This window comes from Streptomyces sp. NPDC001536 (assembly GCF_042894505.1).
GTDB lineage: Bacteria > Actinomycetota > Actinomycetes > Streptomycetales > Streptomycetaceae > Streptomyces.
The window spans coordinates 1-332,448 of record NZ_JBIAVQ010000012.1; the positions used below are offsets into that span (position 1 = coordinate 1).

A 332,448-nucleotide genomic window follows, 5' to 3' on the forward strand; every position below is an offset into this window, starting at 1 on the left:
CCCCCACGGACGCCGCCCTGGCCGCTGACCTGGCGCTGCCGATCGAGGAGCTGGAGCTCACCGTTCGGTCGTACAACTGCCTCAAGCGTGAGGGCGTCCACTCCGTGGGCGAGCTCCTGGCGCGCTCCGAGGCGGACCTGCTGGACATCCGCAACTTCGGTGCGAAGTCCATCGACGAGGTCAAGGCGAAGCTGGCCGGTCTCGGCCTGGGCCTGAAGGACAGCCCGCCCGGATTCGACCCGACCGCCGCCGCCTTCGGCGCGGACGACGACGCGGACGCGGGCTTCGTGGAGACCGAGCAGTACTGAACCCCGCGCCGCGCGCTGCGACGGAGCCGAGCCCGGCCCTGGCTACCAAGTCAGGGCCGGGTTTCGTCGTCTCCACGGGGCGAGCGGTCCGAGGCGGGGTGCCCTTCGAGGGAAGCTTCGTCACTCCGCGGGCCGTGGCCGCCTCAGGCGAAGTCTGCTGCGGTGATGCCGTCGGGATGTCCGGTCGGCCACTCCACCAACTCGATCCGGTAACCATCCGGGTCCGTGAGCCACGACGTTTTCGGGCCGTGAGGGCCGCCCGGGTATTGGAGGGGTTCGGGCCTCAGACCGGCTTCGGTCAGCTTCTCCAGGGCCACGGAAAGCCTCTCCACCTGGATCGCGAGATGATCGAAACCGTTGCCCACGTCGACCGGTCCGTCGCCGGGGCGATGGACCAGTTCGAGCGAGGCCGCCGGTTCGTCGGGGAACTTGAGGATCACGAGGCGAGCTCCGTCGCCGCCCTCGACCCTGCCCAGTTCGGCGTAGCCCAAGGCGGTGTAGAAACCGAGCGAGTGGTCCAGGTCGGTGACGCGGTAGGAGACGAAGAGCGTCTTCACGAGGCCTCCTTGGGTCGACGCACCCGGTAGCGCAGATGCGTGACGTCTCGATCTTCGAGCCGTCGGACGAGGTCGAGTTCGATGTGATCGCCGCCCAGGTGGTCGAACAGCCGTCGACCGTCCCCGAGGAGGACCGGAACCAGGTGGATCTCCATCTCGTCCATCTGCCCGGCTCGCAGCAGTGCTTGAGCCGCCCCAGCCCCATGGACCATGACCGGCCGGCCCCCTGCGGCTGCGCGAGCCTGACGGGCGCAGTCCTCGACATCGGTGACGAAACGTGCGTGGCCGGGCGGCACGTCCCCGTGATCCACATGGTGGGTGAGTACGAAGATCGGCACGCCGTCGTGGTGATCGCCCTGCCAGCGCCCGGCAAGTTCGAAGGTCCGACGGCCGGAGATCACCGCGCCGGTCGCCAGCGCCTCGCGGTAGACCTGGCCGCTCGGACCGTCGGACTCCCGGTCATCGAGCCAGTTGAAGAGCCGTCCACCGTCGCGTCCGAGCTCCTGCCCTGGTCGATCGTCCGGGCCCGCGATATAGCCGTCGAGCGACATCGACATGTACAGCCGAATCGGATTGTTCATCCTGGCCTCCATCTCTCCTCCATGACACTGAAGGAAGACTTCAGGCAGCCTGCAAACTCATCTGCCCGACGCGCCGGCCTGCCGCCAGGTGCCGGGATGCGGTGAGCCGCGTAACCGCACGCGAAAAACCCGGCGACGTCGGCGATCATCCCCGGGATAGTGCTCACCCATGGATGAGGTCAAAGTCGTCGTCGCCCATTCCGAGCGCGCGACTCTGCGCGTGGGCGACGTGTTCCTGAAGGTGGACGCCGATCAGGCGCGCATCGATGTCGACGTCGAAGCGATGTCCCTCGCGCCCGTCCCGACCCCGCAGGTCCTGTGGCGCAAGCCGCCCGTGCTCGCGATCGCCGCACTCCCGGGGGCGACGCTGGGGCGCCTCGGCGGGCCGTCGACCGGGTCGCCGGCGGCGTGGGCCGCGGCGGGCGCCGCCATCCGGAAGCTGCACGACGCGCCGCTGCCGCCCTGGCCTGGCCGGGCCGGCCGGAGCATCGACGCGCTGGTGGCGGAACTCGACGACGAGTGTCAGTCGCTCGTGACGAACGGCCTCCTGCCCGCTGACCTGGTCACCCGCAACCGCCAGGTCGCCGAAGCGGCGCTGCGACCGTGGACTGCGGCGTTCACGCACGGCGACCTGCAGATCGCGCACGTCTTCGTCGACGGCGACGAGGTCACCGGCATCATCGACTGGTCCGAGGCGGGCCAGGGTGATCCCCTGTACGACCTCGCCACCTTCACGCTCGGACACGAGGAGCACCTCGAAGATGTCATCGTCGGCTATGGCACCGACATCGACCTCGACGTGATCCACGCGTGGTGGTCGCTGCGAAGCCTGCTGGCAGTTCGCTGGCTGACCGAGCACGGCTTCGACCCCTTCGCGCCGGGCTGTGAGGTCGACGTGCTCAGATCCCGGATGTGAGGCTGACGGATCCTCCACGGCCGCGGACGGCCTGAGGATTCCATCCGGCGCGACGTAAGGTTTCGCGCCCTGGCTGCACCTGGGCGGCAGCTGTCCGCCGGGTGGGAAATGGCGTCGCCCCGTCGGATGCCGGTGCGGCAGTCTGCGCTGCATGACCACGGCGTCCTTCATTCCCGGGCTGGAACTCTCGCGTCGCTTCTACCTCGAGGCGGTGGGGCCGCTGCTGGACCAGGCCGCTCCCGGGGTGACGTATTCCGCCGCTCGTATGGGCAGCGGCTCGGAAGTCCTCGGGTTCGACACCGCCCGCTCCGCCGACCACGAGTGGGGACCCCGCCTCCAGATCTTCCTCACCCCGCAGGAGGCCACCCGCCACGGCGAGCGGATCACCGCCCTGCTGAGCGAACGCCTGCCGAAGACCTTTCACGGCTATCCGACACACTTCGCCTCCACCGGCGAGGCCGGCATCGGCGTCATGCGGGCAACGGAGAGGCCCGTCCACCATCGAGTCCAAGTGACGGACCCCGGCGCCTGGTTCGGCGACCACCTGGGCTTCGACCCGCGCCCGGGCGTCACCACCGCCGACTGGCTGGCCACTCCCACTCAGCGGCTCGCCGAGGTCACAGCCGGTGCCGTCTTCCACGACGGGCTCGGTCAACTCGCCGCGGCCCGCGCCGGCCTCGACTGGTACCCGCACGAACTGTGGCTGTACCTCCTGGCCTGCCAGTGGCAGCGGATCTCCCAGGAGGAAGCCTTCGTCGGCCGCTGCGGGGAGGTGGGGGACGAGCTCGGTTCCGCTGTCGTCGCGGCCCGTCTCGTGCGTGATCTGATGCGGCTGTGCCTGCTGATGGACCGCCGCTACCCGCCGTACGGCAAATGGCTCGGCAGCGCTTTCGCCCGTACCCCACAGGCCTCCGTCCTCATCCCGGACCTGACCGCGGCGCTCGCCGCCGGCGACTGGCGCACCCGCGAGCACCACCTGGCCCGCGCCTACGAGACGGTCGCGGCCGCGCACAACGACCTCGGACTCACCGCTCCTGTCGACCCCGCCACGCGGCCCTACCACACCAGACCGTTTCAGGTCCTGCACGCCGAGCGCTTCACCGCGGCGCTGCGCGCCCGCATCACCGACCCGGAGATCCGCTCCCTGCCCGTGACCGGCGCCGTCGACCAGTTCGTCGACAGCACCGACGTCCTCAGCCATCCGGAGCTGTCACGCGCCGCCACCCACGCGACCCTCGGCTCTGCTCCTGGGGAGCGTGCCCCAGAGCGGTGAAGAGCCGTTCGTTCTGGTGCGGCTGTGTTCATGGAGCCGGCGTGACGTGCTGATCGTGATCCCCTCTCGGTCCCAGGTCACGCCCTGGAGCGGCCCTGGGCGCAGTGGGACCCGGGGTGCCCGTGGTCGGCCTGGCCTGTGAGCGGCGCGCTTCCGGCCGCTGTGAGCCGGGACACCGACCGGCAGGCCGGTACTGATCACGGGCGTCAGGGTTCCGTCAAAGCCGTGGGCACAGCCGTAAGGGAGCCGTCAACGGACGAGCCGATGCGGCCGAAGAGGGGCTTTCCTCTAGCTGTCCCCTTTCAACGAACCTCACTCCAGGAGTTCGCGATGGCCGATCTGGCCTTCGTCATCGCCACGATCGCGGGTTTCGCGCTGGTGGCTCTCGTCGCCAAGGGGGTGACGAAGCTGTGACCGCCGAGAACATCGTCGGCCTCGTCGTGGCCGTCGCCCTGCTGGGCTATCTCGTCCTCGCCCTGATCTTCCCGGAGAGGTTCTGAGAGACGTGATGGGTCCCGTACTCGCCGGCGTCCTCCAGCTGCTCGCCCTCATAGGCGCGCTGGCGCTCGTCCACCTCCCCCTCGGCACCTACATGGCCAGGGTCTACAGCTCCGACAAGCACTGGCGCGTCGAGAAGTGGATCTACAAGGGCATCGGTGCCGACCCGGACACGCAGATGCGCTGGCCCGCCTACCTGCGCGGCGTGCTCGCCTTCTCGGCCGTGAGCGTCCTGTTCCTCTACCTGCTCCAGCGGCTCCAGGGCATCCTGCCCGGTTCGCTCGGCTTCTCGTCGATCGACCCGGACCAGGCGTTCAACACGGCGGTGTCGTTCGTCACGAACACCAACTGGCAGTCGTACTACGGCGAGCAGGCCATGGGCCATGTCGTGCAGACCGCCGGGCTGGCCGTGCAGAACTTCGTCTCCGCGGCCGTCGGTATCGCCGTCGCGGTGGCGCTCGTACGAGGATTCGCCCGCTCGCGCACCGGTGAGCTCGGCAACTTCTGGTCCGACCTGGTCCGCGGGGTCGTGCGCATCCTGGTGCCGTTCTCGATCCTCGCCGCGATCGTGCTGGTCGCCTGTGGGGCCATCCAGAACTTCTCCGGCATCCACGAGGTCGGTCAGTTCATGGGTGGCTCGCAGCAGTGGAACGGTGGCGCGGTCGCCTCGCAGGAGGCCATCAAGGAGATCGGCACCAACGGCGGCGGCTACTTCAACGCCAACAGCGCCCACCCCTTCGAGAACCCCACCCCGTTCACGAACCTCTTCGAGATCTTCCTGATCCTCGCCATCCCGTTCGCGCTGACCCGCACCTTCGGCCTCATGGTCGGCTCGGTCAAGCAGGGCTACGCGATCCTCGCCACCATGGCCGCCATCTGGATCGGCTTCACGGCCCTGATGATGTGGACCGAGTTCGCCCACCACGGCCCGGCGTTCGACATCGCCGGCGGGGCGTACGAGGGCAAGGAGGTCCGCTTCGGCGTCGGCGGCTCGTCGATCTTCGCCACGGCGACCACGCTCACCTCGACCGGCGCGGTCGACTCCTTCCACTCGTCCTTCACCGGACTCGGCGGCGGCATCACGATGCTCGGCATGATGCTGGGCGAGATCGCGCCCGGCGGTACCGGCTCCGGTCTCTACGGCATGCTGATCATGGCGATCATCGCGGTGTTCATCGCCGGGCTGATGGTCGGCCGTACGCCCGAGTACCTGGGCAAGAAGATCGGCACCCGCGAGATCAAGCTGGCGGCCTGCTACATCCTCATCACCCCGGCGCTGGTGCTGGTCTTCACCGCCGCCGCGATGGCCCTGCCCACCCCGGGCAACTCGATGACCAACAGCGGGGCGCACGGGTTCTCCGAGATCCTGTACGCCTACACGTCCGCCTCGAACAACAACGGCTCGGCCTTCGCCGGGCTGAACGCGGACACGCAGTGGTTCAACAGCACGCTCGGTCTGTGCATGCTGTTCGGCCGCTTCCTGCCGATGGTGTTCGTCCTCGCACTGGCCGGCTCGCTCGCCGAGCAGAAGCCGGTGCCGGCCACCGCGGGCACCCTGCGCACGGAAAAGCCGCTGTTCACCGGGTTGTTGGTGGGCGCGATCCTGATCATCACCGGTCTGACCTACTTCCCGGCCCTGGCGCTGGGGCCGCTGGCCGAGGGGCTGGCGTCATGACCACCGACGTAACGAATCAAGAGGACTCGATGTCCACAGCCACCCCGACCCGGGCGCCGCACAGCGACGTCCCCACCGGGCACAAGGCCGCCGAAGGACGTGTCGGCGCTGGTCTCTTCGACCCCAAGCAGCTGCTGAAGTCGCTGCCGGACGCCTTCCGCAAGCTCGACCCGCGGGTGATGGTGAAGTCCCCGGTGATGTTCGTGGTCCTCGTCGGCTCGGTGCTGACGACGCTCTTCTCCTTCAAGGACCCGGGCGACTGGTTCGGCTGGGCGATCAGCGCCTGGCTGTGGCTCACGGTCATCTTCGCGAACCTCGCGGAGGCGGTCGCCGAGGGCCGGGGCAAGGCGCAGGCCGACACCCTGCGCAAGGCCAAGACCGACACCGTCGCACGTCGGCTCGACGGCTCCGCGGAGGAGCGGGTCCCCGGCACCGAGCTGCGCGTGGGCGACCTGGTCGTCTGCGAGGCCGGAGACATCATCCCCGGCGACGGTGACGTCGTCGAGGGCGTCGCCTCGGTCGACGAATCGGCCATCACCGGTGAGTCGGCCCCGGTCATCCGCGAGTCCGGCGGCGACCGGAGCGCCGTGACCGGCGGGACGAAGGTGCTGTCCGACCGTATCGTCATCAAGATCACGACGAAGCCCGGCGAGACCTTCATCGACCGCATGATCAACCTCGTCGAGGGCGCCGCGCGCCAGAAGACCCCGAACGAGATCGCGCTCAACATCCTGCTCGCGTCCCTGACGATCGTCTTCCTGCTCGCGGTCGCCACCCTGCCGCCGTTCGCCGACTACGCGGGCACCCACCTGACCATGGTCGTCCTGGTGGCCCTCCTGGTCTGTCTCATCCCGACCACCATCGGCGCCCTGCTCTCCGCGATCGGCATCGCCGGCATGGACCGGCTGGTGCAGCGCAACGTCCTCGCCATGTCCGGGCGGGCAGTCGAGGCCGCCGGAGACGTCTCCACCCTGCTGCTCGACAAGACCGGCACCATCACGCTCGGCAACCGCCAGGCGTCCGAGTTCGTACCGGTCACCGGCACCACCGAGACCGAGGTCGCCGACGCGGCCCAGCTCTCCTCGCTGGCCGACGAGACCCCCGAGGGCCGCTCCGTCGTCGTCCTGGCAAAGGAGAAGTACGGGCTTCGGGAGCGCCACCAGGGCGAGTTGGCCGGTGCCGAGTGGATCGCCTTCACCGCCCAGACCCGTATGTCGGGTGTGGACGTCGACGGAAGGAAGATCCGCAAGGGTGCGGCCGGGTCGGTCATCACCTGGGTCAAGGAACGGGGCGGCACGGTCTCCGACGACGCCGACACCCTCTCCCACCGCATCTCCGAGGCCGGCGGCACTCCGCTGCTCGTGGCCGTCGAAGACACCGAAGGTGCCCGGGTGCTGGGCGTCATCCACCTCAAGGACGTCGTCAAGGAGGGCATGCGGGAGCGGTTCGACGAGCTGCGCCGCATGGGCATCAAGACCGTCATGATCACGGGCGACAACCCGCTGACCGCCAAGGCGATCGCCGAGGAGGCGGGCGTCGACGACTTCCTCGCGGAGGCCACGCCCGAGGACAAGATGGCGCTCATCAAGCGGGAGCAGGCCGGCGGCAAGCTCGTCGCGATGACCGGTGACGGGACCAACGACGCGCCCGCGCTGGCCCAGGCGGACGTCGGCGTCGCGATGAACACCGGCACGTCGGCCGCCAAGGAGGCCGGCAACATGGTCGACCTCGACTCCAACCCGACCAAGCTCATCGAGATCGTCGAGATCGGCAAGCAACTCCTCATCACCCGGGGCGCGTTGACGACGTTCTCCATCGCTAACGACGTGGCGAAGTACTTCGCGATCATCCCGGCGCTGTTCGCGGCGGTCTACCCGGGCCTGGACAAGCTCAACATCATGGGCCTGTCCTCGCCGGACTCCGCGATCCTGTCCGCCGTCGTCTTCAACGCGATCATCATCATCGCGCTGGTGCCGCTCGCCCTGCGGGGGGTGCAGTACCGCCCGGTGAGCGCGGACAAGATGCTCCGCCGCAACCTCACGGTCTACGGCCTCGGCGGACTGGTCGCCCCCTTCATCGGCATCAAGCTCATCGACATGCTCATCTCCCTCATCCCCGGGATCGGCTGACCGCCATGAACAACTCCGTTACGAACACCGCCCGGTTGCTCGGGGCGGGTCTGCGGGCCCTGCTCGTCCTGACCCTGGTCACGGGCGTCATCTACCCGCTGCTGGTCACGGGAGTGGCCCAGGCGCTCTTCACCGACAAGGCGAACGGCTCCGAGATCAAGGCGGACGGCAGGGTCGTCGGCTCGTCGCTGATCGGTCAACAGGGCTACAGCCTCGACTACTTCCAGCCGCGTCCGGCCAACGGGCTGGGCGAGAACTCGGTCAACACGCAGTACAAGCTGATCCTGTCCGGCGCCACCAACCGGTCCGGTGACAACCCCGAGCTCATCAAGTGGGTGAAGGAGGCGAAGGCCAAGGTCGTCAAGGAGAACTCCACCGCCGACTACAAGGTCGAGCCCTCCCAGGTCCCCGCCGACGCGGTCACCTCCTCCGGCTCCGGCCTCGACCCGGACATCTCACCGGCGTACGCCGGCCTCCAGGTCCACCGGATCGCCGAGAGGAACGGGCTGTCCGTCGCCCAGGTGCGGAAGCTGGTCGACGATCACACCGCAGGCCGCACGCTCGGCTTCATCGGTGAGCCCCGGGTGAACGTCCTCGAACTCAACATCGCGCTCAAGGACCTCGTATCGGCCAAGTGACGGCCTCACGCGACCGAGACGGGAGCCGTCGGGTCCGGGGACAGCGGCCCGGACCCGCCGGCTCCCACCGCCGTGAAGACAGGAGAGGCACACACCCATGACCCGGGTGCTCGTGGTGGAGGACGACCCGCAGTTGGTACGGGCCCTCGTCATCAACTTGCAGGCACGCACGTACGCGGTGGACGCCGCCCCCGACGGCGCCACCGCCCTGCGGCTCGCCGCCGCCCGTCAGCCCGACGTGGTCCTGCTCGACCTCGGGCTGCCCGACATGGACGGCGTCGACATCATCAAGGGCCTGCGCGGCTGGAGCCGTATGCCCATCCTGGTGCTGTCCGCCCGGCAGGGCTCCGACGAGAAGGTGGCCGCGCTCGACGCCGGCGCCGACGACTACATCACCAAGCCGTTCAGCATGAGCGAACTGCTGGCCCGGCTGCGGGCCGCCGTCCGCCGTACCGAGGACGCGCCGCTCGTGCCCGAGACGACTCTCGTCGAGACCGCGGACTTCAGCATCGACCTGCTCGCCAAGAAGGTCGTCCGCGGCGGGCGCGACGTGCGGCTGACCCCGACCGAATGGCACCTGCTGGAGATCCTGGTGACCAACCCGGGACGGCTGATCACACAGAAGCACCTCCTCCAGGAGGTGTGGGGCGTCTCGCAGCGCAGCAAGACCAACTACCTGCGGGTCTACATGGCCCAGCTCCGTCGCAAACTCGAGACGGAACCCTCCCACCCCCGCTATCTGATCACCGAGCCCGGCATGGGCTACCGCTTCGAAGGATGACATGGCACGCGGCAAGCTTCGGATCTACCTCGGCGCGGCACCGGGCGTCGGCAAGACCTACGCCATGCTCTCCGAGGCACACCGCCGGATCGAGCGGGGCACCGACTGCGTGGTCGCCTTCGTGGAACACCACCGCCGGCCGCGCACCGAGGTGATGCTGCACGGCCTGGAACAGATATCACGCAAGGAACTCCCGTACCGGGACAGCGTGTTCACCGAGATGGACGTGGACGCCGTCCTGGCCCGCCGGCCCCAGGTAGCCCTGGTCGACGAACTGGCCCACACGAACATCCCCGGCTCCCGCAACACCAAGCGCTGGCAGGACGTGGAGGAGCTGCTGGCCGCCGGGATCGACGTGATCTCGACCGTCAACATCCAGCACCTGGAGTCGCTGGGGGACGTCGTCGAGTCGATCACCGGGGTGCGGCAGCGCGAGACCGTGCCGGACGAGGTGGTGCGGCGGGCGGACCAGATCGAGCTGGTCGACATGTCGCCGCAGGCCCTGCGCCGCCGTATGGCGCACGGGAACATCTACAAGTCGGACAAGGTCGACGCGGCCCTGTCCAACTACTTCCGGCCGGGCAACCTCACCGCACTGCGGGAGTTGGCGCTGCTGTGGGTGGCCGACCGGGTCGACGCGTATCTCACCGAGTACCGCAACGAGCACCGGGTCTCGGCGATCTGGGGTTCGCGGGAGCGGATCGTGGTCGGCCTGACCGGCGGCCCTGAGGGGCGCACGCTGATACGGCGGGCCGCGCGGCTCGCGGAGAAGGGCGCCGGCGGTGAGGTCATGGCCGTCTACATCTCCCGCAGCGACGGCCTCACCACCGCCTCACCGAAGGAACTGGCCGACCAGCGCACGCTGGCCGAGGACCTCGGCGGCACCTTCCACCAGGTCGTCGGGGAGGACATACCGGCGGCCCTGCTGGACTTCGCCCGCGGGGTCAACGCCACCCAGATCGTCCTCGGCGTCTCCCGGCGCAGGAGTTGGCAGTACGCCTTCGGGCCGGGCGTCGGCGCGACCGTGGCCCGGGACTCCGGTCCGGACCTCGACGTCCACCTCATCACCCACGGCGAGGCGGGCAAGGGCCGAGGACTGCCGGTGGCACGCGGAGCACGCCTGGGACGCTCCCGGGTCGTCTGGGGCTGGCTCGTCGGCGTCCTGGGCCCCGCCCTCCTCACCTGGCTCCTCACCGGCGCCGCCCCGGACGTCGGCCTCGCCAACGACATGCTGCTGTTCCTGACCCTGACGGTGGCCGCCGCCCTGCTGGGCGGCCTCGTCCCGGCACTCGCCTCCGCGGTGGTGGGCTCCCTCCTGCTCAACTGGTTCTTCACGCCGCCCGTCCACACCCTGACGATCGCCGACCCGAAGAACATCGTCGCCATCGCGATCTTCGTCGGCGTCGCCGTGTCGGTGGCCTCCGTGGTGGACCTCGCGGCCCGCCGCACCCACCAGGCGGCGCGGCTGCGGGCAGAGTCGGAGATCCTGTCCTTCCTCGCCGGCAGCGTCCTGCGCGGGGAGACCTCGCTGGAGGAGCTGCTGGAACGGGTCCGGGAGACCTTCGGCATGGAGTCGGTGGCCCTGCTGGAGCGGACCGGCGAAACGGATCCCTGGACCTGCGCGGGCAGCGTGGGACCCCGGCCCGCCGAGAACCCGGACGAGGCGGACGTCGACGTACCCGTCGGCGACCACATGGCCCTGTCCCTGCGCGGGCGGGTGCTGCCGGCCGCCGACCGCCGGGTGCTGGCCGCGTTCGCCGCGCAGGCCGCCGTCGTCCTGGACCGCCAACGCCTGCGGCAAGAGGCCGACCGAGCCAAGGAACTGGCCGAGGGGAACCGCATCCGCACCGCGCTGCTCGCCGCCGTCAGCCACGACCTGCGCACCCCGCTCGCCGGCATCAAGGCGTCCGTGTCCTCGCTGCGCTCCGAGGACGTCGCCTGGTCCGAGGACGACCAGGCCCAGTTGCTGGAGGCCATCGAGGAGGGCGCCGACCGGCTCGACCTCCTGGTCGGCAACCTGCTCGACATGTCCCGCCTCCAGACCGGCACCGTCACCCCGATCATCCGCGAGACCGACCTCGACGAGGTCGTCCCCATGGCGCTCGGCGGGGTGCCCGAGGACAGCGTGGACCTCGACATCCCCGAGACCCTGCCCATGGTCCACGTCGACCGCGGACTGCTGGAGAGGGCCGTCGCCAACGTCGTGGAGAACGCCGTCAAGTACAGCCCGCCCGGCGAGAAGGTCCTGGTGTCGGCGAGCGCCATCGCCGACCGGGTCGAGGTACGGGTCGTCGACCGCGGCCCCGGTGTCCCGGACGAGGCCAAGGACCGCATCTTCGAGCCCTTCCAGCGCTACGGCGACTCACCCCGCGGCGCCGGAGTCGGCCTCGGCCTCGCGGTCGCCCGCGGCTTCACCGAGGCCGTCGGCGGCACACTCCACGCCGAGGACACCCCCGGGGGCGGCCTCACGATGGTGCTGGCACTACGGACGGCACCGGAACGGCGGCCGGAACAGCGGGACTTGGCGGCGGGGGCCACGTCGTGAGGGGGGCGGGTGCAGGGCGGCAGGGGGCCAGGCAATAGCGGCCTATCGTCGGCCACGGCGCAGGGCGCGACCGCAGTACGCGAGGGCAGCACCCGCCTTCAAACAGGCTGCTCGGTGGCGCGGGCACCATCCGCGCTCCACTGGAGACGGACGCCGACGAGATCGAGCACGACGCCTTCTCCCCGGAAGCCGGCCACGCCGTCGGCCGCATCTACCAGCTCAAACGCGAACTCGTAGAACTCCGCCGCGTCGTCGCGCCGGCTCTGACGTCGCCCTTACCGTCGTTTGGCACACTGTCCGGATCCAACGGTCCGGTGAAGGAGAAACCCCGCATGTCGATGGTCGGCAATCTGCGCAAAGTCGCGAACCTGGCGCGGCGCACCCGCCGTCGCCGTGTGGACCTCAGCCACCCGGCCCGGTCCCCGCTCGGCTCGACGGTGGTCAACTGTGTCGTCTATCACGACGGCGTCCGCCGCCCGGCGAGGGACTCCGTGGAGGAATCCGTCCGGTACGCCCGCAAGCACCGCGGCGGCTTCGTCTGGCTGGGTCTGCACGAACCCGGGGAGGAGGAGTTCGCCGGTGTCGCGGAACTCTTCGGGCTGCACCCCCTCGCCGTCGAGGACGCCGTCCACGCCCATCAGCGCCCCAAGATCGAGCAGTACGGCGAGGTCCTGTTCTCCGTCTTCAAGACCGTCACCTACGTCGAACACGCCGAACTGACCGCGACCAGCGAGGTCGTCGACACCGGCGAGATCATGGTCTTCACCGGCCCCGACTTCGTCGTCACCGTCCGCCACGGCCGCCACGGCTCCCTCGGCCCTCTGCGGGAAGACCTCGAAGCCCACCCGGAGCTGCTGGCCAAGGGCCCCTCCGCCGTCCTGCACGCGATAGCCGACCACGTCGTCGACGACTACGTCACGGTCACCGACTCCGTCCAGAACGACATCGACCAGGTCGAGACCGACGTCTTCTCCCCGCGCAGCCCCCGCAACGCCGACGCCGGCCGCATCTACCAGCTCAAGCGCGAACTCCTGGAACTGAAGCGGGCCGTGGTCCCGCTCGCGCGCCCCCTGGACCGGCTGGCCACCGAGCCCCGCGCCTGCGTCGACAAGGAGATACAGGCCTACTTCCGGGACGTCACCGACCACCTCACCCGCGTCACCGAGCAGATCAACGCCTACGACGTCCTGCTCGACTCCATCCTCCAGGCCCACCTCGCGCAGGTCACCGTCGCCCAGAACGAGGACATGCGCAAGATCACCGCCTGGGCCGCGATCATCGCCGTACCGACCATGGTCTGCGGCGTCTACGGCATGAACTTCGACCACATGCCGGAACTGCGCTGGACCTTCGGCTACCCCCTCGTCCTCACCGTCATCGCCACCGCCTGCCTCGTCCTGCACCGCAACTTCAAGCGCAACGGCTGGCTGTAGCGTCCGGGGATGAGCAGCTTCAACACCCACCGCGGTCGGGCCTACGACGAGAGCCTGCCCGCGCGTGTCCGCCACACGAATCTGCGGTCCTGTCTCGTCCACTTCGCGCCCTACGGCTTCCGGGCCACCTACCACCACCTGTGCCTCAGCGCGGGGATCCCCAGGGATCTGGAGAAGGACCCGAACTCGGTCATACGAGCGTTGGAGGAGCTGCACGACGCACGGCAGCTGTGGCTCGCTGACGAACGCGCCTATGCCGCCCGTCGAAGAGCGGAGAAGGCACGTGGCTCTCGCCAGGTGCCGGCGGACGGGGCTTGGCGAGGCTGGCAGCGGGGGTGGGGGAACATCGCTTTCTGCCCCGAGCCGACGATGCACCCCGACGAGCCGTTGCCCGTGGTCGTCGAGCGGGTACTGCGTTCCTCGGTCCCGCCCGATCAGGCCGCCGCGCTGACGTGCCGTGTCTGCGGAACCCAGGGTGACACCAGCGCCTGGCACGACGGTCACCACCGGATCCACGAGCTGTGCCGGCAGTGCGGTGTCAGCCTCGCGGTGCGGCGGGCCGACGCGCCCGACCCACGACTGGCGGCGGCTCACAGCCGGCAGTGGAAGGACATCTGGAGGCTGCGCAACGCGTCTCCTCTCCGTGCGTTCTCGCGGGTTGATGCCCACACCTCGCCCGGTGAGCAGGGTACGGCCGGAGGGTAAGGTCTCGGGCCGGACGAACACACGACCGACGGGGGATCATGACGGCGTATCTGGGGCCACTGGAACTGGTCGGGGACCGCTGGATCATCGGGGACCCGAAGCGGGAGGGCGGCTCATGCCTGGTCCTCACCGCCGAGGGCATGGAGCACCATGAGTCCGGAGCGCCGGAACCCCTGGCCGTCGTCCCGTGGTCCAAGTTCGTGGAGCTGAGTATCCGAGCCACCTATCAGGCGTGGCACGCCACTCGCACCATGGGCGTGCTGGGCGCGCTCGGTGGCGGCCACTTGGAGACCGGCCGCAGCGGCTGTTCCGTGGGCGGACTCCTTCGTCATCCGTACGAGCCCTGGTCGGTGAACTACACCCATCACGAGCGCGCCTACACGGGCATCCACGTCCACGTGGTGCAGTCCCTGTTCCGGAGGACGTCCGAAGCGAGGGTGCTGCACCGCCTGGGCGACCCGGAGTGGCTGGGGGAGGCTGTCACCCGGCTGGCGCCGCTGTCTTCGTGGTGGGCCCCGTCGCTGAACCGTCGGGTGAGGGAGATCATGGAGGACCTCGGCACCTGAGGAGAGGCCGGACCTCCGATCCCGGCGCAGCGTGGTGCAGTTCATCGTGAAGCGTCCGCCGAGGGAGGCGAGGGCGTTTCCGACCGCGTTCAGGGCTGCCAGCACTGCCGATGCCGCAGCCGACGCCGAGTACGTCGGGGCCGGGGCTTTCGGCGATGATCCGCGCCAAGCTCGTGACAGCGGTCATCGCCGATGCCGTGCGGCGCCGACCGGCTTGGGGCTACTGGACGAGCTCCCAGTCCTGCGAGCCGTCCGTGAGCGCGGTCTGCAAGGTCAGTTGTGCTCCGGCGGTCGCACCGGTCAGGTACAGGTTCGTGTTCTTCACGGACTGGAGCCGGTAGAACCCGTCGCTGGTCTTCACGAGGTTCCAGCTGCCCGTGTTGCTGTTGTCGACCCATTGGCCGATCTTCTGGCCGGCCGTCGCGTTCCCCGTCCAGATGGCCGCCGCCCGGCCGCCCGACTTGTTCAGCAGCGTCACTCCGCCGCCCGGCTCGGTCACCACGTGCCAGTACTGGGTGTCCGTGTTCGCCGCCGAACCGGGGGCCTCAAGACGTACGTCGGGCACGTCACCGTTGCCGATGTTCGCGTCGTTGGTCTTGTTCCCGGTCCCGATCACCTGGTCCGTCTTACGGTTCACCAGCTGGTAGTAGGCGCCGTCCGAGTGGCCGAGGTCGACCTCGGCGAACTTGAGCGTCGAGGTGCCCTGGTTGTTGAGGATCACGACACGGCCAGTGCCGTCGACGTACTGCAGGTTGCGGCTGTATCCGGCCTGGGACGTCGTCTGGTACTCCGTCCACGTGCCGTCGCTGCGGCCGCTCTCGTTGACCCAGACGTTGCCGCTGCCCGCGGCGTTGTAGACCAGGCGCCCGCCGGGGAGCCTGATGAGGACCGGGCTGCCGTTCATGGCGAGGGGGCGCGAACCGGTGGCGACCGGCAGTGAGTTGACACCCGTCCCGGTGGCCGATCCGGTGAAGAACTTCAGCGGGTCGTCGGCGATCCGGTAGCGGGTGTTGGCACCTCCGCCCCAGTACTCGTAGGTGATCATCCACTTGCCGTCCGTGGTGCGGACGACGTTGGTCATGCCGGGTCGGCCGCCTCCGATCTCCGTCTTGCCGCCGCCCATGTCCTGGGTCAGACCGGCGATGTCGACGACGGGAGCGCTCCAGTTCGCGCTGCGGCCGTCCCAGGTCTTGTGGACGAGGATCTGGCCGAGGGAGTCCTTGGCGGTGTCGTTCGCGGGGTCGAGGGTCGGGACGCCGGTGGTCGCGTCGAAGCCGGTGTAGTCGTTCTCGTCGGAGTAGTAGCAGACGAGCCGGCCCTTGTGGACCATCAGGTAGGGCTCCCAGAGGGGGTCCGCCTGCCGGTTCGTGTTGGCGGCGGCGATGTTCTGGCCGAGTGCGCCGGCGCTGCCGCCCTGCCAGCCTCCGGTGGCGACCACGTTGTTGATCTTCCAGGTCGCGCCGTCGTCGGTGCTGGAGTACAGCGCGATCGACAGGTCCCTGCGGTCGCCGTCGTTGGACGGAGTCCAGTTCGGGTCCGCCGCCTTGTGCTCCTTGTAGTAGGAGTCATCGCCCGAGACGACAGTCGCGAGGAGCAGAGTGCCCTGCTTCAGGTCCCCCACGTCCTGGGGAAGGACGTAGAGGTACGGGTTGGTCCAATTGCTCGTGTACTTCGCGTACTTGGGATCCGTGGAGAGGTACGCCGGAGCCTTCACCTCGGACAGCGGCTGCCACGAGGTGCCGTCGTCGTCGCTCTTGTAGACCGGGAGAGTCTGTCCGTCGGCGCTGCCCGTAGCTGTCACGACGGTGGACTTCTCGAACGCGGCCACCAGCCGGCCGCTCGGCAGCTGGGCCGACTTGGGGTACACCGCGCAGTTGCCGCGCCCCTTGAGACACGGCTCGCTGCCGAGCTGGTACAAGGTGCCGCCCGTCGGGTTGTACGCCTGCGCGCCGGAAGCGGGTACGGCGAGCAACGCGGACGCCGCGGCGAAGGTGCCCAGCGCCCTGCCCAGGGTTCTTCTCTGCATGATTCCTCCGTCTGGGAATGGCCACGGTGAGGCCGGCGGCGCTTCGGCCACCGGCGTGGTCACTTGAGGGGTTCAGCCGTTGTGGGTGGCGACCAGGACGCGTACGTCCCAGGGGCCCAGCTCCAGAGCGCTGCCGGCCGGTACGGGGGTGTCGCTCAGGACGTCGGACAGGTCCACCGGGGCGTGGGCGCGTGCGGCCTCCCAGCTCCAGTTGTGCACGATGTGGACGCGGCGTCCGTCGGGGGAGACACCGGTCGTCGCCGTCACGGACGCCGGGAGCCCCTGCCACCCGCTGTGCGTGGCCGGAGCGAGCCAGTCGGCCAGCGCCCGGGCGAGGTCGCGGCCGGGCACGGTCCCCACGCAGGTGATACGACCGGCGCCGTGCCGACGGGTCGTGACGGCCGGCCAGCGTCCGAAGTGCGGGTGGTCGTAGGAGGCCAGCACATCGGCGTCAGCGGTGGTGAGGCACTCGATCCAGCGTGTCGCCGTCGCGTTCGCGGGCGCCTTGAGCGAGCCCCCTGGCACGACCCGGACCGGCACGTCGTGGGTGAGGTTGCTGAACTCGTCGTAGCGGATGCCCGCGGCCTCGGTGAGACGGCCGGGGGCGGGCTCGGTACGGGCACGGGCCTCGTGGTCGGCGTACGCGGTGCGCGGGCCGAGCACGAGGTGGCCGCCCGCGTGGGCGTAGGCCGCGAGCCAGTCGAGCGTGGCGTCGTCGACGATGTACAGGGCCGGGGCGACGAGAACCGGATGCCGTCGCACGGCCTCCTCGGGAGTCATCCCCTCCCGCTGCCCGCTGGGGTCGTGCAACTGGCGGGCGTGGACGATGCGGACCTGGCGGCCGGCGTCGAAGGCGCCGCGGTAGAAGGGGTCGAAGACGCGGTGGTAGGAGGCGGGGTCGGGTTCACCGTTCGGTTTGGCCAGCGGCGGATACTTCTGCATCAGCCACTTGCTCGGCATCGAGTAGACCATCGTGATGTCGGCGTCCGGCTCAAGTCCGGCGACGAGGGGGCCGGCCTTGTCGAACTCGGCGCCCAGGCGGGCCAGTTCGGCGTACGTGCGGCCGGGCTGTCCGCTGTGCGGCAGCACCCCGCCCCAGTAGGTCTCCGCGCCGAAGCGCAGGGTCTGCCACTGCCAGTACTCGATCATCCGCGCACCGCGTGCGACGTGCGCCCAGGCGGCCTGGCGCCACTGGCCGTCGTAGCCCGGACGGTTGTCCCAGGGGAAGCCGATGGAGTTGGCGTTGGTCTCGGTGACGAGGAACGGCTGCTGGCGGGAGGAGAACATCCAGTCGGCGGTCTGGTACATCGACCACACGCCGGTGGTCTTCCAGACCTGCTCGTGCTCGTCCGGCGTCGGGTCGGGCAGCAGCAGGCCGTCCTGCATGTCGTAGTACGGGTTGCCGGAGGCGATGTCGAGACGGTCCGTCATCTCGTCGTCCTCCACCCCCTGGCGGGTGTACGAGATGCAGGTGGTGACGAAGTGCTCGGGGCGGGCGTACTCGCGGACGATGTCGGCCTGCCAGCCGATGAACTCGGTGACCTGACGGGCCTGGAACTCCCGCCAGGCGACGTCGTACTGGGGCTGCTCGTTGCCGTCCGGGGTCCACAGGTCGGCCCAGGTGGACAGGCGATGCGACCAATAGACCAGGCCCCACTCGCGGTTGAGGGTCTCGACGTCGCCGTACTTCTCCCGCAGGTGGTCCACGAAGCGCTGGAAGACGCCGTGGTTGTGGAAGAGGTGCAGGCCCGGTTCGTTGTCGACCTGCCAGCCGATGACCGCCGGGTGGTCGGCGTACCGGGCGACGATCTTGCGGATCACCCGTTCCGCGTGGAAACGGAACGCGGGGTGGGTGAAGTCGACCTCCTGGCGGGCGCCCCAGCCGATGCGCTCGCCGGTGTGCCGCTCGCCGGTGATCTCCGGGTACTGGCGGGCCAGCCACGGCGGCACGGCGTACGTCGGGGTGCCGAGGACGACGGAGATACCGCGCTCGTGGGCGCCGTCGAGGACGGGTTGCAGCCAGTCGAGGTCGAAGCGGCCACTCGTGGGCTCCCAGGTCGACCAGACCGACTCGCCCACCCGGATCACGGTGAAATTCGCCTCAGCCATCAGGTCCAGGTCGGTCTTCAGCCGTTCGTCGGGGCGCAGTCCGGGGTCGTAGGCGGGCGTGTACTCGTGGTAGTACGCGGCGCCGAACAGGACACGGGCAGGCAGAGCCGCCATGAAGAGAAACCTCCGAGGAGACGGGGAAAGACAAGTGAGGGACGAGCGCTACTGCTTGACGCCGCCGGAGGCCAGTCCGCTCTGCCAGTAGCGCTGGAGCATCAGGAAGGCCACGACGAGGGGCAGGATCGAGATCAGGGAGCCGGTCACGACGAGCGCGAGCATGTCGCTGCTGGCGCCCGCACCGCCGTTCTGGGCCTGTGCCGCCCAGGACGAGAGACCGACCGTGATGGGATACAGGTCCGGGTCGTTGAGCATGATCAGCGGCAGGAAGTAGTTGTTCCAGGTCGCCACGAGCGTGAACAGCAGGACCGTCACCAGTCCGGGACCCAGCAGCCGCAGAACGATCCGGAAGAAGATCCGGGCCTCGCCGGCACCGTCGATGCGGGCGGCCTCCAGGATGCTGTCCGGCACGGCGTCCTCGGCGTAGACGCGCATCAGGTACAGGCCGAACGGGTTGACGAGCGAGGGCAGGATGATCGCCCAAGGGGTGTTGACCAGGCCCGCCTTCGCGAAGAGCAGGTACGTGGGGATCGCCAGGGCCGTGGTCGGCACCATGACGGCACCGAGGACGAGGTTGAAGGCGGCCCGGTTGCCGCGGAAGCGGAACTTGGCGAACCCGTAGCCGCTGGCCGCGGCGAGCAGGGCGGCGCCGACCGCGCTGACGCCGGCGTACATGACCGTGTTGAGCAGCCAGCGCAGGAAGACGCCGTCGTCCTGGGTGAGGGTCTCCTTGACGTTCGTCAGGAGCTGCGGGGCGTGGGAGAACCACAGGCCGAAGCTGTTGAACAGGTCCTGGGTGCTCTTGGTCGAGGCGATCAGCAGCCAGAACAGGGGGAGGAGGAAGTAGCCGAGGGCAGCGAGCATGGCGATCGTCAGCGGGGTGCTGCGGCGGCGTGACGACGGCCTGTGGCGCTTTGCGCGGTCCTTGACGGCGGTGCGCGGGCTCGCTTCGACGGCGGCCGGGGGAGTGAGGGTCGTCACGAGGTCCTCCTGCGGTTGGCGGTGAGCAGGACGCCGTAGGAGGCGATCACGATGACCAGGCCGAGGAGGAAGGACACCGTGGCCGCGTAGTTGACCTGCTGGCCGGTGAAGGAGAGGGAGTAGGCGTAGAGGTTGGCGGTGTAGGAGCTGCTGATGACGTCCGGGGCGACGTTCATCAGGAGCTTGGGCTCGTTGAAGAGCTGGAAGCTGCCGATCACGGAGAAGAGCAGGGTGAGCAGCAACGCCGGGCGCAGCGCCGGGAGTTTGATGGACCACGCGATCCGCCAGGCGCCCGCTCCGTCCACCGCGGCCGCCTCGTACAGTTCGGTGGGAACGGTGCGCAGGGCGGCGTACAGGATGATCATGTTGTAGCCGACGAACTCCCAGGTCACGATGTTCGCCAGACTGCCGAGCATCCAGCCCTGGCTCAGGAAGTCCGGGACCGGCAGATCCAGCTTCCGGCTCAGCTGGGCGAACGGGCCGAAGTCCGGGCCGTAGAGGTAACCCCACATGAGGGTGGCGACCACACTGGGCACGGCGTAGGGCACGAAGATGCCGAGCCGGATCACCCGGGCCAGCCGCAGCAGACCGCTGTCCAGGGCGAGCGCGAACAGCAGTGCCAGCAGCAGCATCACGGGCACCTGGATCAGGAAGAACAGCGCCACCCGTCCGACGCCGTGCAGGAACTGCGCATCACCAAGGGCCTGGGCGTAGTTGTCGAGTCCCACGAACGCCGTGCCGCCGATGAGGCGCTCCTGGAAGAGGCTCAGGTAGGCGGCGTAGCCGAGCGGCGCGAGGAACAGCAGGACGAACAGCACCATGAACGGCGCGACGAACAACGGCCCTGCCGAGGTGCGGCGGCCCTTGCCACCGCGCGGGGGGCGTGCCGGCCCGTCTCGGCGCCGGCCCTTGGCAGCGGCCGCGGTTGTGGCGGTCATCATCGGCCCTTTCTGACGGAGGGGTTGGGCTGAGGTGGGACGGGCGGGTCCCGCGCCGCCGCGCGGGACCCCGCGGACCGTCAGGAGCGGACGGTGAAGCCCTGCTTCTTGGCGTAGGTGGTGAGCCGCTGCTGCCAGGTGCCGAGCGCCGCGACCGTGTCGGACTTGTCGGCGAGCGAGGTGCCGACCGTTTCGGTCCAGTCGGTTGCGGCCTGGTCGAGGAACGGCGGCCACTGGAAGGAGGGCGAGACGGTGTCGCCGATGTCGGCGAAGACCTGGTTGACCTTCTGCCCGCCGTAGAAGGTGGGTGCGTTCGAGACGAACGACTCGTCGGTGAGCAGCGCCTTGGTGGCCGGGAAGAAGAACTGCTCGGTGGCGAACATCTTGGCGCTCGCCGGGTCGCTGTTGAGGAACTGCGCGAACATCGCCGCCGCGACGGGGTTCTTGGTCGAGCGGATGACCGCGGTGGTGGAGCCGCCCCAGTTGCCCGAGCTGGGCTTGGCGGCGTCCCACTGCGGCAGCGGGGCCGCCCGCCACTTGCCGGCGGTGGACTTTGCGGAGCCGGAGAGGAAGACCGGGCCCCAGGCCGCGGTGAGCCAGGTGGCGTACTTGCCCTTGTTGAGGGCCGCGTACCAGGAGTCGGTGAAGTCCGGCTCGACCCCGATGACCCCCTCCTTCGCGAGACCGCCCCAGTACTCGCCGAGCTTCTTGGAGGCCGCGTCGTCGACGCTGATGGTGATGTCGCCCTTGCCGGAGGTGACATACGGCTTGGCGCCCGCCTGCCACAGCAGACCGTGCCAGGCGGCGGGCTGGTTGGCCGCGAGGTTGGTGAGGTAGACGTCGGGGGCGGCCTTGTGGAGCTTGCGGGCCGCCGCGGCGAACTCGTCCCAGGTCTCGGGGACTTCGATGCCGTGCTCGTCGAAGATGTCCTTGCGGTACAGCATGCCCATCGGGCCGGTGTCCTGCGGGATCGCCCAGACCTCGCCGTCGCTGCCGCTGACCTGACCCCAAGTCCAGTCCACGAAACGGCTCTTGAGGGCGGTCGCGCCGTAGGGCCGTAGATCCAGCAGGCTGTCGGTGATGGTGAAGGTCGGGATGGCCTGGTACTCGATCTGCACCATGTCCGGTGCGCCGCTGCCGGCCTTCAGCGCGGTGCGCAGCTTGGTGTATTGCGGGGTGCCCTGACCGGCGTTGACGACCTTGACCTTGATGGCCGGGTACTTCTTCTCGAAGAGGGCGACCTCCTTGGCGATGTTGGGGACCCAGGTCCAGAACGTCAGCTCGGTCGGCGTCTTCATCGCCTTGTCGATGTCGGCCTGGCTGACCGGCGCGGCGGAGCCGGACGAACTGCCGCTGTCGCCACCGCCGCAAGCGGACAGCGCGGCGCCCAACGAGACCGCTCCCGCGGCCGTGAGGAAGAGCCGACGGCTCATCTGGGAAGGGCTGGGGGTGGAGCTGAAACTGCGCACGGTGAACTCCCGCCGATGACTGGGTGAAAGGCACGCCGAAGGCAGGCGTGCGGAAGAGGGGTGACGAGGGAGGAAGAGGGCTCGGACGGGCCGGCCAGGACCCTGGGGTCGACAGGGCGTGGGCGTACGTCCTCGGGACCTTCGCCCGCGGGCGTGCCGCTGCTGGTGCGCGGGGAGCCGGTGGCCGGGCAAGGCACTTGGTGGAACAGAGAGTTGGTGCGGCGGACCTACTCGGCGGCGGCCGCGTGAGGGGAGTTGGCGCGTCGCCCGGGTGACGGGGTCTCCGTGCGGTGCGAGGACGCGGTCGGTGACGAGGTGCGGGACGCGGGGAGCGGTGGGGCGGCTCGCCCGGTGCCCAAGGGGCCGGCTCGGGCTGATCTGCTCCGGTCAGTCATGGGCGGACGGCCCTCCGCCCAGGGATGGACCGTGCCGGGCCGCATTCGGGCGGGCGGCGGTGCGCCGGCGGCGACCACCGGGCGCTTGCGGTGGTGGCGGAGCGGTGGAGGCGCGGATCACGAGGTCCACCGGTGGTTCACTCGCCGGCAAGGGGTCCGCCTGCGGGTTCTCGATGGTGTGCACGAGGCGTTTGATGCCCTCCTGAGCCACGACGTCGAAAGGCTGACGCACCGTGGTCAGCGGAGGAGACACGTAGGCCGCTACGGGAATGTCGTCGAAGCCGACCACGCTCACGTCCTGCGGCACGCGTCGGCCGGCTTCCGTCAGCGCCCGGATGAAACCGATCGCCATGTCGTCGTTGGCGGCGAACACCGCGGTCATGTCGCCGACACCGGCCAGTTCGCGGCCCGCCGCGTAACCGGAGGCCGCCGACCAGTCGCCCTCGACGACAGCCGGCACCGTCCTGCCGTTCTCGACGAGCGCGGACCGCCAGCCCTCCGTACGGTCACGGGCGGAGTACCACCGTCGAGGACCGGCGAGATGGTGGACCGTCGGGTGTCCCAGGTCCAGCAGATGCTCGGTCGCCGTCCGCGCCATCAGATCGGCGCCGACGCCGGCGGCCAGCGCCCTGGGCACGGGCAGCGGTGGCGCGCCCAGGACGAGGACGGGTACGTCGAGGCGGACAGCGAGGTCTCCGTCCTGTCCGTCGTCGATCGGCTCCGAGATCACGATGCCGTCCACGCCCTGGTCGAGGAGCGAGTCGATGGCCCCGCCGATCCCGTCCGGGTCGCCCTCCATGGTGTTGACGACACGCAGGGCGTAACCGGTGTCCCGTACGGCACGCTCCACGCCCATGATCAGGGAGGCGGGTCCGTACAGGGCGGTTCCCAGCGTCACCACACCGATGGAACGGGTACGTCCGGAGGCCAGCGCCCGCGCGGCGTTGTTGAGCCGGTAGCCGAGTTCTTCCGCGGCCTCCAGGACGCGGCGCCGAGCCTCGGCGGAGACATACGGCTCGTCGTTGAAGACCCGGGACACCGTTTTCTGCGACACACCCGCCAGCAGGGCCACGTCCACGCTGCGTGGTGCGCCGGAGCTCCCGCCCCGTCGTGCCTCTCGCATCATGGTGTCTCCCGAACCGTCGTGATCCGCGGCAGCGCCGACGCCATCTGTCTGACTGCGCTGTCTGACTACGCTGCCATGTCTACGCAGTCAGGCGGAGGTCGTCAAGTGTCCGGCACGTATTCGTAACCTCGCGCGACCCCCGCGGCGGACTGCCGAAGCGCGATGCGGCGAAATGTGCCGCAAGCCTTGACGGATGGGTTCTGACTGCGTAGACATCTCGGCGGGATTCGCCTGTCGCGCTCGCGGCTACCGGCCTCTGGATGCGGACTCGATCCGGGGACACAGGTCCGCCAACAAGGCTCACCAAGCCACGAAAGGTACATTTCGCCCCTGTGGAGGGGTGCTGTCTGTCGCGCCCCTGAGCAGTGAGCGAGGGGTCGGATGCCGCAAGACATGAAGCACGAGCCTGATCCCGTGGTGCGTGAGCCGTCGCTGACGGACGCGCTCGTTCCGATGGGCGTCCTCGTGGTGCTGGTCGCCGGCGCGCTGCTGCTGTTCGGCCTGGACGCCCTCGACGGACCGCTTCAGGTCGCGCTGGTGCTGTGCGCGATGTCCGTCGCGCTGGTCGCGATGCGCCTGGGATACCGGTGGCACGAGGTGCAGAAGGTCGGCCAGGGAGCACTGGCGTCCATCACCAGTGCGGTGTTCATCCTTCTGGCGGTGGGGGCGCTCATCGGCGTATGGAACCTCTCCGGGACCATTCCGACCCTCGTGTACTACGGCATCCAGGTGCTGTCACCGAGTTGGTACTACGCGGCGGCGGCCCTCATCTGCGGTGTCATCGCGATGAGCATCGGCAGTTCGTGGACGACGGCCGGCACCATCGGGGTCGGTCTCGTCGGAGTCGCGGACATGCTCGGTGTCTCGACGGCGATCACCGCGGGCGCGGTCATCTCCGGCGCCTATCTCGGGGACAAGCTCTCGCCGCTGTCGGAGACGACGGTACTGACCGCGCAGATGGTGAAGGTCGACGTCTACGAGCACATCAAACGCCAGGCGTGGACATCGATCCCCGCGTTCGTCATCGCCTTCGTGGCCTTCCTCGTCATCGGCCTGGTCAACGGTCCCGACGTGACCAACCCGGTCGGTGAGGAGATCGAGCTCAACAGCCTCAACGGCATCTACAACATCACCCCGCTCAATCTCCTCCCCCTGCTGCTGCTCGGCTTCCTGTCGATCCGCAAGGTGCCCGCCTCACTCGCACTCATCTACTCCGCGCTCTTCGCCGGACTCCTCGGCGCGTTCACACAACCTGACGTGATGCGCGACTTCGTGGCCGGTTCCGGCAACGTCGTCATCGAATCGATCAAGGGCGTCTGGAGCGCCATGGCCAACGGCTTCTCCATCGACTCGGGCATCAGCGAGATCGATCAGCTGCTGTCACGCGGCGGCATGGACAGCATGCTGCTGACCCTGTGGCTGATCATCGGCGCCGTGACCTTCGGCGCGCTTCTGGAGGAGTTCGGCTTCATCGGACGCCTGATCGATCCGATGATCCGCTCGGCGAAGAGCGTCGGCCGCCTCTACGTCACGGTCTTCGCCAGCGCCTTCGGCCTGAACATCGTCGCCGGTGACCAGTACATCGCCCTCGTCCTGCCGTCGAAAGTCTTCCGACTGGAGTTCGCCAGACGAGGACTCGCCCCCACCAACCTGTCCCGCCTCGCGGCCGACAGCGGAACCGTCACCTCGCCACTCGTCCCATGGAACTCCTGCGGCGCGTTCATGGGGGCCGTGCTGGGCGTGGCGACCCTGTCGTATCTGCCGTACGCGATCTTCAACTACGCCAGTCCTGCTCTCAGCATCGTCTACGGCATCACCGGCTTCAGGATCGAAAAGGTGGAGCCGGGTACCGGTGTGGACCGGCCCGAGCCCTCCTCCTGACCGCCGCCGACCGCGGTCCGTGCCGCCCGGGGCCCACATCCCTAGGCGCGCGACAGTTCAGCAGCCGTCATGGAGCTGATGAGCGCGAGCCAGGGTTCGCGACCTCATGCCACAGGCTCCCAAGCGAATCCGTCCGGGTCGGTGAAGGGTCCGGCGTCGCTGCCGATGGCGATCCGATGCGATCCGGTGCCCTCCGGAGGGACGCCGGCGACCTTGGCGAGGCCGCGATGGCCGTACAGGGAGAGCTTGACCGGGCTCGACGAGGAGTCGAACTCGACGTACTTGCTGCCGAAGCTCTTCGCCACGGTGAGACCACGGTCGACGTAGAACCGCTTGCTCGCGGCCATGTCCGAGACACCCAGGAGCAGGACGATCTCGTCGATCTGCCGGCTGTCCGGGCCGGAGTCCTTCTTCGAGGAGGTGGCGATCTGCCAGATGGTTCCGTCCGGGGCCTGCACGACGCCCCCGTAGCCCCACAGTGACTTCTTGGCGGGCTTGAGGGTGGTGGCGCCGGCGTCGAGGGCGGCGCCGACCAGTCCGTTGACGATCGAGGGCTGGGACACGACGAGCGAGAGCGTGAACCCGCGGAAACCGGAGGTCGGTGCCTCCGATGCCCGCAGCCGCAGCTCTTTGCCCAGGCCGAAGGCGTTCGCGTAGAAGCGCTCGGCGGCCACCAGGTCGGCCACCTCAAGGGTGATGCAGTCGATGGAAGTCATGTCCTTCACGCTAGGGAACCTCAGCGACCATCGCTTCTCGAATCCTGACCGGTGTCCTCGGCCGGCTGGCCGGGCTCGTCGGCATCACGCGTCGCGCGGCGTTTGCGCCGCGGGGCCAAAGGCCTGATCCTCTGGGTATTTCGGTCGGGTGTCAGTGGTGTCTGGGACGGTGTGCGTCGTGGATGAACTGGTGGAACGTGTCGATGCTCAGGACCGAGCGCTGGGAGTGGTCAGCCGGAGGCAGGCCGTCCAGGAGGGCTGGCTGCACCGGGTCGGCGTGGTGGTGTGCCGCGACGTGCAAGGTCGCTTTCTCGTCCATCGGCGTGCCGAGGAGTTGTCGCGTTTCCCCGGGCACTACGAACTCGGTGTCGGGGGCGCTGCGGGAGTCGGCGAGTCTTATGAGCGGGCGGCTGCTCGTGAGCTCGGTGAGGAACTGGGAACGCGGGCGGCGGTGTGCCTTCGGTTCAAGTTCCTCAACCGGGGTGGGCACAGCCCTCATTGGCTCGGGGTGTGCGATGCCGTGCTTCCGGAGGTTGTCTCCCCCGACCCGGGAGAGGTGGCCTGGCACGGGTGGTTGACCGAGTCCGAACTGCGGCGGAGTCTGCGGCAGTGGGCCTTCACCCCTGATAGCCAGGAGATATTCGATCGGTATCTTGCATCGTCCGCTGGCCCGGTGTCTTCGCGGGGAGGGTGTTCGTGAGCTGGGTCTGAGGAACGAAGCCGCTGGCTCTTTGGAGCTTGGGCCGGCCCGTGGAACCGGTGCCTGGTGACCTCGCGAGTGCGACGAGCAGGGCGGCGACGCAGACGAATCCTGCCGTGAGCGTTGCGGTGTGGAGTCCGCCCCATGAAGCCGGTGCCGACGTCCTGCACCAGGAGTCCCAGGACCATGGTCTGGCGTGTGCCCAGTGAGCCGATCAGCTTCGATGCGACGGTGCCGGTGATGAGGGCGGTGGCGCCTTCGGCGAGGAAGCCGAAGCCGGTCGCCAGCGGCGAGTAGCCCAGGACGTCCTGCATGTAGAGGCTGACCAGCACGGTGGTGCCGCCGCACATGCCGAAGGTGACGAATCCGACGACGAAGCCCCACTTGACCGTGGGCCGCTTGAGCGGTTGCAGGGGTACGAGGGGGTCGGGGTGGCGCGCTTCGACGAACAGCCTGGCGACCCCGCTCTCAAGTACGGTCGGCTGCCTCACCTTGTGAGACAAAGGCTCCCTCGGACGTCACTCGATCCGGACGTCGATGGCCATCGACTCGTCGCCCGGGGTCCCCTCGACCTCGATGGTGACCCCGGACCAGTGTCCGTCGGGCAGGTTGAGCGGGGGGTTCGTCGTCTCGCCGAGGGTTGTGTTGCCCCGGGAGGGATACAGGTCGTTCGCGTCTCCCTGGTTGCCGCGGCTGAAGATCGCCCCAAGGTCCCGTTTGCCATCGGCCTGAAGCAGCTCGATGGCGAGGGCGTCTTCCTCGTTGACGTCCTCGATGGCTTCGTCGACGACGTAGACGGCGATGCCCGAGTCGGGGAGGAACGCGTCCTGGCCGCGGCGGCGCCGGTACTCGACGAGGATGTACTGGGTCTCCGCCATCGTGTCGGCGTTCTGGATGAAGACGAGGTCGCCGCCCTCCGCGGACGGCCGTAGCACCAGGTCCTTGGTGGTCGCCGTGACACGTTGGGCGGCCGCCCAGCCGTGGAACATGCGCAGCATGCCGTTGGGGAACGTCGGCGTGAGCCCGGTGTTGCCCCACGAACCCGAGGCCATCAGGCAGTACTTGCCGAGTCCGTTCGATGTGGTCGCCTCCAGTTGACCGGTGTCGTAGTAGTCCGCCCAGCGGGCCGCGAGATGACCCCACTCGTGGGCGCACACGCCCATGGCGCAGTCCTCGGGCACGGTGAGGAACGTCTCCACCGTCAAGCCGGGCGCGACCGTCATGGCTTCCGGTACGCCCCACTTCAGGCTCCACAGGTCGTCGCGGTCGAGGGTCTCCTCGGCGCCGCGGCCCGCGTGCACGAGGAAGAGGGCGGTGACCGTGTGCTCGCCCAGCGCGTCGAAGGGCGCGAAGTCGACGCCCTCCGCGAGGGCGATCTGAACCGCGTCCCGGGCCAGCCCCTGGGCGTTGCGCGGGAAGCCGTCCTCGGCGAGGCCGGAGTTGCCGTCGGCGTAGAACGACAGCGGCTGTGGCATCCGGAACCACCCCCGGACCTCGCCCCGAACGTCGATGCCGGTGTCGTCGAGCGGGTTGTAGCCGCTCACCGTGCGGTAGTAGTCGCGCATGCTGCCGGTCGGCAGGGACGCCGTACTGAACAGCAACTCGCGGAAATGGCCGGGGCGGCGGTTCGGGTCGTGCGGTCGGTCGGGGAAGTCGACAAGGAGCACGAGTGTGTGGATCGGGCCGTTCAGACGCGTGGCGGGCCGGGTGATGAGCTGGCGGTCGGCGTTGGGGCCCACGTGGAGGGCGCCGTCGTCGAGTCCGATGCGCTTGGTGCCGCGCCGGGCGGAGCGCCAGTTGTAGTAGAAGTCCTCGAAGGTGGTGGTGCCCGGCAGGCGGCCCGAGGTCGTCAGGTCGCGGTAGCGGGCGTAGAGCTGGGCCAGGGCTTGAGGCGCCAGTGGGACCGGGCAGGGTCCCGCGCCGGGGCGGGCTGCGGCAGGATTCCACGGCAGAGTACGGGGGGATCGCATCGCGACCACTCCCTTGGACTAGGACGATCGCGGAGGTGGTGGCAAGGCCGTGCCGGACGCACTGGTTCCTTGCGCGGGGCGCATGCGTGCGCTCGTCGTTCGTGCTCTACCTCTCCAGCCTCCCTCCGGCCCCTGGCCTCGTCAAACGCAGGTGGGAGCCTGGACCTTGAGCTGTTGACGCTTCAAACTCACTTGGGGAGCGACGGACCCGTACCCCGCCGGACTCAGGCCTGAAGCGTGCCGGCGAGCAGTCGGCGTTGGTGCACCCTCGCCGGTTCCTCGTAGTACTTGTGCGACCAGTGGCCGGCGACGAGCGGCACCGGCGCTTCGACCCCGGTCTCGGGGCCGGGCGTGGGCTCTCGCGCGGCCAGGCGGAGCAGGTCGCGGAAGCGGTGGTGGTTGAACAGGCGGAAGAACTCGGTGAAATAGAGCTGGGCGAGACGATGGTCCCCGCGGATCACCAGCATGTTCTCGTCGTTCCTGTTCGCGGAGGGGTTGCTGAAGTTGGCCGAGCCGGTGACCACGATCGGGTCGTCGCCGAGCGGGTCGATCAGCAGGTACTTCGTGTGCAGGTACTCGATGTTGTTGGAGAACGGGTTGTCCTGTTCGGCCGCCCAGCCCGCGAGCGCGCCCGCTTCGACCAGACCGCAGGCCACGAGTTCGGTCTCGGGATCGGTGACCAGGGTGCGATGCGCGTCGGCGATGGTCGTGTTCTCGAAGAGCAGCCAGCGCAGTGCGGGGTGGTCACCCGGGAGTTGGCGGGCGAAGCGGGGATCGAAGTTGAACGGCAACGTGATGCAGGCCAGATCCCGGGCCGACCCGAGGAGGTCGGCGTAGCGGTCCTGCGCCGTCGTGTGGGTGTGCGGGCTGAACACGACGGTGATGCCCGCGGGCCAGGGATCGGGCATCGGATTGTTGGCGTCCACCCAGTTGTTGAGGGTGCCGGGGGTGGGGTCCGCGACGAGCCGCTCCCAGTACCTGAGGTACTGCTGGGCGATGGCCGGCTCGGTGACGGTGTGTCCGACGTTCGACTGACCGAAGATCCCGTTCTCGGTGATGTTGGTCGACCCGGTCCAGACGGACCGGGGCTCATCGTCGACGCTCGCGATCACGAACTTGTTGTGCGGGATCTGCGCGCGAGCCCGCCAGGTGACGACCAGGTCGTCGATACCGGCAGCGGCCACCGCTTCGCGGTTGTGCGGGTGGTCGAACACTATGAGCCGGACGTCCACTCCGGCGTCCGCGGCTATGCGGAAGGCCTCCAGCACCGGCAGGTACTCGAACTCGTACAGTGCGGCGTGGAGCTTCCAGCGGCCGCCGTCAGCGGTGCCGATGAAGGAGAGCAGCGCCTCCTCGAGGCCACGCGACAGCCACCGCCAGGCCTCACGGTTGGCCACGTCCTTCGGGTGGCGGTTCTTGAAGCGTTCGGCGTAGGCCTGAGAGGCGTACACACCACGGTTGAACCAGACACCGTGTACGCCCGGCTCCTCGGTCTGCACCCGCAGCTCTACGGTCGATGCCGGGGTGAGTTCTTCCCCGGGAGTGCCGGACATGGTGTGTACGCGATAGGTGTAGACGTGGCCCGGCTTGGCGCGGTAGTCGCCCCACACGAAGGTCTGGAACGGGTTCCAGTTGGACCCCCAGCGGTGCCTCGCCTGGGGAAACCGGATGCGATTGTCGAGCCACCGGTGCTGGCCCTCGGTGTGATCGAACCGTTCGACCCCGAAACCGAGCACGTCATCGATGGCGGCTCGGTCGTGGTCGAAGCCCAGAACCACCACATGACTCCCGGCGATGGCCTGCGCATGAAGCGGCCCTGAACTGCGCTGCACCTTCATACCCCCGCCTCCTCTCGCCCCCGACCATGATGTCCCCGTGCGAATCCTCGGGAACCTGCGCGGACGGACGCACGGTGATCCGCGGAGCCGTACTCCCAGACTGCGTCATGGGACCAGCCGGTGCAGCCCGAGCACGGACTCCTAGATCGAGGTCACCGCCTCACCGGACCCTGGGCGTACGGCACCAGGCGGACAGGGCCGGAGAGGCCGTATGCCTGGCGGGTGGCCGTACCGAAGACGGAGGGCCGGCTGACGCGGAGGCGGTTGATGAGCGGTGTGGCCACCTCCACCTCGATCACGTTGGTGCCGGGGCACAGGTGTCCGCCGAGGTCGACGACGGGGTGGAGTCGGTCGGCGGGGGCCAGCCGCGTGCCGTTGACCGTGACCCGGAAGGTGTCGCTGACGGTGCCCAGTTCGAGATAGGCGCCGTGGGACGAGGTCCAGTCGGAGGGCAGGGACACGGTGGTGCGGTAGCGGCCGATGCCGGCGGAGTCGGCCAGTTCGGGGATCTGCGACCAGGGGAGCAGGGCGTCAAGGGTGAGGCTGCGCCGGATGACGGCGGTGTCGGTCGCCTCGGTGCCGGGATGCCAGTCCTGAACGTTCAGCCGCCAGCGGTCGAGTGTCATCGGGCCCGGTACCGCGGGCAGTGTGGTGGTGACCGTACGGCCGTGGGAGAGCCGAGTCGTGTACGTGCCGCCGCTGGTGGCGCGGAGGGCCAGGCCGCGGTCGGTGGACAGCACGCGGTCGGCGGTGCTGTCCACGGCGTGCTGCCGGTGGCCGTTGCGGTCCCCGAACAGTCCGGGCCGTCCGAGGGCGATGACGGTCGCCTGGCCGGGTTCGAGGGCGACGCGCACGGTGATGGTGTCGCCGTCCTCGGTGTAGCGGCCGATCCGGGTCGTCTCTCCCGTCCAGGGGTCGAGCAGGTAGGGGACGGTCGTGCCGCGCCGGGTGCGGCGCAGGGTGACGTCGTGGTCGACGGCCGCGACGGGCGGCTTGACCGTCTCGGCGTGCTTGCCGTTGCAGAGGTAGTACAGGTCGGTGTCACCGACCACGCGGTGGGCGTTGAGGAGGGTGGAGGAGGCGGCGTAGCGGACGTCGGGGGCGATGCCGAGGGCGGCGAGGGCGTCGCCGACGGCGCTCTTGTCGGAGACGGACTTGACGTGGGGGAGAGCGAGGAGGCTCGTGAGGACCTCGCGGAGTTGCCCCGTCTCGCCCTGACCGGGAACGCCGGGGGTCAGCGCTTGGTCGAAGGCGCCGAGCAGGACCATGGGCAGTCCGGCCCGGGCCAGGCTCAGCAGCTTTCGGGCGTCGGCGAGAGCGAGGGTCGGGGCGGACCCGTAGAAGAAGTCGCCCTCGACGAACAGGGCCTTGTAGGCGGGGCCTTGAGGAGCCAGGCGGCCGTCCGCCACGCGGGCGGTGGGCAGGTCGAGCAGCGGGCTGCTGAGGAACTGGTGGGTCCAGCCGAGCGGGACACCGGTCGCGGTGAACCAGGAGGCGCCGATACCGGTGGCGGTGTAGCCGGTCTGGCGGAAGACGGCGACGTCGGCTCGCGCCGTGCCCGTCTGGAGAACCTGGTGCACGCGGGCGAGGTATCCGGCGATGTCCTCGGCGTGCCGCCAGGTGGGCTGTCTGGGCCCCCACGACTCGCCGTAGCCGGGCGCGCCGTTGTAGGGGCTGAAGGCGGCGAAGCCGGGCCAGCTCGCGCCGGGGGCGGTCGCGTACGAGAAGCCGTGCACCACCGTCTGGTTGACCCCGGCGGCGTAGGCACCGCCCATGGTGCGCAGGAACCGGTCCCAGGTCGTGCTGTACGCCGAGCCGTTGTAGGCGCCCGACTCGCAGGACAGCACGGTGTGCCCCGCCATGTCCCGTCCGCCCGCCAGGCAGCGGTAGTCGTCGAGGTTCTTGAAGCCGAGCGATTCTCCCTCCGCGATGTCGAGGAGCGCGGCGGAGGCGATGGCGTCGGTCTGGAGCCCGTAGGGCTGGGCGCGCAGTTCCATGCCGAGGGAGTGGGCCCAGTCCCGCAGGGCGGTGACGTGGTGTGTGGTGAAGAGGTGGGAGACGGTCTCCCAGAAGTCGTGGCGGATCTGCCGGGTGATCTGCGCCTCGAAGGCGAAGACCTGGTTGCTCTTGTCCAGGACGAGTGCCGGCAGGTACGGCAGCAGCGAGCGGCCGTAGCGCCTTTCGAAGGCGTCGGGCAGTGCCGAGGTCCACACGAGGGAGTCGGTCTCCAGCTCGATGGAGTCCTCGAAGAAGGCGCCGCCCGCCGCCTTGAGGAGTCGGCGCACCGTGCCGGTCAGAATCGAGCGGTCCCAGAAGCCGGTGACGGCGGCGGTCCCGGCCGGGCTGAAGTGGTCGACGACGTAGGCGGCCGGGGCGGAGTGCGGGCCCGACTCGGGTTGTTGGGCGGTGCCGCGCTGCCAGTAGGAGATCAGCATCCAGTCGCCCTCGGCGGGAGCGGTCCAGGTCAGTGCGCCGTCCTCGACGGTGGCGGTGAGGTCCTGGACGCTGGCGAGGTCGAGACCGGTCTCCTTGCGGGTGGCGTTGGCGGGTTCGACGCGGGCCGCCTGGACGGCGAGCAGGCTGCGCCGGGTGACCTCGCCGGCGGCCGCGCGCACGGGTTCGGGCACCGGGCCCCGGTAGGTGGTGCCGCCGGTTACGGAGAGGCGCCCGTACGCGAGTTCCTGGGCGGCCGCCTCGTCGTCGGGGGTGACGCCGGGGACGGCTGCGGGCCAGCTGGGACCGAGGGTGAGGTCGACGGTCAGACCGCGGCGGGCGGCCTGGCGCAGGGCGGCCTCGACGCCCTCACGCCAGGGAGCGCTGCCCCAGCCATGGTGTGCGGTGTCGAGGACGGACTTGTCCTTGATGCTGTGGTGGACGGCGGAGATCTCGGCGCCGCCGAAGCCGGCGTCGGCGATCTGGTCGATCTCGCGGGCGATCTCCGCCGGGTCGATGAGACCGTCCGGCCACCACCAGCGGAACTTGGGGCGCACCGAGGGTGGGGGAGTGGCGAACCAGGCGCCCGACAGGGGGTCATGACCGGTCAGAGGAACGGCGACCGCGTTCCCCGCGCCTGTCGCCGTGAGCGCTGTGGCGGCGCTTGTGGCGAGGGAGGCGGCGAGGATGGCGCGCCGGGATATCCCGCCACGCTGCGGGATGGGCTTCTGCATGGTTCGCCCCCAGGGGTGAAACGTTTCAATCCGCTGTAAACGCGGGAACGTTAAGCCTGGGTTCCTCGGCGGGTCAAGATCGGCGCACCACATCTCTTCGCGCACGGCGAGTTCACCTCACGCGACGGCGGTTCCCTCGAGCTCGACCAGCTGGCCGGGGATCGCCAGCCGTGCCACGCCGAGCATCGTGGTGGTCGGCGCCACCCCGGCGGCGCCCAACCGTGCCGCGAGCAGGCCGTAGTGCGGGAACAGCAGATCGACGTCCGTCGTGTAGACGTTGAGCCGGACGAGGTTCGCGAGAGACATGCCGGCCTCGCCGAGCACGGCCTCCAGGTTGTCGATGCTCAGGGCCAACTGTGCGGCCATGTCACCGTCATGCTGAGGCTTGCCGTCGTCGCTCATCGCGGTCTGGCCCGAGATGTACAAGGTCCGGGTGTGCCCGGAGACGACCTCACCCTGGTTGAAGCCCATCTCCACCGACCATGTCACCGGGTTGACCGCCGTTCGTTCCACTGCCATGTCAGCTCCAATCGATTCGTCGGGAGTGCGTACGTCCGACGGCTCGGCAGCCGACAGCTGTGACGTCGCGTCAACGAGCCTCCCAACAAATCACGACACCCTCAGTCACGTTTTCGGCTAGCGTTCTCGCATGCGCGCCGACCGGTTGGTCTCGCTGGTGCTTCTCCTGCGCCAGCGCGGTCAGTTGACAGCGGAGACGCTCGCCCGCGAGCTGGAGGTGTCCACTCGTACGGTGCTGCGCGACATCGAGGCGCTGTCCGCGGCCGGGGTCCCGGTCTACGCCGAACGCGGCAGGCACGGCGGGTTCGCGCTGATGCCCGGCTTCCGGACCGAGCTCACCGGACTGAACCACGACGAGGCTCTTGCCCTGCTGACCGCCGGATCGGGGCGTGGCGAGCAGGCATTCGGCCTCGGCTCGGCGCTCGCTTCGGCGATGCGGAAGGTGGTCGACGCGCTGCCCGAAAGTCACCGGACCACCGCGAGCGACGCGGTCCAGCGATTTCTCGTCGAACCGGAGAGCGACCTGCTCTCCCGTCGGCTGGTCACTGACGAGGTACCCGACACCACGATGATCGAGGTCCGGCGCGCGGTGCTGGGCGGGCACAAGTTGCGTATCCACTACGCGGCTTCAGGACAGGCGGCGCAGTGGCGCACGGTGGACCCGATCGGTCTGGTCACCGTACGGGAGCGGGGCTACTTGCTGGCCACGCGATCTGGCGCGGACCGCACCTATCGGCTGTCGCGGGTGCTGGCCGCCGAGGAACTCCCCGAAGCGGCACAGCGACCGGATCAGGTCGATCTGGACCGGATCTGGCGGGAACGCTCCGCGCGGTTTCTCGCCGGCGGCGACCACATCACCGTGCGGGTACGGGTGGACCCGGCGCGACGGGAGGGCCTGCTGGACACCGCGCTGGCCGTCCGCGCGGAAGAGCCCGACGCGGACGGCCGGCTGCGGCTGGAGGTGACCTTCCAGGACGCGGAACACGCCGAGTGGGCGCTGTGGCAGCTCGGCACGGACGCGGAAGCCCTGGCCCCGCAGTCGTTGCGCACCTCCTTGCGCGACCGCGCCGCCGCGATGGCGACTCGCTACGGAGATCCGTCGTGAGTGGACGGCATGTGGCCGGTCGTCGGAGCGACATCGAGCCTGATACCGGGTTCACGAGACGCTGCGGGCCACACGCGGGGTTGGGAACAGCTCGGACTCTGAGTCGACGCCGTCCATTCCCCTGCGTCGGCCGTTGGACCTGGCCGCCGCTAGCCCGGCTCAGTAGCGCTGGGCCTTGGCGATCTCGGCCGTCAGTTTCGGCTCGGCGGGCTTGCGGCTGACGGCCAGCGGCTGCGCCCTGTCACCCGGCTCCAGGTCCTGCACACCGACGAAGCGGGTCTCGACGACCTTGCCGTCCGGGTCCCGGAAGTCGACCTGGACCGCGTAGGACGCGGTCTCGTCCGTCCGGTTGACGATGTTCACGACGAGGGCGAGCAGACCGCCCGTCTCCGCGCGCGGCAGGCCGGTCATCGAGACGTCGGCCGTCGCGTTGCCCCGGCCCTCGACGTCCGCTAGCTCCTCTTGTGCCGCCTTATTGGCGCGTACGGCGTCGGCGGACACCGAAGCCTCGAACGCGGAGGCCCGTGCGGAGGCGGAGGAGGCCGCGGCCGATGCCGCCTCCTTGGCGGACTCCTTCACCGACGCCCCGATCGAGGCCAGGGCGGACGGCGAGCTGCCGGAGAACGACTCCGTGTCGGCCGCCGTAGGGGTCGGGCTGAACGAAGAGGCGTCGTCACCGTCGCTGTCGGTACTGCACGAGACGAGCGCAGCCATACTCACGGCTGCCAGCACAAGCCCGACGGCCGACGCCACGGCCCGGCCCCGCCGCTGTGAAGGGTTCTTTGCCTGTGACACGTCGGCACTCATGCGGTGAAGCCCCTTCCAGCGGCACATGTGACAGTTCGCGGCTTTTGCCGGTTCCATCCTGTGCCCCATGAGGCCACCGGGCCACTTCACAGGGCCCAACGGGACATTCCTAGAGGCCGAGTGCTGGACGTCGTGTACACCCGTGCGCGTGAACCGAGGGAGGCTTCCCCGGCCGGTCGGCGGACTCGGTGTCTCAGCTGGGCGCCCTGACCTGTCCTGCCTCGTCGTCGCTCACGGCCGTATAGACGGTCACGATCGATGCGACGACGTCGAGCTCGGCCGGGCCCCTGATACGCAGCCATGCGAGCTCGTTCAACCCGTTGAACCGGCCGACGAGGGCGGCCGCGTCCTCGGGCCAGGGGTGTGGCATGACCGGCAGGTGAGTCAGGGAGATCGCGTCGATGAAGCACCCGGAGATCTCAGGGGGCTTCGACAGCGAGACGTACCGCAGGTCGGAGAGGGAGATCACGACGTCAGGCTTCGTCGGCCCGTCTCTCATGGTGATCTCCATGGAGTCGTCCTCGCTGAAGGCTTCGAACGAGATCCGGCTGATGAAGTAGCCGGTGAGCGACGCGAGGATCCGCTGGGCGTTCGCGCACCGATTCTTGAAGGCTCCCTCTGTCCCACTTCTCCCAGTCACAGGCGGAGGCTACGAGCTGAGCCACTGTGCGGCGACCTGTTTTATGGCCGGGTGAACGGTGTGAAGGTCATCGGGGTCGATGAGTACGTTCAACGGCGCACCCGATAGCGCAGGTGAAGCACCCGGTTGCCCTGAATCACCACGTCAGGATCCTCCAACAGGTGCTGCGCGTGGACCGACCCGAAGTAGCGCTTGCCCGACCCGAACACGACGGGGGTGACGTCCATGCGCACCTCGTCGACCAGGTCCGCGGCAAGCACCTGGCCACCGACGTCGCCGGCGGCGACCTCGACGATGCGGTCGCCCGCGAGCTTCTGCGCTTCGGCCACGGCCGCCTCGACGCCGTCGACGAAGTGAAACGGCGCCTTGGGGTCCCAGCCGTCGGGCTGCGGCCGGTGCGTCACGACGACCACGTGGTCGATCCCGCTCGGAGGTTTCCCGTCCCAGCCGTCCGTCAGGTCGAACACGTGGCGGCCGGCGATTGTCACCCCGATCCGGTCCCAGTACGGCCGGGTGTAGTCGTAGGACACCTGCGCCACCTTCAACACGCCGCTCTCGTCCAATGGGACGTCACCGCTGGTCAACCAGTCGAACAACGGTCCGGGCTGGTCGTTGTCGTCCGCGATGAAGCCGTCCACCGACACCGAGGCGTACATGACCACCTTGCCCACGGGGGTGCTCCTTTGCTTTGGGGTGCCCCCAAATTAGCGTCTCGTTGAGCTGTCGCTCTTGTAAGAAATCAATCGGCCGGCAGCGGCCAGCCGTCCAGTGTGTGGCCGGGATGTTCGCGCAGGAACCGCCGCCGGACTTCGACGTACCGGGTCGGTGTGAGCCCGGTGAACTCCCGGAACTCGTGGCCGAAGTGGGCCTGGTCGAAGTAGCCCGAGCTACTGGCGAGGTCGGTCCAGTCGATCGGTTCGGCGGGGTTGATCGAGAGCACGGTGGTGGCGAAGCGGTAGTTGCGGGCCAGCCGCTTCGGCGTGACGCCGACGAGCTCCTTGAACCGCTGTGCCAGATGAGTGCTGCTGACGCCGGCTGCCACGCTCAGGTCGCCGATCGCCACCGCCCCGCGGGTGGCCGCGATGACACTGCTCGTATGGCGGACCAGCCCCAGACCGTCGGTCTCGCACAGCCGTCGCATCAGCTCCTCCTCGAGCAGCGTCAGCATCTCGTGCGGTCCGTCCGCCGTGGCCAGCCGGTCTCTCAGCTCGGCGATGGCGGGCCGGCCCCAAACCTGCTCGATCGTCACCGGCCGGTCGCACAGCTCGGCCGCGGGCATCGACAGGAACGGCGCCAGGCCCCACGGCTTGGCGTGGACGCCGACGGACCGGGTCCCGGGCGGATAGCCGAACTCGAAGGCGCGGGTGGGCGTGGTGACCACGCAGCCGTCGGCGTACTCGGCCGTCTCGATGTCCGTGCCGGCGCGGATGAGGAACGGCGAACCGAGGTTGACGATGAGCAGCGCCGCCGGGCTCGGCGGCAGTGTCAGCCGGGCGTACGGCGGCGCACCCTCCAGGTAGTAGAGGTCGTCGATCAGCCCGTCCAGCGGCGGCCGCGGCACTCTGGACACGTACTCCATGCCCACAGCATCGCCGATGCCCGGCCGGCATCGCGCGCCGCGGGCTGTTCTCCGGGTGTGGAATTTGCCTATTCGAAGCAGGGCGAGAACTCGCCATTCAAAAGCAGTTCAGCATTCGTTGGGTACGTTGCCCGTCTGGCTTCCCTTCAGCAGGCCGCCCCAGATCCAGCTCGTACCCGAGCCGAGCAGGACCCACTTGTCGTGAGAGTAGCCATGCTGGCTCACCCACTCGCCGTGTGCCCAGCATATGGCGCTGAGCTGGTAGTTGGCGGGGACCGAGTAGTTGATGCCGCACTGGGTGGACGCACAGCTGCGGATGTTCGCGCCGGTCCACGTTTCGACCCACGTGTTGGCGATGGCTCGGTCGGTCGTCGCCGCGGCAGTGGGTGCGGACATTCCCGCGGCGGCCAGCAGTCCTGCCGCGATCGTCGTTATGACCTTGGCTCTCATACGCATGAGAAGAATCCCCCTGCTGCAATTGATCTGCCGGGATATCCAGTGGGAAAGACGCTAACCGGTATTAGTCGGCCCAGTTAGTCATGTACAGGCCAATGCCTGATTGGGGGGGCAGGGGCATGCTGGAGGTGGCCCGGCTGCCGGGGCGTGGCGGGAACTACAGGGAGGTGCACGTGGCGGTGGTATTTGCGTATGAGGATATCGGCGCGACGGACCTGTACCGATCGTGGTGACTTCGAGTTCGACCTCGCCAGTCGGGCTCACGGGCTCCGCGCGGTAGGTGGCCTTGCCGTGTTGACGATGCGTCGGCTCACCGCGCTCTTCGGCAGCTCCAAGTCCGCAGCCGGCCGCGATCCGTGTCTCCTCGCCCGACCGAGCGGCCCGGCTCAACCGCGCGTGCTGGTGTAACGCACCCGAGAGTCCCACTGCTCCTTCGCCGCGGCCATGCACCACCGGCACAGGGGCTCGCCGCCGCTGCCGTACCGGTGGGTTTTGCGCTGGCAGCCGGCGCACAGGCCGACACGGTCGCCGGGGCAGATCAGTGCGGAGGGGTCAGGCTCGGTGAGCGGGGGCGGGGGAGTGGTGGTCATTGGGCAGAGTCCTGTTCCGGGTGATGGGATAAATCACCGCGAAAGCAGCATATCGAGCATGCGATACAGATGTTCGATCAGCGCGCCGCGGTGAAGGGTGAGGCCGGGCGGGCGGATCAGTCGAGGATGTGCAGCCGGGCAGTCCCGCCGTGAGGAGGGGGGCGGCGCGGGGGGATCCTCGGTCACCCCAGGGGCCGAGATGCCTCTACCCGGCAAGACGTGCGGAACCGCCGTTCGAGGCGCACCATTTGAAGTAGGGGGACGACGACCTGTGCGGGTGGTCCTGACTCGCCGTACGGGAGGGGTTTCGGCCGCGGCAATCTGCGCCCATTCGCCGTCGAACCCGCGGAGGAGTCGCCATGCCGATGCTGCTCATCAAGGGCTTCTACGACGTCAAGGGCTCGCAGCCGGACGGGGACACGGTCGGTTTTACGGCCGACGACCCCTCACAGTGGAGCCTGGTCGGCGGCGGGCTGGGCCGCGCCGTCGAGCACAGCCTGGCGGGCCGTGCGAAGTTGCGGCTGGACGCGATCGACGCGCTCGAGACGCACTACGGCGCCAACCGTGTCCACCAGCCGCTGCCGTTCGCCCACGCCGCACGCGACGAGCTGTTGAACTGGCTGGGTTTCACAGACGTCCAGCGCCGGCCGGACGAGACCGTCACCGCCACCACACCGGAGACGGTTCCCGGTTTCGTGCTCACCCGCGGTTCCGATGTCCACGGTCGCTGCATCGCCCTGGCGGGGCGCGGCACACCGCCTGGGATGAGTGGCCTGGAGATCGACGTCGACGTCAATGTGTTGCGGACGACGGTCAACCACCATCTGCTCACCAGCGGGTTGGTGTACCCGACGTTCTATCGCAGCCTGTTCACCAGTCTGCGGGTGGAGATGGCCGCCGTGGCGACGCAGGCCCGCGAGGCGGGGCGGGGCCTGTGGCCGAGCGATGTCACCACGACCGGCGCGAAGATCACCGGTCTGGCGACCCTGACCGACGAGGCCGTGCTGCTGCCGAAGCTGTTCCGCCGCTTGGTCGACTACCTCGCGCTCAACATGCCCGTGACCTGCGTGCCGGCCTACCTGGCCGGTGTCAGGGACCGCTACTCCATCCTCTCCACCGGCGAGCGCTGCGTGGGCCTGCACAAGGTCGTGGAGGTCACGAACGGTCAGACCGTACGGATGACGCATCCGTCCGACGACCTGCTGTTCGAGGATGCCTGACCCCATGCCCTACGGTCTGCGCGAAACCGTCGGGCTGGCTCCTTCGCGCTCGGACGGGCCGCATCGTGAGGTCACGGGGCGCGGTGGAAGCCTTGGGAGGTGTCGGCCGGCGCTCCCGGCGGGATCGGCGGCAGGCCCGCCGCGAGGCCCGGCAGCAGCACCGGCTCCAGCCGTACCCGCTCCTGAGCGAGGTAATGCTCCAGCTCCTGCGGCCGATAGCCCGTGTCCCGGTCGTAGCGCTCCTTGGCGGGAACCGCGAGGAACTCGTTCCCGTCGGGCTCGCCCTTGTCGTCGACCGCCGCGCCCAGGGGCCGATGCAGCGGCTTGGACAGTCGGTACATGCCCGTCCGGGAGTTGTGCAGCAGGCCCGCACCGTCGGGCCGTACTCGGAAGTCGATGCTCTCCTGCGGTTTCATCACTTTCGGACCGGCCTCGCCGAGCAGATCGTTGTCGAACTCAAGGCCGTACCTGCGGGCCTGGTCGACCATCCACAACAGGGCGATGTCGGAGAGGCCCGCGTCCTTGTAGCTGCCGCCGACATCGCAGTGCACCCCGGCGAACCAGACCTGCTTGAGCTCCTGGCCCTCCCGGTCGGCACCGGGCTGCTGATGCCACAGGGTCGGCCGGAACGCCGAGCGCTGCTCGTCGATGGCCAGGGCGTGGAAGGCGGACCTGACCCAGCTGCTCAACTCGGTGTTGTGGAACGCCCAGCGCCGGTTGAACCGGTCCGCCGCCGGACGCAGCCAGGCCGTGTCCGGGACCGGGATGCCGAGTGCGCCGACCGTGTCCCACACACCGATGAAGCGGATCTCCGTCTCGCGCGCGTACGAGCGGCGGAACAACGTGGCCGCCGCGCCGTTCGGTTGCTCGATCCGGTCCCGGTACAGCGCCCACGCCTCCGGGATCCGGTCGATGTGATCCCGCCGCAGCACACCGCAGTTGCGCAACAGCCCGACCAGGCTGCGCGCGGTGAACGCGCCCCGGCTGAAGCCGAACAGGAACAGCTGGTCGTCGGGTTCGTACGTCTCGACGAGGAACCGGTAGGCGGCGACGACGTTGCGGGACAGGCCCACGCCGAGCGCCCCGCCCCGCAGCCGCTCCCGCCGCTGGGTGCCAACGCCGCTGTGGTAGTAGACGCGTTGTTCTTTCCCACCGGCGGATCCCGGGCGCAGGGCCAGGGCGACCTTGGCGACATTGGTTTTGCTCGGCTGGTCGGCAAAGTTCCAGGTGCCGTCGCAGCACACGACCAGGCGCTTGGCCATGATCAGTCCTCCTCGCGAGAGCGCGGAGCGGTGCACAGCACACCACCACCATGCTGTCACCGCACCCGGGAGGCCGCCACGCGAGGCACTCCTCGCCACACCGCTCTTCCCCTACGCCGGTGACCGCGCGTCGCGTCTTGATCACCTGAGGTCAACAAGTCGAGTCGAGGGGAGGCGATCGGCGATCGAGGAGCCGCTGGTCGATGCGGCGAGTGTCGACAATCCGGCTAGGCTGGTGAGTTGCAGCAAGCGCAGACGGCCTGCTGTGCGCTGTGGCGCCGAATTGGACATGCGCTCCCGGCCGGTGACGTGGCCCTCGCGATGGAGCAGCCCGTCGGCCTCCAGGACGGTGACGTCGCCGTCGAACTCGTCGCCGAACACTCCCGGTCATCCAGCTCACAGGCGCCAACATGTACGCGCTGTACCGCTTCGACCATCCCGACGGTCTCGTCCCGTCGACCGTGACGGTCCGGGGCGGCAGCGATACGTTGCTGCGGGTGCGCACGGTCGGTATCGGCGCCGCGTTGGACGTGCCCGTCGACGGATCCGTCACCCGCGTCGCCTTCAGCCCCGACGACAGCAAGCTCGTGGTGGCCGACTTCGAGACGGTCCTGTTGCGGGACAGCTCGGCCGGCTCGGCCGTCTGGGAAGGGCCGCTGGACCCGGGGAACTCGGTGAACACCGTGAAGTTCGGTCGAACGGGCAGCTCATAGCGGCCACCGACACCCTGGTCGCCGTACTCGATCAGGCAACCGGCACGGCCACCCGGCGGATCACCGTCGAACGGCCGCTGATCGCCGGGGGCGACCTCAGCCGGGACGGCACCCGGGTCGCGCTGGCCGTGGACGAACGGCTCGGCGGCGACCACCATCAGGCCGGGTCCGCGCGGGTGATGGAGCTGGCCACCGGCACCCAGATCAGCCGACTGACCCCCGGCAACGCCGTGTTCGCCGTCGCGTTCGGCCCGGACGGCACGCTGGTGCTGTGCTGCGCCGCCGACGACACCACCCGGATGTTCCAGGCGCAGGACGGAGCACAGGTGTGGCCCACCCCGGAGGACATCGACGACCAGATCACGGCCCCCAACTGCCCTGGCGTACGACCCGAAGGGCAAGTGGACCGTGTCGACCGGTGCCGTACGCCCACGCCGGCTGGGTCGAGGCCCCGAACAGCCCGGCGACGAACAGCCCCACGGCGCACAGCGCGCCATTGCGTGCCAGGCGCCGCGACAGCGGAGGCCGCCCGCGCTGCTGCGTACAGACCCAGACGCCGTATGTCACCGTCGTCGGTCCGATCGCCAGCGACAGAGGCGTGGCACCGATGACGACACTGGTGTCGGGGTCCTGGACGAACATGCCGATGATCGCCCTGGCGATGAGAAGGATGCCGACGAGGACGATGAGGTACGCCAGCAGGGCATGGGTGGTGGAGGCGTCGCTCCCCGTGTCGCGAGCGAGCATCCACTTGACCTGGTCGGCTCGGGATTCTCAGGTCAGGACCAGCCAGCGGCGGCCGTCCATCAGCTCTCGGGCCGCGTCGAGGTGGCCGGCGTGGCACGCGGTCTCGGTGATGACGTGCAGCAGGACGTCGCGCAGGGTGTGCAGGTGCGGTTCGCCGAACAGGTCGTGGGGCCACCAGGCCAACGCGGCGTCGGCGGGGGCGGCGGTGATGACGGCATCGGCGGCTTCTGCCTCCTGCCGGTATCGGTCGAGCACGTCGGCGGCCGGGATCTCCGGGGCTACGGTCCACGCCTCATCGCCGCTCGTCAGGCCACGGATGACCTCCTCGTCCCCGGCGACGACCGCGCGGAACCAGAACCGCTCGACGTCCAGCGCGAGGTGCTGGACCAGCCCCAGGCAGTGCCATCCGGAAGGCAGCACGGTCCGCCGTAGATCCTGCGCATCGAGCCCGTCGAGGATGCCCAGAACGTGGCGCCGTTGCCCGTCCAAGGCGCGAAGAAGCGCCCTGACCTCGCTGCCCGGAGAGTTGTCGCTCAGATTCTTGGTCACGGCTACCCAGGATCCCCGAATCACCGCGGGCGGGCAGGGGATTGGCCTACCTGCCCATCTGGCTGCGCAGTTGGGGTGGGGCACCCGAGACCGTGGAGCCGTTTCTCAAGGCGGTGGAGGTGGGTCTGAGAGTGGGAGGCACCTGCGGAGCGTCCGTCACCCTGCGCGCGCATGCCCGCGACCTCGAAGTGGAAGAACCTGCCGCCGACCACACGGTGTTCGTCCACGTCAAGCACAGCTCGGCTTCGCTCTATGTCTGCTCAGTCGACCGCTGGGCGACCCCGCCCGCGCCGACGCTGACCAACCCGGTCTCGTAGGCGACGATGACGGCCTGGACACGGTCACGGAGTCCGAGCTTGGCGAGGATGCGGGCGACGTGCGTCTTGACGGTCGCCTCGGCCAGGTGGAGGCGGGTGGCGAGTTCGGCGTTGCTCAGGCCTCGGGCCAGCAGGCCGAGGACTTCCAGTTCGCGTGGGGTGAGCGAGGCGAGGTCGCGGTGGAGGGCGGCGGTGTCGCTGCCCTGGTGTGCGAACCGCTGCACGAGACGGCGGGTGATGGCGGGTGCGAGGAGGGCGTCGCCGGTGCGGACCGTGCGGACGGCCGCGGTCAGTTGCTCGGGGGTGACGTCCTTGAGGAGGAAGCCGCTGGCACCGGCGGACAGGGCGGCGTAGACGTACCGGTCGAGGTCGAACGTGGTCAGGATGATGACGCGGGGCGCGTCGGCGGCCCCGGTGAGGATGCGGCGGGTGGCCTCCAGGCCGTCCATCTCGGGCATCCGGATGTCCATCAGGACCACGTCGGGCCGGGTACGGCGGACCGCCTCGACGGCTTCGCTCCCGTTGGTCGCCTCGGCGACGACGTCGATGCCCTCGGCGCGGAGGATCAACCGGAATCCGGTGCGGACCAGGGTCTGGTCGTCGGCGAGGAGCACGCGCAGCGGCTCGGTCACGGTCCCTCCAGGGGGATCAGGGCTTCCACACGGTACCCGCCGGTCAGGCGTCGGCCGGTGTTCAGGGTTCCGTCGTGGACGGCGAGGCGCTCGCGCAGCCCGATCAGTCCCCGGCCGCTTCCGACGGCCCCGCTCGATCGCCCACCGGTGTCGGTGACTTCCACCCGGAGCCGGTCCGGGCCGTATTCGACAGTCACGGCGGCCCTGGCGCCGGACGCGTGCTTCACCGTGTTGGTCAGGGCTTCCTGGACCACGCGGTAGGCGGCGAGTTCGAGGCCGGGCGGAAGGGGGCGGGGCGGCCCTGTCACGGTCAGGTCGACGGGCAGGCCGGCATCCCGCACCCGTCCCACCAGCGATTCCAGCTGGCCCAGGCCGGGTTGCGGGGTCAGCTCTTCCGGTGTGTCGGTCAGGTCCGCACCGCTGGACGAACCCTCGTCCTCGTCGGCCATCGTGAGCAGTCCCATGACGTGGCGCAGTTCGGTCATGGCCGCCCGCCCACCCGCCTCGACGGCGAGCAGTGCCTCGCCGGCCTCCTCGGGGGAGATCCGCATGATCTTGCGGGCGGCGCCCGCCTGGATGATCATCACGCTGACGTTGTGCGTGACGACGTCGTGCAGTTCGCGGGCGATCCTGGCCCGCTCGTGCTCGACGGCCCGGCGCAACTCCTCGGCCCGTTCGCGTTCCAGGGTGGAGATCCGGGTACGGCCCTCGCTGGTACGGAGTTTCCAGGTACGCAGGCCGATCGCGGCCACGGCCATCGGGACCAGGATCAGCAGGGCGATGTAGTCGTTGGGGACGATCGGTGTCACCGAGTCCCCCGAGGTGCCGACCAGGACGACCGACACCGGCAGCGCCGCCAGGGTCGCCACCCGGTACGGGCTGTACACGGCGGCGCTGTAGACGGCGATGATGAACGCGTAGAAGGTCAGGCGCAGCACGCTCTGCGGTGTCGCCAGGGTCGCCGCCGTCACGACGCACAGTACGGCGAGCGGACAACGGCGGCGCAGCGCCAGGGCACCCGAGGCGACGACCGCGAGGGACACCATGAAGGCCAGCCCGCCGGGCCCGGACGGGCGCACCACGGTGTAGGCCACGCCGGGTGCGATCTCCCGCACCACGACGACATCGACGTTGTCGATGGCGTAGTAGACGGTGGAGATTCCGATCACGAACGCCACCAGCACGTCGAACTGCCAGGCGCGCCAGGTGGGCCGTAGCGGCGGACCAGTGGGAACCCTGGCGTCGCGGACCGTCCGGCGGGCGGCTTCCCGTATCCGCTCCAGCGTCGTACGTACGTCCGTCACCGGATCATTCTCGCCGCCGCGCGGACCCGCGGAGTCCGCCCCTGCGGTCATTTCCGCCGTACCGGATACCTCACCCGCCTACATCGCAGGGATGACGTTTTCGGGGCTCATCCCAGCTCGGTACCGCAAGGGGTTCGAGCGGGCGACGTGTGCCGGCCGGGCCCGCTCCTAGCGTTCACGCAGCCAACTGCCCTTACCCGAGGAGCCATTCATGTCCCTGCCGGTGATCGAACTGCGCGAGGTGAGCCGCCGATACGACGACGGCCCGCCCGCTCTGCACGAGGCATCACTGACCGTGCGACCGGGCGAGGCCGTCGCGATCCTGGGCCCGTCCGGCAGCGGCAAGTCCACGCTGCTCAATCTGATCGCGGGCCTGGACCGGCCCGACGAGGGGACCGTCACCGTGGACGGGGTGCGGGTGGACCGGCTCGGTGAAGCCGGTGCGGCGCTCTACCGGCGGTCGAAGATCGGCATGGTCTTCCAGTTCTTCAACCTGCTCGACGATCTGACCGTCACCGACAACGTCGTACTGCCCGCGCGCCTCACCGGCATGGCACGGGGCGAGGCAGGCCGCCGGGCGGCAGAACTCCTGGAACTGCTGGGCATCGACCGGCACGCCCGCGCCTACCCGGCACGGCTGTCCGGTGGCGAACGGCAACGCGTCGCGGTCGCCCGGGCGTTGATGAACCGGCCCGCGCTGCTCCTGGCCGACGAGCCGACCGGGGCCCTGGACACGGCCGCCGGACAGGACGTCAGCGAACTGCTCACCAGCCTCAACGCCGAGGGCCAGACCATCGTCGTGGTCACCCACGACCTGGCACTGGCCCGGTCCTGCACGAACCGCACGGTCCGCATCGCCGACGGCCGGATCACGCAGGACACGGGATCGCAGGCCGTCACGCCGCAGGCCGTCCGATGAGCGCGCTCGCCAAGGTGGTGAGTTCGGGGGTCGCACGACGCCGAGTGCAGACGCTGGTGATCGGGCTCGCCACGATGATGGCGGTGGCCGCCTCCGTCCTCGGCGGCACCTTGCTTGTGGTCTCCGGCGCGCCCTTCGACGACGCGTTCGCGGACCGGCGCGGCGCGCATCTGTCCATGCAGTTCGACGCGGACACCGTCAGCGCAGGACAGCTGTCGACATCCAAGGGCACTGAAGGGGTGAGCGATGCGGCCGGGCCGTTCCCCACGGCGACGCTCACCCCGCAGTCGGACGGGATCGGAGGCCCCGGCTGGCCGATGACCGTGGTCGGCCGCGACGGTCCCGGTCACGACGTGGACGAGCTGACCCTGCTCCACGGACGGTGGCCCACCCACTCCGGCGAGATCGTGCTGTCCGCCGGCTCCGCGCTCTTCGCGACCCCGGGCAAGAAGGTCACCTTCCCCGACCTGCCCGGCGACCCGACGCTGACGGTGGTCGGTGAGGCCCGCTCGGTCACACAGACCGCCGACGCCTGGGTACTGCCGTCCCAGATGCCGGCGCTCACCGCATCCGGCAGCGGCGGCCACCAGATGCTCTACCGCTTCACCGACGCCGACACCGCCGCGCAGATCACCGCCGGCGGCAAGGCCGTAACCCGATCCCTGCCGCCGGGAGCCGCCGTCGGCGAACAGTCCTGGCTCACCGTCAAGAAGACCGTCGAACGCGACACCGCCCTCTACGTCCCCTTCCTCATGGCCTTCGGCGCCCTGGGCCTGGTCATGTCGGTACTCATCGTCGGCAACGTCGTCGCGTCGGCCGTCGGCACGGGAACACGCCGTATCGGAGTCCTCAAAGCCGTCGGCTTCACCCCGGCGCAGGTCGTAGCGGCCCACGTCGGCCAGGCGCTGATCCCGGCCGCCGTCGGCGCGGCCCTCGGCCTCCTCGCCGGGCACCTGCTCGCCGTCCCCGTTCTGGCCGAGGCCCAGGACGTTTACAGCACCTCGTCCCTGACCGTCGCCCCCTGGGTCGACCTGGCGGTGATCGCGGGCGTGCTCGGCCTGGTGGCGGCGACCGCGTGGGCAAGTGCCTTACGGGCCGGGCGCCTGCGCACCGTCGACGCGCTCGCCGTCGGGCGTACCGCCTCGGCGGGGCGCGGCCGGTGGGCGGCCCGCCTCGCGGGACGGCTGCCGTTGCCGCAACCCGTCGCCCTGGGCCTGGCCCGGCCCTTCGCACGGCCCGCCCGCGCACTGGCCATGGGCACCGCCGTCCTGTTCGGCGCCATCGCCGTCACGTTCACCGTGGGGATGGGCGCCTCGCTGGGCCAAGTGATGAAAGCAAGGGCCCACAACGCAGCGGACGTTGTCGTCCCCGCGCCCGTGCCGGACTTCGGACCCCAGAGCCAAGGCTCCGAGAAGCGGCCCAAGGCCGATCCCACCGCGGTCGCCGCGGCCATCAAGGCCGCCCCCGGGACTGGGAAGTACTACAGGGCTACGACAGTACGGGCGACCGTGTCCGGTCTGACCGGCACCATCGAAGTGAACACCTTCACAGGCGACGCCTCCTGGGGCGGCTACCGGATGGTCTCGGGCCGCTGGATCGAGCGCACCGGCGAGGCCGTGGTCCCCACCCCCATGCTGACCGCCACCAACACCCGCATCGGCGACACCATCACCCTCAACGGCCTGGCCGAGCCGGTCACGGTCCGCATCGTCGGCGAGGTCTTCGACACCCGCAACGACGGCATGCAGGTCTTCACCGACGCCTCGACCCTGACGCACGCACATCCCGACCTGACGCAGACGAGCCATCACATCGCGGTCACTTCAGGCACCGACGTCACGGCCTACGTCGACACGCTGAACAAGGATCTGGCACCCCTCGGAGCCACAGCCCGGGCCGGCGGACTCAACTCCGGCAGCGACATGGTCGTCACACTCAACGCACTGTCCGCGATCCTCACCCTGATGCTCGTCGCCGTCGCCGCGCTCGGCGTACTGAACGGCGTGCTCCTCGACACCCGCGAGCGCGTCCGGGAGATCGGCGTCCACAAGGCGCTCGGCATGACACCCCGGCAGACCGTCGCGATGGTCCTCACCTCGGTCGTCGTGACCGGACTGGTCGCGGGCGCGCTGGGCGTACCCCTCGGCGTGGCCCTGCACGGCTGGGTCATCCCCGCGATGGGCGACAGCGTGGGGCTCCGCCTCCCCGGATCCGTCACCGCCGTCTACCACGCGGCCGAACTGCTCCCACTCGCCTTCGGCGGCCTGCTCATCGCCACCCTGGGCGCCCTCCTGCCCGCAGGCTGGGCGGCCCGGGCCCGAACCGCCACGGCGCTGCGCACAGAATAGGAGGGCGTTTTGGAACCTGTGCCTCCGGACCCCACGGCAAGTCGCGGTGGGGTCCGGTTGGCTGTTTCCCCGTTCGGATTCGCTTCACCATCACCATGAGCGCTGGTGCACGGCGAATGAATCCCCGTAGCCGACGAACGAGACTTGTACAGAGTCGGCGAGCGCGTGGTCAGAACCAGTGCAGGCAGTGCGGGGAGCGGTCGGCGCGGAAGAGGGCGTCGGCGAAGGTGGCCGCGCCCGGGCGGTGGGCTTGGATGTGTCCGGCACGTACGAGTGTGCTCGGGGTGGTGCCGCCGAGGTAGATCGAGCCCAGGTCGCGCACGTCCAGGGACAGGTCGGGCTCCCGGTCCGTCGGGACGCAGTCGGCCTTGGCGTCGCGGACGGTCAGCAGGTAGCGGCTGTGTTCGTCGAGGAACGGGTCGGTGACGTCGAGGACGAGTTCGCCGTCCGTGAACCAGCCGCGCGCGGTCAGAGCACCGGGGATGTCCAGGATCCGCACCCAGAGCCAGTCCATGACGCCGTTCACCTGGCCGGCGCGGAAGTCCGCGAGCTGCCAGCGCAGCGGGTGCTCGGGCGGGACGTGCTTGAACACCACCTGAGAGACCAGGTCATGTTCGAGGACGAACCGGGCCAGGGCAGTGAAGACGGCGTCGTCGGTGGTGATGGTCTCGTCGACTGTCAGAGTGCCCGAGTCGATCGAGTAGCTGGCGTACCCGTCCGGGACACCGTCGGCGTCCCGGTGAACGGCGACGTAGCGCGGCGCCGGCGAGATCGGGGGCTGCCCCGCGCGCAACGCCCACCAGCGGTGCGGCCGGGACAGCGCGCCGGGCTGGGCGCGGCGATACCGGTCGTAGACCTCTTCCAGGACTTCGCCGCACTCGGCACGCCGCAGCACCTCGACCGAGCCGGCCGCCCGCGCCTCTGCCGTTCCACGCGCCCGGGGGAGGGTGAGGCCGGCCCGGTGGTGCTCCACCTTCAGCTGCGCCGTATAGGTCGCCGGTCCGTAGCCGAACCTGCCGTAGATCGTGGCCTCGGAGCACAGCAGCACGGAGAGGAACGCCCCGTCGGCCCGCGACTCGGCGAGCTGATGCCGCATCATCGCGCTGAGCACGCCCTGGCGCCGATGCGAGGGCAGGACACCGACGGCGGTCACCCCAGGCACCGGAACCAGGGTCTCACCGGGCAGCGTGAGCTCGAAGGAGTACGTGGCGGCGGTGCCGACAGGCCGCCCGTCCGCCATCAGCGCGAGAAGACAGCGGTCCGTCTCAAGCGCCGACCACCAGAGCCCACCGCCCTCGACCGGCGTTTCCGGGAAGCTCCCGAACGCTGCATGAACCGTGTCGACGAAAACGTCAAAGTCGTCATCGGTCGTGGAACGAATCTCCATCGGCGCCGCTGCCTCCTCGTGATACCGGCACCACAACTCGTGGTGCCTGGCCACAGTGCAGCGTTGACCCGTGGCCGGAGCAAGCGAATTGGGACCGGGACCGCGGCCGCATCGACGTGCCTGCAGACCGGTCCCCACGGTCTTCGATGATCTGTCGCGACCACAATCGGTTCCCGCGGGCAGCCCGGGCGATGTCGGGACGGCTGCTACGAATGCCGGCATGACTGACGACGAGATCATCCACCGGATCCGCGAGCAGGATGCGCCTGGCGAGCTGCCACCGCCTGCGCCGCCCGAGGTCGTGGCCGAGCTCGAGGCTGCGGTGGGGCACGCGATGCCGCCGCTCCTCAAGCGGGATCCATCTCGAAGTCGCGGACGGGGGGTTCGGTCGCTGGGGTGAAGCTCTGTCTCTTACCGATACGACCTACAGCTTCAGCGACAGCCGTCGCCTGATGGAGGAGTACTCGGGCTGGCGCGCAACGCCCAACCATCCGCCGTCTGTTGTACCGCTCCTGACGTGGGGCTGTGGGATCTGGTCCCTCGTTGACTACAGCACCCCAGAAGGCCGCATGTGGGGCTGGGATCCCAACGCCCGCTGCCCTGAGCACGGACACGCTCTGTTCCCCGAAGACCTCACGCTGGCCGAACGGCTCTGCGGGTGGCTGGAGGGACGCTCGGACTTTCCGAAGGCGCCGGGTGGTCCGGACTGCCCAGATTGCTGAGCCTGCGGCACTGCCGTTCAGCCGCTGCGTCCCGGTGGCGACTCTGTCCGGCATCTGTAAGCGACCTACCGGTCAGTCGAAGGGCCAGCGCAACGAGCAAGATCTGGATCTAAAGCTGGAGTGCTAGCAGATACGGGTCGGCTGGGCATCCATGCTTTTCGTCGCCTTCCTGCTACTGCGGAGCGGTTGGTGGGCAGCCCCCGAGCGGTCGGATTGTGCGCGCGAGGTGGGTTCTGATGCCTTGCGTCATGGCGCGGTATGCCTGGTGATGTATGTGAGGTCTGAGAGACGGAGAATCTGGCATTGAGAGTTTGCATAAAGACGGCTTGCTTTGTGTGTTGTTCAGGCCGGCTGATTCGCACTTAGTGATGCGACAATCAGCCGTATCGCAGATTGGGGGACGAATGTCAACGCCGAACAAGGGAAGCCCGGCGGTTCAGCGGTTACGGCTGCGCACCAAACTGCGGGAGTATCGAACGCTGGCCCGGATGACTCAGCGTCAGGTGGCCGAGCGCATGGAGTGGTCTCCTAGTAAATTGCTGCGCATTGAGGCTGGCGAGGTGGGTATTTCGATCAATGACTTACGCCCTTTGCTGGCCCTGTACGGGGTCGACGAAGCGAGGTTCGAGGAGCTTTTGAACCTGGCTCGGGGGAGTCGGAAGATGCCCTTCACCGAGTACAGAGACATCTACGACAAGGACTTTCTCAGCTTCCTTGCCATGGAGTCGTCGGCGTTGGTCACCCGCAGCTTTCAGCCGTTGGCCATGCCCGGTCTGCTCCAGACCGAGGAGTACGCCACCGCCATCATCCGGGCCTACACGCCGGCCCACTTCTCTGAGCAGCAACATCAGCGCATGCTGGAAGCGCGAATGCTGCGCCAGGAAGCACTCGATCGAGATCATGCGGAAGCGTTCTTCATCCTGGACGAGTCGGTGATCCGCAGGCAGGTCGGTGGTTCTGGGGTCATGCGGGCGCAGTTGCGTCGGCTTGCCGAGCTGGCAGCCCACCCCCGGCGCAACATCATGATCTTTCCGTTCAGCCGTGGTGCTCACGCCGCTTCGCAGGGCCCCTTCACACTGTTCGAGTTCGAGGAGAACATGCCGCCGTTTGTGTACCTCGAGAACCTGCGTGGTACGGCAACTGTGAGCACGGCAACGGCGCACTTTGTCTCCTACTTGGAGCTCTTCTGGGCGTTGGAGGAACAGGCGATCAAGGGCGACCAGGTCCCTCGGGTCCTGCTGCGTATCGCCGACCACCTGGAGACTGAACCGCACGACTTGCGCATCGATCCGCCCGCTGACGATTGAGACGACAACCCGTTCGGCTGGACGTCAAAGAGGGTCTTGAGGACGCTCCATGTACGGCAGGCGGTGTGGCCCTCGTCGCCACCGCGCAGAGCCATGTTTCCCACAGCACGTGGGGGCGCACGGAGGCGCCGAGGGGCGCAGTGATGCAGTTCTGCTGACATGGCTGTGGCTCCGCACAGGCGAAGCCACAGTGGAGGCGACCCCGCTGCAACGGGATGCGCCCCGTGCTGATCGCCCGGGCCACCGGACACCAGCGTATGGGCAACGGTTGCGCATCCAGGACGAGTTCGCAATCGCCGCTGGTAAAACGGCGCAGAACTGCCCGGAAGGCATCGCCCTTCTCAAGGTGTGCTCGCCTCGACGGCCGGATAAACCATCAATCTGCTAGGTAGCGTGTGGCCGGATCGCAAATCGGTCGGCGTCGAAGTGAAGCGTCGAGAACAGCATCCACTCATGTTCAGGGGTGCTGTACGTGGTCAGGCCTGCCGCTTTCCTGATGAGTGATCAGGTAGGGCGGAGGGAAATTGCTTTGCAGGCGCCCCTTCGTCTGCAAGCGAGCGGGAGCCGGCACCTTCTTAAGTCCCGGGCCAACTGGAGTACACCATGTCGGACATCGAACCCCCTCCGGCGCAGCCGCATCGGAGTTTCCCGGACGTTCCGGTCCTGCCCCGCGCTAATGCGGTAGCGGCCGTCATCGTGGCAATCGCCTCACTTGGGGCGGCCATCGTGATACTGATACTGGTCCCCGACGATGCCGGCAAGGCTGCCGCGGGTGCCATTGCGACTGCCGGGCTGGCTCTTGCTGGCCGCTTGGGCACGCCCGGCCGCTGAACTGCGTGCCTCTGTCCTGAACCGACATCGGATCAAGACAGAGGCATCGGCGATGAGTGGGGTCCTTCTCAGCCGCCCGCGGGTGAGATTGCTGTGATTCCAGTTGAGGCGACGAAGTGGCCCCATGCGTCAGCGCCGAAGGCGAGACGACCCGTGGTGATGGTCTTGGAGTCGCGAACCAGGACGCCTAGGGCTGTCTGCGCAACCTCGACGCACTGATTTCCGGCCATGTCGCTGAACGATGACCTGTGCCACGACCGCGAGTCGTTCATCTGCGAGCCTATCCTCTTAACTCAATGCGAGTAAACGGTGAAAAGTTGCTAAAAGTGAGCACTTGTCTAGTTTGGGGTGGTGGACAGCTTACATGCGCGCAGGACCGCCCCTGCACACGCCAGGCAGACCGTGCGGCACAGCCGTTTTCACCGCTCGCATGTCTCACAGGTGCGTCAGAGTAGTGCTCGTCGGGGCCTCTCCGTCGCTGTCTTGCGTGAGAAGTTCCGTTCTTCGACTTCCTTGACTGGCAGTGGCGTTCGCCGTGTGGGCATCCGATCGCTGTGCACTGCCGAATGACGCTCTTGGGGGATGGTGACGAGTTGCGGCATTGACGACGCCACCGATTCCGAAGCTGCGGCCGCAGGACTGCTGGTGCTGTCAGGCGTTGTGGTCGGCGGCCTCTTCGAGCAGGTCCATGGCGTGGTTGTGGAAACGGCGCTCGGCGTCGCGGCATGGGGCGTTGAAGAAAGCTCGTTGGGCTTCGGCAAGATCGCAGTTCAGCAGGCCCATGGTCACGACCACGGCTTCCACTCCGTGACACCCGTTGTCCTTGAGGAACTGTTGGAGTGCGTCCGGATCGCCGGTTGCCTCCCAGACGGGCCGGGCGGCCTCCTGCGTGGCAGCGATACGTGACGATCGTTCTGCGTCGAAGCCCACTGGACCGGCCTTTCTGGTTTGGCCCGCAGGTTATCGCCGGGTGTGAACAGCGATCAATGCGCAGGTCTCAGGGGGAGTTCCCGAACTGCTTCGGCGGCTTCGTCCGTGCGAACAACCGGAGGCGATCGCCACTCCGCGCCGATGTCCGGAACCGCGGCACCGTGGCTGTGCGAGAAGGCGGCAGGGCTGTGCGTCAGGGTTGGGGTCGTCGGAGCTCAGCGGTGTCCCGTGATCGGGGGTGTCCGGCCGACTCCGGTCTGCAGGGCAGGGTTTACGTAAGATCGTCATGGAAATGTCCCCGAAGGGCCGCGCGGCCATGGGGAGGTTAGGTGGCGATGTGACTCCGCTGGTGGGCCGGGCGACAGAGCTGGAGCGTCTGGACACGGTGCTCGACCGGGCACTCGAGGGGGACGGCGGGTGTTCCGTCGTGGACCTCGCCGGGACCGCAGGCATCGGCAAGAGCCGGTTGATGGCCGAGTTCTGCCGACGGGCGCAGGCGCGGGGGATGACGGTACTGCGTGGCCGGGCCACCGAGTACGAACAGCACATCCCCTACCAGCCGTTCAGCGACGCACTCGCCGACCACGACATGGAGTTGACGGATCGGGGTGCCACGGACCGGCGCGGCGACCGCTTCGGGTTGCAGCGCTCCATCGCGAAGCTGCTCGTACGGATCGCCCGCAGCAGCCCCGGCCCCGGGCTCGTCGTGGCGTTTGACGATCTGCATTGGGCGGACCCGGCGTCCCTGGAACTCCTCGACCACCTCGTCCGCCATCCCCCGAACGCCCCCGTCGTGATGGTCGTGGCCCGTCGCAACCGTCAGACCATGGCCTCCCTGGATGCCGCGCTCACTCGCGGCATCGACATGGGCACTGTGCTACGCCTGAACCTCGGACCCCTCGCCTTACGGGCGTGCGTCGAAGCCCCTGGGCTGGCACCCGGCTTGCAGCCTGGCCGGGCCGCCGAGCTGTACGCCGCCAGCGACGGCAATCCGCTGTACTTCCTCGCCCTCCTCCAGGCCCGACAAGCGGGTCGGAACGCCGGACAGGACGCACTACTGCACGCAACGGGCCTCGGCTCCGTCCTGCTGGACGAACTGACCCCGCTGACCGCGGCGCAGCGCCGTACCGCCGAGGCGGTGGCCGTCCTGGGCGACCGTGGCAGCGCTGCTCTGCTGGCCGCGGTGAGCGGCCGGGACGAGGCCGAAGTCGACGCGGACCTGGGAGCACTGGTCGAGCGTGATCTCCTGCGTCCCGGGCCGGGCGGACGGTGGGCACTGCGCCATCCGGTGCTACGGGCTGTCGTACACGAGAGCACCCACCCCATGGAACGCACGCGGATGCACCGCCTTGCCGCGACCGCACTGGCCGACGCCGGAGCCCCCGCCACCGAACGCGCCCACCACGTCGAGCAGTCACTGACCGGCTGGGACCCGCAGGCCGTCGCCGTACTGTCCGAAGCGGCCGAGCGCTCCGCCTCCACCGCACCGGCGAGCAGCGCTCATTGGCTGGGCGTCGCCCTCACGCATCTGCCCGACCAGGCGCAACACGCCACGCTGCGCCGCGATCTGATGCTGCGACAGGCCCGTGCCCTGGGCGTGTGCGGAGGACTGCGGGAGAGCCGGGACCTGCTGCACGAGGTGATCGCCATGTCACCGCCGGACGAGGCGGGGGCGGAGCGAAGCGTGTGGGCCTCCGCCGTGACTCTGTGCGCGGTGATGGAGCGTCACCTCGGTCGGTACGCCGAGGCAGTTGCCCTGCTGCGCCGCGAACTCTCCCGCACACCGGGCCCATCCGACGCCGACAAGGTACAACTCGGCCTGGAACTGGGCTCGTCCGTGCCGCACGCCACCGCCTACCCCCAGCTGCGTGCCGACGTGGCCGCCACCCTCGACCTGGCCCGGTCGCTGGGCGACGAGGTCACCCAGGCGGGCGCCCTCTCGATCGCGGCCCTCGGGGAGACGTACGAAGGCAACATGGGTGCCGCACGGGAGGCCACCGACCGGGCCGCCGCGCTCGTCGACGCCCTTACCGATCACGACCTCGCGGATCTGTGCGAGCCGCTGGCCCGGCTCGGCTGGGCCGAGGCGTTCCTTGAGCGGTACGCCGATGCCGAACGGCACGCCGATCGCGGCCTGGCCATCGCCCGGCGCGGCGGCCAGCTCTACGTCCTGCCACACCTGTTGCTGTGCAAGTCGTATGTCCATCTCCAGACCCTGCGACTGGACTCGGCCGTGGAACTCGCGGACGAGGCCGAGACGATCGCCCGCGGCATCGGCAGCGACGAACTGCTGGCCTTCGTCCTGACCAACAAGGCATACGCCCAGCTGTTCGCTCTCCCGCCCGGCGACCAGTCCGCACTGGTGGTGGCCGAGGAGGCCGTCGCCGCGGCAGGCACGCGTACCAACTGGTGGGCGTCCATCGCCTGGTGTGTGCTCGCTCAGGCGGCGATGCTCGCCGGTGATCCGCAGCGCGCCCGGGCCGCGGTCCTTCGTGGCGGAGGCGACGACCTGAACGGACTGCACCCGTCCATGCGTCCGCTCATCCTGGAGATCCTCGTCAACTCCGCCATCCTGTCCGGCAACACGGATGCCGCGGCGACCTGGGCGGAGCGGGCCCGTAATGAGGCGGAGCAGCTGGGCTTGCCCTCGCAGCAGGCGTCAGCGCTGCGCAGCACCGCCCACTGTCTGTCCGCCGGCGGCGACACAGCAGCGGCCGCCGAACTGTTCGAGGAGGCCGTGGACAAGACGGCCCGCGGGGGAGCCGTGCTGTGGGAAGCGTTCAGCCTGCTGCTCGGCGCACCCCTGGCCGTCGCCGGTAATCCGGACCGCGGCAGCGCCATGTGGACACGCGCCCGACAGCTCGCCGTGACCGGCGGCGCGCATCAACTGACAGGCCTGGCCGACGCGATCCACCCCCTCGTACACACCGTGCCCCAGCCTCCAGCCCCGGTCCCGGGCCTCTCCGCCCGCGAACGCGAGATCGCCTCCCTGGTCGCCGCAGGCCTGACCACCCCAGCCATCGCCGCCCGTCTCTTCCTCAGCCCCCGCACGGTCGAATCCCATCTCAGCCGCATCTACCGCAAGACCGGCGTCACTTCGCGGGCCGCCCTCGCCGTCCTCCAGACCAGGCTTGAGCTGAACGACGCGACGAGCGGGACTACCGGGCCCGTCTGAGCTCGCCGGTGATCGTGCAGGCGGACGACTCGGGGTCCGCGCAATCTGTCAGCAGGACACCAGACTGATCGGTGGGACGTAGAGCGCCGACAGCACCCCGTCTCCGACCACATCGACCGGGACGGGGGCTGTCGTGTCGGTCAGCTCCAAGTCGGACGACAGGTATCGCAGCGGAATGTCCTCGCCGAGGTAGACCACCGAGAGCGAGCCCTGGCAGTCGGAGCCCGCCGGTGGCGCGGTGTCGGGGACTCGGCCGTCCTTCGGGCCGGCCTTGACGGAGGTGACGCTGATCGGCGAGTACTCGTACTCGTAGGAGGCTGGGCTGACGGCAGTTTCCTCCCTCGTCTTCTCGAACTCGACCCAGTAGCGGGCGAGCTTCACCGTGGCTGCCTTGCAGGGCCTCTGGAACGCCTCCGGGGTGAAGTTCAGGCCTGAGGAGTCCAGGGTCAAACCCTTGGACTGGTATGCGCCGCTGCTGTTGGGCAGTTCCTTCAGATAGGCGGTCAGCTTCTCGACGCTCATGCCGGTGGTCTTCACGCACTCCGTCGGCGCGGCCGTCGTCGCGGTCTCCGTCGGTGCGGTCGGGTCGGGGGCGGCCGTGTAGTGAGCGAGCTCCGAGGGGGAAGCCTTCTTGGACGGGGAGGCCTGGGCGGTCGGCTTGTCGTCCGAACACCCTGAGACGGTGAGCAGCGCTGCCACGGCGGCGGCCGGTATAAAGAACGCGCGTGCACTTCCCATGACTTCCCCCGCCTGCTTCGACACCGCTCACCAGCCATTGACCTTGCTGCCGGCCCCAGAGTCACACACGCCGCCGACACCCGCACGCGTCGCAGACCCCTTGCGATGAAAGCCCGTAACAGATTGCGTAGTTCTACCGAAGGCGCCTACTGGGGCGTCAGTTGTCCAAAGACCCGATTCCATCAGCACCGGGATGTACTACGAGGTTCGCTGCGGTGGGCGAGCCGTTGTGCACCTGTCGTCGAGCCGGGGCGGACGATCATCAGGACCACCACGATCAGCCGGCCCGGTGGCCTGGTAGAACAGTCACCGGTGGGTACCGAGGAGCGCGACCGCAAGGTGTACCGGCCGCTGCGGCGGGCCGGTCTTGAGGTGATTCCGGACGCTGTTCCGGACGGCATGATGCCGTTCGTCGTCGGATACCGTACTGAGGACATTGCCGGCGGTTTCTCGTACCGGTACGACACGCCACGGCTTGTCGAGCGGCTCAATGAGGACTGGTACGAGCTCGCCGTGTCCTCCGGTCTTCTCGATGACCGGCGTGAGTTCCTCGTCCAGCTTCCCCAGGGCACCCGCACGCACCGGGCCGCCCTGCGGAAGCTGCACAGCGACAGCGCCACGCCGTCGCTCTGGACCCGGGTCCGGCTTCTGGACTCCTGGGACATCATGGGCCGGGGCGCGGCATCGGCGTTCCTCGGCATACACGCGGGTCACCCGGGCTTCGCGATGATGGCTCTCGACGGCAGCGTGTACGTCATCGCCACGACGGGCGAGATCGGCGTCGACGTGTTCGCGGTGCGTAACCCGGACCGCTCGGAGAACATTTTGCAGTACCTGGAACAGTTCACTCTTTGCGACAGTCCCGACGTCAACCGCGAGTTCAAGGAGCGGATCGCGGTCTGGCTCGCGGGCCGCGTACCTGGCGCTGCCAGGCGTTCAGACCGTTGACCACGCGGCCCCGGTGGCCCGGTCGCCGAGGGCAGTGAGACGGTGTGGGACCAGGGGATTCGAGTCGTTCTTTCGCCAGGCGACGGCGACCCGTGTGCGAGTGGTGTTGGGCTCCAGCCTGCGAAAGGCGACGCCTTTGAGGCGGATACGGCGGATGCTCTCCGGAGCCACTGACACCCCCAGCCCGGTCTCCACCAGGGCGCAGACGGTCTGCCATTCCACCGCGTGCTGTGCCACCCGGGGCGTGAAGCCCGCTGTGACGCACATGCTGGTGATCTGGTCGTAGAGCGACGGGCCGACCGCGCGTGGCAGAAGCACGAAGGGGCAGTGCGCCAACTGGTCGATGTGGACGGCGCGTTGTGCTGCCAAGGGGTGCGCGGACGGCAGGACGGCCACAAAGGGTTCTGTCAGCACGGTCGCGAATGCGAGTTCCACGTCGTCGGCCGGCGGTTCGCGCAGCAGGCCGATGTCGATCGTCTTTTCGCGCAGAGCGGCCAGTTGGGGCGTGGTGGTCATTTCCTGGATGCCCAGCTCCGCGGCGGGAAACCGTTCCCGGAAGGTTCGCAGCAGACCGGGCAGGACGGTGAGGGCGAGGGAGGCGGCGAAGCCGATCCGCAGCCGGCCGATCCTGCCGCCGCCGACGTCTCGGGCCGCGGCCAGGCCGTCCGCGAGGCCGTTGAGGGCGTGCCGGGCGGCGGGGAGGAGTTCGCGGCCCGCCGGAGTGAGGGCGACAGGTCCTGGTCCGCGGCTGAACAGCGGGTGGCCGACCTTGTCTTCCAGACGCCGGATCTGCTGGCTCAGTGGCGGCTGGGCGATGCCCAGGCGGGTTGCGGCACGGCCGAAGTGGAGTTCCTCGGCGACCACGACGAAGGCGTGCAGTTGCTGAAGAGGAAGTTCAGGGCGTTCCATACGCTCAGAGATATCACTTCATACCAGAAGTTGTATTAGACGTATCTGCGCTGCTCACCTAGCGTTCGGCGCATGACGGAGCGACGTTCCATCCTCAGCGGCTCGACGTTCGAAGAGCGGATCGGCTATGCCCGCGCCGTCGTCGACGGCGACTGGGTTCACGTGTCCGGGACGACCGGGTTCAACTACGCCACCATGACGGTCTCCGACGAAGTGGTGGAGCAGGCCGAGCAGTGCCTGCGCAATATCGAGGCCGCGCTGGCCGAGGCGGAGTTCACCTTCGCCGACGTGGTGCGGGTGCGCTATCTGCTGCCCGACCGGGCCGACTTCGCGCCCCTGCTGGCCCGTACTGCGGCGCACGTTCGGGCAGGTCCGCCCGGCCGCCACGATGCTCATGTGCGGCCTCTCCGATGCCCGTATGAAGATCGAGATCGAGGTGTACCCGCGGCGGCCGACCGCTTGACCGTGCGAGCCCGGACAGCCTTGACCAACGCCGTATCCCCGATGCGTCCCTGTCACGAAAGGACACCGCATCATTGTGCCCACCCCTCCTCACAGTGACGCCGTGAGCGGTCGAGCCGAAGCACCCGCCACGCCCGTAGCAGCCCATGAACCCCCTTACTGCATGGCTGTCTTCACCACGGTGCGAACCCAGGTCCAGAGCGGCTTCAGTGAGACCGACGCACACCTGGAAGAGCTGGTGAAGAACCTCCCCGGATACCTGGGGATGGACCACGCGCAGACCCCCGGCGGGCTGGGGATCACCGTCAGCTACTTTCGTGACGCCGATGCCCTCAGACAGTGGCGGACCACCGCCGAGCACCGCGCGGCGCAGAAGCGCGGGCGAGCCGACTGGTACGAGAGCTACACGCTCCATGTCGCGAAGGTGGAGCGGAGCCGCGGGTTCACGCGACCGTAGGCACTTGCCTCAGGAAGTCGCCAGCACCGCGATGAACCCGGCCAGTGCCGCCAGCAGCCCGAGACATGCCAGCGTGCGTGCCGCCTTCGGCGCCTTCTTCGTGAAGCGCTCCATCACCTGGTACCCCGCGGAGATGAGCAGGAGCGCCGCCGTGACGTGCAACAGCACCGCCAGGCTCACCCCCACGACCGCGCCGGCCCTCCAGAAGCGTCCCCAGGTCACCGACCAGACCACCGAGAACACGATCGCCGCCGTCAGCCCGCCGACGAGTTCCACCCACCATGGCCGGTTGCCCATCCACCACAGGCCGCCGAGCCAGGAGATCTCGACGTCGAAGAGGTCGAGGGTCGCCCAGGTGCCGAGCACCAGGATGCCCAGACCGGTCACTCCCACGATCAGGCGGTAACGCCACTTGAGCCATGTCGGCCAGTTCGTTCCCTCGCCGCGCAGCATGGTCGCCATCGCCACCGCCGACCAGATCAGCCACCGCCGGATCAGCGCGGTGCCGGCGTCCGCCAGCGCGTCGCGCAGGACGCGGTCGGCTTCCGCACGCCACACGACCTTGCCGTCGGTCGAGGTGTATTCGGGGACGTCCTTCGGGTGGCTCAGTCCGTCGTGCAGCAACGTCGCCGGGAGATGGTCGCCGGTCTTCGGCACGAGCCACGTGAGAAAGGCGGGCACCGAGGTCAGGTCGGTGTGGAAGGTACCCGTCTCCCGGGGCACCAGGAACTCGCCCAGATGCCGATCGCGGTACGCGATACGGCGCTGCATCATGAAGTACTCACGGCCGCCCTCGACGACCCGCTTCAGCTCGATGCGGGCATCGGAACGCGGGTCGGGCCGGACCTCCTCCTGTTCCGCTGACTCGTCGATGCCACCGTCGTAGAACCGACGCGGTTCCTCGGCGATCGGGCCACTGCCGTCAGGTGCGCCCATGTACGCCTCCCTCGTGCCAGACGGGTTCCTCCTCCATATTCCCGGCGCTCACCTGCCACTACTCGCCTTCCTCGCGGTCAGTCACCCGGATGTCCTTATCAGCGCCCCGCGGCGGTGCCGTTCGGCTCTGTCTGGTCGGCGCCAGGATGTGACTCCCATGGGCGCGGAGGCTTCGCGGACGGCCGACCTGGTCACCCCTCACTTACGCGGTCGAGCACGTAGATGCACCCGGCACCACACTGGTCAGCACCAACCAGCCGCCTCCGAGGAGCTGGTGCGGCACCCACGCCAGCTTTGCCTCCTCCCACTGACTCGCCCCGTCTCCAAGGACTTACCGAGCGTGTGATCGGTGGGTGAGGAGATGGTCGATGGCGTCGGTGACGTCGTCCACGGCATGGTGAGGGACCGTGAGGTCGTCGGGCCAGGATTGTCCGCGCACCCAGATGGTGCGCAGGCCCGCGGCCGCGCCGCCGGCGATGTCGGTCTCGGGGTTGTCGCCGGTCATCCAGTCGCCGGAGGTGAGTTGGGTGCCGCACCGTGCGGCGGCGAGCTCGAAGAGGCGTGGGTCGGGCTTGCGTACGTCGATGTCGCCGGAGGCGGCGATGCCGTCGATGAAGTCGGCGAGGCCGGTGGCCTGGACTTTGGCACGCTGAATGTCACTCGCGCCGTTGGTGGCGACACCGACGCTCCAGCCGGCGTCTTTGAGGCGGGCCAAGCTGTCGAGGACGGCGGGGCGGCAGTGGACGGCGGCCGCCATGCGGTCGACGTAGACCCGCCACAGATGCTCGGCCGACTCCTCGATCCGGAAGGCGGCGCGCAGACGGTCGAAGTCGTTGCGATCCGCATGGTCGGCCAGTTCGGTGAGCAGCCAGCCCTCGATCTCGGGGCCGTAGGCGTGGTCGTGGGCCAGGTCGGCTATGGCATCCGCGAACGCGGCGCGGCGGTCGACCAGGGTGCCGTCCAGGTCGAAGAGGGCGAGGCGCATGCCGCCGACCCTAACTTGCTGAATCCTGATGGGGCGTGCGGCCAGGAAGCGGCTCGATACCGGCTGCGGTGAGCGGTCGTCAGCGGCTGCCGGGAAGAGCTGAATCACCACTCGGCGGTCGCGGACCGCATGCGAAGACCCTCAACGAGCAGATCCCCGACGACCGCGGAACCGCTGCCCGCTACCAAAGAACCGATGACTCACTGAGCTCGCCTCGCCGTGCCGGTACAGCTCGCGCGCAGTGGCCCGGATCCCGGCATGCCTGTGGGCTCCGGATACGTCCGGAGCCCACAGGCATGCTGCTGAGTGGGGGGTTACCAGCGATACCAGCGGCCCCTGCGGCCGCCTGTGTCCGCGGAGCGCATGACGAAGCCCAGCAGCCAGACGACCAGCACGATGACGGCGATCCACCACAGTGCCTTCAGCGCGAAACCCGCGCCGAAGAGGATCAGAGCCAGCAGAAGAACGAGAAGCAGGGGAACCATAGTTATCAACCTCCGTCGCTTCTGGTGCCCGGCAAATACGGGAACACACGGTCGATTTCCTTGGTTTCTCCACCGTCCATGCGGGCACTCATCCCGGTTTCTCCACGGCGTTCACCTCACCCCACTGCCGGTAGCCGGCCATCGGGCACGTGGCGCGATCGACGCGAGAGACTTTGTCCTGAGTGTGGAAAAAGAAGACCCCTACTCATGCGTAAGTACTTCCCAGCCTGGAAAATCGTTGTTACGTTCCTCCTCAACAACCTGACGGTGCAGTCGGTGGACAGGCGCCTGGATCCCCGGCCATGGGCGAGGGGAGAGGAGGGATCGTGCGACGGATGACCGCTCGACCTGAGAACGCACATCAGGCGCGGCTGCTTCGCCTACTGCGTGACAACGGGTCCAACTCCCGCGCCCAGCTGGGCGATCTGGTGGACCTGTCCCGCTCGAAGCTGGCAGTCGAAGTGGACCGGCTGCTGGAGACGGGGCTGGTCGTCGCGGACGGGCTGGCCCCTTCCCGGGGCGGCCGGCGGTCGCACAACATCCGGCTCGCGCCGACGCTGCGGTTCCTCGGTGTCGACATCGGGGCCACCTCGATCGATGTCGCTGTGACGAACGCGGAGTTGGAGGTCCTGGGGCATCTGAATCAACCGATGGACGTACGCGAGGGCCCGGTCGCGGTCTTCGAGCAAGTCCTGTCCATGGCGGCGAAGTTGAGGGCGACGGGGCTCGCGGAGGGCTTCGACGGCGCCGGCATCGGTGTGCCGGGGCCGGTCCGCTTCCCCGAAGGTGTTCCGGTGGCTCCGCCGATCATGCCGGGCTGGGACGGGTTCCCGGTCCGGGAGGCGCTCAGTCAGGAACTGGGCTGCCCGGTCATGGTCGACAACGACGTGAACCTGATGGCGATGGGGGAGCAGCACGCGGGCGTCGCGCGTTCCGTGGGTGACTTCCTCTGCGTCAAGATCGGTACCGGTATCGGTTGCGGCATCGTCGTCGGCGGTGAGGTCTACCGCGGTACGACGGGCAGCGCGGGCGACATCGGGCACATCCAGGCCGTGCCCGGCGGCCGTCCCTGCGCCTGCGGCAACCGGGGCTGCCTGGAAGCCCACTTCAGCGGTGCCGCGTTGGCCGCTGACGCGGAGCAGGCCGCGCGTGAGGGCCAGTCGGCGCAGCTTGCCGCGCGGCTGGACACGGCCGGGCGGCTGACGGCCGAAGACGTGTCGGCCGCCGCGGCAGCGGGGGACGCGGTGGCCCTGGAGCTGATTCGGGAGGGCGGGAAGCGTCTGGGCCAGGTCATCGCCGGGCTCGTCAGTTTCTTCAATCCGGGGCTGGTGGTGATCGGCGGCGGTGTGACCGGGCTCGGGCACACGCTGCTGGCCAGCGTCAGGACCCAGGTGTACCGGCAGTCGTTGCCGCTCGCCACGGGCAATCTGCCGATCGTGCTGGGGGAGTTGGGACCGGCGGCCGGAGCGATCGGCGCGGCCCGGCTCATCAGCGACCACGTCTTCTCACCCGCCTGACCCGCTGCCCGCCCGGTCGGCAACGGACGCCTGCGCGCGCCACCGCACCCCGGTGGCCTCGCTGCCACGGCACCGCAACTCCATGGCGCCATCGCGATACCCGTAGAACATCCGTAGAGCAGCACCCATAGAACTACCGCACCACCACCGCCCCGCCGTATCCACCGCATGAGGTGCCGACGGCAGGCTCCCACCACCGCACGGTCCCCAGGCCACCAGGCCTGCTCCGCCCTGCCCAGCACCCACGCCCCGGCGGCACGCCGCCCCGGGCTTCCCAGAGCTGCCCACATACCCGATCCGCCCTGCCCAGCTCCGCCCGCTCACGGCCCGCACCTGCCGAGGGGATTTCTCATGGCACCACCATCACCGCTGCTCACCATGTCCGGAATCACCAAGTCGTTCCCGGGCGTTCGCGCCCTGGACGGTGTGGACCTCGAGGTCCAGGCCGGCGAAGTCCACTGCCTCCTCGGTCAGAACGGAGCCGGAAAGTCCACGTTGATCAAAGTGCTCGCCGGCGCTCACCAGCCCGACAGCGGTGAGATCACCTGGCAGGGCGAGGAAGTGACCCTGGGGTCGCCGATCGCCGCCATGCGCCTCGGGATCGCCACCATCTACCAGGAACTCGACCTGATCGAGGGGCTGTCCGTCGCGGAGAACGTCTTCCTCGGGCACGAACCGACGTCCGCCGGGTTCGTCGTACGAGGCTCCGCCGCCCGTACGGCGACCGCGGAGTTGCTGGAACGTCTGGGGCACTCGGAGATCGACCCGACGCGACTCGTCGGTGACCTGTCCGCGGCGCAGCAGCAGATCGTCTCCATGGCCCGCGCACTGTCCCACGAGGTCCGGTTGATCGTGATGGACGAGCCGTCCGCGGCGCTCGACCCCGAGGAGGTGGACAACCTCTTTCGGATCGTCGGCGGCCTGACGGCTGAGGGGGTCGCCGTCATCTACATCTCCCACCGCCTTGAGGAGATCCGGCGCATCGGTGACCGGGTCACGGTCCTCAAGGAGGGCCGCTCGGTCGCGGGAGGGCTTCCCGCCGAGTCGACGCCGACCCATGAGGTCGTCGCTCTGATGACCGGTCGGAACGTGGAGTACGTCTTCCCCGAGCGCCCCGAGGCAGGGTTCGCGACGGGGAAGGAACCGGTGCTGAGGGTCGAGGGGCTCACCCGGCGAGGGGAGTTCGCGCCCGTCGATCTGGAGCTGCGGCCCGGGGAGATCGTCGGTCTGGCCGGGCTCGTCGGGTCCGGGCGCAGCGAGATCCTGGAGACGATCTACGGGGCTCGCCGGCCCGACGGCGGCCGGGTCCTCGTCGAGGGCATCCCTTTGCGCCCGGGAAGTGTCCGCGCCGCCGTCCGTGCCGGCATCGGCCTCGCACCCGAGGAACGCAAGGCGCAGGGCCTGCTGATGCTGGAGTCCGTCAGCAGCAACGTCTCGGTCTCCACCCTGTCCCGGTTCGCCCGCGCGGGCTGGATCGACCGGCGTTCCGAGCGGGCCGCGACGCATCAGGCGGTGCGGGAACTGTCCCTGCGCCCGGACAATCCCGACGCCGCGATCAGGACCCTGTCCGGCGGCAACCAGCAGAAGGCCGTCCTCGCACGGTGGCTGTTGCGGGGCTGCAAGGTGCTGCTGCTGGACGAGCCGACCAGGGGCGTCGACATCGGCGCCCGGGCGGAGCTCTACGCCGTGATTCGCCGGCTGGCCGACGAGGGCCTGGCCGTACTTCTCGTGTCCAGTGAGGTGCCCGAGGTCCTGGGACTCGCCGACCGGGTGCTGGTGCTGCGGGAAGGCAGCGTCGTGCACACCGCGGACGCCCGGGAGCTCGACGAGCACCGTGTACTCGATCTTGTGATGGAAGGGAGCCCGACGCCATGACGCAGCCGGCCACCGCGCCCCAGAAGGAAGCGCCGACGTCCGCCGCCAAGTCCGCGGGGGGCCAAGGCAGTTCACGCCGACCCGTGCTGCGGTGGGACGTGCGCACACTGTCCCTGCTCGGCGTCCTCGCCGCACTGATCCTGGTCGGCGGGATCACCGCGCCGGACGAGTTCCTGGCGACGAGCAATCTCCAACTCGTCCTCACCCAGGCGTCCGTGATCGGTGTCGTCACCGTCGGCATGACCTTCGTCATCACCAGCGGCGGGATCGACCTGTCGGTCGGCGCGATGGTGGCGCTCGCCTCGGTGTGGGCGACGACCGTGGCGACCCAGGAGTTCGGCTTCGCCGGCATCCTCTTCACCGCCGTGATCGTCGGTGTGGGCTGCGGACTCGTGAACGGTCTGCTGATCGCCTACGGCCGGATGGTGCCGTTCATCGCGACGCTGGCCATGCTCGCCTCCGCCCGCGGCCTGGCGTTGCAGATCACGGATGGCAGCACCCAGGTCGTGAGTGTCGAATCGGTGCTCGATCTCGGTACCAGGGACTCCTACGTCCTCGGCATCCCGCCCCTTGTCCTGATCTTCGCCGCGGTCACCGTCATCGGCTGGCTGCTGCTCAACCGCACCACCTTCGGCCGCCGCACCGTCGCGGTCGGCGGCAACGCGGAGGCCGCCCGGCTCGCCGGCATCGACGTCCGCCGCCAGCGCCTCTACCTCTACCTGCTGTCCGGGCTGTGCTGCGGCATCGCCGCGTTCATGCTGATCGTGCTCGCGGGCTCGGGCCAGAACACCAACGGCAACCTCTACGAGCTGGACGCGATCGCGGCCGCGATCATCGGAGGCACCCTGCTCAGCGGCGGCCGCGGCACCATCATCGGCTCCGTCCTCGGGGTCCTGATCTTCACCACGATCACCAACATCTTCGCCCTGAACAACCTCGAGACGGCCGTCCAGCAGATCGCGAAGGGCGCCATCATCGTCGCCGCCGTCCTGGTCCAGCGCCGCTCGCTGCACGGCGACACCTGACGCCGTACCGCACACCGCCGGACGGCGGCCCCTGACACCGCCGTCCGGCACCCCACAGCCCCCATCTGACGCACACCCGCCCAGTCGAAGGGTCGATCCACCATGGCAAGAACCCCCGCCACGAGCCGCAGAGCCCTGCTGTTCGGCACCGCGGCCGTCTCCGCCGGCGCGCTGCTGACGGCCTGCACCAGCAATGAGCCCAAGAACCAGGAAGGGGCGAAGGACAACGCCGCCCCGGTCGCCGACGACAAGCCGGGCAAGGCCGTCACCATCGGCTTCGCCGGACCGCAGGCCGACCACGGCTGGCTCAACGCCATCAACGACAACGCCAAGTCCCGTGCGAAGAAGTACTCGGACGTCACCCTGGAGATCACCGAGGGTTCCAACGACACCGCCCAGCAGATCGGCCAGATCCAGACCCTGATCAACAAGAAGGTCGACGTCCTGGTGATCCTGCCCGCCGACGGCAAGGCCCTCACCCAGGTCGGCCTCCAGGCCATGCGGGCGGGCATCCCCGTCGTCAACCTGGACCGCGTCTTCGCCTCCCCGCAGGCCTACCGCTGCTGGATCGGCGGCGACAACTACGGCATGGGCCTCAACGCCGGCCACTACATCGGCGAACAGCTCAAGGACACGAAGAACGCCAAGGTCGTTGAACTCGCCGGCCTCGACAACCTCGAACTGACCCAGCAGCGCACCAAGGGCTTCGACGACGCGCTGAAGAACTACCCCAACATCAAGAAAGTGGCCCGCCAGGCGGCCGACTTCACCGTGGAGTCCGGGCAGGCCAAGATGGCCCAACTCCTCCAGGCCCAGCCGAAGTTCGACGCGCTGTGGAACCACGACGACGACCAGGGCGTCGGCGCGCTGCGCGCCATCGAGCAGGCCGGGCGCGACGACTTCCTGATGGTCGGCGGCGCGGGCGCCAAGTCCGCGATGGACGCCATCAAGGCCGGCGACAGCGTGCTCAAGGCGACCGTCCTGTACCCGCCGACGATGGCCGCCTCCGCCATCGATCTCGCCCGGGTGCTCGGCCAGGGCAAGGGCGTCGGCGGCCTCGCCGAGTTCGAGATCCCGTCCTCGCTGACCCTCTACTCGGCCGTGGTCACCAAGGACAACGTCGACCAGTACCTGCCGACCGGCTTCATCTGACCGGCCCGGGCCGCGCGCCCCGCGAACACAGCGAAAAGTCAGTGACACTCCGACGAGGAGGAATCCGTATGGAACAGAGGGACAGTCGGTCCGCACCGCCGGCACTCGGCGTGGGCATGGTCGGCTACGCGTTCATGGGCGCCGCGCACTCACAAGGGTGGCGCACCGTTGGGCACGTGTTCGACCTGCCGCTGCGGCCGGTCCTGGCCGCGATCGCCGGCCGCGACGCGCACGCCGTGCGGGCCGCGGCCGACAAGCACGGCTGGGCCGCGACGGAGACCGACTGGCGCGCCCTCATCGTCCGCGACGACGTCCAGCTCGTCGACATCTGCACACCGGGCGACAGCCACGCCGAGATCGCGATCGCCGCGCTGGAGGCGGGCAAGCACGTGCTGTGCGAGAAGCCGCTGGCCAATTCGGTCGCCGAGGCGGAGGCCATGACCGCGGCAGCCGAAGCGGCCCGCTCACGCGGGCAGTTGGCCATGGTGGGCTTCAACTACCGGCGGGTGCCCGCCCTCGCCTTCGCCCGTCGGCTCATCGCCGACGGCCGGCTCGGCACGCTGCGCCACGTGCGGATCAGCTACCTCCAGGACTGGCTGGTCGACCCCGGCTTCCCGCTGACCTGGCGGCTTGAGCGGGAGCACGCGGGGTCGGGGGCGCTCGGCGACCTCGGCGCGCATATCGTCGACCTCGCGCAGTACCTGGCGGGGGAGGTGCTGGTCGGTGTCTCCGCCCAGATGGAGACCTTCGTCAAGCACCGCCCCCGCCTCGACGGTGCCTCCTCGGGCCTGACCGCTTCCGGCGGCACCCAGCACGGCCCGGTGACGGTCGACGACGCGGCCGTCTTCACCGGCCGGCTCGCCTCGGGCGCGCTCGCCGTGTTCGAGGCGACCCGGATGGCCTCGGGGCGAAAGAACGCCCTGCGACTGGAGATCAACGGCGAGTCCGGTTCGCTCGCCTTCGACCTGGAGCGGCTCAACGAACTCTCCTTCCACGACCACCGGGAGCCCGCCGCCACGGCGGGCTTCCGCAGGATCGTCGTCACCGAGGCCGAACACCCCTACCTGGAGGCCTGGTGGCCGCCGGGCCATGCGCTCGGCTACGAGCACACCTTCGCCCACCAGGCCCGCGACCTGGTCGAGGCCATCGCGTCCGGCACCGACCCGATGCCGTCGTTCGCCGACGGTCTCCAGGTGCAGCGGGTGCTCGCCGCGGTGGAGGAGAGCGCACAGAAGAACTCCGTCTACACCCCTGTCCAGGCCGTCGAGGCCGAAGTCCGCTAGAGAGCCGCCAGGAACCCCGCTCGGAGGCACCATGCCACGCCCGTTCACCCTGTTCACCGGTCAGTGGGCCGATCTGCCGTTGGAGGAGGTCTGCCGGCTGGCCGCCGAGTTCGGCTACGACGGCCTCGAACTCGCCTGCTGGGGCGACCACTTCGAGGTCGACAAGGCGCTCGCCGATCCGTCCTACCTGGCCGGCCGGCACGCCCTGCTGGAGAAGTACGGCCTGAAGTGCTGGGCCATCTCCAACCATCTCGTCGGCCAGGCCGTGTGCGACCACCCCATCGACGAGCGGCACCAGGGCATCCTGCCCGCCCGTATCTGGGGCGACGGTGAGCCGGAGGGGGTGCGCCGGCGGGCCGCGGCCGACATCAAGGACACGGCGCGGGCCGCGGCGGCCTTCGGCGTCGACACGGTCGTCGGCTTCACCGGATCGTCGATCTGGCACCTGATGGCGATGTTCCCGCCGGTACCGGAACGGATGATCGACCGCGGCTACGAGGACTTCGCCGACCGCTGGAACCCGATCCTGGACGTGTTCGACAGCGAGGGTGTCCGTTTCGCCCACGAGGTCCATCCGAGCGAGATCGCCTACGACTACTGGACCACACAGCGTGCGTTGGAGGCGGTGGACCACCGGCCGGCCTTCGGGCTCAACTTCGACCCCAGCCACTTCGTCTGGCAGGACCTGGACCCGGTCGGCTTCCTGTACGACTTCAAGGACCGGATCTATCACGTCGACTGCAAGGAGGCCCGCAAGCGGCTCGACGGCCGCAACGGGCGGCTCGGTTCCCATCTGCCCTGGGGCGACCCGCGGCGCGGCTGGGACTTCGTGTCCGCCGGGCACGGTGACGTCCCCTGGGAGGACGTGTTCCGGATGCTGCGTTCGATCGGCTACGGCGGGCCCGTCTCCGTGGAGTGGGAGGACGCCGGCATGGACCGCCTCGTCGGTGCGCCGCGTGCGCTCGCCCATCTGAAGCGGTTCGACTTCGACCCGCCTTCGGCGTCCTTCGACGCAGCCTTCGCGGGCGGCGACAACTAGCGCTCCGCACCGAGGATGTGACACGCCGTCGGTCTTCGACGGTGCCGTCGCGGTAGTTGGGGCGCCGACGAACTCCAGCTGCCTTCCTGACCTGTTGAGAGCTGGTCAGATCGGTACCCGGTGGTGGGAGAGCCACCGGGCCGGTCCGGGCTGCCCTGACACCACTTTGTCCTGATCAAGGAAAAAGTTCGTCGTCTTCGGTGCGCGAAGGGTTCCGGTCAAGGACGAACGGGGCTACGGTCCCTTCGTGCACAGGAACCACACAGTGGTCCGAGACTGACGGCGCATTCAGGTCGCGCGGCGCACGGCTCGTGCGACCGGCAACGGAGGACGGCCCTGCACGGCGCAGGGCCAAGAGCCCCCAGACATCCCGCATTTCCCCACGACGGCACCTCGCCGCCCACGCGCACGCCGTAACCGCGCCGAACCGGGAGAAGCCCTCCTGGGCCGCGGCCAAAGCCGCCCCAATGCCGGCGGTGGACGGGAGGCCCCCGAGCCTCCTCCCACCGTCCTCCACACCACATCGGAACCTCGACATGGCAGGGAGGCAGCCCGTGAACAACGACCGCACAGCATCGGAGCCCCAGACCGACGCACGCACCGCACGCACCGGTGTCTGGTTCGTCGGAGCCCGCGGATCGGTGGCCACCACCGCCGTCGCCGGATGCGCGGCGGTCACCGCCCAACTCCATCCGCCGACCGGCATGGTCACCGAGACACCACCGTTCGACGGCACCGGCCTGCCGCCCCTGGCCGCACTCGTCTTCGGCGGCCACGACACCGCCCACTGCCCGCTGCCCAAGCGCGCCGAACACCTCACCGACGCCGGCGTCCTGCCGCACGGCCTCGCCCCCGCCGTACGCGCCGAACTCCAGGCCGCGGACGAGGAGATACGGCCGGGCGGCCCGCTCCCGGACGACCCGCGCGGCGACGAGGAACTCATCACCGACTTCGCCGCCGACCTCACCTCCTTCCGCGTGCGCAACGCACTGGCACGGGTCGTCGTCATCAACGTCTCCTCCACGGAACCCCTGCCCGCACCCGACGCCGTACGCCTGCCGCCCAGCTCCCTCTACGCGGCCGCGGCCCTGCGAGCCGGCTGCCCATACGTCAACTTCACACCGTCCACCGGGCTGCGCACCCCGGCCCTCGCGGACGCCGCCGCGGCCGGCGGGCTGCCCCACGCGGGCCGCGACGGCAAGACCGGCCAGACGCTGCTACGGGCCGCGCTCGCCCCGATGTTCGTCCAGCGCGCCCTGCGGGTGAGGGCCTGGTCCGGCACCAATCTGCTGGGTGGAGGCGACGGGGCGGCACTGGCCGACCCCGGCGCGGCCGCGGCGAAGAACGCCGGCAAGGAACGCGTCCTGACCGAAACCCTCGGACACGCACCGCAGGGTGAGGTGCACATCGACGACGTGCCGGTGCTCGGCGACTGGAAGACCGCCTGGGACCACATCGCCTTCGACGGCTTCCTCGGCTCGCGCATGATCCTCCAGACCATCTGGCAGGGCTGCGACTCGGCCCTGGCCGCACCGCTCGTGCTGGACCTGGCCCGCCTGGTCGCCCGCGCCCACGAGGCGGGCCTGTCCGGACCGCTCCCGGAACTGGGCTTCTACTTCAAGGACCCCGACGCGGGCCCCGCCGGCCTCTCGGAGCAGTTCACCGCCCTGCTGTCGTTCGCCGACCGCCTGCGGGCGGCACAGTGACCCGCTCCCTCCCGCTCCGCTGAACCCTCGACGGCCACCCCCCGCGTGCAGTGCCCGGCCGCGTCGCGGCCACCGAAGTGAAGTCCCTTCTCCCGCGGCTCTCCCGCCTCGTTCGAGACGGCAGCCGCCAGGCATCCGCAGCACCGTGACAACGAAAGAGAGAACCCTGTGACCGCGTTCAACGACGAAGCCGTCACCAGCGACGCCCTGCGCCGCACCCTCGGCGTCAGCCGCCGCCGTTTCCTCACCACCTGCACGGCCGTCACCGGCGCGGCGATCGCCGCCCCGGTCTTCGGCGCCACACCCGCCCTGGCGCAGGACAGATCCGCAGCCGCCGGCCATGACCGGGGCCGTTCCGCGCTGGTCCCGCCGCACAAGCGCGGCATCATCCTCTACACCGTCCGGGACGCGGTCGGCCGCGACCCGCTGGCCTCCGACCTGCCCTCCGGTTTCCGCGAGGTGTTCAAGCAGCTGTCGCGCTTCGGCTACCGCCAGGTGGAGTTCGCCGGCTACGGCCAGCACGCCAACGCGCCCGGCGGCGCCGACCTGGGCACCGTCCAGGGCGCGAAGCTTCTGCGCTCCTGGCTCGACGAGTACGGGCTGCGGGCGCAGGGCAGCCACGGCTTCATCCCGCCGTCCTGGCCCCTGACGCCGTCCGACCTGGACACCTTCAAGCGTTGGCTGGAGATATCCAACATCCTCGGCATGGAGCACATGGGCACCGGCGCCGACCCCACCAACACCCCCTACCGGGCCGACTGGGACGTCGCCGCGAAGAAGTGGAATACCCTGGGCGCCATCGCCCGCCGCGAGGGCATCAAGCTCTACACCCACAACCACGACAGCGCCTACGACTTCCTGCTCGACGGCGGCCCGCTCGACGCCCAGGGCCGGCCGACCCGCAGCTCCGGCATCCGCAAGCTGGAGTACTTCCTGAAGACGACGGACCGCAAGAGCGTCTATCTGGAGCTGGACGTCTTCTGGGCGCACGTGGCCCAGTACAAGTTCCACACGTACACCGCCCACGACGGCTCACAGCGCAAGGACGTCTTCGACCCGGCCGCACTCGTGGTCCGCAACACCAACCGCTTCCCGCTCTTCCACGCCAAGGACGGCGTCGTCAACCTCCAGAGCGGCCTGGGCTACGACATGGTGCCGTTCGGCACGGGCGACATCGACTACCGGAAGTTCTTCACCCGGGTGGGGGCGAAGAACTACCACAACCCGATGGTCGAGCAGGACAACGCACCGAGCGCGAGCGTGCCCGGTCAGTCCCTGGACTTCGCCCGCATCGGCTACGACAACCTCGCGGCCCTGCGCGCCCGCCACTGACGGAGCATCACCCGCCGTGCCCGCCTGGCGCCTTGGCGCCGGGCGGGTCCCCGGACATGCCCGAAAAGACCGAAAAGCTCAGGACGGACTTTCCTCGAAAAGGTTGAAACTTTGTCCTTGACGAGTTGAAAGTGTGCGTCCTAGCGTCCAACTCACGCATTTCGCCTGGCACTTCACCCGCTGGCCAGACCAAAGGAGTTCTGAGTGCGTAACAGACGGATCGTCACCCTCGTGGGGGCGGCTGCGCTGGCCGGAGCCATCGGGCTCACGCCGCTCTCCCCGGCCCAAGCCGCCAAACCGGACCCCGCACCGCCGGCCGCGTCGGACTTCCAGAAGGTCACCCTCAACGACCGCCCCGGCGAGCCCATGGCCCTGGCCGTCCTGCCCGACCGACGGGTGCTGCACACCGCGCGCACCGGAGAGGTCCGCATCCACGACCCCAAGAGCGGCGTGAACTTCCTCGCCGCCGACCTGAAGAAGAGCCCCGCAGGCCTCTACCAGCACGACGAGGAAGGCGTACAGGGCATCGCCATCGACCCCGCCTTCGCCAAGAACCACTGGGTCTACCTCTACTACTCGCCCCGCCTGAACACCCCCGTGGACGACCCGGCCACCGCGGGCGTCAACGAGGGCGACGCCCCGCAGTTCGGCACCGCCGCCGACTTCGCCAAGTACAAGGGCGTGACCCGGCTGTCGCGGTTCAAGCTCGTGGGAAACAAGCTCGACTACGCCACCGAGCAGAAGATCCTCGACGTGCCGGCCGACCGCGGCATCTGCTGCCACGTCGGCGGCAAGATCGACTTCGATGGCAAGGGCAACCTGTTCCTGTCCACCGGAGACGACTCCAACCCGTTCTCCTCCGACGGCTACGCCCCGATCGACGACCGCGCCGACCGCAACCCCGCCTACGACGCGCGGCGCACCGCGGGCAACACCAACGACCTGCGCGGCAAGGTCCTGCGCATCAAGACCAAGCCCAACGGCGGCTATTCCATACCGAAGGGCAACCTCTTCGCGCCGGGCACCGCGAAGACCCGCCCCGAGATCTACGCCATGGGCCTGCGCAACCCGTTCCGCTTCGCCGTGGACGACAAGACCGGCGAGGTCTACGTCGGCGACTACTCGCCCGACGCCAACACCGCCAACCCGGGCCGCGGCCCCGCAGGCCAGGGGCGCTGGATGGTCATCGACCGCCCCGCCAACTACGGCTGGCCGTTCTGCGTGACCCCGGACATGCCGTACCAGGACTACGACTTCGCCACCCAGACCTCCAGCGGCGCCTTCAACTGCGCCAAGCCGGTCAACGACTCGCGCCACAACACCGGCCGCAGCGAGCTGCCCCCGGTCGAGGACTCCGAGATCGTCTACGGCTACGGAGCCTCCGCGGAGTTCCCCGAACTCGGCACGGGCGGCATCGGCCCCATGGGCGGCCCGGTGTACAGCTACGACAAGCGCAACAAGGCCCAGAACCGCTGGCCCCAGTACTTCGACGGCAAGCCGCTCTTCTACGAGTGGACCCGCGACCAGATGAAGGCCATCACCCTCGGCAAGAAGAACGAGGTCCTGAAGATCGAGGACGCGATCCCCTCGATCACCACGGACGGCCCGATCGACGCGGAGTTCGGCCCCGACGGCGCGCTGTACGTCCTGGAGTACGGCACCGGCTACTTCGCCGAACTGCCCGAGGCCCAGCTCTCCCGCATCGACTTCACGCGCGGCAACCGCACCCCGGAGCCCAAGGTCGCCGCGGACGTGGTCAACGGCACCAGCCCGCTGACGGTCCAGTTCTCCAGCGCCGGCACCAAGGACGCCGACGGTGACGCCCTGCGCTACGCCTGGGACTTCGACGCCAACGGCACCGTGGACTCCCGGGAGGCGAACCCGAAGCACACCTTCACCGACAACGCCGTCTACGACGCCACGCTGAAGGTCACCGACAGCACCGGGCGTTCGGCCTCCGCCTCCGTCTCCGTCGTGGTCGGCAACAAGGCGCCCACCGTCTCACTGACCACCGACCCGGCCCCGCACGGCGGCACACCGTTCCACTGGGGCGACACGGTCACCTGGCAGGTCACCGTCACCGACGACCAGCCGGTGGACTGCTCCAAGGTCAGCGTCTCGTTCATCCTCGGCCACGACTCGCACGGCCACCCGCTCTCCACGAGCAACGGCTGCTCCGGATCGTTCGTGACCTTCGTGGACGGCGGTCACTCCGGTTCGGACAACCTCAAGGCGGTCTTCAACGCCACCTACACGGACACGCCCCCGGCCGGCCTGCCGTCCCTCTCGGGCAGTGCCGAGGTCGCACTGACACCGGCCGACTGACCGGACGCGACACACCACAGCGGGGCGCCACCTGGTGGCGCCCCGCTGCCGCGGCACAACCGGTCATGCGGTCCACAGACGGGCCACGCCGTCGGCGAGCTCGACGAACTGCCGGGCACCGGGGTGGTAGTTGGTGGGGGAGAAGCCGGGAACGGCGCCCAGGAGCTTCCCCGCGGTCGGATCCCATATCGACAGACCGCTGTCACCACCAGTGAACAGGTGCGTGCCATCGCTGAAGAAGGGCCCGGTCGGTCCTTCGAACGCCAGCAGTTCCACGGCCGTCGGTGTCCGCCACTGTCCACTTACAGCAGTTCGGCTCGTGTCGAATATCCGTGCCCCAGGCCTCATGGCACCGCCGTCGTCGCCAAGGCCCTCGACGGCGACCCGGACCGAGTCGATCCAGGTCATGGCGTGATCCCAGTAGTCGCCGCGGTCGCAGACATCGACCCGGCTCGGACCGTCCTCGGACTCCCAGACGTTGCCTTCGAACCATGGGTCGAGATCCCACACCGCGGGGATCCCGATGGGGTGCCACATCCAGCCGTCGTCCAGGATCCGTTTCCCGTCAGGGCTCACATACAGTGCGCCGTGGAAGTAGTCGAGGTCGTGCTCCGGCACGGCGTCCGCGGTTTCCTGCGCGGGGAGCTCGCGGTCGGTCAGCAACTCGCCCGTCTGCGGGTCCGACACATCCAGGCGGTTCCAGTCCGTGCGGTGGACCACCACGCAACGCCCACGACGCCGGGCGAACGCCAGGGAGAACGGCACCGTCTCTTCGTTGTCACCCTGGTTGTCCAGGTCCAGAGTGACCTCGCCGGTCCGGAGGTCGATCACCTCGCCGAAGCGGCCGTAGTCGTTGACCACCGCGGCGAACATGCCGTCGTGGGAGGCATGCAGGTGCCTGCGGAGCGTGCGGTCGTTCCACGTCTCGCGGCCGTCTTCCGCCGCAACGGCGGTGGCCCCGACAGCCTCATGACGACCGGCAGCGATATCCCACCGACTGATCGTGCCGTCCTCGCTCAACGCCAGCCAGATGCACCGATCGCCCTCACGTACTGGCGTCAGATCGGTGACAACACCCAAACGCGGTGGCACCGGGACCTGACAGACGGCGTCGCTGCTACCGATCATGGCTGCCCCCCGCTCCCCAAAACCGAAGCGACAGCATATCCGGGTGTGGGCCCCTGACATCTGTCAGACCGTGGCGTGCTGCGGTGGCACGGGTGGCTTCCCGTAAGGGCTGGTGCCACGAGGTCGCTTTCGCACGGTGCACGAGGGTGCGTGGCTAGCGCGCGGCCTGTGCGTAGGCGGTGGGGGTGACGCCCACCGTGGCGGTGAAGTCCCGTACGAGATGGGCCTGGTCGGCGTAGCCGAGGTCGGCGGCCAGGGCGGCCCAGTCGATGTCGCTGCGGGTGCCTGCCTGTTCCAGGGCTTCGTGGATGCGGTAACGGAGGAGGACCCACTTGGGGCTGACACCGACGTACGCGGAGAAGAGCCGTTGCAGCGCCCGCACGGAGAGGCCCTCCGCGCGGGCGAAGTCGCTGACGCGGCGGACCGTGCGGTCGGCCCGGATGCGCTGGACGAGGTCCGTGGCGAGGTCGGCCTGCGGATCGGGGACGGGGTCGAGGGAGAGCAGGAAGGCGTCGAGGACGGCGACGCGGGCGCGGTCGTCGGGGGGAGTGATGACCGAGCGGGCGGTGTCCTGGGTGATCCGCGGGAACACGTCCTGCGCGGCCAGCACGCGGCCGGTCCAGTGCGACACCGGTTCCTGTGGTGCGTAGGGGCGGAAGGCACCGGGCCGGAATTTCACTCCGCACACCCGGCCCCGACCGGTCAGCTTGCGGGTGTACAGGCCGAGCGCGACGCCGGTGAGCTCCCCGCAGGGCGGGCCCTCGTCCTCCTCCCACTGGAAGGTGAGGTGGACCGAGGGGTGCGGGACGACATGGGAGGCGTACGGCGCGGGCAGGTCCCAGTCGATGAGCCAGTACCACTCGACGTAGCGGCGCAGCGGCTCGGCGGGCTCGTGGCGGCGGAACCGCACGCGGGTCAGCAGCCCGGACGGGTCGACGATCCCGCGGGTGTCGCGGCGGGGTGCGGCCATGAGGGGATCGTATGTCGCGTTTCTTCAAGAGGGGCAGGGGTGGCCGCGCCTACGGTCGGTGCATGGACACGAATTCTGTGCGGACGTACGGCATCGGTGAGCTGCTGGGCATGGCGCGGGAGAGGGCGGTTCCGGTGCTCCGGGGCATCCCGGACGCGGCTCTGTCCGCTCCCACACCGTGTGCCGAGTACGACGTGAAGGCCCTGGTCAATCACCTCTTCCAGGTGATCGTGCAGTTCCAGCGGCTGGCCGCGAAGGAGGCGTCGGACTTCGGTGAGACGCCCGACCGGGTCACCGGGAGTCCTGAGTGGCGTGAGCGGCTCGTGGACGAGGCGGACCGGCTGGTGGCGGCCTGGACCGTGCCCGGCGCGGAGGAGGGGACGACCGGCGCGATGAACATGCCCGCGCGGCTGGTCGGCTCGATGGCCCTGCTCGATCTGACCGTGCACGTCTGGGATCTGGCGCGGGCGACAGGCCAGGACTACCCGGGTGCGGATGAAGCGGTCGTGGCGGAACTGTCCGGCGCGGTGGACGAGCTCGCGCCGACGGCCAGGAAAATGGGGGTGTTCGGGGAGCCCGTACCGGAGGCCGAGGGCGCGTCGGCGTTCGAGCGGCTCCTGGCTCGGACCGGCAGGGACCCGTACGGCAAATAGTCTCTGGACGACTATGGTCACGCGCCGCCAGATCCGCTGTGTCCTGCACCTTGCCTGACAGCGGACGCCGTTCCCGCGACTGTCCATATCGCCATGCCCCACAGGGAGAGCGCGGACGTCAGGCCCACTACCAGGCGAACGGTCTCGTCCGGGGCGTTCGCCACCCACACGGTCATGCCCGCCGTACCGGAAGCGACCAACAAGGCCGCCGGTACGCGCAGTCGGGGCTGTTCGAACACCGCCGCCAGCGGCAGGAAGTGGAGCCCTACGACGACCGCGACCAGGGGAGGAATGAGCACCGGCTCGCCGACCTGACGGCAGACCGCGGCGATCACGATGATCAACAGCCACTGGAGTCCGTTGATCTGGTTGAACCGCCGACGTCGGTCAACGGGGAAGGCTCCCCCTGCCGACCTGGGCAGGAAGCGGCGCGCGGCCAACATCAGCGCCACCGCGACGGCACAGCCGACTGCGATCAGAACCTGCCGCGTCAACCCGTCGAACGCGCTTGAGCCCAGCAGCCACCAGCCGAGCCCGAACAACGCGAGAAACCCCACCCCTGATCTGAACATGACCAAGATCCTAGGCCCGGCAGCGCGCCGAATTCACCCAACTCGTCAGCCGGTGCACCTCTCGTCGGATCCCCTCGCACGGTAGGCACCTACTAGGTACCATCGGGTGTATGCCATCCCTGAACGTGTCGTTCACCGACGAAGAGCTAGAGGGCGTGCGCGCGGCCGCGGCCGCCGACGGCAAGAGCCTCAAGCAGTATCTGCACGATCTCGGTGTCCGTGAGATGCAGCGCAGGCAGTTCATCACGGGTGCGAGTCAGTGGGCCGACCGGCTGCGCGGGGAGTTCGACGACGCCTTCCCCGACGAAGTACCCCCCGCCGAGCGCCCGGGCGGAGCCACGGCCGCCTGATGCATCTGCACATCGACGTCTCCTGGCTCCTCGACGTCCAGGAGGCGGCCCTCGGCAATGGTGAGGACATGTCCGTCGCGGACTACTCCGCCCTGGTCGCCGCGGTCGCCCGGCACAAGACCAAGCTGCCCACCCTTCAGGCCGCCGACCCGGACGCCGCATGGCGGGCCGCGGCGCTCATGCACACCATCGTCCGCCTCGAGCCCCTCCCGTACCGCAACGGCCTGTATGCCGCCTTCGTCACCGCCCAGTACATGAGCCAGTCCGGCGAGGGCATCGACCCGCCGTACGGCGCCCTGTCCGACCTCGTGCGCAAGATCCGCGACACCCGCCTGCGCGTTCCCGAGGTCGCGGACCGACTGCGCTCCTGGAAGATCTGACCAGGGCGCGGATGCACGACAGCAGGTTCGAGGTCGATCGCGTTCCAGAGCTTTTGGAGCGGGTGGAACGCCAGGACGACACAGAAGCGTGGCAAGAGCTGGGACGGCGGCTCGTGCTGGAGCATGACCTGGTGTTCCCCGCCGGTTTCGCCGCCCTGCCGCGCCTGGTGCGCCTCGCACCACGCAGCGCGGAGGCACGCGGCCTGGCCGGGAAGATCCTGGAGCGCGCAGCCGGACGGCACGGCTGTGATGATCTGCTGGCGGACTGCGCCGGCGCGATCGCGGAATTCGGTGTGGTGCTGGACCGGCACCTGCGGTCACGACCGGCCGACTACCTCGGGTCCTTCCGCGCCCTGCTGGCTGTCGAGGAGGAGTACCACTGGGCCAACGCTCTGGAGGGCTTCGAGGACGACATCAATCACGTGGACTGTCCCCACTGTGGCGTGGCGGTGACGATCGTCATCGGCGGCTTCGGGTGCTACTCGGAGACGTGGGACGGGGGCGAGGGGTTGCGACGGGACCTGCGGCCGGCGGCCGCCGAGGACCTCACCGGAACCAGCCGATGGATGCATCAGATCGCTGTCCGCGACGGTCAGGAGGTCCTCGCCGACGGGATCGCCCACCTCTTCGGCAAAGCGGAATGTCCGCGCTGTGCCAGCGTCTTCAGCGTCGCGGACGAGTACACGTCCGCCAACCGGCCGGTCCTGCGATAAGCGTCGCTCCGTTGCCCGGGCGCGATGACGAAGGCGAGCGAGCGCCAGGGGGTTCTCACCCTGCGTTCACGCACATAGGCTGACGGTGTCCGGTCGCCCGTGGAAGACCGCAGGAACGCACATCGTTCGGCAGCCCGAAAGCTGCCCGTGCCCCGTGATCCCGGGCAAGGACCGATTCGCAGCCCCCGCAGAGCAACCGGCCGTGTCCTCCGGTCGGGCCCTGCGTTCATCTCGTGCCCTTGCCGCTGCTTCCCTTCGTCGCGAGACCTGCGCGGTGCTCCCGCGCGCCGTCGCACGGTCCGACGCGGGGTACCTGGCTCCCGAACGCGCGCCAAGAGGGGGAATCGGACGCGCGAAGGAGCCTTCGACGGTCGCCGTCCGGTTCGGACGAACCCGGACGGCGACCGTAGGAACCGGTACCGGACGTATCCAGATGTCGCCTACGCGTGCCGCCGTCGGCGGAGCGGCGGTCAGCCGGGGTGGCCCCCGGGCCGGTCCGGTACCGGGGCCGGGATGGTCGAGGTGTCGAAGCCGCCGGAGATGATCTGGGCGGCGAGGTCCGACAGACGCAGGTGGCGGGCGCGGGCGTAGATCCGGAACGCGGCGAAGGCGTCGTCGACGGAGGTGTTCCAGCGTTCCGCGAGCACGCCCTTGACCTGCTCGACCAGGATCCGGCAGGTCAGCGCGTTCTCCAGCTGGCTGTTCTCGACGTGCGACTGCTCCAGGGTGCGCTGCTGGAGGATGGCGATGGTGGCCACGTCGGCCAGTGCCTGGGCGAGGGCGATGTCGTCGTCGCCGAGGTGGTGCGGGGTGGTCTGGAAGAGATTGAGGGCGCCGACGACGCGGTTGCGCAGCCGCAGCGGGATGGCGTGGGTGGCCACGTACCCCGTCTCGCGGGCCCGTGCCGTGAAGTTCGGCCAGCTCGTGGTGGACTCCGGGAGGGTCAGATCGATGTTGGTGCGGGGGGCGCCGGTGCGGTAGCACTCGACGCAGGGGCCCTGGTCGTGCTGGAGCGCGAAGAGCTCCAGCAGGCGGGTGTGTTCGTCGGAGGCGGCGATGATCTGGAGCTCACCGTGCGCGTCCGCGAGCAGGATTCCGGCCGCCGACACGTCGAGGAGCTCGACGCAGCGGGTGGACAGGCGGTGCAGAAGGTCGATGACGTCGAAATCCTCGACGAGGGAGTCAGCGACTTCCACGAAGATCTCGGCCAGACGTCGTTCGCGGGCCATGCCGATCATCCCTTTCCACCGTCGGGCGAATTCGGCCCGCTCATATCGTCGTTGAATCGGAGCCGCCGGGCCACCACGTCCTGCGCCACTTCGCCGAGGGGACGGCCGCCGGCGTAGGCGTGAGCCCGCAGCCGCAGTAGAGCGACTTCCATGGAGACGCCCAGCTGGACACTGACCATGCCCGTGGCCTGGTGCACGGCGGCGCGGTGCAGAGAGGACGTCTGCGGCACGGTCACGCCGGGGTCGGGGGTGTCGCTGTTCCGCCGGTCCGGTCGCTTCTCGTCCAGGCAGGCCACGGTCAGGGCGGCGGCCAGGGCGGCGGCGTCGGCGTACTGCTGATCGTTCGGAAGCCGGTCCGGGGCGCACAGCACGGTCAGGACGCCGACGCGGATGGCCCCGATACCCAGCGGGAAACAGCACACACCGCGTACGTCCATGTCCCGCGCGGCGGGCAGCAGCGCGGGCCACCGCTCGGGACGGACCCGGGCCAGGTCCGGTTCCAGCACGGGCGAGCCGGTGCGGATCGCGTCGTGTCCCGGGCCCTCGCCCAGGGTGAACTGGAGCTCCTCGAACCGCGCGCTCAGCGCCGGATGGCACCACAGCGGCTCCACCATCCGGCTCGCGCCCACCAACAGCGACAGGGCGACCCCTTCGGCGCCCAGAGCCCGCACGGACGCCTGCGCGACACCGTTCACCCCGCTCAGACGCAGTGAGCGCAGGACCTCGGCCATGCCCTCGCTGATCACCATGCTCCGTTCCGCAGCGGGCGGGGCTCCGAGGGGCGGGGTGCCGCCCGGACACCGCAGTACATCACGTGTCCCGGGCCCTCGCCGGATCATCGGCGGGTACGCCCTGCCGGGCATCGCCGACACTGGCGTACCGGGGGAAACGCGTCAGCAGGCCGGCGGCCCGGAACACGATCCCCGGCCCCGGGAGGGTGTGGACGACCCGTATCCACCCACCCCTGCCTCGGCAGTCGTCCCAGGCCGCGCACAGCGGGGACAGGACGCTTCCGTCCACGAAGGACACGCCCCTCAGATCGACGATCAGGAACAGCCGTCCGCTGCCGTGGCGGGCGCTCGCCAGGTCACGCGCGAAGGCCGACGCGGTCATCAGGTCCAGCTCACCCCTCGGCCGGACCACTCGGCACTCGTCGAACAGACCCGGATGCGGGCACATGCGACCCCATCTCTTCCGTCATGAATCGGATTCGCCTGGCGCAGGGCCTCTGTTGCGCGGGACGGAGCTACACGGAGAGGGCCGGGGTCAAGGGCGGCCGTGCGGCCAGCGTACTGCCGCACCACGCACGACGGGCGGCCTGGAGCCAGGTCAGGCGTTGAGCGCGTCGATGAGCGCCTTGGTGACCTCATCCGTGGAGGACGTGCCGCCGACGTCGCGGGTGAGGATGCCGGCCGCCGTGGTCGTCTCGATCGCCTTGTTGAGTCGGGCCGCCTGGTCGGGGAGGCCGAAGTGGTCCAGCATCAGGGCCGCACTGCCCACCGCGCCGATCGGGTTGGCCAGGCCCTGCCCGGCGATGTCCGGCGCGGAGCCGTGGACCGGCTCGAACATGCTGGGAAAGCGGCGTTCGGGGTTGAGGTTGGCGCTGGCGGCCAGGCCCAGGCTGCCGGCCAGGGCGCTGCCGAGGTCGGAGAGGATGTCGGCGTTGAGGTTGGAGGCGACGACGACCGAGAGGTCCTCCGGCTTCAGCACGAACCTCGCGGACATCGCGTCGACCAGGACGCTCTCCGTCTCCACGTCCGGGTAGTCCAGCGCGACGCGCTTGAACACGTCGTCCCACAGGACCATGCCGTACTGCTGCGCGTTGCTCTTCGTCACCGACGAGACCTTGCGACGGCTGCGCGTACGGGCCAGGTCGAAGGCGAACCGCATGATCCGCTCACAGCCCACCTCGGTGAACAGGGCCGACTGGACGGCGACTTCACCGCCCGGCCCGCGGCCGCCGAGGTTGCGACCGCCCAGTCCGGCGTACTCGCCCTCGCTGTTCTCGCGGACGACGACCCAGTCCAGCTCGGTGTCGTCGGCCTTGCGCAGGGGGCTGCGCACCCCGGGCAGGAAGTGCACGGGGCGGACGTTGGCCCACTGGTCGAAGTTCTGGCAGATCTTCAGGCGCAGGCCCCACAGGCTGATGTGGTCGGGGACGTTGGGCCAGCCGACGGCGCCGAAGTAGATGGCGTCGAAGGGCTTGAGCTGCTCCAGGCCGTCGTCGTCCATCATCTTGCCGGTGCGCTCGTAGTACTCGCAGCCCCAGGGGAATTCCTGCCACTCGAAGGCGAACGCCCCTTGGGAGTCCGCGGCCAGCGCGTCCAGTACGGCGCGGCCGGCGGCCACGACCTCGGCGCCGACCCCGTCGGCGGGGATGGCGGCGATACGGAAAGTGCGGGGTGGGGTCACGAGGAGCCTCCGGTGACGTCTGCTGCTTCGACGGCTTCGAGTCAACCCAGTTGTGCCGTGTCCCGTCCAAGACCTGCTTCCGATACGACCCATAGGCGGGGCCGATCGGTTCGCTGTCAGGCGTCGCGAGCCCGCCGCTGTGCCAGTGACCTGGTCAGGGAGAGGAAGGCACGGGCCGCCGGCGTCAGGTGCGCGGGCAGGCTGACCATCGCCACGTGCAGGTGGGCCGTCGGCTCGATGCGGGCCACCACGGCACCGCAGCGCCGGGCCAGCCGCGTCCAGGAGGAGGGCAGGACGGCGACGCCGACGCCGGTCAGGACCAGCGGCAGGATGGACGTGCGATGGTCCACCACGGTCACGATCTGTGTGCCGGAACCGCCCGCGGTGACGTCGTCGACGATGCTGCGCATCAGACTGCCGGTGCGGGAGGCGATGAGCTTCTGCCCGGAGAGTTCCTCGGGCCGGATCGTCACGTCGTCCTCGATCGCCCCGCCGGGTGCGGCGACGGCCACGAACGGCTGGTCCTCGACGTGCAGGACGTCCAGGCCGGACGGGCTCATCGGGGTGGCGCTGCCCAGCAGGCCCAGTTCGCAGGCGCCGCTGCGGACCAGGGACACGACCTCGTCCGGAGTGAAGGCGGCCTGCGTGCTCACCGTGACGGACGGGTGCGCCTCGGCGAACCGGTGGATGAGCGTGGTGAGCGGTTCGATGCCGGGGGAGGGCATGGTGGCCACCTCGACGGTGCCGCCGTGCAGCCCGGCGAGAGCGGCGGCGGTGTCCCGTACGGCTGTCATGTCCCGCAGCACACGCCGGCTCGGCTCCAGCAGCTCGGCACCGGCCTCGCTCAACATGACGCCCCGGCCCACCCGGTGGAAGAGGGCCACCCCGAGATCGGCCTCCAGGTTCGCCATGGCCTGCGACAGCGACGGCTGGGCCACGTGCAGGGCCGCGGCCGCCTTGCTGAATCCGCCGTGCTCGACGATGGCGAGGAAATACTCCAACTGCCGAGCGTCCACGCTGCCTCCCCGGGCGTTCAGGCTGATACAGGCTCAACCTATCCGGCATCCGAACGACGACCTCACCTGCTGGTTTCCACCCCTGCGCGCCCCAGCGGTCGGCGAGAGTCCGACCGCACCGGGCGAGCAGCCGCGGACAGGGCGCCGTCGCTCGCGCAGTCCCGATCAGTCAGGTCCGTCAGAATTCAAGGGCCCCCTCAGCGCCGGGGACGTCGGCCTCGCTCGCGCGGACTCCTGGACGGTGCCCCGCCCGAATCCGCAGGCTCGCCTTGGCGGAGGGTGGCGGGGGCAGCGGGGCGGCGGCCTGCTTGGGCCGATTCAGCCCCGGACAGCATCAGAGGGTCACCTCGACAGGCTGAGGCTGAGGACCGGACGGCACGGCTGCCGGGGGACTCTCCTTCTGCTCGGCCTCGGCTGTCACCGGTGGCTCCCCGGCCTTGCCCGCCAGCACCGCCCGTGCCCGTTCCAGGTCCAGGCCGTTCTCCCACCGGGCGACGAACAGGGTGGCGACGGCGTTGCCGAAGAAGTTCACCAGGGCCCGGCACTCCGACATGAACTTGTCGATGCCGAAGATGAGCATGATGCCCGCGGCCGGGACGGATCCGACTGTCGACAGGGTCGCGGTGAGGGCGATGAACCCCCCGCCCGCCACGCCCGCGGCGCCCTTGGACGTCAGCAACATAACGGCCAGCAGGCCGAGTTGCTGACCCAGGGAGAGGGAGGTGTCGGTGGCCTGGGCGATGTAGAGCGTGGCCAGCGAGAGGTAGATCGCCGCTCCGTCGAGGTTGAAGCTGTAGCCGGTCGGCACGACCAGGCCGACGGTGGACCGCTCCGCGCCCATGAACTGGAGCTTGCGCATCAGTCCGGGCAGCGCGGGCTCGGCGGTCGAGGTGCCCAGGATCAGCCAGAACTCCTCCTTGAAGTAGCGGAAGAGCTGGAAGATGTTCAGCCGCACGTACAGGGCGAGGACTCCGCCGAGTACGACCACCACGAACAGGGCGGAGGTGACGTAGAACAGGAGGATCAGCGAGCCGAGGCTGGTCAGCGTGGACAGGCCGAACTTCCCGATGGCGTACGACATCGCGCCGAAGGCGCCCAGCGGCGCGGCCTTCATGACGAAGGACAGGACCTTGAAGACGACCTCGGCCAGCCGGCCCACGGCCGCGATGATCGGCTCGCCCGTCCTGCCGACCATCTTGATCGCGATGCCGAAGACGACGGCCAGGAAGATCACTTGAAGGATGTCGCCCTCGACGAACGGGCCGAAGACACTGTCCGGCACGATGTTGGTGAGGAACTCCCACCAGTGCTGGTGCTCGCCCTTCTCGATGTACTGGCCCGCGTCGCCCGAGGTCCGCAGCGTGGCCGGGTCTGCGTGCACGCCGTCGCCGAGCCGGAAGATGTTGATGGCCACGAGCCCGGTGAGCAGGGCGACGATCGTGCCGATCTGGAAGTAGGTCAGGGCCTTGATACCGGTGCGGCCGACCTTCTTGAGGTCCGCGACGCCGGCTATGCCGCCGATGATCGTCAGGAACACGATCGGGCCGATCAGCATCTTCATCGCGGTGATGAACGTCGTGCCGATCGGCTCCATGTCCGTGGCCAGATCGGGCCACCGCCAGCCCAGCACGATGCCGATCACGATCGCCACCAGCACCTGGACGTACAACTGCCGGTACCACGGCTTCGCCGCGATCCCCGTGGCCTGCTCGGCTCGTGCCTTGTCCGGGGTTTGCGTCATTGCAGCCTCCCTGATCGCGCGATACCGAGCCCGATCGGCACGCGCCAGCCTGGGCCACAGTGAACCGGGCCGCTGTCAGGGGGTCCACGACCAAAAATCGATGCCCCGTATAGGTGGAGCCTATGTATTCCCGCCCGGGGCCGAACGGGCGAGCCCCGCGCTCAGCCTGTGGCCGGTGCGGCGATGACCTTGCCGTCCTTGTCGAGCGTGTGCGTACGCCAGTACACGTCCCACTTGTCGTCGACCTGCTGCGGGACCTTGCCCTGCGGGTATCGCGTGTACCCCGTCGGAGGCTTCTCGCCGTCAGAGACACATGCGGATCCGGTGCCGCCCACGCTCAGGACGGGGTATTCGCCGTTTGAGCAGATGTCCTCCTCGTACGCGAGGGAGCATCCGGTGAGTGCCACGACGGCGGCCAGGCTCGCCAGAGCGGCGGCGGTGCGGGCACCCCCGTGTCGGAGGGCGGCGGTGGGCTGGCCAGTCCTGCGGATGAAAGGCACGAGTCTCTCCTGTCGTCAGTCGATCGCTCTGCCCTCACTCTCGCCGCTACGCGCCGCCGCGCCCTGAGTACGCCTACTCACGAATGTCCGTGCGGGTACTCGTCATTGCGGTCGGGGAACCGGCGGCCATCCCTAGGTATGCATCGGCACGGGGTCTACCGGTTCTCCCAGAACAGCCTTTCGTTCCTGTCCGGGTCGTTGACGATCCGGCAGCTGGCGTCGAGCCACATCGTGGCGCGGTCGGTCAGGGCGCTAGGCGGGCCACCTCGGCACGCCTGTTGCCGTGGGGCGGCCCGTGTGGGCGAAGCCGGCCCACAGTTCGCTCATCTGCCGTGCGGTCGTCAGCCGTTCCGGCGACTGATCCTGGTTGTGGATGTAGTCGCGGTTCTAAGAACACCGCCTGACCGTCTGTCAGCAGGCTGACGAAGACCGAGTCCTTCGGCAGGTCCCGGCAGGTCCGGGGCGTGCGTTCGATGACGTGCTCGTTGCCGGTGATCTCGGCCAGTCGCAGGCCGGCGAGGCGGAAATTCGGCCGGGTCCACGGACCGCGTCGACACCTGGGAAACGGGGGAGATGGTCACCTGGGCCTCCTTTCCGGCCCCGGACATCCGCCGGGTCACCGGAAGAGCGCGTTGACGTAGTGTGCGCGGCACAGCTCGATGTAGTCGTGGACATCGAAGTAGCCCGGCGCCGTCGCCCTTCTCGTCCAGCCAGATCAGTGGCCCCTTGACGATGAAGAACGCCTTCATCGGCTCGTCGCTCTCGTAGGCCACCAGTGTGTGCCCCTCACCCGGCGCCTCGTAGACGAAGTCACCGGCGCGTGCGGTCCAAGGCCGTTCCGGATAGCCCCACTTCCCGGAGATCGTGTACGCGAACACCTCGTGCGGGTGGTAGTGCCGGTTGACGAGTCCCGCTTCCTTGGCTCGCAGGATGTCGTCGGTTCGAGGCCCTTCCAGAACTCGGTGCCGGTTGCTTCGGACACGGTCGGCTCCTCTTGCGTAGAGACGGGTGGCCGACAGTCAGGACCGGCAGGGGAGAGAGCGTCTGTGCCCGGGCGTTGGTCGGCGCACGGCCTGCTTGCCTACGCCCTGTCGGCCTTGCTCTGTTTCGAGACCGCTGGGGACGTGGGTCGGGTCTGCTCGGTGGCGGCCCAGGCGGCCAGCAGGCGTAGGGCGTCGTGGTCGGCGGTGCCGGGGGCGGCGCTGTAGGCGGTGAGGGTGAGGCCGGGCTGGGCGGGCAGTTCCATGGCGTCGAAGTCGAGGGTGAGGGAGCCGACGGCGGGGTGGCGGAAGGACTTGCGGCCGGTGTGGTGCAGGCGGACGTTGTGCTTGGCCCAGGCGGTGCGGAACTCCTCGCTGCGGGTGACGAGTTCGCCGATGAGTCCGGTCAAGTCGGTGTCGTGGGGCGTGCGTCCGGCTTCGGTGCGCAGCAGGGACACGGTGGTGTTCAAGGACTCCTCCCAGTCGGGGAAGAAGTCACGGCCGCGTGGGTCCAGGAACTGGAAGCGGGCGATGTTGACCTGCTGGGTGGCGGGGTCGGGGAACAGGGGCGCGTACAGGGCGCGGCCGAGGGTGTTGGTGGCGAGGATGTCGAGGCGGCCGTTGCGGATGAAGGCCGGGGAGTCGGTCATGGAGTGCAGGACGCGCAGGACACTGTCCGGGAGGGGGCCGCGGGCCCGCCGGGTGCGGCGCGCGGGGCGGTTGGCGGCGGCGCGGGCCAGGTCGTAGAGGTGGGCGCGTTCGGCGTCGTCGAGCTGGAGGGCGTTCGCGACGGCGTCCAGGACCTCCTCGGAGGCGCCGGCGAGGCGTCCGCGCTCCAGGCGGACGTAGTAGTCGATGCTGACCCCGGCGAGGAGGGCGACTTCCTCGCGGCGCAGGCCCGGCACCCGGCGGTTGCTGCCGTAGGCGGGCAGACCGGCCTGCTGAGGGGTGATCTTGGCGCGGCGGGATGCCAGGAACTCGCGGATATCGCTCTCGGTGCTCACGCATTCCAGGCTAGGACGGACGGTGGCCACGTGGGGGGTCCTGTCAGTACCTGTAACGGCAGACCCTTCCCCACCTTCTTGAGCTGCGGTTTCGTCGATACCGGCAGAAGCTGGAGCCAGTTCTGATCAAGGAGTAGCCACTATGCCGAAGCAGTCCGCGCCCCAGGAGCTGGCCGGGATCGCGCCCAAGCTCGTCGAGGTCACCGACGACGTCCTGTTCGGCGACGTCTGGGAACGCCCCGGCCTCTCACCGCGCGACCGCAGCCTGGTCACGGTGAGCGTGCTGGCCGCCCTGTACCGCGGTGAGCAGCTCGGCTACCACCTCGGTGTGGCCCTGGACAACGGGCTCAGCGTCGAGGAACTGTCCGAGGCGATCACCCACCTGGCTTTCTACACGGGCTGGCCCAACGCCATGTCCGCGATCACCCGGCTCAAGACGATCGCCGACGAGCGCGCCGCCGCCTGACCTGCCCTTCCCGCATCACCCCTGAGGAGCACTCATGGAATTCGTCAAGCCCCGGCCCACCGGCAAGGGACCCGAGGACTGGTTCAACGGCGACGTCTGGTTCGACGTCATCCAGGCAGGCACGGAACCGTCCCGCCTCCGCGCCAACATGGTGCGCTTCGCCCCGGGCGCCCGCACCGCATGGCACCACCACGCCGTCGGGCAGACCCTCCACGTCGTGGCCGGGATCGCCCTGATCGGCACCCGTGACGGCACCGTGTTCGAGGCCCACCCCGGCGAGACCGTGACCTGCCCGCCCGGCGAAGAGCACTGGCACGGTGCCACGGAGGACCGTTTCATGCAGCACATCGCCCTGTGGGAAGGCACCGCGCCCGGCGACGACCGGCCGGAGACCACCTGGCTGGAGCACATCACCGAGGCGCAGTACCACGCGCCGCGCACCCGCAGCCGCTGACGGCGGGCGGCGGCGATGCGGGTGGACGGGGCATGGTGGTCATGTGCTCGCCCGCACCTCCAGGCCAGGGTTCAGATGCTGAACAGCCTTTCGTGACGACCGCCGCACCGCGACGCGTATCAACTCGTGCGGCTCGTCGGCGCCTTCACAGTGTGACGCGATGTCGCTTAGCCTCCTGCCGGTGGCGTGCGGCATCACACGCCACCGCGTGGACTACTGAGGGGGGCCGAGAGCTCTGATGGTGACGGAGACCGGACGACACCGTGAGGGCTCAGGACTCGCAAGTGGCACGAGCCAGGACGGTCCGGCGGGTGCTGTCATGGCCGCGGCGGGAACGCCCGCCCTCGTCGGCCGGGACGACGCCCTCGCCGGCATGACGCGGGCGCTGCGGTCCGGATGCTCGCTGGTTCTCATCGAGGGCGAACCCGGTATCGGCAAGTCCCGGCTGCTGCGCGAGGCACTCAGCGCTGTCGCGGATCACGCGGTCCTGCTCGCGCCGTGCCCGCCCGTGCGCGAGCCGTTCCCGCTGGGTCCGGTCGTGGACGGGGTGCGGCGTCTGAGACCGACCCCGTCGGGCCTCGCGCTGAGTCCGCTCGGCGGCGCGTTGCGGCCGTTGTTCGCCGAGTGGGCCGAGGAGTTGCCGCCGGCGCTGGACGCGCTGGACGACCCGAAGGAGACTCGGCACCGGCTGCTGCGCGCGATGACGGAACTGCTGGAGCGGCTCGGCGTCGCGACGCTTGTGGTCGAGGACGCGCACTGGGCGGATTCGGCGACGCTGGAATGGCTGCTCACTCTGTGCGCCTCTGGTGACCTGCGCATATCGATCGTGCTGACGTACCGCCCGGACGACGTCCCTTCCGGGTCGCTTCTGCGGCGGTTGACGTCACGCCGACCCGCCGGCATGACCCTGACCAGGGTCGAGCTTTCCCCGCTGGATGTGCGGCGGACCGGAGAGCTGGTCCGGTCGATCCTCGGCGCGGACGAGGTCTCTGAGCGGTTCGCCGAGTTGCTGCACCAGCGCACCGACGGCGTCCCGCTGGCGATAGAGGAAATGGTCCGGTCGATGCGGGAGCGCGGCGACATCGTCCATCGGGACGGTGCGTGGGCCCGCCGGGCGCTCGACGAGCTGCATGTGCCACCGACGCTGCGGGATTCGGTGTTGGAGCGTGTGGACCGGCTTCCCGCGGAGGCCCGGTGGGTGCTGGAGGCCGCCGCCGTGCTGGGCGAAGCGGCCGACGTGGAGCTGCTGACCGCGGTCGCCGGCGTGGACGGCGAGGCAGGCCGGAGCGGGATCGCGCGCAGCCTCGCCGCGGGGCTGCTGCGTGATGCGGGTGACGGCCGGTTGGTGTTCCGGCACGTGCTCGACGCGGAAGCCGTGGCGGACGCGATCCCGGCGTCGGAGCGGTGGCGGCTGCACCAGTGCGCCGCGCAGCACTTGCAGCACCTCGATCCGCAGCCGGTGACCCGGCTGATGCGGCACCTTCGCGAGGCCAACGACATGAGCGGATGGTCCGTCCGCAGCGAACAGGCCGCGGACCTGGCCTGGGAATCCGGTGACGACCACACAGCGGTGGCGCTGTTGCTGGACGTGTTGAGCGAGGTCGAGCACCCGGTGGAGGCCCAAGTCCGCCTAGCGCGGAAGATGGGGCGGTTCACGGCGGCCGGGGGCGCCTCGCTGGGCAGCACGGCCACAGACGTGACGAGCGCGCTGCGCTCCGTCCTGGCCCATACCGGCCTCGCGGCGGGTGACCGCGGCGAGATCAGGCTGCTGTTGGGTCGCCTCCTGCTCCAACTGGCGCAGTTCGACGTCGTCTACGAGGAGATCGAGGCGGCTGTGCCCGACCTGGCTGCCCGGCCCGCCCTCGCGGCGAAGGCGATGCTGTCCCTGGCGGTACCGCGGGGACCGTGGCCGGTGAGTTCGCACCTGGCCTGGCTGGAGCGCGCGAACGAACCGATGGCGCAGGTGCGGGACCGGACGGAGCGCCTGGAGCTGGCCGTCGACCGGGCGTTGATCCTGCTGATGCTCGGTGAGGAGGCCGGATGGCAGGAGGCACGCGAGATTCTGCGCGACGACGCCGAGACCGTGGACGAGCGGCGGCAGATCGCACGCGCGCTGATCAACTTCGGTCACATGGCGGTCTCCTGGGGGTTGTACGAGCAGGCTGAGCTCCTCCTGACACGGGCCGTCGAGGAGATCCACACCACCGGCTACCAGCGGTCGCTCGGTATGGCGCACAGCACCCGGGCCCAGCTGGACTGGTACACCGGCGCGTGGGCAGGCCTGGCGGACAGAGCCGCGGAGGTGGCGGAGTCCGCCGCGAGCCTGCGCGAGGCGAGGATCGAGGCGAGCGGGGTCCTCGCACTGCTGGACCTCGTCGAAGGCCGCCGGGGCGCCGGCGAACGACGGCTGCGTGACCTGCTCGACGAAACCGGTCGGCGCGGCATGGTGGACGCCATGGTCGTCCCGGCGGCGGCCCTGGGCCGCTCGGGCCTGCTCGACGTCGCGGTCGACGAGCCGTTGGACGTCACGGCGGACCTGGTCGCGACGATCGCCCGGAAGGGACTGTGGCTGTGGGCGACCGACGTGCTTCCCGTCCGGGTCGAGGCGCTGGTCGCGACCGGTGCCCGAGCCGAAGTCGACGCGCTGCTCGGGCAGTTCGACCGCTGGCTCGGTGATCGCACCGCGCCGGCCCCGGCCGCGGCGCTGGCCACCTGCCGGGCCGTCGTGGCCGAGGCGAGGAGCCGTGGCGACGCCGCCGAACTGTTCGCCGACGCCGCGGCGGCGTGGGCGGCACTGCCGCGGCCGTACGACGAACTGCTCGCTCTGGAGCGGCGTGGCCGGTGTCTGATCGCGACGGACCGTCAGGACGAGGCGCTGCCGCTGCTGTCGGACACCGAGCGCCGGCTGCGTGAGCTGGGCGCGAAGCGCGACGCCGACCGGGTCGCCCAGGTGCTGCGGGAGAACGGCACCGAGGTGGTGCGCACCTGGCGGCGCGGGCCGCAGGGCTACGGCGACCAGTTGTCACCCCGGGAACTGGAGGTGGCCGGCCTTGCCGCGCGGGGCCTGACGAACCGGCAGATCGCCGGAGCGCTCTACATCAGCCACCGCACGGTCGGCCAGCATCTGTCCGGGGCGATGCGCAAGCTCGGGGTCTCCTCCCGTACCGCGCTGGCGGTGGCGGCGTCCAGGGCGGGGCTGCTGCCGCCGGAGCCGGAGTGACACCGGTTGGCGGGGGGGGGGGGGGCCCCCCCCCCCCGGGGGCCCCCCGCCCCCCGGGGGGGGGGGGGGCGCCCCCCCCCCCGACCCCCACGCCCCCCCCCCCCGCGGGGTGGGGGAGGCGGCTGGGTCGGCGGCATCTGCGGAATCGCTGTCGGGGGGGGGGGCCCCCCCCCCCGGGGGGGGGGGGGGGCCCGCCCCCCCCCCCCCCCCCCCCCCCCCCCCCCCCCCCCCCCGGTTCAGGTGGCCGTCAGCCGCTCACCTGACCCCGAAGGCCCGCTCCACGGTCTGGTCGATCGTGTGCCCGTTCGCGTCCGTCGCCTCGGTGCGCAGGCTCACGTACGGTGACCCGCCGCCGGGGACCGTGAACTTCGCCTTCCATGTGCCGTCTGCGGTGGCCGGGGCGAGCTTGAGGCTGGTCCAGGTCTGACCGTCGTCGTAGGAGATCCACGTCCGTACCTTGGTGACCTTCGCGTCGCCGGTCTGCGAGGGGCGGGCCGTGACCGTGAGGGTCTGCGGCCGGTCGGCGCGGACCTGGTTGGTCAGGTCGACTCCGGTGCCGTAGAGGACCTGCGGGACGGAGACGGGGATCTCGGCCGAGCCCGGCTGCGGGGTGGCCCGGAAGGACGCCGTGGTGGTGATGTGGGTCGAGTACTTCCACCCGGGAGCGTCCCGTCGTGCCTCGACCACCAGCTTGTAGTCGTGCTCACCCGAGGGCACGGAGATGGCGCCGAAGTCCGACAGCTGGTTCGTGTAGACCTGGGTGCCGTCGCGGTACAGGGTCATCCGCTTGGCGTCGCCCTGCCAGTCCCGCATCAGGTGCAGGCCGGTGGGGTCGAAGAGGCGGTCTGTGATGACCCAGAGGGTGTTGCCCCTGGTCATGAGCAACCCGAACTTCGAGGTGTTGACGGTCTTGAAGTAGTCGACCGTGCGGTGACCCGGCTGCTGGAACCGGTGCCTGCCGTTCTCGATGTCCGAGAACCACACGGAGCCGCCCGAGGAGTCGTAGGTGATCCCGGCGTTGTAGGAGGTCTCGGAACTGGCGCTGAACCATTCGTCGAGCACGGCACCGCGCCGTACCGTGGTCTGGGTGCCGACCGGGATGTAGCGGGCGCCGTTGGATCCCTGCCACCGCAGGATGTAGTTCGTGTAGTTCGCCGGGCTGGACGCCCCGCCCCGCTCATGGATCCGGGCGCTGACGTGCGCGTGGCTGGACTCGTCGACCCCGACCGTCAGCGGGCCGCGTGGGACCGTGTTGGTGAAGGGCGTGACGAGGTCGTACACGTACGGCGTGAGCAGGGTGCCCACGAGGTCGACCTCGACGTGCCTTTCACGGTGCAGGAGACGGCGCAGGGCGCTCACGTCCTCCCCGGGCAGCGCGAACGCCGGGGCCGCCTGCGAGTCCACCGCCCCGACGAGACGGCCGGGGCCCGTGTTGCCGATCGCGACCGCCGCGGCGCCCTGGGCGGCCGCCCGCTCGACGACCGAGGACATGGCCTCCGGGCCCGGGGTGGCGAGCACGAGCCCGCCCTTGACGTCCTTGCCCGCGAAGCCGTCCGCGGAGCCGTCCCCGACGTCGACGAGCTTCAGCTCGGCCTTGCCGTCGAACCGCTTGGCCGAGTCGAGCTGGGTGGGATGCAGACGCGTCAGGCCGGCCCTGGCGTCGAGGATCGGAGCGGTCCGTGTCGAGTACACGGTGATCTCCTGCGTCCCGTTCTCGGGGGCAGAGGTGGGGAACAGCCTGATGTGCTTGAAGTCCGGCGGCAGGGCGATCAGCGGGTTGAAGCCCGGGCGGGTACTGCGCCAGTAGCCCAGTGAGCCGATCTGCTGTTCCGTGGTGCGGCCGGTGCGGTAGGTGATCTCGGCGGACTTGCGCGCGTCCAGCGCCAGTTCGATGCCGGTGTCCCCGATCTGGACCTCGGGCTTGACGTACATCGCGACGTCCTTGACCTGCTCGCCGCCCGCGTCGGGGGTCAGCAGGAGGGATTCGACGGCGTAGGTGCCGGGCTTGACGCGCACGGTCCCCACGCCGTTCCGGAAGACACCCTGGTACGTCTTCGTGCTGGTCTCGTCATGGACGAGCAGGAGGCTGTCGTCCAGGACCGGCTTGCCGTCGGTGCCGGTGCCGCGCACCGTGATGGTCCGCAGCGGTGGCTCGACGTAGAGCGACAGGGGCACCCGCACCGACGCGGTCGAGTCGGTCGCGGCGGCCGTCACGAGCCCGGAGTACGGCGTCTCGGCGGTCAGCAGGTTCGGGTCCGCGGTGACCGTCACGGAGGCCGATCCGCCGGCGGGCACCGTCACCTCGCCCGTGGACAGGCGCACCGCGCCGTCCGGGAGCGGGGCACCCGCGGACGACGTGACCGACGCCGTGAGCGTGAAGGTGCGTGCGGTCTCGGCGTCGTTGTGGAGCGCGACCTCGCGGGTCAGCGTCTTGTACGGCGCGCCGTCGACGAACGGCGCGGCACCGAGGTTGACGGCGGCGGGGACGGCGTAGGCGAGCTGGGTCTGCGCGCGTGCGACGTCGACCCGGCCGGAACCGGTCTCCTCGACCCGGTGGTCGCTCGGCTGGGCCGAGCCGACCAGCGCGGACTTGAGCTGCTGCCAGGTCCACTCGGGATGCGCCTGCTTGAGCAGCGCCGCGGCGCCGGCCACGTGCGGCGACGCCATGGAGGTGCCGTCCATCGAGGTGTGGAGCTCGTCGACCGGGTTGCCCAGCGAGGTGCCCTTGGCACGGGCGGCGACGATGCCGACCCCGGGGGCGGAGATCTCCGGCTTGACGCCGAAGTCGCCGATGCGCGGGCCCGTGCTGGAGAAGCTCGCGCGGGATCCGTCCCGGTTCAGCGCCCCCACGGTGAGCGCGTCCCGGGCCGAGGCCGGGCTGCCGATGGTGTTCCAGCTGGAGTTGCCCGCCGAGACGACGAAGAGGGTGCCGTGTTCGGCCGTGGCCTGGTCTACGGCGAGGCTGAGCGGCCCGGTTCCGTCGTCGGGGTCGGACGTGCCCAGGCTCATGTTGACGATGTCCGCGTGCTGGGCGGCGGCCCACTCGATGCCCTCGATGATGTCCGAGAGGTAGCCGTTGCCCCGGTTGTTGAGCACCTTGCCCGAGATGAGGTCGGCGTCGGGCGCCACGCCCTTCGCGCCGTTTCCGGCTCCCGAGCCGCCGATCGTGGCCGCCACGTGGGTGCCGTGGCCGAGATGGTCGACGGCGTCGGCGGTGTTGGTGAAGTTCTCCTGCAGCGAGACCCGTCCGGCCAGATCGGGGTGGGTCGCGTCGACACCGGTGTCGAGCACCGCGACCTTGACGCCCTTGCCGTCGAACCCGGCCTGCCACAGGGCGGGGGAACCGATCTGGGGTACCGACCGGGCGAGGTCGACCTTGACCCTGGCGTCCAGCCAGATCTTGCCGACGTGCAGTGCTTTGCGCTCGCCGGTGCTGTCGCTGCGTCGCCAGAAGGCCTCGGCCTCGGCCTTGGGCACGCCGACGCCGCGGGAGTTGATGCTCCGCAGGTCGCTGGTGATGCGAGCCTGCGGGGCGGCCTTCGGTACGCCGGTGCCTTCGCTGTTGTCGAGCACCAGCGGAAGCACCTTGGTGGATCCGTCGTCGTAGCCCTCCGCCACGAGCCGCTCGACGTCGAACAACTCGGGATCGACCGCGTCGTCGATCACTGCCTGCCGGGCGGCCTGCGGGACGACATACGTTCCCGTCTCCGAGTGCTGGATGACGGCCAGACCGCGTGACGGTCCGTCAGATCGTACCTGGACGGCCGGCGGAGTGTCGCCTTCGAACGTGGTGACCGTCACGACGTCACCAGTGACAAGCGTGACCTCGTGGGTCGACTTGACCGCGGCCCGACCCTGGGCGGCAGCGGGATCTGGGGCGGCTGACGGCGAACTCGCGGCGGGAACTGCCGATATGCCCAGCATGGGCACCGACAGCAAAGGTGCCGCCAGCAATGCCAGGAAGCGGCTTCGGCATCGTGTGCCTGACCGGGGTATGGGGTGTCTGTGCATGCCTGTCCCTAACTGGGGGTGAGGTTAGAGGGGTTCGAAGTGGTCGCCCGGAACGGGCGTTTCACCGCACTTCTTGGTGTCTTCCAGGTGCTCGGGCGGCGGTGTGACGCACACCGGCGGGTCGGCTTCCGCGCTGAGGTCGGATGCCCCGGCTTTCGCCTGTTCGGAAGGTGGATGGTGGCTGTCCATGATGCGAACAGACGATCGCAGCACCGCGGGGGAGGTAGCGAGCGTCCAGATGACCTATTGGTGACGGCGGGAGCGGCCGTACCGGCAGTGTTGTCGGCTCGGCCGAGCCTTGGACTCGCCGAGTCAGTTGCTCGCCCGCGTGCGCCTTCGCCACTCGTGAGCGTCTTCCGTCGGAGTCATCTCATAGGCGGCGCGGTAGTCGCGTGAGAAGTGCGCGGCGCTCGCGTAACCGACCATGGCCGCCGCGTGCGAGACGGAATCGTCGAGGACGAGGAGGCGACGGCGGGCTTCGCCCAGGCGCAGGCGCTTGAGGTATTGCATGGGGGTCATGCCGGTGACCTGCCGGAACCGCCTCGTCAGCGTCGCCGGGCTGGTTCCCGCGGTCTCGGCGAGCCGGTTGAGGGTCCACGGGCCGCTGAGATCGCTGCTCAGAGCTTTGGCCGCGCTCGCGACGACGTCGGCGCGCGCGGAGTCGGCGGCGCCGAGCACGCGCGCCGCTTGGTCGGTTTGCAGCAACCGCAAGGTGATCTCACGTTCGAGGAGTGGGAGCAGCACCGGTTGCTCCTCGGGCGCGTCGAGCAATCGGAAGAGCCGCTCTACGGCCTCCGCTAGCTGCGGCGTCATGGTCCCGAGACGTTCGGGCGGCGCATCGGATGCCCACCGAGGAAGTCGCGAAGCTACTTCGGTGATCACCATCGGATCGAGTCGCCATGTGGCGGAGAGGAAGTCCCCCTCCTCGCCGAGCGCAAGCACGCGTCCGAACACGGGCAGGTCGACGGGTGTGATCAGAAAGCGCTCGTGACCCCACGGCGCGTCATCGTTGCCGACGATGACGCGCTTGCGCCCGCTGAGCACGACAGACAGGCTCGGCGCGTACTTCGTGTACACCAACGGGGTGGTGACCGTGGAGCGGTTCAGCAGGAGACCCAGCGGTTTCGAGCGATGCGGCTGCTCGACGTGACGGCGCAGACACGCAGCGGCACGGCCGAGACTGGCGGCGATCGATTCCTGCGCCGCTGGGCTACCCGAGGTCATACCGCTATTCAACAAGACCGCTCACAGCTCCGGAGCGGTCCGTGAGCGGATCCGGCAAGCAATCGACGATATTCGGCAAGCCGCCTCGGCGCTGCTTCGGAACGATGGTCGGCATGACTTTGATCGACCAACCGCTTCACTCGTTGCCCAGAGACAAGCGTCTCGCCGGACGCACCGCCGTCGTGACCGGGTCTTCCAGCGGCATCGGCGAAGCGATAGCGCATGTGCTGGCCGCGAGTGGGGCGCACGTCCTCGTGCACGGACGCGACGAGTCCCGAGCGGGCAGTGTCGCAGCCGCTGTCGAAGCCGCCGGCGGCCGTGCCTCGGTGGAGCTCGGCGATCTGGCGAAGAGCGCCGACGCGACGCGGGACTTCGCGCGCCGTGCGACCGCGGCGCTCGGAGGCCGCGTGGACATTCTCGTCAACAACGCGGGCATCTTCCCCGTCGGTCCCACCGACAGCCTCGGCGACGAGGCTGTGGAGGCGCTCCTGGCGACCAACATCCGCGTGCCGCACGGCCTCGTCGCCGCGCTCGCGCCCGGAATGGCAGAACGCGGGTCGGGCGCGATCGTGAACATCACCTCGTGGATGGGCCGGGTCGGTACCCCGTACGTCGGTCTCTACCCGGCCACGAAAGCGGCACTCGAACAGCTCACGCGGGCGTGGTCCGCCGAGTACGGGCCGCGCGGCGTGCGCGTCAACGCCGTCGCGCCCGGTGCGACGACGACCCCGGGCAACTCCGACCCGGATGTGCTGGCCCACCTCACCGCCTCGACCCCGGCCGGCGTGCCCGGCCGGCCCGTCGACATCGCCTGGGCGGTGCGCTACCTCGTGAGCGACGAGGCGGCATACGTGCACGGCGCGTCGATCGATGTCGACGGTGGCATCCTCGCGACCAGAATCGCCTGAGGGGAGTTCGTCGACGCCCGCTTCTCGGGTCAGCCCTTGATGGCCCCGGTGAGTACGCCCGTCTTGAAGTGCTTCTGCATGAAGGGGTACACGAGCAGGATCGGGACCAGCGTCAGCACCACCACGGCCATCTGGAGTGACTGCGGCGCCGTCTGCATGTGGGTGCCGCCGTAGCCGTTGTTGACCGAACCGGGCATGGTCAGGCCGTAGTTGACGTACTGGAGGAGCACGTACTGCAGTGGCCACTTCGCGCTGTCGGTGGGCATGTACAGCATCACGTTGAAGAAGGCGTTCCAGTAGCCGACGGCGTAGAACAGGGCCACGACCGCGGTGACCGCGCGGGAGGTGGGCAGCACCACCGACCAGAGGATGCGCCATTCGCTGCACCCGTCCATCCGGGCCGCGTCGATCAGGTCCGCCGCGGTGCCGGAGTAGAAGGAGCGCAGGACCAGGATGTTGAACACGGAGACGGCGCTCGGCAGGATCAGCGCCCAGTACTGGCCGTAGCCGCCGAGCCCGGTGACGACGAGGTAGGTGGGGATCAGCCCGCCGCTGACGAACATGGTGACGATCAGCACCATCAGGATGCTGCGGTGGCCGAGAGAGCGACTGTGGGAGAGTCCGTAGGCGCACATCACCGAGACCACCATCGACAGCGCCGTGCCGATGACCGTGATGCCGAGGCTGACCAGGAGAGCGCGGGTGACCGGGCCGTCGGTGAGCATCTGTCGGTAGGCGCCGAGGGTGAGACCGTCGGGCCAGAGCACCAGTCCGCCGGCGCGGTTGATGGCCCCGGGGGTGGAGAGGCTGGTGAGCACGACGATGTAGAGCGGCACCAGTACGGCGCCGAGGACCAGGAGGAGGACGCCGCCCTTGAGTGTCTCGCCGGCGAGGGTCGGCTTCTCCTCCCAGGCGGGACGGCCGCGGTGGCGGTCGGGCCGGAGGGCGGAGGCGGTCTGTGTCGGTGTCAGCGTCTGGCTCATTTGCGGTACAACCCGTCCTCACCCAGAGCGTGCGCGACCCTGTTGGCGCCCCAGATCAGGAGCAGCGAGATCACGCTTTTGAACAGTCCGGCCGCAGCGCCGTAGCTGTAGTTGTTGGTGGCGATGCCGTAGTAGAACGAGAAGGTGTCCAGCACATCGGCGGTGTCGTGGCCGACCGCGTTGCGCTGGATCAGGAACTGCTCGAAGCCGACGGTCAGGGCGTTCCCGAGGCGCAGTACGAGCATCAGCACGATGACGCCGCGCATACCGGGCAGGGTGATGTGCCACATCCGGCGCCAGCGGGCCGCGCCGTCGACGGCGGCGGCCTCGTAGAGGTTCTGATCGATGGCGGCGAGGGCGGCGAGGAAGACGATGATGCCCCAGCCGGCCTCCTTCCACACGGCCTGGGAGGTGACCAGCAGCGCGAAGGTGTCCGGGTTGGTCATGATGTTCCAGGGGCCCAGGTCGTGTTGGGCAAGGAAGTGGTTGAGCACTCCGGCGCCGCCGAGCATCTCCTGGAAGACGGTGATGGCCAGCACCCAGGAGAAGAAGTGGGGCAGGTAGACCACGGACTGGATGAAGTTGCGCAGCCGTTCGCTGAGCACCGTGTTGAGCAGCAGCGCCAGCCCGATCGGTACGGGGAAGAAGAGAATCAGCTGGACGAAGCTGAGCCAGAGGGTGTTGCGCAGTGCCGCCCAGAACAGCGGGTCGTCGAAGAGCTGCCGGAACTGGTCGAGGCCGGCCCAGTCGCTGTGCACCACCCCGACCAGCGGGTCGTAGTACTCGAAGGCGGTGATGAGGCCGAAGAGCGGTGCGTAGTTGAAGACCAGCAGCAGCGCGACCGCCGGCAGGGTCATGATGATCAGCGACTTGTCCCGGCGTAACTGCAGCCGCAGGCTCATGCGGTTCGCCGGGGGAGCGGATTCCCCACCCCCCTCGACCGCCGCCGACGCGGATTCCTTCTTGTCCTTGGTGGTGATCATTGCGGCCACCGCTCCTCCTCGCTGTACGGCGGCCGCTGCCACGCGACCGGTCCGCACTCCGTCGTCTGCTACTGGCCGCTGCCGTTCTTCTCCAGTACGGCGGTCTGGTACCAGTCGGTCAGCCGGTCGCCGCCGCTGGACTTCCAGGACGCGATGGTGGCCTGGACGTCCGAGACTTTCCTGATGCCGTGGTAGCAGTCCTTGATCGCGTCCTCGACGGCCTGTGCGGTGTCGGCGGTGGCGAAGCGCTTGGGCACGGTGATGTTCATGTTCCAGAACACCGGTTTGTAGACGTACTTCACGGTCCGGGCCTGCCAGGCGGTGTAGTCCTCGGTCACCGAGTTGGCGCCCGGGTTGCTGACGACCTGCGGGGCGGATGCCAGGAAGTTGAACGTCTGCTGCTGTGCGGTCTTCTTGCCCTCGTCGGTGTAGGTGGGAATGCCGTTCACCCTCGTGTAGTGGACACCCTCGACGCCGTAGACGATCTGTGTGTACTCGGCTGAACCGAAGGGCGCGGCAAGGTAGTTGGCGACCGCCAGCAGCTCCTCGATCTGCTCGCCCTTCAGCTTGGCGTTGAGGTAGCTCATGATGCTGGTGGAGGGGCCGAGGAAGGTCTGGGGCTTTGACCTGCCGTCGGCGGAGATGATGTCGAAGGCCGCACGGCGGTAGTTCTTGTTCGCGGCGACGCCGGACTGGTGGTCCGCCAGGTTCCACGCGCCGGTGCCGCCGCCTTCGATCAGGGACTTTCCGGCGTAGAACCGGGACAGGGCGTTGTTGGTGTCGCCCGCTCGCGCGTCCGGGTGGACGTAGCCGGCCTTGGCGAGCCGGTAGTGCCAGTTCAGGGCCTCCAGGAACTCGGGCATCTCGTACTTGTGGACGAGTTTTCCCTTCCTGATGGTGAACTTGTAGGGGACTCCCCACGCCTGGTACAGGTAGGTCCACACGTCGTCGAAGGCCCACACGCCGCGCTTGGCGTCGGTCAGCTCCTTGCCCAGGTTCCACAGGTCGTCGGCGGACCGGACCTGGTCCGAGGTGATGCCCCGGGCCCCCAGGACGTCCGCGCGGAAGTAGACGGCCCCCGCCACGGCCATACCGCCGGCGAAGGAGGGGATCCCGTAGATCTTGTCCTCCCAGGCGGCGCCCTGCCAGGCGCCGGTGGGGATCGCGGCCAGGTTCGGGTACTTCTTGATCTTGTCGCCGGACAAGTACGGGGTGAGGTCCGCCAGTTGGGTGCCCGCCAGCGCGCTGACGTTGAAGGTGGCGTTCCACCAGGACGGCAGCTGGACCCAGTCCGGGAGCTTCTTGGACGCGGTCATCGTCGGGACGATGGTCGCGTAGTCGTTGCCGTTGGCCGGCTTCATCGTCAGGTCGATGCCGAGGGCCTTGTTCATGGCCCGGTAGTAGGAGTTGTCCGGCGGGGGCAGGGTCCCCCAGATCGGTGTCACCGCGGTGTAGCTGCCGCCCTTGCCGGGGATTCCCTGAACCGTGGTGACGGGGTGGGCCGGGTAGGACAGGAACCCCGGGCTGGTGAACGCTCCGTCGGGTCCGGTGACCGACGGGATGTCCGGCTTCACCGAGGTGCTGGGCTGGTAGCGGGGAAGCGCGGCGGCAAGTCCCGACTTGGAGTTGGTTCCCCCCTTCGAGCCGGCGGAGCCGCTTCCGCACGCGGACAGCAAGGGGGACAGGGCGGCGGCCCCGGCGACGGCTGCGGCGCCGTTCACGAAGGCTCGGCGATTGATTGCGATGCTCATGGTGGGCGGTCCTTCGGCTCTGAGGTTCTGTGACGAACGTCGTGCGAGAGGGCTGCGCAGTGGCCGCCTGACCTCGGGTGCGGTAGGCGTGAGCGGCTTCGAGGACATCGAAAAGCGGCGCGGAGAGTTACCCGCCTGTCGAAGCGCTTCGACATCGCCGAGAGGTTAGACGCGCCCTGGAGCGTCAGGCAAGGGCCCTACAGGAAACCGGATCGCTCTTTTAGAAACTGAAGTTTCTTGGAAACTTTCTCTTGACGTCTTGAGTACCCCATGCCAGCGTCGAAGCGCTTCAACGCGGCATCGAGGCCCTGCGACCCGGCCGTACGGTGCCGTCCACCCCCGTCGTCGCACTCCGCAAGGGACCTCACCTGTGAGTACCGCTGCCGTCTCCGCCACGCTGCCCTTCCGTGACCCGGGGCGCCCGCTGGCTGAACGCGTCGAAGACCTGCTCCACCGGCTCACGCCGGAGGAACGCGTCGCGATGCTGCACCAGTACGCGCCCGCCGTCCCCCGCCTGGGCATCGCCGAGTTCCGCACCGGCACCGAGACCCTGCACGGCGTCGCCTGGCTCGGCGAGGCCACCACCTTCCCGCAGGCCGTCGGCCTGGGAGCGACCTGGGACGAGGACCTGGTCCGTGAGGTCGCCGAGGCGGTCTCCGTCGAGCAGCGCGCCTTCCACCACCACCGTCCCCCGGCCGTCGGCACCGGCCGCAACAGCCTCCAGGGCTGGGCCCCCGTGGTGAACCTGCTGCGCGACCCGCGCTGGGGCCGCAACGAGGAGGGCTACTCCGAGGACGCCCTCATCTCCGCCCGGCTCGGCGCCGCCTTCTGCCGCGGCATGTCCGGCGACGACCCGGACCACCTGCGCACCGCGCCGGTCCTCAAGCACTTCCTCGCCTACAACAACGAGGACGACCGCTGCACCACCTCCTCCGGCCTGCGGCCCCGGGTCCTGCACGAGTACGACCTCGCCGCCTTCCGGCTCGCCATCGCCACCGGCGCGGCCACCGGCGTGATGGCGGCCTACAACCTCGTCAACGGCCGTCCCTGCCACGTCAGTCCGCTCCTGGAGCAGCAGCTGCGGCAGTGGGCGAAGCCCACCGGCCACGAACTCTTCGTGGTCAGCGACGCCGACGCCCCGTCGAACCTGGTGGACCCCGAGCACTACTTCGACGACCACGCCGAGTCGCACGCCGCCGCGCTGAAGGCCGGCATCGACAGCTTCACCGACCACTTCGAGGACAGCGCCACCACCTTCGGCCGGATCAGCGCCGCCTTGGAGCGCGGCCTGCTGTCGATGGCCGACGTGGACCGGGCCGTGAGCCGTCAGCTGTCGATACGTTTCCGGCTGGGCGAGTTCGACCCCGAGCAGGACCCGTACGCGGGCATCGGCTGGAACGTCGTCAACTCCCCGGCCCACCAGGCGCTCGCACTGCGCGCGGCCACCGAGTCGGTCGTCCTGCTCAAGAACACCGGCGTGCTGCCGCTCGCCGCCGACCGACGAGTGGCCGTGGTCGGACCGCTCGCCCGCACCCTGTTCGAGGACTGGTACAGCGGCAGCCACCCGTACCGGATCACCGTCGCCGACGGCCTCGGCGTCGAGGGCGTCGAGGGCGTCGACCGGATCGTGCTGCGCACCGCCGACGGCCGCGCCCTCACCGCCGTAGCCCCGGAAGGCCGGCTGGCCCTGACGGACGCCCAGGACACCGACCCCGCCGCCCAGTGGGACCTCTTCGACTGGGACCTGGGGGTGCTCACCCTTCGCTCCGCCGCCACCGGCCGCTACGCCTCGCTGCGCGACGCGGACCAGCAGGTCACCGCCGACCGGGACCAGCCCGGTGAGTGGGAGGTCCACGAAACCTTCCGCCTCGAACCGGCCGAGAACGGAGGGGAGTTGCTCTTCAACATCTGCAACAGCCGTTATGCCCAGGCCGATCCGGACACCGGCGTTCTCACCATGACCGCCGACACCCCGGAGCAGGCCGTCCGGTTCACCCGGACCGTGGTGCGCGACGGCGTCGCCGATGCCGTCGCGGCCGCGCGGAGCGCCGACACCGTCGTCGTGGTGGTCGGCAACGACCCGCACATCAACGGCAAGGAGACCACGGACCGGGCCGGTCTGCGGCTGCCGCCCCAGCAGGACCGGCTGCTGCGCGAGATCGCCGCGGTCCACGGCGAGACCGTCCTGGTCGTCATGTCCAGCTACCCCTACGCGCTGGACTGGGCCGACGAGCACCTGCCCGCGATGCTGTGGATCTCGCACGCCGGCCAGGAGACCGGCCGGGCCCTCGCCCAAGTGCTGCGCGGCGAGGCCGACCCGGCCGGCCGCCTCCCGCAGACCTGGTACCGGGGCGACGACGAGCTGCCCGGCCGCCTCGACTACGACATCATCAAGGCCGGCTGGACGTACCAGTACCACCAGACCGCCCCGCTCTACGCCTTCGGCCACGGCCTCTCCTACACCCGCTTCGAGTACACGCGACTCGCCGTGGACCAGGAAGGGTTGGGCCAGGAGGGCGAGATCCGGGTCCGGGTCTCGCTGCGCAACGCCGGACCGCGCGCGGGCACGGAGACCGTGCAGCTCTACGCCCGCGCCCTGGACGCCCGCTACCAGGCTCCGCGGCTGAAACTCGTCGCCTTCCGCAAGGCGCGCCTGGCGGCGGGCCAGACAGCGGAGTTGGAGTTCCGGCTACCGGTCGGCGAGGCGCTGTCCCACTGGGACGTGGTCACCGGCGCCTTCACCGTGGACCCCGGCCGCTACGAACTGGTGCTCGCCCGCTCGGCGGCGGCTCCCGCCCTGACCGCGCAGCTGACCGTCACCGGCCCCGCCCCGCGGCCGCGCACTGCGCTCGAAGGCCCGCTGCGCGCGGTCGACTTCGACGACTACGAGGACCTCGCCCTGGTCGACGCCACCCGCGAGGACGGTGACGCGGTGACCCCGGCCGACAAGACCGCGACGCTGCTCTTCCACCAGGTGGACCTGAGCGGCGCGGGCCGGCTCGCGGTCGAGGTGTCCCGGACGGGGGAGGGGGCCGCCGCCGTACTCGAACTCCACGCGGGGGAGCGGAGGTTGGCGGCCCTGGAGGTGCCCGTCACCGGCGACCGCTACGCCTGGACCACCGTCACCGCCCCGCTGGCCGGACAACTGGACGGCGTACACGACCTGCGGATCGTCCTCACCGGCGAACAGCGGCTGCGCACGCTGACGTTCGCACCGTGAACCGCCCTGACCGGCCGTACGGATCCACCGAACCACAGACCAAGAACCGAAGGGACCTGTCGAGGTGTACGACGAGAACGTGACGGCATCTGCCACCAACCCGGTGATCCCGGGTTTCCACCCCGACCCCAGCGTCTGCCGTGTCGGCGAGGACTACTACCTCACCTGTTCGAGTTTCGAGTACTTCCCCGGCATCCCGCTCTTCCACAGTCGGGACCTGGTGCACTGGACCCAGATAGGCAACGTCCTGGACCGGCCGAGCCAGCTCCGACTGCCGAGGGAGACCCCCTCCTCCGGCGGTCTCTACGCACCCACCCTGCGCCATCACGACGGACGGTTCTGGCTGATCGTCACCAATGTCGCCCCGGGCGAGGGCAACCTCGTGGTCAGCGCCACCGACCCCGCCGGCCCCTGGACCGACCCGGTCCGCCTGCCGGGCGTCCCTGGCATCGACCCCGACCTGGCCTGGGACGAGGAAGGGAACTGCTGGTGCACCATCTCGGGGGTCGCCCAGGTCCGTATCGACCCGAGCACGGGCGAGACCTTCGGTGAGCCGCGGCCGGTGTGGTCCGGCACCCCGGGTGCCGCCGCCCCGGAAGCCCCGCACCTGTACCGGATCGGCGACCACTGGTACCTGATGATCGCCGAGGGCGGCACCGAGCGCGGCCACGGTGTCTCCATCGCCCGCGGTACGTCCCCCAACGGCCCGTTCGAGCCCTGCCCGGCCAACCCGATCCTGACCCACCGCAGCACCACCCGGCCCATCCAGAACACCGGCCACGCCGATCTCGTCCAGGCCGTGGACGGCTCCTGGTGGATGGTGCTGCTGGGCGTCCGCCCGCAGGGCGGCACCCCCGGCTGGCACATCCTGGGCCGGGAGACCTTCCTGGCCCCCGTGGACTGGGTCGACGGCTGGCCCGTCGTCGGCGAGGTCAACCCCGAACTCCCACAGATGCCCTGGCCGTTGGTGCCGACCGCAGTGCCGGACGAGCGCGACGACTTCGACGCGAACGAGCTGCTGCCCTCCTGGATCTCACTGCACGACCGCCCGGCCGAGCACTACTCCACCAAGGAGCGCCCCGGTCATCTCACCCTGCGTGCTCGCGGGACCTCCCTGGACGAGCCCGACGCCATCTTCCTCGGACGGCGCCAGCAGCACCTCGACTTCGAGGCGCGGACCCTCGTCGATTGCTCCGAGGGCACCGGGGGCCTGGCCGTCCGCCTGGACGAGCGGCACCACTACGCCATCGAGGCCACGTCCGAGGGCACGGTCCGGGTGATCGCCCGCGTCGGGTCGCTGCGGTCCGTGGTGGCGCAACTTCCGCTGCCATCAGGCCCCGTGGTGCTCACCGTGCGCACCGGCGGGGCACCCGAGCCGCATGACTCGCGCACCGGCCCCGACTCCCTGGTCTTCGGCGTCGAGACACCCGACGGGGCGACGAAGGACGTGGCCTCGCTGGACGGCCGCTACCTCTCGACCGAGGTCGCCGGAGGCTTCACCGGCCGGGTCGTCGGGCTGTACGCCGCCGACGGCGCCGTGCACTTCGACTGGTTCGACTACGCCCCCGGCTCCCGCTGACGAGGAGTCCTCAGCACTGCGACACCCACCCGCACAGAAGGGATCTCACCATGCACCGGACACCACGCCTCACGAGGCATGGGCATGAGAACGGCCACCGAAGGCCCAGACCTCTCCGCCGTGTCGTCGGCCTGTTTCTCGCGCTCGTGGCGGTGACCCAACTCGCCTGGGGCGGCGCGGCCTTCGCCGCCCCGCAAGCGCCCAAGGCGCCCGCCGTGCCCTCCGACCGCATGGCCGTCGTCAAGGCCATGCAGCCCAGCTGGAACCTCGGCAACACCCTGGACGCCATCCCGGACGAGACGTCGTGGGGCAACCCGCCGATCACCAAGGCCCTGCTCGACACCGTCAAGGCCCAGGGCTTCCGCAGTGTCCGGCTCCCCGTCACCTGGGGCAGCCACCAGTCGACGACGGCGCCGTACACCATCGATCCCGCCTTCATGAACCGTGTCAAGCAGGTCGTCGACTGGGCCATCGCCGACGGCCTCTACGTGGACCTCAACCTCCACCACGACTCGTGGACGTGGATCGCCGACATGCCCTCCGACCACGACGGAGTGCTGGCCCGGTTCAACGCCACCTGGACTCAGATCGCCGAGGCCTTCAAGGACGAGCCGCGCCTCCTGCTGTTCGAGAGCGTCAACGAGCCGCAGTTCAACAACGCCACCGACGCCCAGGAGCAGGAGCTGCTGAACGAACTCAACACCTCCTTCCACCGCATCGTCCGCGCCTCCGGCGGCGGCAACACCGACAGACTGCTGCTCCTGCCCACCGTGTACTGCACGCCCAGCCAGTCGCTGATGGAGGCCCTCTCCGACGAGATGGCCTCCCTCAACGACGACAACATCGCCGCGACCGTGCACTACTACGGTTTCTGGCCCTTCAGCGTCAACATCGCCGGCTACACCCGCTACGACGCCACCTCACAGCAGGACATGACGCGGGCCTTCACGGGGATGCACGACATCTTCGTCGCCAAGGGCATCCCGGTGTACCTGGGGGAGTTCGGTCTCCTCAACTACCCGGACTTCAACCACCCGGCCATGATCGAGCGCGGTGAGGGGTTCAAGTACTTCGAACAACTCGGTCACGAGGCCCGGGTCAACGGGGTCACCACCGCGCTGTGGGACGCCTTCAACTACCTCAACAGGGAGACCCTCCAGTGGCGTGACCCCGAGCTGATCAACCGGATCAGGTCCGCCTGGACCACGCGTTCCGGGACCGCCTCCAGCGACACCGTGTACCTGCCCAAGTCGGGGACCATCGGCGCGCAGACGCTCACCCTGAACCTGAACGGAACGTCCTTCCGCGGGGTGTGGCAGGGCAACCGGAAGCTCACCCAGGGCCGCGACTACACCGTCTCCGGCGACCGGGTCACGCTCACCGCCGCCGCTCTCACCCGCCTCGCAGGTGACCGCGCCTACGGACTGAACTCGACCATTCAGTTCCGCTTCGGCAGCGGTCTGGCCTGGCCCGTCCACATCCGCACGAACGACGCCCCCGTGCTCTCGAACGCGTCCGGGACGAGCAGCGGCCTGGTCATCTCGACGAACTTCCGAGGTGACCAACTGGCCACCATGGAGGCGAAGTACGCGGACGGATCCAACGCCGGCACCGCCACCTGGACCTCCTACCAGCAGTTCAACACGACGTTCTCCCCGGACTACCCCGGCGGGGCGATCGACCTCACCGCCGCCTTCCTGGGCAGCCTCACCGACGGCGCCCCGGTCACCCTCACCTTCCACTTCTGGAGCGGCACCACCGTGACGTACCACGTCACCCGCTCCGGCAGCACAGTGACCGGATCCAGCACCTGACCCGCCGTCCGCGGCCGGGTCGACCGCGAAACACAAAGAGCTGCGGAAGAAGTGCGAGAAACACGTGAGGCCGTCGCTCGCCTGCCTGAAGTGCCACAATGAGCCGGGGAACCACGACAACATAAAGTGCTGTGGCAGCGAGGGTGGGCGAGCGTGGCGGACAACGGGGCGGACGTGTCGGCGGAACACACGCAAGGTCTCCCGGACGAACCGCGGGGGCCGGTCACCATCGCGTACATCGCCGAGACGGCCGGAGTCTCCATCCCCACCGTCTCGAAGGTGCTCAACGGCAGGTCGGGCGTCTCCAGCAACACCCGCGCCCGCGTCGAGGAACTGATCAACCGTCACGGCTACAAGAAGCCGCCGGGCAGCCGCAACACCACCATGGAGCTGGTGTTCCGCGAACTGAAGAGCCTCTGGGCGGTCGAGATCATCCGTGGCGTCGAGCGAGTGGCCAGCAAGAACCGAGTGGGCGTGATGGTCTCGGAGTTCGGGCTGCACGACGCGCCCACCCGGACCGTGGAGGACATGGTGGGCCGCCGACCGCACTGCGTGCTGTCCGTGGCCCAGCTGTCCGACGAGGAACGCGAACAACTCAGCGCCAAGGGCATCCCGTTCGTCGTCTTCGACCCGACGGAGGAGCCCCCCGACGACGTGCCCTTCGTCGGCGCCACCAACTGGCGCGGTGGCCAGTCGGCCACTCGGCACCTGATCGAGCTCGGGCACGGCCGCATCGCGATGATCGGCGGGCCCCGGGACGTCTCCTGCTTCCGTGCGCGGCAGGCCGGCTACACATCCGCCCTGGAGGCAGCGGGCCTGCCCGCCGATCCCGGCCTGGTGGTCAGCGCACAGCTGACCAGGGAGGGCGGCGCCGAAGCCGCGCGTGAGCTGTTGAGGCGGAGCGACCGGCCCACCGCCGTCTTCGCCGCGAACGACCTCCAGGCACTGGGCGTCTACCAGGCGGCCCGCGAACTGGGGCTCACCATTCCCGACGACTTGAGCGTCGTGGGCTTCGACGACCTGCCCGTCGTGGCCTGGGTGGACCCGCCGCTGACGACGGTTCACCAACCGCTGACGGAGATGGCGGCGGCCGCCACGGAACTCGCGCTCTCCCTCGGCCGCGGCGAGAAGCCGGCACAGATCGGCGTGGAGATCGCCACCACGCTCACCGTGCGCGGCAGCACGGCCAGGCCCGCGAAGCAGCGGAAGAAGGTCTGACCTGCGCTGAGGCCGCTGATGCGGCCTGCGGGCCACACGCCTTCAGAACGACATGAGCTTCACGGCAAACCGGGACGTCAGAAGGTGAGCACCACCCGTCCCCGGAGGCCGCCCGCCTCCAGCAACCGGTGGGCTTCGACGGCCTGTTCGGCCGGCAGCGTCCGCGCGACCCGAGCGGTGAGGCCGCCCTTCTCCGCCAGTTCGCGCAGGCGGTCGAGCTTGGCGTGCTCGCGTGCGTACTGCGGCACGAACGTGAACCGGGTCTCGATGCCGCGCTCGGCGGGCACCTGGGTGCCGCCGACCGACGAGGCCACCCGGCCGCCGTCGCGCACGGCGCGGACGGCCTGAGCGGCGATGCCCGCGGTGTCGACGAGTCCGTCGACGCCCTCGGGCACCTCCGTGCGTACCAGGTCCGCGAATGCGGTGCCGCGCGGCAGTACGACGTCCGCGCCGAGTTCCTTCACCAGCTGCTCGTCCTTGGCCGCCGCGTCGGCGATCACCCGGTACCCGTCGGCCTTGGCCAGCTGGACGGCAAGGCCGCCAACGGCGCCGGCCGCTCCGGTGACCGCCACAGTGCCGCCTACGGGAAGTTCCAGCAGGTCCAGTGCCATCCGGGCGGTGAGCCCGTTCATCGGCAGGGTGGCGGCCTCGACGTCGGTCGCGCCCGCGGGTGCGCGGACCACCGACTCGGCGGGGACGACGAGCTGCTCGGCGTACGCTCCGTGCGTTCCGGAGACGACCACGACGGCCATGACCGGGTCGCCGACGGCGAGATCGGTGTCCACTCCCGCGCCGATCTGCTCGACCACGCCCGCCGCGTCCATCCCGGGAACATAGGGCGGTTCGGCGTCGGAGACGAAGGCGATTCCGCGGCGTACCAGCGTGTCGACCGGGTTGACCGTCGCCGCGTTCACCCGTATGCGTATCTCGCCCGGCCCGGCCTCGGGGACCGGAAGGTCCAGGACCCGCAGAACCTCGGGCCCGCCGAACTCGGTCAGTCCTATGGCCTTCATGGAAAGTCCTTCCTCAGGGATGGGTCATTCGACCGCCGCGCCTCCGGACAGGCGCATCTCCTCGCTGTCGAGGGCGGCCTGCAGACGGCGCAGTACGGTGTCGTCGATCCGGCGCTCGTCGCGGAGTCTGACGACGGTGGCGCGTTTGTTGGCGATGAGGGCCAGACGCAGTGCGAGGTAGTCCTGGTGCTGGAGCACGGCGGGGTCGTCGTGCGCGCCCGCGCTCCTGGCGCGGACGGATGCCAGGTGGGCCTCGTACTCCTGGCGCAGCCACTCGGCGATCTTCGGATTGCTCCGCAGGTCGGCGGAGAGCTGGGGCATCGCCTTGATGGCCTCTTGGATGGCGGTGGTCTCGGCGAGGTCGTGTTCCTCGTCGACCGAGGTGTCCGGCGGCAGCTTCGCCCACCGCACCGCCACCGGCAGCAGCAGTCCCTGCACCACCAGCGTCACGAGGATGACGCCGGAGGTGACGAAGACGATGAAGCTGCGGTCGGGGAACGGCTCGCCCGAGTCGAGGGTCTGCGGCACCGAGAGCACCATCGCGAGCGATACGGCGCCCCGGAACCCGGCCAGTCCGCTGACCACCCTGGTCCGGTGACCGACGCGCAGCGACCGTTGCTGGGGGCGGCGGTCGAGTGCGCGGACCAGGTAGGTGGAGGCGTACAGGAACGCGAAGCGCACGGCGACGAGCACCACGCAGATCACACCGACCGCGATCAGCGCGTCCTGGAGATCGGCACGGTTGAGGTCGCGGACGGCGTACTGGAGTTCCACCCCGACCAGGACGAACAGCGCCCCGTTGATGATGAAGGTGGCCAGCGGCCAGAACGCCAGTGCCTGCGTGCGGTGTTCGGCCTGGATGATGCGCGGGGCGACCTGGGACATGATCAGGCCGCTGACGACCACCGCCAGGACGCCGGACGCCTCGACCAGTTCGGCCAGCAGATACGCGGTGAAGGGCGCCAGGATCATGACGAGGTTGCCCAGCAGGGGGTCCTTGAGCCGCCGCCGCAGGTTCATGTTGACCCACGCGACCACCACCCCGACCAGGGCTCCACCGCCGTACGCGAGCAGGAACAACCCGCCGACGTGCGGCATGCTCAGGTGTTCCTCGCCGACCGTGATGCCGACGGCGAGGCCGTAGACGACCAGGGCCGTGCCGTCGTTGATCAGGCTCTCCGCACGCAGGATGGTGACCTGGCGGCGTGGCAGGGCGCGGGCGAGGACGCCGACCGCGGTCGCGTCGGTGGGCGCCATGGCCGCGCCGAGCACCCAGGCCGGCCCCCAGGGCAGTCCGAGGGCGTGTCCCGTTGCGGCGACGGCCCAGGCGGTGAGGATGACGAGCACGGTGCTCAGTTGCAGGATGCCGCGCAGGTTGGTGCGGATCTCCCGCAGGGAGGTGGTCAGGCTCTCCCAGTACAGCAGCACCGGCAGGAAGAGCAACAGCACGACCTCCGGGGGCAGTTGTGCCTCCCGTACCGCCGGGATGAACCCCAGGAGCACACCCGTCACGAGCAGCACGACGGGCGGGGCTATGCCCAGGCGCTGGCCCACGACGTTGCCCACCAGCACGGCCACGCCCAGGACCACGACGAGTTCGAGACCGAGCAAGGTACTTCTCCTGGAGGGGTGAAAGAGCCGCTGTTCAGCGGGGTGCGAGCTTCAGGGTCGTGTCCCGCGAGGCCACCATCGGATCGACGTAACTCGCGCCGTAGCGGCCGTACTTGGTGCGGTACGCGGCGTCGATGCGGTCGTTGACGCCGGGGTCGGTGACCTCGACGAGGGTGACGTCCTTGTCGACGCCGCCGGAGCGGATACGCCCCTCGTGGCTGGCCCGGGCCGCCCGGTACCAGGCGCCGGCGCTGCCGCGGAAGGAGCGGACGTAGAGATCGTCGCCGTCGCGGACGACCCAGATCGGCACGGGTGTGCGCGGCGTTCCGTCACTGCGCGCGGGGGCCATCTGAAGTTCCTCGGCGTGCTCGATCCGGGTCAGTTCGTCGTTCGTCCAGGTCGTCATGGGCGTGTCTCCTTGCGACCGTGCGGTGGGCCCTCGTGGGCGTCAGCGCGGCCTGCGCAGCTCACGCCCACGAGGCGATCGGGTCAGGGCGTGAGGAGGGCCTTGATGGCGCGGCGCTCGTCCATCGCCTTGTAGCCCTCGGCGACCTGCTCCAGCGGCAGGGTGAGGTCGAAGACCTTGCCGGGGTTGATGTGGCCGGACAGCACGCGGTCGATCAGGTCGGGCAGGTAGCGGCGCACGGGCGCCGGGCCGCCGCGCAGACCGACCTGGGAGAAGAACAGCTCCTGGCCGTCGACGGCCACCTCGTGCGGGACGCCGACGAAGCCGACGTTGCCGCCCGGGCGCGCGGAGTGCAGGGCCTGGCTCATGGACTGGGAGGTGCCCACGCACTCCAGGACGGAGTCGGCACCGATGCCGCCGGTGAGGTCCTTGATGCGGGCGATGCCTTCGTCGCCGCGCTCGCTGACGATGTCGGTGGCGCCGAACTCCAGGGCGAGCTTCTGCCGGGACTCGTGCCGGGACATGGCGATGATCCGCTCCGCCCCGAGCTCCTTGGCGGCGATGACACCGCACAGGCCGACGGCTCCGTCACCGACCACAACGGCCGTCGAACCCGGCTTGACCTCGGCGGCGAGTGCCGCGTACCAGCCGGTGCCCATCACGTCGGACACGGCCAGCAGGCTCGGTACCAAGTCACCGGAAGGGTGCTCGTCGGTGGCGACCAGGGTGCCGTGGGCGTTGGGAATGCGTACGTACTCGGCCTGGCAGGTGCCCATGAACTCGCGGTTCAGACAGGAGGACTGCCAGCCCTTCTGGCAGTTCGCGCAGGTGTTGTCGGAGGTGGCGAAGGAACCGACCACGAACTGGCCCGGCTTGACGTTGCCGACCTCGCTGCCGACTTCCTCGACGATGCCGACGTACTCGTGGCCCATCGGGTGCGGGTCGCCGACCGGTTCCAGGCCGCGGTACGGCCACAGGTCCGAGCCGCAGACGCAGGTGGCGACCGTGCGGATGATCGCGTCCGTCGGATTGAGGATCTTGGGCTCGGGGGCGTCCTCCACCCGGATGTCACCGGGGGCGTGGATCACGGTTGCGCGCATGTCTCTTCTCCTGATGCGTTTCTCGGGCAGCGGTGTCATCCGGACGTGCCGGATTCGTCGACGACGGTCAAAAGGGTGCACAGAATCGCCGACGGCCTGTGAAAAACAATTGTCGCCGACTCTGTCACCGCCCGCAGGACCCGTACGGAGGAGAATTCCACCCCAGGAGAGAGGTATCCAGGGATAAAACCGTCCTACCCAGCCGAGTGGCGGACGGCGCACACTGGCCAGTATGAACAGCAGCGCGCACCGTAAGGAGCTGGGTCAATTCCTGAAGGCCCGTCGGGCCGAGCTCAGCCCCCGTACGGTCGGGCTGCCCGAAACCGACCGGCGGCGGCGCGTGGCCGGGCTGCGCCGGGACGAGGTTGCCGTGCTGGCCGCCATCAGCACCGACTATTACACCCGCCTGGAGCAGGGCCGTACAGCCCCCTCCGCATCCGTGCTGGCCGAGCTCGTCCGGGTCCTGCACCTCAGTGACGACCAGCGGGACCACCTGTTCGAGCTGGCCGGAAAGGAAGCCGGACCCGCGCGGCGGCGAGCCCCCCAGAAGGCGCACCCCCGGCTGCGCACCGTGCTGAACGAGCTCAGCGTGGCCCCCGGCGTGATCCTCGGCCGGCATCTGGACATCCTGGCCTGGAACCCGATGGCCGCCGCCCTGTTCGGCACCGATTTCGCGAAGGTCCCCCAGCAGCAGCGCAACTACGTCCGGCAGCTCTTCGCCGCCCCGGCCATGAGGACGCTGTACGCCGACTGGGAGGACTCCGCCCGCAATGCCGTGGCCGTACTGCGGCACCAGGCCGCCGTCTGCCCCGGCGACCGGAGACTGGCCGAGCTCGTCGGTGAACTGTCGGTGCAGGACGACCAGTTCCGCCAGTGGTGGGGAGGCCACCCGGTGGTGCCCCGGACCGGCGGCACCAAGGTGTTCGACCACCCGGTCGCCGGGCGGCTCTCGCTCGCCTGGGACGCCCTCACCTGCGTGGCCGACCCCGACCAGCAGCTGATCGTCTGGAGCGCCGAACCCGGCTCGCGCGCATATGAGGGCCTGCGCTTCCTTTCCTCCTGGGCGGCGGCCCCCGCCATGAATTCGTAAAAACAGCAGGTGATTCCCGGCGTAAAGCCAGGGACGAATCCTTCCTACCATCGCTGTTGAATTCCGTGCCATGCTTCCAGAGCACGATTCACGCAATCCTTTTCAAGGAGCAATACCCCCATGTCCTCCACCTCCCGCCCCACTGTCGCCGTCGCTTTCCATTCCGGTTACGGCCACACCGCCGTCATAGCCGAGGCCGTGGCGCGCGGCGCCGCGGAAGCCGGTGCCGAGGTGATCTCCATCCCCGTGGACACGATCACCGACGAACAGTGGGCGCAGCTGGACGCCGCCGACGCCATCATCTTCGGTGCCCCCACCTACATGGGCACCGCCTCCGCCGCCTTCCACACCTTCGCCGAGGCGAGCAGCAAGCGCTGGTTCACCCAGACCTGGGTCGACAAGATCGCCGCCGGTTTCACCAACTCCGGTGCCAAGAACGGCGACAAGTCCTCGACCCTGGGCTACTTCTTCACCATGGCCGCCCAGCACGGCATGCACTGGGTCAGCCTCGGCGTCCAGCCGGGCTGGGCCTCCACCGAGGGCAGCGAGAACGACATCAACCGTCTGGGCTACTTCGTCGGGGCGGGTGCCCAGACTCCGACCGATGCTGGTCCGGAGGCCGTCCACAAGTCGGACATCGCCACCGCCGAGGGCCTCGGCGCCCGTGTCGCGCAGCAGACCGCGTTCTTCCGCGCCGGCCGCGCCGCCCTCGCCGCCTGAACCCCGACAACTCTCCCGCAGCCTGACCTGTAAAAGGAGCAGCACCGTGTCCGACTCCCCGAACCTCGCTCTCGTCCGCCGTCTCTACGACTCCGGCATGGCCCCGGACGTGGTCGCCGAGGTCATCGACCCCGACATCGTCTGGGACATCACCCCCGGCTTCCCCTACGGCGGCGTCTACAAGACCTGGGCGAGCGCCGGCGGCGACTTCTTCGGCCGGCTCGCGCCGCGCTTCACCTCCTTCGGCGCGGTGGCCGAGGAGTTCTACGACGCCGGTGAGCACGTCTTCGTGCGCGGTCACTACCACGCGGTGTCCAAGTCCGGCGAGGAGTCGGACGCCCGCTTCATCCACCTGTGGACGGTCGGCGACGGCAAGCTCACGCACCTGATCCAGGCCGCCGACAGCCACGTCGTCCAGCAGGCCGCGAACAACTGACCGCTCGCACTCACTCCAGGGAGCACCCCATGGCGAAGATCCTCTTCCTCATCACCGCCGCCGACCACTGGACCCTGGCCGACGGGTTCGAGCAGCCGGCCGGCTTCTGGGCCGAGGAGGCCATCGGCCCGTACGGCGTCTTCAAGGCGGCCGGCTACGAGATCGCCGCGGCCACCCCGGGCGGCGTCCCGCCGACCCCCGACGCACTCAGCCTCACCCCGGACTTCAACGGCGGCGAGGAGGGCGCCCAGCAGATGCGGACCGCCCTCAAGGAGGCCACCGAACTGGCGAACCCCGTCCGCATCGAGGACGTGAACATCGACGACTACGACGCCGTGTTCGTCCCCGGCGGCTGGGGTCCGATGGAGGACCTGTCCGACGACCCCGCGGCCGGCAAGCTGCTCGGCGACTGGCTCGCCTCCGGCAAGCTCGTGACGCTGGTCTGCCACGGACCCGCCGCACTGCTGTCCACCGTGGACGCCGACGGCAAGTCCCCGTTCTCCGGCTACCGCCTGACCGGTCTGTCCAACTCCGAGGAGATCCAGAACGGCCTCGCCGACCGGGCGAAGTGGCTGCTCGAGGACCGTCTCGTCGCGGACGTCGGCGCCGACTACCACAAGGGCGAGGAGAACTTCGCCCCGCACCTCGAGGTGGACCGCAACCTCATCACCGGCCAGAACCCGGCCTCGGCCGTCCCGCTGGCCCAGGAAGTCGTCAAGACCCTCGGCTGACGACACCCCCCGTACGACAGAAAGAGGTAGTACCGATGGACAGCAACGCCACTCTCCCCAGCGTCGGCCAGACTTGGCTCGCGGACCTCGGCCCCGACACCCCGCTCGGCCACTTCACGGTGGAGATCACCTTCGACTCGGCGACCCAGGTCAGCTTCGAGGTGACGGGCGGCGCCATCAAGGGCCGCAAGCAGACGATGGAGTACACCACCACCCAGCTCCGCGACGGCCTGTTCGTCGTCCGCTGGACCGAGCCCGACGCCGGTGACCACGTCACCCACATCGAGGACTACACCGAGGGCACCTGCATGGCCAGCTCCGTCATCGGTGGCGAGTTCGTCCAGCTCCACGGCAAGTGGAGCCGCGTCCGCTGAATCGGCACGGCGGCCGAGGACTTCCAGGGACAAATCTCTCCCCCTGACAACACCGCGTTCCGATGTCAGGGTGAGGGCATGAACCGCGATCCTCACCGCCACGATCTGGGGGAATTCCTCAAGGCGCGCCGCGCCGAGCTCGACCCGGCCGCCGTCGGTCTGCCCGACGGCGGCTCGCGTCGTGTCGCGGGCCTGCGCCGTGAGGAGGTCGCCGTCCTGGCGGCCATCAGCACCGACTACTACGCCCGCCTCGAACAGGGCCGTATCCAGCCGTCGCCGTCCGTGCTGGAGTCCCTGGCCAGGGTGCTGCGCCTGGACGAGGACCAGCGCGCCTACCTGTACGAGCTGGCGGCCAAGGACGACTTCCGCCCGCCGCGCCGGCAGCCGCGTCTCAAGGCGCAGCCGCAGCTGCAGCGCATGCTCGACGACATGGCGCACACCCCCGCCTTCGTGATCGGTCCGCGCACCGAGATCGTGGCCTGGAACGCCATGGGCGCCGCCCTGATCACCGATTTCAGCAAGATCCCCGAGAAGCAGCGCTACTACATAAGGCTGCTCATCACCGACCCCACGATGCGCGAGCTGTACGCGGACTGGGAGGGCGTCACCCGGCTGGCCATCGCCCAGATGCGGATGCACAACGCCAACAACCCCGGGGACACCCAGCTGGCCGCCCTGGTGGGCGAGCTCTCGGTCCGTGACGAGCAGTTCCGCCAGTGGTGGGGCTCCCATCACGTGGCCGTACGGGACACCGGCACCAAGCACCTGCGCCACCCTGTCGTCGGCGACCTGCACCTCGACTGGAACGCCGTCACCTGGGCCGCCGACCCCGACCTGGCGATCATCGTCTGGACCGCCGAATCCGGCACCCCGACGCATGACAGCCTGCGCATGCTGGCCTCCTGGGCGGCGGACCCCAGCCACTCGACCAGCGACAGCTCCGCCTGACCGCCCTTCGTCGGCCGGCTATTCCCTTCAAAAGGGGGAGCCTTTCCTCCTACGCGCCCTGCGCCTAGGAAGAGGCTCTCCCTTTTTCGTGTACGGCTTTTCCTGGCACGCTCGTCACGAGGCCCCACCGCGCCGCGCGTCCCCGCCCCCGGTCCGGCCCTCCTCCCACCGACAGAACCGGTTCCCTCAGCGCCGAGGCGTCCGACCTGCCTGCGCATCCGCCAGGAAAGAGACCCCTTTCCCCATGTCCTTGACCCAGTCCCGCCCCGGGACGCTGCCCTCGGCCGCCCCCGAACCGCGCTGGACCGCCCGCCTCTGGGCCGTCCTGGCCGTCCTGTGCCTCGTGCTGTTCCTCGACGGCCTCGACGTCTCTATGGTCGGCGTCGCCCTGCCCTCCATCGGCCACGACCTCGGCATGGCCACCGGCTCCCTGCAATGGATCATCAACGGCTACGTCCTCGGCTACGGCGGCCTGATGCTGCTCGGCGGACGCACCGCCGACCTGCTCGGACGCCGCCGCGTCTTCCTCGTGGCGCTGGCCGTCTTCGCCGCCGCCTCACTGCTCGGCGGGCTCGTCGACAGCGGCTCGCTGCTGATAGCCACCCGCTTCGTCAAGGGCGTGGCCGCCGCCTTCACCGCGCCCGCCGGTCTGTCGATCCTCACCACGACGTTCCCGGAGGGCCCGCAGCGCAACCGGGCGCTGTCGGTCTTCAGCCTCTTCGGCGCCCTGGGCTACTCCTCGGGCCTGATCCTGGGCGGTCTGCTCACCGGGATCGGCTGGCGCTGGACCTTCCTCATGCCGGTCCCGCTCGCCTTGCTCGCACTGGTCGTCGGCATGATCCTGATCCCGCGCGACCGCCGCACCGAGACCGGAGGCCAGGACCCGGCCGGAGCGGTCACCCTCACCGCGGGCATGCTGCTCGCCGTCTACGCCGTGGTCACCGCCCCGCAGACGGGCTGGACCTCCGCCGCGACCCTCGCCGCCTTCGGCGTCGCCGCCCTGCTGCTGGTCGCCTTCGTCCTGATCGAGCAGCGGGTCCGGCACCCGCTGGTCCGCTTCGGCATCCTGCGCAAGGCCACCACGGTCCGCGCCAACCTCAGCATCGTCGCGCTGATGGGCTCCTACCTCAGCTTCCAGTTCATGATGACGCTGTTCCTCCAGGACGGGCTCGGCTGGTCGCCCCTGCGCATGGCCTTCGCGCTGCTGCCGGTCGGTCTGATCGTCGCGGTCGGTTCACCCCTCACCGGCCGGCTCGTCAACCGCTTCGGCACCGCGCCGCTGATCATCACCTCGATGACCTCGCTGACCCTCGGCTACGTCTGGTTCCTGGCGACGGCCGGCTCCTCACCCGACTACGTCACCGCCATGCTCCCGTCCCTGCTGCTCCTCGGTGGCGGCTTCGCGTTCGGCTACAGCGCCATCATGGCCCAGGCCACCGAAGGCATCGACGACTCCGAACAGGGCCTCGCCTCCGGCCTGGTGCAGACCTCCGGCCAGGTCGGCGCCGCCCTCGTCCTCGCCGTCCTCACCGCCGTGATCGCCCAAGCCGGCGACAGCGGCGCCGACTTCACCGCCTACCGCCCCGGCCTCAACCTGGTCACCGGCGTCGCGGCGATCGGGCTGCTGCTGAACCTGGTCCCGGTGCTGCGACTGCGGCGACGCGCCGCAGCGCGATGAGCGAAGCCACCCACCCCGACACCGGGATATCCCCATGGCCACGTCCACACTGACCCGCCCCACCACCCCCACGCTCGCCCCACCGCGGCAGACGGCCGCTCCGGACCGACCGCCCCCCGTCACACGGCCGGGACACCCCCGCACCCTCAAGGTGCTGTGGCGGGCCGCCTGTCTGATCTGCGGCGGCCTGCTCGGTCTGGTCCTCGCCGCCCTGGGAACGCTGCGCGGTCGCGTGCCGTCCCGGCGGCGGGTGGCGGTCGTCGTCGCCGGGACGGTGGTGCAACTGGTGTGCGCGCTGTCCTTCACGGCGGCCGGCTCCGCCGGCGAGTTCCGCACCGGTCCGGCACCGTCCGCCGGGGGTGCCGGTCTGTGGGAAGCCGCTCGAACGGTGGTCAACGCGCCCGTGTCCGGGGCTGCCCTCCTCTATGGCATGAGCCAGGGCGGTGAGGTGTACCAGGGCGACAACGGAACGACCGCCGTGGTCCTGGACGACGGCGTCGTCCGTGCCGGCACCATGTTCGGCACGGTCTTCCTCACCGACCAGCGCATGGAGACGCAAACGCCCCGCGCGCACCGCCTGGCGGAGCACGAGGCCCGCCATGCCGACCAGTGGGCGGCCTTCTCACTCGCCGCCGGCCCTGCCGCGTTCCCCGCGCTCTACGCCCTCGACGAGGCGTTCTTCCCCGGGGCGTTCAACCACTTCGAGCGTCAGGCGGGTCTGGAGGACGGCGGCTACGACATTCCGGCGGACTGCCCGTCCCTCGCCGGCCAGCTGACTCTTGCCTCCCTCGGACTGCTGGCCGGTTCCGTCCTGGTCGTCCGCCACCGGCGCCGCCGGCCGGCTTCCGAACACTCCGGCAAGGCCCTGCCGCAGGGATGAGCCGGGGCGGGCCCCTCGGGCTTCCGGCCGGGCCCGTTCACCAGGACACGTCGACGACGGCACTGGTGTCGCGATACTGGCCCGCCGCACGGGCCCGCTGGGTGGCCAGCTCGATCACCAGGTCCAGGTTGGGCGTCGGAACCTGCATCAGCTCGGCCAGTTCGAGGGGGACGCGGAACATCGCGTCGATCTCCATGGGCCGGCCGGCCTGGAGGTCCTGCGCGATGCTCTGGAGGTGGCTGGACTTCGACAGCTTGCCCAGGCCCTCGTAGGGGTCGCCCGGGTCGCAGCCCAGGGCACGGGCGATGGCGGCGCCCTCGGCTGCCATCGCCTTCGCGGTGCCGGCGATGGCGGGTTTGTCGAGGACGTCCTTCATGGGCGAGGTGCTCAGGACGGCCAGCGAGCCCCCGATCAGGTTCATCAGCAGTTTGGCCCAGATCGCGTCACGGATCCTCGGCGTGACGCTCGTCTCCAGACCACTGGGGTTCAGGAGCGACGCCAGGGTGTCGAGCCTCGCGTCGGGCCGGCCGTCGGGGCGTCCGACGACCAGGCGGTTGCGCGGGTTCTCGGCACGGATCACCCCCGGCGCGATCACGCTGCACGCGGTGTAGGCGACCGCGCCCACGGCGCGCTCCGGACCGACGTGGTCCCACAACACCCGCCCGGGATCCAGCCGTTGAAGCTGAGTGCCGTCCAAGGAGCCGCCGTGGGCGTGGAAGTACCACCAGGGAATGCCGTTCATGACGAACAGCGCCGAGCCGTCCTCATGGAGCAGGGCACCGATCTGCTCGGCGATGGCCGGCAGGGCCGGGGCCTTGACCGCGACGATGACGAGGTCCTGCGGCTCCAGATCACCGGGCCGGTCGGTGGCGGCCGGGTGGGAGAGCAGCTCTCCGTCCCGGGTCTCCACCCGCAGCCCCTGCCGCCGGATCGCGGCCAGCTGCTCACCCCGCGCGACGACCGAGACCTCGGCCTGTGCCGCGGCGAGGCGTCCGGCGATGTGCCCGCCCACGGCTCCGGCGCCGTATACGCAGATCTTCATGTGCGCTTCCTGTTCCAAGACATATAGGTCGGTCGGCCGAAGTCGTCAGTCGAACTGCCGGCGCTTCTGTGCCGCGGCGGCGCTGAGGAAGGAGATGTCGTTGCCGGTGGAGACATAGCCGGCGCCGAGTTCCAGATACTGCCGGACCAGGTCCGGCCGCCCGCCGAGTCCACCGATGCCCACGGCCTTCCCGTGGGTTCGGCAGGCGTCGATGACATGCAGAAACGCCTTGTGCACCTCGGGATGGTCCACCTGCCCCGGCACCCCCAGTTCGACGCTGAGGTCGCTCGCGCCCACGAAGAGGATGTCCACGCCGTCCACCGCGGCGATGGCGTCCGCCGCGTCTAGCCCGGCCTGCGACTCGATCTGGGTCACGACCATGGACGCCTGGTCGAGTTCACGGACGGTCTGGTCGGCGGACAGGGACCGGTAGAGCAGTTGTGGCGCGTTGCCTGCCAGGGAACGTTCGCCCAAGGGCGCGTGCTTGACGGCACGGACCGCGGCGCGCGCCTCGTCGGCGGACTGCACACCGGGTACGACGATCCCCATGGCGCCGGCGTCCATGACCCTGGCGATGAAGAACGGGTCCGGGCCGGGCACGCGGACCAGGGGAGTGACGCCCAGGGAGGTGCAGGCCATGCAGATCTGGCCCGCGGCCTCCAGGGGGAAGCTGCTGTGCTCCATGTCGATGTAGACGGAGTCGAATCCCGCGGTGTGGGCGATGGCGGCGATGTCGACGGTCCGCACCAGACGGATGGTCATGGAGAACACCGGCTCGCCCCGGGAGAGCTTCTCCTTGGCGGGGTTGCGCAGCAGGCGCGTGGCTTCGTTGCTCATGTTCTGACGGCTCCTGACCGACTCGGGATGGCTCAGCCGAACAGGGTCGGCAACTCCTGCGCCTCGTCCTCGAACCCGTACACGGATTTGACTTCGAGATACTCCTCAAGACCGAACCGGCCCATCGAGCGGCCGATGCCGGACTGCTTGTAGCCGCCCATGGGGGTGTACGAGTCCGTGGCCGCGCCGTTGTAGCTGACCCGTCCGGCCCGCAAACCGTTCACCACACGCCGGGCCTTCTCGCGGTCGCCGCCGAAGACATAGCCGCCGAGCCCGTAGGGCGAGTCGTTGGCGATGCGCAGGGCGTCGTCCTCGTCGCGGTAGGCCAGGACGGCCAGGACGGGGCCGAAGATCTCCTCCCGGGCGATGGTCATGTCGGGTGTGACGCCGGTGAACACCGTGGGCTGCACGAAGTAGCCCCGGTCGAGACCGTCGGGGCGCTCGACGCCACCGGTGACGAGACGGGCGCCCTCGTCGAGACCGCTCTGGATGTGGTCCCTGATCGACTTGAACTGGGCGGCGCTGACGACCGGTCCCATGGTCGTCGTACTCTCCAGCGGGTCGCCCAGGCGAAAGCGGCGGGCCTCGTCGACGAGGAAGGGCACCACCTGCTCGACCTGGCTCTCGTGCACCAGCATGCGGCTCGGGGCATGGCAGGACTGACCGGCGTTGAAGAAGGCGCGCCGGATGTTCCAGCGGGCGGCCTGTTCGAGGTCGGCGTCGGGCAGCACGATGTTGGCCGACTTTCCGCCCAGTTCGAGGCAGACCCGTTTCACGGTGCCCGCGGCGGCGGCTCCCACCAGCTTGCCGGCGGCGGTGGAGCCGGTGAAGGAGATCATGTCCACGTCCGGGTGGTGGGACAGCCTGTCGCCCACCTCGCGGCCGGTGCCGTTGACCAGGTTGAACACGCCCGGCGGCACCTCGGCCTCGTGCAGCACCTGGGCCAGCAGCGCGCCGCTCGCGGCGGAGTTGAGGCTGGGCTTGGCGACCATCGTGCAGCCGGCGGCCAGGGCGTAGACGGCCTTGATGACGCCGGTCTGGATCGGCCAGTTCCACGGTGAGACCAGCGCGCAGACGCCGATCGGTTCGCGGCGGACGACGGCGCCGCCCACCCGCGCCTCGAAGGGGTACGCGCGCAGGGTGTCGCGGGCCACCCTCATGTGCTCGGCCGGGCCGGTGACCTGGGCGCGGTTGCCGACGGGAATGCCGACCTCGCGCGCGATCAGTTCGGAGAACTCGTCGAGGTGCGACTCGTACACGTCGATGACGCGGTCGATCAACGCGATCCGGTCGCCGGGGGAGGTGGTGGAGAAGCTGTCGAACGCGTCTCGGGCCGCGGCGACCGCGCGGTCCGCGTCGGCGGCGTTCCCCAGAGTCACCCGGGCGAAGGGCTCCTCGCGGGTGGGGTCGACGAGCTCCACTGCGCGGGGCTCGGTCGGTTCCGTCCATCGACCGTCGATGTAGAGGTGCGGGTACTGCCTCATGGGCGGCTCGGTCTCCTCGGACTGCGGGGGCTTGTCGGGTGGGTCAACTGCTGTGGGTGTAGCCGCCGTCGCAGGCGATCGTCTGGCCGGTGACGAAGGCGGACGCCGGTGCGGCCAGGAAGAACATGACGCCGACCAGGTCGGTGGGGACCATGCCGCGCGGGATGCACTGCTGTGCCGCCGCACGCTCACGGACCTCGACGGTGGGGTTGACGGTGCGCTCGACCTCGGTGGCGACCATGCCGGGGCGTACGCAGTTGACGGTGATCCCGTGGCCGCCCAGCTCGCGCGCCAGGGAGTTGGTCATGCCGATCAGCGCCGACTTCGAGGTGACGTAGTGCAGGTAGTTGACGGTGCCCCGGGACACGGAGTCGGACGAGATGTTGATGACGCGGCCGAAGCCCGCCGTACGCATATGAGGGGCCACGGCCCGCACGCACAGGTAGGTCCCGGTGACGTTGACCTTCAGCACCTGTTCCCAGTCCGCCACGGGGATCTCGTCGAAGGGACCCTTCTTGATGGTCGCGAAGATCGACGCGTTGTTGATCAGCACATCGACCCGGCCCCACCTCTCGACGACGGTGTCGACCATCGCCGCGACGGACGCCTCGTCGGCCACGTCCACCGCGACGGCCAGGCCGGTCCCGCCGGCGTCGTGGATCTCCTTCACGACCGCTTCCGCCTTGTCGACGTTGAGGTCCGCCACCACGGCGAAGGCTCCGGCCGCGGCGAACTGGCGGGCCAGTTCACGGCCGATGCCCTGGGCGGCACCGGTGACGAGGACGACCCGCCCCTCGACGCCGAAGTCCCGTGCCGACGCCGGTACTCCGGAGTCGTACGGGGTGTGAGTCAGGGGTGTCGTCGTCATCGTCGATCCTCACGGCGTCGTACTCAATCCAGCGGGTGCTTGAACGTTATCCCGCATTATGGGATATCGTCAACGGAAGTGACTCCCGTCAAGGCTCCCGCCGCGGGACGACATCGATTGTGTGAAGGAGCGGAGATGCGCGTCAGCAAGGCATCCGACACCGGCAGCGAGCGGGTCGGAACCATGCGTGAGGGAACGCTCGACCAGAAGCACCTGCTGTTCGGTCAGGACGGCTCGCCCAACAACTACGACCTGAACATGGGTCTCACGGGCGGCGGCGGCTGGCGGACCCCCCGCCACCGGCACAACTTCGACCAGATCCGCTACGTCATCCAGGGCCGGCTGCCCTACACCGAGACCGACGTCCTGGAGGAGGGCTGGGTCGGCTACTTCCCCGAGAGCGTCCACTACGGCCCCCAGGAGCGCCCCGAGGGACTGCGCACCATGGTCCTCCAGTGCGGCGGGGCGAGCGGCGCCGGCTATCTGAGCGTCGCGCAGCGCGAGGCGGTCAACGCCGAACTGGCCAGGACCGGCGAGTTCAAGAAGGGCCTGTACCACTACACCGACGCCGACGGGGTGTCCCGTACCAAGGACGGCTCGGAGGCGATCTTCGAGCACGCCACCGGCGGCAAGCTGGAGTTCGCGCCCCCGCGGTACACCGACGTCATCGCGATGAACCCGGAGGCCTATGACTGGCAGAAGGGGGACGCGGGCGTCTGGGAGAAGTGGCTGGGCAGTTTCACCGAACGCGACCTGCGCATCGGCTTCCTGCGCCTGGACGCCGGCGCGGTGTACCAGGCGGGCCAGTTCCCCTCCATCGAGATCCTCTTCCAGATCAGCGGCAGGGTGACGGCGGGCGGCGAGAAGTACGGCCCCGAGACCGGGTACGAGTTCCTGGCCGACGAGGGTCCGGTGCCCGTCGAGGCCGTGGAGCCGACCGAGTTCTTCCGCGCGGTGCTGCACCGGTTCTGAGCCGACACCGGCCCCTGCCTGACCTCGCGAGAAAGAGCCCACGCCCATGACCGATTCCGCCGGCCGCCCGGCGCTGCTCCGGGAACTCGCGGAGGCAGGAGTGCCGGCGGACGCGTCGCCACGCAGACGCGCCGAGTACGCCTACGACGCTTCCAACTACCGTGTCGAACCGCTCGCGGTGGCGTTCCCGCGCACCGTCGACGACGTCGTCGCCGCCGTCGCGGTGTGCCGGGCGAGCGGCACCCCGGTCATCGCCCGCGGGGGCGGAACGTCCATGGCGGGCAACGCCATCGGCCCCGGGCTCGTCCTGGACTTCTCGCGGCACATGGACCGTGTCCGTGCCGTCGACGAGGAGGCCGGGACGGTCGACGTCGAGCCCGGCGTCGTCCTCGCGACGCTCTCCCGTGAGGTGGAACGCGCGACCGGCGGCCGCCGTACGTTCGCACCCGACCCCTCCTCCAAGAACCGCGCCACGGTCGGCGGAGCGATCGGCAACGACGCGTGCGGCAACCACTCGGTCCGCTACGGCCGCACCTCCGACCACGTGGCGGAGATCGACCTGGTCACGTCCGACGGGGCCCGCCTGACGGCGACCGAGACGGGTGTGCGGGCCACCGACCCGGCCGACGCGTTCTCCGCAGGCCGGGCGAAGTCCCTCGCGGCGGCGCTGGAACGGCTCGCGCAGGACAACCTGAGCACCTTCCGCCTCGAACTCGGCCGCATTCCCCGGCAGGTGTCGGGCTATCACCTCGACAACCTCCTGCCGGAGAAGAAGTTCAACATCGCGCGCGCCGTCGTCGGCTCCGAGGGAACGTGGGCCGTCGTCGTGGGCGCGTATGAAGCTCGTGCCGAAGCCGGCGAGCGCGCTGCTCGTCTGCCTCGGCTACGAGGACGTCGTCGACGCCGCCCGTGACATCCCGGCGATCCTGGAGTTCTCGCCGGCCGCCGTCGAGGGCACCGACGAGGCCATCGTCGCCACGATGCGCCACCGCAGGGGCCCCGATTCCGTCCTGGGCCTGCCCGAGGGGCGGGCCTGGCTCTTCGTGGACCTCGACGGCGACGACCCGGCGTCGGTGCGCGCCCAGGCGGACAAGCTGCTCGCGCGGCTGGCGGAGAACGGGCGGCTGGTACAAGGCCGTGCGGCCACGGACCCGGCGGAACGCGCCTCGCTCTGGCGGGTCCGCGAGGACGGAGCGGGACTCTCCTCCCGTCTGGCGTCCGGGGGCGAGTCGTGGCCCGGCTGGGAGGACGCCGCGGTCGCCCCCGAGCGGCTCGCCGACTACCTCGCGGACCTCCGCGAACTCCTGGCGGAGCACCAGCTCACCGGCGTCATGTACGGGCACTTCGGCGCCGGTTGCATGCACATCCGCATCACCTACGACCTGCGCAGCGAGGAGGGTCGCACGGTCTTCCGCCGCTTCACCCACCGGGCCGCCGAACTCGTGGTCCGGCACGGCGGATCGCTGTCCGGCGAGCACGGCGACGGCCGCGCCCGGTCCGAGCTGCTGCCCCTCATGTACTCGCCCGAGATGATGGCCGCGTTCGCCGAGTGCCGCCGTCTGTGGGACCCCGAGGGCATCCTGAACCCGGGTTCCATGACGGATCCCGATCCCATGGACGCCCACCTCGCCCTCGCGGGAGTGCCGCAGCGCGAGTGGCGGACGAGCTTCGACCTGCACCCGGCGACATCCGCCGCGACGGATCCGTGGGTGCACGCCGTCCAGGGCTGCATCGGCGTGGGCCGGTGCCGCGCGGACAGCGGCGGGGTGATGTGCCCGAGCTACCGGGCCACCCGGGACGAGAAGGACTCGACGCGGGGCCGTGCCCGCGTCCTCCAGGACATGGTCCGGGGCGCGCGCACGGTCGAGGAGGGCTGGCGGTCGAAGGAGGTCCGGTAGGCGCTGGACCTGTGCCTGTCGTGCAAGGCCTGCTCGACCGACTGCCCGGCCGGGGTGGACATGGCCACGTACAAGTCGGAGTTCTTCGACCACTACTACCGGGGCCGCCTACGGCCGCTCGCGCACTTCTCGCTCGGCTGGCTCCCGCGCTGGCTCAAGCTGACCGGTCGCCTCTCCCGCCTCGTCAACGCGGTCCTCGCGACCCCGTTGGGCAAGGTCGTGGCGGCAGCGGGCGGGCTCACGACAAAGCGCGCGCTGCCGCGGTTCGCCGGCGCGGGGGAGTGGCGGCGCGAGATCGCCGACGCCGTTACCGGTGAAGCCTCGGTGGTCCTGTTCGTGGACACGTTCACGCGCGGCTTCCGGCCCGAGGTGGCCGGTGCGGCGGCTCGTGTCCTCGCGGACGCCGGCGACTCCGTAGTCTGTTCGGCCGACGCCTGCTGCGGCCTCACCTGGATCTCGACCGGCCAGCTCGGCACCGCGAAACGGCTGCTGTCCAAGGCCGCTGAAGCGCTCGACGACGGCACCGACCGGCCGATCGTCGTCATCGAACCGAGCTGCGCGGCCGCGCTCCGCAAGGATCTGCCCGAACTGGTCCCCACGGAGCAGGCCAGGCGCGTCGCGTCGCGTGTGCGCAGCTTCGCCGCGTACGTCGCCGATCGGGTGGCTGCGGGCTGGGAGCCGTCCTCGGCGCGTCCGGTGCCGGAGCGGGCCGTACTCCAGACGCACTGCCACGAGTACTCGGTGTTCGGGGCCGCGGCCCAGCGCACGGCACTCAAGGCGGCCGGTGTGCGCATCGTCGTCGACGCGGACGGCTGCTGCGGTGTCGCCGGGAACTTCGGCTTCGAGGCCCAGCACTACGACGTGAGCATGCGGGTCGCGGAGAACGCGCTCGCTCCCGCGCTCAGGGCCACCGGCCACGACGTCGCCGTGCTGACCGACGGCTTCTCGTGCGCCCGGCAGGTGGACCAGCTCGATCCTTCGAGGCCCGGCCTGCACTTGGCCCAGGTCCTCGACCCGCGTGCGACCACCACTTCCACAGACCGCCCCTCCAAGGGAAGAGAACTCTCATGACCACCGATGTCAGCGCCCTCCGCCTCTCGCGACAAGCGCGCGAGGCCATCGCCCACGTCAGCACCGGCGTCTTCATCGACGGGCAGTGGGGCGAGGCCGCGTCCGGTGCCCGCTTCGACGTCGTCAATCCGGCGACCGAGGAGGTCATCGCGACCGTGGCCGACGGCGGCGCCGAGGACGCGCGGCGCGCCATCGAGACCGCGGGCCGTGTGCAGAAGGAGTGGGCCAGGACGAGTCCCCGTGAGCGCAGTGAGATCCTGCGCCGCGCCTACGACCTCATCATGGCGCGCCAGGACCAGCTCGCCCTCATCATGACCACGGAGATGGGCAAGCCGCTCGCCGAGGCCAAGGGCGAAGTCGCGTACGCCGCCGAGTTCTTCCGCTGGTTCTCCGAGGAGGCCGTCCGCATCGGCGGCGACCTCACGACGACGGGGGACGGGAAGAACCGCATCCTCGTCTCGCGCGAGCCCGTCGGCCCCTGTGTGCTCGTCACCCCGTGGAACTTCCCGCTCGCCATGGGCACCCGCAAGATCGGACCGGCCATCGCGGCCGGCTGCACGATCGTGTTCAAGCCCGCCGACCTCACCCCGCTCTCCTCCCTGGCACTCGTGGACATCCTGGTCGAGGCCGGACTCCCCGCCGGCGTCCTCAACGTGGTGTGCACGACCGACCCGTCCTCGGTGGTCTCGCCGTGGATGTCGAGCGGTATCGCCCGCAAGATCAGCTTCACGGGCTCGACCGCGGTGGGCATCCGCCTGCTGGAGCAGGCGTCCCAGCACGTCATGCGCTCGTCGATGGAGCTCGGCGGCAACGCCCCCTTCCTCGTCTTCGAGGACGCCGACCTGGACCGTGCCGTGGAAGGCGCGGTCGCGGCCAAGATGCGCAACATGGGCGAGGCCTGCACGGCGGCGAACCGGATCTTCGTCCAGCGGCCCGTCGCCGAGGAGTTCGCCCGTCGGCTCGCCGCACGGCTGGGCGCGCTGACGGTGGGCGACGGCGCCGAGCCGGGCACCGAGGTCGGCCCGCTCGTGGAGGAGAAGGCGCTGCGGAAGGTGCAGGAGCTCGTCGACGACGCCGTCGGCAAGGGCGCGAAGGTCGTTTGCGGCGGCAACCGTCCGGACCGTCCGGGCTACTTCTACGCGCCCACCGTCCTCTCGGACGTCTCGGCGGAGTCGGACCTCATGTCCCAGGAGATCTTCGGTCCGGTGGCGCCCGTCGTCTCCTTCGACACGGAGGAGGAGGCGGTCCGCATGGCCAACGACACCCCGTGGGGCCTGGCGGGCTACCTGTTCACCCAGGACGTGGACCGCGGCTTCCGGGTCGGGGAGGCCCTGGAGGTCGGCATGGTCGGCCTGAACACCGGCATCGTGTCCAACCCCGCCGCGCCGTTCGGCGGCGTCAAGGCCTCGGGACTGGGCCGCGAGGGCGGCCGTGTGGGCATCGACGAGTTCCTGGAGTTCAAGTACATGGCGGTCCCGCGGGCGTGACCGGGTGCCGCGGCCGAGCGGGGCCCAGCCCCCTCACACGGCAGGGCACTATCATGAGCGGTGCACCGACCTGAATTGTTGACGATATCTCATAATGTGGGATATCGTCACAAAGGTGACGGCGACAGCGACTCCGGACGGCGCGGGCAGCCTGGCCAAGATGCTGAACATCTTGCAGCTGTTCAGCGAAACGGAACCCGTGTGGTCGACGGCCGCCATCATCGAGGCCCTGGAGACCTCCAGGTCGACGGGGTATCGCTACATCAAGACGCTGCACGAGGCGGGTCTGCTCAGCTCGGCGCGCAACGGCTACTACACCCTCGGCCCGCGGATCATCGAGATGGACCTGCAGATCCGCCTGACCGACCCGCTGCTCCTGGCCAGCCATGGCGTGCTCGAAGAGCTGGTCGAGAAGATCGGGCACTCGGCTCTTCTGTGCACCGCGTTTCGCGATTCGGTCCTGTGTGTCGGCGAACACCGCGCCCCGTCGAGCCCCGCGAACCGGTTCAGTCGCGGGCAGCGGCGCCCGTTGTTCCAGGGAGCGGTGTCGAAGGTCATCCTGGCCCACCTTCCCCATCACCGGCTGAAGGCCATCTACGCCCGTCAGGGCAAGGAGATCGAGAACGCCGGCCTGGGTGCCACGTGGAGCGAATTCCGCGCGACCCTGGGCGAGATGAAGAAGGCCGGCTACGTCCTGACCGTGGGCGAGTTCAACCCCGGTGTCTACAGCGTCGCCGCGCCCATTCTCACCGACCAGAAGACGGCCCTGGGCAGCGTCGGTGTCGCCTGGGACGAGAACCAGCGCCGCGATGTCGAGGTCGAGCACGCGGTGCTCGCCGTCAAGCAGGCGGCGGCGACGATGTCGGAACGCCTGCTGGAGCAGCAGCGCGACTGACGCGCCCGAAGACGCGGGCGGCCGAACCCCGCGCGGCGCCCTGCTCTTCACCTTTGCGTCGAGGCGTTCCCCGACGCCGTAGCGGCGTCTCCTCGTGGGCCGCGCCGCTTTCCGTGATGCGGTTCGCTCTTGCAATGGTCAGGTCCTGCCGAACGAAGCACCGCGATGGCCGACGCCTCGGTCCCGGCCATTGACGAAGTCTCATAATGCAGGATATTTTCAAGCACCGCTGCGAGGAGCTGTGCACCGTCGCTGATGAACCGCCGGCATGTCCCACCGACGTGTCCAGGCGGAGCCGCCAGTTCAATTTGTTCCCGACGGTTCACCCATGAGCAGGGCCGCTTCACCAACACATCGTCGTGTTCCCGCCGCCGCGCGCCGGACACCGAGCCGAAGGTAGTAAGCCGCATGACCGGACAATGTCGACCGAATCCGTGCGCAACTCGTACTCCCCGCCTGGCCGACCAGGCGCGTATCACCGGAGCCGTCCCGGAAGGGGTCGGCCGATGAACACCCACGTCAACGCGGGCCAGCGGCTCGACAGTCTCTCCGTCGGCCCCTTCCACCGGCGCCTGGCGCTGCTGGTCGGCCTCGGCATGTTCTTCGACTCGTTCGACAACACGCTGTCGGCCGGCGTGCTGGCGTCGGTGCTGGACACCGGCTTCTCGACGCTGGAGCTGAACTCGCTCTTCCTGTCGGTCACCTTCGCCGGTCTCGCGATCGGCGCGATCTTCGCAGGCTGGCTCAGCGACCGGGTCGGACGCGCCTTCGCCTTCCAGTTCAGCCTGGCGCTCTTCGGGCTCCTCGCCCTGTGCGCGGCGCTGGCACCGTCGATGGAGGTGCTCATCGCCCTGCGAGGCGTGATGAGCATCGGGATGGGCGCGGAGTACGTCATCTGCTACGGCATGATCACCGAGTTCATTCCGCGTGGCCGCCGCGGCCGCTACCTGGGACTGCTCGGCATCTTCGCCGGTCTCGGTGTCTCGTTGTCCTCGCTGGTCGGCTGGGTGGTCATTCCCGGGTGGTCCTGGCGCGGGATGTTCATCATCGGGGGCGTCGGCGCCATGATCGCCTGGTGGCTGCGCCGGGGTATGCCCGAGTCGCCGCGGTGGCTGGAGTCGCGTGGGCGGTACGAGGAGGCCGAGGCCGTCATCCGCAAGATCGAGCGGGAGTCCGGCGTCTCGAACCCGGAGGCCGGCCAGTCTCCGGTGACGCACCGGGTGGCCGACGCGGCGGACGAGAAGGCCGAGTGGGTGCCGATCACGGTGCTGTTCTCGCGCCCCGTCATCCGGCGGACGCTGATGGCGCTGATCCTGACCGTCACCTGTCTGTTCGGTTCCTACGCCGTCACCGGCTGGATGCCCACGTTCTTCGTGGAGCAGGGGATGACCGTGTCGAAGTCCCTCGGGTTCAACGCGGCCATCATGTCCGGCTATGTCGCGGGACCGCTGCTGTGCGCGTTCATCGTCGACCGCCTCGGACGGCGTCAGAGCATCATGATGTTCGGGTCGCTGGCCGCGGTCTTCGCCGGCATCTATCCGTTCATGACGTCGCCTGCCCTGGTCATCGCCGTCGGCTTCGTCCTGGTCGCCACGGTCGCGTCGTTCCTGACCCTGAGCCTGGGAACGACCCCGGAGTTCTTCCCGACCGCCTTCCGCTTCCGTGGCGGCGGCTTCGCCCAGACCGTCGGTCGCGTCGGCCTGATCTTCTCGCCCTTCATCGTCCTGTGGCTGTTCAACAGCGCCGGCGTCGTCGGGGTGATCCTGGCCGTCTCGGGCATGTACGTCGCGGTGACCCTGCTCAACGCCGTCGCCGGTGTGGACACGTCTCCCGAGGCGTTGGCGCAGATCGCCCCGGACGGAGACACCGACGGCGGACCGGAGGGCGCCGCCGCCACACATGACGTACGGCGAGAGGCGGGGACGTCTGTCGGCCCCTCGCTCTCCGGCCCGTCTCCCGCGGTTCGGCGTCCCGGCCTGCCCGGCTGATCCTCCCGACCATCGAGGAGCACTGACATGAAAGCTGTTGTCTTCCTGGGCGAGGGCAAGCTCGATCTCCGCGAGTTCCCCGACCCCGTACCCGGGCCGGACGAAGTCGTCCTCCGTATGAAGGCCTCCGGCATGTGCGGGAGCGACCTCAACCACCTGCACGGCCCGGCGCGTACCGGAGCTCAGCTGGTGATCGAAGGGCATGAGCCGTGCGGGGTCGTCGAACTCGTCGGTGACGCCGTGCGACCCAGCGAGGCCAAGGTCGGCGACCGGGTCATGGTCCACCACTACGACGGGTGCCGCACCTGTCAGTACTGCCGTTCCGGTTGGACGCAGTACTGTCCGAACGGGCGCACGGTATACGGCGGGCTGGACGGCGACGGTGGACACGCGGACCTCATGAAGGTCCCCGCGCACACGCTCATCCGCCTGCCCGACTCGCTCTCGTACAAGACCGGTGCGGCCATCTCGTGCGGCACCGGAACGGCCTTCGGAGCGATCAAGCGGGTCGGCCTGTCCGCCGACGAGACCGTGGCGATCTTCGGGCAGGGCCCCGTGGGCCTGAGCTGCACCATGCTGGCCAAGGCCTTCGGGGCCCGGGTCATCGCCCTCGACGTCGAGCCCTCCCGCCTGGAGATGGCCGAACGGTTCGGCGCCGACCACGTCGTCGACGCCCGGGAGGAGGACCCCGTGGCCGCGGTCCGTGCGCTGACCCGTAACGGTGAAGGCGCGGACAAGTCCATCGAGTGCAGCGCCAACGCCACCGTGCGCCGTCAGTCGGTCCAGGCGCTCCGGCGCTGGGGAACCGCGTGCATGGTCGGGGTCTTCGGCAAGGTCGAGCTGGACAGTGAGGACCTCATCCAGTTGCAGAAGACCGTCATGGGCTCGCTCACCTTCAGCAAGAACCTCCAGGAGGAGTGCGCCCTGTTCGTGGCCGAGCGCGGCCTGGACGTGGAGTCGCTGTTCACGGACGAGTTCCGGCTGGAGGACGCGGAGCGGGCCTACGACCTGTTCGACCGGCGTCAGATCGGCAAGGGCGTCTTCGTCTTCGACTGACGGAGTTTCGACCATGGCGTATCGAAGGTCCGTTGAGAGGCAAGCAGTGACCACATTCCAGCAGAACCCCGCCCTGTGCAAGCAGGCCCAGGTCTTCATCTCCCGCGAGGTGCACCACCACTTCATCGACGGCCGGAGCGTCCCGGCCGCCTCCGGGCAGACGCTGACCACCGTCGACCCCTCGACCGGCGAGGTCCTGGCACGGCTCGCCGCCGGTGACGAGGCCGACGTCGATCGCGCGGTCCTTGCCGCACGCAAGGCGTTCAAGGGCCGGTGGAGCACCTGGACCCCGTACGAACGCCAGGCGCTGCTGACGCGCATCGCCCAGATCCTCGACGAAAGGTTCGAGGAACTGATCCAGATCGAGGCCCTGGACATGGGCGCCCCGGTCACGAGGCTGCGCACCACCAAGCCCGCCCTGCTGAAGATGGTGTCGTTCTTCGCCTCACAGGCGGCCAACATCAGCGGTCAGACGCTGATGAACGGCATCCCCGGCAACGTCGCCACGATGACGCTGAAGGCACCGGTCGGAGTCATCGGCGGCATCATTCCGTGGAACGGCCCCCTCAACAGCCAGTTCTGGATCATCGGCGCGGTTCTGGCCAGCGGGTGCACCGCGGTACTGAAGCCTTCGGAGGACGCTTCTCTGTCGGTGCTCCGGGTGGCTGAGATCCTGCACGAGGCCGGAATGCCGCCGGGCGTCGTCAATGTCGTCACCGGCCTGGGCAAGGAGGCCGGACACGCGCTGGCGGCCCACCCCGACGTCGACCGCGTCGCGTTCACCGGATCGACCCAGACCGGACGCAGCATCATCGAGGCGTCCACCGCGAACATCAAGAAGCTCCAGCTGGAGCTCGGTGGCAAGTCGGCGGACATCGTGTGCGCGGACGCGGACCTGGACAAGGCGGTACCGGGAGCCGCGATGGGGGTCTTCGCCAACTCCGGGCAGATCTGCTTCGCCGGCACCCGGGTGCTGGTCCAGCGGCCCGTCGTCGAGGAGTTCACCGAGCGGCTGCTGGCTTTCACGGACACCCTGCGCGTCGGCCACAGCCTGGACGCCGACGCCACGCTGGGGCCGGTCATCTCCCGGCCCCAGTTGGACAAGGTGCTCTCCTACATCGACGTCGGCCGCGAAGAAGGGGCCGAACTGCTCCGCGGCGGCGGGCGGTTCGAGGGCGACCTCGCGAACGGATACTTCGTGCAGCCGAGCGTCTTCGCCGGCGTGACCAACGAGATGCGCATCGCTCGCGAGGAGATCTTCGGCCCGGTGCTGTCGATCCTGCCCTTCGACGACGTCGACGAGGCCATCGCCATCGCCAACGACAGTGAATACGGCCTCGGCGGAGCGGTGTGGTCACAGAACCTGTCCACCGCGCTCCGGGTCGTCCAGGGCGTGCACACCGGCACGATGTGGGTGAACTGCTACGGCTGCATCGATCCGCTGGTCGGATTCGGCGGCACGAAGCTGAGCGGTTACGGCTCCAAGGGGAGCGCCGCACACATGGACACCTACCTCTACACCAAGAGCGTCTACCTGCAGCTGTAGCCCCCTCTCAGCCTGGGCGAGCCCTGTCGGCAAAGGAGCCAACCTGCCGGAAGGGGGGAAGGATCTCTCCCTTTTCCGTGTCGGGCGGCGGTGTAAGCCTCGAATAGGCAGGCCGGTGGCCTGTCCGGACCTTCGCACTCTCTCAAAGGACCAGTTATGAGTACGCAGCCCACCGAGCGCCCCGCCGTAGCCTCGGGCACCTTCGACCTCGGGGGCGACCTGACGGTCAACCGTCTTGGTTACGGCGCCATGCAGCTGACGGGCCCCGGTGTGTGGGGCGAGCCGCGCGATCTGGACGAGGCCGTCCGGGTCCTGCGCCGGGCCGTGGAACTGGGCGTCACCTTCATCGACACGGCCGACGCCTACGGGCCGTTCGTCAACGAGCAGCTGATCCGCAAGGCGCTGCACCCCTACACCGACGACCTGGTCATCGCCACCAAGGGCGGCCTCCTCCGCCCGGGCCCGGGGGACTGGCGTCCCAACGGCCGCCCCGAGCACCTGCGCGAGCGGGTGGAGCTGAGCCTGCGCCATCTCGGGCTGGAGCGCATCGACCTGTACCAGCTGCACCGCATCGACCCCAAGGTTCCGCTCGCCGACCAGATCGGTGAGCTGGCCGCGCTGCAGCAGGAGGGCAAGCTGCGCCACATCGGAGTGTCGGAGGTGACGGTCCAGGAGCTGAAGGAGGCCCGCACCCACGCCGAGATCGTCTCCGTGCAGAACCTCTACAACCTCGCGAACCGTTCGGCCGAGGACGTTCTTGACTACGCCGAGTCCGAGAACATCGCGTTCATCCCCTGGTTCCCGATCGCCACCGGCGAACTCGCCCGCCCGGGTGGCCCGCTGGACGCCGTGGCCAAGCAGCACGGCGCGAGTCCGTCGCAGCTGGCCCTCGCCTGGCTTCTGCGCCGGTCCCCGGTGATGCTGCCGATTCCCGGCACCTCCCGGGTCGCACACCTGGAGGAGAACACCGCCGCCGCGCTGCTCGACCTCACGGACGACGAGTTCCGGTCCCTCACCGAAGCCGTATAAGAGGTACGGGGGCATCCGGCCGTCCGGATGCCCCCGTCACGTACTCGGCGTGGCGCTCACGCGAGGTTCTTGGTGAAGAACTCCTCCAGCTTGTCGAACGGGATCAGGTCCGTCCTGTCGTACAGGTCCACGTGGCCGGCGCCCGGGACGACGTACAACTCCTTCGGCTCCGCGGCGAGTTCGCAGGCGTCCTCGCTGTAGTAGCGGGAGTGGGCGTGCTCGCCCACGACGAACAGCAGGGCCCGCGGCGAGATCGACGCGATGTGGTCCAGCAGCGAGAAGTTCATGTACGCCATCGTGCTGGTCAGGGTGAACTGGGTGATGGCGTTGGGGTGGTAGCCCCGCGGGGTCGAGTAGAACTCGCCGAACTCACGGCCGATCGGGTCGGTGTTCTCGTCGAATCCGATGGGCGCCCCGCGCGGGGCCAGTGCGGGATGCCCGGCCTCGAAGTCCGCGTACCGCTGCTCGGCGAGCTCGTCGAGAATGCGGATGCGGTCCTCGTCGGTGATCGAGTCGCGGTGGCCCTTGGAGTAGGCGCGGGCGATGTCGTACATGCTGGTCGTGGCCACCGCCTTGATGCGCCGGTCGACCTGGGCGGCGCTGACGGCGAACCCGCCGCTGCCGCACATGCCGATCACACCGATGCGCGCGCGGTCCACGAAGTCACGCGTGCCCAGGTAGTCGACGGCCGCGCTGAAGTCCTCGGTGAAGATCTCCGGCGAGGTGATGTGCCGGGGCTCGCCACCGCTGTAGCCGTTGAACGACGGGTCGAAGGCGAGCGCCACGAAGCCGCGCTTGGCCAGGGTCTGGGCGTAGATGCCCGAGCCCTGCTCCTTGACCGCGCTGTGCGGTGCGCCGACGATGATCGCCGGATGGCGCTGGGACGTGTCGAAGTCCCGCGGCCGGTAGAGGTCCGCGGCGATGGTGATGCCGAACCGGTTCTTGTACGACACCGGGGTGCGGGTGACGTTCTCGTCGAGGTCGAAGATGTAGTTGTCCGTGGGGGACATGTCCTTGGCCTTTCCCTCACCGCCGGTCAGCGGACGTGGCTGTCGAACCAGGCGACGGCGACTTCGGGGTGCTCGCTGAAGTAGTTGTAACCGTCGAAGCGGCGGGAGGTGCCGTAGATCCAGTGCATCTCCTTGTCCTCGACGGGGATGGCGTCGTGGACCGCCTGCACGGCCTCCGGGGTGGTCATGACGTCGTCGTGGACCTGTCCGACCAGGGTGGGCACGGTGATCGCGGAGGCGTACTTCGCGGGTGACTGCTCGGCCAGGTGGAAGCCGGTGCGCTCCAGGACGGCCTGGTCGAGGCGGTCGTAGCCGCCCTCGAAGCCGATGCCCTTGGAGAACTGCTCGCCGATGGACTTGCCCTCCAACGGCTGGTGCAGAACCATCGCCTGGATCTCGTCGAACTCCTCCGGGTGCTTGGCCCACGCCACCGCGGTGGAGTTGCCGCCCAGGCACACCGACAGCAGGGCCTTCTTCATGCCCGCCGTGTCGGGGCGCGTCTTCACGTACCGCAGGGAGCCGATGACGTCGCGGTACTCGGTGAGTCCGATCGTGCAGATGCCGCCGTTGCCGTAGCCGCTCATGCCGTGGTTGCGCAGGTCGTAGGCGAGCACGTTGTAGCCGGCGTCGTGCAGGCCCTTGTAGGCGGGCAGGAAGTTGACCTCGAAGCCGCCGAAGCGGTCCCAGCCCGGCAGGTGTCCGGGGTAGCCGTAGCGGTTGCCGGGGGAGAAGTGGTTGTGGATGATCAGCCGGTCGGAGTCGGCCGGGATGAACCAGCCTTCGAGCGGTACACCGTCCATCGACGGGAACGTCACGTCCTCGTAGGCCAGGCCCGGTTCGGAGGGCCGGCGGAGCAGAGGAGCGCGCCGGCCATCGGTCGTGCCTTCCGTCCATTGTCCGACGAATCCGTTGAATGCCAGCTCGGCCATGTCGAGTTCGGTCACGGTACGCTCCTGATTTCCCGGCAACGGTGCTTGATTCGACACCGTCGTCGCCTGAACTGTTCGAGTTGCAGACCTGCAAGGTGTGTGGTGCTCCGGGCGTCTGGATTCCCATCAAGATTGGCCCTTGGACACATTTTCCGCATCTTGGGCTCGGCCTGGATAGGGAAGGAGAGGGGGAGGGAATTGTCCCAGGGAGCAATTCCTCCCTGCACCCGTGTACGTCATGGCTGTGCCCTTGTCGGGCCGCAGTGCGGCGGCCCGACAAGGGCACAGGACTGGGGTGGGGAATCCCGGATCAGATCGTCGCGGTGTCGATCACGAACCGATAGCGCACATCGCTGTTCAGTACCCGCTCGTACGCCTCGTTGATCTCGGACGCGGCGATGACCTCGATCTCCGCGCCGAAGCCGTGCTCGGCGCAGAAGTCCAGCATCTCCTGGGTCTCGGCGATGCCGCCGATGGCGGAGCCTGCGATCGACCTGCGGCCCATGATCAGCGGGAAGACGTTGACGGAGATCGGCTCCTCGGGGGCGCCGACGTTCACGAGGGCTCCGTCGATCTTCAGCAGGTTCACATAGCCGCTGAAGTCGAGCGGGGCCGAGACCGTGGAGACGATCAGATCGAAGGTGCCGGCCAGCTCCTCGAAGGTCTTCGGGTCGCTGGTGGCGTAGTAGTGGTCGGCGCCCAGCTTGAGGCCGTCCTCCTGCTTGCGCAGCGACTGGGAGAGGACGGTGACCTCGGCGCCGAGCGCGTGGGCGATCTTGACGCCCATGTGGCCGAGGCCGCCCAGACCGACGATCGCGACCTTCTTGCCGGGACCGGCGCCCCAGTGCTTGAGCGGGGAGTACAGGGTGATACCGGCGCACAGCAGCGGTGCGGCCACGTCGAGGGCGAGGCCGTCGGGGATCCGGACGGTGTAGTTCTCGTCGACGACGATCTTCTCGGAGTAGCCGCCGTAGGTGGGCTGACCGTCCTTGTCGAGGTAGTTGTACGTCTGGATCATGCCGCCGCCGGTGCAGTACTGCTCCCGGCCGGCCTTGCAGTTGTCGCACTCCCGGCAGGAGTCGACGAAGCAGCCGACGCCCACCCGGTCACCGACCTGGTACTTCGTGACACCGGGGCCGACCTCGGAGACGACACCGGCGATCTCGTGACCGGGGACCATCGGGAAGATGGCGGTACCCCAGCCCTCCTGGACCTGGTGGATGTCGGAGTGACAGATGCCGGCGAACTTGATGTCGATCAGCACGTCGAATTCGCCGACCGGGCGCCGCTCGATGGTGGTGCGCTCCAGCGGAGCCTTCGCGGCGGGAGCGGCGTAAGCAGCAACGGTCGTCATGTGGGGGATCTCCTAGCAGTGCTCTCGTGCCCGGCTGCCTTCCGGCCGGGCACGGTGACGAGCATGCCGCACCGCCGGGAAATCACCCAGGGCGGGAATGTGCCTATGTCCGCTGTTCCTACTACTGCCAGAGTCAGGCTCTTGCCCTGCGGTGCGCGAAATGTGTCATGCGCTCAAGAATTGGGCCCATTCACCCCTCTCACGCCATGGGGAGATCACGGGAAGGCAAAGGGGGGATAAAAGTCTCCCTGCCGCGAGTGTTGCCGGTGGTGCGAGACTTCCGGCGTGACCAGCCGCCCTGCCAAGGCGCAGGGTCGCCCCTTTCCTGCGGTGGCGTCGATCTCGCGCCTGCAGTACCGCTGTTGTTCACGACTGATCCGTCCGTGAAGCGAAGGCGTATGTATGTCTGCTGACCTCTCTGAATCCGCTGTTCCACCCTCGACCGAATCGGGTGAGTCCTCCTCGGGGCCCAGCCGGCGTACCGTCATCGCCACCGGTGTCGTGGTGGGCGGTGCCGTGGTGGCCGGAGGGACCCTTTTCACCGGCTCGGAGGAGGCCACCGCCGCGGAGGCGGCGCCCTCCAGCCAGGTCTCCCTGACCGTCAACGGCACCCGCCGGACCGTCACGGTGGACAACCGCACCTCGCTCCTCGACCTGCTGCGCGAGCACCTCGACCTGACCGGCTCCAAGAAGGGCTGCAACGCCGGGGCCTGCGGAGCGTGCACGGTGCTGGTCGACGGACAGCGGGTCAACTCCTGCCTGACGCTCGCCGTACGGCTGGAGGGTGCCGAGGTCACCACCATCGAGGGCCTGGCCCAGGGCGACAAGCTGCACCCGCTGCAGCAGGCGTTCATCGACGAGGACGCCTTCCAGTGCGGGTACTGCACCCCGGGCCAGATCATGTCCGGCGTCGGGTGCATCCAGGAGGGCCACACCAGCTCGCCGGAGGAGATCCGGGAGTACATGAGCGGCAACGTCTGCCGCTGTGGCTGCTACGTCAAGATCGTGCGCGCGGTCGAGACCGCCGCCCGGAAGTAAGGAGCGGCCCGTGTATCCCTTCGCCTACACCCGCGCGAACAACGTCCGGGAAGCCCTGGACGCCGGCAGGCGCGGCGGCCGCTACATCGCCGGGGGCACCACCCTGGTCGACCTGATGCGCGAGACCGTCGAGGCCCCCGACACGGTGGTCGACATCAGCGCCCTGCCGCTGCGGGAGATCACCGCCACCAAGGGCGGGGGCATCCGCATCGGCTCGCTGGCCCTGATGTCCGTGGTGACCGCCGACCCCAAGCTGAACTCCCTCTACCCGGTGGCCGCCCAGGCGCTGCGGGGCGCCTCGGCCCAGCTGCGGAACATGGCCACCATCGGCGGCAACATCATGCAGCGCACCCGCTGCACCTACTTCCGCGATGTGACAGCCGACTGCAACAAGCGCGAGCCCGGCTCCGGCTGCGCCGCCCTGCACGGCTACAACCGCGGTCACGCGATCCTCGGCGGCTCCGATCACTGCGTGGCCGTGCATGCCTCCGACTTCGCCGTCGCCCTGACCGCCCTGGAGGCGACCGTCCACCTTCAGGCCCCGGACGGCAAGGAACGCAGCGTCCCCTTCGGCGACTTCCTGCTCCGCCCCGGCAGCACCCCGCAGCGCGAACAGAACATCCGGCGGGGCGAGTTGATCACGGCGGTCGAGATCCCGGCGTATCCGCGTCCGCTCAAGTCGGCCTACCTGAAGATCCGCGACCGGCAGTCCTACTCGTTCGGGCTCGCCTCGGCGGCCGTCGCGCTGCATGTGCGCGGCGGAGTGATCCGCGAGGCGAAGGTCGCCGCCGGCGGTGTGGCCACCGTGCCGTGGAAGCTGTCCGCCGTCGAGCAGGCCCTGACAGGCGAGCGCCCCTCGGACCGCCTGTGGGCCGCGGCCGCCGAACACGCGGCCGACGGCGCCCGCCCCCTTGAGCACAACCGGTTCAAGGTCGAGCTCCTGAAGCGAACCGTCGAACGCCAGCTGCGCACCGTAGGAGAAATGGAATGAGCCCCCAGCCGCAGGCAGCCGTAGGCGCACCGCTGTCCCGCGTGGACGGCCGGCTCAAGGTCACCGGCAAGGCAGAGTACGCCGCCGAGCACGACCTCAAGGGTGCCGTGCACGCCGTCATCGTCGACGCCAGCGTCGGACGCGGCCGCATCAGGTCCATCGACACCCGCGCCGCCGAGAAACACGCGGGCGTGCTGCGGGTGATCCACCACGGCAACGCCCCGAAACTGCCGTATCGCGACAACGCCGGCTCCAACAACCCGCAAGGGCGCAGACTGCGGGTCTTCCAGGACGACAAGGTCCTCTTCCACGGCCAGCCCGTCGCCGTGGTGGTGGCCACCACCCTGGAGGCCGCCCAGCACGGCGCGAGCCTGGTCAAGGTCCGCTACGACGCCGAAAAACCCTCGACCGACATCACCAAGGCCAAGCCGGGCGAGCCGACGCCCTACGCGCGCGGGGACGCGGAGGCCGGTCTGGCCTCCTCGGCGGTGCGGCTGGACCTGACGTACGAACTGGCGCGCAACCACCACAACCCGATGGAGCCGCACGCCACCGTCGCCCGCTGGGACGGCAACCGGCTCACGGTGTGGGACAAGACGCAGTGGGTGATGGGCACGCACGACGAGATCGCCGCGGTCTTCGACCTCCCGGCGGACGCGGTGCGGGTCATCAACCCGTTCGTCGGCGGCGGCTTCGGCAGCGGACTGCGCTGCTGGCCGCACACCATCGTCGCCGCGCTGGCCGCGCGCGTGACGCGGCGCCCGGTGAAGCTGGTGCTGTCGCGCAAGCAGATGTACTTCGGCACCGGCTTCCGGCCGGCCTACGAGTACCGGCTGCGCCTGGGCAGCGACCGGCGCGGCAAGCTGAACGCCGCGATCCACGACATCGACCACGAGACGTCGTCGTACGAGACGTTCTTCGAGGCCGTCCTGGGCACGGGCCAGATGATGTACAGCATGCCCAACGTCCGCCAGGCGTACCGGCAGGTGCCGTTGGACGTGAACACCCCGATCTGGATGCGCGGGCCCGGCTTCGCCCCCGCGTCGTTCGCGATCGAGTCGGCCATGGACGAACTCGCGCACGAGATCGGCATCGACCCGATCGAACTGCGCCGGCGCAACGAACCGGCCGAGGACGAGTCGACGAACGAACCCTTCTCCTCCCGACGGCTGAGCGAGTGCTACACGGTCGGCGCCCGCGAGTTCGGCTGGGACCGCCGCAACGCCAAGCCGCGCTCCACGCGGGAGGGGAACCTGCTGATCGGCCTGGGCATGGCCGCCGGGGCCTACGACTGCGGGCGGTATCCGGGGCAGGCCAGGGCGCGGCTGGATGCCGACGGCACGGCGGTCGTGGAGGCGGCCACCACCGACATGGGGCCGGGCACGTACACGTCCCAGACCCAGGTCGCGGCCGACGCCCTGGGGCTGACCATGCGCACGACGACCTTCCGGCTGGGGGACTCGGAGTATCCGTTCACCTCGCCGCACGGCGGTTCGTCGACCATGGCCAGTGTCGGCTCGGCCGTCGTCGACGCCTGCAACAAGGTGCGGCAGCAGGCGATCAAGCTGGCCGTGGAGGACCGCGAGTCACCGCTGTACGGGGTGAACGCGGACGACGTCGTGGTGCGCAACGGGCGACTGCACGACCGGAACAACACGGCGCGCGGGGAGACGTACAAGAGCCTGCTGGCCCGCAACGACCGCTCCCACCTGGAAGCGAACGGCGTCTACGAAGGGCCCGGCTCCGACCGGTCCGCCTACTTCGCCTACAGCGCGACCTTCGCCGAGGTGTCGGTCGACGCGGACCTGGGGCTCGTGCGCGTGCGCAAGATGCTCGGCGTGTACGACGCGGGGCGGATCATCAGCCCCAAGCTCGCCGACAGCCAGGCGGTCGGCGGCATCGTGGGCGGCATCGGCCAGGCCCTGCTGGAGCACACGGTCACCGACCACCGCGACGGACGGATCGTGAACTCCAGCCTCGCCGACTACCTCGTGCCCGTGAACGCCGACGTCCCCGAGATCAAGGCGATCTACCTGGAGGGCGAGGACAACGCCGGCAACCTGCTGGGCGTCAAGGGACTCGGCGAGGTCGTCCAGGTCGGTGTGGCGGCCGCGATCGGCAACGCGGTCTTCAACGCCACCGGCCGACGGATCCGCCAACTGCCCATCACCGCCGAGGCGTTGCTCTGACGGCTCCGCCTCCATAGACGGGTCCGGCAGCCGAACCCCCCGTACGGCTGCCGGACCTCCCAGGGTCGCCGCCGCGTATGCGCCCCCGTTGACGCGGCGGCGGCCCGAACCACCTTCTGCGACAGCGACCTTCTGTTCCGGAGATCCTGGAGACTCCCATGCTGAACATCGCGGACACACTGCACCGCTGGTGCCGCGAGGAACGCCCCTTCGCCCTGGCCACGGTCGTCGATGTCACCGGCAGCGCACCCCTGCCCATCGGTACGTCGGTGGCGGTGGACGAGGACGGCAACGCCATCGGCAGCATCTCCGGCGGCTGCGTCGAGGGCGCGGTGTACGAGCTGTGCCGGCAGGTGCTTCAGGACCGAGGGCCGGCCCAGCGGGCCTGGTTCGGCTACTCCGACGACGACGCCTTCGCCGTCGGGCTGACCTGTGGCGGCGAACTCGACGTCCTCGTCCAGCGCATCGACCCGGCCGCCCAGCCGCATCTCGGTGCCGCGTTCGCCGCGGCGGTCGAGGGGCGGCCCGCCGCCGTCGCCCAGGTCGTCGACGGCTCCTTCGCCGGCGCCACGCTGAGCGTGCTCGGCGACAGCTGGATCGCCGACCGCACGCTCGGCGACGGGCCGACCGGCCGGGCCGTCGGAGACCGGGCCACCGCCCAACTCCGCAGCGGACGCACCGGACTTGTCTCGCTCGGCGGCGACGCCGACACTTGCCCCGAGCAGCTCACGGTCCTCGTCCATGTGGCCGCCACCCGCCCCCGCATGCTGATCTTCGGCGCCATCGACTTCGCCGCCGCCCTCGCCCAGGCCGGCCGCTTCCTCGGCTACCACGTCACCGTGTGCGACGCCCGCCCCGTCTTCGCCACCGAAGCCCGCTTCCCGCACGCCGACGAGGTGGTCGTCGACTGGCCGCACCGCTATCTGGCACGGGCGGCGGTGGACAGTCGTACGGCCGTGTGTGTGCTGACCCATGACGCCAAGTTCGACATCCCCTTGCTGCGACGGGCACTTGATCTGCCCGTGGGCTACGTCGGTGCGATGGGCTCGCGACGCACGCACGACGAACGCCTCCGCCGCCTGCGTGAAGTCGGGGTCACCGAGGGGCAGTTGGCCCGGTTGCGCTCCCCGATCGGCCTCGACCTCGGCGCCCGCACCCCCGAGGAGACGGCCATCTCCATCACCGCCGAGATCATCGCCCACGCCAACGAGGGCACCGGCCTGCCGCTGGCCCGGATCACCGGTCCGATCCATGCTCATTGACACCTACGGCCGGGTGGCCACCGACCTGAGAGTCTCGCTGACCGACCGTTGCAATCTGCGCTGTACCTACTGCATGCCCGAGGAGGGCTTGCAGTGGCTGGCCAAGCCGGACCTGCTGACGGACGACGAGATCGTCCGCCTGATCGACATCGCGGTCACCTCGCTGGGCATCGAGGAGGTCCGTTTCACGGGCGGCGAGCCGCTGCTGCGGCCGGGCCTGGTGGGCATCGTGGAGCGGGTGGCGGCGCTGTCCCCTCGCCCGCAGATGTCGCTGACGACGAACGGCATCGGCCTCAAGCGCACGGCGACGGCGTTGAAGGCGGCGGGCCTGGACCGGGTGAACGTCTCCTTGGACACCTTGCGTCCGGAAGTCTTCAAGACCCTGACCCGCCGGGACCGGCATAAGGACGTCATCGAGGGCCTGTACGCGGGCCGTGAGGCGGGCCTGACCCCGGTGAAGGTGAATTCGGTGCTGATGCCGGGCCTGAACGATGACGAGGCTCCGGATCTGCTGGATTGGGCGGTCGAGCACGACTACGAATTGCGGTTCATCGAGCAGATGCCGCTGGACGCCCAGCACGGCTGGAAGCGCGACGGCATGATTACCGCCGGGGACATTCTGACCTCCCTGCGCACCCGTTTCGAGCTGACGGAGGAGGGCTCGGAAAAGCGCGGCTCGGCCCCGGCGGAACGCTGGCTGGTGAACGGCGGCCCGCACGTCGTGGGGGTGATCGCCTCGGTCACCCGCCCCTTCTGCGCGGCCTGCGACCGCACCCGCCTCACCGCCGACGGCCAGGTCCGCACCTGCCTGTTCGCACAGGAGGAGACCGACCTGCGCGCGGCCCTGCGCTCGGGAGCCCCGGACGAGGAGATCGCCCGCATCTGGAAGGTGGCGATGTGGGGCAAGAAGGCGGGCGCGGGGTTGGACGACCCGACGTTCGTCCAGCCGGACCGGCCCATGTCCGCAATCGGCGGCTAGGTAATTCTCTCCTAGGATAAAGGCTTTCCCGGGAGAGAAAGTATCGCCGCTCGACGCCGTATTCCTGGAATTCCGCCGGAGCGATATGACTCACATCCGGGAACGGCGATAATGCCGCCGGACGTCTTTCCTGTCCCGAGCCAATTAATCGGTTCTGGGGACAGGAAAGGGATTCTTCCGTGACACTGCTCGACCTGTTCATCCTGCTGGCCGTGGTGCTGTTCGCCGTGTCGGGCTACCGGCGCGGGCTCGCGGCTTCCGTGGTCGTGTTCGCGTTGACCGTGGCGGGCGCACTGCTCGGTCTGGCTCTTCTGCCGTGGGTCCTCGACGGAGTCGGCGACTCCGCGGGGGCCGTGAACACCGCTGCCCTCCTCACGGTGCTCGTCCCGGCCGCGCTCGGTTCCGCGCTGGCCCGGCGGCCCGCCTCCTGGCTGCGCGGCCGGCTCCTGGCGCGAGGCCCGCTGCGCTGGGCCGACGGTGCGGGCGGCGCCCTGGCCGGTGCCGCCGCCCTCCTCGGCGTCGTCTGGATCGCCGGCAACGCGGCCCTGGGATCCCCGCACACCTCGACCGCACTGCAACAGCAGATACGCGAGTCGACGACCATGCGCACCCTCGCCGACCGGCTGCCGGAGCAGACGGTCACGTGGGCCGACCAGGCCTCCGGCGCGCTCAACCGGGCCGGATTCCCCCAGGTGCTCAACCCGTTCCAGGGCGAGCCGGCCACCGGGGTCGCCGAGCCCTCCGGCGATGCCGTGACCGCCACGGCCACGCGCGCCGCGCAGCAGAGCACGGTGAAGGTCACCGGGCAGCTCGGTGACACCGGCCGGGGTTCCGAGGGCAGCGGTTTCGTCTACGACGACGACCTGGTGATGACCAACGCCCATGTCGTGGCCGGTGTGGACCGCCCCTCGGTGCAGGTCGGCGGGGTGGCGGAGCGGCTGCCCGCGACCGTCGTCCTGTTCGACCCGGACACCGACGTCGCAGTCCTGCGCGTGGCCGGTCTGGACGCGCCGGCCGTCTCCTTCGCCGAGGACGACGCGACGCGGGGCAGCTCCGCCGTGGTCGCCGGATACCCGCAGAACGGTGGCCTGGATCTGCGGGCGGCCACGGTGTCGACCCGTATGAACGCCGTCGGCATGGACATCTACGACGAGTCCTCGGCCACCCGGGACGTCTACCAGCTCCGTGCCACCGTCCGCCCCGGAAACTCCGGCGGACCGCTGCTGACCACCGACGGACAGGTCTACGGCATGGTCTTCGCCCGTTCCACCGCCCACCCGGACACGGGGTACGCGCTCGCCGCCGACGAGCTGCGCACCCTCGCCGACCAGGGCGCCCGGGCCGACGGGCCCGTCGAGACACGGGCCGTGACCGCCTAGCGGTCGGGTCCGTCCCCGCAGGCGACCCCTGTGCGGACGGACCCGGTCCTACACCGTCTGGAGCGAGGACGACTCGTAGGCGGCGAGCAGGCGTTCGGTGTCGGCCAGCTGCCTCAGCCAGCCGTCGCGGACCACGTCGATGCCCGTCTCCGGTTCCTGGAGGGACGCCAGGTACCGGGCGATCGGGGCGCCCGACGGACCGGCCTTCTCATGGAGTTCGATCATCTTGGCCACGAGCTTGGTCTGCATGCCGTAGACCGGGATCTGGGGGCCGCGCGGGGCGATGAGGCCGATGAAGTACAGCTTCTCGACCGTCTCCGTGACGATGCCGCCCGCGTAGCGGACCGGTGCCCCAGCGGTCCACGGAAAGAGGGAGTCGTCCAGGAAGGGGAGGCGGACATTGAAGCCGGTGGCCCACAGGATGGTGTCGTAGTCGCGGGACGTGCCGTCCGTGAAGTGGACGGTGGTGCCGTCGAAGCGCTCGATGCCGGGGCGGACGGTGATGCGGCCGTGGTGGATCCAGTACAGGAGAAGGTCGTTGACGACCGCGCGGCCCTCGGCGAGGGTGGCGCCCTCCGGCTGCGGCAGGCCCGGGTAGGCGTGCCAGTCGCCGATCGACAGACGGGCCATGAGCCGGTTGATCAGATCCTGCTCGGCGGGGGAGAACTCGGTCAGGAACGGCACCTGTTGGCGCGGCACCCCGAAGTAGGTCTTCGGCTGGAACCACGAACCGTGCCGGACGACGATGTCGGCGTCAATGCGGTGCTGGGCGGCGTCCACGGCGAGATCGCAGCCGGAGTTGCCCGCGCCGACGACGAGGACGCGGTCGCCCGCCAGGTCGGAGACATTGCGGTACGACCCCGAGTGGATCGTCTTTCCGGTGAACTCACCCGGAATCTCAGGGATCTTGGGGTCCCAGAGGTGGCCGTTGGCGACCAGGACGCCGTCGTAGACCTCGTCGTGGCCGGACGAGGTCCGCACGCGCCAGCCGTGCGAACCGGGGCGCGCGTCGGCGGGGCCCTCGGCCGGCTCGACGCTCGTCACCGCCGTACCGAAGCGGATCACGTCGTAGAGGCCGTGCTCACGGGCGTACGACTCGATGTAGGCGCGGACCTGGTCGCGGCGCGGGAAGTGCGGGTAGTGGTCCGGCATCGGGAAGTCCTCGAACGTCGTCATGTCGCGCGAGGTGATGAGGTGGAGGGCGTCGTAGTCGGTGTGCCAGTGGCCGCCGACCCGGTCGGTCTTCTCGAAGCAGTCGACGTCGTGCCCGAGGGCGCGGAGCCGCTGGAGGGCGGAGACGCCTGCGGCGCCGGCGCCGATGACGCAGTAGCGGGGCATGGGGATTCCCTTCGTGGGCGGGATCCGTGCGGGGCGCGAGGGAAAGGGCGGGGGATGACCGAAGTATCGGCAGCGGGCCCGCTCCAGGTGAAGCCATGATTTCCGGCAACACCCATAGCCGTTCCCTATGGCTGGGCGGGACTCCCCAGGCGGGCCAGGTGCTTCGCGGCCAGTTCCATCAGCACCCGGGTGGCGGGGGACAGATGGGCCTCCCGGCGGGTGATGAACGCGAAGGTCTCCCGCAGCGGCGGGTCCAGGGAGACCGCGTGCAGACGGTTCATGTAGCCGAGACGGCGGGCCAGAGGCAGGGAGCTGACGGTGTCGCCGACCCCGCGGGCGGCGAGCTCGATGGCCAGGGCGGGGGACTCGACCTCGACCACCGGGGTCAGGGAGAAGCCCTCCTTCTGTACGCGCTCCAGGAGTCGGCGCCGGGTGGGGTCGGCGTTGCCCCACCGGGCCTCGGGGAGGATGAGCGGGGCGTCGGCCAGTCGCTCGGCGGTGGGCGGCTCGGCGGTGCGTGACGGGTCGGCGCTGAGGTAGACGGCCTCGCACGTCCATACGGCACCGCTCACGTCCAGGCCGCGGTCGTCCACGGGGAGCGAGACGAGCCCCGCCTCCAGCGTGCCCTCCCGGACGGCGTCGGCGACCTCCGTGGAGTTGAGCCCGACGACACGGACCCGCACCTGCGGGTGGCGGGCGCGGAAGTCGGCGATCAGATCGCCCAGCATCAGGTGCTGTGCGCTGCTGAACGTGCCCAGGGAGACGGTGCCGCCGGTCAGCGTCCGCACCCCGCGCACCGACTCCTCCGCCTCCTTCGCGGCGGCCAGCGCGTACTGGGCGCGGGGGAGCAGCAGCTGGCCGGCCTCGGTGAGCACCAGCTTGCGGTTGGTGCGGATGAACAGCGGGACGCCGAGCGAGTGCTCCAGGCGCCGGATCTGCTCGGACAGGCTCGGCTGGGCGATGTAGAGGGCCTCGGCGGCCGCGGAGAAGGAGCCGTGCTCGACGGCGGCGAGGAAGTAGGTCAGCTGCTGAAGGGTCACGGTGTCCGCCGGGTCGTCGCGCCGTGCCAAGGGCACCGGCCAAAGGTTTTGCCTTGAGGAACCCCGGAACTTCGAGGGTTCACCAATCGCTCAGGGGCTCCCCATACTCACCGCAAGCGCTGAGGCGGTCAACGGTCGTACGCACACCGCCGTCGTCGGACCCGGACCTCCCCGCACCCTCACGCTCAGGCTCCTCCCACCATCCCCAGGTCTCCCGGAGGTCTCCCGTGCTGCAATCCCCTGAGCAGCCCCCATCAGCGGTTCCTGACGAGGGCGCGGACGGCAAGCTGCGCCGCACCATGTCGCTCCAGCAGGTCCTCTTCCTCGGCGTCGGCGGCCAGATCGGCTCCGGCTGGCTGTTCGCCATGCTCTACGCGGCCGGTGCCGCCGGCCCCGCCGCGATCATCTCCTGGCTCATCGGCGGCGCCCTGATCATGCTGATCGCGCTGGCGTGGATGGAGGTCGGCGCCGCACTGCCCCGCAGCGGTGCCATCGTCCGCTACCCGTACCTCACCCACGGCGGTCTGACCGGCTGGCTGATGGGCTTCTCGTACTGGATCGCCAACATCTCACTGCCCGCGATCGAGGCCCTCGCCGTCATCACCTACCTCGGTGACGCCTTTCCCGGCCTGGACATGCTGGAGGTCAAGGACGGCGTCTCGGTGCTGACCTGGCCGGCCGGCATCCTCACGGCCATCGGGCTGATGGTCCTCTTCTACTTCATCAACGCCTTCGGCGTACGGCTGCTCAGCGAGGCCAACCGCTGGGTGACCTGGTGGAAGATCATCGTCCCGACGGGGACCTTCGTCCTCCTCCTCTTCGTCTTCAACTCCTCCAACTACACCGCCCACGGCTTCTTCCCGGGAGGCGGCGGCTCGGTCTTCGAGACGGTCGCGGTCTCCGGCATCGCCTTCGCGCTGATGGGTTTCCGCGGGGTCATCGACTTCAGCGGCGAGGTGGTCAACCCGCGCCGGACGATCCCGCTGGGCACGGTGGGCTGCGTGCTGATCCCGCTCGCGGTCTACCTGGCCCTGCAGATCGCCTTCATCGGCGCCGTCAACTGGGGCGACGCCGGTGTCTCGGTGGGCGACTGGTCGGCGCTGGGCGGCAGTTCATGGGCGGACGGCCCGCTGCTGCACGCCCTGCGCGCCTCGTCCATGGCGGCCCTCGGCGCCTTCGCGACCGTCCTGCTCATCGACGCCATCGTCTCCCCGGGCGCGGCCGGATACATCTACCTCGGCACCGCGGCCCGCGTCGGCTTCGGCCTGAGCGTCCACGGCTACCTGCCCAAGGCGTTCCAGAAGACCAACAAGCACGGCATCCCCTGGTTCTCCACCGTGGTGACCTTCGTCGTCGGCTGCGTCTTCTTCCTGCCCGCGCCGAGCTGGTACCGGCTCGTCGGCTTCATCAGCGCGGCGATGGTCCTCAGCGCCCTGATGGCCGCGGTCTGTCTGCCGGTGATGCGCCGTCACGCGCCGTCGCTGCCCCGCCCGTTCGTGCTGCGGCAGCCGAAGATCTGGGCTCCGGCGGGCTTCCTTGCCGCCGCCGGGATCATGTACTGGGCTGGCTATGTCACCCTCGTCAACCTCACGGTCGTGGTCTTCGCCGGGCTCGCGGTGTACGGCGCGCACTACGCCCCGCACCGCGGCTGGATCCCGCGCCGCACGGGCCTCGCGGTGAGCGCGGTCTACCTCGCCCTGTGGATCTACGTCACCGAGCGGGGCGGCTGGTTCCTGGCCCCCGGCACCGAACCGGCCGACGGCAGCTGGTCGTTCGCCGTGTACTGCGCCGCGAGCACGGCCGTCGTCGTCGCATACGTCGCCACCGTCTGGTGGCTGGCCGACGCCGAGGGCAGACAGCACACCCGCGGCGGTTTCTGGCTGGTCTTCCTGCTGCTGGCCACGCTTCCGGTGTCGTACGTCGGTGAGTTCGGGCCCGTGAAGGATCTCGCGTTCCCGGTCGGCACGCTGATCGAACTCGGGGTGGCCCTCGTCGCCTACTACTGGGGTGTCGCCTCGGGGTTCGCCACCGACGAGCTGCACGAGCAGGTCGCGCTGGAGATCCGGCGAGAGGCCGCGGAAGCGGTTCCGGCGCCTGTGGTGGCCGCAGCCGAGTGAGCCGTGGGGCCGGGCCGTGAGAGACGGCCCGGCCCACCGCGGAGATCTCACTAACACCCCTACAAGGAGGACCAGTTGAGCACGCCCCCCGCACCGGTGGCCGGTCCGCGCCTGGCCGGCAGGACCACCCTGATCACCGGCGCCGCCCGCGGCCAGGGCGCCTCGCACGCCGAACGGCTCGCCTCCGAAGGGGCCCGGGTACTGGCCTGCGACGTCCTGGACGACGAGGGCAAGGCCACGGCGGCCCGGCTCCGGGAGGACGGGCTGGATGTCGAATACCTGCATCTCGACGTGACGTCACCGGCCGACTGGTCGGACGCGGTCGAGTACGCCCGGTCGGCCACCGGACGTCTGGACGTCCTGGTCAACAACGCCGGCATCATCCATGTGAACCCCCTCCTCGACGAACGCCCCGAGGACTGGAACGCCACCCTCGCGGTCAACACCACGGGCCCGCTGCTCGGCCTCCAGGCCGCCGTGCCCCTGATGCGCGCGGGTGGCGGCGGCTCGGTGATCAACGTCGCCTCGATCTTCGGCGTGGTCGGCGCACCCGGTTACGCCGCCTACTGCGCCAGCAAGGGCGCCCTGATCGCACTCACCAGGACCGCCGCCCTGGAACTGGCCGCCGACGGCATCCGCGTCAACGCCCTGTGCCCCGGCGGGGTCAGCACCCCCATGAACGAACACGAGAAGGAAGGCGGCGTGATCCCGCAGACCCCGCTGGGCCGCCGCGCCCACGTCCGGGAGATCTCCGGTGCCGTGGCCTTCCTCGCGTCCGACGACTCCAGCTTCACCACCGGAACGGAGATGATCATCGATGGCGGTTTCCTCGCACACTGAGCCCGTCGGCAGCACGGCCCTGGTGACGGGCGCGGCGAGCGGCATGGGAAGGGCCGTCGCCGAACGCTTCCTCACCGAGGGGTGGACGGTCCTGGCCCTCGACCGGGACGCGGAGGCCCTCGACAAGGCGGCGGCCGAACTGGGCGCGGCCTACCGCCCGTTGCCGGTGGACATCACGGACCGCTCGGCGGTGGCCGAGGCACTGGGTGAGCCCGTCGGCCTGCGTGCCGTCGTCAACGCGGCCGGCATCTACCCGCCCAGCCTCCTCGCCGACTACGACGAGCGGGCCTACCGGCGGATCTTCGACGTGAACGTCCTCGGCACCCTCAACGTCACCGCGGAGTCCGTTCCCGCCTTGCGCGCCGCCGGGGGCGGTACGGTCGTCAACTTCGCCTCCATCGACGCCTTCGCCGTCTCCCCGGGCCAGTTGCTCTACAGCGCGTCGAAAGCGGCCGTGGTGTGTCTCACCCGTTCCCTGGCCCACGAACTCGGCACCGACGGCATCGCGGTCAACGCGATCGCCCCCGGCTGGGTGGACACCCCGGGCACCCGCGCGGGCGGCCGTATGGAAGAGGCGGTGGCCGCCGTCCCGTTGGGCCGCGCCGCCCAGCCCGAGGAGATCGCCGACTGGGTGTGGAAGCTGTGCCACGGCAGCTATCTGACCGGCGAGACCCTGGTGGTCAGCGGCGGCCTCACGGTCCGCTGACGCGTAGTCGTCGTGGCCGCAGGGCCGGGTCCTCGCTCGCGTGGACCGGGGCGGCGTCCGTGACTCCGGGACCATGCGTCCGCGGCGCCATGCGTCGGCGGGGCGGGTGAGCCCCTGCCCTGGCCCGCCTGCGGGGCCGTGACGCCGTACGGGATCGTCGGCAGGGCGTCCGCGGGCGGTACCTGTGAGCCCCTGGTTCGAGCCGTGTTTCATGCCGCGCCCGGATCGTCCGCCGTCCGGGCGAGGTGTTCCCTCAGGAGGCGGCGGCAGCCGGGGGCGTATCGCCGGCGGCGGGGAACAGTCGCTGGACGGCGGCGACGATGGCCGCGCGACGACTCGCCAGGAAGGCGTCGCGTTCCTCGTCGGCGGGAGCGAGACTGGTCTGGCTGACCCATGACAGGGCCAGCTGGCTGACAAACACCAGGATGTCCTCGGGATCCCACGCGGGATCGAGATGGCCCGCGTCCTGTGCCTTGCGCAGCTGTTCGATCTTGTGGCGCAGCGATTCCTGGAACGGGTCGTCGGCGGCGGGTTCCCCGGCCGGCAGTTCCAGTTGGCCCCACATCATCAGCCGGTGGCGCTCGGGATGGCGGGCCGCGTGGTCGTGCAGGCGGCCGGCGTAGCCCGGCAGGTCGGTGGCGTCCATCGGGACGGCTTCGGCCATGGCCGCGAGTTCCCGGCCGGCGACGAACCGGTAGAGCGCCTCCTTGCCGCGGAAGTGCGCGTACACGCGCTCCTTGCTGGTGCGCGCCGCCTTCGCGATCCGCTCGACCCGTGCTCCCGCGATGCCGTGGCCGGCGAACTCGGTGGTGGCCGCGGCGATGATGCGGTCGATCGTGGTGTCGGTGGTACTGGTGCGGGGGGCCATGCGCCCCAGAGTACCAAACCGTTCGGTTTGACGAGGGTGGCGTGTATGCCTAGGCTCGAACCGAACCGTTCGGTTTGAACCTTTTGGGAGTGACTCATGCAGCAGCGCAGGCTGGGCCGTCAGGGCCTGACCGTCTCCGAGATCGGCTACGGCGCGATGGGCACCGCCGTCGGCTACGGCCCCTCGGACGACACCGCGTCGATCACCGCCATCCGCCGCGCCCACGAGCTGGGCGTGACCCATTTCGACACCGCGGCCGGGTACGGCTGGGGCGAGGGCGAGAAGCTCCTCGGCCACGCCCTCGCGCCCGTCCGCGACGAGGTGACGATCGCGACCAAATTCGGCATCGACCCGGGCTTCGTCCCGGACTCGCGGCCGCAGCGCATCCGGGAGTCGGTCGAGGAGAGTCTGCGCAATCTCGGCGTCGACGTCATCGACGTGCTCTACCAGCACGGCCCCGATCCGGACGTCCCGGTCGAGGACGTGGTGGGCGCGATGAAGGAACTCGTCGAGGCGGGCAAGGTCAGGTACCTCGGCCTGTCCAACATCGACGCCGACGCCATCCGCCGCGCCCACGCCGTGCACCCGATCTCGGTGCTCCAGGACGAGTACTCGGTCTTCGCCCACCACTCCGAGCAGTTCTTCCCGGTCCTGGAGGAGCTCGGCATCGGACTCGTCGCCTACTCCCCGCTGGCACACGGCTTCCTCAGCGGCGCCGTCACCCCTCGTGAGCAGTACGCCGCCGACGACTTCCGCCAGACCGCCCCCTGGTGGGCCCCGGAGAACTTCGACCAGAACGTCTCCCTGGTCAACGAGCTCACCAAGCTCGCGGAGAGCAAGGGCGTCAGCCTCTCCCAGCTGGCCCTGGCCTGGCTGCTGGCGAAGAAGGACTACGTCGTCCCGATCCCCGGCTCCCGCAACGCCGATCGCGTCGCGCAGAACATCGCGGCGGCCGAGCTGAAACTGACCGCCGACGACGTCGCCCGCATCGACGAGATCGCCCCCGACGGCGCCATAGGCCGACGGGGCATCTGACACCCGCGCCGTCGCCGTCCAGGAAAAGATGCGACCGGCGGGAGGGGCGGTGATGCTGCTGGGGGATGCGCCTCGTCCCGTTCGCCGAGCCGGCTCGGTCGATGGCGACGGAGGGTGCACGCACCACCGAGCCGAACCGCTCGGTGAGAACCGGAGGAGAGTCCCGTGACCGACAGCACGAAGATCGCCATCGTCACCGGAGCCAGCCGCGGCATCGGCCGTTCCATCGCGCTGGCCCTGGCCCGGGAGGGCCTGGACGTGGTGATCACCTACCGCTCCAACGAGCAGGAGGCCGCCGGGGTCGTCAAGGAGGTCCAGGACCTCGGTCGCACGGCCGTCGCCCTCCGGCAGGACGTCGCCGACTTCGGCGCCCTCGACGCCTCCGTCGCGGAGATCCGTACGACCCTGAGCGACACCTGGGGACGTGAGACGTTCGACTGCCTGGTCAACAACGCCGGCATCGGTATCACCAAGCCGCTCACCGCCCTCACCGAGGACGACTTCGACGCCATGATGAACGTCCACGTCAAGGGTGCGGTGTTCCTCACCCAGAAGCTCCTGCCCCTGATGAGCGACGGCGGCGCCATCGTCAACATCTCCTCCGGCCTCACCCGCGTCACCGCGCCCGCCGCCGGCGGCTACGCCATGATGAAGGGCGCCATGGAGGTCTTCACCCGCCACCTGGCCGCCGAGCTCGGACCCCGTGGCATCACCGTCAACGTGGTGGCCCCCGGACCCACCGCCACGGACTTCGGCGGCGGCCTCATGAAGGACGAGAACGTCAGCGCCGGCATCGGCCAGCTGAGCGCCTTCGGAGAGATCGGCAACCCCGACAACATCGGCTCCACGGTCGCCGCCGTCCTGTCGGGCCGTATGCACCGGGTCACGGCACAGCGCATCGAGGTCGGCGGCTTCCACGTCTGACGACTCCGGGCCCGCGGGTGCCTTCGGGCCGTTCGCGTCTCACGGGCAGAGAGCGAGAGGCTTCCGGCACGGCACGGCACGGCACGGCACGGCACCGGCGGGCGAGGGGCGGCCGGTTCGCCGATGCCGGCCGCGGCCGGATCGTGTGCGCCGCAGGGGCCGGCACCGCACCCTGCTGACGGCCCCTCCGTGGAGGACGGTCCCCGCGTCGCGCCTCAGCCAGGGATCGGCAATCCCTGGCTGCCGTCACCGCCCGCTCGGATGATGGGGGTATGGAGCATTTCGATCAGGCGGCCATGGCGGACTTCCTGCGGCGGCGCCGTGAGGCACTTCAGCCCCAGGACGTGGGCCTTCCCAAGGGAGCGCGGCGCCGGGCGACCGGGCTGCGCCGTGAGGAGGTCGCGGTGCTCGCCGGGATGTCGACGGACTATCTCGCCCGTCTCGAACAGCAGCGCGGACCGCGCCCGTCCGAGCAACTCCTCGCCGCGCTGGCCCGCGCCCTGCGGCTCAGCCTCGACGAGCGCGACCACCTCTTCCGCCTCGCCGGGCACGGTGTGCCGACCCGGGTGCGCCGCGAGGAGCACGTCAGCCCGGGGCTGATGCGGGTACTGGACCGCCTGGAGGACACCCCGGCACAGGTCATCTCCGACCTCGCGGAAACCCTCGTACAGAACCGTCTCGCCACCGCGCTGCTGGGCGACGAGACCCGGTACACGGGCATGGCCCGCAGCGGCTTCTACCGGTGGTTCACCGACCCACGCGCACGCGGCCGTTACGCGCGGGCCGATCACGCGCACCAGAGCCGTACCCATGTCGCGGGGTTGCGCGCGGCGATGTCGCGCGGCGGTGACGACCCGCGACTCGTGGCCATGGTCGACGACCTGCGCCGGCGCAGCGAGGAGTTCAGGGAGCTGTGGGAGCTGCACGAGGTCGCCGTGCAGATCGCGCGGCGCAAGACGCTGCTGCACCCCGAGGTCGGCGCGCTCCACCTGGACTGCCAGGTGCTGTTCACCGAGAACCAGGCCCAGGCCCTGCTCGTCTTCACGGCGACCCCGGGCTCGGAGGACCACGAGAAGCTCCAGCTCCTCAACGTGCTCGCGCACGGGCGTATCAGCGCCTGAGCGTGCCCGGCAAGACCTCAGACAGGGATCGTCGATGGGCGGACAAACGGTCCCTCCCTCCGCTGCCGCGTCCTTGCCATGCTGAGCGTCCACCGGGTCGTACGGGTCGGAATGCGGCGGCCCATGTCTGACGCCCGGTGCCCATGGACCCTTCCCCAACGAGGCACCCAGGAGCGCTCATGCAGGAATCCACCGGACAACACAGGCAGACCGGCTCCCGGTTCTCCCGTCGCGGCTTCCTCGGCGGCACCGCCGCCGTGGGGGCCGTCGGCGTCGGAGCCGTGGGGGTGGCCCAGGGCTCGACGCCCGCCGATTCCGCGCCGGACGGGATGCTGACCGTGCGCCTGAAGGTGAACGGCAGCGCGCAGACCCTGCACCTGGACCCCCGCGCCACACTCCTGGACACCCTGCGCGAGCGCCTGGAACTGACCGGCACCAAGAAGGGCTGCGACCGAGGCCAGTGCGGTGCCTGCACGGTCCATGTGGACGGCCGCAGGGTGCTGTCCTGTCTCACGCTGGCGGCGGCCGCCGACGGGAGCGAGGTCACCACCATCGAGGGCCTGGAGCCCGCCGCCGACCGGTTGCATCCGATGCAGCAGGCGTTCGTCGACTGCGACGGATTCCAGTGCGGCTTCTGCACCTCGGGACAGATCATGTCGGCCGTGGCGCTGGTCGAGGAGGGCCGCGCGCACACCGACGACGAGATCCGGGAGCACATGTCCGGCAACATCTGCCGGTGCAGCGCCTACCCGAACATCGTGCGGGCCGTGCAGGACGGCAAGAAGGCGATGAGCTGATGCGCACCTTCGGATTCACCGCACCCACCAGCGTGCGCTCCGCACTGGACCGGTCGAGCGGCACCAGCGCCTATCTCGCCGGCGGCACGACCCTGGTCGACCTGATGAAGCTCGGCGTGCTGGCCCCGCGCCGGGTCGTCGACATCAACCGCCTTCCGCTGCACGGCATTTCCCGTGACGAGCGCGGACTGCGCATCGGCGCGCTGGAGCGCATGGGTGACGTGGCCGCGCACCCCCTGGTCCGCACCCACTACCCCGTCATCAGCCAGGCGCTCGACCTCAGCGCCTCCCCCCAGCTGCGCAACATGGCGAGCATCGGCGGCAATCTGCTGCAACGCACCCGCTGCGGCTACTTCCGCGATGTGACCACACCCTGCAACAAACGCGAACCGGGCAGCGGCTGTTCGGCCCTCGACGGCGAGAACCGCATCCACGCGATCCTCGGCACCAGCGACTCCTGCGTCGCCACGCACCCCAGCGACCTGGCCGTCGCCCTGATGGCCCTGGACGCGGTCCTGAGCCTGCGCGGCCCGGACGGCGAACGCACCATCCCCCTACGGGAGTTCTACCGGCTGCCGGGCAGCACCCCGCACATCGAGAACGCCCTCAAGCCCGCTGAGCTGATCACCGGGGTGACCGTGCCCCCGCTGGCCTGGGCGCGGCGCTCGTCGTACCTGAAGATCCGTGACCGGCAGTCGTACGAGTTCGCCCTCGCCTCGGCCGCCGTGGCCCTGCGCCTGGACGGGGACACCGTCGTCGAGGCCCGTGTCGCGGTCGGCGGTGTCGGCACCCGCCCCTGGCGGCTGCCGGCGGTGGAACGCGCCCTGGCCGGCCGCCCCCGCACGGCCGCCACGTTCGAGGAAGCGGCGGCGCTCGCCGACGACGGAGCCCGCCCACTGACCCACAACGCCTACAAGACCACCCTGGTGCGCCGGACCGTGCAGCGCGCCCTGACCGAGCTCGGAGGTGCCCGATGACGCTGTCTCCCGTGGGCCGCGACCTCGACCGCGTCGACGCCCGGCCCAAGGTCACCGGACGGGCCAGGTACGCCGCCGACTACCAGGCGCGGGGCAAGGCGTACGGCTATCTCGTACAGGCCACGATCGGCAAGGGCGCCGTGCGCGCCATGGACACCACCGCGGCGGCCAAGGCCCCCGGTGTCGTCGCCGTGTACACGCCGTTCAACCCCCTCAAGCTCTACGCGCCGGCCGGCGGCCCCATCGTCGAGAACTACGCCCCGCTCCAGGACACCAGAGTCCGCTACCGCGGCCAGATCATCGGCCTGGTGGTCGCCGAGACCTTCGAGCAGGCCCGTTACGCCGCCGGTCTCGTCACCGCCACCTACGACGCACAGGAGCCGCGGACCTCCCTGTCGGCCGAGTCACCGGGCACCACGGCGCCGCCCTCGGACCGCGGGGGCCCGGCCAGGTCGACCGTGCTGGCCTCCGGGGTCGACTCGATCGAGGACGCCCTGCGCTCCTCCGACGTCACCGTGACCACGACCGTGACCCAGCCCGCGCAGAGCCATGCCGCGATGGAGCCGCACGCCGCCCTCGCCATCTGGCACGAAGGGCACCTGACCATCCACACCGGCACCCAGGCCCCGCTGATCCACGCCCAGAGCATCGCCGCCCGCATCGGCGTCGAGCCGGACCGGGTACGGGTCGTCAACCCCTACGTCGGCGGCGGATTCGGCAGCAAGGCGCCCACCTGGAGTGAGCCGGTGCTCGCGGCCGCCGCGGCCCGGGACCTCAAGCGGCCGGTGAAGCTGGTCCTCACCCGCGAGCAGGTCTTCGTCCTCACCGGTCACCGCTCGGCCCTCACCCAGCGGGTGCGGCTCGGCGCCTCGGCCGACGGCACGTTGAAGGTGGTCGCGCACGAGTCGGACGCGGAGGATCCCGCCGTCAGCGCATGGCCCATGCTCCCCGCCCAGGGCACCTCGACCCTGCTGTACAAGACGGAGAACCTCGCGATCGACCAGCGTCTCGTCGAACTCGACGTCCCGCCGGTCTGCGCGATGCGCGGCCCCGGCGAGTCACCCGGCGCCTTCGCCGTGGAGACGGCGATGGACGAACTTGCCGACAAGCTCGGTATGGACCCGCTGGAGCTGCGGCGCAAGAACTACGCCGTCACCGTCCCCGGCACCGGGCTGCGCTGGTCCGGCAAGCACTTGGACGAGTGCTATCGGGTTGGGGCCGAGCGGTTCGGCTGGTCGCGCCGCAGCCCCCGGCCGCGCTCGCGCCGTGAGGGCGACTGGCTGATCGGCATGGGCATGGCCACCGCCATCTACGGGGGCGGCCGTATCCCCGCCCAGGCCCGGGTCGGCTTCGAGGCCGACGGCACCGCCACCGTGGGTACCGCCACCGCCGATCTCGGCACCGGGGCGCGCACCGTCATCGCCGTCACCGCCGCCGATGCCCTGGGCATCCCGCTGCAACGGGTCACGGCGGACCTGGGCGACTCCGCGCTGCCCGCGGGAGCGATGGCCGCCGGCTCCCTGGCGACCGCCAGCTCCGTGCCCGCCGTACAGGCGGCGGCCCGCGCGGCCGTCACCGCCCTCATCGACCAGGCGGTGGGGAACGAGCGCTCGCCCTTCCACGGCCTGGACAAGGACGACGTGACCTACAGCGACGGACGGATCAGCGGCGGCGGACGCTCCGTCACCTTCCGGCGCCTGCTCCAGGCCATGGGCCTGCCCCGGGTCCAGGCCACGGCAGCCTCGTCGGCGCCCCCGCCGCCCGACCAGTACGCCCTGAACAGCTTCGGCGCGCACTTCTGCGAGGTGAAGGTGCACCGTCTCACCGGCGAACCGCGCGTCACCCGGTTCACGACGGTCATCGACGCCGGCCGCATCATGAGCGCGCGGACCACCCGCAGCCAGATCTCCGGCGCGGTCATCTTCGGCATCGGACACGCCCTGCTGGAGGCCAACCCCATGGAGGAGTCCGGGCGCTTCGCCGCCGGGAACCTCGCCGACTACCTGGTGCCCGTCAACGCCGACATCCCCGACCTGGACGTCCACTACCTCGACCGGCCCGACCCGGTCGTCAGCGAGCTCGGCGCCCGCGGCCTGGGCGAACTTCCTTCGGTCGGCGCGGCTGCGGCCATCGGCAACGCCGTCCACAACGCCACCGGCATCCGCGTCCGCGACCTGCCCATCACCCTCGACAAACTCCTGGGCTGACCTCTCAACACGCCTGTCAGGAACGACACTCATGCTCGAACTGGGCAAGGAACTACTGAAGCGCCTCGACGAGGCCGAGGGCGAGGGCGAGGGCGTGCCCCTCGCCGTGGCCACCGTCACGGCCGTACGCGGCAGCGCACCGCGCCCACCCGGCGCGACGCTCGCCGTCGACCGGGACGGTACCGCCCTCGGCAGCATCTCGGGCGGCTGCGTCGAAGGCAGCGTCCACGCACTGTGCACCGAACTGCTGGCCGATGACGCCGGGTTCGGCGCGGCGGTGCACAGCTTCGGCTACAGCGACGACGACGCGTTCGCGGTCGGGCTCACCTGCGGAGGCGAACTCGACGTCCTCGTCCAGCGCATCGACGCCGCGCAACGCCCGCAACTGCGCGCCGCGTTGGCGGACGCCGCCGAGGGCCGGGCCATCGCCCTGGTCACGGTCGTCGAGGGCCCCGGGCAACTGCTCGGGCAGGTCCTGACCGTACGCGACGACGGCAGCCACCTCGGAAGCCTCGGTGACTCCGGACTCGACCGGGAGGCGCTGGCCCAGGCACGCGCCGCCCTGGAGGCGGGAGGCACCAGGACGGTGAAGGTCGGCCCGCACACCAGCGGCGCCGGCCCGCTGACGCTGCTGGTGGAGTGCGCCCTGCCCGCTCCCCGCATGCTCGTCTTCGGCGCGATCGACCACGCCGCGGCGCTCGCGCAGGCCGGGGCGTTCCTCGGCTACCGGGTCACGGTCTGCGACGCACGGCCCACCTTCGCCACCGCGCGACGCTTCCCGTACGCCGACGAGGTCGTCGTCGACTGGCCGCACCGCTACCTCGACACCCAGCGGCTCGACCGGCGCGCCGTCGTCTGCGTCCTGACCCATGACCCGAAGTTCGACGTCCCCTTGCTGACCCGGGCCCTGCGGCTGCCGGTTGCGTACGTCGGCGCCATGGGCTCCTGGCGCACCCACCTCCAGCGCACGGACCTGCTCCGTGAGGCGGGGCTGACCGAGGCGGAGCTGGGGCGGCTCAAGTCACCGATCGGCCTGGACCTCGGGGGCAGGACACCCCAGGAGACCGCGCTGTCGATCACGGCGGAGATCGTGGCCCTCACCCACGGAGGGTCCGGTACGTCGCTCTCGACCGGGATACCCATCCACCACGACGACGCCCGCGCCGGAGCCGCACGCCCAGACCGCCGCACCGAACCGTTCGGTTTGGCAGAGGCGGTGGACGTGTGTATGCTCGAACCGAACCGTTTGGTTTGAACCTATTGGGAGCAACTCCATGCAGCAGCGCAATCTGGGCCGCCAGGGCCTGACCGTCTCCGAGATCAGCTACGGCGCGATGGGCACCGCCTTCGCCTACGGCCCCTCGGACGACACCGGATCGATCACCGCCATCCGCCGCGCCCACGAGCTGGGCGTGAACCACTTCGACACCGCCGAGATGTACGGCTGGGGAGAGGGCGAGAAGCTGCTCGGCCACGCCCTCGCGCCCATCCGCGACGAGGTGACCATCGCGACCAAGTTCGGCCTCACCCCGACCTTCGCGCCCAACTCGAAGCCGGACCACATCCGTGAGGTCGTCGACAACAGCCTCCGCAACCTGAACACCGACGTGATCGACGTGCTCTACCAGCACGGCCCCGACCCCGAGGTCCCGATCGAGGAAGTGGTCGGCGTGATGAAGGAGTTCGTCGACGCCGGAAAGGTCAAGTACCTCGGCCTGTCCAACACGGATGCCGACGCGATCCGCCGCGCCCACGCGGTGCACCCGATCTCGGTCCTCCAGCACGAGTACTCGGTCTTCGCCCACGACTCCGAGCAGTTCTTCCCGGTCCTGGAGGAGCTCGGTATCGGACTCGTCGCCTACTCCCCGCTGGCCCGCGGTTTCCTCAGCGGCGCCGTCCAGTCCCGCGAGCACTACGACCCGAGCGACATCCGCAACATGATCCCCTGGTGGGCTCCGGAGAACTTCGACCAGAACGTCTCCCTGGTCAACGAGCTCACCAAGGTCGCGGAGAGCAAGGGCGTCAGCCTCTCCCAGCTTGCCCTGGCCTGGCTGCTGGCGAAGAAGGACTACATCGTCCCGATCCCCGGCTCCCGCAACCCCGAGCGGGTCGCGCAGAACATCGCGGCCGCCGATCTGAAGCTGACCGCTGACGACGTGGCCCGCATCGACGAGATCGCCCCCGACGGCGCCATCGGCGCACGAGGCATGTGACCGCCACCCGCAGAGTCCGGCCGGCCCGCCGACCGAGCCTCTCATCAGGGCGGACGCCGCCCGGAGCGCTCCGTCGACTCAGAGGGTGAGGACGATCTTCCCCCGGGCATGGCCGGTCTCGCTCAGCCGGTGTGCCTCGGCGGCGTCCTCCAGGGGAAAGGTGGCCGCGAGGGGCACGGTGAAGAGGCCCTGCTCGGCGAGAGCGGCGGCCTCGGCCAGCCCTTCGACCGCCTGCGGATCCCCTCCGGGACCCGCCGAGGCCGACAGGTGGACTCCGTACTTCGCGGCGTCGAGGTCGGCGATGGTCACCACCCGGTCCGGGCTTCCGGCGAGGTCCACCAGGTCGGGCAGCGAACCGGATCCGGCGCAGTCCAGGACGGCGTCGACACCGTCCGGTGCGAGGGCGGAAACCCGATCGCCGAGCCCGGGGCCGTAGGTGGTCGGTATCGCTCCCAGCCCCGCGACGAACTCGTGGTTGTGCGCGCCGGCCGTACCGATGACGGTCGCGCCGCGGGCCACCGCGAGCTGGACGGCCACCGTGCCGACCCCGCCGGCGGCGCCCTCGATCAGCAGGGTGGTGCCAGCGGTGACCTTCAACAGGTCGAGGGTGCGCGCGGCCGTCTCCACGTTCGCGGCCGCGCCACCGGCCTGCTCCCAGCTCAGCGCGTCCGGCTTCGGCGCCCAAGTCGCCAGGACGGCGTACTCGGCGTTTCCACCGCCCAGCACCGCGAGGTCGACGATGCCGAAGACGGCATCGCCCGGCCGGACACCGGTGACCCCGGCGCCGACCTCGTCGACCACCCCCGCGGCATCCACGCCGAGCACATGGGGCAGCGGCACCGGCATGATGCCGCGCAGGCGGCCCGAACGGTGGGAACAGTCCGCGGGGGCAACGCCCGAAGCCCGGACGGCCACCCGGATCTGGCCCGGCCCCGCGTGTGGCGCCGGTACGTCGGCGATCTCGAGGACGCTTGTCGGGCCGTACTCGGAGAAGGTCAGTGCTCTCATGACCTCGGACGCTAACGGAACACCCCGTCCGTTTCCCTAAAGTGAGAGCGGTGACGAACCCTTTGCCTCACTCCCGGCGCTCCGATGCCCGGGACAACCGGGAGCGCATCCTCGCCGTGGCCCGCACGACGTTCGCCGAGCAGGGGCTGGAGGTGGCGATGCGTGAGATCGCTCGGCGTGCCGAGGTCGGCCCCGCGACCCTCTACCGGCACTTCCCGACCAAGGAGGCGCTGGTCGCCGAGGCCTTCGGTGAGCAGATGACCGTCTGCACCGCCCTCGTCGACGAGGGACTGGCCGATCCGGACCCTTGGCGTGGCTTCTGCCTGGTCATCGAGAAGGCGTGTGAACTGCAGGCACGGGACCGGGGCTTCACCGCGGCGCTCGCCTCGGCTTTCCCGCGTGCGGTGGACCTCGCCGCGGACCGGGAGCTGGCACTGCGCAAGCTCGTGGAGCTCGTCCGCCGGGCCAAGGCCGCGGGCGCTCTGCGACCGGACTTCGTCCTGGACGACCTGATCATGATGCTCATGGCCAACGGCGGCATCCGGGCCACCTCCACCGTCACCACGGTGGCCGCCTCACGTCGCTTCGCCGCGGTGCTGCTTCAGGGCCTGCGGGCCGAGCCGGCCGCCCCGCCCCTGCCCCCGGCGGTCCGACTGCCCCTGACGGCGGTGACCTAGCGGCCACGGTGCCGCTTACCACGCGTACTTGACCGCCGGAAGGGCGAGATCGTTCCTACGCGCAGCAGGATCACCCTCACCTCGGATGCCTCCTGCACGGGGATTGACGCCCCGGTGCGCCAGGCCCAAGGATCACCGCTGCAACAACGCGATTGAAACGATTCATAAACCCCTCGCTACCCTCCCCGCTCCCCCCGCTCACCGCACCTCCCCAGGAGCCCACGATGCCCCTCCTCACCCGCCGCTCCGCCCTGCGCTCGGCCATAGCCGTGGCCCTCGTTCCCACTCTGGGCTCCCTGACGCTGCCGGGCCTCGCGCCCGAGGCGTCCGCCGCTGTCTCATGGACGGCGAAGTGGATCTGGGCTCCGTCGAGTTCGACGAACCAGTGGGTGGCCTTCCGCAGATCGTTCACCCTCGGCTCCGCGCCCTCGAAGGCCGTGACCCAGATCGCGGCCGACTCGAAGTACTGGCTGTGGGTGAACGGCACCATGGTCGTCTTCGACGGCGGCCTCAAGCGCGGCCCGAACCGCACGGACACCTACTACGACGAGGTCGACCTCGCCCCGTACCTCACCAGTGGCTCCAACACCGTCGCCCTGCTGGTGTGGTACTTCGGCAAGCAGGGCTTCTCGCACAACAGCAGCGGCAGTGGCGGGCTGCTGTTCCAGTCCGACATCACCACCGGCTCGACCACCACCCGGCTGGTCAGCGACACCAGTTGGAAGCACACCGTCCACCCGGGCTACTCGAACAACACCAGCGGTACACAGGTCAACTTCCGGCTCCCCGAGTCGAACATCTTCTACGACGCCCGAGCCGCCGCCGTCGTCTCGGGCTGGCGCTCGCCCGGCTTCAACGACGGTGCCTGGACGGCGCCGACCGACTTCGGTGCCGCCGGCGCCGCGCCCTGGAACGCCCTCGTCCAGCGGCCCATCCCGCAGTTCCGCTACTCCGGTCTGAAGTCCTACGCCAACGCCTCCTCGCTGCCCTCCACCGGCCAGGGCGCCACCGCGATCTCGGCCACCCTGCCGTCCAACATCCAGGTGACCCCGTTCCTGAAGGTGGACGCCCCGGCCGGGGCGGTGATCGGCATCCAGACCGACCACTACGACGACGGCGCGGGCCTGACCGGGATCGAGCCGGGCACGCAGTACAACGTGCGCGCCACCTACGTCTGCACCGGCGGCGTCCAGGAGTTCGAGCCGCTTGCCTGGATGAGCGGCACGGCGGTCAAGTACACGATCCCGGCGGGCGTGAGCATCCTGGACCTGAAGTACCGCGAGTCCGGCTACGACACCGACTTCACCGGCTCCTTCAGCAGCAACGACGCCTTCCTCGACACCCTGTGGACCAAGGCCGCCCGCACCATGTACGTCAACATGCGGGACAACTACATGGATTGCCCGACCCGCGAACGCGCCCAGTGGTGGGGCGATGTGGTCAACCAGCTCAAGGAGGGCTTGTACACCTTCGACACCCGCTCCCACGCTCTCGGCAAGAAGGCCATCGCCCAGCTCGCCGCCTGGCAGAAGGACAGCGGGGCCCTGTACTCGCCGGTCCCGACGACGATCTGGACCGCCGAACTGCCCGTGCAGATGCTCGCCTCGGTGTGGTCGTTCTGGACGTACTACCTCTACACAGGCGACGCGAGCGCCGTCACCGTCGCCTACCCGGCGGTGAAGCGGTACCTCAATCTCTGGACCCTGGACGCCGACGGCCTGGTCAACCACCGCAGAGGCGACTGGGACTGGGAGGACTGGGGCTCCAACATCGATGCCCGCCTCCTGGACAACTCCTGGTACTACCTGGCCCTGGACACCGCCGCCAAGCTCGCCGACCTCAGCGGCAACGGCGGTGACGTGGCCGGCTGGCAGTCCCGGCGCGACAGCATCAAGTCCAACTTCGACCGCGTGCTGTGGAACGCGTCCAGGAACGAGTACCGCTCACCCGGCTACAACGGCGACACCGACGACCGCGGCAACGCCCTCGCGGTGGTCGCCGGACTGGCCCCCGCCGCCCGCTTCCGGCCGGTCACCGAGGTGCTGCGCACCCACCTCAACGCCAGCCCCTACATGGAGTTCTACGTCCTGGAAGCGCTGTACCTCATGGGCGCGGCCACCGTCGCCGAGGAGCGGATGCGCAACCGCTTCGCCGCCCAGGTCGCCGACCCCGACTGCCACACCCTGTGGGAGGTGTGGGACAAGGCCGCGGGCACCGACAACCACGCCTGGAACGGCGGCCCGCTGTACGCGCTGTCCGCGTACGCCGCCGGGGTCCGTCCCACCAGGCCCGGCTGGACGACGTACGAGATCGTCCCGCAGACCGGCACCCTCGCGAAGATCGACACCGTTGTGCCCACCGTCCAGGGCGACATCCGCTTCGGCATCACACGCGACGGCACCAAGGCCACCCTCACGCTCACCTCGCCGAGCGGGACCACGGCCCGGGTCGGCGTGCCCATCTACGGCGGCTCGCAGCCGGTCATCGCCGTGGGCGGCACCACCGTCTACGCCAACGGCGCCGCCACCGGCAGCGTCAGCGGTGTGGCCTACGACGGAAAGGACGCCTCCTACGTCTACTTCACCGTGCAGCCGGGCACCCGGACCTTCACGGCCACCGGCACGGGCCGCCTCGACGACCTCGCCCTGGGCAGGCCGGTCACCGGCAACAACAGCCTGGAGAACGGCGACTGGGGGAGGAGCCGGCTCACCGACGGCCGGCTCACCAGCGTGAGCGGGGCGAAGGGGTACACCAGCAACGAGTTCACGTCCGCCGACGTGTCCGCGAACCCGGTCTGGGTCGAGGTCGACCTCGGGGCCGACACCGACCTGGACGCCGTACGCCTCTTCCCGCGCACCGACACTGCGGCGGCGGGCGGCGGCACCGCGGGCTTCCCGGTCGACTTCACGCTCCAGACCCGCCCGGACGGCGGCACGTCCTACACCACGGTCCGCACCGTCACGGGCCAGCCGAACCCGGGCGGCCTCGTCCAGACGTACGGCTTCAGGACGACCACCGCCCGCTACGTCCGCCTTCAGGCCACACGGCTCGGCAGCCCCGCCTCCGACGAGACCACCAAGTACCGCCTTCAGCTCGCCGAACTCACCGTCCCCACCGCCGCGACCACCGTCACCGCCGCCTACACCCTGGAGAACGGCGACTGGGGCAAGACACGGGTCCTGGACGGCACCACCACCAGCGTGACCGGCGCCAAGGGCTTCACCAGCATCGACTTCCCGTCCGCCGACGTCAGCCGCACGCCGGTCTGGATCGAGATCGACCTCGGCACCGACCGCGCGATCGGCTCCGTCACCCTCTACCCGCGCACGGACACGAGTGGGGCCGGTGGCGGCTCGGCGGGCTTCCCGGCCGACTTCACCTTCCAGACCCGGGCCGACGGCGGCACGTCGTACACCACCGCCCGCACGGTCACCGGGCAGGCGAATCCGGCAGGAGCGGCCCAGACCTACACGCTCACCTCAGCCACCGGCCGCTACCTGCGCCTGCGGACCACCAGGTTGGGCACACCCGCCTCGGACGAGTCGGGCAAGTACCGCCTCCAGCTCGCCGAGATCCTCGTCCGGTAGCCCGCCGGCCGACGCCCGTCTCGTCCTGGGTAGCGGAATGGGTAGTTCCACGCATGCCGACCCTCGCATGATCACGAAATTCTTTGTGTTCCCACCCATCACGTGTCTCGTGGAGAAAGCGCTCTCTGCCTAGAGGGCGCTTCCTCTCGGAACACCGAAGGAAAGCAAAGAGTCCCATGGCTGCCCATGACACGCAGGGGGTCCGATGACCACCACGCTCCCGGACCCCGCCCGCAGCAGACCCAGATGGGTCTTGGCCCTCGTCGCCGCGGTGACGTCCGCAGCCCTCCTGGCCGGAGCGCTGGGCGGTGCCCTGATCACCGCCCAGCCCGCCATGGCGGCGCCCGGCACCCCGATCCTGCGGCTCGACACGGAGAACGGCGCCACCACCGCCAACTACCTGTCGTTCCTCGCCCAGCTCCGCGAGAACGTCGACTTCGAGGCCCAGGACGTCGACAACACGGTCGAGGGCACCACCGACCTGATCGACCACACCAACCCCAACTCCGTCGGCGCCACCGAGGCCGTCATCTACACCGAGGACGGACACGAGCTCCGTCTGCGGTTCCGCACGAGCGACCTGTACCTGGTCGGCTGGTACGACAGCACCGGCCGCTACCGCTACATCGGTCCGTCGTCGGAGGCCCGGATACCGGGCGCCCAGGCAAGCGACGCGCTGCAGCTGCTCGCGGGGTCGGACTACGGCTCCCTCGAACGCGAGGGCCAGGTCGACCGTACGACCATGGTGTTCAGCAGGATCGCCACCGAGGCCCACGCCATGAGCCTGTGGAAGTCCAGCAACGACGTGGCGATGGCCGCGGCGCTGGTGTACTTCGCCCAGTTCGTCTCCGAGGCCGCCAGGTTCCGCGGCATCCAGGACACGATCGCCCAGCAGGGGTTCAGCTCCACCGGCACCGACTCGTACGCCGTGGAGACGCGGCTCGACCCGCATCTCGTCGATCAGGAGACCGACTGGGGCCAGCTCAGCGAGCGGCTGCGGCAGGTCCAGCTCGCGGGCAGCGACCAGACGCCCATCCCGCTGACGGGCTGGTTCCGCAACGGCTTCGGTGACATCGTCGAGCTCTCGCTCAACCTCGCCCGCGACTACGCCCGCATCATGATGGTCGCCAACGGCTACCCCGGATACTCCAGCAGGCGGCACCTCGCGAACAGCGACACCCTGGTGGTCGCCTCCGACGGCTCCGGCGACTACGACACCGTGCAGGGCGCGATCGACGCACTGCCCACCGACGGGGGCGCGTACACGATCTCCATCGAGCCGGGCACCTACAACGAGACGATCACCGTGCCGTCCAGCAAGCCCTACCTGATGATCCGGGGCGCCAGCGGCAACGCCGCCGACGTCGTCATCACCGGCGACCGGGCGCACGGGATGCTCAAGCCCGACGGCACGCCCTACGGCACCGAGGGCAGCGCCGTGGCCACCATCAAGGCCCACGACGTCACCGTCGCCAACCTCACCATCCAGAACACCTTCGATCCCAAGGCCCACCCGGAGATCAGCCCGTACGAGACGCAGGCCGTAGCGCTGGCTGCCGAGGGCGACCGGCAGATCTACACCCAGGACCGCATCATCAGCAGCCAGGACACCGTCCTGGCGAAGTCACCCGTCCCCACCGACCAGAACCGGCAGTATTTCGTCGGCAGTTACATCGAGGGGAACATCGACTTCATCTTCGGCAACGCGACCGCGGTGTTCGACGGCTGCAACATCGCCATGCGCAACTGGGTCGGCGGCACGGTGCTGGCTCCGAACACCGACGAGAGCAAGAAGTACGGCATCCTCATCACCCACAGCACCATCTACACCAACGGGGTGCCGGCCAACACGATGTACCTGGGCCGGCCCTGGCACAACACCGCGACCGCCTCCCCGCAGGCGGTGATCCGCAACACCACGATCAACTCCGGTGTCACCGCCGCGCACCCGTGGACCGACATGACCACCGACTACTCCTGGACGCAGGCCCGTTTCAAGGAGTACCAGAACACCGGCCCCGGCGCGGGCGTGGGCGCGAACGCCCCGCAGATGTCCGACTCCGAGGCCACCGACTACACCGCCGCGAAGTACCTGGCCGGCACCGACGGCTGGGGCCCGGTCTTCCACTCGGAGTGACCGCACCACACAAGCCGTGACACCTGGAGCGGGAGGGGCCCGGACGTTCCGGGCCCCTCCCGTACGGCTCCTACGACGCCTGCTTCTCCGCCCACCAGGCCGCGACCGACGCCCGTGAGCGGAAGCCGAGTTTGCCGAGGATGTTCTCGACATGGCGGTCGGCCGTACGCGGTGACAGCACCAGCTCGGCGGCGATCTGCCGGTTGCTCAACCCTTTGGCCACCAGCGACGCGACCTGCCGCTCCCGGCGGGACAGCGGGCAGTCGGCGTCGTTCGAGCCGACCGCGGGGGCGCCGCCGCCGACTGCGGCGACCGTGTCCGCGCCGGAACCCTCCCCGGCGGCCAGGGCGAAGCCGACGGCCCGGTCGGGGGTGCCGTGCAGGCCGCCCGCCGTGAACGCCGCGGCGTAGGCCGCACGGCCCAAAGCCGCGACGGCCGCCTCCTCGCAGCTCAGGTGATGTCCGGCCATCTGCGGACCGAACGCGGCGATCGACGTGCCGGCATCGCGCCACAGGGCGTCCGCCGAGCCCAGCAGTCCGGCCGCCCGGGCAGGTGCGCCGCCAGCGGCGGTGGCCCAGGCGAGCAGTTCCAGCATCCGCGCGACCATCGCGTAGTCGTTGAAGCCCCGCATGCACTCCAGCGCGGACCTGGTCAGCGCCTCGGCCGCCTCCCGGTCGCCCCGGTCCCAGGCGCCGTGACCCAGAGCCATGAGCACCTGCCCACGGCCCCATCGCTCGCCGCTCGCCTCGCTGGAGGCGATCAGCCGGGCGCTGGTCAGGGGTGCGCGGGGATCACCGGCGTAGGCCTGCCCGCAGGCCAGAGCGAGCAGCCAGGAGGTGGCCTCGCGCTCGTCGCCGAGTGCCGTCATCACGGCCAGCGCCTCCTCGTAGCGGCCGAGGCTCTCCTCCGGTCGTCCCCGGTAATGCGCCGAGACCCCGCGAAGCCCCGACGCCGTGGTCCGGACCGCCGTGTCGTCCAGCACCTCGCCCAGGTGCTCCGCCTCGTCCATCCAGCGGTCGGCCGTCGTGAGGTCGCCCTGGTTCTGCGCCACCCAGGTCGCGCCGAGCAGTGCCCAGGCGCGCTCGGACGTGGGCTCGGGGCCGGCCGCCAGTGCCTGTTCGAAGCGGCGGCGCCCCTCACTGAGGAAACCTCCCACGCACCAGTGGAAGTTGAGCGCCGATACCAGCCGGAGCCGGATCCGAGGATCGGCGTCCCACTCCAGTGCGGCCAGCAGGTTGGTGTGGTCGGCACGGAGCATGGCCAGGCTCTCCACCTGGCCGGGACCGTACCAGTCCCGGTTGGCGCGCTCGGCCACGCCGAGGAAGAAGTCCTGATGCCGCACGCCCAGTTGGTGCTGTTCCCCGGAGTCCGTGAGCCGTTCCCTGCCGTAGTGCCGGACGAGTTCCAGCATCCGATAGCGCGGCAGGCCCTCCACCTCACAGGTCAGGACGACGGACTGGGCGACCAGCCGATCGAGCAGATCCGGTACCTCGCGCCGGGCGATGCCCTCGCCGGCGCAGACCGCCTCGGCCGCCTCCAGGGTGAAACCACCTGTGAAGACGGACAGCCGGCTCCACAGCAGCCGCTCTGTCGGGCAGCACAGCTCGTAGCTCCACTCGATCATTCCGCGCAGGGTGCGCTGGTGGCGCGGTGCGGTCCGGCTGCCCCCGGTCAGCAACGCGAACCTGTCCTCGAGCCGGTCCGCCAACTGTTCGACGGTGAAGCTCCGCAGCCGGGAGGCGGCCAGTTCGATCGCCAGCGGCAGTCCGTCCAGGTCGGCGCAGAGCCGCAGGACTTCAGCGCTGTTCGCCGGGCCGACGGCGAATCCCGGGCGCACGGCCGTGGCCCGGTCCCGCAGCAGTTCGGCCGCCTCGTCCGGCGGCAGTGGCTGAACGGCCAGGACATGTTCGCCGGTCACGCCGAGTGTGTGACGACTCGTCGCCAGGATGCGCAGCTCCGGTGCGGCGGACAGAAGCGTCTGGGCAAGTTCGGCACAAGCGGCGATCAGGTGCTCGCAGTTGTCCAGGATCAGTAGTGTCCGCTGCCGTGCCAGGTAGGCGGTGAGCTGGTCGATGACGGGACGGGAGCCGAGATCCGGCATCCGCAGCGCACCCGCCACGGTGGCCGCCACGGCCGAGGGGCCGTGCGTCGGGGCCAGGTCCACCAGCCACACCCCGTCCGGGAAGGCCTTCACCAAGTCGGCGGCCGCCGCCAGCGCGAGCCGCGTCTTGCCCACGCCGCCCACACCGGTGAGCGTCAACAGCCGCTCCGCGCCCAGCAGACGGCGGATCTCCGCGACCTCATGCCGCCGCCCGACGAAACTCGTGAACGCTGCGGGCAGATTCGCCGAACCGGCGGTCATATATGTCATCCCGACAAAACACCCTTCAAGGAAGCCTCTTGGGATGATTACGCAACATTCACGCTTGTTCCACAAAGAAAGGTCAAAGCCGAATGAAAGGGTTAAATCTTCCTATATCCACCGGCAGGTCGGGCTGTCTGCCCGGCGACAGACACGGTCTCCGTGGTCAGGCGACCGAGGGAGAGGCCGGCAGATTCTGGTCGGCGGCCCAGGAGGCGAGAATGCGCAACCGCTCGTGGGTGGGGGAACCGGGTGCGGCCGTCCAGACGGTGAGGTGCTGGTCCGGGTCGGTGTTGGCGGTCAAGGTGTCCCAGTCCAGGACGAGTTCGCCGACCACCGGGTGGTTGAGCGTCTTCGTGCCCACCGTGCGGGCAGCGACCCGGTGGTCGCCCCACCACTGGGCGAACTGCTTGTCACGCAGGGACAGTTCACCGACCAGCTCGATGAGGCGGGGGTCCTCCGGATACTGCGCGGCTTCCATCCGCAACTGCGCCACGGCGAGCCGCGCGGAGGTCTCCCAGTCCGCGTACAGCGTGCGCATGGCCGGATCCGTGAAGCTGATCCGCGGGTAGTTGCGGTGCCTCTCGGGGATCCGGGAGAAATCGGTGACCAGGGCGGCGGCCAATGCGTTCCAGGCCAGGATGTCCCCGCGCCGGCCCTGCACGATGGCCGGGGTGGCGGTGAGATCGTCCAGGACCCGCTGCAACTGCGGCTGGACCTTCTGCCGCCCCCGGCTGCGGGCGCGCGTGGTGGTCTTGCCGGCGAGCTGGAAGAGATAGCCGCGTTCGTCGTCGTCGAGATGGAGCACTCGGGCGAGCGTGTCCAGCACGGGCGCGGACGCCTGCATACGGCCCTGCTCGAGACGCGTGTAGTAGTCGGTGCTGATGCTGGCGAGCTGGGCGACCTCTTCGCGGCGCAGCCCGGCGACCCGGCGGGGGCCGCCGTTGTCGGGCAGGCCGACAGTGCGCGGGCTCAGCTCGGCGCGGCGCTTCTTGAGGAACTCTCCCAGCTCGTTGAGGGGAACATTGCCGGTCATGCCGTTCAGCATGGCATCGATCGCAACTGAGGAAGGAGGGAGAGTTTTGACCCAGGATGGCTCCCTCCCCGGATGTCCTTCTCCACTTTTGGCTCTTGCCCCGGCGTGTGAGGCTCGACATCGAGCGGCCTGCGCGGCGATCCCGAGCGCCGGACCGGCCATGTCCCCGCAAGCCCGAGCGAAGCCCTTCCACCCACAAGGACTCCCCATGACGACCTTCGCACTCATCGGTGCCGGCCCCGGCCTCGGGCTCGCCACCGCCCGCCGCTTCGGCACCGCCGGACACACCGTCGCCCTCATCTCCCGCAACGCCGAGAAGCTGGACGCACTGACCGCCGAGCTGGCCCGCGACGGCATCCGGGCGCAGGGCTTCACCGCCGACGTCCTCGACATCGAGTCACTGGACGCGGCCCTGTACGCGGCGGCGGCCGCCCTGGGGCCCATCGAGATCCTGCAGTACAGCCCCGTCCCTCGCGCCGATTTCATGAAGCCGGTCCTGGAGACGACCGCCGACGATCTCTCAGCGCCGCTCGCCTTCTCCGTCAAGGGCCCGGTCACCGCGGTGAACGCCGTCCTGCCCGGCATGCGCGAACTCGGCCACGGCACGCTGCTGTTCGTCAACGGCGGCAGCGCCGTACGCCCCAACCCCAAGGTCGCCGGCACCTCGGTCGCCTTCGCCGCCGAGAGCGCCTACGCCCGCATGCTCCACGACGCGCTCGCCCCGGAGAACATCCACGCCGCCCAGCTGATCATCCCGGGAGCCATCCGCCCCGACGCCGAGCACAGCAGCCCTGAGGTGCTGGCCGCCCGCCTGTACGACATCCACCTCAAGCGCGACGGCTTCCGCCACTACGCCGAGCCCCTGCCCGACTGACGCCCCCGGAGGGTGCCGTGAGCATGACCACGCGTTCCACTCTTGCACGCACCGTACCGGCCGCCTTACTGCTGGCGGTCACCGCCTGTACCGATGAGACGTCCCCGTCCCCGTCCCCGTCTTCCGCGCCGTCCGCGTCCGCGTCCGCGTCCGCGTCCGCGTCCGCGTCCGCGTCCGCGTCCGCTTCCGCTTCCGCTTCACAGCGAACGCCGACGGCGACGGCGACGGCGACGGCGACGGCACCAGCCTCACCCTCCGAGGACAAGGGCACCGCCATGAACCTCCGGCTCACCATCGACGGCCACCGGGTCGACGCCACCCTGAACGACAGCGCCACGGCCCGCGACTTCGCCGCCCTGCTCCCGCTCACGCTGGACCTGAGCGACTTCCACGAGACCGAGAAGATCGCTGACCTGCCGCGTCGGCTGTCCACCTCCGGCGCCCCGGACGCCGCCGAAGCCAAGCCCGGTGACCTGGCGTACTACGCGCCCTGGGGCAACCTGGCGCTCTACTACCGAGGCAGCGGCTCCCGCGACGCCGGCCTGATCATCCTCGGCCACATGAACGGCGACACCGAACGCCTCGCCACCGCCACCAAGGTCACCATCGAAACCGCCTCCTGACGTGGCTCACTCTCGACGGGAGAAACGCACGTGAACCCCACCTACGACTTCACCGGCCAGGTCGCCCTCGTCACCGGCGCCGGCTCGGGCATGGGCCTGGCGACCGCCCGGGCCTTCGCCGAGTCGGGGGCCGCCGTCGCCCTCACCGACATCGACGAAGCCGCTCTGGACGCGGCCGTCAAGGAACTCACCGACGCCGGTCACCGAGCACTCGCCCTCACCTGCGACGTCAGCGACGAGGACCAGGTGGCGGCCGCGGTCGACCGCACGGTGGAGACCTTCGGACGTCTGGACTTCGCCTACAACAACGCCGGCATCCAGATCCCGGCCAGCGACGCCGCCGAGGAACCCGCCGAGCGGTTCGACCGGGTCAACGCCATCAATCTGCGTGGTGTGTGGGCCTGTATGAAGCACGAGCTGCGGCACATGCGTGCCCAGGGCGGCGGGGCCATCGTCAACTGCTCCTCCCTCGGCGGCCTGGTGGGCCTTCCCGGCCGAGCCTCCTACCACGCCTCCAAGCACGGCGTGATCGGCCTGACCACGAGCGCGGCCCTGGAGTACGCCCCGCGCGGCATCCGTATCAACGCCATCTGCCCCGGCACCATCGACACCCCGATGGTCAGCGACATGATCGCCAAGGGTGATCTCGACCGCGCCGAGGCCGAGGCCAACCAGCCCATCAACCGCCTCGGTACGGCCGAGGAGATCGCCCAGGCGGTCCTGTGGCTGTGCAGTCCGGGAGCCGGTTTCGTCGTAGGCGTCGCCCTCCCCGTCGACGGCGGCTACGTCGCTCGATGACGGTGTGGGAGCCGTGGCCACGCGACGGACGGCGGCTCCCACACCTCATGCCGCGCCCGAACGGGGCTGAAAACAATTGACGGGGGCACTCGGCCTTCTGCGGCACCGATGGATGCCGCTCCCTGGAGGAAAGAGAAAGCCGTGTACATAGGTCTGGGTACTGTCGTCGTCATCATTGTCATCGTCGCTGTCGTCCTGATTCTGCGCCGCCGCTGACGGAAACGTGAATCGACGCGACTGTGTTGATTCTTGTACTTCCTGGCGCCTGATGCCGAGATATTCGAAATGGAAAATGGTGTGGGGCGGGAAACGGCGGGCACTCGCCCTGCCGAGGGGCCGCCCACCGAAATACCGGACGGGGGTTTCCTCGGTATTCACGCGCTATAAGGGGAGGTTTGTATGATGGACAACATGTGGGGTTACCCGCCCGAGTCGGGTCACCAGACGGGGACGGACCTGACCGGATTCAAGGTCGAGGCGAGCGACGGCTCGATCGGCAAGGTCGACAAGCACTCGGAGGACGTCGGGGCCGCGTTCATCGTGGTCGACACCGGAGTGTGGATCTTCGGCAAGACGGTTCTTCTCCCCGCCGGAGTCATCTCGTCCATCGACATCGCGGAGCGGACGGTCCACGTCGGCCGCACCAAGGAGGAGATCAAGAACTCCCCCGAATTCGACAAGGACAAGCACATCGGTGATCCCGGCTACCACGAGCAGGTCGGTGGATATTACGGAGAGCACCGAGCCTGACCGAAACTCCGCGGCACACAGGGGCGGGCACCGGCGTTCTGCCGGTGCCCGCCCTTCGCTGTGCCTGTTGACGTGTCGGGCCAGTCGAGCAGGGCACTTGGTAGGCAGGCTGGGTTCAGCGACGTTCCCCTTGGGGGCTGGTCCGGTCCAGGCTCCTCTGGTTCAAGACAGAGCTGGGGGAGCCGCCGGGGAGGGATCAGGGCGGGCTGCCCTGTTCGCAGACGAGGCGGGCGACCTCGCGGAGCTTGATGTTGTTCTCCTGGGAGTAGCGGCGCAGCACGTCGAACGCCTCGTCCTCGGTGAGATGGCGGCTGCCCATGAGGATGCCCATGGCCTCGCCGATCATGTGGCGGGTGGCGACGGCGTGTTCCATCTGGGCATGGGTGCGGGCGCTGGAGAAGGCGATCGCCGCATGTGACGCCAGCAGCCAGCCGGCCACCTCGCTGGCCTCGGTGAACGCGCCGGGTTTACGGGAATAGAGATTCAGCGCGCCGAAGTCTTCGTCGTCGGTGAACAGCAGGAAGCCCATCATGCTGCCCACCCCGAGAGCGTGGGCCTGCGGGGCGAAGGTGGGCCAGCGCTGGTTCTCGCCGCTGAGGTCGGCGATGCGGAAGACCCGCTCGCCCCGCGTGCTGCGAGCGGTGTCGAAGCACGGGCCTTCCCCCAGCTGCTGCTGAAGCAGGTCGTTGTCGGTGACCAGCCGGTGGGTCGGGGCGAGGGTCTCCACCTTGGTGTCGTGCAGGACCAGGATGCCGGCTGCGTCACAGCCGTCGACCAGCTCGGTGGCCGATGCGGTGATCCGCTCGAGCGTCGCGTTGACCGATTCCTGCGCCAGCAGGCCCCGCGCCATCGACGCCATCTGCTGCGCGAACCGGCTCCAGTCCATGTGGCCCTCCGCTTCGCATCGCTTGGACAAGCGTTCTCCCCAGTTTTTCACGCGACCTTCCCGGTGCGCAGGCACGGACAGTCGCCCCGGGCAAGTTCGTGAGGGTGGTTCGGTCAGATGTCGCGCTTCTCCAACGGCCGAACCGCGGGCCCCTGGAGGATCTGTCCGTCCGGGGCGAAGCGGGAGCCGTGGCACGGGCATTCCCATGCCTGTTCCGCGCGGTTGAAGGCCACGATGCAGCCGAGATGGGTGCAGCGGGCCGAGACCGCGTGCAGCTGACCGTCCTCGTCTCGGTGCACGGCGCATTGCCGGCCGCCGCTCCGAACCACGGCCCCTTCGCCGCGGGGGATGTCCTCCGGTGCCGGGCCCGTCGGCGTCGGCAACCGGTCGCCGACGAAGTGCCGGGCCACGTGAGCCTGATGCTTCAGGAACGACCCGCCTTCGCGGACCACGGAGGCCAGGCGGCGCGGATCGTAGAGACCGCTCCACTCGCACTCGCGTCCGCGCACGAGGTCACTGAGCAGGCCGCCCGCCATGATGCCGCCGCTCAGCCCCCAGCCGCCGAACCCGGTGGCCACGTAGGTGTGCCGGCTGCGGGCGTGGAGCGGTCCGATCAGCGGCACGGAGTCGGTGGAGTCGTTGTCCTGGGTGGCCCAGCGATGGGTGAGCGTGAGGCCCGGGAAGCGGTCCTCGGCCCAGGCGGACAGCCGGGCGAAGCGCTCCTCCACGTCGGCGGCACCGGGGGTGAAGTGCTCCCCGGTGACGATCAGCAGGCGCTTGCCGTCGCCGTACGGCGCGCTGCGGACCGACCGGGTGTTCTGCTCAGGAGTGATGTACATGCCGCGCGGGGCCAGGGCCTCGTCGACGGTCCCGGCCACCACCAGCTCCCGCCTCGGAGACAGTCTCGCGAAGAGCAGGGCCCGGTCGAACACGGGATAGTGCGTGGCGACCACGACCTCGCCGGCCCGCACCGACACCCCGGCATCGGTCGTCAGCACGCAGGGTTCGCCCTCGCTGAGGCCCACGACCCGGGTGCCCTCGTACACGGCACCGCCGCGCCGGCGCAGGTCGTCCACGAGCGCCAGCAGGTACTTCCGCGGGTGGAACTGGGCCTGGCCCGTCACCCGGACCGCGCCGGCCACCGGGAAGGGCAGGTCGGTCTCCGTGACGAAGTCGGCCGGCAGACCCGCCTCGCGCGCCGCGACCGCCTCGGCCCGCAGCTGCGCCACACCCTGCGGGTCCTCGGCATACGTGAAGGCCGCCGCCTCCTCCCACTCGCAGTCGATGCCCAGCTCCTCCACCAGCTCGGCGGCGTGCCGGATCGCGGCGGACTGGGAGCGCGCGTACAACCGTGCGCCCTCGGGGCCGCGGGTGCGACGGAGATGGTCGTAGACCAGCGTGTGCAGGGCGGTCAGCTTGGCAGTCGTGCCGGCGGTGACCCCGGCGGCGAGCCGCCCGGCCTCCAGCACGGCCACCTCGCGACCCTGCCGGGTCAGTTCCCAGGCCGTACTGAGCCCCGCGATGCCGCCACCGACCACCGCGACGTCGACGGAGAGATCACGCGACGGCGGGGGAGCGGACGGCTCGCTGGGAGGTGCGGTCTCCAGCCAGTACGATCCCGTGATTCCTGCCTTGGTACTCATGGCCGCCGGGTTCCCCCACGGCGACGGGATACGCGAAACCACCCTGTTGCTGCCGAGTCCCTGCCGCCCCTTCCCACCGGAGCGGCGGGACGCGTCCCGTACCCGTCGCGCGCTGCCCGAGCCACGAGCCACTCGGCATTCTGCGGCCTGGATGATCGCGGGAGTGTCCGTTGTGTCGTGTGAGGTCTGTTCCGCAGGGCACTCGAAGCAGCGACGCATTGGTCGGGTGTGCCCACAAGGGTTCGCCTGTGAGGCGCCCCTGCGCATGGAGCCACCCGACGGGTGCGTCCGTTGACACGCTCGGGGCGCGGGCTGCGAGGTGGAGATGTGCTCGGTATGACAGCGCGGAACGACAGCGAGGCCGGCTCGGTGCTGGCCCCGTGGCGGGTGTACACGCCACAGCAGGACACCGAGTTGCTGACCCAGGCCCTGGACCGGGAGCACGTGCCGGCGGGAGCCGCTGTCCTCGACGTGGGAAGCGGGGCCGGGGCGCTCGCCCTGGCAGCGGCCCGGCGTGGCGCGCAGGTCACCGCCGTCGACACCACCTACCGGGCGGTCCTGGCCACCCGGCTCAACGCCCGGCTGGCCGGCCTGCCCGTCGAAGTTCTCCAGGGTGATCTGTTCGGCCCGGTCGTCGGACGTCGGTTCGACCTCGTCGTGAGCAATCCGCCCTACGTCCCGACCCCTGGAGCCGTCCCGAGTCGCCGCCAGGCCGCGGTGGCGTGGGACGCCGGTGCCGACGGACGTCTCCTGCTGGACCGGATATGCCGTGGCGCGCACATGTCGCTGCGCCCCGGCGGTGTGCTGCTGCTCGTGCACTCGGCCCTGTGCGGCATCGCGCCGAGCCTGGCCGCCCTGGAGCGGTCCGGACTCACCGCCCGGGTGTCCGACCGGCGACTGGTGCCCTTCGGCCCCGTGCTCCGCTCGCGCGAGGCCTGGCTACGCGAGCAGGGGCTGGTCGACGCCGACGAGGAGAAGGAAGAGCTGGTGATCATCCGTGCCGAACGGACCCATTGAGCCATCACGCCGCGTCACGCTGACGAGCGACGGGCCGATGCTCGTCGAAGGACCGGTCGAGGTCGTACTGGACGACGGGAGCACCGTGCGATCGGACCGGTTCACCGTCGCGCTCTGCGTCTGCCGACGCAGCCGGACCTACCCCTGGTGCGACACCAGCCACCGTTCCCGGGACAAGAGGCGGACCGCATGACCACCACCGCACCCGCCGCCCCTGACCACACCACCGGCCCCGTCCTGCCGCGCGGCAGAGGCGAACTCTCCCGCACGGTCCTCCAGGCCCTGACCCGTCCCGCCGGGACGCCACTGCCGCAGCGGGTGACAGCGGCGCACGCCGACCCGTACGGGGACGATCTGCAACTGGCCCTCTACCTCTGCTACGAACTGCACTACCAAGGCTTCGCCGGCGTGGACCCCGCATGGGAGTGGGAGCCCGCTCTGCTGCGGCTGCGAGCACAGATGGAAGAGCGCTTCCTGTCCGCGCTCCGCACCGACGCCGGCCCGCCGCGAACGGCGGAAGACGCGCTGGCGGAACTCCTCGTGGAACCCGTCGAGCCCGACGGGCCCTCCCAATTCCTCAAGGAAAGCGGAGAGTTGTGGCAGTTCCGCGAGTACGCGGCCCAACGCTCCCTCTACCACCTCAAGGAAGCCGACCCGCACGCCTGGGTCATACCGCGCCTGACAGGCCGCGCGAAGGCCGCGATGGTCGCAGTGGAGTACGACGAGTTCGGCGCCGGACGGCCCGAGCGCATCCACGCCCGGCTGTTCGCCGACCTCATGGCGGACCTCGACCTGGACACCGCCTACGGACACTACGTCGACACGGCCGTCGCGGAAATGCTGACGATCGTCAACCTCATGTCCCTGTTCGGACTCCACCGAGCGTTGCGCGGAGCGCTGGTGGGCCACTTCGCAGCCGTGGAGACCACCTCGTCGCCCGGCTCACGACGTCTCGCCCAGGGCCTGCAACGCGTCGGCGCGGGCCCTGCCGCCGTCCACTTCTACGCCGAGCACGTCGAGGCCGACGCGGTCCACGAGCAGATCGTCCGCCGGGAGGTCGTCGGCGGTCTCCTCGCGTCCGAACCCACCCTCGACGAGGACATCGCCTTCGGCGTCGACGCCACCGAATGGGTCGAGAACAGGCTCGGCACCCACCTCCTCACCGCCTGGCGAGACGGCCGCACCTCACTGCGCACACCGTTGTGACCGTCCGGCGGCACCCGGGCGGCTCCGTGGGGTGGGCTGCGAGGCGGCGGGATTGCGCCGTGATCTCGGCACGAGAAATGGGTTGCCGTTGAAGATCGTGACGCGAATGCTTCCACCATGAAGATGCACGCCAACCAGCTGACGGTGTCACCTGAGACGGTGCGTACGTTGGTGGAGCAGCAGTTTCCTGAGTGGCGGAGTCTGCCGGTCAGGAGCATTGACTCGCAGGGCACGGTCAACGCCATCTTCCGTATCGGTGATCGGTTCACGGCCCGATTCCCTCTTGAGTCCGCGGACGTCGAGTCGACGCGGCGCTCGCTGGAGTCCGAAGCGGAGGCGGCAAGCGAACTGGCGGGTCGCACGCGTTTCCCCACACCCGAGCCGGTCGCACTGGGTGAACCCGGGGCAGGCTACCCGCTTCCGTGGTCCGTGCAGACGTGGCTGCCCGGCGTCGTGGCCGCCGACGAGGACCCGGGTGAATCCTCGGCGTTCGCCCGTGACTTGGCGGATCTCATCGGTGACCTGCGGGCGATCGACACCCAGGGCCGCACGTTCGCCGGCACCGGCCGTGGTGGCGATCTGCGGTCCCATGACGCGTGGATGGAGACCTGTTTCCGTCACAGTGAGCAGCTCCTGGATGTTCCTCAACTGCGCCGCATCTGGACGACTTTGCGTGATCTTCCGCGAGGCGCGGCTGAGGACGTCATGGCTCATTGCGATCTGATTCCCGGCAACGTGCTCGTGTCCGCTGATCGGATCGCCGGAGTTCTCGACGTCGGCGGCTTCGCGCCGGCTGACCCTTCGCTGGATCTGGTGAGTGCGTGGCATTTGCTCGAGGCCGGACCGCGGCAGGTGCTCCGTGATCACCTGGGTAGCGGCGACCTTGAATGGGAGCGAGGCAAGGCGTGGGCGTTCGCTCAAGCGATGGGGTTGGTCTGGTACTACGTCAAAAGCAACCCGGCCATGAGCCGGATGGGCCGACGATCCTTGGAGCGGATCATGGCGGACGAGTCGCTCGTGTGACGTGAAGTATCGCTACGGCGAACAGGCGCGCCTCAGGCACCCGTTCCCGCCCCCAGCCGTGTCGTCGTCTCCATGAGCGACCTGGTGAACGGGTGACCGGGCGCGGTGAGAACCCGTTGGGCGGGCCCCTGTTCGACGAGTTCACCGGCGTCCAGGACGGCGATGCGGTGGGCCAGGGCGGCGGTGTCCAGGTCGTGGGTGATCAGGACGAGGGAGAGGTCGTCGCGGTCGTGGAGCAAGGTGGTGAGGATGGCGAGGATGCCCCGGCGGGTGACCGGGTCGAGGCCGGAGGTGATCTCGTCGCAGATGAGGACGCGGGGACGGGCCAGCAGGGCGCGGGCCAGAGCCGCGCGCTGGAGTTCGCCGCCGGAGAGCTGTCCGGGGCGTCGGCGGACCAGGTCCTCGGGGAGGCCGAGGCCGGTCAGTGTGGTCAGGGCCTCCTGCGTCGCGGCGGCCGTCGTGGTGCCGCGCAGGCGGATCGCGGTGCGGGCGATCTGGTGCAGAACAGGTCGGTGTTCGTCGAAGGCGGCGCGTGCGTCCTGGAAGACGTACTGCACGGCGGCCAGTTGGGCGCGGGTGCGGTCGCGCAGGCTGCGTGGCAGCGGGGTGTCGTCGAGGAGGATCTCGCCGTCGTGGTCTCGGTGGAGTCCGGCCAGGCAACGGGCGAGGGTGGTCTTGCCGCTTCCGGAGCGGCCGACGACGGCCAGGCTTTCGCCCGCGCGCAGGTCGAGTTCGGGGACGCACAGCACTGGGGCCGTGACGCCGTGGTGGGCGGTGAGGTCGCGTAGCCGCAGGATGGGGCGGCCGGGCCCGGTCGCGCCCTCCGTTTCCGTGAACGCCGGTTGCCCGGACAGCAGTTCGCGGGTCCATTCGTGTCGAGGCGCGAGCAGCAGATGCCGCGCCGGGCCCGATTCCACGATCCGGCCCTCCCGCATGACGATCACCTCGTCGGCGAGCGCTCGTACGACGTCCAGGTCGTGGCTGAGCAGCACGACGGCGATGCCGCGTGCGGCGACGGCCGCCAACTGGTCGACGACACGGCTCTTGGTCAGGGCGTCCTGCCCGGTGGTGGGTTCGTCGGCGACGATCACCCGGGCGCCGAGCAGCAGGGCCTGGGCGAGGACGACGCGTTGCTGCTGGCCGCCGGAGAGCTGGTGCGGGTAGCGGCGCAACAGGGTGTCGGCGTCCGGGAGTTGGGCGTCGGCGAGGGCTCGCAGGACGCGTGCGCGGGCCGCTGTCCGGCGCCGGGCGCGGGGCAGGTGGCGTACCTGGGCGCGGGCGATGTCCGTCAGGAGGGCGGAGATACGGCGGGCGGGGTTGAGAGCGGTGGCCGGGTGCTGGGGGATGTAGCCGACCAGGCCGTCGCCCACCAGGCGTACGTCGCCGGTGACGTGGGCGCCCGGCGGGTACTCGCCGAGCAGGGCGAGGCCGGTGGTGGTCTTGCCGCTGCCCGAGGCGCCGACGAGGGCGGTGACCTTGCCGGGGAGGGCCTTGAGGCTCACGGCGTCGACGATCGCCCTGCCGTCGATCTCGACGCGCAGGTTGCGGATCTCGGCCACCGGCGCGGCGGAGGCGTCGCCCGCCTGGTCTGTCGTGTCGTCTGTGTGGTTCACGGGCGTGCTTCACTCCCTGCCCGCTCGCGGGCGATCCTCGTTGCGTTCGGGAGCCCCGGGCCCCGGCGGCGGTCGTTCGCGAGCGCGGCGTCGAACAGCAGGTTGGTGCCCATAGTCAGGGCGACGATCAGCAGGGCGGGCGCGATGACGGCCCACGGCTGGACGACCAGACCGGTGCGGTTGCGGTCGACCATGACCGCCCAGTCGGAGGCGTCCGGGGCGACCCCGACACCGAGGAACGCGGCCGTGGCGACCAGGTACAGCACGCCGGTCAGCCGGACTCCGGCGTCGGCGGCCAGGGTGCGCAGCATGGAACGGCCGACGTATCCGACGGCCATGCGCCACCAGGTCTCGCCCTGCATGCGCAGCGCCTCGATGGCGGGGCGGGCGGCGGCCTCCGCGGCGGCGGCACGTACGAGCCGTGCCGCGTCGGGTGTGTTCACCAGCGCCACCAGCAGGGCGACGCCGACAGGACCGGGGGAGAACACGGTGGCGGCCAGCAGGATCAACAGGAGCGAGGGGACGGCGAGCAGGACGTCCAGGGGGCGCATCAGCAGCTCCTCCAGCCAGCGCCGATGGGTGAGCGCACCGATCAGGCCGACGGGGAGCGCGACGAGATACGCCAGGACGGTCGCGGCGAGGGCGGTCAGCACGACCGGCCGGCCCCCGTGCAGGACCTGCTGCCACACGTCCCGGCCCACGAAGTCGGTGCCGAGCCAGTGACCGTCGCCGACGGTGAAGGACGCCGTCCGCGGCCCTGGTTCGCCGGCGAACAGCGGACCCAGCAGCGCGAGCACGAGGGGCACGGCGATGACCGCCAGACCGAGGGCGAAGCGGGCGCCGCGTCGTGTCGTCATGCGGCCACCCCCGCCCGAGGCGCGAGCCGGTGGGCTACGAGATCCGCGCCCAGATTCAGTACGACGGTCAGCACGCCGAACACCACGGCGAGCCCCTGGACCACCGGCACGTCACGTTCGGCGACGGCGTTGAGCAGCACCGTGCCGAGTCCCGGGATCACGTAGAGCGCCTCCACGACGATGACGCCGCACAGCAGCCAGTCGATGGTGCGGGCGAGTTGCTGGACGGCGGGGGCGAGGGCGCTCGGCAGGGCGTGGGTGTAGCGGATGCGGGCGCCGGAGATGCCGTAGCGGCGGGCCTGGGCGACGTAGGGGGAGGCGAGCGCGTCGATCATGCCGGCCCGCACCAGTCGGGACAGGGAGCAGACCGGGCGGGAGAGCAGGACCAGTACGGGCAGGACGAGTGCGGCCGGGTGGCCGAGCAGGTCGGTGCCGTAGCCGACGGCGGTCGGCGGCAGCCAGCCCAGCCGCAGTGCCAGGACGCTCACCAGCAGCACACCGAGGGCGAACTCGGGCACCGCGTACACGGCGAGCGTGGCGGAGCTGATCAGCCGGTCGGCGAGGCGCCCTTCGTGGCGGGCGGCGAGCACGCCGAGGCCGAAGCCGATCGGCACGAGCAGGGTCACGGTGAGCGCGGCCAGCAGGAGGGTCGGGCCGAAGCCGTCGGAGATGTACTGGCCGACCGGGCGGCCCGAGGTCAGCGAGGTGCCGAAGTCACCGCGCAGCAGACCCACCGCCCAGTCGGCGAGCCTTTCGTACGCGGGCCGGTCGAGGTGCATGGCCTCGCGGATGGCGGCGATCCGGGCGGGGTCGGGCTGATCGCCGGCGAGGGCCACCGCGGCGTCGCCCGGCAGCGCCTCGGTGAGCGCGAAGACCAGCAGCACCACGGCCACGGTCTGCACAACGCCGAGGATCAGCCGCCGGGCGACGAAGGAACGCAGTTGGCTCACGCGAGCCAGACCTTGTCGAAGCGGGCCCAGTCGAGCGTGTTGGCGGGGGCCTTGCTCTCAACTCCCTTCACTGTCTTGGCCGTTGCGATGATCCAGTCGGCGAACCCCCAGATGAGGAAGCCGCCCTCGGTGTACAGCCGGCGCTGCATCCGCTGGTAGAGGGCCGCCCGTTCGGTCTTGTCGCGGGTGGACTGGGCCTGCTCGTACAGGGCGTCGAAGTCCTTGTGGTGCCACTTGGTGGCGTTGGTGGTGGAGCCGGTGAGCAGGCGCTGGCTGATGTGGGCCTCGATGGGCATGGCGCCGGAGCGGTAGCAGGACAGGGTGCCGTTGTCGAGGATGTCGGCCCAGTAGGAGTCCTTGCTGCCCATCTTCACGTCGATGGTGACGCCCGCCTTCTTCGCCTGGTCGCGGAAGATGCTGGCGGCCTCGGTGAATCCGGCGGCGACGGCCGAGGTGTCCAGCGTGACCTTCAGGTTCTCGGCGCCGGCCTGCTTGAGCAGGGCGCGGGCCTTGTCGAGGTCCTGTTCGCGCTGGGGGAGGGCGTCGGCGTAGTACTCGTAGCCCTTGCCGAACAGGTCGTTGCCGATCACACCCGCGCCGGACAGTGCGCCGTCGAGGAGTTCCTGGCGGTCCGCGATGAGGAAGAACGCCTCCCGGACCCGCTTGTCGTCGAAGGGGGCTCGGTCGGTCTTCATGCAGAACGCCTGCATGGCGCTGCCCTGGAGCCGGACGATGTCGATCTGGCCCTTGCCCTCGTAGGCGCGGGCGGTGGTGGGGTTGAGCTCGTGGGCGTACTCGACCTGGCCGCCCAGGAGGGCGTTGACGCGGGCGGACTCCTCGTTGGCGACGACGAACTCGAGTTCGTCGAGGTGCGCGGCACCCTCCCAGTAGTCGTCGTAGCGGCGGAAGACGGCGGAGCGGCCAGGAGTGAAGGAGACGAACCGGAAGGGGCCGGAGCCGACGGGCTTGGTGTCGAAGTCGGTGGCGTGTTCGGGGACGATGTAGGCGCCGAACGCGGCCAGGACGTTGGGGAATTCGGCGGTGGGCCGCTTGAGGACGAACTCGATGCCGCGCTCACCGGTGGCGCGGCTGGCGTCGAGGTCGATGGGCTCCAGGGACGCCTTGGCGCGGAAGGCCTGCTCGGGGTCGGCGATGCGGCGGTAGCTGTAGAGGACGTCGGCGGCGGTGACCGGCCTGCCGTCGTGGAAGGTCGCCTTGCGCAATGTGATCTGCCAGCGGTCCAGGGTCTTGTTCGACTCCCACTTCTCGGCGAGGCGGGGCTCGGCGGACAGGTCGGCGCCGTAGTCGGCGAGCTTGTCGTAGAGCGCCTTGGCCCGGGCGGCGTCGGCGAAGAGGTTGGCCAGGTGCGGGTCGAGGGTCTCGCTGGCGCCACCGCCCGCGAACGCGGCCCGCAGCCTTCCGCCTTGCTTGGGTGTGCCGTCGCCCTTGGCGTCGGAGCCTTCGCTGCCGGACCCGCCGCACCCGGTGAGGGCGAGCGCGCCGAGCGAGGCGGCGCCGGTGGCGGCGAGGAAGCCGCGGCGGTGCAGGCCGGAAAAACGTTCGTCGTTCATGGGGTTCCTAGAAGTGTGGTGTCAGCGGGTGGGATTCAGGCGCGCGACGAGATGCAGCCGGTCCGCGTCCGTCGCGTTGCCGGGCAACTGGCCTTCCTGCCAGGGAAGGTCGGTGCGGGGGCCGGGCCCGTCGTGGAGTTCGAGGACGTCGAAGCCGTGCGTGGCCAGCAGATGCCGAAGCTCCTGGGGGAACAGCAGCCGCCACGCGGACCGCTGCTCGACCGGCTCCGCGTCGTTGCTTGCGGTCCACACGCGTGTACGGCGGAGGAGTTGGGCCGCACGGTCCACGGTGAGCGTGGTGCGGGACCGGTAGGCGGTGCCCTGCCAGGTGAAGGAGTTGACGGCAGGGGTGTCGAGCAGGTCGGTACGGCCGAGGAAGTACGCGCCGTTGCGCATCTCCGCGACCAGCAGGCCGCCGGGGGCCAGGGCGCGGCGGCAGGATTTCAGGAACGCGTCGAGCTGGTCGTTGGTGTGGCAGTACAACAGGGCGCTGTCCAGGCACACGACGGCGTCGAACACGCCCCGGCCCAGGTCGAAGCCGTGCAGATCGGCATGGACGTAGTCGGGCCCGGGGTGGTGGACGCGGGCGTGGGCGAGCATCGCCTCGGAGACATCGGCGCCAGTGACCCTGCGGCCGGCGCCGTGCAGGTGGGCGGCGTCACGGCCGGTGCCGCAGCCCATGTCGAGCACACGCACTCCCGCACCGTGCCGCTGGAGGCAGTCCTCGGTCCAGCGTCCGGCCAGCCGGTCGGGATCGGGAAAGCGGGCCTCGTACAACTCGGGGTTGTCGGTGAGCAGGTTGTGCGCAGTCGTCGTGGAAGTCATCTCGTCCCCCTCCTCAGACCGTGGCCGCTACGGCGGGCTTCGACGGCGTCGGCAGTGACCCGAGCCGGCGCAGCCACGCCACGCCCAGCGCGGAGGCGAGCCCGAACAGGGCGCAGCACGCCCACGGAAGCCAGCCGGCGTCGCCCCGCTCCCCGGTGTCCATGGCCCAGCCGACGACGGTGTTGCCGACGGCGGCGGCGATGCCGGAGACGACGTAGAAGATGCCGAAGTACGTGCCGGTCAGCTCCGGGCGGCCGAAACCGGGGATGAGCTCCATCACGAACGGCTGGGCGATCATCACTCCGAGGTAGAGCAGCAGGGCGCCGATCAGGACAGGCAGCGCGCGCAGCGCCGCGTGGGCCACGCTGTCCGGAGTGTCGGAGCCGAACGCCACCAGCGCGGGCGGCACGAACGCCAGCGCCATGAGACCCAGGCCCGTCGCGATCCAACGCGCCCGGTCCCCCCGCTCCTTGAGGGCTCGGGTGATGCGCAGTTGCAGTGCCAGGTTGGTGAGGGTGCCGACGAGGAAGACGAGTCCGGCGGCGCCGTCCCAGCCGGTGGCCCGGCGGGCGCCGTCCGGCAGCAGCAGGTACAGCTGGTTCTCCAGGGCGAACATGCCGACCATGGCGAGCGCGAAGGCGAGGAAGGCGCGGTTGGCCAGGACCTCGCGCCAGTCCCCGAGGACCGTGCCCTTGCTCTGCTCGACTTCCCGGGTCGGCAGCACGAGGGCCTGGGCGACGGTGAGGGCGGCGAAGATCGCGGCGGCGGTGAGTGCGGACGTGCGGAAGTCCACGAGCAGCAGTGCGCTGCCCAGCAGCGGTCCGATCAGTGCGCCGGTGGTGGCGAACACGTTGAACAGGGCGAACGCCTCTGCTCTGCGCCCGTCTGCCTCCTGCGCGATGTAGGTGCGCACGGCGGGGTTGAACAGGGCTCCGGCGAGCCCGCTGAGGACGGACGCGGCGAGCAGCACGGCCAGGTGGTCGCCGAGCGCGAACAGGGCGAAGCCGACGGTGCGCAGCGCGCAGCCGGCGATGATGACGCCGCGTGCGCCGAGCCGGTCGGAGGCGGAGCCGCCGATGATGAACAGCCCCTGCTGGCTCAGGTTGCGCACGCCCAGCACGATGCCGACGACGGCCGCCGACATGCCCAGGTTGTCGGTGAGATGGGTCGCCAGGTAGGGGATGAGCAGGTAGAAGCCGATGTTGACGCCGAGCTGGTTGACCAGCAGGAGCTGGACCGCGAACGGGAAGCGCCGCATCTCACGCCACGTCCTCATGGGCCACCACCTCCTGAACTCCCAGGCCGGGACGGTCACTTGCGCGTACGACGCCGTCCTTGCCGCCGATACCGGTCCACGGGTCGTGGGCCAGCAGCAGGTGTCCGTCGAGGTCCACCCAGCGGGCCCGGTCGGCGAGGTGGACGGCGGGCGCGAGACCGAGGCTGCTGGCGGTCAGGCAGCCCAGCATCAGCTCCGTGCCGCTGCCGTCGATCAACTCGGCGATGCGCAGGGCCGCATGGACCCCGCCGCACTTGGCGAGCTTGACGTTGACGCCGTGGACTCGGCCGGCCAGACGGCGTACGTCCGCCAGGTCGACGGCGTCCTCGTCGGCGATGACCGGCAACGGCGAGCGTTCGGCCAGCGCGCCCAGCGCTTCCGGTTCGCCGGGCGCGATGGGCTGCTCGACGGCCTCGACGCCCAGGTCGGCGAAGCGGGGCAGCAGCGCCTCGGCCCGCGCGACCGTCCACGCGCCGTTGGGGTCGAGCAGCAGCCGGGCCCGGGGCGCCGCGTCGCGGATGACGCGGACGCGCTCCACGTCGTCCTCCGGGTCGGGGGTTCCCGCCTTGACCTTGATGACCTCGAAGCCGGCCGCCGCGAGAGAGCGGGCCTGGGTGGCGGCGTGGGCGAGTGAGGTGATGCCGATGGTGCGGGCGGTGGCCGCGGCCGGCGGTGTGGGCGCGCCGAGCAGCCGGTGCACGGGCCGGCCCGCGCGCTTGCCGACGAGGTCCAGCAGCGCGGCTTCGACGGCGGCGGTCACGGCCGGGGGAGTGCCCTCGCCGGCCAACTCGCCTGCCCGCAGGGCCTCCAGGGCGCTTTCGGGGTCGCGGAAGGCGGTGAGGGCCGTGCCGGCGGCGGTGAGGAGCCGTTCCAGTGTCGGGGCGTCGAGCCGGTAGAAGACGCTGCTGACGGCTTCGCCGTGGCCACTGACGCCGTCGCGTTCGACGGTCAGCCACACGGCGTCGCGGGCGGTCATGGTGGAGCGGGAGATGCGCAGCGGCTCGGCGAGTGCGAGGCGTACGGTGCGCAGGCTGGCCTTCACAGGGTCCTTTCCGGGTGAGGTACGGGCTGGGGTACGGCCTTGAGCGGGTCGCTGACGCGGGTGCAGCGCACCCAGCCGGTGGCCTCGGCCGCGCCGGGGTGCGGGATCTCGACGGGGCGACTGGCCGCCGTGGTGAGGTCCAGGCCGTGGGCGGTGGCGAAGTCGTCGTCGTAGACGGTGCCGAGGTAGCGGTGCGGGCCGTCGGGGAAGACGGTGGCGACGACCGCGCCGGCGTGGACGCGGGCGGCCCAGGCGGCGACGCGGGCGGCGGCTCCCGTGCTCCAGCCGCCGCTGACGAAACTGGCGCGGGCCAGGCGGCGGCAGCTGTCCACGGCCTCGGCCGGGCCGACCCAGTGGACCTCGTCGAAGGCGTCGTAGGCGACATTGCGCGGATGGATGCTGCTGCCCAGGCCGCGCATCAGCCGCGGCCGGGCGGGCTGTCCGAAGATGGTGGAGCCGGTCGAGTCGACGCCGATCAGCCGTAGCGCGGGCCAGCGCCGCCGCAGCGGGCCGATGATGCCCGCGCTGTGGCCGCCGGTGCCGACGCTGCACACCAGGACGTCCAGGTGGTCGAGCCGGTCGACGAGTTCGGCGGCGAGGGAGGCGTAACCGGCGCTGTTGTCCGGGTTGTTGTACTGATCCGGCCAGTACGCGCCGGGCAGCACGGCGAGCAGCTCCCGCAGCCGGCCCAGCCGCGCGGCCTGCCAGCCGCCCTGGGCCGCCGGGCGGTCCACGATCTCCAGCCGCACCCCATGGGCACGCAGCAACTGCCGCATGGACGGCTCCAGTTCACTGTCGCCGACCAGCACGACGGGATGACCGAGCACCTGACCCGCGAAGGCGAGCCCGACGCCGAGCGTGCCCGAAGTGGACTCCACCACCGGTGCGCCGGGCCGCAGTTCGCCGCGCTCACGGGCCCCCAGCAGCATCGACACCGCGGCCCGCGCCTTCATCCCGCCCGCCGCGAGCCCTTCGAGCTTGGCCCAGAAGCCGGGCTGCGGACCGGGCAGGTCGGCGGTGATACGGACCAGGGGGGTGCGGCCGAGCAGAGCAAGCAACTCCGGGCGTTCCGGGCGGGCCAGGGAGCGTACGGTCGTCGTGGTCATCGCCCGTCCTTCGGGCGGGGGCCGCCATAGCGGTGCACGGTGCCGGGGCCGCCGTCGAGCCAGAAGAAGGGGTACGGCTCGGCGCAGACCGCGCTCACCCCGTGGCCGAGGAAGCGGGGCAGGACGGCGCTGCCGGTCTGGGCGAACATCACCAGCTGCTTGCCGTGCGCCAGCGCGCGCCGCCGCAGTGGCTCGAAGGTGCCGTTGCCCAGCGTCATCCCGGACACCAGCAGGGCGTCACAGCCGTCGGCTGCGGCGAGTGCGTCGGTGACGACCGCCTCGCCCCACTCGGTCAGCCCGCCCTTGAGGTCACAGGGCACATAGCTCAGGCCGCGCGAACGCAGCCCCTCCAGCAGGGAGTTGACGACCCCCACCACCAGCACGGTCGCGCCCGGCGGCAGATCGAGCAGCTCGACGACTGCCCTCGCGCGGGACCGGGACTTCTCCAGCGACGTCCCGGCGGCCAGCGGCACGGGCAGCGCCCCATGCTCCGGAGTGTGCGGAGCGGCATGCATCAGATAGGCGTCCAGCGCGGCCACGCGCACCGCCGGCAGCGGATGCTCCAGCAGGTCGGCCACGCTCGCACCCACACACTCCTCGACCGCGTGGTCGGGCAGCGCCCCGGGCTCGACCGCGCATGAGCCGACGGCCGAACCGAGCCGCAGGCTGAGCACCTCGTTGCGGTAGCCCGTGCCGCGCCCGTCGTGCCGTACGGCCTGCCGGGTGGTGAAGGCGACGGCGATGCGCTGCGAGGACGGATCCGGGCCCACCTCACCGGCGCGGACGCCGGCCAGGAGCTCGTCGTAGGACTCGAAGGTCGTGCGGGCTATGCCGGTGACGGCGGTCATCGGATCACCAGCCCGGAGGCCAGTTCATCCAGCACGGCTTCCACGCGGCCGCGGGCGCCCAGTCCCTCGGCGTCGCCCGCCATGACGTGCCCGAGGTACTCGTTGTTGCTGCCCGCGGCCGTCACCTGCTTGCCGGGCTCGGCGAGCTGCACCTCCAACACGTCTGGCGCGTCGCGGAGTTCGCGGCCGTCCAGCTGGGCGAGCGTGCCCGAGGCCGTGGGTACGAGGAAGCCGATGGCGGCGCTGCGCAGCCCGGTGTCGCCGCCTCGCAGGTCGGGTTCGCGGCCCAGGGAGACCTCGACGAAGGCCGCGGCCAGGTCGATACCGGTCACGTGGCGGACCAGCTCGGTGATGCGGTTCCCGGCGGGCCGAGGGTTGACCTCGACCACGCGCGGACCGGCCGAGGTCAACTTGATCTCGGTGTGTGCCACCACGCCCTCGGTCAGGCCGAGGGCCTTGAGCGCGGCCAGCGCGGTCTGCTCGGCGGCCTCGGCGTCGTCGGTCGGCAAGGCGGCCGGGAACATGTGCCCGGTCTCGATGAACGCGGGTGCCCCGCCGATGCTCTTGTCGGTCACGCCCACCACGTGGACAGCGCCCGCGTGCGACACCGTCTCGACGCTCACCTCGGGGCCGTCCAGCAGCTCCTCGATCAGGACGGCGGGGTGGCGGCGCTGGCCGCGGGCGTTGACCGGGAAGTCCGCCAGCACTCGTACGGCGGCGGCGAGTTGCTCTTCGTCGTCCACGCGCCGCACGTACATGCCCGCGCACAGGTCGACCGGCTTGACGACCAGCGGGTAGCCGATCTCCCGTGCCGCACGGGCGAGGTCGGCCCACTCCACGTGCACGGCGAAGCGCGGCCCGGGCACCCCCGCGTCGGCGAGGACCCGGCGGGTGGCGTCCTTGCGGCAGGCGTTCTCGACCGCCTCCGGGCTCGAGCCCGGCAGGCCGAGGTGCCCGGCGATCCGGGCCACGGTCGGCAGGTAGTAGTCGCAGGAGGTGATCACGCCGTCGAAGTGCAGCACCTGGTGCAGCCGCTCGATCTGCGGCAGCAGCGCGTCGGTGTCGTTGGTGTCGGCGGTGAGCACGTTGCGGGCGCCGAGCAGCGGGTGCGCCGCCCCCTCGGGCGCCGAGCGGAGGTAGTGGTGCAGGTCGCGGGTGAGGAACGAGAACTCGTGCCCGCCCTCCCGGATCGCCCGTGGCAGCAGCCTGCTCATCGACCCTACCCAGCTCTCGACCATCAGCAGATGAGCCACAACTCCCCTTTACGTGCAGGCGGTTCAGATGTCAGGGCAGCCCGGAGGGCCCTCGGGCGGGAGGGGCCGGGCCTTGCGCCCCGCACACGCTAGCGATAATCATTTTCATTTACCAGTCCCTTACCGCTGCCGTCGGGAGCCAGACCGTTGCCTCATCCCAGTGCCGTGCTGCTCGCCCTCACCGCCACGATGACCCCGCTTCCTGCGCAGGCCACCGCCCCCGAGACGCAGACGCTCCACTTCGACGCCTGCCCCGGCTCCGTACCTCGGCCCGCGGCCCCGGACCGCGTCGAGTGCGGGCGGATCAGCGTCCCGCTCGACTGGAACCACCCGCGAGGACCGCGCATCGAGGTGGCGGTCTCCCGCGTCCCGGCCACCGGCACCCCCGCCGAACGCCGTGGCGTCCTCCTGGTCAACCCCGGCGGCCCGGGCGGCTCCGGCCTGCCCTACGCGGTCACCAAGCGCGCCAAACTCCCCGAGAGCGTGCGGCGTTCCTACGACGTCATCGGCTTCGACCCGCGCGGAGTCGGCCGCAGCGCACCGGCCGACTGCGGCGCCATGGGCGGCCTCTTCGACAGCCCGGGCGCCGACCCCGTACCCGTCGGGCCCGCCGCGGAAAGCGCCTATCTGGCGGGCCTGCGGAACATGGCCGACGACTGCGCGGCGGGCGCCGGCGACGTGCTGCCGTACCTGTCGACGGAGCAGACCGTCCGGGACATGGACGCGATACGCACCGCACTCGGCGAACCCAGGACGAACTTCCTCGGCGTCTCCTACGGCACCTACCTCGGCGCGGCCTACGCCGCCCGCTTCCCGCATCGCACCGGACGCATGGTCCTCGACAGCGTCGTCGGCCCCTGGGACCCGTACGACTTCGACGTCATCCAGAGCCGGGCGCTGCTGCGCCAGCGCGACACCTTCTTCGCCTGGACCGCCGCCCATCAGGACCGCTTCGACCTCGGCGCCGGCGCGCAGTCGGTACGCCGCGCCTACCTGCACGTGCGTCAAGGGCTCACCGCCCACCCGGTCGCCGGCTTCGGCCCGGCGGAGTTCGACCGCGCCGTCTACCGCGCTCTTGGCCGCACCGAACGCTGGACAGGCCTCGCCGACGGCCTGCGCACCTACCTGCGCGAGGGCAGCCCCGACGCCCTCCGCCCCGCCACCGCCTTCGACAGCCCCGACTCACGCACCTACGAAGCCGCCAACCGCCTCGTCAAGTGCGCCGACGCCCCCGCACCCGCCCCGCACCGGATCCTGTCGGACATCCGCCGCACCCGGCACCTGGACCCCCAGCCCGTCCTGACCGGCATGGAGGCCTCCACCTGCGCCTACTGGCACCACCGCCCCTCCCACCGCACCCCACTCGGCAGCCCCGACGCCCCGCCCCTCCTGCTGGTCGCCTCCGCCCACGACCCCGTCACCCCCATCGAGGGAGCGCACCGACTGCGCCGCCTCCTGCCCGGCTCCCGCCTGGTCACCCTCGACAACGACTACTCCCACGGGGTCTTCGCCAGTCGCGGCAACGCCTGCGTCGACGAGACGGCGGCGGCGTATCTCGTCGACGGGACCGTGCCGAGGGCGGACGTGCGCTGTACGGGGCCCGGACTGCCCGCGGGGCAGTGACCTCCAGCAGGCCGACGCCTGTACGACTCCGACGGCTGGCAAAGCGGCAACACCGTGAGCTGCTACAAGGGATCTCGCACTTCTTCTCCCTCAGCCGCGACAGCAACGGCCACGACCACTTCCCCGACTACGGGGGCGATGACCGAGCCGCCGGATACAACTACCGGACCCGCTCGGTCGCTGTCCGCCAGATCAGGAGGAAGGGGCGTGCGCGGCGAGGATCGCGTCGGCCTCCCGCAGGTGCCGGCTGACCGGGCCGAAGGAGATGAGGCCGCTCCCGGCGGCGGACTCCGCTTCGGCGGCGGCCAGTTCGTCGCGGGCGCGGCGCAGGACCGGCAGGTGCCCCACGGACGCGGCGGCCCGGGCGAGGACGCACCACAGTGCCTCCTGGAGGAGGTCGTGCGGCGGGCGGGGGACCTCGGTGAGGGCCCGGCGGGCCTGTTCGGCGGCGCCCGAGGCGGCCAGGAGCAGCGGTTCGAGCCAGGGGCGGTACGGGCCCGGGTCCAGGTGCGCGAAGTCGTCCGGGTCGGGCAGGGCGTCGCCCCGCATGGCCGGGACCAAGGCGACGAGGACGGCGGCGCCTCGGGTGAGGCCGGGCATGCCGCAATCGGCGGTCTCCGCCAGGAGCCGGGTGTACTGGGCGCGGGCGGCCGGCCAGCCGTCGCTCTCGCAGGTGCGCAGGGCCCGGTACCAGGCGGTGAACACGGTGGCCAGCGGCCGCTCGTGGCGGTGGGCGAGCCGGTCGACCTCCTCGGCCTGGGTGTCCGCCGCGGCGAGGTCGCCGAGTCCGGCGAGCGCCTGGAGACGGATCAGCCGTCCCAGGACCTCGTGTCCGGGCAGTTGGTGGTCGGCGGCCAACCGGGTCAGTTCGGTCCCGAGGGCGTCTCGGCGGGCGGCCGACCCACAAGTGGCGAAGGACTGCATGAAGGCGCCGTTGAGGGCGAACGCCAGCAGTGCGGGGTCCTGGAGGCGGCGGGCGTGGCGGACGGCCTCCTCGGCGGCACGCTGTGCGCGCAGCCGCCACGGTTCGGTGGCGGGAGGTTCGGCCGCCCGGGGAAGGGGGGCGTCGGCGGCGGCGTCGCCGCGTGACTCGACCGCGACGACCGACAGCAGACGGGCCCGCAGGGCGGGCGGTCCGTCCGGGCCGAGCCGGGCGGCGGCTCGGGCCGCGGTCCGGACCAGCTCACCGGCGTCCTCGGGCACGTCGGCGCGGGTCCACACGGCAGGGACGTCGTAGGAGCCGATGATCCTGGCGGCCAACTCGGTGTCGCCGGTCGTCTCGGCCGCCGCGACCAGGTCCCGGCGGTGCTCGCGTGCCTCTTCCAGACCGTCGGCGCCGGTCACCGCGAGGTCGCGCAGCAGGCCCGCCGTGGCGTGCAGCCGGGCCCGGGACCGGGCGGGCACCGACCGGTCCCATGCGGCGGCCGTGCGGTCCCAGACACCGTCCGCCGCTCCGGCCGGCTCAGTCGCGGAACCGGCCCGGTCACGGAGGATGCGGGCCTCGGCGCGGGCCAGGGCGGTTCCGCCCCTGGGGCCGTAGGCGCCGGTGAGGGACTGGCGGGCGTGGCGCAGCGCGTCCAGGGCCTCGCCGCGGCGCCCGGACCGGTCCAGCGCGGTCGCCAGCAGAACCCAGCCGTCCTCCCGGCCGGGGTGCGCGGCGACGTGCGCGCGCAGGTCGGCGACGGCGTCCCGGGCGGCACCGGTGGCCAGCAGCGCGTCGGCGCGCCGCTCGACGGCATCCAGACGCAGGGCCTCCAGCCGGGCCTGCTCGGCGGCGGCCCACGCCACCCCCGGGAAGTCGGCGAGGACCGGCCCGCGCCACCGGGCGAGCGCCTCGTCCCACAGGGCGACCGCCGCGTGGGGCGCGGCTTCGGCGGCCCGTGTGGCGGTGTCTTCGAAGCGCCACGCGTCGACCGCGTCGCGTGGGGCGCGCAGGGCGTAGCCGGGGCCGTCGGTGACCAGCAGCCGGGACGGGCCGCGGGCAGGACGTGCGGGCTCCAGCGCACGGCGCAGAGCCGCGACGAAGGTGCGGACCGCGCCGATCGCGCCGCCCGGGGGTTCGTCCTCCCACAGGTCGGCCACGAGCCGGCCTACGGGCACCACCCGGCCCCGGGCGATCAGAAGCCGTCCGAGGACCTCGCGGTGGCGCGGCGCGCCGAGCGGGAGGGGCGCGCCGTCGGGGTCCCAGGCGGCGACCGGTCCCAGCAGTCCGAACTCCACGCCCACGGCATCGTCCCTTCGCGGGCGGCGCCGTCCGTCCCGGGGTGCCGCATGTCCACTCATCGATCGCTGATCCGGGGGCCGCAACCTGGGTGCCGTCCCCGGGCGCCCCCGTCCGCCGAGGCCGACAGCCCGGGATGTCCACTCTGCCACGAGCCACAGGAGTCGCTGTGACACACCCGAGCATTCCCGGATTCACCGAGCACCGCGTGCCGGTCGGCGACGGCGTCACGCTGAACGCCGCCGTCGGCGGCACCGGCAGCCCCGTGATGCTGCTGCACGGTTTCCCGCAGACCCACCTGATGTGGCGGCACGTCGCCGCCGACCTCGCCGCCGACCACACCGTCATCTGTCCCGACCTGCGCGGCTACGGCGCCAGCGACAAGCCCGCCGAGAACGGGCCGCAGACCTACGCCAAGCGGACCATGGCCCGGGACGTCGTCCGCCTCGCCGCCGAACTGGGACACGACCGCTTCATCCTGGCCGGCCACGACCGCGGTGCCCTGGTCGCCTTCCGCGCCGCGATGGACCACCCGCAAACGGTGTCCCGCGCCCTGTTCCTCGACGTCCTGCCGACCCTGGACATGTGGGACGCCCTGCACGGGGTGAGCGGCGCGGTCGGCTTCCACCTCTACCTCATGGCCCAGCCCGCGGGCCTGGCGGAGCAGATGATCGAGGCGTCCGCCGACACCTTCTTCGCCTACTTCCTCGACGCCTGGACCAACGCCCCCGACGCGATCCCCGCGGACGTCCGCGACCACTACCTCGCCGCGTGTGCCGCGGCCGTGCCCTCCATCGTCGCCGACTACCGGGCCTCCGCCGGCGTGGACGTCGCGCACGACACCGCGGACCGGGAGGCGGGCAACCGGCTGGCCATGCCCGTCACCGTCCTCCAGCAGGACTGGGGCGCGGCCCTCGGCTACCACGCCCAGGGCTTGTGGAGCGCTTGGTCCGACGATCTGCGCCACCGCACCGTCTCGTGCGGCCACTTCATGGCCGAGGAGGACCCCAAGCTGGTCGCCGACGAGATCCGGGCCCTCGCGCAGCGCTGAGACCGGCCGGTGCCCGGCGGGGGAGTGGGGCCTCGGGAATCCCGTTGTTCGGTGACGGCGGACGGAGTCGGCTCGGGAAGCCGCCCTGCCGGTGTCAGCCCTGGGCCGAAACGGCTCCCGCACACCCCCAGTCCCTACCTCTGCCGTGCCGACGAGCGCTCCGGCTCGGCGGTTCGACGGTGGAGCCGGTCGCGAGCCACGAGTTCGACCGTCAGCGCCAACGCGATCGCCTCGACCGCCAGCAGCGCGATGAGCACGAAGACCTGGACGGCGCCGGCCTGCACCGGAGAGGCGCCGGCCAGCAGCATCCCGACGAACGCGCCCGGCAGTGTGACGAGACCTACCGTCCTGGTCTGGTCGAGGGCGGGCAGCAGGGCGTCGGAGGCGGCGGGTCGGGCGATCTCGAGCCGGGCGTCGCGGTCCAGGAAGCCCAACGCCAGACAGGCCTCGACCTCGCCGTGCCGCTGGGCGAGTTCGTCCAGTGCGCGCCGTCCGGCGAGCACGGTCGCGGTGAGTGCGCCGCCGATGAGGATTCCGGTCACGGGCACGATCGCGATACCGGGAACGGGAAGCAGACCGGCCAGGACGAGTCCGGCCATCACGGGCGCCACCGGAGCCGCGAGCGGCACGGCCGCCCACCACCAGGTGCGGTTCGTGGTGATCCGCCGCCCCGCCGTGCGGGTCGCCACGGCGAACATGAGGAACAGGAAACCGAGCAGGGCCGCGGTGTGGCGCACGGCCCAGACGATCACCAGGGACACCACGGCCAGTTGCACGGCCGCCCGCGCGCCCGCCACGGCTATCTCGCGGGCCCGCCCGCAGGAGCCGTCCGGCGCGAGCCGGAACCAGGCGGCGCTCGCGGCGCCCATGAGCAGCAGCAGGACCAGGGCCACGGCCAGTGCCGTGTTGACGGGCAACAGGGTCTCGACGGCGAGGCTGGGCACCGGGAAATCCTAGATGACGGCCGCCAGTTGCAGATTGAGCGGACCTCGGTGAGCGGTGGCCCGGGGCTCCGCTCTCGGCAGGTTCCGGCGGGGAGGGCGAGACTCATCGGCGTACGCCATCCGGAGCCCGCAGCTGCGCCCGTGCGGTCCTTTCCGCTTGCCACCGTCACCGGCTCCCGTAGCGTGGCCGTATGCGCGTGCTGGTCGTCGAGGACGAGGAGCGGTTCGCAGCCGGGCTCAGGGACGGGCTCGAGGCCGAGGGCTTTGCCGTGGACGTCGCGCTCGACGGGGTCGACGGACTGTGGCTGGCGCGCGAGAACGCGTATGACGCGATCATCCTCGACATCATGCTGCCGCGCCTCAACGGCTACCGGGTCTGCCGGGCGCTGCGCGGCGAGGGCGACTGGACGCCGATCCTCATGCTCACCGCCAAGGAGGGCGAGTGGGACCAGGTGGAGGGCCTAGACACCGGAGCCGACGACTACCTCACGAAGCCGGTCTCGTACGCCGTACTGCTCGCCCGGCTGCGGGCACTGCTGCGGCGCCAGGCGCACGAGCGGCCCGCCGTGCTCGCGGTGGGCGACCTGCGGTTGGACCCGGCCGCGCGCACGGTGACCCGGGCGGGGCGTCAGATCGAGGTCACGGCAAGGGAGTTGGCCTTGCTGGAGTTCCTCATGCGGCGGGCGGGCGAAGCCGTGAGCAAGCGGACGATCCTCGACCACGTGTGGGGTGACGACTTCGAGGGCGATCCGAACATCGTCGAGGTGTACGTCGGGCGGCTGCGCAACAAGGTCGACCGTCCCCTCGGACGGAACTCGCTGCGGACGGTGCGGGGGCACGGGTACCGGCTGGTGCCGGATGGTGGGTAAGCGGCGGCGCCTGCGGGCGGTGCGTGTCCGGGCCACGGTGATCACCGTCGTGGCGGTCGCGCTCGCACTGGTCGCCGGGGGCACCGTGTTGGTACTGGGGCTGCGAGCCGAGCTGAGCAACGACGTACGGGACGCCGCACGCTCCCGCGCCACCGAGGTGGCCCGGGTGATCGAGGCGGGGCGTGGGGTGCCCGCGGTGGCCGTGGCCGATCCCGACGAGGAGTTCCTCCAGGTGGTCGACGAGCAAGGGACGGTCGTCGCGGCGAGTTCGAACGTCGAGGGTCTTCCGGCGCTGGCCGATCTGCGGCCCGGCGGCAGCACCGAGGTCGACACGCCGATCGACGAAGACCCCTTCCTGGTGGTGGCGGTCGGGGCGCGGGACGGAGACCGGAGGTTCACGGTCCTGGACGGCCGTACGCCCGCCGGGGTCGCCGAGGCCACTGCCACGGTCACCCGGATGCTGCTGATCGGCCTGCCCGTGCTGCTGTTGCTGGCCGCCGCCGCGACCTGGGCGGCCGTGGGCCGGACGCTGCGATGGGTCGCACAGGCCGAGGAGGCACAGCGGCGCTTCGTCTCGGACGCCTCCCACGAACTGCGCTCACCCCTCGCCACGGTACGGCAGCACGCCGAGGTGGCCCTCGCCCACCCGAGCGGCGCGGACGCCGGACGACTGGCCGGGACGGTCCTGGACGAAGCCGAACGCATGCAGCGCCTCGTGGACGATCTCCTGCTCCTCGCCCGCGCCGACGAGGACGCGATCCGGCCGCGGCGACGCCCCGTCGACCTGGACGACCTGGTGCTCGAGGAAGCCCGGCGGCTGCGGGAGCGGCGGGACGGCCCGCGCGTCGACTGCGCCGGGGTCTCGGCGGGGAGGGTTCTGGGCGACGAGGACGCCCTGCGCCGCGTGGTCCGCAACCTCGCCGAGAACGCCGACCGCCACGCCCGCTCCCGGGTCTCCCTGACACTCGGCACCACCGGCGGTGTCGTACGGCTGGACGTGGACGACGACGGTCCCGGGGTGCCGGAGGGAGAGCGGGCCCGGATCTTCGAACGTTTCGTACGCCTGGACCAGGCCCGCGCACGCAGACAGGGCGGATCCGGCCTCGGTCTGGCGATCGTCGCCGAGCTGGTGGCGGCGCACGGCGGGACGGTGAGGGTGGGGACGGCGCCGGGGCTGGGCGGGGCGAGGTTCACGGTGACATTGGCCGCCACGCCGTAGCGGGCGCGGGGCTGTGACAGTGCGCGGCGGCTCCGTCTCCCACTCCCGGCTGACAGCGCGTTCAGGTGCGTTCAGCGTCTGTTCAGCGCGGGCGCGGGACCGTGAGGGCAGGCCATACGCCCGAAGGGGGCAGCCATGAACACTCACCGCCGCATCCTGCTGACCGGAGCCCCCGTGACCGCCGCCGCGCTGCTGGCCGGCGCGTGTTCCGGGGGTGGTCCGGCCGACCGTGCCGAGCCGAGCGCCTGCGTGCGCGTCATCGACGAGAAGACGGGCAGAGCCGGCTCCTCCTGCCTGCCTACGGCGCCCGCGAAGGACCGGGTCGACGTCACGGAGCCGCGCTTCGCCCATCCGACGCGGATCACCAACCCGCTGCACCCCACCAGTGAGGTCACACAGATCATCATGGGCGGGCAGGTGGACGGCAAACCCTTCCGCACCGAGGTCAGCCTGCTGCCCGGTACGAAGACCATCGAAGTGGACGGCCAGCCGGTCGAGGCCCGTATCAGCCAGTACGCCGCCTTCTCCGACGGCCGGATCCACGAGGTCGCCCTCGACTGGTACGCACAGTCCGACGACGGATCCGTCTGGTACCTCGGCGAGGACGTCTTCAACTACGACAACGGCGTCGTCGCCGACACCGAGGGCACCTGGCAGGCGGGCCGCGACCACGCACCGGCTGCGATGATCATGCCGGCGGACCCGAGGAAGGGCGACGTCTACCGCCCCGAGAACCTCCCGGAGATCGTCTTCGAGGAGGTGACCGTCCAGGCCGTGGACCAGACGGTCGACGGGCCCTACGGCAGGGTCGAGGGCGCGATGACCGTCCGCGAGCTGCACATGGACGGCTCCACCGAGGAGAAGGTGTTCGCCCCGGGGTACGGGGAGTTCTCGACCGGTACGAAGGGCGGCGACCTGGAGGCGGTGTCGCTCGCGGTGCCCACCGACGTGAAGCCGGGCCCGGTGCCGGCCCGCCTGGCTGCCTTGGATCGCGCGGTCGTCGGCGCCCACCAGTCTCCGAGGGCCGCCACCGTGCGCGAGGTCCGCTCCGCGTGGGACGCGTACCGCGCCTCCGACGCCGTACCGGACCTGCTGGAGCGGCAGATGGAGCGTGACCTCGTCGCTCTGGAGAACGCCGGGAACCGTGAGCGGGCGCAGGGCCCCGCGCTGCGCGTCGCCCAGAACGTGACGGACCTACGGCTCCGCTACGAGCCCGTGCCCACGGTCGATCTGGACCGACTCGCCCTCTGGACACGCCAGTTGACGGTCGACGCGAAAGCCGGGAACGAGGGGGCGGTGGCGGGCGACGTCACCGGCCTGGAAATCGTGTGGGAGCGAGTGCGCCACGAGGTCCAGGACGCCGAGACGGTGGACGCAGACCTCGGAAAGCTCCGAGCGGCCGCCGATGGCAAGGACACAGCGGAGATACAGCGCCTCGCGCCCGCGTTCACCCAACGCATCGCGGGACTGAGCGGCTCCTAGCTCCGTCCCGCGTCAGTCGGAGGTCCTGGTCAGCAACGTCCGTGCCTGCGTTCGACCAGTACGGGTACGAAATCGCGCACGGGCCGGTCCGTGAAAGACGCGAGGGCCTCGGCTACGGCCGACTCGACCTCGGCCGGGTTGTGTGTCGCGCTGAAATCGTCCGTCAGGCGTCCCACCATCCCGCGGATGGCCTCGTTCTCGCGTGCCTTGTCGGCCACGGCTCCACCTGTCTGGAAGGGCGCGTCTCAGGCTCCGCCGAGACGCTCGCGCGGCCGTACCGCGTTGCGGTGATCATTGCACTGCGCTCGCGGCACATCGTCGGGAACCGGCCATGCCTGGTGGGCCTGGAGGGCGAGACTGACCAGGGTCATGAGCAGATGGACGTCCCCGGTGACGTCGAGGCGCAGCGTCACCCAGTGCGAGCCGGGCACCAGCCGGACGGCGGCCGCGGTCGTGAGGTGTTCCTCGAACCTCTTGACGGCGCGGGCCGTGAGGTACAGGTCGACATCGTCGTCGGAGTGGAAATGGGCGATCTCGCCATGAGGTGAGCGCAGTGCCCGGCCGATGCCGCAGCTCGGCTCCGTCTCGGTCAGGTCGGGCCAGGTCGCCAGCTGTGTGAAGGCGTGTGCGGCCAACGTCATGCGCTCATCATGCCCCCCTCACCCCTTGGACACCAGGATGTGAGGGGTTCGTAACCGGTGCGCAGCGCGTGAACGTCCGCATGCGGACCCGGTCTTGCGCCGGCCCTTACTCGGCTGTGGCCGCCCGCTCGGTTTCCGTCGCGAGACGTGCGGTCCGGGTCTGCGGTCGGGTCCTGGCGAGTCCGTTTTCCACGGCCCTGAGAAGGGCGAGCGCGGCGTCGAGGTGTTCGGTGTCGTGGTGGGCGGCTTCGGAGACGGTCGTGGCCCATTCCCGTCGTACGAGGGTGGTGTTGCTGCGGCCGCGCTCGGTGGAGTGGACCGTCACCCCGCGACCGTCGTCCGACTGGGCGCGCCGCTCGATGAACCCCTTTTGTTCGAGCCCGCGCAGGACGGTGGACAGGTTGGTGCGCTGCAGGCCGGTCGCGTCCGCGATGCGGCTGGGCGGCGCCGCGGGGTCGCTCTTGAGGTAGCGCATCACCATGCCCTCGGACTGCGACAGGTGGACCGCTCGCTCGTCGGTGTAGCGGCGGAACTGGATCTCCCTGCTGATGATCAGCACGAGGTCGGCCAGTTCGGCCCACCGTTGCTCGTGGTCCGGCCCTGCTGTCGGGTCTGTCTGCTGCGGTCGGTCCTCTGTCACGGCTCCAGGTTACGGGCTTGCCGCCAGTTGGTTATAGGCGCATACTCATTATGTGCTCATAGTTATGAGTACATAACATCCCTCTTCTGGAGTCGTCGTGACGACAACAACCTCCTCACAGGCCGGCGCGAGCACGCTGTCGCCCCACGCCGTGGCGCGCGGGGGCGGGCTGCACCCGGCCGGAGTGTTCATCCTGCTGGCGGGCGCGTTCCTGCCGATCATGGACTTCTTCATCACCAACGTCGCCCTGCCCAGCATCGACGCCTCCCTGCACGCCTCGGCATCCGCACTGGAGTTGGTGATCGCCGGGTACGGAGTGGCGTACGCGACCCTGCTCGTCCTCGGCGGCCGGCTGGGCGACCGCTACGGCCGTCGCCGGGTCTTCCTCGGCGCCCTCGTCGGCTTCGTCCTGGCCTCGCTGGCCTGCGGCATCGCCCCGAACGTGGGTGCACTGATCGGTGCACGAACAGTCCAGGGCGCCACCGCCGCCCTGCTCATCCCCCAGACCCTGGCGACCTTCCACCAGGTCCTCGAAGGGGAGCGCAAGGCCCGTGCCGTGGCCCTGTACGGGGCCACCTCCGGCATCGCCGCCGTCGTCGGTCAGCTGGTGGGCGGTGTGCTGGTCAGCGCCGACATCGCCGGCACCTCGTGGCGGCCGATCTTCCTGGTCAACGTGCCGATCGGCGTGATCGTCCTGATCGTCGCGGCCCGGATCGTGCCCGACACCCGCTCGCACCACCCCGTCGGCATCGACCTGCCCGGCACCGTGCTGTTCGCCGCCACCCTGACCGCCCTGCTCGTCCCCCTCACGGAGGGCCACTCCCTGGGCTGGCCGTGGTGGACCTGGCTGCTGCTCGCCGCCGCGGTCGTGCTCGGTGTCGCCACCTACGCCGTGGAGAAGCGCGCCGAGCGGCGCGGCGAGGTCCCGCTGCTGCCGCCGTCGCTGCTGCGCCTGCCGTCGATGTCCCGCGGCCTGGTCATGGTGTTCGCCTTCAGTATCGGCTTCGGCGCGTTCATGTTCGTCTTCGCGCTCACCATCCAGAACGGCCTGCACGCCGACGCCCTGCACGGCGGTCTGGCGATCCTGCCGATGGCCCTGCTCTTCTTCGCGGGCTCCCTGCTCGCACCCCGCCTCCTCACCCGCTTCGGCAGGGCGGCCCTGTCCACCGGGGCCGTCGTCCAACTCGCCGGACTGGTCTCCCTGGTGGCGGTCCTGCTCGTGAAGTGGCCGCACGTCAGCCTGTGGGCCATGGCTCTGCCGCTCGCCCTGGCCGGGGCCGGGCAGTCGATACTGTTCGCCGGCCTGTTCCGCAGCGTCCTGGCCGACGTCCCCGCCCACCTCGGAGGCATCGGCAGCGGCGCGCTGATCACTCTCCAGCAGAGCGGACTCGCCCTCGGCGTGGCCACGCTCGGCACCCTCTACATCAGCCTCGCACCGCACGGCGTCGCGCACGCCTTCGCGGGAGTCGAGTACGTGCACATGGGCATCGTCGCCCTCCTCGCGATCGGCGCCGCCGCCCTGCCGCGCTTCGCCCCGGCCGCGTCCACACCGGCCGTCGATGCCTGAACCGTCCGCTCTCGAACCTCTCGTAAGGGAGCAGTGATGAGTCTTCTCGGCTTGTCGCGATGGCAGTTCGCCATCACCGTCATGTTCCACATGACCTTCCCGGCGATCACCGTCGGACTCTCGATCTTCCTGTCGGTCGTCTACGGCCTGTACTGGCGCACCGGCAGGGCGGTCTACCTGCAGATGTTCCGTTTCTGGCGGCGCATCTTCGCCGTCGGCTTCGCCATCGGCGTGGTCGCCGGCGCCGTCATCACCTTCCAGATGGGCCTCAACTGGGGCGTGTACGGCGCGAAGACGGGCCCCGTCATCGGGCCGATCATCGGCATGGAGGTCGTGACCGCCTTCTTCGTCGAGGCCGGCTTCATCGGTGTCCTGCTCTACGGGGACGGCCGCGTCCGCGAGGGCACCATGTTCCTGTCCACCGTCATGGTGGCGATCGGCACCGTCCTGTCGTCCACGTGGATCATCGCGGCGAACTCGTGGATGCAGACGCCCGCCGGATTCAAGGTTGTCCACGGGCAGTTCGAGCCCACGGACTGGATGCGGGTCATCTTCAACCCGTCGTTCATCTGGCGCTGGCCGCACATGCTGGCCGCCGTGCTGATCTCGGCGAGCTTCTTCGTGGCCGGGATCTCGGCCTGGTACCTGGTCAAGGGGCGCGCGAAGGGGTTCGCCCGCCGTTCGATGTCGGTCGCGCTCGGGATCGCCGCGCTGCTGATGCCTGTTCAGCTCTACCTCGGCGACAGTGTCGCCGGGCATGAACTGCCGTATCAGCTCTCGAAGTTGGAGGCGATCGAGGGCAACTGGGACAACGGTGACACCGGCTTCGTGCTGTTCTCCGTCCCGGACCAGCAAGCCGCGCGGAACATCGCCGAACTCGACATACCCTGCCTCGGCAGTTACATCGCCAAGGACCTCAGCTGCAAGACGGCCATGCCCGGCCTGAAGCTCACCCCGGCCGCCGACCGGCCCGACATGGCCGCGACCTTCTGGGGCTTCCGCGTCATGTTCCTGGCGGCCGTGCTGATGTTCGGCACCGCGTTCGCCGCCACGGTTCTGCGCATGCGCAACCGGCTGTGGACCGCGCGCCGGTTCCACCGGTTCGTCCTGTGGACGACACCGGTGGGGATCCTGGCCATCCTCGGCGGGTGGGTCACCGCCGAGGCGGGCCGGCAGCCGTGGATCGTGTTCGGGCAGCTCCGCACCTCGGCCGCGGTGTCCCACCTGGCCCCCGGCGAAGTCCTGTTCTCGGTGTTCGGCTTCTCCGCGCTCTACCTGATCATGCTCGTGGCCTACGTCGCTTACATCGTCCGCACGATGCGCATCGGTCCGGAACGCGACGACCCCCGCCGGGAACCGCCACCACGGGTCGCTCCCATTGCGCCGGCCCCGAGGGAGGTGGCGGCCCGATGACCACCACCCTCTGGTCGGCGACCGTACTCCTCTGCCTCCTGATGTACGTCGTACTGGACGGCTACGACCTCGGCATCGGCGTCGCCACCCTCTTCGAACGCGACCCCGCACACCGGCGGCACATGCTGGAGTCCGTCGCGGTGGGCTGGGACGGCAACGAGACCTGGCTCATCCTGCTCGGCGTCGCGCTCTGGGCAGGTTTCCCGCTCGCCTTCGGCACGCTGCTGCCGCACGCATACCTGCCGCTGACCGTGATGCTGTTCTCCCTGATCGTGCGCGGCGTGAGTGTCGAGATGGCGTCCCAGGCGCCGCCGGCACCCCGCTGGACGGCCGCCTTCGGCGTGGCGTCGTCGCTGGCCGCGTTCGCGCAGGGCTTCGCCCTGGGGACCCTGACCTCGGCTGTACAGCTGCGGGGCGATGTCTCCACCGACCCGGCCTTCGGGGCCTTCAGCTGGTTCTGCGTGCTGTCGGGGCTCACCGTCACGGCCGCGTACACGGCTCTCGGCTACGCGTACACCAAGCACAAGTCCTCCGGGCTCCTGCGGGAGTCGGCGGGCAGGCGGGGCGCGGTCGCCACGGGGCTCGGGGGAGTGCTGCTGGTCCTCGTTCTCGTCACCGTCGACACCACCGCGGCGCCGCTGAACCTGGACAGTCCGGGGCGTGTCTTCGCCTTCGCCGTCCTGCTGCTGTTCGCCGCCGGGGGAGGGGCCACCTCACTCGTCACCTTCCCGTGGAAGCGGCGGACGGGGGCGGCGGACAGCCTGCCTCTCGGCGGACTCGTCGTCGCGACCGTGTCGGTGTTCCTCGCCCTGGCCGTGGCCCGCTTCCCGGTGCTCCTGCCGCCGCACCTCACCGTCGACGGTACGGCCGGCCCGCACCCCACGATGGTCTTCATCCTCGTCGGCATCGGTCTGAACATGCCGCTGGTGCTGGCCTACAACGTGTTCGCCCACCGGGCCTTGGCCGGAAAGCCCGACACCGCAGGAGCACGCTCATGACCAACCGGAACTCACTGCCCATGCCGGTCCGTGTCGTGCTGCGGCTGCTCGCCGCAGCCGTCTGGACCGTGCTGGGGCTGCTCGCCTACGTCGTCTGCCAGGGGATGTTCGGTGGCTACCGGCAGATCCACTCGCAGCTGCTGACCACCCTGGGCATGATCGCCATCGCCCTGACCGGTGGCATCGCGTGGATCGTCGACGAACGGCGCCCTCATGACGACGAATGAGACGCACGGGAAGGGCGACGACGCCTGGCTGGCCGAGTGCGCCGCGCCGGGGCGGCACTCGTTCGGTCTGGCGAGTGCCCTCCAGACGCTGGAGACACTCTTCACGATCGCCCGCTGGGGCACCCTCGCCTGGACGGCCCAGGCGGTGATGGACCGGGCCGCGGCGCACGAGAGATGGGCACTGGTGGCCTTCGCCGTCACGAGCGCGCTCGCGGTGGGCGCCGGCTGGACGGCGGGCACGCTCGCGACGCGGGGCGCGCGTGCCGTCGCGACCGGTCTGCGGCAGCGGTTGACGGCGGCTCTGCTGCCGACCGCCGGACGGATCGGCGAGACCGGTCCGGCCGAGGCCGCGTGGGCGATGGTCGATCTGGCCGACGACGTCGCCGACTTCCACGCGCGGACCGCGCCCCTGAGCCGGTCGGCACCGCTGTCGATGATCGCCGTCCTGGCGGTCACCGCCACCGTGCACTGGCCGGCTGCCATCGTGCTCGCCCTGACCACCGCGCTGCTGCCCCTGAACATGCGCCTGGCGGGACTGTTCGCCCAGCACGGCGCCGACCGCCAACTGGCCGCGACCCGGCACCTGAACGCCGTCGTCCTCGACAGTTTCCGCGGCCTGCGGACCCTGCGCGAACTCGGCGCGGTCGGCCGCCGCGGCCGCACCCTGACCACGGCCGCCGAGCGGCTGAACAAGGCGACGATGAGTGTGCTGCGCCGGGCCTTCCTGTCCGGGATGATCATGGACCTCGTCATCACGTTCTCCATCGCGGTCAACGCCACCTACATCGGCCTGTCGCTGCTCGGCTATGTACAGGTGCCGCACGCGCCACACCTCGACCTGTTCACCGGACTGCTGGTGCTGCTGGTGTGTCCGATGTACTTCGCCCCGATGCGCGCCAGGGCCTCCGCCTTCCATCAGCGGGAACGTGCCGTGATGGCGGCCGGCGCCATCCGGGCCGTCGTCGAGGACACCCCCGCCGCAGCGATCCGAACAGCCGGGCCGCAGCTGACCGAGCCGGTCGGTGTGTCGCTGACAGCGGTCCGGTTCCGCTACGGCGGCGCCGACCGCGACACCCTCCATGCCGACGCCGAGCTCGCACCGGGCACCTGGACCGCGGTCACGGGTGCCTCCGGTTCCGGGAAGAGCACCCTGCTGTCGCTGATCGCCGGCCTGCGTCGACCGTCGGCCGGACAGGTCCGGTGGCAGACCCCGTCCGCACGGCACGCTCCGGCCCTCGGCGGCTGCGCCTGGGTGGGACAGCAGACCGTGCTGCTCGACGCGACCGTCCGCGACAACATCCGCCTCGGCCGCCCGGCCGCCACCGAGCGGGAGATCCGGCGAGCCGTCGATGCCGCCGGACTGAGCGCCGTGATCGAGCGTCTGCCCGAGGGGCTCAACACCCGTCTCGGTGAAGGGGGTTGGGGTGTGTCGACGGGCGAGGCCCGCCGGATCGCCATCGCCCGCGCCTTTCTGCGTGGAGCCCGGCTCTGGCTGCTCGACGAGCCGACCGCCCACCTCGACGCGGACAGCGAACGCGAGGTCGTCGAGGCCCTGCGGACAGCCACCGACGGCTGCACCGTCGTCATCGCCACCCACTCCTTCCCACTGGCCGCCGCGGCCGACTCGGTGCTCACGATCGACGACGGCGTTCTGCACGACGCGACGCCGGTGACCGCGCGATGAGCGGTCGTCGCCCGAACGACCGTGCCCGGCGGGGGAGTTCCCTCGCGGCCGGCGGGCTGGTGCTCGCGGTCGTCGCCGAACTGTCCTCCGCCGCACTGGTCGGCCTGTCGGGCTGGTTCATCAGCGCCTGCGCCGTCGCCGGGGCGGCCACGTTCAGCTCCTTCTCCTACGTCGCTCCCAGCGGGGGTGTGCGTGCCTTCGCCATGACCCGCGTCGCCGGGAACTACTCCAGGCGCCTGGTGCTGCACGCGGCAGCCCTGCGTCGGATCGCGGCCGCACGCTCAGGTCTCTTCGACCGGGCAGCGGTCGGCGAGCGGGGACAGGAGGACCGTCTGTGGTCGGGTGAACTGCTCGACCGTGGCATGGCCGACACCGACAGCGCCGGGATGGCGTTGATCGAGTCCACGACCCCCGTCGTCGTCACCGCCGTGCTGACGGTCGCCGCCGTCCTTGCCGTCGCGGCGTCCACGTCCGTCGTGCCGGCAGCCGTACTCGCGGCCGGCGTCGCCGTCATGGCCGTGACCGCCCACCGCGCGCCCGGCACCGCCGGCGAAGCCGAGCAGCGCACCCGCAAGGCACTGCGCGCCGAACTCGTCACCGCCGTCGACGCCTGGACGGAGCTGGCATCGCTCGGCGCCGCCGAGCAGCTCGCGGCGCGTACGACGGCGCGGTTCACCCGACTCGCCACCGCGCGGGCAACGGCCGGCCGGCGCAGGCACCTGACCGAGCTTGGCGGCGGCCTGATCGGCACAGCCACCCTGATCGCCACGGTCGCCACCGAGGGCGCACCGGATGTCCCCACGTATGTGTTCGTCGTCCTGTTGTCCCTCGGAGTGCTGGCACAGGCCGAGCAACTGGCGGCCGCTGCCGAAGCCCGAGCCACCGCGAAGGCCGCACACCACCGGCTCACGACAACCGCGCCGCTCACCACCAGCGCCCCCGCCGCTGCGGAGATACGGTCCTGGTCCACCGAGCGGGGCATCGGCTTCGCCGACTACGCCCTACCGCCGATGGCCCTCCGGCCGGGGCGCGTCCTCGGGGCGACCGTCCCCCGAGGCACGATGCTCGTCGTCACGGGCCGCTCCGGCAGCGGCAAGAGCACCCTTCTCCGAGCCCTCACCGCGTCGCTGCGGCAAGGCGCCGAAGGCCGTGACGGCCGGCCCGCCGTCGTGGCCGTCGCCCCCGACGACCACCTCTTCACCGGCACCCTCGGATCCAACTGGCGTCTCGCCGACCCCGCCCTGACCGACGACGAGATCGACGAACGCCTCGCCGAACTGCTGCTGAACGACAGCGGACTGACCGCCACCACGGCCGTCGGTCCCGGCGGCAGGCAGCTCTCGGGCGGGGAACTGCGCCGGGTCTACCTGGGCCGGGCCCTGGCCCGCCACCCCCACGTCCTGATCGTCGACGAACCGACCACGGGCCTGGACGAGCGGACCGCCCGACACGTCCTCGGCATCCTCCAGAGCCTGCCCGACACCACCGTCGTCCTCGCCCTGCACGCCGTACCGGAGTGGCTCGACGCCTCGCCACACATGACGCGGCTGCCGCTCGACCACCCGGGACCGCAATTCCGCACCTCCCAGGAGACGCCATGACCACAACACCAGCCCGCGACGTGCTCGCCGACCCCTACCGAGCGCGGCCGGACATGACCCCGGCCGCAGCGGAGCGCCGGGCCGGCTTCGAGCCGGTCCTGACGCATCTCGACCGGCTCTATTCGGCAGCCCTGCGCATGACCGGCTCCCTGACCGACGCCGAGGACCTCGCCCAGGAGACGTACGTCAGGGCCTGCACCTCGTTATCCGACGCGCTCGACCACGTGCCCGACGCGGACGTCGAAGCGGCACTGCAGGCCATCCCCGGGGGCTTCCGGATCGTCGTGTACCTCTTCGACGTCGAGGGCTTCACCGTTCGGGAGATTGCAGACATCACGCGGACCCCCGTCGGCACGGTGCTGTCCCGACTGCACCGGGGGCGCAGGCAGTTGCGCGCGCTGCTGGCCCGCCGGCCATCGACATGTACATATCCGGCTTCCCGGCCATGTCAGGTCGTCATCGGGCCCGTCAGCGACAGCGTCGGCCAGCGAGGACTGTTGTTCGGCGGCTGCGCCGGATTCGCTCTCGTGGCCCTGGCCTGCGCGTTCGCCCCCGGCGTCGGTACGCTCATCGCCGCCCCCGTCATCGGCGGCGCGATCCTGTCCGTGGCCTCCCTGGCGGGCCGTCTTCGTCGCACTCTGCCTCGCCGGAGTACTCCTGCTCGTCGTGGTGCTGGGTGGGCTGCGCCCTGGTACTCGGCTGGCCTCGGCCGCGCTGTTCACCTACACCAGCGGCTCCGGCTTCGTCTTCGAACGCGTCCGCGGTCCTTTGCGGCGCGATCGCTTCCCCTGCGGTCCGCCTGTGGGCTGTCGCTCCGTCAGAGCGGGGCATGGTTATGGATGCATGATGATTATAGAGATATAGTTATGAGGTCATACTTTCTCGAGTCGAGGTCTGACATGAACCAAGGAACGGAATCCGCAGGAAATCCGACACGACGTCAACTGCTGCACACCGCGGCCATCGGAGGGACGGCCGCCGCCGCGATATCGCTGCTCCCCGCATCCGCAGCCTGGGCCGACACGCGGGCACGCGGCGGCTCGCAGTACGTCAAGGGGGTCGACGTCCTCCCCGACGCCTCCCACGCCACCAGCGCCCTCGTCGCTCACATCCGCGGCTACTACCAGGCGAAGAGCGACCGCAACCTCGCATGGCAGTCGTCCTACTTCTCGCACCGGCGCACCACCTACATCGACGCGATCCTCGGGTGGCACTGGTACACCTGGCAGGACCTGCACGACGCACTGGCGACCTTCTATCCCAAGTGGCCGAAGGACAGTAAGTCGTATCCCACCCGGATCCTCGGGGACACGACGAGCGCGATCCTCTTCTTCACCGACACGCCGGGCATGTTCGGCCCCGGCCAGGTGCGCAACGCGGGCGCGGTCAACTTCGACCGACAGGGAAAGATCGAGCGCTGGGTCGACTACTGGGACGCCAGGCAGTTCGGAGTGGCCGACTGGCAGAAGGAACAGGAGCCGCCGAACCAGTGGCCGACCGACTTCCGGGAATCCACGGTCGGAGAGACCGCCTCACCGCTGATGCGCCGAGTCGTCACCGGCCTCGCGGACGCCCTGCGCAGGAACGACATCGCCGCGGCGATGGATCTCTTCTCGTCCGACGCCGTCTTCGAGGACGTGCCGGCGCACATCCAGATCACCAGCAAGGCGAGCATCCAGGCGTACCTCACGAAGGCCGGCTCGGCACTGCCGTACGTCGGCGCGGGCACCGGCGTACGGCACGTCCTCGGCAACGATGTCGGAGGCGGGTACGAATGGACCGCGGCCCGCGGCCCGGTCCCCCGGGGCATCACCGGTATCGAACTGGACCCGTGGGGCAGGATCGAGCGTCTCACCGCCGTGTGGAACGGCGCCTACGCCGACGACGCCCTGCTGACCCTGCTGGCGCGGAAGGCGATCGAACGCTGAAGGTCACGGCCGTGCGGCGATCGGTCCATGGGCCGACCGCGCACACGTGATGACGCTCCGGCCGAGCGGGCGCACCGCATGCCGCTCGCTCGGCCGGAGAGCCGCCGCCGGCCCGCGCCGGAGCGGCCGAGTCCTCATGGCACCGGGATGTGTCCGCGTGCGTCGGAGAGCTGCTCGGTACCCTGCACGACATCCTCCAGGGCCTCGCCGAACGCACCGCCATGACCCACCTGGCCCTGGTGCATGGCGACGTCAGCCCCCAGAACATCCTCGTCGGCCCGGCGGGACCCGTGCTCCTGGACGCCGCGTGCGCCTGGTACGGCGACCCCGCCTTCTGCCTCAACCATCTGCCCCTCAAGAGCCCGGTGCTGCCGGGTCGGCGGGCCGAACTCGTGGGATCCTCCCGTGCGTTGACCGAGGCGCGACTGGAACCCCGGTCGGCCCTCGTTCTGCTCGCGCGCGTGGACGGCAAGTCCCCGGTCGAGTACCTCACGGACGACCAGCACCGGCAGTTCGTACGCGGGACGGCGGCTGCCCTGCTCCGGGCCGCGATGACTTTCGTCCTTAGTGAGCGTTTGATTCCTATATCAGATGGTTCATGGTGAATTCCGGAGGCCAGACATGAACAGCGACCCAGGCGATCCGTCGTAAAAGCGGCTTCTGCGGCAATCGGTAGACCAGTCATGCGCCGGTTTCCACCCAAGAGCTCCTGTCTCATTCAGAAATCCACCGGTTCACAGGGAAAGGAGACCGCACACCCTGGTGCAACCGACACCCCCGCACACGCCCTGCCCAGGCCGCCAGTCGCCGCATACCCAGGCACCATGCAGCCCTCAAAGCCCTATCCCAGCGACCTGTCCGACGCCCGCTGGGAACTCATCCGCCCCACCCTCGAAGCCTGGCGCCAGGCCCGCAACGGCATCCGCAGGCCAACCCACGACCTGCGCACCCTGATGAACGCCATCCTCTACGTCGACCGCACCGGCATCCCCTGGCGCTACCTGCCCCACGACTTCCCGCCCCATCAGAGCGTCTACGGCTACTTCGCCCACTGGGAAGCCGACGGCATCTTCGACCAGCTCACCGGCCTCCTACGAGGCAAAGTCCGCCAAGCCGAAGGCCACACCAGCGAGCCCAGCGCCTGCCTGATCGACAGCCAGAGCATCAAAACCTCCGCCACCGTCCACCTGGCCGGCCAAGGCATCGACCCGGCCAAGAAGATCATCGGACGCAAGCGGCACATCGTCACCGACGCCCTCGGCCTCCTGCTGGCCGTCGCCGTCACCGCCGCCAGCGTCCACGACTCCGCCGCCGGCACCCCGCTGCTGACCCAAGTCCGCGACCGCCACCCCACCATCACCAAAGCCTGGGCCGACAACGGCTACAAAACCAAGGCCGTGGAACAAGCCGCCCGCCTCGGCATCGACCTCGAAATCGTCCAACGCGACCCCACCACCCGAGGCTTCCGCGTCCAGCCCCGCCGCTGGGTCATCGAACGCACACTCGGCTGGCTCATGCACCACCGCCGCCTCGCCCGCGACTACGAAACCCACCCCCACCGATCGGCCGCCATGATCCAACTCGCCGCCATCAACCTCATGACCCGCCGCCTCACCCACGAAACCACCACCAACTGGCGCGACACCTAAGCCAAATGAAACAGACAACCGAGAATCAAACGCTCACTTACGGCGAGCGACCAAGGTGCACCGCTCAATGCGGTGTGGAGCGGAGCGGCCAGTGCACATCGAGCAGAGTTGAACACGTTCAACTTTCGTGGCAGCGTGAGGGCTTGATGATCTGGTGTGCGAAGCAACCAGGGTTTGACGTACGCAAGGGGGAGTCATGCGTGATGAACGAGGGCGAGTCACTGCGGGGTTGCGTAGAGTGGTCTTGGCGGTCGCGGTGTTGACGCTGGCCACGGGGTGCATCTGGCAGCAACAGACACTGGCTCGGGCCGACATCGTAGGCACCTGGACCGAGGGCGATACCGGGACCCTGCTCTTCAAGGACGACGGCACCGTCGTCGTAACCAACCTTGCCGAGTTCAATAACGACGGCGACAAGGTGTCGGAGTGCAGCGGCACCGGCGAGTGGTGGGTGTATCCCGACGACGAGGAAGCGAAGCAGTTGTGGACCAGCGTCTGCGACGGCAACCCGTGGGAATTCGGCGGCTCGAAGGCGCATCCGGAAATGCGGCACAGCGTGGGAGATCCTGATAACGGGGACTACCAAACCCTCAGCCGCAAATAGCGGAAGCCGCCCGGCGTTCGAACAACTCCCACAAGCTGTCCGGCACCATCCGCTGCACAAGCCCAGTCGTCACCACACCAGACTGCCGCAAGATCACACCAAACGAAATGGCGTCTTATTGGGGCAGAGTGCGACAACTGACGCAGGAGCGGCCATCTCTGTCGTGTCAGTCCCCTCGAGTATCCTTCCGGCCACCACTCAACTACGGGGAAGACTCAGAGAATTGACTGACCTGTCCGCATTTCCGCTGCCTTTTCACGCCTCCCGTTCCATAGCGTTCGCAACACCCCGAACGCTGCGGGAACTTCAGATGATGGAGTGCAGCTCACAGATTCGGGCGAAGCCACGATGGTTCGACAAGATGAACGACGCCGACATCGTCGCCAGATGGACGCAGGAGGCGAACGCCCAGGGTCTCACCGAAGCACAGGTCCACTACGTGCTGGCCGAACTTCGGTATTACGCGGCGCTGCGAGACGTAGGAACGGGTATCGAGGTGTCCGCCGTCGACGGAGTGTGGCAGTCGGACACCCTCATCGACGACAAACTCGGACTGCGGCTGCGCGAGGCGGTGCGAGTTCTGGAACAGGTCCCCGAAGCAGAACAGGACTGGCATCCCGGATCCGACGGCCTCGTACTGGATGTGGTCCATCCCTCCCTGTTCTGCTTGGTGAGGGAGAGGAGCGGTGCACCCGAGCGGGCTTGGCGCAATCCGACGGACCGCTACTCGAAGTACGAATTCTCGGAGAAGTTCCAGTGGCTGCCGACGGACGTGGACGTCAGCGACGACGGTGCTGTCTCCTTCCGGTCGTACGTCAACAACGTCCATCCCGAGACGCATCGCGAACTGGCCTCCGTGCTACCCGACCTGTTCGCTCGCTTCCGCCCGCTCTGGGAGAACGTGCTGACCGACCTGCGTCATCCGCGACCTCCGCGGATCGAGGCCGATCCGTACGGGTGGTACGACTCGGAGCCGGAGTACCCGGACAAGTCCTCCTACAGCGATGATGAGGCGTACGCCGAAGCCCTCCGGGCATGGGAAGAAGCTCAGGACGCCTGGTGGGAAAACCGCCGTCCGGTCGTCCCGGATGCCCCCGCCTTCACCCCGCCCGAGATACCCGACGGTTCCACCCGAGTCGACCTGCGTAACCGCTCTCTCCAGGTCATCGTCAAGATCGCCGCTATTCATCTCACCCCGGACAAGCCCGAATACCCCGGTGGATCCTGGCATGTCGAGGGGATGCTGAACGAGCGGATTGTTTCGACCGGTATCTACTACTGGGACAGCGAGAACATCACCGAAAGTCACCTGAGTTTCCGCGCTGCACTCGACGACCCGAACTACGAACAGAACGACGACAACGGTCTGCGTGAGGTGTACGGCCTGGAAGACGAAGACGCACTGAATCAGGTACTCGGATCGGCGTCGACCCCGGCAGGCCGCTGCCTGGCCTTCCCGAACATCCTGCAACACCGCGTCGGTTCATTCCGCCTCTCGGACCCGACCCGCCCGGGACATCGCAAGATTCTCGCGTTCTTCTTGGTGGATCCGTCAGAAAAGATCGTCTCGACATCCGATGTGCCACCGCAGCAACCATGGTCCGACTCCTCGACCATGACACTTGAACAGGCCAAGGAGTACCGCGAGCAGCTCATGCAAGAACGCAAGTTCTTCGTCGACGAGCACAATGAGCAGCTCTACGAACGAGAATTCTCCCTCTGCGAGCACTGAGGTACCTGCGGATCAACCAGAGGTAGTCGCCGGAGGCATCCGCGGCCGGATCCACCGGCCGGCGGGTGCCGTCCCGTCCGAGCGACGGGAGAGGGCATGCCGAACCAGAAGACGCACCGGTTCCTGGCGAGCGCCTCCGCGTGCCTGGCGGTACTCACCCTGCCCGTGGGCTGCGGTGCCGGGGCGCCCGACCGGCCGAGGCCGGAAAAGGAGCCGGCCCGGCCGATCCCTCTCGCGGACGCCGATCGTGCCCTGACGAGCCGGGCCGAGGCGTTGCTCGGGTCTGTCCGCACGTGCGGCACGGACGTACGTCACCGATCTGGCGGGCGGTCCCGGCTCGGAGATCACGGCGGTACGGCTGCCGGCATGCGCACAGGTCGCACTGCCGATGGTCGAAGTGCTCGTGAACAACCTGTTGTGACAAGGCCTCAGGGCAGATCGTTCCGCATGGCGTGCGCCACGAGCTCGCCGACGAGGACGGCGGTCGCGGCCGGTCCGCGCAGCGGGGCCGTGGGCAGGATCGAGGCGTCCGCCACGCGCAGTCCGGTGACACCGCGCACTCTGCCGTAGTGATCGACGGCTGGCCCCATGGGCACGGTGCCGCACGTGTGCTGGGACGTGCCGAGGCGGGCCGCCGTCCAGCGGTCCAACTCGTGGTCGTCGTCCAGTACGTCGGGGCCCGGCTCCAGCAGCCCGGTCGCGATCTCGCCGAAGGCGTGACTGTCCAGGAGAGCCGCGGTCGTACGGATCACTTCGCGCAGTCGGCGCCTGTCGTCAGGCGTACGGAGATAGCCGTACTCGATCCGGGGGAGCACTGCCGGATCGGCGGAGTGCGTGACCAGCCGGCCGCTCGATCGCGGTGACAGGTCGGATACGAGGAACGCCGGCGGCGCTCCGGTCACGGTCGGCGTGCCGCCGACCAACCCCGCGAGAGGGACGAGCGATTGAAGGATCTCCAGGTCGCCGGACGCGTACGCGCCGTCGGACGACGACAGGTGCAGGGCGCCGCCGAGCCACGAGTCCCAGGGCGCTTCCTGAGGTTGCCGAGGCGTCCATTCCAGGGCCACCTGCGGATGGTCGCTGAGGCCGGCTCCGACGGCCGGGAGGTCCGCGACGACGGGAAGACCGAGTCGTCCGAGATCGGAACGCGGCCCGATTCCGGAAAGGTGCAGCAGATGGGGCGAGGCGAACGCGCCCGCGCAGAGCACGACTTCACCGGCTTCGAGCGCGATGTGCTGTCCGCCGCGCTGGACGATGACACCAGTGGCGCGACCACGGGTGACGATGACTCTGCGGACCGAACAACCGCCCTCCACCGTGAGGTTGGGACGGTCGAGTGCGTCGAGCAGGTAGCTGATGCCGGTGTTGATGCGCAGGCCGTCGACCGAGTTGGTCGGCACCGGCCCGAACCCCGGCGCGCCTTGGGCGTTCTTGTCAGCCTCCTCGGGAAAGCCGAGTTCGCGGGCCGCGGCCCTGAACGCCACAGCGGCGGGGTGCTTCAGATCCGTACGCCGGATCCGCACCGGTCCGGTGCCGCCGTGCAACTCGTCGGAGCCGTGGTCGAGATCGTTCTCCAGCCGCCGCATCAGGGGCAGCAGGCTGTCGTATGACCATGCGGCTCCACCCACGGCCGACCACCGGTCGAAGTCCTCGCGTCGAGCACGGACGAAGTAGCCGCCGTTGACGGTGGTGGAACCGCCGAGGAAGCGGCCTCTTGGCGCGCTGTAAGGCCGGTCCGGGGTGAGGTGCACGGCGTAGGGCAGCACCGCGGGATGTCCGGGCTGTGCGCCGGGGACGAGTCGGGCATCGAGCAAGTCGGCTTCGAAATCGCACTGTTGGCGCGGGACCGGCCCGGCTTCGAGCAGCAGCACCGTGCGTTCGGGGTCCTCGCTCAGACGGGCCGCGAGAGCGGCTCCGGCGGCCCCGGCGCCCACGACGATCACGTCCGAGCGGTTCACCGGCAAACCCATGGCCACCAGCCCCTTCCATTTTGGCACTTGGTGCCATTAATCTCCGGACAGCATAACGGGGGGTCCCGCGCCCGCGATGGTGAAGTCGCCGGATGTCATCGAGGAGGTCCCATGACCGAGCTCCACCCCACCCAGACCGTCGAGACCACGGCCGAAGAGGCCACGACTCCCGAGCCGCTGATCGAGGCCGACGACCTGATCGAAGAGGTCTCGATCGACGGCATGTGCGGCGTCTACTAGGCAGCCCGCCATGACGACGATGGACCTCGACCGCGCCTGGGACCTGCACCCGCAGGTCTCGGTGCGCCCGGAACCGTTCGGCGCGCTGCTCTACCACTTCGGCACGCGCAAGCTGTCGTTCCTCAAGGACCGTCGTCTGCTGACGGTCGTCCAGTTCCTCGCGGACGCTCCCACGGCGCGCAGCGCCTGCCTGGCCGCCGGCATCGGCGAGACCGAGCTCCCGCGCTACGGCCGGGCCTTGGCTGCCCTTGCCCAGTCGTCGATGGTCGTCGGGAGGACCTCATGACAACAGCACCACAAGCCCCCGGCACCTCGCGGCTGGTCGACCTCTTCGAGTACGGCCTGGACGCCCCGATCTGCCTGACCTGGGAACTGACCTACGCCTGCAACCTCTCCTGCAGCCACTGCCTGTCCAGCTCCGGCCGGCGCGACTCACGTGAGCTGAGCACCGAGGAGGCCAAGGCCGTCATCGACGAACTGGAGGCCATGCAGGTCTTCTACGTCAACATCGGCGGCGGCGAGCCCACGGTCCGCGCCGACTTCTGGGAGCTGCTGGACTACGCCACGAGCCATTACGTCGGCGTGAAGTTCTCCACCAACGGCGTCCGGATCACCCCGGATGCCGCCGAACGGCTGGCCCGCAACGACTACGTGGACATCCAGATATCGCTCGACGGCGCCACCGCCGAGGTCAACGACGCGGTCCGCGGCGCCGGTTCGTACGCCACGGCCCTCACGGCCATGGAGAACCTCGCCACGGCCGGGATGAAGAACGCCAAGCTCTCCGTGGTGTGCACCCGCCACAACATCCCGCAACTGGACGAGTTCAAGGCGCTCGCCGACCGCTACGGCGCCCAACTGCGCCTGACCCGGCTGCGCCCCTCCGGACGCGGCGCCGACGTGTGGGACGAACTGCACCCGCTCCCTTCACAGCAACGGGAGCTGTACGACTGGCTGGTGGCGCACGGGGACAGCGTGCTCACCGGGGACTCGTTCTTCCATCTCTCCGCGTACGGTGAGGCTCTCCCCGGTCTCAACCTGTGCGGAGCGGGGCGGGTCGTCTGCCTGATCGACCCGGTCGGAGACGTCTACGCCTGCCCGTTCGCCATCCACGAGGAGTTCCTGGCGGGCAACGTCCGCGAGGCGAGCGGCTTCGCCGGAGTGTGGCGCGGCTCGGAGCTTTTCCAGCGGCTGCGCGCCCCGCAGAACGGGGGAGCCTGTGGCTCCTGCGCGTTCTACGACACCTGCAAGGGCGGCTGCATGGCCGCGAAGTTCTTCACCGGGCTGCCGCTGGACGGCCCGGACCCCGAGTGCGTACAGGGCCACGGCGAGGAACTCCTCGCCCGCCGCCCGCAGGAAAGGACAGACCTGCCCAAGCCCGCCGTGGATCACTCCCACCGCACGTCCCGGGCAGCGCGTCAGAAGCCCGTGGACCTGACGCTCGTGCGCCGCCGCGAGGACCTGGAACGGCCTCCGGTGAGCGAGTGCGCGGAGCACCCGCTCGCGGGACTGCGCTTCACGTAGGCCCTGAAGAGAAGGAGCAGAACACATGGGCAGGAACCCCTGGTTCGAGACGGTCGCCGAGGCACAGCGCCGAGCCAAGAAGCATCTCCCGAGCACCGTCTACGGCGCCCTGGTAGCGGGCTCCGAGCGCGGTCGCACCATCGACGACAACATCGGCGCCTTCGCCGAACTGGGCTTCGCCCCAAGGGTCGTAGGACATCACGCGCAGCGCGACCTGTCGACGACCGTGATGGGCGTGGAGACGGCGCTGCCCGTCGTCATGTCCCCGACCGGAGTCCAGGCGGTGGACCCGGACGGTGAGGTGGCCGTGGCCCGCGCCGCCGCCAACAAGGGCGTCATCATGGGCCTGAGCTCGTTCGCCGGCAAGCCGGTCGAAGAGGTCGCCGAGGCCAACCCGAACACCTTCTTCCAGCTCTACTGGAGCGGCACCCGCGAGACCATGGTGCAGCGCATGGACCGGGCCAGGGCCGCCGGCGCCAAGGGACTCATCGTCACGCTCGACTGGTCCTTCTCCAACGGACGAGACTGGGGAAGCCCGGCCATCCCCGAGAAGGTCGACCTCAAAACGATGGCGCGGTTCGCCCCGGACGTCATCACCAGGCCCCGCTGGCTGTGGAAGTTCGCCAAGTCGGGTGGGATCCCGGACCTCACGGCTCCCAACCTGCGGCCTTCCGGCGGCGGTTCGGCTCCGACCTTCTTCGGCGCCTACTACGAGTGGATGCAGACCACCCCACCCACCTGGGACGACGTCAAGTGGCTGCGCGAGGAGTGGGGCGGCCCCTTCCTGCTGAAGGGCGTGAGCCGGGTGGACGACGCCAAGCGGGCCGTGGACGCGGGTGTCACGGCGCTGTCGGTGTCCAACCACGGCGGGAACAACCTGGACACGACTCCGGCCAGCATCCGGATCCTTCCCTCGATCGCGGAAGCGGTCGGTGACGAGGTGGAGGTCCTGCTCGACGGCGGCATCCGCCGTGGCGGTGATGTGGCGAAGGCACTCGCCCTCGGCGCGCGGGCCGTGTTGATCGGCCGGGCTTACCTGTGGGGCCTCGCCGCCAACGGTCAGGCAGGCGTGGAGAACGTGCTGGACATCATGCGCGGTGGCCTGGACTCCGCAGTGCTGGGCCTGGGCCGCGCATCGGTTCACGAACTCTCACCCGACGACCTGGTCGTCCCGCCCGGCTTCGCCCTGACGCTCGGCGCCTCCTGACCATGTCCCGCGACCTGGCCCGCACCGTCTGGCCCGCTGTTCCGCCGAAGCCCCCGGTCCTGGTGCCGGTCGGCTCGACCGAACAGCACGGCCCGCACCTGCCGTTCGACACGGACAGCGTGATCGCCCGGGCCGTCGCCGAGGGGGCGGCGAACGCGCTGCCCGGCCCCTGGCTGGTGGCACCGCCGGTGCTCTACGGCGCCAGCGGCGAGCACGCCCACTTCCGCGGAACCGTCTCGATCGGGCACGAGGCGCTGTGCTCGGTGCTCGTCGAGCTGACGCGTTCCCTGTCCTTGTGGGCCGGGTCCGTCGTCTTCGTCAACGGCCACGGCGGCAATGTGGCCAGCCTGGCCACCGCCGTACCGCAGATGCGCGAGGAGGGCCACGACGTGGCCTGGACCGGTTGCCATGTACCCGGCGGCGACGCGCACGCCGGCCGCACGGAGACCTCGCTGATGCTGCGCCTGGCCCCTCAGGACGTACGGCTGGACGCGGCCGTCGCCGGAGCCCCCCGGCCGATCGCCTCCCTCATGCCCGACCTGATCGCGCACGGAGTCCGCGCGGTCTCTCCCTCCGGCGTGCTCGGCGACCCGACCGGCGCCTCGGCGGAGGAGGGCCGCAGACTGATGGAGCTGATGGTCGCGCGCACCGTCCGCCGCATCACCGCGGGCGTCACCGACGGCCGAGGGCACCTCATGGAGCCCTCCGAGGGCAAGGGCGCCCACTGATGCCCCTCCCGCACGGATTCGTGGTCACCCTCGACCGACACACCCGCGTCCTCGACGACGGCCGGGCCCTCCTCGGCGGCTTCCCCACGCGCCTGCTCCGCCTGACACCGAAGGCCCAGCCGCTCCTGACGGGCCGGACCCTGCGTGTGACCGACAGGGCGAGCGCCGTCCTGGCGGACCGGCTGCTGGAATACGGCATGGCCAACCCGGTCGTCGAGGAACTGCCGTCCCGCCCCGACCCCCGGTACACGGTCGTCGTACCGGTCCGCGACCGCGCACACCAACTCGACCGACTCCTCACCGGCCTCGGGTCGGACCAGCCCGTGATCGTCGTCGACGACGCCTCGCACCACCCCGAGGACGTGGCGGCCGTAGCGGCCAAGCACGGCGCTCGCCTAGTCTCCCTGCCCGCCAACGTCGGCCCGGCCGGGGCACGCAACGCGGGACTGCGGCAGGTCACCACGCCCTACGTCGTCTTCGCCGACTCCGACGTCGTACTGACCCCCGCCACGGTGACGACACTGCTCCGGCACTTCGCCGACCCCAGGGTCGCCATGGCCGTACCGCGCATCTCGGGCCTGCCGCACTCCGTCCCTCCGAGCTGGATCGGCCGCTACGAGGAGGTCCGCTCCTCGCTCGACCTCGGACGCAACCCGGCCGCGGTGCGCCCCGGCACCCCGGTCTCCTGGGCCAGCACGGCCTGCGTCGTGGCGCGCGTCGACGCCCTCAAGGGCGGCTTCGACGAGACGATGCGCGTGGGGGAGGACGTCGATCTGTGCTGGCGGCTGATCGGGAACGGCTGGCGCGTACGGTACGAGCCGGCCGTCGAGGCGGCTCATGAACACCGGGCACGGTTCGACGACTGGTTCCTGCGCAAGGCGGTGTACGGCACCGGGGCCGCCCCGCTCGCCCGACGGCACCCCGACCACATCGCCCCCGCGGTGTTCGCCCCGTGGAGCACCGCCCTGGTGATCGCTCTGCTCGCCCAGCGGCGCTGGTCCGTGCCCGCCGCCGGCGCGGCCCTCGGGGTTGCCACAGTGCGCATCGCCCGGAAGCTCGACGGCATCGAGCACCCGTACCGCCTGGCCGTGCGCCTCACGGCCAACGGAGCCGTCAGCGCCCTGAGTCAGACCTCGGCCCTGGTGAACCGGCACTGGTGGCCGCTGACCGTGCTCGGCTGCTCGGTGTCGGCCCGGATCCGCAGGGCGGCGGCAACGGCCGCCGTCACCGACATCGCCCTGGAGTACCGCAGCGACCGCGCGTCTCTCGACCCGATCCGCTACGGTCTCGCCCGCCGCCTCGACGACCTGGCCTACGGCACGGGGGTCTGGCTCTCCGCGCTCCGGGGCCACTCCGTCAGAGCCCTGCGTCCGCGCGTCAGTAGTGCCCGAAACCGGCCGTGAGCTCCCGCATGGCCGCGTCCAGCAGCTGCCCCAGATCGGCGTCAGGCTCCCGGAGCCAGTGCTCGTAGGCGGCGATACAGGTCGCGAGCACGGTATGGCCGACGAGGCGCGGCAGCAGGTCGGAGACCGGCAGGCCGGTGCGTGTCGCGGCGAACCGGGTGACGACCTCCCGCCATGACGAGTACCGCAGCGTCGAGTCGGCCTGGAGGATGGGAACCCGCAGAATGAGTTCCATGCGCTGCCGGTGCCAGGGCACCTCGGCGGGGTCGAACCGGTTGAACTCGACCACGGCGTGCCGCAGCGCGTCCATCATCGACGAGTTGGGATCAGCCGCGCCCAGCAGGTCCTCGAGCCTGACGAGCTGTGCCTCGAAGTCGCCCCAGACGAGGTCGTTCTTGGAGGCGAAGTAGCGGAAGAAGGTGCGGCGGCCGATGCCCGCGGCGGCGGCGATGTCGTCCACGGTCGTGCCGTCGAATCCCTGACGGGCGAAGAGCTCGAATCCGAGCCGCTCGAGAGAATTGCGCGAACTGACGGGTGGCCGGCCTGCCTTGGCCGCGACAGAGCCACCGGTCCCTCTGCTGCGAAGCGGCTCCACACCCACTCTTTCCCTGACCGCCCGTCCTCCTCGACCGACGTGCGGGCGCCGTCCGCACGTCGTGTTCCGTACGGGATGCTACCGCGCTGGTCGAAGGCCCCGTCCGTGATCAACCTCCATCGCTTCTGGTGCCCCGTGGATCGCTGTGGGCAAGGGTGCGTCGATGGATGACGCTCGTTCCTGACACGCTGGTGCTGCCCGTCGGCCGCCTCGCTTCATTCGGGGTGGGTGCCGGGGCCGGGGCCGTGGTCTTGGCGAGCCAGGGGGGTGGGGGAGAGGTCGGCGGGTTCCTCGCCTGCCTCCAGGAGGGTGTCGGCGGCGCCGACGACCAGGGGATCCGGTTTGCCGACCGCCTCCGGGGCCTTGCCGGGGTACTCGTACAGGTGGAGCAGGCTGCGCATCGCCTCCAATCGGCCCCGGCGCTTGTCGTTGTTCTTCACCACGGTCCACGGCGCGAACTCCGTGTCGGTGGCACGGAACATCTCGACTTTGGCAGCGGTGTACTCGTCCCAGTGGTCCAGGGAGGCGAGGTCGGTGGGGGAGAGCTTCCAGCGCCGTACGGGGTCGACCTGCCGGATGGCGAAGCGGGTCCGCTGCTCGGCCTGCGAGACGGAGAACCAGAACTTCACCAGCTGGATGCCGTCCCGGGTGAGCATCCGCTCGAACTGCGGGGCCTGTTCGAGGAACGTCTTGTACTCGTCGTCGGTGCAGAAGCCCATGACCCGTTCCACACCGGCCCGGTTGTACCACGAGCGGTCGAAGAAGACGATCTCACCGCGGGCGGGCAGGTGGGCGACGTAGCGCTGGAAGTACCACTGCCCCGCCTCGCGTTCGGTGGGTTTCTCCAGGGCGACGACGCGGGCGCCGCGCGGGTTGAGCCGCTCGGTGAAGCGCTGGATGGTGCCGCCCTTGCCCGCCGCGTCACGCCCCTCGAAGAGGATCACGAACCGCTGGCCGGTCTCCTTCACCCAGCGTTGCATCTTCAGCAGTTCGATCTGCAGGATGCGCTTGGTCCGGTCGTACTCCTGGCGGCTCATCTTGCGGTCGTAGGGGTAGTTCTCCCGCCAGGTGTCCACCGTGCTGCCGTCCGCGTCCAGCAGCACCGGCCGCTCCGGGCGGCGCCGGTCCACACTGAGTCCGTCGAGGAGCGCCGCCTCCAGGGGCGCGTCCTCCCCGTCGTCGTCCGTCAGGGCCCTGCGCTCGTGCTCCGACACCGTTGCTCTCCCGACCTTGCTCGTTGCTCTTCCCGCACGGGACCCCGGCGACGGCGGCTGCCGGGGTGTTCCCCGCACCTGGCCCGCCGCCTTCTCTGTCACGACGTCCCGGATCAGAACGGCATACGGCTGCGAGCCCGCCGACCGGTGGCGCCGCTACGGCCCATCGCCCGCGAGCTGGAACTGAACGGCTTGCTCAGCAGCCGGCCGAGGACGCCCGGCGCCTTCGACCCGGCGCGCGACCCGGCGCCCAGTCCGCGCTGGGCACCGTTCTGCGGGTGCCGGGACAGCCGCGGCAGCAGGAAGGCCAGCACGGCCAGGACGACGCAGCCGGCGATGACGATGCCGATGACCATCTTTGTCTCCAGGATCAGGTGGCAGGTAGGTCCTCTGTGTTTCTGCTCCCCCGACTGCCCCGTTCGCCTGGAACAAACCGCCCGCGTGGTCGTCAGGACGCACCAGCCCCCATGTCGGGCCGGAGCGGTTGCCAAGCTTCTCGGGCGCGTTGAGGGTGAACGTACCGAACCGCGGCGAACCGCAGCGTCCAGGACAGGGACCGCCGGATGTGATCGGAAGCGACCAGAGGTATGGCTGTTCACCGTCAGCGGTCTTGGGGGATGGCGTCTCACCGCTTCGCTGCGGAGTCCCCGGCGGTGGCAAGGAGAGCCTGGGCCTGTTCGCGGGCATGGCTGATGGGGTCCGTGAGGATGTTCAGGCCGTGGGCGACGAGCGCTCCTTCGTGGAGAAGCATGAGTGTTCGAGCCAGACGGTCGGCCCCGTCCGGGGTGATGTCCCTGACGAGGTCGGTGAACAGGGCGAGCATCCACTGCTTCTGCCCGGTGATGATCGCGTAGGCCGGGTGGGACGGATCGCTGATCTCGGCGTGGGCGTTGACCATGCTGCACCCCTTGGAGCTGTTCTTCGCCGACCACGCGCGTGAGGCGTCGAAGACGGCCAGGACGCGCGCTGCCGACGCCGGTTGTGCGGCGTCGAGGTGCTGAGCGAGGAAGGCCCGCCAGCGCTCGTCGCGATCCGCGAGGTACTCCACGACGATCTGCTCCTTGGAGCCGAACCGGTCGTAGAGGGTCTTCTTGGTCACCCCGGCCTCTTCGGCGATCAGGTCCACCCCGACGGCATGGATGCCGCGCTCGTAGAACAGCCTCGCGGCGGCCTCCAGGGCACGTCGTGCGGCAGGCGTCATCGTGATCCGTCGCGGCTTCTCAGCAGTGCCCATACCCCAGGAGTATACCGATCTGTATAGTGGGACGTGGGTATACCGATCTGTTTAGTGGAGGCTGAGGTGTGAACTTCCTGCTCTCGATCGCCTTCGTGATCTGCTGGAGTTCCGGGTTCATCGGAGCCAAGCTCGGCGCGGGCAGTGCGTCCGCGGTCACGATCCTGATGTGGCGGTTCCTGCCGCTGGCCGTCATCCTGATCGTCGTCGCCGCCGTCTCCAGAGCGTCGTGGCGGGGCCTCGCGGTGCGGGATGTGGCCCGGCAGGCCATGATCGGCACGCTGTCGCAGAGCGGCTATCTGCTCACCGTCTACTACGCGATCCAGCTCGGGGTCTCCAGCGGCACCACAGCCCTGATCGACGGCGTCCAGCCCCTCGTCGCCGGAGCACTCGCCGGACCGTTGCTGCATCAGTACGTCTCACGCAGGCAGTGGCTCGGCCTGTGCCTGGGGGTGAGCGGCGTCGCCATCGTCACCCTGGCCGATGCCGCGGTCGGTACCGGTGTCGCCTGGTGGGCCTATCTCATCCCTTTCCTCGGCATGCTCTCGCTGGTGGCGGCCACGTTCCTGGAAAGCCGCTCGCGCACGCGGGTCGCGCCCACGGTGTCGCTGACCGTCCACTGCGCCACCAGCGCCGTCATCTTCACGGCACTTGCCGTGAGCGCCGGAGCCGCGAGGCCACCCGTTGAACTCTCGTTCTGGGCCGCGATCATCTGGCTCGTAGCCTTGTCGACCTTCGGCGGATACGGGCTGTACTGGCTCATCCTGAGGCGCTCCGGAGTGACCAAGGTCAACACGCTCATGTTCCTCATGGCCCCGGTCACGGCAGTCTGGGGAGCCCTCATGTTCGGCGAGACGTTCGGCCCGCAGACCGCACTCGGCCTGGCCGTCGGCCTCGCGGCGGTCGTCATCGTCCATCGCGGTGACACCTCGTCCATGAGGGTGCGCGCGCGGGAGGCGGACGACGCCGCGAGACCGGCCAAGCACGGTGCCTGACGTCTCTGCCTGGTCAGAGCGGGGAGGTTCTTCATCGGCTGCTGCCCGGGCCACCGGGGAGCCGGCCCATTCGCGTCGGCGCAGGCGACCCGGTGCAGTGCTGGGGGCGCTGCATCCGGTCACGTCGGCGAGGGGTGGATCGGGAGCAACAGGGCCGGTGCTCGGCGATCCGGCCCACCCCATAACGGCTGCCCGCCTCCTCGTCGGCGACGGCCGCGAACACCAGGTCCCCGGCGAGCCGCTTGGGCGAGCGTGCCACCGCCCGCGTGACCACGGCCATGGCGGAGGTGACGTTGAGCATGTCGATCGCGCCGCGCCCCCACACGATCCAGTCCCGGACCTCTCCCGAGAAGGGGTCCCGGGACCAGGTGCGCGGGTCGGAGGGGACGACGTCGGTGTGGCCGAGCAGGGTCAGCGCGGGTGCCGCGGGGTCGTGTCCGGGCACGCGGAACACGGTGCTGACCCGGCCGGGAACCGGTTCGACGCGCTCGATCTCGACGCGCACCGGCCTCCGCGCCGGAACCAACGAGAAGAGACGACAGCCATGGTGAAACTCTCGATCCTGGAGCAGGCCTCGATCCCGCGAGGCACGACCGCGTTCGAGGCGTTCGACGAGGCGCTGGCCACCACCAGGCACGCCGAGGAACACGGCTTCCACCGGATGTGGTTCGCCGAACACCACCTGCCCACCGTGTCCTCGTACGCGCCCGAGATCCTCATGGGCGTCGTGGCGCGCGAGACCGAACGCATCCGCATCGGCTCCGGGGCGATCCTGCTCAACCACTACAGCCCGCTGAAGGTCGCCGAACTGTTCCTGCAGCTGGAGGTCGTGGCGCCGGGGCGTTTCGACATGGGGCTCGGGCGGGCGACCACCGGTCCGCCGGCCGACATCGCCCTGAGGCGCGACCGGGACGGCGGACACCTCGACGACTTCGACCAGCAGGTGCAGGAGGTGCCGGCCTTCCTGCACCGCACCTTCCCCGGGGACCACCCCTTCCGGCAGATCCAGCTCATGCCGTCCGTGACCGCCCGCCCCGACCCGTGGATCCTCGGCTCCTCCGGCAGCAGCGCGGGCCTCGCCGCCGGGCTCGGCGTCGGCTACGCCTTCGCCGGCTTCATCAACCCGGCGGGCGCGGTGCCCGCGCTCCAGGCGTACCGCAAGGCCTTCAGGCCCACCCACTACGGCGCCGAGACTCCCCAAGTGATGCTCAGCGTCAGCGTGTTCGCCGCCGACACCGACGAAGAGGCGCACCGCATGACCTGGCCGATGCGGGCCGTCTTCGCCTACGCGGCCCGCTCCGGACGGATCCCCGACATCGTGTCCGTCGACGAAGCCTCCCGCATGCTCACCACGGCCCAGAAGGACGAACCGTCCCGGATCGTCGGCGCGCAGTGGCCCCGTCAGGTCGCCGGCAGCCCGGAAACCGTACGCGACCAGCTCCTCCAGATGATCGAACAGGCCGGCGCGACGGAGGTGATGCTCCAGAGCATCAGCCCCGACCAGGAAGCCCGTCGGTACTCCCACGCGCTCGTCGCCGAGGCGCTGGGCATCAAGCCGGAGGTGGAACCGGCCGCGGACGATGCCGCTCAGGTGCTCCGGGTGTCCTGAAGGGGACCTGGAGTCACCGGGCCATCCAACGGAACTGCTCGTCCGGCTCTTCCCGGCGTTCCAGCACCCGGGCGGCGACCAACTGCAGGAGCACCTCGTGCAGGGCGTTCCCCATCGGATCGTCCGTCCAGAACACCCACTTGACCTGGGCGAACGTTTCGGACTCGCCGAAGATCCCCAGTGAACGGCCCGCCACGAAGGCAGCTCCGTCCCAGTCGGTCCAGCCGGCCAAGCCCTCGGAAAGATCCACGAAGCGATCTTGCCAGGAAGCGATCGAGCCGGTGAAGGTCTGAGGTCCTCGCACAGGCGGCGTTGTGCTGTCGTCCCTGACTCGGTGGGTCCTTGGCGTGGGGCAGGGGCTGTGGGGTCCGTTGCCCTGGAACCCCGATCGTCGCGGGCCGACCCCGCAACAGCTGTGACGCACTGTCACGGGGGGTGCGTGGGGTGCTGATGTACCTACGATGACGCGGTGAAGTTCGTGATGGTGCCAGGTGGTTGGCAGGGCGGGTGGGCGTTCGACGCGGTGGCGGCCGAGTTGCGCCGCGACGGTCACCAGGTCGAGGCGGTGACCCTGGCAGGGCTGGAGCCGGACGGCCCGGCCGACGTGGACCGGCCGCCGAATCTCGACGCCCACATCGACCAGGTGGCCGGGACCATCGGCCGCGCCGGGGAAGGACCCCTCGCGCTGTGCGGGCACAGTTACGGCGGGATGGTGATCGCCGGTGTCGCGGACCGGCTCGCCGATCGCATCGATCAGCTCGTCTTCATCGACGCATACGTCCCGGAGGACGGCGATTCATGCTGGTCGCTGACCAGTGACGAGTTCCGGCACCTGTTCATGACCGGTGCCCGCGGCGACGGCCGCTGGGTGGCGGTCCCTTCCGGGATCGACCCGCGTGCGCGGCCGCACCCGCTGCCGAGCTTCCTTCAGTCGCTCAGGCTGCACAGCGGTCCTGGAGGCGCGGTCGGCCGGACGTTCATCAGCGGTGGGGCGTGGTCGGGCAGCCCGTTCGTGGCCGTGACCGAACGGCTGCGCCGCGACTCGGGCTGGCGGGTGCATGAGATTCCCGTCGGCCACAACATCGCCCGTCACGATCCGGGTGGTCTTGCGGCAGTCCTCGGGGCGCTGCCGCCGGCCGGCGGTGGCGCGTGACGCTGATGCGCGGCCCTGTGGGAAGCCGGCGTTCAGTACCCCCTGTCGGGCTGCGGGTCACTCGCGGGCGGCCGCGGTGATGCCCCTGCCCGCGTAGCGGGTGCCGGCCACCTGCGCCGCCGGCGGTTCGAGCGCGGAGAGTTGGACCGCGGACAGGGGGGAGAGCCGTCGCCGCGGGACTGTTGGTGCGGCCAGGTCGGCGCGATCTGGGCGGAGGTGGCGGCGTGGGTCGTGCGCGGTTCGGGATCAGCCACCTTGCAGCGCCCCAAGTGGTGAACCTTGTGGTGGACCTTGGCAGTGTGCTCTGGACACAGCGCTGGATCTTTGCCCCGCTGGTTGCCCTCCGTGTCGTCCTGACAGATGTCAGGACGACACGGAGGGGGAGGCCGAGTACGTTCTCCCGCAGGCCTCAGGAGCCGTGGGCAGCGGGCTCCACTCGGAAGGCGCGAGGGGATCGGGCGTAGCACGGCTCGGCCCATGCAGAGCCCTGGTCATTCGCGTGCGGATCATGACCCCGCGGCACCCGGGAGCCGGCCCTGTGTCTGGTCCAGTTCCTCGTTGCCCTTTGCTTCGTCACGATTCATCAGGAAGGGAGAGGCATGTCCTTAGTGAAGCGCTACGCATCCCTCGTGGCCGCAGCCGTGGCTGCGGTGTCTGTGGGCTTGGCGGTACCGGCATCCGCCGAGGCGGCGCCCGCCCGATCGGCCTTCGGGGAGCAGGTCCGCGCTGCCGGTCTCAGCCGAGACGATGCCGACGCTCTCCAGACCAAGGTGGACCGCTACCTCGCCCGCCACGACGGACGACAGGTCGCGGCGAATGAGATCGCCCTGGGCGACGGCGCCACGCTGACGGTCACCGTTCCCGGCGAGAGGTATGTGCGTGATCTGGGCACGTCGGCCGAAAGCCGGGCCGCGGCACAGTGGGAGTGCGATCAGGAGTACTTCTGCATGTACCGCGAGCAGCTGGGCATGGGCGACCGGCTGGCCCTGTACTACTGCCAGGACTACGCACTGCAGGACTGGACCGGCGAGGGCTCCTACTACAACCTCCAGACCCGTGGCACCCAGGCGTTGTTGAAGAACAAGAACCGTACCGTCATCCACGTCACGCCTGGCGCCCCTTATGGCAACCCGAGTTATGACTGGACCCCCGTCTGGTACGTCAGGCCCTGCTGATCCTGCCACGCGATTCCGCTGTTCCCGCTGGTCAGGTACGGCCTCTGGTCGAGACGGCTGACGGCTCATCAGGAGAACATCCGGGCAAGCCGTTCGGTCCGGTGGGCGGCCGCACCGGCGACAGGATCGTCCGGACGTCCAGAAGCCGACCCTGATACATGTCAGGTGTCGCGGGCCGGGTGATCGATCCTACGGTCACCAGCAGTGAGCGAGGGACGGTCGGGCTGCCGGTCGTCCGCGCGCACCCACCACACTCGCCGACACACGAAAGAGGGCCGATGAGCCGCCGATCGCTCAGGACATTGCTGGCCGCGGGGAGCGCCGCCGCGGTGATGTCGCTCCTGCCGACCTCCGCACACGCCGCCGCGTTCTCGGGTGGCAACTACGGGGCCTACGGCATGGAGGGGCAGTACCCCACCACGAACTACTGCACGGGCACGTTCCGACAGGTCGGATCCACCCAGTACGCCGGGAACATGGCCCTGAAGTACTTCTACTCCGACAAGTGCGGCTCGTTCGCCCGGATCGAGAACTCCCGGGAGAACTGCGCGGCCTTGCTGCAGCGTTCCAACGACGGCGTGGGCCGCAACGACGGCTGGGTCTCCGAGACCGTCGACCCGGGCATCACCTACGCCTACACGCAGATGGGCAACAACCTCAACGGCCGTGTGTCGCGAGCCGTTCTCTCCTGCGACGGTCACGACATGGCTTGGACCGCCTGGTACTGAGCACAGGCTGCGGCGGGTCACCGGTCCTTCCGGTGACCCGCGGCGGCGCCGACAGCGTCCGTCGTGCAGGGGAGCGGGCAGGACGGCAACTGGCGGGCTGCATCGCGACCCTCGACCTCGTCCTCTCCGGCAGCGCCGACTACGCCTGGCCGTGTGGCGGCGCATCCTCGTCGCCTGGCCGTACTTCACGCTCTGCCGGTCCGCGAGAGTGGCTGCGTACTCGCGCGTGGGACGAGCCGAGTACCGCGTCAGCCAAGGTTCTGAAGTCCGCGCCCGATCGACTGCTGGTCTGTGACTGCCCGGGGCCGGGGCGGGGGTGTGTCGGAGCGCGTGGCGCGCATCAGCGCGAGCGCGGTCAGCGGTACGAGGGTGAGGGCGGCCGCCACTGTGCCGACCAGCGGGGGCCCGGTCTGCTGCAGCGGTGAGGTCAGGGCGATGCCCGCCGTCCAGGAGCCGATGGCGATGCCCACGTTGGGCGCCGCGCCGCTGAGGCCGGAGGCGAGAGTGGGTGCGGAACCGGCGAAGCGCAGGGCCAGTGCGCCGAGCGCCGGGTTCGCGGCGAAGCCGGTCATCCCCATCAGCGTCACCAGAACGACGGCCGCCACGGGGCTGGTGGAGAGCGAGGTCAACAACAGCAGGACCAACGTGGTCGTGGCCGCGGCCGTGAGGAGCGTGGCCAGGGGGCGACGGTCGCCCAGGCGTCCACCGACCGTGGTGCCCAGAAGGGCGCCCAGGCCGTAGCCGGTCAGGACCATGGGCACGGCCCCGGCGGAGATACCGGCCCGTTCGGTGAGCAGGGGCGCGACGTAGCTGTATGTCGCCAGGACCCCGCCCATCAGCAGCGTCATGGAGCTCAGCGTCAGCCAGACCCGGACATCCCGCAGCGCGGCGAACTCGGCTCTGACCGAAGGCGCTTCGCGTCGCTCGGCGGCGGGGATGTAGCGGCCGATGACCGCCGCCGCGCCGGCCGACAGCGCGGCTAGCACCCAGAACGGCCCGCGCCAGCCCGACAGCTGCCCCAACCACGCGCCCAACGGTACGCCGGCCACGGTGGCCACGGTCAGACCTCCCAGGAGCATGCCCAGGGCACGGGACGTCGCTCCCGGCCCTGCCGCGGTCGTGGCCACGATCGCAGCGACGCACCAGAAGGTCCCGGTGGCCAGTGCGGTCACCACACGGGCTGCGAGTACGAGGGCGAAGGACGAGCTGAGCGCGGCGACCAGATGGCCGAGGGCGAAGACGACGAGCGCGAGGATCAGCGTGGAGCGCCGGGGCAGGCGCAGCGTCGCGATCGCCATCGCCGGTGCGCCGACGATCATGCCTGCCGCGAACGCCGTGATCAGCAGTCCGGCCTGGGACAGGGAGACATCCAGATCATCGGCGATCTCGGGCAGCAGGCCCGCGATGACGAATTCGGTGGTACCCATGAGGAATGTCCCGGCGGACAGCACCACGACGACGAAAGGCAGCTTGCGGGGTCGTTCGTCGGTCGTGGGTGACATTCGGTGGCATTCTCGTTTCAGGGCGACATGCGACCGCTGCGGGGCGGGACGCCGGGGTGGGGACGCCGTAGAGCATCGCACCGCACGGGCGTTCCGTGAGGGGGAGGAATTTCTCCCTGCATCGTGACGAATCGGCCGACTCGTCCGTGTGGACGGGCAGAACCAGTCAGTGAGCGGCTCCGACACTGCTGACCCAGACACCGAAGGGCTCGATCTCCGGCTCGAAGCCAGGCTCGCTGTCGGCCAGAAATCCCTCGACGACCGGACCGAGGTCGTCGCAAGCCACATAGGTACCGCTGAACGGCAACGCATCCGGGGGCACAGAACCGGTCGAGCACCGGAGTTGTCCTGCCTGTTGGTCGTGCCACACGTAGAACGTCGCCACCCCGGAGAAGCCCAGATCGGGAATGCGTTCCCGGATGGCGGCAGCGGTCCGCTCGAACGCAGCCACCACCTCGGCGACGGACAACGAACGCCTGTCCTCGTCAGCCGCACCCAGCGACCAGGTGTTGGTCTCCCACTCCACCCGGCGGTCAGCCGGCTCCAGTACGAGAGGCTCGTCCGCCACCTCAGCGATCCACGTCAACAGCACCACAGCGGTATGCCTGCCGGCTGCCACTCGGAGTGACCTGCGGACTGTCTCCTCCGGCCGCGTAAAATGTCCCTCCATCCTCAGGCGCCACGAGTGTCATCCTGGGAAGCATGACCAGCAACGCTCCCCTCAACGAGCTGGGCGAATTCCTCAAGAAGCGACGCTCGGAGCTGAGCCCGGGCACGGTCGGCCTCCCCGAGACGGACAGGCCCCGCAAGGTGGCCGGGTTGCGCCGCGAGGAGGTCGCCCAGCTCGCCAATATCAGCACCGACTACTACACCCGTCTCGAACAGGGCCGCATGCAGGCATCGGCGCCCGTGCTGGACAGCCTCGCCCGGGTGCTCCATCTGGACGACGACGAGCACGGCTATCTCTTCCAACTCGCGGGCAAGTCCACGCCCCGTACCCGGCGGCCCAGCAGGCAGAAGGTCCAGCCGCAGCTGCAGCGGGTCCTGGACGACCTCACCGCCACCCCGGCCATCGTGCAGGGCCGACGCGGCGACATCCTGGCCTGGAACGCACTGGCCGCCGCCCTGGTCACCGACTTCTCCCGCATCCCGGAGAAGCACCGCAACTACCCACGGATCCAGTTCACCGATCCGGCCATGCGCACTCTGTACGCAGACTGGGAGACCTCCGCGCAGATCTCCGTGGCGCAACTGCGCATGGAAGCCGCCAAATACCCTGAGGACCCCCGCCTGATCGAGTTGGTCGGCGAACTGTCCCTGTGCGACAAGCAGTTCGCCCGCTGGTGGAGCGACCATCACGTCGCCTCCCGCACCGTCGGCACGAAGACCCTCAACCACCCGGTGGTCGGCGAACTCGTCCTGGACTGGGACACCTTGACCGCCAACACCGACCCCGACCAGCACCTCACCGTCTGGACCGCCGCACCCGGTTCAACCACCCACGAACGGCTCCGCATCCTTGCCAACTGGGCCGCCGACCAGAAGCTGGCCACGTCGCCACCGCCCACCTGAGCTCATCGGGCGCTTTCATGAACTGGCTGTGGGCCGGCGCGAGTAGTGAAGAAGCGCCGCACGGAGAGGACGCCTTCCTGCCGGGCCCGGATCAGCACCGTGGCCTTTGTGAGGGCGGCGTCGCGAAGCCGTAGGCGCCCTCGTATTCGGAGGAGATCTGATAGAAGCCGGGCTCGTCGACGGTGAGGCGAGTGAACTCGCCCTGTTGGCGCAGGCATCCACCGTTGTCGGCGTGGAGCCACGGTGAGTAGGCGATCCGTACGGTCACCGAACCCGGCCTCGGCACGTGGACGACGAGGTACGCCTCCGATGCGCTGACGACCTCCGCGGGACCGGTCACGAGCGGTACCGCGTCCCGTACCCGGTACAACCGCCAGTGCGCGTCGCTCCACACCGGCTCCAGCCAGGCCGGCCCGTCGCGCACCAGGCGCGCCTCCGCCGCCCCGTAGCGGTCGGGCTCGGCGTCGGAGACGGCCACGTAGCCGACGGCCCACCGGTTCAGCCAGGCCCGGTAGGTCGTCGCGGTAAGGGTGCCGTCGTAGAAGGGCCGACCGCGTTCCATGTCCAGCTGGGTGTTCCAGCCACGGGCCATGTTGACGTGCGAGGAGAGCAGGGCGGCCTCGCGGTGGTCGTCGGCCGGGACTACCTCGACCCGTGAGCGGTTCGCGTCCAGCCGGTCGAGCGTGCGGACGAGCCCGTGGGTGTCGGCGGCCCACGCCGGGACCGCGCCGGAGCTCTGCAGGAAGGAGACCGGCGTGCCCGATCCCAGCCAGAACAAGGAGCCGACCAACGCCAGCGCGAGACAGGCGCGTTGACACCGGGCCCGCCGCTCCACGCCGAGCAGGCCGGCCAGCAGTACGGCCGGAGCGAACAGCAGAGCCAGACGCTCGACGTTCGAGCCGATGGGGGAGGGGACGAAGTAGGTGAGGACGACGCCCGCCGCGTACACGGCACCGCCGCGGCGGACGACCCGCCAGCCACGCGGCGCACACACCGCCACAGCGAGCCCCAGCAGCGCGGGCCACCAGATCCGCCCCGCGGCCATCGGCTGCTCGCCGTCGAACGGAAACAGCAAGGTCGTCGCCCCGACGACCACGAACGGCGGAAGAGTGAGCACGGAGGCCCGCCACCAGTCGCGGACAAGGCCGTAGGCCGCACCGGCGACGACCAGGAACAGCCCGGCCACCGGGCTGCTCATCGTCGCCAGCACGGCGTACCCGGCGGCCAGTGCCGGACGCCGTTCGCCCACCAGCAGCACACACGCGGCCAGCGCGAAGGCGACCCCCAAGGCGAACGTCACCCGGCCCGCGGCGATGTCCACCCACAGCCCGAAGGCAGCCAGCAGCGCCGGGGCCTGCGGACGGCGTATCCCGGATCGCACGAACAACACGGCGGCCAGCCAGCCGGCGGCCAGCCCGGAGGCCACGGCGATCGTCCGCACCCCGAAGAAGCCCATCAGATACGGCGAGAGCAGACTGTAGTTCGCGGTGTGCAAGCCACCGAACCAGAACAGTCCGTACGCCGAGTCGCCGTGCTCGGTGGCGAAGCGCGCCCACGTGTCCTGGGCCGCGAGGTCTCCGCCGCCGTTGGCGCGGAAGAACGCCCACACGAGATACAGCGGGAGCATCGCCGCCGTGGCCAGCAGCGGTACGCGATGGCGGTGCGGCCGGCGGGACAATCCCCGATGACTTCTCGGCCGCTGCGCAGGGGCGCCGCGCTCGGCGTCGGCGAGCGTGTCGACAGCGACGGTCATGGGGGCGTCTCCGTTCGGCGATGGGCAACTCGACGGCGACACGCGGGCGGGCGGGGCCAGCGAAGAGATGGAGGCCTGGTCCGGGCGGGAGCGGCGTCGCGGGAGCCGTGCGGAGTGTCACCGGCCGTCATCTGAATTCTTCGCCGGTGCCCTGCCGCTGACATCAGCCGTTCGGCCGAGCCGTCGACGCGAAATCGACACGAGTACCGGTAATACGGCCGAGGCCTGGGCGGTGGCCGGGAGCTGCTCCGGTGGGGGACTGGCGCAGGAACACCCGCCGGCCGCGATGGCAGGTTCGCAGCAAGACGATGGCTGGTTCACGCCTAGAGGCTGCTGCGTCAGCCAAATCCCTTTGAGGCGGTCCACGATCTCTCCTAGGTTGGCCCGGGTGACGATCGAGGTGCCCTACCAGCCCATTCCGGTTGACCAGTCGGACGTTCGCTACACCCACGGCCCCGACTCGGCCCCTCAGCCGGACGTGCCCGTCGGGCAGACGATCGAGTTCGACTGGAACGACAGCGCGATCTACCCGGGCACGTCACGGAAGTTCTGGGTTCATGTGCCCGCGCGGTACGACCCCGCCGAGCCGGCGGCGCTGATGGTGTTCCAGGACGGATGGTGGTATCTGGACCCCGCAGGGGAGGTCCGGGGCGCGATAGTCCTGGACAACCTCGTCCACCGCGGGGACATCCCGGTCACCATCGGCGTGTTCGTCGACCCCGGCGTCTTTCCCGGCGCCGCGAATCCGAAGAACCGCAACACCGAGTACGACGCTTACGACGATGTGTATGTCGGCTTCCTCCTGAACGAGGTCATCCCCGAGGTCAGGAAGCGCTACTCGATCGCCGAGGACCCCGACCAGTGGGGCATCTGCGGTGGCAGCAGCGGTGGTAACTGCGCCCTGACGGCGGCGTGGCTGCGTCCGGACAAGTTCCGCCGAGTCATCGGGTACCTGTCCAGCTTCGCGCAGATGCCGGACGGCAACCCGTACCCCGAAGTCATTGCCCGCGTTCCCCGTAAGCCGCTGCGGATTTTCCTACAGGCGGGCCATCGTGACCTGCGCTGGAACGAGCCCGAGGCAAATTGGCTCGCCGAGAATTTGCGCGTCGCGGCAGCGCTCGCGGAAGCCGGCTACGACTTCCGCCTCGTCCTGGGCGACGGCGGCCACAGCCCCAACCACGGTGGCGTCCTGCTCCCGGACGCCTTGCGCTGGTTGTGGCGATCCGATGATCGCCCGGACCAGCCGGTGGGGGGCCTGGGCGGAGCGACTTCGTAGCAGCGGCCGGCCCGGATCGCGGCTCGCAGGACGCTGGGTCTCTGGAGACCCGGTGATGGTGACGGGGCCGGCGCAGGTTGCCGTACCGCTTCCCGGAATCGTGCGGCGCCGGAGCCGGGTTGGCGAAGGACGCGAGCGCGCGTGGATCTGTTCACCACAACGCTCCGCATCCCCGCACCGATCTCGGAGGGTTTCGGCCCCGTCGACCCGTCCTACGGACGTACCGCCGGTCTTGATCGCGACGCGATCGATCCGGAGCGGTCTGCGAGGATGGCTGGCATGGACGTGCGGAGCAGGAACCATGTGGCGGTGACCGGGCGGACCGGTGCCCCGGTGGTGGTGCTGGCGCACGGGTTCGGGTGTGACCAGAACATGTGGCGTCTGGTGGTGCCGGCGCTGGAGCGGGACTTCACCGTGGTCCTCTTCGATCACGTGGGTTCGGGGAACTCGCGGCTGTCGGCCTGGAGCCGGGATCGGTACAGCTCGCTGGACGGATACGCCGACGACGTGCTGGAGGTGTGCCGGGAGCTGGCGCTGGGGCCGGTCACGTTCGTAGGGCATTCGGTGAGCGCGATGATGGGCGTGCTGGCCGCTGCGCGCGAGCCGGAGGCGTTCGCCGGGCTGGTGCTGCTCGCACCGTCCCCCTGCTTCATCGATGACCCGGCCACGGGCTACCGGGGCGGGTTCAGCGCCGCCGACATCGACGAACTGCTGGAGTCGTTGGACGCGAACTATCTCGGCTGGTCGGGCGCGATGGCCCCGGTGATCATGGGCAACCCGGAGCGGCCCGAGCTGGGGGAGGAGCTGACGAACAGCTTCTGTCGCACCGACCCGGAGATCGCGCGGGTCTTCGCCCGGGTGACGTTCCTGTCCGACAACCGCGCCGACCTCGCGGCGGTACGGGTGCCGACGCTGGTAGCCCAGTGCTCCAGCGATGCCATCGCCCCGCCGGAGGTGGGCGCGTTCGTCCATGCGCAGATTCCGGGAAGCCGGCTGGTCACGCTGAACGCGACGGGGCACTGCCCCCAGCTCGCCGCCCCGCAGGAGACCGCCGCGGCAATCGCCGCGTTCGCAAGAGCCGCATCATGATGTGCGAGTCCGGCGACGCGGCGGACAGCAGGGGCGCCGCCGAGGACAAAGCGTCGGCGGACGAGGAGGCACGGTTCTCCGAGCTGCTGGAGGACAGCGCGGAGGACCTCTACGAGCACGCGCCCTGCGGCTACCTCTCCACCTTCCTGGACGGCCGGATCGCCAAGGTCAACGCCACCCTGCTGGCCTGGCTCGGCTACGAGCGCGGCGACCTGGTGGGCCGCATGGCCTTCTCCGACCTCCTGACCGTCGGTGGCCGGCTCTACCACGAGACCCACTTCGCCCCGCTGCTGCGGATGCAGGGCGAGATCAGCGGCATCGCCCTGGAACTCAAGGCCGCCGACGGCTCCCGCCTGCCCGTCATGGTCACCTCGACGGTCAAGACCGGTAGAGACGGACAGCCCCTGCTGATCCGCACCACCCTGTTCGACGCCCGGGAGCGCCGCGCCTACGAGCGGGAACTGCTGCGCGCCCGCAAGGAGGCCGACCTCGAACGCGACCGCCTCAAGCTCCTGAACACCACCCTGCAGAAGACCCTGCTGCCGCCCGTGCTGGCGAACGTGCCCGGCCTGGACGTCGCCGCGCACTACCACATCGCCTCGGTCGACGAAGTCGGCGGCGACTTCTACGACCTGTTCCCCCTGGCCGCCGGCACGTGGGGCATGTTCCTGGGCGACGTGTGCGGCAAGGGCGCCGCCGCGGCGGCCATCACTTCGCTGGCCCGCTACACGCTGCGCGCCGCGGCCGTCTACGACCCGGACCCGGCCGCCGTCCTCGCCAACCTCAACACGGTCCTCACGCACGAGTACAACGGCACCGACCCCCGCTTCTGCACCGTCGTCTTCGGCCTGCTCACCCCCGACCCCGAACGGGGAGGCTTCCGGATCACGCTGGCCAGCGGCGGACACCCCCCGGCCCTGCTGATGCGCGCCGACGGCACCGCCGACTACCTGCCCACCCCCGGTGGTCAGCTCATCGGCGTCCTGCCCGACGCGCACATCGCCACCACCACCGTTCACCTCACCCCCGGCGACACCCTGCTCCTGCACACCGACGGCCTCACCGAAGCCCACACCACCGCCACCGGCCAAGACCGGTACGGCGACGACGCTCTCCTCGACTACGGCCGCGACCTCGCCCCCACCACCGCGTCAGACACCATCGACGCGGTCCGCGACCTGCTCGACACCTTCGGCACCGGCGTGGACGACGACACCGCCGTCCTCGCCATCCACGTGCCCCGAGCCACCAGTGAAGAGCATCAGTGACCCAGCACCTGACCCTCCACACGCGCACCACCTCGACCGGCGCGGTCATGGAACTCGCCGGAGACCTGGACCACCGCACCGCACCGCAGGTCCGCGACGCCCTCCCACAGCTCGGCCTGCGCCCGGGGCAGCAGCTCGTCCTCGACCTCGCGGCACTCACGTACTGCGACTCCAGCGGCATCACTGTCCTGATCGTCGCCCGCAACCACGCCCTGGCCGCCGACGCGGCCATCGCGCTGGCCGCGGTCCCCGACCCGGTCGCCCGGATCTTCCGCATCGTCGGCCTGGACCAGGTCTTTCCCACCCACCCCACCGCGCAGGACGCCGAAGACGCCTGGCACAGCGCCTCAGACTGACAACCCGCACCGACGTAGGCGTCGATGGCGGTGGCGGCGGCGGGGTCGGCCGCGAGCACCTCGTCGAGCTGGTCCAGGACCACCACCAGACGGTTGGCCCCGGCGGACTCCAGCAAGGCGGGCAGGGCGGCCGGGGCGGGCCAAGCAGCCGTGCGCACTCCTCGCGCACTGCGGCCGGGGCCGGTTCTCCACCGAGGCGCAGGGCCGCGGCAAGTTTGGCGGCGAGCGCGATCTGCGGGTGCAGACCTACGGCAGCGGTCGAGGCTCCGGTCGTGCAGCTGCGGGTGCGCGGCGAAGAGACGGCTCACGGGCACGGAGTAGGCCCGCCCGGAGCCGTGCCGGGCCACCACCATCCCGACGACGCCCACACCGGGGCTCCGCTGACCCCCGGCTCGATCTCATCGATGGCGGCCTCCAGACAGCTGCCGCCCACCACTTCGCGCAGTCGGCCCACTTGGCCGAGGCACCGTCCTCGAAGTCGGCCGAGTAGCCCGAACGTGCGGAACCCCCGCCCCTGGAGGTCGTCCAAGGGGTGCAGGACCAGGCGGCCGAGGAACTGCGGTTCCTCGTCGAGGAGTTCCAGGACGCAGCTGTCGCCGTGCAGTCCGTCCGCCGGCTCCACCATGACGGCCTGTGCGGTGAGGCGCAAATTCGGGCGGCCGTTGGCCGTGAACCTGCGCGCAGTTCGTGATGTCGGTGTCTTGGTGGGACGGGTTGCGGATCCTACGGCTGTGCTTCGCCTCCGGACCGGGCGCGATGGGGCCGGCGGTCGCCATGGCCGGCGGCTGGCGGAGTGCGTGGCCGTAGGCGTTCGCCCTGAGGTCCGAACATGATCAGGTACTCGACTGGTTGGCCGGGGTTCGCGTTCGCCACCCCGTGCGGGGTGCGGGTGTCGAACTCGGCGACGTCTGCGGGGGTGAGGATGAGGTCGTGGTCACCGAGGGCGAGCCACAACCGCCCGTACAGGACGCACAGCCACTCGTGGCCGTCATGGGAGACCTGGCGGGGCCGTGTGGGCGGGCTCTCGAGGGCGGGCAGGACGTGTTTGTGAGCGTGCAGGCCGCCGACGTACCGCGTCAGCGGCAGTACCGCTTTGTCGTCGCCGAAGCTCAGAGGCGCGCTGGTGCGCGGCTCGGCCGCGGGTGCGGTGCCGGCCAGCTCATCCAGGGACACGCCGTACTCCTTCGACAGCTGCAGCAGCACCTCCAGGGTGGGCTTGCGTCGGCCGGTCTCGATCCGGGACAGCGTGCTGGTCGAGATGCCGGTCGCGCAGCTGACGCCGACGAGCGTCGCGCCGTGGTGCTCGCGCGCGGCCCGCAGCCGGGGCCCCATAGCGGCCAGCGTGCCGCCCACGTCGTCGACTGCCACCTTGCCCGCTCCCTCGTGCCGCGCCGCTCCACCGCCCTGTCCTGCGAGTTTGCCAGAGTGGCAAGGCTGATCGCATCGGGCGGGTGCCGCGCCGCATGATCGATGGGTAGCCGCGACCGCCCGCGATCCGAGGAGTAGCCCATGCAGCCCGAGCCGAGCGCCGATGTCTGCCACCACCGCACCGTCGCCGCCCCCGCCGGGCGCCTGCACCTGGTCGAGCAGGGCACCGGCCCGCTGGTCCTGCTCGTGCACGGCTTCCCCGAGTCCTGGTACTCCTGGCGCCACCAGCTCCCGGCCCTTGCCGCGGCCGGCTACCGGGCGGTGGCGATCGACGTGCGGGGCTATGGCCGCTCCTCCAAGCCGCAGCCGACCGACGCCTACCGGATGCTCGATCTCGTGGAGGACAACGTCGCCGTCGTGCGCGCCCTCGGCGAGGAGAACGCGGTGATCGTCGGCCACGACTGGGGCGCCAACATCGCCGCCGCCTGCGCCCTGCTGCACCCCGAGGTCTTCAGCGCCGTCGGCCTGCTGAGCGTCCCCTACGCGCCGCCCGGCGGCCCCCGCCCCACCGACGTCTTCGGCCGGATCGGCGGCCCCGAGCAGGAGTTCTACGTCTCCTACTTCCAGGAACCCGGCCGCGCCGAGGCGGAGATCGAGCCCGATGTGCGGGGCTGGCTCGCGGGCTTCTACGCGGCCCTGTCCGCCGACACCATGCCCGGCCAGGGCGAGCTTGACCCGCACTTCGTGGCCCGCGGCGGCGGGCGGCTGCGCGACCGCTTCCCCACGGGGGGCTTGCCGGCCTGGCTGAGCGAGGACGACCTCGACGTCTACGCCGGGGAGTTCGAGCGCACAGGGCTCACCGGCGCACTCAACCGCTACCGCAACATGGTCCGGGACTGGGCAGACCTCGCCCCGTACCGCGGAGCCCCGATCAAGCAGCCGTCCCTGTTCATCGGTGGCGCCCTGGACGCCTCCACCACCTGGATGTCCGACGCCATCGACGCCTACCCCACCACCCTCCCCGGCCTGTCGGCCTCCCACCTCTTGGACGGCTGCGGCCACTGGATCCAGCAGGAACGGCCCGACGAGGTCAACCGTCTGCTGACCGACTGGCTCGCCACTCTCCAGGGCTGAACCAGGCGGGCTACCCGGGCAGTTTGGCGGTTCGGCCGGGGCGGACGGGGTTGGGTGCGAGCGTGGCCGGCATCAGCAACGGCGGGTGCGGGGAAGCCGGGAACCAGCGTGCGGCAGCCCACCCGGCGGCCACGGCGGCGCCTGCGCTCGTCCTGGGCACGCCGACGGCTCCCCTCCTGTGAGTCAGAGGGGAGCCGTTCAGGTGGTGCAGTTGTGTGCCGCCGGTTGGTCAGGCGTGGCGGTGGGAGCGGCGGTTGCCGGTGATGAGGCGGTAGAGGAGGAGCAGGATGAGGGAGCCGGCGATCGCTGCGATCCAGGTGGAGAGGTCGAAGAAGCCGTCGATGGAGTCGACACCGAAGATCACCTTGCCGAGCCAGCCGCCGAGCAGACCGCCGACGATGCCGATGAGCATGGTGATCACGATGCCGCCAGGGTCCTTGCCCGGCATCAGGATCTTGGCGATGGCGCCGGCGAGCAAGCCGATGATGATCCACGCGATGATGCCCATGGTGCGTCTCCCCTTCCTCGGACAAGAGTTGTGTGAGCATCGTGTGCACCGATCGGGCCCGAACAAACGTCTCCGTGCCAGGATCGCGGCAAGTCCCACGGGAAGCGCTTCAGGTCGGTGAGCAGCTTCCCCGGGAGGTGTTAGGGCAGCGAGAATGCCGGACCAGACCTCCCGCAGTTCCTTCGACGAGGCCCCGTCTCCGGGGGCGAGAGGATGGAAGGCGCTGAAGGGATCGCTGGCGAGGGCCGGATCGACCTCGCGGTAGTGCTGGACCGCTCCTCCCGCTCGTCCTGGGCTTCCAGGACCTCCACGTTCCAACCCGCGTCGACCAGTCCGCGGCCTTCTCCAGGTCTCCGCGCTGGTTCAGGCCGTGCGCGGTCGCGGTTGCCCGGTAGTGGTACGGGACAGGCCTTCGTCTTCCTCGCACAGCCGGGCGAGACGGGCCAGCATCGCGCGGCTGCGCACATGCTGCGCCGCGTCCAGAAGGCTGTTGTGCAGGGCGCCGCCCGCGCCGCGCAGCGGATGCTCGTCGAGGATGATCAGCGTCTGCTCACCCCAGGGCCGCAGCTCCATCGCGATCCTCGCGGTCCCCAGCGGTCCGCTGTTCGCCTCCAGCTCAAGGACGGTGGGTGGTTCGCTGCGGCGTACGACGGTCTGGTTGTGCAGTGTGAGCGGGCCGATCTTGAGCTCGTAGCGGAGGACCGCCCCCAGCTCGGGCCACAGCCCCTCGTCCAGCTCGGCCCGTGAGGTACCGACGACCCAGTCTCCGTACTGTTCGACGTCGGAAAGGATCTTCCAGACTTCGTCGGGAGACTTCTTGATCAAACGGTGTCGTACGGCCATGGGGTCCTCCGCCGTTCGAAGTGTTTTGTCCCTTGTTGCGCGTTCCCGCCCTGGGCCCGGCTACGCACCACCCGAATGGGGCGGCAGTGATCACGGCGCCGCTCGCCATGGCGGTCTGCGCCCAGGGAGGACGCGGCAGAGGGCTGTGCCGCCGCGCCCAGCAGGGACCGTGAGTGAGCTGTGGTGCAGATGGCGGCGGGTGAGCACCCCCCCGTAGTTGTCCTGGTTGCCGAAGGCCCCCCGGCCCGTACCGCTACCGGGGGCCCGCTCAGTCCACCGGGTGGCCCGGAGTGATGTCATGCGTGTCGTTCAACGTGAACACAGGGGTGCGGCCGCCCGTGCTGCTGTCCGCCGCCTCCGGGGCGAGCAGAAAGCCGACGTGGTCGCCGCCGTCGATCCGGTTCTCCACGCGACCGACGAACCAGGCGGGAGCCTCGTCCAGGACCGGCGATCCACCCGGTCCCGCGTGCCACGAGACCTCGGTGAACTTGTCGGTGTGGTCGCCGGTCTCACCGCCGAAGAGCCGAGCCAGCCGGTCCTGGTCGCGGCGCAGCAGATGGACGGTGAGTCGGTCGGCACGCTCGGCCACCCGGTAGGTCCGGTTGGCTCTGGACAGCCAGACCATGAACCGGGCGGGCCGAATCGAGCATTGCGAGGCGAATCCGACCAGGCATCCGGCCTTTTCCCCGTCGGCCTCGGCGGTCACGACGTACATCGGGTAGTCGAGCAGGTCGGTGAAGGGATCGAGATCGGTCACGGTATTCGGCTCCCGCCTCAAGGGATCGGATATAGGTCAAGCGTTCACCAGCTCCGTGCCCCGCGCTCCTCGGTGTGCCGGGGTCCCGGCGCTCTCCTCGGCCGCCGTAACGCCTGTGTCTTCGCCGCCAAGCGTCATGCGCGAGCGAAGTCGACCCCCTACGCCGTGGTGACTCGGGCGGCCATGTCGGGACCTACGGGTACCCGCTCGCCACGCCGGGCACCGCTGCGCCCGACGAAGGCGAGGCGACACCGATGCCGGTGCCGGTGCCGCCCGCGATGGTGTCAGTCGGGGACGAGTTGATCGGCCAGACGGCGGGCCTGGGCCAGCAGCGCGCCGTGCGTCGCCAGTGCGTCGGGATCGTCCCGCACGGTGGAGGGCAGCCTCTGGCGGAGTGTGTCGAGGCTGCGGCGCAGTTCCCCGACCGCCTCGCGCAGGGACCCGTCGGCGGACCGCTCAGTGCCGGTTCCCGCGAAGCGGGTCTGGCCGTAGAGACCGATCGCGCGGGCGGTGTGACGCAGGAAGTCGGCGTAGGGGCCGGTGATCCGCGGGCCGGGGCGGGCTACGTCTCCGCTGTGGCTCGTGGTCTCCAGCACGGTGCGGGTCACGCCCGCGGTGTGCACGGCGACATGGTCCAGCACGGCCAGCGCATCGTCGTAGGCCTTGCCGGGCGGGCAGACGGCGGTCGTGCCCCGCCCGCGGTGATTGCCCCGCATGCTTTCGCGGCTCCAGCCGATCGCGGAGCGGGCCTGATCGACCAGGCGTCCCAGCCGCAGCGCGCGCTCATGCCAGTCCCCGGCCGTGTGACTGCCCCAGTCTCCGTCGTCCAGCCCTTCGGCCACCGCTTCCAGGATCTCCCGCGCCTCACGGGCGGCGTCCGCCAGAGCGGCGCGGGTGTCACGCAGGTATACCGGGGGGCGGATCAGTGCGTTGACGGTGATGCCGACCACCGCTCCGAAGACCGCCTCCGCGATGCGCGCGCCCGAGGTGGCGAGGGTGACCTGTACGTCGGTGAGGACGAACAGGGCGCCGGTGGCGGCGTAGATGCCCTGGCTGCCCAGGCGCTGCCACTGCGCCAGCAGCAGTACCGCCGGAAGCACCAGGGCCATCGTGATCATCGTGCTGTCCAGTACCAACGCGACGACCGTCGCCACCACCGTTCCCACCGCGATCGCCGCCACCTGCTGCAGTCCGTGCGCGAGCGACCGGTACACCGTGGACTCCACCAGTACCACCGCCACCCACGGAGCGACGAATGCCATCGGCGCCTGCAGCCACCACCCCGCCACCGCCCACGCCACACAGGCGGCCAGCGCCGCCTTGCAGGCCTGTACCGTCAGATCGCGTTCACGGCCCGGTTCCGTCCACGCCCGCCGCACCGCCCGCCCAGCAGCCCCGCCATGACGCCGCACCGCCCCTGTTGCCCAGCCCGTCCACTCCATGGCACAGCAAGTGCCACCCCGGCGATGACAGATGCGCCCTTGTGGGCACCCTCACGCCAACCGACGTGGGCAAACGGCACCGGACCACAAGACACTCCGCCTCAGGCGCCGTCACTTGTGCACGACTCGCGCCCGACACAGTCCACGCTTCCCACCCCGAACCGTCAGACGTGGGAGAGAGCGAAAGAGACGAGGAAGCCGCTCACGGTGATCAGCCCGATGGCCAGGTGCGCGTCCTCGAACGCTTCGGGGATCATCGTGTCGGCGATCATGGCGAGGATCGCCCCGGCCGCCACCGCGGTCACCGCGGCGATCACGGCCGGGGAGAAGGAACCGACCACCGTGTAACCGAGGACGGCCGACACCGTGCCGGCCGCGGCGATCGCCGCCCAGACACCGAAGACGTACCGCCGGCCGCGGCCGGCCTTCTTCATCCCCGCCGAACTGGACAGCCCCTCAGGGACGTTGCTGATGAACACCGCCGCCACCGTCACCAGACTGACCGCCCCGCCATCCAGCAAACTGACGCCGATGACCGCGGACTCCGGCACCCCGTCAAGCAGGGCGCCGAGCGCAAGCGCCATCCCGGACCCGCCCTGCTCGGCCTCCGAGGGCTGCGCCTTCGTCCGCGCGTGACCCGAACGCTTGCGGTGCCGCGCGCCCCGGCGGGCCAGCCACACATTGCCTCCGGTGTAGGCCAGCGCGCCGATGAGGGTGCCGACGACCGCTGGAGCAAGCCCCGCCAGCTCGTACGCCTCCCCGACCAGCTCGAAGGACACCGCTGAGATCAGCACCCCGGCACCGAAGGCCATCACGCTCGCGATCACCTTCTGCGGCACCCGCAGCCCGTACCCCAGCGCGGCACCGAGCAGCAGCGCCGACCCCGCCACCAACCCCCACAGTCCAGCCTCTACCACTTCAGCCATGCCGCGCCGTCTACCCGTTATGGATGTGGATCAACGAGCGACCAGCGCGTCCGTGACCACCTCGCTCCGTCCCCTCGCTCACTGCTGCGCCGCGCCCGGTGACCGCGCCGTCTCTGCGCGCGGCTCTCTCGAGCAGGGGAGGGTCAGTCCGGAGTGATGCCGGTGAGGACGGCGAGGACGGCGAGACGGATGCGGTTGTCCCGGCCCGTCTTCGTCATCAGGCTCGCCACGTGCGTCTTCACCGTGGTGACCCCGAGATGCAGCCGGTCGGCGATCTCCTTGTTGGACAGGCCCACGCCGAGCAGGCCGAGCACCTCCCGCTCCCGAGGGGTGATGTCCGGTACCGGAAGGTCCGTGGGCGTGTCGGAGGAGGAGCGGGCGTGGAGAGCCTGGGCGACGAGGCGGTCGAGGATGCCCCGGCTGAAGGGGGCCTCTCCGTCCGCGGCCCGGCGTACGGCGGCCAGGAGTTCGGTCGGTGGGGTGTCCTTGACGAGGAAACCGCAGGCTCCGGCCGCGAGCGCCGCATACAGGTGATCGTCGTCGTCGAATGTGGTGAGGGCGACGATCCGGGTGGCAGGGCGCGCCGCCAGGATGCGGCGGGTGGCCGTGATGCCGTCCATGCCGGGCATTCTCAGGTCCATGAGGACGACGTCGGGGGTGAGGTGTTCAGCCAGTCGTACCGCCTCCGCCCCGTTGTCCGCCTCGCCCTGGATCTCGATGTCCTGGGCCTCCTCGAAGAGCATGCGCAGTCCCATGCGGACGAGTTGCTGATCGTCGACGACGAGGACGCGGATCACAGCTGGGGCTCCATGTCAGGTGCGGGGGCGGGCAGTTGGGCCGTGAGTCGCCAGCCCCGGGCCGCGGGGCCCGCGTCCAGCCGGCCGCCGAGCAGGTCCACGCGTTCGCGCATGCCGATCAAGCCGTGTCCGGAGGGGCCCGGGGCTGGTGGCCGAGTTCGTCCGGCGCCGTCGTCGTGGATCGTCACGTGTACGGCGTCATCGTCCAGCCGCACGGCCAGCTCGGCGTGTGCGCCGGATCCGCCGTGCTTGGCCGCGTTGGCCAGGCCCTCCTGGGCCAGGCGGAGGACCGCGAGGCCACGTACCGCGTCGAGCCGTGCGACGCGGGGATCCACGCAGGCGGTTACGGCCAGGCCGGTCTGGCGGCTGTGTTCCACCACCGACTCCAATGCCGTCGGCAGCGCCCCGGGCGAGACCAGGGAATTGGTGTCGGGACCGGCACGGTCGGGGGCGCGCAGCAGAGCGACCAGGCGCCGCAGGTCGGTCAGTGCCGCGCCGGCGCTGGAGTGCAGGTCGTCGAGGACGTCGGTGACCCGCGGGTCGGTGGTGCCGGTGGCGGCGACGACATGGCGGGCGACACCGACGCGCAGCACCATGGAGGAGACGTGGTGGGCCACGAGGTCGTGCAGTTCGCGCGCGATGGTGGTGCGCTCCGCCGCCCGGGCGGCCAGCATCTGTTGTTCGGCGCGGAGTTCCTGCTGTTCTGCGCGCTGACGGGCGTGCACCGCGGCGTCGCGGGTCGCGCGTACGTACGCGCCCAGGAGCAGGGGCAGGCCTGCGACGATGCCCATCTTGTAGAGCACCGGCAGAAGTTCGCCGGGCAGGTCCTCAAGTCGGTTCACCGCGACGGCGAGTGCCAGTGCCGTCGTCCCGACGGCGAGCCGGCGCCCGGACTGCCGGATCGCCAGCTCGAAGAGAGTCACGGCGGCCAGCACCTTCAACGAGGAAACGGTGTTCGCGCCCAGCGTGTGCGCGACGACAAGCAGGACCGACTGCGCAACGAGCGCGCCGAACGCCCACCTGCCCGCGGCCAGGCACAGTACGAGGCCGGCTGCGGCAGATCCCCAGCCCTGCGCTCCGGACGGCCGCTGCAGCAGCAGGAAGTCGCCGATCAGGACGCTGGCGAGCGCCATGACCCGCAGGACGGCGAATCTCCTGTCGAACGCAAGCTCGATCCAAGATCGGTTCACGCGGCCCACGATAGGCGGACGCCCGCGCGCCTGGGGTCCTGCCACGGGAGGAGAGCAACTCCTCCTACCGGCCGCGATGTTGGGCCAGAGGACGGAGGCGTGGGCCCGGGACGGGCTGGGAGTGTCCTCGTCATGGAGACGAACGCGAACACGAGCAGCAGCAGGAGTGCGGACTCCGCCACGGGGCGGCGGTCCCTTCTCGGCGGTGCCGCCGCCCTGGGCCTGGCGAGCGCGGCCTTCGGCACCACCACCGCCCATGCGGCCGACACCCAGTCCAGTTCCCGCGCCAAGTCCGGGCGCTTCCAGGGAAAGTCGGTGCTCATCACGGGTGCTACATCAGGTATCGGCAGGGCGGCCGCGAAGGCGTTCGCCGGGGAGGGCGCACATGTCGGATTCTGTGGCAGGCGAGACGATTTGGGGCGCCAGGTGGAACGGGAGATACGGGACGCGGGCGGCGAAGCGACGTACATCCAGGCCGATGTCCGGACGGCCGCCCAGGTGCAGCGCTTCGTGGACCGGGTCGCGAGCCGTTACGGCGGCATCGACGTGGCCTTCAACAACGCCGGCATCGGCGGCGGAAAACTGCCCCATGAGATGAGCGTCGAGGAGTGGGATGACATCCAGGCCACCAACGCCCGGGGCGTGTTCCTCGCGATCAAGTACGAGATCCCGCACATGCTCAGGGCGCAGCACGGCGTCATCATCTGCACCTCATCATCCGCGGCGGACCAGGCCCGGCCGAACGGCGCCGCCTATACCGCGAGCAAGCGGGCGGTGCAGGGCATTGTGAAGTCCGCGGCGCTCGCGTACGGGCCCAAGGGAATCAGGATCAACGCCCTGCTGCCCGGCACCACCGACACCCCCTTCGTCCGCCCGCCGGGAATCCCGGACGCCCAATGGGCCAAGTACAAGCAGGCATGGGGGCCGCTCAACGTCGACGGCCTTGAACGAATGGCCGACGCCGAGGAGATCGCGCGCGCAGTGCTCGGGCTCGCGTCCGACGACTTCCCCTACATGACGGGGGCGTCGGTCACGGTGGACGGCGGAAGCACGACGGGCCGGAAAATGATCCAGCCCAGCAATATCTGAGGTTGGGCCCTTGGCCTTTGCGGTGATGCGCCGAGACCACTGTGTTCGCGAGGTCTCGCCCTGACCACCTGTCCCTGGAAGTTTTCAGGTTCCCCCGTGAGCGGTTGCTGACGAGGATCTCCTCGCACCGCACCGGCGTCGGCGGCGTCGCCGGACTGCGACGTCACCGTCGATTCCGCGCAGCACAACAGCTACGCCAGAGGCTCCATCACCTGGTACAACCGCACCGCCAACATCCAGGGCACGGTGGTGGATCTCAACGACGACGCCGGGGCCACCCAGGTGATCTTCGAGGCCTTCGCGGGATCGACGAAGATCGATTCCGGGACCCGGACCGCGGACGACTACACCGACCTCGGCATCGTGCGGGACTACAACTTCACCATCGGAGACACCGAGTTGCCGGGTGGTATCGATCGCATCAAGATCACTGTCTGCCACGTGCTCGGGACGTATCTCTACGACTGCAGCAGCCCTGTGAACAAATCCAAGCCGTGAGCATGACGTGACGGCGGGCCTGGGTCCGCCGTCACGCCGGGATTCTCCAGGAACTTCGGACTCGAAGGCCTGGGCTCACCGAATGACTGGGACGCCCGAACGCGCGCAGCCCCGCGAACGTTCCACTACGCGGCGGTGTGGCGTTCGACCTCGGCAGTGATGATCTTCAGCGCCTCGGTGATGCGGTCATGGTGAGTGCGGTGGGAGACCACGCAGACGCGCAGGGTGTAGCGGCCGTCGACGACCGTGCTGGAGAGCGCGATGCGCTGGTGGCTGTTGATCCGTTCCAGCAGGCGGCGGCTTGCCTCGTCGGCCTGCTCGGCGGCGGCCTGGCTGGTGTCGGCGGGGCGGATGCGAAAGATGACGGTGGACAGGTCCGGGAGTTGCGGGACTTCCAACTCGGGGATGCCGGACAGGGTGTCGTGGACGTGTTCGGCCAGGTCGAGCTTCTCGTCCAGGGCCTCGCGGAAGGCGTCCACTCCGTGGAGATGCAGGGGGAGCCAGGTCCGTATGCCGCGGATCTCGTGGGTCAGCTCGGGCCCGAGGTGGCCGGAGTCCGGCACGCTTCCCGCCGCCCCCATGTCCTGGAGGTAGCTGCCGGTGCCCTCGTGCGCGGCGTGCAGAGCGGCGAGGTCGCGGACCACCAGGGCGCCGGTGCCGAACGGCATGAACAGCGTCTTGTGCGGGTCCAGGGTGATCGAGTCGGCCTCCTCGAAACCGGCGAGGCGCTGGGCGCCGCGTGCGGTGAGCCGGAAGAAGCCTCCGTAGGCCGCGTCGATGTGGAACCACACGTCCTCGCGGCGGGCCAGGTCGGCCAGTTGGGGCAGCGGGTCGACGGTGCCGGTGTCGGTGGTGCCGGCGGTGGCCACCAGCAGGAACGGCCGCAGTCCCGCCTCCCGATCGGCGCGGATCATCGCGGCGGCGGCCTCCGGGTCCATCCGCAGGTCCGGGGTGTGCGGCACGGTCCGTATGTGGGCGGCGCGGATGCCGGCGAGCCGGGCGGCCTTGGCGACGGAGTGGTGGGCGAAGGCGGTGGTGTAGACGGTGCCGCCGGCGAGATCCTCGCCGAGCCGGTCATGCCGGGCGGCGACCGTCGCGGAGAAGGTGGCCATCGAGCCGCCGCTGGTCAGCAGGCCGCCACTGCCCTGCGGCAGGCCACACACCTCGCGGGCCATCCAGCGGATCACGCTCTCCTCGAGCGCGGCGAGGGCCGGGGCGACCGAGGCCAGGCCGCCGTAGCGGTTGACGGCACGGTTGTAGAACTCGGCGAGCGCGGCGGAGTACAGACCGCTGCCCGGGATGTAGGCCAGGTGTCCGGGCCCGGCCGTCTCCAGTGCGCAGTCGGCGGCCTCGTCCAGGCGCGCGAGCAGAGCCTTCAGGTCACCGCCCTGATCGGGCGGCGGCGCGAGGAAGGACTCCACGAGCTCGGCCTCGGCCCGCGGGGGCAGGGGGCTGCTCGCGGGGCGTGCCGGGAGGTTGTCGGTGCGGTCGACGACACGGTCCAGGACGAGACGGCCCATTTCGGTCATCGCGGCGCGGTCGGGTTCCAGGGGGAAGGGGTGCATGAGGCAGTCCGATGTGTGAGAGAGGTGCGAAGGCGGCGGTCCGGCGTACTGGCCGGAGCGCGTGACCAGAATGCGCCGCAGAGTGCGGCATGCGATGGCGAAATCAGTGCCCGGACGGCCCTGTCGCGGGGGATTGTTCGTCAATCTGGCCAGTACGCTGCATTTCATGCCACGCCCCCTGTGCGACCGCATCGACCGGGCGATCCTGGACCACCTCCAGCGCCACGGACGCACCCCCAACGTCGACCTCGCCGAGGCCGTACGCCTGTCCCCCTCGTCCTGCCTGCGCCGCACCAAGGCGCTGGAGGAGGACGGGGTCCTGGCCGGCTACCGGGCCGACCTGGACCGCGAGCGCCTCGGCCTCGGACTGACGGTGTTCCTCTCCCTGAAGGTCGAGCACTCCCGCACCACCTCCCAGGTGGTCGAAGAGGCACTCAAGGCGATCGAGCACGTGGTCGCCTGCCACGTGGTCTCCGGCGACGCCGACTTCCTCGTCGAACTCGCCGTACCGGACCTGCGCACCTTCGAAAAGGTCCTCACCGACCAGATCCTCGCCATCGGACCCGTTCGCGACGCGCGCAGCACCTTCTGCATCCGCACCGTCATTGACCGCGGCCCGCTACCGCTCGCCTCCTGGCCGGCCCCGCGCGCATGACCGGACAGTCCGGCTCCACCTGAACCGTGGCGCGCGGAAACGGAGGTCCGCGGGTCATCTGGCGGCAGCGATGACGGTGTAGCGCGCACGGCACGCCGCTGGGCGCACCCGTGGGGGTGTGGTGCTAGGACCGCATCTAGATATGACACTCGTTATAGATTCCGTGTAGTTTTCCTCTATAACGATCGTCATAGGAGATAGTCGTGACCGTCATCACCGTGAACACGTCGAAGGGCCGCTTGACTCAGGAACAGCGCCGCAGGCTGGCCGAGTCGCTGACGGATGCCGTCCTGGTGCCGGAGGTCGGGCAGTTCGCGTCGGCCGCGAGGGCCGGTTTCCAGGTCCATTTCGTCGAGCGCGAGAGCGACATGATGGCCATCGGCGGTCGCCTGCTGGCCGACGCCGGCCCGAGTCTCGATGTCATGGTCATCGACGTGGCCGTCATGGACGGCGACTGGCGTCAAGAAGTGCGGACGGAAGTCATCGAGCGCGTCCTGTCCGCGATGGCCGAGGCGTGCGGCCTGCCGGAGCCGGCTCCGGCATGGTGGGTCAACTTCCGGGTGATCGACGAGGGCAGTTGGGGCTCGAGCGGCGGCGTGCTGTCCGTACTCTCGCTCCTGGACAGCGGAGTGTTCACCGAGGAGAAGGCCAAGGCGGTCCACGCCGCCCTCGACGTCTGAGCGGTCTCCGTGGGCCGAAGCGCGCACCCGACGCCAGACCGAGTGCGCGTCCGCCCCCGCGACCGGACGACCCGAGGCCTGAACCTCGAACCCGGCCGTGCCGCCAGTACGGCCGAAGGATCTGGACCGATACCGCCAATCAGGCGGCGACGAGCTCCCGCTCGCGGTCCGGCGTCTTGACCGTGGGCTTCTTGTTCGGCAGTGAGAGCCGGACGACCTTGCGCCACGCGGAGAACACCTGCTTGGGCAGCGGTCCGGTGACGTACTCCAGCTCGTACTTCTCGAACAGCGCGCGCACTTTCACCGCGACCTCGGCGTACCGGTTGCTCGGCAGGTCGGGGAAGAGGTGGTGCTCGATCTGGTGCGAGAGGTTGCCGGTCATGAAGTGCATGGCCTTGCTGCCGCTGATGTTCGCCGAGCCCATCATCTGGCGCAGGTACCACTGGCCGCGCGTCTCGCCCTTGATGGAGCGGCGCTCGAAGACCTGCACGCCCTCGGGGAAGTGCCCGCACATGATCACCGAGTGGGACCAGATGTTGCGGACCAGGTTCGCGGTGAACGTGGCGGCGAGCGTGGGGAGGAACGACGGGCCCGACAGCAGCGGGTGGATCACGTAGTCCTTGAGCACCTGCTTGCGGATCTTGCGGCCCACGGCCTTGGCTCGCGCGCGGAACTCCGGGTTCTTGCGGCGGCGCTTGTGCAGGTTCTTGCCGAGTTCCAGGTCGTACGCGGCGATGCCGTACTCGAAGAAGCAGGCGTTGATGAAGTTCCACAGCGGCTGGCCGAGGTGGAAGGGGTGCCACTTCTGGTCCTCGTCGACGCGCATGATGCCGTAGCCGAGGTCGTTGTCCTTGCCGATCACGTTGGTGTACGTGTGGTGCAGCTCGTTGTGCGAGTGCTTCCACTGGTCGGCCGGCGAGACGTGGTCCCATTCCCAGGTGGTGGAGTGGATCTTCGGGTCCCGCATCCAGTCCCACTGGCCGTGCAGGATGTTGTGGCCGATCTCCATGTTGTCCATGATCTTCGCCACGGACAGACCGGCGGTGCCGAGCAGCCACGCGGGCGGGAAGATCGAGAACAGCAGTACGCCCCTGCTGACCAGTTCGAGCTTGCGCTGCGCCGAGATGACCTTGCGGATGTACGCGGCGTCCTTCTCGCCGCGGCCGGCGATCACCTCGTCGCGGATCGCGTCCAGCTCGCGGCCGAGCTCCTCGATCTGCTCCGCGGTCAGGTGGGCGGTGGGGTCGATGGCGGTCAAGGTGCTCCTACCGTTCGATGTCACAGGGGCCCGCCGCGGCGGACACGCAGGTCTGGATGAGGACGCCCGACTCGGCCTCGGTGATCTCGCCGGTGCGCAGATCGCGGACGGCGCCCGCCTTGAGCGGCGTGACGCAGCCGAAGCAGATGCCCATGCGGCACCCGGAGGGCATGAGCACGCCGGCCTCCTCGCCGACGTCCAGCAACGGCGTGGCGCCGTCCGCGTCGACGGTCTTGCCGGTGGCGCTGAACGTGACCTCGCCGCCGTCTCCGGCGACGACGATGCTGGGCCGGAAGCGTTCGGTGTGCAGGCGCTCTGGGACGCCGTGCTCGCTCCAGTGTTCTTCGGCGGCGTCGAGCAGGCCCGCGGGCCCGCAGGCCCAGGTCTCGCGCTCGGCCCAGTCGGGTACGAGTTCGTCGAGACGGGCGATGTCGAGCATGCCGTCCGTGTCGGTGTGCACCTCGGTGAGCCGCAGCTTCTTGTCCGCGACCAGGTCGTGCAGTTCGTTGCGGAAGATCACGTCGTGCGGCTGCGGCGCGCAGTGGACCATGACGACGTCGTCGAACTCGGTGTCGCGCAGCATGCCCATCACGGGCGTGATGCCGCTGCCGGCCGTCAGGTAGAGCACCTTGGCGGGCTTGGCCTGCGGCAGCACGAAGTCACCGGTCGCCTGGTCGAGCTGGATCAGCGTGCCGGGTTTGGCCCTGCGGACCAGGTGGTTGCTGACCTTGCCGTCCGGGATCGCCTTCACGGTGATCGTGACGCGGCCGTCCTGGCGGTCTGTCGGCGAGGTGAGGGAGTAGGCACGCCACAGGCGCACCCCGTCGACGTCGACCCCGATCCGCACGTACTGACCGGCCCTGTGGCCGCGCCAGCTCCGTCCCGGCCTGATCACGATGGTCGCGGCGTCCCCCGTCTCGGGGTGCACGGCCTCGATACGCCCCCGCAGGTCGGCGCCCGCACGCAGCGGGCTGACCAGGTCGAGGTAGTCCGACGGCAGCAGCGGCGTCGTGACCATCTCCAGCAGTTTCCACGCCCTGCTGCGCAGGGCTGTACTCGTCATGACTCCAGCTTGCTGTGCCTCAGGGCGTAAAGTCCTGACCACAGGACGTAAATCTGGCTGGCTGAATTGTTCGCAGGGAATAGAAACGTGAGTCATGCAATCCGGAGGGCCAGCGAACTGGCCCTGGATGAGACGACGGTCACCGCACTGCGGGCCGAGCTGAGGACCACCGCAGACGAGGTCGTCCAGGCGATCATCGACGAGGTCCCGCCCTACGCCAACGCCCTTGCGGGTCACATGGGCGCCACCATCCGCCGCGCCGTCCGCACCGCCCTGGGGCACTACCTGGACCTCGCGAGCGGGAACGCCACAGGCGGCGACGCCGGTGACGCGGCCTACGAGCTGGGCCGCGGCGAGGTACGTGACGGCCGTTCGATGGACGCCCTGCTCAGCGCCTACCGCGTCGGTGCCCGCGTGGCCTGGCGATGCCTGGCAGCGGGTGCCGTACCCGCGGGTCTGCCCGCCGCCGAGGTCGCCAAGTTCGCCGAGCTGACCTTCGCCTACATCGACGAGCTCTCCGCCGCGAGCGCCGCGGGCCACGCCGACGAACTGGCCGCCCGGGGCAGGGACCAGGAGCGCCACCTGGAACACCTGGCCCGCGACCTCCTCGCCGGCGCGAGCCCGGACGTACTGCTGGCTTCTGCTCAACGGGCCGGGTGGCAGCCTCCGGTTTCGCTCACCGCGGTCCTGCTGCCCGCCGCGCAGGCTAGGCCTGCCTACCGCGCGCTCGACCCGAGCACCCTCGTCCTCGACGATCTGCCGGACGCCACCGGCGTCCTGCTCGTCCCCGACGCCGACCGATCACATCTCCTGCGGCAGCTGACCGACCGCACCGCCGTGGTCGGCCCGGCCCGCCCATGGACGCGTGCGTCCGCCTCGTACGCACGCGCCGCACGCGCGCGCTCCCTCTCCTCCGATATCCGCGACACCGAGGACCACCTGCCCGAGCTGGTGCTGAGCGCCGACGCGGACGCATTCGCAGACCTGCGTGCCCGAGCCCTCGCACCGTTGCGGACCTTGCCGGACGCGACCGCACGGCGGCTGGAGGAGACGTTGCGGGCGTGGCTGCTGCACCAGGGCAGACGGGAGGAGGTGGCGGCGGCGTTGTTCGTTCATCCCCAGACCGTCCGGTACCGGATGTCGCAGCTGCGGGAGCTGTTTCCGGATCTCGCGTCGCCCCAGCGGGTCCTGGAACTGACGCTGGCGGTCGGTCTTCGGAACAGCTGACGGGCACGTCGACCGGTCCAGGACCGCGTCCAGTCACTGAACACCAGGTGGAGAAGTGAACCAACCTGTCACCTCGGCGGGGGCGTCGGGGCCTTGAGGGAGTGGGGGTAGGTGGCAGAGCGGTGCTGGAAGGAGAGGATCTTCGGGTTCTGGACGACGCCGTCGCGGATCTCGACGGCCTTCTTGATGGTGGCGTCGGTGTCCCATGCCGTGGGGCCACTCATGACCGTGTGCAGGTACGGGAGGAGCGCTTCGCTAATTTCCCAGGTGGCGGAGTTCCACAGGTGGGACGGGCTGTGATCCACCGCGTAGTAGTGGCAGCCGGATCCCACCGAGAACATGGGCTCTCCGAAAGTGGTCGGGTGGGCCCATGCGAAGCCCATGCCCTGATCGCAGGCGACGTCGATGAAGAAGGTTCCCGGCCGGAAGAGGGCGAGTTCCTCGTCGTTGACGAACATGAGCGGGGCGTCGGTGTCCTGCAGGACGCAGTTGACGACGATGTCGAACCCGGCCAGATACTCCGCGAGCGGCTGGGAACCGGCCGCGGTGACGGCACGCAGGCGCGACGGATCGCTCTCTTCCTCCTCGAAGTGGCCCATCACGACCGAGGGCATCGGCGACGCCACCGCTGCCGCGGCGCGCTGGGTCAGCACGGTGACGTCGGAGACTCCCATGGCGCCCAGGCCCGTGACCGCTCCGCGCGCCGTGGCACCGAAGCTGATGACCACCGCCCGCAGCCGGCGCCCGTAACTACCGGTCAGCCCGCCGAGTTGCAGGGCGTGCAGCACCGAGCAGTAGCCGGCGAGCTCGTTGTTCTTGTGGAACACATGGACGCTGAAGGCGCCTGTGGAGGTCCAGTGGTTCATGGCTTCCCAGGCGATCAGGGTCAGCCGTTCGTCGATGCCGATCTGGGTCATCTTCTCGTCCTGCACGCAGTGCGGCCATCCCCACAGCACCTGGCCCTCGCGCAGCTCGGCGATGTCGTCGTGCGTCGGTTTGGGCAGCAGGACGATGTCGCTCTCGGCGAGGAGTTGCTCGCGGGAGCGCAGGCCGGCCACGAGCGGTCGCAGGGCGTCGTCGGCGACACCGAACCGTTCGCCGTAGCCCTGTTCGAGAAAGATCCTCTCGCGTATGCCCGGGGCGATCCGGTGGAGATGATGCGGGTGCAGCGGCAGCCGGAACTCATTCTCCTTGCGAGAGGAGGCGAGTACTCCGAGGCTCATCAGACTCATGTGGGGCGGCTCATTTCCGTCCGGACGCGATGCGCTCCGGCCTTGCCGTTCCCCGAGGGCGACGCCGAAATGGATGACGGCGTGCGAGGTGCGCTCGGTAACGCCACCGTACTCCGCAATCGGCCGCTCAGCGGCGACCGCTCGTTTGAGCTCCGATCCACAGATCCAGATCCTGAAAGCCTGAAGTAGCCCTCTCGCGTCAACGGGGCCTACTGCGAAAGCGCGGTACGCGGGTGAGTGCCGATCAACCGGCGACCAGAGCGAGCGCGGTGAGGGGAAACGAGGCGAGCACGAGGTCACTGCCTCGGTCAGCATCAACGACTTCGCCCGCGACCTCACCATCTGGATGGCCGCCCGCCACTACGTCGGACGACCAGCCAGGCAGATCACCGACTTCCAAGACAGCGGAGCGTTCTTGATAGCCTCATGATCATGCCAAAGGTCCGTCAGATACAGCTCACAGAAGGAACTTTGTGATCAAGAGTCGCTCCATCAAGCGGATAGGCACCCTCGCGGGCACCCTCTCCGCCGCCATCCTCCTCACCGTCACCCAGGCATCCGCCGTCACCGCTGAAACCGAGCGCGCCACGGCCGTCGACGGCCCGGCCAGCGTCGACAGTTGGGAATGTGCCAGCAGCGGAGAGTCCGCCAGCGTCGGCTGGGACGCCACCGTCTGTTACTCGCAACTGGGCGACTGGTTCTATCTCTACGACGGGGAGGCGGACGGCTCCTCCGCCGTCGTCGACTGGGCGATCCGCGACGCCCAGGGCCGCACTGTCCGCTATGGCGCCGTCTTCAACGCGGACGGTGCCGGTGCCGTCCGCTACAAGAACAAGGACTTCCCTGACGGCTCGAACGACACGATCCGCTTCCGTGCCTGCCTCGGTCACTGGTCCACCAAGCTGATCACGGCAGGTACGTGTTCCGCCTGGGTGACCCGGCAGACCTGACCCGCACCTGACGGCTTCGCCACCGAGGCGCAGGCCCTCGTCCAGGTTGCCGCCCGGTCGAGGGCCCGCCGTCAGCCAGGCGCTTCTCCAGCAGGGCGCCGCTGCCCAAGTGGCTGTCTCTTGTGGGCCGTACGGACTAGCCTGCTGGACGCCACCCCCAGCAGTGCGTCCTCGACCGCGTCCGAACTCATACCGCTGCACGAGGCGTCCCTCGCGGACTCCCATGAGCAGGCCCGCAAGCTGGCCGAGGCGTTCCAGACCGCGTCGTAGAGTCCGGAACAGACGCTCTTCGCCGCACTCGGCCCGGCGGTGCCGTAATCGTCACCATCCCCAGTGCCGAGTTCCCCCGGCCCAACGTCCTGGCCCCTCTTGCGATGCACGGCTACGGAACCACGGCGCCGCCGGCTCGCCGATCCGCCGGGTGACAGTACGTCAATCGCTCAGCCACCCCGCCGCGGCCGTCTCCGTGCCCACACCTTTCGGGAAAGATCCCCGCACAGGAATGAGGCTTCCATGTCCACTTCCACGTCGTCCGAGCCATCGACGCCGGACACCGACCATCCTCTGATCATCGAGCTGTGGACCGATCTGGGCTGCCCCTGGTGCTATATCGGCAAGCACCGGCTCGAACAAGCAATCGCCGCCGCGACTCCGGTCGGCCAAGTACAGCTCACCCTGCGGTCCTTCGAGCTGGACCCGGACATGTCCGCAACAGCGGTGTCGGTCCCGGAAGTGTTCGTCGCCAAGCACGGAGGTACGACCGAGCAAGCCCGCCGGATGGAAATGCGGATGGCCGAACTGGCCCAGGCCGAGGGCCTGCCGTACAGCGTGGACCGTCCTGCCGCGAACACCTTCGACGTCCACCGGGTACTGCATCTCGCCCGCGCTCATGGCGTGGCCACACCGCTGTTCTCGACGCTTCAGCGCGGCTACTTCGCCGGTGAGCTCAACCCGTTCGACAAGGACGAACTGGTCCAGGTCGCCGCCGAGGCCGGAGTTCCGGTCGAGGAGACCCGCGCGACGCTGTCCGGGGACACCTACACCCAGGCCGTCCGCGACGAACGGGCCGCCGGCCTGGCACTCGGCATCCAGGGCGTGCCGTTCGCGGTCTTCAACGGCACGCACGCCGTCGCCGGCGCCACGAGTGTCGAGGGATACACAAACGCCATCGCGCAGGCCCTCGGAGTACCCGCATGACTGCTCCCACTACACAGCCCACCGAGCCCGCTGACGACGACACCTTCGGCACGTCCGGCGACAGCGACTCCCACGACACGCCTCCCCGCACCCTTACGTTCATCAGCGCCCCGGAAGGCGCGTTCTGCGACAGCCAAGGCCACTCCACCGAGTGAAGGAGGAACGGGACGGTAGGTGTCCAGGTCGCCGAAGTACCCCGAGTACCCGACCGGGCCACCGATCTCGGGCAGACGGAAGCCTTCCACCTTGACGTACCCAGCATCTCGGTCGTCGTCTCCCGCGTGATCACCCGCAGCGTCACAGATCACTGCAGAAGCGCCGCACCTCGTTGCAGATTTGTTCGATGCGGCCGCATGGACACACCACGGAGGGGCATCCGTCGCACGTGCCCCACTCCTGTTCGCATGCCTCTCCAGGCACCCGATCGACGAGGACGACGATCTGATGAGAAGACCCGGCTTACGAGCCGTAGTCGGTGTACTGGTCCTGCTGTTGCTGCCGTTGTTCGGCACGAGCACCCCCGCCGCGGCCAAGCCTGTGACCGATCCGGGCTCCACCGCCCTTCCGATCTCCTACCACGCGGACATGGCCGTGGACGCCGTGCACCGCAGGCTCTACATCGCCGACATCGTCACAAGTTCCGTACTGGTGACGGACTTCGACGGCAGGCTCCTCAGGACGCTGCAGAACAAACCGGGCGCGGCGGACCTCGTGCTGTCCCCCGACTCACGCACGCTGTACGTGGCGCTCAGCGGCGGCGACGCGATCGCCGCCGTCGACACCAGCACGTATCGGGAGAAGGCCCGCTACGCCACCGGCGACGGAACCGCGCCGCTGCGACTGGCTCTCGCGGGCGACACCCTGTGGTTCAGCTACGGGTCCGACTGGGACAGCAACATCGGCTCCCTCGACCTGAGCGGTGCCCGCCCTGCCGTCCGGCTCGGTCTGGTGCCCTGGGGCACCTGGGCCGGCCCGCCGATGCTGCTGTCCTCCCCGTCCGCGCCCGGCGTGGTCATCGCCGGCGAGCAGTACCTGTCGTCGGCGAACGTGACGGTCTACGACGTCAGCACGGGCGATCCGGTCGTGCGCACGAGCCAGGACAATCCCGGTGGTGTCGGCAGCGTGGTCGATCTCGCCCTGTCGCCCGATGCCGCCACCCTCTTCATCGTCGGAGGCTACCCGTACCACCACCTGGCGTTCCGGCTGAACGACCTCTCCGTGGTGCACACGTATCCCACGACCAACTATCCGAACGCGGCCGCGGTGTCCGTCACCGGTGAGGTCGCGGCGGGCATCGACAACTCGTACGGCCAGGACGTCTATCTCTTCCGGACCGGCGCCGACGCACCGTCCCGGGTCATCGACCTGGAACCGGGCACCGGCCGGGCCCTCCGGACGCACGGCCTGATCTGGTCCCCGGACGGCACCCGGCTGTTCGCCCTGACCGGCGAGTACGGCGCGAACCTGACTCTGCACGTGATCCCCGCGTAACCCGTTCTGTCCCACCTGACGCCGGCCTCGAGGCTCAACCGGCCGGCGCCGGGCGCAGGAAGTCGGTGAGTGCGTGGGCCAGGGCATCGGGTGCCTGTTCCGCGACATGGTGTCCGGAGTCGATGCCGTACCCACGCACGTCGGTGGCCCACCGCTGCCAGATCGCGAGGGGATCGCCGTAGAGGTCTTCCAGGTCGTCCTTGAGTGACCAGAGGATCAGCGCCGGGCAGGTGACACGCGTGCCGGCTGCCCGGTCGGCGTCCTCATGCCCGCGGTCGACGGTGAGGCCGGCCCGGTAGTCCTCGAGCATGGCCCGCACGACGTCGGGATCGCGGGTGGCGTGCCGCCACTCGTCGTAGTTCTCCTGTCCCATGACCTCGGGTTCGCCGTGGTACCAGCTGTCGGGATCGGCGGTGATGACCCGCTCGGGAATGCCGGGCTGCGCGAAGAAGAACCAGTGCCACCACTGCGTGGCGAACTCGACCGTGATCCGGGACAGATGCTCCGTCAGTGGCAGGCAGTCCAGAAAGGCCACGCGGGACACGGCGTCGGGGTGGTCGAGCACCAGGCGCAGAGCCACGCTGCCCCCACGGTCGTGCCCGGCGAGCGCGAACCGACGGTGGCCGAGGTGACGCATGACGGCCACCACGTCACCGGCGACCGCGCGCTTGGAGTAGCCCTCGTGATCCGCGGTGAACCGGGGACCGCGGGAACGTCCATACCCGCGCAGGTCCGGGCAGACCACCGTGTGTCCTGCTGCCACCAGCGCGGGAGCGACCCGATGCCATGTGGCCGACGTGCGCGGGTGACCGTGCAGGAGTACCACCGGAGGACCCTCGCCGCCGAAACGAACGAAGATGGACGCCTCCCCGACGTCGACCTGCGTCTCCTCGAACCCCTCGAACACCTCAGCCTCCTCCTGCGACCCCGGCACACGCGCGGCCCTCCTGCCGGGCGGCACGGCATCGGCCTTCCCGGTGCCCCGGACAGCAACTGGCATGCGCGCGGCGGGGCACCCGGCCGCCGGCCGGACGCCGGCAGGCCGATGCGCTCGGCGCCGCCCGTTCCAGCGTGCGCGGGGCACTGTCGGCACGTGACGTCCTATTGAGGTGACGCTCAACGACCCGTCTTCTCCTGCCGCGGCCCGTCCTCCGCTTCCCCGTTCGGTCGGATCGGCCCGCCTCGTGGCGCATTTCCGGCGGTGAGATGTTCGAGTACCTCGACCAGTTCCTGGCAGGCCCGTTCCACCGAGCGTCGCGTGTTGCGCTGCTCGGTGATCACGGCGGAGAGCAGCAACGCGGTCAGGGCCATGGTGCCGTTGAACGCTTGCAGTTTGATCATCACTTCGGTGTGGTTCAGGCCGTCGAAAGGGCCGACCCGCTCCGTGGCGGCGACGGTGGCCACGATGGACGTGAAGAGCGCGCAGAGCATGCTGCCGGCCAGCTGGAAGCGCAGGGCCGTCCAGATCAGCAGAGGGTAGACGAGGAACAGCACACTGAGGCTGCTGTGGGTGACCAGCACTACGGTGCCGCAGGTGATGAGGGTGAGTCCTGTGGCCTCCTGCCAACGGGACAGGGGTGGCGGCCAACGCGCCGCATGGAGCACCAGCAGGAGCGGCGTGACGATCAGGACCCCCATCGCGTCGCCCACCCACCACGCCAGCCACACGGCCCAGAAGTCGGTGCCGTGGAGCCGCTCCGTGATCACGAGCATGCCGACGCCCACCGTGGCGCTGATCATCATGCCGGTCAGTGCTCCGAGGAACACCAGGGCCAGGCCGTCTCGCAGCCGGCTCAGGGCGGTACGGAAACCCACCGCACGCAGCATGAGGTACGCACAGACGGGCGCGGCCGTGTTGCCCAGCATGTTGCCGAGCACCTCGGGGCGCAGGGAGGTGAGGTGCATGATGACGAGCAGGGAACCGAGTGCGATGCCGGGCCAGACACGCAGCCCGAGGATGAGCAGAGCGGCCACCGCGATACCGGTCGGCGGCCAGATGGGGGTGAACACCGCCCCCTCGACGGCCAGATTTCGCAGGAGTCCGAGGCGTCCCGCGGCGTAGTAGCAGCCGGCGACGGCCAGTGCCTGGAGGGCGTAGACGCCGGTCCGGCGCAGATTCTCGGTACCCGCCACACAAGCCATCAGACACCGAGACAGCCGTTCCGGCGAGGCGGGGAGCGGCGGCGGGCCGCCCTACGGCTGAGGTTCGGCTCCTTCGTAGCCGAGGACCAGTACGGCGGCGTCGTCCTCGTGTCCCACCTGGTCCGCGCCCCGGATCACGGCGGCGGCCAGCGCGCTGGCGTCCATGCCCGCTACGGCGGCGATCCCGGCGAGTCGTACGACCTGGTCCAGGCCTTGGTCGAGCTCCATGGACGGCCCCTCCACCACGCCGTCCGTGAGCAGAACGAACACGCCGCCCGTGGTGAGCCGGAAACGGGTCACGGGGTAGGTCGTGCCGGCCTGGACACCCAGCGGCGGACCGCCCTCGTCGCTGCCGATGCCGGACTTTCCGTCCGCCGTTGCCCAGACGCAGGGGATATGCCCGGCCCGCGCGCTCTCCAGGACGCTCGTGGCGGGGTCGAGGCGCAGAAAGGTGCAGGTGGCGAACAGTTCGGAGCCGAGCGACAGCAGGAGGTCGTTCGTCTGTGCGAGGAGTTCACCGGGCTCACTCGTCACGGAGGCGAGTGCGCGCAAGCCGACGCGTACCTGCCCCATGAAGGCGGCGGCCTCGATGTTGTGGCCCTGGACGTCACCGATGGACAGCCCTATCCGGCCGTCCGGCAGGTGAAACGCGTCGTACCAGTCTCCGCCCACGTTGAGGCCGTGATGGGCCGGTACGTAGCGCACCGCCAGGTGGTAGCGGGGCGCTGTGGGCATCTGGGCGGGCAGCATGCCGCGCTGCAGGGCAATGGCCAGCTCGACCTGGGAACGCTGCAGCTCCGCGTGCTCACGCGCCCGGGACGTCAGCGAGCCGAGTCTGGCCAGCAGCTCGTCGCCGTCGTGCTCGGGGCCCTTGCGGGACATGGGTCGCTCCGAAGGATCGCCATCCCCTTTTAAGGGGTTTAGCCCGAAATGATTCATATCGGATGATAGCGGCGCTGTGGCGCTGCTCGGAACACCAGCCGTGGTGTGCCCGCCACGCAGGTCGCCGGCCTCGCGTGGAGGACCGGCAGGTCGTCAACGGGATGACGTACAGGATCGGCGCCGGGATCCTGGCATGACCGGCCAGGACCCCGCCGTCCTCGGAGAGCGTGACGCCAACCGATCGCACCCGCCGAGGAACCTGCTCAGGCCCGGGTCAGTGGCCCGAGCCCTGGGTGCCGCCGAGCTGGTCGCGGTAGCGGGGGTCGCCGAGGTAGTGCTCCTCGTCGAAGACCGGCGCGGCCTTGACCTGGTCCTTGGTCCAGCTCAGGCGTACGGTCCGGGCCGCGTGGTCGATGCCCGAGACCGCCTCGGACGGGATCACCACGTCCTTGCCCAGCAGCGGGAGACCGGTGTGCACCACCGCATGGTGCGGCCCGAGGTCCGCGGAATGCGCGCCGATCTTGCCGACCTCTCCGTCCACCGCGTGCACGTGGTAGCCCGTGAGAGCGTCGTCCGGGGTGTGTCCGGCCGTCGGCACCTGGTCGGTCTGGAACTCGTTCACTTCGTCCTCCCTTGGTTCTGGATCTGCGTCTGCCCGCCATGCGCCGCGGCAGACGTCCGCCGGCCGGCTCCGCCGCTTGATCGACTACGCTCGGGTGCGTTCCCCGGCGCGACCTCAGGAGATGCCCATGCCCCCGCACACCGACCAGGACAGCAGCACGGTGGAGGTCGTCGACGTTCCCGAGGAGTCGCGCTTCGAGGTGCGGATCGACGGGCAGCGGGTGGGCCTCGCGGAATACCTGCGCACGAACGAACTTGTCGTCTACCCCCACACGGAGGTGGACCCCGCCTACAACGGCAGGGGCCTCGGCTCCGCCCTGGCGCGTGCCGTCCTGGAGGACGCTCGAGAGCGGGAGTTGGCGGTGCTGGCGACCTGCCCCTTCATCGCGGCCTACCTCGCGCGGCACCCGGAGTACCACGACCTCGCCTACCAGAACCGCAGCAAAGTCGCCGACTGAGCCACATGGGCCGCACCGCACGGCCGCTTGTCCGGTCACTGAGACCGAGCGTCAGCCGCAGTCAGCCGTAGTCGGTGGATGTGCGGTCACGTAGGGGCAACCGTGGGCGGATCGATGGGGCGGTCAGTGGTGAACGCGGCGCGGAAGCCGTTCCTGATGTCTGTCGAGGATGTCTTCGGCCTGCAACAGGGCAGGTTGGTCATGCTGGCGGGCCGGATCGAGCGCGGGCGGGTACGCAAGGGTGACGAGGTGGAGATCGTCGGCCTGAGGGGTGGCGCGATCGCGCGTGTGACGGGCATCGAGGCGAGCCATGTGCGTATCGACGGGGCCGGTGCGGGCATGAACGTGGGGGTGCTGCTCGGCGGCATGGCAGCGGATGCCGTGGAGCGGGGCCAAGTGCTGGCGACTCCGGGCTCGATCAGCGCCCACGCCTGCTTCGGTGCGGACATCAGCCTGCTGTCCGAGGAGCAGGGCGGTGCGGACCTAGTGTCCGGCGACCGCCTGCGTTTCCACATCCGCAGCGCCGCGGTGTGGGGCACCGTCACGCTGCACGGGGTGGAGGCGGTGCGGCCCTTTCACGGGGCCGAAGTGACGGTCACGCTCGACGAACCTGTTGCCCTGGAGGAGGGCCAGCCTTTCGCATTCCGTCACTGCGGTCGCGCCGCCGGCTCCGGGACCGTGACTCGACTCCCGCGCTGAGCTTCACGATCCAGACCAACGCCCGTTCGTCCAAGCGTGGTGCGACAGCCCTGTTGGGCCGGGCCGCTCAGCCGAGCCGAGAGGCGGAGCCGTAGAAGGCGGTGCCCCGCGATGGTCCCGGCCTCGTACCGTCGACTGTACGAGGCCGCTAACGCCCGGCGAGCGGACGTAGCCGGATCATGGCGGAACTCATCGTGGCTCGCGGCAGGTTGCCTCACCGTTGCAGGATCGGGCGCGGGCGCCGGCCTACCGCCCGGTCCGCCCCGTCACCGTCGCGTGCACCACGTGCGCGGCGGCCACGTCGAGGGCCGCGTGCCCGGTGGACTTGAAGACGGTCAGCGCCTCGGGGGAGCGCCGCCCCGGGGCCTCGCCGGCCAGGACCGAGCCGAGGAGGGTGATCCGGTGGTCGGTCGGCAGATCCTGCAACTCGTGGGCGCCGGACGGCGGCGGGGTCGCGGCGGCACCGGGCCATTCGGTGAAGAGGTCGGCGTGCTGGACGGTCTCGGCGTCGAGTTCGGGGCCGTGGGAGCCGCCGACGGAACTCACGTGGGCGCCCGGAGCCAGCCAGGCGCGGCGCACGACCGGACGTGTGGCGCCGGTGCAGCAGTAGACCGTCGCGGCCTCGCGCACGGCGCCCTCGATGTCCCGCGCCGCCCGGCCCTCGGGGTGCAGCGCGGCGGTCGCGCGGACCGCCTCAGGGTCGCGGCCCGCGATGGTGACGGGCATGCCGGGTTGCAGCACGGCGAGCAGGGAGACTTGCGCGCGGGCCTGGGCGCCGGTGCCGACCACCACGACCGGACCCGACCCGGCGAGGGCCAGGGCGCTGTGCGTGGCGGAAGCGGCGGTGCGCCAGGCTGTGATCGGCTCGGCGTCCAGGACCGCCAGCGGATTGCCGTCCTCGGGGTCGAACAGGACGACCACGCCCCGGTGGCTGCTGCGGCCGGGCCGGTCGGGGTCGCGGAACACCGACACGAGTTTCGCCGCGAGGCCGAGGCCGGGGACGTATCCGGGCATGGCGCCGAGCAGTCCGTTCGGGGCGAAGGCGGCGGTCCGCGCCGGGGCGGACGCGCGGTCCTGGGCCACGGCGACGAGGGCGTCGGAGACGGCGGTCATGAGCCGGTGCGGGTCGAGGGCGGCGAGGGTGGCGGCCCGGTCGAGAACGAGGACGTCGTTCACGCCGGGACCTCCTGGTGCGACCCGGAGAGCAGGCCGGCCAGCGTGTCGACCGCGGCGGCGAGGTCCGCGCGGAGCCGTTCGAGGCGGTCGTCGTCGATCTCCGCCGACGGTCCGACGACGGTGAGCGCGCAGACGGGCACTCCCTCGGCGGGTACGACGGCCTGGCTGACCGAAGCGACGAACTGGTCGTTGCGCCCGTCCTCGGCCGCGAAGCCGTCGGCCTCGGCGCGCGCCAGGTCGGCGAGCAGCCCCGCGTCGCCGTCGAGCGGATGCCCGGCGTCCACGGCCGCTTCGAGATAGGGGGCGCGGGCCTCCCGGGGCAGGGCGGCCACCAGGGCGAGCGGTCCGGCGAAGCGGTGCACGGGCAGGGTCTCGCCGAGCAGGGTGCTGATCATCGCCAGCCGGTCGGGTCGTACGACGTCCACCACCCGGGAGCCGGTGCGCTCCAGCACCTGGAGGTTGACCATCAGGTCCGTGCGCCGGGACAGGTCCTGCAGCACCGGACGGGCCAGCGTGGTAAGCGAGTTGTGCGCCGCACGGGACGACAGGAGCAGTACGGCCGTACCGGGCAGATAGCGGTCGTCGGCCCGCAGCACCCAGCCGCGGCGCACCAGGTCCACCAGGATCCGGTAGGCCGTGGCGCGGTGCAGTCCGACCGCCTCGGCGAGATCGGTCAGCCGGGGCGGACGCGGGGCGCGGGCGACCGCCTCGACGAGGTCCAGCGCTTTGTCCACGGCCGTGCGCTGCGCTTGCGGCATCGAAACCCTTCCGGAATGTCGGGCGAGAACGGCCGGGTGTGGCGTGTGCACCGCCCGGATCCGGAGGTAGGGTACCGGCTGTTTCGCTCAACGAGAGCGATGTTACATACAGCGTAACAAGGGAGCGGTGTTCATGACGAGCGACAGTGCCGGGGCGGCCGTGCCCTACGCGCCGCCGGAGCGGGGCGCGGGTCCGACGGTGGTCTACCGGGGCGTCACGCTCTTCGACGGGACGGGCAGCCCGCCCCGCGCCGGGATGTCGATCGTGGTGGACGGCCCCCTGATCCGCGCGGTCGTGACCGACGCGGACGCCGACGCCCTCGCCGAGGACGCCGAAATCGTCGACCTCACCGGGCACTTCGTCACCCCGGGACTCGTCGACTCACATCAGCACCTCGCCACCCCGCCCGACCGCCCGGCCGCCGAGGTCGTGCTGGACCGGCTGGTGCACAGCGGTGTCACCGGCATCCGCGACATGGCCGACGACCTCCGTCAGATCGGCGATCTCGCCCGGGCCACCCGCGTCGGCGAGATCGCCGGTCCCGACATCCACTACGCGGCGCTCGTGGCGGGCCCCGGCTTCTTCGACGATCCCCGCACCCATCAGGTCAGCCAGGGCGCGGTGCCCGGCGAGGTCCCCTGGATGCAGGCCGTCACGGACACGACCGACCTGACCCTCGCGGTGGCTGTCGCCCGCGGGACGTCCGCGTCCGCCATCAAGGTGTACGCCGACCTCGACGCGGGGCTCGTCGCGGCGATCACGGAGGAGGCGCACCGGCAGGGGATCGCGGTCTGGGCGCACGCCGCCGTCTTCCCCGCCGCGCCGGGCGAGGTCGTGGAGGCGGGCGTGGACGCCGTCTCGCATGTGACCCTCCTCGCCCACGAGGCGGCGACGGAGCCGCTGACCTCGTACCGGGACAAGCCGCCCGTCGATCATGCCGCCCTGGTCACCGGGGAGGACGAACGGATGGAGAAGCTCTTCGCCCGGATGCGGGAGCGGAGCGTCGTCCTGGACGCGACCGCCGGACTGTACGCCTCCCGCGAGTTCGCCGCCGACGACCCCGAGAGCGCCGAACGGGCCGCCCGCAACAACGAGTTGGCGATCGCCCTGACGGCACAGGCGCACCGCGCCGGAGTCGAGATCGCCACCGGCACCGACTACGAGACCCCGCCCGAGGAGCCCTTCCCCGCCCTCTACGAGGAACTCGCCTTCCTGGTACGGCAATGCGGCATCCCCGAGCGCGACGTCCTCAGGTCCGCCACCCTGATCGGTGCCCGCAGCGCCGGAGTCGGCGACCTGACCGGCAGCGTCGAACCGGGCAAGCTCGCCGACCTCGCCGTCTTCGCGCGCGACCCGCTGGCCGACATCGACCACCTGCGCACCATCACCCTGACCGTCAAGCGCGGCCGCCGCTTCCCGCGCTCCGCCTACACCTCCGACCGCACCCGGGAGAACCGATGACCGGCACGCCGATGATCATCAACGCGCTGGGCCAGCTCGACAACCCCAACGACCCGCGCTCGCAGGCGGCGGCGAGCGAACTCAACGCGACCAGCGAACAGTTCACCATCGACGCTCGCACGCTCACCGAGGCACGGGCCTCCGGCCTGACCGCCGTCAACATCACCCTGGGCTACGTCATGGGCGACCTCCCGCCCTACGAGCACACCCTGCACGAGATCGACGTCTGGGACGGCATCCTCGCCCGGCACCCCGACGACCTGCTCAAGGTCACATCCGTCGCCGACATCGAGTCCGCGGCACGGGACGGCCGCGTCGGCGTGATCTACGGCTTCCAGAACGCCGAGGCCGTCGGCGACGACGCCGGCCGCATCGCCGTCTTCGCCGAACGCGGCGTGCGGGTCGTGCAGTTGACGTACAACCAGGCCAACCACCTCGGCGGCGGTTCCATGGCGCCCGCCGACACCGCACTGACCGACTTCGGGCGTACGGTGATCGACGCCCTCAACGACCGGCACCTCATGGTCGATCTCTCGCACAGCGGCGAACGCACCTGCCTGGAAGCCGCCCGCCACTCCCGCGTACCCGTCTCCATCAACCACACCGGATGCCGGGCACTGACCGACCTCCCGCGCAACAAGACCGACGAGGAACTGCGACTCGTCGCCTCCCAAGGCGGGTTCGTCGGCATCTACTTCATGCCGTTCCTGAGCCCCACCGGCCACGCCCGCGCCGCCGACGTCGTCGAGCACATCGTGCACGCCGTGAACGTCTGCGGGGAGGACCACGTCGGCATCGGCACCGACGGACCGGTCACCGCCATCGACGACCTCGACGCCTACCGGGCCCACCTGGCCGAGCACGTCGCCCGACGACAGCAGGCCGGGGTCTCCGCCGCGGGGGAGCGCGCGGACACGTACCCCTTCGTGGTCGACCTGAGGGGCGTGGACCAGTTCCGGGAACTGATCCGCCTGCTGGAGCGGCGCGGATTCTCCACCGAGCGGATCGAGAAGATCATGGGCCGGAACTTCGTCGACTACGCGCGACGCGTGTGGGCGGAGTGACCGGCTGAGACGGGGGGTCGGCGCGGGTCCGTCCTGATTGGCCCGGGCCGATGCGCACCCTCAACCCCGTCCAGCCTCCAGCCAGCCCTGAGGGCATCCTCAACGCACAGCTGAAGCCCTTGCCTGACCTCGCTGGTGCGGAAGGGGATCCGTACGGCCCCATCTGGCCCGTGACGGTGTCCCAGGCACTTGATGTTCTTGCACGTCAGATGGGGTGGGACGGTTCCATCGTGTCTGATCGTCTGTCAATTGATGCGCCCGGCCGCTGTGACCGGTGATGCTTTTGGTGCCGCGTCGATCGGGTCCGGCCTGACCAGCCGGCCTCGCCGCGGCGTCCACGTCCACGCTCTTGTCCACGGGGGAACACTCATGTCCATGCGCATCCGAACGAGCGCCCTGACCGCTCTCACCGTCGCCGCTCTCGCGGCGGGCACGGTGCTCACGGCACCGGCCGCCGGTGCCGCGCCGAAGGCCGCCGCGCCCAAGTTCCTGTCGGCGGCCCAGTTGCCGCCGCACCCGACGTCGTCCTGGACCGCGGGGCCGGTCACCGAAGGATTTCCGGAGTCACTTGGCTTTTGTGTGAGCACGGAGGTCGTGCTTGCCTACGACTACCGGCACCGGGAGTTCCGGACCGACCTGGACACCAACGCCGTGCAGTTGACCGTCGTGACGGGCACAGCCGCCCAAGCCAAGGCCCTGGCCAAGCACTACGACAACCTGATCCGCACCTGCGCCGACCGCATCGAGGCCTCCTCGCCCGACGTCGAGGCCGAGGGCCGGGACTACGGCACACTGCCGGTCGAGGAGGGCGCCCACGTCCGCGGCCTGCACACCGAGACGTCCTGGGGCGCCAACGACATCGCCCTGCTGTCGGTAGGGCGGGACGGCAGGACCGTCACCGTCGTGCAGTGGGGACAGATGGGGGACTTCGAGAAAGCGCCCGTGGCCGCCTTCAAGAAGACCACGACCACGGCTGTCGACAAGCTGTACTGACCGGGCGGCCGCCGGAAAGGGCCGGGGCCGTCCTCTCGCCAACGGGAGGAGGTGAGAAGGGCGGCCCCAGCACACTTGGTGAGTCTTTCGTGTCTTCACCGCCGCCTCTGGGCCTGAGGCGTCGCATGCCTCGTAGACCACGCCGGGTCAGCGGACGCCGCCCGCCTCTTCCATGCTCCGCGCCCCGTGACGGCGTCAGGGACACGGTCGAGTCCTGGCGTGCACGCGATCTGGTCGCTCATCACGGCGCATTGGAGCAGCAGCTAGTGCTGCGACAACGACTCGAGCTCCCCGAGGTCTGTCCCACCACCGTCGTCAGCGGCGCAAGCCAGGACCTGGGGCAGGTCAACCTGTCGTCCAATCCTGCACCAGACCCGTCGGCGTCTCTGCGCCGTTGTCGACAGAGTGAACGTTGTCTGACGGGGCAGGGGAGTGTCGGTGATGTCAGTCCGGAGCTGCTGCCGTGATGTGACTCAGTACGCACAGCCAGCGGCCGTTCCGGTTCACGAACACATCGGTCGTCCACTCGTCGGCGTCGAAGCGTTGGTCCATGTAATGGGCGGTGTTTGTCACCCGCCCTGTGAAGACGGCGGTTTCACCGTACACGCGGATCCTCGGCTGGCTGACGCTGGTCATTGCCGAGTGGGTCAGCTTCCCTGACTCGACGAGCGAGAGAAACTGTTCCTTGGTGGAGACGCCTGACTCGGAGACGATCACCCACTCATCGGCCATGAAGCTACCGATCCGGGTGGCGTCGTTCGAGACGATGGCGTCCGCCCAGTCCTTCGCGAGGGCGATGAGCCGGGTGTGGACCGGGTCGCCCTCGGGGGCGGGTGTGCCAGCGATGTCGCCCATCGTTCGAATCTAGTGAGGAGTTCCGGCTGCCACTGTGTGCCACGCCGACGACCGGCGCCTCCGTCGTTGAGAGGGCGAACGTTGTCTGATGCGGCACTGGCGGGTTTCCGGGCATGCCGCACTGCTCCGGGCGTGAACCCTCCTTCGCTGGTCGGAACACGGGATCACCGGTCGCGGAGCACTTTGGGGCGGCCTAGGCTGAGATGAGGGGCTCTCGCGTGGAAGGGAATCTCAAGATGCATTTCGTCCTGATCGCGACCCATAGTCCGGAAGTCTGTCCGACATCCAACGCGACAACGCGCGACCTGATGCTGCAGACGGCCCCTGATATGCCGAACCTGGCTCAGAAGGCAGGCGTCGAGATCGTGGCCGGCCCCTTCGTCAACCGTGAACACACGATTGTCGTGGTCGTGCAGTCCGACAAGGTCGAGAACGTCGACCGCTTGCTGGTGGAGTCTCGCCTCCCTCACTGGAACCGCGTCCGCGTGCTGCCGTCGCTGACCATGGAGGAAGGTCTCGCCGAAGTCGAAGCGCAGACGCCGGTCTTCTGACCCACCTGCTCGGCATGCGACTGGTGCTCCGATGCGGGCGCCGACATGCGCCATCGCCCTGCCTCCATCAGCGCGGACGAACGCTGTCGGCCCCGCCTTCCCCGAGACGCCTGCGGAGGTGTGGGGTGGGCCGCGGCCGAAGCCACCGCGAGACGGTCAGGCAGCGGGCTGTCGGCCTTGGTTGTCGAGGTGGCAGCGGGCAATCAGGCGTCAGGGTCGACTTCGGGGTGCGTGAATCGCACGGGCTTGCCCAGTGACCGGGCGTAGGCGATTTCGGCTCGGGTGCTGTCTCCGATGTAGTCGCCGACTACAAGCACCTCATCAGCGAGCCGGATCTTCGCCCGGTGCAGATCGTCGAGTCGAACCTTCAGCGCCGCGGCCTCGACAGGGTCGGACCAAAGTTCGCTCGGCGACTTCATGTCACAGCCCGGTTTGACGACGATCTTTCCGGCTTTGGTCTCCCGTAGATCGGCCTCGTTCATCTCGGTCATGAAGCGGGTGGAGCCGCAGATCGCGACGATACGCGGGAGGCTCAACAGCTTCTTCGCGTCGGCGAGTTTCTCCTCGGGCGTGAGCAGTTGCGGGTATGACACTGGTTCCTCCTTGGTCCGGGTCTTGCAGACCCCTGATCGGCGAGTTCAGTAGCGGGCGCCGGTGACCTGGTCGGCCAGGCCGCCTTGCCCTCGGCCACCAGGTCGGCCAGCGCGCCGATGGACTCCTCCAGCGGCACCTGCGGGTTGACGCGGTGCAGGTAGTACAGGTCGATGCGGTCGGTGCCCAGACGCAGCAGCGAGTGGTCGCAGGCCGCCTTGATGTACTCGGCGTCGTTGCGGATGACGACCTTGCCGCGGCCGGTGGTGAAGTCCATGCCGACCTTGGTCGCCAGCTGCACCTCGTCCCGGCGCCCGGCCACAGCCCGGCCGACCAGCACCTCGTAGTGCCCGAGGCCGTACCCGCTCGCGGTGTCGATGTGCGTGACGCCCAGGTCCAGCGCGCGGCGGATCGTCGCGAACGACTCGTCCCAGTCGGCGGCGCCGTAGACGGAACTCATTCCCATGCAGCCCAGCCCCTGGGCGGAGACGGTGAGATTCCCGAGAGCGACGGTCTTCATGTGTGTGTCCTTTCCTCGTGCTCTGTGTCTTGACCGTCACACGGGCCGCGAGGACCAGCCATCACCCACATCATCCTGGGAGAACCAGGACCAGTCACACGCGTCAGGGGCGGCTTACCGTGGGGGAATGGACGGATCGAACGCTCTCGGCGAGTTCCTGCGGGCCCGCCGCGACCAGCTGCGCCCCCAGGACGCGGGCCTGCGCGCGACGGGACCACGACGGGTCCCGGGGTTGCGGCGCGAGGAGGTGGCGATGCTCGCCGGCATCAGCCCCGACTACTACCTGCGCCTCGGCCGAGCGCGTCCGACGCGACGGCCTCAAGTGCTCGCCTACCGCCTCGAGAACGACCGGTGGTGCACCGGTCAACGGTTCGCGGCCTACCGGGCTCTGCTCGGCGACGCCTTCGACGGCCGTGTCCTCGCCGACGACGTGGCGAACACGAACCCGCCGCCCTTCTTCCGCGACGTCGTCGGCTGCGCCCACAGCGTCACCACGGCCCATCTCGTCGACGAGCAGGGGCACCCGACCACACGCGCCCGTGACGAGATCATCGCCTTCCTCGCCGAACGGCTGGGGACCACCACGCCCGACACCGGAGCCGACGGGCCGAACTGAAGCGAGCGCCTCGACCGGGTCAGGCCGACCGCCGCGGGCCGGTGAGCAGGTTCCTGGCCGGTCGGCTGCGTAGCCCTTTCGCTCGCCCTGGGCAGGGGTTGGCCTGTGTTGGCCGGGTTCCTGGTCGGAGTTGAGCCGGTCGGGAGAGTGGTCAGGAACCTGCACGTGAAGACCGGCTCCCCGGCTGGTGCACCGAGACCGTCCCGCCCACCACAAGTCGGCACCATGCCCCGCCGCGGCACCTGAAGCTCCGCCTGCCTGAACCGTCAGGAGGCCGACGAGGTTGGATGGCTCCATGGTGAGACGAAAGCGGGAGAAGAAGAGCCGACCTCCCTTCGGCATGCCGAAGGGCATCGTCCTGCTCGCGACGCCGCAAGGCTGGCGCCACAGTGTCCTCACCGTGGAAGGCGGGATGCTCTGCGGGCGCCTCGCCGACGTCCCGCTCAACGCCGACCCAGCCGAGGCACGAGCCGCCGCGGCGGCCATGGTGGTAGGACTCGCTCACGACTTCCACGAAGAACGCGTCGACGTGACCTGGGATCCGCCCCGGGAACCCGGGTCCTGGACCGCCCAGGTCACCGTGGTCGAGTAGACGACGACGTCGGCGGCCGGGCGCTGGTGATGCCGAACTGGAGCCCGGCCCTGGAACGCTGAGGCTGTGGATCCTCGACGCCCTGGACAGCGAGACAGAGGTCGGATCGATGATGGGGTGATCGAGCTGGAGATCGAGGACCTCAGGCGGACTGTCAACGCGTCATGCCGGTTGCGGGGTGAAGGGATGCAGCTCGTCGGCTCCGGCATACACGACGCCGTAGCTGCTCTCGGGCACCTCGTTCCATGCACCCGGCAGATCACCAAGGGGCTCGGAGACGATGAGGCGGGTTTCGTCGGACACTTCCTGCAGGAACGCTATGTCGGGGTGCAGCTTGCGCAGTGTTTCCACGCGCGTGCTGTAGAACAACGACCGGGAAGCGCCCTGGGTCGAATAGCGGAAGGCCCACAGGCGTTCGCCGTCGGTCACGGCGATCGTCATCTGGAGCGGGAACTCCACGCCGTGGTCGCGGCCGTTGCGCTCCACCACTCCCACCATCCGGGCCACGGCGCCCGGCGGGTCCTCGTCCAGGCCGAGGGTGACCGCCAGGTAGAACATCATCTCCGAGTCCGTCGTTCCTTCGATGTCGTCGTACAGGCCGGGGTCGACGAGCAGGGCCAGATCGCGGCGCATGAGGTGGAAGCCCGTGATGGCACCGTTGTGCATCCACATCCAGCGGCCGTGCCGGAACGGGTGGCAGTTCGTCTGCTGCACCGCTGTGCCGGTCGACGCCCGTATGTGGGCGAAGAACAACGGGGAGCGGACATGATCCGCGAGCTCCCTCAGGTTGCGGTTGTTCCAGGCGGGGCCGATGTCCTTGAGCAGGGCTGGGGTGTCCAGGCTTTCCTGCGAATACCATCCGACGCCGAAACCGTCACCGTTGGTCGTCTCGACACCCAGCCGGGAGTGGAGGCTCTGGTCGATCAATGAATGGGCCGGTTTGTAGAGGATGGTGTCGAGCAGCAGCGGTGTACCCGAGTAGGCGAGCCATCGGCACATGAGTGATCACCTGTGTCCACCTGCGCGGGCGGGAAATACCTTGATGTCCCGCCCGCGGCTTCCGGAGTCTTCGAGGGCGCTGAGGCTGGCTTGACGCTTCCCCCGCTCTGAAAGCCACGCCGTATCCACTGATCGGGTGACTCTTATCCGGCTAGTGCCATTTTCGCCTCCCCCGCCGCACATCGCCATGCGGGCGCGGATCGCACGGCCATCGCTCCGAGCATGCGATGGAACCACGAACCACCGACGTACCGCACGAACGAGGCTGGACTGCGCCTGCATCCCCAGGCTGGCCTCGATCCGCGAGAACGGCAGGTCGGTCGTCGTGATCAAGTCCAGCGCCTGACTCCTGCGTACGCGATCGACGACGCCGGACAAGGTCGTGCCCTCCTTGGACTGGGACCGCTGTGGTGAACGCGGGTGGCGACTCAGCAAGCGCGCGACTGCCCTTGAGTGTGGAATCGGCGACCGCTGTGCGGATGGCGACCTCGATCTTGCGCTTGGAAACCGACCGGTTTACTCTCTTGGAAACCGGTCGGTTTCCAAGTGAATCCAAGGGCTGGTCCGTGGTCACGCCCCTTCGGGCGGGCCCTGTCCGAATCATCCGTCTGCAGCAGTTCACCAAGGGAAGCCAGCGAGATGCCCAGCCACGAGCCACGCCCCACGATTCACATCCCGGGAACCACCAGCCACGCCATCGCCCCGCGCGCAGGACACCGCAGCGACGAGGGGACCCTGCGCTACCTCAAGGCGGGCACCGGCGCTCCCGTGGTCCTGCTGCACACCGTGCGCACCCAGGCCGAGCACTACCGTCACCTCATCCCGCTGATCGCGGACCGGTACACCGTGTATGCCCTCGACCTGCCGGGGATGGGCTACTCCGAGATCGTGCCCGGCGCGTCGTACGACGAGCCGGCCATGCGCGCGGGCGTCGAGCGGCTCCTGACCGAACTCGACCTCCACGACGTGACGTTGGTCGGGGAGTCCATGGGGGCGGTGCTGGCCCTGACCACCGCGGCCGATCTGCCCGAGCGGGTACGGCGCGTCGTCGCGGTGAACACGTACGACTTCCGCGACGGGATCGCCCGGTCCGGTCTTCTCGCCCGTGTGGTGGTCAGCGGTGTCCTCACCCCGGGGGTGGGCCCGGTGATCGCCGGGGTGGAGCCCAAGCCGGCCCTCCGCAGAATCCTGCAGGGCGGGCTGGTCGACAAGACCGCGCTGCGGGAGGACTACGTCGACGAACTCCTCCAGGTGGGCAGCCGCCGCGGCTACTCGACCGTCGCCCGGGCCGTGTACCAGAACCTGCCCACCCTCATCGCCGCCCGCTCGCGCTACCCGGAGGTCAAGGCACCCGTCCACCTCGTCTACGGGGAGAAGGACTGGTCGCGGTCATCGGACCGGCAAGCCAACAAGGAGCTGCTGCCGGCCGCCGATTTCACGCAGGTGCCGGGAGCAGGCCACTTCATCGCCCTGGAACGGCCCGACCTGCTGGCCGACCTGCTGAACGCGGTGGCGTGACCGCCCTGGGAGCGCCGTAGCCACCCCCGTTCAGGGGTGGTGCGGGACGGGGACCAGATTCGACCATGTGCCTGACAGCGTCGTGGCATGCATGCAAAGGAGCAGCGCATGGCAGAGATTCAGGTCGAGTTCGATGTTCCGGCGGAGATGCGTGACGGCACGGTGCTGCGCGCCGATGTCTACCGCCCCGGGGGCACGGGGCCGTGGCCGGTGCTGCTGAGCAGGCTGCCGTACGGGAAGCAGATGGCCCTGGCGATCGCCCTCCTCGACCCCCTGGCGGCGGCTCGGCGTGGCTTCATGGTGGTCCTCCAGGACACCCGCGGCCGGTTCGCCTCCGAGGGGGAGTGGGAGCCGTGGACGTACGAGGAGAGCGACGGGTACGACACCGTACGGTGGGCCGCTGCCCTTCCCGGAGCGAACGGCTCCGTCGGCATGATCGGCGCCAGCTATTTCGGCCACACGCAGTGGATGGCGGCGCTGTCCAAGCCGCCGGAGCTGAAGGCGATCGCGCCGATGGTCGCGTGGTCCGACCCGGACGACGGACTGTGGACGCGCGGCGGCGCGATCGAACTCGGCATCACCGCGCCCTGGTCCCTCATGATGGGCGCCGACGCGCTGATGCGCCGGCACAGCACCGACCCCGCCGCGCTCGGCGGCAGCCTCGTCGGTCTCGTACAGGACCTCGACGGCCTGGCCGACGGCGGTTACGGCGAACTGCCCGCCGGGCGGTTTCCCGCGTTCGCCCGGCACGACCTTCCCGAGCTGGGCTACGAGAGGTCCCGGCGCGAGCCCGACTGGGCGCGCACGGCCCGGGTCGCGGGCCGGCACGACGAGGTCGACCTGCCCACCTTCCAGGTCGGCGGCTGGTACGACATCTTCACCCAGGGCACGCTCGACAACTTCACCGCCATGCGCCGCGCCGGCCGGCCCGCCACGCTGATCATGGGTCCGTGGAGTCACGCCAACCAGCAGCACGTCATCGGCGACGTCAACTTCGGGTTCGGCGCGAACTCCGCCTTCATGGGAATGCGCGGACCCCTGAACGGCCTCCAGCTCGACTGGTTCCAGCGCACGATCGGCGACGGTGAGGCACTGGAGTCGGACACGGGCAGGGTGCTGCTGTTCGTCATGGGCGTCAACCAGTGGCGCGAGGAGACGGAATGGCCCTTGTCGCGGGCCGTGGACACGGACTTCCACCTGCGCGCGGACGGGCGCCTGACGCAGGAGCCGCCCGCTGTCGCCGAGCAGGCCGAGGAGTTCACCTACGACCCCATGGACCCGGTGCCCACCACCGGCGGCGCCTTGCTGATGTCCGAGGAGTTCCGTCCCGGGCCTCTCGACCAGAGGGACGTGGAGGCGCGTGAGGACGTCCTGGTCTTCACCAGCGAACCGCTCGCCGAGGACGTCGAGGTGACCGGCCGGGTCCGGGCTGTGCTCTTCGCCGCCACGGACGGGCCCTCGACCGACTGGGTGACACGGCTGTGTGACGTCGACGAGCACGGTGTCTCCCGCAATGTGACGGACGGCATCGTGCGGGTGCGCGCGGCGACACCGTGCGAGGCGGCCGAGCACGTCGTAGACCTGTGGTCGACCAGCATCGTCTTCCGGGCGGGCCACCAAATACGGGTCCAGGTCACCTCCAGCAACTTCCCCCGCTGGAACCGCAACCTCAACACGGACGAAACCGAGGAGAGCGCGACCACGGCGCGAGTGGCCCGGCAGCAGGTCTTCCACGATCCGGCCCGACCGTCCCGCATCGTCCTGCCCGTGGTGCCTCCGGCCTGACCGGGAGCGAGGGGAGTGCCGGCCGAGCCGTCGTCCCGGTGGGCAGGGCGTCGAAGTAGCCATGTCGGCTCGCTCGAAGGGCGGCAGGCATCCCGCGGCGGAGGCGATGGCCTCCCAGGGAGTCACATTCCCGGCAGGGCACGCCGGTCAGGCCGGATCCGGCAGACAAGCGGTGGCTTCGGGGCCGGGTGGAGCGTGTGGTTCCAGACGCCGTGGAACTTGTCGCGGGCCAGCGCAAGAACGGCGACCCGCAAGGGGGGCCGGGTTCTGCCCGCTGAGGCAGGTCTCGATGACTCCGTCGCCCGATGCGGGGGATTGTCAATTGATCACCCTGTCCCGTCGCGCGAACGCGCTACGGCATCGTGTGGTCGATCGGCGCCATCCGCTCGATCGACAGCCGGGTGAGCCGCATGGCCTCGATGAGTTCCTCGGTCCTCGCGGGGTTGAGCCGGTCGATGGGGATCGAGCAGCTGATCGCGTCGATCGGGGGGGTGGTGAACCGGAGTGAGAATCCGTAGCAGACGACGCCGACGAAGTTCTCCTCGTTGTCGGTGGCGTATCCGCGCTCGGCGGTGGCCCGCAGGTCCTTGATCAGAGCGTCGTGGTCGGTGTGGGTGTTCGGTGTGAGGGGTTTGAGCGTGTCGGGGACGTGGTCGGCCAGGTCGGTGTCCAGCCGCTCGGCGAGCAGCGCCTTGCCCAGTGCCGTGCTGAAGGCCGGGAGCCGGCGGCCGACCCGGCTGAAGGGGCGGAGGTACTGGCTGGATTCGTGTGTCGCCAGATAGACGATGTCCGTGCGGTCCAGTCGCCCGTAGTGGATGGTCTCGTCGAGCCTGGCGCTCAGGTCGTTGATCAGCGGCTGGACGATGCGCAGATAAGGGTCCGCGTCCAGGTAGGTCGTCCCCGCGAGGAGGGCGCGGATGCCGACGCTGTAGAGCGTGCCGGAGGGATCGGTGCGGACCCAGCCGTGCTCCGCCAGGGTCCGCAGCAGGGCGTAGACGCTGCTGCGCGGGGCGCCGAGGGCCTCGCTGAGTTCTCGCAGCCGGGCGGGCCGGTTCTGCCGCGCGGCCAGGAGCTCGAGCAACTCGACCGTACGGGCTGCCGACTTCACGCCCCGTACGCCGCTGACCGCCTCAGGCTCACTCATCGCCACCCCTTCCGAACGCACTCGAAGAATTCTTGCACCGATGCTTGACGGTTATCAGCCATGTAGCCATGCTCTCCATCACGAGACAACTGTCTACATACGGAGACAGGTGGCGCGCATGGAGACGACTCGGGATATCGAGCGTGACCGCGAGACGGCGGACCGGCTGCGCAAAGGGATGGCGCAGGGTGTCCTGTCCTTCCCGCTGACATCCTTCGACGCCGAAGGCGGCCTCGACCTCGACGGCTTCCGCACCCACCTGGCTGCGCAGCTCGCCGCCGGTCCGGGTGCCGTCTTCGTCGCCTGCGGAACCGGTGAGTTCTTCTCGCTGTCCGCGGAGGAGTATCACGCCGTCGTACGCGCCGCCGTCGACGTCGTGGCGGGACAGGTCCCGGTGGTGGCCGGCGTCGGGTACGGCTGGTCGCTAGGGCTGCAGTTCGCCCGGCTCGCAGAGGAGGCCGGCGCGGACGCCGGGCTGCTGATGCCGCACTACCTCATCTCCGCCCCGCAGCGCGGATATGTGGACCATGTCCGCGCGGTGGCGGGCGGCTCGCCCCTTCCCCTGATCGTCTACCAGCGCGGGCAGGTCAAGTTGAGCACCGCCGCGGTCAGGGAACTGGCCACGGTCGACGGCGTCCTCGGCCTCAAGGACGGGCACGGCGACCTCGACCAGATGCAGCGGCTGCGGCTGGTGGCGCCCGGCGACTGGCTGTTCTTCAACGGCGTGGCCACCGCCGAGATGCAGGCACGGGCGTACGCGAGCATCGGCATCCCCGCCTACTCCTCGGCGGTCCACGCCTTCGCACCCGAGATCGCGGGCGCCTTCTACGCGGCGCACCGGGCCGGAGACCACCCAAGAACGGAACACCTGCTGAAGGAGTTCTACCTGCCTCTCGTCGAACTGCGCGACCAGGGCACGGGTTATGCGGTGTCCCTGGTCAAGGCGGCGGCCCGGCTCCGTGGAGCCCCGGTCGGCCCGGTCCGCGCGCCCCTGATGGAACCGGCCCCTGACCACCTGGGGCAACTCGAGGCCCTCCTGCACACCGGCCTGGCGCTCGCAACGGACAGCTGAGGAAGTGAGGGAACGTCGTGCTCAGCAGCGCGCCTCGCATCGTCAAGGTGACCGCCACCCCGTCCTCATCGGTGACCCGCCGCTGTTCAACTTCCTTGGTGCGCATCAGCTTTACGCACCCGGCAGCGTCGTCGGGACAGAGACCTCCGACGGCGTCGTCGGCATCGGTGAGACCTACGGCAGGCGCGACCACTGCGACGCCGTCGAGGCCGTGCGGCGCAAGCACCCCGACCGGGCGGAGCCACCGCTCCCGCAGAGGTGACCCCTGACCGGCCAGAACCCCACCCATGAAGGAGAACAATGATGTTCCAGGCCCGACTGCGCCAGGGCCGGCACCTCGCCGGCGCGGCTGTCTGCGCCGCCGCTCTTCTCACCCTCACCTCGTGCGGAGGGGTCCAGGGCGGCGGGGGCAGTGGCGAAGACGCCGAGAACTATCCCACCAAGACCGTGGAGTGGACCGTGCCTTCCGACCCGGGCGGCAGCACCGACCTGATATCGCGCGCCGCAGCCAAGGCGTTGGAGGACCCCCTGGGACAGTCCGTCGTGGTGGAGAACAAGCCCGGCGCCAACGGCGCCGTGGGCGGCAAGGAGATCCTGGGCCGCAAGCCCGACGGCTACAGCCTGGTCATGCTCTCCCAGTCGCTCATGTCGATTGGCCCGCACACCGTCGTCGACGATGACCCGATCAAGATGTCCGACATGGACGTCATCTCCGGGCTGACCGTGGAGGACTACGTCCTCCTCGTCCCGGCGCAGTCGGACGTCGAGACCCTCGACGACCTGCTCGCGAAGAAGTCGGTCAAGTACGGCACCACAGGCGCCGGCACCGGCAGCGAGCTGGCCCAGGCCCTCCTCTTCGGCGACGCCGGCGTCAAGGCCAGCGGCATCCCGTTCGACGGCGGCGCGCCCACAGTGACCGCACTGCTGGGCAGCCAGGTGGACGTCGGCGCCGTCCATGTGGCCGAGGCCGCTCCCCACCTCACGTCCGAAAAACTGCGTCCACTGGCGGTCTTCGCCAAGGAGCGCATCGACTTCCTCCCCGACGTGCCCACCGCTGTCGAGTCCGGCCACGACGTCGTCGTGGACCAGCGCCGCTGGGTCGCCGGCCCGGCAGGACTGCCGGACAACGTCGTCTCCGAACTGCGAGCGGCGCTGAAGAAGGCCTTCAAGGACCCGGAGTACGGCAAGTTCCTGGAGAACAACTACATCGGCCGCTGGGAGGCCTCGCCGGACGCCGTCGTCAAGCAGGTCGAGACCGCCAAGAAGCGCTACGGCGAGCTCATCGACAGGTTCGGTCTGAACCTGAAGACCGAGGGCTGAGGCATGAGGACCCAGGCACGACTGGGGGCGCTGGTGCCGCTCGGCATCGGCGCCCTCGCCGCCCTGGCGGCCGTATCGATGGGACTGGGATCGCCCGCCGACCCCGGCCCCGGGCTGTGGCCCCTGATCGTGAGCCTCACCATGGTGACGCTGTCCGCCTCGCTGCTCCTCAATCCCGGCGCGGACACCGAGCAGGAACCGTTCAGCCGGCAAACCGCCGTGGTGGTCCTGGGAGCTCTGTCGCTGGTCGCGTACACCCTGCTCATCGAGCGGGTGGGCTTCGAGGTCATGACGGTGCTCCTGCTGGTGCTGTGGATGCGCGGCTTCGGCCGGGACAGCTGGCGGCTCAGCCTGGCCGTGGCACTGGCCGCGTGCGTGGCGTCCTATCTGCTCTTCATCGTCGCGCTGGGCGTCTCGCTGCCTCATCTCATCGCGTTCTGATCCCCCCGACACCTGTGAGAACCCGATGGACTTCCTCGCTCCCGCTCTGGACGGCTTCGGCGTGGTCTTCGAGCCGCAGAACCTGCTGTACTGCCTGATCGGGGTGACCCTCGGCATGCTGGTCGGTGTGCTGCCCGGCCTCGGCCCGGCCGCCACCATCGCCATCCTGCTGCCGGTCACCTACACCCTCGAACCGGCCTCGGCGATCATCCTGCTCGCCGGCATCTTCTACGGCGCCCAGTACGGCGGCACGGTCACCTCGGTGCTGCTCCGCCTGCCCGGAGAGGCCTCGACGGTGGTGACCGCCATCGACGGCTACGAGATGGCCCGCACGGGCCGTGCCGGATCCGCGCTCGGCATCGCCGCGATCGCCTCCTTCATCGGCGGCACCGTCGGCATCGTCGCACTGACCGTGGCGGCCCCGTTGGTGGCGGGCTGGGCTCTGGCCTTCGGCCCGCCGGAGTATGCCGCGCTGGCGCTGCTCGGCATCCTGATGATCTCCACCCTGAGTACCGGGTCCCTGCGCCGCAGCCTTCTCGCGGGATCCATCGGGCTGCTGCTCGCCACCGTGGGCCGCGACCCGATCCTGGGCAGCGCTCGCTACACCTTCGGCAGTGACCAACTCGCCGACGGGCTCGACTTCGTCATCCTCGCCATGGGCCTGTTCGGCATCGGCGAGATCCTGCATAGCCTCGAAGGCCTTCGACAAGGCCCCCCGCCGAAGCCCCGCGTCGGCCGGGCCCGGCCCAGCCGGGCGGAGTTCCTGCAGTCCAGGTGGGCGATCACCCGGGGGACAGTGGTGGGCTTCTTCCTCGGCATCCTTCCCGGCGGCGGCGCCACGATGGCCTCGATGGTCGCTTACACGGTCGAGAAGCGCTCCTCCAGGACGCCCGAGCGCTTCGGCAAGGGCGCGATCGAGGGGGTCGCGGGCCCGGAGGCGGCCAACAACACCGCCGCCACCTCGTCGTTCATCCCGCTGCTCACCCTCGGCATCCCGGCCAACGCGACCATGGCCGTCATGTTCGGCGCCTTGCTGCTGGCGGGCGTGACCCCGGGCCCGCAGATGATCGACGAACACCCCGAGGTGTTCTGGGGCGTCATCGACTCCATGTACATCGGGAACCTGTTCCTGATCATCCTCAGCATGCCGCTGATCGGGCTGTTCGTCCGTGTGCTGCGCGTCCGGGCCAGCATCCTGGCGCCGCTGACCGTGCTCATCACCATGATCGGCGTCTACACGATCCGCTCCAGCATGTTCGACATGCTCGCCGTGGTCGTGCTCGGCGTCGTCGGCTACCTGATGAAGAAGGTCGGTCTGCCGCCCGGCCCGCTCGTCCTCGCCTTCGTGCTCGGCAACCTGCTGGAGACCGACTTCCGGCGCTCGATGCGGATGTTCGACGGTGACGTGACCGGCTTCCTGGGCCGCCCCGTCTCCGCCACATTGCTCGCCTTCGTCGTCGTCTTCACGGTCGCCGTACCCCTCCTGAGCCTCCGCAGGAAGCTCAGGCAGTCCGGACCTCCCGACACCCCCGCGACCGTCCCCCACGCCGACATCACGACCACCCCGGAGCGAACCCAGGACCACCCACGCACGGCGGCCGAACCGGGCGACCCCCGCGAGGAGCGACAGCGCCCGGGCTGAGCCCTGGACCGGGCCAGGCCGCTGTAGGGCACCGGGGGTGCCCCTGTCTCCTTCGGCGCCAGGCTTGATCTGGAGAGGTCAGAACATCGTGTTGTCGTTGGCGGAGGTGGCCGGGACGTCCTGTACGGCGTCCCAGTGCTCGATGATCTTGAGCTCGCCGTTCTTCTGCTTCGCGACCCGGAAGATGTCCACGACCGACTGACCGCGGTCCTCGGGGCTGAGGCGGTAGTGGGCGTGGATGGCGACGTAGTCCTTGTCGGCGATGACGCGCTTGCGTTCCACGATCAGGTTCGGGAACTGGCGGAAGAAGTCGGTGAACTGCTCACGCAGGCCGGCCGAGCCGCTGGGGATGGTCGGGTTGTGCTGGTAGTACTCCGGCGCGAGGTACCTGACGGCGTCGGGGTTCTTGTCGACGAGGAGGGTGTCGAAGTAACTGGTGGCGATCTTCTCGCTGAGCGCCGTGCTCCAGCGCGGGCCGCTGGGCTGGTTCGTGTGCGGGTTGCTGACCGTGCCGAACATGTCGTTGCCGTTGACGGTGGTCGCCGGCACGTCCTGGACCGTGTCCCAGTGCTCGGCGATCATGCCGCTCCTGGGGTCGAAGCGGAAGATGTCGACCACGGCCGCGCCACGGGTGCCCGGCTCGTAGACGGGGTTGGAGTGCACTAGGACCAGATTGCCCTGGGCGAGGACCCGCTTGACGTTGTACTGGTGGTCCGGGAAGCGCGCGGTCCAGTCGCGGATGAAGTTCTTGATCGCTTCCCGGCCGTTGGGGGCGGCGGGGTTGTGCTGGATGTAGTCCTCGCGGATGTACCGGTCGGCGACCTTGAGGTTGCCCTCCTCGAAGAGCTGGGTGAGGACGTGGACGGCGACGCGCTTGTTGCGCTCCTGTGTGGCGGGGCTTGTGTACGGGGCGTCGAGGCCGAGGCCCAGGCTGCTGTGGGACGGCGCGGAGGCGGTGGCGGTGGCCGTGGCGGCAGGAGCGAGGCCGGCCACAGCTCCTACGGTCGCCGCAGCCAGGAGGGTGGCTATGGCCTTACGGGGCAGCCGGCTCGTGCTGTTCGACATGGGGGGTCTCCAATGATGTGCGGACGCCTGTGAACGCGTCGGCGGGTGTCCGGTGGGGGATCGGGAGTAAGGGGCGAGCGTGCCCGTGTCGGCTCAGGCGCGGTCGAAGGCGAGGAGGAACTCGATGTTTCCCTCGTCCTCCACCTTGATCCCGCCGAAGTCAGGTGCCTCGATGCCGTAGTCGGCGAAGGTGACCGGGAGGGATCCGTTGACCCGGAAGCCGTCGGCGGTGCGCTGGGCGTCGAGCTCGAAGGACACCGAGTTGGTCTCACCGTGGACGGTCAGCTCGCCGGTGGCCTTGGCGCTGACCTGCTCGCCCACCGCCGGAGCAGAGCCGAAGTCGACGGGCTCGGTGAGCTCGAAGGTGGCCTCCGGGTACCGCTCGGTGTTCATGACCCGGCCGCGGAACTGGCCGTCGCGCTGGTCTGAGTCGCTCTTCACCGAGGCGAGGTCGACGGTGAAGGATCCGTTGACCGCCCGGTTGCCTTCGATCTCCAGCTCTCCGGTGACCTTTTCGGTCCGGCCCACTGCTGTGACGTTCTGGCCGAAGAGGACCTCGTCGACCCGGTAACCCGCCTGCGAACCGCTGCCCACCCGCCAGGCACCCTCGACACCGTCCCCGGAGCCCGAGGGCCTGCCGGAGGAGTCCGAGCCTGGCAGGTCGTCGAGCGAGAGGGCGGCCGGTGGCTTGTCCTGGACGTAGTTGATGTAGATGTACGGGCCCGCCGTGCACAGTACGGCGACGGTGGCCACACCGGCGATGAGCCAGCGCTTCCAGTGCCTGCGGATGCTGCCTGCCATGGTGTCTCCTAAATGTTTTCGAAATTCAACTGAAGTTTCAAGTATTTGGTCGCGGGTCGCCCTGGGGTGTGAGGGGTCGCTGCGGGGGTCCGGGCTCGGCCGTGGGGGCGATCGGGGCGGGGTCAGTCCAGGAGTTGCTCGGAGACCTGCCAGAGTCGCTCGGCCGCCTCCGGATCCAGGGCGTACGGCGCGACCCCGGTGTTGGTGCCCGGCTGGTGCAGCGGCGCCTCGTCGCAGTCCTCGAAGTACCGGCCGCTGATGCCCTCGAGCAAGGGTGAGGCGGCCAGCAGGACGGAGGTCGCGGCGCCCTGTTCGACCGATTTGAAGGACATCTCGGGCAGAGGCGTTCCTTCGCCGAGGACGGCTTGCAGGTGGGTCATGAACAGGCCCATCGAGGCGTCGTCCATGTAGCGCCCCAGGTTGGTCTGGATCCCTCCGGGCATCAGTGCGTTGGCCGTGATCCCGTCCGCGGCCCATCGCCGGCCGGCCTCGACCGCGAACAGCACGTTCGCGGTCTTGGACTGGCCGTACGCCAGCCACGGGTCGTAGGGCCGCTCGGTGAAGTGGAGGTCGTCGAAGACGACGGGTGAGAACAGGTGGCCGCTGGAACTCACCGACACCACCCGGGCGCCGCCGGCCGCCGCGAGTGCCTCGTGCAGCCCGGTGGTCAGGGCGAAGTGCCCCAGGTGATTGGTGGCGAACTGCAGCTCCCAGCCCTGGGGTGTGCGGCTCTCCGGGGCCGCCATGACCCCGGCGTTGTTGACGAGGATGTGCAGCGGGCCGTGCCAGGCGGCGGTGAACGCGCGGACGGACGCCGGATCGGTCAGGTCCAGGGCGGCGACCCGTACGTCTTCGGAGCCGGTGGTGGCCCGGATGTCCTTCGCGGTGCGATCGCCGGCGGCGGTGTCCCGCACGGCCAGTGTGACCTCCGCGCCGGCGCCGGCCAGCGCTCGGGCGGTCTCCACGCCGATGCCGGACGCCGCCCCGGTGACGATGGCGCGGCGGCCCGTGAGATCGATGCCCGCGATGACGTCGGCAGCCGTGGACCGGCTGGTGAACGGACTGGTGATGCCTGTCCAAGTGGCCATTCTCGCCGTGCTCCCTGTTTGCTACTCTCGAAACCGGAGGTGCCTCCGATTACTTCCGGACCTTAAGCGGAGGAGCCTCCGATTGTCCAGAAGGAAGGAAAGCTGTGACCGCCACCACACGCGGACTGCGTGCTGACGCGCGACGCAACCGGGAACGCCTGCTCGAAGCCGCGGGGCGCGCGTTCTCCGAGACCGGCACCGACGCGTCCCTCGAGGCCATCGCCAAGGACGCCGGCGTGGGCATCGGCACGCTCTACCGGCACTTCCCCACCCGCGAGGCCCTGCTCGAGGCCACCTACCGCAACGAACTCGCCCGGGTCTGCGACAGCGTCACGGAACTGCTCGCACAGCTCCCGCCCGACCAGGCCATGCGGAGGTGGATGGACCTGTTCATCGACTACCTGGCCACCAAGCAGGGCATGGGGGACGCACTGAAGGCCGTCATCGCCTCCGGCGACGAGGATCCGTTCGCCGAGAGTCTCGACCGGATCAGCACGGCCATCAGCACACTGCTGCACGCCGGGGCCGAAGTGGGAGTTCTGCGCTCGGACGTGGACCCGCTCGATGTCGGGTTCAGTCTCGGGGGTGTCCTGCTGATCACGAGCGACAAGGGGCTGCGGGACCGCGCGGGCCGCATGCTCGACCTCCTACTCGACGGGCTCCGCCACCGCTCCGGCTGACGCGGGGCGCCGGGCCGGCTGGGCTGACGGCATGTCACCGGCTCAGGTTCTCGAACAGCACCATCCCGGCCGCCGTGTTGGACGCCGGTACGTGGTAGGCGTCGTACACGCGGCGGATCCGGGGTCCCAGCGCGCCGCGCATGATCAGCCACATGATGAGCTCGATGCCCTCGGAGCCGGCCTCGCGGATGTACTCCTCGCGCGTCAGCCCGGCCAGTTTCTCGGGGTCGTGCTCGATCGCGTCGAGGAACATCCGGTCGAAGTCCTGGTTGATCAGTCCCGCGCGGGCGCCGGCGAGCTGGTGGGACATGCCGCCGGTGCCGAAGACGGCGACCTTGAGGTCCTGGGGGAAGGAGCGGATGGCCTCGCCGAGCGCGCGACCGAGGGCCAGGCACCGCGCGGCGGTCGGCTGTGGGTACTGGATGACGTTGACCAGGAGGGGGACCACCGCGCAGGGCCAGCGCTCGCCGGGTTCGGGGCAGTAGACCGACAGCGGAACGGTCAGGCCGTGGTCGACGTCGAGTTCCTGGTAGACGGTCAGGTCGAAGGAGGCGTCGATCAGGCTCTTGACGAGGTGGTCGGAGAACTCGGGGGCGCCCGTGACGGTGGGCACCGGGCGGCTGCCCCATCCCTCGTCGGCCACCCGGTACGACTCGGCCGTCCCGAGCGCGAAGGTCGGGGTGACGCTCATGTCGACCGCGTTGGCGTGGTCGTTGTAAATGACGACCGCGACGTCAGGCGTGTGGCGGGCCATCCACTCCCGCGCCGGCGTGTATCCGTCGAACAGCTTTTTCCAGTACGGGTCCTGCGTCTTTCCGTGGTCCATGGCCGCACCGATCGACGGTACGTGCGAGGTGGCCAGACCCCATGTCACCTCAGCCAAAGGTCCGCCCTCCCGCTTTCAGCGCCTGCGCGAACTCCTCGGTGGTCATGCCTGTGAAGACCCCGCCGAGGTACTGCATGGACTTCTGGTCGACCATGGCGAGCTTGAACACGTAGAAGATGGAACCGCCCAGCTCCATCATCCGGTTCCAGTCCCGCCGCAGAACGGCGTCCCGCTGCTCGGCCGAGAGCCCGTACGTCTCGCAGTACGCGGCCTCGTCGGCTGTGAACCTCTCCCGGTTCCCGGCGTCCTTGAGGGACCCGCAGAGCCGGTTCAACGCTCGGCCGCGGCGGTTCTCCGCGCCGTCGAAGACATAGGTGCCCGGGAGCCGGGGTGTGGTGCTGGACATGCTGTTCTTCTCCTTTCCGGTGTGGGCGACGGTCAGTGCAGGAGCCCGCCGCCGTCGCAGACGAGCGTCTGGCCGGTGACCATGGACGCGTGCGGTGAGACGAGATAGGAGACCAACCCCGCGAACTGCTCCGGGGTGACGAACTCCTTGATCGCCTGCCGGCTCATGGTCGCGGCGAACACCTCGTCGCCGGAGTGCGCCCGGGTGCCCGGGGTGGCCACCTGCGCGGGCGCCACCGCGTTGACCGTGATCCGGTGCTCGCCCAGTTCGCGTGCCATCACCCGGGTCATCCCGATGAGCGCGCCCTTGCTCGCGACGTAGGCGATCTGGCCCGGGGACCCCGTGAAGAAGGTGCGGGACGCGACATTGACCACCCGCCCGCGGTGCGGGCTGCCGCGCAGCCAGGGCACGCACGCCTGCACCATGAGCAGCGGGCCGACGGCGTTGACGGCGAAGAAGCGGTGCATCTCCTCCGGGGTCGTCTCCAGCAGCGGCGCCCGGCCGGAGAGCAGACCGGCGTTGTTGACGAGGACGTCGACCCCGCCGTACGCCTCCGCGATCTCGGATACGGCCCGGCGGGTCGCGGCCGGGTCCCCGACGTCGCAACGCCAGGCCCGGCCGCCCGGGATCGAGCTGGTGTCGTCGGGTTCGTCGACGTCGAGGGCGGCGACCGTGAAACCGTCCCCGGCCAGTCTGCGGGCGATGGCGAGCCCCAGGCCGCCGGCGGCGCCCGTGACCACCGCGACCCGGTGGCCGCCGTTCGCAGGGCCGGTCATGGTGCCTTCTCCTGCGGATGGGTGGCGAGTGCCTCGACGGTGATGTCCATCCACTTCCACATCGGCAGGGAGACCAGCGCGTCATGCAGCTGTGCCGGGTCGGCCGCCTCGTACAGGCCGATGGTCGCGTTGCGGCCAGGCACCCGCCACAGCCGCTTGAGGATGCCGGCCTCCCTGAGCTGCATGGCCCGTTCGCGCTCGCCCTTGCGCAGTTCCTCGCGTACGTCGTCGGGGGTGTCCGGGGGCAGGGTGTTCTCAGTGCGGACGAGGAATTCCACGGGGATGTCCTTCACGGGGTCAGGCTGCCGCGATCTCCAGCAGCAGTTCGGCGAGTCGGCCGGGGGCGGTGACCATCGCTTCGTGGCCGGTGGCGATCTCGTGGACCGGCCAGCCGCGGGCGGCGGCGCGCTCGGCGTGCGGGGTGAACACCCGCATCCAGTCGGTGCACTCGACGAAGGCACCGGGGACCTGGTCGGCCTTGCCGGTCAGCCGCAGTGGCTCGGTGTAGGTCAGCCACGGGTGCGGGGTCAGTCGCGGGCCGAGCCAGTCGAGGTCCGCCTGGTCCTCGACGCCGAGCACGCCCAGCGAGCGCACCGGGATGAGCCAGCCGAACCCGGGCCCGGCCACGGACTCCCGGTAGTGCCCGGCGATGCGGTCGGGCAGCAGATCGATCGCCGCGTCACCGTCGTCGCCGACGAAGGCGTCGAGGTGGACCCGCTTCGCGAGCCGGTCCGGGAGCCGGTCCGCGACGCCGGTGACGACCTGGCCCGCGTAACTGTGGCCGACGAGCACGACGTCCCGGGCGTCGTGGGCCTCGATCAGCGCCACCACGTCCTCGACGTGCGTGCCGAGTCCGATCTGCGGGCTCAGCAGATGGGCGCGGTCGCTCACCCCGGTCAACGTGGGGGTGTGGACCTCGTGTCCGGCCGCGCGCAGCAGCGGGGCGACACGCTGCCACACCCAGCCGCCGTGCCAGGCTCCGTGGAGCAGTACGAAGACGTGGCGGCCGCTCATGCGGACGCCCGGGGACGCGTGCCGCCGGCCTGCTGTTCGCGGGTGAGCATCTTCGCCACCGCCCGGCGTCCGCGGAGTGCGGCGAGGTCGGACTTGATGCTGGACTCGGCGGTGCCGCCCGGGTCGGTGGCGTACATGACCTCCTGCGCCTCCAGGGCGTCGACGTCCTCCTGCATCACGGCCAGTTGCTGCTCATGCTGGAACTTCGTGAGCTCCTGGTCGTCGATGAGGTAGTCGCGGCCGAGCGCGTAGAAGTCGTGCGTCTCGTTGCCGCGTCCCGGCGTCATCCCGTACAGCACCTTCATGTGGAAGCCGTCCGGCTCCTCGGTGCCGGTGGCCGCGACGCGGATGCTGAGGACGAAGATGCCCGGCGGGTAGAAGTCGCCGTCCTGCCAGCGGTCCACAGGAGAGGTCAGTCCGCAGGACTTCTCGTAGAACGGCGGCGCCTCGATGCCGGTCATCCGGCGGCTGAAGCCGACCCGGTCGCCGTCCACCGTCACGTCGATCGGGGTCGCGGCGACGGCGGCGTTTCCGATGCTGGTCGGGTGCAGGAACGTCTCGTGGGTGAGGTCGAGCAGGTTCTCCAGGAGCAGCAGGTGCCGTGCCTTCAGCGGGACGACCCCGTGCACATGGGTCCAGTTCGGATCGGTCAGCCACGAGGTGTCGGGCAGGAGGCTCTCGTCGGCCAGCTCGGGGTCCCCGGGCCAGATCCATATGGCGCCGTCCCGCTCGACCAGGGGGAAGCGGCGCAGTGCCGCCTTGGGCTTGTCGGCCTGCTCGGCGACCCCGACGCACACGCCTTGGCCGTCGAAGCGGTAGCCGTGGTAGTCGCACTGGAGGGTTCCGTCGTCGTCGAGGTGGCCCAGCGACAGCGGGTACTTGCGGTGGGGGCAGCGGTCCTCGACGGCCGTGACGGTCTGGTCGGGCAGCCGGTAGAAGCAGACCGGGATGTCGGTGATCCAGCGCTGTTTGAGGGTCCGGCCGATCTCGTCGGACCAGGCTCCCAGGTACCAGCCGTTGCGCACGTGCTGTGTCAGTGCCATGGCGGTGTCCTTCCTTTGACGTCGGCCCAACAGGGCGGTCCGCCTGTCGAATTGACGAAGTGTCAGAGATCCAGGACGAGGCGTCGGCCCCGCGCGCGGGAGACGCAGATCAGCATCGTGTCGTTGGCTGCCCGCTCGTCGTCGGTGAGCAGTGAGTCGCGGTGGTCGACCTCGCCCTCCAGGACGGGGGTCTCGCACGAGCCGCAGATGCCTTCCTCGCAGGAGGACAGGACCGGGATGCCCGCCTGCCCCACGGCGTTGAGGACCGACAGGCCGGGCGGCACGGTCAGCGTCACCCCGGACGCCCGCAGTTCCACCTCGATCGGCTGCTCGGCCTCGTCGTCCGCCGGCTGTCGCACGGCCGCCGCGGCGAACCGCTCGACGTTCAGCGCTCCGGTCGGCCGGCCGGCGCAGTGTGCCTCGACCGCGTCGATGAGCCCCGCGGGGCCGCAGCAGTACACCAGGGCGGACGGGTCGGGATCGCCGAGGAAACCGGCGAGGTCGAGCAGACCGTACTGGTCCTGCGGACGTACGGCCACGCGCTCGCCGTAGCCCTCCAGTTCGGGCAGGAACGCCATGGACGCGCGCGTGCGGCCCCCGTAGAGCAGGGACCACTCGGCCCCCGCCGCCTCGGCCTCGGCGATCATCGAGAGCAGGGGGGTGATGCCGATGCCGCCGCCGACGAACAGGTACCGGGCCGCGGGCCGCAACGGGAAGTTGTTGCGCGGGCCGCGCACCCGGAGTTCGCCGCCCTCCACGAGGTGGTCGTGGATCCACTGCGATCCGCCGCGTCCAGCGGGCTCTCGGAGCACCGCCACGCGCCAGCGGGCCGTGTCCTTCACCGGGCCGCAGAGCGAGTACTGCCGGGTGACGCCCGTGGGCAGGACGACGTCGATGTGTGCTCCCGGCTGCCAGGGCGGCAGCGGTTCGCCGGAGCTCGCCGCGAGCTCCAGCGACACGACACCGTCCGCCACCGTCCGGCGGGCCACGACGGTGGCCGTGCCTTCGAACTCGGTGCCGCGCCGGGCGGCGGACGGCGTTCCTGCCTCGGCGGAACCGAGGGTGTGCGTGTCCGGGGCGGCGGCTGGGGGGCTCGTCACGTTCGTCTTCTCCTCGGTACGGTCGGCAGGGATCGCTCCGGCCGCGGTCAGCGGCGCCACGATCGACGCTAGCTATCGGAGAACGCCCAGGTCATCGCTCGAATGACCGGACCGGGGCGGCGCATGGTCGTGGCCCCGTCTACGTCATCCGTCGCGCGGCGGAGCCTGGTCGAGATGGATCCGCACCTGGCGGTCGTCCTCGTTCCAGAGGGCTTCTACGACGGCGTGCAGCTGTCGGACGTCGGTGCGCCACATCGGTACGCCGTAGCGTTCGTCGCGTGTCAGCGCGTCCTCGGCGACGGCATCGGCCAGCAGGCTCCGGCGGTCGTACGTCGGGGCTGTTCCGTTCACTCCGTCGGTTTCGTCCGCGAATTGCACGTAGAGGGTCGTGTCCCGGAAGGGAACCCAGATGTGCGTAGCCCCACGGACATCCGTCCCGTCTTGTGCCGTCACGCCAGAACACCCGTCGTCTGCGGGTAGAGCCGCACGTACGCCTCTCCCGTGGTTCCGTGCGAGAGGCCGAGGTTGGGGCCGGCGTTGCGCTTGGCCTTGTGCTTCTTGTCGAAGGCCGGGGTGATGTTCGCGTCGTAGCCGACGGCCTGAGCCGAGTCCCCGGCGTCCAGGAACTCGATCTCCGCGCCCAGGGCGAGACCGTCCCGCCAGGCGAAGTCGCCCGCGTGCGCGCTGATCACCAGCAGCGCCCCTTCGGACGGAGTGGAGGTGCGGGAGGTCATCAGGACTCCTCAGGATCGAGTGGGGTGGGCGGCGTGGTGCGAAGTGCCGTGCCCTGGGGAGGGGGCGGGGCCTCTGTGAACGGTTCGGCGCCGGCCGAGCCGACGTCAGGCCGGGCATCGCGCGAGCTGAGTCACATTCCGTCGGCCGAGCCGGCTTCCTGGGCCGTCTTCCTGGCCCAGGCCGTCTCGAGCTTGCCGGTCGGGGTCCGCGGCAGTCTGTCCGTCAGGACGAGGGAACGCGGCACCTTGTACCCGGCGAGACTCCGCCGGACCAGGTCGCGCAGTTCGTCACCGGTGACGGTGCTGCCCGGCCGGACCGCCACGACGGCCGCCACACGCTCGCCCCAGGTCTCGTCGGGGACGCCGACGACGGCACAGTCCGTCACCTCGGGATGCCCCAGCAGTACGGTCTCCACCTCCTGCGGGTGCACCTTCTCCCCGCCCGTGTTGATCACGCCCGAACCACGTCCGAGGAACCGGATCGCGCCGTCGGCCTCAAGTCGGGCCAGGTCGCCCGGGATCGCGTACCGGACCCCCTCGATGGTGCGGTACGCCTTCGCGCTCTTCTCGGTGTCCTTGTAGTAGCCGAGCGGCATGGGCCCGCAATAGGCGAGGACGCCCGTCTCGTCGCTGCCCGGTTCGAGAAAGCGGTCATCGGGACCGATCACCCGCGTCGCCGCAACGGGGCGGAAACGCGAGGGCAGATCCTCTGCCGAGGAGGTGATCGCGAAGGCGAAAGGGCCCCCTTCGCTCGATGCGATGGCTTCGGTGATGGTGATGTCTGCACGTTCGTGCAGTGCCCTCTTGAGCGGATCGCTGAGCGCGGTGCCGGAACTGATCATGCGGCGCAACGAGCGCAGGTCGTGCGGTGTTCCGGCCTTCTCAGCCCGCAGGAGTTCGTCGACGAGCGGGCGGCACACGGCGTTGCCCGCGATGACGGCCGTATCGACCCGCTGCTCGGCGATCACGCGCCAGACATGTTGCGGGTCGAGGCCGCCCGCTCGTGCGGTGACCGCCCGGCCTCCTGTCATCAGGGCGCCCATGGTGTTGAACAGCCCGGTGGCGTGCATCAGGGGGACGACGGGCATCGTGGTCGGCGCGCGGCCTTCGTGGCGTGCCTTGACGGCGATGGCCACGGCCTCGTCGGGGCTTGCGGGGAGTTCGGTGACTCCGAGCGGGTGGTAGAACGGGACCACGTGGGCGCGCAGCAGGTCGCTCAGCTGCCAGATGACGCCCTTCGGCTTGCCCGTGGTCCCGCCGGTGTACATGAACAGCTGGTCCGTGCCGGGCCGTCGCCGATGCTCGCGCGGCGCGTGCGCGGTCAGCAGCTCCTCCAGTTCGGGCACCGCGGGCCCGCCCGGACCGTCGGTGGGCGGCTCGCCCACCCCAACCATCAGCTTCAGGGTGCGCACATGCTTCGCGGCATGCGTGACGCGGTCGGCCAGGGCGCCGCTGAAGACGAGCGCGGCGGCGTCGGCGTCGGTCAGCAGCTCGGAAAGTTCCTCGCCGGTGTAGCGGTAGTTGGCGTTCACCGGTACGGCACCGAGCTTGAAGGCGGCGAAGACCGTCTCCAGGTAGGCGGCGCCGTTGTACAGATAGCAGGCCACGGTGTCGCCCTCGCCCACCCCGGCGGTTTCCAGTGCGGCGGCCAGTCGTGACGCGCGCTCGTCGAAGTCGCGGTACGTGGTCTCACGGCCGGGTTCCGTGATGGCGACGGCGTCGGGCAGCGCGCGGCAGACCGCCTCCCAGATCGTGCCGATGGACACGTTCACGTCTCGGACCTCCTCGTCCTCGATGGCCTACGCGGAGCGCACGGCCGGGCAGACCGTTCGTAGGGCCCCGCGGATCCTTGGGGGGGAGTAACGATCCGCGGGGTGTCCGCTCAACCTATGCAGCGCCCTCCCCGCGGGGAACGCGAGCAATGACTGAAGCGGCTCTGCGCTTCGACCTGCCGACGAACAGGTCGAATGACGTAGGACCACCTCGAATACGCCGGGCTACGATGCTGTGGCCGGGCGCAAGTCGCCTTCGTCCCCACACCGGCCGACGCGTACGACGCGGGCCCACGGTTCCGAACGCGTCCCTGTCACACAGGTCTGAGGGGCGGGTTCTTCGTCGATGTCGAGGGAGATCGGTCATGTCCGCGTCGCCGCTCGTGGGGTGGGACGACATCGCCGCCGTCGCGCCGGACGGCCTCGCCGTTCTGGACTGCGTGGGCCGGTTCGTACGGCTGAACCCGGCGGCGGCCGCGCTGCTTCGGGCGGACGCGGAGGGTGACCTCATCGGTGCGCCGTCCCCGTTCACCCTGGTGGAGGGAGCCGCCGAGTGCCGCGCGGGGCTGCTGGAGGTCCGGTCGGACGAGCAGGTGGCCCACTGGGAGCCCGCCCGCGGACCCCGACGTGAGTTCGCCTACCGCGCCCGCAGTCTGCCGGCCGACCCGAAGTTCACGGTGGTGTCGTTCCGCGACGTCACCGACGAATGGCACCGGCAGCGCAGGATCGCCGCGATGGCCCGGACGTCGATCGCACTGGCCTCGGAGGGCTCGCTCGGCTCCACACTGGACGCGGTGGCCCAGCAGATCGTCCAGGCGGACGGCCTGGCCGGCGTGCAGATCCTCACCCTCGACAGCACCGGCCGGGAACTGCGGTTGATGGGCTCCGCGGGGCTGCGGCACTGGGACGCGTTCCTCGATCGCCTGCTGGAGTGCCGTGACCGGGGCGCCCGGCTGTGCATGCTGGACACCCTGAAGGAGCGCAGGCCGATCGTCGTGCCGCACCGGTGGGCCCAGATCCTCGAGGACCCGGCCTGGGAACCGCTGCACGCCTACCTCGGGGAGCTGAACTGGGACTCCTTCGTCAGTGTGCCGTTGATGGCGCGCGGCCGTCCCGAAGGGGTGCTGAACGCCTACTTCGCCCCCGGGCAGGAGATCGGGAGCCGGACCCTGGAGTTCCTCGCCGCCATGGCGGAACAGGCCGCCCTCGCCGTCGACTACGCCACGCTGCTTCAGCGGGAGCGCGAGGGCGCCCGCCGCAACGAGCGTCAGCGCCTCGCCCGCGACCTGCACGACTCGATTGTGCAGCAGGTGTTCTCCATCGGTATGCAGGCCAACGCCGTCGGAGTGCTGGGCGCGCGGGACAAAGCGGTGCCGGCGGAAGCGGTCCGGGCCTTCGCGGACGAGGTCGGGTCTCTCTCGCGAACCGTCCTCGCCGACCTGAGGGCCATGGTGCACGAACTGCGTCCCGCCTCCTCCCTCCGGCTCGGTCTTGAGGACGCGGTGACCACGCTCGTCAAGAGCACCGAGAACCGGACAGGCCTCGGCATCCGGCTGGAGTGCGGACACCAAGTGGACACGGTCGAACCGGAATTGGCCGAGGACATGTACCGGATCGTGGGGGAGGCCATCCACAACGTGGTCAAGCACGCGGAGGCCACCACCGTCACCATCCGCCTCGCCGTACACGACCACACCCTGACCGCCGTCATCCGCGACGACGGCCGCGGGATCACGGAATCCGGCGGGCGACGAGCGGCGCAGGAGAGCGAGGACGGCGAGGCGGCCACGGCCACCGGACATCACGGCTACGGACTGAGGACCATGCGGGAAAGGACAGAGCGATGGGGCGGCACCATGAGGATCAGATCCGGCGCGAGGAGCGGCACGACCGTACGGGTCGTCATACCCCTTCCCGTACGAGTGCCGCAGTCGCCCCCGGGCTCGGAGGGATCAGGGAGCATCCCAGCGGCGGTTCCGCTGCGGGAAACGGAGGACCCCGCCCGGTCCGGGTCCTGATCGTCGACGACCACGCCGTCGTACGCCGCGGAATCCGCGCCTATCTCGAAGTCCTGGACGACATGGAAGTGGCCGCGGAGGCCGCCGACGGCCAGGAGGCACTCACCAGGCTCGACGCGATGGCCGCTCACCGGGAACTGCCGGACGTGGTCCTGATCGACCTGCTGATGCCCAGGATGGACGGGGCGACGGCGATCGGAGCGATCAAACAGCGTCACCCTGGTCTGCGAGTTGTGGTGCTCACCAGCTTCGGCGAGATGGAACGCGTGCACGCGGCGCTCGCGCAGGGGGCCGCCGGCTACCTGCTCAAGGACGCCGACGCGAGTGAGGTGGTCGCCGCGATCCGCGCGGCTGCCCGGGGCGAGGTCTTCCTCGACCCCGCGGTGGCCAGAGGGCTCACCCAGGAGATCGTGTCGCCGCCGACCGGGCTCGGCTCGCTCACCAGCCGGGAACGCGACGTCCTCGTCCTCGTCGCCGAGGGCCGGTCGAACCAGCAGATCGCCGACGAGTTGGTGATCAGCGAGCGCACCGCCCGCACCCACGTGAGCAACGTTCTGCGCAAACTCCGGCTCACCTCCCGCACGCAGGCGGCGTTGCTCGCGGTGCGGCAAGGACTGGTGCCCCCGAAGGGCTGACCGACCTGCCGACCGCGACGGATGTCCCGGACCTGCCGGGACACAGGTCGGCCGCGCGTGCCGTCATCAGCGGGATCCTCACGGGCCCAGGCGTTCCTACGCTCAAGGGGTCGCCCTATCGCCCCAGTTCAGGAGGACAGCATGCTCGACGGCAAAGTCGCCATCGTCACAGGTTCGGGCCGAGGCCTGGGACGTGCCTATGCTCGCGCGATGGCCGCGGCGGGTGCCGCCGTCGTCGTGAACGACCTGGACGCCGACGTGGCCACGGAGACGGTCGACCTGATCACGGCCGCGGGCGGAACGGCCGTCGCCCATGTCGGTGCGGTCGGAGGTTCCGAGTTCGCCGACGCGCTGGTGCGGCGCGCGGTCGACGAGTTCGGCCGGCTGGACGTGATGGTCACCAACGCCGGTGCGCTGCGCGACCGGACCCTGCGCAACACCACCGACGACGACTTCGACCTCGTCGTCAACAGCCATCTGCGCGGTACGTTCACCTGTGGTCGCGCGGCGGCTGCCCGCTTCCGCGAACAGGGCGAGGGCGGTCGGCTCATCCTGGTGGGATCACCGGCCGGGCAGCGCGCCAGCTTCGGCCAGACCGCGTATTCGGCGTCCAAGGGCGCGATCGTGGCGATGACGCGCACGTGGGCGCTCGAGCTTGCGAAGATCGATGTCACCGTCAACGCCGTCGTGCCGACCGCGCTGACTCGCATGGTGGCGACCATGCCCCGGGTCGGTGACCTTGTGGCGCAGGTGGACGCGGGGGAGCCCGTTCCCGACGCCATCCGGCGGCAGGGGCTGGGATCGCCGCAGGACGTGGCCCCGGTGATCGTGTACCTCGCGTCCAAGGAGTCGGCCCACGTCACCGGACAGGCCATCGCGGCGGGAGGCGACCGGATCGCCCTGTGGACGCATCCCGGTGAGGTCGAGGAGCGGTTCGGGCGGGGCGGCTGGACCGCCGGATCGGTCGCGGAACTGTTCTCAGGCGCCTATGCGGACCGACTCCAGGACTTCAGGCCCACACCCCTCGATCTGAAAGCCCTTGAGGAGGCGTGACGCGCACGCGGCCTCTCTGACGGCGCGCTCAGATCCGTGCCAGGGGCAATGGCTGTTCAGGTCTGCGGGGCAGCGGCGACGCGGGTGAAATCCGCGCTGATGTCTCCCGCGGTCTGCAACAGCGGCGGTTGCTCCTCGACAAGCCGTTGGCCGATGTCTCGGCCCGCGTGGCTGTGGACGTTGAGTGCCGCGATGACCTGGCCGGAGCCGTCACGCGACGGGGCCGCGACTGACCGAATGCCGGGCGCCAGTTGTTGGTCCGTCAGCGCCCACCCACGAGCCCGCACCTCGCGCAGGGCCGCGTCGCGTTCGTCGGGGCCGGGCTGGCCACCCGGGCCACACAGATGATGTCCGATCCATCCAGCCGAGCCACGGAGCACGACTCGTCGGTCCGCCAGCCTCCGGGCGAGTGCATCGATGAAATCCGGTCCTGTTCCGTGGCGTGGCACGTGGCTCCTCGGCTGCGGCCGGAGGATCCCGGGCCGGTCAGCCCCATGTGTGTCCGCCATGCCGATGATTGTCCGTCAGGCGTCGCACGTCCTTCTTTCCCGCGCTTCTTGATCCTTCCAGGAGAGTCGCATGTCCGAAAGAGTTCCTACAGCACCGCAGGAGACCGGGGCGGCGCCCGTCCGGACCGGACTGCTCATTGACGGCAAGACCGTCGAGACCGAGGCGTGGACGGCCGTTCGCAACCCCGCCGCCCCCGACCTGGTCGTCGGCCACGCAGCCGCGGCGACTCCCGAGCAAGCCCGCGCGGCGGTCGCGGCCGCGGATGCCGCGTTCCCCGCCTGGGCCGCGATGCCCGCCCGTCGGCGAGCGGAGATCATCAGTGAGGCGCTCACCCTGCTCGACGGCAGTGAGGCCGAGCGAGCGGCCCTGATGACCCGCGAGAACGGCAAGATCTCCTTCGAGAGCCAGATCGAGATGGGGGTCTTCGTGGCCCGCACCCGGGCGGCGATCGACCTGGTCGACTCCCTGGACCAGGTGCGGCGTCTCGACGGCCCGCCGCTGACCTCGTACATCCACCGCCTCCCCATGGGCGTGGTCACCGTCATCGTGCCGTTCAACTGGCCGATCGCGATCCTCGGCGCGAGCCTGCCGTACGCGCTGCTCGCCGGGAACACGGCCGTGGTCAAGCCCCCGCCCACCGTGCCGCTGGCCATGGTGCGCACGCTGGAGCTGTTCGCCGCAGGACTCCCGGTCGGGGTGCTGAACGTCGTGACGGGCAGCAACGAAGCGGTCGCCCCGCTGCTCACCGACCCTCGCGTACGGAAGATCGTCTTCACCGGCAGCACGGCCGCCGGCAAGCACATCATGGCCACCGCCGCACAGAACCTCGCCTCGGTGACGCTCGAACTCGGCGGCAACGACCCCGCGATCGTCCTCGACGACGCCGTACTGGACCAGGAGCACATCGGACGGCTCGTCCAGGGCGCCTTCCTGACGAGCGGTCAGGTCTGCATGGCCGTCAAGCGGGTCTACGTCCACCGCTCCCGCTACGACGAACTCGTCGACGCGCTCTCCTCCGCCCTCGACACCCAGCGTGTGGGGCCCGGAGACGATCCCGCCTCGACCATGGGCCCCCTCAACAGCGCCGCACAGCGTGACAAGGTGGCGGCCATGCTCGCCCAGGCCGCCGGAGCCGGAGCCGAAGTGCGCGAACTGGGCACCCTGGCCCCCGGCGCGGCCGCCTCCCAGGGCCACTACCTGCGCCCCGCCCTCGTCCTCGCCCCGGACACCGGCCTGCGGATCGTCACCGAGGAACAGTTCGGCCCCGCCCTGCCGATCCTGCCCTTCGACGACGTCGACTCCGTACTGCACCAGGTCAACAGCGACTGGTCGGGACTGTGCTCCTCGGTCTGGAGCGCCGATGCCGCCCGCGCGGCCGCCCTCGCGGAACGACTGCGCACCGGCACCACCTGGATCAACCACGCCAACGCCGTCGCGTGCGATGACCGGGCTCCGTTCGGCGGCTTCCGGCAGAGCGGTATCGGACGCGAGATGGGCCCGGAGGGCCTGCTCTCCTTCACCGAGGCGCACACCATCACCAGGCACGGATAGAGGCTGCGAGTACGGCTGGACCCCGCCCGCTTCGAGCGGACGGGGTCCAGCCGTACGTCACACCAATGGCACTGACACCGCGTTGTAAGGGGTGTTCTCATCCCGGTCCGGGGTGGTGAAGCGGGAGTTGGGGAGGTACAGCCGACCCTGGTAGGCGGCGGCCGTGGTGGGCAGGTCGAAGCGGTCGTCCCTGATCACCCCGACCGCGGTGCCCCGCGTGCCCGACCGGTTGAGCCGGATGACGTCCACCTGGTTGGGGTTGGGCTGGACCACGTAGAGAGTGCGACCGATGAGTACCAGCCCGTCGCCGCTGGGCAGCGTCGTGTCTCCCAGGTCCACCTTGCGGGCCACGCCGGTGCGGGGGTTGACCCGCATCAGCGAACCGCCGTCCGCGGCCGCGTTGGTGACGAGCAGGGCGCTGCCGTCGGGGGTGAGCGAGATGCCGTTGGACGTGAAACCGGACTGGACCCAGTCACCGCTCAGCGTGAGGCTCTCCGGCGCGCCGATGCGGCCCTGCCTGCCCAGCGGCAGCTTGAAGAGCCGCGCGCTGAACGACTCGGTGAACCAGGCGGCGTCGCGGGTGAGCAGGACGTCGTTGACGAAACTGTTCTCCCCGGCGACGACGTGATTGGCGAGCAGCGCACCACTGTGGGCGTCGACGACCCGCAGTTCGCCAGTGCTGCCGCCCGCCAGGAACAGCCGCCCCCAGGAGTCAGCCTTCAGCCCGACCGTCATGCGCCCCAGGCCGCGGTGGACGACCTTGCCCTTGCCGCTCGCGAGGTTCACCCGGTACACGCCGCCGGTGGCGATCGACCCGAAGTAGGCGTACGGCGCGGAGCCGATCGCGACTCCCTCCGGCCCCCAGCCGTTGGGCAGCGAGAACTCCTTGGGCCAGGATCCGGCGGTGCCCGGGGCAGCCTGCGCCGTACCGCCGACCAGGGCCGTCGCTCCCAGAGCGATGCCCGCGCCGAGAAGCCGCCTGCGTGCGAGAGAACTTGTCATCGATCGTCCTTCCACGGAAAACAAAGACGGGCCGTGCCGGTCCGGCTGGGCTCCTGGACTGATTCTTGAGATCTCAAGTATCTGTGCACAGCGACGAATGTCCTGACTCTCCTCGGTCCATCGGACGGAAAGCCGCCGGGCCGGTGGGAGCACGGACCGCGAAGGCGCGCCACTCGACAGCAGGCCGACCTGACGAGGCTGAACGTCGCGCCCGGGATACGTCATTCGTCCTTACTTCCGGCGCGCGCCTCCCGGTTCACTGTCCAGGCAGGCACCGCTGGGCCATCATCCGAAAACCTGCCGGCCGCAGTGGCGCGTCCGGCGTGAGCACGGTGCCGGCCGCGCGCCGCACCGGGAGGGCGAGCGGGCCATGAGCGTGCAGCGACCGCACATCGAACCGGGCAGGCTGTTCATCGGCGGAGAGTGGCGGGACGCGGAGTCCAAGGAGCGGCGCGACGTCATCGACCCGTCCACCGGGAGAGTCGTCACCACGGTCGCGGAGGCCGACGGCAGCGATCTCGCCGCCGCGGTGGCCGCAGCACGCGAGGCCTTCGACGCGGGGCCCTGGCCCCGGACACCGGCCCGCGAGCGCGCCCGCGTGCTGCACCGGGTGGCCGATCTGGTGCGCGAACGGGCGGACGAGCTCGCCGCCGTGGAGAGCCTCGACGTCGGCAAGCCCGTCTCGCTCAGTCGAGCGGTCGACGTGGAGACCGTGGCCGAGACGTACGAGTACTACTCGGCGCTGGCGCAGAGCCTCGACGGAGCCACGCGGCAGGTCGCCATACCCGCCCACGCCTACACCCGCAGGGAGCCCGTCGGCGTGGTGGGGGCGATCACCCCGTTCAACTTCCCGTTGATCCTGAGCACGTCGAAGTTCGCCCCCGCCCTGGCGGCCGGCAACACCGTCGTCCACAAACCGGCCGACGAGACCCCCCTCAGTGCGCTGCTGATGGCGGAGATCCTCGCCGACGCCGGCGTTCCCGCGGGTGTGGTGAACGTCGTCACCGGCAGCGGCCCCGTCCTGGGTGAGGCACTGGTGCGTCACCCGGGCGTCGACAAGATTGCCTTCACCGGGTCGACGAGGGTCGGCCGCCTGGCGGCGAGCATGGCCGGCGAGCAACTCAAGCCGGTCACCATGGAGTTGGGTGGCAACGCGCCGCACATCGTCTTCGAGGACGCCGACGTCGGGAAGGCGATCGGCGCGATCATCAAGGCCTTCGTCTTCAACACCGGACAGTTCTGCATGGGCGGACCCCGGCTGCTGGTCCACCGGTCCCTGTACGACACCACGCTGGGCATCCTCGCCGACGCCGTTCCGGCGGTCCCCGTCGGTGACCCCTTCGACCCGGCCACCGTCGTCGGGCCGATGGCCGGGGAGCGGCATGTGGAGAACGTCGAGCGCTTCGTGAAAGCGGCCGTCGAGGACGGCGGCCGCATCGTCGTCGGCGGTGAGCGCATGGACCTCGACGGCGGCTACTACTACAAGCCCACCGTCATCGCCGGCCTGGACAACGACGCTCGCACCGTCCAGGAGGAGATCTTCGGCCCGGTCCTGACGGTTCAGCCCTTCGACACCGAGGAAGAGGCGATCACGCTGGCGAACAGCACGCCGTACGGACTCGCCGCCGGTCTTCAGACCTCCGACCTGGCGCGCGCCCATCGGGTCGCCGCGCGACTGGACGCCGGCATCGTCTGGGTCAACGACTGGGCCATGCTCGATCCCGCCATGCCCTTCGGCGGCGTCAAGCAGTCCGGCTACGGACGCGAATCCGGGCCGGAGGCGCTGCAGGCGTACACGAGGACCAAGTCCGTCGTCATCTCCCTCGCCTGACCCCTCGACAGGGCCCGCTCCGAGCGCCCGGCCACCACCGGCGGGCCCTCCCGGCCGGATCGGCCGGGTGCACTCCGTCCCTGGCTCCTGTTCCCCGAACAGGTCGGTGCGCCGCCGAAGAAGCCAAAGGAAGACGCCCACTCGCGGGCTGCAGTGGTGGTCGCCGAAGCGGCAGTCGCTCATCATCATGAGCGCATGGACCTTGGACTGCGATGCCATCTGCGACAGACGCTGTGCGCGCACCAACTCTTCACATGAAATTCCCGAGTTCCTGCTCAACCGAGCCCTGTCGAAATACGTCCAGGGGCAGTGGTATGCGATGGAATGGCTTTCCGTCGGGAAATGCAAGGGTCTTCAAGAGGGAAAGGCGGGCAAGGGTGTGGGAGTAGCATGTGTAATCGCTGAGAGCGCTTTCCGTGCCGGTGGCCGGTGCGGCATTAATCCAGGCGCTGGTGAATCCCGGCAGGCCTTGTCAGCGAACCAGCAATCCAACACTTCGTAGCAAGAGGAGCATTGCGTGTCATTGACCAACTACCGCATGGCGGCGGCCACGTTGGCCCTCGCCACCGCACTCGTGGGTGTGGCCGGCGCGGGCACTGCCATGGCGAGCACGGCCGCGGCGGGAACTGCCGCGACGGGCGACGAGACGGCGGCGGCCCTGTTTCCCGTCGACTTCGTGAACCTCCCCACGAGGGCTCTTCCGGCTTCGGGGAAGTCGCACACGTTCGTCGTGTCCTACCGCAACGACTCATCCGTGGACCAAGTCGTGGCCCCGCAAATTCTCGTGGAGTCCCCTGATGCGGGCCCTTTCCTGGCGCCTGCTGACATCCAGGTCGAGCGGCGCAATGCCGACGGCTCTCGCGAAGCGGTATCCGTCGCGAGCCAGACCGGCACGCTGTTCACCGATCTCGTGAGTGCGCAGCGCACCCTCCGTCCGGGCGAGACGCTCACGGAGCGGTACCGGGTCTCCGTGATAGCCCCTGGTGCCGTGGGTACCGTCCAGCCGCGCGTGGCCCTGTACGGCTGACCTTACGACGCCTTACCCGACGGCTGTGGTGCTGCACCCCCGACAGGGGGTGCAGCGCGGGGTGTCACCGCCTCGGCCCTGCCCGCAACACCTACGGTCTTGTCCGTCAACTCCGGCCCCTCGGCCACCAAGTCGCCCTCGCGCCGGGATCGCACCGACTGGCCCGTCCCTTCGCCATCCGTTCCGCACGCGGCCCGGATGCCCGCCCTGGCGTATCCGGGCTCGCGCATCTGTGGTCACGCACGCAACTGCCTGTGGGGATCAGCGAGTTGCAGTGGCGCGCGTCACGCTCTCCCCGCCTGCCTCCGCTAACGTTGTGCACTTTCTTGACGGTAGTCATCAGGTAGCCTAATTTCATGGTGTCCTTCCCCCGCTCAAGGGAGAGCGCGATCCCTTCGCCCCCCACCGCGTCCCTCGGCTACCAGGGCGCGGCCCTCGTGGGCGCCGGCTTCTCCCCGATGATCGCCGCAAGCCTGGTCGCGAGCAGTGGCAACGGCACCCCCGTCGCCCTCCTGCTGTGCGGCGGCTCGCTGATCACCGCGCTGACGGTGTGGTTCGTCCGCGAGACGAGCCGTACCTCACTCGCCGAGGAACCCACCCCCGAACTCCCCACCACCCCCCCACACGGAGGAGATCACCGCATGAGGCACGGCACCCGCATCGCCTGTACGGCAGCCCTGCTGCTCACCCTCACCACCGCACCCGCGGCGGCCGACGAGGGCACCACCCACGTGGACGGCCAACTCCCCTCCGGCGCCACGTACATGATGGACGTCCCCGCCACCTGGAACGGCACCGTCCTCCTGTTCAGCCACGGCTACAACGCCGGCCCCGCCAACCCCGCCCAGAACGCCCCGGACGCCGCCACCAAGGCCCTTCTCCTCCAACGCGGTTACGCCCTCATCGGCTCGTCGTACGCCAGCACCGGCTGGGCGGTCACCGACGCGGTCCCCGACCAGATGGCCACCCTGAAGACCTTCACCGACCGCTTCGGCCAGGCCTCCCGCACGATCGCGTGGGGACGGTCGTACGGCGGCCTGGTCACCACGGCGATAGCCGAACGCCACCCGGACGACATCGACGGCTCGCTCTCCATGTGCGGCCTGGTCCACGGCGGTGTCGCCAACTGGAACAACACCCTCGACCCGGTGTTCGCCCTCAAGACGCTCCTGGGCTCCGACGTCCCCCTGGTGAACCTCCCGACCCAGCAGGCCGCCACCGACGCGGCGAACACCCTGACCGCCACGGTCGACTCCGCCCAGACGACGGCCGAGGGCCGGGCCCGTATCGCCCTCGCCGCGGCTCTGCACAACATCCCGGTCTGGAACGCGCCCACCCAGACCCGCCCCGCCGCGAACGACTGGGACGCCCAGCAGGCCAACCAGTACGACGCCGTCAAGGGCCTGGTGAAGATCGCCGCCTTCAACCGGCGGCAGGAGGCCGAGGTCCGGGCGGGCGGCAACATGTCCTGGAACACCGGCGTCGACTACACCCGGCTCCTGGGCGAGTCCTCCGTCCGCAAGGAGGTCACCGAGTTGTACAAGAAAGCGGGCCTCTCCCTGAGCAAGGACCTGGCGGTCCTCAACCGCGCCCCGCGCATCAAGGCCGACCGGAAAGCCGTCGCCTGGATGAGCAGCACCAGCAGCTTCACCGGCAAGCTGGCCAAGCCCCAGCTCTCCATCCACACCATCGGCGACGCCCTGGTCCCCGTCCAGACGGAAAGCGCCCTGCGCCGAGCGGTGACGGCCGCCGGCTCCGCCCCCCTCCTCCGCCAGGCCTACGTCGACAACGCCGGCCACTGCACCTTCAGCCCCGCCGAACAACTGGCCGCCCTCCACACCCTGGAGGACCGCCTGACCACCGGCAGCTGGCAGGGCACCGACCCGGCGTCGCTCAACGCCCGCGCCACCGCGGCCGACCCGACCACCCCCACCCGTTACATCACGTACCGTCCCACCCCCTACCTTCGCCCCTACGACCTTGCCCACCCCGCCGACCGCCGGTGACCTCGTACGACCGCCTGCCGCACGGTCGGCGGGCGGTCGTACCCTTGCCCCCGTGGAGGACGACGGCATCCTGGACACCGCGGAGGGGGCGCAGCCGCGCCCGCAGTCGCTCATGCTCACCTTCTTCGGCAACCACGTCCTGGAGGAGGGGGACCTGGGCGTCTACTCGGGCAGCGTCATCGACGTCCTGGGCCGCGTGGGCGTGGGCGAACAGGCCGTACGCTCCACCCTCACCCGCATGGTCAACCGAGGCCTGCTCCAGCGTCAGCGCGAGGGCCGCAAAATGTTCTTCGGCCTGACCCCGCAGGCCGGCCGCGTCCTGATCGACGGCCGCACCCGCATCTGGAAGCAGGGCGCCGTCAACGACGACTGGGACGGCTCGTGGACCCTGCTCGGCTTCTCCCTGCCCGACTCCTGGAAACGCCAGCGCCACGACCTGCGCTCGCGGCTGACCTGGTCCGGATTCGGCGCGCTGTACAGCGGCCTGTGGATCGCCCCCGGTCACGTGGACGTCTCCGCGGTCGTCACCGACCTCGGTCTCACGGCCCACGTCAAGATCTTCCACGCCCAGGCCGCCGAGGTGACCGACATCGAGCAGATGATCCGTGACACCTGGGACCTGGAGTCCATCGCCGCCCGCTATGTCGCCTTCGACAAGCGCTGGAGCGCCCACCTGGGAAACGGCACCGACCACGACCCGATCGGCACCCGCCTGCGCCTGGTGAGCGACTGGCTCCGCACCATCCGCACGGACCCGAGACTCCCGGCCCGCCACCTTCCCCCGGCCTGGCCGGCCCGCTCCGCCCAGGAAACCTTCCACCGCGTCGCGCGACAGACCCACCCGGCGCTCAAGGCAGCCCGAGCGACTCTGGAGACGACACATCTCCGCAGCTAGGGTCTGTCTTTCGCAGGCTGGGTCATCGCACTGACAGCAGGGTCAAGCCAGGTGCAAGAGCCGGGTGTGAACGAGCCGGTGGGCATGGGGAGGCCCCCGGCGGGACAGGGGGGAGTGTCCCGCCGGGGGCGGCTGTGGGCGCCAGGTGTCAGCTCCAGGCGTTGAAGCTGATGCCGGACGGCTTGGCGCTGTTCAGGGTGCTTCGGAAGTGGTCGTCCTTGTCCTGCAGGGGGAAGTTGGCATGGTCCCAGCTGGAGCCCTCCAGCGCGTTCCAGGCCGTCCGGTTCTTGCTCCACAGGGTGGCGTAGGGGACCAGGGCCGGACGGTCCCAGCTCCCGTTGCCCCACGCCTCCGCCCGCTCTCCCGCCTTGGCGAAGCGGAAGGAGTGTGTTCCGAAGGCGGTGCGCGGGAAGCTTCCGTCCTTGTGGTAAACGGCCTTGAAGCGCTTGCCCTCCCGCTCCACGTCGTTGAACCGCTTGGTGGTGTAGTTGCCGTGGGCGGAGACGGACACGTAGCTGGGCCACTGGTCATTGCCGTGGTACCAGACCACGGTGGCCTCGAAGTCGTGCCGGTGCCCGAACTTGTCGACGGCGCCGGCGACGCCCTGGTCCTTCTCGAAGTACAGGGTGTAGACGATGCCGCACCAGCCGGAGCCCTTGTCGCACTTGGCGCGCGAGTAGGTGTTGGCCTGGCCGAGGTGGTTGCTCTTGCATCCGCCGCCGAGCGACCCGCTGTTGTGGAGGCCGCCGTTGAGCCTGCCGCTCGCGTCGACGGCGGCCGCGGGGTAGCAGCCGTCCGCGTCGTAGTCGAAGAGCGGCTGGAACATCTCCTGCTTCGGGGCGCCGTCGCCCATGTAGCCGAAGGGCTTCAGCAGGGCGGCGTTGGCGCTGCCGGTCACGCCGACGGTCAGCGCGGCGACGCTGCCCAGGACGAGGGCGGCCTTGCCCAGGCGGGCCGTTCTCTTGGTCTTGCCCTTGGTCTTGACTGCCTGCGACACGAGGGTCTCCTCCATGCTCGGTCTGCCGGGAATCCGGCGGTGCGAGATCGAGACTGGAGAGCGGAAAGTTGTTCGGCAGCCCTTCTGACCAGGGCAATCAATTCGTCTCGGCGTTTTGGAGGGCTGTTCGCCCGGGCGTCATGACCGCCGCTGACTCGTTTCTGTGCCGTTCACCTCGCGTTTTACGGCCGCCGCGCGACAGCCGACCTCGCGCGACCGACTCCTGGAACCTGAGAATTGATCGACGCGTCTCCTTTGTCAGGACAATCAAAGTCCATGATCAGTGGTGAGTTGTCCGGTGATGCGTGTCCTGTTGCCTTTCGTTTGCCTGCACGTCGCCGAGGGCGTGCTCGGGCGAAAGGTTCCGCGACGTATGGTCACCGCTCTGACGTCGGTTTCGTCGGCTGTGTGGAGGTACGCGCGCATGGGGCGCCCTGAAAGACCCCTGGACCCGGAAGCCGGTCCCATAGCCCGGCTCGCCCACGATCTCCGCGAGGTGCGCAAGGCCGCGGGCACCCCCTCGTACCGGCGCATGGCCGAGGCGGCCGGGTTCTCCGCGACAACGCTGTCCCAGGCCGCGGCCGGCGAACGGCTGCCGTCCCTCGCCGTCGTCCAGGGCTACGTCAAAGCCTGCGGCGGCGACCCCGCGGAGTGGGAGCCCCGCTGGAAGGAGGCGGACGCGGAGGTCGCCGAGGCGGTGCGCCAGGAGTCGGCGGACACCGCACCGCCGTACCGGGGCCTGACCCGCTTCGAGCCCGGCGACCGGCACCTCTTCTTCGGCCGGGACCGGATGGTCGAGGAACTGCACCGTCTGGTGTGCGACCACCGGTTCGCGGTGCTGTTCGGGGCGTCCGGCAGCGGCAAGTCCTCGCTGCTGCGGGCCGGGCTGATCCCCGCCCTGCGCGAGGAGACCGCCCGTGGGATCCGGCCGGCGGTGCTGCGGGTGCTCACCCCGGGAGCGCGGCCGGCCGAGACGTACGGACACCTGCTGACCCCCGCTGAGGACGAGCCGGAGAGCTGGGTCGTGGTCGACCAGTTCGAGGAGGCCTTCACCCTGTGCCGGGACCGCGAGGAACGGGCCCGCTTCATCGACCTGCTGCTCGCCGCCCGGAACGCGGGCAGCCGACTGCGCGTCCTGATCACCGTACGGGCCGACTTCTACGCCCGCTGCTCCGAGCACCGGGGCCTGGCCGACGCGGTCTCCGGCGCCGGGCTGCTGCTCGGGCCGATGACGGCGGACGAGCTGCGCGAGGCGGTGACCAAGCCGGCGCAGGCCGCCGGGCTGCTGGTGGAGCGGGAGCTGGCGGCGCGGATCGTCGGCGAGGTCGTCGACCAGCCCGGCGGACTGCCCATGCTCTCGCACGCGCTGTTGGAGACCTGGCGGCGACGTAAGGGCCGGGTGCTCACCCTGGCCGCGTACCAGGCGGCCGGCGGGGTGCGCGGCGCGATCGCGGCGACGGCGGAGGAGGTGTACGAGCAGCTGACCGAGGACCAGGCGCGCACGGCCCGCCGGCTGCTGCTGCGGTTGGTCGAGCCGGGCCAGGACACCCCCGACACCCGGCGTCCGCTGACCCGCGCCGACCTGGCGGAGTGGACCGGTCCCGGCGTGCCGGAGGTGGTCGAGCGGCTGGCCCGCGCCCGCCTGCTCACCGCCGACGAGGACGGCGTCCAGCTCGCCCACGAGGCCCTGATCACCTGCTGGCCGCGCCTGTCCGGCTGGCTGGACGAGGACCGCGAACGGCTGCGCCACCACCGGCGCCTGACCGAGGCCGCCCGCGCCTGGCTGGAGCACGATCGCGACCCGGGCGGGCTGTACCGGGGCAGCACGCTGGCGCGGGCCGAGGAGCTGTTCGGGGACGACGACGGCACGCTCACCGTGTCGGAGCGGGGATTCCTCGTCGCCGCGCTGGTGGCCCGGGAGGCCGAGCAGCGGGCCGCCGCGCGGACCGTCCGAAGATCCCGGGCACTGGTCACCGCCCTGTCCGCCGTCCTGGTGGTGGCGCTCGTGGTGAGCCTGGCCGCGTGGAGCCAGCACCGCGACAACGAGCGGGAGCGCACCGACACCGCTGCCCGCCGTATCGCCGCCGTCGCCGACTCGCTGCGCACCACCGACCCGCGCGCCGCGATGCTGCTGGGCGTCGCCGCCTGGCGCGTCTCCCCGCTCCCCGAGTCCCGCCGGGCCCTGCTCGGCGCCCTCGCCCAGCCCGAACGGGACATCTTCTCCGACCCCGCCCCCGGCGAGACCCCTTTCCGCTTCCTCGCCGCCTCCGGCCGCACGCTGCTGAACATCGAGGACCGCACCTGGCGGGCCTACGACGTGGCCACGCACCGCCGCACCGGCTCGGGCCGGCTGCCCGTCGACGACCACGAGGTGGTGGCGGTCTCTCCGGACGCCAAGGTCATGGCGGTGAGCGCAGCGGACGGCATCCGGCTGTGGGACACGGCCACCGGACGCTGGACCGGCGGTGGACCGTGGCCGCTGCTCTCCGACGTCGTCATCGGGGACCGCGCCTATCTGGTGACCGGCCCCGAAGGCGAACGGGCTCGCGTGCGCTCCGTCACCGACGGCAAGTCGATGTTCGAGGGCCCGGCGGCCGACCGCGCGGACATGGCCCCCGACGCCCGCACGGTCGCCATCTGCCCCTCGGGCGGCCAGGGCACGAAGCCACCACAGGTGTGGGACACGGCCCGCCACCGGCCGCTGACCGGCGAGTGGACGCAGGACCGGAACGTCTGCGCCGCCGACGACTCGTCGCTGATCATGGGCGCCGGGCAGCGGATGGCCGCCGTCTCCGCGTCCGGCATCCGTGTCTGGGACACCGGCTCCGGGCGGCTGCTGGCCGATCTCACGGCTCCGGGCGTCGAGTACACCTCCTTCAGCAGGGACGGCAAGTTCCTGGCGGCGGCCGACGGTGCGGAGATCAAGGTGTGGCGGCTGTCGTACCCCGACGCTCCGGTCTACCGGCATTCCCTCAACAACCAGTACGCGTACGGCGGCCTCGCGTGGGATCCCGAACACCCCGTCCTGCGCTACCTGGAGGCCGGTACGGTCCACTCGCTCGACGTGGCGACGGCGGTGACGCCGGCCTGGCACGACGACGGCAGTGCCCTGTCCGGCGTGCGCCTCGCCCCGGACGGCCGCGCCCTCGCCACGGCCGAAGTCACGGACAACGGCTACCGCTTCCAGCTGCGCGACACCCGTGACGGCCATGTCGTACGGACGCTGCCGTCGCCGCCGGTGCCCGCCTCCCTGGCGGGTACAGACCAGGTCGTACTCGGCGACACCCTGGCCCTGACGGCGTTCAGCCCGGACGGCGGGTTGCTCGCCTACGGCGTCTCGGCGCCGGGCCGAGAGGCGGCCCCACAGCGGATCACGATCTGGGACCTGCGCCGCAACAGGGTCCGGGACACCCTGGACCTGGCCACCGCCGACTCGGCCGGCGCGGTCACCGACCTCGCCCTGGGCTCCGGCGGCCGCACGCTGTACGCCGCGCGCACGCCCGCCATCGGAGAATCGCGCGACGAGGTGTGGGACACGGAGAGCCACCGCCGCCGTTCCGTGGTGACCGGCCTGGACAGCGAGAACCTGGCCGTCCGCCCCGACGATGGACTGCTGGTCGGCGACAATCGCGTCGCCCGCCTCCCGAACGGGTCGGTGACCGGAAAGGACCTCGTCCAGGGCGACCAGATCGGCGCCATCGCCTTCAGCGCGGACGGCTCACGGCTGGCGGTGGGCGACGGGACCGGACGGGTCGCGCTGTGGGACGGGGACGTGCGGCACAAGGCCGGGGTCCTGCGCAACGTCTTCCCGGCCCGGCTCGGCGACATCCCCGAGGGTGTCAGCGCGCTGGCGCTCAGCCCCGACGGCCGCACACTCGCCGTGGGCGGCAGTTCGGGCACGCTCCAGCTGTGGGACGTCGCCACGCAGCAGCCGCTCGGCGACCCCCTGCCGACGCCGGGCGAGGAGATCGTCTCGGTGGCGTTCAGCGAGGACAGCGGCACGCTCTACGCGGCGGGGACCCATGTGCCGCTCCAGCGGTACGTCGTCGGCCCCGAGCGGGTGGCCGAGCGGGTGTGCGCCCGGGTGGGCGGGCAGCAGCTGACGCGGGCGCAGTGGCGAACGTATGTGCCGGACGCGGCATACCGGAAGGTGTGCGGGGACTGACGCCTGGAGCTGTCCATTGGTTGATTGCCTTGATGAGACGGTCTGCCAATCAATTCTCCGGCCTGTCAGCCTCGTTCCAGCCGCGGCGCGGGCAACCTCCTCCGCTCGCGCCGCGGCGGGCTGCCCCGACCATGGCCGCGAAGGGCAGTGCCCGACACGACCGAACCGGGACTGGAGCAGCGCGGTTCAGGAGCGGCGAGGTGCCCTGGTGGTGCTTCGTATGACGAGGTGTGGTGTGACGACGACTTCTCGGCCAACTTGTAGCCGCGGCGCCGGTCGGCCGCGCCCGGCGCCTTGCCCCCGTCGATGTGGCCGATGTCGCGGTGGTGCAGTGCCACGAGGTGGTCGACCGCCTGGCGGGCGCCCTCGTCGTCGGCCGCGCGGACGATGTCGACGACGTCGGTGAGCGGACGCAGCCGGCGGGCGACGGAGACGACGGGAAGCTGTGCCGCGAGTTCTGCCAGCCGGGCCGCGCTGACGACGAATACCGGCCGGGCCCGGCGTGGGCCGGCACCCCTCTCGGCAGCAGGACGGCGTTGCAGCCCCGGCATCTCTGGGTGTGCCGGGGCCGGAAAGTCGGCGGCAGTCAGCGGCCGTTGAGCCCCTTGTCGACCGCTGCCGTCAGCTCACCGTCGGCCGTGTCGGCGTCCAGTGACCAGAACATCGCGCCGCCCAGGCCCAGTTTCCGGACGTACGCCGACTTGGTCGCCAGCACCTTTGGGTCGTCGTACGTCCACAGAGTGGTTCCGTCGAAGATCCACGCGCTGCCGTTCCAGCGGTCCCGGTGCACGGTGTACGTACCCGACGCGGCCAGCGTCTTGAGGACCTTGTAGTCCTCGTAGCCGTCCGCCCAGGTGCCCTTCGCCGGGCCGGTGGCCGGTTGGCCGAGTCCGTCGCCGGCACCGCTGACGCCGGTCCAGCCCTGCCCGTAGAACGGCATACCGACCACCAGCTGCCGAGGCTTGGCACCCCTGCGCACCCAGTCCCGCACTGTCTGGTCCACGCTGAAGTCATTCTGCGCGAACAGGGCCGACTGCTGGGCCGTGGTGGGCTCGCTCGACACGTGGTAGTCGTATCCCTGCAGGTTCACGAAGTCGATGTCGCGCATGATCCGGGGGATGTCGAACCCGGCGTCGATCGCCTTCGGCGCGGCCGGGACGAAGGCCGTCAGATCGTAGTGCTTGGCCTTCTTGCCGCGTGGTGCATGGCTCTTTGCGTACGCGTCGAGCTGGGTGCGGAACTCGCGCACGAGGGCGGTGAAATTCTTCTTGTCCTCGGGCCGGTAGACCGTGTCCGTGTCGCCAGGGGAGCCGGGCCATTCCCAGTCCAGGTCCACTCCGTCGAACAGTCCGGCAGCCGAACCCGGGCCGCCACGCGCGCCGTCGACCGGGAGGTTGCCCTTGATGTAGAGGTCGATGCAGGACGCCACGAACTTCTTGCGCGAGGCAGGGGTGAGCGCGGCGTCGGAGAAGTGGGTGGACCAGCTCCAACCGCCCAGCGATATCAGTACCTTGAGGTCGGGGTGCTTCGCCTTGAGCTCGCGCAGCTGGTTGAAATTGCCGGCGAGTGCCTGCTGGTCGGTGTCGGCGACGCCGTCGACGGAGTTCTCGGCATCGAGGGGGCGTACATAGTCGGCCCAGGCGTCGGCCTCGCCCGGTACGTTGCCGGTGAAGCACTCTCCTGCGGCGTTGACGTTGCCGAAGGCGTAGTTGATGTGTGTCAGCTTGGCGGCCTGGCCGCTCGTATCCAGGTCCTTGACCTGATAGTCGCGGCCGTACACGCCCCACTGCGTGAAGTAGCCCACGCGCTTGCCGTGCTTGGCGGTGGCGGCATGCGACTCGGCGGCGCCGGCCGTGCCGCTCGCCGGAGCGAGGACAGCGAGCAGGGACAGGGAGCAGGTGGCGATGGCCAGTCTTCCCGGGGTTCTTCGCATGTGCGGGAACGTATTGGTATGGACCATTGTGGTCAAGGGTCCGACGGCAGGTTGACTTACGGTCACCGCAATCTCAAGACGTCCCCTGGACGGTGCAGTACGCCGATGCCGCCCGGACCATGCCCCACGCCTCGCCATCTCGACTTTGTCCTGATCATAAGAAAAGTCGAGAGATTGGATGCGAAAGGGGTTACGTGTCGGCGCGAAGGCCGCTAACTTCCTTGAAATGAACCGGTCATACACAGGTGGCCGGTTCAACGGCGCGACGGCGCGCGCCTGTTCTCCCCTCCACGGGACCGATCGTCCTCCTGCTGCCACCCCCCACCCCTCGGGAGACTCTGTGCGCACAAATCTGTCCAGACCCGGGCTCCTCCGTACGTTGGCGCTGGCGATGGTGTGTGCCGTCGGCTGCCTCACCCCCGGTACCGCGGCTGCGGCGCCGCCGGACCGGGAGCCGACTGCGGGCGCGGCTGCCCCGGTGTTCCAGCAGGTCACGCTCGCCAAGGGCGTGGCCGAGACGGGCGAGCCCATGACGCTGACGGTCCTGCCGGACCGATCGGTACTGCATACATCGCGCGACGGCACGGTCCGGCGAACCGACCCGGCAGGCAACACCGCCGTGGCGGGCAAGCTCAACGTCTACAGCCACGACGAGGAAGGCCTGCAAGGCATCGCGGCGGACCCGGACTTCGCGTCCAACCGTTTCGTGTACCTCTACTACGCCCCGCAGCTGAGCACGCCAGGCGGGGACGCCCCCTCCGACGGCTCGGCCTCCGACTTCACACCGTTCGACGGTGTCAACCGGCTGTCCCGGTTCGTGCTGAAGACCGACGGCAGCCTCGACCTGGCCAGTGAGAAGAAGATCCTCGACGTTCCCGCTTCCCGTGGCATCTGCTGCCATGTGGGCGGGGACATCGACTTCGACGCGGCCGGCAACCTCTACCTGTCGACGGGCGACGACAGTAACCCGTTCGCCTCGGACGGCTTCACACCGATCGACGAGCGGGCCTCCCGCAACCCCGCCTACGACGCCCAGCGTTCCGCGGGCAACACCAACGACCTGCGCGGAAAGGTGCTGCGCATCAAGGTCGACGCCGACGGGACGTACTCCATCCCGAGCGGCAACCTCTTCGCGCCCGGCACCGCCAAGACGCGCCCCGAGATCTACGCGATGGGCTTCCGTAATCCCTTCCGCATGAGCGTCGACAAGGCCACCGGCATCGTCTACCTCGGCGACTACGGCCCCGACTCCGGAACCGCCTCACCCGGACGCGGCCCCGAGGGCCAGGTCGAGTTCAACCGCATCACGCAGGCGGGCAATTTCGGCTGGCCGTACTGCACGGGAAAGAACGACGCCTACATCGACTACGACTTCGCCACCGGCAACTCAGGTGCCGCGTTCACCTGCGGCGCGCCCAAGAACACCTCACCGCGCAACACCGGTCTCACCGACCTGCCCCCGGCACAGCCGGCCTGGATCCCGTACAACGGCACCTCCGTACCCGAGTTCGGCGGCGGCTCCGAGTCCCCGATGGGCGGCCCCGTCTACCGCTACGACGCCGCATCCACCTCTGAGGTCAAGTTCCCGCAGGAGTACGACGGCGACTTCTTCGCGGGCGAGTTCGGGCGACGCTGGATCAAGCGCATCGAGGCGGGTGCCGACGGCACCGTGCAGTCCATCAACCCCTTCACCTGGAACGGCACTCAGGTGATGGACATGGCCTTCGGCCCGGACGGCGCCCTGTACGTCCTGGACTATGGCACCGGCTACTTCAACGGCGACTTGAACTCCGCCCTGTACCGGATTGAGTACGTCACCGACGGACTCGCACCTGCCGCCCAGGCCAAGGCCGACGTCACCTCCGGTACGGCACCCCTGGCCGTCACCTTCTCCTCGTCCGGCAGCGCGGATCCGGACGGCGGTGCTCTCACCTACGCCTGGACCTTCGGAGACGGGGCGACCTCCACCGCCGCCAACCCCTCCCACACCTACACGGCCAACGGCCAGTACACGGCCACGCTGAAGGTGACCGACCCGACCGGAAAGACCGCGACCGCGTCCGTGCAGATCACGGTCGGCAACACCGCGCCCACCGTCCGGCTCGACCTGCCCGCGGACGGCAGCATCCACGACTTCGGCGACGCGATCCCGTTCAAGGTCACGGTGACCGACCCGGAGGACGGCACCATCGACTGCTCCACGGTGAAGGTCTCGTTCATCGTCGGACACGACAGCCACGGCCACCCGCAGACCTCTGCGACCGGATGCACGGGCACGCTCCACACCCTGGCCGACGGCGAACACGACCCCAACGCCAACATCTTCGGTGTCATCGACGCCGAGTACACCGACAAGGGCGCGGGCGGCCAGCCCGCGCTGACCACGCACGACCAGCACGTCACCCAGCCCTCTCACCGACAGGCCGAGCACTACGGCGACTCCTTTGGCGTCGACGTCATCACCCACGCTCCGGCCCACGGCGGCAAGACCGTCGGAAACATCGACAACGGCGACTGGATCTCCTTCAAGCCGTACGCCCTCGCCAACGCCACCGGATTCACCGCCCGAGTCTCCTCCGCGGGCGCAGGCGGCACCCTCGAGGTCCGCACCGGCTCGCCGACCGGAACCCTCCTCGGCACGGCGACCGTACCGGTCACCGGCGGCTGGGAGACCTTCCAGGACGTGACGGCGGGCCTCGCCAACCAGCCCGGCAACACCACGCAGCTGTACCTCGTCTTCAAGGGCGGCAGCGGCGCACTCTTCGACGTCGACGAGTTCTCCTTCACCACCTCCGGCGGCGGAGCCGGCTCGGGCGCCGTGACGGGCGTCAACAGCAAGTGCCTGGACGTGGCGGACGGCGCGACGGGTGACGGCACGCAGATCCAGTTGTGGACGTGCAACGGTACGGCCGCTCAGAACTGGACGGCCGGTTCGGACGGCACCGTGCGGGCGCTGGGCAAGTGCCTGGACGTGTCCGGCGGCGGCAGTGCCGATGGGACGAAGATCCAGTTGTGGACGTGCAATGGCTCGGGAGCCCAGAAGTGGGCGCCGCAGTCGGACGGAACGGTCCGCAATCCGCAGTCCGGCAAGTGCCTCGACGCTTCCGGCGGTACCTGGAACGACGGCACGCCCGTCCACCTGTGGACCTGCCACACCGGCCCCAACCAGAAATGGACCCTTCCCTAGAAAGGAGGCGACCTGACATGCGTACGCGACTCACAGCAGGCATCGGCCTGTTCACCGGCCTCCTGCTCACCCTGACCCCGCACGCCACCGCCACGCCCGAACAGACACACCAGCCTGCCGACGTGATCCGCCAGACGGCACCGGCCGCCCCCGCCGCGAACCTCGCGGCGGCCGACCCGGCCTACAAGATCCTCGTGTTCTCCCGGACCGCCGGATTCAGGCATTCGTCCATCGACGAGGGCGTCGCAGCACTCCAATCCCTCGGAGCGGCCAACAACTTCACCGTGGACGCCTCCGAGGACCCCCAGGTCTTCACCACCGGCAACCTCGGCCAGTACAAGGCGGTCGTCTTCCTCTCCACGACCGGAGACGTCCTGGGCAACGCCCAGCAGACCGCCTTCGAGCAGTACATCAACAGCGGCGGCGGATACGTCGGCATCCACGCGGCCGCCGACACCGAATACGACTGGCCCTTCTACGAAGGCCTGGCCGGTGCCCTGTTCCACTCCCACCCCGCCATCCAGTCAGCCACCGTCCAGGTCGAGGACCGGGCGCACGATGCCACCGCCCACCTCGGAACCACCTGGCAGCGCACCGACGAGTGGTACAACTACCGGACCAACCCCCGCACCACCGCCCACGTCCTCGCCTCCCTCGACGAGTCCAGCTACACGGGCGGGAACATGCAAGGCGACCATCCCATCGCGTGGTGCAAGGACTACCAGGGAGGCCGGGCCTTCTACACCGGAGGCGGTCACACCGAAGAGTCGTACAGCGAATCCGCCTTCCGGCGCCACCTCCTGGGCGGCATCCGCTGGGCGGCAGGCATGACCGAGGCGGACTGCCGCCCGGAGAACGGCTACACCTCGCTGTTCGACGGCTCCTCCACCACCGGCTGGCAGCAGGCCGGCCCCGGCGGCTTCACCCTCGCCGACGGCAGCCTCACGTCCCACGGCGGGTTGGGCATGCTCTGGTACGCGGCCAAGGAGTTCACCGGCGACTACTCACTCAAGCTCGACTGGAAAGCCGCGGGCGACGACAACTCCGGTGTCTTCATCGGCTTCCCCGCCTCCGACGACCCCTGGTCCGCGGTGAACAACGGGTACGAGATCCAGATCGACGCCACCGACGCGGCCGACCGCACCACGGGCGCCGTGTACGGGTTCCAGTCCGCCGACCTCGCGGCCCGCGACGCGGCACTGAATCCGCCGGGGGAGTGGAACACGTACGAACTCCGGGTCACGGGCGAACGACTGGAGATCTTCCTCAACGGCCGAAGGATCAACGACTTCACCAACACCGACCCCGCCCGCAGCCTCCAGCAGGGCTACATCGGCCTCCAGAACCACGGCGACGGCGACGATGTCGCCTTCCGCGACATCCGGATCGACGCGGAGGACGACACCCCGCCCGGCCCCGTCACAGGTGCGGTGAAGGGAGTCAACGGCAAGTGCCTGGACGTGGCGAATGCCGGGACGGCGGACGGTACGCAGATCCAGTTGTGGACCTGCAACGCCACCAGCGCGCAGAGTTGGACGGCCGGTTCGGACGGTACGGTACGGGCGCTGGGCAAGTGCCTGGACGTGTCCGGTGGCGGCAGTGCCGATGGGACGAAGATCCAGTTGTGGACGTGCAATGGCTCGGGAGCCCAGAAGTGGGCGCCGCAGTCGGACGGAACGGTCCGCAATCCGCAGTCCGGCAAGTGCCTCGACGCTTCCGGCGGTACCTGGAACGACGGCACGCCCGTCCACCTGTGGACCTGCCACACCGGCCCCAACCAGAAATGGATCCTCCCCTGACCCGATGACCCTTCGGTACGCGTCTGCCGCCGAGCCCACCTGGAGGAGGCGGAAGGCCGAACCTGGCGGACCGCGGTCCGCCAGGTTCCGGCGACCGACGCCGCTCTGCTGCGGTTCGTGTCCCATCTGGGGCGCCGGGAAACGGAGTTGAGGGTGCTGCTCGCCCTCGCCGTACGGCCCGCGCTGCCAGGGCGGCGCCGGCAGGACCTGCCGGCCGATGCCGAGGACGAGTTCTGCCGGGACTGCGCGAGAGTGACCGCCGGCATCTGCGCTGTTTCAGACTGCGTGTCCGGGCTCGACGCCTGATGGGAAGCCGTGGATCCCGGATGCAGTGACGGAGTCGTCCTTGATCAGTGGCGGGCAGACGCTCCAGTCGGCGGCGATGCGCATCACGTGCTGTTCCGTGGGCATGGCGTCGTGCCAGGCGTCCCATTCGGGGTCTCCCCAGTCCTGGCGGATCTCTTCGCAGCCGACCAGCCCGACGCCGAGCTGCCTTTCGACGGCGGTGGGTTCTCCCCGGCGCAGGGGAACGTCACCGCTCATGCCTATGTAGCAGTAGGCGCGGGTCAGTTCACCGGATTCGACCTTGGCCCAGGCGTGGTACTCGCTGACACGGTCGGTGCCGAAGTACTGGAGGTCCCCGACACGCGCGGCCAGCGTCCGCAGCCAGGTGGGAAAGTCCGGGCGCGTGGGGTCGGTCTTGTGTGTCAGATGGATCCTGCCGTGGGCGAGTGTCCACTCCGGGACGGGTCTGGCCACGAAGACACCTTGCCGGTAGGCGAGTTCAGTGCCGGTAGTCCAATCGATGCGCTGTCGGTGCCGCAGATCGAGGGCATCGGCCACCTCTTCCGGCCCGGCGTCGCGCACCGCGAGCCATGACGTCTTGAATCCGAATGACATGAACAATCCCCACCGCGGTGTCCCTGGACCACGGGGGATCATCGCAGACGGCACTGACAATGGCGGTGTCCGCTTGCCGCGGCGTGGTGGTGCCGGCGTTCGTGAAGCCGTGCACGTTGCGTGTGTGACTGCAGGGGCTTCCTTGCCCGTCTACGCCGTCGGCCGGCTGGCCCCGGGCAGCGCGACGCGGCCCGGGGCCCGGGCCAGGAGGCACTCCGCAAGGCTCAGGGGCGGCACGGCAGCGGTGTTGCCGGGACGACCGCGACGAATGCACCCCGGCCACGGTGTTCTTCACACGTCGAGCCGCGCCGCTGCTGTCGCGGGGCTGCAGTTGCATTCGAGGTAGACGCGCACGGTCTCCCGGAGCAGCGCCTCTCGCGAATGCCCCAGGGCCCCGAGCTCGTCCCGGACGAAGCTTCGCGCCCGCTCCGGGTCCGAGGTGAGCAACGCCGCGAGCCGGACGTCCTCGAAGAGGACCGTGCGGTCGTGTGACCGGGCGGACGAGTGCAGCGTGACGCGGGCCGCTGCCTTCGCCTCTTCGTGCGTGGCTCGGAAGCCGTCGAGGCCGTGCGACGGGCGACCGGCCGAGACCAGGGCACCTGGCACCACGGGATCGAGCGGACCGCCGCACTCCGCGGGTCGGTGAACCCGCCCCATGCCCATACCTCGCGATTGTCCGACGGGATCACCAGGTGTGCGGTCGCGCCGATGCGCGTCAGGAGCTTGGCGGCCACCCGATCGGGTCCCTCCGACTCCGCGTCCTCGTCGCGAGCGTCGCGTCGCAGTATCAGGCCGACATGGATCCGGTCCGTGAGCTCGTACCGCAGCGCCTTGGCGGGGTCCGGGTCTGTGTGGTCGCCGCGCAGCAGAGTCCTGACCAGCTCCCCGATCAAGTGGCCATCAACGTGGACCGGCGGAACCGCAGTTTCACGGTCGCCTTCGCTGCGTACAACGAGACCGGCTACGAGTCCCTGACTCATGTCCTGCCCGACCGGGCGACCGGGTGGCAGCAGGGCACACTGCGGCAGACCTACTCCTGGACCGTGACGGTGAACGAATGAATACGGAGACGCGCGCGATGGCGCGAGTCCGTACCCGGACCTGGGACGGGCAGCGTCTGGCAGTGGCCGACCGGGTCTTCCGGGTGCCGGCCGTGGTGGTTCTGGCGGCCGGGTATCTGGGTTTGTGCTCGTTGCTGTTCCCGGCGCGAGCGGGGGTGCCGGAGCTGTTGCGGGACGCGCGAGAGGGTGACGTGTCCGTGGAGCAGGTGGTCAGCTCGGATGTCGGCGAGGTACGGGTCTTCTGGTCGACCGGGTATCTGCAGGACTACGAGTTCATTTACCACAACAAGGTCAGCCCGCTCGTGCGATTGGACGCCTTGGGCGTCCTGGACCTCCTCGTTCCCGTCCTGTACTGGCGGGTCATGCCCTACTTCGCCTGGCCGGTTGCGGTCTGTTGTGTCGTCGCGCTCGTGGGCATGGTGCTCAGGCGTGACTTGCGCTCACCGAGCGCGGGCTACTGGCTGTTGGCCTCGCTCGTGTTCGGCTTCGGCTTCCCGGCGTACTACTGGTCGGAACCTGGCCCGTTGTGGTCTGGCCGCGCCGCTTCCCGGGGCGACCGGCCCGCCCTGAGCGGCCTGCGTCTGGCGGGCGCGACCGTCTGCTGGGCGGCGTTGGGCACGGTAGCGGTGCTGACTATGGCGCTCTCGCGGGGCTGACGGCGTGACAGCCTCTGATGTCTCAGAACCCGTCCTTAACTGTCGAGGCGCAGAGTCCGGTCTCCGTTGGTGACGGTGGCGCCCGGACTGGTGGCTTGATCGTTCGGCGTGTCTTGATCGCTGCTGGATCCGTTGATTGGCTGGCGGCATGACTGATCTTGGACGTATCGGCTGGCCGCCTGCGCCGATGAGGGCCGAGCGAGTCGTGCTGCGTGAGTCTGAGGCTCGGGACCGTGCGGCGTTCATCGAGCTGCTGGCCTCGCCAGAGGTGCACACCTACCTCGGCGGTCCCCGCCGGCGCGAAGACCTTGAGCGCGAGCTGCCCGGGGTGCCCGAGCGCTGGCCGGGGAGTTTCGTCGTCGAGCTCGGCGGGGCGATGATCGGCCAGATCCTGCTCAGGAGAGCACCGGAGCACAGCCGCCCGGCTGCTGCGGGGAAGGTCGATCTCGGCTACATGTTCTTGCCACGAGCGTGGGGATCCGGATGCGCCGCCGAGGCGTGTGCGGCGGCACTGGACTGGTTCGACGGCGTCCTTCCCGGCGAGCCGGTCGTGCTCCACACCCAGACGGCCAACGTCGCCTCGATGCGCCTTGCGGCAAAGCTGGGGTTCACCGAGGTAGAGCGCTTCCACGCCTGGGACGCCGAACAGTGGCTCGGCCTCCGAGCCCCGCTCACGCCCCCCGAGTGACCTGACGCTCGACAGCGCGGATCCGCAGCACTGCAAGGACGGCGCCCGAAGGTGGTGTCCCCGCTTGCGGCGATGACGAAGGGCCGTACGAGCAGGGTCTGTTGGGTGATCACGCAGCGCGCCGCCAGCATGCCGGAGACCTACCGCGCCCACCACGCTCTGCGCTTCCCTGTCGAGTTCAGCGTGTTGAAGCAGGGACGGCCGGAGACCGGGACTGGCAGCCGGTGTTGGGGAAGTGCCCCCGGACTGCCTGTTGTTCGAGTTCGACGTAATGTCTCATGACGGGATCGGATCGGGCAGTGCGTCGAGCGGGAACAGGCGAAGGTTCCCGTCCTTTGCCGAGGACGACGTCGCTTTCGAGATCCGCGTCGCGATTCGGCCCGGGCCGCGTTGAGCGCCGGTATGGGGTCCTCAGCCGGCCGAGTCCGTCAGCCCGATGAAGGCTGGCAGTCCGCGTTCGTAGGCCCGCGTGGCTTGACAACAGCATTACTGACTTCCTCGGGGTGTTGTCGGGGGTGGTGACGGGTGGTGATCCCTGCGGTAGGCCGGTGGTATGCGGTACGCGCAGGGTGGCGGGCTGAC

305 protein-coding genes and 2 pseudogenes are annotated in these 332,448 nt (G+C 70.0%); 168 read left to right on the forward strand and 139 right to left on the reverse strand.

Annotated elements, in window-relative coordinates:
* Positions 1-308: DNA-directed RNA polymerase subunit alpha C-terminal domain-containing protein (locus ACFY0U_RS29535; protein WP_361556108.1), on the forward strand; the 308-nt coding region annotated here is incomplete at its 5' end.
* 143 nt (positions 309-451) lie between these two features.
* On the opposite strand, the gene ACFY0U_RS29540 is transcribed toward ACFY0U_RS29535, so the two are convergent.
* Both ACFY0U_RS29540 and ACFY0U_RS29545 read right to left on the reverse strand, forming a co-directional pair.
* Positions 452-865 carry a VOC family protein gene (locus ACFY0U_RS29540; protein ID WP_388640998.1) on the reverse strand — a complete coding sequence of 138 codons (414 nt, stop codon included), beginning with the start codon at positions 863-865 and terminating at the stop codon, positions 452-454.
* The gene (locus ACFY0U_RS29545) at positions 862-1,446 is read right to left on the reverse strand and encodes a dihydrofolate reductase family protein (protein ID WP_388641449.1); all 585 of its coding nucleotides are present in this window, start codon (positions 1,444-1,446) and stop codon (positions 862-864) included. Before ACFY0U_RS29545 ends, ACFY0U_RS29540 begins: the two co-directional genes overlap by 4 nt.
* Before the next feature lie 169 nt (positions 1,447-1,615).
* On the opposite strand from ACFY0U_RS29545, the gene ACFY0U_RS29550 reads away from it, so the two are divergent.
* The 11 genes from ACFY0U_RS29550 (at position 1,616) to ACFY0U_RS29600 (ending at position 14,605) form a co-directional block, all read left to right on the forward strand.
* Entirely contained in the window at positions 1,616-2,362 is a 747-nt protein-coding gene (locus tag ACFY0U_RS29550) for an aminoglycoside phosphotransferase family protein (RefSeq protein ID WP_388641000.1), read from the forward strand.
* Between the two features lie 151 nt (positions 2,363-2,513).
* On the forward strand, positions 2,514-3,635 hold the full coding sequence (locus ACFY0U_RS29555) for a DUF4037 domain-containing protein (protein WP_388641001.1): 1,122 nt from the start codon (positions 2,514-2,516) through the stop codon (positions 3,633-3,635).
* A gap of 410 nt (positions 3,636-4,045) precedes the next feature.
* On the forward strand, positions 4,046-4,135 hold the full coding sequence (kdpF, locus tag ACFY0U_RS29560; RefSeq protein WP_016434100.1) for a K(+)-transporting ATPase subunit F: 90 nt from the start codon (positions 4,046-4,048) through the stop codon (positions 4,133-4,135).
* An 8-nt stretch (positions 4,136-4,143) separates the two neighbouring features.
* A complete protein-coding gene (kdpA, locus tag ACFY0U_RS29565; RefSeq protein WP_388641003.1) occupies positions 4,144-5,808 on the forward strand; it encodes a potassium-transporting ATPase subunit KdpA in 1,665 nt (554 codons plus the stop codon).
* The gene (gene kdpB / locus ACFY0U_RS29570; protein WP_388641004.1) at positions 5,805-7,937 is read left to right on the forward strand and encodes a potassium-transporting ATPase subunit KdpB; all 2,133 of its coding nucleotides are present in this window, start codon (positions 5,805-5,807) and stop codon (positions 7,935-7,937) included. The genes kdpA and kdpB overlap by 4 nt, the downstream gene beginning before the upstream one ends.
* A 5-nt stretch (positions 7,938-7,942) precedes the next feature.
* The gene (locus ACFY0U_RS29575) at positions 7,943-8,575 is read left to right on the forward strand and encodes a potassium-transporting ATPase subunit C (protein WP_388641006.1); all 633 of its coding nucleotides are present in this window, start codon (positions 7,943-7,945) and stop codon (positions 8,573-8,575) included.
* A 97-nt stretch (positions 8,576-8,672) separates the two neighbouring features.
* The gene (locus tag ACFY0U_RS29580; protein WP_388641008.1) at positions 8,673-9,356 is read left to right on the forward strand and encodes a response regulator; all 684 of its coding nucleotides are present in this window, start codon (positions 8,673-8,675) and stop codon (positions 9,354-9,356) included.
* Position 9,357: 1 nt separating this feature from the next.
* Positions 9,358-11,901 (forward strand): DUF4118 domain-containing protein, encoded by a 2,544-nt coding sequence (locus tag ACFY0U_RS29585; RefSeq protein WP_388641009.1) that lies wholly within the window; start codon positions 9,358-9,360, stop codon positions 11,899-11,901.
* A 332-nt stretch (positions 11,902-12,233) separates the two neighbouring features.
* Positions 12,234-13,334, forward strand: coding sequence for a magnesium and cobalt transport protein CorA (locus ACFY0U_RS29590; protein ID WP_388641011.1), 1,101 nt, complete (start codon positions 12,234-12,236; stop codon positions 13,332-13,334).
* A gap of 9 nt (positions 13,335-13,343) precedes the next feature.
* On the forward strand, positions 13,344-14,039 hold the full coding sequence (locus ACFY0U_RS29595; protein ID WP_388641013.1) for a hypothetical protein: 696 nt from the start codon (positions 13,344-13,346) through the stop codon (positions 14,037-14,039).
* 38 nt (positions 14,040-14,077) lie between these two features.
* Positions 14,078-14,605 carry a hypothetical protein gene (locus ACFY0U_RS29600; protein ID WP_388641014.1) on the forward strand — a complete coding sequence of 176 codons (528 nt, stop codon included), beginning with the start codon at positions 14,078-14,080 and terminating at the stop codon, positions 14,603-14,605.
* A 220-nt stretch (positions 14,606-14,825) separates the two neighbouring features.
* Here ACFY0U_RS29600 and ACFY0U_RS29605 read toward each other — a convergent pair whose 3' ends face one another.
* The 6 genes from ACFY0U_RS29605 to ACFY0U_RS29630 all read right to left on the reverse strand — a co-directional run bounded on the left by ACFY0U_RS29605 (position 14,826) and on the right by ACFY0U_RS29630 (position 23,766).
* Positions 14,826-16,631, reverse strand: a complete 1,806-nt coding sequence (locus ACFY0U_RS29605) for an RICIN domain-containing protein (RefSeq protein WP_388641015.1) — start codon at positions 16,629-16,631, stop codon at positions 14,826-14,828.
* Positions 16,632-16,703: 72 nt separating this feature from the next.
* Positions 16,704-18,854: a beta-galactosidase gene (locus ACFY0U_RS29610; protein WP_388641017.1), complete on the reverse strand. Its 2,151-nt coding sequence runs from the start codon at positions 18,852-18,854 to the stop codon at positions 16,704-16,706.
* 48 nt (positions 18,855-18,902) lie between these two features.
* The gene (locus ACFY0U_RS29615) at positions 18,903-19,838 is read right to left on the reverse strand and encodes a carbohydrate ABC transporter permease (protein ID WP_388641019.1); all 936 of its coding nucleotides are present in this window, start codon (positions 19,836-19,838) and stop codon (positions 18,903-18,905) included.
* Entirely contained in the window at positions 19,835-20,779 is a 945-nt protein-coding gene (locus ACFY0U_RS29620; protein ID WP_388641020.1) for a carbohydrate ABC transporter permease, read from the reverse strand. Before ACFY0U_RS29620 ends, ACFY0U_RS29615 begins: the two co-directional genes overlap by 4 nt.
* Before the next feature lie 77 nt (positions 20,780-20,856).
* A complete protein-coding gene (locus tag ACFY0U_RS29625; protein ID WP_388641451.1) occupies positions 20,857-22,209 on the reverse strand; it encodes an ABC transporter substrate-binding protein in 1,353 nt (450 codons plus the stop codon).
* A gap of 423 nt (positions 22,210-22,632) precedes the next feature.
* Positions 22,633-23,766 (reverse strand): LacI family DNA-binding transcriptional regulator, encoded by a 1,134-nt coding sequence (locus ACFY0U_RS29630; protein ID WP_388641022.1) that lies wholly within the window; start codon positions 23,764-23,766, stop codon positions 22,633-22,635.
* A gap of 393 nt (positions 23,767-24,159) precedes the next feature.
* Between ACFY0U_RS29630 and nhaC the strand changes: the two genes are divergently transcribed.
* Positions 24,160-25,647 (forward strand): Na+/H+ antiporter NhaC, encoded by a 1,488-nt coding sequence (gene nhaC / locus ACFY0U_RS29635; protein WP_388641023.1) that lies wholly within the window; start codon positions 24,160-24,162, stop codon positions 25,645-25,647.
* Positions 25,648-25,751: 104 nt separating this feature from the next.
* On the opposite strand, the gene ACFY0U_RS29640 is transcribed toward nhaC, so the two are convergent.
* On the reverse strand, positions 25,752-26,363 hold the full coding sequence (locus tag ACFY0U_RS29640; protein ID WP_388641025.1) for a glyoxalase: 612 nt from the start codon (positions 26,361-26,363) through the stop codon (positions 25,752-25,754).
* A gap of 190 nt (positions 26,364-26,553) precedes the next feature.
* On the opposite strand from ACFY0U_RS29640, the gene ACFY0U_RS29645 reads away from it, so the two are divergent.
* A complete protein-coding gene (locus ACFY0U_RS29645) occupies positions 26,554-27,063 on the forward strand; it encodes an NUDIX domain-containing protein (RefSeq protein WP_388641452.1) in 510 nt (169 codons plus the stop codon).
* Positions 27,064-27,581: 518 nt separating this feature from the next.
* On the opposite strand, the gene ACFY0U_RS29650 is transcribed toward ACFY0U_RS29645, so the two are convergent.
* From ACFY0U_RS29650 to ACFY0U_RS29665, 4 genes are all read right to left on the reverse strand, one after another.
* Positions 27,582-29,033, reverse strand: coding sequence for a M6 family metalloprotease domain-containing protein (locus ACFY0U_RS29650; protein ID WP_388641026.1), 1,452 nt, complete (start codon positions 29,031-29,033; stop codon positions 27,582-27,584).
* A gap of 224 nt (positions 29,034-29,257) precedes the next feature.
* Positions 29,258-30,871 (reverse strand): phospholipase D-like domain-containing protein, encoded by a 1,614-nt coding sequence (locus ACFY0U_RS29655; RefSeq protein ID WP_388641028.1) that lies wholly within the window; start codon positions 30,869-30,871, stop codon positions 29,258-29,260.
* Between the two features lie 152 nt (positions 30,872-31,023).
* Positions 31,024-34,038 (reverse strand): glycosyl hydrolase, encoded by a 3,015-nt coding sequence (locus tag ACFY0U_RS29660; RefSeq protein ID WP_388641029.1) that lies wholly within the window; start codon positions 34,036-34,038, stop codon positions 31,024-31,026.
* A 117-nt stretch (positions 34,039-34,155) separates the two neighbouring features.
* The gene (locus tag ACFY0U_RS29665; RefSeq protein WP_388641454.1) at positions 34,156-34,551 is read right to left on the reverse strand and encodes a RidA family protein; all 396 of its coding nucleotides are present in this window, start codon (positions 34,549-34,551) and stop codon (positions 34,156-34,158) included.
* A 136-nt stretch (positions 34,552-34,687) separates the two neighbouring features.
* On the opposite strand from ACFY0U_RS29665, the gene ACFY0U_RS29670 reads away from it, so the two are divergent.
* Positions 34,688-35,662, forward strand: coding sequence for a helix-turn-helix transcriptional regulator (locus ACFY0U_RS29670; protein ID WP_388641031.1), 975 nt, complete (start codon positions 34,688-34,690; stop codon positions 35,660-35,662).
* Between the two features lie 159 nt (positions 35,663-35,821).
* Here ACFY0U_RS29670 and ACFY0U_RS29675 read toward each other — a convergent pair whose 3' ends face one another.
* From ACFY0U_RS29675 to ACFY0U_RS29700, 6 genes are all read right to left on the reverse strand, one after another.
* The gene (locus tag ACFY0U_RS29675; protein WP_388641033.1) at positions 35,822-36,469 is read right to left on the reverse strand and encodes a hypothetical protein; all 648 of its coding nucleotides are present in this window, start codon (positions 36,467-36,469) and stop codon (positions 35,822-35,824) included.
* A gap of 193 nt (positions 36,470-36,662) precedes the next feature.
* A complete protein-coding gene (locus ACFY0U_RS29680; RefSeq protein WP_388641034.1) occupies positions 36,663-37,109 on the reverse strand; it encodes a hypothetical protein in 447 nt (148 codons plus the stop codon).
* An 89-nt stretch (positions 37,110-37,198) separates the two neighbouring features.
* A complete protein-coding gene (locus ACFY0U_RS29685; RefSeq protein ID WP_388641035.1) occupies positions 37,199-37,780 on the reverse strand; it encodes a dihydrofolate reductase family protein in 582 nt (193 codons plus the stop codon).
* Positions 37,781-37,848: 68 nt separating this feature from the next.
* On the reverse strand, positions 37,849-38,688 hold the full coding sequence (locus ACFY0U_RS29690) for a helix-turn-helix domain-containing protein (protein WP_388641037.1): 840 nt from the start codon (positions 38,686-38,688) through the stop codon (positions 37,849-37,851).
* A gap of 108 nt (positions 38,689-38,796) precedes the next feature.
* Positions 38,797-39,144, reverse strand: a complete 348-nt coding sequence (locus tag ACFY0U_RS29695) for a hypothetical protein (protein WP_388641038.1) — start codon at positions 39,142-39,144, stop codon at positions 38,797-38,799.
* A gap of 386 nt (positions 39,145-39,530) precedes the next feature.
* Positions 39,531-39,734: a hypothetical protein gene (locus ACFY0U_RS29700; protein ID WP_388641039.1), complete on the reverse strand. Its 204-nt coding sequence runs from the start codon at positions 39,732-39,734 to the stop codon at positions 39,531-39,533.
* A 359-nt stretch (positions 39,735-40,093) separates the two neighbouring features.
* On the opposite strand from ACFY0U_RS29700, the gene ACFY0U_RS29705 reads away from it, so the two are divergent.
* Positions 40,094-40,954 (forward strand): nuclease, encoded by an 861-nt coding sequence (locus ACFY0U_RS29705; RefSeq protein ID WP_388641041.1) that lies wholly within the window; start codon positions 40,094-40,096, stop codon positions 40,952-40,954.
* 71 nt (positions 40,955-41,025) lie between these two features.
* Here the strand turns inward: ACFY0U_RS29705 and ACFY0U_RS29710 are convergent, their stop codons facing one another.
* A complete protein-coding gene (locus ACFY0U_RS29710) occupies positions 41,026-42,216 on the reverse strand; it encodes a DUF2235 domain-containing protein (RefSeq protein WP_388641042.1) in 1,191 nt (396 codons plus the stop codon).
* 141 nt (positions 42,217-42,357) lie between these two features.
* Positions 42,358-42,597, reverse strand: coding sequence for a hypothetical protein (locus ACFY0U_RS29715; RefSeq protein WP_388641044.1), 240 nt, complete (start codon positions 42,595-42,597; stop codon positions 42,358-42,360).
* 29 nt (positions 42,598-42,626) lie between these two features.
* On the opposite strand from ACFY0U_RS29715, the gene ACFY0U_RS29720 reads away from it, so the two are divergent.
* The gene (locus ACFY0U_RS29720) at positions 42,627-42,929 is read left to right on the forward strand and encodes a hypothetical protein (RefSeq protein WP_388641045.1); all 303 of its coding nucleotides are present in this window, start codon (positions 42,627-42,629) and stop codon (positions 42,927-42,929) included.
* A 157-nt stretch (positions 42,930-43,086) separates the two neighbouring features.
* Here ACFY0U_RS29720 and ACFY0U_RS29725 read toward each other — a convergent pair whose 3' ends face one another.
* The 5 genes from ACFY0U_RS29725 to ACFY0U_RS29745 all read right to left on the reverse strand — a co-directional run bounded on the left by ACFY0U_RS29725 (position 43,087) and on the right by ACFY0U_RS29745 (position 46,529).
* Positions 43,087-43,302, reverse strand: coding sequence for a hypothetical protein (locus ACFY0U_RS29725; RefSeq protein ID WP_388641047.1), 216 nt, complete (start codon positions 43,300-43,302; stop codon positions 43,087-43,089).
* On the reverse strand, positions 43,290-43,676 hold the full coding sequence (locus ACFY0U_RS29730; protein WP_388641048.1) for a hypothetical protein: 387 nt from the start codon (positions 43,674-43,676) through the stop codon (positions 43,290-43,292). The genes ACFY0U_RS29725 and ACFY0U_RS29730 overlap by 13 nt, the downstream gene beginning before the upstream one ends.
* A gap of 27 nt (positions 43,677-43,703) precedes the next feature.
* A complete protein-coding gene (locus ACFY0U_RS29735; protein WP_388641050.1) occupies positions 43,704-44,225 on the reverse strand; it encodes a DinB family protein in 522 nt (173 codons plus the stop codon).
* 250 nt (positions 44,226-44,475) lie between these two features.
* On the reverse strand, positions 44,476-45,174 hold the full coding sequence (locus tag ACFY0U_RS29740) for a response regulator (RefSeq protein ID WP_388641051.1): 699 nt from the start codon (positions 45,172-45,174) through the stop codon (positions 44,476-44,478).
* The gene (locus ACFY0U_RS29745) at positions 45,171-46,529 is read right to left on the reverse strand and encodes a sensor histidine kinase (protein ID WP_388641053.1); all 1,359 of its coding nucleotides are present in this window, start codon (positions 46,527-46,529) and stop codon (positions 45,171-45,173) included. Before ACFY0U_RS29745 ends, ACFY0U_RS29740 begins: the two co-directional genes overlap by 4 nt.
* A gap of 160 nt (positions 46,530-46,689) precedes the next feature.
* On the opposite strand from ACFY0U_RS29745, the gene ACFY0U_RS29750 reads away from it, so the two are divergent.
* Positions 46,690-47,397, forward strand: a complete 708-nt coding sequence (locus tag ACFY0U_RS29750; protein WP_388641055.1) for an ABC transporter ATP-binding protein — start codon at positions 46,690-46,692, stop codon at positions 47,395-47,397.
* Complete coding sequence (locus ACFY0U_RS29755; protein WP_388641056.1) at positions 47,394-49,745, forward strand: FtsX-like permease family protein; 2,352 nt, start codon at positions 47,394-47,396, stop codon at positions 49,743-49,745. The genes ACFY0U_RS29750 and ACFY0U_RS29755 overlap by 4 nt, the downstream gene beginning before the upstream one ends.
* Before the next feature lie 169 nt (positions 49,746-49,914).
* Here the strand turns inward: ACFY0U_RS29755 and ACFY0U_RS29760 are convergent, their stop codons facing one another.
* Positions 49,915-51,132 carry a GNAT family N-acetyltransferase gene (locus tag ACFY0U_RS29760; RefSeq protein ID WP_388641058.1) on the reverse strand — a complete coding sequence of 406 codons (1,218 nt, stop codon included), beginning with the start codon at positions 51,130-51,132 and terminating at the stop codon, positions 49,915-49,917.
* A 220-nt stretch (positions 51,133-51,352) separates the two neighbouring features.
* On the opposite strand from ACFY0U_RS29760, the gene ACFY0U_RS29765 reads away from it, so the two are divergent.
* Both ACFY0U_RS29765 and ACFY0U_RS29770 read left to right on the forward strand, forming a co-directional pair.
* Positions 51,353-51,532 (forward strand): hypothetical protein, encoded by a 180-nt coding sequence (locus tag ACFY0U_RS29765; protein WP_388641060.1) that lies wholly within the window; start codon positions 51,353-51,355, stop codon positions 51,530-51,532.
* Between the two features lie 726 nt (positions 51,533-52,258).
* Positions 52,259-53,161 carry a helix-turn-helix domain-containing protein gene (locus ACFY0U_RS29770; RefSeq protein ID WP_388641062.1) on the forward strand — a complete coding sequence of 301 codons (903 nt, stop codon included), beginning with the start codon at positions 52,259-52,261 and terminating at the stop codon, positions 53,159-53,161.
* 899 nt (positions 53,162-54,060) lie between these two features.
* Here ACFY0U_RS29770 and ACFY0U_RS29775 read toward each other — a convergent pair.
* Together ACFY0U_RS29775 and ACFY0U_RS29780 are read right to left on the reverse strand one after the other, a co-directional pair.
* The gene (locus tag ACFY0U_RS29775) at positions 54,061-54,264 is read right to left on the reverse strand and encodes a DUF397 domain-containing protein (RefSeq protein WP_388641063.1); all 204 of its coding nucleotides are present in this window, start codon (positions 54,262-54,264) and stop codon (positions 54,061-54,063) included.
* Between the two features lie 379 nt (positions 54,265-54,643).
* Entirely contained in the window at positions 54,644-54,922 is a 279-nt protein-coding gene (locus ACFY0U_RS29780; protein ID WP_388641065.1) for a hypothetical protein, read from the reverse strand.
* A gap of 292 nt (positions 54,923-55,214) precedes the next feature.
* On the opposite strand from ACFY0U_RS29780, the gene ACFY0U_RS29785 reads away from it, so the two are divergent.
* Entirely contained in the window at positions 55,215-58,097 is a 2,883-nt protein-coding gene (locus tag ACFY0U_RS29785; protein ID WP_388641067.1) for an AAA family ATPase, read from the forward strand.
* A 48-nt stretch (positions 58,098-58,145) separates the two neighbouring features.
* Here ACFY0U_RS29785 and ACFY0U_RS29790 read toward each other — a convergent pair whose 3' ends face one another.
* Positions 58,146-58,835, reverse strand: a complete 690-nt coding sequence (locus ACFY0U_RS29790; protein ID WP_388641069.1) for a hypothetical protein — start codon at positions 58,833-58,835, stop codon at positions 58,146-58,148.
* A gap of 312 nt (positions 58,836-59,147) precedes the next feature.
* On the opposite strand from ACFY0U_RS29790, the gene ACFY0U_RS29795 reads away from it, so the two are divergent.
* Positions 59,148-59,783, forward strand: a complete 636-nt coding sequence (locus ACFY0U_RS29795) for a hypothetical protein (protein WP_388641071.1) — start codon at positions 59,148-59,150, stop codon at positions 59,781-59,783.
* Here ACFY0U_RS29795 and ACFY0U_RS29800 read toward each other — a convergent pair.
* Entirely contained in the window at positions 59,772-60,692 is a 921-nt protein-coding gene (locus ACFY0U_RS29800) for a LysR family transcriptional regulator (protein ID WP_388641072.1), read from the reverse strand. The two genes, ACFY0U_RS29795 and ACFY0U_RS29800, sit on opposite strands and share 12 nt — an antisense overlap.
* A 72-nt stretch (positions 60,693-60,764) precedes the next feature.
* Here ACFY0U_RS29800 and ACFY0U_RS29805 point away from each other — a divergent pair, with 72 nt between their 5' ends.
* Entirely contained in the window at positions 60,765-61,253 is a 489-nt protein-coding gene (locus tag ACFY0U_RS29805; protein WP_388641073.1) for a Rid family hydrolase, read from the forward strand.
* Positions 61,254-61,317: 64 nt separating this feature from the next.
* Positions 61,318-61,611, forward strand: a complete 294-nt coding sequence (locus ACFY0U_RS29810) for an antibiotic biosynthesis monooxygenase family protein (RefSeq protein WP_388641075.1) — start codon at positions 61,318-61,320, stop codon at positions 61,609-61,611.
* A 9-nt stretch (positions 61,612-61,620) separates the two neighbouring features.
* Here the strand turns inward: ACFY0U_RS29810 and ACFY0U_RS29815 are convergent, their stop codons facing one another.
* The 3 genes from ACFY0U_RS29815 to ACFY0U_RS29825 form a co-directional block, all read right to left on the reverse strand.
* Positions 61,621-62,547 carry a DUF1353 domain-containing protein gene (locus ACFY0U_RS29815; RefSeq protein WP_388641077.1) on the reverse strand — a complete coding sequence of 309 codons (927 nt, stop codon included), beginning with the start codon at positions 62,545-62,547 and terminating at the stop codon, positions 61,621-61,623.
* 331 nt (positions 62,548-62,878) lie between these two features.
* On the reverse strand, positions 62,879-63,532 hold the full coding sequence (locus tag ACFY0U_RS29820) for an HAD family hydrolase (RefSeq protein WP_388641078.1): 654 nt from the start codon (positions 63,530-63,532) through the stop codon (positions 62,879-62,881).
* A gap of 314 nt (positions 63,533-63,846) precedes the next feature.
* Positions 63,847-64,017: a DUF5670 family protein gene (locus tag ACFY0U_RS29825; protein WP_045563097.1), complete on the reverse strand. Its 171-nt coding sequence runs from the start codon at positions 64,015-64,017 to the stop codon at positions 63,847-63,849.
* A gap of 335 nt (positions 64,018-64,352) precedes the next feature.
* Here ACFY0U_RS29825 and ACFY0U_RS29830 point away from each other — a divergent pair, with 335 nt between their 5' ends.
* From ACFY0U_RS29830 to ACFY0U_RS29870, 9 genes are all read left to right on the forward strand, one after another.
* The gene (locus ACFY0U_RS29830; RefSeq protein ID WP_388641079.1) at positions 64,353-65,534 is read left to right on the forward strand and encodes an ROK family transcriptional regulator; all 1,182 of its coding nucleotides are present in this window, start codon (positions 64,353-64,355) and stop codon (positions 65,532-65,534) included.
* Positions 65,535-65,885: 351 nt separating this feature from the next.
* The gene (locus ACFY0U_RS29835; protein ID WP_388641081.1) at positions 65,886-67,409 is read left to right on the forward strand and encodes a sugar ABC transporter ATP-binding protein; all 1,524 of its coding nucleotides are present in this window, start codon (positions 65,886-65,888) and stop codon (positions 67,407-67,409) included.
* The gene (locus ACFY0U_RS29840; RefSeq protein WP_388641083.1) at positions 67,406-68,434 is read left to right on the forward strand and encodes an ABC transporter permease; all 1,029 of its coding nucleotides are present in this window, start codon (positions 67,406-67,408) and stop codon (positions 68,432-68,434) included. Before ACFY0U_RS29835 ends, ACFY0U_RS29840 begins: the two co-directional genes overlap by 4 nt.
* A gap of 102 nt (positions 68,435-68,536) precedes the next feature.
* A complete protein-coding gene (locus ACFY0U_RS29845; RefSeq protein ID WP_388641084.1) occupies positions 68,537-69,586 on the forward strand; it encodes a substrate-binding domain-containing protein in 1,050 nt (349 codons plus the stop codon).
* A gap of 68 nt (positions 69,587-69,654) precedes the next feature.
* Positions 69,655-70,869, forward strand: a complete 1,215-nt coding sequence (locus ACFY0U_RS29850; RefSeq protein ID WP_388641086.1) for a Gfo/Idh/MocA family protein — start codon at positions 69,655-69,657, stop codon at positions 70,867-70,869.
* 31 nt (positions 70,870-70,900) lie between these two features.
* Entirely contained in the window at positions 70,901-71,908 is a 1,008-nt protein-coding gene (locus ACFY0U_RS29855; protein ID WP_388641087.1) for a sugar phosphate isomerase/epimerase family protein, read from the forward strand.
* Positions 71,909-72,444: 536 nt separating this feature from the next.
* The gene (locus tag ACFY0U_RS29860; protein ID WP_388641089.1) at positions 72,445-73,614 is read left to right on the forward strand and encodes an inositol-3-phosphate synthase; all 1,170 of its coding nucleotides are present in this window, start codon (positions 72,445-72,447) and stop codon (positions 73,612-73,614) included.
* Between the two features lie 168 nt (positions 73,615-73,782).
* Positions 73,783-74,946, forward strand: a complete 1,164-nt coding sequence (locus ACFY0U_RS29865) for a sugar phosphate isomerase/epimerase family protein (RefSeq protein ID WP_388641091.1) — start codon at positions 73,783-73,785, stop codon at positions 74,944-74,946.
* Between the two features lie 204 nt (positions 74,947-75,150).
* The gene (locus ACFY0U_RS29870) at positions 75,151-77,271 is read left to right on the forward strand and encodes a PQQ-dependent sugar dehydrogenase (protein ID WP_388641092.1); all 2,121 of its coding nucleotides are present in this window, start codon (positions 75,151-75,153) and stop codon (positions 77,269-77,271) included.
* A 63-nt stretch (positions 77,272-77,334) separates the two neighbouring features.
* Here the strand turns inward: ACFY0U_RS29870 and ACFY0U_RS29875 are convergent, their stop codons facing one another.
* Together ACFY0U_RS29875 and ACFY0U_RS29880 are read right to left on the reverse strand one after the other, a co-directional pair.
* Positions 77,335-78,459, reverse strand: coding sequence for a hypothetical protein (locus ACFY0U_RS29875; RefSeq protein ID WP_388641094.1), 1,125 nt, complete (start codon positions 78,457-78,459; stop codon positions 77,335-77,337).
* Positions 78,460-78,553: 94 nt separating this feature from the next.
* Positions 78,554-79,369: a DUF6597 domain-containing transcriptional factor gene (locus tag ACFY0U_RS29880; RefSeq protein ID WP_388641095.1), complete on the reverse strand. Its 816-nt coding sequence runs from the start codon at positions 79,367-79,369 to the stop codon at positions 78,554-78,556.
* Positions 79,370-79,431: 62 nt separating this feature from the next.
* On the opposite strand from ACFY0U_RS29880, the gene ACFY0U_RS29885 reads away from it, so the two are divergent.
* Positions 79,432-80,022: a TIGR03086 family metal-binding protein gene (locus ACFY0U_RS29885; protein ID WP_388641097.1), complete on the forward strand. Its 591-nt coding sequence runs from the start codon at positions 79,432-79,434 to the stop codon at positions 80,020-80,022.
* 17 nt (positions 80,023-80,039) lie between these two features.
* Here ACFY0U_RS29885 and ACFY0U_RS29890 read toward each other — a convergent pair whose 3' ends face one another.
* A complete protein-coding gene (locus ACFY0U_RS29890) occupies positions 80,040-80,594 on the reverse strand; it encodes a hypothetical protein (protein WP_388641099.1) in 555 nt (184 codons plus the stop codon).
* A 110-nt stretch (positions 80,595-80,704) separates the two neighbouring features.
* Here ACFY0U_RS29890 and ACFY0U_RS29895 point away from each other — a divergent pair, with 110 nt between their 5' ends.
* The 3 genes from ACFY0U_RS29895 (at position 80,705) to ACFY0U_RS29905 (ending at position 82,037) form a co-directional block, all read left to right on the forward strand.
* Positions 80,705-80,944, forward strand: a complete 240-nt coding sequence (locus ACFY0U_RS29895; protein ID WP_388641100.1) for a hypothetical protein — start codon at positions 80,705-80,707, stop codon at positions 80,942-80,944.
* On the forward strand, positions 80,944-81,324 hold the full coding sequence (locus ACFY0U_RS29900) for a toxin Doc (RefSeq protein WP_388641102.1): 381 nt from the start codon (positions 80,944-80,946) through the stop codon (positions 81,322-81,324). Before ACFY0U_RS29895 ends, ACFY0U_RS29900 begins: the two co-directional genes overlap by 1 nt.
* 113 nt (positions 81,325-81,437) lie before the next feature.
* The gene (locus ACFY0U_RS29905) at positions 81,438-82,037 is read left to right on the forward strand and encodes a hypothetical protein (protein WP_388641104.1); all 600 of its coding nucleotides are present in this window, start codon (positions 81,438-81,440) and stop codon (positions 82,035-82,037) included.
* Between the two features lie 470 nt (positions 82,038-82,507).
* Here ACFY0U_RS29905 and ACFY0U_RS29910 read toward each other — a convergent pair whose 3' ends face one another.
* The 9 genes from ACFY0U_RS29910 to ACFY0U_RS29950 form a co-directional block, all read right to left on the reverse strand.
* Positions 82,508-83,275 carry a GAF domain-containing protein gene (locus ACFY0U_RS29910; RefSeq protein ID WP_388641106.1) on the reverse strand — a complete coding sequence of 256 codons (768 nt, stop codon included), beginning with the start codon at positions 83,273-83,275 and terminating at the stop codon, positions 82,508-82,510.
* Entirely contained in the window at positions 83,272-84,015 is a 744-nt protein-coding gene (locus ACFY0U_RS29915; RefSeq protein WP_388641108.1) for an ANTAR domain-containing protein, read from the reverse strand. The genes ACFY0U_RS29910 and ACFY0U_RS29915 overlap by 4 nt, the downstream gene beginning before the upstream one ends.
* Before the next feature lie 61 nt (positions 84,016-84,076).
* Positions 84,077-84,445, reverse strand: a complete 369-nt coding sequence (locus tag ACFY0U_RS29920; RefSeq protein ID WP_388641110.1) for an STAS domain-containing protein — start codon at positions 84,443-84,445, stop codon at positions 84,077-84,079.
* Positions 84,446-84,595: 150 nt separating this feature from the next.
* Positions 84,596-85,678: a tartrate dehydrogenase gene (locus tag ACFY0U_RS29925; protein ID WP_388641112.1), complete on the reverse strand. Its 1,083-nt coding sequence runs from the start codon at positions 85,676-85,678 to the stop codon at positions 84,596-84,598.
* A gap of 116 nt (positions 85,679-85,794) precedes the next feature.
* Positions 85,795-86,694 carry a LysR family transcriptional regulator gene (locus ACFY0U_RS29930; protein ID WP_388641114.1) on the reverse strand — a complete coding sequence of 300 codons (900 nt, stop codon included), beginning with the start codon at positions 86,692-86,694 and terminating at the stop codon, positions 85,795-85,797.
* A gap of 334 nt (positions 86,695-87,028) precedes the next feature.
* Entirely contained in the window at positions 87,029-88,435 is a 1,407-nt protein-coding gene (gene dctA / locus ACFY0U_RS29935; protein WP_388641115.1) for a C4-dicarboxylate transporter DctA, read from the reverse strand.
* Between the two features lie 161 nt (positions 88,436-88,596).
* Positions 88,597-88,926 (reverse strand): SCO0607 family lipoprotein, encoded by a 330-nt coding sequence (locus ACFY0U_RS29940; RefSeq protein WP_388641456.1) that lies wholly within the window; start codon positions 88,924-88,926, stop codon positions 88,597-88,599.
* A 350-nt stretch (positions 88,927-89,276) separates the two neighbouring features.
* Entirely contained in the window at positions 89,277-89,813 is a 537-nt protein-coding gene (locus tag ACFY0U_RS29945) for a hypothetical protein (protein WP_388641117.1), read from the reverse strand.
* A gap of 203 nt (positions 89,814-90,016) precedes the next feature.
* A complete protein-coding gene (locus ACFY0U_RS29950) occupies positions 90,017-90,928 on the reverse strand; it encodes a helix-turn-helix transcriptional regulator (RefSeq protein ID WP_388641457.1) in 912 nt (303 codons plus the stop codon).
* A gap of 133 nt (positions 90,929-91,061) precedes the next feature.
* Between ACFY0U_RS29950 and ACFY0U_RS29955 the strand changes: the two genes are divergently transcribed.
* The 3 genes from ACFY0U_RS29955 (at position 91,062) to ACFY0U_RS29965 (ending at position 95,059) form a co-directional block, all read left to right on the forward strand.
* The gene (locus tag ACFY0U_RS29955) at positions 91,062-91,385 is read left to right on the forward strand and encodes a carboxymuconolactone decarboxylase family protein (RefSeq protein ID WP_388641119.1); all 324 of its coding nucleotides are present in this window, start codon (positions 91,062-91,064) and stop codon (positions 91,383-91,385) included.
* Positions 91,386-91,419: 34 nt separating this feature from the next.
* Entirely contained in the window at positions 91,420-91,839 is a 420-nt protein-coding gene (locus ACFY0U_RS29960; RefSeq protein ID WP_388641121.1) for a cupin domain-containing protein, read from the forward strand.
* A gap of 319 nt (positions 91,840-92,158) precedes the next feature.
* The gene (locus ACFY0U_RS29965) at positions 92,159-95,059 is read left to right on the forward strand and encodes an AAA family ATPase (protein ID WP_388641122.1); all 2,901 of its coding nucleotides are present in this window, start codon (positions 92,159-92,161) and stop codon (positions 95,057-95,059) included.
* A 255-nt stretch (positions 95,060-95,314) separates the two neighbouring features.
* Here the strand turns inward: ACFY0U_RS29965 and ACFY0U_RS29970 are convergent, their stop codons facing one another.
* Together ACFY0U_RS29970 and ACFY0U_RS29975 are read right to left on the reverse strand one after the other, a co-directional pair.
* A complete protein-coding gene (locus ACFY0U_RS29970) occupies positions 95,315-98,860 on the reverse strand; it encodes a S8 family serine peptidase (RefSeq protein WP_388641124.1) in 3,546 nt (1,181 codons plus the stop codon).
* A 522-nt stretch (positions 98,861-99,382) separates the two neighbouring features.
* The gene (locus tag ACFY0U_RS29975) at positions 99,383-100,294 is read right to left on the reverse strand and encodes an AraC family transcriptional regulator N-terminal domain-containing protein (RefSeq protein WP_388641126.1); all 912 of its coding nucleotides are present in this window, start codon (positions 100,292-100,294) and stop codon (positions 99,383-99,385) included.
* Between the two features lie 113 nt (positions 100,295-100,407).
* Between ACFY0U_RS29975 and ACFY0U_RS29980 the strand changes: the two genes are divergently transcribed.
* Positions 100,408-101,202, forward strand: a complete 795-nt coding sequence (locus ACFY0U_RS29980; protein ID WP_388641458.1) for an SDR family NAD(P)-dependent oxidoreductase — start codon at positions 100,408-100,410, stop codon at positions 101,200-101,202.
* A 29-nt stretch (positions 101,203-101,231) separates the two neighbouring features.
* On the opposite strand, the gene ACFY0U_RS29985 is transcribed toward ACFY0U_RS29980, so the two are convergent.
* The 3 genes from ACFY0U_RS29985 to ACFY0U_RS29995 all read right to left on the reverse strand — a co-directional run bounded on the left by ACFY0U_RS29985 (position 101,232) and on the right by ACFY0U_RS29995 (position 104,919).
* Positions 101,232-102,185, reverse strand: a complete 954-nt coding sequence (locus tag ACFY0U_RS29985; RefSeq protein WP_388641127.1) for a carbohydrate ABC transporter permease — start codon at positions 102,183-102,185, stop codon at positions 101,232-101,234.
* Positions 102,182-103,168: an ABC transporter permease gene (locus ACFY0U_RS29990; protein WP_388641460.1), complete on the reverse strand. Its 987-nt coding sequence runs from the start codon at positions 103,166-103,168 to the stop codon at positions 102,182-102,184. Before ACFY0U_RS29990 ends, ACFY0U_RS29985 begins: the two co-directional genes overlap by 4 nt.
* A gap of 68 nt (positions 103,169-103,236) precedes the next feature.
* Positions 103,237-104,919 carry a Tat pathway signal sequence domain protein gene (locus tag ACFY0U_RS29995; protein WP_388641128.1) on the reverse strand — a complete coding sequence of 561 codons (1,683 nt, stop codon included), beginning with the start codon at positions 104,917-104,919 and terminating at the stop codon, positions 103,237-103,239.
* 370 nt (positions 104,920-105,289) lie between these two features.
* Here ACFY0U_RS29995 and ACFY0U_RS30000 point away from each other — a divergent pair, with 370 nt between their 5' ends.
* The 4 genes from ACFY0U_RS30000 (at position 105,290) to ACFY0U_RS30015 (ending at position 112,750) form a co-directional block, all read left to right on the forward strand.
* Complete coding sequence (locus ACFY0U_RS30000) at positions 105,290-108,139, forward strand: glycoside hydrolase family 3 C-terminal domain-containing protein (RefSeq protein ID WP_388641130.1); 2,850 nt, start codon at positions 105,290-105,292, stop codon at positions 108,137-108,139.
* Positions 108,140-108,203: 64 nt separating this feature from the next.
* Entirely contained in the window at positions 108,204-109,718 is a 1,515-nt protein-coding gene (locus ACFY0U_RS30005) for a glycoside hydrolase family 43 protein (RefSeq protein ID WP_388641131.1), read from the forward strand.
* Positions 109,719-109,768: 50 nt separating this feature from the next.
* The gene (locus ACFY0U_RS30010; protein ID WP_388641132.1) at positions 109,769-111,532 is read left to right on the forward strand and encodes a cellulase family glycosylhydrolase; all 1,764 of its coding nucleotides are present in this window, start codon (positions 109,769-109,771) and stop codon (positions 111,530-111,532) included.
* Positions 111,533-111,706: 174 nt separating this feature from the next.
* On the forward strand, positions 111,707-112,750 hold the full coding sequence (locus tag ACFY0U_RS30015) for a LacI family DNA-binding transcriptional regulator (RefSeq protein ID WP_388641461.1): 1,044 nt from the start codon (positions 111,707-111,709) through the stop codon (positions 112,748-112,750).
* 77 nt (positions 112,751-112,827) lie between these two features.
* On the opposite strand, the gene ACFY0U_RS30020 is transcribed toward ACFY0U_RS30015, so the two are convergent.
* The 4 genes from ACFY0U_RS30020 to ACFY0U_RS30035 form a co-directional block, all read right to left on the reverse strand.
* The gene (locus tag ACFY0U_RS30020) at positions 112,828-113,763 is read right to left on the reverse strand and encodes an NADP-dependent oxidoreductase (protein ID WP_388641134.1); all 936 of its coding nucleotides are present in this window, start codon (positions 113,761-113,763) and stop codon (positions 112,828-112,830) included.
* A gap of 24 nt (positions 113,764-113,787) precedes the next feature.
* Positions 113,788-115,374: a Na+/H+ antiporter gene (locus ACFY0U_RS30025; RefSeq protein WP_388641136.1), complete on the reverse strand. Its 1,587-nt coding sequence runs from the start codon at positions 115,372-115,374 to the stop codon at positions 113,788-113,790.
* Between the two features lie 34 nt (positions 115,375-115,408).
* Positions 115,409-115,780, reverse strand: a complete 372-nt coding sequence (locus ACFY0U_RS30030; protein WP_388641137.1) for a DUF2255 family protein — start codon at positions 115,778-115,780, stop codon at positions 115,409-115,411.
* An 83-nt stretch (positions 115,781-115,863) separates the two neighbouring features.
* The gene (locus tag ACFY0U_RS30035) at positions 115,864-116,880 is read right to left on the reverse strand and encodes a zinc-dependent alcohol dehydrogenase family protein (RefSeq protein ID WP_388641139.1); all 1,017 of its coding nucleotides are present in this window, start codon (positions 116,878-116,880) and stop codon (positions 115,864-115,866) included.
* A gap of 232 nt (positions 116,881-117,112) precedes the next feature.
* On the opposite strand from ACFY0U_RS30035, the gene ACFY0U_RS30040 reads away from it, so the two are divergent.
* From ACFY0U_RS30040 to ACFY0U_RS30075, 8 genes are all read left to right on the forward strand, one after another.
* On the forward strand, positions 117,113-117,970 hold the full coding sequence (locus ACFY0U_RS30040; RefSeq protein WP_388641140.1) for a helix-turn-helix domain-containing protein: 858 nt from the start codon (positions 117,113-117,115) through the stop codon (positions 117,968-117,970).
* 120 nt (positions 117,971-118,090) lie between these two features.
* On the forward strand, positions 118,091-118,690 hold the full coding sequence (locus tag ACFY0U_RS30045) for a flavodoxin family protein (RefSeq protein ID WP_367324557.1): 600 nt from the start codon (positions 118,091-118,093) through the stop codon (positions 118,688-118,690).
* A 46-nt stretch (positions 118,691-118,736) separates the two neighbouring features.
* On the forward strand, positions 118,737-119,126 hold the full coding sequence (locus ACFY0U_RS30050; RefSeq protein ID WP_351710045.1) for a nuclear transport factor 2 family protein: 390 nt from the start codon (positions 118,737-118,739) through the stop codon (positions 119,124-119,126).
* Positions 119,127-119,155: 29 nt separating this feature from the next.
* On the forward strand, positions 119,156-119,857 hold the full coding sequence (locus ACFY0U_RS30055) for a type 1 glutamine amidotransferase domain-containing protein (protein WP_388641143.1): 702 nt from the start codon (positions 119,156-119,158) through the stop codon (positions 119,855-119,857).
* A gap of 35 nt (positions 119,858-119,892) precedes the next feature.
* Positions 119,893-120,231 (forward strand): MoaF N-terminal domain-containing protein, encoded by a 339-nt coding sequence (locus ACFY0U_RS30060; protein ID WP_210584642.1) that lies wholly within the window; start codon positions 119,893-119,895, stop codon positions 120,229-120,231.
* Between the two features lie 78 nt (positions 120,232-120,309).
* Positions 120,310-121,179 (forward strand): helix-turn-helix transcriptional regulator, encoded by an 870-nt coding sequence (locus ACFY0U_RS30065; RefSeq protein WP_388641145.1) that lies wholly within the window; start codon positions 120,310-120,312, stop codon positions 121,177-121,179.
* A 244-nt stretch (positions 121,180-121,423) separates the two neighbouring features.
* Positions 121,424-122,857: an MFS transporter gene (locus ACFY0U_RS30070; protein WP_388641147.1), complete on the forward strand. Its 1,434-nt coding sequence runs from the start codon at positions 121,424-121,426 to the stop codon at positions 122,855-122,857.
* 34 nt (positions 122,858-122,891) lie between these two features.
* A complete protein-coding gene (locus ACFY0U_RS30075; protein ID WP_388641149.1) occupies positions 122,892-123,737 on the forward strand; it encodes a hypothetical protein in 846 nt (281 codons plus the stop codon).
* Between the two features lie 37 nt (positions 123,738-123,774).
* On the opposite strand, the gene ACFY0U_RS30080 is transcribed toward ACFY0U_RS30075, so the two are convergent.
* From ACFY0U_RS30080 to ACFY0U_RS30095, 4 genes are read right to left on the reverse strand one after another with little or no spacing between them, the layout of a single operon-like run.
* Positions 123,775-124,779 (reverse strand): ketopantoate reductase family protein, encoded by a 1,005-nt coding sequence (locus tag ACFY0U_RS30080; protein ID WP_388641150.1) that lies wholly within the window; start codon positions 124,777-124,779, stop codon positions 123,775-123,777.
* Between the two features lie 45 nt (positions 124,780-124,824).
* Positions 124,825-125,616, reverse strand: a complete 792-nt coding sequence (locus ACFY0U_RS30085; protein ID WP_388641152.1) for an HpcH/HpaI aldolase/citrate lyase family protein — start codon at positions 125,614-125,616, stop codon at positions 124,825-124,827.
* Positions 125,617-125,648: 32 nt separating this feature from the next.
* Complete coding sequence (locus tag ACFY0U_RS30090; RefSeq protein WP_388641154.1) at positions 125,649-127,100, reverse strand: aldehyde dehydrogenase family protein; 1,452 nt, start codon at positions 127,098-127,100, stop codon at positions 125,649-125,651.
* A gap of 43 nt (positions 127,101-127,143) precedes the next feature.
* Positions 127,144-127,968 (reverse strand): SDR family NAD(P)-dependent oxidoreductase, encoded by an 825-nt coding sequence (locus ACFY0U_RS30095; RefSeq protein WP_388641156.1) that lies wholly within the window; start codon positions 127,966-127,968, stop codon positions 127,144-127,146.
* A 135-nt stretch (positions 127,969-128,103) separates the two neighbouring features.
* Here ACFY0U_RS30095 and ACFY0U_RS30100 point away from each other — a divergent pair, with 135 nt between their 5' ends.
* From ACFY0U_RS30100 to ACFY0U_RS30145, 10 genes are all read left to right on the forward strand, one after another.
* A complete protein-coding gene (locus ACFY0U_RS30100; RefSeq protein ID WP_388641158.1) occupies positions 128,104-128,940 on the forward strand; it encodes a hypothetical protein in 837 nt (278 codons plus the stop codon).
* Between the two features lie 46 nt (positions 128,941-128,986).
* The gene (locus tag ACFY0U_RS30105; protein WP_388641159.1) at positions 128,987-129,853 is read left to right on the forward strand and encodes an FAD-binding oxidoreductase; all 867 of its coding nucleotides are present in this window, start codon (positions 128,987-128,989) and stop codon (positions 129,851-129,853) included.
* On the forward strand, positions 129,777-130,838 hold the full coding sequence (locus ACFY0U_RS30110; RefSeq protein WP_388641161.1) for an FAD-linked oxidase C-terminal domain-containing protein: 1,062 nt from the start codon (positions 129,777-129,779) through the stop codon (positions 130,836-130,838). Before ACFY0U_RS30105 ends, ACFY0U_RS30110 begins: the two co-directional genes overlap by 77 nt.
* A 60-nt stretch (positions 130,839-130,898) precedes the next feature.
* Complete coding sequence (locus ACFY0U_RS30115; protein WP_388641162.1) at positions 130,899-131,909, forward strand: (Fe-S)-binding protein; 1,011 nt, start codon at positions 130,899-130,901, stop codon at positions 131,907-131,909.
* On the forward strand, positions 131,906-133,396 hold the full coding sequence (locus ACFY0U_RS30120; protein WP_388641164.1) for an NAD-dependent succinate-semialdehyde dehydrogenase: 1,491 nt from the start codon (positions 131,906-131,908) through the stop codon (positions 133,394-133,396). Before ACFY0U_RS30115 ends, ACFY0U_RS30120 begins: the two co-directional genes overlap by 4 nt.
* Before the next feature lie 115 nt (positions 133,397-133,511).
* A complete protein-coding gene (locus tag ACFY0U_RS30125) occupies positions 133,512-134,291 on the forward strand; it encodes an IclR family transcriptional regulator (RefSeq protein ID WP_388641165.1) in 780 nt (259 codons plus the stop codon).
* Between the two features lie 506 nt (positions 134,292-134,797).
* Positions 134,798-136,279, forward strand: coding sequence for an MFS transporter (locus ACFY0U_RS30130; protein ID WP_388641167.1), 1,482 nt, complete (start codon positions 134,798-134,800; stop codon positions 136,277-136,279).
* A 27-nt stretch (positions 136,280-136,306) separates the two neighbouring features.
* The gene (locus ACFY0U_RS30135; RefSeq protein ID WP_388641169.1) at positions 136,307-137,335 is read left to right on the forward strand and encodes a zinc-binding dehydrogenase; all 1,029 of its coding nucleotides are present in this window, start codon (positions 136,307-136,309) and stop codon (positions 137,333-137,335) included.
* 46 nt (positions 137,336-137,381) lie between these two features.
* Positions 137,382-138,881: an aldehyde dehydrogenase family protein gene (locus ACFY0U_RS30140; protein WP_388641170.1), complete on the forward strand. Its 1,500-nt coding sequence runs from the start codon at positions 137,382-137,384 to the stop codon at positions 138,879-138,881.
* Between the two features lie 156 nt (positions 138,882-139,037).
* Positions 139,038-139,910: an aldo/keto reductase gene (locus ACFY0U_RS30145; protein WP_388641172.1), complete on the forward strand. Its 873-nt coding sequence runs from the start codon at positions 139,038-139,040 to the stop codon at positions 139,908-139,910.
* Positions 139,911-139,966: 56 nt separating this feature from the next.
* Here ACFY0U_RS30145 and ACFY0U_RS30150 read toward each other — a convergent pair whose 3' ends face one another.
* From ACFY0U_RS30150 to ACFY0U_RS30160, 3 genes are all read right to left on the reverse strand, one after another.
* Positions 139,967-140,920, reverse strand: a complete 954-nt coding sequence (locus ACFY0U_RS30150) for an alpha/beta hydrolase (RefSeq protein WP_388641174.1) — start codon at positions 140,918-140,920, stop codon at positions 139,967-139,969.
* 26 nt (positions 140,921-140,946) lie between these two features.
* Positions 140,947-141,864, reverse strand: a complete 918-nt coding sequence (locus ACFY0U_RS30155) for an alpha/beta hydrolase family protein (RefSeq protein WP_388641175.1) — start codon at positions 141,862-141,864, stop codon at positions 140,947-140,949.
* 295 nt (positions 141,865-142,159) lie between these two features.
* Positions 142,160-143,203, reverse strand: coding sequence for an NAD(P)-dependent alcohol dehydrogenase (locus ACFY0U_RS30160; RefSeq protein WP_388641176.1), 1,044 nt, complete (start codon positions 143,201-143,203; stop codon positions 142,160-142,162).
* Between the two features lie 402 nt (positions 143,204-143,605).
* Here ACFY0U_RS30160 and ACFY0U_RS30165 point away from each other — a divergent pair, with 402 nt between their 5' ends.
* The 6 genes from ACFY0U_RS30165 (at position 143,606) to ACFY0U_RS30190 (ending at position 151,041) form a co-directional block, all read left to right on the forward strand.
* Complete coding sequence (locus ACFY0U_RS30165) at positions 143,606-144,241, forward strand: (2Fe-2S)-binding protein (protein WP_388641178.1); 636 nt, start codon at positions 143,606-143,608, stop codon at positions 144,239-144,241.
* Between the two features lie 10 nt (positions 144,242-144,251).
* The gene (locus ACFY0U_RS30170; RefSeq protein ID WP_388641180.1) at positions 144,252-145,232 is read left to right on the forward strand and encodes an FAD binding domain-containing protein; all 981 of its coding nucleotides are present in this window, start codon (positions 144,252-144,254) and stop codon (positions 145,230-145,232) included.
* A complete protein-coding gene (locus ACFY0U_RS30175; RefSeq protein ID WP_388641182.1) occupies positions 145,229-147,421 on the forward strand; it encodes a xanthine dehydrogenase family protein molybdopterin-binding subunit in 2,193 nt (730 codons plus the stop codon). Before ACFY0U_RS30170 ends, ACFY0U_RS30175 begins: the two co-directional genes overlap by 4 nt.
* Positions 147,422-147,579: 158 nt before the next feature.
* Positions 147,580-148,683 (forward strand): XdhC family protein, encoded by a 1,104-nt coding sequence (locus ACFY0U_RS30180; protein WP_388641184.1) that lies wholly within the window; start codon positions 147,580-147,582, stop codon positions 148,681-148,683.
* On the forward strand, positions 148,673-149,662 hold the full coding sequence (moaA, locus tag ACFY0U_RS30185) for a GTP 3',8-cyclase MoaA (RefSeq protein ID WP_388641186.1): 990 nt from the start codon (positions 148,673-148,675) through the stop codon (positions 149,660-149,662). The genes ACFY0U_RS30180 and moaA overlap by 11 nt, the downstream gene beginning before the upstream one ends.
* A 179-nt stretch (positions 149,663-149,841) precedes the next feature.
* Positions 149,842-151,041 (forward strand): MarP family serine protease, encoded by a 1,200-nt coding sequence (locus ACFY0U_RS30190; protein ID WP_388641188.1) that lies wholly within the window; start codon positions 149,842-149,844, stop codon positions 151,039-151,041.
* Positions 151,042-151,089: 48 nt separating this feature from the next.
* On the opposite strand, the gene ACFY0U_RS30195 is transcribed toward ACFY0U_RS30190, so the two are convergent.
* Positions 151,090-152,379: a flavin-containing monooxygenase gene (locus ACFY0U_RS30195; RefSeq protein WP_388641190.1), complete on the reverse strand. Its 1,290-nt coding sequence runs from the start codon at positions 152,377-152,379 to the stop codon at positions 151,090-151,092.
* A gap of 125 nt (positions 152,380-152,504) precedes the next feature.
* Positions 152,505-153,455 carry a LysR family transcriptional regulator gene (locus tag ACFY0U_RS30200; RefSeq protein WP_388641192.1) on the reverse strand — a complete coding sequence of 317 codons (951 nt, stop codon included), beginning with the start codon at positions 153,453-153,455 and terminating at the stop codon, positions 152,505-152,507.
* 191 nt (positions 153,456-153,646) lie between these two features.
* On the opposite strand from ACFY0U_RS30200, the gene ACFY0U_RS30205 reads away from it, so the two are divergent.
* The 3 genes from ACFY0U_RS30205 to ACFY0U_RS30215 all read left to right on the forward strand — a co-directional run bounded on the left by ACFY0U_RS30205 (position 153,647) and on the right by ACFY0U_RS30215 (position 157,082).
* Positions 153,647-155,536 (forward strand): APC family permease, encoded by a 1,890-nt coding sequence (locus ACFY0U_RS30205; protein WP_388641193.1) that lies wholly within the window; start codon positions 153,647-153,649, stop codon positions 155,534-155,536.
* A 75-nt stretch (positions 155,537-155,611) separates the two neighbouring features.
* Positions 155,612-156,376 carry an SDR family NAD(P)-dependent oxidoreductase gene (locus tag ACFY0U_RS30210; protein WP_388641195.1) on the forward strand — a complete coding sequence of 255 codons (765 nt, stop codon included), beginning with the start codon at positions 155,612-155,614 and terminating at the stop codon, positions 156,374-156,376.
* On the forward strand, positions 156,354-157,082 hold the full coding sequence (locus ACFY0U_RS30215; protein WP_388641197.1) for an SDR family NAD(P)-dependent oxidoreductase: 729 nt from the start codon (positions 156,354-156,356) through the stop codon (positions 157,080-157,082). Before ACFY0U_RS30210 ends, ACFY0U_RS30215 begins: the two co-directional genes overlap by 23 nt.
* Before the next feature lie 253 nt (positions 157,083-157,335).
* On the opposite strand, the gene ACFY0U_RS30220 is transcribed toward ACFY0U_RS30215, so the two are convergent.
* Positions 157,336-157,950: a TetR family transcriptional regulator gene (locus ACFY0U_RS30220; protein WP_388641199.1), complete on the reverse strand. Its 615-nt coding sequence runs from the start codon at positions 157,948-157,950 to the stop codon at positions 157,336-157,338.
* A gap of 96 nt (positions 157,951-158,046) precedes the next feature.
* Here ACFY0U_RS30220 and ACFY0U_RS30225 point away from each other — a divergent pair, with 96 nt between their 5' ends.
* From ACFY0U_RS30225 to ACFY0U_RS30260, 8 genes are all read left to right on the forward strand, one after another.
* Positions 158,047-158,985, forward strand: coding sequence for an aldo/keto reductase (locus tag ACFY0U_RS30225; protein ID WP_388641200.1), 939 nt, complete (start codon positions 158,047-158,049; stop codon positions 158,983-158,985).
* 165 nt (positions 158,986-159,150) lie between these two features.
* Positions 159,151-159,909 (forward strand): SDR family NAD(P)-dependent oxidoreductase, encoded by a 759-nt coding sequence (locus tag ACFY0U_RS30230; protein ID WP_388641202.1) that lies wholly within the window; start codon positions 159,151-159,153, stop codon positions 159,907-159,909.
* A 272-nt stretch (positions 159,910-160,181) separates the two neighbouring features.
* Positions 160,182-161,030 carry a helix-turn-helix transcriptional regulator gene (locus tag ACFY0U_RS30235; protein ID WP_388641204.1) on the forward strand — a complete coding sequence of 283 codons (849 nt, stop codon included), beginning with the start codon at positions 160,182-160,184 and terminating at the stop codon, positions 161,028-161,030.
* A gap of 179 nt (positions 161,031-161,209) precedes the next feature.
* A complete protein-coding gene (locus ACFY0U_RS30240; protein WP_388641206.1) occupies positions 161,210-161,827 on the forward strand; it encodes a (2Fe-2S)-binding protein in 618 nt (205 codons plus the stop codon).
* Positions 161,827-162,804 carry an FAD binding domain-containing protein gene (locus ACFY0U_RS30245; protein ID WP_388641208.1) on the forward strand — a complete coding sequence of 326 codons (978 nt, stop codon included), beginning with the start codon at positions 161,827-161,829 and terminating at the stop codon, positions 162,802-162,804. Before ACFY0U_RS30240 ends, ACFY0U_RS30245 begins: the two co-directional genes overlap by 1 nt.
* Positions 162,801-165,011 carry a xanthine dehydrogenase family protein molybdopterin-binding subunit gene (locus ACFY0U_RS30250; protein WP_388641210.1) on the forward strand — a complete coding sequence of 737 codons (2,211 nt, stop codon included), beginning with the start codon at positions 162,801-162,803 and terminating at the stop codon, positions 165,009-165,011. The genes ACFY0U_RS30245 and ACFY0U_RS30250 overlap by 4 nt, the downstream gene beginning before the upstream one ends.
* A 31-nt stretch (positions 165,012-165,042) precedes the next feature.
* Positions 165,043-166,266: an XdhC family protein gene (locus ACFY0U_RS30255; RefSeq protein WP_388641212.1), complete on the forward strand. Its 1,224-nt coding sequence runs from the start codon at positions 165,043-165,045 to the stop codon at positions 166,264-166,266.
* 19 nt (positions 166,267-166,285) lie between these two features.
* On the forward strand, positions 166,286-167,224 hold the full coding sequence (locus ACFY0U_RS30260) for an aldo/keto reductase (RefSeq protein WP_388641214.1): 939 nt from the start codon (positions 166,286-166,288) through the stop codon (positions 167,222-167,224).
* Positions 167,225-167,302: 78 nt separating this feature from the next.
* Here the strand turns inward: ACFY0U_RS30260 and ACFY0U_RS30265 are convergent, their stop codons facing one another.
* Positions 167,303-168,232, reverse strand: a complete 930-nt coding sequence (locus ACFY0U_RS30265; RefSeq protein ID WP_388641215.1) for an NADP-dependent oxidoreductase — start codon at positions 168,230-168,232, stop codon at positions 167,303-167,305.
* A gap of 50 nt (positions 168,233-168,282) precedes the next feature.
* On the opposite strand from ACFY0U_RS30265, the gene ACFY0U_RS30270 reads away from it, so the two are divergent.
* The 3 genes from ACFY0U_RS30270 to ACFY0U_RS30280 all read left to right on the forward strand — a co-directional run bounded on the left by ACFY0U_RS30270 (position 168,283) and on the right by ACFY0U_RS30280 (position 174,633).
* A complete protein-coding gene (locus tag ACFY0U_RS30270; RefSeq protein WP_388641216.1) occupies positions 168,283-168,909 on the forward strand; it encodes a TetR/AcrR family transcriptional regulator in 627 nt (208 codons plus the stop codon).
* A 224-nt stretch (positions 168,910-169,133) separates the two neighbouring features.
* Entirely contained in the window at positions 169,134-172,496 is a 3,363-nt protein-coding gene (locus ACFY0U_RS30275) for a discoidin domain-containing protein (RefSeq protein ID WP_388641218.1), read from the forward strand.
* A gap of 205 nt (positions 172,497-172,701) precedes the next feature.
* Positions 172,702-174,633, forward strand: coding sequence for a pectinesterase family protein (locus tag ACFY0U_RS30280; protein ID WP_388641219.1), 1,932 nt, complete (start codon positions 172,702-172,704; stop codon positions 174,631-174,633).
* Between the two features lie 70 nt (positions 174,634-174,703).
* Here ACFY0U_RS30280 and ACFY0U_RS30285 read toward each other — a convergent pair whose 3' ends face one another.
* Together ACFY0U_RS30285 and ACFY0U_RS30290 are read right to left on the reverse strand one after the other, a co-directional pair.
* A complete protein-coding gene (locus tag ACFY0U_RS30285; RefSeq protein WP_388641221.1) occupies positions 174,704-177,004 on the reverse strand; it encodes an ATP-binding protein in 2,301 nt (766 codons plus the stop codon).
* 157 nt (positions 177,005-177,161) lie between these two features.
* Positions 177,162-178,043: a helix-turn-helix domain-containing protein gene (locus tag ACFY0U_RS30290; protein ID WP_388641223.1), complete on the reverse strand. Its 882-nt coding sequence runs from the start codon at positions 178,041-178,043 to the stop codon at positions 177,162-177,164.
* A gap of 196 nt (positions 178,044-178,239) precedes the next feature.
* Between ACFY0U_RS30290 and ACFY0U_RS30295 the strand changes: the two genes are divergently transcribed.
* From ACFY0U_RS30295 to ACFY0U_RS30310, 4 genes are all read left to right on the forward strand, one after another.
* Positions 178,240-178,905: an SDR family NAD(P)-dependent oxidoreductase gene (locus tag ACFY0U_RS30295; protein WP_388641224.1), complete on the forward strand. Its 666-nt coding sequence runs from the start codon at positions 178,240-178,242 to the stop codon at positions 178,903-178,905.
* 275 nt (positions 178,906-179,180) lie between these two features.
* Entirely contained in the window at positions 179,181-179,528 is a 348-nt protein-coding gene (locus ACFY0U_RS30300) for a cyclophilin-like fold protein (RefSeq protein WP_388641226.1), read from the forward strand.
* Positions 179,529-179,558: 30 nt separating this feature from the next.
* Positions 179,559-180,326 (forward strand): SDR family NAD(P)-dependent oxidoreductase, encoded by a 768-nt coding sequence (locus tag ACFY0U_RS30305; protein ID WP_388641228.1) that lies wholly within the window; start codon positions 179,559-179,561, stop codon positions 180,324-180,326.
* A gap of 399 nt (positions 180,327-180,725) precedes the next feature.
* Entirely contained in the window at positions 180,726-181,076 is a 351-nt protein-coding gene (locus ACFY0U_RS30310; RefSeq protein WP_388641230.1) for a PRC-barrel domain containing protein, read from the forward strand.
* A 196-nt stretch (positions 181,077-181,272) separates the two neighbouring features.
* Here ACFY0U_RS30310 and ACFY0U_RS30315 read toward each other — a convergent pair whose 3' ends face one another.
* Both ACFY0U_RS30315 and ACFY0U_RS30320 read right to left on the reverse strand, forming a co-directional pair.
* Positions 181,273-181,962: a GAF and ANTAR domain-containing protein gene (locus tag ACFY0U_RS30315; RefSeq protein ID WP_388641232.1), complete on the reverse strand. Its 690-nt coding sequence runs from the start codon at positions 181,960-181,962 to the stop codon at positions 181,273-181,275.
* A gap of 113 nt (positions 181,963-182,075) precedes the next feature.
* A complete protein-coding gene (locus ACFY0U_RS30320) occupies positions 182,076-183,605 on the reverse strand; it encodes an FAD-dependent oxidoreductase (RefSeq protein WP_388641234.1) in 1,530 nt (509 codons plus the stop codon).
* Between the two features lie 336 nt (positions 183,606-183,941).
* On the opposite strand from ACFY0U_RS30320, the gene ACFY0U_RS30325 reads away from it, so the two are divergent.
* The 4 genes from ACFY0U_RS30325 to ACFY0U_RS30340 all read left to right on the forward strand — a co-directional run bounded on the left by ACFY0U_RS30325 (position 183,942) and on the right by ACFY0U_RS30340 (position 186,851).
* On the forward strand, positions 183,942-184,622 hold the full coding sequence (locus ACFY0U_RS30325) for a HemK2/MTQ2 family protein methyltransferase (RefSeq protein ID WP_388641235.1): 681 nt from the start codon (positions 183,942-183,944) through the stop codon (positions 184,620-184,622).
* Positions 184,603-184,815 carry a CDGSH iron-sulfur domain-containing protein gene (locus ACFY0U_RS30330; RefSeq protein WP_388641236.1) on the forward strand — a complete coding sequence of 71 codons (213 nt, stop codon included), beginning with the start codon at positions 184,603-184,605 and terminating at the stop codon, positions 184,813-184,815. Before ACFY0U_RS30325 ends, ACFY0U_RS30330 begins: the two co-directional genes overlap by 20 nt.
* On the forward strand, positions 184,812-185,828 hold the full coding sequence (locus ACFY0U_RS30335) for an iron-containing redox enzyme family protein (RefSeq protein WP_388641237.1): 1,017 nt from the start codon (positions 184,812-184,814) through the stop codon (positions 185,826-185,828). The genes ACFY0U_RS30330 and ACFY0U_RS30335 overlap by 4 nt, the downstream gene beginning before the upstream one ends.
* Before the next feature lie 117 nt (positions 185,829-185,945).
* A complete protein-coding gene (locus ACFY0U_RS30340) occupies positions 185,946-186,851 on the forward strand; it encodes an aminoglycoside phosphotransferase family protein (RefSeq protein WP_388641238.1) in 906 nt (301 codons plus the stop codon).
* 32 nt (positions 186,852-186,883) lie between these two features.
* Here ACFY0U_RS30340 and ACFY0U_RS30345 read toward each other — a convergent pair whose 3' ends face one another.
* The 10 genes from ACFY0U_RS30345 to ACFY0U_RS30390 are packed head-to-tail and all read right to left on the reverse strand — an operon-like array spanning position 186,884 to position 198,192.
* Positions 186,884-188,464 carry an ABC transporter ATP-binding protein gene (locus tag ACFY0U_RS30345; RefSeq protein WP_388641239.1) on the reverse strand — a complete coding sequence of 527 codons (1,581 nt, stop codon included), beginning with the start codon at positions 188,462-188,464 and terminating at the stop codon, positions 186,884-186,886.
* A complete protein-coding gene (locus tag ACFY0U_RS30350) occupies positions 188,461-189,321 on the reverse strand; it encodes an ABC transporter permease (RefSeq protein ID WP_388641240.1) in 861 nt (286 codons plus the stop codon). The genes ACFY0U_RS30345 and ACFY0U_RS30350 overlap by 4 nt, the downstream gene beginning before the upstream one ends.
* Entirely contained in the window at positions 189,318-190,271 is a 954-nt protein-coding gene (locus ACFY0U_RS30355; protein WP_388641242.1) for an ABC transporter permease, read from the reverse strand. The genes ACFY0U_RS30350 and ACFY0U_RS30355 overlap by 4 nt, the downstream gene beginning before the upstream one ends.
* Positions 190,268-191,842, reverse strand: a complete 1,575-nt coding sequence (locus ACFY0U_RS30360; RefSeq protein ID WP_388641243.1) for an ABC transporter substrate-binding protein — start codon at positions 191,840-191,842, stop codon at positions 190,268-190,270. Before ACFY0U_RS30360 ends, ACFY0U_RS30355 begins: the two co-directional genes overlap by 4 nt.
* Before the next feature lie 21 nt (positions 191,843-191,863).
* Positions 191,864-192,667, reverse strand: a complete 804-nt coding sequence (locus ACFY0U_RS30365) for a class I SAM-dependent methyltransferase (protein ID WP_388641244.1) — start codon at positions 192,665-192,667, stop codon at positions 191,864-191,866.
* A 13-nt stretch (positions 192,668-192,680) separates the two neighbouring features.
* Positions 192,681-193,943 (reverse strand): MFS transporter, encoded by a 1,263-nt coding sequence (locus ACFY0U_RS30370; RefSeq protein WP_388641245.1) that lies wholly within the window; start codon positions 193,941-193,943, stop codon positions 192,681-192,683.
* The gene (locus ACFY0U_RS30375; protein ID WP_388641247.1) at positions 193,927-194,985 is read right to left on the reverse strand and encodes a mandelate racemase/muconate lactonizing enzyme family protein; all 1,059 of its coding nucleotides are present in this window, start codon (positions 194,983-194,985) and stop codon (positions 193,927-193,929) included. The genes ACFY0U_RS30370 and ACFY0U_RS30375 overlap by 17 nt, the downstream gene beginning before the upstream one ends.
* The gene (locus ACFY0U_RS30380) at positions 194,982-196,091 is read right to left on the reverse strand and encodes a PLP-dependent cysteine synthase family protein (RefSeq protein WP_388641248.1); all 1,110 of its coding nucleotides are present in this window, start codon (positions 196,089-196,091) and stop codon (positions 194,982-194,984) included. Before ACFY0U_RS30380 ends, ACFY0U_RS30375 begins: the two co-directional genes overlap by 4 nt.
* Positions 196,088-196,939, reverse strand: coding sequence for a Rossmann-like domain-containing protein (locus tag ACFY0U_RS30385; protein WP_388641250.1), 852 nt, complete (start codon positions 196,937-196,939; stop codon positions 196,088-196,090). The genes ACFY0U_RS30380 and ACFY0U_RS30385 overlap by 4 nt, the downstream gene beginning before the upstream one ends.
* Complete coding sequence (locus tag ACFY0U_RS30390) at positions 196,936-198,192, reverse strand: ATP-grasp domain-containing protein (protein WP_388641251.1); 1,257 nt, start codon at positions 198,190-198,192, stop codon at positions 196,936-196,938. The genes ACFY0U_RS30385 and ACFY0U_RS30390 overlap by 4 nt, the downstream gene beginning before the upstream one ends.
* A 147-nt stretch (positions 198,193-198,339) precedes the next feature.
* Between ACFY0U_RS30390 and ACFY0U_RS30395 the strand changes: the two genes are divergently transcribed.
* Positions 198,340-199,815, forward strand: coding sequence for an alpha/beta hydrolase (locus tag ACFY0U_RS30395; protein ID WP_388641252.1), 1,476 nt, complete (start codon positions 198,340-198,342; stop codon positions 199,813-199,815).
* A gap of 192 nt (positions 199,816-200,007) precedes the next feature.
* On the opposite strand, the gene ACFY0U_RS30400 is transcribed toward ACFY0U_RS30395, so the two are convergent.
* On the reverse strand, positions 200,008-202,041 hold the full coding sequence (locus ACFY0U_RS30400; protein ID WP_388641254.1) for a BTAD domain-containing putative transcriptional regulator: 2,034 nt from the start codon (positions 202,039-202,041) through the stop codon (positions 200,008-200,010).
* Between the two features lie 131 nt (positions 202,042-202,172).
* On the opposite strand from ACFY0U_RS30400, the gene ACFY0U_RS30405 reads away from it, so the two are divergent.
* A complete protein-coding gene (locus ACFY0U_RS30405) occupies positions 202,173-203,087 on the forward strand; it encodes an alpha/beta fold hydrolase (protein WP_388641256.1) in 915 nt (304 codons plus the stop codon).
* Between the two features lie 134 nt (positions 203,088-203,221).
* On the opposite strand, the gene ACFY0U_RS30410 is transcribed toward ACFY0U_RS30405, so the two are convergent.
* Positions 203,222-204,031: an ABC transporter permease gene (locus ACFY0U_RS30410; protein WP_388641257.1), complete on the reverse strand. Its 810-nt coding sequence runs from the start codon at positions 204,029-204,031 to the stop codon at positions 203,222-203,224.
* A gap of 191 nt (positions 204,032-204,222) precedes the next feature.
* Between ACFY0U_RS30410 and ACFY0U_RS30415 the strand changes: the two genes are divergently transcribed.
* The 3 genes from ACFY0U_RS30415 (at position 204,223) to ACFY0U_RS30425 (ending at position 207,601) form a co-directional block, all read left to right on the forward strand.
* Complete coding sequence (locus ACFY0U_RS30415; protein WP_388641258.1) at positions 204,223-204,900, forward strand: response regulator transcription factor; 678 nt, start codon at positions 204,223-204,225, stop codon at positions 204,898-204,900.
* Entirely contained in the window at positions 204,890-206,119 is a 1,230-nt protein-coding gene (locus ACFY0U_RS30420; protein ID WP_388641260.1) for a sensor histidine kinase, read from the forward strand. The genes ACFY0U_RS30415 and ACFY0U_RS30420 overlap by 11 nt, the downstream gene beginning before the upstream one ends.
* 135 nt (positions 206,120-206,254) lie before the next feature.
* Entirely contained in the window at positions 206,255-207,601 is a 1,347-nt protein-coding gene (locus ACFY0U_RS30425; protein ID WP_388641262.1) for a hypothetical protein, read from the forward strand.
* A gap of 29 nt (positions 207,602-207,630) precedes the next feature.
* On the opposite strand, the gene ACFY0U_RS30430 is transcribed toward ACFY0U_RS30425, so the two are convergent.
* From ACFY0U_RS30430 to ACFY0U_RS30440, 3 genes are all read right to left on the reverse strand, one after another.
* Entirely contained in the window at positions 207,631-207,819 is a 189-nt protein-coding gene (locus ACFY0U_RS30430) for a three-helix bundle dimerization domain-containing protein (protein WP_388641264.1), read from the reverse strand.
* Positions 207,820-207,846: 27 nt separating this feature from the next.
* Positions 207,847-208,242 carry a luciferase family protein gene (locus tag ACFY0U_RS30435; protein WP_388641266.1) on the reverse strand — a complete coding sequence of 132 codons (396 nt, stop codon included), beginning with the start codon at positions 208,240-208,242 and terminating at the stop codon, positions 207,847-207,849.
* Positions 208,243-208,348: 106 nt separating this feature from the next.
* Complete coding sequence (locus ACFY0U_RS30440; RefSeq protein ID WP_388641268.1) at positions 208,349-208,882, reverse strand: MarR family winged helix-turn-helix transcriptional regulator; 534 nt, start codon at positions 208,880-208,882, stop codon at positions 208,349-208,351.
* Positions 208,883-208,979: 97 nt separating this feature from the next.
* Between ACFY0U_RS30440 and ACFY0U_RS30445 the strand changes: the two genes are divergently transcribed.
* From ACFY0U_RS30445 to ACFY0U_RS30500, 12 genes and pseudogenes are all read left to right on the forward strand, one after another.
* Complete coding sequence (locus tag ACFY0U_RS30445) at positions 208,980-210,449, forward strand: MFS transporter (protein ID WP_388641270.1); 1,470 nt, start codon at positions 208,980-208,982, stop codon at positions 210,447-210,449.
* Between the two features lie 36 nt (positions 210,450-210,485).
* Complete coding sequence (locus tag ACFY0U_RS30450; protein ID WP_388641271.1) at positions 210,486-211,862, forward strand: cytochrome ubiquinol oxidase subunit I; 1,377 nt, start codon at positions 210,486-210,488, stop codon at positions 211,860-211,862.
* A complete protein-coding gene (locus ACFY0U_RS30455) occupies positions 211,859-212,860 on the forward strand; it encodes a cytochrome d ubiquinol oxidase subunit II (protein WP_388641272.1) in 1,002 nt (333 codons plus the stop codon). Before ACFY0U_RS30450 ends, ACFY0U_RS30455 begins: the two co-directional genes overlap by 4 nt.
* Complete coding sequence (locus ACFY0U_RS30460) at positions 212,857-213,087, forward strand: hypothetical protein (RefSeq protein ID WP_388641273.1); 231 nt, start codon at positions 212,857-212,859, stop codon at positions 213,085-213,087. Before ACFY0U_RS30455 ends, ACFY0U_RS30460 begins: the two co-directional genes overlap by 4 nt.
* Positions 213,074-214,771, forward strand: coding sequence for an ABC transporter ATP-binding protein/permease (locus tag ACFY0U_RS30465; RefSeq protein WP_388641275.1), 1,698 nt, complete (start codon positions 213,074-213,076; stop codon positions 214,769-214,771). Before ACFY0U_RS30460 ends, ACFY0U_RS30465 begins: the two co-directional genes overlap by 14 nt.
* A complete protein-coding gene (locus ACFY0U_RS30470) occupies positions 214,768-216,372 on the forward strand; it encodes an ATP-binding cassette domain-containing protein (RefSeq protein ID WP_388641277.1) in 1,605 nt (534 codons plus the stop codon). The genes ACFY0U_RS30465 and ACFY0U_RS30470 overlap by 4 nt, the downstream gene beginning before the upstream one ends.
* Positions 216,373-216,428: 56 nt before the next feature.
* Positions 216,429-216,776 (forward strand): annotated as a pseudogene (locus ACFY0U_RS30475) (sigma factor-like helix-turn-helix DNA-binding protein); the annotation flags it as partial.
* A 495-nt stretch (positions 216,777-217,271) separates the two neighbouring features.
* On the forward strand, positions 217,272-218,300 hold the full coding sequence (locus ACFY0U_RS30480) for a nuclear transport factor 2 family protein (protein ID WP_388641475.1): 1,029 nt from the start codon (positions 217,272-217,274) through the stop codon (positions 218,298-218,300).
* Positions 218,301-218,449: 149 nt separating this feature from the next.
* Positions 218,450-218,905 carry a hypothetical protein gene (locus ACFY0U_RS30485; protein WP_388641278.1) on the forward strand — a complete coding sequence of 152 codons (456 nt, stop codon included), beginning with the start codon at positions 218,450-218,452 and terminating at the stop codon, positions 218,903-218,905.
* 219 nt (positions 218,906-219,124) lie between these two features.
* Positions 219,125-219,949 carry an IS5 family transposase gene (locus tag ACFY0U_RS30490; protein ID WP_388641279.1) on the forward strand — a complete coding sequence of 275 codons (825 nt, stop codon included), beginning with the start codon at positions 219,125-219,127 and terminating at the stop codon, positions 219,947-219,949.
* A gap of 196 nt (positions 219,950-220,145) precedes the next feature.
* Positions 220,146-220,553 carry a hypothetical protein gene (locus ACFY0U_RS30495; protein WP_388641281.1) on the forward strand — a complete coding sequence of 136 codons (408 nt, stop codon included), beginning with the start codon at positions 220,146-220,148 and terminating at the stop codon, positions 220,551-220,553.
* 223 nt (positions 220,554-220,776) lie between these two features.
* Positions 220,777-222,285 (forward strand): DUF4246 domain-containing protein, encoded by a 1,509-nt coding sequence (locus ACFY0U_RS30500; RefSeq protein ID WP_388641282.1) that lies wholly within the window; start codon positions 220,777-220,779, stop codon positions 222,283-222,285.
* Positions 222,286-222,713: 428 nt separating this feature from the next.
* On the opposite strand, the gene mftG is transcribed toward ACFY0U_RS30500, so the two are convergent.
* Positions 222,714-224,255 carry a mycofactocin system GMC family oxidoreductase MftG gene (gene mftG / locus ACFY0U_RS30505; RefSeq protein ID WP_388641284.1) on the reverse strand — a complete coding sequence of 514 codons (1,542 nt, stop codon included), beginning with the start codon at positions 224,253-224,255 and terminating at the stop codon, positions 222,714-222,716.
* Between the two features lie 111 nt (positions 224,256-224,366).
* Between mftG and mftA the strand changes: the two genes are divergently transcribed.
* From mftA to mftF, 6 genes are read left to right on the forward strand one after another with little or no spacing between them, the layout of a single operon-like run.
* Positions 224,367-224,495 (forward strand): mycofactocin precursor MftA, encoded by a 129-nt coding sequence (mftA, locus tag ACFY0U_RS30510; protein ID WP_388641286.1) that lies wholly within the window; start codon positions 224,367-224,369, stop codon positions 224,493-224,495.
* A 10-nt stretch (positions 224,496-224,505) separates the two neighbouring features.
* Positions 224,506-224,781: a mycofactocin biosynthesis chaperone MftB gene (gene mftB, locus ACFY0U_RS30515; protein WP_388641287.1), complete on the forward strand. Its 276-nt coding sequence runs from the start codon at positions 224,506-224,508 to the stop codon at positions 224,779-224,781.
* Complete coding sequence (gene mftC, locus ACFY0U_RS30520; RefSeq protein ID WP_388641289.1) at positions 224,778-226,019, forward strand: mycofactocin radical SAM maturase; 1,242 nt, start codon at positions 224,778-224,780, stop codon at positions 226,017-226,019. The genes mftB and mftC overlap by 4 nt, the downstream gene beginning before the upstream one ends.
* A 25-nt stretch (positions 226,020-226,044) precedes the next feature.
* Positions 226,045-227,226, forward strand: a complete 1,182-nt coding sequence (gene mftD / locus ACFY0U_RS30525; protein ID WP_388641290.1) for a pre-mycofactocin synthase MftD — start codon at positions 226,045-226,047, stop codon at positions 227,224-227,226.
* Between the two features lie 2 nt (positions 227,227-227,228).
* Positions 227,229-227,954, forward strand: coding sequence for a mycofactocin biosynthesis peptidyl-dipeptidase MftE (mftE, locus tag ACFY0U_RS30530; RefSeq protein ID WP_388641292.1), 726 nt, complete (start codon positions 227,229-227,231; stop codon positions 227,952-227,954).
* Positions 227,954-229,357, forward strand: coding sequence for a mycofactocin biosynthesis glycosyltransferase MftF (gene mftF, locus ACFY0U_RS30535; RefSeq protein WP_388641294.1), 1,404 nt, complete (start codon positions 227,954-227,956; stop codon positions 229,355-229,357). The genes mftE and mftF overlap by 1 nt, the downstream gene beginning before the upstream one ends.
* On the opposite strand, the gene mftR is transcribed toward mftF, so the two are convergent.
* The 4 genes from mftR to ACFY0U_RS30555 form a co-directional block, all read right to left on the reverse strand.
* On the reverse strand, positions 229,332-229,958 hold the full coding sequence (gene mftR, locus ACFY0U_RS30540) for a mycofactocin system transcriptional regulator (RefSeq protein WP_388641296.1): 627 nt from the start codon (positions 229,956-229,958) through the stop codon (positions 229,332-229,334). The two genes, mftF and mftR, sit on opposite strands and share 26 nt — an antisense overlap.
* Before the next feature lie 209 nt (positions 229,959-230,167).
* Positions 230,168-231,142 carry a polyphosphate kinase 2 gene (ppk2, locus tag ACFY0U_RS30545; RefSeq protein WP_388641463.1) on the reverse strand — a complete coding sequence of 325 codons (975 nt, stop codon included), beginning with the start codon at positions 231,140-231,142 and terminating at the stop codon, positions 230,168-230,170.
* Positions 231,143-231,279: 137 nt separating this feature from the next.
* Positions 231,280-231,522 (reverse strand): DUF6411 family protein, encoded by a 243-nt coding sequence (locus tag ACFY0U_RS30550; RefSeq protein ID WP_388641298.1) that lies wholly within the window; start codon positions 231,520-231,522, stop codon positions 231,280-231,282.
* A 269-nt stretch (positions 231,523-231,791) separates the two neighbouring features.
* A complete protein-coding gene (locus ACFY0U_RS30555; RefSeq protein WP_388641299.1) occupies positions 231,792-232,400 on the reverse strand; it encodes a TetR/AcrR family transcriptional regulator in 609 nt (202 codons plus the stop codon).
* Between the two features lie 68 nt (positions 232,401-232,468).
* Between ACFY0U_RS30555 and ACFY0U_RS30560 the strand changes: the two genes are divergently transcribed.
* Complete coding sequence (locus ACFY0U_RS30560; protein WP_388641300.1) at positions 232,469-233,395, forward strand: DMT family transporter; 927 nt, start codon at positions 232,469-232,471, stop codon at positions 233,393-233,395.
* Between the two features lie 31 nt (positions 233,396-233,426).
* Here the strand turns inward: ACFY0U_RS30560 and ACFY0U_RS30565 are convergent, their stop codons facing one another.
* Entirely contained in the window at positions 233,427-233,900 is a 474-nt protein-coding gene (locus tag ACFY0U_RS30565; protein WP_388641301.1) for a M20/M25/M40 family metallo-hydrolase, read from the reverse strand.
* 39 nt (positions 233,901-233,939) lie between these two features.
* On the opposite strand from ACFY0U_RS30565, the gene ACFY0U_RS30570 reads away from it, so the two are divergent.
* Positions 233,940-235,004, forward strand: a complete 1,065-nt coding sequence (locus tag ACFY0U_RS30570) for an LLM class flavin-dependent oxidoreductase (protein ID WP_388641303.1) — start codon at positions 233,940-233,942, stop codon at positions 235,002-235,004.
* A gap of 13 nt (positions 235,005-235,017) precedes the next feature.
* On the opposite strand, the gene ACFY0U_RS30575 is transcribed toward ACFY0U_RS30570, so the two are convergent.
* Positions 235,018-235,254 (reverse strand): hypothetical protein, encoded by a 237-nt coding sequence (locus tag ACFY0U_RS30575; protein ID WP_388641304.1) that lies wholly within the window; start codon positions 235,252-235,254, stop codon positions 235,018-235,020.
* 219 nt (positions 235,255-235,473) lie between these two features.
* On the opposite strand from ACFY0U_RS30575, the gene ACFY0U_RS30580 reads away from it, so the two are divergent.
* The 3 genes from ACFY0U_RS30580 (at position 235,474) to ACFY0U_RS30590 (ending at position 238,060) form a co-directional block, all read left to right on the forward strand.
* Positions 235,474-236,157, forward strand: coding sequence for an alpha/beta fold hydrolase (locus tag ACFY0U_RS30580; RefSeq protein ID WP_388641305.1), 684 nt, complete (start codon positions 235,474-235,476; stop codon positions 236,155-236,157).
* A gap of 599 nt (positions 236,158-236,756) precedes the next feature.
* Positions 236,757-237,332, forward strand: a complete 576-nt coding sequence (locus tag ACFY0U_RS30585; RefSeq protein ID WP_388641306.1) for a peptidase inhibitor family I36 protein — start codon at positions 236,757-236,759, stop codon at positions 237,330-237,332.
* Positions 237,333-237,610: 278 nt separating this feature from the next.
* The gene (locus tag ACFY0U_RS30590) at positions 237,611-238,060 is read left to right on the forward strand and encodes a hypothetical protein (RefSeq protein WP_388641307.1); all 450 of its coding nucleotides are present in this window, start codon (positions 237,611-237,613) and stop codon (positions 238,058-238,060) included.
* Positions 238,061-238,308: 248 nt separating this feature from the next.
* On the opposite strand, the gene ACFY0U_RS30595 is transcribed toward ACFY0U_RS30590, so the two are convergent.
* Positions 238,309-239,562 carry an MFS transporter gene (locus ACFY0U_RS30595; RefSeq protein ID WP_388641309.1) on the reverse strand — a complete coding sequence of 418 codons (1,254 nt, stop codon included), beginning with the start codon at positions 239,560-239,562 and terminating at the stop codon, positions 238,309-238,311.
* Between the two features lie 166 nt (positions 239,563-239,728).
* A complete protein-coding gene (locus tag ACFY0U_RS30600) occupies positions 239,729-240,157 on the reverse strand; it encodes a hypothetical protein (RefSeq protein WP_388641310.1) in 429 nt (142 codons plus the stop codon).
* Positions 240,158-240,264: 107 nt separating this feature from the next.
* Here ACFY0U_RS30600 and ACFY0U_RS30605 point away from each other — a divergent pair, with 107 nt between their 5' ends.
* Positions 240,265-241,134, forward strand: coding sequence for a helix-turn-helix domain-containing protein (locus ACFY0U_RS30605; RefSeq protein WP_388641312.1), 870 nt, complete (start codon positions 240,265-240,267; stop codon positions 241,132-241,134).
* Between the two features lie 91 nt (positions 241,135-241,225).
* Here the strand turns inward: ACFY0U_RS30605 and ACFY0U_RS30610 are convergent, their stop codons facing one another.
* Positions 241,226-242,887 carry a glycosyltransferase family 87 protein gene (locus tag ACFY0U_RS30610; protein WP_388641313.1) on the reverse strand — a complete coding sequence of 554 codons (1,662 nt, stop codon included), beginning with the start codon at positions 242,885-242,887 and terminating at the stop codon, positions 241,226-241,228.
* A 388-nt stretch (positions 242,888-243,275) separates the two neighbouring features.
* Between ACFY0U_RS30610 and ACFY0U_RS30615 the strand changes: the two genes are divergently transcribed.
* From ACFY0U_RS30615 to ACFY0U_RS30630, 4 genes are all read left to right on the forward strand, one after another.
* Positions 243,276-244,163 carry an alpha/beta hydrolase gene (locus ACFY0U_RS30615; RefSeq protein ID WP_388641315.1) on the forward strand — a complete coding sequence of 296 codons (888 nt, stop codon included), beginning with the start codon at positions 243,276-243,278 and terminating at the stop codon, positions 244,161-244,163.
* A 279-nt stretch (positions 244,164-244,442) separates the two neighbouring features.
* On the forward strand, positions 244,443-245,252 hold the full coding sequence (locus ACFY0U_RS30620) for an alpha/beta fold hydrolase (RefSeq protein WP_388641464.1): 810 nt from the start codon (positions 244,443-244,445) through the stop codon (positions 245,250-245,252).
* Positions 245,252-246,520: a PP2C family protein-serine/threonine phosphatase gene (locus tag ACFY0U_RS30625; RefSeq protein ID WP_388641466.1), complete on the forward strand. Its 1,269-nt coding sequence runs from the start codon at positions 245,252-245,254 to the stop codon at positions 246,518-246,520. The genes ACFY0U_RS30620 and ACFY0U_RS30625 overlap by 1 nt, the downstream gene beginning before the upstream one ends.
* On the forward strand, positions 246,517-246,876 hold the full coding sequence (locus ACFY0U_RS30630; protein ID WP_388641317.1) for an STAS domain-containing protein: 360 nt from the start codon (positions 246,517-246,519) through the stop codon (positions 246,874-246,876). The genes ACFY0U_RS30625 and ACFY0U_RS30630 overlap by 4 nt, the downstream gene beginning before the upstream one ends.
* Before the next feature lie 304 nt (positions 246,877-247,180).
* Here ACFY0U_RS30630 and ACFY0U_RS30635 read toward each other — a convergent pair whose 3' ends face one another.
* Positions 247,181-247,501 (reverse strand): hypothetical protein, encoded by a 321-nt coding sequence (locus ACFY0U_RS30635; RefSeq protein WP_388641319.1) that lies wholly within the window; start codon positions 247,499-247,501, stop codon positions 247,181-247,183.
* 98 nt (positions 247,502-247,599) lie between these two features.
* A complete protein-coding gene (locus ACFY0U_RS30640; RefSeq protein WP_388641321.1) occupies positions 247,600-248,244 on the reverse strand; it encodes a helix-turn-helix domain-containing protein in 645 nt (214 codons plus the stop codon).
* Between the two features lie 141 nt (positions 248,245-248,385).
* On the opposite strand from ACFY0U_RS30640, the gene ACFY0U_RS30645 reads away from it, so the two are divergent.
* On the forward strand, positions 248,386-249,378 hold the full coding sequence (locus ACFY0U_RS30645) for an alpha/beta fold hydrolase (protein WP_388641322.1): 993 nt from the start codon (positions 248,386-248,388) through the stop codon (positions 249,376-249,378).
* Between the two features lie 229 nt (positions 249,379-249,607).
* Here ACFY0U_RS30645 and ACFY0U_RS30650 read toward each other — a convergent pair whose 3' ends face one another.
* The 7 genes from ACFY0U_RS30650 to ACFY0U_RS30680 all read right to left on the reverse strand — a co-directional run bounded on the left by ACFY0U_RS30650 (position 249,608) and on the right by ACFY0U_RS30680 (position 255,841).
* Positions 249,608-249,886 (reverse strand): GlsB/YeaQ/YmgE family stress response membrane protein, encoded by a 279-nt coding sequence (locus tag ACFY0U_RS30650; RefSeq protein WP_388641323.1) that lies wholly within the window; start codon positions 249,884-249,886, stop codon positions 249,608-249,610.
* Positions 249,887-250,249: 363 nt separating this feature from the next.
* On the reverse strand, positions 250,250-250,729 hold the full coding sequence (locus ACFY0U_RS30655) for an SRPBCC family protein (RefSeq protein WP_388641325.1): 480 nt from the start codon (positions 250,727-250,729) through the stop codon (positions 250,250-250,252).
* Positions 250,730-250,997: 268 nt separating this feature from the next.
* On the reverse strand, positions 250,998-251,486 hold the full coding sequence (locus ACFY0U_RS30660) for a flavin reductase family protein (protein WP_388641327.1): 489 nt from the start codon (positions 251,484-251,486) through the stop codon (positions 250,998-251,000).
* A 284-nt stretch (positions 251,487-251,770) separates the two neighbouring features.
* Complete coding sequence (locus ACFY0U_RS30665) at positions 251,771-252,928, reverse strand: aromatic acid exporter family protein (RefSeq protein ID WP_388641329.1); 1,158 nt, start codon at positions 252,926-252,928, stop codon at positions 251,771-251,773.
* A gap of 164 nt (positions 252,929-253,092) precedes the next feature.
* Complete coding sequence (locus ACFY0U_RS30670; protein WP_388641331.1) at positions 253,093-253,854, reverse strand: ZIP family metal transporter; 762 nt, start codon at positions 253,852-253,854, stop codon at positions 253,093-253,095.
* Positions 253,855-253,997: 143 nt separating this feature from the next.
* On the reverse strand, positions 253,998-254,651 hold the full coding sequence (locus ACFY0U_RS30675; RefSeq protein WP_388641332.1) for a response regulator: 654 nt from the start codon (positions 254,649-254,651) through the stop codon (positions 253,998-254,000).
* Positions 254,648-255,841 carry a sensor histidine kinase gene (locus ACFY0U_RS30680; RefSeq protein ID WP_388641334.1) on the reverse strand — a complete coding sequence of 398 codons (1,194 nt, stop codon included), beginning with the start codon at positions 255,839-255,841 and terminating at the stop codon, positions 254,648-254,650. The genes ACFY0U_RS30675 and ACFY0U_RS30680 overlap by 4 nt, the downstream gene beginning before the upstream one ends.
* A gap of 132 nt (positions 255,842-255,973) precedes the next feature.
* On the opposite strand from ACFY0U_RS30680, the gene ACFY0U_RS30685 reads away from it, so the two are divergent.
* A complete protein-coding gene (locus ACFY0U_RS30685; protein ID WP_388641335.1) occupies positions 255,974-256,930 on the forward strand; it encodes an SDR family NAD(P)-dependent oxidoreductase in 957 nt (318 codons plus the stop codon).
* A 246-nt stretch (positions 256,931-257,176) separates the two neighbouring features.
* Positions 257,177-257,428 (forward strand): hypothetical protein, encoded by a 252-nt coding sequence (locus ACFY0U_RS30690; RefSeq protein ID WP_388641336.1) that lies wholly within the window; start codon positions 257,177-257,179, stop codon positions 257,426-257,428.
* A 125-nt stretch (positions 257,429-257,553) separates the two neighbouring features.
* Here the strand turns inward: ACFY0U_RS30690 and ACFY0U_RS30695 are convergent, their stop codons facing one another.
* Positions 257,554-258,993 carry a pyridoxal phosphate-dependent decarboxylase family protein gene (locus tag ACFY0U_RS30695; RefSeq protein ID WP_388641338.1) on the reverse strand — a complete coding sequence of 480 codons (1,440 nt, stop codon included), beginning with the start codon at positions 258,991-258,993 and terminating at the stop codon, positions 257,554-257,556.
* Between the two features lie 166 nt (positions 258,994-259,159).
* Between ACFY0U_RS30695 and ACFY0U_RS30700 the strand changes: the two genes are divergently transcribed.
* Both ACFY0U_RS30700 and ACFY0U_RS30705 read left to right on the forward strand, forming a co-directional pair.
* Positions 259,160-259,648, forward strand: a complete 489-nt coding sequence (locus ACFY0U_RS30700) for an Lrp/AsnC family transcriptional regulator (RefSeq protein WP_388641339.1) — start codon at positions 259,160-259,162, stop codon at positions 259,646-259,648.
* Between the two features lie 203 nt (positions 259,649-259,851).
* Positions 259,852-260,328: a 4-oxalocrotonate tautomerase family protein gene (locus ACFY0U_RS30705; RefSeq protein WP_388641341.1), complete on the forward strand. Its 477-nt coding sequence runs from the start codon at positions 259,852-259,854 to the stop codon at positions 260,326-260,328.
* Between the two features lie 139 nt (positions 260,329-260,467).
* On the opposite strand, the gene ACFY0U_RS30710 is transcribed toward ACFY0U_RS30705, so the two are convergent.
* Together ACFY0U_RS30710 and ACFY0U_RS30715 are read right to left on the reverse strand one after the other, a co-directional pair.
* Positions 260,468-261,586, reverse strand: a complete 1,119-nt coding sequence (locus ACFY0U_RS30710) for a fatty acid desaturase family protein (RefSeq protein WP_388641343.1) — start codon at positions 261,584-261,586, stop codon at positions 260,468-260,470.
* A 7-nt stretch (positions 261,587-261,593) separates the two neighbouring features.
* Positions 261,594-262,649 (reverse strand): ferredoxin reductase, encoded by a 1,056-nt coding sequence (locus ACFY0U_RS30715; protein WP_388641345.1) that lies wholly within the window; start codon positions 262,647-262,649, stop codon positions 261,594-261,596.
* 87 nt (positions 262,650-262,736) lie between these two features.
* On the opposite strand from ACFY0U_RS30715, the gene ACFY0U_RS30720 reads away from it, so the two are divergent.
* Positions 262,737-263,876, forward strand: coding sequence for a helix-turn-helix domain-containing protein (locus ACFY0U_RS30720; protein ID WP_388641347.1), 1,140 nt, complete (start codon positions 262,737-262,739; stop codon positions 263,874-263,876).
* Positions 263,877-263,944: 68 nt separating this feature from the next.
* On the opposite strand, the gene ACFY0U_RS30725 is transcribed toward ACFY0U_RS30720, so the two are convergent.
* Complete coding sequence (locus ACFY0U_RS30725) at positions 263,945-265,108, reverse strand: N(5)-(carboxyethyl)ornithine synthase (RefSeq protein WP_388641349.1); 1,164 nt, start codon at positions 265,106-265,108, stop codon at positions 263,945-263,947.
* Positions 265,109-265,581: 473 nt separating this feature from the next.
* Here ACFY0U_RS30725 and ACFY0U_RS30730 point away from each other — a divergent pair, with 473 nt between their 5' ends.
* From ACFY0U_RS30730 to ACFY0U_RS30750, 5 genes are all read left to right on the forward strand, one after another.
* A complete protein-coding gene (locus ACFY0U_RS30730; RefSeq protein ID WP_388641350.1) occupies positions 265,582-266,058 on the forward strand; it encodes a hypothetical protein in 477 nt (158 codons plus the stop codon).
* 120 nt (positions 266,059-266,178) lie between these two features.
* Positions 266,179-266,328 (forward strand): hypothetical protein, encoded by a 150-nt coding sequence (locus ACFY0U_RS30735; protein ID WP_388641351.1) that lies wholly within the window; start codon positions 266,179-266,181, stop codon positions 266,326-266,328.
* Positions 266,329-266,571: 243 nt separating this feature from the next.
* Complete coding sequence (locus ACFY0U_RS30740) at positions 266,572-267,255, forward strand: DsbA family protein (RefSeq protein WP_388641352.1); 684 nt, start codon at positions 266,572-266,574, stop codon at positions 267,253-267,255.
* Positions 267,252-267,410 carry a hypothetical protein gene (locus ACFY0U_RS30745; RefSeq protein ID WP_388641354.1) on the forward strand — a complete coding sequence of 53 codons (159 nt, stop codon included), beginning with the start codon at positions 267,252-267,254 and terminating at the stop codon, positions 267,408-267,410. Before ACFY0U_RS30740 ends, ACFY0U_RS30745 begins: the two co-directional genes overlap by 4 nt.
* Positions 267,411-267,699: 289 nt before the next feature.
* Complete coding sequence (locus tag ACFY0U_RS30750; RefSeq protein ID WP_388641355.1) at positions 267,700-268,746, forward strand: hypothetical protein; 1,047 nt, start codon at positions 267,700-267,702, stop codon at positions 268,744-268,746.
* 34 nt (positions 268,747-268,780) lie between these two features.
* On the opposite strand, the gene ACFY0U_RS30755 is transcribed toward ACFY0U_RS30750, so the two are convergent.
* The 4 genes from ACFY0U_RS30755 to ACFY0U_RS30770 all read right to left on the reverse strand — a co-directional run bounded on the left by ACFY0U_RS30755 (position 268,781) and on the right by ACFY0U_RS30770 (position 272,392).
* On the reverse strand, positions 268,781-269,653 hold the full coding sequence (locus tag ACFY0U_RS30755; protein ID WP_388641468.1) for an alpha/beta fold hydrolase: 873 nt from the start codon (positions 269,651-269,653) through the stop codon (positions 268,781-268,783).
* A 209-nt stretch (positions 269,654-269,862) separates the two neighbouring features.
* A complete protein-coding gene (locus ACFY0U_RS30760) occupies positions 269,863-270,888 on the reverse strand; it encodes an MASE1 domain-containing protein (protein WP_388641357.1) in 1,026 nt (341 codons plus the stop codon).
* 51 nt (positions 270,889-270,939) lie between these two features.
* A complete protein-coding gene (locus ACFY0U_RS30765; RefSeq protein ID WP_388641359.1) occupies positions 270,940-271,770 on the reverse strand; it encodes a PP2C family protein-serine/threonine phosphatase in 831 nt (276 codons plus the stop codon).
* A gap of 274 nt (positions 271,771-272,044) precedes the next feature.
* A complete protein-coding gene (locus ACFY0U_RS30770; protein WP_388641361.1) occupies positions 272,045-272,392 on the reverse strand; it encodes a PRC-barrel domain containing protein in 348 nt (115 codons plus the stop codon).
* A 127-nt stretch (positions 272,393-272,519) separates the two neighbouring features.
* On the opposite strand from ACFY0U_RS30770, the gene ACFY0U_RS30775 reads away from it, so the two are divergent.
* Both ACFY0U_RS30775 and ACFY0U_RS30780 read left to right on the forward strand, forming a co-directional pair.
* Positions 272,520-272,849 carry a GNAT family N-acetyltransferase gene (locus ACFY0U_RS30775; protein WP_388641362.1) on the forward strand — a complete coding sequence of 110 codons (330 nt, stop codon included), beginning with the start codon at positions 272,520-272,522 and terminating at the stop codon, positions 272,847-272,849.
* Between the two features lie 126 nt (positions 272,850-272,975).
* Positions 272,976-273,548 carry an EF-Tu/IF-2/RF-3 family GTPase gene (locus ACFY0U_RS30780; protein ID WP_388641364.1) on the forward strand — a complete coding sequence of 191 codons (573 nt, stop codon included), beginning with the start codon at positions 272,976-272,978 and terminating at the stop codon, positions 273,546-273,548.
* 246 nt (positions 273,549-273,794) lie between these two features.
* Here the strand turns inward: ACFY0U_RS30780 and ACFY0U_RS30785 are convergent, their stop codons facing one another.
* Both ACFY0U_RS30785 and ACFY0U_RS30790 read right to left on the reverse strand, forming a co-directional pair.
* Positions 273,795-274,724 carry an ornithine cyclodeaminase family protein gene (locus ACFY0U_RS30785; protein ID WP_388641365.1) on the reverse strand — a complete coding sequence of 310 codons (930 nt, stop codon included), beginning with the start codon at positions 274,722-274,724 and terminating at the stop codon, positions 273,795-273,797.
* Positions 274,721-275,482, reverse strand: coding sequence for an IclR family transcriptional regulator (locus tag ACFY0U_RS30790; RefSeq protein WP_388641367.1), 762 nt, complete (start codon positions 275,480-275,482; stop codon positions 274,721-274,723). Before ACFY0U_RS30790 ends, ACFY0U_RS30785 begins: the two co-directional genes overlap by 4 nt.
* Before the next feature lie 133 nt (positions 275,483-275,615).
* Here ACFY0U_RS30790 and ACFY0U_RS30795 point away from each other — a divergent pair, with 133 nt between their 5' ends.
* From ACFY0U_RS30795 to ACFY0U_RS30805, 3 genes are all read left to right on the forward strand, one after another.
* Positions 275,616-276,944: an amidohydrolase family protein gene (locus tag ACFY0U_RS30795; protein ID WP_388641369.1), complete on the forward strand. Its 1,329-nt coding sequence runs from the start codon at positions 275,616-275,618 to the stop codon at positions 276,942-276,944.
* Positions 276,941-278,008 (forward strand): dipeptidase, encoded by a 1,068-nt coding sequence (locus tag ACFY0U_RS30800; protein WP_388641371.1) that lies wholly within the window; start codon positions 276,941-276,943, stop codon positions 278,006-278,008. The genes ACFY0U_RS30795 and ACFY0U_RS30800 overlap by 4 nt, the downstream gene beginning before the upstream one ends.
* Positions 278,009-278,377: 369 nt before the next feature.
* Positions 278,378-279,001 carry a hypothetical protein gene (locus tag ACFY0U_RS30805; protein ID WP_388641372.1) on the forward strand — a complete coding sequence of 208 codons (624 nt, stop codon included), beginning with the start codon at positions 278,378-278,380 and terminating at the stop codon, positions 278,999-279,001.
* A 444-nt stretch (positions 279,002-279,445) separates the two neighbouring features.
* On the opposite strand, the gene ACFY0U_RS30810 is transcribed toward ACFY0U_RS30805, so the two are convergent.
* Positions 279,446-279,856, reverse strand: a complete 411-nt coding sequence (locus ACFY0U_RS30810; RefSeq protein WP_388641374.1) for a nuclear transport factor 2 family protein — start codon at positions 279,854-279,856, stop codon at positions 279,446-279,448.
* A gap of 218 nt (positions 279,857-280,074) precedes the next feature.
* Between ACFY0U_RS30810 and ACFY0U_RS30815 the strand changes: the two genes are divergently transcribed.
* Complete coding sequence (locus tag ACFY0U_RS30815) at positions 280,075-280,407, forward strand: hypothetical protein (protein WP_388641375.1); 333 nt, start codon at positions 280,075-280,077, stop codon at positions 280,405-280,407.
* 203 nt (positions 280,408-280,610) lie between these two features.
* On the opposite strand, the gene ACFY0U_RS30820 is transcribed toward ACFY0U_RS30815, so the two are convergent.
* On the reverse strand, positions 280,611-281,000 hold the full coding sequence (locus tag ACFY0U_RS30820; protein ID WP_388641376.1) for a hypothetical protein: 390 nt from the start codon (positions 280,998-281,000) through the stop codon (positions 280,611-280,613).
* Positions 280,940-281,518, reverse strand: a complete 579-nt coding sequence (locus ACFY0U_RS30825) for an aldo/keto reductase (protein ID WP_388641377.1) — start codon at positions 281,516-281,518, stop codon at positions 280,940-280,942. Before ACFY0U_RS30825 ends, ACFY0U_RS30820 begins: the two co-directional genes overlap by 61 nt.
* Positions 281,519-281,645: 127 nt before the next feature.
* Here ACFY0U_RS30825 and ACFY0U_RS30830 point away from each other — a divergent pair, with 127 nt between their 5' ends.
* Together ACFY0U_RS30830 and ACFY0U_RS30835 are read left to right on the forward strand one after the other, a co-directional pair.
* The gene (locus ACFY0U_RS30830) at positions 281,646-282,134 is read left to right on the forward strand and encodes a hypothetical protein (RefSeq protein ID WP_388641379.1); all 489 of its coding nucleotides are present in this window, start codon (positions 281,646-281,648) and stop codon (positions 282,132-282,134) included.
* A 295-nt stretch (positions 282,135-282,429) separates the two neighbouring features.
* A complete protein-coding gene (locus ACFY0U_RS30835; RefSeq protein WP_388641380.1) occupies positions 282,430-282,726 on the forward strand; it encodes a hypothetical protein in 297 nt (98 codons plus the stop codon).
* A gap of 162 nt (positions 282,727-282,888) precedes the next feature.
* Here ACFY0U_RS30835 and ACFY0U_RS30840 read toward each other — a convergent pair whose 3' ends face one another.
* Positions 282,889-283,725 carry a class II glutamine amidotransferase gene (locus ACFY0U_RS30840; RefSeq protein WP_388641382.1) on the reverse strand — a complete coding sequence of 279 codons (837 nt, stop codon included), beginning with the start codon at positions 283,723-283,725 and terminating at the stop codon, positions 282,889-282,891.
* Positions 283,726-284,364: 639 nt separating this feature from the next.
* Between ACFY0U_RS30840 and ACFY0U_RS30845 the strand changes: the two genes are divergently transcribed.
* Together ACFY0U_RS30845 and ACFY0U_RS30850 are read left to right on the forward strand one after the other, a co-directional pair.
* Positions 284,365-285,243 (forward strand): alpha/beta fold hydrolase, encoded by an 879-nt coding sequence (locus tag ACFY0U_RS30845; protein WP_388641383.1) that lies wholly within the window; start codon positions 284,365-284,367, stop codon positions 285,241-285,243.
* 108 nt (positions 285,244-285,351) lie between these two features.
* Positions 285,352-287,028: a CocE/NonD family hydrolase gene (locus ACFY0U_RS30850; protein WP_388641384.1), complete on the forward strand. Its 1,677-nt coding sequence runs from the start codon at positions 285,352-285,354 to the stop codon at positions 287,026-287,028.
* A gap of 352 nt (positions 287,029-287,380) precedes the next feature.
* Here ACFY0U_RS30850 and ACFY0U_RS30855 read toward each other — a convergent pair whose 3' ends face one another.
* Positions 287,381-288,172: an IclR family transcriptional regulator gene (locus tag ACFY0U_RS30855; RefSeq protein ID WP_388641386.1), complete on the reverse strand. Its 792-nt coding sequence runs from the start codon at positions 288,170-288,172 to the stop codon at positions 287,381-287,383.
* A gap of 118 nt (positions 288,173-288,290) precedes the next feature.
* Between ACFY0U_RS30855 and ACFY0U_RS30860 the strand changes: the two genes are divergently transcribed.
* The 5 genes from ACFY0U_RS30860 to ACFY0U_RS30880 are packed head-to-tail and all read left to right on the forward strand — an operon-like array spanning position 288,291 to position 292,647.
* Positions 288,291-289,244, forward strand: coding sequence for a 5-dehydro-4-deoxyglucarate dehydratase (locus ACFY0U_RS30860; RefSeq protein WP_388641388.1), 954 nt, complete (start codon positions 288,291-288,293; stop codon positions 289,242-289,244).
* A 4-nt stretch (positions 289,245-289,248) separates the two neighbouring features.
* The gene (locus ACFY0U_RS30865; RefSeq protein ID WP_388641389.1) at positions 289,249-289,506 is read left to right on the forward strand and encodes a hypothetical protein; all 258 of its coding nucleotides are present in this window, start codon (positions 289,249-289,251) and stop codon (positions 289,504-289,506) included.
* A gap of 41 nt (positions 289,507-289,547) precedes the next feature.
* A complete protein-coding gene (locus ACFY0U_RS30870) occupies positions 289,548-290,564 on the forward strand; it encodes a tripartite tricarboxylate transporter substrate binding protein (protein ID WP_388641391.1) in 1,017 nt (338 codons plus the stop codon).
* A gap of 3 nt (positions 290,565-290,567) precedes the next feature.
* Positions 290,568-291,005: a tripartite tricarboxylate transporter TctB family protein gene (locus ACFY0U_RS30875; RefSeq protein WP_388641393.1), complete on the forward strand. Its 438-nt coding sequence runs from the start codon at positions 290,568-290,570 to the stop codon at positions 291,003-291,005.
* Positions 291,006-291,030: 25 nt separating this feature from the next.
* Entirely contained in the window at positions 291,031-292,647 is a 1,617-nt protein-coding gene (locus tag ACFY0U_RS30880; RefSeq protein ID WP_388641395.1) for a tripartite tricarboxylate transporter permease, read from the forward strand.
* A gap of 78 nt (positions 292,648-292,725) precedes the next feature.
* Here the strand turns inward: ACFY0U_RS30880 and ACFY0U_RS30885 are convergent, their stop codons facing one another.
* The 3 genes from ACFY0U_RS30885 to ACFY0U_RS30895 form a co-directional block, all read right to left on the reverse strand.
* The gene (locus tag ACFY0U_RS30885) at positions 292,726-293,712 is read right to left on the reverse strand and encodes a nuclear transport factor 2 family protein (protein ID WP_388641397.1); all 987 of its coding nucleotides are present in this window, start codon (positions 293,710-293,712) and stop codon (positions 292,726-292,728) included.
* A gap of 93 nt (positions 293,713-293,805) precedes the next feature.
* Positions 293,806-294,513 (reverse strand): YceI family protein, encoded by a 708-nt coding sequence (locus tag ACFY0U_RS30890; protein ID WP_388641398.1) that lies wholly within the window; start codon positions 294,511-294,513, stop codon positions 293,806-293,808.
* 122 nt (positions 294,514-294,635) lie between these two features.
* Positions 294,636-295,601, reverse strand: a complete 966-nt coding sequence (locus ACFY0U_RS30895; protein ID WP_388641400.1) for an SDR family NAD(P)-dependent oxidoreductase — start codon at positions 295,599-295,601, stop codon at positions 294,636-294,638.
* A 104-nt stretch (positions 295,602-295,705) separates the two neighbouring features.
* On the opposite strand from ACFY0U_RS30895, the gene ACFY0U_RS30900 reads away from it, so the two are divergent.
* The gene (locus ACFY0U_RS30900; RefSeq protein WP_388641402.1) at positions 295,706-296,281 is read left to right on the forward strand and encodes a TetR/AcrR family transcriptional regulator; all 576 of its coding nucleotides are present in this window, start codon (positions 295,706-295,708) and stop codon (positions 296,279-296,281) included.
* Between the two features lie 34 nt (positions 296,282-296,315).
* Here the strand turns inward: ACFY0U_RS30900 and ACFY0U_RS30905 are convergent, their stop codons facing one another.
* The 10 genes from ACFY0U_RS30905 to ACFY0U_RS30950 all read right to left on the reverse strand — a co-directional run bounded on the left by ACFY0U_RS30905 (position 296,316) and on the right by ACFY0U_RS30950 (position 303,952).
* Entirely contained in the window at positions 296,316-297,155 is an 840-nt protein-coding gene (locus ACFY0U_RS30905) for a class III extradiol dioxygenase subunit beta (protein WP_388641469.1), read from the reverse strand.
* A 1-nt stretch (position 297,156) separates the two neighbouring features.
* Positions 297,157-297,513 (reverse strand): protocatechuate 3,4-dioxygenase, encoded by a 357-nt coding sequence (locus ACFY0U_RS30910; RefSeq protein WP_388641403.1) that lies wholly within the window; start codon positions 297,511-297,513, stop codon positions 297,157-297,159.
* Between the two features lie 32 nt (positions 297,514-297,545).
* Positions 297,546-298,289 (reverse strand): SDR family NAD(P)-dependent oxidoreductase, encoded by a 744-nt coding sequence (locus tag ACFY0U_RS30915; RefSeq protein WP_388641405.1) that lies wholly within the window; start codon positions 298,287-298,289, stop codon positions 297,546-297,548.
* Positions 298,286-298,582 carry a muconolactone Delta-isomerase family protein gene (locus tag ACFY0U_RS30920; RefSeq protein WP_225877192.1) on the reverse strand — a complete coding sequence of 99 codons (297 nt, stop codon included), beginning with the start codon at positions 298,580-298,582 and terminating at the stop codon, positions 298,286-298,288. Before ACFY0U_RS30920 ends, ACFY0U_RS30915 begins: the two co-directional genes overlap by 4 nt.
* Before the next feature lie 4 nt (positions 298,583-298,586).
* Complete coding sequence (locus ACFY0U_RS30925) at positions 298,587-299,303, reverse strand: alpha/beta hydrolase (protein WP_388641406.1); 717 nt, start codon at positions 299,301-299,303, stop codon at positions 298,587-298,589.
* Positions 299,300-300,346: a Rieske 2Fe-2S domain-containing protein gene (locus ACFY0U_RS30930; RefSeq protein ID WP_388641408.1), complete on the reverse strand. Its 1,047-nt coding sequence runs from the start codon at positions 300,344-300,346 to the stop codon at positions 299,300-299,302. Before ACFY0U_RS30930 ends, ACFY0U_RS30925 begins: the two co-directional genes overlap by 4 nt.
* Positions 300,347-300,408: 62 nt before the next feature.
* Positions 300,409-301,446 (reverse strand): PDR/VanB family oxidoreductase, encoded by a 1,038-nt coding sequence (locus ACFY0U_RS30935; protein WP_388641409.1) that lies wholly within the window; start codon positions 301,444-301,446, stop codon positions 300,409-300,411.
* A gap of 144 nt (positions 301,447-301,590) precedes the next feature.
* Positions 301,591-301,797 (reverse strand): hypothetical protein, encoded by a 207-nt coding sequence (locus ACFY0U_RS30940; RefSeq protein WP_388641411.1) that lies wholly within the window; start codon positions 301,795-301,797, stop codon positions 301,591-301,593.
* Between the two features lie 98 nt (positions 301,798-301,895).
* On the reverse strand, positions 301,896-302,180 hold the full coding sequence (locus ACFY0U_RS30945) for a hypothetical protein (RefSeq protein WP_388641413.1): 285 nt from the start codon (positions 302,178-302,180) through the stop codon (positions 301,896-301,898).
* A 131-nt stretch (positions 302,181-302,311) separates the two neighbouring features.
* Positions 302,312-303,952, reverse strand: a complete 1,641-nt coding sequence (locus ACFY0U_RS30950; protein ID WP_388641415.1) for an AMP-binding protein — start codon at positions 303,950-303,952, stop codon at positions 302,312-302,314.
* 365 nt (positions 303,953-304,317) lie between these two features.
* Here ACFY0U_RS30950 and ACFY0U_RS30955 point away from each other — a divergent pair, with 365 nt between their 5' ends.
* The 3 genes from ACFY0U_RS30955 to ACFY0U_RS30965 all read left to right on the forward strand — a co-directional run bounded on the left by ACFY0U_RS30955 (position 304,318) and on the right by ACFY0U_RS30965 (position 307,658).
* Positions 304,318-305,970: an ATP-binding protein gene (locus ACFY0U_RS30955; protein ID WP_388641416.1), complete on the forward strand. Its 1,653-nt coding sequence runs from the start codon at positions 304,318-304,320 to the stop codon at positions 305,968-305,970.
* Positions 305,904-306,605 carry a response regulator gene (locus ACFY0U_RS30960; RefSeq protein WP_388641471.1) on the forward strand — a complete coding sequence of 234 codons (702 nt, stop codon included), beginning with the start codon at positions 305,904-305,906 and terminating at the stop codon, positions 306,603-306,605. Before ACFY0U_RS30955 ends, ACFY0U_RS30960 begins: the two co-directional genes overlap by 67 nt.
* A gap of 141 nt (positions 306,606-306,746) precedes the next feature.
* The gene (locus ACFY0U_RS30965) at positions 306,747-307,658 is read left to right on the forward strand and encodes an SDR family NAD(P)-dependent oxidoreductase (protein WP_388641418.1); all 912 of its coding nucleotides are present in this window, start codon (positions 306,747-306,749) and stop codon (positions 307,656-307,658) included.
* Positions 307,659-307,714: 56 nt separating this feature from the next.
* On the opposite strand, the gene ACFY0U_RS30970 is transcribed toward ACFY0U_RS30965, so the two are convergent.
* On the reverse strand, positions 307,715-308,167 hold the full coding sequence (locus tag ACFY0U_RS30970) for an IclR family transcriptional regulator C-terminal domain-containing protein (protein WP_388641420.1): 453 nt from the start codon (positions 308,165-308,167) through the stop codon (positions 307,715-307,717).
* A 70-nt stretch (positions 308,168-308,237) separates the two neighbouring features.
* Here ACFY0U_RS30970 and ACFY0U_RS30975 point away from each other — a divergent pair, with 70 nt between their 5' ends.
* Complete coding sequence (locus tag ACFY0U_RS30975; protein ID WP_388641422.1) at positions 308,238-309,719, forward strand: aldehyde dehydrogenase family protein; 1,482 nt, start codon at positions 308,238-308,240, stop codon at positions 309,717-309,719.
* 57 nt (positions 309,720-309,776) lie between these two features.
* On the opposite strand, the gene ACFY0U_RS30980 is transcribed toward ACFY0U_RS30975, so the two are convergent.
* Positions 309,777-310,721 carry a superoxide dismutase gene (locus tag ACFY0U_RS30980; RefSeq protein WP_388641424.1) on the reverse strand — a complete coding sequence of 315 codons (945 nt, stop codon included), beginning with the start codon at positions 310,719-310,721 and terminating at the stop codon, positions 309,777-309,779.
* A 370-nt stretch (positions 310,722-311,091) separates the two neighbouring features.
* On the opposite strand from ACFY0U_RS30980, the gene ACFY0U_RS30985 reads away from it, so the two are divergent.
* The 5 genes and pseudogenes from ACFY0U_RS30985 (at position 311,092) to ACFY0U_RS31005 (ending at position 316,480) form a co-directional block, all read left to right on the forward strand.
* Positions 311,092-312,552, forward strand: coding sequence for an aldehyde dehydrogenase family protein (locus ACFY0U_RS30985; protein WP_388641425.1), 1,461 nt, complete (start codon positions 311,092-311,094; stop codon positions 312,550-312,552).
* Positions 312,553-313,069: 517 nt separating this feature from the next.
* Entirely contained in the window at positions 313,070-313,579 is a 510-nt protein-coding gene (locus ACFY0U_RS30990) for a signal peptide protein (protein WP_388641427.1), read from the forward strand.
* A gap of 407 nt (positions 313,580-313,986) precedes the next feature.
* A pseudogene (locus tag ACFY0U_RS30995) lies at positions 313,987-314,224 on the forward strand (MFS transporter); the annotation flags it as partial.
* Complete coding sequence (locus ACFY0U_RS31000; protein ID WP_388641429.1) at positions 314,221-315,585, forward strand: alpha/beta hydrolase family protein; 1,365 nt, start codon at positions 314,221-314,223, stop codon at positions 315,583-315,585. The pseudogene ACFY0U_RS30995 and the gene ACFY0U_RS31000, both read left to right, overlap by 4 nt.
* Positions 315,586-315,637: 52 nt before the next feature.
* Positions 315,638-316,480 carry a PaaX family transcriptional regulator C-terminal domain-containing protein gene (locus ACFY0U_RS31005; protein WP_388641431.1) on the forward strand — a complete coding sequence of 281 codons (843 nt, stop codon included), beginning with the start codon at positions 315,638-315,640 and terminating at the stop codon, positions 316,478-316,480.
* Between the two features lie 148 nt (positions 316,481-316,628).
* On the opposite strand, the gene ACFY0U_RS31010 is transcribed toward ACFY0U_RS31005, so the two are convergent.
* Positions 316,629-317,477, reverse strand: a complete 849-nt coding sequence (locus tag ACFY0U_RS31010) for an NPP1 family protein (protein WP_388641432.1) — start codon at positions 317,475-317,477, stop codon at positions 316,629-316,631.
* A gap of 424 nt (positions 317,478-317,901) precedes the next feature.
* Between ACFY0U_RS31010 and ACFY0U_RS31015 the strand changes: the two genes are divergently transcribed.
* A complete protein-coding gene (locus ACFY0U_RS31015) occupies positions 317,902-321,642 on the forward strand; it encodes a hypothetical protein (RefSeq protein ID WP_388641434.1) in 3,741 nt (1,246 codons plus the stop codon).
* 65 nt (positions 321,643-321,707) lie between these two features.
* Here ACFY0U_RS31015 and ACFY0U_RS31020 read toward each other — a convergent pair whose 3' ends face one another.
* Both ACFY0U_RS31020 and ACFY0U_RS31025 read right to left on the reverse strand, forming a co-directional pair.
* Complete coding sequence (locus tag ACFY0U_RS31020; protein ID WP_388641435.1) at positions 321,708-322,193, reverse strand: hypothetical protein; 486 nt, start codon at positions 322,191-322,193, stop codon at positions 321,708-321,710.
* Positions 322,194-322,228: 35 nt separating this feature from the next.
* Entirely contained in the window at positions 322,229-323,575 is a 1,347-nt protein-coding gene (locus ACFY0U_RS31025; RefSeq protein ID WP_388641437.1) for a glycoside hydrolase family 18 protein, read from the reverse strand.
* A gap of 391 nt (positions 323,576-323,966) precedes the next feature.
* Here ACFY0U_RS31025 and ACFY0U_RS31030 point away from each other — a divergent pair, with 391 nt between their 5' ends.
* From ACFY0U_RS31030 to ACFY0U_RS31040, 3 genes are all read left to right on the forward strand, one after another.
* Complete coding sequence (locus tag ACFY0U_RS31030) at positions 323,967-326,762, forward strand: PQQ-dependent sugar dehydrogenase (RefSeq protein ID WP_388641473.1); 2,796 nt, start codon at positions 323,967-323,969, stop codon at positions 326,760-326,762.
* A gap of 17 nt (positions 326,763-326,779) precedes the next feature.
* On the forward strand, positions 326,780-328,561 hold the full coding sequence (locus ACFY0U_RS31035; RefSeq protein ID WP_388641439.1) for a ThuA domain-containing protein: 1,782 nt from the start codon (positions 326,780-326,782) through the stop codon (positions 328,559-328,561).
* Positions 328,562-328,678: 117 nt separating this feature from the next.
* Positions 328,679-328,867 carry a hypothetical protein gene (locus ACFY0U_RS31040; RefSeq protein WP_388641441.1) on the forward strand — a complete coding sequence of 63 codons (189 nt, stop codon included), beginning with the start codon at positions 328,679-328,681 and terminating at the stop codon, positions 328,865-328,867.
* Here ACFY0U_RS31040 and ACFY0U_RS31045 read toward each other — a convergent pair.
* Together ACFY0U_RS31045 and ACFY0U_RS31050 are read right to left on the reverse strand one after the other, a co-directional pair.
* Entirely contained in the window at positions 328,838-329,461 is a 624-nt protein-coding gene (locus tag ACFY0U_RS31045) for a hypothetical protein (protein WP_388641442.1), read from the reverse strand. The two genes, ACFY0U_RS31040 and ACFY0U_RS31045, sit on opposite strands and share 30 nt — an antisense overlap.
* Before the next feature lie 291 nt (positions 329,462-329,752).
* Positions 329,753-330,070, reverse strand: a complete 318-nt coding sequence (locus tag ACFY0U_RS31050; protein WP_388641443.1) for a hypothetical protein — start codon at positions 330,068-330,070, stop codon at positions 329,753-329,755.
* Positions 330,071-330,258: 188 nt separating this feature from the next.
* Here ACFY0U_RS31050 and ACFY0U_RS31055 point away from each other — a divergent pair, with 188 nt between their 5' ends.
* The 3 genes from ACFY0U_RS31055 to ACFY0U_RS31065 all read left to right on the forward strand — a co-directional run bounded on the left by ACFY0U_RS31055 (position 330,259) and on the right by ACFY0U_RS31065 (position 331,866).
* Positions 330,259-330,522, forward strand: a complete 264-nt coding sequence (locus ACFY0U_RS31055) for a hypothetical protein (RefSeq protein WP_388641445.1) — start codon at positions 330,259-330,261, stop codon at positions 330,520-330,522.
* Positions 330,519-331,178 (forward strand): hypothetical protein, encoded by a 660-nt coding sequence (locus tag ACFY0U_RS31060; RefSeq protein WP_388641446.1) that lies wholly within the window; start codon positions 330,519-330,521, stop codon positions 331,176-331,178. Before ACFY0U_RS31055 ends, ACFY0U_RS31060 begins: the two co-directional genes overlap by 4 nt.
* A 148-nt stretch (positions 331,179-331,326) precedes the next feature.
* The gene (locus tag ACFY0U_RS31065; RefSeq protein ID WP_388641448.1) at positions 331,327-331,866 is read left to right on the forward strand and encodes a GNAT family N-acetyltransferase; all 540 of its coding nucleotides are present in this window, start codon (positions 331,327-331,329) and stop codon (positions 331,864-331,866) included.
* Positions 331,867-332,448 lie beyond the last annotated feature (582 nt).

Coding starts and splice junctions, on each gene's coding strand:
- ACFY0U_RS29545 (WP_388641449.1), bottom strand. CDS start 1,446: ATGAACAATCCGATTCGGCTGTACATGTCGATGTCGCTCGACGGCTAT.
- ACFY0U_RS29550 (WP_388641000.1), top strand. CDS start 1,616: ATGGATGAGGTCAAAGTCGTCGTCGCCCATTCCGAGCGCGCGACTCTG.
- ACFY0U_RS29555 (WP_388641001.1), top strand. CDS start 2,514: ATGACCACGGCGTCCTTCATTCCCGGGCTGGAACTCTCGCGTCGCTTC.
- kdpA (WP_388641003.1), top strand. CDS start 4,144: ATGGGTCCCGTACTCGCCGGCGTCCTCCAGCTGCTCGCCCTCATAGGC.
- kdpB (WP_388641004.1), top strand. CDS start 5,805: ATGACCACCGACGTAACGAATCAAGAGGACTCGATGTCCACAGCCACC.
- ACFY0U_RS29575 (WP_388641006.1), top strand. CDS start 7,943: ATGAACAACTCCGTTACGAACACCGCCCGGTTGCTCGGGGCGGGTCTG.
- ACFY0U_RS29580 (WP_388641008.1), top strand. CDS start 8,673: ATGACCCGGGTGCTCGTGGTGGAGGACGACCCGCAGTTGGTACGGGCC.
- ACFY0U_RS29585 (WP_388641009.1), top strand. CDS start 9,358: ATGGCACGCGGCAAGCTTCGGATCTACCTCGGCGCGGCACCGGGCGTC.
- ACFY0U_RS29590 (WP_388641011.1), top strand. CDS start 12,234: ATGTCGATGGTCGGCAATCTGCGCAAAGTCGCGAACCTGGCGCGGCGC.
- ACFY0U_RS29595 (WP_388641013.1), top strand. CDS start 13,344: ATGAGCAGCTTCAACACCCACCGCGGTCGGGCCTACGACGAGAGCCTG.
- ACFY0U_RS29600 (WP_388641014.1), top strand. CDS start 14,078: ATGACGGCGTATCTGGGGCCACTGGAACTGGTCGGGGACCGCTGGATC.
- ACFY0U_RS29605 (WP_388641015.1), bottom strand. CDS start 16,631: ATGCAGAGAAGAACCCTGGGCAGGGCGCTGGGCACCTTCGCCGCGGCG.
- ACFY0U_RS29610 (WP_388641017.1), bottom strand. CDS start 18,854: ATGGCGGCTCTGCCTGCCCGTGTCCTGTTCGGCGCCGCGTACTACCAC.
- ACFY0U_RS29620 (WP_388641020.1), bottom strand. CDS start 20,779: ATGATGACCGCCACAACCGCGGCCGCTGCCAAGGGCCGGCGCCGAGAC.
- ACFY0U_RS29625 (WP_388641451.1), bottom strand. CDS start 22,209: ATGAGCCGTCGGCTCTTCCTCACGGCCGCGGGAGCGGTCTCGTTGGGC.
- ACFY0U_RS29630 (WP_388641022.1), bottom strand. CDS start 23,766: ATGATGCGAGAGGCACGACGGGGCGGGAGCTCCGGCGCACCACGCAGC.
- nhaC (WP_388641023.1), top strand. CDS start 24,160: ATGAAGCACGAGCCTGATCCCGTGGTGCGTGAGCCGTCGCTGACGGAC.
- ACFY0U_RS29640 (WP_388641025.1), bottom strand. CDS start 26,363: ATGACTTCCATCGACTGCATCACCCTTGAGGTGGCCGACCTGGTGGCC.
- ACFY0U_RS29650 (WP_388641026.1), bottom strand. CDS start 29,033: ATGCGATCCCCCCGTACTCTGCCGTGGAATCCTGCCGCAGCCCGCCCC.
- ACFY0U_RS29655 (WP_388641028.1), bottom strand. CDS start 30,871: ATGAAGGTGCAGCGCAGTTCAGGGCCGCTTCATGCGCAGGCCATCGCC.
- ACFY0U_RS29660 (WP_388641029.1), bottom strand. CDS start 34,038: ATGCAGAAGCCCATCCCGCAGCGTGGCGGGATATCCCGGCGCGCCATC.
- ACFY0U_RS29670 (WP_388641031.1), top strand. CDS start 34,688: ATGCGCGCCGACCGGTTGGTCTCGCTGGTGCTTCTCCTGCGCCAGCGC.
- ACFY0U_RS29675 (WP_388641033.1), bottom strand. CDS start 36,469: ATGAGTGCCGACGTGTCACAGGCAAAGAACCCTTCACAGCGGCGGGGC.
- ACFY0U_RS29690 (WP_388641037.1), bottom strand. CDS start 38,688: ATGGAGTACGTGTCCAGAGTGCCGCGGCCGCCGCTGGACGGGCTGATC.
- ACFY0U_RS29695 (WP_388641038.1), bottom strand. CDS start 39,144: ATGCGTATGAGAGCCAAGGTCATAACGACGATCGCGGCAGGACTGCTG.
- ACFY0U_RS29700 (WP_388641039.1), bottom strand. CDS start 39,734: ATGACCACCACTCCCCCGCCCCCGCTCACCGAGCCTGACCCCTCCGCA.
- ACFY0U_RS29705 (WP_388641041.1), top strand. CDS start 40,094: ATGCCGATGCTGCTCATCAAGGGCTTCTACGACGTCAAGGGCTCGCAG.
- ACFY0U_RS29710 (WP_388641042.1), bottom strand. CDS start 42,216: ATGGCCAAGCGCCTGGTCGTGTGCTGCGACGGCACCTGGAACTTTGCC.
- ACFY0U_RS29720 (WP_388641045.1), top strand. CDS start 42,627: ATGTACGCGCTGTACCGCTTCGACCATCCCGACGGTCTCGTCCCGTCG.
- ACFY0U_RS29730 (WP_388641048.1), bottom strand. CDS start 43,676: ATGCTCGCTCGCGACACGGGGAGCGACGCCTCCACCACCCATGCCCTG.
- ACFY0U_RS29745 (WP_388641053.1), bottom strand. CDS start 46,529: ATGACCGCAGGGGCGGACTCCGCGGGTCCGCGCGGCGGCGAGAATGAT.
- ACFY0U_RS29750 (WP_388641055.1), top strand. CDS start 46,690: ATGTCCCTGCCGGTGATCGAACTGCGCGAGGTGAGCCGCCGATACGAC.
- ACFY0U_RS29755 (WP_388641056.1), top strand. CDS start 47,394: ATGAGCGCGCTCGCCAAGGTGGTGAGTTCGGGGGTCGCACGACGCCGA.
- ACFY0U_RS29760 (WP_388641058.1), bottom strand. CDS start 51,132: ATGGAGATTCGTTCCACGACCGATGACGACTTTGACGTTTTCGTCGAC.
- ACFY0U_RS29765 (WP_388641060.1), top strand. CDS start 51,353: ATGACTGACGACGAGATCATCCACCGGATCCGCGAGCAGGATGCGCCT.
- ACFY0U_RS29770 (WP_388641062.1), top strand. CDS start 52,259: ATGTCAACGCCGAACAAGGGAAGCCCGGCGGTTCAGCGGTTACGGCTG.
- ACFY0U_RS29775 (WP_388641063.1), bottom strand. CDS start 54,264: ATGAACGACTCGCGGTCGTGGCACAGGTCATCGTTCAGCGACATGGCC.
- ACFY0U_RS29785 (WP_388641067.1), top strand. CDS start 55,215: ATGTCCCCGAAGGGCCGCGCGGCCATGGGGAGGTTAGGTGGCGATGTG.
- ACFY0U_RS29790 (WP_388641069.1), bottom strand. CDS start 58,835: ATGGGAAGTGCACGCGCGTTCTTTATACCGGCCGCCGCCGTGGCAGCG.
- ACFY0U_RS29800 (WP_388641072.1), bottom strand. CDS start 60,692: ATGGAACGCCCTGAACTTCCTCTTCAGCAACTGCACGCCTTCGTCGTG.
- ACFY0U_RS29805 (WP_388641073.1), top strand. CDS start 60,765: ATGACGGAGCGACGTTCCATCCTCAGCGGCTCGACGTTCGAAGAGCGG.
- ACFY0U_RS29810 (WP_388641075.1), top strand. CDS start 61,318: ATGGCTGTCTTCACCACGGTGCGAACCCAGGTCCAGAGCGGCTTCAGT.
- ACFY0U_RS29815 (WP_388641077.1), bottom strand. CDS start 62,547: ATGGGCGCACCTGACGGCAGTGGCCCGATCGCCGAGGAACCGCGTCGG.
- ACFY0U_RS29820 (WP_388641078.1), bottom strand. CDS start 63,532: ATGCGCCTCGCCCTCTTCGACCTGGACGGCACCCTGGTCGACCGCCGC.
- ACFY0U_RS29825 (WP_045563097.1), bottom strand. CDS start 64,017: ATGGTTCCCCTGCTTCTCGTTCTTCTGCTGGCTCTGATCCTCTTCGGC.
- ACFY0U_RS29830 (WP_388641079.1), top strand. CDS start 64,353: ATGACCGCTCGACCTGAGAACGCACATCAGGCGCGGCTGCTTCGCCTA.
- ACFY0U_RS29835 (WP_388641081.1), top strand. CDS start 65,886: ATGGCACCACCATCACCGCTGCTCACCATGTCCGGAATCACCAAGTCG.
- ACFY0U_RS29840 (WP_388641083.1), top strand. CDS start 67,406: ATGACGCAGCCGGCCACCGCGCCCCAGAAGGAAGCGCCGACGTCCGCC.
- ACFY0U_RS29845 (WP_388641084.1), top strand. CDS start 68,537: ATGGCAAGAACCCCCGCCACGAGCCGCAGAGCCCTGCTGTTCGGCACC.
- ACFY0U_RS29850 (WP_388641086.1), top strand. CDS start 69,655: ATGGAACAGAGGGACAGTCGGTCCGCACCGCCGGCACTCGGCGTGGGC.
- ACFY0U_RS29855 (WP_388641087.1), top strand. CDS start 70,901: ATGCCACGCCCGTTCACCCTGTTCACCGGTCAGTGGGCCGATCTGCCG.
- ACFY0U_RS29860 (WP_388641089.1), top strand. CDS start 72,445: ATGGCAGGGAGGCAGCCCGTGAACAACGACCGCACAGCATCGGAGCCC.
- ACFY0U_RS29875 (WP_388641094.1), bottom strand. CDS start 78,459: ATGTCAGGGGCCCACACCCGGATATGCTGTCGCTTCGGTTTTGGGGAG.
- ACFY0U_RS29880 (WP_388641095.1), bottom strand. CDS start 79,369: ATGGCCGCACCCCGCCGCGACACCCGCGGGATCGTCGACCCGTCCGGG.
- ACFY0U_RS29885 (WP_388641097.1), top strand. CDS start 79,432: ATGGACACGAATTCTGTGCGGACGTACGGCATCGGTGAGCTGCTGGGC.
- ACFY0U_RS29890 (WP_388641099.1), bottom strand. CDS start 80,594: ATGTTCAGATCAGGGGTGGGGTTTCTCGCGTTGTTCGGGCTCGGCTGG.
- ACFY0U_RS29895 (WP_388641100.1), top strand. CDS start 80,705: ATGCCATCCCTGAACGTGTCGTTCACCGACGAAGAGCTAGAGGGCGTG.
- ACFY0U_RS29900 (WP_388641102.1), top strand. CDS start 80,944: ATGCATCTGCACATCGACGTCTCCTGGCTCCTCGACGTCCAGGAGGCG.
- ACFY0U_RS29910 (WP_388641106.1), bottom strand. CDS start 83,275: ATGATCGGCATGGCCCGCGAACGACGTCTGGCCGAGATCTTCGTGGAA.
- ACFY0U_RS29915 (WP_388641108.1), bottom strand. CDS start 84,015: ATGGTGATCAGCGAGGGCATGGCCGAGGTCCTGCGCTCACTGCGTCTG.
- ACFY0U_RS29920 (WP_388641110.1), bottom strand. CDS start 84,445: ATGTGCCCGCATCCGGGTCTGTTCGACGAGTGCCGAGTGGTCCGGCCG.
- dctA (WP_388641115.1), bottom strand. CDS start 88,435: ATGACGCAAACCCCGGACAAGGCACGAGCCGAGCAGGCCACGGGGATC.
- ACFY0U_RS29955 (WP_388641119.1), top strand. CDS start 91,062: ATGCCGAAGCAGTCCGCGCCCCAGGAGCTGGCCGGGATCGCGCCCAAG.
- ACFY0U_RS29960 (WP_388641121.1), top strand. CDS start 91,420: ATGGAATTCGTCAAGCCCCGGCCCACCGGCAAGGGACCCGAGGACTGG.
- ACFY0U_RS29965 (WP_388641122.1), top strand. CDS start 92,159: ATGGCCGCGGCGGGAACGCCCGCCCTCGTCGGCCGGGACGACGCCCTC.
- ACFY0U_RS29975 (WP_388641126.1), bottom strand. CDS start 100,294: ATGACCTCGGGTAGCCCAGCGGCGCAGGAATCGATCGCCGCCAGTCTC.
- ACFY0U_RS29980 (WP_388641458.1), top strand. CDS start 100,408: ATGACTTTGATCGACCAACCGCTTCACTCGTTGCCCAGAGACAAGCGT.
- ACFY0U_RS29985 (WP_388641127.1), bottom strand. CDS start 102,185: ATGAGCCAGACGCTGACACCGACACAGACCGCCTCCGCCCTCCGGCCC.
- ACFY0U_RS29990 (WP_388641460.1), bottom strand. CDS start 103,168: ATGATCACCACCAAGGACAAGAAGGAATCCGCGTCGGCGGCGGTCGAG.
- ACFY0U_RS29995 (WP_388641128.1), bottom strand. CDS start 104,919: ATGAGCATCGCAATCAATCGCCGAGCCTTCGTGAACGGCGCCGCAGCC.
- ACFY0U_RS30010 (WP_388641132.1), top strand. CDS start 109,769: ATGCACCGGACACCACGCCTCACGAGGCATGGGCATGAGAACGGCCAC.
- ACFY0U_RS30020 (WP_388641134.1), bottom strand. CDS start 113,763: ATGAAGGCCATAGGACTGACCGAGTTCGGCGGGCCCGAGGTTCTGCGG.
- ACFY0U_RS30030 (WP_388641137.1), bottom strand. CDS start 115,780: ATGACGACCTGGACGAACGACGAACTGACCCGGATCGAGCACGCCGAG.
- ACFY0U_RS30035 (WP_388641139.1), bottom strand. CDS start 116,880: ATGCGCGCAACCGTGATCCACGCCCCCGGTGACATCCGGGTGGAGGAC.
- ACFY0U_RS30040 (WP_388641140.1), top strand. CDS start 117,113: ATGAACAGCAGCGCGCACCGTAAGGAGCTGGGTCAATTCCTGAAGGCC.
- ACFY0U_RS30045 (WP_367324557.1), top strand. CDS start 118,091: ATGTCCTCCACCTCCCGCCCCACTGTCGCCGTCGCTTTCCATTCCGGT.
- ACFY0U_RS30055 (WP_388641143.1), top strand. CDS start 119,156: ATGGCGAAGATCCTCTTCCTCATCACCGCCGCCGACCACTGGACCCTG.
- ACFY0U_RS30060 (WP_210584642.1), top strand. CDS start 119,893: ATGGACAGCAACGCCACTCTCCCCAGCGTCGGCCAGACTTGGCTCGCG.
- ACFY0U_RS30065 (WP_388641145.1), top strand. CDS start 120,310: ATGAACCGCGATCCTCACCGCCACGATCTGGGGGAATTCCTCAAGGCG.
- ACFY0U_RS30070 (WP_388641147.1), top strand. CDS start 121,424: ATGTCCTTGACCCAGTCCCGCCCCGGGACGCTGCCCTCGGCCGCCCCC.
- ACFY0U_RS30075 (WP_388641149.1), top strand. CDS start 122,892: ATGGCCACGTCCACACTGACCCGCCCCACCACCCCCACGCTCGCCCCA.
- ACFY0U_RS30080 (WP_388641150.1), bottom strand. CDS start 124,779: ATGAAGATCTGCGTATACGGCGCCGGAGCCGTGGGCGGGCACATCGCC.
- ACFY0U_RS30085 (WP_388641152.1), bottom strand. CDS start 125,616: ATGAGCAACGAAGCCACGCGCCTGCTGCGCAACCCCGCCAAGGAGAAG.
- ACFY0U_RS30090 (WP_388641154.1), bottom strand. CDS start 127,100: ATGAGGCAGTACCCGCACCTCTACATCGACGGTCGATGGACGGAACCG.
- ACFY0U_RS30095 (WP_388641156.1), bottom strand. CDS start 127,968: ATGACGACGACACCCCTGACTCACACCCCGTACGACTCCGGAGTACCG.
- ACFY0U_RS30100 (WP_388641158.1), top strand. CDS start 128,104: ATGCGCGTCAGCAAGGCATCCGACACCGGCAGCGAGCGGGTCGGAACC.
- ACFY0U_RS30105 (WP_388641159.1), top strand. CDS start 128,987: ATGACCGATTCCGCCGGCCGCCCGGCGCTGCTCCGGGAACTCGCGGAG.
- ACFY0U_RS30110 (WP_388641161.1), top strand. CDS start 129,777: ATGAAGCTCGTGCCGAAGCCGGCGAGCGCGCTGCTCGTCTGCCTCGGC.
- ACFY0U_RS30115 (WP_388641162.1), top strand. CDS start 130,899: ATGGCCACGTACAAGTCGGAGTTCTTCGACCACTACTACCGGGGCCGC.
- ACFY0U_RS30120 (WP_388641164.1), top strand. CDS start 131,906: ATGACCACCGATGTCAGCGCCCTCCGCCTCTCGCGACAAGCGCGCGAG.
- ACFY0U_RS30130 (WP_388641167.1), top strand. CDS start 134,798: ATGAACACCCACGTCAACGCGGGCCAGCGGCTCGACAGTCTCTCCGTC.
- ACFY0U_RS30135 (WP_388641169.1), top strand. CDS start 136,307: ATGAAAGCTGTTGTCTTCCTGGGCGAGGGCAAGCTCGATCTCCGCGAG.
- ACFY0U_RS30145 (WP_388641172.1), top strand. CDS start 139,038: ATGAGTACGCAGCCCACCGAGCGCCCCGCCGTAGCCTCGGGCACCTTC.
- ACFY0U_RS30150 (WP_388641174.1), bottom strand. CDS start 140,920: ATGTCCCCCACGGACAACTACATCTTCGACCTCGACGAGAACGTCACC.
- ACFY0U_RS30160 (WP_388641176.1), bottom strand. CDS start 143,203: ATGACGACCGTTGCTGCTTACGCCGCTCCCGCCGCGAAGGCTCCGCTG.
- ACFY0U_RS30165 (WP_388641178.1), top strand. CDS start 143,606: ATGTCTGCTGACCTCTCTGAATCCGCTGTTCCACCCTCGACCGAATCG.
- ACFY0U_RS30175 (WP_388641182.1), top strand. CDS start 145,229: ATGAGCCCCCAGCCGCAGGCAGCCGTAGGCGCACCGCTGTCCCGCGTG.
- ACFY0U_RS30180 (WP_388641184.1), top strand. CDS start 147,580: ATGCTGAACATCGCGGACACACTGCACCGCTGGTGCCGCGAGGAACGC.
- moaA (WP_388641186.1), top strand. CDS start 148,673: ATGCTCATTGACACCTACGGCCGGGTGGCCACCGACCTGAGAGTCTCG.
- ACFY0U_RS30195 (WP_388641190.1), bottom strand. CDS start 152,379: ATGCCCCGCTACTGCGTCATCGGCGCCGGCGCCGCAGGCGTCTCCGCC.
- ACFY0U_RS30215 (WP_388641197.1), top strand. CDS start 156,354: ATGGCGGTTTCCTCGCACACTGAGCCCGTCGGCAGCACGGCCCTGGTG.
- ACFY0U_RS30220 (WP_388641199.1), bottom strand. CDS start 157,950: ATGGCCCCCCGCACCAGTACCACCGACACCACGATCGACCGCATCATC.
- ACFY0U_RS30225 (WP_388641200.1), top strand. CDS start 158,047: ATGCAGCAGCGCAGGCTGGGCCGTCAGGGCCTGACCGTCTCCGAGATC.
- ACFY0U_RS30235 (WP_388641204.1), top strand. CDS start 160,182: ATGGAGCATTTCGATCAGGCGGCCATGGCGGACTTCCTGCGGCGGCGC.
- ACFY0U_RS30240 (WP_388641206.1), top strand. CDS start 161,210: ATGCAGGAATCCACCGGACAACACAGGCAGACCGGCTCCCGGTTCTCC.
- ACFY0U_RS30245 (WP_388641208.1), top strand. CDS start 161,827: ATGCGCACCTTCGGATTCACCGCACCCACCAGCGTGCGCTCCGCACTG.
- ACFY0U_RS30250 (WP_388641210.1), top strand. CDS start 162,801: ATGACGCTGTCTCCCGTGGGCCGCGACCTCGACCGCGTCGACGCCCGG.
- ACFY0U_RS30255 (WP_388641212.1), top strand. CDS start 165,043: ATGCTCGAACTGGGCAAGGAACTACTGAAGCGCCTCGACGAGGCCGAG.
- ACFY0U_RS30260 (WP_388641214.1), top strand. CDS start 166,286: ATGCAGCAGCGCAATCTGGGCCGCCAGGGCCTGACCGTCTCCGAGATC.
- ACFY0U_RS30265 (WP_388641215.1), bottom strand. CDS start 168,232: ATGAGAGCACTGACCTTCTCCGAGTACGGCCCGACAAGCGTCCTCGAG.
- ACFY0U_RS30275 (WP_388641218.1), top strand. CDS start 169,134: ATGCCCCTCCTCACCCGCCGCTCCGCCCTGCGCTCGGCCATAGCCGTG.
- ACFY0U_RS30280 (WP_388641219.1), top strand. CDS start 172,702: ATGACCACCACGCTCCCGGACCCCGCCCGCAGCAGACCCAGATGGGTC.
- ACFY0U_RS30285 (WP_388641221.1), bottom strand. CDS start 177,004: ATGACATATATGACCGCCGGTTCGGCGAATCTGCCCGCAGCGTTCACG.
- ACFY0U_RS30290 (WP_388641223.1), bottom strand. CDS start 178,043: ATGCTGAACGGCATGACCGGCAATGTTCCCCTCAACGAGCTGGGAGAG.
- ACFY0U_RS30295 (WP_388641224.1), top strand. CDS start 178,240: ATGACGACCTTCGCACTCATCGGTGCCGGCCCCGGCCTCGGGCTCGCC.
- ACFY0U_RS30300 (WP_388641226.1), top strand. CDS start 179,181: ATGAACCTCCGGCTCACCATCGACGGCCACCGGGTCGACGCCACCCTG.
- ACFY0U_RS30310 (WP_388641230.1), top strand. CDS start 180,726: ATGATGGACAACATGTGGGGTTACCCGCCCGAGTCGGGTCACCAGACG.
- ACFY0U_RS30315 (WP_388641232.1), bottom strand. CDS start 181,962: ATGGACTGGAGCCGGTTCGCGCAGCAGATGGCGTCGATGGCGCGGGGC.
- ACFY0U_RS30320 (WP_388641234.1), bottom strand. CDS start 183,605: ATGAGTACCAAGGCAGGAATCACGGGATCGTACTGGCTGGAGACCGCA.
- ACFY0U_RS30325 (WP_388641235.1), top strand. CDS start 183,942: ATGACAGCGCGGAACGACAGCGAGGCCGGCTCGGTGCTGGCCCCGTGG.
- ACFY0U_RS30335 (WP_388641237.1), top strand. CDS start 184,812: ATGACCACCACCGCACCCGCCGCCCCTGACCACACCACCGGCCCCGTC.
- ACFY0U_RS30340 (WP_388641238.1), top strand. CDS start 185,946: ATGAAGATGCACGCCAACCAGCTGACGGTGTCACCTGAGACGGTGCGT.
- ACFY0U_RS30350 (WP_388641240.1), bottom strand. CDS start 189,321: ATGACGACACGACGCGGCGCCCGCTTCGCCCTCGGTCTGGCGGTCATC.
- ACFY0U_RS30360 (WP_388641243.1), bottom strand. CDS start 191,842: ATGAACGACGAACGTTTTTCCGGCCTGCACCGCCGCGGCTTCCTCGCC.
- ACFY0U_RS30365 (WP_388641244.1), bottom strand. CDS start 192,667: ATGACTTCCACGACGACTGCGCACAACCTGCTCACCGACAACCCCGAG.
- ACFY0U_RS30370 (WP_388641245.1), bottom strand. CDS start 193,943: ATGAGGACGTGGCGTGAGATGCGGCGCTTCCCGTTCGCGGTCCAGCTC.
- ACFY0U_RS30380 (WP_388641248.1), bottom strand. CDS start 196,091: ATGACCACGACGACCGTACGCTCCCTGGCCCGCCCGGAACGCCCGGAG.
- ACFY0U_RS30385 (WP_388641250.1), bottom strand. CDS start 196,939: ATGACCGCCGTCACCGGCATAGCCCGCACGACCTTCGAGTCCTACGAC.
- ACFY0U_RS30405 (WP_388641256.1), top strand. CDS start 202,173: ATGTCCACTCTGCCACGAGCCACAGGAGTCGCTGTGACACACCCGAGC.
- ACFY0U_RS30415 (WP_388641258.1), top strand. CDS start 204,223: ATGCGCGTGCTGGTCGTCGAGGACGAGGAGCGGTTCGCAGCCGGGCTC.
- ACFY0U_RS30420 (WP_388641260.1), top strand. CDS start 204,890: ATGGTGGGTAAGCGGCGGCGCCTGCGGGCGGTGCGTGTCCGGGCCACG.
- ACFY0U_RS30425 (WP_388641262.1), top strand. CDS start 206,255: ATGAACACTCACCGCCGCATCCTGCTGACCGGAGCCCCCGTGACCGCC.
- ACFY0U_RS30435 (WP_388641266.1), bottom strand. CDS start 208,242: ATGACGTTGGCCGCACACGCCTTCACACAGCTGGCGACCTGGCCCGAC.
- ACFY0U_RS30450 (WP_388641271.1), top strand. CDS start 210,486: ATGAGTCTTCTCGGCTTGTCGCGATGGCAGTTCGCCATCACCGTCATG.
- ACFY0U_RS30455 (WP_388641272.1), top strand. CDS start 211,859: ATGACCACCACCCTCTGGTCGGCGACCGTACTCCTCTGCCTCCTGATG.
- ACFY0U_RS30460 (WP_388641273.1), top strand. CDS start 212,857: ATGACCAACCGGAACTCACTGCCCATGCCGGTCCGTGTCGTGCTGCGG.
- ACFY0U_RS30465 (WP_388641275.1), top strand. CDS start 213,074: ATGACGACGAATGAGACGCACGGGAAGGGCGACGACGCCTGGCTGGCC.
- ACFY0U_RS30470 (WP_388641277.1), top strand. CDS start 214,768: ATGAGCGGTCGTCGCCCGAACGACCGTGCCCGGCGGGGGAGTTCCCTC.
- ACFY0U_RS30480 (WP_388641475.1), top strand. CDS start 217,272: ATGAACCAAGGAACGGAATCCGCAGGAAATCCGACACGACGTCAACTG.
- ACFY0U_RS30490 (WP_388641279.1), top strand. CDS start 219,125: ATGCAGCCCTCAAAGCCCTATCCCAGCGACCTGTCCGACGCCCGCTGG.
- ACFY0U_RS30495 (WP_388641281.1), top strand. CDS start 220,146: ATGCGTGATGAACGAGGGCGAGTCACTGCGGGGTTGCGTAGAGTGGTC.
- mftG (WP_388641284.1), bottom strand. CDS start 224,255: ATGGGTTTGCCGGTGAACCGCTCGGACGTGATCGTCGTGGGCGCCGGG.
- mftA (WP_388641286.1), top strand. CDS start 224,367: ATGACCGAGCTCCACCCCACCCAGACCGTCGAGACCACGGCCGAAGAG.
- mftB (WP_388641287.1), top strand. CDS start 224,506: ATGACGACGATGGACCTCGACCGCGCCTGGGACCTGCACCCGCAGGTC.
- mftC (WP_388641289.1), top strand. CDS start 224,778: ATGACAACAGCACCACAAGCCCCCGGCACCTCGCGGCTGGTCGACCTC.
- mftD (WP_388641290.1), top strand. CDS start 226,045: ATGGGCAGGAACCCCTGGTTCGAGACGGTCGCCGAGGCACAGCGCCGA.
- mftE (WP_388641292.1), top strand. CDS start 227,229: ATGTCCCGCGACCTGGCCCGCACCGTCTGGCCCGCTGTTCCGCCGAAG.
- mftF (WP_388641294.1), top strand. CDS start 227,954: ATGCCCCTCCCGCACGGATTCGTGGTCACCCTCGACCGACACACCCGC.
- ACFY0U_RS30550 (WP_388641298.1), bottom strand. CDS start 231,522: ATGGTCATCGGCATCGTCATCGCCGGCTGCGTCGTCCTGGCCGTGCTG.
- ACFY0U_RS30555 (WP_388641299.1), bottom strand. CDS start 232,400: ATGGGCACTGCTGAGAAGCCGCGACGGATCACGATGACGCCTGCCGCA.
- ACFY0U_RS30570 (WP_388641303.1), top strand. CDS start 233,940: ATGGTGAAACTCTCGATCCTGGAGCAGGCCTCGATCCCGCGAGGCACG.
- ACFY0U_RS30585 (WP_388641306.1), top strand. CDS start 236,757: ATGTCCTTAGTGAAGCGCTACGCATCCCTCGTGGCCGCAGCCGTGGCT.
- ACFY0U_RS30590 (WP_388641307.1), top strand. CDS start 237,611: ATGAGCCGCCGATCGCTCAGGACATTGCTGGCCGCGGGGAGCGCCGCC.
- ACFY0U_RS30595 (WP_388641309.1), bottom strand. CDS start 239,562: ATGTCACCCACGACCGACGAACGACCCCGCAAGCTGCCTTTCGTCGTC.
- ACFY0U_RS30605 (WP_388641312.1), top strand. CDS start 240,265: ATGACCAGCAACGCTCCCCTCAACGAGCTGGGCGAATTCCTCAAGAAG.
- ACFY0U_RS30610 (WP_388641313.1), bottom strand. CDS start 242,887: ATGACCGTCGCTGTCGACACGCTCGCCGACGCCGAGCGCGGCGCCCCT.
- ACFY0U_RS30620 (WP_388641464.1), top strand. CDS start 244,443: ATGGACGTGCGGAGCAGGAACCATGTGGCGGTGACCGGGCGGACCGGT.
- ACFY0U_RS30625 (WP_388641466.1), top strand. CDS start 245,252: ATGTGCGAGTCCGGCGACGCGGCGGACAGCAGGGGCGCCGCCGAGGAC.
- ACFY0U_RS30635 (WP_388641319.1), bottom strand. CDS start 247,501: ATGGTGGAGCCGGCGGACGGACTGCACGGCGACAGCTGCGTCCTGGAA.
- ACFY0U_RS30645 (WP_388641322.1), top strand. CDS start 248,386: ATGCAGCCCGAGCCGAGCGCCGATGTCTGCCACCACCGCACCGTCGCC.
- ACFY0U_RS30650 (WP_388641323.1), bottom strand. CDS start 249,886: ATGGGCATCATCGCGTGGATCATCATCGGCTTGCTCGCCGGCGCCATC.
- ACFY0U_RS30655 (WP_388641325.1), bottom strand. CDS start 250,729: ATGGCCGTACGACACCGTTTGATCAAGAAGTCTCCCGACGAAGTCTGG.
- ACFY0U_RS30665 (WP_388641329.1), bottom strand. CDS start 252,928: ATGGAGTGGACGGGCTGGGCAACAGGGGCGGTGCGGCGTCATGGCGGG.
- ACFY0U_RS30670 (WP_388641331.1), bottom strand. CDS start 253,854: ATGGCTGAAGTGGTAGAGGCTGGACTGTGGGGGTTGGTGGCGGGGTCG.
- ACFY0U_RS30685 (WP_388641335.1), top strand. CDS start 255,974: ATGGAGACGAACGCGAACACGAGCAGCAGCAGGAGTGCGGACTCCGCC.
- ACFY0U_RS30695 (WP_388641338.1), bottom strand. CDS start 258,993: ATGCACCCCTTCCCCCTGGAACCCGACCGCGCCGCGATGACCGAAATG.
- ACFY0U_RS30700 (WP_388641339.1), top strand. CDS start 259,160: ATGCCACGCCCCCTGTGCGACCGCATCGACCGGGCGATCCTGGACCAC.
- ACFY0U_RS30715 (WP_388641345.1), bottom strand. CDS start 262,649: ATGACGAGTACAGCCCTGCGCAGCAGGGCGTGGAAACTGCTGGAGATG.
- ACFY0U_RS30725 (WP_388641349.1), bottom strand. CDS start 265,108: ATGAGTCTGATGAGCCTCGGAGTACTCGCCTCCTCTCGCAAGGAGAAT.
- ACFY0U_RS30740 (WP_388641352.1), top strand. CDS start 266,572: ATGTCCACTTCCACGTCGTCCGAGCCATCGACGCCGGACACCGACCAT.
- ACFY0U_RS30745 (WP_388641354.1), top strand. CDS start 267,252: ATGACTGCTCCCACTACACAGCCCACCGAGCCCGCTGACGACGACACC.
- ACFY0U_RS30750 (WP_388641355.1), top strand. CDS start 267,700: ATGAGAAGACCCGGCTTACGAGCCGTAGTCGGTGTACTGGTCCTGCTG.
- ACFY0U_RS30760 (WP_388641357.1), bottom strand. CDS start 270,888: ATGGCTTGTGTGGCGGGTACCGAGAATCTGCGCCGGACCGGCGTCTAC.
- ACFY0U_RS30765 (WP_388641359.1), bottom strand. CDS start 271,770: ATGTCCCGCAAGGGCCCCGAGCACGACGGCGACGAGCTGCTGGCCAGA.
- ACFY0U_RS30775 (WP_388641362.1), top strand. CDS start 272,520: ATGCCCCCGCACACCGACCAGGACAGCAGCACGGTGGAGGTCGTCGAC.
- ACFY0U_RS30790 (WP_388641367.1), bottom strand. CDS start 275,482: ATGCCGCAAGCGCAGCGCACGGCCGTGGACAAAGCGCTGGACCTCGTC.
- ACFY0U_RS30795 (WP_388641369.1), top strand. CDS start 275,616: ATGACGAGCGACAGTGCCGGGGCGGCCGTGCCCTACGCGCCGCCGGAG.
- ACFY0U_RS30800 (WP_388641371.1), top strand. CDS start 276,941: ATGACCGGCACGCCGATGATCATCAACGCGCTGGGCCAGCTCGACAAC.
- ACFY0U_RS30805 (WP_388641372.1), top strand. CDS start 278,378: ATGTCCATGCGCATCCGAACGAGCGCCCTGACCGCTCTCACCGTCGCC.
- ACFY0U_RS30810 (WP_388641374.1), bottom strand. CDS start 279,856: ATGGGCGACATCGCTGGCACACCCGCCCCCGAGGGCGACCCGGTCCAC.
- ACFY0U_RS30825 (WP_388641377.1), bottom strand. CDS start 281,518: ATGAAGACCGTCGCTCTCGGGAATCTCACCGTCTCCGCCCAGGGGCTG.
- ACFY0U_RS30830 (WP_388641379.1), top strand. CDS start 281,646: ATGGACGGATCGAACGCTCTCGGCGAGTTCCTGCGGGCCCGCCGCGAC.
- ACFY0U_RS30835 (WP_388641380.1), top strand. CDS start 282,430: ATGGTGAGACGAAAGCGGGAGAAGAAGAGCCGACCTCCCTTCGGCATG.
- ACFY0U_RS30840 (WP_388641382.1), bottom strand. CDS start 283,725: ATGTGCCGATGGCTCGCCTACTCGGGTACACCGCTGCTGCTCGACACC.
- ACFY0U_RS30845 (WP_388641383.1), top strand. CDS start 284,365: ATGCCCAGCCACGAGCCACGCCCCACGATTCACATCCCGGGAACCACC.
- ACFY0U_RS30850 (WP_388641384.1), top strand. CDS start 285,352: ATGGCAGAGATTCAGGTCGAGTTCGATGTTCCGGCGGAGATGCGTGAC.
- ACFY0U_RS30855 (WP_388641386.1), bottom strand. CDS start 288,172: ATGAGTGAGCCTGAGGCGGTCAGCGGCGTACGGGGCGTGAAGTCGGCA.
- ACFY0U_RS30860 (WP_388641388.1), top strand. CDS start 288,291: ATGGAGACGACTCGGGATATCGAGCGTGACCGCGAGACGGCGGACCGG.
- ACFY0U_RS30870 (WP_388641391.1), top strand. CDS start 289,548: ATGTTCCAGGCCCGACTGCGCCAGGGCCGGCACCTCGCCGGCGCGGCT.
- ACFY0U_RS30875 (WP_388641393.1), top strand. CDS start 290,568: ATGAGGACCCAGGCACGACTGGGGGCGCTGGTGCCGCTCGGCATCGGC.
- ACFY0U_RS30880 (WP_388641395.1), top strand. CDS start 291,031: ATGGACTTCCTCGCTCCCGCTCTGGACGGCTTCGGCGTGGTCTTCGAG.
- ACFY0U_RS30885 (WP_388641397.1), bottom strand. CDS start 293,712: ATGTCGAACAGCACGAGCCGGCTGCCCCGTAAGGCCATAGCCACCCTC.
- ACFY0U_RS30890 (WP_388641398.1), bottom strand. CDS start 294,513: ATGGCAGGCAGCATCCGCAGGCACTGGAAGCGCTGGCTCATCGCCGGT.
- ACFY0U_RS30895 (WP_388641400.1), bottom strand. CDS start 295,601: ATGGCCACTTGGACAGGCATCACCAGTCCGTTCACCAGCCGGTCCACG.
- ACFY0U_RS30910 (WP_388641403.1), bottom strand. CDS start 297,513: ATGTCCAGCACCACACCCCGGCTCCCGGGCACCTATGTCTTCGACGGC.
- ACFY0U_RS30915 (WP_388641405.1), bottom strand. CDS start 298,289: ATGACCGGCCCTGCGAACGGCGGCCACCGGGTCGCGGTGGTCACGGGC.
- ACFY0U_RS30925 (WP_388641406.1), bottom strand. CDS start 299,303: ATGAGCGGCCGCCACGTCTTCGTACTGCTCCACGGAGCCTGGCACGGC.
- ACFY0U_RS30930 (WP_388641408.1), bottom strand. CDS start 300,346: ATGGCACTGACACAGCACGTGCGCAACGGCTGGTACCTGGGAGCCTGG.
- ACFY0U_RS30945 (WP_388641413.1), bottom strand. CDS start 302,180: ATGACCTCCCGCACCTCCACTCCGTCCGAAGGGGCGCTGCTGGTGATC.
- ACFY0U_RS30955 (WP_388641416.1), top strand. CDS start 304,318: ATGTCCGCGTCGCCGCTCGTGGGGTGGGACGACATCGCCGCCGTCGCG.
- ACFY0U_RS30965 (WP_388641418.1), top strand. CDS start 306,747: ATGCTCGACGGCAAAGTCGCCATCGTCACAGGTTCGGGCCGAGGCCTG.
- ACFY0U_RS30970 (WP_388641420.1), bottom strand. CDS start 308,167: ATGGCGGACACACATGGGGCTGACCGGCCCGGGATCCTCCGGCCGCAG.
- ACFY0U_RS30975 (WP_388641422.1), top strand. CDS start 308,238: ATGTCCGAAAGAGTTCCTACAGCACCGCAGGAGACCGGGGCGGCGCCC.
- ACFY0U_RS30980 (WP_388641424.1), bottom strand. CDS start 310,721: ATGACAAGTTCTCTCGCACGCAGGCGGCTTCTCGGCGCGGGCATCGCT.
- ACFY0U_RS30985 (WP_388641425.1), top strand. CDS start 311,092: ATGAGCGTGCAGCGACCGCACATCGAACCGGGCAGGCTGTTCATCGGC.
- ACFY0U_RS31000 (WP_388641429.1), top strand. CDS start 314,221: ATGAGGCACGGCACCCGCATCGCCTGTACGGCAGCCCTGCTGCTCACC.
- ACFY0U_RS31015 (WP_388641434.1), top strand. CDS start 317,902: ATGGGGCGCCCTGAAAGACCCCTGGACCCGGAAGCCGGTCCCATAGCC.
- ACFY0U_RS31020 (WP_388641435.1), bottom strand. CDS start 322,193: ATGCCGGGGCTGCAACGCCGTCCTGCTGCCGAGAGGGGTGCCGGCCCA.
- ACFY0U_RS31025 (WP_388641437.1), bottom strand. CDS start 323,575: ATGCGAAGAACCCCGGGAAGACTGGCCATCGCCACCTGCTCCCTGTCC.
- ACFY0U_RS31030 (WP_388641473.1), top strand. CDS start 323,967: ATGGTGTGTGCCGTCGGCTGCCTCACCCCCGGTACCGCGGCTGCGGCG.
- ACFY0U_RS31035 (WP_388641439.1), top strand. CDS start 326,780: ATGCGTACGCGACTCACAGCAGGCATCGGCCTGTTCACCGGCCTCCTG.
- ACFY0U_RS31045 (WP_388641442.1), bottom strand. CDS start 329,461: ATGTCATTCGGATTCAAGACGTCATGGCTCGCGGTGCGCGACGCCGGG.
- ACFY0U_RS31055 (WP_388641445.1), top strand. CDS start 330,259: ATGGATCCGGTCCGTGAGCTCGTACCGCAGCGCCTTGGCGGGGTCCGG.
- ACFY0U_RS31060 (WP_388641446.1), top strand. CDS start 330,519: ATGAATACGGAGACGCGCGCGATGGCGCGAGTCCGTACCCGGACCTGG.
- ACFY0U_RS31065 (WP_388641448.1), top strand. CDS start 331,327: ATGACTGATCTTGGACGTATCGGCTGGCCGCCTGCGCCGATGAGGGCC.